Here is a 451,998-nt window from a genome sequence, read left to right as displayed (position 1 = left end):
CGAAGGATCGGGATTGCGCGGAACCGTCTTGCCTCTGGACCGCGATGCGCTGTCTGTGGCATTGGGCCGCGAAAATGTCGTCCATCTGGGCGTTTCGGGTGTGAAGGACGGGCGCGATGACGCGTCGCGCGCTTCGATCCGGGTAGGGCAGGCGGCCACGCGCGTGTCGCGTTTCGTGGGGAGCGATCCCCCATGACCGGCGGCCACTGACCAACCAGCATATGCGCAGGGCTTCCTGCGTGTGACGATAGAAGATTTTGAAGGACAAACGAGCAAGCATGAGCGACGACACAGAAAAGCGCACCCGTAAACCGCTGGGCCTGAAGAGGGCGGTCGATGCTGGTGAGGTCAAGCAGACCTTCAGCCATGGCCGCACCAACAAGGTTGCGGTCGAGGTGAAGCGGCGCCGCAAGCTCGTAAAACCAGGCGAAACGCCTGCACCCGAGGCTGCGCCTGCACCCACCCCGGCCCCTGCGCCCGAACCGGCACCGGCTCCCGTTGCCAAGAAACCCGCCGCGGCCAAGGCGCCCGCGCGGGCTCCGGCTGGCGAAACCCCTCAAGAACGCGTCGCGCGGCTTCAGCGCGAGGCTGAGGAAGAGCGCCTGCGGCTCGCCGAGGAAGCGCGCAAGCGTGACGAAGAACGCGCCCGCAAGGAGGCCGAGGAGGCCAAGCGCCGCGAAGAGGACAATCGCAAAGCCCGCGAAGAAGCTGAAAAGCGCGCGGCAGAAGAAGCCAAGGCCGCAGCCGAAGCTCCGGCGGAAGAGCCTGAGACCGAAGAAGCGGACAGCTCCAGCGGCGACGGCCCTGCGCCCGCTCCGCGCAAGTTCACCCCGGTTGCCCGGCCTGAACCCAAGCGTCCGGAAAAGAAGAAGAAGGACGACAAGCGCGCGCCCAAGGAAGAAACCGGCGGCGGCAAGGACAAGCGCCGTTCGGGCAAGCTGACCGTCACCAAGGCGCTGAACGAGGATGAAGGCCGCCGTGCGCGCAGCCTCGCCGCACTGAAGCGTGCGCGCGAGAAAGAACGGCGGATGCAGGGCGGTGGTTCGTCCAAGCCGCGCGAAAAGCAGGTGCGCGACGTGGTCGTGCCCGAAGCAATCACCGTGGGCGAACTGGCCAAGCGGATGGGCGAAAAGGGCGCCGATCTGGTGAAGGAACTGTTCAACCTCGACATGATGGTCACCGTCAACCAGACGATCGATCAGGACACGGCGGAACTGCTGGTCGAACAATTCGGCCACAACATCACCAAGGTTTCCGAAAGCGATGTCGACATCCAGACCGAAGAGGATGTCGATCCCGAAGAAACGCTGCGTCCGCGCCCGCCGGTCGTCACGATCATGGGCCATGTCGATCACGGCAAGACCTCGCTGCTCGACGCATTGCGCGGCACCAATGTGACCAAGGGCGAAGCCGGCGGCATCACCCAGCACATCGGCAGCTATCAGGTCACAACGAAGGACAAGCAGAAGATCACCTTCCTCGACACGCCGGGCCACGCTGCATTCACCGAAATGCGCGCGCGCGGTGCAAACGTGACCGATATCGTGGTGCTGGTGGTGGCTGCTGACGACGGCATCATGCCGCAGACGATCGAGGCCATCAATCACACCAAGGCCGCTGGCGTCCCGATGATCGTGGCGATCAACAAGATGGACAAGCCGGAGGCCGATCCGGCCAATGTGCGCAACCGTCTGCTCGAACACGAAGTGATTGTGGAACAGATGTCGGGCGATGTGCAGGATGTCGAGATTTCGGCCAAGACCGGCCAGGGCCTCGACAAGCTGCTCGAAGCGATCTCGCTCCAGGCCGAACTGCTCGAACTCAAGGCGCGCCCTGACCGCGATGCCGAAGCAACCGTGATCGAAGCGCAGCTTGACAAGGGCCGTGGCCCGGTCGCGACGGTGCTGGTCACGCGCGGCACGCTGAAGCGTGGCGATACCTTTGTGGTCGGCACCCAGTCGGGCCGTGTCCGCGCCATCGTCGATGACAGCGGCAAGCAGATCAAGGAAGCCGGGCCGTCGATGCCGGTCGAGGTTCTGGGCCTTGGTGGCGTGCCGTCAGCCGGGGATCAGCTGACCGTGGTCGAAAACGAACAGCGCGCCCGCGAAGTCGCCTCGTTCCGCCAGCAGAAGGCGACCGAGAAGCGCACTGCGCTTGCACCCACCAGCTTTGACACGATGTTCAGCAATCTGAAGTCGAACGTGATCGAATGGCCGGTGGTGGTGAAGGCCGACGTCCAAGGTTCGGTCGAAGCCATCGTCAATGCGCTGCACAACATCTCGACTGACGAGATCAAGGTGCGCGTGCTGAATGCCGGTGTCGGCGCGATTACCGAAACCGACGTGAACCTTGCCGCGGCATCGAACGCACCGATCATCGGCTTCAACGTGCGTCCCAATGCCAAGGCGCGCGATCTGGTGAAGCGCGATAACGTTCGGATGATGTATTACGATGTCATCTATCACCTCACCGAAGAGGTGGCGAAGGAGATGGCGGGCGAGCTTGGCCCCGAACGGATCGAGACGGTTGTTGGCCGTGCCGAAGTCAAGCAGGTTTTCCCCGCTGGCAAGAAGGACAAGGCAGCCGGTCTGCTGGTGCTCGACGGGGTCATCCGCAAGGGGCTCCACGCGCGTCTCACCCGCGACGATGTCATCGTGTCGGCCACCACCATCGCTTCGCTGCGGCGGTTCAAGGACGACGTGGACGAAGTCCGCGCGGGCCTGGAATGCGGTGTGGTTCTGGAAGACACCAACGACATCAAGGCAGGCGACAACCTCGAAATCTTCGAAGTCGAACTGCGTGAGCGGACGCTGGAGGTAGGTTGAATTCTGGCCCAGTCCCGGTCGGCGGGGGCTTTGATCGACAGGTCGAGGTCTGGCGGGTTCGATTCCCGCCCTTCGGGTCCCCAAACTGACTGGTGATCATGGCTGACATGGCTGCATATTTCCCCGATGACGCGAGCGGTTCGCCCCACACGGCGCTACTCGGTTCGCAATTCGTCTCGTTTGATGAAGCCACGCAAACCGCGACCATGCGTTTCACCGTCAAGCGCGAGATGTGCACCTGGCGGGGCGGGGTGCAAGGTGGCCTGATCGCGGGTTATCTCGACGATGTGATGGGCTATGCCTTTGTCGCCGCCACCGGGGGCGAGATGGCACCGCTCAATCTCGAAATCTCGATGACGCTGATCCGCCTGATCCCAGAAGGGGCGACCGTGATCGGCAAGGGCCGGGTGGTGAAGGCCGGTCGCCGGGTCGTATTCCTCGAAGGCGAATTGCTGGCAGAGGATGGCACGGTTTACGCCCGCTCAACCTCAACCGCGATCCCCACTCCGCGCCCGTCGCCTACCGAAACCGGAATGGGCTGAAGCCGGCAAGGCCGAAATGAAAAGGGCAGGCGATGGTCTGCCCATCGCCTGCCGCTCCATTTGGTTTCCGACAATTTGCGTCAGATTAGCCGGTTGCACCGTCGCGGGCTGCCGGGGCCGCAGTGTTGACCTTGCCTGCCTTGGCTGCAGGAACGCGGCGTTCGCGGTCATCCTGATCGTCACGGGCGATCTGTGAAGCATCACGTTCACCTTTGGTTTCGCCCTTGGCTGCGGCCAGGTTCTGGGCGTGGCGCTCAGCGGTGCCGGGGGTGGTGTGGCGCTGCGCAGCTGCCATCGAAGGGGCGATGAGAGCTGCCGCAACAAGGATGGAAGTGAAGGTTTTCATAGGGATCACCATCTGGTTGCATTGGTAACTAGGAGATGGCGTATCTATGCAATTGCGACTTAATGTCAAGGATGTGCAGGGCGGATTGGCAAGAAGCTCGCAAGCCTGATAGGGGCGGGCAAAGAGGTTTGAACGACATGGCAAAGCGACAAGAATTCACCGCAGAACAGGCTTCGGTTCGCGTGCTCAAGGTGGGCGAACGGGTGCGCCATATCCTGTCCGAATTGCTCGCCCGTCAGGAAGTTCACGACGAGGTGGTGAGCGCGTCGAACATCTCCGTCACCGAGGTGCGGATGACGCCCGATCTGCGGCATGCGACGGCCTATGTGAAGCCGCTGCTGGGTGCGGGGGATGATGAGGTCGTCCATGCCTTGCGGCAGAACACCGCCTTTCTTCAGCGCGAAGTGGCCAAGCGTCTCGGCCTGAAATTCGCGCCCAAGCTGAAGTTCCGCAAGGATGAAAGCTTTGCCGAAGCCGACCGGATCGAGGCGCTGCTGCGCGATCCCAAGGTTGCCCGCGATCTGGGCAGTGACGAGGAAGAATAGTTCCCCGTCAGGTCAGGCTCAACGCGGCACCATGCGCGCCCTCAGCCTGATATCGACATTGTTGCCGACGATGAGCTGATAGCTTTTCATCCCGTAATTGCGCCGGTCAATCTCCATCTCTCCGGTAAAGGTGATGGCAACCCCGCTTGCCTTGGCCGGATCGGTCTCGAACTCGACACTCAGCGTTTCGGGCCGAGTCACGCCGCGCGCGGTCAATTCGCCCCGGACGGTGCCCTTCGTCGCCGAAGTCATCCGCAGCGACCTTCCGACGAACCGGATCGTGGGATAGCGTTCAACCCAGAAGAACCGCTCGCCGCGAAGACGTTGGAGTGTGGTTTCGTCGGGTGCCTCGATTGCGACGGCATCGAAAGTCACGTCGATCACCGCGCGTTCGGGCGCGCCGGGGACGATGCTGACAGCGCCCTGCATCCGGGGAAAGCGTGCCGTCTTGCTGGCGAGGCCGAAGAACGGCACCCGAGCCGACACATTGCTGGCGCTCGCGTCGAGCCGATAGTTGATTGTCGCTGCGGTTTGTGCGGGTGCCGGAGCCGTCGCCGAAGCGGTTGATTGCGCAGTCGTACCCACCGGCAGCGAAACCGCCAGAATGGACAGCAGTATCGGGCGCAACCAGCTTTTCATCGGCACTCCTTACCACATACAACCTGTATCCAGCGCAACAGGTTTCCGAATTTCTGCAATCTCCCGCCGAACGGTTCAGTTTGCGGGCTGGATTGCGGGCGGGGCGGTTGCTGTCGGCACCTCCATGAACACGCTCGCCCCCGGCCCCAGCGGCAGGTCGAGCACGACCCAGCCGATCGTGAGCGCCAAGCCGGAAACCAGCAGGCCGATCGAGAACGGCAGCATGACTGCGGCCAGCGAACCGAGGCCGAAATCCTTGTCCCAGCGCTGGCAGAAGATCAGGATCAGCGGGAAATACACCATCAGCGGCGTGATGATGTTGGTCGCCCCATCGCCCACGCGATAGGCCGCCGTCCCCATTTCAGGCGAAATGCCGAGCAACATCAGCATCGGCACCATCACTGGCGAAATCAGCGCCCATTTCGCGCTGGCCGATCCGACAAACAGGTTGAGCAGCGCGGAGACGAGGATGATCGAAGCCAGCAGCGCCCATGCGGGCATATTGGTGCTGCCAAGGAAATCCGCGCCATTCACCGCAAGGATCAAGCCCAGTTCCGACCATGCGAACATCGCCACGAAATGCGCGGCGGCAAAGGCAAGCACGAGGTAATACGCGAGATCCTCCATCGCGCCCGACATCATCTTCACCAGATCGCGGTGATCGCCGATGGTCCCGGCGCCTTTGCCATAGGCCCAGCCTGCCAGCAGGAAGAGTACGAAGAACCCTGCGACAAGGCTCTGGTAAAACGGCGTCAGACGCGCGCTTTCCAGTTCCGCCTCCTCATTGATCAGCGGCGTACCCGGCCCCCAGGTCATCAAGATCCACAGTGCGACCACGGACACGACAGCGAGGCCGGCATAGGCAAGGCCGCGCTTTTCGGCGTCACTCAGGGGGCGATCGCCGTCTTCGTCGCTGGCCATGTTTCCGGCCCGCTCAGGATTCCATTTGCCCAGCTTGGGTTCGATAATCTTGTCGGTCACGAACCAGATCACCGGCAAGAAGACAAAGGTCATCCCGGCAATGAAGTACCAATTGCCCGCGATGTTGGCAGTGAAATCGCCAAACACGGTCTCCACCGCCGCTTCGGTGATACCGAACAGCAGGGCATCAAGCTGGCCGGGCAGCAAATTGGCCGAAAACCCGCCGGAAACCCCCGCAAAGGCCGCGGCAATCCCGGCAATCGGGTGGCGACCGGCTGCGTGGAATATGATGCCTGCGAGTGGGATCAGCACCACATAGGCCGCATCGGCCGCAAGGTTGCCCATCATCCCCACCAGCACGATGATCGGGGTGAGCAAAGCCTTTGGCGCATCGCGCACACCGGCGCGCATCGCAGTTCCGAACAGGCCCGAACGCTCCGCCACGCCTGCGCCCAGCATCACCACCAGAACATAGCCGAGCGGGTGGAAATGGGTGAAGGTCTTGGGCATTTCCACCCAGAGTTTCTGGATGTTTTCGGGTGACAGCAGGCTCTTTGCGGCAATCACTTTCGCCGCCCCGGTATCGGGATCAATCTCGGTCGGGTGGAGCGCCGAAAGCCCGGCCACGTCCGCAATCACCGAAATCGCGACCAGAATGAAGATCAGCCAGAAAAACAGAAAGACCGGATCAGGCAGCTTGTTTCCGTGGCGTTCGATCCAGCCGAGAAAGCCGGTCATGCCTTCGTTCGATTTGGTCGCGTCTGCGGCCGATGCCATATGTCTGATCCCCGATTGCTCAAATCAATAATGCGAATGGCTAGCATCGCGCAGCTTGCCTGTCACACCGATTAATCAACAGGCATCTGGCGCGTTTCATCCGGGGCGGTTAGGCATCGCAGATGGCCAAGCTGTATTTCTATTTTTCCAGCATGAACGCGGGCAAATCGACCACCATGCTGCAAGCCGATTTCAACTATCGCGAGCGCGGCATGGCGACGATGCTGTGGACGGCAGAGCTCGACACCCGCTCTCAGGGAATGGTGCGCAGCCGGATCGGGCTGGAGGCGGGGGCGCATCTCTATCGCCCGGATACCGATCTGCTCGTAGAAATCAGCGCCGCCAAGGCGCAGGGGCCGCTCGATTGTGTGCTGCTGGACGAAGCGCAGTTCCTCACCCCCGAACAGGTCTGGCAATTGGCTGCGGTGGCCGATGAATTGGGTGTCCCTGTGCTGTGTTATGGTCTGCGCACCGATTTCCAGGGCGCGCTATTCCCCGGATCGGCGGTGCTGCTTGGCATTGCCGATACGCTCGTCGAGTTGAAGGCAGTATGCCACTGCGGTCGCAAGGCGACGATGAACCTGCGCGTGACCGAGGATGGAAGCGCGGTGAAGCAGGGCGCGCAGACCGAAATCGGCGGCAATGATCGCTATGTCGCGCTCTGCCGCAAGCATTTCAGCGCGGCATTGAAGGCGTGACACTGGTTTAGCGCCCCAGCGCTTCCTATGTGCAACCGCATATGACCGACACCGCGCTGCTCATCATCCTGCTGATCCCGTGCCTGATCGTGGCCATCGTGTTTCACGAGGTCGCGCACGGGATGATGGCAAAGGCGCTGGGCGATCCCACCGCCAGCGAGCGCGGGCGGCTGACGCTGAACCCGCTGCGCCATGTCGATCCGGTAGGAACCCTGCTGGTTCCGGGCGTGCTGTTGCTGGCAGGAGCGCCCGCTTTTGGCTGGGCCAAGCCGGTGCCGGTGAACAAGTACCGCCTGAACAATCCGCGTTTCGGCATGATGGCGGTGGCAGCGGCGGGGCCAGGCATCAACTTCATCCTCGCAGGGCTGGGCGCGGTGTTGATCGGCGTCCTCAGCATCTTTGCGGGCCAGAGTATCCTTGCCGATGACAACACCGTCGGTGTGGCGCTGACGATGTTCCTCTTGATCAACATCTTCCTTGGCCTGTTCAACCTGTTGCCGATCCCGCCGTTTGACGGGTCGCACCTCGTCGGAGGGCTGTTGCCGGCGCGGCTGCGGTTCCAGTGGGAACGATTGCAGCGATACGGGATCGTGCTGATCTTCGCGGTGATCGGATACAGCTGGATGTTCGGAACCGGCTGGCTTGAGGTGACGGTGCTGCCGGTACTCGAATGGGCCATGCGCTTTTACATCGGGATCGCCGACGCGATCGCCTCGCCCTTCATCAGGGGCTAGTCCGCGCGATCAAACCAGTCTTCGATACGCGCCTGTTCGTCATCAGTCAGGTGCAAATACAGTTTTGATCGGCGTTTGAGCACGTCTTCTGCCGTGCGGGCGAATTCCTGCGCTGCGAGATATTCCAGCTCTGCCGCATAGACATCGCCGCCCAGATGCGCGCCGAGATCATTTGTACCCTGCGCCCCGTTCAGAATGGCGTTCATCCGTGTGCCATAGGCGCGGGCGAGCCGCAGGACTGCTTTTTCTGGAAGCCACGGGTATGCCGCGCATTGCCGGGTCACGAAATCATCGAAGCCGTCCGGGGCGATATCGCCGCCGGGGAGAGGCTGGTCCGCAGTCCATGAGGAACCCGCCAGGTCAAGCTTTTCAAGCGCATGCTCGGCAAGCTTGCGATAGGTCGTGAGCTTGCCGCCAAAGATCGAGAGGATTGGCGGGCCGTCACGATCCAGTTCGAACTGGTAATCGCGGGTGACGGTGGAATTCGATGCGGCCTTGTCTTCGTACAGGGGACGCACCCCGGCGTAGCTGGCAACGGCCTGATCGGGAGACACGTCCACCCGCAGATATTCGTTCACCGCATCGCAGATATAGCGCGCTTCGGCATCCGATATGTCGATCCCCGCAGGATCACCTTCGAACAGCACATCGGTGGTGCCAACCAGTGTGAAATCTCGTTCGTAAGGTATTGCAAAGACGATACGATTGTCGCGGTTCTGGAAGATGTAGCAGCGATCATGATCGAACAGGCGCGGGAAGATCAGGTGGCTGCCTTTGACCAGCCGCAGGTTCTCGTGTCGCTCATCCGGCAAGGCGCGGCCCAGCACGGTATCGACCCACGGCCCGGCGGCGTTGATCACTGTGTTGGCGGTGATCTGCCATTCGCCGTCATCGCCCCGGAGACTTGCGGTCCAATGATCGACTGAGCGATCCAGCCTGACGCATTCGGTGCGAGTGAGGATGTCCGCCCCGCGCTCCTTAGCATCCATGCAGTTGAGCACGACGAGACGCGAATCCTCGACCCAGCAATCCGAATATTCGAAGCCGGTGACTAACCTGTCTTCCAGCACCTGCTCGTGCGGCGCCGCGCGAAGGTCCACCGTCTCGGTCGGCGGCAGGAGTTTGCGACCGCCGATATGGTCATAGAGGAACAGACCCAGCCGCAGCATCCATTTGGGCCGCAACCCCTTGTCATGCGGCAGGACGAAGCGCAGCGGCCAGATGATGTGCGGCGCGATGCCGAGCAGCCGCTCGCGTTCGATAAGGCTTTCGCGCACCAGGCGGAATTCGTAGTGCTCCAGATACCGCAGCCCGCCGTGCACCAGCTTGGTCGAGGCGCTGGAGGTGGCGCTGGCGAGATCGTCCTTCTCGACAAGGCACACCGACAGGCCGCGCCCCGCCGCATCGCGAGCGATCCCGGCGCCATTGATGCCGCCGCCGATGATGAGCAGATCGTAATGTTTTTGCATCGCAGCATAAGCAATTGGCGAAAGCGCGGCGGTTTGGCTAGGGGGCAGGGGATATGAGCGAAAAGAAACCCGCCCCGAACGGATGGATCATCCTCGACAAGCCGCGCGGCCTCGGTTCGACGCAGGCCGTCGGCGCGGTCAAGCGGGTCTTGCGCGAAGGTGGCTATGCCAAAGCCAAGGTCGGCCATGGCGGCACTCTCGACCCGCTGGCTGAAGGGGTGCTGCCGATCGCGCTCGGAGAGGCGACAAAGCTTGCCGGGCGGATGCTCGATGCGAGCAAGATTTATGAGTTCACGATCCAGTTTGGCCGGGAGACTGATACGCTGGATACCGAGGGCGAGGTTGTCGCGACTTCTGATGTGCAACCTGGGTTTGGCCCGGTAGAAACTGTTGTCGAGCAGCAATTCACAGGTACGATCGATCAAGTTCCACCAGCCTTTTCTGCCCTCAAGGTTAATGGAAAACGATCCTATGCTCGTGCAAGAGCGGGTGAGAATGTCGATTTGCCGACACGTCGCGTCACGGTAGGGCCTTGGCGCTACATCGAAGAGGGGTTTGTCGGCGAGTTTGACGCAAGCGAGCAATATGCGACGCTCTCTGTGCGAGTCTCCAAGGGCACCTACATCCGCTCTCTTGCACGGGATATCGCGCGCGCCCTTGGAACTGTCGGTCATGTCACCTATCTACGTCGCACAAAGGCCGGTCCTTTCACCGAGGCACAGGCGATTTCGCTGGACAAGTTGAACGAAATCGCTAATGGCGCGCAACTATCTGACCTACTCCTGCCGTTGGAGGCAGGGCTGGACGACATCCCGGCCCTTTCCCTCTCCCAGACAGACGCGCAGGCGGTCCGCCAGGGCCGGGTCTTGTCTGGATTGCCCCAATCATCCGGGCTTTACTTTGCGAAACTGGGCAATGTCCCGGTCGCGCTGGTGGAGATCATGGATGGGACGGCCAAAGTCGTCAGGGGTTTCAACCTTCCCGATGTCGCAGAGTAAGAGAGAAAAGTCATGTCGGTTACCGCCGAAAAGAAGCAAGAGATCATCAAGGACAACGCCCGCATCGAAGGCGACACGGGCAGCCCGGAAGTCCAGGTCGCGATCCTCACCGAGCGCATCCGCAACCTCACCGAGCACTTCAAGTCCAACCACAAGGACAACCATTCGCGTCGCGGCCTGCTGATGATGGTCAACAAGCGTCGCAATCTGCTCGCATACCTCAAGAAGAAGGATGTGGAGCGGTACAACGCCCTGATCCAGAAGCTGGGTCTGCGTAAGTAAGAATTTCACCGGGGCGGCCCTTGATCGGGCCGCTTCGTTTATCTGGCGTTCGCATTCTGCTAGAGCGCCGCAATCAGATCGGCATCCTTCGCAATTCGGTGAAGGGGCCTAGGGGCACAATGGCCCCGCACCGGACCGGGACGGTATCCCCGGAAATTGCAGGCCCCGCCCGGCAATGTGGCCGCGCGGGTTCAGAAGGAATATTCATGTTCGACACGAAAACCGTATCGCTGGAGTGGGGCGGAAAAACCCTCACTCTGGAAACCGGCCGTATTGCCCGTCAGGCTGACGGCGCGGTCCTCGCCACTTATGGCGAAACTGTTGTTCTTTGCGCGGTCACCGCTGCAAAGAGCGTGAAGGACGGGCAGGACTTTTTCCCGCTCACCGTCCACTATCAGGAAAAATTCTCCGCAGCTGGCCGTATTCCGGGTGGCTTCTTCAAGCGCGAACGCGGCGCGACCGAAAAGGAAACGCTCACCAGCCGCCTGATCGACCGTCCGATCCGTCCGCTGTTCCCTGAAGGTTTCTACAACGAAATCAACGTTATCTGCCAGGTCCTGTCGTTTGACGGCGAAACCGAAGCCGACATCGTTGCAATGGTTGCGGCTTCTGCCGCGCTGACCATTTCGGGCGTTCCCTTCATGGGCCCGATCGGCGCTGCCCGCGTCGGCTTCATCGACGGCGAATACGTTCTCAACCCGAAGCAGGACAAGGCTCTCGAAGAAGGCCGCCTCGATCTCGTCGTTGCCGCAACGCATGACGCGGTGATGATGGTCGAATCCGAAGCCAAGGAACTGACCGAGGAAGAAATGCTCGGCGCTGTCATGTTCGCGCATGACGAGATCAAGAACGTCGTGGGCGCGATCATTGAGCTGGCCGAACAGGCTGCCAAGGACCCGTGGGAAATCGACACTTCGGACGACAAGTCCGCGATGAAGGCCGAACTGATGGGCCTGATCGGTGACGATATTGCCGCCGCTTACAAGCTGACCGACAAGTCGGCGCGTTCGGACGCGCTCAACGAAGCGCGTGCCAAGGCGAAGGCGCATTATGCCGATGCCGACGGCCAGACCGCGATGGTCGCCAACAAGCTGGTCAAGAAGCTCGAAGCCGACATCGTGCGCACCGCCATCCTTAAGGACGGCCAGCGCATCGACGGGCGTAAGCTCGATCAGGTCCGCCCGATCGAAAGCATCGTCGGCTTCCTGCCGCGCGCACACGGTTCGGCGCTGTTCACCCGCGGTGAAACGCAGGCGATCTGCACCACCACGCTGGGCACCAAGGACGCTGAGCAGATGATCGACGGTCTTGAAGGCCTGTCGTATTCGAACTTCATGCTGCACTACAACTTCCCGCCCTATTCGGTTGGTGAAGTGGGCCGCTTTGGCGCGCCGGGCCGTCGTGAAATCGGCCACGGCAAGCTGGCATGGCGCGCGCTGCACCCGGTGCTGCCGACGCATGAGGATTTCCCCTACACGATCCGCATCCTGTCGGACATCACCGAATCCAACGGCTCGTCCTCGATGGCGACCGTGTGCGGTGGCTGTCTGTCGATGATGGACGCAGGCGTTCCGATCGAGCGTCCGGTGTCCGGCATCGCTATGGGCCTGATCCTTGAAGGCGATGAATTTGCCGTCCTGTCGGACATCCTCGGTGACGAAGATCACCTTGGCGACATGGACTTCAAGGTCGCCGGTACCGAAAACGGCATCACCACGATGCAGATGGACATCAAGGTTGCCGGCATCACCAAGGAAATCATGGCGAAGGCGCTGGAGCAGGCAAAGGCCGGTCGTGCGCACATCCTTGGCGAAATGGCCAAGGCGCTGACCGGTGCCCGCACCGAGGTTTCCAAGCATGCTCCGCGCATCGAGACGATCCAGATCGACAAATCGAAGATCCGCGACGTCATCGGCACGGGCGGCAAGGTGATCCGCGAGATCGTCGCCGAAACCGGCGCCAAGGTGGACATCGATGACGAAGGCGTGATCAAGATCTCGTCCTCGAACCTTGACGAGATCGAAGCGGCCAAGAACTGGATCCTCGGCATCGTCGAAGAGCCGGAAGTGGGCAAGATCTACAACGGCAAGGTCGTGAACATCGTCGATTTCGGCGCATTCGTGAACTTCATGGGCGGCAAGGACGGTCTCGTCCACGTGTCGGAAATGAAGAACGAGCGCGTCGAAAAGCCGACCGATGTCGTCTCCGAAGGCATGGAAGTGAAGGTCAAGGTTCTCGAAATCGACAACCGCGGCAAGGTCCGCCTGTCGATGCGTGTGGTTGACCAGGAAACCGGCGAAGAGCTGGAAGACACCCGTCCGCCGCGCGAACCGCGTGGTGACAAGCCGCGCGGCGATCGTGGTGATCGCGGTGGCCGTGGCGGCGATCGCCGTGGCCCGCGTGGTGGCGGTCGTGGTCGCGGTGGCAATCGCGATGGCGGCAATGACGGCCCCGCAGCGATGCCCGACTTCCTGAAGGACTAATCCTTCCTTCGTAATGGAACTCAGCAGGCCGCCTGGAGCGATCCGGGCGGCCTGATTGTTTGGAGAACCCGCCATGCTTCCCCGCGAAACCATCGCCACAGCGCAGATCCCTCAAGGAGAGGAACTGACCCTCGTCAGCCACGGCAGCGATTTCATCATCATGCTGGGCCGGGATGAGCTGATGGGTACGCGCATGCGCTTTTCCGAGGAACAGCTTGCGCATCTGACGCTTGCCCGGCTGTCGAAGCCCGCGCCGCGCATCCTGATCGGCGGTTATGGCATGGGCTTCACCTATCGCGCTGCGCTGGAACGACTGCCTGAGCGGGGGCAGGTCATCGTCGCGGAAATTGTGCCGGAAATCCTCGATTGGGCGAAAGGTCCGCTGGCGCATCTGACCGGCGACACTCTCGACGATCCCAAAGGCGAAATCATCCTGTGCGATGTCGCGGCGCTGATCGACGATGCAAATGACGGCACCTGCAACAAGTTCGACGCGATCCTGCTCGATGTCGACAATGGCCCCGATGGCGTGGTGCGCGATGCCAACGACCGTCTCTATACCCGCACCGGTCTTGCCAAGGCTCGCGAAGCGTTGAAGCCGGGCGGAATCCTTGCGATCTGGTCAGCCGCGCCCGATCACAAATTTACCCGCCGCGTAAAAGAGGCGGGCTTTGACGTGGACGTGCAGGAAGTGCGGGCGCGCCCCAACAACAAGGGGCCGCGTCACACCATCTGGTTCGCGGCAAAATCCGCCTAGAAATCGTAGATCAGCGTGATGCGGCTTAGCGTGTCGGTCTGCACCGCGCCCGGAGGCGGGTTGCTGTCGTATTCGATCGCATAGGACAGCCGCGCCGAAAGGCTGCTGTTGATCTTGGCGTTCAGCCCGGTGACGAGATCGAGACTGGTGTTGCTCGAATCGATGATGACTGTCGCCGACCCGCCGGTTTCGGCGACAGCATTGGTGTCATGCGTAAGCTTGAGCCGATCGGTGATGCTCCAGTCGAAATCGACCCCCACCAGTCCGGCGATCCGGCTTTCGCTGCGACCGTCGACGAATTCGGTGACGCGGTACGCGGGGCCGGCTTTCACCGAAAGCTGGATGTCCTCTTCGTCCAGCACCTGATAGCCGATGCCGCCTGAAACCGCATATCGGCCCGAGAACCCCTGAAACCGATCGCGCTCATATTGCGCCAGTGCGTAGACGTAGAAATCGTCGGAGATATTGATGTTGGGTTCGTAGCGGGCGAGGAATTGCTCGCGCGTGGTCACCCCGTTTGCGCGCTGGTAATCGACCCTCGCGGTCAGATTATGACGCCAGTTGATCCCGTCGCGCTGAACCGTCAGCCCGGCGGTGACCCCCGTGTTGGAGGAGTTTCCGGTAGCCTGAAATGCACCGAATTCGCCCTTGCCAGACCAGTTTTCGAACAGTCCGGCGGCCCTGATTTCTTCCTGCTTCTCCTGCTCTTCGGCGGCCTTTGCCGCGGCCAGCTCCGCCAGGACAAAGGCGCGGATCGTCTCGAGCTCCACCGCGTCGTCAGGGTTGGTCGTCAGCGCAAGGTCGATCACCGTTTGCACCTTTGCTTCGTCGCCGGTGGCGACAGCCGCGTCGATCAGGTCGCGAACCGGTTCGGGCAGGGCGGCATTTGCTGCCGAGGGCAATGAGAGTCCCAGGGCAGTCGAAACGACAAAGAAAGGGGTGATGCGCATGAGTGAACTCCTGCGTGTCTCTGGTTCCTGGAAACAGAAAACCACCCGGCTGCGCCATCGCGGGCGCTGGCCGGGCGGGAACGGTCATTCAATAGGTCAGCGGACGCGCGGCCCGCCGAAAGGAAGCGGCGGTGGGGGACGGCGCGCACCACGCGGAAGCTGTGCCTGATAGGCCCGGCCGCAATGTTCGACGCAATAGGGGAAACCGGGGTTCACCGTTTCTCCGCAGAAATGGAAATCGGGTTCGCCCGGATGGCCCATCGGCCAGCGGCAAACCTTGTCCGACAGATCGAGCAGGCTTGTCTTGTCGGCGATTTCAGGGCTTGGCTTGGCCGGAACCAGCCGCCGCGGCGGAGCAGGGGGAATCGGTGCCTGCTGGTCGCCCGGGCCTTGGCGCAGGAACCCGCCGGGGCCGACCGAAACGATCTTTGGAAGATCTGGCGTGGGGTTGGGCATGGGCTGCGAATTGCCGTCCTTCGCCGGTGCCGTATCCGCCTTGGCCACAGGTGCTTCCGGCGCGCTTTCGTTTTCGGCAGCAGCAGGCTTTGGCGACGGCTTGGGCGCGGGTGGTGCCGCTTTCTTCGCAGCGGGCGCAGGCTTGGCCGCCGGTTTCTTCGCCGGCTTCTTCTTGTCGTTCGCCTTGACCGGTGAAGGGCGTGATTTCAGGCCCAGCCGGTGAGCTTTGCCGATCACCGCGTTGCGGCTGACCCCGCCCAGTTCCTCGGCGATCTGGCTGGCAGTCGCGCCGCCTTCCCACATCTTCTTGAGCGTAGCGATCCGCTCATCAGTCCAACTCATGTTAATCCGTTCTCCGTTCGGCCAACGACCGTCTGCCCCAAGATAGGCAGCTTGTCACATCATGCCAGAGGGCTTACGCGCCCAATCATGGCAGAAGAGATTTCAGCAAACCCTGTTCCCATACAGAAAGACACCGGGGGGAACACCCGTTTTTCCCCGCGCGGACAGCCAATCATCACCGGCGTCAACCGCATCGGGTTGTTCGCCCTCTATATGAAGGAGGTGCGGCGGTTTCTCAAGGTGCAGACGCAGACGATCTGGGCGCCGGCAGTAACGACGCTGCTGTTTCTGGTCATCTTCACTGTCGCGCTGGGCCGTGAAGGGCGCGAAGTGCTGGGCGTCCCGTTCGCCAGCTTTGTTGCGCCGGGCCTGATCGTCATGGGAATGATGCAGAATGCCTTTGCCAATTCGTCCTTTTCGCTGCTCTCGGGCAAGATCCAGGGGACAATCATCGACTTGCTGATGCCGCCGCTGTCGTCGGGCGAATTGATGGCAGGCATCGTCGCCGCAGCCGTGACCCGCGCCATTGCCGTGGGCTGCACCGTGGGGCTGGCGATGGTTTTGTGGCCCGGCGTCAGCCTCGCAATCGAACATCTCTGGGCGATCATCTGGTTTGGACTGATGGGATCAATCCTGCTGGCGCTGCTCGGCCTTGCGACATCGGTGTGGTCGGAAAAATTCGATCACAACGCGGCGATCACCAATTTCGTCATCGCCCCGCTGTCGCTGTTGTCCGGCACGTTTTACGTGATCGAAAACCTCGCGCCGGCGTTCCAGGCGGTGAGCCGCGCCAATCCGTTCTTCTATGTGATTTCGGGCTTTCGCTATGGCTTCCTTGGCGAAAGCGACATCGGATCGCACGGTGACGTTGTGATTGCCGCCGCAGGACTGGGCGCGCTCAATATTGCGATCGCAATTGCGGTTTACGCGGTGCTTAAATCGGGTTGGAAGCTGAAAAGCTAATCGCGCTGGCTCAATTCGAGTACCGCCGCATAGGCGCCTCGAATGTCGTCAACCCGGCCAAGGGTCATCTCGGTGGTACGGCGACCATTTACGCCCATGATCGCCCCGGACAGCGCGATTTCGACGGATCCGGTGCCGTCGCCGCTTTCCCTTCGCACGATATCGCCAATCCGGCTGGCAGGGATCGATTTGACCGTCAGATCGCGGCCCATTTCCAGTTGCAGCACACGCTGGTTGGTCACCGCGAACAGGATTCTTCCGCGCTGGAAATAGGGTACGAAAGGCATTGCCAGCATGCCGAGCCCGATCAGGATGAAGGGTGTGCCGAACAGCGGGAAAGCCCAACCGAGGATCCCGACGGAATCGTCCGTGGCGACTGTCGCCAGCGATGCCATCGCGGTCCAGAACAGTGAGAATGCCGTCCAGGGAATCGCAAACAGCCAGATTGCAAAACCTTTCGGCTCAATCCGGGCCAGCTTCATTGCCTGCCAGGCGACTTCCTCGCCATCGCGCATTTCATGTGTCAGCGCGAGTTCAAGGCGCTGGCGGACGGAGCCATGGGTGAATTGCGGATTGCTGGACATGGATTGCGCTCCCCCAAGCGCAGTTCGCTTGACCTAGTGCGTCAACGACCGGCGCATGCGATAGCGCCCGTCCCTGAATTGCTCGAACAGCTGGGCCACTCTGGGATGATCCACCGGCCCACCGCTCGCATCAGCGATCAGATTGCCCTGACTGACATAGGCGACGTAGCTCGAATCGTCGTTTTCCGCGAGCAGGTGGTAAAACGGCTGATCGCGCGGCGGGCGGATTTCCTCCGGGATCGACTGATACCATTCCTCGCTATTGGCGAAGACCGGGTCGATATCGAAGACCACACCGCGGAAATCGAAATATTTGTGCCGCACAACATCACCAATCCCGAAGCGGCTCCGCGAGAGGCGGGGTGCGTTGATGGTGCGTCCGGCTTGATTGGAGAAAAAGTGAGCGCGTTCCATACGTCGAAATATGGACGTGCTGGCCGCCAAAACAAGGGAATTGGCATGCAGGCTGCGAGATATGCACGCATTTTGTCCCAAGAGAGGTCTTGGCAAGCGCCGGGCACTAGGCTAACGGGCGCGCTCGCAATCCGACCGGGGTGGCCTTGCTACCCGCTATTGCGCTTCATCTACGCGGAGAGGTGGCAGAGAGGTCGAATGCGCCGCACTCGAAATGCGGTATACGGGTAACCGTATCGAGGGTTCGAATCCCTCCCTCTCCGCCACCCACCCCCAGCACTAGTCTCTGGTTTCAGGGACCTTCGCAAACCGCCGGAAACAGGAGGGTTTTCGCGTCCTAATCCTTAACACCCGCATCATTCGAGCTGTCTCTGGAGCCGTATCAGGGACCATTTCGAGGCACCGTCTCTGGCCTTGCGAACATCGGTTCGGTTTGGGCGGATTGCCCTGTTTAGCAGGGGAAGAACAGGGAATTTTGCAAATTTGAGGCCCAAAACAGGCGATTTCGGGCGAATCCTGAGTGCGTTGCCAAGATAAACCCACGACTTTTCCGTGTCTTACGCGCCCAGAATCGGGGTTTCCCTGTTCTTCGACGGAACAGGGAATTTAATCGCCTGTAACAGGGGCTTTAATGGCCGGTATCAGGGTGTTTACTCAGCAGAACAGGCAGTGTTCGCTTCGCCAAATCCCAGCGCCTTGCGCTGCTCGGACCAGGCCAGCGGGATCGCTGTTTTCTTGATCGTCTCGAGGTTGAGATGAAGCGGCTGGCGCCCTTCGAGGATTGCGCGCTGGATGTCAGGCGCGAGGAAGGCGAGCCGCAGGATGTTGCGATCGTAGGGTGAGCCTGGCGACGCATCCAAGACCGGAAAGCTCCGTTCAGTGCGCAGCATGGCGTGCGCTTTTCTGAGAGCAGCGATCAGCACTGGATCGGGTTGTGGCGGCCTCGATGCAGCTGGCACGATCTTCTGCTTGCTGCCGCGCGTTGCAAACCGGATCGGCAACAGGATGGTGATCAAGTCGGAGGTGCGATCAATGATGGTCTCCTCATCGCCTAGCCGCGCGGAGAGTTTGGCAGCAGACACATTGCCAATGCTGACCTGCAACCCTCGCTTACTGATGCAGACAGAGTTGAGGTTCGCCAACGGATCGCCAGTCTGAGGGACCCATCGCAGCATCGCGCCTGCAACAATCCGTTCGATCTCTGGCGCCGACACGCGCTGCACGAGTTCGGCATCAGTTGGTCGCGAGCCTTGCTGGAGTGAGGCCGATACGTAGTAGCGGTACGTCCGACCCGACTTCCCTCGCGAGGTGGTTGGGCTCATCGGCTCGCCAGCGGCATCGAACAGCTTGCCGGTGAGCGGTGCCTTGATGCTGCGGCTGGTGGCCTTGGTGCGATGCCGCCTCACCTGCGCATCGAGTTTGGCCTGCGCCTGATCGAACAGATGAGTGTCTACGATCACGTCATGCTCGCCTTCGTAGACCTCACCTTTGTGGGTGATCTGGCCCAGATAGACCCGGTTGCGCAGCAGGTGGAACAGCGCGCCGCGACTGAACGGCAGCCCGCCCATCCTGCGCCCCTTGGCGGTGACATGGAGCTTGGAATGAATGCCGTTCGCCTCGAGGTCGCGCTGCAGCGCATGAACCGAGCCCAGTTCAAGATAACGAGCGAAGATGTGGCGCACGCGCTCTGCTTCGCCTGCATTGACCTTGAGCGTCCTCGATCCGTCTGTCGGTGGATCATAGCCCAGCGGCGGAACACCGCCCATCCACATGCCCTTGGCCTTGGATGCGGCGATCTTGTCGCGGATGCGCTCGCCTGTGACCTCACGCTCGAACTGCGCGAAAGACAGCAGCACGTTGAGCATCAGCTTGCCCATCGAGCCGGTGGTGTTGAACGACTGGGTGACCGAGACGAAGCTGCACTCGTGCTTCTCGAAAATCTCGACGATGCGGGCGAAGTCGGCAAGGCTGCGGGTGAGCCGGTCGATCTTGTAGACGACCACGATGTCGATCCTGTCTGCCTCGATATCGGCGAGTAGCGCCTGCAATCCCGGCCGATCGGTGTTACCTCCAGAGAACCCGCCGTCATCGTAGTGGTCGGCAAGTGCCTCCCAGCCTTCGCTCGTCTGGCTCAGGACATAGGCTTCGCAGGCCTCGCGCTGGGCGTGGAGACTGTTGAACGACTGGTCGAGACCTTCCTCGGAAGACTTGCGGGTGTAGATCGCGCAGCGCTTTGTCTTGCTGCCCATCAACCGTCTCTTAGCCCGAAGAACCGCGGTCCGTTCCAGCGTGTGCCCGCAATCGCGGTAGCGGCAGCCGAGAGGCTGGGGAATAGCTGGTCATTCCAGCGAAACCCCTTCTCCTCGACCACCACGGTAACCTCGCGGCCCTTCCAGATGCGAGTAAGCCGTGCGCCGACACCGAGGTGTTTGCCTTCGGGCTGGACGGGGCCCGAGCGGGCAAGCGCCTTGCGGGTCTCAGCATCCAGTCCGCCCGATGCCTGCGCCTGAACACGCCACGCCAGCATCTGTCGCATGATCGGTTCGGAACGCAGCGGTGGAGGGGCGCCGTAGCGCTCCCTCCAGAGAATGCGCAGGCCTTCAAGGTCGAGCGTCTCAATCTCGGCGACGAGCATCTCAACCCGATCACTCACCGGATGTCTCCACGATGCGATAACGTCGCGTGCCGTCGATCTTCTCCGATGCGATCGTGTGGCCGCGCTTCTTCATTGCGCCCGCCAGTGCGCCGCGCACCGAGTGCTGCTGCCATCCGGTCGCCTTTGTCATCTCGGCTATGCTCGCGCCGTTCCTGCGCTTGAGCAGCTTCTCAAGCGTGTCGAGCTTGGTTGCCGGCTTCTTGGTTGTGGTTGTGCTGGTCATGTCTGTCTCCGGTTCGTGCAGTGGCCGGGATGGCCGCCGCTACCGGGACAAGCCCGGCTCACCGGGCGCGAGTCACACCAATGCTCTCAATGAGGGTACAGTCCAGTCGAAATGCACCTATCCACCGCCTGTGCATAAGCCGTGCGTAGTGATCTTCGATTCCAAAGGTGATCCTGATATGTTCCACTTATGAGCAACCTCTCCCCGGCGGCAGCCCCCTCTGCCGATCGCACGCTCGAAGTGGTCTACAAGGCCCCAGGCGAGCTCGTCCCCGACCCGCGCAATGCGCGCACGCACTCGAAAAGGCAGATCGAACAGATCGCGCAGTCGATCCGCGCGTTTGGGTTCACCAACCCGATACTCGCCGATCCGGATGGCCACCTCATCGCGGGGCACGGCCGATTGCGCGCAGCGAAGGAGATGGGTCTGGCGGCGGTCCCCGTCATCGCGCTCGATGGGTTGAGCGAGCCGCAAAAGCGGGCGCTCAGGCTTGCCGACAACAAGATCGCGCTAAATGCGGGCTGGGACACCGAGATACTCAAGCTGGAACTGGCTGAGCTATCGCTACCCGAGATCGACATAGACCTTGGGCTGACGGGCTTCAGCCCCGGTGAGATCGATGTGGTGTTGGCCGAGAGCGATGATCCCGATGACGAGGTGATCCCTGCGGTGCCGGAGAACCCGCGCGTGCAGACTGGCGACATCTGGCAGCTTGGCGAGCATCGGGTCGCTTGCGGCGATGGGCGCGATGTCGTGTTCCTCAAGCGTCTGGTTGGCGAGGGCGAGGAGATCGACTGCGCGTTCCTCGATCCGCCTTACAACGTGAAGATCAATGGCCATGCCAATGCCAAGGGTCGTCACCGTGAGTTCGCGATGGCTTCGGGCGAGATGAGCGAGGGCGAGTTCCGCACCTTCCTCACAGACACGCTCGGTGCCTGCGCCAAGGTCTCTCGCGCTGGTGCGGTCCACTTCGTGTGCATGGACTGGCGGCACATGGACGATGTCACTGCATCGGTCTCCGGGATCTACGATGACCTCCTCAACATCTGTGTGTGGAACAAGAGCAATGCCGGGATGGGCTCGCTCTATCGTTCCAAGCACGAGATGGTGTTCGTCTACCGCGTGGGTAGTGCAGCGCACACCAACAATGTCGAGCTCGGCAAGCACGGTCGCAACCGCACCAACGTCTGGGACTATCCGAGCGTCAACTCGATGAAGGGCTCGCGCCGCGAGGACCTGGCACTGCACCCGACCGTCAAGCCGGTGGCGATGGTGGCTGACGCATATTGTGACGTGACCAGGCAGGGCGAACTCGTGCTCGACATCTTTCTTGGCTCGGGCACCAGCCTGATCGCGGCCGAGCGGGTGGGGAGACGGTTCCGCGGGCTCGACATCGATCCGGCCTATGTTGATCTCGCCATGCAGCGCTGGAGCGATCTCACCGGCAAGGAGCCCGAGCTGATCCACCGCGAAAACGAAGCGGAGGCAGCGGCATGAGCGACACACGGTTCCAGAAGGGTCAGTCCGGCAATCCGAAAGGCCGGCCACCCAAGCCGCGCCGACCCAACATCTCCGCGTTCGAAATCGTGCTCGACAAGCGGCTTACCACAACGGTCGGTGGCAAGGAGCGCGAACTGACGGTTGAGGAGGTGCTGCAGCAGCAGACATTGAAGGATGCGCTCGCGGGCAAGCGTATGGCGATCCGCAAGATCCTCAAGATGATCGAGAAACGCGAGGCTGCGCTGGCGAAGAAGGCGAAGCCGCGCTCCCGCCCGATCGAGACCGTGATCCATCACTGCGCCGACAACGCCAACGAGGCGATGCGGCTTCTTGGCATTGCAGACCCTGATCCCAACCATCCCAATCGCTGGAAGGTCAATGCGTGGGCAACACAGGCAGCGCTCAGCCGGCCCGGCCGCAAGAAGTTTAGTCGAATGGATGTCGAGCAGATCAGGTTCTTCACCAATGATCCTGACATGCTGCAATGGCCGCGGGGTCGGATCGCATGAGCGAGCCCGACCCCATAGGATATCGGAAGCCGCCTGCGACCACCCGGTTCCGCAAAGGCCAGTCCGGCAATCCGCGCGGACGTCCGAGGAACCGGAGACGCGAGATGCCTTATGACACAGTCCTCGGGCAGATGGTCACGATCCGCGAGGACGGGTGCGAGCGACGGGTGACCGCCGCCGAGGCGTTCCTTCTGCAGTTGACCCAAAAGGGACTGGCCGGGGACAGTGCAGCGGCGCGAGCCTCGCTCGATGCGATCGAAGGCGCGCGGGCGGCTCACCCCGAGAGCTGCAACGGTCCGACCAGGATCATCTGGAAGTGCGTCGACTCAGGAGTGGACGCGATAATCGGCGACCTCGGGATCGCGCGGCTCAAGTATCCGACCGACCAGGCGCGGGTGCGCTGGGAACTCAATCCGTGGATCGTCGAGGCTGCCCTTACCCGTCTCGGGGACCGCAAGCTGAGCAACGATGAACAGCGCGAGATCTGGAACGCCACCCGCACGCCGCATAAGGTCCGGTGGCCGGGGTGGTGGAGATACCTTGGCCAATGACCGCTTTGCGCCGGGTAAAGCCATCGAACCGGTGGGTATGACATCTCGAAAGCGGACAATCGAGCGTAGCACGCGTCAGGTCAGCACCACCGGCTTGGCGCTGATCATCTCCTCCATGACGAAGTGCCCGGTGACCACCGACAGGTCGAACCCGTCGACCAGGTTCTGGTAGAAGCGGTCGTATCCGGCGATGCCGCGGGTGACGACCTTGATGAGGTAATCCCACTCGCCGCCAATGCGGTAGAGGTCGACCACGCCGGGAAGGCGCTCGACATGGGCCTTGAAGCGGTCGGCCCAGTCCTTGGAATGGTGCGGCGTCTTGATCATCACCATGACAACCAGATCGAGCCCGAGGCGGGCGAGGTCGAGCTCGGCACGCTGGCCGAGAATGACACCCTCCGCCTGCAAGCGCTGGAGCCGCCGCCAGCAGGCGTTCTGCGACAGGCCGACCTTGTCGGCGAGCGCGCGCTGGCTGAGCGAGGAATCGGCCTGCAGCGCGGCGAGGAGCTTTCGATCGATGCGGTCGATTTCGAGGATTTCAGTGGTCATATGACACGCGTCATAGCCGATTTTGCCCGAAACAGGTGCTGATATTTGATCGAGGCCGCGCGATTATCCTCGCATGATCGATGCAGCCCCCACCCGCACTGCCGCCGCGCTTTCGCTTTTCGATGCCTTCCGCGCCGGGATCGAGGCCGCGCTCGCTGCGGGCACGCTGGCAAAAGACGTGATCGGCAAGGGGCTGGTGTTCGAAGGGCCGTGCGGTCCGGTGCGTATGATCTACGCCGATTACGCCGCCTCGGGCCGTGCGTTGATGCAGGTCGAGCGCTTCGTGATGGAAGAAGTACTTCCAGTCTACGCCAACCCGCACACGCAGGCTTCGTTCTGCGGGCGCTCGATTAACCTCCTGCGCTGCTGCGCCCGCGAGGAGATCGCGCGGTTCTGCGAGGCGGGCAAGGAAGACGCGGTCATCTTCGCCGGTTCCGGCGCGACGGCGGGCATCCAGAAGCTGGTGCGCCTGTTCGGCGCCGACCGGCTCGATGCGGAAGGGCGCAGGCCCGTGGTGCTGGTCGGACCTTACGAACACCATTCCAATCTCCTGCCATGGCGCGAGAGCATGGCAGACGTGATCGAACTGCCCGAAAGCCCGTCCGGCGGGCCCGACATGGCCGAACTCGAAGCGAGCCTTGTCGAACACTCCGGCAGGCACATCATCGCCGCCTTCTCGGCCGGATCGAACGTGACCGGCGCGCTCACCGACATCGCCGCCGTCTCGCAGGCGGTGCAGGCGCATGGGGGGCGCGTAATCTGGGACTATGCCGGAGCCGGGCCCTATCTTCCCATGACCATGCGCCCGGCGGCGGATGCCCATATCGATGCTCTCGTCACCTCGCCGCACAAGTTCGTCGGCGGGCCGGGTTCCTCCGGGCTGCTCGTCGTGCGACGCGAGGCGGTGATGATGGATACGCCCTCGGCACCCGGTGGTGGGACGGTGAGCTTCGTCACCCCGGAGAGCCACGATTACCTCGCAGATCTCGCCGCGCGCGAGGAGGCGGGGACGCCCAACGCCATCGCCGACATCCGCGCCGCGCTCGCGATCATCGTGCGCGATTGCATGATGCGTGCCGGGCTGGATGCGCGTGCCGAGAAGCTGCGCCGGGCGGCGCTCGAACGCTGGCGCGCGAACCCGCTGATCGAGACCCTCGGGCCGGATCACGATGCGATGCTCCCGATCGTCTCGTTCCGCGTGCGTGACGGCAGGGGCGGCCTTGTCCATCACCAGCTCGTCACGCGCATCCTGTCGGACCGCTTCGGCGTGCAGGCGCGCGGCGGCTGCGCCTGCGCGGGGCCCTATGTCCACCGCCGGCATTGTCAAAGCGATGGCGGCGGATGGGCCTGGCTGCTAGCTGGAGCAGATGAACAAAGCCAAGAATCCGTTCCGCTACTTCCACTCATCACCTGAAGTCATCCGAATGGTTGTGATGCTTTATGTTCTGTATCCACTGAGCTTACGCAATGTTGAGGATCTGCTGTTCGAACGCGGGATAGATGTCTGTCATGAGACCGTGCGGCTGTGGTGGAACCGCTTCGGGCCCATGTTCGCCGCCGACATCAAGCGGCAGCGGATTAGTAGAATGAAGGGCTACACCCGGGAGTGCGTGCGCCTGATCGCCGACACGTCGATCTCGGGCGCACGGGTCGGGCGTGAACTCGATGCAGCGGTGTTCGAGCGCATGGCAAGGCCCCACACCATCGTCAGCGATAACGGCACCGAACTGACCAGCATGGCGATCCTGCGCTGGAGCAAGGAGCGCAACGTTGAGTGGCACTACATCGCGCCGGGCAAGCCCTACCAGAACGGGTTCATCGAAAGCTTCAATGCGCGCCTGCGCGATGAGTTCTTGAACGAGACGATCTTCACCAGCCTCGCTCATGCCCGCCAGGAACTGGAAGCCTGGCGGCACGACTACAACCACTTCCGGCCCCACTCGAGCCTCGGGAACAGAACCCCGGCCGAGATCGGGGCAGGATCAAGCGGCAAACCGTATTGGGGGCATGCCCCCAATACGGTTGTTGCCATCACGCCCGGCGAAGGGCATCAAAACGGCCCAAGGCTCTACTCGTAGATGGTAGAAACTTCGGGCTCAGACCAAGACGAGTTAGCGTCGGACTGACAGCACACAGCACCCCTTGGACCAGGTGTAGTACAGGCTCTGGGCAATGCCTTCCTTGCGGCACAGCTCCGCAATGGAGTCATCACCGTGCAGGCCTCCCAGCACGATCCGGATTTTGTCCTCTGCAGAGAAGTGCCAGCGGGTCTTGCGGCGGATGTCCTTCACCACCTGTTCGGCAGGCTTTTTGGACCTTGAGGATTTGGGCTTCAGCTTCGTTCCTTCGTCACTACGACGAAGCCCAAATCCCCCTTAAATCACAACCTCAAATCTGTGCCATAAACGATGACGGGGGACAGGCGACGGATCCGGTAACGAATTTATCCGCGCGCCTGCCGGGCGATGTCCACCGCTTCGCGGGCCAGCGCCGTAACCTGCGCATAATCGCCCGCGTCAATCGCGTTAGCCGGGGTCAGCCAGCTGCCACCGCACGCAATGACGCTGGGGACAGACAGGAATTCGGGAAGGTTGGCCGCCGATACGCCGCCCGTGGGCATGAACCGCATTTCGCCAAACACCGAGCTGAACGCCTTTAGCATCGGTACTCCACCGGCAAGGCTCGCCGGGAAGAATTTCACCTTGCGCAGGCCCAGCGCATAGGCGCGCTGCACCTCGCCGGCTGTCATCGTGCCGGGGAAGAACGGGATGCCTTCGTCGATGCAATAGCGCGCGATTTCATCGACGAGGCCAGGCGAGACGATGAACTGCGCCCCGCTCGCCACCACCGATTTCGCCTGATCGAGCGTGAGCACGGTGCCCGCGCCGACGATCAGCCCCTCGGTCTGGTCAAGGATCGCTTCCATCCCCGCCTGCGCGCCGGGGCTACGCATAACCACCTCGATCACGCTTAGGCCGCCGTTGGCCAGCGCCTGAGTGGTCTTCACCGCGCAGTCCGGGTCGTTTTCCCCGACCAGCGGCACCACCGGAGCGGCGGCGAGGCGTTGTTCAAGAGCATCCATCATCAATTCTATCCCGTCTATCCATCCAGCCGCATGACATCGCGTGCCGGAGTGCCAAGCGGGCTGAGCGGACGGGGCACCAGAGCAGGCACCGGCTCATTCGCTATCCGGTCACGCAACAGCGCGATAGCCGCCTCTAGCTGCGCATCGCCGCCGTTGAAAGTGGCGTGCGGCGGATTTTCGACCTCGTAATCGGGTGCGATGCCGTATCCTTCGACGATCCAGTTGCCGTTTGTCCCCCGTCATCGTTTATGGCACAGATTTGAGGTTGTAAGTTAAGGAGGATTTGGGCTTCGTCGTAGTGACGAAGGAACGAAGATGAAGCCCAAATCCTCAAAGTCCAAATTGCCGGCCGAACAGGTGGTGAAGGACATCCGCCGCAAGACCCGCTGGCACTTCTCTGCAGAGGACAAAATCCGGATCGTGCTGGGAGGCCTGCGCGGTGATGACTCCATTGCCGAGCTGTGCCGGAAGGAAGGCATCGCCCAGAGCCTGTATTACACTTGGTCCAAGGAGTTCATGGAGGCCGGCAAGCGCAGGCTTGCTGGCGATACGGCCCGTTCTGCGACCACTGACGAGGTGAAGGATCTTCGCCGCGAGGCCCGCGATCTGAAGGAATGCGTAGCCGATCTCACCCTGGAGAACCGCTTGCTCAAAAAAAGCATGATCGCGGATGGGGGAGACGACGAATGAGGTATCCTGCATCCGAGAAGCTGGAGATCATTAAGCTGGTTGAACAATCGCACCTGCCCGCCAAGCGCACGCTGGACCAGCTCGGCGTGGCAAGGCGCTCTTTTTACCGCTGGTATGACCGCTTCCTTGAAGGCGGACCGGAGGCACTGGCAGACCGGCCATCTGCGCCAAGCCGGGTGTGGAACAGGATCGCGCCCGAGGTGCAGGATCAGATCGTCGAGATGGCGCTGGAACAGACCGAGCTGTCTCCGCGTGAACTGGCTGTGCGCTTCACCGACGAGAAGCGCTACTTCGTGTCGGAAGCCACGGTTTACCGCCTCTTGAAGGCCCATGATCTGATCACCAGCCCGGCCTACACGGTGATCAAGGCGGCAGAGGCGTTCCACACCAAGACCACTCGGCCCAACGAGATGTGGCAGACGGACTTCACCTACTTCAAGATCATTGGCTGGGGCTGGATGTATCTGTCGACCGTGCTCGACGATTACTCGCGCTACATCATCGCCTGGAAGCTGTGCACGACGATGAAGGCTGAAGACGTCACCGACACGCTGGACATGGCGTTGGCCGCCTCAGGCTGCGAGCACGCCAATGTACTGCACAGGCCGCGCCTGCTCAGCGATAACGGTCCCAGCTACATCGCCGGTGAACTTGCCGACTATCTCGACGGCAAGCACATGGACCATGTGCGCGGTGCACCCTTCCATCCGCAGACCCAGGGCAAGATCGAACGCTGGCACCAGACGCTCAAGAACCGCGTGTTGCTGGAGAATTACTTCCTGCCCGGCGATCTCGAACAGCAGATCGAGGCCTTCGTCGAGCACTACAACCACCAGCGCTACCACGAGAGCCTCGACAATGTGACGCCCGCCGATGCCTACTTCGGCAGGGCACCTGCCATCATCAAACGACGTGAAAGGATCAAGCAACAGACCATCGAATATCGGCGCTTGCAACACCGCAAGCTCGCCGCCTAAACATCAATCCCAGACGAGGCCCACACTACGCAAACCTACGCCGCGAGTTGTGCCAAATGTTCTGACGACGGACGACCTCTGCGGAAATCAACGATCAACACCTAACGGTTTAGCAAGCTGTTGATTGAAAGCGCATTGTCAGTTGACCTGGGCGAAGGCCTGGCCTGTGGTTGCGGCGATACCGAGATTGCGGGCGTAAGCTGGACAATATCGCGTTGCACGTTGGTTGTTTGCACCTCGGTATTTTCATCGCCGGAGATGGCGGCAAGAACTGGATCTGAGCTGTCTTCGGGGTCGCTCGGCGTCGGGGTCCGGTCTTCACCCACAGGCGAAGGCGGCAAGGGCTCCGCCGGCTCGACTTCGACCGCAACCACAGTCGGCGATGATTGCTGCGACACCGGCTGATCAGCCGTTGGGCTATCGTCGCTGCTTGCCGCTGTGTCGTTGTCACTACTATCGGTAGCACCAGACCCAGCGCTGGTGGTGTCGGCAGAGCTTGATCCGCCCGATGAATCTGCACCAGAGTCTCCTTCAGACGCTTCCGAGCCATCCGACGATGACGAGCTGTCATCGTTAGAAGACGCCGGCGTATCATCGCTATCTACTCCAGACTCCGAACCTGAACCCTGATCCTCCCCAGACCCAGCGTCCGAATTTGACCCGCTTCCGGAACCCGAATCCGGGCCAGAACCAGAACCAGAACCAGAACCAGCCCCAGGCCCTGACCCGGATGCGCCCGTACCAGAGCCTTGTGTCTGGGCGACGTTGGAAATCTGATTCATTATGTTCGGCTGGATAGTAAGCGCTTGGGCATTTTCCGGCGCTTGCACGAACACGTAGTTGATCGCGAACAATCCGCTCCCGAGGATGGGATAGAGGCCTACGTCAGATTCGGTCGTGGCTGGCGAAGTGAAGGTCAGAGCCCCCGTCGTCGCGCTTGCCAGCGTCTCGCCTTCCAAGAATCCTGTCACTGACCCCGTGAACGTCGGGTTCGCAGCACCCTGAAAACGAACCGCAGGATCGGCGCGATATACCAAGGTTAGCGGCAGGATCGTACCGATGGCGCCGGATGCGCTTGTGGGCAGCAGGTAGTTGCCAAGATTCGTGCCTTCCCCGGCTGTGAAATCGGCGCTCGCAAGGATGGCGCTGATCGAGAGGTCGTTGCCGACATTGGGAGTGGCAAAGGCGCCTGCGGTTTGCGTGACCGTGATGGTCTCGCCCGAGACCAGACCATCAAGAGCAAAGTTGCCGGAGGTCAAGAGAGCGTCGGTGGTGCCATCATAGTTGCGGCTGACCGCGCCGATCAGCGAGGCGAGGAGCGGGCGCGGCAGGATCGTACCGATGGCGCCGGATGCGCTTGTGGGCAGCAGGTAGTTGCCAAGATTCGTGCCTTCCCCGGCTGTGAAATCGGCGCTCGCAAGGATGGCGCTGATCGAGAGGTCGTTGCCGACATTGGGAGTGGCAAAGGCGCCTGCGGTTTGCGTGACCGTGATGGTCTCGCCCGAGACCAGACCATCAAGAGCAAAGTTGCCGGAGGTCAAGAGAGCGTCGGTGGTGCCATCATAGTTGCGGCTGACCGCGCCGATCAGCGAGGCGAGGAGCGGGCGCGGCAGGATCGTACCGATGGCGCCGGATGCGCTTGTGGGCAGCAGGTAGTTGCCAAGATTCGTGCCTTCCCCGGCTGTGAAATCGGCGCTCGCAAGGATGGCGCTGATCGAGAGGTCGTTGCCGACATTGGGAGTGGCAAAGGCGCCTGCGGTTTGCGTGACCGTGATGGTCTCGCCCGAGACCAGACCATCAAGAGCAAAGTTGCCGGAGGTCAAGAGAGCGTCGGTGGTGCCATCATAGTTGCGGCTGACCGCGCCGATCAGCGAGGCGAGGAGCGGGCGCGGCAGGATCGTACCGATGGCGCCGGATGCGCTTGTGGGCAGCAGGTAGTTGCCAAGATTCGTGCCTTCCCCGGCTGTGAAATCGGCGCTCGCAAGGATGGCGCTGATCGAGAGGTCGTTGCCGACATTGGGAGTGGCAAAGGCGCCTGCGGTTTGCGTGACCGTGATGGTCTCGCCCGAGACCAGACCATCAAGAGCAAAGTTGCCGGAGGTCAAGAGAGCGTCGGTGGTGCCATCATAGTTGCGGCTGACCGCGCCGATCAGCGAGGCGAGGAGCGGGCGCGGCAGGATCGTACCGATGGCGCCGGATGCGCTTGTGGGCAGCAGGTAGTTGCCAAGATTCGTGCCTTCCCCGGCTGTGAAATCGGCGCTCGCAAGGATGGCGCTGATCGAGAGGTCGTTGCCGACATTGGGAGTGGCAAAGGCGCCTGCGGTTTGCGTGACCGTGATGGTCTCGCCCGAGACCAGACCATCAAGAGCAAAGTTGCCGGAGGTCAAGAGAGCGTCGGTGGTGCCATCATAGTTGCGGCTGACCGCGCCGATCAGCGAGGCGAGGAGCGGGCGCGGCAGGATCGTACCGATGGCGCCGGATGCGCTTGTGGGCAGCAGGTAGTTGCCAAGATTCGTGCCTTCCCCGGCTGTGAAATCGGCGCTCGCAAGGATGGCGCTGATCGAGAGGTCGTTGCCGACATTGGGAGTGGCAAAGGCGCCTGCGGTTTGCGTGACCGTGATGGTCTCGCCCGAGACCAGACCATCAAGAGCAAAGTTGCCGGAGGTCAAGAGAGCGTCGGTGGTGCCATCATAGTTGCGGCTGACCGCGCCGATCAGCGAGGCGAGGAGCGGGCGCGGCAGGATCGTACCGATGGCGCCGGATGCGCTTGTGGGCAGCAGGTAGTTGCCAAGATTCGTGCCTTCCCCGGCTGTGAAATCGGCGCTCGCAAGGATGGCGCTGATCGAGAGGTCGTTGCCGACATTGGGAGTGGCAAAGGCGCCTGCGGTTTGCGTGACCGTGATGGTCTCGCCCGAGACCAGACCATCAAGAGCAAAGTTGCCGGAGGTCAAGAGAGCGTCGGTGGTGCCATCATAGTTGCGGCTGACCGCGCCGATCAGCGAGGCGAGGAGCGGGCGCGGCAGGATCGTACCGATGGCGCCGGATGCGCTTGTGGGCAGCAGGTAGTTGCCAAGATTCGTGCCTTCCCCGGCTGTGAAATCGGCGCTCGCAAGGATGGCGCTGATCGAGAGGTCGTTGCCGACATTGGGAGTGGCAAAGGCGCCTGCGGTTTGCGTGACCGTGATGGTCTCGCCCGAGACCAGACCATCAAGAGCAAAGTTGCCGGAGGTCAAGAGAGCGTCGGTGGTGCCATCATAGTTGCGGCTGACCGCGCCGATCAGCGAGGCGAGGAGCGGGCGCGGCAGGATCGTACCGATGGCGCCGGATGCGCTTGTGGGCAGCAGGTAGTTGCCAAGATTCGTGCCTTCCCCGGCTGTGAAATCGGCGCTCGCAAGGATGGCGCTGATCGAGAGGTCGTTGCCGACATTGGGAGTGGCAAAGGCGCCTGCGGTTTGCGTGACCGTGATGGTCTCGCCCGAGACCAGACCATCAAGAGCAAAGTTGCCGGAGGTCAAGAGAGCGTCGGTGGTGCCATCATAGTTGCGGCTGACCGCGCCGATCAGCGAGGCGAGGAGCGGGCGCGGCAGGATCGTACCGATGGCGCCGGATGCGCTTGTGGGCAGCAGGTAGTTGCCAAGATTCGTGCCTTCCCCGGCTGTGAAATCGGCGCTCGCAAGGATGGCGCTGATCGAGAGGTCGTTGCCGACATTGGGAGTGGCAAAGGCGCCTGCGGTTTGCGTGACCGTGATGGTCTCGCCCGAGACCAGACCATCAAGAGCAAAGTTGCCGGAGGTCAAGAGAGCGTCGGTGGTGCCATCATAGTTGCGGCTGACCGCGCCGATCAGCGAGGCGAGGAGCGGGCGCGGCAGGATCGTACCGATGGCGCCGGATGCGCTTGTGGGCAGCAGGTAGTTGCCAAGATTCGTGCCTTCCCCGGCTGTGAAATCGGCGCTCGCAAGGATGGCGCTGATCGAGAGGTCGTTGCCGACATTGGGAGTGGCAAAGGCGCCTGCGGTTTGCGTGACCGTGATGGTCTCGCCCGAGACCAGACCATCAAGAGCAAAGTTGCCGGAGGTCAAGAGAGCGTCGGTGGTGCCATCATAGTTGCGGCTGACCGCGCCGATCAGCGAGGCGAGGAGCGGGCGCGGCAGGATCGTACCGATGGCGCCGGATGCGCTTGTGGGCAGCAGGTAGTTGCCAAGATTCGTGCCTTCCCCGGCTGTGAAATCGGCGCTCGCAAGGATGGCGCTGATCGAGAGGTCGTTGCCGACATTGGGAGTGGCAAAGGCGCCTGCGGTTTGCGTGACCGTGATGGTCTCGCCCGAGACCAGACCATCAAGAGCAAAGTTGCCGGAGGTCAAGAGAGCGTCGGTGGTGCCATCATAGTTGCGGCTGACCGCGCCGATCAGCGAGGCGAGGAGCGGGCGCGGCAGGATCGTACCGATGGCGCCGGATGCGCTTGTGGGCAGCAGGTAGTTGCCAAGATTCGTGCCTTCCCCGGCTGTGAAATCGGCGCTCGCAAGGATGGCGCTGATCGAGAGGTCGTTGCCGACATTGGGAGTGGCAAAGGCGCCTGCGGTTTGCGTGACCGTGATGGTCTCGCCCGAGACCAGACCATCAAGAGCAAAGTTGCCGGAGGTCAAGAGAGCGTCGGTGGTGCCATCATAGTTGCGGCTGACCGCGCCGATCAGCGAGGCGAGGAGCGGGCGCGGCAGGATCGTACCGATGGCGCCGGATGCGCTTGTGGGCAGCAGGTAGTTGCCAAGATTCGTGCCTTCCCCGGCTGTGAAATCGGCGCTCGCAAGGATGGCGCTGATCGAGAGGTCGTTGCCGACATTGGGAGTGGCAAAGGCGCCTGCGGTTTGCGTGACCGTGATGGTCTCGCCCGAGACCAGACCATCAAGAGCAAAGTTGCCGGAGGTCAAGAGAGCGTCGGTGGTGCCATCATAGTTGCGGCTGACCGCGCCGATCAGCGAGGCGAGGAGCGGGCGCGGCAGGATCGTACCGATGGCGCCGGATGCGCTTGTGGGCAGCAGGTAGTTGCCAAGATTCGTGCCTTCCCCGGCTGTGAAATCGGCGCTCGCAAGGATGGCGCTGATCGAGAGGTCGTTGCCGACATTGGGAGTGGCAAAGGCGCCTGCGGTTTGCGTGACCGTGATGGTCTCGCCCGAGACCAGACCATCAAGAGCAAAGTTGCCGGAGGTCAAGAGAGCGTCGGTGGTGCCATCATAGTTGCGGCTGACCGCGCCGATCAGCGAGGCGAGGAGCGGGCGCGGCAGGATCGTACCGATGGCGCCGGATGCGCTTGTGGGCAGCAGGTAGTTGCCAAGATTCGTGCCTTCCCCGGCTGTGAAATCGGCGCTCGCAAGGATGGCGCTGATCGAGAGGTCGTTGCCGACATTGGGAGTGGCAAAGGCGCCTGCGGTTTGCGTGACCGTGATGGTCTCGCCCGAGACCAGACCATCAAGAGCAAAGTTGCCGGAGGTCAAGAGAGCGTCGGTGGTGCCATCATAGTTGCGGCTGACCGCGCCGATCAGCGAGGCGAGGAGCGGGCGCGGCAGGATCGTACCGATGGCGCCGGATGCGCTTGTGGGCAGCAGGTAGTTGCCAAGATTCGTGCCTTCCCCGGCTGTGAAATCGGCGCTCGCAAGGATGGCGCTGATCGAGAGGTCGTTGCCGACATTGGGAGTGGCAAAGGCGCCTGCGGTTTGCGTGACCGTGATGGTCTCGCCCGAGACCAGACCATCAAGAGCAAAGTTGCCGGAGGTCAAGAGAGCGTCGGTGGTGCCATCATAGTTGCGGCTGACCGCGCCGATCAGCGAGGCGAGGAGCGGGCGCGGCAGGATCGTACCGATGGCGCCGGATGCGCTTGTGGGCAGCAGGTAGTTGCCAAGATTCGTGCCTTCCCCGGCTGTGAAATCGGCGCTCGCAAGGATGGCGCTGATCGAGAGGTCGTTGCCGACATTGGGAGTGGCAAAGGCGCCTGCGGTTTGCGTGACCGTGATGGTCTCGCCCGAGACCAGACCATCAAGAGCAAAGTTGCCGGAGGTCAAGAGAGCGTCGGTGGTGCCATCATAGTTGCGGCTGACCGCGCCGATCAGCGAGGCGAGGAGCGGGCGCGGCAGGATCGTACCGATGGCGCCGGATGCGCTTGTGGGCAGCAGGTAGTTGCCAAGATTCGTGCCTTCCCCGGCTGTGAAATCGGCGCTCGCAAGGATGGCGCTGATCGAGAGGTCGTTGCCGACATTGGGAGTGGCAAAGGCGCCTGCGGTTTGCGTGACCGTGATGGTCTCGCCCGAGACCAGACCATCAAGAGCAAAGTTGCCGGAGGTCAAGAGAGCGTCGGTGGTGCCATCATAGTTGCGGCTGACCGCGCCGATCAGCGAGGCGAGGAGCGGGCGCGGCAGGATCGTACCGATGGCGCCGGATGCGCTTGTGGGCAGCAGGTAGTTGCCAAGATTCGTGCCTTCCCCGGCTGTGAAATCGGCGCTCGCAAGGATGGCGCTGATCGAGAGGTCGTTGCCGACATTGGGAGTGGCAAAGGCGCCTGCGGTTTGCGTGACCGTGATGGTCTCGCCCGAGACCAGACCATCAAGAGCAAAGTTGCCGGAGGTCAAGAGAGCGTCGGTGGTGCCATCATAGTTGCGGCTGACCGCGCCGATCAGCGAGGCGAGGAGCGGGCGCGGCAGGATCGTACCGATGGCGCCGGATGCGCTTGTGGGCAGCAGGTAGTTGCCAAGATTCGTGCCTTCCCCGGCTGTGAAATCGGCGCTCGCAAGGATGGCGCTGATCGAGAGGTCGTTGCCGACATTGGGAGTGGCAAAGGCGCCTGCGGTTTGCGTGACCGTGATGGTCTCGCCCGAGACCAGACCATCAAGAGCAAAGTTGCCGGAGGTCAAGAGAGCGTCGGTGGTGCCATCATAGTTGCGGCTGACCGCGCCGATCAGCGAGGCGAGGAGCGGGCGCGGCAGGATCGTACCGATGGCGCCGGATGCGCTTGTGGGCAGCAGGTAGTTGCCAAGATTCGTGCCTTCCCCGGCTGTGAAATCGGCGCTCGCAAGGATGGCGCTGATCGAGAGGTCGTTGCCGACATTGGGAGTGGCAAAGGCGCCTGCGGTTTGCGTGACCGTGATGGTCTCGCCCGAGACCAGACCATCAAGAGCAAAGTTGCCGGAGGTCAAGAGAGCGTCGGTGGTGCCATCATAGTTGCGGCTGACCGCGCCGATCAGCGAGGCGAGGAGCGGGCGCGGCAGGATCGTACCGATGGCGCCGGATGCGCTTGTGGGCAGCAGGTAGTTGCCAAGATTCGTGCCTTCCCCGGCTGTGAAATCGGCGCTCGCAAGGATGGCGCTGATCGAGAGGTCGTTGCCGACATTGGGAGTGGCAAAGGCGCCTGCGGTTTGCGTGACCGTGATGGTCTCGCCCGAGACCAGACCATCAAGAGCAAAGTTGCCGGAGGTCAAGAGAGCGTCGGTGGTGCCATCATAGTTGCGGCTGACCGCGCCGATCAGCGAGGCGAGGAGCGGGCGCGGCAGGATCGTACCGATGGCGCCGGATGCGCTTGTGGGCAGCAGGTAGTTGCCAAGATTCGTGCCTTCCCCGGCTGTGAAATCGGCGCTCGCAAGGATGGCGCTGATCGAGAGGTCGTTGCCGACATTGGGAGTGGCAAAGGCGCCTGCGGTTTGCGTGACCGTGATGGTCTCGCCCGAGACCAGACCATCAAGAGCAAAGTTGCCGGAGGTCAAGAGAGCGTCGGTGGTGCCATCATAGTTGCGGCTGACCGCGCCGATCAGCGAGGCGAGGAGCGGGCGCGGCAGGATCGTACCGATGGCGCCGGATGCGCTTGTGGGCAGCAGGTAGTTGCCAAGATTCGTGCCTTCCCCGGCTGTGAAATCGGCGCTCGCAAGGATGGCGCTGATCGAGAGGTCGTTGCCGACATTGGGAGTGGCAAAGGCGCCTGCGGTTTGCGTGACCGTGATGGTCTCGCCCGAGACCAGACCATCAAGAGCAAAGTTGCCGGAGGTCAAGAGAGCGTCGGTGGTGCCATCATAGTTGCGGCTGACCGCGCCGATCAGCGAGGCGAGGAGCGGGCGCGGCAGGATCGTACCGATGGCGCCGGATGCGCTTGTGGGCAGCAGGTAGTTGCCAAGATTCGTGCCTTCCCCGGCTGTGAAATCGGCGCTCGCAAGGATGGCGCTGATCGAGAGGTCGTTGCCGACATTGGGAGTGGCAAAGGCGCCTGCGGTTTGCGTGACCGTGATGGTCTCGCCCGAGACCAGACCATCAAGAGCAAAGTTGCCGGAGGTCAAGAGAGCGTCGGTGGTGCCATCATAGTTGCGGCTGACCGCGCCGATCAGCGAGGCGAGGAGCGGGCGCGGCAGGATCGTACCGATGGCGCCGGATGCGCTTGTGGGCAGCAGGTAGTTGCCAAGATTCGTGCCTTCCCCGGCTGTGAAATCGGCGCTCGCAAGGATGGCGCTGATCGAGAGGTCGTTGCCGACATTGGGAGTGGCAAAGGCGCCTGCGGTTTGCGTGACCGTGATGGTCTCGCCCGAGACCAGACCATCAAGAGCAAAGTTGCCGGAGGTCAAGAGAGCGTCGGTGGTGCCATCATAGTTGCGGCTGACCGCGCCGATCAGCGAGGCGAGGAGCGGGCGCGGCAGGATCGTACCGATGGCGCCGGATGCGCTTGTGGGCAGCAGGTAGTTGCCAAGATTCGTGCCTTCCCCGGCTGTGAAATCGGCGCTCGCAAGGATGGCGCTGATCGAGAGGTCGTTGCCGACATTGGGAGTGGCAAAGGCGCCTGCGGTTTGCGTGACCGTGATGGTCTCGCCCGAGACCAGACCATCAAGAGCAAAGTTGCCGGAGGTCAAGAGAGCGTCGGTGGTGCCATCATAGTTGCGGCTGACCGCGCCGATCAGCGAGGCGAGGAGCGGGCGCGGCAGGATCGAAGCCGGTGTCGTGATGGTAGAGTTGAACTGATAGCCAAATACCGGCTTGCCCGAAGCATCGGTGAAACTCGCTTCTATACCGGAAATTGTGGCTTGTGATGCCGATACGCCCGCGACATCGGCGAGTGCCGAGGTAATGCTTGACGCATTCAGGCTGTCGCCTTCGAGCAAGCCGTCGAAATCCAGACTGATCGATTCGGTCGAAAACTCCCGCGTGCCGTCATAAATCTTGCTTAGGCTGGCTCCCAGTCGCGGCGTGAGCACCGGGGCAATGCGGTAGCCCAGGCCAAAGGCACCGACCGGTCGTTCAGGGGGGCTCGCATCGCCTCGCACCTCGGCTTCGCTAATTCCATAGAAGCGCCAATCGTGCTGAAGCGCACCGGTATTGTCGGGATTGCTTCCTCCAAACGGATCGGGGTTTCCGCTCCATATGAACCATTCGGCAGAGGACAGCACATCAGCCCGGGGGGAAAGATTGGTGAATCCGGCGAAACCGAACATCTCAATGATATCAGATGCGACCAACCGTGCGCCGGCATCGAGAATGATCCGGCCTTCGGCAGTGCCAAAGATGCCGCCGAGAGCACTGTTTGTGCCGATTTCCCCTGCAAAGGTCAGGTCTCCGCCTGCCTTGACGTCGAATTCGGCATTGACGCTGCCGGATCTGTCGACCTGTCCAGCGATCGTGCCGGAGCCCGCAAAGGATATGGATCCGGATTGGGTGACAATTATGGAGTTCAAGAGCTCCACGGGCGACTGACCAGTAAAATTAAGCTCGCCGTTGTCCAACAGGATCGTCCCGGTTCCTATATTGTCCGCGCCCTGGGCCAGGATCCTGCCGCCTCTGACCGCTATTTCGTTCAAATCCCCGTTGTCACCCGCAAGCGTTAGTGTTCCCGGCCCGAACTTCAATAGCGCACCGGTTGTGATGGGGCCGGCTATGCTGCCCTCGGCGAACAGATCGATGTTGACCTGATCCGCTCGGATGGACTGAACATCGAGACTGCCCGATCGGAGTTCGGCGAATACTGTCGAAGTATCGCCGATCGGACCACTGACTTTCAACGCCCCTTGCGTATCCAGAATAAGGAGGGAATCGGCACTTTCGGGCGCGGTCCTGATGTCGCCTAAGATAATGATGTCGCCGGGCGCCCGGATTTCGGTCAATCCGGATATGACAAGATCACCCACGATCTTGGCTAGCCCGGCTTCAAGCAAGCCGCCAGCCCTGATCGCACCCCCGATAGCATCGCCGTTCACGTCGGCGGCCATTCGTACAGCGAGCGGTCCTGCGAATATCTGATCCCCGACGATGCGGATATCCTTGTCAGCGGTAACAAGAAACTGTTGCGCAGCCCCACCCGATGGCAAGCCGAAAGTCGACGAGCCCGAAATGGTCACGTTGCCTATGGAAAGGTTGCGGCTGTTGTCGTCCGTGAAGTCCTTGGCATTTATCGAGACATTGCTGCCACCAATCAGGATGTCTTCGATGCTCTGTTTTGAAATTTGGGATACAGGATTTGCTTGACGAAAAATTGCTGAAGTTTGCGAAATATCGGCCAGAGTATTGTTGGGGTTTAAATCCCTAAAAAATAATTGCGAAATATCATTAATTGTTCGTCCCGTCAGGCCTGCTGTTACGCTGTGACTGGTGACATCGAGATCGCCATAATTGAGAAGGATGGAGCCATCGCTTCGAATTCTGATTTCGAAGTTGTTACCTGTTCCCCTGTTGAAAAATTCAGGCACGTTATCCCATTGAAGGACAAATTCTTTTAACCCATTCCCAAGGTCAAACGTACCAAACCGCGGCTTCCCACTTGGGACATTCGGCACACTGCTGCCAGGGTCGAATTCAATGCCGAGATCCGTCCATAGGCCAAAGATCGATGGGGGAACTGCGATCTCTGCCAAAGGCAGCCCGTTGCAGCACAGCGAGTTTCCGTTGAGTGTGCCGAATGTCAGAAGTCCGGCGTAGGAAACCTCGACCGAGTCGAATGTTTCGCCGAAGTAGAGGAAGTCGAAACCGATTGGCACGGCCTGGGCAACTTGCAAATCCAGTATATCAAGGCTTTGCAATTCGGCCGGGTCGTAGAACGGCAGGTTGGTGGCGGATGGCTGCCAAGCCAGCACATCGGAGCCCGCCGGGGTAAGTTGATCCACCAGATCAATCGAAGCTGCGGTCAGTTCGACATTTCCTGGACTTGCGGTGGGACTTCCGGCCACCGCCTCCAGAGTGGCCCCGCTGATGTCCAGATGGAAACCACCTAGTGCAATCTCGCCGCCATCGCCTGTGGGACCGGCCCCGTTTGCCCTGAGCAGCCCGGAGACCTTTGCCGAAAGTCCCAGGCTGTCGTTGGCATCGACAAGAATGAAGCCGCCACGGCCAAGTTCGGTAGCACTTGCGGAAAGGACGCTGCCTTGCTGAACCGCCACGCTGGCCAGTGCCCCGTTCACCAGGACCTCGCGCTGCTGCAGCAAGGATTGGGCGATTGAGGTCGCAGAAGGCGGTGTGGTCACCGACGATCCTGGGAGGAACTCCAAAGAGCTAAAATCAACGGCAGTCTGTGCTGCCGGGTTAGCGGCCAGAGTGATCTCACCGCCGCCAGCCTTGCCATCCGCATTGAGGATCGCATCGGTTTCGACAGTCACCAAACTGCCACGGGCTTCAATGACACCCCCGACATCGCCGGTCTCGGTCCCTTCGACTGTAACGGTCCCCTTGATTCTCAGCGCGGCATTGGGGCCGGCATCAAGAGTGACTTTGCCGTTTGCAGACTGCGCACTGTTTGCTTCAATCAGGCCCTCGACATTGATGACGCCGCTGATCGCACCCAGCGCGGAAGCCATGCTCAGCGCCACAAGGCCGCCCTCAGCCGAGATTGTTCCCAGATTAGTGATTTCGCGGAAACTGGCCGGAACAATGGAGTTGTTGCTCAGATCATAGGAAATCAGCTGCCCTTGATCAAAGGACAGGCTGAGATTGTCGACCGATGCCAACAAGACCGTACCACGGCTTGCCGAAATTTGACCGCTGTTCTGGACCGACACGGCATTGAGGACGGTATAGCCCAGGCTGGTGGTGATTGTTCCTTGGTTCGAAATGAAGGCAGATGACCCATTGCCGCCGAGCGCGAACTGCCCGGTTGCATTCATGAAATCGGTGTGTGCGATGTTTCCGGTCGATGCGAGAAAGCCCGAAGTGGTGATTTGCCCGGTGGGCGATATAAAGACGCCGTTCGGGTTCAGGATCCACACCTGACCATTGGCCTCGATAAGCCCGTCGATCACCGAAAAGCTATTGCCCGTCACACGGTTCAGCGTGATCGAATTCGCATCTGGTTGCTCGAACCGGAGCGTGTGATCCTGCGGAACATTCAGCGTGCTCCAGTCAAGAAAAGCCCGGTCAGTGGTCTGGGTCACGGTTCGCACCGTCCCTGCCGCATTTGTGCTGAGGGTGGCGCTGCCCGCTACAACAACCGGCGGCTGGTCCGTCGCCGGAGCCGCCACAATGCTCTGGCCTGCCGCAACAGAGCTGAAACTGGCCGTTCCCAATAGCATAAAGCGACGAAATCTCATGACTTTTCCTTCCCTCGATCGGGATGTTCGGCGCACTAGCATCAGAAGGCCGACACAAGGCTGAGGTTAATCCGTGCCGGGCGGCTTTCTCCGCCAGGAATATCGCGCCCCTCGGAGGCGAACTGCAGATCGAGGATAAGCCGGTCGGCCAGCAGGCCTCTCAGCCCGAAGCCGTAGGATACAAGGCTCTGTTTCTCCGAAGCGATCCCGTCTGCCGGGAGCAGCCTCGTCTGCGCGGCATCGGTAAAACCATACAATTCGACATTACTGATGACGCCCGCCGCCTGAGCACCCGGAATGTCGAAGCTGAGTTCGGCCAAGACGCCCGTACCCTTGTCCCCTGTCAGCGCCGAAGGCGCGTAGCCACGCCCCAAAAGCTGCCCACCGAAGGCCACTTGTTCACCTGCCAGCAGCCGGTCATCGGTCCATTGACCGACAACGCGCGTCAAGAACGAGGTGGTGTTGTTTAGGGCAACCGTGTGGTCGAGCTGCCAGTTCACTTTGCTAAAATTGGGTTCGAAACCTGCCACGGAAGGATTGGGGATTTCCTCGTCAAGTGCGCCGAAGGCCGGCAACCCTGCGGTGACCATAACCTGCGCTGTCGTTTGCCCGAAAGAGGACTGATGCCGCCCGCGAAGACCGATCTGGTGGCTGAAAATCTTGTCGCGGGTAATTTCGGCACCCAGTGCATTCGTCCGGGTTCCGGCAAATAGGAGAGCTCCTTCAAGATAGAGCGCACTCGAACGAGATCGGTGCAGAGGGGTACGCAGCCGGGCTTCGAGAGAATAGGAGGTGCTTGCAACATCGAGATCCGAAGCCTCGCCACCCGGCTTTGCTCGCGCGGCCAGCCCGCCAAGATACAGGATTGTCCCGCTGCTGCCGATGGGGACGGCATAGCGTGCGCTGGCAGCCTGCAGTTCTGCAAGGCTTCTTCCCGCAACAGTTGCCGAAAAGTCCAGCGCTCCCGGCCGGCCCAGCGGCGAATTGATGGTGTAGCCCAGAGAATAGATTGCTGGCCCGATAGCATTCGAACCGGTATTGCCGATGCTGGCGAAACCCTGGTTGGGCAATCTGGAAGTCGAGACAACCATGCTTGCGGCGCCGAGTTGGTTTCCGGGCCGGAGCAACGTCTTGACGGCGACACCGGGGACTTCGTTCAGGATGAGCAATTTGCTGTCGAGCTCGCGGATGCTCAGCGGTCGCTGCCCTCGAAGCGTCTCGAGCGAATCCTGCGCCAGTTTTGCGCCCACAATGCGATCGTTTTCGATGAGGATGTCATCGATAAAACCTTCGACGACTTCGATGATGACGATCCCGTCCTCGATCCTCTGCGGCGGGATTATGACGCGGGTCAGCAAGAAGCCCTGCCCGGCATAAAGCGCCTGAAGACGGTCGGCCTGTTCGCGCAATGTCTCGAGCCGGATCCGCTGTCCCTCAAGAGGGCCAAAAATCGCACGAATCCGATCTTCGCCAAAATAGGTGACCCCGTTCACCTGCACCCGCGAAACAAAGAAATCGATGGTGGAGACGTCTTTGGGGACGACTGATTTCTCGGGATTGCGGATCGTGAGATCGAGATCTTGCTGTGTCGGCAGCTCGGGCGGGTTGAGCCGCAATCTGGAAATGTCTGCTTCCGGAGACACAATGACCGATTGCGCCAGCGCGTTCCCTGGGACGAGAATGGCCAGCGAAGTCAGTAGACGCACCAGGTCTCGTTGCGTGACCATACGCAAGTTCATTTCGCACCCATCTTTATATGCGCCGAAATCTCGCCGTCATCCAGTCTGGCGCTGTGGTAGCTGATCAGCGGGTCGGCGGGATATTGTTCCCGGAGGGCCTCGAAGTGGACCTTCGCCCGAGGGTCTCCTGCTTCCAGCAAGGCGAATGCTTCAAGGTAGTTCTTCTCCGCCTCGGGATCATGTCCCGCCGGCAGGGGCATGTACAAAGTTGTGTATTGGGATTTCCCTTTCAGCGCAAAGTGGCCGATGGTGCGGAAGGCCCGATCGTCGGCAAGATCGACGACGGATTGGGTGCAGCAGATTCGGGTCCCGAAGTACTTGTTGATCCCTTCTGTGCGGGCGGCTGTGTTGACCGTGTCGCCTAGCGCGGTGAAATCCATGCGTTGTGAGGAACCGAAATTACCGACCACCGCGGGACCCGAATGTATGCCGATGCGGGTCACTCCGATGGGAACATCCCTAGAATTGCATTCCTCGCGAAAGCGCTCGGCATAATCATCCAGTTCGAGCGCGGCACGGACAGCGGCTGCGGCATGATCCGGCTGTTCGATCGGCGCGTTGAAGATCGCCATGATTGCATCGCCAATGAACTTGTCGATCGTGCCTCCGTGCCGGAGCACGATTTCGCACGCCCCATCGAGGTACTGATTGAGAACATCCGAAAGTTCTTCAGGGGGCAGCAGTTCAGACATGGTCGTGAAGTCGGCCACGTCGGTAAACAGAAAGGTGGTCTCGCGCTTTTCGCCACTGATAGCCGCCGCGCTTGGATCTGCAGCAATGCGCTCCACCACGGCGGGCGAGACGTAGCGCGAGAAGGTGGATTGAATGAACTGCCTTTGAAGACGCTCGGCACGGCCGATGACCAGGTCCATCATCCACACCGACAGCAGCATCGCAAAGGATGGCATCAGGAGTGGAAGCATCACGACGCCATAACCATAGCCGACGACGGCGATGATCCAGTATGCCGTGAGTGCGAGCAAAGACAGTATTACGTTGAACAGCAGACCTTTGCGCATCTGGCTGATGAGTACGCCCAGCGCAGTAAACGCCGCGACAATGAAGAGCGTGAGGAGCGGCGGGGGCACCGGCTCGGGTGCTCCGGACACAAGTGTGTCTATAGCATGCGCCTGAACCAGCACACCGGGCATCAACCCCCGGTCGCCATCGTCGATGATTGAGAGAGGGGTCGGATGCCGGTCTGTAATCGAAAGAACCGCGCCAATCAGTACAACCTTTCCGGCAAATATTTCGTCCGGCAGATAGGACACGTAATTGGCTGAGATGACCGGTATCGGCTCATCTCCCTCCGCTGAGAGAGGGCGCCATGCGATCTCTCGCGAGCGGCGAAGCATGGGGGCACCTAGATAGCGCGCCATAACTGCGGCAAAGCTGGGTGGATGATCGGTATCGTAAGCGATCTTCCCGTTAGTTTGAACGCCCCCTGTATTGATCCGCCGTACCAGCCCATCGAAGGGGTCAGACAGCAGCTTTGCTTCCATGCGTTTGTCTGCGGGAATGAAGTCCCGCATGAATTCAAGCTGAGGTTCGGTCACGAAGGCGGGATCGGATGTGAAGCTGAAATGTAGCGGCGTCCTGGCATTCCGGATAACGTTGTAAAGCCGGTCATCTTTTTCCGGTTCGCTGGCCTGATCGACCAGAACGTCGACCCCTAGCGCCTTGGCGCCGGCCCCATCGATGCGCTCGATCAGGCCCGCGATGAACGCGCGGTCGATTGGCGAACGATAGGCAAATTGCGATACGGTTTCTTCATCGAGAGCTACCACGATGATCTTGTCAGAGGGCGGTTTTGGCACTTCGAGAGCGGCTACGCGAATATCGGCGAGCTTCTTCTCGAGATTATTAAGCGGGGTCAGAAACTGGACCGAAAAAACCGCGATCAAGGCTGAAAGCACGGCCACGAGCGTGATCCAAAGTCCAGATCGGTTTGGGCCATTGAGCCCCAGGTTCTTGAAGAGCGTAAGGATTTTCATCAAGTCTAGGGATCATCTGAGTTGATACTATGCTGTATCTCTGCCAGCAGAGCATCTGCTTGCTGGATGCAGCCCTTTTCTATCATCCAACCGGCCAGGACGGCCGGCTCGGTCACATCCTCGGGGATCAGGTGAAGGCGAATGCTGTACTCGCGCTCGTCATCCTTAATGATGAACGCTTTGGTCATCTCGATCTCGCTCAACTTGGCAACCGTTAGGGCGCTTTGCCCTGCGTCGAAGCGGAACTGGGCGTTCCAGGAGCGATCGATAGGGAACAGGGCGTAATGGCTGCTTGTGGTGCGGGCCGGTTGCCACCAGACGATCGGTGCGCCCTCAACCAGGCACCTTTCTCCGGGGCGAGTAACATCGATCAGCCAGGGCGAGGGCAGAGGAGGGGCATTCGCGCCCGACCGCACGGCACCGACACGACTCGCCCTGTCATTGCGGGTGGCGACCAGTGCTGCGAGCGCACGGCCTGCGCCTTGCCTCGGAAGCGCCTGGGACCTGAGCGGGCCATCATGTGGTCCGCGAAGGCTGATCACTGTGCCGTCGGTTCGCACGACGACCAGCTTTCCGCCCGCCGGCAATTCTACCGGACGCGCCTCATCGACCCGCGAGCCGACTTTGAGATCGATCCCACGCACTTCGACAACCACCAGCGATTGAGCCGCAGCTGGCATGGCAAAGCAGAACGCGCACGCCGCAAGCAGCGTCCGGATCATGCTCCAGCTCCTTCGACAAACACCGTTTCGGTTCCGCTTCCCACGAATGTGAACGCACCCCAGAAGAAGGGATGCGCGGTTTCGGGATCGCTTATGGACTGCAGCTGGGCCCGTTGCAATGCAGCGTCGGTGGCAAGCGCCCGGTTTTTGCCGATCTCTCCGAACATGTCGCGCATCAAAGCCGCAGTAGCGGCAGATGGAACCTGCCAATGCGTCACGAGCAAGCTGCGCGCGCCAGCGATAAAGAAGCTTTCCGCAAGTCCCGAAAGCGCGTCGCCTTTTTGAACGGTCGAATTCGCACTTGTGGCGGTGTTGCAGGCAGAGAGCACCACGAGGTTCGCGGCAATTTTCAATGCCGCAACCTCGCTTGCATCGAGAAAGCCATCCTCGTCTCTGGACCCGACCACGCCGGACGGGCGCGCCAGAGCAATTCCAGGCTCGTTCTGGCATGCAATCTCGCCGGGCATGACTGCATGGGTTGCCACGTAAATGACGTTATATTGGTCGAGCGGTTTGGTGCGGAGCGCCGTTTCCTTGGCTTGCATTTCCGCAAACAGATCTGCGCCCGTGACGCCTAGAGCGGCAATCACGGCGCGAACCTCATCGATAGTATCGGGCAGTGACTCCAGCTTCTCGAAGCGGCTAGGTAGGGCGATGTCTTCGGGATTGCAGGTATGAGTATCCTCGCCCGCCACCACAGAGGGCGCCCCGGTAAACGTCGGATTGGCGATGCCCAGAAAGGGCCTTGGCAACGCCCGCACTGGCTTGGTCTGGCGCAGAAGGACGAAGCTGCCGATCGATGGCGCGTGAGTGATCGACATGCGATTGATCAACCACGGAGCGTTCCGGTAATCTCCATCCTCGGGGACATCTGTCACAAGCGTGCCGAAGGGCAGGTTGCTGAGAGGACCATTGGGAACCACAATCAAGCGTTTGACCCGTGCAAGCGGTTCGCTGACGCCTCCGAAAAGCGTCTGGTAAAGGAAATGCGCGTCAGCGAGGTTGAACTCGTTTACTGACCTGCCCTCGATTTCCAGCCCCTTGCGCAGGGCACGCACCATCTCGGCCAGATCATCACCACCTGCGGCGATAGGCGTGATGTAGATCCGTTCCCGCACGACAAGCTGAAGGAAGGAAACGTCAGCGCCTATCAGGAAGCTGGCGAACGCCTCATCATCGCTCAATACGCCTCGTAGAATGTCGAGATCAGGCGCCCGGGTTTCGGCGAACCATTGATATTCAGGATAATCATTAGAAAGGCTATTACGCAGGGCAGCCGCGGTCGCAGCTTGCTCATCAAGCCGTTCTGTCAAAAGCCTATTAAGATTGTCATCGCGCTCAGCAGCAGGCTTGCCGCGTTCGATCGCCAGTTTTCCGGTCAATTCCGATTGCGCGAGCAGGACTTGCTTCAAGTCGCCTACAAGCTCAGCCAGTTTCGGCCTGCCGTCAATGATTTGAAGGGAGGCGAGATCGATCGCTTCATCACGGCCCGGGACAAACGCCAACTGGAAAGCATCATAAAGCTCTGTCATCAAGCCGAGCTTTTCATCTTCGTTCGCGGTCGCGTCAGCTTCGGCAAGGACTGCTTGCGCGAACGGAATCAAGTCATTGACCCGCAGCGCGACCGAGCCGCGCGGCATTTCCTTCGCGATCTTGATCGCGCTGCGATAGGTGATAATCGCGTTCACGTTCATCGCTTCACGCTGGTATGCCCGCCCTTGAGCTAGCAACAGTCGCACAACGCCTGCGCCGTCGCCCTGAAGCGATCTGCGAATTGCGATGGCACTCTCGAAGAACTTCTCGGAAGCAGACAAGCGACCGAGTGCCGATGAGGTTTCAGCCAGCACTGCAAGGATTTCCGACCGCCAGATCGGCGGTTTCTGAGTTGCGGAGTTCAAAACGAGAAGCGCCTCCCCCGCTTTCGCATAGGCTGAAACAGGATCATCCAGTCTCAGGAGGATGGCTGCCTCCCTTGCAAGGGCCAGCGCCAGTTCCGACTGAGCATCGATCGCCTTTGCTTCGCTCGACTGAAAGAGGGAAAGCAGGGCCTCCTGATCGTTGCTTCCGGCAATCCGCCGCCATTGGGCAGTCGCACTGCCTGCGTATTGACCGGCTGTACGAAAATCTTCTTTCAGAGCCGCGATGCTTGACTGGTAGCCGGCAAGGCGAGCGCGATCGCTGGGGCGCGGCGATCGATCAAGAAGCGGGCCGACGCGGCGGACTATAGCATCAGACGCCTCGAAGTCTTCCTGATAAGCCAGAACCATGGCCAAATCGAGAAGCAGCGCAGAGGTCCGCAAATCAGCCTCACCAAACAGCCGCACCTGCACTTCAAGTGCAGCGTCCAGCCGCAGTTGCGCCGTTTCGAAATCCAGTTTCGCGCTTGCTTCGCGGGCCTGCGACCAGAGTTCGCCAATCCGGCGCCGGTCAGCGAACGAGCCGAGCGGGACTTTTGCGGGCCACAATTCAGCAATTGTTTCAGCCATGCTCTCGTCCGGCAGCGAAACGTCAGCCCCTAACTGAAAGGCGAGAAATGGAAATGCGAAGGCCGCGCCAAAGGCAATCTGCGGACCATTCGCAGCGTTGCGCACCAAAGCCATGCTTGGCCAGCCATCCACTATATCGCGGCACGGAAGCGCCCAGACAGAAAGACCGCCAAACCTAAGCATCTGCGGTGGTTCGCAAACCACAGCCTCGCTCGCGCGTAAATACTCCGACAACCGATCAAGGTTCGCGAGATCAGCATCGCCAGTGACCGCCTGCGAGGGCGCTCTATCCTGGTGGATGACGAAACCGACTTGATCAGATCCGCAATAAATAGTTGTCTTAATGCTGGTTTGCGACCACGCTGCCGCGCGCTCGGAACCGGCCGTACGGCATGCGTCGCCACCAAGCGCCGGAGGCTCCGCCCCATCGCTAAGCAAGTCAGAATTAAACTGTGCTGTCGCCTGCCGCCCGTGTGCCGGCGCTGGCTCTTGAGCAAAGGTATGCAGCAAAGCAAGACCGCCCACGAAACAAAAGGCAAGACGGATTACTTTCAACTCACCCTCCCCGGCTTTCAAGCTAAGTTATCTGGAAGCCAGAAATAACCATACCTTTCATACGGCGACTTGCCTGATTGCTGGGATCGCAGCTTGTAAACTCAAGTTCGAATCAATTGCTTTTTGATATAAGGGCTAGAGAGGGCATTGTCAAAGCGATGGCGGCGGATGGGCCTGGCTGCTAGCTGGAGCAGATGAACAAAGCCAAGAATCCGTTCCGCTACTTCCACTCATCACCTGAAGTCATCCGAATGGTTGTGATGCTTTATGTTCTGTATCCACTGAGCTTACGCAATGTTGAGGATCTGCTGTTCGAACGCGGGATAGATGTCTGTCATGAGACCGTGCGGCTGTGGTGGAACCGCTTCGGGCCCATGTTCGCCGCCGACATCAAGCGGCAGCGGATTAGTAGAATGAAGGGCTACACCCAGTGGCGCTGGCACGTCGATGAGGTGTTCGTGAAGGTCAATGGAGAGACACACTATTTGTGGCGTGCTGTCGATCACGAAGGTGAAGTGCTTGAGAGTTACGTCACTAAGAAACGGGACAAATCCGCCGCTTTGCGGTTCTTCAAGAAGACGCTCAAGCGTCACGGTAGCCCGGTAGAGGTTGTGACTGACGGCCTGCGATCATATCCGGCAGCGATGCACGATCTTGGTATCGAAGATCGTCGAGAAATGGGCAGGTGGCTGAACAATCGGGCAGAAAATTCTCACCTGCCTCTGCGCAGGAAGGAACGAGTCATGCTCCGTTTCCGACAAATGAAGACGCTTCAGAAGTTCGCGTCGGTGCACGCGAATGTGTACAACCACTTCAACTCAAATCGCCACCTAACTGACCGACAGACCTACAAAGCAAACCGTTCAGCCGCCTTGGCTGAATGGCAAACTCTCATGGCCTGACCGCTTGATCGGGTAGGGGATAGCCTTGCCATGTGGAGACGAGTTAGCGTCGGACTGACAGCACCACGAGAAGCTGGGCGGCCACGCCCGGATTATCGACATGTGGGGTCAGTGCCTGCCCCACGAACGCGATCGCTCCCTGCCGAAGGGTTTCGACCCGTCGGCGGATCGCGGCTGAGAGCGGCACCTCGGAGGACAGCACGCGGTGAAGCTGCGGGTCGTCCCGATGCAGATCGACAAGCCCCCGCACCAGCGCATCCACCAGCGCCGCGGGATCGTTCGCACCATTGATCCCGGCGGCGGCCGACGCGAGAAGCGCCTCACCCCGCGCGAGATGATCCGAGGCTATCTCATCCGCCAACGCCTGCTTGTCGGAGAAATACTCGTAAAGCGAACCGATCGACACGCCCGCCCGCGCAGCCACCGCGTTGGTGTTGAACCCCGCCCATCCCTGTTCGGCCAGAATCCGAGCGGCTGCTTCGATGATGGCGGCGACGGTCGCCTTCGAGCGGCCCTGTTTTGGTTTGCGAACAACGGGTTGGCGCGATCTGGCGGCAGGCATGATCGGCTCCTCCAATCCGAGCAGTAAAATCCGAGCAAATACTCGATATCCCTTGTGGGAGACAAAGGGAAGACGGAACAGAAGTCCTACGACACCCAAGCGCTGCCAAGAAGTTGAGACTCCAATCCTGAGAGATACCCGTGAAAGCCGTCATAAACACGATTCTAGATGCACCAGTCGAGCGGATCTGGGCGGAGTTAAGAACTACTCGCTTGCTAAATTGTGTGGCGGCACCGCTCATCGCCTTTGATCCCATCGATCCCGTCACCATGCCCGCCCACTGGGGCGACGGACGTTATCTCGTTCGTATGCGATTTCTGGGCTTGATCCCCATCGGCCGTCAGCAGATCGCGACCTCGACGCCGCAACCCGAGGACCAGGCCCGAGGCGTGTTCCGCCTTCGCGACAACGCGACAGGCGACATCGCGAAAGTCTGGGACCATTTCATCGTGATCGAGGCGCGAACCGACGGTCGCACTGCTTACCGTGACGAGGTGGAGGTGAAAGCAGGCGTTCTCACCCTTGGCGTGTGGCTTTTCGCGCACTGGTTCTATCGGCACCGCCAGGCACGCTGGCGGCGCTTGGTTCGGCGCGGATTTCGCTATCCTGGCGATCGAGCCTAGAGCGCAGCGCGGGTGCCCCGCCAGTGCCGCCTCAGCGTTGGGGTTGAACCCCATCCTTTCTGGTCAGAAATCGAGCGGCTGCGTCGACGAAGGTGGCAACTGCCGCTTCCGATCGGGCCCTTTTCGGCTTGTGAACAGGCACTTGGTGCGATGTGACCAAGTGAAGACCGGCACCTTTCAATCCAAGTCAATACTGAACATGGCCTGCGGGACATAGAGGGAAAACCAGAATGAAATCTTACGAGACATCGGGGTCCTGGACGGAGTATCGGGACATCTTGGCCACCCGCTTTGGCATCCGGATCGAACGCAGGCCTGCCGAGATCTGGCGGAAAATCCGCGGCCACGACGTCCATCTAGACGTCTGGGAACCGGGGGAACCTGCAAAGGGCACGCTGATCCTCGTGCACGGCGGCGGCGGCAATGGCCGGGTGCTCGCGCCCTTCGCCGATCTCGCGGCCAGTCTCGGTTGGCGCGCACTGGCGCCTGACCTGCCGGGCTATGGCCTGACCCGGCCTGCACCGGGATACCGGGGCGACTACGGCGAGTGGCCAGCGGTCGTCGCAGAGCTGGCGGACGAGACCGAGGGGCCGGTCGTGCTCATGGGCCTGTCAGTCGGGGGCATGACGGCCGCCTTTGCGGCCGAGGAGGCTTACAGGGTCGATGGCGTGATCGCGACAACGCTGCTCGACATGGGCGACCCTGCCCTGCTGGTGCGCGCCGCGCGCTGGCGCTGGCTCGGCTGGATGTCGCTTCTGGGGTTCCGGCTGATGCCGTGGATCGTCGACCGGCTGGCGATGCCGGTCTGGCTCCTGGCGCCGATGGGAGTGATGTCAAGCGACGCGGGGATGAAGCACTTCTTCGCGCGCGACCCGCTTCTTGGGAAGCTTTGGGTGCGGCTACGGTTCTTCCGCAGCATGCATGCCCGCAAGGCGGCGCGGCTCGCACCACGCTGTCCGCTCCTCCTCGTGCATCCCGGCGCGGATGCCTGGACCCCGACCGAGTTGAGCCGCCCGGCCTTCGATCGGGTGGAAGGACCGAAGGAACTCGTCGAGCTCGGCAACGGGTCGCACCTGCCGCTTGAGCGCCCGGCCTTCGACGAATTGCGTGCCAGCATCAGCCGCTTCCTTGGGTCCATCCGGCACCAACGAAGCAGCAAAACGGACGAACTCCTACCCGCACAGCCGGATGACATTACAAGGGATCGGCAGCAAACGCTGCGTTCCTAGATCAATGCACGACGCAAGTTGGTGCCACCATCTGAAAAATTTGCGTGACTACTTAATGCATCGCGACTGACTTGGGGCCGAAAGCGGAATCTCCGGTTTTGACGGCAAAACGGCTGACCTTGTCGTCACCCAAAGCGCTTTCCCCCTGCAGTTCATCGAGAAATCGCGCGCTCTGGTTGATCGGTTTGGGCGCTGCGGCTTGATCCCTTGCCGATTGGCGGCAAAGGTGTGCGTTTTCCGGTTCAACCGTCATATTCAAACGCTTCAGGGGCCTTGCATCATGTCGTGGATCTTGAAACCCAAGTGGGCGAGATCGACGGCGGCGACGCCAGAAACGAAAGTTTTACAGACAACATCAGGCTGTATCATGCCCAAAAGGGATGCTCTTGTGATCGTTGTCCGGGCGCATCCGTTTAACTTATGCGTTTGCTATCAGTGATTTATTCTCCGTGGCGCGCCAGAACCACCAAGTTGCGCACTTTGCGGCTGAGGTCCGCGCTCGAAAGCATGCTCTCCGGCTTCGTGAAAAAGGCAGCAGTCTCTTCCTGTTCAGCGAGGGCGTTGCAGCGGCGAGTGAAAGTTCTCTGGAAACGCTGTAATTGCCCGGGGCTGGTGACATCATCTGCAGCCCGGACGTTAAAGCGCGCGCGGTAAATGGCGGTGTAATAACGCGAGTTGAACCTATCGCGTGTCCGGCGCACGTCGGCCCGGATGCGGTTCATAGCTTCGTCATAGGTAGCGCCTTGCTTCATCATCGCTTCCTGCGTTTCGTAGCCCAAGTCGGCCAATGCGATATAGTCGACGCCATAACCCAGAAGATCGCAGGTATAGGCTGTCACCAGAGTGTTGGCGAAACGCATAGAACCTTCGTCAAGATCGCGAACCTGCTCAAACGGATTTGATGACAGCGCCAATGATGCGAAAATTGCGAGAGCTACACTCATAGACTTTCTCCATTGTCATGCGCCGATCTGATTGGCTAACTCGTTGTTCCTGAATTCATAATTAATCCCAATCTGCGAGCATGCAATCGATTGGCGTGTCAATAGCTTCAAGGTGTGCCCACTTATTGCCATCATTGCAGGAGACATCACACGCGCGCCTGAGGCGTTTGAACATAAAAGCCTTTTGCCGGCTGAACATGCCTGAACCAGAGAATATCACACCGAGTGCTTGGCTAGTTTTGTAACGGCTTGAATCGGGACGAAAGCCGACCAGTCGCTTCCGGGGGGACATTCCGCTCAAACCGCTGCGCGTCTGCTGCACCATCTCCCTTGCAGTTCATCGAGAAATGGCGCGCTCTGGTTGATCGGTATTGGCCCTGCGGCTTGATCCTTTGCCGATTGGCGGCAAAGGTGTGCGCCTTCCGGTTCAACCGTCATACTCGAACGCTTCAGGGGCCTTGCATCATGCCGTCATTCAATCCGCGCGTTGCCGCGCTTGCCGTCGCCTTGCTTTGCGGAACCGCCACTTCCGTCGCTGCCGAAGAAGGGTTCTATCAGCATCCTGCCGCACGCGGCGATGTGCTGGTGTTTGCGAGCGAAGGCGATCTGTGGCGCACGGCACGCGGCGGGGGCAGCGCGATCCGGCTGACCAATCACGAAGGGGAGGAAAGCCACGCGCATATCTCCCCTGACGGCAGCATGATCGCCTTCAACGCGAGCTATGACAGCGGCGATGATATCTATGTGATGCCGGTGGCAGGCGGAACGCCGCGCCGCCTCACTTTCGAAGGGGGCGGGCTGACGACAGTGGGCTGGACCCCGGATGGACGGGTGATCTTCGCCTCGCGCCTGCGCGGCAACGGGCAGGGGGAAGTGCTGCACACCGTCTCTCCCGCAGGCGGAGACATTCGCGCAATCCCGCTGTGGCGCGCCAATGATGCGAGTTTCGGCAGCGATGCGGCCACTTTGTTCTTCTCGCGCCGGGGCCTCTACGCCCGCGCCCGCGACAATGCGGTGCAATATCGCGGCGGCGGCATGGCGCAGTTGTGGCGCTGGAATGAAAGTGCCGGTGGCGAAGCGGTGCAATTGCTCGCCGATTTCGGCGCGCCGATCCGGATGCCGATGGCGCATGGCGGGCGCGTCTACTTCATCTCGGACAAGAGCGGGGCGGATGCCGTCTGGTCGGTGGCAGAGGATGGCAGCGGGGTGACACAGCATTCCGCCGAATTGCCGTTCCCCGTGCTGCAGGCTTCCATCGACGGGGGCGAGATATTCTTGCAGAACGGGGCGGACCTGCACGTCTTTTCGACCGCGACCAACGCACTGTCGCGGCTGGAAATCGACATCGTGACCGATCGCGAGCAGACCCGCCCGCGCACGCTCGACAAGCCGCTGACCCAGATCGAGGCGGCGCGGATCACGCCTACGGGTGACAGCCTGACGGTGACGGCGCGTGGTGAGGTGGCGCTGGCCGCGCCGCTCGCCCGGCGGCGGGCGGAACTGGCCATTCCCGACGGAGCGCGTGCGCGGGAGGCGGTGGCCGGGCCGAAGGGTGAGGACGTGTTCCTCGTGCTCGATCGCGGGGAAAGCCGCGACATCGTGCGCATGGCGGGTGACGGTTCGGGCGAACCGCGGGTGATCGCAGGCAATTATGACGCGCACATCTGGTCTTTCGCGCTGGCGCCCGATGGCAAGACGCTGGTGGTGTGGGACAAGGATGCGCGCCTGCAGAAAGTCGATGTGGCGACGGGGCGGGTGACGCTGCTGGCGCAGAACGAGACGGGATCGGACAATGTCTTTTCCGATGTCGTGTTCTCCGCCGACGGGCGCTTCATCGCCTATGCCGAGGCCGGATCGGAGAATTTCGGCAATGTCAGCAACATCTATGTCCAGAACCTTGCGACCGGGGAACGGGTGAAGGGGACTTCGGGCAAGTTCAACGATTACGCCCCGGCGTTCTCCGCCGATGGCGCGTGGCTCTATTTCATTTCCGATCGCAATTTCGATCCCGAACCCGGCAGCCCCTGGGGGGATCGCAACATGGGCGTGTCCTTCCCCAATCGCGGGGAACTGCACGCGCTGCAGCTTGATCCGGCGGCGGATTTCCCGTTCCGGCAGGAAAACGAGCTGACGGGCAAGGGCGAGGAGGAAAAGAGCGGCTCCGGGTCCGAAAAGCCGGAGGATGACGACAAGGACGACGCGGACAAGCCCGCCGCCAATGTCGTGCTGAGCGGGCTTGCTGCGCGACTTTACAAGCTGCCGGTGAAGCCGGGGGCAAGCCGGACGCTGCTGGCGACGGAGAAATTCCTCTACACCTACATGGACGACAAATGGGTTTCGATCGCGATCAACGCGAATGATGCCAAGGTCGAAACCTTCGCCGCAAAGGCGCTGGGCCTGCAATTGTCCGCCGATGGCAAGACCATCGCCGTCGCGCTGGAGGGCGGGGCGGGGCCGCGCTTCGTGCTGGTGCCTGCGGGCGCGAAAATGCCGGACGAACTCGACGACAAGACCGTGCGGCTGGGCGACTGGAAGCTGACGATCGATCCGGTTGCGGAATGGCGGCAGATGTTCCTCGACGCATGGCGGATGCACCGCGACTTTGCCTATGACCCGGCCCTGCGCGGGGTCGATTGGGACGCAGTGCGCGCGCAGCACGAGCCCTTGCTGGACCGCATCGGCCACCGCGCCGAACTCAACACCATCCTTGGCCAGATGGCCTCGCAACTGGGCATCCTGCACAGCCAGGTGCGATCGGGCGATCTGCCGGAGGATGGCGAGAACAGCGAGATGGCGTTCCTCGGCGCGGAATACACGCCGGTGGCTGGCGGCTTGCGGATTGACCGGATCTATCGCGCCGAAGCCGATCTGGTCGGCCTGCTCCCGCCGCTGCGCCGTCCCGATGTCGATGCGCGCGAAGGCGATGTCATCCGCAAGGTGGACGGGCGCGCTATCGCCTCGCTCGCCGACCTGCGGCTCGCGCTCGCGTCCAAGGCGGGGCAGCAAGTGCGGCTCGATCTGACCCGTGGCAGCGCGGCTGTCAGCACCATCGTCACCCCGATGAATGCGGGCGGGCGCGCCATGGCCGAATATTACGACTTCACCGAAGATCGCAAACAGGCGGTGGAGCGGCTTTCGGGCGGCAATATCGGCTATGTGAAGCTGCGCGCGATGGGCAGCGGCGACATCGCCAGCTTCGCCCGCGATTACTTCGCACAGCTCGACAAGGACGGGCTGATCATCGACGTGCGCAACAACAGCGGCGGCAATATCGATTCCATCATCGTCTCGATGCTGATGCGGCGCGCATGGGCGTTCTGGGGCGCCCCGGACGGCACCGGCCAGATGACCACCAACATGCAGAACGCCTATCGCGGCCATATTGCGGTGCTGATCGACGAACGCACCTATTCGGATGGCGAAACCTTTGCCGCGGCGGTGAAATCGCTGGGGCTGGGGCCGCTGATCGGGACGCGCACGGCAGGGGCAGGCATCTGGCTGAGCGACCGCAACCGGCTGACCGACAATGGCGCGGTGCGGATCGCCGAATTCGCGCAATACGACATCAACGGCAACTGGATCGTCGAAGGATACGGGATCGCGCCCGATTACGAGGTCGAAAATCCGCCGCACGCCACTTTCAACGGCGGCGATGCGCAGCTAGAGGCGGCTATCGCGCTGCTGCGTGACCGGATTGCGAATGAGCCGGTGCCTGCCCTGGTGCCGCGTCCGCTCAGCCCGCTTGGCACTCCGGCACGCGATGTCACGCCGCTGGATCGATAGACGGGATCGAATTGATGATGGATGCTCTTGAACAACGTCTTGCCGCCGCTCCGGTGGTGCCGCTGATCGGGGAAAACGATCCGGCCCGCGCGGTGAAGACCACTCAGGCGCTGGCAGACGGCGGCCTCAGCGTGATCGAGGTGGTGATGCGCAGCCCCGGCGCGCAGGCGGGGATGGAGGCGATCCTTGACCAGACCGAGGGGCTGATCGTCGGCGCGGGCACTGTGCTCACCCTCGATCAGGCGAAATCGGTGGTGGCGAGCGGGGCGCAGTTCATCGTTTCGCCCGGCCTTGTCGATGAAATCGCGCGCTATTGCATAGACGAAGGCATCCCGTTCTTCCCCGGCACGATGACAGCCGGCGAGGTGCAGCGTGCCTATGCGCTGGGCCTGCGCAAGGTGAAATTCTTCCCGGCGAGCCTTGCCGGCGGAGTACCGATGCTAAAGGCGTTCAGCTCGGTCTTCGGCGAGATGCGCTTCATGCCTACAGGCGGCGTTTCGGCGGCCAACCTTCCCGAATTCCTGTCTGTCCCCAGCGTCATTGCTTGCGGTGGCAGCTGGCTGACCCCGGCTAACGCGATTGACGCGGGCGATTATGCGCAGGTTACGGCGCTGGCGCGTGAAGCGGTGGACATCGCCCGGAAGGCGCGCGGATAAATTCGTTATCGGATCCGCAGCCGCAACAGGTTGCGATCCCCTGCGCGGGTGTAGGTGATATCCTCTCCCCAGGCGCGGACGATGGCCAGGCCCACGCCGCCGCCGGTGTGCGGGTCCGGCCCGTCGAATCCCCCCTGCTTGGCCGGGTCGAACGCGGCCCCGTCATCCTCCAGTTCGAGCACCACCGCGCCGCCGACATCGTCGAGCGAAAGCCACAGTGAAAGATCGCGATCGGTGCCGCCATGGCGCAGCGAATTGGCGACGAGTTCTTCGACAACGATTGCAGCTTTGGTCCTCCCGCGTTCGTCGAGACTGCTGTTCGGGAGAAAATCACGAGCAAATTCAAGTGCTTCAAGAATCGCGGAGCGCGGATCCCTGCCACTGGCAACAAATGCTGAAAATCGTCTCCTGTGATCCATGATTCTATGCTAACACACCTTACGAACGGGGGGATACATGAGAAAGTTGAGCTTGCTTGTCGCTGCGATGGCCTGTGTGGTTGCGCAACCGGCCATGGCTGAAATCGGTCGCATAAAGAACGTAACCAGCGGGGTCGAGGTTATCCGTGATGGCCGCGCAATCCCTGCGCGCCCCGGCCTTAAGCTGGAACAGGGCGATGTTATTTCCACCGGCGCCAGCGGGCGGGTGGGCATCACCCTTGCCGACGATTCGCGCATGGCCATGGGGCCGAACAGCCGCATCACTCTGGACGAATTCGAATATGATCGCCGCCGCCAGACGGGCCGTTCGGTGACTTCGGTCAATCGCGGTTCGCTGGGCGTGACATCGGGCAACATCACCCGCACCGGGCGTGACGCGATGCGGGTGCGCACGCCGACTTCGACACTGGGCGTGCGCGGCACGACTTTCGTAGTCGAGGTGACCGAATGATGCGGCGGGGCGTCGTTGTTGCCGCCGTCTCGCTCGCCCTTTCTGCCTGTGTCGCCGGGGACAAGGTTACCCTGCTGGAAAGCCCCGAAGGCAAGCCTGTCGGCGCGGTTGCCGTGCTGCAGGAAGGCGGACAGGAAACTGTGCTGGACCGGGCGAACCTTCAGGCGAGGCTGACGCGCGGCAACCCCCGCGTGCGCCAGCTTGACGAGATCGATCCGGCCTATGCCCGGCTGATCGCCGATCTTCCGCCGCCGCCTTCGCCGCTGATCCTGCGCAACCTGCTCTTTGGCGAGATCACTCTGACCGCGCAGCAGATTACCGACATCAAGGCGCATCTTTCCGATCTCGACAGCCGCCCCGGATATCAGATCCTTGTGCGCGGCTTCACCGATTCCGTGGGCGACGAGGCGGTGAACACGCAATTGTCGCAAGACCGGGCCGAACAGGTTGCCCGCATCATTCGCGCCGAAGGTTATACCATCGCCGATGAAGACGTGATCGGCATGAGCGAATTCGACGCGCGCAGGCTTGACGGGGACGAGGTGCCGAATCCTGACCTGCGCCGGGTCGAAGTGATCATTCGCTGATCGCCGATCAGTGATCTGATCGCTCCTGCGGGCCCAGAAAGCGCAGGGTGAAGATCGTCAGGTCGTCGCTCGGGTCGCTTTCACCTTCGAACGCCCGCACCGATGCGGCCAGATGCGCCGCGCGGCCGGGCGCGGTCCCGTCGGCGCTGGCTGCAAGTGCGGCGACCACCACTTCGACCCCGAACAATTCGTCCCGCTCGTTCGCCGCTTCGGTCGCGCCGTCGGAAATGACCACCAGGGTTTCCCCCGCGTCGAGGCGGAAACTTTCGGCGCTGTAGGGAAAGTCGATCACGCAGAACGGCGGACCGCCACGCATGGCCAGTGTTTCGACCTCGCCGGTTGCGCGCACCACCATCGGGTTTTCGTGTCCGGCATTGATCAGTTGCAGATCGCCGGTCGAACAATCGAGCGTGCCGACCAGCATCGTCAGGCCCATTTCCTCGTCCGCTTCGTCCATCAGATCGAAATTGAGCGCGGATACGGCCGCTTCGAGCCCGTCGCCTGCGCGGGCGAGATTGCTTTTGGAAAGTGTTTTCGAAAGCGCCATGAACAGCGCGGCGGGCACGCCCTTGCCGGTCACGTCGCCGACAAGGAACAGCAGCAGATCATCGCTGACCTTGACCGCGTCGAAGAAGTCCCCGCCGACCGATTTCGCCGGTTCCAGCACGCCGGCGATATCCGCCCGGTGATCCAGCCGCGACAGCACCTTTTCGCCCGGCACCATGCTCATCTGGATGCGCCGTGCAGCCTCCAGTTCGCCGCGCTGTTCGGAGGCACGCACCCGTTCTTCTACCAGTTCGGATGCGAGCCGTGCCCGTTCGGCGCGGGCAAGGGCATAGCGCGTCGCCACCAGCGCGATTGCCGCCGCCGCCGCCACCATCAGCGGGCGCACCGGATCGAACAGCAGATTGGCGCCGGTATAGGCGGCAAAGGCGCCAACCGGGATAAGGGCTGCCGATCCCAGCGCCACCCCCAGCAGCCAGTTGCGCGCCGTCCATCCGGCTGCCAGCACCAGTCCCGCCAGAGCCAGCGCGGCGAGCACTTCCAGCAGCACCATTGATGAAGGCCGGGTCAACCATTGGCCTTCGATCATGGCATCGACGGCCATCGCCTGCACCAGCACGCCATCGACTTCGCTTTGCAGCGGCGTGGCGACGATATCGTAGGTCCCCGTCGCTCCGACGCCCACCAGCACGGCCTTTCCGGCGAAGACATCGGCGGGCAATTCGCCCCGGAACAATTGCAGCGCCGAATATTGCGGGACGCTGGAATTGTAGCCCATCTTGAACGCGAAATTCCCTGCGGAGTCTGCGGGCAGGGCGCGATCGCCCAGCATCAGCCTGCCGTCCTGCCAGCGCAGGCTTTCCTCGCCCAGCGCGACGCGGGCGATCTCCAGCGCAAAGCCCGGCGCCTGTCCCGAACCGACCTGCATCGACAAGGGAACCCGGCGCACCACACCGTCAGCATCGGGCTGGCCGTTGACAACGCCTTGCCCCAGCGCGGCCAGATCAAGCTCTGGAATGCTGGTGAATATCCTTTGCGTGGCGAGCGTACCCGGCGGGGGAGTGCCTTCGACCGGGGTGTTGAAGAAGATTTCGTCGGCATCGACACCTGCGTCCTCGATCGCGACACGGGCCATCACGCTCGGCTGTGTGCCGAGGACATCGGCGAACACATTGTCCATGTTGGGCAGTGCCAGAACGGCGGCGCGCGTCGCCGGGTCCAGTTCCTCTTCGAGATAGACCTTGGCAAAGGCTTCGGGCCGGACGGGATCGGGTTCGATGAAATACACGTCGATCCCGATTGCAGCAGGATCGCTGCGGCCGATCAGTTCGATCAGCTGCGCCATCTGGTAACGTGGCCAGGGCCATGATCCGCCTTCGGCCACGCTTTCATCGTCGATCAGCACCACCGCGACATTGTCTTGGCTGATGTCGCGCGGAGCGAGTTGCTGCATGGTGTCGAACGCCAGTCGCCGTTCGAAATCGCCCGCGAAAAAGCTGATCAGCGCGCCCAGCAGCGCCCCGGCAAGCACCGCCCATACGACAAGCGCGCGGGCACGGGTCTGGCGATTGGTGTCAGAGCTGGACACAGAGCCCGTCATAGGAACACAGCACTTCCAGTTCGGACTGGTTGCGTGTCAGTTCCTCATACCGGATCGTCTCTGCATGCATCCGCTGGATGTCGGCGTCGCTGTAGGTCGGTTCGTGGTGGAACAGCGCCAGCCGCCGTGCGCCCGCTTCGTGGCACAGGTCCACCGCGACGATGTTGGACGAATGGCCCCAGTCTTCCTTCATGGAAACGCTGTCGGCGAGCGAATACATGGTGTCGGCGATCACCAGATCGGCCCCGGCGATGAAATCGACCATCGCCGATTCCTCCTCCATCCGGTCGATCTTGTATTCGGCATCGGTCGAATAGATCGCCACGCGGCCCGATTTGTCGCGGAAACGATAGCCATAGCTGTCGTGGCTGTGGTTCTGCTTGATCATGGAAACGGCCAGTTCCCCGATCTGGTATTCGCGGCCGGTTTCCAGCGTATGGAATTCGATATTCGCCCGCAGCCAGTCGAAGGGAACCGGGAAGGAAATTTCTTCCTGTTGGCGGCGCAGCGCCTCTTCGGCGTCGCTGTGGCCGGCGTGGATGATGACTTTCGCCCCTTCGACGAAGGCAGGGACGAAGAACGGGAAGCCCATGATGTGGTCCCAGTGCAGGTGGGACAGGAAGAAATGCCATTCCTTGGGCCGGTTTCCGTCCGACAGGCGGCGCAACGTGTCCAGCCCGTATTCGCGCAGTCCCGATCCCATGTCGCAGACCACGAAAGCACCCGCACCCACGTCCACTTCGACGCAACTCGTCGCGCCGCCATAACCCTGACCGACGGCGAATTCGAGTTCGTTACGGGCGTAATCGAGCGCGGCGGCCTTGTCGGTGAGGGTCTTGCCGCTGGCATGGAGGAGCGCGTCTGCGACCTTGTCGGTGATTGTCGAGGCGTGCGGTGCAACCGGCAGCGATCCGCGCGTCCCCCAAAACCGGATCTGCATACTCCCCCCTTTGCCGCAAGCTAATTGCCGAGCGCATCCTCTATCGTATCGGCCACGCGGAACACCATGTCGTATCGGCTGATCGCAAGAATCTCGCGCATCGTGTCATTCGGACGGGCAAGGACGATCGTGGTGCCGCTGCTCTGTCCGGCGCGCTGGGCGAGGGTCAGTGCGCGCAGGCCGCGCGACGACATGTAATTCACCTTTTCCAGATCGATGATCGCCATGGCTGGTGCATCTTCGACTGCCGACAGCAGGAAATCCTTGAACGAATCGGCGGTCGATTCGTCGATCCGCCCGCTCGGCGCAAGCACTGCAGCGCCTGCGCGCTGCTCGGTATTCCAGTCCAGAGCGCTACCCGTCATCCGGCTTGCATAGCGCGGCTTTTGCAGAATGCCAATTGCCCTGCTCGCATGGTCATAGGCGCCAAGGACGGGCGAGATTTCGACGAGGTGCTGCACACTTCCTCCTGCGACTTATTGCGGTTGCCATCACAGGAGCAGCTAATCGTGAATTTTTTCCTATTGTCCGGTCGAATCCGGATCGGATTTGCAAAGTGCCAAAGCCATCTTGCGCCGCCCGTGGTCATAATGATGCGCAGACGGGAAACGCTGCCGAATTTGACGAAAAGTTTTTGTCCGGCAGGGTTGTTTTCGAACCGAAACGGAGTATTCACCTACGTAGCAATGGGTCGCCCGAAAAGGGCACGAACGTGGACAAAGCCACGCTGCACCGTTTTCGAGATCATAGCTGGGGCGTATAAGCGCCTTGGGGGACGTTCGCGTCCGTTGGGGCGAAATCAGGGGGCAGTCTTGTCAAGCATGGATCAATTGTCGCATCGCTTTGCGTCGCAGGCGGAGGCGCCCTTGAGGGTGCGGTTTACCCATTTGGCTTCCGCTTTTGCTCTGGTTGCCGGGCTGGGTATTCCCACCACCGGTGCTCTTGCTCAGGCACAAGTTACCCCCATACCGCCGCAGGTTTCCCCGCCTCCGCGCAACCAGCTGATCCCGCCCGAGCAGCGCCGTGAGGAGCGCAGCGTTACCCTGACGATCGACGGCGATCTCGAGCGTGCGCCTTGTGTGCTCGATCGTGCCGAATATTCCGATATCCGCCTGACCTTGACCGGAGTCGAATTTTCCGGGCTGGATCGGGTGCCGGGACTTTCGCTGAGTTCGGCCTATGACGGCTATCTCAATCGCGAACTGCCACTCGCGGTGCTTTGCGATATCCGCGCGCAAGCCAATTCGATCCTCCGCAGCAAGGGGTATCTGGCGACAGTCGAAATCCCCGAACAGAACCTCAGCGATGGTGTCGCCGATTTCGGAGTGGTGTTCGGCCGGCTGACGGGTCTGCGCGTGCGCGGCGATGCCGGGCCATCCGAAGCCGTGGTTGCCGCATATCTTGAAAAGCTGACCGAGCAGCCGGTGTTCAACACCAACGACGCCGAACGTTACCTGCTGTTGGCGGACGATCTGCCGGGCGTGAACGTGCGTCTTTCGCTGCGCCCTGCCGCAGGCGGCGCGCCGGGTGATCTGACCGGGGAAATCGCAGTTGTCCGCCAGTATGGCGCAATTGACCTGAACATCCAGAATTTCGGTTCGAAAGCGATTGGCCGGTTCGGCGGCCTGCTGCGGGTCGAGGCCTACGACCTCACCGGCCTGGGTGATCGCACCTCCGTTGCACTGTTCTCGACTGTCGATTTCGTCGAACAGCAAACGGTGCAGCTTGCGCATGACTTTGCCATTGGTGGTGACGGGCTGCGGCTCGGTGCGCAGCTGACCTACAGCGAAACCAGCCCTGATCTGAACCTGCCCAATGTCGATCTCCAGTCGGAAACCGTTCTGGCGACGGTGCAGGCCAGCTATCCGCTCAAACGCTCGCGACGCTCCAGCATCTTTGCCTCGGCAGGGGTCGACATCGTCGACCAGAATGTCGACTTCAACCAGTTGCAACTGACGCGTGACCGGGTGCGGACAATGTTTGTCCGCCTTTCGGGCGACTGGACGGACGAACGCAGCATTCAGCGGCTCGACGGTTACAGCGCGTTCGAGCCGAAGATGCGTTTCCGCTACGGCGTGGAAGCGCGCCACGGCCTCGGCATTTTTTCGGCCAGCCCTGATTGCCGTTCAAACCCCCTGGTTTGCGTGGCCGGTGCAGCCGTGCCGCCGAGCCGGATCGAGGCCGATCCCACCCCGTTCCTGATGCGCTATGATGCAGGGTTCGAATTCCGCCCGGATCCGCTCATCACTTTCTCGCTTTCGGCGAGCGCACAGGTCACCAGCGATCCGCTGCCTGCTTTCGAGGAATACGCCGGGGGCAGCTTCTCGATCGGGCGCGGGTATGATCCCGGCTCGGTGCTGGGCGACAATGGCCTAGGTGTCGCAATGGAAGTCCGATACGGCTCCATGGCGCCCGCCGGTCCCGATGCTGTCGCAGTGCAGCCCTATGTGTTCAGCGATTTCGTCCGCACCTGGAACGAGGATCCGAGCCGCAGCCCGCTCAATCCGGACCGTCTGTGGTCCGCCGGTGGCGGGGTGCGCGCGGCCTGGGGGTCAAAGCTTCAGGGTGACGCCTTCCTTGCCGTTCCATTGCAGCGCCCTGATCTGGCGCCGCAGCTTGGCGATGTCCGCTTCATGGTCTCCGTGACCGCCCGTCTTCTTCCGTGGAGATTCTAACAATGGCCCGTTTGAACCAGAATCGTTCGAAACTGCTGCTCGGTTGCGGATCGGCGGCGCTTGCCATTGGCCTTGCCGCAGCGCCCGAGCGCGCGCAGGCGCAGGCGTTCCAAGCGACCGAATCCTTTGTCGATGGCTCGGGCAGTCGTTCGCTTGGGTCGGGTACCGAAACGATCACGATCGATACCAACACCGCCATCATCGAATGGACTCCGGATGAAGACGGGCAGGGCAACGCGCTCGACTTCCTGCCGACAGGCAATACGGCGACGTTCCAGAACGGCGTGAACGTCTCCGATTTCGCGGTTCTGAACATCGTCCTGCCTTCCGCCAACGGCAATGTGACCGTGTTCGACGGCACGGTGATTTCGCAGCTGATCGATCCGGTAACCGGCGGTGTCTCGCCCGGCGGGACGCTCGTATTTTATTCGCCGTCGGGGATTCTCGTCGGCAGCAATGCCGTGTTCGATGTCGGCAATCTGATCCTGACTACGCTCGATCCCACCACCACCTTCTCCGACTGGGCAGGGGCAGGGCAGACGGGAGAGCTCTTCCTTGGCACCGGCACGCCAACGACTGCCAGCATCAGCATCAATCCGGGTGCCCAGATCTTTGCGTCGGCAGAGAATTCCTATTTCGCGGTGGTGGCAGCCGAAGTGCAGATGCTCGGCACATCGCTGATCAACGGCAGTCAGGCCTATGTCGCGGGTGAGGCAGTCGGCCTGACCATTTCCAACGGCCTGTTCGATATCGTGATTCCGGTCGGCACCAGCGTTACGACTCCCGTCGTGATCGATGGCGATGTCGGCGGACCGTCGAGCACCGGAATTGGCGACAACCACCTGATTTACGCGGTCGCTGCGGCGCAGAACGATCCGATCAGCATGATCTTCCGCGGCAATCTCGGCTTTGCCCCGGCCGCCAGCGCCGGGATCGTCAATGGCGAAATCATCCTTTCCGCCAACTACAACGTCAGCGGGCGCACCGTCGATGGCGGCGCGATCGATCAGGGCATCAACGCGCTGTTCAACGCGAATTCGCAACTGACGGATGTCGCGGGCAGCATTTTCCTTGAAGATTTCGCGTCGAGCAGCAGCATCCTCGCGATCGCCAACGAAGAGGTGCAGGTCACCGCTTTCAATGGCCCAAGCTCGATCGACGGCAACCTGTTGATGGTGGGCCGGAATTTCTCCGAGCTTACGTCGAGCAATGGGCAGGTGTTCAACATCACCGGCGATGTCCTTGTGTCTGCTGACGCCTATGGCCGGGTCGATTTCGACCTGATCACGGGCGAAACCGATGCGACTGCGGGAACGGCATTCATCGACGCCTTCCTTGGTGGCACGCTCAATATCGGTGGCGATGCAATCGTCAGTGCAAGCGCGGTTGCGGGTTCGGACCTTTCCATTTTCAATTCCGGTATCGCGACGGGCGGTTCGGCTTCGGTCGGGTCGACGGGCGGGTTCCTCGATATCGCAGGCGTGGTCGAAGTTCTCGCCATCGCCAGCGAAGCACAGGTCGGACCCTATACCGAAGGCGGCACGTTCAATGCCGGCACGGCGCGGGTTTTCGCATCCGATGGCGGTTTTGTTACCCTGGGCGATGACGTGTTCGTCATTGCCAGCGCCAACGGCACGATTGGTGATCAGATCGACGGCTCGACCGCATCCAGCGCGTTCGGCGGATTTGCCTCGGTCGATGCGCTGGGTTCGAGTTCTGTCGAAATCCAGGGCAATCTGGTGGCCGAGGCGAGAGCCAATGCGGGCACTTCGGCCGATGCCGGGCAAGGCGGTCTTGCGGATGCCGGTGTCACCTCACTCTTCGTCGACTCGGACGGCAGTATCTCCATCCTCAACTCGGTGACTCTGCGCGCTGATGCCTTTGGCGGGACCAATGCCTTCGGGCAGGGCGGCAATGCGCTGGGCGGCGCGTCGCGGGCTTTCACTCCCGCTGGCGGTACGATCAACATCGGTGGCGATTTCGAGGCCAGTTCCGCGGCTTTCGGCGGCGCCGGTACAAGCGGCGGCGATGCCACCGGCGGGACAGCCGGTATCGAAGCGCGGGTCGGCCTTGTCGATGTTGCGGGATCGGCCATCTCCTCATCGATCGCGAATGGCGGCGATGCCTTTTTCGGTTTCGGCGGAGCGGGCGGCAATGCGATTGGCGGCCTGTCATTCCTTCAGGCAACGGGAACCCTCACGGCTTCGGCTACGCTCAACATTGGCGGTTCGGCGACGGTGGAGTCCACCGCCCGCGGCGGCACAGGCGGCCAGGGTGACGGCAGCACAATCGCTGCTGGTCGCGGCGGTGACGGTACCGCCGGACAATTCAGCACGCCCAACCAGGCCGATCCGGCGTTCAACAATGGCGCATTCGTGCTGGGCGGCGGCGACAACGGCAATCTGTCGATCGGGCTGACGACCAACATTTTCAACTTCGGCATCGGCGGCAACGGCGGCAACGGCGGCCTTGGTCAGGCGGGCGGCGATGGCGGCACCGGTACGGGCGGCACCGCGCAGGCTGGTCAGGCGCTGCTGGGTGGTGACGGTTCGGTCGGCGCGGGCGTGGTCAATTTCGGCGACGTCTTCATCACCGCAAACGGCGAAGGCGGCAATGGCGGCTTTGGCGGCAGCACCGGCGATCCGCGCGGCAATGGCGGCGACGGCAACGGCTTCGGCGCGTTCTTCACCGCACGAGCGGGCACGATCAACGCGGATAACGTGGTGCTCACCGCCGGCGGCGGCGGCGGCGAAGGCAATAACGGCGGCACCGGCACAGGCGGATTTGCTTCATTCCAGGCCAGCTTCGGAGCGGACGTCCAACTGGCATCGCTGGCGGTGGAAGCATTCGCCACTGGCGGTAACGGTGACATCGATGGCGGCGATGCCATTGGCGGTCAAGCCGAAGCCAATATCAACGGCGGGGTCATCCTTGTCACGGGCGATGCGATCTTCAGCACCAATACTTTGGGAGGTTCGGGTTTCAACGGGGTTGGCGGCGCCGGTACGGGCGGCCTCTCCGAAATCCGTATTGTCGATGATGCCTCGTCTTTCTCGGTTGACGGGTTTACCCAAGTCCGTTCCTTCGGCGAAGGTGGTTCGAGCAATTCGTCCCTTGCTGGTGCGCTGGGAACCGGCGGTACTTCGATCGTCAATGTCCTCAGCCAAGGCAGCGCGAATTTCGGTTCCATCAATCTGGAAGCAGGCGCGCGCGGCGGTGACAATTTCGGCACCGGCGTCGGCGGTGACGGGATTGGTGGCGCCCGTGCGTTTGCCTTCGTCAACAATGGCGGCAGCTTCAATGCCGTAAATTTCTTCGCCAACTCCAACGGTTTCGGCGGTGACGGCGTTGGTGGCGGCAACGGCTTTGGCGGCGTGTCCGGACTTCAGGTTCTCTTCGGCACAGCTTCTATCCAGACCACCGCTGTAGCGGATGCCTCGGGGATCGGCGGCAACGCGAGCACGTCCGGATTTGGCGGCGATGGCGGGACCGGCACGGGCGGCAAGGCCGTGATCGTCGGCCAAGGAACGCAGGCCGATATCGGGTCGGTGGTGATCGGTGGCGATGCGAACGTCCTTGCCAACGGCTTTGGCGGTTTGGGCGGCCAGGGCGATGGTTCGACCATTCTTGCCGGGCGCGGCGGCGACGGCGTTGCGGGGCTCTTCAGTGCAACCGTTGCGAGCGATCCCACTGAAAGCAGCGGCGCGGCGCTGATCGCGGGTGCGGACAACGGCAATCTGGAAGTCGGCGGCAATTCGACGGTTCAGGCGCGCGGGTTTGGCGGCGGGGGCGGCAGCGGCGGCCTCGGCCAGGCTGGCGGCGACGGCGGTAACGGCACCGGCGGCAGCGCGACTGCGGGCCTGTTGGTGCAGGGCACCGACGGAACCGTAGGCATCGGTAGCGCGACCTATGGTGACGTGTTTGTCGACACCAGCAGCTTTGGCGGCAGTGGCGGCTTCGGCGGGTCGACGACCGATCCCGAAGGTAACGGCGGCACCGGTCTTGGCGGACGGGCGCTGGTTTCGGGTGCCCTGGGAACGCTGGTCGGCGGCAATGTCACTACCTTCTCTGACGGCGTCGGAGGCAATGGCGCGATCGGCGGCGATGGCATCGGTGGCGAACGCTCGGGTATTTTCACCAATGGCGGCGGAACCATCACGCTCGAAAGTTTCTCTGCCTACGCGATTGGGCGCGGCGGCGTGGGCTCGATCGGGCGCGGGGGTGACGGCACCGGCGGCCAGGCCTTCATGGGCTTCCAGGGCGGTGAAACCGAAGTCACCGGCGATGTAATCATAGACGCAACCGGCATTGGCGGCAGTTCCCGTGCAGCCGACGGCGGTGATGGCACCGGCGGTGTGGCCGATATCGCGATCTTCTCACCGGTGTTCGGCAACGGCCTCATCGGTGGACATGCCCGCATCCTTGCCAACGGCATTGGCGGCGGTGCAGGCCAGGATGCGACCGGCGGCATCGGCACCGGCGGGGAAGCCTTCATTCAGGCGCAAGCGGGCGGCCTCGTGTCGGTTGGTTCGGCACAGGTCAACGCTGTCGGTGTTGGTGGTACCGGAGCGGTGTTTGACGACGAAGGCATCATCACGACCTTTACAGCCGCTGGCGGTGACGGGTTCGGCGGTGTTGCCGACATCCGCGCCTTCGACACCGGTAGCCGCGTGGTCATCGAACGCAACGTCCCCTCGCAGTTTTTCGATCCGGTCGGCCTTGGGACAACGCTCTCCGCGTCGGGCTTTGGCGGCAACGCGACTGGCGGGACGGGCATCGGCGGAACCGGCACGGGCGGCGAAGCCGTTATCTCGGCCACCACCGGAGCCTCGATTGAATTCTCGCTCGATCCGGCGAACGATCCCAACTCGATCCAGTTCATCCGGATCCACTCACGCGGGCGTGGCGGCAACAGCTCGGTCGAAGGCGGCGCGGGCGGTCAGGCCATCAGCGGACTTGGCATGCTCGAAGTCGATGGCGGCTCGGTCAGCATGGGTGCAACCATCTTCTCGATGTTTGCCCAGGGCGGCTTCAGCCTCGACCAGAACCTCAACATCACCGGCGGCGATGCCTTTGGCGGCGAACGTGTGGTTTCCGTCACCAATGGCGGCACGCTCACGGCCGAATTGTTTGGCGGTGTCTCGGGCGCTGTTGGCGGCGATGGCTCTGGCACCGGAAACGGTGGCGATGCCGTCGGCGGAATCGCCACCACCCTGGTCGACAACGCAACCTACAACATGGTTGGCCGCAACATCGTGGTCGATCAGTCGACCGGCGGTGCTGGCGCAATCGGCGGAAGCGTGACGCCGGGAACGGTCAGCTTCACTGCCAATGTCGCGACTTTGAACGGCATTGCCAATGCCAATGGCGAATCCGTGCTGGTCATCGGCGGCGGCAATTCGGGTGGCACCGGTGAGACAGTGGGAGGCAACGCCGTGGGCGCACAGGTCGATGTCCAGATCACCGACAGCCAGTGGATCGGGGGCGCTCTGCAAGCCAGCGCTTCGGCCTTTGGCGGAGCGACCAACGATATCGTGAACGGCACCGGCGGAACCGCGCAAAGCGGGAACCTGACGGCGAGCATCACCAATTCGAACCTGCAACTGGCAACCCAGCCGGATATCAATGGCACCATCTTCGATCCGGATACCGGGCAGCAAGTGCCCACCGTGTTCCCCGGAGCGATCAACTCCATCTCGTCGAATGCCATTGGCGGCAGCGGCGCGGTCGGCGGCGATGCACAGGCCGGAACCGTGCTTGTCACGATGATCGACAGCGATGTCAGCATCGCGCCCAGCGCCAGCCAGCCGGGCATCCTCGACATCACCAATCTGAGCACCGGCGGCGACGGCGAATTTGAAGGCGGCCAGGCAATCGGCGGGGACGTTACCCTGCAGATGGGCAATTCAACCCTTACCGCTGACGATCTGCGCGTTCAGGCAAATTCGAATGGCGGCAATGGCATTGGCATTGACGGCCTTGGCGGAATTGCCTTCGGCGGCACGGCGCTGCTCGAATTCCTTGGCGGCGCCTCGACCGTCAATTCCGACATCTTCGTCGAAGCCACCGGGTTTGGTGGGATTTCGCGCGGTGGCGACGGCGCAACCGGCACCGGAGGAACCGCGGGTGTTTCTGCGATATCGCCGGATGTTTCGGTCGCTTCGATCGGGGGCCACACCAACATAATCGCCAGCGGTTTCGGCGGCGGCGGTGGAGAAGGCTTCACCGGCGGCGAAGGCCTTGGCGGCGATTCTTACGCTCGTGCGGATCAGGGTGGCTCGCTCACCTTCCGCTCTGCGCAGGTGGCGGCAGTTGGGGTCGGCGGTTCGGGTGGTGAACTTGAAATTGATGGCACCACAGTAACCTTTGCGGCTGCAGGTGGTGACGGCTTCGGCGGTTCGACGGAAATCTCTGCTACGGGTCTGGGCAGCAACCTCAAGGTTGAACTGAACACCCCGACCAGCGCGGCATTCCCCGGCTTCTTCGAAGTCCTGCAATCCTCGACCGGTATCGGCGGGAATGCCACCGGCGGTTCCGGCATTGGCGGCAGCGGCATTGGCGGTTCGTTGCTGATCTCAGCGGTGGGCGGCGCCAGTGTCGAACTTCCGCTTGATCCGGCAGCCGATCCCAATTCGGCAAGCGCTATCCGCGTCATCGCACGCGGTATCGGTGGCGGAAGCTCGGTCGAAGGCGGTGCTGGCGGAAGTGCAAGCGGCGGTACTGGCGTGATCGCGGTTGACGGCGGCACGCTCAGCATAGGTGCCACTGTCTTCTCGATCTTCAGTCAGGGCGGCAGCAGCCTCAATACCAACCTCAACATCGACGGCGGTGACGCGACCGGCGGTCAACGGGTGATTTCCGTCATTAATGGCGGCACCTTGACTGCCGAACTGGCAGGCGGCGTGTCCGGCGGTGTCGGCGGCAATGGTTCGGGCACCGGCAATGGCGGTGATGTCATTGGTGGCACAGCGACCCTTTTGGTCGACAATTCCACCCTAAACCTGGTCGGCCGCAGCGTCGTGACTGACCTGTCTACCGGCGGGAACGGGGCGATCGGTGGCAGCATCACCAATCGCGGCATAGTCAACTTCACGGCGATCGGTTCGACCGTGAACGTCCTGCCCAATGCAGCGGGCTTAGCGGAGGTCAGCATCGGCGGTTCGGCGTTTGGCGGCACCGGCGTGACACAGGGCGGCACGGCGCTTGGCGCGATCGTCAATGTCGAGATCAACGAAAGCGACTGGAACGGCGGCAGATTCACCGCAAGCGCATCGGCCATCGGCGGCGACGCGACCGGGCCGGGCGGGATTGGCGGCGACGCTGATGCGCATCCGGTGTTCTTCGTCGGAACGACCGCCAACTTCTCGCTGATTGGCGAAAGCAGCATTCTTTCCGATGCAGTCGGCGGGGCAGGGGCAATCGGCGGCAATGCAGATGCCGGTTTCGCCAGCCTCGACCTGCTGGAGACGAACTTCTCGATCGATCCGGATACCGATGGCGTCTCGCGCCTGCTGATTTCCGCCTTTGGCGATGGCGGTGCGGGCGATGAGAACGGTGGCGCGTTCGGCGGAACGGCGCAACTCTTGCTGTTCGATTCGACGCTCTCGGCGGACATCGTCGAACTGGATAGCGGCGCTGACGGATCGGCAACGGTCACTAACGGAGTTGGCGGCTTCGCCAACGCCGGTCGTTCGGAAGCGATCATCGAGAACAATTCCTCGCTGAATGCCTTTGAATTCAGCCTGTTGAGCAGTGCGAGCACGTCGATTGGCGATTCCGCTAGCGGGGGTGTCGCGTCTCTCGACATCGCTTCACCAAGCGGCGGCGTTCCGAGCGTGGAGGTTGCAAACCTCACCCTCGAAGCGGACGCGACCGGAGGATTTACATCGACCCCGCTCAATTTCGCCGGGGTGATTGCGGCTCGGGTAACTTCGGGTGACCTGCTGGTCGATGCGCTGAACGGCAGCGCGATCGGCGATACGCTGGGCGAACAGGGAACCTCGCTGCTGCTGGCCAATGGCGGCAACATCCGGGTGATCGAGGCAATGTCGATCGACACGCTCGACAGCTTCCTGATCCAGACCGGGAACGGCGGCATCATCGGCGGGCCTGATGTGAACGATCCGACTGCGATCATCTCGATCCAGTCGCAGGGGACGATCAGCATCCTTGGCGATGATGACAATGCCATCAGCTTCGGCGGGGCCATCCTCAATCTCGCGTCGCGCGATATCGTGATCGAGAACGGTGCGCGCGTCGGTGCCTTCACCATGAACTTCCAGTCGCTGAACGAGGATGCTCCGGCAATCCTTGGCGGTGGCGGAACGCCGATCGGCGGGGTAACCGGGGAAGGCTACTCGCTGATCGGTGAAGAGCTTGACCGGCTTGAGGTTGGCTCTTTCAACTTCGTACAGCCCAATGTCGCTCAAAGCGGGCCAAACGATCCCGACCTGATCCTGCGCGATCTGCTGGGTGCCGGTTCGCTCGACAATGGCGTTTCGAATGTCGTGGTCAGCGTGGCCGGGCCGGGCGGTGTCGCCCGCGTCGAAGGGCAGGTTGTGCTGGCGGATTCGGGCGCGGACGACAGCTTCAGCCTGTTTGCCCAGGATCGTATCGAGATCGTGACGCCAGGCGGACTTGCCCTGCTCGATCCGAACAGCCGTCCGACGGGGACGATCTTCCTCGGCTCCAGCAACATCTGGATCGCGGACAGCGACATGATCGCGCTGCTTCAGGACAACCCCACCTTCACGGGCCGCAATGATCAGCTCGCTGTGGCTGCGGCCGGCAGTGACGATCCGCTCGGCTATCTGCGTGCGGGCGGTGTGGTGCTTGAGGTCGGTCAGTCGCTGCTGGTCCGCAACACCGGCACCGAAACCGCGCAGGGCGGCATTCTTGTCGGTGACGGCGGGCTGACCATTCGCGGGACGAGCGGCACTGAGCTGGATGTCTTCGCCTATGGTGCGCGGATTGACGCGGCGGGCAATCTGATTGTCGGCCAGGCATTCTTCGACGAAGTGGTGTTCGATGACGGAACCGGTTCGGGCAGCGGTTCGACGCTGTATTCGGCCGAATCCGAATTCAACGATTGCCTCATCAACACCCGTGATTGCGGCACCACTGTCGATCCTGATCCCGATCCCGATCCGGACCCCGATCCGGACCCCGATCCCGATCCCGATCCGGTCGAGGAAGAAGTCGAAGAGCAGGTCGCCGTGGTCAACAACCCCTCGGTCATCGAGGCGGCGGTTGCGACGACCCAGCCGGTTCCGACCACCGAGCAGGAAAGCGATGACGACTTCGGCTTCGACTTCCCGGGCCTCGTTTCCGAGCCTGAAAATGAGGAAGAGACCGAGGTTGACGATCCTGTAGCTGCGGGCGGCGACGCCTCGCTCTACAGCCAGGGCAATATCGGCACCGTCCGGGTGGAGGATAACTGACATGGTCAAGACACCGATCAAGGCGACGCTTTCGCTGTGCACGGCCATCGCGGTTGGGGCGGCAGCCCTTTGGGCAACTCCCAACACCGCGCAAGTCGCGCAGCAGCGTTCGATCAGTCTGCGCGACACCTTTCCGGTCGGCTCGAACGGGCTGTGCGAGGCGCAGATCCAGGCTCCCGAAGCCGGAGCAGGCCTGTTCGATCGCAAGTACAACATCCTCTGCCGTGACGCGGCCGCTTCAATCGGCACCATGTGGGTCGTGCGCGGCCAGGTTGCCGATCAGGCTGCGGAACGGTTTGTCGGGCCCGGTGCGAGCTGCACCGAGCGCGCCGGAGCAGAAATTCCGGCCGGTCTTCCCGGCGGCAAGCGGCTGATCTGCTCGCGCGAGGGCAGCATTATCCGCACCGAGCTGCTGGTAGGCGAAGTTGGCAACCGCACCTATGCGGCTTCCGGCCTGTCAGCCTATGGTACGGCGCTCGAACTGGGCGTCGCTTCGCTGGCGACCGATCAGATCGTGCCCGGCACGGTCGACATCCCACTGACCCAGACGACCGACTCGCTCGCCTTCATCCGGCAGCAGGCGGAATCGATCACCGCCGATCAGGCGCTGGTCGAAGCCTATCGCCGCGCCAACAGCGGCGAATTCGCGGAAGCGGCGGAATTCTTCGCGGCCTCTGCGGCAACGCTGAGCGGCAACAGCGAGATCGAGGCACGCCTCAACGAAGGGCTGCTGCAATCGAACATCGGCAATTTTGCCGAGGCGCAGCGACGTTTCAACCAGACCCGCGAAGGCGCGGCGGCAACTCCCGTGCTGGCCCGGCTTCAGCGCAATTACGAAGCCATCGATGCACTGAACCGCGGCGAGCCGGCACAGGCGCTGCAAATCCTCAACACGCCTCTGCGCAGCGAATTCGGCGACACAGGCGCTCTGCGTGAGCTCAAGATCGGTCCGGCAATGGCACGGCGGCTTTCGGCTGAAAGCGACGCGATCTCGAGCGCTTCGATTTCTTCCAGCCTGACCCCGCTCGAGCGGGCGCAACTGCTCGACGGACAGGCCGATTATCTGCGCGCCACCGGTCAACGCCTGCTAGGCAACAGCGGCGATGCGGCTGTGACACTGGCGCGGGCCAATGAAACCCTTGCGGAAGTTCGCGGTGGGCGGATTGTTTCGATGGTGTGGCTGCGCGCCCAGGTGTTGGGCGAACTGGCGGAAATCTCGGAAGACAACGGCCAGAATGCCGAGGCTGAGGCGCTGCACAAGCAGGGCATTGGCCTGCTTGCCGGGGCCTATCCGGAATCCCCGGCGCTCTACAGTGCGCAGGCCCAACTCGCCGCGTTCTATTCGCGGACGGGCCGCAGCAGCGACGCGATCGCGCTCTATCGCGATATCGTTGCCGAAGCGGAAGGCAGGCCTGCGCCCACGCTGCGCAGCTACATGTCCAACTATTTCGGCCTGCTGCTGGAAGACGGCGCTAATGCCGCGGCTGCATCGGATATCTTCTCGGCCAGCCAGCTGCTGCTGCGTCCCGGTCTCGCGCAGACGCAGGCCGTGCTTGCCCGAGAATTGTCGGGCGGCAGCGACGAAGCCTCGCAGCTGTTCCGCCGCAGCGTCAACATCGGCCGTTCGATCCAGCGCATGCGTGCCTCGATCGTCCAGATCGAAGGCGAAGCCGCGGTCAATCCGCAGGCCGAAGTGATCCTGGCAGAGCGCCAGCAGCGGCTTGACGGTTTGCTGAGCCAGCAGGCCGAAGTGCTTCAGAAGCTGGCCGAATATCCGCGTTTCCGCGCAGTGTCAGGCGGTGCGATCAATCTTGAAGGGATGCAGAGCATCCTGCGCAACGACGAAGCCTATGTGAAAATGGTCGCGCTCGATAACGAGGCCTACATGGTCTACATCGCGCATGACGACGCGCTGGCTTACAAGATCGACGCCACTCCTGAACAGCTTGAGGAAATGGTGCTGAAGATCCGCGAAAGCATCGCCATCGCCGAAGGCGGGCAGGTGCTGACCTTCCCCTTCGACATGGAAGCGTCGCGCGATCTCTACCTCCGCCTGTTCGAGCCGGTCGCTGATCGTCTGCCAGGGCGCAAGCATATCGTCTTCGAGCCTGATGGCGCGATGCTGAAGCTGCCGATCAACCTGCTGGTGACCGACGATGAAAGCGTCGAGCGTTATCAGGCCCAGCTCGAAACGCCCGAAGGTGATGATTACAACTTCACCGGTGTCGCCTGGCTGGGACGCAACTCGCAGATCAGCACCTCGGTTGCACCGACGGCGTTCCGCGATGTCCGTGCCGCGCCGCGCAGCTCTGCGCGCAAGGCCTATCTGGGGCTGGGCGAGAACACCCCGATCAACGACACGCCCGGTGTTTCCAACGGCACGCGTTCGGCGCTGGCCGGGGGTGAAAACTGCCTGTGGTCGGAGAATATCTGGTCGAACCCGATCAAGTCGGACGAACTGTATGATGCCGCCCAACGCCTTGGCGGGGGGCAGGCTGCGACCACCACAGTCCTGACCAAAACCGGCTTTACCGACACGGCGATCAAGTCGCGCGAAGACCTGAGCGATTATCGCATCCTGCACTTCGCGACTCACGGCCTCGTCACCGCGCCGCAGCCAGAATGTCCGCCGCGCCCGGCGCTGCTGACTTCGTTTGAGCCGGAAGGGGATTCGGACGGCCTGCTCACCTTTGCCGAAATCTTCGGCCTGCGGATCGATGCAGACCTCGTGATCCTTTCGGCCTGCGACACCGCAGGCAGCGCCACCGTCGGTGCGACGTTGGAAGCAGGGATCACCTCGGGCGGCAACTTCGCGCTGGATGGTCTGGTGCGTGCCTTTGTCGGTGCGGGCGGGCGGACGGTGCTGGCCAGCCACTGGCCGGTCCCTGACGATTTCGACGCGACCAAGCGCCTGATCGGCGGCCTGTTCGATGTCGCCGACAGCGAGACGGCAGAGGCGCTGCGGCGTTCGCAGCTCGAACTGATGGACGATCCGCAAACCTCGCACCCGTTTTACTGGTCGGCCTTCGCGGTTGTTGGTGACGGTTCGGTAAAGGTCACGCGCTAATCCACCTCCGACAGGGGCCGTGTTCCGGAATACTGGAATTCGGTTCCTTATCGGCTTGCGCCGCCAGTGCTAAACGGCTTTGGTGCGCGCCACGGGGGATAGTCCATGACAGAAGAATCTGGCGGCAAGGCTAAGCGGGGCGGATTGCTCGCCCGTGGCTGGCGCAGTGTGCGTGAGGCGGGCAAGCTACAGCTTCTTGCCACCGTACTCATGCTGGTGCTGGCACTGTTCATCGCCCGCTTCAGCTGGACGCTGCCCGGAAGCGACGAACCCACCCCGCTCACCAGTGATGCGGAACGCGCCCTGTATGACACCCGCGCTTACCTCGCGGCGGATATGGTGGAGCAGGATGATCGCATCATCCTCGTGGTCTATGACGATCAGGCGCTGATCAATCTTGAACAGCGATCTCCCTTGCCGCGCGATGCGCTGGCCGAAGCACTAGGCAATCTCGACAAGATGGGAGCCAAGGCTATCGGGATCGATATCCTGTTCGATCAGCCGCAAAAGGATGACGAACTGCTGATCGAGACCTTGCGAAACATGCAGACCCCGACTGCGGTCGGCTATGCCAACGTGGAGACCAATGCGAGCGACATTGTCTACGAACAGCAGGTCTTTCTCGAAGAATTCATGGCCGCGCTCGAAGGCACCAATTCGCGCCCGGCCAGCATCCGGCTCGACAATTCGTTTGGCGCGACGCGCATCTGGCCCACCATCGAACCCGATCTGCCTCCGCTGCTGGGGCGCGCGATGCTGGAAGATGCCGGAGGGCCGGTCGAAGCATTCGAAGGATACGAAGGTTCGATCGTGTACCGCCGCGCCTTGCGTGCCGGACTGGACGAGATGGACGACGGGGCAGGGCAGGATCAGGGCAATATCGAAGAGCCGCTGTTCCAGTCGATCTCGATCGAGCTATTCCTCGATCTCGATCCGGCTGTGGCCGAATTCGTGGCGCAGCAGATCGAAGGCAAATACGTCCTGATCGGCGGAGACATTGTCGATTACGACCGGGTTGAAACCTCTATCACACCTTGGACCGGCTTTGAGCCTGCGGGGCTTTCCGTCCATGGCGAAATCATCGCCCAGATGCTCGACGGTAAGGTGTTGCCGCAGGTTCCCGAATGGGCGCTGTGGATGATGGCCGTGCTGGTGGTGGCGACCGCCGCGCTGACGGCCTTGCTCGAATGGCCCGCGCCCAAGCTGGTGCCGCTGTTGCTGTTGTTGGCGGTGATGTTCGTGGGCATCCCGTTCTGGCTGCATTTCAACGATGTCGATACCTACGGGCTTCCGGCGGTGGGATGGCTGGTGGGATGGATCATCGCCTTCACCGCGGTAACCGCCGCCGCGCGTTCGGCCGGGGCCGCGCAGCGAAGCTTTGCGCAAGGGGCGCTGGGCAAATACATCCCGCGCGATATCGCGCAGCAGATCATCGATCAGCCCGAACTGCTTTCGCTGGGCGGCGAAAAGCGCGAAATCTACGTGCTGTTCAGCGATCTCGAAGGCTTCACCAAGATGAGCCACGCGATCCCGCCGGAAATGGTCGCCAAGCTGCTCAACCGCTATCTCGAAATGCTCAGCAAGGTAGTGCTCGATCATGGGGGAGTGATCGACAAATACGTGGGCGATGCGGTGGTGGCATTCTGGGGGGCGCCGATCGCTCGTCCGGACGATGCCGAACGCGCGACCAAGGCCGGTTATGCGATGTGGCAAGCGGGTGAGGATTTCCGCCGCGAAGTCGCCGAGATGGACCCGAATCTGCCAAAGATCGGGAAAACTCGCGTCGGTTTGCATTTTGGCGAAGCCGTTGTCGGAAATTTTGGCGGGGATACGCGCATCCAGTACACGGCACTGGGCGACAGCATGAACACCGCCGCGCGACTGGAGGCGGCGAACAAGCCGCTTGATTCCAATGTCTCCGCCAGCCGGGAATTCATTGAAAAATCAAACCCCGACTGGTGGGTGCCAATGGGCCGCATCGTGCTGCGCGGGCGGGCCAGACCGGTCGATATCTACCACCCACGGCCCGATCTGCCCGAGGAAGACCGTAAGGCGCTGGCCGAAATCGCTCAGCTTAGCGACAGCAAACATGACGTAGCCGTACAATCATTGGAGGCGCTGATCGCTAGGCATCCTGACGATAAGGCGCTACGTAATTACGCGACACGCATTCGCAATTTGAACGATGGGGGAGCTTATGTTCTCGGATAAATTCAAGACCCGCGCAGCAGGACTGGCACTGGCCGCCGCCGCGCTTGCCGTTGTCCCGTCCGCCGCACAGGCCGGCGTGGTGGTTAAATCAAGCGGCCCTTCAGCAGGGGATTACCCGGTCGGACGGCAAGTCGCCGATTCCGCCACCATCACCCTGCGCGCAGGGGATCGCATCACCGTGCTGACCGATGACGGTACGAAGGTCATGCAGGGGCCGGGCACTTTCACCGTGGGCGAAGGGGCAACCCGCACTCGCGCACGCTTCTCCAACCTCACCCGCCGGCAGGCGCGCAGCGTGCGCACCGGGGCCGTTCGCGGTGCCGGGGAAGGCGTGGCGCGCAGCCCGAACCTTTGGTTCGTCAATGTCGCGGCATCGGGCACCATGTGCCTGTATGACATGAGCGCGGTGCGGCTGTGGCGTCCGGATGCGACCGGGGCGCAGACCTATACGATCATGGATCCTGCCACCAACGCCTCGCTCGAAGTGCCCTTCGTCGAAAGCGAAGCGGTGCGCGCGCTCGATCCCGAAGGCATGCAGCTGATGGGCGGTACCAATTACACCATCTCCACTCAGTCGCCTGCGACCGAGGATGGTGAAGCGGAAACCACCTCCGTCAGCGTGAACTTCGTGACGCTGACCGAAGAATACGAAGCGCCCGACCAACTGGCTCAGGCACTGATCGCCAATGGCTGCACCATGCAGGTCGAACTGCTGGCGGACACGCTCGAAGCGTCTGTCACTCCCTGACGGTCCGCGATTGAACGGAAATGGGAAGGGCGCGCCGCAGGGTGCGCCCTTTTCCGTTCGGGCTCCCGGCCCCCTTGAAACCTGCCGCTTGATGCGCACATGCCTTGGCATGGAAGCCTCCGCACAGCCGCGCCTGAAAGTCTGGTACGACGGTGCTTGCCCACTCTGTCGGCGCGAAATCGAGTTGATGCAGCGGCTCGACCGGCGCGGTGCGATCGATTTTGTGGACGTTGCGGGCGATGCCGACCCGTCCTGTCCGATCGACAAGGCCCAGTTGCTTGCCCGCTTCCATGCCGAGGAGAACGGCGAAGTCCTTTCCGGAGCGGCGGCCTTTGCAGCGATGTGGCGGGCGATTCCCCCCTTGCGTACGATCGGCCTGATAGCACGCAATCGCCATGTGCTCGCGGTGCTTGAAAAGCTTTACCTGCTGTTCCTGAAAGTGCGCCCGACGCTCCAGAAGCTCGCTCGCTAGGGCGCGAAAAGACTTGCCGCCGATCCTGCTATCGGCTCTTTTGCCGACAAGAGAAAAACAAGGGAGAGGACCGCACCGATGAGCAATTTCGGCGGCATGCAGAACGAAATCTACAACGCCGGATTGCAGGGCATATTGCCCGATTATCCGGTCGATTTCGCAACGCTCGAACAACGCGCGCACGAGGCATTGGGCCCGATGCTGACCAATTATGTCGCGGGCGGATGCGGCGACGAACACACGCAGGACACCAACGCCAGCGCGTTTCACCACTGGGGTATGGTGCCGCGCATGATGGTCGATTGTTCGACTCGCGACCTGTCGATCGACTTGTTCGGTATGAAGCTGCCGACACCGCTTTTCATGGCGCCAATCGGTCTCAATGGCGAAGCGACGCAGGATCGCCACGGCGACTTGGCGGCCGCACGTGCATCGGCAATGACGGGCGTGCCGTTCTGCGTTTCGACCTTGTCGAACGATCCGATGGAGCAGGTGTTCGACGCATGCGGCGATACACCTGCATTCTTCCAGCTCTATACCCCGCGCAACCGCGAACTGGCGGAAAGCCTGATCAAACGGGCCGAAGCGTCGGGCGCCAAGGCGATTGTCGTTACCTTGGATACCTCGCTGACCGGCTGGCGTCCGCGCGATCTCAATGCGTCGAACTTTCCGCAACTGCGCGGCAAGGTGATGCAGAACTACTTTTCCGATCCGGTGTTCCGCTCGATGCTGGACAAGCCGCCGGAGGAAGACCCGAAAGCGGCGATCATGCTGTTCGCGGCGATCTTTGGCCAGGTGCTGACCTGGGATGACATGGCGTGGTTCAAATCGGTGACCGATCTGCCGATCGTGTTGAAAGGCATCTGCCACCCCGATGATGCGCGGCGTGCCGTCGATAGCGGGGCGGATGCGGTCTATTGCTCCAATCACGGCGGCAGGCAGGCCAATGGCGGGATCGCGACCATCGACCTGCTCGAAGACGTGGTGAAGGCCAGCGGCGACAAGCCGGTGCTGTTTGACAGCGGCGTCCGATCCGGCACCGACGCTGTCAAGGCGCTGGCGCTGGGCGCGACAGCCGTGGGCGTGGGCCGGCCCTACACCTATGGTCTGGCTATCGGCGGGGCCGCGGGAGCGGCGTGGGTCTTGCGCTGCATACTGGCGGAGGCTGACCTGCTGATGGCCGTCAATGGCTATCCGACTCTTGCCGATGTGCGCTCAGCCGGGGCTAAACGGACCGCTTAGGCGCACTTTTGAAAGCAATTCGGCCAAAATTCTTGCCAGATTGATGAAATATCGACTCAGTTTTCCACAGGAAGCGTGTTAGTTTTACCACATAACAAATCGCGAATCGGGGACGCGACCTATGGAACGACCGACTTTTGTATCGTCGGGCCCAGATGCAATGGGCCGAACTGTCTGCTTTGGTGACGAGAATTCACGCCGTGCGCGTTACGGGCGAATCCGCCCCATGCCGCGCAAGGACAGCTTCACCAGCAAGTTGCTGAAGCTCGTTTCGCTTCGTTGATCGAACGAGGCGGCAGCCTCCAATATCGGCGCCCCTGACCGACTGCCCTGATCACGGCGCCGCCTTGGCGACCGTGACCAGTTTCGTCTCGGTATAGCCGAGATACCCTTCGACCCCGCTTTCCGATCCGAAGCCGCTGTCGCCCGTGCCGCCAAACGGCGTTTCGGGTGAACCCACGGCGAAGTGGTTGATTGCGACCATCCCCGCCTTCAGCGTGTTGCCCAGATAGTGGCTTTCATCGAGCGACGAGGTGAAGGCATAGGCGGCAAGGCCATAACGCAGCGAATTGGCGATCCGCACCGCGTCCTCGATGTCGTCATAAGGCACGATCCCGGCCACCGGCCCGAACGGTTCCTCTGTCATCAGGCGGCTGTCGGCCGAAGGATTGGCGATGACGGTAGGTTCAAAGAAGAACCCCTTGGGCGCGTTCATCGCCCGTCCGCCGGTGACGACTTCGCCTTTTTCTCCGCCCAGCGAACCCATCAGATCCTGCATTGCGGCGACGCGTCCGGCGTGGGCCAGCGGCCCCATCTCGACGCTGTCATCGACGCTGGCGTCGCCCACTTTGATCGCCTGCGTGCGGGCAGCGAATTCCGCCACGAAGCGATCATAGATGCTGCGGGCAACCAGAAAGCGGGTGGGGGAGACGCAAACCTGCCCGGCGTTGCGGAACTTGGTGGCGGCACAGGCCGCGACAGTGCGTTCGAAATCCGCGCTTTCGCCGATCACCACTGGCGCATGGCCGCCCAGCTCGGCGGTGAACCGCTTGAGATCCCTTGCCGCGAGCTGGCCAAGTTGGCGACCCACCGCGGTCGATCCGGTGAAGCTGACCTTACGGGTGACGGGGGAGGCGATGAGATATTCGGAAATCATCGCCGGATCGCCATAGACGAGGTTGATCGCGCCAGCCGGAACGCCCGCCTCGACAAAACATTCGACCAGCATCTGCGCCGTCGCCGGGGTGGTTTCAGCCGGCTTCAGCACGCAGGAACAGCCTGCCGACAATGCCCCCGCCAGCTTCTTTGCGGGCAGGTTGATCGGGAAATTCCACGGCGTGAACAGCATTGCCGGGCCAATCGGTTCCTGCGTCACCCGCTGTTCGAGCAGGCTGTGGCTGCGCACCGGAACAAGCCGTCCACCCTGACGCTTGGCCTCCTCGGCAAGGAATTCGATCAGGTCCGCAGCCCCGGTGGTTTCGCCCAGCGCCTGCGCATGCGGCTTGCCCATTTCCAGCGTCATCACGCGGGCGATGCCTTCGGCCCGTTCGCGCAGCAGCATGGCGGCGCGGTGGATGATGCGGAACCGCTCGATCGCGGGGGTGGCGGCCCATTTGGGGAAGGCCTCTCCCGCTGCGGCAAGCGCCGCGTCAAGTTGCTCTTTCGAAGCCTTGGGCGCGCGGCCCACTTCCTGTTCATTGGCCGGGTTGATCACCGGCATGGAGCCTTCGCCCCCGCTCTCGACCCATTCGCCGCCGATCAGCATCTTGATTGTGGGGTAAGCGGTCATGGGGGTTCTCCTTGCACTATTCCGAATTGTTGCGGCTGCGAATGAAGTTGACAAAGCCGACACTGCGTCAAGCGTCCAGATCGCCACCAAGGCACTGATATACAGAGAATAAATGTGCTCTTGGGGCGGTTGACACTTATCCTAATTTAAAAAAATTCTAGGGGTCTTTCCGGCAGTTTCCCAATGCCACAGGCCGACCCCTGTAGGAAAGCGGGTGTCTCTCAAATGCGAAGCCGCTCCGCAACCCTGTTTGTTGCAATTGAAACTTTATTGCGCATGGCGTAACGCGTTTCTACCCTCATTCCCCAGGAGAGAATCATGCTCGTCGGTGTGCCCAAGGAAATCAAGAACCACGAATACCGTGTCGGCCTGACCCCGGAAGCCGCGCGCGAATACGTCACCAATGGCCACCGGGTCATCGTCGAAAGCGGTGCGGGGCTGGGCATCACCAAGACCGACGATCATTATCGCGCCGTGGGCGCCGAAATCGTCGACAGCGCAGAGGAAGTCTTTGCCCGCGCCGAAATGGTGGTGAAGGTGAAGGAGCCGCAGCCCAACGAATGGGTGCAACTGCGCGAAGGGCAGATCCTGTTCACCTATCTCCACCTCGCGCCCGATCCCGATCAGGCGCGCGGCCTGATGGAAAGCGGCGTGTCGGCGGTGGCATATGAAACCGTCACAGATGCGCATGGCGGCCTGCCGCTGCTTGCCCCGATGAGCGAGGTCGCCGGGCGACTCTCGATCGAGGCAAGCGCACAGGCGAGCCACAAGAACAACGGCGGGCGCGGTATCCTCATGGGCGGCGTTCCCGGCGTGCTTCCGGCCAAGGTCGTCGTCATCGGCGGCGGCGTTGTCGGCACGCAGGCTGCGCGCATGGCGGCGGGGCTGGGCGCGAATGTCGAAATTCTCGACCGTTCGCTGCCGCGCATCCGTATGCTCGACGACATGTTCCAGGGCCGCGTCACGACCCGCTATTCCAACGCAGGCACGATCGAAAACGCGATCACCGATGCCGATGTGGTTGTCGGCGCGGTGCTCATCCCCGGTGCGAGCGCACCCAAGCTGGTGACGCGCGATATGCTGGGCCTGATGCAGCCTCGCGCGGTGCTGGTCGATGTCGCGATCGATCAGGGCGGGTGCTTTGAAACGTCAAAGCCGACCACGCATGAGGAGCCGACCTATCTGGTGGACGACATCATCCATTATTGCGTCGCCAACATGCCCGGCGCGGTGCCGCATACCTCCAGCTATGCGCTCAACAATGCGACGCTGCCCTTCGGTCTTGCGCTGGCACGCCACGGGATCGAGGCGTGCGAGCGCGATCCGCATCTGAAGCCCGGCCTGAATGTGCATCAGGGCAAGATCGTGAACGAAGCGGTGGCCGAAAGCCTTGGCTTCTGACGATCTGACCGTCGAGGCACTGACCGGGGCGGCTATCGCTCCGGCCATCCCGGCTCTGGCGCAGCTGCGTATGCGCGTCTTTGCCGAGTGGCCGTATCTGTATGACGGCGATCTCGCGTATGAGGAGGAATACCTCAGCGAATTTGCTGCGGCGCCTGACGCCGTTCTGGTGGTCGCCCGCCACGAAGGGCGGATTGTCGGCGCGTACACCGCGTCACCGATGGCGGCGCAAACAGGCGAGATCAGGGAACCCGTCGCAGCCGCCGGGTTCGACACTTCCGCGATCAGCTATTTCGGTGTAAGCGTGCTTCTGCCCGAATATCGCGGCCAGGGGCTGGGCCATGCCTTCTTCGATCATCGCGAGGCCGCAGCCCGCGCTTGCGGCCTGAAAACTGCCATGTTCGCTGCAGTCATCCGGCCAGAGGATCATCCTTCAAGGCCGCAGGGATATCGCCCGCTGGACACATTCTGGCGGGGGCGCGGCTATGGCCCGGTCAAAGGGCTGATCTGCAATCTCGCGTGGCGTGATCACGGCGAGGACGCCGAGACGCCCAAGCCGTTGCAGTTCTGGAGCCGCGCGCTTTAGCGGTTACGCCTCAACCACGGTCTGTTCGATGCTGCCGAAGATCGAATGGTTATCGGCATCGCGCATTTCGACCTTCACCGTGTCACCCGGCTGCATGAAGGGTGTCTTGGGCGCGCCGTCATAGATCGTTTCGATCATGCGGATTTCGGCGATGCAGGAATAGCCAAGCCCGCCTTCTGCCACCGGCTTGCCCGGGCCGCCGTCCGCGCCCTTGTTGCTGATCGTGCCTGATCCGATGATCGATCCCGCGCACAGGCTGCGCGTCTTGGCCGCGTGGGCCACCAGTTGGGCCATGTTGAATGTCGCATCGACGCCGACATTGGCCCGGCCGAAGGGTTCGCCATTGTAATCCACCATCAACGGCAGATGGATGAGCGAATCCTTCCACGCATCGCCCAGTTCGTCCGGCGTGACCGCGACGGGGGAGAAGGCGCTGGCGGGCTTTGACTGGAAAAAGCCGAAGCCCTTGGCCAGTTCGCCAGGGATCAGACCGCGCAGGGACACATCGTTCACCAGCATCACCAGCTTGATGTGATCGGCGGCATCTTCGACGCTGACGCCCATCGGCACGTCGTCGACGATCACCGCGATCTCGCCTTCCATGTCGCATCCCCAGGCGACATCGCCCAGCGGGATCGGGCTGCGCGGGGGCAGGAAACCGTCGCTGCCGCCCTGATACATCAGCGGATCGTGGTAGAAGCTTTCAGGCACTTCGGCATCGCGCGCCTTTCGCACCAGTTCGACGTGGTTGATATAGGCGCTGCCGTCTGCCCACTGGTATGCGCGGGGCAGGGGCGAATGCGCCTGCCGTTCGTGGAAGCGTTCGCACGGCACCGCCTCATGCTCGACATCGCGGGCCAGCACTTCGAGTTCCGGCGCGACCCGCGCCCAGTTGTCGAGCGCGGCCTGCATCGTCGGCGCGATGTATCCGGCGGCGCAGCAGCGGGTGAGGTCTTTCGACACCACCACCAGCCTGCCGTCGCGGGTGCCGTCGTTGAGCGTTGCGAGCTTCATGGGTTTCTCTCCGGGGAATCGTTCTGTTTATCGGGGTGGGCGCGCTGGAACGCGGGCAGGGCAAGGCAATTCGCCTCGATCCGCGTGATGCGCGGGTGCAGCGTCAGATCGTAATGGAACCGGCGCGCATTGTAGACCTGCGGGATCAGGATGCATTCGAAAATGCCGGGCTTGTCGAACAGGAACGGCCCTGCATCGAGCTGCTTGAGCCGCGCCTCCACCGGATCGAGCGTGCGCTTGAGCCAGTGGCGATACCAGTGATCGATCACGCTCTGCGGGTGGCCCAGCGGCTTCTTGAGGTATTTGAGCACCGGCAGGTTGAGCGGCGCGTGGAGTTCGGTGGCGATCGCGTAAGTCAGCTCGCGCGCGGTGTAGCGGTCTTCGATGCTTTCGGGCAGCAGCGGGTTTTCGGGATAGGCTTCGTCCAGCCACTCGATCAGCGCCATCGATTGCGCCCGGTCGCGCCCGTCTGCTTCGAGCATGGGCACCGATCCGAAAGGGTTGCGGCTGGTGAAGGCCGGGTCTTTCTGCCCGTCTTCGAGCAGGTTGACGCCGACGTTCTCGTACTCAAGCCCCTTCAGCTCCAGCGCGATGCGCAGGCGGTAGGAGGTCGAGCTCCGGTAATATCCGAAAAGCCGCATCAGAACGCCGCGATCCCGGTGATGCCGCGGCCAAGGATCAGCGCGTGAACATCGTGGGTGCCTTCGTAAGTGTTCACCGTTTCGAGGTTCACCGCGTGGCGGATCACCTGATATTCCTCGGAAATGCCGTTGCCGCCGTGCATGTCGCGCGCCGTGCGGGCGATATCCAGCGCCTTGCCGACATTGTTGCGCTTGACCACGCTGATCATGTCGGGCGCAAACCGCCCTTCGTCCATCAGCCGCCCGACGCGCAGAGACGCCTGTAGACCCAGCGCAATATCGGTGAGCATGTCGGCGAGTTTCTTCTGATAGAGCTGCGTTCCCGCCAGCGGCCGGCCGAACTGCTTGCGATCCAGACCGTATTGGCGTGCGGCGTGCATGCAGAATTCCGCCGCGCCCATCGCGCCCCAGCTGATGCCGTAACGCGCGCGGTTGAGGCAGCCGAACGGGCCTTTCAACCCCTGCACATTGGGCAGCAAGGCATCGGCGGGCAGCTTCACCTCGTCCATCATGATCATGCCGGTGGTGGAGGCGCGCAGCGAAATCTTGCCTTCGATCTTGGGCGCGGACAGCCCCTTCATCCCCTTCTCAAGGATAAATCCGCGAATGCCGCCGCCGTGTTCCTCGCTCTTGGCCCAGACCACGAAGACATCGGCAAAGGGGGAGTTGGAAATCCACGTCTTGCTGCCGGAGATGACGTAACCGTCCCCGTCCTTCTTGGCATAGGTTTTCATCCCCGCAGGATCGCTGCCGGCATCGGGTTCGGTCAGGCCGAAACAGCCGATCAGTTCACCGCTGGCGAGGCCGGGCAGGTATTTGCGGCGCTGTTCCTCCGATCCATAGGCATAGATCGGATGCATCACGAGGCTCGACTGCACGCTCGCCATCGAACGGTATCCGCTGTCCACCCGCTCGATCTCGCGGGCGATCAGGCCATAGGCGACATAGCTGGCGCCGGCGCCGCCGAATTCCTCAGGGATGGTCGCGCCGAGTAGCCCCGCCTGACCCATCAGCGGGAACAGTTCGGGGGCGGAAACCTCGTTGCGGAACGCCTCGATCACGCGCGGTTGCAGCTCGCTTTGCGCAAAGCCGTGCGCCGCATCGCGGATCATCCGCTCATCCTCGGTCAGCTGGCTTTCGAGATCGAACGGATCTTCCCAGTTGAACGGGACGATTCCGGCGGTCGCAAGGTCGGGTGACGAGGGGGCGTGCACTGGTTACTCCTGAAACTTTCTGTTCAGTCAGCTTTCGCAGGTGCGCGTATCCTTCGCAAGAGGCCTTCGCACGTGTTTGTGAGGCATCAACTGCGCGAGGGATAAATCCCCTGCGTGACAATGCAGAAACGGACTGGGCGGCCGTCCTTGTCGTCCATTCCGTCAAGCTTGGGTAAAGCGAAAGTGGTGCGCCCGTCGCCGCCATACATCGTGCCGAGAAGCGAAAACAGGGCCGTGTTCTGGCTGATCGAAAGCAGTCGGCCATCGGCGGGCAAAGAGCCACGCGGACAGAAATTTCCGGCGAAGACGAACACTTCGGCAAGGTATCCCTCGCGCGCCTGCGCAGGACTGGCGAGTGTCAGCGTGGCTGCGGCAGCAAGACACGCGGCTGCGATCCGTTTCTTCATGGTGAATTCCTTCCTGTTTGTTCGCCACGGATTGTGGCCCGAACAGGAAGAGGATTTCAACGCCCCTTTGGGGAAAAGTTCCTTGAACGATCAGTCCGCCAAGGCGGCGCATTCCTGCAGCGCTTCCTTGACTGCGGCGATCACTGCCGATGGCGGGCAGGGTTTCTGGAGCGTCCGCGCAGAGGGGAAGTGCGCTTTCACCTGCTTGCTGGAATAGCGGCCCGAATGGAAGATGATCGGCACCTGCTCTTCGTCCAGCACCCGCGCCAGCGCGAAGACATTGCCGTCGCACAGGTCGATATCGAGGATGGCGAGATCGGGCTTTTCCTTCTGGAAGGCGAGCATGGCCGAGGAAATCCCCGCGTGCGGCCCTTCGACTTCGAACCCGGCTTCCTCCATCGTATCGCACAGGTCGAAGGCGACGATCATTTCGTCTTCGGCCACCAGAATTTTCTGGCTCATGTCACTCTCCCTGAACATGCCGCGTTTTTACCACACGGTCAGGGGTGTAACGCTGGCCTGACGGAATGGTTCCTCAGGCGTTGCAAAATGATCAACCGTCGCGGCCGAACTTCTCGGTAAAGCCGGCTTCGTCACCTGCGGCCAGCAGCTTCGCCTGTTCAACCCATTGATCGCGCTCGATCCGGCCCTTGAACCGGCCCAGTCCCTCGTCGATCCGGGCAACATCGGCATCGCTCCACGCGGCAATCTGGGCATAGGTGGTGATACCCTGCTCCTTGAGCATGGTGACAAGCTTTGGCCCCACGCCCTTGATCTTCTTGAGATCGTCCGCCTCGCCTTTCGGTGCAGGTGCAGGTGCAGGTGCAGGTGCAGGCGCGGGGGCAGAGGCCGGCACAGTCGTCGGGGTGACAGCGGCGCCCGCTTCGGCATCGGCGCTGGCGGTGGCTGCGGCAATCGCATCGGAATTGGCATTGGCCGAAGTCTGCCCGACATCACGCGCCACCGCCGCCGGGGCGTCGATCAAGGCCTGGTTGCGGGCGGCGGGGCTTGCGCCTTCTTCAAGCACGTCTTTCGCCGCGCCTTCATCGCGGATCACCTTGGTGCGGCGATTGGCGCGCATGAACATCCAGATCGCGACGGCGAGGAAAACGACCCCGAGGGCGATCAGAAATGCGGCTTGGGCGGTCTGGGGCGACATGGTGGCTCCTCATGCGTGAATCACTGACGAGCCCGCCCTTTAGCAGCAGCGGAGCAAGGCGCAAAAGCGCCCTCTGCATGGGGTGTCAGCCGCCGCCCCGCATTCCGGCAGCCAGCTGGTTCAACTCGAGGAATTCCTGCCGCCAGAAATTGTTCTGCCGTCCGGCCAGCGCGCCGATATCGTCATGGGTGAAGCCCATCATCAGCTCGTCGCCGCGCAGAACCTGTCCGAATGCCGCGACCGCCGCGGCAAAGGCAAAGTCGCCAGACGGCGCGCGCGCGTTGAGCAAGGCGTCGCTCATCACAACCGTGTCGATTAGTTCCGAAGTGTCGCTGTCGGGCAGCTTGAAGCGCAGCTTGATATGCGCGGCTTCCGCCATGCGGCGCAGCGCCTCACTTGAAGGCTGGTCTTCATACCGGCGCGGGGCGATCCAGCCCTTCGTTCCGGCCGGCACGACTTCGTAAATCGCGGTGACCTGATGTCCGGCGCCGATATCGCCCGCATCAACCTGATCATTGTCGAAATCCTCTTCGCGTAAGGCGCGGTTCTCATAACCGACAAGCCGGTACTGGCTGATCACCGCCGGATTGAATTCGACCTGGATCTTCACGTCCTTGGCAATGGTGAACAGGGTGGAGGACATTTCATCGCCCAGCACCTTTTTCGCTTCGAGCGCGCTGTCGATATAGGCGTAATTGCCGTTACCCTTGTTGGCGATCTGCTCCATCATCGCCTCGTTGTAATTGCCCTGGCCAAAGCCGAGCGTGGTCAGCGTGATGTCGCGATCGCGATAGCCTTCGATCATTTCGATCAGCGATTTGTTGTCCGACACGCCGACGTTGAAATCGCCATCGGTGGCAAGGATGACGCGGTTGACCCCGCCCTTGATGAAATTGTCCTCGGCAATGTTGTAGGCCAGTTGCAGGCCTGCGCCCCCGGCGGTCGATCCCCCGGCGGAAAGCGATTCCAGCGCGGTGCGGATCTTGCGCACGTCATTGGTGGGTTCGAGCACAAGGCCCGCTGCCCCGGCATAGACCACGATCGAAACGCGATCCTGCGGGCCAAGCTCACCCGCAAGGCCGGAAAGCGCGGTCTTCACCAGCGGCAGCTTGTCGGGTGAATTCATCGATCCTGACACATCCATCAGGAACACGAGGTTTGCCGGCGGGCGTTCCTCGCTGTCGATATCATAACCGCGCAGGCCGATGCGCATCAGATAGGTGTCCGGGTTCCACGGCGTTTTCGCGACATCGGTGGTGACGCTGAACGGCACCTCGCGGCTTTGCGGACGGTCGTAATCATAGCGGAAATAGTTGATCATCTCCTCGGTCCGCACGGCGGCCTGTGGCGGTATCTGGCCCTGCGTCAGGAAACGGCGGGTGTTGGCATAGGCGCCGGTGTCGACATCGACGCTGAAAGTGCTGACAGGCTCATTGGCGACGAGTTTGACGGGGGAGACTTCCTCACCCGCATATTGCTCGCGGCCCGGATCGGTCGGGACGACGACGGGCGGAACGATATAGGCCGGTGGCGGGGGAGCCATTGCAAGCTCGGCATTCCCGCGCACCGCGCCGGTTCGGTTGCGCCGTCCGGGCGCGGGGGATGATTGAACCCGCGATCCCGTCACCACGACGGTGCTCGCATCCGCTGCCGGTGGCGGCGGGGGAGGCGGAGGGGGAGGCGGCGGTGGAGGCGGAAGCGCTTCGGAAGTCTTGCCCGGCGCGCTGCCGGTGCTGGCCATGTCGCCCTGTGGCGTGCAGCCGGCAATGATCAGACCCAATACGAATACGCCCGAAATTTTCAGGTGAGCACGCTTCAATTGCCGCATATCCAGTCCCCGTGATTTACCCGCAGCAAAAGGGCGACTCGGCGCGTTAATCGCGACTGAACGTGCTGTTAGGGTTGCGTAATCTGGGATGCCAAGCCCCCCGAAAAGCCCGGAAATACGTGGGTTCAGCGCGGCTTGGCGGTGCTTTCTGCGGCTTCGAGAATTTCTTCGGGCAGATTGGCGTTCTTGCGGAACAGCACCTTGTCCGCCTCGGTGAAGCCGCGTTTCCAGATGACCCACATATAGACGAACAGGATCGCCGGACCGCCGATGGCCAGTTCGACCCATTCGGGGGTGAATTCGGTAAAGACGAAGCCCACCACAACAGCCGGGGCAGCGGCATAGACCAGCGCCCAGCGCCAGTTGGATACGGGCGCTTTCAGCAAGGTCTTCAGCACCAGCGCCTTGACCAGACTGGATACGGCCAGCGCCACGAACAGCGCGCCCGCCGCGCCTGCTGCCTGAAAGCCTTCATTGTATCCCAGATGCTGGGCCAACAGGATGAACGCCACCGTCAATGCCCCTTGGAGGGTGATGACGCCCACCGAAATCGCAAGGTTCCGCTTGCGCGCGATATAGACCAGCACGCTTTCGGACACGACCGCCATCGATGCGATCACCTCTGCCGCCAGCAGGATCGCCAGAGCACCTGTGCCTCCGACAATCGCCGGTCCGGCAAGTCCCATCACCGCCTCGCCCGGTATCGCCAGCATCAATGCAATTCCGACCTGAAGCGCGATGATCCAGAAACCCACCTGCCGCACCTGCGCCGCAATCGCGTCCATATTGCCGATTTTGAGGTTCTTGGTGATCACCGGCGCAAGGATCGGCTCGAACGAGGATTTGAGCTTTTGCGGCAGGCTCACGACCTCCTTGGCGAACCAGTAAATGCCGACAGCGTTCGCCGAGGTGAGCTGGCCGAGCAGGAACACGTCGAGCAGCCGCGTCCCGCGCTCGATCACATCCGCGCCCACCAGCGGCAGCGCGCGGCTAGTCAGCTTGATCAGATAGGCCGGACGCGGGCGCCACCCCTTGGGCAAGCCATAGGTCTTGAGGAACGACCACAAGGCGGTGAAAAGCGCGGCATAGATCGCCCCGACAAACGCCAGCGCGATGCCTCCGTCTGATAGCGCGGGGACAAAGAACAACGCGATCACCAGGATCGACTTGGTCCACGGCTCGACCAGCGCGCGGGCGCGCACCGTGGTGGCAATGTCATGCTTATAGGCTTGAGCGGCGAGCAGGATCTCGGTCAGCGCGAAAGCGGGAATGGCCGCAATCATCCACATGTCGAAATCGCTGTTTGTGCCGTTGGGAAAGATGATCCACGGAAACGCCAGGAGCAGCAACGGGCAGATCAGCGCCGAAACCGCGAGCGATGCGAGCATGCCGTCGAACACCAGATTGGTGGGCGTGTCTTCCTTGTCCTCGGCCCCTTCGGTCAGCCGCTGGGCCAGCCCGCGCTTCTCGCCCAGCGCGCAGATCAGCGCGACGATTTCGACCACCACGAAAGCGATGGCAAAGCGGCCCATTTCGTCGACGCCGTAAAGGCGGAAACCGACGAACAGGAACGGAATGCCCCCCAGCAGCCGCAGGATGAAGCCAAGCGTGTTGGTGCGCCCGCCCTTGGCCAGTGTGGCCATGTCGTCTCCGCCCTTGTCGGGGCGGGGAGTGTCTGGGGGCAGGGTCGCCACGCTCAGGAAATGTCCGACTGGTCGCCGGGCAATTCGGCGGTGAGCGGGCGGGCGAGCAGTTGCGCGACGATGGCCTTGGGTGCGGCGCCGTTCAGGATCGCGTTGACGGCGGTGGTGATCGGCATGGCGATCCCGCGTTCGTGCGCCAGCGCGGCGAGCACCGGGGCGGTGTGCGCGCCTTCGGCCACGGTGGTGCGGTCTGCCATCAGTTCGGCGGCGCTCCGGCCTTCGCCTAATGCTTTGCCGAGCGAGAAATTGCGGCTGGAGGTGGAGGAGCAGGTCAGCACCAGATCGCCAAGGCCGCACAATCCGCTGAGCGTTTCGACCTGAGCGCCCATCGCTTCGCCAAAGCGCAGCATCTCGGCATAGCCGCGCGCGATAAGCGCGGCTCGGGCATTCTGGCCAAGACCCAGCCCGTCAACCACGCCGCAGGCGATCGCCAGCACGTTCTTGATCGAACCGCCGATTTCCGCGCCGGTCACATCGTCGGAATAATAGGGCCGGAAAGCGGGCCGTGCGATCACCGGGGCAAGCCGCTCCCACTGTTCGCGCCCGCCCTCGCAGGCAAGGGTTACGGCGGTGGGCAGCCCGGCGGCAACTTCATGCGCGAAAGTCGGGCCGGAAAGCACCGCAATCGCGCTGCCCGGCGCGGCGGCGCGGGCGACATCGTTCATCAAAAGGCCCGATCCCGCTTCGATCCCTTTCGAACACAGCACCAGATCGCGTGGGGGCTGGCTCAGGCCGCCCAGTACCTTGCCCAGCACCTGCGCCGGGGTGACGACCAGTACTGTGTCGATCCCGGCCATCTCACCCAGATCGCCGGTTGCCCGGATGGCGGGCGAAAGTTCGGCGGACGGCAGATAGGCCGGATTGCGGTGATCGCAGTTGATCGCGGTGACGACTTCGGGTTCGAACGCCCAGATCAGGACACCGCCCCCGTCGCTGGCGAGCATTTGCGCCAGCGCTGTGCCCCATGCGCCCGCTCCGATCACTCCGACAGTTCCGCTCATGCTTTCACTCCCGCACCGCGCACCGTTTCCGCTTCCGGATCAAGCGGCCAACGCGGCCGCGCTTTCAGATCAAGCGGATCGCCTGCGAAGTCAGCATCATGCGCCAGCCTTTCGCAGCCTGCCCAGGCGATCATTGCGGCATTGTCTGTGCACAGCGCAAGTGGTGGTGCGACAAAGCGCATCGCGTTCGCCTGCGCCAGTTCCTCCAGCGCGCCGCGCACGCTCTGGTTGGCGGCGACACCGCCTGCCACCACCAGCGCGGGGAATGCCCCTGCCTGATCCAGTGCCAGTCTGAGCCGGTCGATGAGGCAATCAATCGCCGCCTGCTGGAAACTGGCGGCGATATCGGCGGGTTTGTGTTCGCCGCTTTCATAGGCGCGCAGCACCGCGCTTTTCAGGCCGGCAAAGGAGAAATGCGGTTCCTTCGATCCTTTGAGCGGGCGTGGCAAAGGCACGGCTTTGGAATCGCCTTCGCGCGCCAGCCGCTCCACCGCCGGGCCGCCGGGATAACCAAGGCCAAGGATCTTCGCGGTCTTGTCGAAGGCTTCGCCCAGCGCATCGTCGATCGTCGTGGCGAGGCGGCGGTATTGCCCGACACCTTCGACACCGAGGATCTGGCAATGGCCGCCCGAAACCAGCAGCAAGAGATAGGGAAATTCCAGTGCAGGATCGGCCAGTCGCGGCGAGAGGGCATGGCCTTCGAGATGGTTGACCGCGATCAGCGGCTTGTCCGCCGCCATCGCCAGAGCCTTGCCGCTGACGAGTCCCACCATCACTCCGCCGATCAGTCCCGGCCCGGCGGTGGCGGCAATCGCGTCAACCTGCCCCAGCGTCAGCCCGGCATCGTCCATCACCGCTTCGAGCATCGGGGCAAGCCGCTGCGCATGGGCGCGCGCGGCAATTTCGGGGACGACCCCGCCATATGGCGCATGTTCGGCTTCCTGGCTCGCGATACGCTGTGCCAGAATGCGCCGATCCGCTGTCACAAGCGCCACTGCGGTTTCATCGCAGCTGGATTCAATTCCCAGTACGATTGCTGCGTCAGACTTGTGCGATACCGGTCCCATCGCGCTTCCATCTAGTCGCTGTGGGGGCTAGGGCAAGCTTAGCCATGAATAACACGCCCAATTCCGACATCCGCATCCGCCTTGGAACGCGCAATTCCCCGCTTGCGATGGCGCAGGCCATCGAAACCCGCCAACGGCTTTGCGCTGCCCACGGCTGGGCCGAGGATGAGGTGGAGCTCGTGCCTGTCCTTGCCAGCGGGGACAAAGTGCTCGACCGCCCGCTCGCGGAAATCGGTGGCAAGGCGCTGTGGACCAAGGAACTGGACCAGTGGCTTGGTGATGGCCTGATCGATGTCGCCGTGCATTCGGCCAAGGATGTCGAGACGATCCGCCCGCCGGAATTCTGCTTTGCCGCGTTTCTGCCGCGCGCGGACCGGCGCGATGCGCTGGTCGGCGCGGCGAGCATTGCCGATATTCCGCAAGGCGCGGTGGTCGGCACCTCTGCTCCGCGGCGGGCATCGCAATTGCTCAATCTGCGCCCTGACTGCCGCGTCGTGATGTTCCGCGGCAATGTCGCGACCCGTCTGGCCAAGCTTGAGGCAGGGGAAGCCGATGTGACTTTCCTCGCCGCTGCGGGGCTGGAGCGGCTGGGGCAGAGCGAAGTCGGTTCTCCGCTTGCAGTGGACGAATGGATACCCGCTGCCGCGCAAGGCGTAATCGCGATCGAATGCCGCGCCGATGATGAAGCGACCAAGGCCGCGCTTGCGGCGATCGACGATCACGGCACGCGTTGCGAGCTTGAAGCGGAGCGCGCGCTGCTCGCCCAGCTTGGCGGCACCTGCCATTCGCCGGTTGCGGTGCTGTGCCAGCCGGGAGGGGAAGGGCTGGCGATGCGCGCCGCGCTGTTCAGCCCTGACGGTTCCGAGCGTGTCGAGGGCGAAGTCCTGTTCGATCCGCTCGATCACGCGCCGGTAAGGGCGCTGGCGGCTGACCTGCTGGCCCGCGCAACGCCGGGGATCAGGCCGCATTTCGGCGGGGCGTGATATTGCCCCGCGCGAACGGATATGTGCTGGTTGTAAGGCCGGAACCGGGGCTTTCCGCCACACTCGCCGCAGCGCAGGAAATCGGCCTTAACGCCATTGGCTATCCGCTTTCGGAGATACGCCCGCTTGATTGGGAATGCCCCGAGCCCGGCGCGATCGATGCGCTGTTGATCGGCAGCGCCAACGCCATCCGCCACGGGGGCGAGGCGCTGGAACGGCTCAAGGACAAACCCGTCTATGCAGTCGGCGAAACCACCGCTGATGCCGCACGCGAAGCGGGGTTCGAGATTGCAGCGGTGGGCAGCGGCGGATTGCAGAAAGTGCTCGACGCAATCCCCGCGCCTGCGCGGCTGCTGCGCATTGCCGGGGCAGAACACGTGCCGCTTCTCCCCCCTGCCGGGGTACATATCCACACCGTGATCGCATATGAAAATGTAGCGCTGGAACTGCCTGAACCGCTGCGGCCATTGCATGATCTGGGGCTGACCGTGCTGCTTCATTCGGGGGCTGCGGCAGAGCAATTCGACCGTGAAAGCAGACGCTTGGCCTTGCAGCGCGACCGGATCGAACTGGCGGTGATCGGCCCCCGGGTCGCTTCATCTGCGGGTAAGGGCTGGCGCGCTATCCACGTCTCGCCTGCGCCGAATGATCGGGCTTTGCTGGAAATGGTAAGAAAGCTGTGCCTATAACGGGCCAAACCAACGCAGACGGGATCGAACCTGCAGGGCGGGTCGCACAAGATACGGATTTTTGATGGCATCGAAATATGGCAGCCGCAGGAAGCCGAGCTCTACAAAGGGCTTCCTTATTGCTGCGCTGGCCTCGTTCCTGGCGGGCGGTGCGCTGGCGGGATATGTGGTCTACTACAATCTGAACTCTGATGATGAGACGCCGCTTGTCTCCAGCAGCGGCGCGGCGGAATTGCCTGATGTGCCGCTGGTGACAGAGCCTTCGGCTTCGCCAAGTGTGGGGGTTACCGCTTCACCAAGCCCGCTGGCCGAAGCGGTGGCCGCTCTGGAAACCGGCGATGCAAACGGCGCGGCGCAGGCGGTTCGCAATGTCGCAGAGCAACAGGGCGGTCTGGATCAGCGGCTTGCAGCGGCGGAGCAGCGGCTCGCGCGGCTCGATCTTCAGGCACAGGCGGCAGCAGGCAATGCGGCCCGCGCAGAAGGCTTGCTGATCGCTTTCGCCACGCGCCGCGCGGTCGAACGCGGGGCAGAACTGGGATATCTCGCCGATCAATTGCGGCTGCGGTTTGGCGATCAATGGCCCAATGCCGTCAGCACCATTATCAATTTCGCGCGTGAGCCGATCCGGATCGACAATCTGACGGCGCGGCTCGATGGGCTCGGCCCAGATCTGGTGCAAAGGCGCGAGGGCATGAGCTGGACGCGATTGCAGCGGGAACTGGGCGAACTCTTCGTCATCCGCCGCGAAAGCACCCCATCACCCCAGCCCGAACGGCGGCTGGAACGGGCGCGCATCGCGCTGGAGCAGGGACGCTATCAGAACGCGATCGACGAAATTCGCGGGATGCCCGGTGCGGACAAGGCCGACGCATGGATTGCCGATGCCGAAAGGTTTCGCGACGCGATGCAGGCGCTCGAAGTGATCGAAACCGCCGCTGTGCTTGATCAGAGCGGGCTGCGCGACGGCGCGGGCAATGTCGTTCGCCAACCGAGCCCGGTCGAACAACCCGAAGGCTAGATCAGGCTTCTAGATCAGGCTTTCAGCAGTTCCGGCAGATCGCCGGAGATACCGCGCGCTTCGTCCATGAAGAACGTCTTGAGCATCGGCGTGCGTTGCACCGCCGACATGCCGAGGCGCCGCACCGCGCTTGCGGTCTTGCCGGGAACGCCGAACAGCCATGTCAGCCCGTCGGTCGCCAGTGCGACCATGAAGCTGTCGAGCCCGCGCCAGTTTTCATACCTTTTGAGCAATTGCGCATCGCCCGGATCCAGCCCGAGCCTTGCGCCATCGGCCAGCACCTCGACCAGAGCGCCGACATCGCGCAGGCCAAGGTTCAGCCCCTGTCCGGCAATCGGGTGCAGGCCGTGCGCGGAATCCCCGATCAGCACAAGCCGTTCGGCGGTGATCTTGGCGGTGTGGTGGAACCCCAGCGGCCAGCTTGAACGCGGGCCGACGCTGGTGATCTCGCCCAGAATGTCGCCCATGCGCTTCTGCACCTCGGCCAGAAACGCACGGTCGCCCAGCTTGGTGACGGCCTTTCCGTCCTCTTCCGACACGGTCCACACCAGCGAGCAGCGGTGCGTGCCGTCGGGATCATCGTTCATCGGCAGCAGGGCAAAGGGGCCTGCAGGATAGAAGATTTCCCACGCGACATTGTCATGCGGTTTGGAGTGAGTCAGCCCGGCGATCACCGCGCGATGTTTGTAATCCCATTTGGCGATGGTGATGCCGGCTTCGTCACGGGTGGGTGACTGTCGGCCTTCGGCGGCGACCATCAGGCGGCCTTTCAGCTTGCGGTCATCGTGAAGCACCGCCGCCACGCCGAATTCGCTGCGTTGCCGTTCTACGATCTCGGCCTTGGAAACCCAGTTGATCAGAGGCTCCTCCGCCGCCGCTTCGAACAGGGCGAGGCGCAGGCGGCGGTTGGGGAACATCCGGCCCAGCGTCCCCTCGTGCGGTTCCGGGGTGAAGTCGATCCGCCCCGGCTTGTTCTGATCGGTCACCGCGATGCTGGAGATATCGCAAGCGAAGGGCTCAAGATAATCGGCGATGCCGATATTGGTGAACAGGTGCCAGCTGGCGGTGGAGATCGCGGTGGCGCGATCGTCAAAGCCTTCGCGGGTCAGTTCGGCAGGGTCTGCGCGGTCGATCACATGGCTGGATATGCCCTGTTTTGCCGCTGCGAGTGCCAGCGCCATGCCGACAAGGCCGCCGCCAAGGATCAGGAGATCGCGGGTTTCTGAATCTGCTTGCGCCATAATTTCCAAGGTAACCCTTCAACCAGACTTTGCGGAAAGCCATATGCACCGCTAGTGCCGCTCCTACGTTGACCTGACGCAAAGAGGCAAGCCACAGATAATGGACTTCGCTGCAATCCGGATTGCATCGCGCGAAATCTGGCCCGCGAGAATGGGGGCGATATTCGCCGTTCTTCTGGCTGCCTTGCTGGCAGGCGGAGCTTTGGCGCAGGATTCGGGCATCCCGCGTGAGGCGCGCTATGGCGATGACAATATCGCGGTGGAACTGTTGGCCGATGGCGCGCCGCGCGCCGGACAGGAATGGATGCTGGCGCTGCGGTTCCTCCCTTCGAGTGAGGAATGGCACGGATACTGGTCCAACCCCGGTGATGCGGGGCAGGGGATGCAACTGCAGCTTGACATGCCCGAAGGCTGGGAGATGGGCGAGCCGCTTTACCCAGTGCCTGAAACGCTGGTGCAGCAATTGCCCAACAGCGCGATCATGAACCACATCTACAAGGGCCCGCATACGGTGCTGGTCCCGGTGAATGTGCCTGATGACGCGGTGATCGACGGACTGCCGCAGGTGGCGGGTCATGTCGAATACCTCGCCTGCACCGACAAGATCTGTGTGCCGCAGGACGCGGTGCTGTCTGCCGGACAGGGCGGAGATTTTGCCCGCTGGCGGGCAGAGGTTGCGCCGCTGCTGGATGCCACCGGAACCTTCGAGACTTCGGGCGGCGTGCTGCGGATTTCTGTGCCGTTGCCCGAAAGCGTCGCGCTGGCCAAGCCGCACCTCTTTGTCTCGCAAACGGGCCTTGTCCAATATGCGGCCGCGCAGACATTCCGCCGCACCGGCGATGCTCTGGTGGTCGAAATGCCGCTTGACCAATATGGCACAGGCGAGGCGGAGGCGGTTTCGGGCATCCTCGGCTTTGATGCGAAAACCGGGGTGCGGTTCGAAGCGGTGCCAGGCCCGGTCCCCACGGGCGGCGAGTTGATCGCAGGACCCGTGGGCCTCGAAACTCCGCCGCTGTGGACGCTGATCCTCGGTGCGCTGATCGGCGGGCTGATCCTCAACATCATGCCATGTGTCTTCCCGATCCTGAGCCTCAAGGCGCTGTCGCTGGCCCGCGCCGGGGGCAGCGAGGCGTCCGACGAACAAAGGGCGCGCAGCGAAGGATTGGCCTACACCGCCGGGGTCGTGCTCGCCTGTGTGGCGCTGGGCGGGATCATGCTGGCGCTGCGTGCCGCCGGGGAACAGGTCGGCTGGGCGTTCCAGTTGCAGGAGCCATCGGTGGTGATCGCGCTGCTGGTGCTGGCCGCCGTCATCACCGCCAATTTCGCCGGATTGTTCGAATTGCCGAGCGTCGACACCGGCAATGGCGCAGGGCGCGGTGCCTTTGCGACCGGGCTGCTGGCCGCGGTCGCCGCGACCCCGTGCACCGGGCCGTTCATGGCGGCTGCGTTGGGCGCGGCCTTGCTGCTGCCGACGCCGTTGGCCCTGATGCTGTTTGCCATGCTGGGGCTGGGGCTGGCGCTGCCGTTCCTTCTGATCGGCTTTGTCCCCGCGCTGCGCCGGATGCTGCCCAAGCCGGGGGCGTGGATGGACCGGTTCCGCAAGATCATGGCGATCCCGATGGGGCTGACCACGCTCGCGCTGATCTGGCTGACGGTGCAGCTTGGGGGCAAGGGCTTTGCGCTGTTCGCGCTCGTCATGCTGTTCGGCGTGCTGCTGGCGCTGGCCGTGGTTGGTCGCTTGCAGAAAGCGGGCAAGATGGCGTGGCCCGCATTCGGATTGGTGGCCGTGCCGTTCCTGATCTTCGGCGCCTTTGCGCTGCCTTACAGCTACGAAGCGGGCGGCGGAGCGTCGGCCAGCGAAAGCCTGCTATCCCCGCGCAGCTTCAGCCGCGAGGCGCTGGCCGAGGCGCGCGCTTCGGGCAAGCCGGTGTTCGTGTGGTTCACCGCCGACTGGTGTGTCACCTGCAAGGTCAACGAAAGCGTCGCGATCGAGCGCGAGGCGACCCGTGATGCCTTTGAACAGGCAGGGGTGATCGCGATGGTTGGCGACTGGACTGTGCGCGACGAGGAAATCACCGGCTTCCTGAATGAACAGGGCGCGGCGGGCGTGCCGCTTTACCTTTGGTATGAACCGGGTGAGGAAGGCGAGCAATTGCCGCAGGTTCTCACCCCCGACATGCTCACCGAACGCGCATCACGGGACAGTCGCTGAAGCTTCGGGTTCGGGCAGTTCGATCTGCGGCGGGGGATCATCGCCCCGGCACCGCGCCACCATATCCCACGCGGCGAGGCTGGGGTTCAATGTCACCATTCCTGCGCCCGGCACCGTCAGAGTGACCTTGCGCGGCCCGGCCAGCGGTTCCCAGCGGCTGTCCGCGGCCAGATGCGTGCCCTGCCACACGCTGCGCCCGTTCATGTCCGTCGCATCGACAGGCAGGCGGCCGATATGGCCATTGCCCACCAGCGCCAGCATCGCGCCTGCGCCTTCATCGGCAGGGGCAAGCCGGGTGATCACCAGCTTTGGCAACTGGGTTTCGGCATCGACGCATTCAAGCGCTACCTGCGCCGCTTCGCCCGGAATGCCATAGATGATGCGCCCTTCGACATTGGGGCTAAGCGCCCAGACGGCACCTTCGAAATCGGGGGAGGCGATCGGTTCGGATGCCGTGACGGCCTCCTCCTCCGCCATGCCGCGCGCCAGATCGGCGTCGGTTGGCGGGGGCTGGCACCCGGCCAGCGCCCCAAGCAGGACGATCGCTGCTGCGTGTCTCATCGGGCGCGGATAAACGCCCTGAGATCGCGCGACAGCTTTGCCCGGTCTTCATCGCGGATATACATCATATGGCCCGCGTCATAATATTCGTAGGTGATCCGATCCTGCGGGATGCCAAAGCGGTTGAGCGAATATTCGGCCCCGAAGAACGGCGTGGCGAAATCATACCACCCTTGCGCGTTGAACACACGAAGCTGCGAATTCTGGCGCATGGCCTGGCCGATGAAGGGCGCGACGTTGAGATAGGCGTTGCGGCCCCTGCCGCCCAAAGACCAGTCCCATGACGCGCCAAGGCTGCCGATTGACTGGTATTCGCGATCCGTCTCGAAACCGAGGCCCTCGCGCGCCCATTCGTTGATCGCGGCGGTGTAGCCTGCATCAATGCCGTAGAAGCTGGGGTCGCTGTCCGGTGTTTCCCCGGCGTTGTCGTAATCGACCCCGGTGTAGCGCGCATCGAGCCGCCCGATTGTCAGCCCGCGATCACGCAGCAGCTCCTTGTAGAACCGTTGAGAGGTGACGCGCAGGTTGGCCTGTTCCAGATATTGTTCCGAAAGCCCCGTCAGGCGCGACAGCTCGCGCCGCACGCTTGCGCGCTCGTCTGCGGGCAGGTCCTGCCCTTTCAGCAGCGCGGTCGCAAACGGGCCGATGGCGAAACGGCGCGCCTCTTCGGCGATGGTTTCGACCGATGGCGCTTCGACCTTGCCGTGATACCATGCCGCTGCCGCCATGTTGGGCAGGGTGACGATATAGGCCATCTCATTGCCCGGAGTGGGCTCGCGCCCGGCGAAATCGAGGATGGTCGAAATCAGGATCAACCCGTTGAGGCCGACATCATTGTAGGTGCCGCCTTCCAGTTCATCGACGACCATCGCGGTGCGGCTGGTGCCATAGCTTTCCCCGCCGAGGTATTTGGGGCTGTTCCAGCGGCCATTATCGTTGATCCAGCGGCGGATCACTTCGGCAACGGCGCGGGCATCCTGCCTTAGCCCGTAATATTTGCCCGGATCGGTCCCCTTGGTGAGATAGCTGAAGCCGGTGCCCGGCGGATCGATGAAAACAAGGTCCGCTACGTCGAGCAGACTGTCGGGATTGTCGAGCAACGGATAGGGCGGCGCACCATCGTCGCGCGCATCGCTGGGGATCGCCACCCGCTTCGGCCCGAACGCACCCATCTGCAACCACACCGATCCCGAACCCGGCCCGCCGTTGTAGATGAAGAACACCGGGCGCGAGGTGTCGCGCGGGCTTTTGACGTAAGAGGTGGTGACGATCACCGCTTCCTGTTTGCCGTCATCGCCGGTCAGGATCGTTTCGGCGATGGTCGCGGTGTAAGGCACGCGCACTCCGCCAAAGGTCCCCGCGAGTTCGCGTGAACGGGTTTGCGGGGTGATCGTCGCGGATGGTGAGGCCCCTTCCGAATGCGCTTCGGCAATCAGCGGAGCGGGTAGGGTGGTGGCAAGCAGCGAAGCCGTCAAAGCGGCGAGAATGCGTGTTTTCATGGCAAGCGGATTGGCACCAGTCCCGCTATCCGGTCAAGGTTTCCCTCCCACCTTCACGTGGTGAGTTGGGGAAGGCGCAAACTTCCTAGCCGTGCATTTCGGCATATTCCGGGCCGGTTTCCAGATTCCCGACGACTGTCACTCCATGCCCGCCACCGAAGGCGGTGCCGCCATCGTACCAGACGCAGAAGTGCCCGCCCGGTTCAAAGCCGATCCCGTCAATTCTGATACGCGTGATCAGATCGTCCGGCGTGATCGTTTCTTCCGCATCAGCCGTCCATTCCTGCGCCAGCTCGAACAGGTCGCGGCGGATGCATTCTTCGATCCGCGTTTGCCAGCCCGGCTGGTCGGCCCAGAATATACGCGCCCCCAACGCCACCGCGGCGACCTCTTCGGTGTAGTCTGTGCGCTCGCCCCAGCCCCCGTTCAGGGAGACCGCTACTTCAGCATTGCCCCAGATACGGCGCGTCTCGAAACTGCCCGCTTCCCGCCAGAATTTGAAGGTTCCCAGAACCTCGTCTTCGAACAGGATCGGGGTCTTTTCGTCCTGCTTGTCGAGCTTGCGGCGACGCAATTCATAGGCAATGTCTTGGCCCAGATCGATCAGATCGCCGATGCCCGGAATGCGATGAATCCAGCTCAAGGTTTCCCGCCCATCTTCTTGTATCGGGTCTTTCCGTACCGCGTCTTGCGCGTGCCCGGCTTGCCTTCGTTGCTGCGTCCGACGATCGTGGCCTTCTTCGCGCCGTCGGGTAATCCCAGTTCGTCGTTCTCCAGCCGCCGGATTTCGTCGCGCAAGCGTCCGGCTTCCTCGAATTCGAGGTTCGCCGCCGCTTCACGCATCCGCTTTTCGAGGTCTTCGATGTAGCTGCGCAGATTGTGGCCGACGAGGTTGTTGACCCCTTCCTCGATCTCCACCGTCACACCGTCCTGTGCGGCGGAATGCGCGACGATATCGTGGATGTTGCGCTTGATGGTCTGCGGGGTGATGCCGTGCTCTTCGTTATAGGCCTGCTGCTTGGCGCGGCGACGGTCGGTTTCGGCCATGGCGCGTTCCATGCTGCCGGTGATGCGATCGGCATAAAGGATCACGCGCCCGTCAACGTTGCGCGCCGCGCGCCCGATGGTCTGCACCAGTGATGTTTCGGAACGCAGGAAGCCTTCCTTGTCCGCGTCGAGAATGCAGACAAGACCGCATTCGGGGATGTCGAGCCCTTCGCGCAGCAGGTTGATCCCCACCAGCACGTCATAAACACCCATGCGCAGATCGCGGATCAATTCGATGCGTTCCAGCGTCTCGACATCGGAGTGCATGTAGCGCACCCGGACACCCGCCTCGTGCATGAATTCGGTCAGGTCTTCGGCCATGCGCTTGGTCAGCGTGGTGACAAGTGTGCGATACCCCTTCTTCGCGGTCGCCTTGCATTCCTCGATGCAATCCTGAACCTGATCTTCGACCGGGCGGATTTCGACCGGCGGATCGATCAGGCCGGTCGGGCGAATGACCTGTTCGGCAAAGACGCCGCCGGTCTGTTCCATTTCCCAGTTTCCTGGAGTCGCCGAGACGCAGAATGTCTGCGGGCGCATCGCGTCCCATTCGTTGAACCGCAGCGGGCGGTTGTCGATGCAGGACGGCAGTCGGAAACCGTATTCGGCCAGCGTCAGCTTGCGGCGATGGTCCCCGCGCGCCATCGCCCCGATCTGCGGCACCGTCTGGTGGCTTTCATCGACGAACAGCAGCGCGTTTTCGGGCAGGTATTCGAACAGGGTCGGCGGCGGTTCACCAGGTAGACGTCCGGTGAGAAAGCGCGAATAATTCTCGATCCCGTTGCAGCTGCCGGTGGCCGCGATCATCTCGAGGTCGAAGTGGGTGCGCTGTTCCAATCGCTGGTGTTCAAGCAGCTTGCCCTCTGCCTCCAGTTCCTTGAGCCGTTCGGCCATTTCGAATTTGATCGCCTCGCTCGCCTGTTTCATCGTCGGGCCGGGGGTGACATAGTGCGAATTTGCATAGACCCGCACCTTGTCCAGCTTGGCCCCGGTCTTGCCAGTCAGCGGATCGAATTCGGCAATCTCTTCAATCTCGTCGCCAAAGAAGCTGATGCGCCATGCCATGTCTTCATAGTGGCTGGGAAACAGTTCCAGATTGTCTCCGCGCACCCGGAAACATCCGCGCGCGAACGCGGCATCGTTGCGCTTGTATTGCAGCGCGACGAGCTTGCGGATCAGTTCGCGCTGGTCGACGACCTCGTCCTTCTTGATGTCGAACACCATCGCCGAATAGGTTTCGACCGAGCCGATACCGTAAAGGCACGAAACCGAGGCGACGATGATGACGTCATCGCGTTCAAGCAGCGCGCGGGTGGCCGAATGGCGCATCCGGTCAATCGCCTCGTTCACGCTCGACTCCTTCTCGATATAGGTGTCTGAGCGCGGCACGTAGGCTTCGGGCTGGTAATAGTCGTAGTAGCTGACGAAATACTCGACCGCGTTTTCTGGAAAGAAGCTCTTCATCTCGCCATAAAGCTGCGCGGCGAGGATCTTGTTGGGCGCAAGGATCAGCGCCGGGCGCTGCAATTCCTGGATGACGCTGGCCATGGTGAAGGTCTTGCCCGAACCGGTAACGCCCAGCAGCACCTGTGTCTGCTCGCCATCGCGCGCACCCTGCACCAGTTCGGCAATCGCGGTCGGCTGGTCACCGGCGGGTTCATAGTCCGACACCAGCTTGAATTTCTTGCCCGGCATCGATTTTTCGGGGCGCACTGGGCGGTGCGGGGTGAAATCCTCCCCTGTTTCGGGTTCGTCCAATCCGCGTCTGATCACCAGTTCTGCCATGACTGCGGATATGGTCGGCAAGTTGCGGCTTGTGAAGCACCGATCCCGGCTCTACCGTCAGGCTTTGTGCAATGAGGGAGGGTTTTCAATGAAATATTCAGCGCGCTTCGCGCTTCTGGCGCTCGGTTCGGCCATCGCGCTCGCCGCGTGTGGTGACAACGGAACCGCCGACGCCGATGGAGATGGCACCATCTCTGCCGATGAAATGCGCGACGAAATGGCCCGTGACGGCGCGAACCTGCGTCCCGATCCGGGCAATTACAAAGTTACCATGACCCTTTCCAAAGCCGATATTCCGGGCGCTCCTCCTCAGATGATGGAGATGATGGGGTCGATGATGAACAACACCTTCGAATACTGCCTGACCCCCGAAGAAGCCGAAAAAGGCTTCGAGGAGTCGCTGACCGAGGGGCAGGATGAAAGCTGCAAGATCGAGCAGTTCAACCTTGATGGCGGCAAGATCGAAATGGCGATGTCGTGCAGCCCGGCCGAAGGCGGCGAGATGCGGATGACCATGAATGGCAACGTCAGCCCTACCAAATCCCAGATCAATGTCGTGACCAACGGCAATATTGCCGGAATGGGCAATGCCAATATCGAAATGAGCATGCTTCAGGAGCGCATTGGCGACTGCGAAGGCTGATTGCTGATAAGACCGGATGCCAAAGGGAGCGGGGCGGCTGGGCCGATCCCGCCCTTTTTCATTGCACCGCCAGCGGCTTCACCCGATATTCAGGGCAATGGGCCATAAGAGGGCGTCATGGACCTGCGCGACACAATCCGGGAAAAGTCGAAAGCCGCTCTTGCTGAAAGCGAGATCGCGCGCCGCATCGCGCTCGCCTCTGAAGCCCATCCGGATGAAGAGCAGGGCAAGCCCACCTTGCTGCGCCTTGCCGGGGAGCTGGAACTGCTGATCGAGCCTGCGCGCAGGCTGGTGCGCAAGATCGACATTCCGCAGGCGCAGAACCCGCAGACGATCATCCTGCTGCCCGGTTTCGGTCATGGCCCCAACCGGATGCGCTATATGGCTCAGCAACTCGAAGCCGCCGGACACCGCTGCAAACGCTGGGGTCTCGGGCGCAACTGGGGCGTGGCCGCAGAGGCGATGGAGCGGCTTGAGGCGCGCCTGGTTGACGTGGTCGAACGGTATGAGGAGCCCGTCGCGCTGGTCGGTTGGAGCCTCGGCGGGCTCTATGCGCGCGAACTGGCCAAGCGTCACCCGGTGTGCGTGTCCAAGGTGATCACGATGGGATCGCCCTTTTCCGGAAGCCCGCGCGCGAACAATGTCTGGCGGGTGTATCAGGCCATCACCGGGCACAGCGTCGATGCGCCTCCTATCGAAGCCGATCTGGCCGCAAAGCCTCCGGTCGAAACGATCGCCTTGTGGAGCGCCAATGACGGCGCGATCGGCCCTCGCAGCGCGGCGGGCAAGCCGGGTGAAAGGGACCGGGCGATAGCCCTGCGCTGCACCCATTCGGGGTTCACCTATGCCCCGCAGTCGATCCTGACGGTGCTGAACGAGCTGGACCGCCCGAAGCTCGGGTGAATTCCCTGCTTTTCGGGCGAATTTCTGCCCTTTTCTTTCGCTAACCCTTGGTTATGGTGTCACTTCGCAAGTGCAGCGAAAACAGCGGGGATCAATGGCGGGCGAGCCAATCGAAAAATCAGGCAATTTTGACGAGATGCACGATCCGTCGGGCAACACGCGCCCGGCCTATGCCGATTACTGCGCCTGGTACAAGGAACAGGAACCCGCCTACCTCAAGCGCAAGAATTCCGAAGCCGACGAAAGTTTCCGCCGCACCGGCATCACCTTCAACGTCTATGGCGAGGATGAGGCGGAAGAACGGCTGATCCCGTTTGACATGGTGCCGCGCATCATCACCGCGGCCGAATGGCGCAGACTGACGCGCGGGATCGAACAGCGTGTGCGCGCACTCAACTCCTTCCTGTACGATCTCTATCACCGTCAGGAGATCGTACGCGCCGGGCGACTGCCCGAACGTCTGCTGCGCGACAATGCGGCATGGCTGCCCAACATGGTGGGAATGACGCCGCCGGGCGGCATCTACACCCATATCGTCGGCATCGATCTGGTCCGCACCGGCCCGGACGAATTCTTCGTGCTGGAAGACAACGCCCGCACGCCTTCGGGTGTGTCCTACATGCTCGAAAACCGCGAAACGATGATGGCGATGTTCCCCGACCTGTTCAGCCGGGTCGCGGTGGAGCAGGTATCCAATTATCCGCGCCGCCTTGCCCGCAGCCTTGCTGCCTGCGCTCCGCCGAAGTTCGACGCGGCAGGCGGACGCAAGCCCAATGTCGCGGTGTTGACGCCGGGTATCTACAATTCGGCCTACTTCGAACACGCCTTTCTGGCTGACCAGATGGGGGCCGAACTGGTCGAGGGCAGCGATCTGCGCGTCGTCGGCGGGCGCGTGCAAATGCGCACCACGCGCGGGTTCGAGCCGGTCGATGTGCTCTATCGCCGCGTCGACGACGATTACCTTGATCCGCTGACGTTCGAACCGGACAGCGTGCTGGGTGTGCCGGGCATCATGGATGTCTACCGTTCGGGCGGGATCACCATCGCCAACGCGCCGGGGACGGGCGTTTCCGACGACAAGGCGATCTATTCCTTCATGCCCGAGATCGTCGAATTCTACACCGGCGAAAAGCCGCTGCTGCCCAATGTCCAGACATGGCGCTGCGCCGATCCGGACAGCCTAGCCTATGTGCTCGACAACCTTGACGAATTGGTGGTGAAGGAAGTGCACGGTTCGGGCGGATACGGCATGCTGATCGGCCCGACCGCGACGAAAAAGGAAATCCGCGCCTTCCGCGCCAAGCTGGAGGCCAACCCGCAGAACTACATCGCCCAGCCGACGCTGTCGCTGTCGACCTGTCCGATCTACACGCGGGCCGGGCTGGCTCCGCGCCATGTCGATTTGCGCCCGTTCGTGCTGGTTTCGCCCGAGGGGATCGACATCACCCCCGGCGGGCTGACGCGGGTGGCGCTCAAGAAGGGGTCGCTGGTGGTCAATTCCTCGCAAGGGGGTGGCACCAAGGACACCTGGGTGCTGAAGGACTAGTATGGGGAGCCACACGCCATGCTAGGCCGGACAGCCAACGGATTGTTCTGGATGTTCCGCTATCTCGAAAGGGCGGAAAACACCGGGCGTCTGCTCGATGCAGGGTTGCGCATGGCGCTGACCCGCGATGTCGAGACCGCGCAAGAGGAATGGCGCTCGGTCATTTCCACACTGGGGCTCAAGACCCAGTACGAAGCGGTGCACGATTCCTACGACGGGCAATCGGTTTGGAACTTCGTCCTGCGCGACCGGGCGAACCCTGCCAATGTGCGCGAGATGTTTTCGGCCGTGCGCAACAATGCCCGGCTGGCGCGCACCCAGATTTCGACGCAGGTCTGGGAAGCGGTCAACGAAAACTGGATGAAGCTCGACAAGCTGCTGGCGCGTCCGGTGACGCAATCGGGGCTGGGGCAGGTCGTGACGCGGCTGCGCCGCACCGGCACGCAGGTGCATGGGGCGCTCGACGGGTCGATGCTCCGCAACGAAGGCTATCACTTCGCCCGCGCCGGGACCTTCATCGAACGCGGTGACAGCACGGCACGAATTCTCGACATGAAATATTACCTGCTGTTGCCATCGCTTTCCTATGTCGGGTCCAGCCTCGACACCGGGCAATGGGATCAGGTGCTGCGATCTGTCGCCGGGGCAAGCGCATACAGTTGGCTCAACGCGGGGCAGATCGAGGCACGCGGCATCGTCGAATTCCTGGTGCTGGACGAGCGTTTCCCGCGCAGCCTCGCCTTTTGCCGCAGCGCGCTGCGGGACAATCTCGCGGCGCTGGCTCGCATGCACGGCAGTGAAGGCAGGTGCAACGCGTTGATGCAGGATGCGGACAGGCACATCAGCGATCTGACCGTCGAACGGATTTTCGATCAGGGCCTGCACGAATTCCTGATCGACTTCATGGCGCGCAATTCCGCCATCGCCGAGGCCATCGGCGAAGATTACCGGTTTCTGGCATGAGGCGGACCCAATGAAACTCGCGATCCGTCATACCACGCGTTACGCCTTTTCGACCCCGGTGGTTCACGCGCTGCAACGTCTGCGGCTTACGCCCAAGGAAACGCAGGGTCAGAAAATCCTAAATTGGGAAATGCGCTATGAAAACGCGCATCTCGAACTCGAATATGACGATCAGAATTACAACACGGTCACCTTGATCGGGGTCAATTCCGGGGCCAGTGAGGTGACCGTTACCTGCAGCGGCATGGTGGAGACGCAGGACAATGCGGGCGTGATCGGCCGCCACGCGGGCCATCTGCCGCTGTGGAGCTTCCTCGGCCAGACGAGGCTTACCAAGCCCGGCCCGAAATTGCGGGCGCTCGTGCGCGAGTTGCCAGCGCCAAGCGAAGATGCGCTACTGGATTACCTTCACGCCCTGTCCGCCCGCATTCGCGACGGCGTTACCTATGAAACGGGCAAGACGCAGGTTGGCACCACGGCGGAAGAAGCGGCGGCGAGCGGGCATGGTGTTTGTCAGGACCACGCGCATATCTTCATCGGGGCCGCACGGCTTGCGGGGATACCGGCGCGCTATGTCAGCGGCTATCTGATGATGAACGACCGGATCGAGCAGGAAGCGACCCACGCCTGGGCCGAAGCGCATATCGAAGGGCTGGGCTGGGTCGGGTTCGACATCTCGAACGGGATCAGCCCCGATCCGCGCTATGTCAGGGTGGCGACCGGCAGGGATTATCGCGATGCCGCGCCAGTCACCGGGATCAGCTTCGGCGGCACCGAACAGGTGTTGACGGTTGATGTCGCGGTGGAGCAGCAGCAGGAACAGGAAAGCCAATAGCAATTGTGCTTTCCGCGCTGGTCGGCCCGGTATAGTTGCGCGACCGATCTTCTGGAGATTCTCGAATGACCTATTGCGTTGGAATGGTGCTCGACAAGGGGCTGGTCCTGATGAGCGACACCCGCACCAATTCGGGCGTCGACAACATTTCCGTGTTTCGCAAGATGTTCTCCTGGCAGGTGCCGGGCGACAGGATGATTGCCGTGATGACTGCTGGCAATCTGGCCACGACGCAGGCCGTCATCAGCAAGCTGGAAGAACGCACCAAGGAACCCGATGAGCGGAACAACACGCTGATCAAGGGCAAGACGATGTTCACCGTCGCGACCGAGATCGGACGCCTGCTGCGCGCGACCATCGACGAGGCCCAATCCGCCAATGGCACCAAGGGCAGCGGCCGGTTCACCGCCTCGATCATCCTTGCCGGGCAGATCGCAGGCATGGAGCCGCGCTTGTTCATGATCTACCCCGAAGGCAATTTCATCGAAGCCAGCTGGGACACGCCGTTCTTCCAGATCGGGGAGACCAAGTATGGCCGTCCCATCATCATCCGCGGCTACGATCGCGGGATGAGCTTTGAAGACGCGGTGAAGCTGTTGATGGTTTCGTTCGATTCCACGCTCAAGGCGAACCTTTCGGTGGGTCTCCCGCTGGATCTGCTGGTGATCGGCAAGGATGATTTTGCGCCGACCCACGAGCGCCGCGTGACGCAGGACGATCCCTACTTCAACGAGATATCCTCGACCTGGGGTGATGCCTTGCGCTCGGCGTTCTATTCCTTGCCGGATTATCGTTTCGAAGAACGGTAAAGCGCCCGGCGCCGACACTATCCCTAGAGAGGAATACTTACGGATTTTCTGGTTCGTTTCGGAGGTATTTTTACTAGGGATTTGAATATTTTGCGTGTGTTTTGATCGGGCATCGCTCCATATCGGGTGTAGTGCTGGATGATTTACCGGTTGGTAGCGGTCACCACCGAAATCATGACACGCAAAGCCCAACTCCACTTCATCGATTCAGACTCCCGCCACCGGGCCGAATTGGCGCGGGTCGGGTTTGATCTGGGCCACCATTCCGAAGTTTACGGGGACCTCTCCGAACTCGGGGCCCATCCGCCACGCGAAGGTATCATTATTGCCCGCGACACGCCGGAAGAAGGCGGCATCTCGATGATCCTCGATCGTCTGAGCCGGCTCGGTATCTGGTTGCCGGTGATCGCGGTGGATACTGATCCTGCGCCAAACCGGATCGTCTCCGCGATCAAGGCCGGGGCGCTCGATTACCTGCCTTTGCCACTGGATGCGGAGCGCTTTGATCGGTGCCTGACCAGGATCGAAAAAGAAGCCGAGGTGTTCGGAGAGGCTCGCCGTCGCATGATCGAAGCGCGAGACCGGATTGCCAGCCTTTCCGAGCGTGAACGCGAAGTGCTCGAATGGCTTTCGGAAGGCAGCAGCAACAAGGTCATAGCGCGGGAACTGGAAATCAGCCCGCGCACGGTTGAAATTCACCGAGCCAACATGATGCACAAGCTGGGCGCGCGCCATGCTGCCGAAGCCGTTCGATTGCGGCTGGAGGCCAAGCTGGAGCCCAAGATCGAAGTTCAGTGAATCAGACGGATCGCGTTCAGGCGGCTATGTTCGCCACAGCGCCGATCCCCACCTTTCCTGAGAGGCACCTTACACGATAGCCTCTCGGTGCCCACGCGGCCCCGGTATCGCCCCCGATGCTGGGGCCGCGATACGTCCGGGCGGAAACCGCTCTAACGGCAGAAGCTTGAGCCGGTGCCTTCCAGATGGAAGTGATCTTCGTGTGCGCGATTGTATTCCGGGCCGAGCACCGTGCCAAAGCGCTTGCAAGCGCTGCGATGGACAACACGCAGAAATTCTCGTTCGGCAGCAGTTCCGCCGTTCCAGTCTTCGGTCAGTGTGATCCGGCGACCATCTTCGAGTACAAACCCGGACACGTCGATCGCCTCGGCACTGGCATGGGCTGAACGCCGTGTTGATCCGGCGACATTGCGGCAGGCGTAGCTGCCCATCGTCTCGATCCGGGCAAGCGGGCTGCCAAGTATCTGGCGCGCGGCGCGGTCAACGCCGAAGCGCGCCCAATTGGTGAAGGCGCTGGCGACGCGGCATTGCACCGGGCCGATATTGCTGATTCCGAATTGTGTGTCGTCGCCCGAAAGTGCGGACAATTGCACTGTGCCAAGCTTGTTGCAGCCCGGCCCTGCATAGGTGTCGGGAAGCGGATTGAACCGGGCTCCGGCTGCGCTGAGATCGCTGAGGCATGATGCGTCTTCCGGTCTTGCCGCGAAGCTCTGCGGGGCAGATGCGATGCGTCCTTGCGGAGCGCGGGTGTATTGGGTGCGCTCGCTTGACCCTGCGCTTGCGGTTGCAGGCGCTGGTCCACTGCTCGCGGGTATGACGGAACCACACCCGGCCAGCGCGAGGGCGGCGATAGTGGTGGCAAAGGCCCTGAAAGAAATCCGGACAGTCATGATTAGGGACTAGTACCGAGAATTGGTTAACGGACCGGTAATCGACACGGCAAATCCTTGCCTGATATCGAGCTACGCGATTACCCGTATGTCAGTCGGGCCCTATCGAGGGTGCGATCAGGGTAGTTCGTCAGCAACCTGTTCCCAGAGCTCGATCTTCACCCCGTTGGGATCGAGGATCCAGGCGAATTTGCCGTAACCTTCGTCTGCCGTGTCGAGAACCTCGACATCGCGAGACTTGAGCAATTCGACGAAGCCATCGAGATCGTTCACTCTCAGGTTGATCATGAATCCGCCTTTGCCTGGCTGGATGTACTGATCGTCGGGAAAGTGGCTGATCAGCGAATAGGGATGCTGCCTTGGCTCGTCAGACCATGCCAGTTGCGGCCCATAATCGCCTTCAAGGCCAAGCTTGTCGCGGTACCATGCGCGGGTCGCTTCCGGATCGCCAGCGACGTAGAATACGCCGCCTAGTCCCGTCACCCGCGGAGCGTCATTCTTGCTCATCGTCTTGCTCCTCTTCCCCAGATGCCATGATGACGCAATCAGGGGGACGAGGGAAGGGTAGAGGGATCAGCGGGCGTGCAAGGCGACCTTTTCGATCCAGTCGCGGTCAATCTGCCCTTCAACCCGGGCGACTTCTTCCATGCCTTGGAAGGCAATCAGGGCCGGAGCCTGTCCCACGGAATGTGCCGCAAGGAACTGCGCCTGATTAGCCGGATCCAGCCGGACATAAAGCACATCTGCCGATAGTCCGTGTTCCGACCACTCCTGCATCAGATCTGCCGATATTGTCGCGCCGTCGATCGCGACCACGATGGTTCGTCCCTTTTTCTGGGCCATCATGAATTCGACTTCGTCATAGGCCGTCCAGCCTGTTGGGCCGGCTTGTGCGCTCAGTTGCATTGCTCCGACGACAAGAGCGCCAATGGCGGCGATGATCAGGAACAGGCGGGTCATGGGGCGCTCCGATAGGGCAAGGAAACCGGCGGAATGCCGATCCCTTCCACGCGCAGTTCGCGGGCCGCATCCGAATGGTTACGGATTTTCCGAAATCATTGCGCGGGTTGAGCCGTCGGATTGTTGCCCTCGGTCGCCTTGCTGACGACAACAATTGCGATCCACGCGGCGATGAAGCCGGGCACGATTTCATACAGCCCTTCGCCGCCCATGAAGCTCGAATTCCAGCCCATTGCGATCCAGCCGCCAGCCACCACGGCGCCCGTCACAAGGCCGGCAACCGCGCCTGCACCGGTCATCCCGCGCCAGGTCAGCGCCAGAATGATCAGCGGGCCGAAGGCTGCGCCGAAACCGGCCCACGCGTTGGCCACAAGGCCGAGGACCTGCGAATTGGGATCGCTTGCCATGATGATGGCGGCAACCGCCACCAGCGCAACACAGACGCGTCCGACGTTTACCGCTTCCCGCTCACTGGCGTTCTTGCGCAGGAACAGGCGGTAGAAATCCTCTGTCAGCGAGCTTGAGGACACCAGCAATTGCGACGAAATCGTGCTCATGATCGCGGCCAGCAATGCCGCGAACAGGAACCCGGTTACGGCCGGATGGAACAGCAGTTCGGCAAGCACGATGAAGATCGTCTCCGCGTCCTCTACCACCAGACCATTGCGTTCGGCATAGGCGCGTCCGGCAAGCCCCATTCCGACTGCGCCAAGCAGCGACACTGCCATCCAGGAAAGGCCGTATGTGCGCGCACGGGCGACCTTCTTCACGGTATCGATCGCCATGAAACGCACGATGATGTGCGGCTGGCCGAAATAGCCAAGCCCCCATGTTACCGCGCTGATGAAGCCGAGCAGGGTCAAGCCTTCGGTGAAACTGAGAAAACCGTCCACCGGCACTTCCGCCAGCGATCCGCCCGCCGTGCCTCCCGGTCCAAACATGACCACCAAGGGCATGATGATCAGCGCGATCATCATGATCAGACCTTGCACGAAGTCGGTCAGGCTTACCGCCAGGAATCCGCCGATCATGGTGTAGGCAAGCACGATGCCGGCGGTAATCACGATACCGAGCATGTAATCGCTCATGCCCGTATTCGGCAGCACACCGGCAAAGGCGGTTTCGAACAGCTTTCCTCCGCCGACCAATCCTGCGGCGGTGTAGACCGTGAAGAACACCACGATGACGATCGCGCTGATCACTCTCAGATTGGTGCCCTGATCGGGGAAGCGGTTGGCGAGAAATTGCGGGATTGTCAGCGCGTTACCGTAGCTTTCGGTCTGTTCGCGCAGGCGCGGGGCGACGACGATCCAGTTGACGACTGCGCCCACGAACAGCCCGATCCCGATCCATGCTGCCGAAAGCCCGGTGAGGTACAATGCGCCCGGAAGGCCCAGCAGCAGCCATCCCGACATGTCCGATGCCCCCGCAGAAAGCGCCGCCACGGCTGGCGGGAGGTTTCGTCCGGCTAGCAAGTAACCTTCTGAATCCTCGGTTGATTTCTTCCAGGCGTAAAGCCCGATGCCGAGCATCAGGACGAAATAGGCGGCAAGCGAGGCGAGAGTGGCTGAATTCATGGCAAAGGGCACCAATCAGGTGTTGAAAGGGTCAGAACGGTCGAAATCGTGGCAGATCAGGGACGAACCTGACCGGATCCGTGCACCAGGTATTTGAAGCTGCACAATTGTTCCAACCCCACCGGGCCGCGCGCGTGCATCTTGCCCGTGGCGATGCCGATTTCCGCGCCCATGCCGAATTCGCCGCCGTCGGAGAATTGCGTGGAGGCGTTGTGCATCACCACCGCGCTGTCGATTGCGGTCATAAACCGCCGCGCGGCATCCGCGTCTTCGGTGATGATCGCATCGGTGTGCGCGCTCGAATGATCGGCGACCCAGCCGATGGCCTCGTCCAGACTGTCGACCACCTTCACGCTGGCGATGGGGCCGAGGTATTCGGTGTTCCAGTCCTCCTCGCTTGCGGGGAGGATGGTCGAGGAGATCGCCACCGCACGCGCATCGCCGCGCAATTCGCAATCCGCGCCAAGCGTTTCGACCAGCTTCGGGATGAAGCTTTCGGCGATCGCGCTGTCGATCACCAGGCTTTCGGTCGCGCCGCAAATCCCGGTGCGCCGCAGCTTGGCGTTGCGGATGATTGCTGCGGCCTTGTCGAGGTCGGCGGCTGCATGGACATAGGTGTGGCAGTTGCCATCGAGGTGCAGCAGCGTGGGAACCTTGGCTTCGTCGCGCACCAGCTCTGTCAGACCGCGCCCGCCGCGCGGGATCACCAGATCGATATGATCCACCGCGCGCAGCAATTCGGCTACGGCCTCTCGCGCAGTGGTGCCGACGGTCTGCACCGCATCCTCGGGCAGTCCGGCTGCGGCGAGCCCTGCGCGCATGCAGGCCACAATTTCACGGGTCGAATGGCGGCTTTCCGATCCGCCGCGCAGGATGACCGCATTGCCCGATTTGAGGCACAGTGCGCTCGCATCGGCGCCGACGTTGGGGCGTGATTCATAGATCATGCCGATCACGCCGATGGGCACGGCAACACGTTCGATCTTCAGGCCGTTGGGCCGATCAAAGGTCGCCAGCGCGCGTCCGACGGGATCGGGCAGGGCGGCGATTTCCTCAAGCGCGCAGGCCATGCCTTCGATCCTGGCCTCATCCAGCATCAGCCGGTCGATGAAGGCATCGGGCTTTGACCCGCGCACGCTATCGACGTCTTTGGTATTGGCCTCGATCAGTTGCGCGGTCCGGCTGCGCAGCGCCTTCGCCGCTTCTGTCAGCGCAAGGTTCTTGGCCTCGGTCGAAGCCGCAGCAAGGCGGCGCGTGGCCGCGCGGGCGCGTTCACCCAGTTCGATGATATGCATGGCAGGGTCTTGGCCTTGGTCGTTCATCTTTTCCCTCTTATTCCGAATTGCGAAGGCGCGCTTGTTTTTTCTCAGCGCAGCTCTTCGGCGCGGGCATAGGCTGCCCGCAGTGTGTCGCGGATCAGTCCGCTGAATTGTTCATCGCCATTGAGCGCGGCCAGGCCTGCGGCGGTTGTCCCGCCCTTGCTGGTGACGGAGTTGCGCAATTGCTCCAACGGCTCCCCGGTCTTTTCCGCCATGGCGAGCGTGCCCTGCATCGTGCCAAGCACAATGCGCCGGGCATCCGCCTCGTCAAAGCCCAGTTCCATCGCCGCTTCGACATAGGCGCGTGCCATTTCGAAGACATAGCCCGGACCGGAGCCCGCAACCGCCGTGACCCGATCGAGCGCGTCTTCGCTCTCCACCTCGATCACCGTTCCGGTGCGTTGCATCAGCGCGCGCGCATGATCGAGCCGGGCAGGGGGCACGTCATCGCTGGCGCAGATACCGCTGACCCCGGCGCCGACTGCGGCGGGCAAATTGGGCATCACCCGGATAACCGGTCGCCCCCCGCACGCGCGCTTCAACCGGTCGATCGAGCATCCTGCGGCAATAGACAGCAGCACGCCATCTTCGGCAAAAAAGTCCCGGTAAAGCGGAACGCTTTCGTCGATCTGCTGCGGCTTGATGGCGACGACGACAATGTCGAAGCGGTGTCCTTCGATGGCCTCCACCCCTTTTACAAGCCGGGTTCCTTCGGGCCCGGAATCGAGGAACGGATCAACTATAGTGAAGTCATCGTTCTCATTATTCCAAAAATAGAGGAGTGATCCTCCCATCTTTCCGCAGCCTATCATTAGAATATTCAAATCAAAATCCGTAAAAATCTAAATTGGTAAATTCAAAATGCCCGAGAGAAAAAGTTTACTAGAAACAATATTGCCGAATACATCGATGCGAATTTTGTTACTAGAAATTTGAAATCGGGTGGTTGTGCGATGCACAACGGCTAACTAGATGGTGTTCTGAATTTTTCAAGAGATTTACAGGATTAAGTGTGTCTGAAAACAAGAAACTTGTCGTCAAAGTGGGATCCAGCCTGCTTGCCAACTCCGATTTGCTCACCCCCCGTTTCGGGTTCATGCAAAGGCTGCTGGAAGACATCGCCCGGCTCAAATCCGATGGCTACGATGTGATCCTGTGTTCATCCGGCGCAGTAGCTCTGGGCATGCGGCTGGTCGGGGAGACGCCGGAAACCGCCGGGCTGAGCGACAAGCAGGCCGCCGCAGCTTGCGGCATGCCGCTGTTGCTCAACGCCTACAAGCAAGTCGGCCACGAATTCGGAATGGAGATCGCCCAGATCCTCGTCACGCTCGGTGACTTCGAGGATCACCGCCGCTTCCTCAACACCAAGAACACGCTGCATCGCCTGCTCAAATCATCCATCGTGCCGGTTGTGAACGAAAACGACACGATCACGACCGAGGAAATCCGCGTGGGCGACAACGATCGGCTGGCGGCGAAGATCGCGCAGATGGTCGGCGCGGACGAATTCATCATCCTGACCGGCGTCGACGGCCTCTTCGATCGCGATCCATCTGAAGAAGGCGCCCGGCTGGTTGAGCGGGTCGAGGATGTGAACGAGTATCTCGATGCAGCCAGCGGAGTCAGCAGCCTCGGAACCGGAGGCATGTTCACGAAACTCCAGGCCGCGAACATGGCGCAGAACAGCGGCTGCACCACCTACATCGCCAATGGCGAAGCGGAACGGCCACTGTCATCGATTGTCCGGGGCGAACGACTCTGCACCGTCTGCGTCGCGCACGATAAGCCGATGTCCGGCTGGCGTGCATGGCTGGCGGACCGCTTGCAGATGGCGGGTGCACTGGTGCTGCATGATGCTGCCGCCGCCAAGCTCGGACAGGGAGAGCCGATCACCCGCCTAGACATTGCTTCGCTCGACGGCGATTTCAGCCGTGGCGACGTACTCCACATCTACGATGCGAGCGGCAAGGAGCTGGCCCGAGGGCTCAGCGATTTCTCCGCGGAGGAAACCCGCGTGCTGGTCAACAATCCCGACCTGCCAGCCGATCAGCTGCTTGGGTTCCAGACCGATGCAGAGCTGATCCGGCCGAACAATCTGGTGCTGGTGGATGACCGGCACATCCCCTGGGATGCGCCGGAATCCGCTCTGGTGGCCTGATGCCGGCCATCGGGCTGATCAAGCCTTGGCGCGCTTGGCTTTCTTGCGCTCGTGCGGGCACAGCAGGGTCTTGCGCAGGCGGATGCTCTTGGGCGTCACTTCGACCATTTCATCATCGTCGATATAGGCGATTGCCTGCTCAAGGCTCATCCGGCGCGGCGGGGTGAGGCGGATTGCGTCATCCTTGCCGCTTGAACGGATGTTGGTGAGTTGCTTGGCCTTGAGTGGGTTCACTTCGAGATCGTCGGGCTTGGCGTTTTCGCCGATGATCATGCCTTCATAGACCTTCATCTGCGGGCCGATGAACAGCTCGCCGCGCTCTTCGAGCGAATTGAGCGCATAGGCCACGCTTTCCCCGTCGCCGTTGGAGATGAGGACGCCGTTGATGCGGCCTTCGATCGGGCCCTTGTAGGGGCCGTATTTCTCGAACAGGCGGTTCATGATGCCGGTGCCGCGCGTGTCGGACAGGAATTCGCCGTGGTATCCGATCAGGCCGCGCGACGGGGCGGAGAAGGTGATGCGGGTCTTGCCCTGGCCTGACGGGCGCATTTCGGTGAGGTCGGCCTTGCGGCGCTGCATTTTCTCGACAACCGTACCCGAATGTTCGTCATCCACATCGATGACGACCGTTTCGTAAGGCTCGGTACGCTGACCGTTTTCTTCGCGGAACAGCACCTTGGGACGGCTGATGCCGAGTTCGAAACCTTCGCGGCGCATCGTTTCGATCAGCACGCCCAGCTGCAATTCGCCGCGCCCGGCGACTTCGTAGGCGTCCTTGTCCTCGGCCTCGGTCACGCGGATCGCAACGTTGGTTTCCGCCTCACGCAGCAGACGGTCGCGGATCATGCGGCTAGTCACCTTGTCGCCTTCGCGCCCGGCCAGCGGGCTGTCGTTGACGCTGAAGCGCATCGCCAGCGTCGGCGGGTCAATCGGCTGCGCGGCAATCGGTTCTTTGACGCTTGGATCGCAGATGGTGTTGGCGACGGTCGCCTTTTCAAGCCCGGCAAGCGCGATGATATCGCCCGCCTGCGCGCTTTCGACCGGCACACGCTCAAGGCCGCGGAAAGACATCAGCTTGGTCGCGCGGCCGACCTCGACGACCTTGCCGTCGCGGTCGATCGCGTGGATCGGATCGTTGAGTTTGACGCGGCCCGATTGCACCCGGCCCGTCAGTACGCGGCCCATGAAATTGTCGCGGTCGAGCAGCGTTGCTAGGAAGCTGAACTTCGCCTCGGTATCGAGGCCCGGGGGCGGAACGTGGTCGACGATCAGCTTGAACAGCGGCTGGAGATCGCCTGAACGCGCGGTTTCGTCATTGCTGGCATAGCCATCGCGGCCCGAGGCCCAAAGCGAGGGGAAGTCGAGCTGTTCGTCGGTCGCGTCCAGCGATGCGAACAGGTCGAACACCTCGTCCAGCACTTCTTGCGGGCGGCCATCGGGGCGGTCGATCTTGTTGACGACGACAATCGGGCGCAGGCCCAGCGCCAGCGCCTTGCCGGTCACGAATTTGGTTTGCGGCATCGCGCCTTCGGCGCTGTCGACCAGCAGGATGACCCCGTCGACCATGCTCAGGATGCGCTCCACTTCCGCGCCGAAGTCGGCGTGGCCGGGGGTGTCGACGATGTTGATCCGGGTGACTTCGCCATCCGGGCCTTCCCATTCGACACTGGTGCATTTCGCAAGGATGGTGATCCCGCGTTCCTTTTCGAGATCGCCCGAATCCATCGCGCGTTCCTCGATCCGCTGGTTCTCGCGGAAAGTGCCCGATTGGCGGAACAATTGGTCAACCAGGGTGGTCTTTCCGTGGTCAACGTGAGCGATAATGGCGACATTCCGCAGCGAAGTGGGCGCTTTTGACATGAGGCGGTATTTTTCCGTCAGGGCCGAATTGCCGCAGGCAATCCGGGAAATGGGGCGTGGTGATTACGCGGAGTGGGTGCATTCACGGTGCAACCGCAGCAAAACCATCGACGCTACGGAAAGCTTTCGGCGTCGCAGGGATGTGTTGCATTGCACCATGGGTGAAATCGTTGGCGCGCCTAGCGCACAGTGCGCCGCGCGGCAAGCTTTGACGCGCCCCGAGGGGGATCACAAACCTGCTTTTGGTGTGACGGTGCTGCAACAATGCGCCGGAGTCCCTCGCAAAACCGGGGTTTTGCCGCTTGTCGGTGATGCAACACTCGCCTATCACAACCGTCAATCGAAGCCGCGTGCGAATGCATCTGGGGATGCGCAAGACTTCCGGCGGTGGTCGATGGAATTGAGGAGAGGACATACCATGCGTTTCAATGCTTCCGGCCGTGCCGGATCGTATCGCTTCACCCTGCTTGCAGGCGCCGCCGTTTTCGCGGTGACTGCTCCTTCCGTTGCTGTTGCACAGGACATGGAAGAAGACACCGGGCTCGAAGCGCCGGAAAACAGCAACCAGATCATCGTCACCGCGTCGAAGCGCGAGCAGACGCTTCAGGAAACTCCGATCTCGGTCTCGGTGACCAGCGGCGAAACGCTTGAAGCTGCGCAGATTCGCGACGTGCTCGACCTGCAATCGGTCACTCCGTCGCTGCGCGTCAGCCAGTTGCAGACCGCTTCTGCGTCCACCTTCATCATTCGCGGTTTCGGTAACGGCGACAACAACTTCGGGATCGAGCCGTCCGTCGGCGTGTTTATCGACGGCGTGTTTCGTTCGCGTTCTGCGGGCGCCCTGTCCGACCTTCCCAACGTCCAGCGCATCGAAGTTCTTAACGGTCCGCAATCGACGCTGTTCGGCAAGAACGCGTCTGCTGGCGTTATCTCGGTTGTCACGCGCGAGCCGCAGTTTGAATTCGGCGGCAAGGTCGAGGCAACTTACGGCAACTTCAACGCTGTCACCCTGCAGGGCGACGTCACCGGCCCGCTCAGCGATAACATCGCGTTCTCGATCGATGGCAGCTACAACCGCCGCGATGGCTACGGCTACATCGTCAACCTCGACGAAGAGATCAACGATCGCAACCGCTGGTCTACGCGTGGTCAGCTTCTGATCGAACCGACTCCCGATCTCAAGATCCGCGCAATTGCCGATTATTCGGAAATCAACGAAGTATGCTGCACCGTCGGCAATCTGGTGGCCGGCCCGACCGCGCCGGGTATTGCGGCCGTTGGCGGCCAGCTTCCGACCGACTTCTTCTCGCGCGACGTGTTCCTGAACTTCGTCCCGTCCAATGACGTCAAGAACTACGGCGGGTCGGTTCAGGTCGATTGGGCCACGGGCCCGATTTCGGTGACTTCGATCACCGCGTATCGTGAACTGAAGAACGAGTTCCTGACGGACATCGACTTCTCCAGCGCCGATATCGCTACGGAAACACGTGCGCAGGACGTCGAGACCTTCACTCAGGAACTGCGGATCGCGTCCGACTTTGACGGTCCGATCAACTTCCTGGTGGGGGCGTACTATTTCGACGAGACCATCAGTCAGGACAGCGCGATCCAGAACGGCAGCCAGATCCGCAACTTCTTCGAGATCTTGGCAGGTCAGAATCCGGTGGCTGTGCTCACGGGTCAGCCGACCCTGTTCAACCAGCTCGAGCAGTCCTTCGGGTTCCCGCAGGAATCTATCTTCAACACGCCGTTGCTGACCAGTGAAACCTTTGCGATGGAAAACACCGCTTGGTCGGTTTTCGGTACGATCGATTTCGAGCCTGCGGATGGTCTCGTCTTCACTGTCGGCGGTAACTACACCGATGACAGCAAGGACTTTGCCCTCAGCCAGACGAGCTTTGACCCGCTGGCGCAGGTCAACTTCGTCGATGCTTTCATCGTCCAGGCGACCGGAGGTGCGGTGACCAACCGTGCCGCGTTCCAGGCGCTCCCGGCAGCCAACCAGCAGGCACTGCTGGCTGCGGCGACCAATCCGGCGATCAACCCGCTGCTGGGCTTGGCAGGGTTCCAGTTCCAGCCGCCGTTCCTCGCGCTTCCGAACGCGGTTGAGCCGGGTCGGACAAATGACGACAAGTTCACCTATCTGCTGCGCGCCGCGTATCAGATCTCGAACGAAGTCAACATTTACGCAAGCTATGCAACCGGCTTCAAGGCAAGCTCGATCAACCTGTCGCGCGATAGCCGCCCGGCGAACACCGACTTCCTCGCTGGTCCGGGTGGGTCGACCTTCGCTGCACCGTCGTCGCCGATCATCGACGCCGGGCTAGCGGTGCCCAACCTCGCGTCGGGGTCGCGCTTTGCCGGTCCGGAAGAGACAGAGGTCTACGAAATCGGCATCAAGGCACAGTGGCCGGGCTTTGGCTTCAACCTTGCGCTGTTCGACCAGACCATCGACGGGTTCCAGAGCTTTGCCTTCACCGGCACCGGTTTTGCCCTGCGCAATGCAGGCAGCCAGTCGGTCAAGGGCTTTGAATTCGATGCCACGATCGTGCCGACCGATGGCCTCGTCCTGACCTTCGCAGCGACCCACCTTGATCCGCTGTTCGACAGCTTCCCGGGAAGCGTGCTGGGCGATCTCACCGGCGTTCGTCCGGCGGGCATCCCTTCTTGGGCGATCGCCACTTCGGCGACGTACAACCATGAATTCGACAGCGGCATGGAGCTGCTGACCCGTATCGACTACAATCATGAGAGCAACACGGCGATCAACAACGGATTGCCCGCGTTCGGCCCCAACAACTTCCGTCGCGAAGTGAACCAGGTGAACGCTTCAATCACCCTCAAGATGGTCAGCGGGCTGGAAGTTGGCGCCTTCGCGCGTAACCTGCTCGATGACGAATTCATCACCACTGTCTTCGACAGCGTCGCGCAAGCGGGTTCGGTTTCGGGTTACCCCAACCAGCCGCGCACTTACGGCGGTGTCGTTCGCTTCAAGTTCTGATTTCCTTCAGACCTATCGGAACAAGGGGCTCCGCCAGCGATGGCGGGGCCCTTTTTCTTGGACGTTGCATTGTCCGGGTGATTGTGCTGCATTTTCGAACGAGCGCTCATGCTCAATCAAGCGGGGGTCATTCATGCAATATGCCGGTTTCTGGATTCGGGTCGGAGCCTATTTGATCGATTTCGTAATCCTGTTCGTGCTCCAGTTCGTCATCCTGATGATTTTTGGCGAATCTGTCTTCGATACGGGTGATGCAAGCTTCAGCGCCGAAACATCTTCGACATCGCCGATCGTGAATCTGGTGCTCTTTGCCTTGGGTATCGCCTATTTCGCCGGGCTGGAATCTTCCGCCAGGCAGGCCACGCCGGGCAAGATGGCGCTGGGCCTGATCGTAACCGATGTGAACGGGGGACGGATTTCATTCCTTCGCGCCCTAGGACGCTATTTCGCGAAGATCCTGTCCGGCATGATCCTGTTTATCGGCTTCATCATGGTCGGCTTCACTGAGCGCAAGCAGGGTCTGCACGATATCCTTGCCAGTACACTTGTGGTGAAGGGGCAGCCCGGAATGGTGGGTGTCGATCCGGATGTCTTTGCCTGATCGGCGCTAGACTTCCCTGAGCGCTTGGGCCGGTTTCGCCCGCAACAGCGGCAGCGAACCGCCCAGCGCAAAGGCCAGCACCATCACAAGCCCGACACCCAGCACGCTCAGCACCATGCCCCAATCGGGCAGCCAGTCGAATTCGAACAGCCGGGTGATGATCACCCAGGCGAGCGCCGACCCGAGGCCCAGCGCCACCAGCGCGAGCGAAGCGGCAATCAGACCATATTCCGCAAGTTGCAGCCCGAGTATCTGGCGGCGGCTTGCGCCAAGGACGCGCAGCACCACCGTATCGTATGTGCGCGCGGCACGTGCTGCAGCGATTGCTCCCATCAGCACCGCCAGACCGGCCAGCACCGCCACAGCGGCAGCAGCCAACGTCGCAAGGCCCACCTGTTCGAGCAGTGTGCGCGCCTGAACCAGCACTTCACCCACTTCGACAACCGAGCTTGACGGATATTCACGCACCAGCGCGCGCAGCAGCTCGCCGCGATCCTTGATATCGGCGGATTCGGGCAGATCGATCGTTGCCGATAGCTTGTGCGGGGCATCGGCAATCGCATTGCGCGAGAACACCAGAGTGAAGTTGAAACCCATCGTTTCCCAGTCGATTTCGCGCAGGTTCGCGATCCGGACACCGCGCTCGGTTCCGAGGATGCCGATGGTCAGCATGTCGCCGGGCTTCAGCCCGACCGCGTCGGCGAATTGCTTGTCTATCGAAACCAGCGGCTCGCCATTGTGGAACGGGCTCCACCATTCACCGTCGACCACACGGCTGCCTTCGGGCGCGGTGTCGGAATAGGTGATGCCGCGCTCGCCGCGCAGCGCCCACGCGCCTTCGGGAATTTCCTCCAGATCCGCCACGCGTTGCATGGCGCCTTCGGGGCCATAGGCTAGGATCGCGCCGCGCATGGTCGGAACGGTGCGCAATTGTGCATCGGGGAAGGGGGTTTGCACTAGTTCGTAAAAGCGCGCTTCGCCTTCGGGAGGCAGGTCGATGACGACATAATCGGGTGCCTCGCGCGGGACGCGGGTCTGGATGTTGCCGTCAATCGCGCTCTGGATGGCAGCAAGCAGAACGAAAGCGGCAAGCCCGAACCCGAGCGCGGTAACCAGCGCCGATGTGGGAGCGCCGGGCCGGTGAATGTTGGCAAGCGCGGACCGGAGCAACGGATTTGAGGGGCGGGGAAGCTTGCGCGCGCCCCATTGCAGCAGCAGCCCCAGCCCCGCGAGCAAAGCCAGCGCGCCGCTCGCCCCGATCAGGAATCCTCCCGAAAGCAGCGGCTGTGCTGTTGTCAGCAATGCCAGCGTACAAATTGCGAAAATGCCAATACCGGTTGCGATCAATGCCCGCTTGTCGCGGGCAAGCGGCACGATCCTGCTCCGCATCAGCGCCATCGCGGGGAAGCTGCGGGCCCGCAGCAGGGGCGCGGCGGCAAAGGCAAAAGCCACCAGCAAGCCATAGGCGCCCGCGAGCAGCAAAGGAGCAGGCTCGATCACGAAGCCGCTCTCAACCGGCAGGAGCCCTTCGAGCGCGGCACTCAGGAGCGGTGTGACGAGAACGCCCGTTGCAAGGCCCAGCACGCTCCCTGCAAGGGCCGCGACGGCGATCTGCAAGGCGTAGATGCGCACGATATCTCGCGAGGATGCACCCAGCACCTTGAGCGTGGCGATGCTGGCGCGTCTCTGGTCAAGATAGGAGGATACCCCGCCTGCAATGCCGATCCCCGCGATCACCAGCGCGGCAAGTCCGACCAGCGTCAGGAAATCGCTCATCTGGCGGACGAACCGGTCTGCGCCGGGTGAGGCGCGGTCACGGGTGCGGAAATCAAAGCCGGAATTGGGGAATGCCTCGGTCAGTTCCTCTTCCACCGCTTCCGGGTCGGCCGAGGCATTGTCGAAGGCGATGCGATACTTGCTCTGGTAAAGCGAGCCGGGCTGCACCAGCCCGGCGGCCGCGGGCACGCTGCGGGCGACAAGCACTGTCGGTCCGAGCTGGAAACCTTCGGAAAGGCGATCGGGCTCGTTGCCGATCACACCGGCTGCGCGCAGTGTCATGGTGCCGACGCGGAATTCATCGCCGACCTGAATGTCGAGCCGGTCCAGCGCGCCTTGCGCCAGATAAGCGTCATTGGCGGTCGGGGCGGCGGCTTCGCTGCCATCGGCGAGCGTGAAGCTGCCGAACAGCGGCCACTTGTCATCAATCGCCTTCAGCTCGACGGGGGCGGCAGCATCGTCGGTGCTGGCTATCGCCTGCATCCGGTAACCGCCCGAAACCTCGCCATATTCGCCCAGCGCGCTCAGTTCTTCTTCGGTCAGGTCGCGCTGCCAGACTTCAACCTCCAGATCGCCGCCCAGAAGCTCGCGGCCGGATGATTGCAATTCGCGCTCGATCGATGCGGTCAGCGTGCCGATTGCAGCCAGCGCCGCAGTGCCCAGAAAGATACAGACTAGCAGCAGCCGCAAACCGCGAAAGCGCGCATTGAGGTCGCGCCGGGCGATGTTCCATGCCGCACCCCAGGACAGCCCTTGGTCCAACGCTTGCGTGCTCACTCGGCGCCCTCGGCAGCAGCTTGGGGGGCGGTGCTCCGCGTGTCAGAGACTATCACGCCATCGGCCATCGTCAGCACCCGTTCGCACTTTTCGGCGAGCTTGGGATCGTGCGTGATGATGAGCAGCGTCGCGCCGGTTTCGTCGCGACGGCCGAACAGCAGTTCGACAATCTCCTTGCCGGTGCTCACGTCGAGATTGCCCGTCGGCTCATCGGCGAAGATCAACTGCGGTCGCGGGGCGATGGCTCGGGCTATCGCCACTCGCTGTTGTTCACCACCGGAAAGCTGGGTGGGATAGTGGCCGATGCGATGGCCAAGGCCCACCGCTTCGAGTTCGGCGGCGGCACGCGAGGTCGCGTCCTTGCTGCCCGCAAGTTCCATCGGAGTGGCGACATTCTCCACTGCCGTCATTGTCGGCAGCAGATGGAAAGACTGCAGTACGATCCCGATCCGGCCGCGACGCGCGGCTGCAAGGCCGTCCTCGTCGAGGTTCGAGAAATCCTGCCCGGCAACCGTCAGGCTGCCGCCTGTCGCCCGTTCAAGGCCGGACAGCACTGCCATCAGCGAGCTTTTTCCCGAGCCCGATGGGCCCAGCAGGGCCACAACTTCGCCATGTGCGATATCGAGATCGATCCCGCGCAGGATATCGACCGGCGCGTCGCTGCTGCCGAGCGTGAGGGTGAGATTGCGGGCCGAGATCGCGAAATCGACAGCCGAAGCGGAGGAGGGGGTTGAAGGCTTTGTCACTCAAACCAGATGGGCTAGGGGTGGGTTTCAAACAAGTACGAATTGGAAAGGTTCGCAGATCGCTATGGGTGTTTGGCAGAAACGCGTGAGGATCGCCGTTGGTTTCCCGGTCGCATTGGCGCTTGCCGCTTGCGGTTCCGAAGCGCCGAGCGAGCCGGCCACGGGAGAGATTGCCGAGGACGAACTGGTGATCCCGGTTATGGGCGAACAGATCGATATCATCGCGTTCGGGGACAGCCTGTTTGCCGGATATGGCTTTGCCGACAAGGCGGATTCCTACCCCGCAAAGCTCGAAGCTGCCCTGCGTGCGAAGGGAATCAACGCCAGGATCGTCAACGCCGGGGTTTCGGGTGACACCACGGCGGCCGGACTGGACCGGCTCGAATTCATCCTCGACGCTCAGGCCGAAAAGCCGGACTTTTTCATCCTCGAACTGGGCGGCAACGATCTGCTGCGCGGGCTTTCCCCAGCGGAAACGCGCGCCAATTTCGATGCCATGCTTACCATACTGAGCGAACGCGACATTCCTGTCCTGCTCATGGGAATGCGCGCTCCGCCCAATCACGGCCCAGAATATCAGGCGCAGTTCGATGCGCTGTATGGCGAGCTTGCCGAGGAATATGGCACGGCGCTGATCCCGTTCTGGATGGAAGATATCTATCAGGACGCGTCCTTGTTCCAGTCAGACCGTATCCACCCGACAGAGGAGGGTGTCGAAGCGCTGGTGGCCTCGACCCTGGACGAGGTAATGGCCGCTCTGCCCGAAACCGATGAGGCGGAAGGCTAGAGCCGCTCCAGCGTCCCGCCGCTTACCCGCCAGATTGCCGCCTCGGCTTCGATGTCGGCGAAGGGGACGAGTTCGGTTCCGGTCATCCAGATCTGTGCCTTGCCTTCGCGCAAGCGGCGGAACAGTTCGATGCGTCGCACCGGATCGAGATGCGCGGCCACTTCGTCCAGCAGCAGCACGCTTGGCCGACCCGACGAGGCCAGAACACCATGCGCCAGTGTGATCGCGATCAGCATCGCTTTCTGTTCGCCAGTGGAGCAGGAAGCGGCAGGTTGACCCGATCCCATCATTACCACTTCCAATTCGTCGCGGTGCGGGCCTGACAGGGCGCGGCCCGCTGCACGGTCACGCGGGCGCGCACGGGCGAATTCGGCCAAGAGCTCTTGCGGATCGATGGGGCCGCCGGGGCGATAGGTCAGGATCGGGCGGGCAAAGGGTTCGGGGGGCAGGGCGGAGAGTTCATCAGCCAGCAGTGCAATCAGACGTGATCGTGTCTGAGCAACCACGCTGCCATGTTGCGCCGCCTGCGCCTCGATTGCGTCAAGCCAGCGCGCGTCGCTGCGATCTTCCAGCAGACGGTTGCGTTCGCGCAGCGCCGTTTCGAGACTGTTTACTGACTTGGCATGGCCCGGCTCTATGGCCAGAGCCATCCGGTCAACAAACCTTCGCCGCGCGCTCGCGCTGTCAGTGAACAGTCCGTCCATCGCCGGGGTCAGCCAGGAAACGGCATGCCATTCGGACAAGGCGCCGGCGCTTGCGTCCGCGCCGTTGATCCGCACCAGTCGGCGGGAAGGGCGCTCCGCTTCGGTATAGGTGCCAATGCGCGCTGAAATCTGTCCCTGCTCGATCAGGCTGGCGCCAATGGCGAATGCCGCAGGCGGGGCATCAGGCGTGGTGCGCAGTGCCAGATCGGGCAATTGTGCGCGCCGCAATCCGCGCCCCGGACTGAGCAATGAAATCGCTTCGAGCACATTTGTCTTGCCTGCGCCGTTTTCGCCAACGAGCAGATTGAAATGCGCTGTGTCGGCGAGCTCGCTGCTCGCGTGATTGCGGAAATTGCTGAGGGTGATTTTCGTCAGCGCCATGGTCGTCCGACCGCCTAGCACGCGCCGCGCGAAAGGCCAGCGATAGCGAAGTTTGCGGTATCCGTACGTGCTGGGAAATGCCCAATCCCAAGAGGTGGTAAAATTTCCCAACCTTTCGGATTGATGAACGGATCATTCAGTCGCTCCGAGTCCAAAAACCCCGGATTTCCGCCATTTCTCGAGTTTGGCACACCTCCTGCAAAGTATTTGGCATCCCCGGGATGGCCCCGCGGAAACACAAAGACCACTCACTCAGGAGACCAAAAATGTTTGCTACCGACCTTTCGAACCGTTTCGCAGCTGCCGCTTTCTCGCTGGTTATCACCGCTGCCATGATGGCCTACGCCATCGTCCCCGCAACCCCCTCGCTTGCCTGATTTCAGACAGAGCACTCAATCAAAGGACCCCCTTCATCATGTTTACCAGTGAAACCGCCAATCGCCTGTTCGCCGCCGCGTTTTCGGTGATCCTCACCGCCGGCGTCTTCGCATACGCGATCATCCCCGGCAGCCCCGCAATCGTCTGATCTGCCACTCTCAAGCAAAGGAAACCCAAATGTACTCGTTCTTCGAACTTTCTGGCACGACCGGCGCCCGCATTGCCGCGGCCGCAGGTTCGCTGATCATCACCATCACCCTGATGGCCACCGCCATCGTACCGGCCAGCCCCGCTGCCACTTTCACCCTTGGAGCCATCGCATGAGCAATCTGACCCACAACAATGGCCGTCCCCCGCAGAGCGGCTTCACCCTGGACAAGCGTGACGGCAAGATTTTCGGTGTTTGCGCAGGGCTTGCGAATTGGTCGGGCGTTGATGCCCTGATCTGGCGGCTCGGCTTTGTCGGCCTAACGCTGGCGGGCTTCGGACTGCCGATCCTGATCTACCTCGCGATCGCATTCATCGCGGACTGATCTTGGCGCAAAGAAAAGCGGCTCCCGGTTTTCGGACCGCCAAGACCGATCTGATCGAACCGGGAGGGGCCAGTTGGCCCCTCTCTTTTTGTATACGCGCGGCGTCCGCGATCACATCGCGCTGATGCCGCCATCCAGCTTGAGTTCGGCACCTGTCATGAACCGGCTTTCGTCGCTGGCAAGATAGACCACGGCATTGGCGATATCGTTCGGCTCGCCGACGAATTTCAGCGGAATCTGGCGGGCGAGCTTTCCCATCAGCACATCCTTGTCCAGCTGATGCGCGCGCGCCGTGCCATCGAGGATCGGCGTATCGACAAAGGTCGGGTGCACCGAATTGCAGCGGATCTGCATATTCTTCTTCGCACAATGCAGCGCGATCGATTTCGACAGCATCCACACACTGGCCTTTGACGCATTGTAGGCGGGCATTGTGTCGCTGGCGATCAGCCCGGCGATGCTCGAGATGTTGATGATCGATCCCGGAGCGTGTTCGCGCATCAGCGGCAGCGCCTTCTGGCAGCCGTGGAAGATCGAATTCACGTTGATGTCAAAGCAACGCTGCCAGTCGGCGAAATTGCATTCCTCGATATTGCCCGGAACTCCGATGCCGGCATTGTTCACCAGCACGTTAAGCCCGCCCAGATGTTCGCGGGCCGCATCGACGGCGGCTTCCCATTGGGCCGGATCGGTCACGTCATGCGCTATACTGAAGGCTGTGCCTGCGCCCATTTCGGCATTGACGATAGCGGCCGTTTCGGCTGCTCCGTCGCCGTTGATGTCGGTCGCGAGAACTCGCGCGCCTTCCTGCGCCAGCCGGATGCAATGCGCCCGGCCAAGTCCCTGGGCACCGCCCGTCACCAATGCGAGCTTGCCTTCGCAACGTTTCGTCATTTCAATTCCTCTCCCAGATATTCCGGTGTCATCAGCATCGCGATACGCACGTCGACGCCGTGACCGGCTTTACGCCAGCGTGCGACAAAGCCGCCAAGCTCGCGCAGCGCCACGCGATGCACATTGATGTTCTCGCTATCGGTCCCGCCGCCTTCGCTGACTTTGGTCAGGCCGGTGGCGCGCAGCAGTGTGAAACTTTCGGAGACCATTCCGGGCGAGGAATAGAATTCGCCCAGCACCTCCATCCTTTCGGCGCGGTATCCGGTTTCTTCCTCCAGCTCACGGATCGCGGCATCAACGGCCAATTCGCCTTCGCTGCCTTCATCGTCGCCGACCAGGCCTGCCGGGATCTCGAGGCAGAAACGCCCCAGCGGGACGCGATACTGGCTGACGAGGATGACGTGCCGCGTGCCGTCGGGGTCTTCATCAATCGCGATGATCGCCGCAGCCCGAATACCCCATGCCCGCCCGACATATTCCCAGCGTCCGCGGGTCTTGGCGGTGATGAAACGGCCTTGCCACATCACCTCTTCGGGCTTGTCCGCGTCGGGATCGCGGATCAGTTCAAATTCACTCATGGGTGAAGCGCCTAGACCTCGATCAGTCGATCGGGAAGCTCGTTTTCGTCTTCATCCCCGCGTGGGAAGTGCTGCGCCAGAACAAAGCCGACATCGCGCACACCCACCGCGAGCCCTTCGGCGATACGGTCGCGTTTGATATGCGCCAACATGTCGCCCATCGCCTCGCCCCAGACTTCGGCATCGACCTTTTCGGCGATGGAGCGATCTGCGACGATTTCTGCCCTGTGTTCTGACATGGAAAGATAGATCAGCACGCCGGTGCGGCCATGGGTGCGGCGTTCCGCACCGACCTTGAAATGCTTGATCGCCTGCTCATGGCAACGCGCTGTCTTGACCGGGGCCGGGATCAGCAGGAACCGCAGCGGGTCCCATTGCTGCACCGCCCAGGACACGACAAACGCAATCAGGCCGAGGGCGATCGTCATGCTGGCAAGTTCGCCGGTGGTCCATTCATGGCTCCAACCGCCGATCAGCGCATCCCACAGATCGAGAAAGGGCTGGGGGAAGGCTGCAAACGCGCTCATCGCGGTAAAGGATATCGCCGCTGCCCAAAGCAGCGCGACATCGGTGTAGCCGTCGGAGCGATCAGCCAGAACCGTCAGGATTTCGCCTGAGGTGTTCAACTCGGCATCGGCGACGGCGGCCGATACGGTCTTGTGCTGGTCTTCAGTCAGATAGCCCATCGCTTACCACCCCCCGGAGGCGCCACCGCCCCCGAATGATCCGCCACCGCCGGAAAAGCCTCCGCCGCCGCCAAAGCCGCCTCCGCCGCCCCAGCTGCTGCCGCCGCTGCTTCCGCCGGACATGGCGCCGCGAGCGATCGCGCTGCCGATTTCCCAAAGGATGATGTTTGATGCGACATCTGCGGCATCATCGACTCGGTCACCCCACGGGCCCTTGCCCTTGGAGCGATAGCGCCTGCGCCTGCGGCTGCCGCGAATGATCGGAAGCACGAAGAAGAAGAACATGAAGCCCAGCCAGATCAGCCCGCCGACAGGGAAGCCCCCATCGCTCTTGCGCTCCGCAGTCGCCTCGCGATTGAGCTGGGCTGCTTCTTCGGGCGTGAGCTGCAGGACCTGGATGATCGCGTCAGTGCCAGCCATGATCCCGCCGGGGAAATCCCCGTCACGAAAACGCGGTATGATGAAATTCTGGATGACCAGTGCGGAATAGGCATCGGTCAGATAGCCTTCGAGGCCGTAGCCAACTTCGATCCGGACCTTGCGGTCGTTCGGGGCGACGAGCAACAGTGCGCCATCATTGCGTTCCGCATCGCCAATCCCCCATGCACGGCCCAGCTGGTAGCCGTAATCGGCGATGTCATAGCCTTGGAGATCGGGAATTGTAGCGACAACCAGTTGGCGCTGCGTTTGGGCCTCAAGCGCCTCCAGCTTGGTGGTCAGCTCCGCCTCCTGCTGAGGAGACAGCAGATCGGCATTGTCGACCACACGCCCCGTCAATGCCGGGAATTCCGGCTGGGCATAGGCTTGCGCCGGTAGCAAGATTGCCAGCAGCGCAAACAGCGCTGCCAGCACCATGTTCAGGCTACGCTTCACCGCGCTTAATTCGACGTCATGTCGATGGTCGGCGCGACCTCGGCACCTTCCGTCACGGCGGTGTAGGGCTCCATTGGCTCCGCACCGTGGATGATGTTCGCGCCGATCGTGTCGGGGAAGGTGCGGATCGTGGTGTTATATTTGCGCACCGCTTCATTGTAGTCGCGAATGGACACGGCGATGCGGTTTTCCGTCCCTTCGAGCTGGCTCTGCAGCGCGAGGAAGTTCTGGTTCGATTGGATCTGCGGATAGGCTTCGAAACTGGCGAGCAAGCGTCCGATGCCCTGGCCAAGCTGGCCTTGTGCCTCGGCAAATTCCTGCATCTTTTCGGCATCGCGCAAGTCGTCAGTCGAGATGTTGATGCTGCTTGCACGGGCGCGCGCTTCGGTCACCCCGGTCAGGATTGCCTGCTCGTTCTGAGCCGCGCCCTGAGCAACTTCGACAAGGTTAGGGATGAGGTTGGCGCGCCGCTGGAACTGCGCTTCTACGTCCGCCCACTTTGCCTTGGCCTCTTCTTCTGCCGCAGGGACGGAATTGATGCCGCAAGCGGCCAGCGTGAGAGAAACGGCAGCGACCACGATGCCGCGCCCGAAATTACGCAAATTCATGAGTATCCCTCCAAGAAAGAAGCGCCTGACCCTTGATCGGGCGACGCAAGATGTCCTGTATTGCGGATATAGCACACCGCATCGACCTTTCAAGGATCGAGCCACGCAAATGGGGTGCTTGGCAAACTGGGGCCAACCTGCGAATGCTGGCACGTTGGAGCAAGAAAAGTGGGGATCACAATGCTTAACGAATTCAAGCAATTCATTGCCATGGGCAATGTCATGGAACTGGCCGTTGCGGTGATTATCGCGGGGGCGTTCGGGACTATCGTCACATCGCTCACGCAGGATGTGATCATGCCGGTGGTAGGCTATATTTTCGGCGGCGCGGATTTCTCCAGCTACTTCATCCTGCTTAGCGCGCCCGAAGGCTACGAAGGATCGATGACCGACTATGCTGCCCTGAAAGAAGCGGGGGCCGCGATGATCGGGTATGGCGCGCTGATCACCACGGCGATCAATTTCGTGATCCTTGCCTTCATCATCTTCCTGCTGGTGCGCTATGCCAACAAGGTGACGGCGCAGTTTGAAAAGAAGCAGGAAGAAGCCCCGGCTGAACCTGCCGGGCCGACCGAGATCGAGCTGCTCATCGAGATCCGCGACGCCCTGAAGAAGTAGCGATAGCTGCCTTTGCCCGGCGGTTTTCTGGTCGCCGGGCGAAGTCTGGGCGCTGTTCGTCCTCGATCCGGCCCTTCGGTCGGCCCGAGTGGCGCGTATGCATATCGTCAGATTCGCGCGTGAAGGCCCTTTGCTAGGGCGGCCCGATGAAACCGAATGATACACAATTTGTCGATCCCGACGGGCAATCGACGCGCCTCTCGGCTGCAATTGATCTGGTCATCGTCGTCGCGGTGCTTGTGATCGCGAAACAGGCCTTGCTGCCATATACATTCGTATTCGCGGGACCTGCATCTACGCTGTCGGCGATGATCGTCGGCACGGTTCTGCTTTATCGCCGTGGTCTCAAATGGAGCGATCTGGGCTTCCGCTGGCCGGAAAGCTGGCTTGCGGTGCTGGGGTGGTCGGTCGCAATCTTCATCGCCTTCCTCGTCACGGTCGCCGGCGCAAGCGCGTTTGCGAATCTATTCTTCGAAGATGTCGGGACCAGCGGACGGTTCGATTTCGTGCGCGGCGATCTGGCCGCCTATCTCGTGATCATGCTGGTGGTGTGGACCCATGGCTCGTTCTTCGAAGAACTGCTGTTCCGCGCTTTCATCATCACCAAGTTGTCCGATACTCTGGGCGGCATGCGCGGTGCAGGCATTCTCGCCGCCATCATCGCGGCGGTGTTTTTCGGCTATCGCCATTATTACTATCAGGGAATGAACGGGGCGGTCGTGACGGGCGCGATCGGATTGCTGTTCGGGCTGATCTATCTGCGCATCAGGAACACGACGATCTGGCCGCTGATCCTTGTCCACGGTGCGGTAAATACCATTGGTCAGACCAGTCGCTATCTCGGATGAAGCGAGTAACGCGGCCAGCCTGCTCACTTCTCATTCAGCAATTTGACGCTATATAGGCGGCGTCGGGCAACCGACTATGGCGATAAATTGCTGCGTGCAATAGGCACAACGGACCCGGGGGCAGTACCCGGCGGCTCCACCATAAATCCCGGAATTCCGGGGCTTTTGACGGGGCCGAACTAGGATCGACGTGGGCTGAAAAGCGTAGTTTTTGCCCGGGCTGAGTAACCCGTAAAACTGTTCAAAACTCATAAGTGCCAACGATAACGAAGCACTCGCAATCGCTGCGTAATCTGACGGCCTAACGGCCTGATCTTACAAAGCCTATGCGCGGTTGGACCCACCGGGCAACAGAAGCGGATTCCGGGGGCCCGGGGGGGCCTAGCAACAGAACCCCCCACCAATTTTTTCGGCCACGACACTTCTGGGGACAGGTTTGCGCATTCCATTTCTGGCCGCAGGACTGGTGATGATGCTGGCAGCTCCGATGGCAGGCAGCGCATCGGCTGAACCATATCAGGATTATCTGGCGCGGTTGCGGACGATCTGTTCGGTCGAATGTCTTCAACCCAAGCAATTTCAGCGAACCGCCCGGAAACGGGATGCGGAAAGCCAGGGCGAGATGGCGATCATCATGGATGTCGCCGATGTGCAGCGCGTTGGTGACAGGTTCGAACTTTACAATCTCGATACGCAGGCCTCCCCCTTGGAAGAGGTCGAAATTCTCGGTTCGGCGGGAATTGATACCTCAAGCCGTTCGGGCATCGGTGCCTTGCCGCGCGGGCGGCAGACCACCCGTCATCCCAATGTGATTGTTGTTGAAATCGACCGGGAGACACTATTCGACCTGCTCAACATCGTGGCGCCGTCGGGTCAGATCTCGGGTGATCGAAACCGCGAAACGGGCATCGTTGTCGAAGGTGAGCGCGATCAGGAATTCATCGAACCAAACCTTAGCGAGCTAAGATCGTTTTTCCGCAATCGCCGGATCGTGGCGCGCGGAAGTCCGCGGCTGGAAGTCGCGACTGTCGGAGCCCGGCGCGATTTCCGCCGCAAGCAGGTCACGCTGGAATTGAGGGATGCCCGCAATCTCGCCATGCTTCCGCGCTTTGACGACAATGGTGAACCGATCTTGGCCGAATAGCGAGTTACTGCGCCTTTTGCTCGATGCTCGCCTTCAATTCGGCGAGTTCCTTCTTCACCCTGAGCGAGTCGAGAATCGCAGCACCGGCAAGGAAAACGGCGCCGGTCGCGGCGAAGAACAGCGCCACACCCCAGCCGCCCGGATATTTGTCGAGATAGGCCGAGCCGCGTGCGGTTGCGCCAAGGGCGAGGGCGTAAATGATCACGAAGGCTTCAAGCCTGTTCTTGATCACAAACAGCCGACCGATCTTGCGCAGCATCACCACTCCAAAGGTTAATCCAGTTCAGAGCAAACCCTGTGCCAACGACGCATTGGTGCAGGGTGCACTGGTTAACGTGGATTGAAGTGTAAGCCGATCCGACGCGAACGCAATCGCGTTAACTCTCATTCTTTTTCGCGCGGAACGATCAGTGCAATTCTTCCAGTTCTAGTACGGTCAAAAGCGCCGCTCTCGCGGCGATGACCTGCGCGGCCAGAGCCTCGCTGCCGATGTCCGCCGGGTCGATTTGTTCGGGCCAGGTCCGGCCAATCACTTCCTCGATCCGGTCGGCCTTGGCCTCGTCGAGCAGAAAGCGGGGGTCGACCGTCGCAGGGTCGCAAACCACGCGCAGGCGCAGACAGGCCGGGCCGCCGCCATTGGCCATTGATTGCCGTACATCCACGGGGATCACCTCGCGAATAGGGCCGTTGCTCGCCATCATGCTTTCGCAATAGGCCCAGACTGATGCGCTTTCGCGGCATTCTTCGGGAACGATCAGCGCCATCGATCCGTCGGGCAGCGTCAGCAATTGCGCATTGAAGAGGTAAGTGCGGATCGCTTCCTGGAGGGTGACCGCGGAGCTGGGCACTTCCACCACTTCGAGCGCGGGGAAGGCGGCGCGGATCGCGTCATAGGCGCCCTGCTGATCGGCAAATGCTTCGGCATGGGTGAACAGGACGCGTTCATTGGCCACCGAAACCACGTCATTGTGGAACGCGCCAGCCTCGATCGCTGCCGGGTTTTGTTCGATGAAGACGCACTTTTCAGGATCGAGCCCGTGCGCGCGGGCGACCAGACGGCTCGCCTGTTCGTGCTGGCGTGCGGGGAAGCGTCCTCCCGGCCGACCGTAAACAAATACCTCCACCCCGGCGGCGCCGTGCCCTTCACAAAAACGCATGTGGTTGGCGGCGCCTTCGTCCCCGAAAGTGGGCGGGACCGGACCATGCACTGCGAAGTGGCGGGAGTCGGCAAAGGCGATGTCGAGCTGACGCTTTGTATCTGGCCATTCCTGCGCGCGATGCAGCATGGTGACCAGATTGGCAGGTGACAGATGGCAGCGCCCGTCGGCGGTGTCCGGCGCGGGGCTGACCGTTGCGGCATTAGCGGTCCACATCGACGATGCCGACCAAGGGGCTGCGCGCAATGCCGCATCCTCCGTGCCGTCATAGGCCAGAACTTGTTGAAGCAGGACGTTCGGCCGGGGGAGCGGAAGCAGGAATCCCTGAACGCCCAGTCGCGCCAGATTTCCGCGCATCTTGGCGATTCCCTGCAGCGCGGCCGCGCGCGGATAGGACGCATCGCCCTTGTGGCTGGCGCTGGCGATATTCCCCAGGCTGAGGCCGGCATAATTGTGCGAAGGGCCGACGATGCCGTCGAAATTGATCTCCACAAGGCTCATCGCGCGACACTCCAGATCATGTCTCCGTCTTTCACGTCGAGCGCATCAGCCGCAGCCGCGTCGATGGCAATACCGCCTTCGCCGTCGAATTTGCGCGCGCCGTAGCAGGCACGGAAAGTTTCGAGCCGCCCCGTCGCCAGGATCGCCCGCTCTCCTTCGGCCAAATCGTGCGAAACGAGCTTGGCCTCGACCGAATTCTTCACGCTCGTCACTTCGTCCGTGCGGGCCACCATGGTCGGCCCCCCGTCGAAGATGTCGACATAGCCTTCGTAGTGGAAGCCTTCGTTCTCCAACATGCGCATGGCAGCACGTCCGGTGGGGTGAGGCACGCCGATCACGCTGCGGGCGTCCTCCGAAAGCATCGAGACATAGACCGGATGCTTGGGCATCAGATCGGCGATGAACTGGTTGCCGTTGATCGCGTTGAAATAATCCGCTTCCTGAAACGACATGCCGAAAAAGCGACCGGCCACACCGTCCCAGAACGGGGAACCGCCGCGTTCGTCGATGATCCCGCGCAATTCGGCCAGAATGCGATCGGCAAAGCGTTCACGATGCATGGCGACAAAGAGATAGCGTGATCGCGCCAGCAACAGGCCGAGCCCGCCTGCGCGCTCATTGGGATGCAGGAACAGCCCGCCGACCTCGCTCGACCCTTCGAGATCAGTGACGAGGCTGAGCAGTTCCGCGCGAACGGTTCGGTCAAGCGCCTGCGAATACTGGGTCAGCGTGTTGAGGCGATAGGAATAGAACGGCCATTGCTGGCCCACCATTGTCATCAGCTGACACGTACCAGCGACCTTGCGGGTCTGGAGGTTTTCCAGGACCAGCACGAACTGTTCGTCAACCAGAGCGTCTTCGGTGTTGGCAAAGGCTTCCGCCGCGCGTTCAAGCTTCGCTCCCAACGCCTTGCGATCAGGCGGCAGATTGGTGAAGCCGCCGCCGGTCAGCTTGGCCATTTCATAAAGGTGTTCCAGATCGGAAAGGCGCGCAGCGCGAAGGCGAAAGCTCAAATGGGTGCTCCCTAGAATTCGAAGTTCGAAAGGCGTTCGATCACGCGGGCCGAAAGCGCGGCGCGCTCTGCCAGGCTGGCGGTGATCAGGAATTCGTCAGCCGAATGGATCGCGCCGCCGCGCACGCCCATCGTGTCCACCACAGGCACGCCGCAAGCAGCGATGTTGTTGCCGTCGCACACGCCGCCGGTTGATTGCCAGCGGATGTCCTGACCCAGTTCGGCGCCGCATTCACGCACAAGGTCGAACAGTTTCTGAGCCTTGTCGTCGATCGGTTTGGGAGGCCGTGTCACCCCCCCGTGGCGGTGAATCGACACTTCGTGCTCCCGCTCGACGGCACTCAACACTTTGGCAAGTTCGGTATCGAACCCTTCCATCGCCGATGTCGATTTGGGGCGGATGTTGAACCGCAGAACCGCGTGGTCGGGCACGACATTGTTGGGCCCGCCGCCTTCCAGCTTTGCCGGATTGATTGTGATGTCTTCACGCTCCATCGCCTTTAGCCGCAGGATAAGGTCGGCTGCAGCGACCAGAGCGTTGCGCCCTTCATGCGGATTGCGGCCGGCATGCGCGCTCTTGCCGCTGAACGTTATCGAATAATTGCCGGTTCCCCCGCGAGCATGGGCAAGCGTCCCGTCGGGCAAGGCTGCTGGTTCATAAGTGAGCGCGGCCAGCTTGCCACGCGCCATCTCCGCGATCAGCCCGGCGCTGGCGAGTGATCCGGTTTCCTCGTCCGAATTGATCAGCACGTCATAGCCCAGAGATCCGGCGCTGGCCGTCTGTTCAAAGGCCATCAGAGCGTGCAGCATCACGGCTATGCCGCCTTTCATGTCGGCAACGCCGGGGCCGTTGAGGACGCCGTCTTCGAGCCAGCGTTGATGCTGGAACGGGTGGTCTGCCGGAAAAACGGTGTCCATATGCCCGGTCAGAAGGATGCGACGGTTCGCGGTCGGGCGCACCTTGACGACCAGATGCTTGCCATGCGGCTTGGCAAATTCGCTGCCGTCCGCGTCGATCGCGGTGACAGGCGCGGGATCGACAAGGCTGATCTCGCCGGGCAGCACGGAAAAGGCCTTGCTCAAGGCATCGGCCTGCCGGGCCAACCCTTCAAGATTGGCCGTGCCGGTGTTGATGGCCGACCATTCCCGGACTTGATCCAGCATGGCGTCGGCATCGATGGAAGGGGGCGTTGTGCGCGTCATTGGCAAAAGGTCTTAGCGGGCGAATTCGCGCCTTCCAACCCGTTGCAATCTGCCCTCCACTTGGCCATAGACGCGCTGTCCTCCTCCCCGGGAACCGATCTGATCGATTCATGAGGACGCCAATGACAAACATGACTGATCGCGCAGGTCTTTCGATTGACGAAAGGCTGGCGGATTTCCTTGAAACGCAGGTGCTTGTCCCGCTCGGGCGCGATGCGGCGGCATTCTGGGACGGCTTTGCCGCGATCCTTGCCGAGTTTGCGCCGCGCAACCGCGCACTGCTCGCAAAGCGTGAGGAAATCCAGCGCCAGATCGACAGCTGGCATATCGCGCGCAGAGGCAAGCCGCATGACCCGGCCGAGTATCAGGCCTTCCTCCGGGAAATCGGCTATCTCGTGCCAGAACCGGGTGACTTCCAGATCGGCACGCAGAACGTCGATCCGGAAATCGCCACCATGGCAGGCCCGCAGCTGGTGGTGCCGATCCTCAACGCGCGCTTTTTGCTGAACGCGGCCAATGCCCGCTGGGGCTCACTTTATGACGCGTTCTATGGAACCGACGCGCTCGATGCGCCGCCTGCAAAGCCCGGCGGTTATGACGAGGCGCGCGGTGCGGCTGTCATCGCGCGCGGACGGCAATTTCTTGATCAGGCCTTGCCGCTGGTCGACCAGAGCTGGGCCGATCTGAAAGACGAACACGACGGCAAATTGCAGGACGAAAGCCAGTGGGTCGGCTTTACCGAAAAGGGCCTGCTGTTCCGCAACAACGGCCTGCATATCGAAGTGATCTTCGACCGATCGACACCCGTAGGCGCGAGCGACAAGGCCGGGATAGCCGACATCATGGTCGAATCCGCGCTCACGACGATTGCCGATTGCGAGGATTCGGTCGCGGCGGTGGATGCCGAGGACAAGCTGCTCGCCTACACCAATTGGCTCGGAATTATCCGCGGCGATTTGCAGGAAAGCTTTGAAAAGGGTGGGCGCACGCTCACCCGCAAGCTCAACGGGGACAAGGGCTACAAGGATGGCTCCGGAGCCGAGCACAGCCTGCCGGGACGCAGTCTGATGTTCGTGCGCAATGTCGGCCACCTGATGACCAACCCGGCGATCCGCCTGCCCGATGGCAGCGAAGTGCCCGAAGGCATAATGGATGCCGTCTTCACCAGCGCGATCTCGACGCTCGATGTCGAAGGCCATGCGAAATACGGCAACTCGCGCCACGGCTCGATCTACATTGTGAAGCCCAAGATGCACGGGCCTGAGGAATGTGCCTTCACCAACGATCTGTTCGACGCGGTGGAGGATCTGCTGAGCCTTCCCCGCCACACGATCAAGGTGGGCGTGATGGACGAAGAGCGCCGCACTTCGGCCAACCTTGCCGCCTGCATTCATGCCGTGCGTGATCGGATCGTCTTCATCAACACCGGTTTCCTTGATCGAACGGGCGATGAAATCCACACCTCGATGCAGGCCGGGCCGATGATGCGCAAGGGCGCGATGAAGGGTTCGGACTGGCTGAAAGCCTATGAAGCGCGCAATGTCGCCATTGGCCTGAAGCATGGGCTTTCTGGCAAGGCGCAGATCGGCAAGGGCATGTGGGCCGCGCCTGATCTGATGGGGCAGATGATGGTCGAGAAAATCGGCCACCTGCGCGCCGGAGCGAACACCGCCTGGGTGCCTTCGCCCACCGCCGCGACGCTGCACGCGCTGCATTACCACCAGCTCAATGTGTTCGAGGTGCAGAAAGACCTTCCCGAGCCAATGGGCCTTGAGTCGCTGCTTGCGATCCCGCTGGCCGATGGCGCGAACTGGTCCGAGGAAGAATTGCGCGAGGAGCTCGACAACAATTGCCAGGGCTTGCTCGGCTATGTGGTGCGCTGGGTCGACGCCGGAGTTGGCTGTTCCAAAGTGCCCGACATAAACGACGTCGGCCTGATGGAAGACCGTGCGACGCTGCGCATCTCCTCGCAGCATATCGCCAACTGGTTGCTGCACGGCGTGGTGAGCGAGGGAATGGTCATGGACAGCCTCACCCGCATGGCCGCCAAGGTTGATGCGCAGAATGCGGGCGACCCCGCCTATACGCCGCTAATCGGCAATGAGGACGGCCCGGCATTCAGCGCGGCAAAGGACCTGATCTTCAAGGGCGTCGAACAACCGAGCGGCTACACCGAGCCACTGCTGCACGCATGGAGATTGCGCAAAAAGGCGCACTAGGCCAATCATCAGACCATGCGGCGTTTCATGGTCCCCATCGCCGGCTTCTTTGCTCTGACTACGGCTTCGCTGGCCGGGGTCAGCGATGTTGAGCGTTCACCCAACGAAACCGGGCCAAGTTCAGCCGGTGCTTTCAACCGCTGGTTGTTCACGTCCGAAGCGCACCACTTGGGTTGGAAGGCGCAATATTACGCCGGGTTTCAGGGGTTTCTTGAACGTGAAGGTGTCGCCGGAGTGGTTCCGACCTGGCAGCTCTGGCGGGTTGATGCGCAATACGCATCGCGTTGCGGTTCCGATTACTTTGCGGTGATCCCGGAGGAGCGATGGCACGAAATCTTACCGACATTGAAGCTGCTTCGCGATGAGGTCATTCCGGTCACGGGGCCGCTCGAAGTGGTGTCGGCTTATCGCACTCCGCAAATCAACCGATGCGTGAACGGGGCCAGCCAGAGCCGCCATCTCAGCTTTTCCGCGCTTGATCTGGTCGCGACAAACCGCAGCGACAGGCACCGACTGTTTGCCGATTTGTGCGCCATGCACCGCAGGGTGGGCCGGGCGACGGGCATAGGGTTGGGGGCGTATTTCGACCCAAAGGATAGCGAGCGAGGAGCTTCCGGGCGGTTCCATATCGATGCCGCCGGCTTTCGAGACTGGGGTTTCGACTACACCGCAAGATCGAGCCCCTGTCCGCAGCTAAGCTAAGTCAACTCTCGCGCCGCAGCGACAAATTCCGCCACGCTGACAGTTTCAGCCCGACGGGTCTCGTCGATGCCAAGCGATCCAAGTGCGTCCAACGCACCCGGCATGCCCTTCAAACTCTGGCGCAGCATCTTGCGGCGTTGGCCGAAGGCGGCTTCGGTTAGGTGTTCCAGTGTTCGCGCCGAGACGCCTTCAGGCGCGGCGGCAGGCGTCACGTGAAGAAAGCAAGGTAGGGCGCGCGTCCGAAACGCCTATCGCTAATTCACATCAAACCGCCCGTAAACCGGGGTTCCGCCAGTCAGGTGCGCTTCGACGAAATCAGCAGTGCGTTCGAGCAGGGTCTGCCCTTCGACGGTGTTGGTGAAGGTGCCGGTTGCGCCAAATCCGTGCCCGGCGCCGTTCACGGTGTAGAGTGCAAAGCTCACCGCGACCACGTCGGCTCGGTCGGTGAGATCGACTGCTTCCTTGTAATCCACTGTTGCATCATTGGTGCCGTGGATCACGAGGAACGGCGCTTCGCCCACCTCAAGGTCGTTGTCGCGGAACAAGCCGCCCCAATAATCCACCACCACGCGCGGTTCGGGTCGCTGGATGCCGAACTGGTTGAGACCATAGCCCACCTGCAGCACGGTGTAAGCGCCTGCGGATGAGCCCCAATAGGCGATCCGGTCTGTATCAACGCACAAATTATCCTGATTGGCATCGAGGAAGCCGAGCGCCGCCACCGTGTCCTCGAAAGCGGCTGCAATTGCATCGAGGCGCGGTTCGTTCGGATCGCCGCCGCCCGCTGCCACGATATCATCGACCACATCGACGAAGGGCTGCGATGGCAGCGGATCGTCGGGGTCGAGCCGGTACTGGATTGAAACGACATTGATCCCGCGTGGAATCATAGCCTCGGCGATTGCATTCACATTGGAACCGGCTTTGTTGCCGCTCGTAAATCCGCCGCCATGAACAAACAGCACAGTTGGCCGGTTAGCGCTGCACGCTTCATCGGGTGCGTGAATATCGAGAAAGAGTGGTTTTGCACCGTTTACGGTTGCGCCTTCGCCGTACTGGATGTTCGAAGTGAGCGCGATTGCCGCGCCTGTGGGCGTGGGGCTGGGCGTGGGCGAAGGACTTGGACTTGGTGACGGCGCATTCGTGGTCGGCAAGGGTGCTGCATCTTCGCCTCCGCAAGCAGCGAGCGACGCGCTCGCCAGTGCCAAGAACGAAACGGGGGCCACCCTAAACCTGGCGATCATCCTCAATTCCTATGTCTATGATCCGGTCAAACAATCGGTTGACTGCACTTCAACCAAAATCGCCGCAATTGGCCAGTATCGATTTGTCGCGGCATGTCGCCTTAACCAAGCGACCGGGCTAGCCCCACAAATTCCGCCACGCTGACAGTTTCAGCCCGACGGGTCTCGTCGATGCCAAGCGCACCAAGCGCCTCCAACGCACCCGGCACGCCCTTCAGGCTCTGGCGCAGCATCTTGCGGCGTTGGCCGAATGCGGCTTCGGTAAGGCGCTCCAGCGTTCGCGCCGAGACGCCTTCTGGTGCGGCGGCAGGAGTCACGTGAACAATCGCGCTCATCACCTTGGGGGGAGGGGTGAAGGCGCTGCGGTGGACCTTCATCGCCAGCTTTGCCGAACTGCGCCACTGCGCCAGCACCGCAAGGCGGCCATAGGCTGAACTGCCGGGCTGCGCGACGATCCGTTCAGCCACTTCACGCTGGAACATGAGGGTCAGTGATTGCCACTGTGGTGGCCATGCTTCACCGCCGAGCCAGCGCACGAACAGCGCGGTCCCGACATTGTAGGGAAGGTTGGAGAGGACATGGAACGGCTGCCCGTTCATCAAATCCCCGTGATCCAGTTTTAGCGCGTCGCCTTCGATCACCTTGAGTTGGCCGGGGAACGCCTCCCCAAGCTCCTCCAGCGCAGGCAAACACCGGCGGTCCATTTCAATCGCGGTGACATTCGCGCCTGCGCGCAAGAGCGCCCGCGTCAGTCCGCCCGGACCGGGGCCGACCTCCAGCACCTGCTTACCCGCAAGATCGCCCGGAAGCGCGGCGATGCGGCTCAGCAATTGCTCGTCGAGGAGGAAATTCTGCCCCAGAGCCTTAGACGCGGAAAGGCCGTGGCGCTGAATGACATCGCGGATCGGAGGGAGGGTGGTCACGCCTTTCCGCTCCGCGCCTTCGCCATTTCGCCTGCCATACGGATTGCGGCAATCATCGCGCCTGCATCCGCCTTGCCCTGTCCGGCGATGTCGAAGGCGGTCCCGTGATCGGGCGAGGTGCGGATGATCGGCAGGCCAAGCGTTACGTTGACCCCGGCATCGAATTCCAGCGCCTTGATCGGGATCAGCGCCTGATCGTGATACATGCAGAGCGCCACGTCATAGGTCGGGCGCAGCAGCGGCGTGAACAGCGCATCGCCGGGGACTGGGCCGGTCACATCCAATCCCTGTTCACGCAAGGAAGCGATGGCGGGTTCGATGATGCGCGATTCCTCATCACCGAACTTCCCGTCCTCGCCCGCATGCGGGTTCAATCCTGAGACTGCGAGACGCGGGTTGGCGATGCCGAAATCGCGCTTGAGAGCGGCGGCAACGATCTGCGCCTTGTGGACGATGAGTTCGGGTGAAAGCAGGGCCGGTACTTCTGAAAGCGCGACATGCACCGTCAGCGGAACCGTGCGCAGCGTCGGCCCGGCCAGCATCATCACCGCATCATCAGGGGCCATTCCGCAGGCCTCGGCTAGGAATTCGGTCTGCCCCGGATATTCGAAGCCGACCTTGGCAAGCTGGGCCTTGCTCACAGGCGCGGTAATGACCCCTGCCGCGTCGCCAAGGATGACCGCGCGGATGGCTTCGGCGAGCGAATAAAGTGCAAGCGCCGCGCCTTCGTCGGACGGCATGCCGGGGGTGTAAGGCGCGTCGATCCCGGCGAGAACCGGCAGGCCTGCGTGAAACGCCATTTGCGCCTCGCCCGCCTCGGCGATGGGAACGATTGTGAAATCGGTTCCGATCCGTTCAGCAGCGTTTCTAAGCACTTCGAACCCGCCTACCACGAAGAAAGGTTGGCCGGAGCGGCGCAGCGCCAGATAGCTGCGAAGGATGACTTCCGGCCCGATCCCCGCCGGATCGCCGAGCGCAATCGCAAGCGGGGATGGGGCCGGATCAGCCAAGCGGGATCAACCTTAGTTGTATTCGATATAGGCGTCATTGCGCAGATCGCGCAGGTAACGCTGGGCGCGCTTGTTGATGCGCTCTTCCTCGATCGAATTCATCACCGACTGGAACGTTGGTGCGCCCGACTCCTGTGGTTCGTCACGACCGCACAGCATCAGCACGCGAACGCCATCCTGCGCACTACCGAACGGCGGGGTAGTCTGGCCGATCTGCATGTTGAGGAGAATGCCCTGAAGCTGCTCGGGCAGGCGGCGAGCTTCGATCTGATCATTGGCGACGACGGTCGCACCAAACTCGGTCTGGGCACGGCCGACATCGGAGCAGCCGCGCAGGGTCTGGATGAATGCGCCGAACTCTTCGATCCGGGTGCTGGCCTCCGCATCGGTGGTGCCAGCGGGGAAGGCGATGGAAATCTGCCGCAGGCTCAGAAGCGAATCTCGCGGGTCAGCAGTCAGCACCTGCTGCTTGTCGATGAGATAGATGATCGTGAAGCCGCCCGGAATCTCGATTGGCCCGACAAGCTGTCCCGGCTGCATCTGGCGCACGGCGTTGGCCATGGCGGTGGGCAGGGTGGCGAGCCGCAGGAAGCCAGTGTCGCCGCCAACCACCGCCGTGGTGGCTTCGGAAAACTGGCGGGCATAGGCGACGAAGCTGCCACCCTGTTCCAACTGCTGCATGATACGCTGCATGTTCTGGATCACCGCTTCGCGATTTTCCGCAGTGGCGTTCATGTAGATTTCGCCGAGCCGGTATTCTTCGGTTCCCTTGGCCTCGTTAAGGCGGGCAAGAACGTCGTTCACCTCCTCCGCCGACACGTTGACGAACGGGGTGATGTTCCGCCGCAGCAGGTTTTCCCAAGCCAGTTCGCCTTCGATCTGGCGTTTGAGCGCGGCGGGGGACGAGCCAATGGACAACAGATATTCGTCCATGCGCTCGGGGTTGGAGCCGAAATTCTGGGCCGCAAGCTGCTGGTATGTCTGTTCGACCTGAGCGCGTTCTGCAGGCAATTCAAGTGCTTCGGCGGCCTGTATCTTCAGCGTTTCGTCGATCAGGTTTCGCAGGACCTGCGCGCGCAGGCGTTGCAGCTCTTCTTCGGAAACCTCGCCTTCGGCAGAATTGGTGACCAGTCGCACGCGCTGGTCGATATCGGTTCCGGTGATGACATAGCCGTTAACCACCGCAGTCGCGGTGCGTTCATTCGGGTTGTCGCTTCCGTAAACCTGGAAATTTTCCGGGATGCCGAAAGGGTTGTCGGACGTGGGTACGGCCGTGGTCTGTGCTGGTGCGGAAGTTGCCGCCAGACCCACGAGGCCCGCCGCCATCACTGTTGCACAAGTCTTTGAAAATGCCTTGAACGTCACGATTTCAATCCCGGTTTGTAATAAATCCCGCCAAGTGCGACCCCTCTTCGCACCGGCCAATTGCGCCACACCTAGAGCAGCCTGAAAGTGGCTGAACGCGGCTTAACGGTTACTGAGCGCCAGCTTTCGCGCCCCTTAACCCGTTTTTCGCGCGCTGCCAACGTGTCCGCCAAAGGGTTAGCGGAAGCCGAGGTTGCGAAGGGCGAAAAAGAACTGGAAACTGTTGCCGGCGCGCGCGTCGCCAGCGTCGATGAAGTCACGGCGCAAGGTTGCTCCGAACTCGATGCAGTCGTCGCTGTAGGCAACGCCGAGCCGGGTGCGGATCGGCTCGAAACCGTCAGGGCTGAATACGGGGTCTTCGGCGGCACTGGTCAGGTTGACCACGCCGGAGCCGAACACCGACCAATGCCGACCGATGGTAAACCGGCCAGCGGCGCGCAATTCCTCGCGGTCCTGCAAGTCCTCGACAGTCTGGATGTCGCGATTGAGGCGCAGGTAGCCGACTTCGAAGTAATTGCGTTGCGAACCGATGGTGGCGTCGATTTCGTTGCGGCGGATTGCAAAGCTGTCCTTGTCGAGCCGGAAGCGATGGGTGAACTTGAGATCGTTGCGGAACCGCACTTCCGTCCGCCCGACGAAGTCCGAAACGCGCTCGGACAGGCCGGTCCCGTCGGGGAAAATCTCTCTTTCGGTGCTGAAGCGGTACGATTGGCCAATGGTCGATTTGACCCGCCAGCCCGGCTTGGTGAGCTCCCAGTCGACGCCCCAAGTTACCCGCGCTCCGTCTTCCACCCGGTCATACCCGGAGAAGCGGTTGAGTGCGAAAAGGTTTGAATCCTCAAGGTCGATCGCGCGCGCGTCCTCGTTGGGCACGGCAAGGTTGCGGATCGGCGGGCTGGCGACGAATTGCAGCCGCGGCTTGAACACTTGAGTCCCGCCAAAGGCTTCCCCGACGAAAGGCCATTCGATGTCGAGCGCGGCAGTCGCCACGCCGCGCGCGGTCCAGCCCTCGTTTCCGCGATACACATTGGTGATCGTGGCCAGCGTGTTTTGCGTATTGTAGACGTCGCCGCGCACCAATCCGGTGAGGGTCACGACCTGTCCGAATTCGGTGAGCCTGCGCAAATCCCATCGGGCACCGGCAAAGGCGCGCTGCGTGTCCTGACCTTCGTTGCGGATCAGGCTGAGCGTGTTGGCTTGCAATTGGACCTGACCGCCCAGCACCGGGTTCTTCAGGATATGGCGATAATCCAGTGCCGGAATCGCCAGCGGTATCTGCCCCTGTTCGGCGTTGATCCGCAGCGTCTGCGTGGCCCAACCGGCAAGGCTTAAATAGGAATCGTCGGTGATGCGTTCGATGTTGAATGTCGAACGCAGGCGATCGTCGCGGCTGAGATCGTAGCGGCGAAGGAAGGTGCGGTCGCTCGCCAACCGGACTGATCCTGTAACGCTCCAGTCAGGCGAAATGACAAACCGGCCGTTGGCGAACAGATAGCCGCGCGGGTCGCTTTGAGTCGTAGGCGCTTGTCCGAAATTCGATACCCGGCTGCTCGACGTGGCATAGCCCGTGATCTGGTAGGCGCCCTTTTCTGTGAGGTGTCGCCATTGCCCACGCACCATTGGTGCAACTTCGGAATAGACCGAGGCGCCGATGGTCAAATCCTGATTATCGGAAATGCGCCAGTAATAATCCCCGGAAAGCTCCAGCCCGTTGACTTGATCGATGCGGATGTCCGGAACCAGAAAGCCGCTTTCCGCGCGCCCGTCTGTGCGGATCGCAAGGCCTGGCAGGGGCAGCACGCGGGCCCCGAACAACTCAAGCATCGCCCCGTCGAAGCTGACCCGTTCATTAGCAGGATCGTAGCTCACGCGATCGGCGGTGATCCGCCAGCTCGGGTCCCGGTTGCAGCCGTCTTCGTCGACAACGGCGCAGGCGGAATAGGCCGCATCGGTAAGCGCGACCGTCCCGTCCTCGTTGCGCTGGGCGGATCGAGCGGCAAGCCTGCCGCCTGCACGCAGCGCCAACAACAGCTCATCCATAGCCCCGGCTTCAAACCGGTCATTGAGGGTCAAGCTTTCGGTGAAGACCTGATTGCCGTTCTTCTCCACAAACCGGATGTTGCCGCGCGCGACGATTTCGCCGGTCTTGCGATCCCAGACGACTTCATTGGCACGCACCGAAGCCTGATCGCTGCGCAGGATGACAGTGCCGCGCGCGGTGAGTGTGTCGGCTTCGTTGTCGTAGGTGACCTGATCAGCCTCGAAGGTGATCCGTTCCCCGTTTCCGTCGACTTCCACCGAAACCTGATCGGCGGGTGCAGCGTTTTCCTGGGCAATTGCGGGCGCGGTATGGGCAAGCGCTGCCAGCGCCAAGGCGCCGAGCGCCAGTGGGCTGGTCATGCAGCGCGCAAGAACGCGGTCGCTCGCTGTCACGGCGCGGCCCATTGATACTCCCGTCATGGCTTGCCTATTGCACTGCTCGCGCCTAATCGCAATCGCCATTCCTGGGGCAATTTCCCAGCCGGGATCAGGCGAGTGATATCGCCGGTCCAGCCGATTTTATCACAGGTCCCGACCGGGGCCGACCAATTCCGGAGCGAGCATGAAAATCCTCTTCACCGATACGTCTCCCGCCAAAGTCCGCCTCGTTGCGCGGGTCGTCAATCAGGGCGAAGGGATGAGCGATCTGGACGCTGCCTTTGTCGATGGCGCTGAGGCATCCCGGTTCAAGGGCAGCGCCGGGCAGGTGTTCGAAGGCTTCGTCACAGCCGATGGCGAAACGAAGCGCATGGCGGTGGCCGGAGCAGGTGAGGCCGGTTCTGACAAGCGCAAGAATCACCTTGAGCGCGCTGGAGCGGCCTTGATTGGAAAGTATCTGCGATCAGGCGAAGCGCAAATGGTTCTTGATCTTGGTCACGCGGGCCTGTCGGCCGATGACGCGGTGGCAGTTCTTCTCGGCGTCAGGCTGCGCAGCTGGTCGTTCGACAAGTATCGGACCAAGCTTGCAGAGGACAAGAAAGTTTCACTGGCAAAAGTCCATGTGCTGAACGCTCCGGCTGGAACCGAGGCGGCGTGGGACCGCGCGGCAGCCATTGCCGAGGGTGTCGAGTTCACAAAGTTCCTCGTCACGCTGCCCGCAAACATCCTTTACCCCGAAACCTTCGTCGAGGCTTGCCAGGACGCGTTCAAGGACACGGGCGCGGAAATCACCGTGCTGGACGAAGCCGAGATGGAAAAGCTCGGCATGGGTGCGCTGCTGGGCGTGGGTCAGGGTTCGCGCCGGGAATCGCGCCTGCTCGCGATCCGCTGGAACGGCGGCGAAAAGGACGAAAAGCCGACCGTGTTTGTCGGCAAGGGCGTGACCTTCGACACCGGCGGTATCTCGATCAAGCCGGCACCGGGCATGGAAGACATGAAGTGGGACATGGGCGGTGCAGGGGCCGTTGCCGGTGGTATGCTGGCGATGGTTCGGCGCAAGGCAAAGGCAAATGTCATCGGCGTGATGGGGCTGGTCGAAAACATGCCCGATGGCAATGCGCAGCGCCCCGGCGATGTCGTCACCACCATGAGCGGCCAGACGGTCGAAGTGCTCAACACCGATGCCGAAGGGCGGCTGGTGCTGTGCGACGCTCTGCATTGGGCGCAAGAGCAGTATGATCCTGCCCGCATCGTCGATTTCGCGACGTTGACCGGGGCGATGATCATCGCGCTCGGCAATGAGCACGGCGGGCTGTTCGCCAATGACGATAACCTCGCCAACCAGCTGCTGGGAGCGGGTACTGCAACCGGGGACAAGCTGTGGCGGATGCCGATCGGCTCTGCCTATGACAAGCTGATCGACAGCCCGATCGCCGACATGAAGAACATCGGCGGGCGCTGGGCCGGTTCGATCACGGCGGCGCAATTCCTGCACCGCTTCATCAAGAAGGGCACCCCTTGGGCGCATTGCGACATCGCGGGCATGGTATGGGCCGACAAGCCCGGTCACACCCACGACAAGGGTGCAACCGGATACGGCGCGCGGCTGATCGACCAGTTCGTGGCTGACAACGTCGAAGGGTAGGGGTCCGGCGCATGCCGAAAATGCGCAAGAAATCGGACCTGCCATCGAAAATCTGCGAGACTTGCGGGCTGCCGTTCACCTGGCGCAAGAAATGGGAGCGCGATTGGGACAACGTGCGCTATTGTTCGGAACGGTGCAAACGCAGCAAGAGGACTGCAGCCAACTGAGACTGGCGGGGCGAAAGGGCACATGAAGATCGATTTCTGGCAACTTTCGCGCGATCCGGTCGAAAAGGTTGTCGCCCTCATCGCCCAACGGGTGATGGATGGCGGCGAAAGACTGCTGGTGGTCAGCGGTGACCTGGAGCAACGCGAGGCCATTTCGCGCGGATTGTGGAAGTCCGGCCCCGAACACTTCCTTGCCAATGGCGAGGCCAGCGATCCCGGCGCCGAGCTTCAGCCGATCCTGCTCGCAGACACACTGGATCGTGCCAATGGGGCAAGCCATGTGGTGTTTGCCGATGGCGCATACCGCGACCCCGCTGGATTTGAGCGCGCCTTCCTGCTGTTCGATGAGGACACCAAACAGGCTGCGCGGCGGACGTGGAGCGAACTGGACAGCGTAACTGGACTTGAACGTTCCTATTTCGAGCAAGTCGACGGCAGGTGGGTCAAGAAACGCTGATCGCTTGCGCCAAATGTGGGGATGCGCGATGTTCTTCGCGTTCGGAGGGAGATGAAACGATGAGATTTTCCGGTGTAACCTTGATTGCGGCCGCAACGCTTGGTCTGGCCGCCTGCGGTTCGGAAGCATCCGGCGACTTCACTACCGAAGACGGCGAGGAGGGCGAATACTCCGTCGATTACGAGACGGGTGAAACGAATGTCACTCTCGATACCCCCGATGGCGAAGTGTCGATGCGCTCCGGCAGCGATGTGCCGGTCGATCTGCCCGCCGGTTTCGCGTTGATGCCGGGCGCAACCGTGGTCAGCAACACCGTCGTCGATCAGGCCGATGGACGGGGCGCCATGGTGACTTTCACGACTGACAAGGGCCCGGAAGATATCGCTGCCTTTTATCGCCAGCAGGCGGAATCCGCCGGGATTGCGATCCAGATCGAAACGACGATGAACGGCGGAAAGATGCTGGGCGGTGAAAACGAGGCGACCGGCACGACCTTTTCGATTACCGCCTATCCCACCGGAGACGACGGTCTGACGATGGGGCAATTGACCATCGGCGAAGAGCGGCGCTGAGCGCCCTTGCGCAAGCGAAGCTTGAACTGATCCTTCACCAAGGCTAAGGGCGCGCCGGAATTCACCCCGGCTCGCGATTTCGCGCGCACCTCTCTTACAAGGAATACGAACCATGGCGGTCACCCGCACCTTTTCGATCATCAAGCCCGACGCGACCAAGCGTAACCTGACCGGCGCCGTCACCAAGATGCTGGAAGACGCCGGCCTGCGCGTCGTTGCTTCGAAGCGCATCCGCATGACCCAGGAACAGGCCGAAGGCTTCTACGCCGTCCACAAGGAACGCCCCTTCTTCGGTGAACTCGTCGAATTCATGATGAGCGAGCCGGTGGTTGTTCAGGTGCTTGAAGGCGAAGACGCCGTCGCCCGCAACCGCGAAGTGATGGGCGCCACCAACCCGGCTGACGCCGCCCCCGGCACGATCCGCAAGGAACTCGCACTGTCGATCGGCGAAAACACCGTCCACGGTTCGGACAGCGAAGAAAACGCCGCGATCGAAATCGCGTTCTTCTTCTCGGACGACGAAATCGTCGGATAGGCTCCTCGAGCAACGAAGGTTTCAAAGGGCCGTCCGTTAGGGCGGCCCTTTTCATTTCTGTCGCTTTTAGCCTACGGTCGCTGTGCAGGAGTTGAGGACAAATCCATGAAGAAACTGGCCCTGATCATTGCTGCCTCTGCCGTCCCGCTGGCCGCGCAAAACAGCGAGCAGCGCTATATTTGCAGCGATATTACGAGAGAGCGCGTCACACTTGAAGAAGGAGGGAGCACGTCAGAAAGCCACCCGCTTCAGCGTTTTGAGCTCATTCTGGCTGCTGACCGCCAATCCGCGCGCATGCGCGGACTGACGGAGGGTACGGACCTGCCGCGCACATTTGTGACCTACAATTGTAAAGCTGAGCAATACTCGCTCCGGTGCTGGTCCGCGAGCGCGACGATGCAGATGGCCTGGAACGGAAGCTATGCCCACGCACACACTAGCGTTGTCAGCCAGCGTATGATCGACGGCCAGTTTCGCACTGTGACGGGTGTCGGCCAATTCCGCATTCATAGCGGTGTTTGCGAAAAGAGCTAACCAGAAGACTCGCTGTACGCGAACCGGCGCAATTGCTCCGAATGGCCGGTGTGCTTGCCCGTTTCGCTGCCTGCCATCTGGGCGCGCATCGCGGTGAGCGCTTCATCCTTGAGGTCGAGACCGAGCTCCGCATAGCAGCGCGTGATCTCACGCTCCCAGTCCTCTCCCAACGCGGTGAAGTCCATGCGGGCAATCGGGCCTTTCCACTGAGCCAAAGCCGCCGCCATCCGGCCTTCGCGCAAGGCGATCTTGTGCCACCACAGTTCTTCGATCTGGCCAAGGTCACAGGTGTCGGACTGGATCGCCATCTGGTTGGCACAAAGCGAAACTGCGCTGCGGTGCACCTCGACCCTGTCGCGGCCTGCGATCACCAGCCTCGCCTCAGGGAATTGCGCCATCAGCGTGGGCAGATCTTCGGCAAAGGCGGGCACTTTCATCACGCGCGGGCGATCGGCATTGCGTCGATGCGCAGCATCGGTCTGCAGGATGCGGGCCATCTCGCGATAGATCGGGGCAGGATCGCGCTCCTCGCTCCACGCCGAATAGGACGGGATATGCCACTGCGATTCGTAGATCGAGTGGTGGAGCGCGGCAGAGATCCATGCCAGCTCCTCCTCGACCTCCGCCGGGGCCATCGGGTGGATCGATTGCATCCACGGATTGAGCGCGCCCAGCATGGCGATTTCCAGCGCGCTCTTCACCCGGTTCATGCCAAGCCGTGAAGGGACCGGGTGATAGGCATCGCAATAGCGTGTGTGCGAATGCGCGGGATCGGCAGCGAGCAGTTTATGAATACGGGTCGTGCCGCTGCGCATATGGCCGATGACGATGATTGGCGGGGCGAGGGGAGTTTCGAGCAGTCCGGGCCGCTCCCGCCAAAGCGCGCCGAACGCCAGGCGGTGCTTCACAACCCGTGACAATTGCCCCCAAGCCATGGCCCGGCCCAGCGGGTTGAGATCGGCATCAGCCTCCACCGCCGCGCACAACCGTTCAAGCCGCTCGCGAAAATCGGCAACATCATCTGGCGATCGTCCGTAATGTTCGGCGTCTGCTCCATGTGCCTTGATCGCCTGCGCCCAGAGCGCCTGCGGGTCGAGATCGGGCGTGGGAAGCCACCCTTTTTCCCATGCCATGCCAAGGAATGCATTGGCCCGCTCTGCCAGCTTGCTGCGCGCCAGAAGGTGATCGCGGGTCGGCGGCATCAGAATTCGATCCTGCGCGACCTGAGAAAAGCGCTCAAGCCCTGAACGAACAGGAAATAGGCCATGATGGCGACGGACCACGGTACCGGAGCGAGAAAGGCGCTCCGAATGATTTGCGGACGGTTTTCGATTTGCGAGCGGATCGAGCTTTCGCACTCGAGCGTGCCCGGATCGGGTCCGTGGCCGTCGCTGTCAACGCAATCAATCGGGGCTGACGAGGCCTGCCACGCCGAGAAGGCGCCGAGGCTCAGCGTCAGCAACAGGCCGATTGCCAGAGTGAGGAGCATCGTCTTCAAAATTCGTCTTCTATATCCATCATCCGGGTAAGCCGCTTGGGCGCAACCGCGCGCCAGCTTCGCTCCAGCCATTCGCCCACATGATCCCAATCAACGCCGGGCCGGTTGAGGATCAACCCGATCCACCCGCTCGCGCCGTAATAGGCCGGTTTGAAATAGACCTCGGGCTGGGTTTCCACGAGGCTGAGCAGCTCGTCCATGCTAGACGTCTTGACCAGCACTGCGATATGCGGCGTTCCGTGATGCTGATCCGAAAAATGGGCGAAGAACTTGCCCGATTTCTCGCTCCCGACGCGAAATCCGGGCGAGCCGTGACTTTCCCGTTCGTGGGTTTCGGGCAAGCCCAGCGCCAGTTTGCGTATCCGCCCCAGCAGAAACGCCGGATCGAACCCGCGCGAGACATATTCGTTGACCGCTCGCGGATAGAGCTGGTGCTCGGCCAGCTTGACGCGCTCTCCCAGCGTTTCGGGCGTGTCATCGGGCGCGATGGCGACAACCGACTGGGCCAGAACCTCGCCCGCATCGAGTTCGGGCGTGACGATATGGACACTTGAACCCGCATGGCTATCGCCCGCCGCGATTGCACGGGCGAATGTGTCCAGCCCTTTGTACTTGGGCAGCAGCGAGGGATGGATGTTGAGCATCCGGCCTTGCCAGCGATTGACGAAGGCATCGGAAAGGATGCGCATGTACCCCGCCAGCACGATGAATTCCGCGCCTGCTTGCTGCGCTGCGCTCTCCATCACTGCATCGTGATCTTCACGCGTCATGCCCTTGTGCGGGTGAGCGAAGGTCTCGATGCCTTCGAGCCGGGCGAGCGCCAGTCCGCCCGCATCGCGCACGTTGCTTGCCACAAGGACGATCTCGAAGGCGGCATCGGGCAGGCGGCTGGCAAACAGCAGCGCCGCCATGTTGGTTCCGGCACCCGAGATGAAGACAGCAATCTTCGCCTTATGCCGGGAATTCTCAGCCAAGATGGGTCGCTTCCCAATCGGCGGTGGCAGACCATGTTCCCATGGAACCGCGCACGGTGCAGCCCTTGTCGCCCGCCACGATTTCGCCGACGCCGAACACGTCCTCGCCCGCCTCGATCAGGCGGCGGCATACTTCGTCCACATTGTCGGGCTTTACCGCCAGCACCATGCCGACCCCGCAATTGAAGGTGCGGGCCATTTCACCCGGCTCAATCGCGCCTTGGGCTTGCAGAAACGCCATCAGGCGCGGTTGGCGCCACATATCGGCATCGACCCGTGCATGGGCGCCCTCGGGCAGGATACGCGGGATGTTCTCCAGCAGGCCGCCGCCGGTGATGTGCGCGAGCGCATCAATCAGTCCCTCCCGCACGAGCGGCAGCAGGCTGGCGACGTAAATGCGGGTCGGCTCGATCAAGGTGTCGATCAGCAAGCGCTCCTGATCGAACAGGGCAGGGCGGTCGAGCTTCCAGCCCTTGTCCTGCGCCAGACGGCGGACCAGCGAATAGCCGTTCGAATGCACACCCGACGATGCAAGCCCCAGCAGAACGTCGCCCGGTGCAACCTTGTCCCCGGTCAACTGTTCGCCGCGCTCAACCGCGCCGACGCAGAACCCGGCAAGATCATAATCGCCTGCAGCGTACATCCCCGGCATTTCCGCGGTTTCGCCGCCGATCAGCGCGCATCCGGCCTGCTTGCAGCCATCTGCGATCCCGGCGACAACCCGCTCCGCGACACCGTTTTCGAGTTTGCCGGTGGCGAAGTAATCGAGGAAGAACAGCGGCTCGGCACCTTGCACGATCAGATCGTTGACGCACATGGCAACCAGATCGATGCCGACCGTATCGTGCCGGTCGTGGTCAATCGCCAGTTTCAGCTTGGTCCCGACGCCATCATTGGCAGCCACCAGCAGCGGGTCTTTATAGCCTGCCGCCTTGGGGTCGAAGAAACCGCCGAACCCGCCCAGTTCGCTGGTGGCTCCGGGGCGCGCGGTTGCTTTCGCCAGAGGGGCGATGGCCTTTACCAGCGCATTTCCCGCGTCAATCGACACGCCGGCGTCGGCGTAGGTGTAGGAGGTGTTCTTTGAGCTCATGCCATGTGCTTTAGCCATTCGCTCTTGGAATTCCACTTCGCTTTGGGCAAAGGGAACCGATATTTCCCCGGTGAGCGCGATTTTGAACCTTTCAGCCACAGCAAAACGAGAATTTCCGTCTCTGGTGCCCGGCCTGCGCTGGGCGCTGGGCGCGTTGATTGCGCTCACCTTGCTTGGCGGTGGCTATGCGCTGGTTCTGGCGCAGGTTTCCGGCGAGCGCGGAATCGCGCCCACAGCGTCGAGCGCCGATATCGACGTTCGAGGGATCGAAGTGGATGTAAGAGCGGACACCGCAGCCGAAGCGCGTGATCAGGCATGGCGCGAAGCGCAGCGCAAGGCGTGGCAGCAGGTGGGTGGCCCGTCCGTGTCGGACAGCCAGTTGTCGGGCATGGTGTCGGCAATCGTCATCCAGCGCGAGCGGATCGCTCCCAAACGCTATGTTGCGACACTTGGGGTGACGTTTGACCGGCAGCGCGCCGGAAGGTTCCTTGGCGGAGCATCGCAGGCCAGGGCGTCTGCGCCCATGTTGCTTATCCCGGTGACGGTCAGCGGCGGCGCCTACACCAGTTTCGAAGTCCGCAATCCTTGGCAACGCGCATGGGCGGAATTCAATCCGGGCACCAGCCGCATCGATTATGTCCGCCCGAGCGGAGCGGGTGGCGACTCGCTGCTGCTCAATTTCGGCCAGTCCGGTCGGCGCAGCCGCGCCTGGTGGCGCACCACGCTGGACCAGTTCGGTGCGGCGGATGCGCTTGTCGCGATCGCGCGGCTCGATCACCAGTTTCCCGGCGGGCCGGTGACGGGAACTTTCGTTGCCCGTTACGGCCCTGATAACCGGCTGCTGGAAAGCTTCCAGTTGGAGGCGGCAAGTGCCGACCAATTGCCTGACATGTTGACGCGGGCAGTGACGCGGATGGACGAGGTATACGAACAGGCTCTTGTCGCAGGTAAGCTTCAGCCCGATCCTACGCTGCGTCTCGGCGGTTCGGGTGATGTCGATCCGGCGATTACCCGCTTGATTGAAATCGGCCGGGCAATTCAGGCGCGTGAGAGTGCGGCGGCGGCCGCCGCTGCTGCCGCTGTTGTGCCCGGTGCTGCAATACCCGTGGCTCAGCCGACGCAGGCTCCTGCTGTTGTGCGCGCCTTTGCGGTGCAGTTTGCAACCCCGGATCCGGCTACGTTCGACGCAACGCTTGCGGCGATGCGGCAGGTGCCGGGAGTGCGCGGAGTGGCCGTAACCAGCACGGCGATGGGTGGAACCTCCGTCATGAGCGTCAGCTATGGCGGCGAACTGCCCGCGCTGGCCGCGGCCCTGCGCGAAAGGGGCTTTGCCGTGCGCGAGGGTGCCAACGCGCTCGCCATCAGCCGCTGATCGGTGTCGCGATGCCGCGCAAGCCGGAACCCGCATCCCAGATCGCGCTGCCGCTTTCGCCCGGCGGATCGCAAACGCCAGCGCGCATCGTGGTGGGCAATGCCAATTCGGCGGTGATCGAGGCTTTGCAGACACCTGATCGCTGGCCGTTCCATACGGCGGTGCTGACGGGGCCTGAGCGTTCAGGGAAGTCCTTGCTCGGGCGTTGGGCCGCCGGGCGTGGGATATTGGTGGTGGACGGCGCGGATGCGCTTCCCGAAGACGAGGTGTTCCATCGCTGGAATGCGGTGCAGCAAGGCGGGACGCAGGCCGGGCAGCCGCTGCTGCTGATCGCGGACAGCACCCCGTGGAACATCGCCTTGCCTGATCTCAGGTCACGGCTTGGAGGGTCATTGCAGCTCGCGCTTGGCGAACCTGACGATGCGATGGCTGCGGAACTGATCCATGCCCATGCCGAAGCGCGCGCGCTCACTCTCGCAGATGGCGCAGCGGATTATCTTGTCCCGCGCACCGGACGCAGTTTTGCGGCGATAGAGGCGTTGGTGGCGGCGATTGATCGCATCAGCCTTGAACGCCAGTCTCCTGCCACCATGTCTGTCTGGAGGGCCGCGCTGGAAGCCTTGCATGGGCCCGAACAACAAAAACTGCTTTGAAGCGTCGCAAGCGGAGCTGCATTTGCATTTCCGCACATTTGGTGGGAGAAACCAGTAATGTTCGATCGGCTCACCAGCTATCTGGACTCTGTCATGGCGCGCGATCCCGCGCCGCGATCACGTTGGGAAATCCTGCTTTACCCGGGGGTCTGGGCGCTTGGGTTTCACCGAATGGCGCATTGGCTGTTCGACGCGAAGCTGTTCTTCCTCGCCCGGCTTATCAACCATATCAGCCGCCTGCTGACCGCCATCGATATCCATCCGGGTGCGAAGATCGGGCGGAATTTCTTCATCGATCACGGCTTCACCGTCATCGGCGAGACTGCCGAGATTGGCGATAATGTTACGATCTACCAATGCGTGACGCTCGGCGGGACGAACCCCACAAACGGGATCGGCGGGAAACGCCACCCGACATTGGCAGACAATGTGATTATCGGTTCGGGCGCACAGATCATTGGCCCGATCACCGTGGGAGAACGTGCGCGCGTGGGCGCCAATGCGGTGGTGACAGAGGATGTCCCCGCAGGCGCGACCATGGTGGGGCTGAAGGCGCGTTCGACGCTGGTTCCGGCGGAAGAGTGGATCAAGGATTTCATCCCCTATGGCACGCCGTGCGAGGATGCCGAGGGCAACAAGGTTGACTGCATCGAGAAGCTGGAAGCGGAACTTTCGCTGCTCCGTGCGGAAATCGCCAGTATCAAGGCCGCGCAGCCAGCCAGTGCCGAGCCGGTCCAGCACTCGCTGGATCTGACCCAGAAAAGCGGAACCGACGACTGATGAATTCGGGGTTTGATCCCTCAGGCACGGGCCGGGTGGTCGCTTTCCCCGGGCAGCAATCGGGGCAGGTCGGGTTTGATCGGGAGGAGCTTCAGCGCATTCTCGATCTGTATGGCCGCATGGTCGCCGCCGGGGAATGGCGCGATTACGCGATGGATTTCGACCGTCAGGCCGCGACCTTCGCCGCGTTCCGCCGCACGGCAGAACGCCCGCAGGCGCGGATCGAGAAACGTCCGGCGCTGCGCAACAAACAGGGCATGTACACGCTGTTCGGCGAGCATGGTCAGGTCATGAAGCGTGGTCATGAACTCGCCAATGTCCTCGCTCCGATGGAGCGTCGCCTCGTCAAGGCGGTCGAGGACTAGGCTGTCGCTGCGGTAACCGGCAGGGCTGCGTCCTGCGTCGCAGGCAGTTTTTCCTGCCATGCTGCGGGAAGGGCGGCGACGACTGAGCGCCGGATGGGTTGCCAGAAGGCCGAGAGGCTCAGCAATGCCGATCCGATCACCAGCGCCGTCAGCGCAAAGCCAAGCTCCACTGCGCCAAATTCTTCGAACAGGAAGCTGAGCGCGAACAGCACATAGGCCAGCGCCGATACCAGCAAGGCCCTGCGGTCAACTACCAGAGCCAAAAGCCCGAACGCCACATAGACGGCGACAACGCCCAGAGCCGCACCGACGCCCAGATTGTTGCCTTCGGTAACGCCGAAAAGTGCGAACACGGGATGTGCAATCATCGGAGCGGCGAGCAGGTGCAGCCAGAACGCGACATCGCTGCGACGGGTAATGCGTTCCCGATCCGATATGTCCCAGCGCATGGCAAAGGCAAACACGCACAGACCCGCGACGAAGACCATGGCGAGAACCGTGTCTTCGTTGATCAAAGCCGGCCCGATGGCGGAAAGGATCAGGGCTATCACAGTTACTGCAACCGCTGCGGTGCCAGCGGCTACGGTGATGGGCACCATGAACCGGCGCCAGTGAACATAGGCGGCTCCGGCTGCGGCAAGCGCGGCAACCGATATCGCGACCGCGCCCAATTGATCATTGCCTTGCGCGAACGAGGCCATGCCGATGCCGAAGATCGTCGCAAAGACGCCGCCGACGAAGGCCAGCAGCAGGATGATCGAAGGCAGCGCCATGCGCCGTTTCCGGGTGAAGAATTCCGCTAGCGGCCAAGCGGCAACGGCCACCAGCAATCCGGCAAAGCATCCCTGAAGCGCATCGTTGAGCGAATTCTGCTGCTCCCAGCGCGCCCACTCGACCTCGGAATAGTCGCCTTGTGCCATGGCGAGGAAGTCCTCGACCGGGACGATCAAGTCGGCAATGGTCTGCCCGATCGCGCCCATGGCGAGCAGTAGGATAACCACGCCAATGGCGACGAAAATGTCGTTGAAGCTGTTGATCAGGCGGAAATCTTCTTCCGATCCGCGCGGCAGTTCGCGAACCTTGGTCATATGCGCGCGGAAGCTGGCGGCAGATTCGGGGCTCAGCGCCCCAGCGGCCACGGCGGAGTTGATATCGTCTTCGCTATACAACAGCTCTCTCCCAATTTGTCGGAAGGCTAGGCTTGGTGTATTACAATGTCAACACACCTTGGGGCGCTACTCGAAGGTGGCAACCACGCCCATCCCGCCTTGCTGATTGCTGGTGATCAGCTGAATCACCTTGATCAGGAAGAAAGCCGATGCGGCGGTGAGCAGATTGGCGAGCACAATCAGACCCTGCGTTGCCCAGAACGGGGTGGTCAGGAACAGCCACGGGATCAGATTGACCAGTTCGGTGTAGCCGACAAAGGCTCCGACAATCATCGAGCCGATCCAGGCCGCCCACCAGCTCTGGATTTCGTCCACGTCGGCGGCCGCCAGCTCCTCAGGTTCACCTGCGCTGCGATTGGCCAATTCGCGCATGGCCCGCAGTGGCACGAACAGATTGATGATCGGGACGAGAAAGCTGAACGTCGCCCAGGCCGGGGAGTAATTGAGGCCCGTGATGCCCGCGCGATGGAGATTGGCGTTTGCCTTGTAGGTCCAGATCATCACCGCGATGATCGACGGGTAAAACGCCAGATTGCTCAAGATCCCGGAACCGCCCGCGACCGCCATCATCATCGGCGTTTCCGCCATTTGCGTATAGCTGACCAGCCACAACAGATGTGACAGCGCGGACAGCATTGTGAAACCGACCACAGCCCAAGCGAGGATGGTGGCGATCAGCGCGGGAGTGCGCAGATTGTCAGCTTGCATTGATACGACCCTTGATGTGCCGTGCGCCCCAAATGCAAACGGCCCCCGCGCTGTTCTGCGCGAGGGCCGCATTTTTGCAAGTCTCAAATGATCGGGCTGGCGATTATCCGCGTGCGCTGGACGGGCCGGTGCCGGTAACCTTTTGCATTGCCTTCAGAATATTGCCCGACTGTTCGCTGCCCGATTGCGGCGCGATCAGGTTGGTGAAGGAATTGATTTCCTCCCACCGTGCGGCGAAGCCTTCGACGGTGCGATCTTCCTCGGGCAGCCAGACGGCGTCGTTCATCACCGTCCACGAAGAGTGGTAGCCGCCTGCGCCAGCGCCGACGATGGCGTTGGTGGGGGCGTCTTCGCTGACGAGGAACAGCGCCGCAGGCACGACGTTTTCAGGCGCGAACAGCTTGAAGGCTTCTTCGGGGAAGAGGTCTTCGGTCATGCGCGTTCCGGCAACCGGCGACAGCGTGTTGCAGCGGATATTGTACTTCGCGCCTTCGAGCTGGAGCGTCTTGGTAAGACCGGCAAGACCCAGCTTGGCCGCGCCGTAGTTGGCCTGGCCGAAGTTGCCGAACAGGCCGGTCGACGATGCCGTCATCAGCACGCGGCCATAGGCCTGTTCGCGGAAGGTTTCCCAGCACGCCTTGGTGACGAAGGCCGAACCGGTCAGGTGCACCTTGAGCACGAACTCAAAATCTTCCGGGGTCATCTTGTGGAAGGTCTTGTCACGCAGCACGCCGGCGTTGTTGATCAGGATGTGCACGCCGCCCCACTTCTGCTTGGCGTCGGCAACCATCTTTTCCATCTGTTCGTATTCGGTGACGCTGCCGCCGTTCGACATGGCTTCGCCGCCGGCCTTCTCGATTTCCTCGACCACCTGCAGCGCCATGTCCGAATGGCCGGTGCCGTCGCGCGAACCGCCCAGATCGTTGACGACGACCTTGGCACCGCGCCGTGCGAGCTCAAGCGCATAGGCCTTGCCCAGACCGCCGCCAGCGCCGGTGACGATGGCTACCTTGCCTTTGAAATCGATGCTCATGATTTTTCCTTCCATCCTCTCTTGCGTGGGGGAGCGCACTTGACGCGCGCGTAAAGCTATTCTGCGCGCGCTGCGTGGCACTTTCTGGGTGCGCTTGCAACAGCGCGTTTTGTGCTGGCGCTATGCCGTAGGGTCAGGCCGTGCCTCAAAGCGCCTCAAGCGCGCCGATCAGCCCGGCAAGCGAATCAATCACGCCATCTGCGCCCAGTTCGTGCGGGGCCCTGTCACAATAACCGTAAGCCGCCGCGATCACCGGAACGCCCGCTCCTCGTGCCGCGCGCACATCATAGGTGCTGTCGCCGACAAAGGCGAAACGGCCGCCGCCACAGCGCCTCTGCGCCTCGATAACGGGCTCTGGATGCGGCTTGGACAGGAATGTGCCGTCCGGCCCTTTGCCCATGCTGTCGCCGCCGATGACCGTTTCGAACGGCGCGATAAAGTCGAGCTGCGTCAGGATCGAGCGGGCGAATTCTTCGAACTTGTTCGTGACCACCGCGACCTTGACCCCGCGCGCCTGCAATTCGGCGACAACTTCGCGGGCATGGGGGTAGGGCGCGGAATGGACCGCATTGTGATCGGCGTAATATTTCAACATCGCCTTGTAGAGTGCGCGGAAGTCTTCCTCCGGCATTCCGCCCTGTGCCTCAACCGCGCGCGCCAGCATGATCTTCGCCCCGCCGCCGATCAGGTCTTTCGAACTGTCGACCGGAACCGGGTCGAACCCGCCCAAGGCCAGCGCATGATTCACCGCCGCGCCCAGATCGCGGAATGTGTCGAGCAGCGTGCCGTCGAGATCGAAACCCACGGCCTGAAAGGGAAAATCACTCATTCGCAGGGCGGTGACGGATACGACTTCAAACCGCAAGCATTTGCTGGCATGCGCGGCGCGGTCTAAGGGAGAGCGCATGACTGATTTCGCCGCCATTATCCTTGCTGCGGGCAAGGGCACCCGCATGAAGAGCGACCTGCACAAGGTGCTGCACCCGATCGCAGGGCGCGCCATGCTGGATCACCTGATGGCTTCTGTCGATACGCTGGGCGCCGCGCGTCAGGTCGTGGTGGTGGGCGCCGGGCGTGACCAGATCGAAGCGGCGGTTAGCGGGCGGGCTGAAACCTGCCTGCAAGAGCCTCAACTGGGTACCGGCCACGCCGTGCAGCAGGCCGAGGCGCTGCTGAGCGGTTTCGATGGCGATGTGCTGGTGCTTTACGGCGATGTGCCCTTCGTGCGGGCAGGAACCATGCGCGCCATGCTCGACCGGCTGCATTCGGATGGTGCTCCGGCCGTGGTGGTGCTCGGCTTTGAGCCTGAAGACCCGCTGCAATACGGTCGCATCATCGCCGATGATGACGGCCAGATCATAAAGATGGTCGAATACAAGGACGCGGACGAGGGCGAGCGAGCCTGCCACCTGTGCAATTCGGGCCTGATGGCAGCTAGCGCGAAGGACATGTTCACGCTGCTTTCCCGCGTGCAGAACGACAATGCTCAGGGCGAATACTACCTGCCCGACATCGTCAACATTGCGATTGCCGACGGGCGTCGCTGCGAAGTCGTGATCACCGATGATCCGGACGAAGTCGCCGGGATCAACTCGCGCTCCGAGCTGGCCGGTGCAGAGGCGCGCTGGCAGGCCGCCCGGCGCGAGGAAGCCATGGCGGACGGGGCGACGCTGAAGGCGCCTGAAACCGTGTTCTTCAGCTACGACACTGTTCTCGGCCGTGATGTCACTGTCGAACCGCACGTCGTGTTCGGCCCCGGCGTCACCGTTGCCGACGGCGTGCATATCAAGGCCTATTCGCATCTTGAGGGCGCGAGTCTTGCCACCGGAGTTCAAGTCGGCCCCTTTGCCCGCTTGCGGCCGGGCGCGGTGCTGGAGGAAGGCAGTTTCGTCGGCAACTTCGTCGAGGTGAAGAAGGCGACGCTTGGCCCCGGTGCCAAGGCTAGCCATCTGACCTATCTCGGCGATGCAACCGTCGGCGCGAATGCGAACATCGGTGCGGGTACGATCACCTGCAATTACGACGGCTATTTCAAGTATCAGACCGTGATCGGCGAGCGTGCCTTCATCGGATCGAACAGCGCGCTGATCGCCCCCGTCACCATCGGAGCGGATGCGATCGTCGCCGCCGGTTCAGCCGTCAGCCGTGATGTCGGCGCGGGTGATCTGCGCATGGTGCGCGGCGAACAGCTGGTGAAGCAAGGGTGGGCTGATCGCTTCCATGACACGATGAAGAAGAAGAAAAAGGCGGCGGCGAAAAAGGGCAAGTGAGCGAGCCGATGCTCCATTGCTGGCTGTGCGGCCGCCCGTTCGAAACGCGAATCCAGTGGCATCATCCGGTGCCCAAGGCGAAGAAGGGGCGGGTGACTGTGCCAGTCCACCCCATCTGCCACCGCACCATCCATGCGACCTTCACCAATGCCCAGCTGGCGCGGATCGGGGATGATCCCGAGGTCTTGCTGCACGACCCGGCGATCGCGAAGTTCGTCGAATGGGTCGCATCCAAGCCACCAGATTTTCATGCCCCGACGCGGCGTTCGGGTTAGGGGACACGTCCGCCGCGCCGGTGCGCGTTTTCCGGAAGGACGCGGGGGCGTCAGGCGTCTTCCAGATTGCTGGAGCTTGTGATGCTGGTGGCGGCGTATTCGCGCTCCCATTCCTCGAATTCGCTGCGGCTCAGCAGGTAACGCTCACGCGCCTCGTGAAAGCTGATCGCGCGATCATGCACTGCGCGCACCACTTCCGCCTTGCGCGCGGGGGACCAGTGCACCTTGTGGCTTTTGGGTAGGCCGTATCGTTTGATCGCATCAGCGATCGACATATTGCGGGGGTATGCCATTTTCGTCTCCTTTGTATCCCTGTCGAGACGAGGATTTGCCCGAAGACTTAACGACAGCCTGCCGAACATGGTTAAGCCCGCATTGACGACGCTCTTTGTGCCGCGCGTGCGACGAGCCGAGGGGAAAGTGTCGGACTGTTTTACAGGCCGTTGATTTGCCCGACAAAAAGGGGCGGCTTACGCAATGGAAGCCGCCCCTTTATCTGACGCTGAGTCGCGCCTTGTCAGTCCATCAATTGCTGCATCAGATAGATGTATTGCAGCGCCTGAAGCTTGGCCCGCTGTTCGTTGTCGACCCCGCCCGAATGGCCGCCGGTCATGTCTTCATAGTAGTAATAGGGCTGCCCCAGTTCCTTGAGCCGCGCAGCACCCTTGCGCGCATGCGCAGGGTGGGTGCGGTCATCCGCAGTCGAGGCCCACAGGAACGGAGTGGGGTAATCCACGCCTTCAACGATCTTCTGATAGGGCGAATACCCTTCGATCCATGCGCGCTGTTCGGGAATGCGCGGATCGCCATATTCGCCAATCCACGATGCCCCGCGCCCGATCAGGTGATAGCGCAGCATGTCGAACAGCGGGATCTGCACGATCGCCGCGCCGAACAGGTCCGGACGCTGGGTGAACGCGGTGCCGACCAGAAGGCCCCCCTGTGATCCGCCCTGAATGCCCAAATGCTCGGGCGAGGTGAAGCCACGGTCCACCAGATCCTGACCCACGGCGATAAAATCGTCCCAGGTGCGCTGCTTGTTCTCGCGGATCGCGGTCTGGTGCCAGCCGGGGCCGAATTCACCGCCACCGCGAAGGTTGGCGAGCACATAGGCCCCGCCGCGCTCCATCCACATCTTGCCGGTGGAGCCGAGGTATCCGGGCAGGCGCGGAATCTGGAAACCGCCATAGCCCGTCATCAGCACCGCCGTTTCGCCGTTCATCTCCATGCCGGCAGGCTTGACGATGAAATAGGGGATCTTCGTCCCGTCGGCGCTGGTGGCTTCGTGCTGTTCGACTTCCATGCCCGCAGGGTCGAAATAGGCGGGCGAGGTCTTCAACACCGCAGGATCGGCTGAACCGTCAGTGTAATACAGCGTCGTCGGATTGAGGAAATCGCTGACGGTGTACATGATCTGATCGGTTTCGTTGGAGCTGGCCGCAATGCCGATGGTGGCGTTGTCGGGCAGGGGAACCTCCCGGCTGACCCATGCGCTGCCGTCGTGATTGAACTCCAGCACCTTGCTCACAACATTGTCGAGCAGCGTCACGAACAGCGAATTGCCGGTGATCGCGCCGCCACGCTTGGTCTGGCGTTCACCTGGAGCCCAAACGAGCGTCTTGGCCGCACCGTTGGGATCGGCCTTCCACTCCTCAAGGTCCATCGCAATCAGGCTGTCAGCGGGGAAGGTCTGGCCGTCCACTTCCCAATCGACATCGGTGGTCACCAGAATGTGCCCGTCGACAATGCCATAGAGCGAAGCCTTCTTGGGGATGTCGAGCTTGATCCACTCATAGGTATTCGGATCAAGGACGAAGTATTCGCTTTCGTGGAAGCTCACGCCCCGGAAAGCGGTGGTTGCATGAATTGTTCCGGTGTTGTCGCGCAGGATGCTGGCACCCGCCCAGACGTCGCTGGCTTCGCCACGAAAGATTTCCTTGGCTTCGGACAGAGGTGTGCCGCGCTTCCATACACGGCTGGTGAAGGGATATTCGCTTTCGGTCAGCGTGCCTTCGCCGAAATCGCGCCCAACCAGCAACGTGTCTTCGTCAAACCATGACACGCCGCCCTGGCTTTTCTCTTCGATCACGAAGCCGCCTTCGACGAAGCTTTTGGTCGCCATGTCGAATTCGCGCATGATGGTGGCATCCTCACCGCCATCGGAGAGTGCGATCATGCACTTGTTCTGTTCGGGCGGGAGGCAGGACGATCCGCTGTAGACCCATTCCTTGCCCTCTGCCGCGGCCAGCGCGTCAATGTCGAGGACGACTTCCCATTCGGGATTGTCCGTCTGATAGCTTTCGAGCGTCGTGCGGCGCAGAACGCCTTTGGGGTTATCCTTGTCCTGCCAGAAATTGTAGAGACCGTCAGGGCGGAAGCTGACGAAGGGGATGCGGTCTTCGCTGTCGAAGATGGCGAGCGCTTCGGCTTTCAGTTCCTCGAACCGGGGATCGGTTTCCAGCGCGGCGAGCGTACGGGTGTTTTCGGCCCGAACCCAGTCGAGCGCCTCTTCGCTGCGCGCTTCCTCAAGCCAGATGTAGGGATCCTGTTCAGGGCCGGGGACGCCGGATTCGTCCATGTGGGCATCGGCCAGTGCCGAAGTGGTCGCGCCGATCGTCATGACTGCCGCCAGTGCAAGCGTTGAAACAAGTTTCAAATGTCCTCTCCTGTGGGGGTGGGAATGGTGAAGTTGTGCCGGGGAAGGGGGGGAATGTGAAGCCCTTCAAACGAAAAAGGGCGACCATTTGGCCGCCCTTTCGTTTGTTCTGATTGTGACAGGCCGGATCAGCCTTCGACGTGCTCGGCGAGCACCGTCAGGCCGGTATCGCCTACCTCGGCAAAGCCGCCGCGCACTTCGATTGTTTCCGGCGCGCTGCCTTCGGTCTTGTAGACCTGCACGGCGCCGTCACGGATCGTGCTCATGAAAGGCGCATGGCCTTCGAGCACACCGAATTCGCCTTCGGTGCCGGGGACGACGACCATGTGGACGTCTTCCGAACGGACCAGCTTGGCCGGGGTTACGAGTTCAAAGTGCAGGGGCATGATGCCTTACGCCTCTTCAGCCAGCTTGGCGGCCTTTTCGACCACCATGTCGATCCCGCCGACCATGTAGAAGGCGGCTTCGGGCAGGTGATCGTATTCGCCATCGACCACGGCCTTGAACGATTTGATCGTGTCTTCGAGCTGCACGAAGATGCCGGGGATGTTGGTGAAGACTTCTGCCACGTGGAACGGCTGCGACAGGAACTTCTGGATCTTGCGCGCACGCGCCACGATCAGCTTGTCCTCTTCCGACAACTCGTCCATCCCGAGAATGGCGATGATGTCCTGCAGCGACTTGTACTTCTGCAGCGTTTCCTGAACGCGGCGAGCTGTTTCATAGTGCTCCTGACCGACAACGCGCGGTTCGAGAACGCGGCTGGTCGAGTCCAGCGGGTCCACGGCCGGGTAGATGCCGAGTTCCGAAATCGCACGGCTCAGCGTGGTCGTCGCGTCAAGGTGAGCGAACGAGGTTGCCGGAGCAGGGTCGGTAAGGTCGTCAGCCGGCACGTAGATCGCCTGCACCGAGGTGATCGAACCCTTGGTGGTGGAGGTGATGCGTTCCTGCAGGTTGCCCATGTCGGTCGACAGGGTCGGCTGGTAGCCCACGGCCGAAGGAATACGGCCGAGCAGTGCCGACACTTCCGAACCGGCTTGCGTGAAGCGGAAGATGTTGTCGACGAAGAACAGCACGTCCTGGCCTTCCTGATCGCGGAAGTATTCCGCCATCGTCAGGCCCGACAGAGCGACGCGTGCGCGTGCGCCCGGAGGCTCGTTCATCTGGCCGAACACGAGTGCCACCTTAGAACCTTCGCTGGTGGCGTTGCCGTCGGCGTCCTTGGCGATAACGCCGGCGTCGAGGAATTCGTGATAAAGGTCGTTACCTTCGCGGGTGCGCTCACCCACGCCGGCGAACACGGACACGCCGCCGTGACCCTTCGCGATGTTGTTGATCAGTTCCTGGATCAGCACGGTCTTTCCCACGCCGGCGCCGCCGAACAGGCCGATCTTGCCGCCCTTTGCGTAAGGGGCGAGCAGGTCGATCACCTTGATCCCGGTGACGAGAATGCTGGCTTCGGTCGACTGGTCGATGAAGGCCGGTGCTTCTGCGTGGATCGGAGCGGTCATTTCGGCACCGATCGGGCCACGCTCGTCGATGGCTTCGCCGACGACGTTCATGATGCGGCCCAGCGTCTTGGGGCCGACCGGCACGGAAATCTGCGCGCCGGTGTTGATCACTTCCTGACCGCGCACGAGGCCTTCGGTGGCGTCCATTGCGATGGTGCGGACGGTGTTTTCACCGAGGTGCTGCGCGACTTCGAGAACGAGCGTCTTGCCGTCGTTCTTGGTCTCCAGCGCGGTAAGGATCGCGGGCAGTTCACCTTCGAACTGCACGTCAACGACAGCGCCGATGACCTGGCTGATGGTGCCGTTTGTGGTCTGGTTGAGTACGGGTGCGGTGGCCATTTTACTGTCCTGCTTTCGTCAGATGCTTAGGCGCCAAGTGCGCAAGTGGTTTCGGGGTCGGCGATTTCCCATTCGGTTTCGCCCTGGACCAGAGTGGTCTTGTTACGCAGATATTCGTCGTCGCCGAGGCCGAATTCACAGATGACCTCGGGTGAGCCCATTCCTGCGCGCTTGCAAGCGGCGGTGTTCACCGGTTTTGCATTCGGACAGGTCTTGGCAAAGGCTTCCTTGAAGAAGGTGCCGTCGGGCGGCGGAATCGACGGGGCTTCGGGTTCTGCCGCTGCGGTTGTTTCGACCGGGGCAGGCGCCGGAGCCGGTTCCTCGCCACATGCCGCAAGCAGCACGATCGGCGCGATGGTCGCCAGTTTGAGAACGGAAAAATTCATGATTACAGTGCCTCCGCCCCAGCGATGATCTCGATGAGTTCGGTAGTGATCGCGGCCTGACGGCTGCGGTTGTATTGAATGGTCAGCTTGTTGATGAGGTCGCCTGCATTGCGCGTCGCGTTGTCCATCGCGGTCATCGAAGCGCCTTGCTCCGATGCCTCGCGCTCAAGCAGAGAGCCGAACAGCTGCGTCTTGACGTAGCGCGGCAGCAGCTCTTCGAGGATTTCCTCTTCGCCCGGTTCGTATTCGACCACGGCATCGCCAGCGTCGGCGTTGTCGGGCGAGGGGACCGGGATCAGCTGGTTGACGGTCGGTTCCTGAGCCAGTGCCGACTTGAAGGTCGGGAAGATCAGGTGTGCGACGTCGAACTTGCCGCCTTCGAACATGCCGATCAGTTCGGCGGCGATGGCGTCGGCTTCTTCGAAACCGGGGGTTTTCACGGTCGAAGTGTCGAAACCGCCGGTGATCCGCTCGGCGTGTTCACGCTTGAGCGGGGCGCGGCCTTTCTTGCCGACGAGGTAGAATTCCACCGTCTTGCCAGCGGCAAGCAGGTCCTGCGCCTTGGCCTTGGCAGCCTTGACGAGGTTGGAGTTCAGACCGCCGCACAGGCCCTTGTCGGTGTTTACGACGACAAGCAGGTGACGCTGGTCGCTGCCGGTCCCGGCGAGCAGTTTCGGAGCGCTATCGCCCGAAACCTTCCCCGCGAGACTCGCCATGACCGCGGCCAGACGTTCCTGATAGGGGCGCGCGGCTTCGGCAGCGCTCTGGGCACGGCGGAGCTTGGCCGCCGCGACCATCTGCTTGGCCTTGGTGATCTTCTGGGTCGATTTGACCGAGTTGATCCGACCTTTGAGTTCCTTGAGTGAGGGCACTTAGGCGCTCCGTCTAGCTGGGGTCGATCAGGCGAACTGCTTGGCGAAAGCTTCGAGGCCGGCCACGACTTTCGCCTTGGTGTCGTCCTCGAACTTGCCGCTGGTGCGGATTTCGGCGAGCACATCGGCGTGTTCGCTGCGGAAATACGCCAGCATCTGTTCTTCGTACTGGTTCACGCGGTCAACCGGGATCGAATCGACGAAGCCATTGGTGCCGGCAAAGATCGACACGGTCTGCTCTTCGAACGGCATCGGGTTGAACTGACGCTGCTTGAGCAGCTCGGTCAGACGCGCGCCGCGGTTGAGCAGCTTCTGCGTCGATGCGTCGAGGTCCGAACCGAACTGCGCGAACGCCGCCATTTCACGGTACTGCGCAAGGTCGAGCTTCATCGAGCCCGAAACCTTCTTCATCGCCTTGGTCTGAGCGGCACCGCCGACGCGGCTAACCGACAGGCCGACGTTAATCGCCGGACGGATGCCCTGATAGAACAGGTTGGTTTCGAGGAAGATCTGGCCGTCAGTGATCGAGATCACGTTGGTCGGAATATAGGCCGACACGTCGCCTGCCTGGGTTTCGATGATCGGCAGCGCGGTGAGCGAGCCCGAACCGTTGTCGCCGTTCATCTTAGCAGCGCGCTCAAGCAGGCGGCTGTGGAGATAGAACACGTCGCCCGGATATGCTTCGCGGCCCGGAGGACGACGCAGCAGCAGCGACATCTGGCGATAGGCCACAGCCTGCTTCGAAAGGTCGTCGTACACGATCACGGCGTGCATGCCGTTGTCGCGGAAGAATTCACCCATTGCGCAGCCGGTGTAGGGCGCGAGGTACTGAAGTGGTGCGGGCTCCGAAGCGGTCGCGGCGACGACGATGGAGTATTCCATCGCGCCGTTTTCTTCGAGCTGCTTCACGATCTGGGCAACGGTCGAACGCTTCTGGCCGACGGCGACATAGACGCAGTACAGCTTCTTCGATTCGTCATCGCCTTCGTTCACGCCCTTCTGGTTGATGAAGGTGTCGATCGCGACAGCGGTCTTGCCGGTCTGACGGTCGCCGATGATCAGTTCGCGCTGGCCACGGCCGACGGGAACGAGAGCGTCCACAGCCTTGAGGCCGGTCTGCACGGGTTCCGAAACCGATTCGCGCGGGATGATGCCCGGAGCCTTCACTTCGACGCGGCGACGCTCGGTCGATTCGATCGGGCCCTTGCCGTCGATCGGGTTGCCCAGAGCGTCAACAACGCGGCCCAGCAGGCCCTTGCCGACGGGAACGTCCACGATGGTTTCGGTCCGCTTGACGGTGTCGCCTTCCTTGATCTCGGCGTCCGAGCCGAAGATCACGACGCCGACGTTGTCGGCTTCGAGGTTCAGAGCCATGCCCTGAACGCCGTTGGCGAATTCGACCATTTCACCGGCCTGAACCTTGTCGAGGCCGTGGATGCGGGCGATACCGTCACCCACGCTCAGCACGGTGCCGACTTCGCTCACCTGCGCTTCGGTGCCGAAATTGGCGATCTGGTCCTTGATGACCTTGGAGATTTCTGCGGCGCGAATTTCCATGTTTCTAGTCCTTTAGGCCTTCATTGCCTGGGAGAGAGAATTGAGACGGGTGCGGATCGATGCGTCGATGCGCGTGGAGCCGATGGTGACGACCAGCCCACCCAGAAGATCGGGGTCGACATCGGCGGAAAGCATTACAGTGCGGCCCTGACGCGCAGTCAGCTTGTCCTTCAAGGTGGCAAGCTGTTCGGCGGAGAGCGGATGCGCGCTGGTAACGGTTGCGGTGACTTCACCGCGCTGGGCTGCGGCGATCGCCTTGAACGCGGCAATCATGTCCGGCAGCTTCGACAGGCGGCGATTCCCGGCGAGCACACCAAGGAAGCTGGTGGTGAGATCGGAAAGCTTGAGATGCTTTGCCACGGCGGCAACTGCGGCACCCTGCTGGGCGCGCGAGAGCTGCGGATTGCTCGTGGCAGCCCGCAGGTCCCCGGATTCGCCGAGCGCGGCGCCGAGCTTCTCCAGATCGGTTTCGACGGCAGTGACCGTCCCGTTTTCGCTGGCCAGATCAAAGAGGGCAGAAGCGTACCGCCCCGCTAGGCTGGCCTGAATACCGGCGGAAATATCCACGCGCTTGAAATCCCTTCGGCAGGTGTCCGAAAATAAAGTTGTGCAGCTTTGATGCGGCAGGGCACATAGGGGCTTCCCCGTCAAAGCTGGCGCGCGCCTAGCAATTGAATCTGGATTGCGCAAGCGGAGGGAGTACAGAGTCTGTCAGCTTGCGGAAAAAGAGTGTATCTGGCATTTGACTTACCGAACGGTAAGCGGGCCGAGTGGGAGAGGGAAAATGCAACTGACGCCGATGGCGCCGAAATGCGGCGTCGAAGTTTCGGGCGTAAAGCTGGCGCAATGCAGCGATGCCGAAATGCAGGAGATCAAGAAGGCGATCTATGAACATGGAGTCGCGGTGTTCCGCGATCAGGAATTCACGCCTGAAGATCACATCACTTTCGGCCGTCGCTGGGGCGGGATCGACGTGAACAACTATTTCCCGCTGCAGGACGATTACAACGAAATCGCCGTGGTCAAGAAAGAGCCTGACCAGCAGACCAATATCGGCGGTGCGTGGCACACCGATCATTCCTATGATCAGGTCCCGGCGATGGGATCGGTGCTGGTCGCCCGGCACCTGCCGCCAAAGGGTGGCGATACCATGTGGGCACACATGGGCGCGGCCTATGATGCGCTGTCCGATGAATTGAAGGCGGCGGTTGAAGGGCTGGAGGCATTCCACACCGCCGATCACGTCTACAAGGCGGACGGCCTTTACGCCCAGACCGACATGGCCAAGTCACTGCGCGGGCAGGACCTGAAGACCGGTGCGATTCACCCGGTGGTGATCCGCCATCCGCACACCGGTCGCAAGCTGCTTTATGTCAACAGCGCCTTCACGATCCATTTCGTCGGCCAGACCCGCGAAGAAAGCATGCCGCTGCTGCAGCAATTGTTCGACGCCGCGCTGACGGGCGACAATGAATGCCGTCTTGAATGGAAGCCGGGCACGGTGGCGATCTGGGACAATCGCACGACGTGGCACAATGCGATGAACGATTATCACGGCCACTACCGCGAAATGCACCGCATCACCCTGTCGGGCGAGGCGCTGGCGGCCTAGGGCGGAGCATCAAGCTGGGCGGCTCTGGCGTCAGTCGGCTCCTCGTCATTCTCTCTTCAGCTTAGCGTGCCGCTGCGCCAACAACACCCGCGCCCTTCGTCTCGCAGGTGTAGACCAGCCGCTCGTTCGGGCGGTCGGGCAGCAGGGAAAGCAGCGCGCTTTGCTGTTCGCCCAGCGTGCGTTGCGCGTCGGTTACCCCGCAGGCGGGCGGGTCGTATTCGCGGCGGGCTTCGCGCGCGGCGTCCATCGCGGCGCGGCCCAGCAGATAGCGATCGGTGCGGAATGTGCGGGTGTCCGGATCATAGACATTGACCGAAACCGCCGCCTCGTCGCTCGGCACGAATACGCGCGTCCAGTTGCCGCCCGACAGGCCGTATTGCGTGCGCTGGTTGACGCAGCCGTCCGCTGCCCAGTCGAACTCCACATCGTCCGTTCGCGCGCCGGTGATGCGGCTGCGATCGGTGTCGAGCGTGCAGATCAGCGTCCCGTCGCCGGCTATGTCGCCGGTGGGAGCGTCTGCGCCATCGGTTTCACTTTCGTCGAGAATCGCGGCGACCCGCTCCTCGATCTCGCTGAAGCCGGGACGAGTCAGCCACACCAGCACCGTCGCGATCAGAGCGAGGCCGGCGATCACTGCGGCGATGATGGCGCGGTTGCGATTCTCGGGATTGTCGTGCTGGCTCTTGCTCAGCTGGAGCGCGGCATAGCCCGATCCGATCCCGAGCAGCAGCAGCACCATCGCCAGCGCCATCGCATTGTCGCGCGCATCGAGCACTTCGATCTGCGCTTGCAAACGGGCCTGTTCGCGGGCTTCGCGCAGTTCCGCTTCGCGCGCGTCCAGCCGGGCCTGCGTCTCTGCCCGCTGTGCCTCGAACCGGGCGCGTTCGGCGGCGTTCAATTCGTCGATCGAGCGGCAGGGCAGGGCGTTGACCGAAGGCTCAATCCCGTTTTCGCGCAGGAAGGGCAGCAGTTCGCGCAGGGAAACGGCGAAGTAGAACTCGGCATCCGATCCGTCCGAATCCGCGCCGAAGCTGTTGACCCCCAACACCCGCCCGCATCCGTCGAGCAACGGCCCGCCCGAATTGCCGCGCGCGATCGGGGCGGTGTGGAGGATCGTGTCGAACTGGCGCGAAGGGCGCTGGCCCGACAGGAAGCCGCGGCTCTTCACCGGGGGCTGGGCGCGGAAGATGTCGCGCATTTCCAGCCCTTGTGCGAGATCGACATTCATCGGGTATCCCACTGCCGACACCTCGCCCATGTCACCGGCAACTCCGCCCGCGATCGTCAGCGGAGGCAGGCGCAGCGATCCGTCGGTGATCTCCAGCAGAGCAAGGTCGTTGCGCGGGCTGACCGCGACAGGCGTGGCAAAGGTCGCCGCGTCGCCTTCGCTCGGCACAATCCCGATCCGAAGCGTGTCGTCCTGCAGGGCTTCGCGGATGACGTGGGCGTTGGTGACGATCATGGTCGAGGACACCGCAAAGCCGCTGCCATGCGTTACCGGCACCACTTCGCCGCCGCTGCGGTCGATCAGCACCACGCGCACCACGCCGCGCGCCGCCGCATCGACATCGCCCGGATCGGCGGATGCGGGCAGGGCGGTGAAGGCAAGCGCCAGCAGCGCGAACAAAGGGGCGGCGACCAGTCGGACAAAGCGTGTCATCACCCACCCTTATGCCGCGCCTGACATTGACCGCAAGCTTCGGGATGCGCTTATGTCGAAAGCCTGCGACACCACGGCCATGACACAGACAACGACCCTTACCGATGACGAGCGCTGGCAGATCGCGCTGGCGAAGGACCGGCGCTATGACGGCGCCTTTGTCACGGGCGTCCATTCGACCGGCATTTACTGCCGCCCGTCATGCCCGGCGCGCGCGCCCTTGCGCCGCAATGTGCGCTTTTACGCGACCCCTGCCGATGCCGAAGGCGCGGGCCTGCGCGCCTGCAAGCGGTGTTCCCCCAATACCCAGAGCGCGGAGGAGGCCTGCGTGCTGGCCGCCATCGCCGCGATCCGGGCGGACGGGGCAAAGACGCTCGATCAGCTGGCCGATCTGACCGGCTATTCGCCGACCCATTTCCAGCGCTTGTTCAAGCGCACCGTGGGCCTGTCCCCGGCGGCCTTCGCCCGGGCCCTGCGTGAAGAGCGCGTGCGTGAGGCGCTGGAAACCGGGGCGAGCGTGACGCAGGCGCTGTACGAGGCGGGCTATTCCAGCCCCTCGCGCTTCTATGACGAAACCAAGGGAAGGCTGGGTATGACGGCAAGCGATTGGCAGAGCGGGGGCGAGGGCCGCCAGATCCACTGGCGGGTTATGCAAACGACGCTCGGCCCGATGCTGGTCGCCGCCACGGACAAAGGCGTGTGCTGCCTGTCCTTCGGTGAAGGCGAGGCGGAACTGCGCGCCCGTTTCCCCAAGGCCGATCTGGTCGAGGCGGATGACAGCTTTGCCGCGCTGTTCGACGAAGTGCTCGCCGCGGTCGAACAGCCGGGCAGCGACAACGCGCATATCCCGCTGGACGTCAGGGGCACCGCGTTTCAGCAGGCCTGCTGGGAGGCGCTGCGCCGTATCCCTGCGGGCGAGACGCGCAGCTATGGCGAACAGGCGGCGATGCTGGGCAATCCCAAGGCCAGCCGCGCCGTGGGCAGCGCCAATGGCGCCAACGCCATCGCGGTGCTGATCCCGTGCCACCGCGTCGTCCCCGCGTCAGGCGGCGTGGGCGGATACGCATACGGCCCCGAGATCAAGGCGGAACTGCTGAAGCGCGAGCAGCAGGGGTGATTCCCAACAGGGTGGAACAGGTGGAACACTGTCCAGGGATAAAATCCCCATCCTGTCACCCTTGGAGGGCAAAACCGTAACCTTTGCGGCCAGAGTGTCACCTTGCGCGCCAAAGTGTCACCCGCAATCGTTCGGACTGTCACTCTTGGGCGCGTAAAGTGTCACCCTTTGATGATGCAAAGTGTCACGCGAAATGGCCCGTAATCGGGCGGTCCGGACGATACGAAAGAGCCGCCCCGATCATCGCATCGCGCAGGCGAGTAGGAAAGCTTACCAATCCCGCCAGTCGTCGATTTCGCCGACCAGCGCCTTTTGCTTTGCGGCATGGGCGATTTCTTCCAGCACCGCGACAATGTCCTCGCGTTCCTCGGTTTCGATGACCTGTCCGGCGGCTTCGTCGGCATGGTTGAACCATTCGACCGTGGCTTTCAGTATCTTTCTGACAGCGGGCCTGCGCGGCTTTTCGCCGAGCGCCTGTATCTCGCGGCAGGCTGCATGGATCGCCGCGCGTGCGGCCTGCGTGAATTCCTGCGGAGGATAGGGCGGGGAAGGCGACCAGTTTTCAAACGGCGTTTCGGACAGCAGCTTCTCCAGCGTCAGCCCTTTCAGCCGGTCGCGATATCGTGCGTCCTGCTCGGCCCGTTTCCTCGCGGCCTCGGCGTCGCGCAATTCGACTTCGCGCACCAGCGCCTCGCGATCATTGGCCCAGCGCCATTCTCCTTCGGATGCAAAATTGGCGAAGGCGAGGTGCGCATAGGAACAACCGGGGACACCGCTCTCGTAATCGTCCACCACTCTCAGGTCCCGCGCTGAGACCGAAACCGAGCCTAGCAGGCGGCAATCGTCGAGAGCCTCCGCAATATCCCATGCTTCCTTGAGAACCCCGATAACAGCGTCGCGCCCTTCATGGGCAAACCGGTATTGCGAAAGGACGCGTGCACCCGATGCCTCTTTCAGCGTGGGATGACGTGGCCAGACCGGTTCGAGCGTGGCGATCACCACAAGCCTGTCGGTCACGCCCAGCACCTTTATCGCGGCATACCGGCCGGTCTCGCTGGCAGAGAACGGGGTATAGGGCCGCGTCCTGAAGGAATAGACATGGCCCTCTTTGGGCAGGGCGGGGGGCACATGGCTTGCCGCCTGTTCCCTGTGCAGACCGAGGCGACGCCGCAATTTGCCGAGCATTGTCGCCGCTCTCAATCCAGCTTGGGTGGCATTCCCGGTTCGCATTTGGCCATCGCGCGTTGATATGCCTCGCGCGCACCGATGCGTTGCAGGTAGGCTTTCAGATTGGGCAGGTGATCGATCGTCATGCCGTTGAAAGCGCGGCTGGTGGTCAGCTGGAACACCATCATGATGTCGGCGGTGGTCAGCTGCGATCCGCCGAAATAGTCCGCTTCGCCCAGCCGCGCCTCGATCTGCGCCCAGGCATTGTCGACCCGCTTTTGCAGCGGCGGTGGCATTTGCGCTCCGGCAAAATTGACCGCGATCTGCATCATGCCGTTGGTCATGAAAGTCGCGTTGGCGAAGTGGAACCAGTACAGGTGATCGGCAAAGTCGGGGTGATTGGGGCCGGGGACAAGCGCCGTATCGGGCGCATATTTGCCGACGATATACTCGACGATCGCTCCGCTTTCGCCCAGCACCAGGTCACCGTCGGTGATGACGGGGGCGACCTGCATCGGGTGCAGCGCCTTCAGCTCAGGCGGGGCCAGCCGCGTTTCGGGATCGCGATTGTAGAGCACCAGCTCGTAATCCAGCCCCAGTTCCTCACACAGCCAGACGATGCGTTCGGATTGCGAAATGCGCAGGTGGTGGACGGTAAGCATGGGTGTCGGCTCCTCAATTCACGTTTCGCGCCCATCCTTTGCTGGCTGGCGTGAGGCTGTCCAGAAACTTCTCCGCGCTGTCCAGATATTCGCGCTGTTTCGTCTCGCCCATGCGGTCCCATGTCCCGTAGATGCGGCCGATGCGGTGGTTCGATTCCAGCCGCTCGCGGTTGGCGTCCATGAAATGCCAGTACAGCGGGTTGAACGGGCAGGCTCCGTCGCCGGTCTTCTGGGCCACCTTGTAGCTGCATTTCTTGCAGTAATCGGACATCTTGTTGATGTAATTGCCCGACGCGGCATAGGGCTTCGTCGCGAGGTTGCCGCCGTCGGCATAGAGCACCATCGCGGCGACATTGGGCAGTTCGACCCATTCGAACGCATCGGCATAGACGGCGAGATACCAGTCCTGCACCGCCTTGGGATCAATCCCGGCGATCAGGCAGAAATTGCCGAGCACCATCAGCCGCTGGATATGGTGCGCATGCGCGTCTTCGCGGGTGGTGCGCACGCAATCGGCAAGGCAGCGCATCTCGGTGTCGCCGGTCCAGAAGAATTCGGGCAGGGGGCGGGTGGCGTTGAGCGCGTTGTCGTCGGCAAGGCCGGGCATCTTCAGCCAATAGAACCCGCGCACATATTCGCGCCAGCCGATGATCTGGCGGATGAACCCCTCCACCGAATTGAGCGGGGCCTTGCCGTCTGAATAAGCCTGTTCGGCGCGGCGGCACAGCTCAAGCGGGTCGATCAGGCCGAGGTTGATGCTGGTTGACAGCATGGAGTGGTAAAGATCGTCCGACCCGTGCACCATCGCGTCCTGATAGGGGCCGAATTTCCCGAGCCTCTGGGCGAAGAAGGCATCGGCGGCTTCCTCCGCCTGATCCGATGTGACAGGCCAGCCGAAGGGTTCGAGATCGCCGAAGTGATCGCCGAAATGATCCTTCACCAGCGCGATAACCTCCCCTGTGATGTCATCGGGTTCGAATTTGGGGGCGGGGGGCGGATTGATGCCGGAATCGGGCGACTGGCGGTTTTCGGCATCGTAATTCCATTCGCCGCCTACCGGTTTGCCGTCATCGTGCATCAGCAGCCCGGTCTTGCGGCGCATCTCGCGATAGAAATGCTCCATCGTCAGATGCTTGCGCCCCTCCGCCAAGTCGCGAAATTCGGCGTGCGAGCACAGGAAGCGATCGTCGGTGAGGATTTCGACTTCGCAGGCGAATTTGTCCGGCCATTCCTCGATCTGCTGCTGCACCCGCCATTCGCCCGCCTCGGTAATGCGGAGCTTGCGCGGGGCGTGGCGTTCTATCGCGCGGGCGACTACGCCGGTGAAGCTGCCCGAATTGTCTTCATCGGTCAGCTTCACATAATCCACGCGCCACCCCGCATCGCGCAATTCTGCGGCGAAATGGCGCATGGCGGAGAAGATCAGGGCGATCTTCTGCTTGTGATGTTTGACGTATGTCGCTTCGTCCCACACCTCCATCATCAGGATGACGGTGTCCTCCTTCGCGCAGCCGCGCAGGGAGGAAAGAGTGCGGGTCAGCTGATCGCCGAGGACGGGGACTAGGACAGGTTTGCTCATCGCCCCGTCAATGCACAGGAGCGCGATAAGTGCCGATCAATCCCGTTTTGCAAGGCCCGGTATCGGTGCCAGATCGCGCGCCACTCCGCCGACGCCGGGCGGGGGCGGGGGTTCCTGCCCGAATTCCCACTTCACGAAATCGGCCGGCGCGCTGAAGGCGAAGCTTTCGACCGGATGCTTCATCAGCACCGATCCCCAGCATCCCGGCTCGCGCTCCAGATGGCCGTCGCGGGTGAAGGCTCGCATCGCCTCTTCGTGCGAACGGCGGAAATAGACATCGGTGACGTGATCGCCCGTGTCGCCATTCACCATCCGCCATGCCGCGGGCGAAACGGTGCGCAGATGCGCCATCCATTCGCCGACGACGGTATTGATGTGATTGACCGTGATCGTGTCCGGCCCGTCGATCACGATCGGCTCGGCGGTGCTGACCTTGTAGATCCTGTCGCCGCAGCTGTTCTTCTGCACCGATTCATACAGCGAGATCATGACATGCCACTGCTGCGGCGCGTCGGCGCCTTCAGCCTGACCTTCATCAGCAAGCGCCGGGGTGCCGGCCAGCGACGCGGCACTCAGCGCGATCATCCATGCGGCGGGTTTCACCGTCAAAGCCTCCTTGAACTGCATGGCAGGGGGCTTTGCACCAGACTGGTTAGAATTGACCTAATGCGCCGTCATACGAAGCTGTAGGGATCGACATCCACGCCCACGCGCACGCCCGGCGGGAATTGCTGGCGGTCCAGCCATTCGCGCAATGTGTCCTGCAAATTCGCGCTGCGCCTTGCATTGACGAGAAAGCGATAGCGATACCTCCCGCGCAGCAGCGCGAGCGGGGCGGGGGCGGGGCCAAGGATGTGGATGTCGGGCAGATGCGGGCGGGTATCGCCCAGCCGCACCGCCGCCTCGCGCGCTTCGCGTTCGTCCTCCGACGATATGATGATCGCCGCCCACCGCCCGAACGGCGGCGCACCCGCATCGCGCCGGGCCTCTGTCTCTGCCGCGTAGAAGGCATCGCGATCCCCGTTCGCGAGCGCGGCGATAACGGGAGCCTCCGGATGGCGCGTCTGGATCAGCACTTCGCCCGGTTTCTCGCCCCGACCGGCGCGCCCGGCAACCTGCGCGACCTGCGAATAGGTGCGCTCCGCCGCGCGCAAGTCTCCGCCTTCAAGGCCCAGATCGGCATCAACTACGCCCACCAGCGTCAGTTCGGGAAAGTGGAACCCCTTCGTCACCAATTGCGTGCCGACGATCACGTCAATCGCGCCTTCGCGCACCTGGGCGATGAACTGCGCGGCGCGTTCGGGCGATCCGAGCGTGTCGGACGTGGCGACCGCGACACGGGCATCGGGAAACAGCGCCGAAACCTCATCCGCGATCCGTTCGACGCCGGGGCCGCAGGCGACCAGGCAATCGCCTTCACCGCATTCAGGGCAGGCATCGGGCGGCTTTGTCTCCAGCCCGCAATGGTGGCAGGCGAGCCGCGCCGAAAGCCGGTGTTCGACCAGCCACGCGCTGCAATTCGGACATTTGAAGCGGTGTCCGCAATTGCGGCACAGCGTCAGCGGGGCATAGCCGCGGCGGTTGAGGAACAGCAGCACCTGCTCGCCCGCTTCCAGTCGCGCCTCTATCCCGGCGATCAGCGGCGCGGCGAGCCAGCGCCCGCTTGGCGGTTTTTCCTGCGTCAGATCGACCAGCTTGATATCGGGCAATTGCGCGCCGCCGAAACGGCTTGGCAAATCGAGCTTCGTGTAAGTGCCCGTGCTTGCCATGTGCAGGCTTTCGAGCGCCGGGGTCGCGCTGGCCAGCACCACCGGCAGACCTTCGAACCGGGCGCGCATCACCGATACGTCGCGCGCGTTGTAGCGCACCCCGTCATCCTGCTTGAAACTGATTTCATGCGCTTCATCAACGACGATCAGGCCAAGATCGGCATAGGGCAGGAACAGCGCCGAACGCGCGCCCACCACGACCTGCGCCGAACCTTCGGAAATCGCTCGCCATGCGCGCCGCCGCTCGGTCGATTTGAGCGAGGAATGCCATTGCACCGGGGCCGCGCCAAAGCGGTCTTCGAAACGCGACAGGAAATTCTCGGTCAGCGCGATTTCGGGCAGCAGCACCAGCACCTGCCGCCCCATCCGCAGCGCCTGAGCCACGGGTTCGAAATAGGTTTCGGTCTTGCCCGATCCCGTCACCCCGTCGATCAGGAAAGGCGCAAATTTGCGGGCCTTCACCGCTTGCACCAACACATCCGCGACGGACTGCTGATCGGGCGAAAGATCGGGCTGGTCGTAATCGGGATCGGCAACGGGGTAGGGGCGATCGATCGCCACCGACACCGGCTCTATCACCCCCTGATTCACCAGCCCGCGCAACACCCCTTCGGATACGCCCGCGATCCCCAAAAGCTCGCGGATGGTGCCCTGTTCGCCCTCCAGCGCCTCAATCGCGGCGAGGCGCTGCGGGGTCATGCGTTCGGGCAGACCGCCCGACAGGCGGTATTCGGTCATGGTGGTCGGCCCGCCCAGCGCACCTCCGCTCGACAGCACCATCCGCGCAACGCTGGCCAGCGCCGCGCAGTAATAATCGGCGGTCCATTCGATCAGGCGGCGCAAGGGCGCCGAAAGCGGCGGCAAGGGAATAACTTCGCGCAAGGGCCGTAGTTTGGACGCGTCCACCTCGGTTCCGGGCAGGCGGCCTTCGTCCCAGACGATGCCGGTGACGGTGCGCGGGCCGAGCGGCGCGACGACCACGCTGCCGGGTTCCACCGCCATGCCTTCGGGCACGCTGTAATCCAGCGGGCCGAGCGCGGCGTTGAGGACAAGGAGGCGGACGCGGTTCATATGCGGTTCGATAATATGAAGGCACAGACATGCAAACCACAAGGCAAAGGGTCAGGGATATGAACGGACACGAGATTACGGAACTGGGGCGCAGGCATTTTCTGAAAGCGGGCGCGGGCGGGGCTTTGGTGCTGGCGCTGCCTGCCTGTTCGACAATGCCCGGCTTCAGCCTGACCGAAGCGGTGCGCCGATTGTTGCTGTTGTCGAGCGAGCGCGCCTTTGCCCGGCTGATCGCGCCGGACGGCTATTGGGATACGCAGGTCGCGCGGCTGGGCCTTGGCAATCTGCTGGGGGCGCGCGGGGATGTGGTCTCGCGCATCCTCACTTCCGCGCTGTTCAAGGATCGGCTGGAGGATGCCTTTGCCGATATCGCCATCGACGCATCCTATCGCGCCGCGCCGATCGTTACCGATGCGGTGCGGGTGATCGGCCTTGCCAATGCGGTGGAACTGGTGCGCGGCGGGCCAAGCGCGGCGACTCAGGCGCTACGCGGAGAGCTGGGCGGGCGGCTGATCGACGCGATGGTGCCCGAACTGGGCGAGGCGATCCGTATTGCTTCCGATCCGCTTGTCGGCCAGCTGATCGACGCGGCGGCGGGCACCAATGTCAGCGGCATCGCGCAGCGGTTGGCGGGCAATATCGACGATGCGATCTGGACCGAGATGGGCGTGGAGGAAGCCGCGATCCGGCGCGATCCGGCCTCTACCCGCGATCCGGTGCTGATCGGAGTGTTCGGCAACGGAGTGCTTTGATCGGGGGAGGCAGGCGCTCGCACATCTGGCCCTGCGGCCCCGGCTGTGCCATCCCCCGCGCAAGCGAATCGCACGCGCAAAGGGAGATATCCGCGCCATGAAATTCTTCGTCGACACCGCCGAAATCGCCGACATCAAGGAACTGGCCGACACCGGCCTGCTTGATGGCGTCACCACCAATCCTTCGCTGATTGCCAAATCCGGGCGGGATTTCATGGAAGTGACCAAGGAAATCTGCGGGATCGTCGACGGCCCGGTCTCCGCCGAAGTCGTCGCGCTGGATCACGCGACGATGATGAAAGAGGCCGAAGTGCTGCGCAAGATTGCCGACAATGTCTGCATCAAGGTGCCGCTCACGGTGGACGGGCTCAAGACCTGCAAGGCGCTGACCGGCGAGGGCACGATGGTCAACGTCACCCTGTGCTTTTCCGCCAATCAGGCGCTGCTCGCGGCGAAGGCTGGGGCGACCTTCATCTCGCCCTTCGTCGGACGGCATGACGACAACGGCTTCGACGGGATGGACCTGATCGAGGACATCCGCCTGATCTATGACAATTACGGCTTTGCCACCGAAATCCTCGTCGCATCGGTGCGCCACACCACCCATGTGCTGCAAGCCGCCAAGATCGGCGCCGATGTCATGACCGCGCCGCCCAAGGTGATCCACGGCCTGTTCAAGCACGTGCTGACGGACAAGGGCATCGAAGGCTTCCTGAAGGATTGGGAAGCCACCGGGCAGAGCATCCTCTAAAACTAACAGGTAGCCCGCCACCCGATAAGTTCCTATCTGCCACCCAATGGCTGAAGAATCCCCACTCGACAGGTTCAAGCAGGCGCTGACCGGTGCATCGCGGGCAATCGCGCGCGATGCCGAGGTGGAGGTGGCGTGGAGCGCCGATGTCCCCGGCGCCAGCGGCAACCGTTTCCGCGTGCCGTTGCCGGGGCGCGATCTGCCGCATGATCAGGTGACGGAAGCGCGCGGCTTTGCCGACAGTTTCGCGCTCAAGCTGCGCCATCATGACGCGGGGCTGCACGCACGCTCCGCTCCGCCCGAGCCGGTGGCGCGCGCCTGTTATGACGCGATCGAGCAGGTGCGTTACGAGGCCCTGGGCGCAAACCGGTTCGGCGGGATCAGGTCGAACCTCGATGCCGCGACCGAAATGCGCACCGCAACCGATGCCATCGTGCGCGCGCAGAATTCCTCCGAAGTGCCGCTGCAAACCGCCTTGTCGCTGATGCTGCGCGAAAAGCTGACCGGGGAACCGATCCCCAAACGCGCCGAAGCCGGGGTGAGCATGGTGCGCGACTTCATCGAGGAAACGGTGGGCGACGATTTCGCCGCGCTGGGCGAAAACCTCGGCGATCAGGCGGTGTTCCAACGCCTAGCGCTCGACATGCTGCGCGATCTAGACCTGACCCGCCCGACCGATCAGCCCGACCAGACCGAAAACGACGATTCCGAAGAGGATCAGGGCGAGGACGAGGATCAGGCCGGGGACGAGCAGCGCGAAGGCGATGCCGATCCGCAAAGCGCCGAAGCCGCGGGCGAAATGACCGAAGGCGACGGCGAAGGCGAAACCGACAGCGAAATGTCCGCCGACGACGACATGCAGGACGGCGAAGCGGGCGAGGAAGGCGATGCCTCCAACGCCCCCGTGCGCCCCAATCGCCCGCAGACCGACATTCCCGACGGGCTCGATTACAAGGCCTTTACCGAGCGTTTCGACGAAGTGGTCGAAGCGCCCGAACTGTGCGATTCCGAAGAGCTGGACCGGCTCCGCGCCTATCTCGACAGCCAGCTTACCGGGCTTCAGGGCGTCGTCACCCGGCTGGCCAACCGGCTGCAACGCCGCCTGATGGCGCAGCAGAACCGCAGCTGGGATTTCGATCAGGAAGAGGGCGTGCTCGATGCCGCGCGCCTTTCCCGCGTGATCGTCTCCCCCGGCACGGCGCTGTCTTACAAGGTCGAGCGCGATGTCGAGTTCAAGGACACGATCGTCACCCTGCTGATCGACAATTCCGGATCGATGCGCGGGCGCCCGATCAGCATTGCCGCGATCAGCGCGGACATCCTTGCGCGCACGCTGGAGCGGTGCGGGGTCAAGACCGAGATTTTGGGCTTCACCACCCGCGCATGGAAAGGCGGGCAAAGCCGCGAGGCGTGGCTGGCCGATGGCAAGCCGCAAAATCCGGGCCGCCTCAATGACTTGCGGCACATCATTTACAAACAGGCTGACGAACCATGGCGGCGCGCGCGGCGCAATCTCGGCCTGATGATGCGCGAAGGGCTGCTGAAGGAAAACATCGACGGCGAGGCTTTGATGTGGGCGCACAGCCGCCTGATCTACCGGCCTGAGGAACGCCGCATCCTGATGGTGATTTCCGACGGTGCGCCGGTGGATGACAGCACGCTGAGCGTCAATTCGGCGGGCTATCTAGAAGCGCATTTGCGCGGCGTGATCGAGTGGATCGAGAAGGTTTCACCCGTCCAGCTCGTCGCCATCGGCATCGGCCACGATGTGACGCGTTACTATCGCCGCGCGGTGACGATCATGGATGTCGAGCAACTCGGCGGCACCATCATGGAACAGCTTGCGGAGTTGTTCGAGGATGAGAAGGGCGTGAGGAAGAGATAGCAATGAGGGATAAGAAGAGGGAAGTGATCGATACATTAAAGCTGGTTTGCGGTGCAGCAGTATTGTTTTTCACATCGTGGCAGATGATGGAATCAAATTTATTTTGGCTGATATTCCCGATATCTCTTTTAGCCGGTCCGTTCTTGGCATTTATTACGAAGAATGAATTCCAAATTCACCTATTTTCTTATATTTCAATTGCTATTTTTCTCGCATCTCTAGTAACCCTCTTATCTCAAATTTTTGCAGAAAGTTTAGTGCTGGAGACGGAATATCCGGAAATTGTGGCGTTCATTTTTGTTGTAGGTTCTACGGTCGTCGTTGCAGCAATCCGTCATTTATGGGCGGTTCCGATAGAGCGGATAGCTTTAACTAGGTGGGCGCACATCGAGGAACGGGAACCTGAACAATCAACGTAACCGAAGCCGTTACCACCCGCCGCTCTATCCGCGCCTATATCGACAAGCCGGTGGAGTTCCAAACTGTCCGCGGCACGATGGATAAGACCCGCTAGTCCGATCCGAGATTGCAGCTTTCCCCGTCCGGTCCGGCATGGCGCTGAGAAAGATCGTTCATGGCGTCTGCAAATCCCGGTGGCATCGTGACGCTGATCTCTTGCCAGGATTCGCGCCCGCCAGGTGTGCAAAGGACGAGAAGGAAATGGCTTCCCGCGCCCTTTTCCCAATGGCTTTCCGGGATCAATCCCGCCGCGATCCTGTCCCAGATGTGCCATGTGCCCCATGAATATTCGGTCATCAGGTTATCGAAGCGGACACGCTCGGTTTCATCGAGGCTCGCGGGATCGGCAAGGCCCCTGTTGAAGATCTCGGCAACGGTTTCGTCCGAATAGATCGAACGGCGGATGTTGGACCACTGGAGCATGGTCGCGTTCGCTTCATCGCGAACGGCGATCACGTTCGCGCTGCGCAATTGCACGCCGACAAAGACGAGCGAAACGACCACCGCCGCAGCGGCGACGATCTCCGCGATCAAGGACCAGTATTCGATTCTTTCCCGCGAGAAAAATTTCGTCCTTGGACGATCGACCTCGGTCATCAGACACTCCCCCCAGCGCAAGACCCGGAATTGCTACAATCGCGCAGGATTGGCAAGCAGCCCGGTCTGTGCCGTCCCGCTTCACTCGCATACGGTAAAAATTCGAGGGCCTTGCGTATTGTATTGACGGGTCAATCGGGTTGGCAGATATCTGCGCGACATATCGGCATTTTTAAGGTCGCACCGCTTGCTTTGTCTTGCACTTGCCCTTCTGGGGCAGTCTCTACCACCTGATGATGCCGCGCCGGTGGCTGCGCCGGTTTTCGAGCAGGAGGAAACTGCCTCCCAAGCCGATCAACCCGCGCCCGATCAGCCTGCGACAATCGTCGTTCCCAACGGCCACCGTATCGTCATCTCGGTCGAAGCGCAGGTCGGCTCGAAAATCAGCAACGCGCGCGACATGTTCCCGATCCGGCTGGCGCAACCCGTGGTGATTGACGGGGTCGAAGTGCTGCCTGCGGGGATCGAGGGCGAAGGACAGGTCGTCCATGCCGAAAAAGGCGGATTTGCAGGCGCTGCGGGCGAGTTGATCCTTGCCGCGCGCTATCTCCAGTTCGGGGATCGCCGGATCGAGCTGCGCAGCTTCAAATTCATCGAGGAGGGCGATGAAGTCCTCTTTCGCGGGCAGGACAACACCGACATCACCATCGCCACCGTGGCGACAATCGGGGTGCTGGGTTTCCTGATCAGCGGCGGCAACACCACGATCGAGCCCGGCACGATCGCGACGGCAAAGCTGCGCAATGACGAAGAATTCGAGGTCGCCCAACCGCAACAGGTGGCTGAGCCGGAAGCGGTCGAGAGTGAATAGGTTTAACGAGAGGAACCTGAAGTGAAGAAATTTCTTGCCGTTCTTGCCATTGCCGCGGCTGCGCCCGCGGTGTTTGTGGCAACCGCTCCCGCTGCTGTCGCCATGCAAGCCGATGAAGGCGGTTTCCAGCTGCCGACCCCGCCCGAAGGGATGGGACAGGTGGTGTTCTATCGCACCGGCGGGCTCAGCGGTGCCGCGCTTGGCTGCGCGATCTTCGACAATGGCGATCCGGACAAGCTCAGCTCGCTGGGTGGCGGGCGCTATTTCGTGCTGAATTCCCAGCCGGGAGAGCGCAGCTTCAAGGTCAACTCGCTCGAAACCGACGATCAGCTTACGCTTGAGGTCGAGGAAGGCGAAACCCAGTTCGTGCGGTGCCGGATCAAGGCCGGGTTCCTTTCTGGCCGCGCGAATATCGCGCCCAGTTCGGAACGCGAATTCCGCGACAAGTACAAGGACCCCAAGCTGGTCGACGCCGATGACATGTCGGAAGAAGTCCGCGCAATGAATTATGCCGACGCCGCACCGGCAGCCGAATAATCTGCACGCCAGCGGTGCGACGCGCCGCTTGCCAAATTGAACAGGTCTGGGCCGGGTTGAAGGGTTCGCAATAGAACTCTATCCACCCGGCTTTCGCTTTCTTGCCGCAAATCTTCCGAGGTCATTCCCAGTGAACGTAACCGAAGCCGTCACCACCCGCCGCTCCATCCGCGCCTATCTCGACAAGCCGGTGGAGCTCGAAACGATCCGCCGCGTGGTGGATACGGCGCGCTGGGCGGCGTCGGGCTGCAATTACCAGCCGTGGGAAGCGACCATCGTGACCGGGCAGCCGCTCAAGGATCTGCAGGCGAAAATCACCACCACACCCCCGCAGGCCGCCGAATACGATTGGGCCGCTCCGGGAGCCGAGGAAGCCTACAAGGCGCGTCTCGACGGCGTATCGCGCGAAATGTTCGGCGCGATGGGCATCGCCCGCGACGATGGCGCCGCGCGCATGGCGGCAATGGCGCGCAACGCCACCAGCTTCGATGCGCCTGCGGTGCTGTTTGTCTATTTCCCGCGCCTGATGAAGGAAGCGCAATGGTCTGACACGGGCATGTGGCTGCAAACCGTCGCTCTGCTGCTGCGCGAGGAAGGGCTCGACAGCTGCTACCAGGAATACATGGCGCTTTATGCCGATGTGATCCGCGATTTCCTCGGTCTCGACAAGGAGCGCTACATGTTCTTCTGCGGTATGGCGATCGGCTACCGCGATCCGGATGCGCCGGTGAACAATTTCGAGCGTGAGCGCGTGCCGCTGGACGAACAGGTGAAGTTTCTGGGTTTTGATTGACCTGACGGGAGAGCGTGGCAAATGCGCTCCCCATGACTGACGCCGTCCCCTTGAAGCTCTTCAACTCGCTCACCCGCGAGATCGAACCTTTCGTGCCCGTCCATGAAGGGGAGGCGCGCGTCTACACCTGCGGGCCGACGGTCTACAATTACCCGCATATCGGCAATATGCGCGCCTATGTCTTTGCCGACGTGCTGGGGCGCACGCTGAGCTACAAGGGCTACAAGCTTACCCACATCATCAACATCACCGATGTCGGCCACCTGACCGATGATGCCGATGAGGGCGAGGACAAGATGGAGAAGATGGCTGCGGAGAAAGCGCAGAGCATCTGGGACATCGCGCAGCATTATACCGAGGCCTATTGGGCGGACGTGAAGGCGCTTAACATCCGCCAGCCGGCCAAATGGTCGGTTGCGACCGATTACATCGACGAGATGATCGAATTCGCGAAAAGCATCGCGGACAAGCACTGCTACGAGCTGGAGAGCGGGCTTTATTTCGATGTCTCGACCGTCGCCGATTACGGGCGGCTGGCGCGCGCCGTTACCGAAGACGGGGAGGGCCGGATCGAGAGCGTCGAGGGCAAGCGCAACGCCGCTGACTTCGCGATCTGGCGCAAGACCCCGGCGGGCGAAAAGCGCCAGATGGAATGGGACAGCCCTTGGGGCAAGGGCGCGCCCGGCTGGCACCTTGAATGCTCGGTAATGGGGGAAAAGCTGCTTGGCTTCCCGTTCGACATTCACACCGGCGGGATCGACCACCGCGAAATCCACCACCCCAATGAAATCGCGCAAAATCAGGCGTTTTGCGGCTGTGGTTCATTGGATGTCGCAACCCATTCGGGCGCGAAGATCTGGATGCACAACAACTTCCTGGTCGAGCGCAGCGGCAAGATGAGCAAGTCCTCGGGCGAATTCCTGCGGCTGCAATTGCTGGTGGACAAGGGGTATCACCCGCTCGCCTACCGCATGATGTGCCTGCAGGCGCATTACCGCAGCGAGCTGGAGTTTTCGTGGGATGGTCTTGAGGCGGCGCTGACGCGGTTGAAGCGGATGGTGATGGCTGCCGGAAGGCTCTCGGATGCACCGAGCCAGCCGCTCGCCCAGCATCCCAAATTTGCCGATACGCTGGCGAAATTCGATGCTGCGATCAGCGACGATCTGAACACGCCGATCGCGCTCACCGCGCTGGAAGACGCGTTGGCCGTCAAGAAGGTCGACGCCGGGATCAAGCGGGCGGTGGTGGAGCATATGGACGCGGTGCTGGGCCTCGGCCTGTTCGGCCTCACCCGCGAGGAATTGCGCATCCGGCCCAAGGCCGCGGCGATCACCGCGGAGGAAATCGAAGACGCGCTCGCCCGCCGCAAGGCCGCACGCGCGGAAAAGGACTTCGCCACCTCCGATGCGATACGCGACGAGCTCGCGGCCAAGGGCGTCGAAGTGATGGACGGCGATCCGCTAGGATGGGAGTGGAAACTGTGACAACCCTCGCAATCTCCGGGCTGATCCGCCCGCTGCTCGAACCCCGGCTGCCCGACGATCTCGATGTGCGCTGGTTCATGACGCATGAGGAAGCGCTGGAGGCGGTGAAGGGGGCGGAGATCGGCTGGTTCGACATGAACGATCAGGCCGCGATGGCCGAAACGCTGCGCGCGGCGACCGATCTCAAATGGCTCAATTCGATCTATGCGGGCCTCGATTTCCTGCCGATGGACGTGCTGATCGAACGCGGGATCACCGTCACCAACGGGGCGGGCATCAACGCCATCACCATCGCCGAATATGTCGTCATGGGGATGCTCAACATCGCCAAGGGTTACCGCGAAGTCGTGCGCGCGCAGGAGCGGCACGAATGGCTGATGGATTCGCCGGGCAAGCGCGAACTCGCCGGGTCAAAGGCGCTGCTGCTGGGCTATGGCGCGATCGGCAAGCTGATCAAGCCGCGGCTCGAAGCTTTCGATGTCGAGGTCACCGTTGTCCGCCGCAATGCCGGGCCGGGCGTGCTGACGCCGGATCAGTGGCGAACGAAATTGCAGGATTTCGACTGGATCATCCTCGCCGTTCCGGCCACGCCCGAAACCGAAGGCATGATCGGCGCGGCGGAACTGGCGACGATGAAGAGCGACGCCGTGCTGGTGAACATCGCGCGCGGCAGCGTTGTCGATCAGCCCGCGCTGGTGGAGGCGCTGGAAAAGAAGGCGATCGGGGCCGCGTTCCTCGACGTGACCACGCCCGAACCGCTGCCCGCGGATCACCCGCTGTGGTCGCTCGACAATGCGCATGTGACCATGCACCTGTCGGGCCGCGCGCAGAACATGATGTTCATCCGCAGCGCCAATCGCTTCCTCGAAAACCTCGCCAAATACCGTGCGGGCGAAGCCGTTGGCCCGGTGTTTGACCCGAAACTGGGTTACTGATCGCCGCTGTGTTGCGCTTCACGCTTGGAATCTGACGGATTCCTGCAATACTCCCCCGCGATAACGGGCCATCACGGTCCGGTCACACTCAGCGCGTAACGCCGCAGGCAAGAAGGGGTGCAGTCCCGCAAACGGGACAACCTGCTGCGTAAGCGATGTCATTCTTGCGGGCGGCGCAAAGGCCCGCGTGCATTGGGGGGAATACACATGAGCGATACCAAGAAAGCCTCGGACGTTTTTATCGAATGCCTGGAGGCTGAAGGCTGCGAGTATATTTTCGGCGTTCCGGGGGAAGAGAACCTCGACCTGCTCGATTCGCTCAGCCGGTCAAAGAAGATCAAGCTGATCCTCACCCGCCACGAACAGGGTGCGGGTTTCATGGCCGCGACCTATGGCCGCCACACCGGCAAGACCGGCGTTTGCATGGCGACGCTGGGACCGGGGGCTACCAATTTCGTGACCAGCGCGGCCTATGCGCAATTGGGCGGCATGCCGGTGCTGATGATCACCGGCCAGAAACCGATCAAGAAATCGAAGCAGGGCCGCTTCCAGATCGTCGACATCGTTTCGCTGATGAAGCCGATCACCAAATATTCGATCCAGATCGCCGCCGGGGACAATATTCCCAGCCGCGTGCGCGAAGCCTATCGCCTCGCCGAAGAGGAAAAGCCGGGCGCGACGCTGATCGAACTGCCCGAGGATATCGCGGAAGAGCCCACCACCGACAACAAGCCGCTGCCCAAGAGCATCGCGCGGCGTCCTTCGGCAGAGCCCAAGGCGGTGCGCGCGGCGGTGAAAGCGATCGAGGCGGCGAAGAACCCGGTGCTCGTCATCGGTGCGGGCGCGAACCGCAAGATGTGCGGGCGGATGCTCGAACAATTCGTCGAGAAGACCGGCATTCCCTTCCTCACCACGCAGATGGGCAAGGGCGTGATTGACGAACGCCATCCGAAATTCCTCGGCTGCGCGGCGCTTTCCGCAGGCGATTTCGTCCACCGCGCGGTGGAGGCATCGGACTGCATCATCAATGTCGGCCATGACGTGATCGAAAAGCCGCCCTTCTTCATGAAGGACAACGGCGTCACCGTGATCCATGTTTCGACCAAGACGGCCGAAGTCGATCCGGTGTATTTCCCGCAGATCGAAGTGATCGGCGATATCGCCAACGCGATCTGGCAGATCAAGGAAGACATCAGCCCCAACCGCAGCTGGGATTTCGATCACATGCTGGCCTATCACCAGGCAGAACTGGATCACACCAACGCGCTGGCGGCGGACACCCGTTTCCCCATCTTCCCGCCGCATCTCGTCAAGCAGGTGCGCGATTGCCTGCCGCGTGACGGGATCATCTGTCTCGACAATGGCGTGTACAAGATCTGGTTCGCGCGCGGTTACACCGCTTACCTGCCCAACACCGTGCTGCTCGACAACGCGCTGGCGACGATGGGCGCAGGCCTGCCTTCGGCGATGATGAGCGCGATGCTCTATCCCGATCGCAAGGTGATGGCGATTTGCGGCGATGGCGGCTTCATGATGAACAGCCAGGAGATGGAGACCGCGGTGCGCCTCGGCCTCAATCTCACCGTGCTGATCCTGCGCGACGACGCCTATGGCATGATCCGCTGGAAACAGGCGAACATGGGCTTTGCCGATTTCGGCCTGACCTATGGCAACCCCGACTATGTCGCCTATGCCGAAAGCTATGGCGCGAAAGGGCACCGGGTGGAATCGAGCCAGCACCTCACCGAACTGCTCGCGCATTGCCGCGACACGCCGGGCGTGCACCTGATCGATTGCCCGGTCGATTACAGCGAGAACGACCAGATCCTGAACATCGACATCAAGAAACTGTCGGCCCAGCTCTGATCACACTGACTGCAAAGGACAAAAGCCATGCATGAAGTGGTCAATCCGTTCGACCTGTCTCCTGTCGGCAGCGTCCCCACGCATGATTGGGACGCCGTCGACGCGGCGCTGACAAAGGCGCAGGCGCTGTTCCGCGATCGCTCGCAGTGGAAGAAGCCGCACGAACGCGCGGCGATCCTCCACTGGGCGATGGAGATCATGCGCGAACGCCGCGATCATCTTGCCATGCAGGTCGCGGCTGAAGGCGGAAAGCCGCTGATCGATGCGCGGGTCGAGGTAGACCGCGCGATCAACGGGATGGAGCTGTGCATCCACGAAATCGGGGCGCTGAAAGGCACCGAGATTCCGATGGGGCTGACTGCGGCGGGCGATGGCAGGCTGGCGTGGACCACGCGCGAACCGATTGGCGTGGTGGTGGCGGTTTCGGCCTTCAACCACCCGCTCAACCTGATCGTGCACCAGGTCGCCCCGGCGGTGGCCACGGGCTGTCCGGTGATCGTCAAGCCGGCGGCGGATACCCCGCTGTCGTGCTTCGAATTCGTCTCGATCCTGCACGAAGCCGGGCTGGAGCCGGACTGGGCGCAGGCGGTTCAGCCGCCGCGTGACGTGTCGGAAAAGATGGTGAGCGATCCTCGCGTCGCCTTCTTCAGCTTTATCGGATCGGCCGGCGTTGGCTGGTCGCTCCGCTCAAAGCTCGCTCCGGGGACGCGCTGCGCGCTGGAACATGGCGGAGTTGCTCCGGTGATCGTCGATCCCAGCGGCAATCTCGACCTGGCCGTGCCCAGCCTGACCAAGGGCGGGTTCTACCATTCGGGGCAGGTCTGCGTGTCGGTGCAGCGGGTGTTTGCGCACAGCTCCATCGTCGATGATCTGGCCAGCCGCATGGCCGACGCCGCGAGCAAGCTCAAGGTCGGCAACGCCATTCACGAGGATACCGAATGCGGCCCGCTGATCCGGCCCAAGGAAGTCGACCGCGTGGCCAAATGGATCGACGAAGCCCGCGATGGCGGGGCCAAGGTGCTGTGCGGGGGCGAGAAGCTGTCCGACACCACCTATGCCCCCACGGTGCTGCTCAATCCCTCACCCGAGGCGACGATTTCGCGCAATGAGGTGTTTGGCCCTGCCGTCTGCATCTATTCCTATGACGATGTCGATGCGGCGATTGCACAGGCCAATTCGCTCGACGTGGCGTTTCAGGCGGCGGTGTTCACCAATGACCTGTCATCGGCGATGCACACCTATCGCAACATCGATGCGTCGGCGGTGATGGTGAACGACCACACCGCCTTCCGCACCGACTGGATGCCCTTTGCGGGCCTGCGCACATCGGGCCACGGGGTAGGGGGCATTCCCTATACCTGCCACGAGATGACCATCGAGAAGATGATTGTGATCAAGGGATAAGGGGGAGGGGGTTACCCCTCCTCCAGCAACAGCAGAACCGCTGTCACCACCATGCGCTCGTTCGCGCCAAAACGGTGATCGACTTCGCGAATGGTCGCATCGGCGACGAGATGGCCGGGGATGGCGAATTCGTGATCTGGCAGCGCCTCGAGGAAGTTCTCGCCCGCAACCACGGCTTCGATCCCGTCGAAATCGAGCATGAATTCATGCCGCGCGCCTGAAAACGTGATCGAGTGCCACGCGGTTTCCTCATGTGTAAGCAGGCTGGCTTTGCCCTCGGCGAGGGTCAGCACCGCTTCGCGCACCCTGTCGGACACGGTGCGGCGCGGTCTGTAACGGCGCGCGGTTTGCCGAGTCGGGGCCGGCGCATCGGCGGATTTGGTTTCGAACCCGGCGATGCGGGCGATTTCGATCAGCGCTTCATGCAGCATGGCGCATCTCCTGACGAGCATCGGCAACCCGGCCTTTGATCTCGAACCCGGCATGCGCGCACAGTTCGGCCAGCGTTGCATGCCGGGCGAGTTGCGCCAGCTCGTACCGCTCCATCCATTCCAGCGTGCGCTTTTCCGTGGCGGGGCGGGGGATGCGCCCCATCCGCAGATCCAGCACGAAGCGCGGATCATGCGCCGCGAGCCGCCCGAATTTGGTGGCTGGCATATCGTGGCGTCTCAGGAATTGTTCGACTTTGCGTATCAGCATCTGTGGCTCCTGACCTTGTGGGCATCGGGACTCGCGACCCTGCGAATCGCTCGGTGTTCCTGAAATGTTCCATTCGAAATCCTACTTGTCTAGGAAAAATCCGTCATGTAGGAAGGATTGATGGTTAAGTCCGATGAAGCACACCCCGACGGCGCCCGTGCGCGGCTGCTGGAACTGTCGCAGCAACGCGGGGTGAGCCTTGCCCGCCTGTCCGACATGCTCGGGCGCAATGCGAGCTATCTGCAACAATTCATTCGCAAAGGTTCCCCGCGAAAGCTGGAGGAAGGGGACCGGCGGACGCTCGCCACCTTCTTTGGCGTGGCGGAAGAGGAGCTGGGCGGAGGCGGCGAATCATCGCAGGAAAATTCCTACGCACAAACACGTATGCGGCGCGATCCGGGTGACTGGGTGGATGTGCCCCGGCTCGACATCGGCGCATCGGCAGGGCCGGGCGCGCTTCCGGTGAGCGAGCAGGCGTTCGATGCCTTCCGCTTTTCGCGCCGCTGGCTGGCGGAACAGGGGCTGGAGGGCGCGCAACTGGTCGCGATCACGGTCGAGGGCGATTCGATGGAACCGCTGCTGCGCAATGGCGACGAAATCCTGATAGACCGCGCCCCGCGCGCCTTCCGTGACGGTGTCCATGTCGTGCGCCTGGGTGACACGCTGATGGTGAAACGCGTGGCGCAAGCCGGGGCAGGCCGCTTCGCGCTGCTATCGCAAAACCTCGCCTACCCTCCCGTGGAGGTCAGCGCCGAGGAGATGGAGGTCATCGGCCGGGTTGTATGGAAGGGGGGGCGGATATGACGTTTGGTGGTGTAATTTTTGGGCCTACTTTGCTGTTGGCGGCGCAGGCACCCGACTATGTGACGAGTGGAAGCTTTCTGACATTCCACGCAAGCCCGGCTTTCTCCGAGAGCTATGTCAGCGTGGATGTTGGGCGGTTGAAGGGCGAGGATAGCGAGCCCGCATATTGGTTTATGTGGCGCGAGCGCGACAAGTCATCTGGGGAAGTCAGAAAGTCTCGATGGACTGACACGCAAAATTGCGATGCCGCTTCTTCAGTCCTTACATCCCTGCACGGCGTATCCCCGCCGCGAGTGAGCATTCCCGGTTATGAGGTTTCACCAGGGGGAGGAATCAGGATTATGGGAGACGGCGTACATTATGAAATCTCCGTGCGCGCCCACTACTCGGGAACCGAAGGCTCGGACCTTTCTTTCAGTTCGAACGTGGGAACCCCGCTAGCCGAATGGATCGAGGGTTCCCTCGAAGTGCTCGAACCATGTTGGTCAAGCGAAGCCCCGGCGGCCCTTGCGGAAAAGGAGTTCTCGCTCAACCTGTAGGGTGCGACAGTGGTGGGCAGATCGAATTCATCGGCCGGGTTGCGTGGAAGGGGGGGAGGATTTAAGCGATACCTCCATGACAGACACACCCAAGACTCCCCCCATGCGCGCCGCGATCATTCCGGTGACGCCGTTGCAGCAGAATTGCTCGCTGATCTGGTGCACCAAGACGATGAAGGGCGCGCTGGTCGATCCCGGTGGCGATCTCGACAAGCTGAAAGAGGGCGTGGCCAAGGCAGGGGTGACACTGGAAAAGCTGCTCGTCACGCATGGGCACCTCGATCATTGCGGGCAGACAGGGATGCTCGCGGACGAGCTGGGCCTGCCGATCGAAGGGCCGCATGAGGACGACCGTTTCTGGATCGCGCAGCTCGATGATGACGGCGCGCGCTGGGGGATGACGGCCAAGACATTCGAGCCGACGCGCTGGCTCAAGCATGGCGACACGGTGACGGTGGGCGAATTGACGCTCGACGTGATCCACTGCCCCGGCCACACTCCCGGCCACGTCGTGTTCTTCCATGAGCCGAGCCGCTTTGCCATCGTCGGCGACGTGCTGTTCCAGGGATCAATCGGACGGACGGACTTCCCCAAGGGCAATCATCAGGACCTGATCGATTCGATCACGCAGCGCCTGTGGCCGCTGGGCGAGGACGTGATGTTCATCCCCGGCCACGGCCCCACCAGCACCTTCGGCCGCGAGCGCAAGACCAATGCCTTTGTAAGCGATTACGCGCTTTCCTGATTTTTGCTCCGGCATCCGCCGGAGCGTCCTCGCTAGACGTGCTTCGCTGCGCTACGCACCCGCTGCGGGCGCGCGGTCGCGTTTGCGGCCCGCCTGCTGGCGGGCCATTGGGCGCGATGCACCTTCTTTCCTACATCACACCTGCGGCTACCAGCGCCGCCACCACGGCGAGGCCCAGCAGCGTCAGCATCGTCACCAGCGTGCCGATCATCCGGCCGATCTACATCGATCCGCCATCCATGCCGAAACCGTGCGCGATCCGGCCGAGGAAATAGACGGCAGCGACATATTGCAGCCACTGGCCACCCGCGCCCGCCAGCTCCACCGCGGCGATCAGGGCGAGGACAAACGGCGTGTTCTCGACAAAGTTCGCCTGTGCGCGCATCCGGCGCTCCAGCGGCTCGCTGCCACCGTCACCAACGCTGATTCCCGCCGCCCGGCGGATCGCGCCGATGCGGATCGACAGCCAGATGTTGAGAATGGCGGCAGCGGCGGCTGCGGACAAAGTGACAGGTAGCAGTGCAGTCATGGCGGATCCCCTCGATTGTATTTATTGCCGTCCACCTGCTTGGCGCGGGGTTACACCGCTTGCAACCTCCAATTTATTCGCTATAGCGCGCGGCTTCCCGCCACTATCGGCTTGGACGCATCGCATGGGGCTAAACCTTGTGCGGATCGCGGCCTTGCCCTAAGGGCGTTTTCGAAGAACCGGCGCGAAAACCCGCGCAAACACACGTTTTATTTGAGGAAGTGGCTCGGCCATGGCAGTCCCCAAGAGAAAAGTTTCCCCGTCACGTCGCGGCATGCGTCGTGCGCACGATTCGCTCCGCGTCGAAGCGTTCCATGAATGCTCCAACTGTGGCGAACTTAAGCGGCCGCACAACCTGTGCCCCGCTTGCGGCTATTACAATGGCCGTGAAGTGATCGCGCCCAAGGGCATCTGAAGCCAGATTAAAGAAGGATCGTAGCGCATGACTCTCCCGCGTATCGCTGTGGATGCGATGGGCGGCGATGAAGGCGTGCGCGTCATGATCGAAGGCGCCGCCATCGCTCGCCGCCAGCATGAGGACTTCCAGTTCCTGCTGGTGGGCGATCAGGCGCGAATCGAAGCCGCGCTGGAAAACCATCCCGGAATGCGCGGCGCGTCCGAAATCCTCCATTGCGAAGACGTGATCAGCGGCGACGAGCTTCCGTCGCGCGCGCTGCGCCGTGCCAAGACGACCAGCATGGGCCTTGCCGTCAATGCGGTGAAGGAAGGCCACGCCGGCGCCGCTGTCAGCGCGGGCAACACCGGCGCGCTGATGGCGATGAGCAAGATCGCCCTGCGCACCATGCCGGGGATCGATCGCCCCGCGCTCGCGGCACTGATGCCGACGCTCGAAGCGCATGACGTGGTGATGCTCGATCTGGGCGCCAACACCGACGCCGACGCGCGCAACCTCGTCCAGTTCGCGATCATGGGCGCGGCCTATTCGCGCATCGTCAACGGCTTTGAGCGGCCTGTGGTCCGCCTGCTCAACATCGGGACCGAGGAAATCAAGGGCACAGAGGCGCTGCGCGAAGCCGCTGCGACGCTGGCCGCCGCTTCCGCGCGCGAAGACGGCGGGCTGGCGCTGCAGTTCGACGGCTTTGTCGAAAGCGACAAGATCAACCGCGGCGAAACCCATGTCGTCGTGACCGACGGTTTTTCCGGCAATATCGCGCTGAAGGCGATCGAAGGTTCGGCGCGCTTCGTCACTGACCTGTTGCGCCAGGCCTTCACCAGCTCGCTGCGGTCGAAGATCGGGTTTCTGGTGTCACGCCCGGCAACCGAGCTGCTGCGGCACCATCTCGATCCGAACAACCACAATGGCGCGGTGTTCCTCGGCCTTAACGGCGTGGTGGTGAAAAGCCACGGCAGCGCCACGGCCAAGGGCGTCGCCAATGCTGTTGAGGTCGCGGCGCGCTTGCTCGAAAACAATCTGACCCAGCGCATTTCGCGCGACCTTGCCGAGCTGGGCGAGGATGCGTTGCGTTCCAATGGATCGACGTCTGCTGCGCCTGACGGGGACGAGAGCGGGGCGGCGGCGTGAGCGGTTCGCGGATCATCGGTTCCGGTTCGGCCTTGCCCGAACGGGTCGTGACCAATGCCGAGCTGGCCGAACAGATCGACACTTCGGACGAATGGATCGTCGAGCGCACCGGTATCCGCCAGCGCCACATCGCGGGCGAGGGCGAAACCACCTCGACGCTGGCGACGGCGGCGGCGCGCGCGGCGCTGGCCGATGCCGGGATTGACGCTAACGAGATCGACCTGATCGTGCTGGCAACCGCGACGCCCGACAACACATTCCCCGCAACCGCGACAAAGGTTCAGGCCGCGCTCGGCTGCAATGGAGGCATCGCCTTTGACGTCGCGGCGGTGTGTTCGGGGTTTCTCTACGCGCTGACGACTGCCGATTCGCTGCTGAAGACCGGCATGGCCAAGCGTGCGCTGGTGATCGGCGCGGAAACCTTCAGCCGAATCCTCGATTGGGAAGATCGCACCACCTGTGTGCTGTTCGGCGATGGCGCGGGGGCTATCGTGCTGGAGGCGGCGGGCGACAACGCACCGGGTACAGGCGTGCTCGCCAGCCGCCTGCACGCGGACGGCGCTCAGCATGATCTGCTCTATGTCGATGGCGGCCCGTCGACCACGCAAACCGTCGGCCGTCTGCGGATGAAGGGGCGCGAGGTGTTCCGCCACGCAGTCGTCAACCTTTCAAGCGTTCTCAATGAAGTGCTTGAAGACGCTGATATTTCGGCAAGCGAGATCGACTGGGTGGTGCCGCATCAGGCGAATGCGCGCATTCTGGATGCCACTGCGAAAAAGCTCGGCATCCCGGCTGAAAAGGTGATTGTCACGGTCCAGTCCCACGCCAACACGTCGGCTGCGTCGGTACCGCTGGCCTATGACACCGCGCGCAAGGACGGACGGATCAAGGATGGCGATCTGGTGATGTTCGAAGCCATGGGTGGCGGCTTCACCTGGGGGGCGTGCCTCGCCCGGATTTAATCCGTAATTGCGCGGATATGTGCAGAAAATGCGCGCCTGTGGCATAGCGCGTTGCGAAATTTCCAGAAATTTCATACACTCAACCCAGGCAACGGGTCGCGTTGTTACAAGGAGGGATGGGTATGATGCGTTCGGTGGGCACGCTTACCCGCGCCGATCTGGCAGAAGCGATCAACCGCAAGATGGGTTTCAGCCGGGCAGAATCGCTCGATCTGGTCGAAGCCATCCTCGACAAGATGATCGCGGCGCTCGAACGGGGCGAAAAAGTCAAGATTTCGGGCTTTGGCAGCTTCGTCTTGCGCGACAAGAACGAACGCATCGGCCGCAATCCCAAGACAGGCGTCGAAGTGCCGATCACCCCGCGCCGGGTGATGACGTTCCGCGCCAGCCAATTGCTCAAGGAAAAGATCGCCAAGGGCGATTGACGCAGGGCAGGGTAGCCGATGATCGACTTCAACGATGGCAAGGATCGCAGCGCGTTTCGCACCATTGGCGAAGTGAGCGAGGCGCTTGGCATCAAACCGCACGTCCTGCGTTACTGGGAACAGCAGTTTTCGCTGCTCAAACCCCTGAAACGCAGCGGCGGGCGGCGCCATTACCGTCCCAGCGATGTCGAGATGGTCGAGAAGATCAACCGGCTGGTCAACGAAGAAGGATACACCCTCAAAGGTGCCGAGGCAGTGCTGCGTTCGGCGGGCGGTGGCGAGCATGATCGGCGCAAGGGTGATCGCCGTTCGGGTGATCGCCGCTCCACCGAAAGCCCGCAGGGCGAACCACAGGCCGCTGCTTCTGCACCTTCCGCTCCAGCGGCAGTCCCGCAAGAAACCATCGCCAAACTGAAACAGATCCGCGCCCGCCTGGCCAAGGCGGTGGAGGCTTAGGGCGAACGAGATGACTATTTCAGGTTGCGGCAAGCGCGAGCCAAAGCCGTTGTGCGTTATCCCGTTTGCCGAACAACCTCCAAGTCTCTTCACCAACCTTCTGTGCGATGGGGTCACGGCTGAGAACGTACCCGACTTTGCGGCCTTGCTGGCGCTTCGCACGCGACTGGCAAAAGTGCATCCAAATTTGCGCGTCCTGACTACGCTCGATGATCCGGATCAGGCTGCCTACACATCGGGGCACGGAATCATGAAACACGGGCTCGATGACACCGAGGGTCATGACCTTTCCGCGCTAGGCCCCGAATGTTTCGACGATGGCGAGCATTGTGGGTTCCTCACCACGCCGGCCGAATTTCCGATCCGCCTCGCCAATCTCAAGGCACATGCCGCCGGCACTTCCTTCGACGATGCATGCGGCATGCTGTACTGGGAAGGGGGAGCGGAGGATGGACCGATCTTTCCCGACACGGTGATGTTCGAACCCGATGCGGCGCTCTGGCGTGGCAACAAGAATGAGGCCTTTGTTCAGTTCGTGCCAGTCGACGCAGCCAGCGATGCGCTCGCGGCCTTTCCCAAGGGCTATTTCACCTGCGACCTCACCCCGTTGCAGAACTATGCCGTGGCGCGGCATCTTGAAGAATATCACGGCATGGCGCTGTTCGGAGTAGGGGCGAGCTATCTTGGATTCGTCCGCGACGCCGTGCTTGCTGCCGATGAAGCGGGCGCGCTCGCTGCCGACCTAGTGAAGCTTTATCAGGAAGCACCAGAGGATGCGGCGTCGCGGTTGGCCGATGCGCTTACCGGCAAGGACTGGCTGCTGCTGCGTTATTCCGAAAGTTGAGCGTCACTCCGCCGCCATCAGTGCGGCTTCGCCAAGGTCCACGCTGACAAGGCGCGAGACGCCTTTTTCTGCCATTGTCACCCCGAACAGGCGGTGCATCCGGCTCATCGTCACGGCGTTGTGGGTGACGATGAGGTAGCGTGTCTGAGTCGTCTGCACCATCGAATCGAGCAGGTCGCAGAAGCGTTCGACATTGGCATCGTCCAAGGGCGCGTCGACTTCGTCGAGCACGCAGATCGGCGCGGGATTGGTCAGGAACAGGCCAAAGATCAGCGCCGTCGCGGTCAGTGCCTGTTCGCCGCCCGACAGCAGCGAAAGCGATTGCAGCCGCTTGCCCGGCGGCTGGGCATAGATTTCGAGCCCCGCCTCCAGCGGATCATCCGAATCGACCAGCGCCAGATGCGCCTGCCCACCCTGGAACAGGCGGGTGAACAGCACGCGGAAATGGCCGTCGACTTCCTCGAATGCGGCGCGCAGCCGTTCACGACCTTCGCGGTTGAGATTGCCGATGGAGGCGCGCAGCCGTGCCACAGCCTCGGTCAGTTCGGCCTGTTCGGAGGCGTTCGCGCCGTGCTCTTCCTCGACCCGCGCAAGTTCCTCTGCGGCGACGAGATTGACCGGCCCGATCCGTTCGCGGCTGGCGATCAGGCGCTCCATTTGCTCCGATTCTTCGGCTTCGGGGCGGATGTCGTCCTCGGCAAAGCCGAACCGTTCGGCGAGCAAAGGCGGGGGGCACTGGAAGCGATCACCCGAAAGGCGCGCCATTTCGCTGCGGCGGGCTTCCTGGCTTTCGGCGCGGGCGACCAGCGTGGCCCGGCCTTCGCGGGCCACGGCGAGCGCTTCCTGCGCATCGGCCAGCGCCCGGTCAGCCTTGGTGGCCGCCTGCTGGCAACGATCCATTTCCGCCTGCGCCGCCTCCAGTTCCTGCGTCAGCCGCGCGCGCACCGCGTCACCCTGTTCGATCTCGGCCATCAGGGCGGCGGGCTTGGCCGCGATCACGGCGCGCTCTTCCTCGATCTCCTCAAGCCGCCGCGCGGCCTGCGCCACCCGGTTTGCCGCTTCGCCCGAGCGCGATTTCCAGTTGGAGTGATCGGCCTGCTGCGCCGCCAGCCTTTCGCGTGATACGGCAAGGCTCTGATCATGCGCGGCGAGTTCGGCAAGGGTCGCCTGCACCGCCGATTTGGCCGCCTCGTGCCGGGCCTGAGCCGCTTCAAGCGCGGCGCGACCGGCGTCGGGCGCGGGCAGGGCGGACCTTGCTTCCTGAGCGGCGGTGAGATCATGCTTCGCCGCGCCGAGTTGCTCGTCCACCTCAAGCGATTGTGCCGACAATTCCTCAAGCCGCGTGGCGATCCGTTCGCGCGCCGCCTCTGCCTGATCGAGCCGCCGCAGCGCACCGCGTTCGGCCTCGATCGCGGCGGCGACTTCGCGTTCCTGCGCCACCAGCGCGGTCTGTAGCGCCGCCAGTTCCTCGCGCGCACTGCGCTCCTCGCTCTCCGCCAGCGCAGCCGCGCCTCGCAGATCGGGCAATTCGTTTTCGAGATCGGCGAGGCGGTTGGCCGCTTCGAGCCGTGCTGCCTCGGCAGAACCTTCGCCGCGCGCGACAAAGCCGTCCCACCGGCGCAGATGCCCGCCTTTCGTCACCAGCCATTCGCCCGGGCCAAGCGTGCGCCCGTCGTCGCTGTCGGCACAATGCACCAGCGCAAGCCGCGCGCGCAGTTCATCGGGGCAATCGGTCACGTGATCGAGCAGGCTGTCCGCCACCGCTGCAGGGGCCGCGCCGCCTGTCCAGAACCGCCCTTCGCCCGCGTCGCCCGGCATGCCGAGCGGCGATTTCGCATCGCGTCCCAGAACGGCGGCGATGGCACGTTCATAACCCTTTGCCACGCGCACCTTGTCGAGCGCGGCGGGCAGGCCGGCGCGGGATTTCGCGCTCTTTTCGCGGGCATCGCGATCGCGCACGAGCGCGGTGTATTCGCGTTCGATCCCGGCGAGTTCGGCGCGCGCCGTGGCAAGGCGGGAGGAGGCTTCGTCGCGCGCGGTCTGAAGCTCGCCCTTGCGCGCCTGGTCTTCTTCCAGCCGGGCGCGCAGACGGGCGACTTCGCGGGCGGCGTCTTCGGATGCTTCGCGCGCTTCGGCAACGGCCTGTTCGGTGTCTTCTGCCCCTTCCAGCTCGCTGCGGGTGGCGGCGATCCGTTCGGCCTCGCGGGCAAGACGGGCGAGCCGGGCTTCGGCCTGTTCGATCGCGGCTTCCGCCACGCGCCATTCGGCTTCGACCCCGGCATGATCGGCCGTCGCCTTGGCCAGCGCGAGTTCGGCGCTGCGGCTGGCGCGTTCGGCGTTCTCGGCAGCATTGGCGAGGGCGGGGCGCTCCGCTTCTGCCTCGGTCACGCGGGTGCGCGATGCGGCGAGTTCGCGCTCGAGCCGGGCCAGCGCTTCGGCGGCGTCATGGGTCAGCCGGTCAGCGGCGATCCGGTCTTCCTCCAGCCGGGTGCGCTGACGCTCCAGATCGGACAGCCGCGCCTCTGCCGCTTTGAGCTTTTCCGAAAGCGCGGCCATGCGGTGTCCATGGGCGCTTGCATCGTCGCGGCGATCGGCCAGTTCTTCGCGCGCGTCGGCCAGCGCGGCGGCGGCTTCGGCCTGCTGTTTCTGCGCCGCATCGGTTGCGGCCTTGGCATCGTTGACGCGGGTTTCGGAGGCCTGAGCGGCCTCGCGTGCCTGCTGCGCTGCCGCCGCCGCATCGCGCCAGCGTGCGAACACCAGCCGGGCTTCGGCGTGCTGAATTTCCTGCGTCAGCTTGGTGTAGCGTTCGGCCTGTTTCGCCTGCCGCCTGAGCGAGGCGATCTGCGAATCGAGCCCCGCCATCAGGTCTTCGAGCCGTTCGAGGTTCTTTTCGGTAGAGCGCAGCTTGCTTTCGGCATCTTTGCGCCGGACATGCAGGCCCGCGATCCCCGCCGCTTCTTCGAGCATCATGCGCCGTTCGGCGGGCTTGGCGGCGATCACCTGAGCGATCTTGCCTTGTGAAACCAGCGCCGGGGAATGCGCGCCGGTGGCGGCATCGGCGAATGTAAGCGCCACGTCCTTCGCGCGCACGTCGCGCCCGTTGACGCGGTAGGCGCTGCCCGCCCCACGCTCGATCCGGCGGGTGACGACCAGTTCTTCATCCGCATCGTCGCGCGCGTGCAGCACCACTTCGGCAAAGGCGCGGGCCGGGCGGCTGTCAGTCCCGGCGAAGATCACGTCTTCCATCCCGCCCGACCGCATCGACTTGGCCGAGGTTTCCCCCATGACCCAGCGAATCGCTTCGAGCAGGTTGGATTTGCCGCAGCCATTGGGGCCGACCACCCCCGTCAGGCCCGGTTCGATGCGCAGTTCAGCCGGCTCTACAAAGCTCTTGAAACCAGAGAGTTTGAGCCGGTTGATCTGCATGGGTGTGCCGCGTGTCCCGCCTTATTCCTGCCGCGCGCCGGCGCGTTGCAGCAAGGGTTCGATATCCTTCCAGGTGTTCACGTCGAGCTTGCGATCGTTGAGCAGGAAGGTGGGTGTGGCGTTGATGCCCAGTTCCTCTGCCTGAGCGGAGGAATTGTTGGCGATGGCCTCGATTTTCTCGGCATCGGCAAGGCAGGCGCGCTGCTGATCGGCGGAAAGCCCGCGGGCGGCGAAGAATTCGATCAGTCCGGCTGCCTGCGCAATCTGCACGAAACGCTGTTCGAGCGGCATGTTGCCGGCGGCTTCGTAGGCGGCGCCGTTCTGGTTCACCGCGGCAAAGGTCTGTTCGAGGTTCTGCCATGCCTGATCGGACAGCACCTGCATCTGTTCCTTCTGCCCGCAACGCACCAGCGTCGCGATGGTCAGGTCGATCGGGTCGCGCACCAGATTGCGCTGTTCGAAGCTGACGATGCCGGTGGCGACATATTCCTTGATCCCCGGCTTGCCCGTCATCGCGAAATTCGCGCAGGCGCCGCAGGTGTGCGAGGCGTATTCGACCAGCTTCAGCGGTGCTTCGGGATTGCCCAGCACATAGCCATCCTGTTCGCTGACGGTGACGGTATCGCCCCAATTGGTGCCGTCAGGCGCAGGGATGGCGGCAATCGCATCGCCGCTTTCGACATCGCCTTCTTCCCCGCCGCAGGCTGCCAGTGCCAGCGCAAGCGGAGCCGCGAGCGAGAATTTGAAGAGGTTGCGGGTCGGTTTCATGTCCAAGGAATCCTTTGGTCGAAGCTGAAAGACTATACGCAGACACCCGGCTATCGGAAGGCGCCGGGCAAAGCGCTTGTGCAAAACGCGGGGATTGATGTGAGAATCGTCAGGTCACGATACAGCGCGGGCCTTCTGTCTCAAGCCTATTCCTGCGTATTTCCGGGGCGGAAGCGTTCGGCAAGCACCGGGTAGAGCGCGGCCCAATTGTGGACATTGGTGAGCAATTGTCCGTCGAGCGCGAAGCTGGGGGTGCCCGCCACCGCGAATTCGGCGCGGTCGGCATTGCCGTTGCGGATCAGCGCCAGCGCCGCCGCATCATCGGCAAGACAGGTGTTGATATCGACCCGAGACACGCCGCGTTCGGCAAGCATGTCGTCAAGGTCGAGCGCGCTGGCCATGCTGGCGCGCGCCGCCTTGTCTCCGCGAGCCCACAGCGCCTGCTGCGATTGCGGGGCGTTCTGTGCCTTGCCCAGCCAATCGGCCTGCCGGGTCATGTACATGCGGTGCCGGTCCTTGAAATCCTCAGTCCCACCGCACTGCACCAGCATCGAAACGGTCAGATCGATGGCGTTGCGGATCACGGGCCGCACCTCCACCGTCATGTGGCCGGGTGCGAGCAGCGCCAGATCAAGCGCGCCTTCGCCTTCGCGGGTGAAGGCCGCGCAATGGCCGCAGGTGTAGCTGATGAATTCGATCAGGGCGGCATCGGCATCGGGCCTGCCGATGCGGAAACCGCGCTCGGTGCGTTCGACATTGGCGTGCCAGGTCGCGCGGCGGCCATCACCGACAAAGGCGCTGCCGGGGTTGGAAAGCTCGGTCTGGCCGTTGCTCGCCCCCTCCAGAGCGGTTTGCTGCGCCGCTGCGGGGATCGCGATCATGCTTGCCGCGGCAAGGAAACCCCAGAACTTCATCTTCAATTCTCGTCCTTCTTTTCCTGTTCCCCAAGGCTGCGCGCGAGCGATTCCAACACCGTGCGCAGCTCCGGATCGCCGATATCGCGCAAGGAATCGCCGAGTTCCATAGGGATCGGCTTGAGCGAGGGCGGCGGTTTGGGGCGTTCTTCAGCATTGGGCGGCTTAACCGCACCTTGCCGGATCTTCACCCGAGCCACCGCCTTGTAGCCGAAAAAGCGGTTCACCCGCTCCATGATTTCCGGGATCACCTGCTGGATCAGCGGGGCATGCGCCGGGCTGACGACCAGTTGCAATATGCCGTCGGATTTCTCGCCGGGAGGAAACCGGATCGCTTCGGGCGCGCAGACGCGGGCATGGGTGGGGCCGACGATTTCGGGCCAGCGGGTGACGACAGAGCTTTGCACGAAGCCGAAACGGCGAAACGCGGTGCGGCCGATTTCGGGCATGAGATCGCCAATCGCCTTCGCACCCGTCCCACGCGGCCTCTCATAAGGTTTGGCCGTCTTGCGCGGGCGGCTCTTGCCGGATGGTTTTTCGCTGTCGCTTCCCATTTCGCCGCGACCCATGCCATAGGCGCGGCGTGACTGCCAGCATCTCCGATCTGCTTCTCCAGTGGTATGACAGCCACGCCCGCGCTCTGCCGTGGCGCAATCCCCCCGGCGCGTCGCCACCGAATGATCCCGCGTGGCCCTATCGCGTGTGGCTGTCCGAAGTGATGCTGCAACAGACGACCGTGGCCGCGGTGAAACCCTATTTCGAGAAATTCACCGCCCGTTGGCCCACGGTGTTCGATCTTGCGCAGGCGAGCGATGACGAGGTCATGGCGGCGTGGGCGGGGCTGGGGTATTATTCGCGCGCCCGCAATCTGGTGAAGTGTGCGCGCGAAGTGGCGCGGCGCGGCGGCTTTCCCGATACCGAAGCGGATTTGCGCGAACTGCCGGGGCTGGGCGCCTACACCGCCGCGGCGATTGCCGCGATCGGTTTTGGCCGGCGGGCGGTGGTGGTCGATGCCAATGTCGAACGGGTGGTGGCAAGGCTGTTCGCAATCGAAGAACCGCTGCCCGCCGCGCGCAAGCCCATTCGCGAACGGGCCGGGGAAATCACTCCCGAGAGCCGCGCGGGGGATTTCGCGCAGGCAATGATGGACCTCGGTTCACAGGTCTGCACCACCAAGGCGCCGCGCTGCCTGCTGTGTCCGCTTTCGGCCATGTGCGAAGGTCGCAAGGCGGGAGAGCCGGAGCGCCTGCCGCTCAAGCCGCCGAAAAAGGCCAAACCCGAACGCGTGGGCACAGCCTATTGGATCGAGCGCGATGAACGCGTCTGGATAGTCACAAGGCCGGGTGAAGGCATGTTGGGCGGTATGCGCGCGCTGCCTGATGACGGGTGGAGCGCGCAGGGTGATGGTTCCGGATCAGCACCCGTCAGCGGAGAACCGCAGGCTCTTGGCGCGGTGCGGCACACCTTCACCCATGCGCATCTGACGCTTTCGGTGGTGCGGATTGCCACGCAGGATACTCCGCCGGGCGAGGGCGAGTGGTGGCCGCTCGACCGGATCGGGGACGCCGGTCTGCCGACCCTTTTCGCCAAGGCTGCGCGGCTGGCGTTGGCGGAGCGTTAGATCAAGCCGCCGCCAATCGAGAGGCGCACGACCGCGATCAGGAACACGATCAGGCAGAAGTTGCGCCCGCCATCACTCGACGACAATGCGCCGAAGATGATGCCGACCACGATCAGCGGCAGCGCCAGCCAGTTGCCCCAGCCCAGAAACGGGATGGTCGAAGGGATGACGATGACGAGCGACACAAGCCCGAAGATGTATGCGAGTAGATTTCCCATGTGTGTTATATGGGTAAAACAGTCGGGCGATTCAAGTCTCTTTTAACCACCCGATTGACGCTTCGCGTCGGGTCGATCACACAGGCGTCAACCGAGTCCCCCCTCTAGAGAGAGAAATCATGTCCATCAGCATCTCCACACCTGCCGATCTGTCGCGCCGCGCGCTGTTTCGCACAGGCGCATACGCCGCCGCAGGTGCGGCGCTGGCCACGCTGCCGTTCGGGCGGGGCCTGCTGGCCCATGATGTAAGCGAGGCATGGCCGAATGTCGCTGCGCTCGCAAAACGTTATCTTGATGAGCGCAAGGTCGCCAACATGCTCCTCACCTTTGGTTGGGGCCAGAACGACATGGCGCACACCGTCGGCGGCGGCACCCTGGGGCTGAACAGCAGCGTCGAAGTGAACGAAGACACGCTGTACCGCATCTATTCGATGTCAAAGCCCATCACCGGCATGGCGACGATGATGCTGATCGACGACGGGCTGATCGGGCTGGACACGCCGCTGCATGAAATCATGCCCGCATTCCGCGACATGCAGGTTCTGGTCGATCCCGAAGGCCCGCTGGAGGATACCGTCCCGGCAGAACGCCCGATCACCATCCGGCAATTGCTCACGCACACTGCGGGCATCGGCTACACCATCGTGTCCAAGGGGCCGCTGCTCGATGCCTATGTCGAAAACGGGATCGTCGGCGGCCGTGTCAGCCGCACGCCCATTCCCGGCGTTCCCAACCCGGTTCCCGCGCCCGGTCTGGAAGTCTGGGCGGATCGCCTTGCCACCTTGCCGCTGATGTACCAGCCGGCAACCAAGTGGAGCTATTCGAACAGCATCGACCTGCTTGGCCGCGTGATCGAAGTTGTCTCGGGCATGGAGTTCGAGGCATTCCTGAAAGCGCGCCTCTTCGATCCGCTGGGGATGGAGAGCACATGGATGACCGTTCCCGAAAGCGAAAAGACCCGGCTGACCGACAATTACGGCATTGCCTTTGGCACTGTCCTTCCGCTCGATCCGGCGTCGAACTCGATCTATCTCGACCCGCCCAAGGTGCCTTCGGGTGGCGGCGGTCTTGTCTCAAGCCCCAAGGATTACGACCGTTTCCTGCGCATGCTGCTGGGCTTTGGCGAGCTTGATGGCGAGCGGGTGATGAGCGAACAGGCGGTGCGCGTCGGCACGTCGGACCTGATCCCAGGCACTGTCGATCTCACCGGATCGTGGATGGTCGGGCAGGGGCATGGCGCAGGCGGGCGCAGCGTCAACGGCACATTCGGCTGGGGCGGCGCGGCGGGTACGCTGGGCGCTGTCGATTTCAACCTCGGCCTGCGCACCGCGCTGTGGACGCAATACATGCCGAGCGACGCCTATCCGATCCGCGACGAATATCTCGCCGCGCTGGAGGCTGATCTTGCCGCCATGCGTCAGCAGGATCATTCGCGCCACGCCGCCTGATGAGCAATCCCGCCCAATCCGAACCCATCGCCTTTGCCGGTTCGCCGATAGACCGTGCGGACAATATCCGCATGGACCCGCAGGCGCTCGGCAATCTGATGAACTGGCGTGCCCGGGTGCTCAATCTCGACGGGCTGTTGCCCGAATTCGACGATGACGGGCGGCTCTTGTGGCAAACGCTCGCCGATGTCCCCGAGGATGCCGAGCTGGTGTTTCTGGGCATGCTCGATGACAAGGCGCATTTCGCGCCAGTTCCTCCTGCCGGATCGACCAGCCCGGCGATGCCGCGCGCATGGCAGGTGATGCAGATGCTCCAGCCGGAGGACCTGGCGATCTATGGCGGGGCGAAATCGCTGGTCGACTGGCACGCCCGCCATCAGTTCTGCGCCCAATGCGGTTCGCGTACGCGCATCGCCAAGGGCGGCTGGCAGCGCAATTGCCTTCCCGATGAAGGGGGCTGCGGTGCGCAGCATTTCCCGCGCACCGATCCTGTCACGATCATGCTGGTAGAGCACGAGGGCAGGCTGCTGCTGGGCCGCCAGCCGCGCTTTCCGCCGCGGATGTATTCGGCACTGGCCGGGTTCGTGGAGCCGGGCGAGACAATCGAGGAAGCCGTCGCGCGCGAAGTCGAGGAAGAGGCCGGGGTGCGCGTGCGCGATGTCCAGTACATCTCCAGCCAGCCATGGCCGTTCCCCAGCCAGTTGATGATCGGCTGCTATTCGGTTGCTGATAGCGATCAGCTCGATATCGACCGGACCGAGCTCGACGATGCGCGCTGGTTTACCCGCGAGGAATTGGAAGAGGCGCGGGCGGCAGGGCCGGGCGGCAATGACCAACTGATCTTCCCGCAGAAATTCGCGATCGCCCATCACCTTATCGCATGGTGGCTAGACCGATGACACAGACACTTACCATCGACATCTATTCCGACGTCATGTGCCCGTGGTGCGCGATCGGATACGGCCAGCTGACCAAGGCGCTGGAGGCTCTCGACGGCGAGATCGCGGCGCAGGTGCGCTGGCGCCCGTTCGAACTCAATCCCGACATGCCCGCCGAGGGCGAGGGGCAGGAAGAACATCTGCAGCGCAAATATGGCCGCTCCGCCGAAGAGGGCGCGAAAGTGCGCGGCCAGATGAAAGCGATTGCCGAAAGCGCAGGGGTTTCGCTAGCATATGAAGGCGAGGGGGAGGCGCCCCCGGCGATGATGTGGAACACCCGCGATTGCCACAAGCTGCTGGGCTTTGCGCTGGAGGAAGCCGGGCCGCAGGTGCAGACGCAGTTGAAGCTCGCCCTGTTCGAAGCGCATTTCAACCACCGCAAGCCCTTGAACCAACGCGAAGTGCTGCTCGACATCGCCGCCGGCGTCGGCCTGCACCGCGAAGCGGCCAAGGCGGCATTGGACGACGAAGCGCTCGAAGCGCGGGTGATCGCAGAGGAGCGGCAGGCGTGGGATATGAACATCTCCGGCGTTCCGGCGATGATCATCAACGGGAAATTCCTGGTCCCCGGCGCGCAAGGGCCGGAAACCTATGTCAACGTGCTGCGTAGAGTGGTTGAAAAGAGCAACGCGGCCGCAGGGGGCTAGACGCGCCGCAACGGGGGCATCATGCAAAGCATTATCGTATTCATCGTCGTGACCATCATTGCATTCGCCTTTGGCACGGCGGCGGGATGGGACAGCGTGCAGGTGGCGGGCTATTCCGCTTTCTTCCTGTGCACGGTCATCGCCATGGTCGTGAACTGGCTGGTGTTCATCCCTTCGGCCATCGCCAAGTCGGACAAGTTCTATGACACCACCGGCGCGATCACCTATCTGACCGTCACCGCCTTTGCCTGCTGGGCGGCGATCACTGCGCTGGGTTCGCTCGACACGCGCGCCATCGTGCTGGCGGCGATGGTGGCAATCTGGTGCGTGCGGCTGGGCAGTTTCCTGTTCATCCGTATCCACGCGATGGGCGGAACCGACAGCCGTTTCGAGAAGATCAAGGTCAATCCCTCGCGCTTTCTGGTCGCATGGACGCTGCAAGGGCTGTGGGTGATCCTGACGGCTTCGGCCGCGCTGGTGGCGATCACTTCGCCCGATCCGCAGCCGATTGGCGCGTTCTTCTGGATCGGCGCGGCGGTCTGGCTTCTGGGCATCACCTTCGAAGCGGTGGCCGACGCGCAGAAAAGCAAGTTCAAGGCCGATCCCGCGAACAAGGGCAAATTCATCGACACCGGCCTGTGGCGCTGGTCGCGCCATCCCAACTATTTCGGTGAAATCACCCTGTGGACGGGCATTCTGATCATCGCGATCCCGGTGCTTTCGGGCCTGTCGTGGCTGGTGGTGATTTCCCCGATCTTCGTCACCCTGCTGCTGACGAAGGTGAGCGGTATCAACCTTCAGGACAAGCAGGCAAAGGAACGCTGGGGCGATGATCCGGCCTATCAGGAATACCGCCGCAACACCCCGGCGCTGATCCCGCGCCCGCCAAAGGGTTGATGGAACCTTCGCCAAATTGCGGGGTTCAAGTTACCGGAACTGAACGATATATTCCCCCCAACGCCATTCAGGAGCCGAACCGATGATCCGCACTGCCAACCTTCGACTGATCGCCATCGCCGCGCCCGCCATGCTGCTGGCCGCTTGCGGAGGCGAGGCCGCCGATGCTCCGACCGAAGCGGCCCCTGCGGGTGGGGTTCCGGCGGAGATCAAGGAACGCCACGACAATTTCGAAGCGATCAGCGACAGCTTCAAGGTGATCCGCACCCAGTTGGAAGGCGATGCCGACATGGCCGCAATCGAAGCGGCTGCAATCGACATCAACGAGCGCGCGCAGCGCATTTCCGGCCTGTTCCCTGAAGGCACCAGCGTCGAAGCCGGTTATGACACCGAAGCTTTGGCAACGATCTGGGAAAAGCCCGAGGAATTCGAAGCCGCGACGCAAAAGCTGATCGAGGAAAGCGCCAAGATGGTTGAGCTGGCCAAGGCGGGCGATGCCGCTGCGGTTGGCGAGCAGGTCAAGGCGCTGGGTGGTTCGTGCAAGAACTGCCACGACAGCTTCCGCCTCGACGACGATTGATCGGATCGGGGCCCGGCGCATGGCCACCAAGACCGAGCCGGTAGCGATCTGGGACTGGCCGGTGCGCGTCGTGCACTGGTCTTTCGTCCTGATCCTCCCCGCGATGTGGCTCACTGCCGAAAATTCGGCATGGGGCTGGCACATGCGACTGGGCCACGTGCTGCTGGGCCTGGTCATCTTCCGCCTGCTTTGGGGATTTCTCGGCACCGACACCGCGCGTTTCGCCACATTCGTGAAAGGGCCGAAGCATCTGCTCGCCTATTTCAAGGGCGACCATGACCATCAGCGTGAAATCGGGCACAACCCGCTGGGCGCGCTGGCGGTGCTGGGCCTGCTCACGCTGCCGCTGGTGCAGATCGTCATGGGCCTGTTCGCAGGCGATCCCTATGACGGGGCGACAGGGCCGCTCAACAGCCTCGTCAGCGTCGGGACAGCCGATGCGCTCACCGAAACGCACGAATGGTTCGTCTATGTCGTGTTCGCGATGATCGGCCTGCATATCGCGGCGGTTGCGATCTATGCGGGCGCGCTGATGCAGAACCTTGTCGGGGCAATGGTGACGGGCAAGGGCGAGAAGGCCGCGGGGACGAAAGGCAATTCCGCGCCCTCGACCGGCAGGTTCCTGATCGCGCTGACAATCGCTGTCGCGCTGCCCTTGTGGATTTACGCTGGCGCGCCGCCGCTGACCTAGGCGCCTAGACCAGCCCCAGCTTCTCCAGCTTTGCCGCAAGTTTCCCCGGCAGCGCGTCGCCGATGTCTTCACCCTCTGCCAGGTCGCGCGGAGGCTCACCTTTCAGGTAGCGCCAGCCCTGATGCGCGCGCTTGGGGCGGGGTTGCACCCGGATCAGTTCAGGTTCCAGCTCGATCCGCCAGCGCCCGGCGTCGGTCTGGGAAAACCCCTTGATCACCGAACGCGCGACGATGCTGTGCTGGTGGATCCAGTACAGCGACCCGCCGATGCATTGTTCCCATTTGGTCGGCCGGTACTTGGTCGTCAGAAACGGCGCGCGGCCGCCCGCGTACCAGCTTTCGATATCGGCATAACTTGTTGCGCCAAACGCGATCTTGGTTAGGTGGAGGGGCATGCGAGCAATCTAGGGAGTGCGCAGGAGATTGCGAGCAGCTTCTCGCGACATTCCCCAAGCTAGAGCGGCGCCAGTCCTGCCGCCACTGCCAAGCCGAGGAAGGCGAGGAAGCCCATCGAATCCGTGATCATCGTCACGAACACACTGGAAGCGACCGCAGGGTCCTGTCCCACGCGCTCGAACGCGACGGGGACAAGCACTCCGGCAAGCCCCGACACCGCGATGTTGACGACCATCGCGAGCGCGATCACCGCGCCCATCTGCCAGCCGAACAGCACGCCTGCGGCAATCCCGATCAGCACTGCGACAGTCACCCCGTTGAGCAGCGCGACGCGCAATTCGCGGCTGACGATGCGCCAGGTGTTTGCCCGCGTCAGCTGGTTGGTGGCAATCGCGCGCACCGCAACCGCCATTGTCTGCGTGCCGGCATTGCCGCCGATGCTGGCGACAATCGGCATCAGCACGGCAAGCGCCACCAATTGTTCGATCGCCGCGCCAAAGAAAGCGATGATGGCCGATGCGACCACCGCCGTGCCTAGGTTCGCGATCAGCCAGCGCACGCGGGCGGTATAGGCTTCGCGGATCGGTTCGTTGATGTCGCCATCGCCCACACCCGAAAGCAGCAGTGCGTCCTCGCCTGCCTCTTCGGAGATGATGTGGACGATATCATCCACCGTCATCTGGCCGACCAGCCGCCCGCTTTCGTCCACCACCGCGGCAGAGATCAGCGCGTATTTCTGGAACATCAGCGCGACCTCTTCCTGATCCATCGTCACCGGGATCAGCGTCTGGTCGCGTTTCATCACGTCGGTCAGCCGGACATTACGCGGAGTGGTAAGGATCCAGTTGAGCGCGCAGGTGCCGACGGGGTGATGCGCGGCGTCGATCACGAAGACTTCGTGGAAATCATGTTCCAGATCGCCATGTTCACGCAGGTAATCGATCAGGTCGCCCACGGTCAGATGTTCGGGCACCGCCATCACGTGGCGGCTCATCAGACGGCCCGCGGTCTCCTCCGGATAGGCCAGCGCGCTTTCCACCGCGGCCTGCGTTTCCGGGTCGAGCTCGGCGATGATCGCTTTCTGGTCGTCTTCGTCGAGGTCTTCGAGCAGCTGGACGGCGTCGTCGGTTTCGAGCTGTTCGGCGATCGAGGCGACCGCCTCTGCCGGCAGCGCCTCCATCATCGCCTCGCGGACGTGATCGTTCAGCTCGGCGACCACTTCGACCGTCATAAGGTCGGTGATGGCGGCGGCCAGCAGCGCGCGATCCTCGCGGTCGGTCAGCTCGATAAGGTCGGCGATGTCGGCGGGGTGGAGCGGTTCGACAAGGTCATAGACCGCGCCCTTGTCCCCGTCCTCCAGCGCGTCGCGCACTGCCGCGATGTAACGCGGCTTCAGCCGGTTTTCCTCGTCGTGGCGCTCGTCATCGATCCGGTCGTCCGGGCGCACGTCATCCTCCGCCGTGTCGACGGGGAGGGTTTTCTCATCAAGTGCGGCAGGATCGACCATGGCTGCGAGGGTTTAGGTAAGCGAATATGAAAAGCAAGCGGGTGACACGGCGGCTCAAGCCATTATAGCGGCTTTCAAACCAAATCAGGAGAATACCCAATGGCAGACAAGCTCACTTTCACGCTCGACACTGGCGATGGCGAAGGCAAGGATGTGGTGATCGCCCTGCGTCCCGATCTTGCACCGGGCCATGTCGCGCGCATCACCGAGCTTGCGAGCGAAGGGTTTTATGACGGCGTGGTGTTCCACCGCGTGATTTCGGGCTTCATGGCGCAGGGCGGCGATCCGACCGGCACCGGCATGGGCGGCAGCGACAAGCCCGATCTGAAGGCCGAGTTCAACTCCGCACCGCATGTCGAAGGCACCTGCTCGATGGCGCGCGCCGCCAATCCCGACAGCGCCAATTCGCAGTTCTTCATCTGCTTCGAAGACGCACGCTTCCTTGACGGTCAGTATACCGTTTGGGGCCAGGTCGAGAGCGGGATGGAACACGTCCACGCCCTGCCCAAGGGCGAACCGCCGCGTTCGCCGGGCAAGATCATCAAGGCTACTGTGGGCTGATAGCAGCCCAGCCTTGGGAGTTTTACGGGTGATGCCGCGCCGGGTCGCACTTGCGCTTTGCCTGCTGCTACTCGGCGGCTGCGTCACCTATCCCGACATTTCGCAATCGCGCTCGCCCTGCCGCAATGAGCCGGGCGGGTGGTGTGCTTTCGTACGCGATGCGGCGGTGGAGGCGTGGCCTTATGCGGTTGCGGCGACCAATGCCTATACCGGCGATGATGACCTGTTCACCGATGACGGGCCGCTGCTTGAACAGCTTGAGCGCCTGCCGATTGCCGAGGAGGACGCGGACAAGGGGTTTGGCTACGAAATCTTCGCCCAATACGCGCCCGGCAGCGATGGCGATCCGGGGCGCAAGCCGGTGGCGCGGATCATGGCGTTTCGTGGCACCGATTTCGACGGCTTCACCGACATTTTCTACGGCACGCTGCGCAGCGACCAGATCGAGATCGCGCTGCGATATTTCGAGGCCGAGCGCGAGCGCTGGGGCAGTGATCCGCAATGGGTCGTCACCGGCCATTCGCTGGGCGGGGCGCTGGCGACGGAGGTTTCGATCAAATACCCCGAAGTGCGCGCCTACATGTTCAACACATCGCCATTCTATGCCGGTGATGCGATGACCAATGACGTGCAGCGCACCGTCTTCAACGAAAGGGGCGAAGTGCTGCGCCGCTTTGCCCGTTTCGATGTCGATCCGGCGGCGGAGGTGTTCACGGTGAATTGCGGGCCGCAGAACAGTTCCTTCACCAAGCACAAGGTGCGCCCGCTGGCCGATTGCGTCACCTGGATTGCGGCCTATGGCAGCGACGATGCGTTAAGCGTGGTGCAGGCCAATTCCGTTCCCAAGCCGATGGTGGAGTGCGGCCCCGCGGACAGGGTGCATCCGGGCCGGAGCATCCGCCAGCTTGAGCCTTGCGTGCATCAGGCGCGGCGCGAGGAAGAACAGCGGCGCGATTGAACCCGCGCAGCGACGGCTGACTATTCGTCCTCAGCTTTCGAAAGGGTGTAACGGCCCGGTTCGCCCGGCCCCTCGGCACTGCGATACACTTCGGTCCGCACAAGAGTGCCATCGCCGCGCATGGCCCAGTCGAGCGTGAACGCATGGCTTTCACCGTCGTCCAGCCCGGTGATGTCGCGAAAGGCAAAGGCGATCTGGCCATCCTCACCCGGCGTGGATTCCAGCCTCGGTTGGTTGCCTTGCGGGCAATAGTGGGTGGCGATCACGTGGCCGCCATCAAGATGATAGACCGTCATCGAATGCAGCCCGCTCGCGGTTTCCCAGCGTTCGACCACCGTCTTGCCGCGCGCGGTGATTTCGAACACGATTTGCAGCGCATCCGTTTCGGCGACTTTCCAGCGACCTTCCCATGACGCGATCTCGGCAAACTGCTGTTCGGCGGATGGCGGTGCATCGTCATGGGCCAGCACCGGCGATGCGGCGGCGAGAAGGGCGAGGGCGGAAAGCGCGGGCTTGATCATGCCGCCTTGATGCCATGACTGCCGGAACAAGCAAGTGCTCGCCGATTGAACCTGCGCGCCAAGGGCGCTAAGGCGCGCGGCAATCATGAAACCGCACACCACTTCCCCAAAGACCCCGCGCACCTACAGGGTCAAAAGCTTCGGCTGCCAGATGAACGTCTATGACGGCGAACGCATGGGCGAATTGCTGGCGGAAAAGGGCATTGTCCCCGCGCCTGATGGCGAAGAGGCTGATCTGGTGGTGCTCAACACCTGCCACATCCGCGAAAAGGCGGCGGAGAAGGTGTATTCGGACATCGGCCGCTTGCGCCGCGAGGATGGCACCAGCCCGCTGATCGCGGTTGCGGGGTGCGTCGCGCAGGCCGAAGGCGAGGAAATCATGGCGCGCGCTCCGGCAGTGTCGATGGTGGTCGGCCCGCAGGCCTATCACCGCCTGCCCGAAATGCTCGACAAGGCGGTGAAGGGCGAACGCGCGACCGATACCGACATGCCCGCCATCGCCAAGTTCGATCAATTGCCCAAGCGCAAGCGGCGTTCGCCCACCGCGTTCCTGACGGTGCAGGAAGGGTGCGACAAATTCTGCACCTATTGCGTCGTCCCCTATACGCGCGGTGCGGAAATATCGCGGCCCTACAGCGACTTGATCGACGAAGCGCAAAGGCTGATCCAAGCCGGCGCACGGGAGATCACGCTGCTGGGGCAGAACGTCAACGCGTGGTCGGGAGAGGATGACAAGGGGCGCAGCCTCGGCCTTGCTGGCCTGATCCGGGCGCTGGCGAAGCTCGATGGGCTGGAACGCATCCGCTACACCACCAGCCACCCCAACGACATGGAAGACGATCTGATCGCCGCCCATGGCGAAGTGGCAGAACTGATGCCTTACCTCCATCTGCCGGTGCAGTCAGGCAACAACCGGGTGCTCAAGGCGATGAATCGCGCGCATACGGCGGAAGGCTATCTGCGGCTGCTCGAACGGTTCCGCGAAGCGCGGCCCGATATCGCGCTTTCAGGCGATTTCATCGTCGGCTTTCCGGGTGAGACAGAGGCCGAATTCGAAGACACTCTGCGGCTGGTCGATGAAGTGCGCTATGCCGCCGCCTTCAGCTTCAAATACTCGCCGCGTCCCGGCACTCCTGCCGCGACGATGGACAACCAGATCGCGAAAGAGGTGATGGACGATCGCCTCCAGCGGCTTCAGGCCCGGCTCAACCGCGATCAGCTGGCCTTCAACCAGGCGAGCGTGGGCAAGACCTGCAAGGTCCTTGTCGAGCGCAAGGGCAAGCACGAAGGCCAGTGGCTCGGCAAATCGCCGTGGCTGCAATCGGTGTGGTTCGATGCCCCGGCCGCGATCGGTGACATGATCGAAGCCGAACTGGTCGAAGCCGGACCGAATTCGATCCGGGGTCTGGTCAGGGAACGCGTCGCCTCATTCGGTTGAGGCGGCTTCCGCCTCAAGCGGCAGCATTTCCGGTTCTTCTGCGATCAATTCCGTCCCCAGTGTCTCCACCATGATCGCGGGTTCGACCGTGGGATTGGAAGGATAGGCTTCGCCATCAAAGGCAAGCTGCGCAATTCCCCATTCGCCGCCACCCCCGCCGATGGTGACGGTGATGTCCTGCCATCCGTTTTTCGCAGTGTCGGCCACTCCGACGGGCGTGCGCGAGACGGAGATATTGGCGACTTCGCGCCACATCGTCCCGGCCTGCGTCAGCACCAGCGTGTTGCATCCGCCGCTGCCGCAGAAAAAGGGCGAGATCAGGTGGACGATCGCCTCGTTCGCGCCGTCGCCATCCAGATCGTAAAACGCCAGCGCATATTGGCCGGGCGCGGCATCGGGGTAATTCTGAAGCAGGAACCGGCGAATGTCCTCACCCGCTTGTGCCAGCGCCGCGTCTTCTTGCTCCGCCGCTGTCGGGGCGGTCGCTTCCTCGCTCTCGCTTGCGGTATCGCCCTGCGCGCACGCCGCAAGCGCAAGGCACCCCGCCAGCAGACCAGTCCTGAACATCATGACAATTCCACTCCCCAGCTTCCGATTCCTGTTGCCCCGTCGCATACCATATTCGTGACGCGTGCGTTACTTTCCACCGTCATGCGCGGGGGCGGTGCTTGCTTTGATCCGGGGGGAGCGTAACCTTCCGACTCGAACATCAGGCCAAGCGTAAAGGAACCTATGGGCCGACGACCGACCAGCGCCATCGATCCGGCTGTTCTGCCGGGTCCCATCCATGCAACCGAAAACGGACGGGCGAGGGCAGAGCTGTCGTTTGAGAACCAGTCCCTGCTGGGGCCGCTTTTCGGACAATTCGACGCCAATCTGGTGCAGGTGGAAAACCGGCTGGGGGTCTATATCCATGCGCGGGGCGACAAGGTGATGATCGAAGGGCCGGAGGACGCGGTGGCCCGTGCCCGCGAAACGCTCACCACTATGTATGACAGGCTGGCGCTGGGGCAGGATCTCGACGCGGGGGCGATCGAATCGCTGATCGTGATGTCGAACGAACCCACGCTCGAAGGGATCATCAGCGGCGAACGCGAAGAACCGCCGATCATGATCCGCACCCGGCGCAAGACGATCGTGCCGCGTTCGGCGACCCAGATCACCTATATGCGTAGCCTTGCGCGGGACGACATCATCTTCGCGCTTGGCCCCGCGGGGACGGGCAAGACCTATCTCGCGGTGGCGCAGGCCGTCAGCCAGCTGATGTCGGGCAGCGTGCAACGTCTGATCCTGTCGCGTCCGGCGGTGGAAGCGGGGGAAAAGCTCGGCTTCCTGCCCGGCGATATGAAGGACAAGGTCGATCCCTATCTGCGCCCGCTGTACGACGCGCTGTATGACTGCATGCCGCCCGAACAGGTGGAGCGGCGCATCGCCAGCGGCGAGATCGAAATTGCGCCCATCGCCTTCATGCGCGGGCGCACGCTGGCGGACAGCTTCATCATCCTTGACGAAGCGCAGAACACCACGCGCGAGCAGATGAAGATGTTCCTCACCCGCTTCGGGCAGAACAGCCGGATGGTGGTTTGCGGCGACCCGCGCCAGGTCGACATTCCCGGCGGCGACCGGATGAGCGGCCTTGCCGATGCGGTGGAGAAGCTCGAAGGGATCGAAGGCTTCGGCACGATCCGCTTCACCGCCGCCGACGTGGTGCGCCACCCGATCGTGGGTCGCATAGTCGAGGCGTATGAGGGGCCGGATGCCTGACGGTGGGATCTCTAAGAGCTGACAGCGGCACAAGAGGCGCCGCAATGGTATGGTTCGCCATATACGCGGCGCTGTTCGTCCTGCCGCTTTTAATCCTTCTCGTGGTGTTCCTCGATCACGACGACTGGTTCCTGCGCCTGTCGATCTTCTGGGCGCTTTCGGTCGCGCTGCTCGCGTGGAGAGGTGCGCGCGGCGCGATCCATTGGACATGGCGCGCGCTGCTGGCTTTCGTGATGGCGGGAAGCTGGGCCTATTGTACGCTGCTGGTGCTGGCGGCGCCCGGCGATACGCAGATTTGCTATGACCGCGTCAGACCCGCAGGCCGTGGGAACATGGGTTACAACCTCGGTCCCGATCCCTTATGCGACGGCACGCCATTGCAGGAAGTGCAGACGGATTGATGGAACTCGAAACCGACATCGAAGACTGGCCCGAAGGTGGGTGGCCGGAAGGATGGGACGCGCTGGCCGAACGCGCGGCGTCGGCGGTTGGCGCAGTCGCACCCGAAATCGCCAATCCGCGCCTTTGCGTCAGCCTGCTCTTCACCTGCGATGCCGAAGTCCACACGCTCAACCGCGAATGGCGGCAGCGCGACAAGCCGACCAATGTTCTCTCCTTCCCCATGCTGGAGCGTGAGGAACTGCTCGATCTGGAGCAGGACGGCCCGCCGGTAATGCTCGGCGATATCGCGCTGGCGCATGAAACCTGCGCGCGTGAGGCGGCGGAGAAGGGCGTATCGCTGGAACACCACGCCGCCCACCTGATCGTCCACGGCCTGCTGCACCTTGCGGGGCACGATCACGTCCATTCGGATGCCGAAGCGGAGGCGATGGAGGCGCTGGAAATCGCGGCTCTTGCAAAATTGGGCATACCGGACCCATATGGGGACCGTGACTTAAAGGAGTAATCACGCAGGGCCATGCCCGATTCTTCATCCCCCGCCGGAGACGCGGAGAGTAGCAGCGGGCTGTTGTCCAACATCGGCCACGCTTTCAGGAAAATCGTTCGCGTCGGAGACAGCGATCGTTCGCTGCGTGCGCAGCTCGAAGAGGCTATCGACGAGCACGAGGACGAAAACGACGACGGCGCCACCCACGAAAACGGCAGCGCCAATGGCGATCTGTCGCCGGTTGAGCGGCAGATGCTGCGCAACCTCCTCCATTTCAGCGAACACGACGCCGATGATGTAGCCGTGCCGCGTGGAGAGATCGTCGCAGTCGAAGCCTCGATCAGCTGGACCGATCTGGTCGACAGCTTCAGCGAGAACGGCCATTCGCGCATGCCGGTCTATCGCGGTACGCTCGATAACGTCATCGGCATGATCCACATCAAGGACGTGTTCCCCTATCTCGCCCGCGGCAAAGCCCCGCCGCGCGACTGGACCGTGCTGATGCGTCAGCCGCTATACGTGCCGCAGACGCGGGGCGCGCTCGACGTGCTGGCTGACATGCGCAGCCGCCGGGTGCATCTGGCGATCGTGCTGGATGAATTTTCCGGCACCGACGGGCTGATCACGATCGAGGATCTGGTCGAGGAAATCGTCGGCGAGATCGAGGATGAGCATGACGAAACGCCCGAGGCGCTGATCGTTTCTATTGGCGAAGGGATGTGGGATTGCGATGCCCGCGCCGAGCTGGACGATGTCGCCGAACTGGTCGATCCGCGCCTCGCCGAAGTGGCCGAAGCGGTCGATACGCTCGGCGGGCTCGCCTTCGTTCTGGCCGAGGCCGTTCCGCCCGTGGGCACGATGCTGGAACATCCCAGCGGCTGGCGGATTGAGGTAACGGCGGGTGACGAAACCCACGTGACGCGTCTGCGTCTGCACGCCCCCAGCATCGCCACAGAAGACGACGACGGGTAGGCGCGCCCTTGCAATAACCGCATGATCGGCGCGGCTTACGCAAAATTTCTTCGATTTTTTGCATCCAATTGGCTCGACGAGCGTATCTCCTTGTGATCTAGGAGCCTGCTCATGCCATCACGTCGTCTTCCTCCCTTGCGAGCCCTCGAAGCATTCATGCGTACCGTCCGGCTGGGTTCTGCCCGTGCGGCGGCGGAGGAGATCGGCCTGAGCCCGTCGGCGCTTTCACGCCGGATCAGCAATCTCGAAGAATTCGTGGGCAAGAAGCTGTTCACCCGCGCCCGCCAGTCGATGCAACTGACCGACGAAGGGCAGGCGTTCTACGAGGCGGTGAACCCGCATCTGGAATCGCTGACCCGCGCTGTCGAAAGCCAGTCGGACAATATCTCGCTCCTGCGCCTCAGGCTCGGCGTGCTGCCGATGTTCGGGAGCCAGCGGCTGTTCCCGCGCCTTGGCGAATTGCGCAAGCGCCACCCGCTGCTGCATATCGACATCGACACCGCGCCGCATCTGGAAGACCGCGTGGGCGATACGCTGGATGCCGCGATCATCCTTTCGCGCGGACCGGCCTCGGGCCTCCATGCCGTGCGGCTCGATCACAATCTGGTCCACGCAATCTGTTCACGCGACACCGCCATCGCGATCGGTGACCGGATCACGCCCGAAGGCCTCGCCAAGCAGACGTTCCTGATCCACAACGAACTGCCCGAAAGCTTTGTCGCGTGGAAAAAGGCCAACGATCTGGAGGAGATGGAGCCCGCCGCGATCGATCATTACGATTCCGGCCAGCTGATGCTCGAAGCGGCTGCGCAGGGGCTGGGCATCGCGATCATGCATGACGATCACCTGCGGCGTGCGGCGGACAACCGGCTGACGAACCTGCCGGGGGCCGAGGTGCAAAGTCCCTACAGCTATTGGTTCGTGTGCAAGCCCACGGCGCTCGAATATCGCCCTGTGCGGCTGTTCCACGATTGGCTGGTGCGCGCCGGGCTGTAATTGCCCGGCGGCTCAGACCTGGGCGTCTTCGCTTGGCTGAGGTGTTTTCTGCGCGGAATAGCGCACCGGTGCGACATCATGCGCAAACGGGCGCAGCGGCTTTCCCAGCGCTTCGCACAGCGCCTCTTCGATCATGCGGCGCGCTTCCAAGCTGATCGCCTTGCGACCGCGGTGATCTTCGGGGCTGAAGGGTTCGAGGAAGGTGATGCGCAATTCAAACGTGCCGCGCCGCGCCAACACCCGCTTGGCATTGTTGAGCCCGCCTTCTTCGCCGATCCACCCGATCCATTCGGCCACCGCGCCGTAATCGAGAAAGACCGGCTGCACCAGCACTCCGGGTGGGGGTGGCTCGAGGACGGAAAGCATGCTCGTCTTGAACGGCAGCAGCGACTGGCCATCGGTCGTGGTGCCTTCGGGGAAGACAGTGACCGCCCAATTGTCGGCCAGCGCCTCTTTCAACGCGTTGATCTGTTCGGCCACACCCATGCGATTTTCGCGCTTCACGAAAACCGTCCGGTTCAGCGATGCGAGCCAGCCGACCAACGGCGCCTGAGCCAGTTCGGCCTTGGCCACGAATGCGGTGCCGCAAGCGCCTGCCATCGCAAGGATGTCCATCCACGAAATGTGATTGGCGATGTAGAACACGTCGCGCTTCAGATGGGTGCCTTCGACCTTGACCCGCGCGCCGCAAATGCGCGCCGAATAGCGCAGGAACAGCATGGGGAAGGGAGAGCCATAGAATAAAAGGCGATAGCCATAATGCAGCGGCACACAGACGATCAACAGCGCCATCAGTGCCAGAGCGCGCATGGACAGCCGCAGCCATCCCGCTACCGAAATCGGGGTGTTTTCACCGCGGGCGGCGGCAACGCGTAATTCCCATGCCTGATCGACGCTAGGCGCGTCGATCCCGGTGTTGACCCCTGGATCCTCGTTCATCGCTGTCAGTCTTCGCGTGACAGCCGGACGCCGTACAGCTCCATCCGGTGATCGACGAGGCGATAGCCCAGCTTTTCGGCGATCTGGCGTTGCAGCGCTTCGACTTCGGGATCGACGAATTCCACGACCTTGCCGGTTTCGACGTCGATCAGGTGATCGTGATGCGCCTCGGGAACGGGTTCATAGCGGGAGCGCCCATCGCCGAAATCGTGCCGGTCAAGAATGCCCGCCTCTTCGAACAGGCGCACGGTGCGATAGACCGTGGCAATGGAAATCTTCGGGTCGACCTCCGATGCACGCGCATGCAGGAGTTCGACATCGGGGTGATCGTCGCTTTCGGACAACACCTTGGCGATGACCCGCCGTTGTTCGGTGATGCGCAAGCCTTTTTCGGCGCACAATTGTTCGAGGTCGATCTTCTGGCTCACGCGAATGCTTCCTGATTGGGGTCGGCCAAAGCCGATGGATACATCTCGTCCCTCCCTTACCGAGGCGGGGCGAAATGCTCAAGTTCGGGTGGCCGTGCAGCCCCCAGCTGAAATTGCGGCCGGGGGCTGCGAGGCGGGATTACTTCGCCTTGCGACGACCGCGACCGGTGCCCGGCTTGCGGCCAAGGCCGATCTTCTTGGCGAGATCGCGACGCTTTTCAGCGTAGTTCGGAGCCACCATCGGATAGTCGGCGGGAAGGTTCCAGCGTGCCCGATATTCCTCGGGGGTCATGTCGTAATTGGTGCGCAGGTAACGCTTGAGCATTTTCAGCTTCTTGCCGTCTTCGAGACAGACAATGTAGTCCGGCTTTACCGAAGCGCGGATCGAAACCGCCGGTTCCGGGCGCACTTCTTCGACGACGGTTTCTTCGCCAAGTCCGGCAAGCGCCTGATACACGTTGGTGATCAGTGCCGGAACGGCGTCAACATCGACATTGTTGTTGCTGACATGAGCGGCGACAATATCGCTCGTGAGGGTGATGAGGGTTTCCTTCATCTCCATCTGCAGGTCTTCCATGAGTTCCTCTTGTTCTTTCTATTCGGATTTTTCCGATATTTGGCGCATGGCCGACCTTTACAGATTTTGCAAGGAGATGAGTTGCCAAGTTTGGACTAAATCAGGAGAAATTTCGCCAGATGCGATTTTAATCGTGAATTAGATTGAACAGCCGAAAGTAATGGCATCAACTCGGCCACCATTGGTCAGCCTGTAATAGTTGGGGCGCAGGCCAATTGGTTCAAATCCGACCTTTTCATAGAGATGGATCGCCGGATTGCCGCGCCGCATTTCCAGAAAGATTCGTGATACGCCACGTGCCCGCGCCTGTGCGAACAGCCGGTCGATCAAGGCTTCGCCCAAGCCGCGCCGCCGAAATTCGGGAATGACGCCGATCAGCAGCAATTCCTCTTCGTCGGCGGCATGGCGGGTGAGGACGAATCCGGCGACCTCTGCCGCATGGGGCATGGCTTCAGCCGCGATGGCCTGACCGTCGGAATCGATCACCAGCGCGTGGGTGCTGGGAAGGGCAAGCGCATCGCTGACCTGGCGGCGGTTCCACGCTTCGCCATAGGCCGGATCGAACGCGGCCTCCATCACCGCCATGATCCGGTCGATTTCGTGCGGGGTGGAGCTCATCCGCTGATCGCGCCTGCCTGCGCCTTTTGCGGCGTCGCGTCGGGCGCGCGGCCATAGATCGGGGAAAGATCGCCGGTCAGATGTGCAGTATCCAGCAGCATCGCCGCACCGGCATCGGGCAGCAGCGCAATTGCGTCATGCGCATCATCGAACAGTTCGGCCAGTTCCTGTGCGCGGTTGCCCGCGATCAATGCCATGGCCCCTGCTGCGCGAGCCGCATCGGGGGTGAGCGAGCGCACTTCGTCCAGCGCACCACCGGGATCGAAGCTCTGTACGAACCATTCGCCATGCCCGCCGTTCATGCAAATCGTCACCGGCTTCGGATCGCGCTGCATGGCCTGTGCCGCCACCAGCGCCAGCGTCGGATAACCGAGCACCTGCGCGCCCCAAGCAAAACCCAGCGCGCGCGCTGCGGCGACCCCGATCCTGACTCCGGTGAAGCTGCCCGGTCCGAGCGAGGCAAGGATGCGATCCGCGCGGCCTTTTTCCGGCAGCGCCGCAATCATCGGGATCAGCGCCTCGGCATGGCCGCGCCCCAGCACGCGATTGTCATGCGCCAGCAGCTCGCCGCGTTCGAACAGAGCGACGGAGCAGGCTTCGCTGGCGGTTTCTATCGCGAGAGTGCGCATGGCAAAGCGCGATGCCCCAGCCGGGGGCGCTCTGCAAGGGGGAGGCGAACCTGCGCGCGTGCCGGATCAGGCGGCGCGCACTTCCGTCACTTCTGGGACGTAATGCTTGAGCAGGTTTTCGATCCCCTGCTTCAGCGTCGCCGTGCTGGAAGGGCAGCCCGAACAGGCGCCTTGCAGCGTCAGGTAGACGACGCCTTCGCTGAAGCCGCGATAGGCGATGTCGCCGCCGTCGCCGGCGACGGCCGGACGCACGCGCGCTTCGAGCAGTTCCTTGATCGAGGCGATGGTTTCCGCGTCTTCCTCACGGTCTTCCACCACCAGATCCTCGGTCTCGGGCGGAACGGCGATGCCATTGCCCGTCGGCCCTGCGAACAGCGGGGCTTCGGAAATGAAGTGATCGAGCAATATCGTCACCACCTGCGGTTTCAGCGCGCTCCAGTCGGAACCCGGAGCGGCGGTGACGGTGACGAAGTCATAGCCGAAAAACACGTTCACCACTTCGCCCGTGTCGAAGATTGCCTGTGCGAGCGGGCTTGCCTCTGACGCTTCGGGAGAGGCGAATTCGCGCGTGCCCACCGGCATGACGGCGCGGCCCGGCAGGAATTTGAGGCTGGACGGGTTCGGGGTGGTTTCGGTTTCGATGAACATGATGGGTAAAATAGTGCGCCCCGGACCCCGCGACAAGACAGCGAATGTTTGCGGACATTCACTGGCCCTTCATGGGTTGGCTCCCTATAGAGGTCCCCATGAAGATCATTTCCCGTGCAGGCGCCGCGCTCTGCCTGATTGCCGCCCCGATTGCATTCGTCGTCCCCGTCCTTGCGCAGGACGCTCCGGCTGCTCCCGCGAATGAGATTCCCGCGCCAAAGGCCTTGCAGGGCGAAGGCGAGACGCCGTGGCTGTACGAAGGAAGCAACGTTCCTGTCGATGAGGAATGGCTGTTCGGCAAGATGGACAACGGCCTGCGCTATGCCGTGCGCCGCAATGGCGTGCCGCCGCGCCAGATGTCGATCCGGGTGCGGATTGATGCCGGTTCGCTGCATGAAGAGGACAGCGAACAGGGCTATGCCCACCTGCTCGAGCATCTGCTGTTCCGCGAAAGCAAATATCTGGGGCAGGCAGAGGCGATCGCTGCGTGGCAGCGGCTGGGCGCGACTTTCGGCAGCGACGCCAACGCCGAAACCAGCCCGACCCATACCGCCTACAAGCTCGACATTCCCGATATCAACCAGGCCAAGCTGGAGGAAAGCTTCAAACTGCTTTCGGGCATGGTGCGCGATCCGGTGCTGAGCGACGAAAACGTGGCCGCCGAACTCCCCATCGTTCTGGCTGAAAAGCGCGAGCGGGGCGGGGCGGCGCAGCGGGTGAGCGACCTTACCCGGCGCACATTCTTTGCTGGACAAAGGCTGGCGACGCGCAATCCCATCGGCACCGAAGCCACGCTGGAAGCGGCGACCGGCCCTGCGGTGCAGGCGTTCTATGATCGCTGGTACCGCCCCGAAAACACCGTGATCGTGGTTGCGGGCGATGCCGATCCGATGATGCTGGCCGGCCTTGTCGAACAATGGTTCGGCGATTGGGAAGGCACCGGAGAACCCGGCGTCGCGCCCGATTTCGGCGATCCCGTCGCCCCGGAAGGCGCTCCGATTGCCTCGGGTACGGGCCTGCCTATCGGCGATCTTGGCGTCGGGGTGGAGCCCGATCTGCCGCGCAGCCTGACCTATGCGATCATGCGCCCCTGGCGGCAGGTGCAGGACACCATCGTCTATAACGAGGGGCTGCTGCTTGATGCGCTGTCGCAGGCGATCATCAACCGGCGGCTGGAAACGCGCGCACGCGGCGGCGGCTCTTATCTCTACGCGCAGGTGCAGCAGGACGACATCTCACGTTCGACCGATGCGACCTTTGTCACCGTCGCGCCGTTGTCGGACGATTGGGAGGCTGCGCTCGCCGATGTGCGCGGGGTGATCGCCGATGCCATCGCCAATCCGCCCACGCAGGAGGAAATCGACCGCGAGGCAGCCGAATTCGACGTCGCCTTCGCTAATTCACTGGAGCAGGCTCCGGTGCAGGCGGGCAAGGATCTGGCTGACAATCTCGTCAACGCGGTGGATATCCGCGAAACGGTGGCCGCGCCCGAAGTGGTGCTGAACGTGTTTCGCGGAATGAAGCATCGCCTCAACCCTGCCGAAGTCCACGCCCGCACCCGCGCCCTGTTCGAAGGGGATGTGTTGCGCTCGGTCTATGTCACGCCGACCATTGGTGAAGCGGACGAGGCAAAGCTGCAGCTCGCGCTCGCCAGCGAAGCGGTGGTCGACGATACCGCCCGGCTGGCCGCGCAGAGCATCTCGTTTGACGAACTGCCGCGCATCGGCGCCCCCGGCACGATCACGCAGGAAGGGCCGCTCGGCATTCTCGAAGTTGAGCAGATCAATTTCGCCAACGGCGTGCGCGCACTGGTGTGGGCCAATGATGCCGAACCGGGCCGCGTCACCGTGCGGGTGCGATTTGGCGCGGGCTACCGCGCGTTCGACGAAGACTCCGCCGTTTACGCCCCTATTGGCGAGATGGCGCTGGTGGGTTCGGGGCTGGCCGATCTCGGCCAGAACGAGATTGACCGGCTCGCCACCGGGCGCAAGCTGGGCTTTGATTTCGGGATCGACGATGCGGTGTTCACCTTCACCGCGCAGACCCGGTCCAGCGATGTGGCAGACCAGCTCTATCTGTTCGCGGCGAAGCTCGGCATGCCGCGCTGGGATGCCGATCCGGTGATCCGCGCCAAGGCGGCGGCGGAGCTGGCCTACAACACCTACTCCACCAGTCCCGGAGCGGTGCTGAACCGCGATCTCGATTACCTTTCGACTGATCGCGATCCGCGCTTTGCCACGCCGACGCCGGAGATGCTTGAGCAGGTGACGCCGCAAGGCTTCCGCGAAGTGTGGGAGCCACTGCTTCAGCAGGGTCCGGTCGAAGTGCTGGTGTTCGGCGAATTCGATCGCGACGCTATTGTCGAAAAGCTGCGCGAAACCTTTGGCGCGCTGCCGGAACGCACGCCGATTTCACCTGAAGTCGCCGCGCGCGTGCCGTCTTTCCCTGCGCCCTCCGACACGCCGACGGTGCTGACCCATCGCGGCGATGCCAATCAGGCGGCGGCGGTGATCGCTTGGCCCAGTGGCGGCGGCATGGCGAGCATCCGCGAATCGCGCCAGCTCGAAATCCTCACCCAGATCTTCAACAACCGCGTGCTGGAGGCTCTGCGCGAACAGGCCGGGGCGAGCTATTCGCCGCAGGTGTTCTCCAACTGGCCCGCCGACATCAACGGCGGCGGACGGATCGTCGCGCTGGCGCAGTTGACCCCGGATTTCGTGCCGGTGTTCTTCGCCGAAGCGGAGCGGATTTCGCGCGATCTCTCCACCAATCCGCCGACCGCCGACGAAATCAACCGCGTCACCGAACCCCTGAGCCAGCGCATCCGCCGCGCTTCCACCGGCAACCAGTTCTGGCTCTACAACCTCGAAGGGTCGAGCTTCGATCCCCAGCGCGTCAACCTTTTGCGATCGCTGCTGGCGGATTATTCGCAGACCAATCCGCAGATCATGCAGTTCCTCGCGGATCGGTATTTCGCGCAGCGCCAGCCGCTCAAGCTGGCGATCATTCCCGAAGGGCAGGAACTGGCTGAAGCCCCTGCAACGCCTGTGGTACAACGCCCCGCCGCAGTGCGTCCGGCCCCGCAAGTGATCGGACGCTGACGGCGGGCCAAGACCGTTGCCGGCTGGCGCGGCGCGCGAAATAAAGTTGTCGCAATGCCCGCTGTGGCTTTACAAATAGAACCAGCGTGCCTACCCGCCCGCCCGCAAGTTGTGAAAGAAGAGACGTAAAGTGGCCCAGAACTGGAACCCAGCAAGCTGGAAAGAACGCGAAGCCCGGCATCTGCCGCAGTATGATGACGCCGCCGAACTGGCCGAGGCCGAAGCGACGCTGGCCGCCTATCCGCCGCTGGTGTTCGCTGGCGAAGCGCGTGCGCTCAAGCACGATCTGGCCGATGTCGCCAATGGCCACGCGTTTCTGTTGCAGGGCGGCGATTGCGCCGAAAGCTTTGCCGAATTCCACCCCAACAACATCCGCGACACCTTCCGCGTGCTGCTGCAGATGGCTGTCGTCATGACTTTCGCCAGCAAGCGTCCGGTGGTGAAGGTCGGCCGCATGGCGGGGCAGTTCGCCAAGCCGCGTTCATCGCCCACCGAAACGATCGGTGATGTCACCCTGCCGAGCTACCTTGGCGACAATATCAACGGCATCGAATTTGATGCCGCCAGCCGCCGCAACGATCCGCAGCGCATGGTGCGCGCCTATTCGCAGGCCGCCGCGACGCTCAACCTGCTGCGCGCCTTTGCCGGGGGCGGCTATGCCAATCTCCGGCAGGTCCACCAGTGGACGCTCGATTTCATGGGCCGCACGCCCTGGACCGAGAAGTTCAGCGAAATGGCCGACCGCATCGGCGAGGCGCTGGACTTCATGGAAGCCTGCGGGGTCGATCCCGGCACCGTGCCGCAATTGCAGGGCACCAGTTTCTACACCAGTCACGAAGCTCTGCTGCTGCCCTACGAACAGGCAATGACCCGGCAGGATTCGCTCACCGGGGATTGGTATGCGACTTCGGCGCATATGCTGTGGATCGGGGATCGTACCCGCTTCCCCGGCAGCGCGCATATCGAATTCGCGCGCGGCATCGGCAATCCGCTGGGCATGAAATGCGGCCCCTCGCTTGAACCGGACGCGCTGCTGGCGCTGCTCGACGAGCTGAACCCCTCGCGCGAGGCGGGGCGGATCACGCTGATCAGCCGGTTCGGCCATGACAAGGTCGAGGAAGGCCTGCCCAAGCTGGTGCGCGCGGTGAAGCGCGAAGGGCATCCGGTGGTGTGGAGCTGCGACCCGATGCACGGTAACGTCATCAAATCGGACAGCGGCTTCAAGACGCGGCCCTTCGATCGCATCCTCAGGGAAGTGAAGGGCTTTTTCGCGGTCCACCGCGCAGAAGGCACGCATCCGGGCGGCATCCATATCGAGATGACCGGACAGGACGTGACCGAATGCGTTGGCGGAGCGGTGGCTATCACTGACGATGCGCTGGGCGATCGTTACCACACCCATTGCGATCCGCGCCTCAATGCGGAGCAATCGCTGGAACTCGCATTCCTGCTGGCGGAAATGCTCAACAGCGAGATGGGCGAACAGCAACGGCCCGCTGACGCTGCTTGAACCCTTCGTCTGATCGCTAAGTAATCAAACGGGGGAGCGCGTCCTGCGCTCGCTCAGGAATTGATGGTTAAGCAGGGGCAACCATGGCATCCCCTGTCGATCTTTCCGTGCCGCAGCCCGACCCGGCTTCGATCATGCCTCTGGGCAGCGATCCCTTGCTGCTGGCTTGCGGGGCAATGGCACTGGTCGCGCTCGCCGCCATCTCGCGTGTGGTTTCCTCGCGCAGGGAAACACGCGAGGTTGCCCGTACCGCGCGCCAGCACGGCGATGCCATGCGCGACTTCCTGCAAACGGTGCGCATGGCCGAAAGGCTCGCCGGGATCGGTATCTGGCAATATGATCCGCAAACCGGCGAGCAGCATTGGTCGGACGGGATGAAGCGCCTGTTCGGTATCGACGAGGACGAGCAATTCGTCGCCGGAGACGCCGAAACGCTGTTGTTCGCGCATGACATCGATCTGGTGGGCGAGGTTGAGCGCAATCGTCACCAGACCGATCCGTTCGAGTTCGAATTCGAGTTGAACACGCCCGATATCCCCCTGCGCGGGCTGCGCGTGCAGGCGTGCAACCTGATCGGCGCCAATGGTGAAGTGCGGAGCATTGTCGGCGTGGTGCGGGAAAGGGGCGAAAGCGAAACTGCGCGGAAGCCCGCGCACAGCGATATTGTCTCCGGCCTCGATGCCCCGATCACCGCGCTGTGCGATCCCTTGACCGGCATTGCCACTCGCAGGCTGGTGATGGCCGAATTGGGCCGTCGCCTTGTCGATGCGCGGATTACCGAAATGCCTCTGGTACTGGTGATGTTCGATATCGATCATTTCCAGCGCATCAATGCAGATCGCGGCGCGGCGGCGGCTGATACCGTGCTGCGCCGGGTGGCCGCGATTGCCGGAGCGCAGGCCCGCGACAGCGATCTGCTGGGCCGGGTCGGTGACAGCGAATTTGCCTGGATAGTGCCCGGAGCTTCAGATCGCATGGCGCGCATCATGACCGAACGCCTGCGTCAGGCTATTGCTGCCACGGACGCAAAGGACGGGACACCCGCAGTGACAATCAGCGTCGGCTATTCCGCGATGAAGCCGGACGACACAGCGCTTTCGCTGTTCGCGCGCGTGGATGGCGCCTTGTGGGAGGCCCGTGCATCCGGCTGCAACCGGGTGCGGATGGCGGCCTGATCGTCAAAGTTGTCAGGTCGGCCTGACGGTTTGATGTGCCAAGGTGACGCAACCAAATTCCTGTTTGGCCTTTCATTTGTTCTGCGCATCCGGCATGGCGTCCGCGCAACTCCGCAGATAATCGGGAGCGGAAACAATGCCGGAAACAAACCTCCAACGCGAACAGGCAGAGCCCGCGAATGAGCCGCTGAGCGCGCAGTTCACCCGCACCCGCGCGCTGATGGAGGCTCTGGTAGAGCCGCTTTCGGATGCCGATGCGACGATCCAGTCGATGGAGGACGCGAGCCCCGCCAAATGGCACCTCGCGCACACCACATGGTTTTGGGAGACGTTCCTGCTGCGCGATCACGCGCCCGATTACACGATCCCCAACGAAGGCTGGGCATTCCTGTTCAATTCCTATTACGAGGCGGAAGGCGCGCGGATCGGGCGTTTTTCGCGCGGGATGCTGTCGCGCCCGACGCTGGAAGAAGTGATCGAATGGCGCGCACAGGTCGATGCGGCGACGGCGCCATTGCTGGACGATCCGGTGCACGCGCCGCTGGTCGCTCTGGGTATCGCGCATGAGCAGCAGCACATCGAATTGCTGCTCACCGACATCAAGCACGCGCTGTTCCGCAATCCGCTCGGCCCGGCGATGTGGGACGCGGACCAGTCGCAGCGCGGACCTAGTGAAGAGCTTGGCTGGCATTCGCATCCCGGCGGGATCGCTCTGGTCGGCCATGATCCGGGCAAGGCCAGTTCTGCCTTTGCATTCGATAACGAAGGGCCCGCGCACCGCGTCCTGCTGGAGCCGTTTGCGCTGGCAGACCGGCTGGTGACCAATCGCGAATGGGGCGAATTCATCGCCGATGGCGGATATCGCGATGCCTCGCTGTGGCTGTCCGACGGGCTCGCCTGGGTGCGCGAAAACGCTATCCACGCCCCGCTTTACTGGCGATCCGACGAACAGTTCACCCACGCGGGCTGGCAGAAGCGTGATCCCGATGCGCCGGTGACGCACATCTCCTATTACGAAGCCGATGCCTTTGCGACATGGGCGGGCGCACGCTTGCCGACCGAATTCGAATGGGAAGCGATCGCGCGCGGGCAGGATGGCGAAGGCAGCCCGGCGGCGCATGATCCCGCCGGCGGAAACCAGCTTGACCGGGCAGGGCCGGTGCAACCCAATGGGGAGAGCGACCTGTTCGGCGATTGCTGGCAGTTCACCCGCTCCGCCTATCTGCCCTATCCCCGGTTCAAACCGGCACGCGGCGCGGTGGGCGAATACAACGGCAAATTCATGAGTGGACAGTTCGTGCTGAAAGGCGCCAGCTGCGCCACCGTGCGCGGCCATTCGCGCGCGTCGTACCGCAATTTCTTCTACCCGCATCAACGCTGGCAATTCACCGGCCTGCGGCTTGCCAAGGACATTTGACAAAGTGCCAACCGAAAAAGGTCTGAGGCTGGTCACACGCGATGCCGAAGGGGTGGACACCGCGTTCCGCAGCGATGTGCTGGCTGGTCTGGCGCAAGTGCCCAAGGCGATCCCTGCGCGCTGGTTTTACGACGATGCCGGATCGCAGTTGTTCGAGGATATCACCCGGCTGCCCGAATATTACCCGACCCGCGCCGAAACCGAGATCCTGACGCAGCGCTCGGCCGATTTCGCCGCGATGATCGGCGAAGGGCGCGCGGTGGTGGAGTTCGGATCGGGTTCTTCGGTGAAGACCCCGCTGCTGCTGTCGGCCATCAATCCGGCGGCCTATGTCCCGCTGGATATCGCGGGCGATTTCCTGCGCGCTGCGGCGGCCGATCTGGCGGCGAAGTTTCCCGGCCTGCCGGTCTATCCGGTGGAGGCCGATTTCATGCGGCAGGTCGCGCTGCCCGAAGAGGTGGCAGTTTTGCCCAAGCTCGGGTTCTTCCCCGGCTCCACCATCGGCAACATGGTGGCGCGCACCGCTGTCGACCTGCTGAGGAACATGCGCGAAACGCTCGGCGTGGGATCGCAATTGCTGATCGGCATGGATCTGATCAAGGATGAAAGTGTGCTGGTTGCCGCCTATGACGATGCGGCGGGGGTGACGGCGCAGTTCAACCTCAACCTGATCCGCCGCGTCAATCGCGAGCTTGCGGGCGACATCCCGGTTGACAGCTTGCGCCACGAAGCGCGCTGGAACGACGATTTCGCCCGGGTCGAGATGCATCTCGTCGCCACGCGCGACATCGCCTTCACCGTTGCGGGGCAGCAATTCACTCTGGCCGAGGGCGAAAGCATCCATACCGAAAACAGCCACAAGTTCGATCCTCGCACTTCCAACATGCTGCTGCATGCGGGCGGGTGGGAACCGGTGGCGCGCTGGACCGATGGCGAAGGGCGGTTTTCGCTGCTGCTGGCAGAAGCGCGGCCCAACCGGATGGCTCCCTAGGTCCTGACCCTAGAAACCACTCTTTGTGTGGCGCGTTGGGCGGGCATGGACAGACAGGAAATCGATACTCTCGTCATTGGCGCCGGCATGGCCGGGCTGACTTGCGCGACACGGATTGCACGCGAAGGCGGTGCGGTTTGCGTCATCGACAAGGGACGCGGGCCGGGTGGCCGGATGGCCGCCCGCCGCACCGAAATCGCCGGAGAAACGGTGTCCTTCGATCATGGCGCGCAATATTTCACGGCACGCGATCCGCGATTTCGTGCGGTGGTGGAGGAGTGGGAGGCGCAAGGCGTGGTCGCCCGCTGGCCTGCTGCCGGGGAAGACGCATGGGTCGGCACCCCCGGCATGAACGCCCCGATCCGGGCGATGGCACAGGAACTTGACGTGCGCTGGAACACGCGCGCGCACAGTATTTCCTACACCAACAGCCGATGGCACGTTGATGCGGGGGAGGACCGGTTTTCCGCTGTCGCCCTGCTGATCGCGGTGCCAGCCGAACAGGCGTTCGATCTGCTCGACGGCCTTGCTCCGGTGTGGGCGCGGGAAGTCGAACAGGCCACGTCCGAGCCGTGCTGGGCCGTCATGGCCGGTTTTGCGCAACGGCTGGATATAGAGGCGGACGCGCTCCGCGATCCGCAGGCGCCGATTTCATGGGCGGCGCGGAATTCGGCCAAGCCCGGACGCAGCGGGTCCGAATGCTGGGTGCTGCACGCATCGCCGCAGCGCAGCCGTGAAATCATCGACTTGCCGGCTGAAGAGGTCGGGCCGCTGCTGCTCGAAGATTTCTTTCGCCAGACCGGGGCCGCGCCCGCCGCGCCGGTTCACCTTGCCGCGCATCGCTGGCTGTACGCCATGCCGCGCGCGATTTCGGGCGAGCCAGCGCGCTATGATATCGAGATCGCTTTCGGGCTTGCTGGCGATTACCTCCATTCCCCGCGCGTCGAAGGGGCGTGGCTTTCGGGCAATGCGCTTGCCGATTTGGTGCTCTGGGACGTTTGACCTGTAGCAACAGGGGCCACCATTACCGTTAGTGGACGAAGCGGCGCTGACGGCCCAATCCTCTCTCCAAAATCCCAGTGGAGAGAGCCAATGCACCAACTGTTCGACCTTTCAGGCAAGACCGCCGTCGTCACCGGAGCCGGTCGCGGAATCGGGGAGGGGATTGCCCACCTGCTCGCCGAAGCGGGCGCCAATGTCGTGTGCGCGGCGCGCAGCATGGACCAGATCGAGCGGGTCGCCGCCGACATCAACGCTGCCGGATACGGCACGCGTGCGGTGGCGCAGGCGACCGATGTTTCCTCTGCCGCCGACATGGACGCGCTGGCGCAGCGCGCCGTCGATGAATTCGGACGGCTCGATATCTGGATCAACAATGCGGGCGGTTCACTGGTGTCCGCACCGATCACCGAGCTTGACCCGGCAGAATGGGACAATACGCTGGCGGTGAACCTGTCGAGCGTGTTCTACGGCGTGCGCGCGGCGGCGCGGCACATGAAGGACGGCAGCGCGATCGTGAACACGTCGAGCATGGCGGGGCGCGATCCGTTCCCCGGCAGCGGCCATTACAGCGCGGCCAAGGCGGGGGTGAACATGCTGACAAAGACGTTGGCGCTGGAGCTTGGCCCGCAGAAAATCCGCGTCAACGCGATCCTGCCCGGCTTTGTCCCCACCGACACGGTGAAAAAGGCGCTGAGCATGAGCGATGAGGATTTCGGCCCGCTGCTCGAACAGTTGAACCTGCCCGCCGGACGGCTCGGCACCCCGCGCGATATCGCCGCCTGCGTGCTGTATCTGGTCGGCGATTCAGGCGAATGGGTGACTGGACAGAACCTGTGCATTGCAGGGACGGTCTGATATGCGCGGCGCGTGACTGAACCGCGCCCCGCCAATCCGCCCGCATACGAAGCCCTGCACGAAGCCGCCTGCGCGCGCGGGGAGCGCAGCTATGTCGATCCCGAGACCGAATTTATGGTGTTCACCCGGCTCGCCCACCTCGACCGCGGCAAATGCTGCGGATCGGCGTGTAGGCACTGCCCGTTCGATCATGTGAATGTGAAGCGCTGAGCCGCATCTGACCGAGAACTCGGTTGCAAATCAGCCGCAAGCGCGACCGCGCGCCGCTGCTCATACGGCGAAGCCAAGCGAGCCGGACGGCTCGCGCCCGGCGTTTGAGGGTCTCAAGAAAGGGAAAATATGGCTGGGGTGGCAGGGATCGAACCTGCGAATGGCGGTACCAAAAACCGCTGCCTTACCACTTGGCTACACCCCAGCAGGGAACGCGCGATATAGCGGGCTGAAAGCAAATGTGAAGGGGGTTTGCAGAGCTTCTTTCCCGCTTATTCGCCGGAACCTGCAGCAGCCGTGCGTCGCACCGAAAGATCGCGCTCGATCCGGGCGATGGTTGCATGGTCAAGCCGGTAGAACAGCATGGCAATTCCCGCCGGAATCAGGATCAGACCGGGGATCACGGCAAAGGCGGCGTTGATCCCGGCGATCGCTTCGGCACTTTGCGCGGCGCCCGGATCAAAGCCGTTCCATTCCAGCACGAGACCGGGGAGCGCGCTGCCAAGCCCCGCGCCCACCTTCACCGCGAACACCGAAGCCGCAAGCGTCAGTGCGGTCATCGGCTTGCCGAATTTCCAGTCGATGAATTCGGCAATGTCGGTGAACATCGAAAACGCCAGCACCATCAGGAAGCCGAAGCCGATGCCGACGAACAATTGCGCCAGCGTCTGCCCCCACACCGCATCAATCGGCATCAGCCAGAACGCGAGGATGCCGGCACCCTTCAGAAAGCCGCCGGAGATGATGAGGTGCGATTTCTCAAACCGGTTTTGCAGCAGATAGCCGATCACCACACCGCTGACCTGACCCAGCGCCAGCGCGGTCAGGAACAGGCCGAACCGGTCGAGGAACAGGAACACAGGCGCACCATCGTCGCCCACGACATATTTATAATAGAAGCGGGCGCTCGATGCGCGGCTGGCGATGGCGAGCACGCCGAACACCGAAGACACCGCCAGCGCCACCCATGCACCGGTGCGCACCAGATTGCCGAGATCGCCGCGCACCGAATTGTTGGTGGGCGAGGGCGGGATGCGTTCCTGCGTGGTGGCAAAGGTGATGAGGTAGCAGACCACCGAAACCGCCGCGAACACCGCCATTGTCAGCATCACGCCGCGCGCTTCGTCGCCTGCGCCCAGCTCGCGGATCAAAGTGGTCGCCAGCACGCCGACAAGGATGCCCGAAAGTCCCGAAAAGAACATCCTGTATGCGGTGACATTGGCGCGCTGCGTTGCCGAAGGTGAGATCACGCCCAGCAAGCCGCCATAGGGAACGTTGACGGCGGTAAAGGCCAGCATGGTCACGCCATAGGTGGCATAGGCCCACACCAGCAGCCATCCCGGCGACATCTCGGGTGCGGAGAAGATCAGGAAGCCGGTGATGCCATAGGGAATCGCACCGAACAGCAGATAGGGACGGTACCGGCCCCAGCGCGTGCGGGTGCGGTCGGATATCAGGCCCATCACCGGATCGGTGATCGCGTCGAACACCCGCGACAAAAGCAGCATCAATGCCATCGCAGCAGGCGCGACGCCGCCCAGATCGACAAAGAAATACAGCAGGTAAGCGGCAAAGAAGTTGAGATACAGGCCCGAGGGCAGATCCCCGATCCCGTAACCCAGTTTTTCGCTTAATCGAATTCGTTCAGGCGCTTTCGCGTCCAAGGCATGTCCTCACTCGCATAGGATAATGGGCCGGAAGCCCGAAGGTTTCCAGCCCATTCGTCGAAACGCCAAAAAAGCGCTCAGAAAGTGAAATCAAGGTTCTTGCCGTCGAAGTCCGCTGCGGAGTGGCGCGTGGCGAGTTGCTGATCCTCGTCACCCCACACCTTGTTGACCAGCCGCCCGCGCTGCACGCCCGGACGCTGCGCAATCTCGCGCGCCCAGCGGGCGACGTTCTGATATTCGTCGATGCTCAGGAAGGTCTTGGCATCGTTGTAGATTGTGCCTGCGACAAACGGGGCAAGCCACGGGAAATTGGCCATGTCGGCGATGGTGTATTCGTCACCGGCGAGGAAGCGGGTCTGGCCCAGTTGCTTGTCGGCGACATCGAAGATGCGCTTGGCCTCCATCGCATAGCGGTTGATCGGGTATTCGTATTTCTCCGGCGCATAGGCGTAGAAATGGCCGAAGCCGCCGCCGATGAACGGCCCGGTGCCGACCTGCCAGAACACCCAGCTCAGCACTTCGGCGCGGCTCGCAGGGTCTTTGGGCAGGAATTCACCGAATTTCTCGGCCAGATGCACCAGGATCGCGCCGCTTTCGAACACGCGGAATTCGGTGTCGCCGCTGGCATCCACCAGCGCGGGGATTTTCGAATTGGGATTGATCGCGACAAAGCCGCTGGTGAACTGATCGCCATTGCCGATGTTGACAGTGAAGGCGTCGTATTCCGCGCCCTTGTGACCCAGTTCGAGCAATTCCTCGAGCATGATCGTCACCTTCACGCCATTGGGCGTGGCGAGCGAATAGAGCTGGAACGGATTGTCGCCGCGCGGCAATTCGCGTTCCTCGCGCGCACCGGCAGTGGGGCGGTTTATATTGGCGAAGCGGCCACCGGATTCGGTATCGACGCTCCAGACCTTGGGCGGTGTGTAAGTAGGATCGGCCATTTGCTGTGTCTCCTTGGACGGGCCCTTTGGATGGGCCCATTGGATGGGCAGTGTTTCCCCAGCTGTCCCTTGCAAAACCAAGTGGCGCTTTGCCCGCATTTGCGCAACCGCCTGCGCGCATGGTTTGTCTGTCAGCTTCAAAAGCGAAGCTTTTGCTCGCTCTAGGAAGCTTAAGCCTTTGCCGCTAGAGCACTGGGACAAGCAAACCGGAGCGCCTGCGGATCATGGCCGATACATCGCATCCCTTTTACGACATGCACGCCCACGGCTTTGTGCGGGTGGCGACGGCAACGCCCGCGCACCGCACCGCCGATGTCGCCTACAATGTCGCCGGGATCATGGCGGAGGCGCGGCGCGCGCATGAACAGAACGTCGATCTGGTTGTGTATCCCGAACTGTGCGTGTCATCCTACGCGATTGACGATCTGCACCTGCAAAACGCCATGCTGGACGCAAGCGAGGCGGCGATTGGCGAGATAGCGGAGGCAAGCGCGCAGCTTTCGCCCGTGCTCGTCATCGGTGCGCCGCTGCGCCGCAATGCCAAAATCTACAATTGCGCGGTTGTGATCGCGGGCGGGGAAGTGCTGGGGGTGATCCCCAAGAGCTACCTGCCCAATTACCGCGAATTCTATGAAAAGCGCTGGTTCGCGCATGGCCGCAATTGCCAGGATCTTTGGATCGGCGTGAACGGAGAGGAAGTGCCGTTTGGCACCGATCTGATCTTTTCCGCGTCGAACCTGCCCGGATTCACCTTTGGCGTGGAAATCTGCGAGGATTTCTGGGCGCCCAACCCGCCGGGCACGCTGGCCGCGCTCGCAGGGGCGCTGATCCTGTGCAATCTTTCCGCCTCGCCCGTCACCATCGGGCGCGCGGATGATCGCCATCTGCACTGCCGTTCGTCCAGCGCGCGTTCGATCTGCGCCTATGTCTATTCGGCCAGCGGCCACGGCGAAAGCACCACTGATCTTTCATGGGATGGGCAGGGCGTCGTCTATGAACTGGGCGGATTGCTCGCGGAAAGCACGCGGTTCGATCTCCACCCGGAATTGTGCGTGGTCGATATCGACACCGATCGGATCGCGGGTGAGAGGATGCGCAACCAGACCTTTGCCGACGCGGCAGAGGCGCATGACCGGCCTGAGGATACATTCCGCCGTGTGGTGTTCGAACACGCGCACCAGCCGGGCGATGTCGGGTTGATCCGTCCGGTCGCACGTTTCCCCTTCGTCCCCAGCAATGAAAAGACGCTGGAAGAGGATTGCTACGAAGCCTTCAACATCCAGGTCGATGCGCTGATGCGGCGGATTCAGGCGACGCGCGCGAAAAGCCTTGTCATCGGGATTTCGGGCGGGCTGGATTCCACGCACGCGCTGATCGTCGCGGCCAAGGCGTGCGACCGGCTGGGCCTGCCGCGCACCATTATTCGCGGTTACACCATGCCCGGCTTCGCCACTTCGGACGAGACAAAGGGCAATGCGTGGAAGCTGATGGAGGCATTCGGCATCACGGCGGAGGAGATCGACATCCGCCCCGCCGCCACCCGCATGCTGGAGGACATGGGCCACCCCTATGCCGATGGAGAGCCGCATTACGATGTGACTTTCGAAAACGTGCAGGCGGGTCTGCGCACCGATTACCTGTTCCGGCTGGCCGGGCAGCATCACGGATTTGTCGTGGGCACGGGCGATCTGTCCGAACTGGCGCTGGGGTGGTGCACCTATGGCGTGGGCGATCACATGAGCCATTACGGCGTGAACGCGGGCGTGCCCAAGACGCTGATCCGCTATCTCATCCGCTGGACCGCGCAGACCGGGCAATTCAGCGACGAATGCGGCAAGGTACTGATGGCGGTGTATGACACGGTGATCTCGCCCGAGCTGGTGCCTGCAGGCGAAGACGGCGCGATCCAGGATACCGAGGCGCATGTCGGCCCATACGAGCTCAACGACTTCTTCCTCCACCACACCATCCGCTTCGGCCAGCGACCCGGCAAGATCGCGTTTCTGGCGTGGCATGCGTGGAAGGATGCGAGCGCGGGGCAATGGCCCGCCGGTTTCCCGCAAGAGCGCAAGAATCAGTACGACCTCGCCGAAATCGCGAGCTGGCTGGAATTGTTCGTGAAGCGGTTCTTCGGCTTTTCCCAGTTCAAGCGCAGCGCGCTGCCCAACGGGCCGAAGGTCTCCTCGCAAGGGGCGCTGTCCCCGCGCGGCGACTGGCGCGCACCGTCGGATGCGGTGGCCGATGTGTGGCTGGCGGATCTGCACAAGAGCCTGCCGCAAGGCACTCTGCCCGCACAAAAGGGCTGATCGCACTGCCCGGTTCGTTGCCTTTTTCCGCGATTGCGGTGCTGCTCGTCTGCAATGTCTTGTGGGCGCTCAATGTCGTCGTCAGCAAGCTGGCGGTGGACGATCTTGCCATGCCGCCTCTGTTTTATGCGGCGCTGCGTTCGCTGCTGGTGGTGATCGCGCTCGCGCCCTTGTTGCGCCGGGTGCCGTCGAGCCTGCCGCGTGTGCTGCTGATCGGGCTTGCGATCAGCGGCGGATCGTTTTCGCTGCTGTTCATCGGCTTGCAGACAGCATCGCCATCGGCGGCGGGGATCGTCAGCCTGACAGGCGCTCCGCTGACGGTGCTGTTCGCGATCCTGTTCCTGAAAGAGCAGGTGCGCTGGCGGCGCGGGCTGGGCATCGCGCTGACCTTTGCCGGGGTTGTCATCGCCATCGGCTCGCCTTCGGGATTGGAGAGCGGCTGGGGCCTTGCCTATGTCTTTGCCGGAGCGGTGATCGGCGCGGCGGGATCGGTGTTCTTCAAACGGATCGACATCGGCGCGGTGGAGATGCAGGCGTGGGCGGGACTGGCCTCGGTCTGCGTGCTGTTCCCGCTGTCCTTCACGCTGGAGACCGGCCAGATCGAAGCCGTCAGCGCCGCCCCGCTGGCGATTGCGGGTTGCGTGCTGTTTGCCGGGCTGATCGTCTCTGTCGGCGCGCATTCGAGCTATTACCGGTTGTTCCAGCGGCACGATGCCAATCTGGTGGTGCCTTTCACCCTGCTTACCCCTCTGCTCACCATCGGCTTTGGCGCGTGGCTGACGGGCGATCCCATCGGCTGGACCCTGATTGCGGGCGGGGCGCTGGCAGTCTGCGGCGTGGCGATCATCGTGCTGCGGCCCAGCACCAAGCTGTTCAAGCCGCTGCTGGTGCGCCCGCGCATCTGATCCTGCGAGGCAGCGTCAAAAAAGCGTCAAACCCGCGCGCGTCCGGCCCCGCAATTTGCATTGCGGCGATGAAAGCCTAAGCTCCGAAGGCAGGGTCGCTGATGCTGCGCCACACAAGCCGTTAACGGTGGGCGTCAATCAGTGGGGGCAGATTTGACGACTCAGACGACACCTGCGCGTTCCGCCGGTCTGGTGCTTGAACATTCGCGAGCCTTGCGGCTGTTCACTCTCTTCATCCTTTATGTCGGACAGGGCATGCCGATCGGGCTGTTCTGGTTTGCGATCCCGGCGTGGATGGCGGTGAATGGCGCTCCTGCCGCCGATGTCGGATCGGTCGCGGCGCTTACCGCGCTGCCGTGGTCATTGAAGCTGATCAACGGCTTCATCATGGATCGTTACACTTTCCTGCCGATGGGCCGCCGCCGCGTGTGGATCATCGGTGCGCAAGGAGTGATGATAGCATTTCTCGTCATTGCCGCGCTGATCGATCCGGGTGTGACCGACGTCGCAATCCTTGGCGGTATCGGCTTTGCCGTGAACATGGCGACCACGTTCCAGGATGTCGCGGTGGACGGGCTTGCGGTGGACATCATGAGCGAGGACGAACGCGCACGCGGAAGCGGCATGATGTTTGGCGGGCAGTCGATCGGAATTGCCACGGCGACGGCGATCTGCGGCTTCGTGATCGAGGATTTCGGCGCGCCCGCCGCCTTCCTGATCGTCGCCGCGATCATTCTTGCCTTGTGCGTCTACATCGCCGCCTTCCGCGAGCGTGACGGGGAACGGCTGATGCCGTGGAGCGGAGGCGCATCGCATCCGCGCAATCTGGCGATCCAGCTTGAGGCGTGGTGGCCGCTGCTCAAATCGACATTCCTTTCGATGGGCAAGCTCGTCAGCCTGTTGTGGCTGCCGGTGCTGTTCGGGCGCGGAATTCTCTACGGCGGTTTTACCGGGGCAACCCCTTTGATCGGCGCGAATTACGGCGGCTGGGACACCTCCGAGATCGCCTCGCTCACCGCCACCGCCGGGCTGGTTGCGGGCGTGCTGTGCATGACGCTGGGCGGCTGGCTGGGCGATCGTTACGGGGCGAAACGGATCGCGATCATGTGGTGCGCGCTGCAACTGACGATGATCACAGCCATGTATCTGGGGCAGGAATTCTGGGGCAATCCGGTCGTCTTCATGGCCTTCGTCTATTCGTGGATCGCGATGGACATGCTGCTGACCGTGGCGGCGCTGCCGATATCGATGCGGCTGTGCGATCCCAAGGTCGCCGCGACCCAGTTCACGATCTACATGGCGGTCAGCAATTTCGGGATTTCCTTCGGCGCCTTCATGCTGGGCAAGACCGATGCGATGGGCGGCCTTTCCTCGATCTTCCTGGTGGTGGGCGCAGGGATCGTGGTGGCGCTGTCGCTGTTGCTGCTGGTCAAATATCCGCGCCGTCCCGAATATTACGCCAAGCAGGCGCAGGCGGCGATGATGTTCGAGCGCGTAGGAAAAGGCGGCGGACCGCTGCCTGAACGATCCGCCGCCTCGTGATTTCCTGATCCGGTTCAGCCGACCAGTTCGGCAACCTTTTCATGGGCGCGGTCAATCTTTTCCCTGCCATCCGCGCCCATGATCCCGTCGGCGGCGACCACTTCGACATCGGAGATGCCGAGGAAGCCGAGGAAGAAGATCAGCCAGCGGCTCATGAAATCGATATCGCTACCCACCGGCGTTCCTCCCGAAGCGATCGCGAGATAGGCCTTCTTGCCTTCGAGCAGGCCGACAGGGCCGGTTTCGGTGTATTTGAAGGTCGTCCCGGCGCGGGCGACCAGATCGGCCCATGCCTTTACTGTGGCAGGCACGCCGAAATTGTAGATCGGGCTGGCGATGACGATGGTGTCGGCGGCCTGAAGTTCGCCGATCAGAGTATCGGCAATCGCGGCCAGTTCCGCCTGTTCGGGCGTGCGATCGGCAGCAGGAGCAAGGTTCGCGGCGAACCGTTCGGCGCTGACGTAGGGCAGATCATTGGCCGACAGGTCGCGGCGGGTGACGAGCGCCCCGGTCTTGGCGGCGAGCCCTTCGACCAGACGATTGCCGAGCGCGTTGGAGATGCTTTCGTCGCCGCGGATGCTGGCGGTGATGTGGAGGATGTTCGACATTGGGGGAAACTCCATTGAGGGGATGAACGGGGGTGGGGGCTGACCGTTGGGGGAGAGGGAGGGGGAACGCGGTCAGCCCCCGAGGGAAGGTGTCAGGCGGCGTCGACCAGCACGACTTCGCTGTCTTCGAGCGCGGTGATCGTCACCTGCTCCAGCTGCGTGATGGCGACCCCGTCGCGGGCGTTTGCCTCGACATCGTCCACGCGTACCTTGCCGGTTGCGGGGACAAGGTAGAGGTGGCGATCGGCCGAGGACGGCGTGTAGGTCACGCTTTCACCCGCCTTGATCGTCGCACCCAGAACACGGGCCTTGCTGCGGATCGGCAGGGCGCCGTTCTGGTTGTCGTTGGCAATCCCGCTGGCGAGCGGAACGAAAGCCCCGGCGCGATCACCCTTGGGGAACTGCTTGGCGCCCCAGCTGGGTTCGCCGCCGCGTTCATCCGGGATGATCCAGATCTGGAACAGCGTGGTGTCCTCGCCTTCCAGATTGTATTCCGAATGGCGCACGCCATTGCCCGCGCTCATCACCTGCACGTCGCCCGCTTCGGTGCGGCCTTCGTTGCCCATGGAATCGCGATGGGTGATCGCGCCTTTGCGGACATAGGTGATGATTTCCATGTCGTTGTGCGGGTGAGTGGGAAAGCCCGTTCCCGGCGCAATCGTGTCGTCGTTCCAGACGCGCAAGGCGCCCCAGTGGACCCGCGCGGGATCGTGATAGCCGGCGAAGGAAAAGTGGTGATGCGCATCGAGCCACCCGTGATTGGCGGCGCCGAGCGTGTTGAATGGACGCAGTTCGATCATGGCTCTTGTCTCCTTTTCTGCGGGGGCCCTTGGGCGATCCCCGCGTCGTTGAGGGGTAGATAGGCCACCGAGTTTGACCGGAAAACTGCGATAAAACTTGCCAAGATGTTCGGAATATCTGAACATCTGTGACATGAAGCTCGGCGATCCCAGTCTCGATCAATTGCGCATCTTCATCGCGGTGGTGGAGGAAGGCAGCTTTGGCGGCGCGGCGCGGCGGATGGGGCGCGCAGTCTCCGCGATCAGTTACGGCATCGCGCAGCTTGAGGCGCAGCTTGCCGTCACCCTGTTCGAACGCGAAGGTTCGCGCAAACCGGTGCTGACCGAGGCGGGCGAGGGGCTGCTCACCGAAGCGCGCGCTGTGGCAGACCGGGTTGACGGGCTGCTGGCCAAGACCCGGTCCTTGCACGCGGGGCTGGAAAGCAATCTCGGCCTGGTGCTCGACGTGATGCTGCCGGGCGAAGTCACGGCAAAGGTGCTGCGAAATTTCCGCGAAACCTTCCCCACCGTCGCGCTGCGGCTGCGGGTGGAGGGGCTGGGTGCGGTGGTGGAATGCCTGCTCGACGAAGGCGCGCAGCTTGCCATCGGCGGCCCGATCATCGGCGAAGACCCGGCGCTGGAGCGGCAGGCGGTAGGCGAGGTCGATCTGATCCCCGTCGCCGTGCCCGATCACCCTTTGGCGCAGGGCAATATCGCACCGGGCGAAAGCCGCCGCCACCTGCAACTGGTGCTGTCAGACCGTTCCCGCCGGACCGAGGGGCGCGAGTTTTCGGTGCTCAGCCCGCTGACATGGCGGCTGGGCGATCTGGGCGCAAAGCGCACGCTGTTGAAGGCGGGGCTGGGTTGGGGAAATATGCCGCGCGAAATGGTGGCGGGTGATCTGGTCTCTGGCGCTCTGGTGGAGCTGGACCTGCCCGAACGGCCCGGCGCGCATTACCAGCTCAGCGCGATCTGGCGCCGCGACACAAGGCTAGGCCCGGCGACAAGCTGGCTGATCGACGCGTTCCGCGACGCCCTTTAGGGGCCGAACAGCACCGGTTCGTCACCCGCTTTCCACGGGGCAAACTTCGGCATCACGCTTGCGAACAGGTCTGACGCGAGATGCCCTTCGAGCCATTCCTGCACATGCGGCAGCCCCTGCGCGTCGAACCATTCGCGGTCGGTGTTGGCGAATTGCCGGACAAAGGGGAACAGCGCGATATCGGCAAGCGCCCGGCTGTCGCCGCACAGCTGCGCGCTGCTGCCCAGCCGCGCATCGAGATCGTGCAGCACCGCCAGCCCGTGGGTGCGGTGATCGAGGCGAAATGTCTCCTCGTCCCCGCCGGCCTCATCAGGATAACGGGTCGGGTATTTGTAGCGATCAAGCGCGCGTTTGAACGGCCCGTCATTGCGCGCGATCAGCGCCTCATCATCGCCCGCCAGCCAGCCTTCGGGATCGTTGCGGTGCAGCGCCCAGCGCATGATGGCGAGGCTTTCGTCGATCACCGAACCGTCCCGGAAATCGAGCACCGGAACCGTCCCCTTGGGGCTGGCTTCGAGCATTTCGGGCGGCTTGGCGGCGAGCTTCACCTCGCGCAGTTCCACCGTTTCCCCCGCGATCCACAGCGCCATGCGCGCACGCATCGCATAGGGGCAGCGACGGAAGGAGTAGAGGACAGGAACAGAGGGCGCGGTTTCAGTCATCCTCTGGAGTGAACGTCGCGCCGACATGATGGGTTCCGCGTTTGCGGGCGAGCGCTTCCTGCCGTTGGCGTTCGCGGTAGCGCGCGCGCTGTTCCTCGGTGCGCTCGTCGATGCAATGCGGGCAGCTGACGCCTTCCTCGAAATGGGGATGCCCCATGTCTTCGGCGGACACCGGGCGGCGGCAGGCGCGACACAGGCCGTATTCGCCCGGCTCCAGCCCGTGGCGAACCGTCACCCGCTCATCAAAGACGAAGCAGTCGCCCTGCCACTTGCTTTCCTCGGGCGGCACTTCCTCCAGATATTTGAGGATGCCGCCTTTCAGGTGGAACACGTCCTCTATCCCTTCGGCGCGCAGGAAGCTGGTCGATTTCTCGCAGCGTATGCCGCCGGTGCAGAACATGGCGACGCGTTTCTTGCCGGTGAGCAATTCCTCGCGGTGTTCCCGAAACCACTTCGGAAAGTCGCGGAAGGATTGGGTGGTCGGATCAACCGCGCCTTCGAATGTGCCGACGGCGACTTCGTAATCATTGCGCGTGTCGATCACCACGGTGTCGGGATCGGAGATGAGCGCGTTCCAGTCCTGCGGATCGACATAGCGCCCGACGCTGTGGCGCGGATCGATATCGGGCTGCCCCATGGTCACGATCTCGCGCTTCAGCCGCACCTTCATGCGGTGGAACGGCATTTCGGGCGCGTGCGAGAATTTGACCTCGGTATCGGCGCAACCGGGGAGGCTGCGGATATGATCGAGCACGGCGGCAATGGCGTTGTCGGTTCCCGAAATGGTGCCGTTGATGCCTTCGTTTGCAAGCAGGAGCGTGCCCTTGACCCCGACCTCTTCGCATGCGGCAAGCAGCGGCTCGCGCAGGGCAGCGGGATCTGCGAAGGGCGTGAACTTATAGAGTGCAGCTACCGTGATTGGTGTAAGGCGGTCAGGTGCACTCATAGGTCGCGGTCAAAGTCATCATTAACGGACCGTCTTTGCTTTCATCACTGGGAGGGTTTTCAAAGACATATTCGGTGATCCGCCTAGCTTCGCCCTTGGCCTTGCACGCCTCCTCAGCGGCTTTTTCAACTTCCGCTGGAGCTTTGACATAGCCATCCGCCGCCTGCCGAATCTCAAGCGTCACGCTTACTTTTGCCGTATTTTCGTCAAGCCATTCAACCACAGTCGATGTGCCTGAAAGCAGTAATGCGAGGGTGATCGCCTTGATTAGCATCGCTCGTATCTCCTCAAACCCGCATCACCCAGCCGTGTTTGTCCTCGACCGCGCCGTTCTGGATGCCGGTCAGTTTCTCGCGCATTTTCTGCGCCATCTGGCCGATGCCGCCCGTGCCGATGGTGAATTCTCCGGCGGGTGAAGCCACCGTGCCGACGGGGGTGACAACCGCCGCTGTGCCGCAAGCCAAGGTTTCGAGCAGTTCGCCGCTCTCCGCTTCCTCGCGCCACTGGGCGATGGAGTAAGGCTCCTCGCGCACCTCAAGCCCTTCCTCGCGCAGCATCGCGATCAGGCTGTCGCGGGTGATGCCGGGCAGGATCGTGCCGGTGAGCGGGGGCGTGATGACGCTGCCGTCGCGGCGCACGAAGAACAGGTTCATTCCGCCCAGTTCCTCGACCCATTTTTTCTCCGCCGCATCAAGGAACACGACCTGATCGCAGCCATGCGCGATCGCTTCGGCTTGCGGGACAAGGCTGGCCGCGTAGTTGCCGCCGGTCTTGGCCGCGCCGGTGCCACCGGGGGCCGCGCGCACGTAATCCTGCGAAACCCAGATCTTCACCGGGTTCACGCCGCCCTTGAAGTAATTGCCGCTGGAAACGAGGATCACGACGAACTTGTACTGCTTCGCCGGACGCACGCCCAGGAACGCTTCGGATGCGAACATGAAGGGGCGGATATAGAGCGAGCCGCCTTCGACGCTGGGCATCCAGTCCGCATCGGTCTTCACCGCGAGCCGCACGGCTTCGAGGAACAGTTCCTCCGGGATTTCCGGCATGGCCATGCGCCGGGCCGACGCGTTGAAACGGCGCGCGTTTTCCTCCGGCCGGAACAGCGCGAAGCTGCCGTCGGGGTGCCTGTACGCCTTCATCCCTTCGAAGATTTCCTGCGCATAATGCAGCACCGATGCCGCCGGATCGAGCGGGATGGGCTGGCGCGGGCCAATCTGCGCATTGTGCCAGCCGCCTTTGTCTTCGTCATAGTCGATGGTGACCATGTGATCGGTGAAAACCTTGCCGAAGCCGGGATCGGCAATCGCTGCCGTGCGAACGTCATCGGGCGTGGGTGAAGGGTGCGGGATCGTCTCGAATTGCATGGGGATGCGGATAATGTGGGGGGAAGCAGAGAGCAAGATTAATGGCACAGACCAAACGACGCCTTGGCGTCGCAAGGGCGACCGCCCGCCCGCAGGTGCCCGAGCGAAGCTAGGAACAGCGCCGAGGATGCTCGCCCGGATGGGCGAGCGTAACCACAATCGTAACCACAAAAATGAAAAGGGCAGCTCCGCCCGTCGGGGAACTGCCCTTTGCATGGTCAGCGGCGGTAAGCGCCGCTCACGAAGCCTTACTCGGTAGTCGAAATTACCGAATATGCCTCGCGCGGAAACTTGCCGACCTCTCTACTGAACCATGAGACATCGGATCACCTCCTTTCGCGCTTGTGTGCCAAGACCCAAACCGTATCACCGGGGGCCGAGAGCCGCGTTCGCCGCTGGCCTCATGCACACATTTGAGTCGTTGGGGCCGCATACACAAGACTTGAATTATAGTTTTCCCACGTCATACTTGCCTGCTGTTGCGCCACACGCGCCGCGCCGCCGCCCGAGGGGAAACCCCGGGCGTTTTTCGTGCCTGTTGGCAGGATGTGGAAAGGCTGCGCACAACCCTGTGGATATTAACGTATAGAATCGGGTGGGGAGGGTGAGTTCAAATCACCTACAATCCTCGATCACCCGGCTCACTTCGACCCATGCGGGCAGGTAGAGCGTGCGCTCGCCTTCGATCTCCACGGCAAAGCGGCCCTTGGTGATCGCCATCGCGTCGAGCAGCGGATCGTTGCCCGCGATCGTCACCGATGCGCTGCCGGGCATCGTTTCCCACACTTCCATCCCCTTGGTCAGGCCGGTGCGGCGCGGCCGCGCCACCGCGGCCAGCTGGGTGCTGCGCGTTTCGGTGGTGATCTTCATTGCGCGCGGCCCTTCTCCGGTGGTGGCGCGATCCATCAGTATGTTGGGATTGCGCGGGCCGGCGCAGGTGATCACGAATAGTGCCTCGTCTCCGGGTCCGACAAACACCGCGCGCGATCCGAACCGGTTGGCGAAATAGCGCCAGTCGCCCGGCGTCTGCGGCGCGTCGAGGTAATTGTCATAACGCGGTTCCTGCACCACGGGCGGCGGCGCGGGCGTGGGTGTCGGGGTCGGAGCGGGGCGCACCACCGGCGGGGGTGTCGGCGCGGGCGGGGGCGCGGAAACGCAAGCGGCAAGGCCGAATGTCAGGGCAAGGGCGGCGGCGGTGCGGGCGTAGACGGCTTTCATGCCGCATAAATGCGCGCTAACGGCTGAAGCGTCCATGACCAAGCTTGCGAAATCCTCGAAAAAGAAGCGCGTCGATCACCTGCTGGTCGAACGCGACCTTGCCGAAAGCCGCACCCGCGCACAGGCGCTGGTGATGGCGGGGCTGGTTTTTTCGGGCGAGGAAAAGATTGCCAAGCCGGGGCAGCAGATCGCCGAGGATGCGCCATTGGAAGTGCGCGGGCGCGATCATCCCTGGGTCAGCCGGGGCGGGATCAAGCTGGCGCATGCGATCGAACACTTCGGCCTAAATCCGGCAGGCGCGGTAGCGATGGATGTCGGCAGTTCGACCGGCGGCTTTACCGATGTGCTGCTCACCCACGGGGCGGAGCATGTCTTCGCGGTGGATTCGGGGACGAACCAGCTCGCGTGGAAACTGCGGCAGGATGAACGCGTCACGGTGCTGGAACAGACCAGTGCGCGCATCCTCACCCGCGATCACATCACCCGCGATTGCAACTGGGTGGTTTGCGATGCGAGCTTCATCAGCCTTTCCAAAGTGCTGGAGGTTCCGCTTGCGCTGGCGGCGCGGGAGTGCCGTCTGGTCGCGCTGATCAAGCCGCAATTCGAAGTCGCTCGCGAGGAAGTAGGCAAGGGCGGAGTGGTGCGCGACGCGGCCTTGCACAGCCGCGTGTGCGACGAGGTTTCCCAATGGCTGCAAGGGCTTGAGTGGGATATCGAAGGGATCGTCGAAAGCCCGATCACCGGCCCGCAGGGCAACGTGGAGTTTCTGGTGAGTGCAAAGCGAAGCTGAGGTCAGCCGAAGTCGATGCTCGAAAGCTTCGCGTCCAGATCAATCGGGATCTGGGACAGCACTTCGACCCCGCTTGCCTTGGTGTAGGCTTTGTCCCCGAATTCGGCGACCAGTTCGGCCTGCCGCGCATCGCGTTCGCGGATCAGTTCGGCGATCTCGTCACGATAAAGCGCCACCATCGCGGTGACGAAGCGGTTGACCAGATCATCCTCCGCCGTGTGATCGACGTTGAAGTCGGGCAGGTGCTCGATCATCACATCGGCGGGATAGAGGAATTCATTGGTCACGAAGTGGTTCACGGTGAACCAGCTGCGCGGAATGCCCTGCGTGTCGATCGACAGGGCGATCAGATGGGTGACGTGCGCCTTGGCCTTTTCGCCCAGCGGCGGCCACACTTTCGGCTCCAGCCCTTCGGGCAATTGGGTGCGGTGGAGGAACAGGTGGAAATGGCCGTGTTCGTCCGTATCCCGGTTGCCGGCGGCATGGACATGGTAATACCAGCGCGATTTGCAGAATTTGTCGCGCGCGTCCTTTTCCGGATAGTGCTTCCAGAACTTCGCGCCGTCTTCGGGCACGACGCGCAGCATGAGCGGTTTACGCTCCTGCGCCATCTGGGTGATGGTTTCGATTACGGTGTGAGCTGCTTCGACTGGGGTCATGGGCGCGGGGCTTAACAGAACCTTTGTTAAGTTACAGTGATTTGGATCAAACAGTTTGGATTTTTCGAAGTCAGCGGGCCTGACTCACCGGGCCTGAATCATCGGGCCTGAATCAAAACGACCGATGGCAACCTTGGCTGCCATCGGTCGCATGAAAACGCTTTTGCGTCGGTAAGCTTAGGCAGCTTCGCAAGCAGCAGCTTCGCAGCCTTCGGCGGCGCAGCATGCAGCAGCTTCACAACCTTCAGCTGCACAGCAAGCAGCAGCTTCGCAACCTTCAGCAGCAGCTTCACAGCCAGCAGCGGCGCACTCAGCCACAGCGGTGGTGTCTGCGTCGGTTGCAGCTTCTTCAGCCGGAGCCGAGCAAGCAGCGGTTGCGAGAGCGAGGCCACCCGAAACGGCGAGCAGCGATGCAAAGTTGGTCTTTTTCATTAAAAAGTTCCCCTCATCGGCATCGCACCTTTTGCAAAGCGCGGTGCCAGTTGGTTGAGTGAGGCGCGCGAGTGGAAGTTCCTGCCGAAAAGCGCCCCGAATCACGGCAAGAATGTGGCGACGCTATCACAATGACGCGAAAGCACGAATGCCTTTAATGATGTTTCGCGGAATTGGCGGGTTTCTATACCGAAAATTGCGTAGGTTTGTGTCCCGTTATGGATAGCCGCCCTTGGGCAATTTGCGCAAAATCGCCGCTGGTGTATCGCCATCCGCATGAAAAGGGCCGCCGAATCGGGCGCGCCGAAATCAAGACGGGTTGACGATCATCCGGAACGGCGCCCCCGGCGCCATACCGGTCAGGAGAGACGATGAACTTTCTTGCTTCGAAAGCGCAATTGCGGGCGAGTTTCCTGCGCTGGGCGCTGTTCCTGGTGCCGCTCATCGTCCTGCTGGGCTTTACCGCCGGTCAATTCGGCAGCCCGCAAACCGCGTGGTTCCAGGGGCTGGTAAAGCCGGCGATCTTCCCGCCCACCATGTGGTTCGGCATCGTCTGGAGCGTCCTGTACGTGATGATCGGCCTGTCGCTGGCGCTGGTGGTGAGCGCATGGGGCGCGGCCGGACGCGGCGTGGCGATCATCGTCTTCGCCATCCATTTCATCGGCAATCTGGCATGGACCCCGGTGTTCTTCGGCATGCAGAACATGTGGGGCGGGCTGTATGTGCTGATCTACGCCGTGATAACGCTGATCGCGGTGATCGCGGTGTTCTGGCGGGTACGCCGGGTCGCGGCCTTGCTGCTGATCCCCTATCTCGCATGGGCCAGTTTCGCGACGGTTCTGAATTACCAGTTCATCGTCGAAAACCCCGATGGCGGAACCCATGCGGAAGAAGGCGCGGTGGAGCGGATAGAGCTTTAGTTTTTCACGCTTGCCCTTGCGCCGCATTGGCGACGTTTGGGACTGGACAAATCGTCCCTGCGCGACCAAATCAACCACCATGCAAAGCGAAAACCCGATCATCGCCGACTTCGTAAAACTCGCCAACAGCGCGGCAGGCACCATGGCCGGCATGACGCGTGAAGCGCGTGAGAACGCCCGTGAAAAACTGCGCGAGGCGATGGGCGGCATGGATTACGTCACCCGCGAGGAATTCGAGACGGTCAAGGCGATGGCGCAAAAGGCGCGCGAACAGGCCGACGCTCTCGAAGCCAAGCTGGCCGCGCTTGAGGCAAAGCTGGGCAAGTAAGCCCGCGCGAACCTCGCCCCCTGCGGCGCAGGATTGCCAACCCACACCGATCCTATAATCTCTGCGGCCTGTCGTATCAGCCGCAAGAGGTTCCTTCATGCTTCGCACCGTCCTGCTTTCGTCCGCCGCAGCCCTTGCGGCCTTCGCGCCGTTCCATGCCCATGCGCAGGAAGAGACATTCGGCGGGGCCAAGGGCGCGGACATGTCGATCGAGGCGATGGAGCCGGACGGCGGCGCGATCACCATCGGGCGCGCGGGCGAATATCCGGCTGACATTGCGCGCTATCTGCTCGCCACCGGACCGGGTGCGGCCAATCTTTCGCCCGACGGGAAAACCATCGCCTTCGCCTGGGACGTGACCGGGGAAAGCGAATTGTGGGTGATGCCTGCAACCGGCGGACAGCCCCGGCAGGTGACGTTCAAGACCGGCGTTTTCGCCCCGCGCTGGACTCCAGACGGATCGGCGCTGTTCTATTCCGCTGATCGCGACGGCAATGAACAGCCCGGCTATTTCACCATCACGCCCGACGGCAGCACCGAAACCGAAGTGCTTCCCGCAGCGCGCGGCGATTTCCGCATCTTCGGCGATTTCGCCGCCGACGGCAGCTTCGTCTACGCCTCCACCGCACGCGGAACGGGCGTGTTCGACATCTATCGCGGCACCATGTCGGGTGAGAGCGAGCTGATCGTCGAAAGCGAACTGGGCCTTGCCGCCCGCTCGATCTCGCCTGACGGCAAATACGCGCTGGTGACGGAGACGGTGGGCGAGGATGCCGACAATCTCTACCTCCTCGATCTCGCCACCAAGGAGATGACCACGATCTCCAAGCCTACGGTTGAGGACCGTGCCAGCCACACGCTCGGCAGCTTTGCCTGGAAAGGGGATTCGAGCGCCTTTGCCTTTTCCACCAATGTCGGCCGCGAATTCGGCGCGCTGACGGTCTATCGGATTGACGAAGCCGAATTCCAGATGGTCGAGCCGTCCGACGCCGATGTCGAGAATGTCGAGGTCTGCGGCGCGGACGGGGAAATCATCGCCTACACCGAAAACCGCGACGGCTTCGACACGCTGCGGCTGCGCAATGCGGGTGATGGCAGCGATCTGCCCGTGCCTGCCTTGCCCGAAGGCAAATACCAGCTCGACTGCGAAGGCAACGAGGACCCGATGCTGATGGTGCGGGTCAACGGCTGGCAGACGCCGGGTGAAATCTGGATGATCGACCCGGTCGAAGGGACGGGCGAGAAAGTCTTTGCCGCGAACCTTGCCGGGCTCGATCCCGCCCGGCTCGTGCGGCCGCAGGTGGTGCGTTATCCGGCGCGTGACGGGGTGGAATTGCAGGGTCTGCTGTATCTGCCCGAAGGCGCAGGGAAGGGCGCGGATGCCCCTCCGGTGATTTTCGACGTGCACGGCGGGCCTTCGGGGCAATCGATGGCGACGTTCGATCCGGTAACGCAATATCACGTCGCGCGCGGCGTGGCGGTGTTCCAGCCGAATGTGCGCGGTTCGACCGGGCTGGGCCGGACCTATTCGACCCTCGACGACCGGGAAAAGCGGCTCGATTCGATCAGCGATCTGGTCGATCTGAAGGCGGCGCTGGCGGCTGACGGGCTGATCGACGGTGATCGTGCGGCGGTGATGGGCGGTTCCTATGGCGGCTATGCGGTGAATGCGGTGCTGGCCGAATATCCGGGCGAATTTGCCGCCGGTGTCTCGCTTTACGGTGTGGCCGACTGGGTCACCGCGCTGGAGGTTGCCTCGCCATCGCTGAAAGCGGCCGACCGGATCGAATATGGCGACATCACCGAACAACGCTGGCGCGATTTCTACAGCGTCAATTCGCCGATCCGCAAAGCCGACCAGATCACCGTGCCGGTGCTGTTCTCACATGGGGTGATGGACCCGCGCATCGACATCTACGAAACCGAGGTGATGGTGAAGACGCTGCGCGCCAACGGGGTGGAGGCACCCTTCATCCGCATCCCGGACGAAGGCCACGGCTGGCGCAAGCTGGCCAACCAGCTGTTCTATTTCCGCAAGCAGGCTGAATTCATCGAAGCGCAACTGGGGCTTGCCCAAGGGGAATAATCAGGCGACGGGGGAGGCAGATGAACCTTTCCGCGCCCGCAATCCTCATCGCATCGCGTGCCCACGGCGAAAGCGCCGCGATCGCGCGGCTGCTGACCGAGGAATATGGCCTTGTCGCGGGCTATGTCGCGGGTGGGCGAGGGCGGCAATTGCGCCCGGTGATGATCCCCGGCAACGCGGTGGAGGTGGAACTGCGCGCCCGCTCCGACAGCCAGCTGCCGTTTGCCCGGCTCGAACTCAGCGAAAGCCGCGCTCCGTGGATGACCGAGCCTTTGCCCGCGAGCGCGATCCAGTGGGCCTGCGCGCTCACCGCCAGCACGCTGCCCGAACGCAATCCTTACCCCGCGCTCTATTCCGCGCTCGACGCGCTGCTGACCGCGATCTGCCATGCCCCGTCTGCGCGCGGATGGTTGCCCGCCATGGTCGCATACGAGGCGATGCTGCTGGGCGAGCTGGGGTATGGCGGGCAAAAGCCCGACATGGCGGGGGATTTCGACGCGCAGTTTCAGGCATTCCGCCAGCTTCATCGTCCGATCCGCGATCACCTGCTTGATGGTCGCGCCCGCGATGTTATGGCTGCAAGGGTGACGCTGGGCGAACGCCTTGCGCGGATGGTGGGAGGATGACCACGTGAAGATCGCAGTTCTGCCCGGCGACGGGATCGGCCCCGAAGTGACACGCGAAGCGGTGCGCGTGCTCGAAGCATTGGGCCTGCCGGGCCTGATCATGTTCGAAGGCGATGTCGGCGGCGTCGCTTACAAGCGCCACGGCCATCCGCTGCCCGAAGAAACGCTGACCATCGCGCGTTCCTGCGATGCGGTGCTGTTCGGCGCGGTGGGCGATCCCTCGTGCGACAAGCTTGATCGGCACCTGCGGCCCGAACAGGCGGTGCTGGGCCTGCGCAAGGAATTGGGCCTGTTCGCCAATCTGCGCCCGGCCAAGGTGTTTCCGGGACTTGAACACCTTTCTCCGCTCAAGCCGGAAATCGCGCGGGAACTCGATCTCATCATCGTGCGCGAACTGACGGGCGACGTCTATTTCGGCGACAAGGGCGTGCGCATGGCGAATGACGGCACGCGCGAGGGGTGGGACATGATGAACTACTCCGAAACCGAGGTGCGCCGCATCGCGCTGATCGCGTTCCGCACCGCGCGGGCGCGCAACAACAAGCTGCGCGTGACCAGCGTGGACAAGGCCAACGTGCTCGAAACCAGCCAGGTGTGGCGCGATACCGTGATCGAGGCGGCAGGCGCGCATCCCGACATCGCGCTCAGCCACATGTATGTCGACAACGCGGCGATGCAGCTGATCAGCCATCCCGGCAGTTTCGGCGTGGTGCTTACGGGCAATCTGTTCGGCGATATCCTGTCCGACCTCGCCAGCGCGGCGGTCGGTTCGATTGGTCTGCTGGCCAGCGCATCTCTGGGAGAACGCAGCACCGAATACGGCATGTTCGGCATGTACGAACCGATCCACGGCAGCGCGCCCGATATAGCCGGGCAGGGCGTGGCCAACCCGACGGCGGCGATCCTCTCGGTCGCGATGATGCTGCGTTATTCGTTCAAGCTGGACGATCAGGCAAAGCGGATCGAGACAGCGGTGGAGCGCGCCCTGGCCGATGGTTTCCTTGGCCGCGATCTGGGCGGCGAACATGGCACCGAGGCGATCGGCACGGCGGTGTGCGAGCGGCTCTGATCCGCTTCACCCATGCTTGATCTTGCAATCATCCTTCCCACGCTGAACGAGCGTGGCAATCTCGCGCCGCTGGTCGCGCGGATAGCGGATGCGCTGGGGCCGGATGGCTGGGAAGTGCTGATCGTCGATGACGACAGCAAGGACGGCACCGCCGACGAAGCGCGCGATCTGGCACTGGCTGACCGGCGCGTGCGGGTGATCCAGCGGATCGGACGACGCGGACTTGCCAGCGCGGCGATAGAGGGGTTCTGTGCCACTGCCGCGCCCTTTGCGGCGGTGATGGACGCCGATCACCAGCACGATCCCGCATTGCTGCCGCGAATGCTCGCCGCGCTCAAGGCAGGGGAGGCGCAAATCTGCGTCGCCAGCCGCTTTGCCGAAGGGGCCAGCACCGCCGACTGGGACGAGCCCGAGCGTGAGCGGCTTTCCGGCTTTGCCAATGCCATCGCGAGGCGCATCACCGGGGTGGAGCTAACCGATCCGATGAGCGGGTATTTCATGCTGCCCACTGCGACGGCGCGCGCGCTTGTGCCGCGATTGTCGGGCATCGGGTTCAAGATTCTGCTCGATCTGCTCGCCACCGCCGACAGTCCCATGACGGTGAAGGAATTTCCCCTGAATTTCTCGAAACGCCGCGAAGGCGAAAGCAAGCTTGATCGCGCGGTGCTGTTCGATTTCCTGGCCGGGCTTTATGACAAGACACTGGGCAGGGTGATCCCGACGCGGTTTGCGCTGTTCGGCACGGTCGGTGCGCTGGGCGTGGTGGTGCATTACGCGGTGCTGGGCGCGCTGCTGGCAGTGGCGGCGGCGTTCTGGCAGGCGCAGCTTGCCGCTGTGATCACCGCAATGAGCTTCAACTTCTGGCTCAACAACTGGCTGACGTACCGCGACAAGCGGCTGAAAGGCTGGAGCGAAGTGCTGCGCGGCTGGGCGGGTTTCTGCCTGACCTGCGCCATCGGGGCCTTCGCCAATGTCGCGGTGGCGACCTTCCTCAACGAACAGGGCGTGTTCTGGGCGCTCGCCGCGTTGGCTGGGATACTGATCGGATCGGTGTGGAATTACGCCCTTAGCAGCCGGTTTGTGTGGGGGCGGTTCTAGCGCCAGCCCGCGATCCAAGCCCAGTTGGCAAAGCTCATCGGTCCGTCGAGCGCGGTGGCGGACAGCACCTTGTAGAACAGCGCGAAGAAGCCGACGCTCGCGGCCAGCACGCCATAGGCCCATGACGCGCGCCCGGCTTCGCGAAGGTCGCTCAACGACAGTGCCAGCGCGGCGAGCAGGAACACGCTTGGCATGACATAGTGGTAATAGAACTGCACCGGCTTGGGCGCGATCAGCCACAGGCCGAGCGTCACGGCATAGCCGGCCACCACCCCGATTTTTGCCCAGTCGCTGCGCGAAACGCCCGTCAGCAGGCACCACAAGAGCGCGGGCAGGCCTAGCAGCATGGTGATCGGATTGCCGATCAGCATCACCCCGCGCTGCGCCCCGTCGACATTCTCGTAGAGATACCAGATCCCGCGGGTGTTCAGTACCCATTGCGGCCATGTGCTCTGGTAGGCGTGGGGGCTGAGCACTTGCTGTTGCAGGTCCAGCATTTCGCGGTGCAGCCCGATCAGCCCGTTTTCGGCGAGCGGGGAGGGGTGGAATTCGCTCCCCAACCAGTATCCCGGCGTAAAGGTGAGCGCATAGACCGCCAGCGGCACAATCCCGAGCCACACGAAAGCCTCGATCAGACTGATTCCCGGCACGGGAATTCCGCGCCTGCTGGTGAAAAGGCGCCGCCGCCCGGCGGACAGCCGCGCCGCGAAAAACGCGAGGCCAAACGCCATCGCCAGCGGCACCGCGTTCCATTTCGCGCCCAGCGCGCAACCAATGGCAATCCCGGTCAGCGCCAGCCGCTTCCGGCCCGTCTCCGGCTCCCTGATCGCGGCGGCGAATTGCCATGCGGCAATCGCCAGAAACGCGACCATGAAGATGTCGAGCATGGCGATGCGGGCATGGATGAACAGGTGGAATCCGGTCGCCAGCAATACACCGAAAGCAGCGGTGGCGAAGCGATCATGGCTGGCGTGCCACAGCGCGCGCATGCTCGCGCCCACGGCGATTGTCCCGGCGATCAGCGGCATGATCCGCCAGCCCAGCGGATTGTCGCCGAACAGCTCCATGCCGATAGCGATCAGCAGCTTGCCCAGCATCGGGTGTTCGCGATTGTCGTATTCGCCCGTCAGCCCGTTCCACATCTCGATCATCTCGCGCGCGGCGGGCAGATAATGGATCTCGTCGAAATACGGCTTTGACGGGATCGTCAGGCCGATCACGGCGACGGCGGCGAACAGCGCGGGGATGGCGATGCACCAGAGCCACGGATCATGCGGATGGGAAGGGGGCAGGGCCGGCGTGTCCGGCGTCGACAAATCGGGAGCGGCGGCCTCTGGCATCGGGTGCGAGGATTAGGGCCGCACCCGGTGCCGGGCAAGAGCTTTCAGGCCGGGTTCTTTTGGCTTTCCAGCCAGAACAGCCGCGCGCACATGGCCGTGAGGCCGATGCTGGCGGTGGAGACGACCAGCAATCCCCACAAGGGCAGGTTCATCCCCGCCTTGCGCGCACGCGGCGCGATGAAGAACAGCGCGATCAGCACCGCAAGGATCAAATCCCACCACACCTGAACGCCCGTCATGTTCTGCGAATGGTTGGTCCAGAACATCGGGATGCCTTCCTGCCAGATCTGTATCCCGGTGTAGGCCGAAAAGCCGCCGCACAGCATTGCGAACAGCAGCACGCTGCCGGTTTCACGCTTGCTCGCCAGCACGGCGACAAAGCCGATCACGGCGACAACGCCGCCGAGGATGAACAGGATTTCGGTGGGGCTCATGGGGATTCCTCCAGAGGTTTTGTAGCGGTTGCTACAGACGTTGATAGATGGGTGTAGCGTCCGCTACAAGAGGAAAATGTCGAAAGCCCAGCTGACTCGCGAAACCCTTCTGCCGATGATGGCCGCGCATGTTCTGGCGCGAGGTCTTGGCGGGGCGAGCCTGCGTCCCTTGGCCAAGGCTGCCGGGACGAGCGACCGGATGCTGATCTACCATTTCGGCAACAAGGAGCGGCTGATTGCCGATCTGCTCGAATATGTCGCGCAGGTCTATTCCGAAAGGCTCGATGCAGGCATGGGTCAGGAACGCGCGCTCACCCGGCAAGAGGTCGTCGCGCGGGTGATGGCGCAGGCAGGCGATCCGGCGATGCGTCCCTTCATGGCGCTGTGGTGGGAAATCGTCGCCGGGGCGGCGCGCGGGGTTTCCGGCTATCGCGAGGCGGCCGAAGCGATGATGGCGCGGCTGCTCGAATGGCTCGAAGGGCAGATGCCCGCCGATGATCCCGATCCGGCAGGCGGGGCGCGCTATCTCCTCACCCTGATCGAAGGCAGCCTGATGCTAGGCACTGTCGGCCATGCACGCACCGCGCGTGCAGGATTGCATGCGGCTCTGCTTGCGGGCGGGGCTGAGGGCGACTAATCGGCTCTCCCATGAAGAAGACCACCGGAATGAACCGCGCCGCGACGCGCAACTGGCGACCCGCAACACAGGCCGTGCGCGGCGGCACATGGCGCAGCGAGCATGGCGAGACCTCCGAGGCGCTGTTCCTGTCATCGGGCTACACCTATGACGACGCGCAGACTGTGGCAGACCGGTTTGCGGGCGATGCCGAGGGCATGACCTATTCGCGCCTCCAGAACCCGACGGTGGCGATGCTGGAAGAACGTATCGCGCTGCTCGAAGGAGCGGAAAGCTGCCGCGCCCAGGCCAGCGGCATGGCGGCGATGACGGCGGCCTTGCTGTGCCAGCTTTCGGCAGGCGATCACGTGGTTGCCGCGCGCGCTGCCTTCGGCTCGTGCCGCTGGCTGGTCGATCACCTGCTGCCGCGTTTCGGCATCGAAACCAGCGTGATCGACAGCGCGGTGGACGCCGAATGGGAACAGGCGATCCGCCCCAACACCAAGGTGTTCTTCTTCGAAACTCCGGCCAATCCGACGCTGGACGTGGTGGACCTGAAGTTCGTCTGCGATCTGGCCAAGGCGCACGGGATCACCACCGTGGTCGACAACGCCTTTGCCTCGCCAGCGCTGCAACGCCCGCTGGAACTGGGCGCGGATGTGGTCGCCTATTCCGCGACCAAGCTGATGGACGGTCAGGGGCGCGTGCTGGCAGGCGCGATCTGCGGCAGCGGACAATGGATCAACGAAGTGCTGATGCCGTTCCAGCGCAACACCGGGCCGACCATTTCCGCCTTCAACGCGTGGGTGGTGATGAAGGGGCTGGAGACGCTTTCCCTGCGCGCCCATCATCAGAGCCGCAGCGCGGTAGCCTTGGGCGAATTCCTCGAACCGCGAATCGTGAAGGCCGGGGGCGAAATGCGCCATCCGGGCCTCGCCAGCCACCCGCGCCATGCGCTTGCCATCAGCCAGATGGAGGCGACCGGGCCGATCTTCGCCTTTGACGTGGGCAGCCGCGAACGCGCCTTTGCGATCCTCGATGCGCTGGAGCTGATCGACATCTCCAACAACATCGGCGATTCAAAGAGCCTTATGTGCCACCCGGCCAGCACCACCCACGCGAATATGGGCGCCGAAGCTCGCGCCGAAATGGGAGTGACCGAGGGGCTGCTGCGGATCAACGTCGGACTGGAAGACATCGCCGACCTGACCGAGGACATGGACCGGGCGTTGAGCGCTGCGGGGATTTGAGGGCCTTGCCCAAGGGCTAAGCGGTCTGTCGGCAGGCAGGCCGGATGCAATCGAATTGGTGTTGTAACGGCGATTCTTTAAAGGGAACGAGATGCGCCGCACTCCGCGCAGTACCTAGCCTTGGCAGTTCGCAATGGCTTACCGCAACTTTCGCACGGAGGGCCAAAATCAATTACCCTATGGTGCAGAACGGCATTGAAGTTGGTCTCACCAAAATCGGTGATCTGATTGTATTTCCGCAGCATATCCGAGTGAATTGGTCCAGCTTGGATGATCTGTTCCCACTCGTGCATTTCTACGACTGGGACTTCAATCTTGCAGCGCCAACAGTAGAGAAACTTGACCACCAACTAGCTCCTATGCATCCTTGTAACTCGGCCGTCCTTTAAATCGGAGCAAGCACTTATGCCGGGAAAACCGATACCTTGTCGTGTTGGCGAAGCATCATATCCCGCAGTGAATACCGCTCTTAAGTCTCTGGGGGTTTTTAACAGGACGACTAAGCGAGATCGACAAGCGTTGCGTGATGATTTGAAGGCTGGACGGTCCGTGCAAATTTCAGGGCTTACATTTGCGCCGCGATAGCGGTTCGCCATGATGTAGACCCAGCCACCCTTCTCCATGCACCGGGTATTGCGCCGACGCTGAAGAAAGAAAAGCCAGGCCCCGTGTCAAGCACGGGGCGACGGTAGCGCGGTGCGAGGAGTTCCCAACAAAAAACCGGGGCAGTGCGCATTGCACACCACCCCGGTTTCCAAGCACATCCCGCCTTTGCCTTGGGGAAGAGGGGTGCAACCTCGACATGGGGCGCGGGCGTCTGGAACGACAATCAGGAGCCTGTTGGCAGATGCCACACCGGCTGATGATGCATCCGCTATATTACTGATCCTCCTAACAAAACTGAAACGCTGGGTGCTAATCCGAAATTTACCTTGATCTTTCTTGCCTGCCAGCGGTTGTGCAATGCAGCATCAGGCTCTAGGGCCGCGCGCTCTCCCCCCGACAGCCGGACAATGCCGATGACAACCACACGCACCCCTGCGGACACGATCCGCCGTGATCTGGCCAAAGATCTGGCCAAGGACTGGTTCGCGCAGCCGCGCGCCGATATCCTTGCCGGTATCGTCGTCGCGCTCGCGCTGATCCCCGAGGCGATTGGTTTCGCGCTGATCGCGGGCGTCGATCCCAGCGTCGGGCTGTATGCGAGCGTAGCCATCGCGATGGTCATCGCCTTCACCGGCGGGCGACCCGGCATGATCTCGGCGGCGACGGCGGCTGTGGCGGTGGTCGTCATCCCGCTGGTGCGCGATCACGGGGTCGAATACCTGTTCGCCGCGACCATACTGATGGGTGTGTTTCAGGGGATTGCCGCGCTGCTGCGGCTCGATTTGCTGATGCAGTTCGTCAGCCGCAGCGTCATCACCGGCTTCGTCAACGCGCTCGCGATCCTGATCTTCATGGCGCAGATCCCGCAGTTGATGCCCGGCAATGACGGGGTCGGTCCGTGGACCTGGGCGATGGTCGCGGCGGGGCTGGCGATCATCTACGGCTTCCCGAGGATCACCAAGGCCGTGCCGAGCCCGTTGGTCGCGATCCTGCTGCTGACGGCGGCGACGGTTTACTGGGGACTGCCGGTCAACAATGTCGCGGGCGAGGGCACGCTGCCCGACGGGTTGCCGGTGTTCGCGCTGCCCGACGTGCCGCTGACGTGGGAGACGCTGCGGATCATCGCGCCCTATTCGGCGACGATGGCGGCGGTGGGCCTGCTCGAAAGCCTGCTGACCGCGCAGATCGTCGACGACATGACGCATACAGAAAGCAACAAGCAGCGCGAGAGCGCGGGGCAGGGCGTGGCCAACATCGTCGCCGCCTGTTTTGGCGGGATGGGCGGTTGCGCGATGATCGGGCAGTCTGTGATCAACGTCGCCAGCGGCGGGCGCGGGCGGCTGTCCACCTTCACCGCCGGTGCGTTCCTGCTGTTCCTGCTGACTGTGCTGGGCCCGTGGGTGGGTCAGGTGCCGATGCCCGCGCTGGTGGCGGTGATGATCATGGTCAGCATCGGGACCTTCAGCTGGAATTCGATCCCCAACCTGCGCCGCCATCCGTGGACCAGTTCGGTGGTGATGATCGCCACCGTGGTCGTCGTGGTGTGGACACACGATCTTGCGCTGGGCGTGCTGGCGGGCGTGCTGCTTTCGGGCATTTTCTTCGCGCAAAAGGTGAAGAACCTGTTCTCGGTCGAACGCGTGCGCCGCCCGCACAGCGCGGTCTATGTCGTGACCGGCGAGATATTCTTCGCCAGCGTCGACAAATTCGTCGAGAAGCTCGGCCCCGAAAGCCAGTATGAAGACGCCGCGCACCATGTGGTGATCGATGTGTCCAAGGCGCATTTCTGGGACATTTCCGCAATCGGCGCGCTGGAAAAGGTGATCGAGCGGATGCGTCGCAACGGCCGTCACACCCGCGTTGTGGGGCTGAACGCGGCGAGCGCCGACCTGTTCGACAAATTCGCGCTCGAAGACCGTACCGGGATCGAACTGGGCCTTGCGCCGCACTGATAGTTGCGCTGTCCCGTCCGGGAGAGCGTCCTAAACGCTGTTTCGAACCCTGTGGGAGCGCATGCAGGTGGCCTTTGGCCGTCTGCGGCTTCGCCTTCGACTCCGCGCTTGCGACACTGCGTGTCGGTGACTACCCACGTGCAGGTCCATCTAAGCAAGCGAGACACACATCATGGCAAACCGCGTCGAACTGATCTTCGATTTCGTCAGTCCCAACGCCTACCTCGTATGGTGGCCGCTGCGCGAACTGGTGAAGCGTAACGGTGCGGAACTGGACGTGACACCGGTGTTCCTCGCCGGGATGCACAAGCTGACAGGCAACGCCCCGCCGATGATCCGCAACAAGGACGTTAAGGGCAAGGTCGAATACGACATGCTCGAAATGCAGCGTTTCATCAAAAAGCACCAGCTCGACAAATACCGTCTGCACCCGCAGTTTCCGTTCAATTCGATCACGCTGCAACGCATGCTCTACGCCGCTGATCAGGACGGGCGCGGGGTGCAGTTTGCCGAAAGCCTGCTGCCGGCAATCTGGGAAGACGGGGTGGATGTGCTCAATCCCGAAACGCTGGGCGCGGCCATCGCCGCTGCCGGTTTCGACGCGAAGGACCTGTTTGAGCGTTCGCAGACCGACGAAGTGAAGCAAGGCCTTGCCGCCAACACCGATCACGCGGTCGAACGCGGCGCATTCGGTATCCCGACGATGTTCACCGGGGCGAAGGGCGGGGCGACGGAAATGTTCTTCGGCAAGGAACGGCTCGCCCAGGTCGAGGAAGAACTGGCCAAGGGATAGCCCCTCCGGCTTGCCTTTTCCCCCGCGCGGCATAGTCTTTTTGCCGTGACGAATCAGGGGGTAAGGGGCGCATCATGAAATTTATGGCCTGGGCAGCGCGGCTGTCCTTTGTCGCGGCGTTGATCGCCGCAAGCCCGCTTTCGGCGCAGGAACCGGCAGCCGATCAGGCGCAATCCGCTCCTCCTGCGATCACCCGCCTGTCCGACCTTTCGATCACGGTGGAGGATATCGCCCCCGGAGAAATCCCCACCCATGATTTCGCCGCCCGCAGCGCCTATCGCAGTTTCAGCATGTCGCCCGACGGGGTGCATCTGGTGACGAAGCGGATATTCGAAGGCACCACCGATCTGCTGATTATCGACGCTGCGACCAAGGCGCCGCTAAAGGTCTTCAAATTCGATCCCGAACAGGAGGTCGACTGGTTCCGCTGGGCCGGAAACGACAAGATCATCATGTCGATCTCGATGCGCGGAATGTATTACGACATTCCCGTCCGGGTGAACCGCCTGCTGGTGCGCAACATCGTCAACAATGAAACCTTCATGCTCGACGTGCCGAACGAACTGCTCTGGGGCGGTGATCTCATCCATGTGGATGAAGCCGGCAGCTATGCGCTGGTTTCGCTCCAGTACACGCGGCAAAGCGACCCTTCGGTCTATCGCTATGAACTGGTGCCGGGGGCCAAGCGCGAACGCGTGGTAAAGCCGGTGGGCGGCGTGTGGGACTGGTATGCCGATGATGCGGGCGTGGTGCGTCTTGGCATGGGCTGGCGCAACAAGCGGCTGCGCATCTACTACCGCGAAACCGAAAATGACGATTTCGAACTGGTGGACAAGCTGCGCGAGGACGATGAACGCTCGCGCTACTGGAATGTCGTCCAGATCGTGTCGGGCAGCGATCGCGGCTATGTGCTGGAAGAAGGCGAGAACGGCCGCATCGGGGTGCGCCTGTTCGATTACAGCACGGGCGAGGTGATCGAAACCTTCTACGAAAACCCCGAATGGGACGTGGAGGAGCTGTGGCTCAACCGCGACGGCACCCCGCTGGCCGCGCTTTACACCGACGATCGCGAGCGGATCGAATGGTTCGATCCGGACATGGCCAAGCTGCACCGCGATCTGGGCCGCGCGCTGCAGATGGAGGATCTGCGGATCGTCACCCGTTCGCGCAACAACGAACGCATGCTGGTTTGGGGCGGGAGCGAAGCCGATCCGGGCGCGCTCTACCTGTTCTCGCCGGAGGAAAAGCGGCTCGATCTGCTGGGCGATTACCGGCCCGAACTCGATTTCCAGAAACTCGCGCGCAGCTATCCCGTGCGGTATCAGGCGCGCGACGGGTTGATGATCTCGGCCTATCTCACTCTGCCGCGCGGGCGCGAACCGCGTGATCTGCCGTTGATCGTCATGCCGCATGGCGGGCCGTTCGGGGTGCGCGACCTCTTGCAATACAATGACGAAGTGCAGCTGCTCGCCAATCGCGGCTATGCCGTGCTGCAACCCAATTTCCGGGGCAGCGGCGGCTATGGCGAGGCGTTCTATCAGGCGGGCGTCGGTCAGGTCGGGCGCGCGATGCAGGACGATATCGACGATGCGATGGACTGGGCCGTCAACGAAGGCATTGCCGATGGCGGGCGGGTCTGCGTTGTCGGCGGATCATACGGCGGCTTTGCCGCGCTGTGGGCGGTGATCCGCAATCCCGAACGCTATCGCTGCGCCGCCAGCTGGGCGGGCGTCACCGATTGGGACCGGATGCTCAGCTATGACCGGCGCTATCTGGGGCGCAAGCGCGCGCGCGACCTGCGCGAACGGGTGGAGGGTGAGGATTTCGATCTCGACGCCTATTCCCCGGTGAACCACGCGGCCAATCTGTCGCGCCCGGTGCTGCTGGCCCACGGCAGCGAGGACCAGCGCGTGCCTGCCTCGCAATTCTACAGCTTTGAGCGCGCCGCGAAGGACGCATCGGTGCCGGTCGACACGCTGATGATCGAAGGCGAAGGCCACAGCTTCACCAAGGCCGAGAACGAGCAGCAATGGTACGATGCGCTGGTGGCATTTCTGGCGCAGCACAACCCGGCTGATCCCGTGCCTGTGGCGCAGGCAGCGGCGCAAACAGCGCAGGGCGGGATGTAAGGATTTGCCGCAAGATCCAAGGGAATGTCGGCACATAGTTCCGAAATTGCCGTTCTCGGGCCAACGCGGGGACATTTTTTCGATTGAGGCCTTGCGATCAGCAATTCTCACCCCATTTTCTCTTTCAGGAGTAAGGCCACCTCCTCCCTCGTTTGCAAGTGTTTGCAGGCACGCTTAATTGTGCGTCAAAGGTTAATTCGCTTGATCTTTTACGCAGTAACACGCCCACCCGTGTGGGCGTGCGTGCAGAGGCGCCCTGTGGGCTCGCCATAGCCAAGCCGTGGACAAATTAACCCGGCAGAATTTTCATTATTGGCCGCCTTCCCCGCTACCTAACTTTCATTGGGCTCAGGCCCCCCAAGAAGCGTCGCGCCGTTCCCGCATCATTGGCCAGTTCACGCGCGCACACGCGCGCGCGCGCGCACGCGCGCGCGAACCCAAAGGATTGTTACGGTTGAGCCCGGATCAACTCCGAGGCTCGGTGCAAAAAAGGAGACATGCATCATGGAGTATTCTCGAATGTTTACCCGAAGCGTTCTTTCCGCAAATTGCTCGAGGCCATTGCGCAGCCTTTCGCTGGATGATTTACGAAAGAGGAGCGCCTTTGAACCCTCAGCGGTCGTTAACGAGCTCCGGTTCCGGAAGAGCAGGGGGGCCAAGAGATTCTTGCAGTCGCTTTTGACTGGCGCTGCACCGCAAAGGGCTTTGAGCCGAATTGAAGTCTGTGACGAAGCGACTTTGAGGCAGCGATGGACTGCCTTGCAGATCAATCTTTGCCACCATGCGGAATTGCCGGGGAAGGCCGCGCAAATCCGACAGGCGCATCTGCATCTCGCAGCAATACAGAGCGAATGGGTAAGGCGTCGCTTGCTTGAACCAAACCACGATACATGGTTGGAACCAGCGACCACTGCCGGAGCCGATAACCCGCGTAAAGGCATCCTTGCGTCGCTCGGTTATGCCTTGTCGGAAAACCGATCAGCGAAAGAGCGTCGTTGGTTGCTGGATGCGATCCTAACCACCCAGCTTCCTCCTGTCGTTGACCGCGACTATGTGGAATCATGGGGCGAGCCGTCTAGCAAAGAGAGATTTGATAAGGTGATCCGATCACTACGAGGGTTCGCCTCAAGGGCCTACGGAGTGAGGGGCCGAGAAATCGCTCGCGAGATTTGGCTTCGAGATGCAGTGCATCTGGAGAAAAACTGGTTGAATTAATGACTTTGTGTGGCCGCAAATGGTGGCGAAGTGTCAACCATTGCGGCCACAGCTTCACCAATGCCGCGAACGAACAGCAATGGTACGACGCGCTCGACGCGTTCCTCGCGCAGCACAACCCGGCTGATCCCGTGCCTGTGGCGCAGGCAGCGGCGCAGAGAGCGCAGGGCGGGATGTGAGGATTCGGTGCACCAGTCGGAACGGGGAGGGGATTAGCTGCGTTTGTGCTCTTGTGGGTGGGTCAGGAATTGCTACCTTGGAGCTGTCATGAAAGAGCTATTCCAGCACGCTGCCACTACCGATGGGGTCACTGTCCGGGTGGCTGTCAATTTCCTGCCCGAACAATCGCACCCGGAGGCGGGGAAGTGGTTCTGGGTGTATCACATCCGGATCGAGAACGGCTCGCACGAACCGCTGCAACTGATGACGCGCCACTGGCGGATCACCGACGCGCGCGGCATGGTCAATCATGTCGATGGCGAAGGGGTGGTGGGCGAACAGCCGCTGCTCGCGCCGGGGGCCAGCCATGATTATGTATCGGGCTGTCCGCTGACGACGCCGCATGGCTCGATGGAAGGGTTCTACACCTTTGTGCGCAGCGATGGCGAACCGATGGAGGTGCGCATCCCGTTCTTCCCGCTCGCCGCGCCTGAAACCGCCGACGGACGCTCTCGCGCCTGATCGGACTTGCGGGCGGGCGGATGCGCGATTAGGCGCTTGATCCGTGAAGCGGACCCATCTCCCCTTGAATGCCCTGCGCGTCTATGACGCGGCGGCGCGGCACCTTTCGTTCACTCGTGCAGCGGATGAACTGGCGGTGACGCCTGCGGCCGTGGGCCAGCAGATCCGTGCGCTGGAGGATCATCTGGGCGTGGTGCTGTTCCGCCGCACGTCCAAGGGGCTGGAGCTGACACCCGAAGGCTGCGCCGGGCTTGATCCCTTGCGCGAAGGGTTCCTGCGGTTCGAGGAAAGCGTCGCCGCGATGCAGGCGGGGCAGGCGTCGGATCGCTACACCGTTGCCGCCCCGCGCGAATTCTACGCCGAATGGCTCGCCCCGCGGCTGGCGCAATTCCAGGCGGGGACTCCTGGTGTCGTTTATTCGATCATCGCGGACGAGGATGCCGACTTTACCGAAGCGAACCTTGATCTGGCGATCCGGTTGGTGGACGGGCCGGAAGACCTCGAAGGGGTGCAACTGGCCGAGGCGATGCGCGTGACAGTGGAGGCGCCGCAAGCGCGCGACGCATGGATCGACTGGCCCGGCGCATCGCTGCCCGACGGGGTGCTGCCGTGCATCAAGGCGGGCAGCGCGGGACAGGCGCTCTCCAGCGCGCTGGCGGGCATGGGCAAGACGGTGCTCCCGCTGCCGCTGGTCGAAACCGCGATCGCGCGCGGCCAGCTCAACGCGCTCGACGAGCCGCAGGAAAGCCGCCGCGCCTACTGGCTGGTCGCCCCGGTCCCGCAATGGCGCAGCAAGAAGGTCAAAGCGCTTGTCCAGTTCCTCACCGGTGGCTGAGGTTCCCACCCTCACGACTGCGCGGTTCACCATGCGGCCGCTTCGGCGGGGGGACGAGCATGCGCTGTTCCCGACCCTCGGCGATCCGGAGCAGTGCCTGTACCTCTCCCGCGAAGCCTTCGCCTCGCAGCAGGAGCTGTGGGACTGGCTCGCCGCGCCCGACTGGCCGGGGCTGACATGGATCGCGGTGGACGCAAACGGAGAGGTCGCCGGCCGCTTCGTCGCCTTCCCCGCGCATGAAGAGCGCGTGCTCGAAATCGGCTACATCACCTGCGCCGCCCGCCAGCAACAGGGCGTCGCCCGCGAATGCACCGCCGCGCTGGTCGATCACCTGTTCGCATCGGGCATGGCAAGGAAGCTGACCGCCGTGGTCGACACGGGCAACGCCGTCTCCGCCCGCCTGATTGAAAGCCTCGGCTTCACCCGCGAGGCGACTTTCCGCGAGCATGAGACGACCCATGTGGGCCTGTGCGATGTGTGGGTTTACGGCAGGCTCGCATCAGACCCGCCGCCGCCAGCACCAGCGGCCTGAAACTCCCGTTCACGCTCCCACTGCTCGCGCCATTTCTCGCGCAGCTCGGTGAAAAAGGCGATGTTGGCCGCGCGGTTATCCGGCGACTGGCGCTCGGCCCGCTTTTCCTCCTCCCACTCGGCCCGCAACTGCGCCTTGAGCGCCTCATAGGCCGGATGCCCCGGAACAAGCGCTCCCGCGCCATAGCGTTCGGGCCGCCGGTGCCGCAGGAAGAACATGGTGAGCGCGTCATTATGGCGGATTTCCGTGCCCAGCACCTGACCGCCCGACACGACGAGCCGCTCCTCCCCCGCAATCGCCCGCGCCAGCGCGCCCGCCTCCAGCCGCGCAACTCCGCGATCGATCGCCGCATCCCACGCATGCCGAAAGCCCTCGGCCCCGGGCCGCTGCCGCAGCTTGTAAAGCGCCTCCATCGACTTGCCGATATGCCGCGCCGCCTCCGAGACGATGCCGGTGGCGGCAAGATGAGCGATGAAGGCGCGCTGCAAGTCAGCCGTGATCGAATTGCGCCGCGGAGCCTTGTGCGGAACCGGCGCGAAGGCGAGCAATGGATCGTCCGGCGCCGGGGGAGGGGCGGTATGAGCGACGGCACTGGTGGCTTGGCGGGGAGTGGCGCGGGTGGGGGTGAGGGAGGGTGGCTTGGGCATAGCCACGGGTAGATTGCAGATTTTGGGGGAGTAGGAAAATTGGTTGTTTGCCTAGCGAGAACGCATTCACGCCTTCGTTCTCGCTAGGTAGCCGCCGGTGTGCTCCGGCGTCGCTCGGGTCGGGCGCTCACCTTTCCGGCACCCACGCCGCTGATTGTTGCACCAGCTATCGATAGTCGATTCTTCCACCCCCATTGGCGGTTTCCGGAAAATTGCTAGAATAGCCGGCAGAATATTGGCCCAAAAAAACCGAGAAATATGATGAATGAGATCAACCGACTTTCGGCCCAGATCGCCCAATGCCTTGTCAAACTCAAGTATATCTCGTTGGCGCAAAGGAACCTCGTATTTGTTGCATTGTCGAAAAAGCATGGTGAAATTGACGGGCATCGGCGGACCGACATAGCGACATCGGTGTCAGCATTGATCTCGCAAGCAAAACCGCATGGGTCGCGAGGGAAGAATCCAACCGCAGAGATGGTGTTCGATTATGCAGATGCTGAGGAAGGTATGCGTGAGGACACTGAACTCGCCAAGATCATATCGCGATATCAAAGAAAACTCATTGCGTCGTTGGAGAAGATTCCTTCTTCAAAGATCAAGACTGCCGCCGGCCTTTGTGCTAACGCCGAAGTAGAGGGGAACATTGCTTACTGGTCTATATGTCTAGAAAATAAATGGATCGAAGAGGATAGTCTGGGACGAAATTTTTCACGAGATGCAATTGAAGATTATAATGGATACATTACACTAATACATTGGCTTTATGTTTGTAGATTCTCAAGTTATCTTACTGGGCGTACTAAAGAACGGTATCTCTCAGACGTCAGGGAGTGGTACCATGCGGAATTTGGCGCCGCATTTGAGTCCATCAAGGACGCTCCCAACATCAATTTCGAGGTTCCATATCCAAGTGAAGGCCCTTGGTCTCTGATTGCAGCTGTAAGAGACCTGAGGATAAGAAGCGCGATATTTAGGCCAGCGAGACAATATTTTCGGGCACTCCTTAGGTGGCAAAGACCAGAGGGGTGTTGGATGTCTGGTCATGGCCCAGCGATCCAGCCGAACGTCATGGCAACTGCTGCGATTGCCGTTGGATTGGGCACATTTTTCGGCCTATCGGATGAGCACGTAAGGAATTCCGTCTATTCTGCTTGCGACTGGTTGTCGGGAGTGCAGCGTAAAGACGGGGGCTGGGCCCATTTGGATGGCAGAAAGGGTGAGGCATTTGTCACTGCTCTGGTTTTAGATGCGCTTAGGCGCACTGATGAGGACCACTATCATAGGGAGATTGATGGGGCTGAACGCTTTCTTTTGAGTAAGCAACGGCCAGACGGACTATGGGATTTGCGTGGGCGAGCGTCAGAAACATTGAATGCCATTGTCGCGGAGGCACTAATTGATTCGGCACCGAAGTTTTCGCGAGAAGCGGGTTTTGTAGATCTTGCTAAAGAGCACTTTTTCATTGCGTCTGAGAGCACCGATAGCGATGAGATCGTCGGTCGGCAGATGGCGATAATTGGGCTTCATATGGCGAGTGAGTTTTTTTGCTATGCTCTCCATCAGACTTTAGATCCGCCTGAGCCATATTCTAATGATCAAGGAAAAACCGTCGGCTTGAGGGAGGCGCTAGGTGCGCTGGAGAGGCGGAGCGCATTGGCAGGACAGATACCAGAAGGTGGATCGCTTCCTTATCGAACACAGTTACGTGAATTGGCGAACCTACGCGATGAAGTGGTGCATAAGGTAAGGTTTCCAGACAAGTCTGAGGTTCAGAGGCATCGAGAAACAGTCCGGAGGTTCATGAACGAGATGATTCCTGGTTTTCTTTTGTGATTCGCCTCCCCCTTGACCCGCCCCCCGTTCCCCGCTAACGGCGCCGCATCCGGAGGCATGGCTCGCGCTCACCCGCGAACCTCTGCTTTCGAACAATAGAGCTGAACATTGCCGGTTCGTCCTGCAGGCCTTGCGTGTCATGCCAAGGCCTTTTCTATTGGCTCCCCTGATCCTTCGGGAAGGGGAGTGCGGGGCGGCTGTCAAAGTAACCCGGTGGCCGAAGGGCCGTTTTGGGTGGAGCGTTTCAGCTTGGTCGATACGCCGCTGCGCGGTTCCTGTCATGTTTCGGCAGGGTCAGCACGAGCGGGTTTTGCCAAGCCTCACTCCACGCATGAACGGTCTGGGTTGTCACCTCCGCACCGATCCCTTCAGGGAAAGTGGGAACCGGTTTCCCGCCCGGAAGGGTCGGCAAAAAAGGTGAAGTGAGAACTTAATGCCGACGATCAACCAGCTGGTCCGCAAGGGCCGCACTCCGCAGAAGGCCAAGTCAAAGGTCCCTGCGATGGAGCAGAACCCGCAGAAGCGCGGTGTCTGCACGCGCGTCTATACGACGACGCCGAAGAAGCCGAACTCCGCTCTGCGCAAGGTTGCCAAGGTGCGCCTGACGAACCAGCGCGAAGTCATCTCCTACATTCCGGGCGAAGGCCACAACCTGCAGGAACACAGCGTCGTGCTGATCCGCGGCGGCCGTGTGCGCGACCTTCCCGGCGTTCGTTACCACGTCCTTCGCGGCGTGCTCGACACGCAGGGCGTGAAGGATCGCAAGCAGTCGCGTTCGAAGTACGGGGCGAAAAGGCCCAAGTAACCCGTTTTGCGTCACCCCGCACTTGATGCGGGGTTCGGCCTACTTCTGGCTCGCGCAACGCCTGAAAGAAGAAGCCTTGGCCCGCATCAAGTGCGGGCCGACGAACAAGAGATATTGGAGACATAGAAATGTCACGTCGTCGTCGTCCCGAAAAGCGGGTCATCCTGCCCGATCCCAAGTTTGGTGATCAGGTCCTTTCGAAGTTCATGAACAACCTGATGCTCGACGGTAAGAAGTCGGTTGCCGAAGGTATCGTCTACAGCGCGCTTGACGCGGTTGAAGCCAAGGCCAAGGCCGATCCTGTGCAGCTGTTCCATGACGCGCTCAACAATGTGAAGCCGCAGGTCGAAGTGCGCAGCCGCCGTGTTGGTGGTGCGACCTATCAGGTGCCGGTCGAGGTTCGCCCCGAGCGTGCCCAGGCGCTTGCGATCCGCTGGCTGATCTCGGCCGCGCGCGGTCGTCCTGAAACCACCATGTCGGCCCGCCTTTCGGGCGAGCTGATGGATGCGGCGAACAACCGTGGCAATGCGGTGAAGAAGCGTGAAGACACGCACCGCATGGCTGACGCCAACCGCGCCTTCTCGCACTATCGCTGGTAATGGTTGTGGACGGCCGGGGCTTTCGTCTTTCGGTTGTCACAATCGTAACTATATGGGGGCCGACCCGCGCAAACGGCGGCTCCCCACTCTCTAGAACCAAGGAATTTGCAAATGGCCCGCGAGTATCCGCTGGAGCGCTATCGCAATATCGGCATCATGGCTCACATCGATGCCGGCAAGACCACCACGACCGAGCGTATCCTCTATTACACCGGTAAGTCCTACAAGATCGGCGAAGTGCACGATGGCGCTGCGACGATGGACTGGATGGAGCAGGAGCAGGAGCGCGGGATCACGATCACCTCGGCTGCGACCACGACTTTCTGGACCGCCGAAGACCCGACGATGGATCCGATGTCCGAACCTGAGGCGCTGCGCGCTGGTCAGGCGAAGCACCGCATCAACATCATCGACACTCCCGGACACGTGGACTTCACCATCGAAGTGGAACGCTCGCTGCGCGTCCTCGACGGTGCCGTGGCCGTGTTCGACGGCGTGGCCGGCGTTGAGCCGCAGTCGGAAACCGTTTGGCGCCAAGCCGACAAATACGGCGTCCCCCGGATGTGCTTCATCAACAAGCTCGACCGCACCGGCGCAGACTTCTACTACTGCGTGCAGTCGATCATCGACCGCCTCGGCGCGACCCCGCTGGTGCTGTATCTCCCGATCGGTGCTGAAAGCAATCTGCAGGGCGTCGTCGATCTCGTCGGCAACCGCGGCATCGTCTGGGAAGACGAAAGCCTGGGCGCGAGCTACAAGCATGTCGAAATTCCTGAAGACATGAAGGACAAGGCAGCCGAGTACCGCGAGAAGCTCATCGAGACCGCCGTCGAACAAGACGACGACGTGATGATGGAGTACCTCGAAGGTAACGAGCCGGATGTCGCAACGCTCAAGCGTCTGATCCGCAAGGGCACCATGGCGCGCGCCTTCGTGCCGGTTCTGTGTGGTTCGGCGTTCAAGAACAAGGGCGTTCAGCCGCTGCTCGACGCAGTGGTCGACTACATGCCCGCGCCGACCGACGTTCCGGCGATCAAGGGCGTGCTGCCTGACAGCGACGTGGAGGAAACCCGTCCGTCGTCCGACAACGAGCCGTTCAGCGCGCTGGCGTTCAAGATCATGAACGACCCGTTCGTCGGTTCGCTCACCTTCACCCGGATCTATTCGGGTCAGCTTCGCAAGGGTTCGGTTCTGAACTCGGTGAAGGACAAGAAGGAAAAGATCGGCCGTATGCTGCTGATGCACTCGAACAACCGCGAGGACATCGATGAGGCATTTGCCGGCGACATCGTCGCCATCGCAGGTCTGAAGGAAACGACGACCGGCGATACGCTGTGCGATCCGGCCAAGCCGATCATTCTCGAGCGGATGGAATTCCCCGAGCCGGTTATCGAGCTTTCGGTGGAGCCCAAGACCAAGGCTGACCAGGAAAAGATGGGCGTCGCGCTCAACCGTCTGGCTGCCGAGGATCCCAGCTTCCGCGTGTCGACCGACCATGAAAGCGGCCAGACGATCATCAAGGGCATGGGCGAGCTTCACCTCGACATTCTCGTTGATCGCATGAAGCGCGAATTCAAGGTCGAAGCAAACGTCGGTGCGCCGCAGGTGGCTTACCGCGAATCGCTCGCCCGTGAAGTCGAAGTCGACTACACCCACAAGAAGCAGTCGGGTGGTTCGGGTCAGTTCGGCCGCGCCAAGGTCACCGTGATCCCTGGCGAACGCGGTCAGGGCGTCATTTTCGAAGACGAGATCAAGGGCGGCAACATTCCGCGCGAATACATCCCGGCTCTCGAAAAGGGCATGCGCGAACAGGCCGAAAGCGGCCACCTCGTCGGCTTCCCGATCATCGACTTCACCATCCGTCTGACGGACGGTGCGTACCACGACGTCGACTCGAGCGCGATCGCGTTCGAAATCTGCGGTCGCGGTGCCATGCGTGAAGTGGCGCAGAAGGCCGGGATCAAGCTGCTTGAGCCGATCATGAAGGTCGAAGTCGTCACCCCCGAGGACTACCTCGGCGACGTGATCGGCGATCTCAACAGCCGTCGCGGGCAGATCCAGGGTACCGATACCCGTGGTAACGCCCAGGCAGTCGAAGCGTTCGTGCCGCTGGCCAACATGTTCGGCTACGTCAACGAACTGCGCTCGTTCACGCAAGGGCGTGCGCAGTACACGATGCAGTTCTCGCATTATGACGAAGTTCCGGCAAACGTGGCGCAAGAGGTCAAGGAGAAGCTTGCTTAACTCATCAAGCAAGGCTAGGGGCGGCGCCTGATTCAGCGGGGCCGCCTTTTCTCCCGCAAACAATCAAATCCAGCACAGAAGGTAATACAGAGAAATGGCGAAGGAAAAATTCGAGCGGAACAAGCCGCACTGCAACATCGGCACCATCGGTCACGTTGACCATGGCAAGACCACGCTGACCGCGGCTATCACCAAGGTGATGTCGGAAACCTACGGCGGCGCTGCCGTGGATTTCGCAAACATCGACAAGGCTCCGGAAGAGCGCGAGCGCGGGATCACCATCTCGACCGCTCACGTTGAGTACGAATCCGAAGCGCGCCACTACGCGCACGTCGACTGCCCGGGCCACGCCGACTACGTGAAGAACATGATCACCGGTGCTGCCCAGATGGACGGCGCGATCCTGGTTGTGAACGCAGCTGACGGCCCGATGCCGCAGACCCGCGAGCACATCCTGCTGGCCCGTCAGGTCGGTGTTCCGGCTCTGGTCGTGTACATGAACAAGGTCGACCAGGTTGACGACGAGGAAATCCTCGAGCTCGTCGAACTGGAAGTTCGCGAACTGCTTTCGTCGTACGACTTCGACGGCGACAACATTCCGATCGTCAAGGGTTCGGCTCTGGCCGCTCTCGAAGGCCGCGACGACAACATCGGCAAGGACTCGATCATCGAACTGATCAAGGCTGTCGACGAGTACATCCCGCAGCCCGACCGTCCGATCGACAAGGACTTCCTGATGCCGATCGAAGACGTGTTCTCGATCTCGGGTCGTGGTACCGTTGTGACCGGCCGTGTCGAAACCGGCGTTGTGAACGTTGGCGACGAAGTCGAAATCGTCGGCATCAAGGACACCACCAAGACCACCGTGACCGGCGTCGAAATGTTCCGCAAGCTGCTTGATCGCGGCGAAGCCGGCGACAACATCGGTGCCCTGATCCGCGGTGTTGGCCGTGACGAAGTCGAGCGTGGCCAGGTTCTCTGCAAGCCCGGTTCGGTCAAGCCGCACACCGAGTTCAGCGCAGAAGTCTACGTGCTGTCGAAGGACGAAGGTGGCCGTCACACGCCGTTCTTCGCCAACTACCGCCCGCAGTTCTACTTCCGCACCACCGACGTGACCGGCGAAGTGATCCTTCCCGAAGGCACCGAAATGGTTATGCCGGGTGACAACGTGTCGATCGGCGTCAAGCTGATCGCACCGATCGCCATGGACGAAGGTCTGCGTTTCGCAATTCGCGAAGGCGGCCGCACCGTCGGCTCGGGCGTGGTTGCTAAGATCACCGCCTAATCCGTTTGCTCCTGAAGGGGCGGATGAATTCGGGGCCCGGTTCACCAAGGTGAGCCGGGCCCCAATTTATGTGAGGCCTATTTTCCCGAAAATCAGGGGTGGGTAGGCTGCACTGGTCACGCGAAAAATCATGACACTTCGGGGTTGCCAGAATCCGGGTGTGTCGATATACGCGCGCCATCGCTGGCGAGATTCGTTTCGCCTGCAACGAAATTCATGGGGCCTCCCGCTTCCGGCAGACCGGGTTTGGGTGGGCCTTTTATTTTTGGGAGCTGTAACAGGCTCCTTGGCTCTTTCGCATCGGTATAGGTAATGGAAGCACAGAACATCCGTATTCGCCTCAAGGCATTTGACCACCGCGTTCTCGACCAGGCAACTGGTGAGATTGCAGACACGGCGCGTCGCACGGGTGCTCTTATTCGTGGCCCCATTCCCATGCCGACGCGTATCGAGAAGTTCACCGTGAACCGCGGCCCGCACATCGACAAGAAGTCGCGTGAGCAGTTCGAGGTGCGCACCTACAAGCGGCTGCTCGATATTGTGCAGCCCAACGCCCAGACCGTCGACGCGCTGATGAAGCTCGACCTCGCTGCGGGCGTGAACGTGGAAATCAAGCTCGCCTAAGCTGCTTGGTTGGCCGTCCTTCGGCAGGACGTAAAATTTGCCGGGAATTCGGGGTCCCTGATGGCCCCGCCGGATTTTGGTCCGGCAAGACATCTGGATACCGCCGGTCGTTACCGGGCTGCGTCCTCCGTCTCGCCAGATTGCCCGTCGGGCAAGTTGGCATTCAACCCGGACGGGGGTTGCAGCATAAAAATTTGGGTTGGCCAAAGAGCAATCACGCACCCTGTGGGATGGTCCCCTGGGTGCCTCTGTAAGGAGTAATGACGATGCGCACCGGCGTGATCGCAAAGAAAGTCGGGATGACCCGCCTCTTCCAGGAGGACGGACGGCACGTGCCCGTTACCGTTCTCGCATTGGAAGATTGTCAGGTTGTCTCTCACCGCACCGCAGACAATGACGGCTACTACGCTGTCCAGCTGGGTGCTGGCGAAGCCAAGCAAAAGAACGTTGCCAAGCCCCAGCGCGAACATTTCGCGAAGGCTGGCGTTGGCCTGAAAAAGCGCGTCGCGGAATTCCGCGTCGAAAGCGAAGACGGCCTCGTGCCCGTCGGCTCGCTGATCAGCGCCGATCACTTCGTTGCCGGCCAGAAGGTCGACATCACCGGCCACACGCAGGGCAAGGGCTTTGCCGGCGCCATGAAGCGTTGGGGCTTCGGTGGTATGCGTGCATCGCACGGCGTCTCCATCACCCACCGTGCGCACGGTTCGACGGGTAACCGTCAGGATCCGGGCCGCGTGTTCAAGGGTAAGAAGATGGCTGGTCACATGGGTGACCGTCAGCGCACCCAGATGAACCTCGAAGTGGTTCGCACCGACGCCGATCGTGGCCTCCTGTTCATCAAGGGCTCGGTTCCGGGCTCGAAGAATGGCTGGCTGCTGGTTCGCGACGCGATCAAGCTGCCGATGCCCGAAGGCGTGCCGTTCCCCGGCGCTGTCGTCGAAGCCAAGGCTCCGCAGGCCGACGAAACGCCCGCAGTGGCTGACGTCGCCGCTGAAGATGTCGCCGTGACCGAAGCTCCCGCTGCGGATGCTCCGGCCAGCGAAGAAAACAAGGAAGGCTAAGCCATGAAGGTGAAGGTCCAGAAAATCGACGGGAAGGCGTCGGGCGACATCGAGCTGTCGGATGCAGTGTTCGGCGTTGAGCCGCGCGCTGACATCCTGCACCGGGTCGTGACCTGGCAGCTGGAAAAGCGTCGTGCCACCGCACGTCCGACGCGTGAGCGTTCGGATGTCGCGCGTACCGGCAAGAAGTTCGGCAACCAGAAGGGTTCGGGTGGCGCTCGTCACGGTGACCGTGCAGCTCCGATTTTCATCGGCGGCGGCAAGGCTCACGGTGCTCGCAAGCGCGACTTCAATCCGTCGCTCAACAAGAAGATCCGTGCCCTCGGCCTCAAGATGGCCCTGAGCACCAAGGCCAAGAGCGGCCTGGTCGTGATCGACAGCCTTGAGCTCAAGGACGCCAAGACGAAGGCTCTCAAGGGTCACTTCGAGAAGGCCGGTTTTGCAGGCAAGGTGCTGGTTATCGACGGTGAAGCCGTTGACGCCGGTTTCCGTCAGGCTGCGGGCAACCTCAAGGGCGTGAACGTCCTCCCGGCTGCCGGCGCCAATGTCTACGACATCCTCAACCACGACACGCTCGTCCTGACCAAGGACGCTGTCGCCAAGCTGGAGGCGCGCTTCAATGGCTAAGAAGGACGGCATCGACGCGCGGCACTACGACGTGATCCTCGCACCGCACATCACCGAAAAGTCGACCATGGCGTCGGAAAACAACGCGGTGGTGTTCAAGGTGGCGAACGACGCGACCAAGCCGCAGATCAAGGAAGCGGTCGAAGCGATCTATTCAACGAAGGTCGTTTCGGTGAACACGCTCCTGAGCAAGGGCAAGTCGAAGCGCTGGAAGGGCAAGCCCTACAAGCGTTCGGATTTCAAGAAGGCTGTCGTCCGTCTCGCCGACGGTGAGATGATCGACATCACCGAGAAGGTGAACTGAGATGGCACTCAAGAACTATAAACCGACAAGCCCGGCTCGCCGCGGCCTGATCCTGGTCGACAAGTCGACTCTGCACAAAGGTGGCCCCGTCAAGGCGCTGACCGAAGGCAAGCGCAAGACCGGCGGTCGCAACAACAAGGGTCACGTGACTTCGCGCGGCATCGCCGGTGGTCACAAGCAGAAGTACCGCTTCATCGACTTCAAGCGTCGCAAGTGGGACATGCCGGCAACGGTCGAGCGGATCGAATACGATCCCAACCGCACCGCCTTCATCGCGCTGCTCAAGTACGAAGATGGCGAACTGGCCTACATCATCGCTCCTCAGCGCCTTGCTGTGGGTGACACGGTCGTCGCTGGCGAAAAGACCGACACGAAGCCGGGCAATGCCATGCTTCTGGGTCAGATGCCGGTCGGCACGATCTGCCACAACGTCGAGATGAAGCCGGGCAAGGGCGGTCAGATCGCCCGTTCGGCAGGCGCTTACGTCCAGCTCGTCGGTCGTGACCGTGGCATGGTCATCGTTCGCCTCAACTCGGGTGAACAGCGTTACCTGCGCGCCGATTGCATGGGTACGGTTGGAGCGGTTTCGAACCCTGACAACCAGAACCAGAACTTCGGCAAGGCCGGTCGAACCCGTTGGAAGGGCCGTCGTCCGCTTACCCGTGGTGTCGCAAAGAACCCGGTCGATCACCCGCACGGTGGTGGTGAAGGCCGCACCAGCGGTGGCCGTCACCCGGTGACCCCGTGGGGCAAGCCGACCAAGGGCGCCCGTACCCGCAACAACAAGCAGACGGACAAGATGATCATCCGTTCGCGCCACGCGAAGAAGAAGAGGTAACTAGGCAATGGCACGTTCCGTCTGGAAAGGTCCGTTTGTCGAGCTCAGCCTTCTCAAGAAGGCCGAAGAGGCACAGGACGCTGGAAACTCGAAGCCGATCAAGACCTGGTCGCGTCGTTCGACGATCCTCCCGCAGTTCGTTGGTCTGACGTTCAACGTCTACAACGGGCAGAAATTCATCCCCGTTTCGGTTTCGGAAGAAATGGTCGGTCACAAGCTTGGTGAATTCGCGCCCACGCGCAACTTCCCCGGCCACGCTGCCGACAAGAAGGGCAAGCGCTAATGGGCAAGGCAAAGTCTCCCCGCCGCGTTGCGGACAACGAGGCACTGGCCGTCGGCACCACCATCCGTGGTTCGGCGCAGAAGCTTAACCTCGTTGCCGAACTGATCCGCGGCAAGAAGGCCGAAGAGGCCATGAACATCCTCGCGTTTTCGCGCAAGGCGATGGCCAAGGATGCCAGCAAGGTTCTGGCTTCGGCGATCGCCAACGCGGAAAACAACCATGATCTCGACGTCGATGCTCTCATCGTTGCCGAGGCTTCGGTGGGCAAGTCGATCACCATGAAGCGGTTTCACACTCGTGGCCGTGGCAAGTCGACCCGCATCCTGAAGCCGTTCAGCAAGCTGCGCATCGTCGTTCGCGAACAAGCAGAAGAGGCGTAAACCATGGGCCAGAAGAGCAATCCGATCGGTCTGCGCCTGCAGATCAACCGCACCTGGGACAGCCGCTGGTACGCCGAAGGGCGTGACTATGCGCGTCTGCTCAAGGAAGACATCGAGATGCGCAAGTACATCCTTGCGAACCTGCCGCAGGCAGCCATCTCGAAAGTCGTGATCGAGCGTCCGGCCAAGCTGTGCCGCGTTTCGATCTACGCTGCCCGTCCGGGTGTCATCATCGGCAAGAAGGGCGCAGACATCGAAAAGCTGCGTTCGAAGCTGTCGACCATGACCGAAAGCGAAGTAAAGCTGAACATCGTCGAAATCCGCAAGCCGGAAATCGACGCCAAGCTCGTCGCTCAGGGCATTGCCGACCAGCTGGTTCGCCGTGTCGCCTTCCGTCGCGCCATGAAGCGTGCGGTTCAGTCGGCGCTGCGTCTGGGTGCCGAAGGCATCAAGATCGTCTGCGGCGGCCGTCTGGGTGGTGCAGAAATCGCTCGCGTCGAATGGTATCGCGAAGGTCGCGTTCCGCTTCACACGCTGCGCGCCAACATCGATTACGCTGAAACCGAAGCGCTGACTGCTTATGGCATCATCGGCATCAAGGTCTGGATCTTCAAGGGCGAGATTCTCGCCCATGACCCGACCGCGCAGGATCGCCTGATGATGGAAGCTCAGACTTCCGGCGTGCGTCCGGCTCGCTGATTGCAGGATAGGTAAGAGAAAATGCTGCAACCGAAGAAAATGAAATATCGCAAGGCCTTCAAGGGCCGGATCAAGGGCGATGCAAAGGGCGGTACCACGCTGAACTTTGGCGCCTATGGTCTGAAGGCTCTTGAGCCGGAGCGTATCACCGCTCGCCAGATCGAGGCTGCTCGTCGTGCCATCACGCGCGCGATGAAGCGTCAGGGTCGTCTGTGGATCCGCGTCTTCCCGGACGTGCCGGTGTCGAAGAAGCCGGCCGAAGTTCGTCAGGGTAAGGGCAAGGGCTCGGTCGAATACTGGGCAGCTCGCGTCAAGCCGGGCCGCATCCTGTTCGAACTGGACGGCGTCCCCGGTCCGCTTGCCGCGCTTGCGTTTGAACGCGCCGCGATGAAGCTGCCGATCAAGACCAAGGTCGTGGCCCGACTGGGCGACACCTCGCACCTGGGAGGTGACAAGTAATGGCAAACGCAATCGAGGATCTTCGCACGAAGACTGATGATCAGCTCAGCGCCGAGCTCACCGAGCTGAAGCGTGAGCAGTTCAACCTGCGCTTCCAGGCAGCGACCAACCAGCTCGAAAAGCCTTCGCGCATCCGCGAAGTGCGTCGCACGATCGCCCAGATCAAGACGCTGCAGAACGAGCGCGCTGCTTCGGCAGCCAAGGCTTAAGGAGTAGACAATGCCGAAACGTATTCTGATCGGGACCGTCACCTCCGACAAGACCGACAAGACTGTAACCGTTCTGGTCGAGCGCAAGGTGAAGCACCCGCTTTACGGGAAGATCATCCGTCGTTCGAAGAAGTATCACGCCCATGACGAAGCCAATGAGTACACCATTGGCGATGTCGTGCGGATCGAAGAGACCAAGCCGATCTCCAAGACCAAGACCTGGGCCGTCAAGGACCGTGTCGTGGCCGGCGGGGTGCAGGCGATCGAAGCCGATCTCGATGTCGAGGCGGCAGGACAGTAATCTGACGTAGGAACTGCCAGGCCCCGGCCAGAAATCGGGTGTCTTGGCAAGCCAAGAGAAGGAAACGGATCAATGATCCAGATGCAATCCAATCTCGACGTCGCGGACAACAGCGGCGCTAAGCGCGTCCAGTGCATCAAGGTGCTGGGCGGGTCGAAGCGTCGTTTTGCCTCCGTTGGCGACGTGATCGTGGTTTCCATCAAGGAAGCCCAGCCGCGCGCAAAGGTGAAGAAGGGCGACGTTCATCGCGCCGTCATCGTGCGCACCAAGAAGGACGTCCGCCGCCCCGATGGCAGCGTGATCCGCTTCGACAGCAACGCCGCCGTGCTGGTCAACAAGAACGAGGAGCCGATTGGCACCCGTATCTTTGGCCCGGTGGTTCGTGAACTGCGTGGCCGCGGCTTCATGAAGATTATCTCGCTCGCTCCGGAGGTGCTCTGATCATGGGTGCTGCAAAGATCAAGAAGGGTGACAGCGTCGTCGTTCTGTCCGGCAAGGACAAGGGCCGCACCGGCACCGTCAGCAAGGTCATGCCGAAGGATGGCAAGATCGTTGTCGAAGGCGTCAACGTCGCAACCCGTCACCGCAAGCCCAGCCAGATGAACCCGCAGGGTGGCATTGAGCGTTTTCCCGCTCCGATGCACATCTCCAAGGTCGCTCTGGCCGATCCCAAGGATGGCAAGCCCACCCGCGTCCGTTTCGAAGAAAAGGACGGCAAGAAGGTGCGTGTTGCCGTGAAGAGTGGGGAGACCATCGATGGCTGATTACACGCCTCGCATGAAGGCCAAGTATGACGAGGAAATCGTCAAGGCCATGACCGAGAAGTTCGGCTACGTGAACCGTCTTCAGGTTCCCAAGCTCGAAAAGATCACGCTCAACATGGGCGTGGGCGAAGCGAGCCAGGACAAGAAGAAGGTGACGACGGCTGCCGAGGAAATGGCGCTGATCGCTGGTCAGAAGCCGGTTATCACCAAGGCGAAGAAGTCGATCGCACAGTTCAAGCTGCGCGACGGCATGCCGATCGGCTGCAAGGTCAACCTGCGCCGTGACCGCATGTATGAATTCCTCGACCGTTTGGTGACCATCGCGATGCCGCGTATCCGCGACTTCCGTGGCCTCAACCCCAAGTCGTTCGACGGCCGTGGCAACTACGCCATGGGCATCAAGGAACAGATCATCTTCCCCGAGATCAGCTACGACAAGATCGAAAAGGTCCGGGGCATGGACATCATCATCACCACCACCGCCAAGACGGACGAAGAAGCGCGCGAACTGCTGCGCCTGTTCGGTTTCCCGTTCCAGGGCGAAGCTGGCGAACAGAAGGAAGCGGCGTAAGCCGTTTCCTTAGACACAAGACACGAAAGAAGAGAGCTTAAGTCCAATGGCGAAACTGAGTTCGATCAACAAAAACGAGCGTCGCAAGAAGCTCGTCCAGAAATACGCAGCGAAGTACGAAAAGCTGAAGGCGATCGCGGATGACGAAAGCCTCGACGAGACCGAGCGTCTGATGGCCCGGCTCAAGATGGCTGAGATTCCGCGCAATGCGAATCCCACTCGCGTGCGCAATCGCTGCGCCACCACCGGCCGCCCGCGCGGCTACTACCGCAAGTTCGGCATCAACCGTATCGAACTGCGTCAACTCGGCAACCGGGGCATGATCCCTGGTCTGACGAAGTCGAGCTGGTGAGGAACTGACAGATGGCTATGACCGATCCTTTGGGTGATATGCTCACCCGCATCCGCAACGGCCAGCGTGCGAAGAAGGACAGCGTCCTTTCGCCCGCTTCCAAGCTGCGTGCGAACGTTCTCGAAGTGCTCACCCGCGAAGGTTACATTCGCGGCTACAGCGAAGACGAGAGCGGCCCGCACAAGGCGCTGCGGATCGAACTGAAGTACTTCGAGGGCGAGCCTGCGATCAAGCATGTCGCTCGCGTTTCCAAGCCAGGCCGCCGCGTCTATTCGGGATCGCAGGATCTTCCGACCGTGCGCAACGGCCTTGGCATCACCATCGTCTCGACCCCGCGCGGTGTCCTTTCGGACGCTGAAGCGCGCGCCAACAAGGTCGGCGGCGAAGTGCTCGCGGAGGTCTTCTGATGAGCCGCATTGGTAAAAAGCCGGTCGCGATCCCCGCGGGGGTGACGGCCAATATCGACAACGGCACGCTCAGCGTGAAGGGGCCCAAGGGCACCCTTTCGATGGGCCTGTCCGACCTGATCGACTACAAGGTCGAAGACGGTCAGATCGCCGTGAACCCGGCCAACGACAGCAAGCAGGCTCGCGCCTTCTGGGGCATGCAGCGCACGCTCGTCGCCAACCTGGTTGAAGGTGTGACCGAAGGTTTCACCAAGACGCTTGAAATTTCGGGCGTTGGTTATCGTGCCAAGGCGCAGGGCAACACCCTGAAGCTTGAGCTCGGTTTCAGCCACGACGTCGATCTGCCGGTTCCCGATGGCCTGACGGTCAACACTCCGGATCAGACCACGGTCGAGATTTCCGGCATCGACAAGCAGGCCGTTGGCCAGTTTGCTGCCGAAGTCCGCGAATTCCGTAAGCCTGAGCCTTACAAGGGCAAGGGTATCAAGTATCGCGGCGAGTACATCTTCCGCAAGGAAGGGAAGAAGAAGTAAGATGGCAAAGCTTTCCCTTTTCGAACGTCGCCGCCGCCGCGTCCGCACCGCGCTTCGCGCTCGTGCCGGTGGCAAGCCGCGTCTGTCCGTGCACCGCACCGGCAAGCACATCTACGCCCAGATCATCGATGATGCCCAGGGCAAGACCGTTGCTGCCGCTTCGACCCTCGGTTCGAAGGCTTCGGGTGCGAATGTCGATGCCGCCGTCCAGGTGGGCAAGGACATCGCCGCTGCCGCCAAGAAGGCTGGCGTGACCACTGTCGTGTTCGATCGCGGCGGGTTCCTTTTCCATGGCCGCGTCAAGGCGCTGGCCGATGCCGCTCGCGAAGGCGGGCTGGAGTTCTGATGATGGCTGAAGAAAACAACATCGAAACCACCGAAGCTCCGGCGGAAGCCACCGAAACCGGTGCCGAAGAGCAGCAGGGCCGTGGTCGCGGTCGTGGCCGTGGCGGCCGTGACGGTGAAGGCCGTGGTCGCGGTCGTGGCGGTCGTGACGATCGTCGCGGCAAGCGCGAGGAAGAAGACGACGGCATCATCGAGAAGCTGGTGCACATCAACCGCGTGTCCAAGACGGTGAAGGGCGGTAAGCGCTTCGGTTTCGCCGCTCTGGTTGTGGTTGGTGACGGTCAGGGCCGCGTCGGCTTTGGTCACGGCAAGGCCCGTGAAGTGCCGGAAGCCATCACCAAGGCTACCGCAGCCGCTCGCAAGAAGATGATCCGCGTCCCGCTCAAGGAAGGTCGCACGCTGCACCATGACGGCAACGGCCGTTTCGGTGCCGGCAAGGTAACCGTCCGCACCGCGCCTCCGGGTACCGGCATCATCGCCGGTGGTCCGATGCGCGCCGTGTTCGAAAGCCTGGGCGTTGCAGACGTGGTGACCAAGTCGGTCGGCACTTCGAACCCCTACAACATGATCCGCGCCACCTTTGACGCGCTGCAGGACCAGACTTCGCCGAAGTCGGTTGCCCAGCGTCGCGGCAAGAAGGTCGCTGACCTGCTCGGTCGCGGTGGTGCAAGTGCAGCCGAGGCAGAAGCCGAAGCTGCGGCTATTGTGGAGTAACGATCAATGGCTACCATCAAGATCAAGCAGATCGGTTCGCCGATCCGTCGCCCTGAAAGCCAGCGCAAGATCCTCATCGGTCTCGGGCTGAACAAGATGCACAAGGTCGTCGAGCGTCAGGACACCCCCGAGGTGCGCGGTGCAGTCGCCAAGATCCCGCATCTGGTGAAAGTGATCGACTAAGCGCGATCGCCTGCAACGAAACAATCAAAGCCCCGGTCGTTCGGCCGGGGCTTTTTTTATCCGCTATGCCGACTCAGATGCGGGTGATACTTATTGGGGCGGGCCGCTTGATCGGGAATGCGAGGGGAATGACGTGAGGGTAATGACAAAGATCGCACTGTCGGCCGCGGGGGCCATGGCGCTTGTTGCAGGCGCCGGTGTTCCGGCTCTTGCCCAGAACAGCCATCAGGATCTGGTCAATAGCCTGCTTGATGCGGCAGAGGGGCTTGCGCGCAACAACGGCTACAATTCGACCCATTCGCGCTACAACGGCCAGCTGAGCGAAGGTCAGGAAAAGCAGGTCACGATCGATCTCGATGCCGGAACCAGCTATATGATCATCGCGCAATGCGATGGCGATTGCTCGGACATCGATCTGTGGTTGTATGACGAGAACAACAATCTGATCGACGAAGACGTGCTGGATGACGACACGCCGATCGTAGAAGTCACGCCGATCAGGAACGCCCGTTTTCGCATCCGGACGCGCATGATCACCTGCAATGTCGAGCCGTGCTATTACGGCATTGGTGTGTACGGCCAGTAATCCGCGCAGTCTTTGGCTACAGACCGGGGCAGGGCGCCTTTGCGCGCCCGATTGCCCCTTGCGCCGCGCGCTCCCCTCCGCTAGGGGCGCCGCTTCCATAGCGCGTAGCCCCGTGGTGGGGCCGTCAGAAAGCGAAAGCGAGTGCACACAATGAAACTCAACGACATCCGTGACAATTCCGGTGCCCGCAAGGGCCGCATGCGTGTGGGCCGTGGTATCGGCTCGGGCAAGGGCAAGACCTCGGCACGCGGTCAGAAGGGCCAGAAGAGCCGTTCGGGCGTGGCGATCAAGGGCTTTGAAGGCGGCCAGATGCCGCTGCACATGCGCCTGCCGAAGCGCGGCTTCAATAATCCGTTCGGCAAGGATTTCGCCGAAGTGAACATCGGCATGGTCCAGAAGTTCATCGACGCCAAGAAGGTCGATGCCAAGAAGGACATCACCGAAGAAGTCCTGCGCGAAGCAGGTCTTGTTCGCGGTGGCAAGGACGGCGTCCGTCTGCTGGGCAAGGGCGAGATCTCGGCCAAGGTCAAGTTCGTCGTCAGCGGCGCGACCAAGGGCGCGATCGCAGCCGTCGAGAAGGCTGGCGGCAGCGTCGAAGTGACCGCGCCGATCAACGCCGAGGTCAAGGCTGCCAAGAAGGAAGCCCGCGCCGCTCGCGGTAAATAATACGACAAAACATGGGGGCAGGGGTTCGACATTGGGCCACCTGCTCCCTACTTATCGTCTCTGAGCCGAGACATCCCCATGGGGAGCGGTCCGGCAAAAGATTAGGATCGACGATACACCATGGCATCACGCGCCGATAATATCGCCAGCAATCTCAACCTTGGCAATTTCGCCCAGGCCACCGAATTGCGCCAACGCATCTGGTTCACCATCGGTGCGCTGATCGTTTTCCGCTTCCTCAGCTTCGTGCCGCTGCCGGGGGTCAACCCCAAGGCGCTGGATGAACTGGCTGCGCAGACGCAGGGCGGCATCATCGACATGTTCAACATGTTCACCGGCGGTGCGCTGTCGAACATGAGCCTCATCGCACTTGGCGTCATGCCTTACATCACCGCGTCGATCGTGGTGCAGATGGCGTCGGCACTTCATCCGACGCTCGCCGCGCTCAAGAAAGAGGGCGCGACCGGGCGGCAGAAGCTCAACCAGTACACCCGTTACGGCACCGTTTTCCTTTGCGCGATCCAGGGCTGGTTCCTGGCGACGGGTCTTGAAAGCTTCGCCAGTTCGCAGGGCATCGCAGCAGTTGTGAACCCCGGCTACGGCTTCCGTGTCGGCGCGGTCATCAGCCTTGTCGGCGGCACCATGTTCCTCTTGTGGCTGGGTGAGCAAATCACCTCGCGCGGGATCGGCAACGGCGTTTCGCTGATCATCATGGCGGGCATCGTCGCCCAGTTTCCGACATTCGCCACCAACCTGTTTGAAGGCGGCCGCACCGGCTCCATCGCACCGGGCATCATCATCGGCTTCATCCTGATGGTCGTCGTGCTGATCCTGCTCATCAGCTTTGTCGAGCGGGCGCAGCGGCGGCTGTTGATCCAGTACCCCAAGCGCGCGACCCAGCGCGGCATGATGCAGGCGGAAAATTCCTACCTTCCGCTCAAGCTGAACACCGCAGGCGTTATTCCCCCGATTTTCGCCAGCTCGCTGCTGCTGCTGCCGCTTACGATTTCGCAGTTCGCGGGCAGTTCGGTGGACACCACCAGCGGTGTCGGTTCGACGATTGTGACGCTCAACCAGTATCTGGCGCATGGGCAGCCGATCTACATGGCGCTGTATTCCGTCCTGATCGTGTTCTTCTGCTTCTTCTACACCGCGGTCGTTTTCGACCCGGAGGACAATGCAGAGAACCTCAAGAAGAATGGCGGCTTCATTCCCGGCGTTCGCCCGGGCAAGCGGACCGCCGATTATCTGGAATACGTCCTCACCCGGATCACCGTGGTCGGCGCGATGTATCTGACCATCGTTTGCGTCGTCCCCGAATACATGATCGCACAAACCGGCATCCCGCTGTTCCTTGGCGGAACCAGCCTTCTGATCGTCGTCAACGTGACGGTGGATACCATCAGCCAGGTGCAGTCGCATCTGCTTGCCCACCAGTATGGCGATCTAATCAAGAAGGCTAAGTTGAAAGGCCGCATGCGCTGACGCATGGAGTGCTGATCAGGCACACATAAGCGCGCGGACACCCAATCGATTCGCGCGTCAAAAGGGGGTTGTTTTTCGTGAACATCATTCTTCTTGGCCCTCCCGGGGCAGGCAAAGGCACTCAGAGCGCCGGTCTGGTCGAGCGCCACGGCATGAAGCAGCTTTCCACCGGAGACATGCTCCGTGCGGCTGTGAAGGCGCAGACCCCTGTCGGGATCGAAGCCAAGGCGGTGATGGATCGCGGGGAACTGGTTTCCGACGACATCGTGTCCGCGCTTATCGACGAAAACCTTGCCGGTATGGATGCGGCGCAAGGTGCGATCTTTGACGGATACCCGCGCACGGCGGCGCAGGCAGATCAGCTCGATGCGCTGCTGGCGAAGCATGGCCGCACGCTCGATCATGTGATCGAACTGGAAGTCGATGTGGACGCTCTGGTCGAGCGGATCACCGGTCGCTTCTCCTGCGGGAACTGCGGTGCGCTCTATCATGACACCGCCAATCCGCCCTCGAAGGAAGGCGTGTGCGACAATTGCGGCTCGACCGAGTTCAAGCGTCGCCCCGACGACAATGAGGAAACCGTACGCACCCGCATGGACGAATACCGCGCCAAGACCGCGCCGATTCTGCCGGGTTACGAAGCGCGCGGGATCGTCACACGGGTCGACGGGATGGCCGGGATCGACGAAGTGGCCGCCGCTGTGGATGCAGTGCTCGCCGGATAACCGATCCGGGCTTTCCAGCCCCTGCCTTATCCCCTAGTGAGCAGGGGACGAGGAGGACGCGATCTTGCGTAAATCAACATTGTTTCTGGCCGGTGCGGCTCTGGCTGCCACTGCTTCGCCTGGGTGGGCCGAAGTGGTGCAGGCTGACGAGGATCACTTCATCACCCGCAACGAGGCGGTGGTGGAGGCCGATCCCAAGGCGACCTGGCTTGCCCTGATCAGCCCGGCGCGGTGGTGGTCGAGCGAGCATACCTGGTCAGCCGATGCCGCCAACCTGACGCTCACCCCGCAGGCCGGCGGCTGTTTCTGCGAACGCATTCCCGAAGTGCAGGACAACGCGCGCATTACACTTGAAGGCAGTGTCGAGCACATGCGTGTGATCCAGGCCTATCCCGAAGTGGCACTGCGGATGAGCGGAGCGCTTGGTCCCCTGCAAAGCGAGCCGGTGACAGGGGTCCTGACGATCGCGATCAGCAAGGTCGAAACGGAGCAGGGCGAGGGTACGCGCATCGTCTGGGAATACAATGTCGGCGGCAAGATGCGCTATCCGGTGCCGGTGATCTCGACTGCGGTTGACGGCGTGATGACACTGCAACTCACGCGCCTTTCCGAACTGCTGGGTCAGGTCGTTGCTCCCAGGGTCCCTTCGCAGGTTGTTGCTCCTGAGCCTGAGCCCGAGCCTGAGTCGGAAACTGATGCTGTGTCCGACGTGGAGGGAGAGGCCCCCATCACGATCGATCCCGAAGCGGTTATCGAGACGGAGGAGCCTCGCGGCGCCAGCGTTGACGAGGCGTTTGACGATCTGGCCAACGAGCCGGGCAGTTAGGTAACGGGCGCGCCAGCCGCTTCCCCTTTTTGACAGGCGGGGGCAAGGTGTATTACGCAGGTTGAAAGCGTGCCGTAGCGGCCGATATGGGCGGCTCGGACAAATCAGCGCGTGCAACGGTTGACGGATCACTCGAATCACCGTAAGCGCGCCGTTCATTCGACACGTTCGAGTCCAGTCCGGCAGGCACTGCCCGTATGCGGTGTGCCAACCGGACTTTTGCTGTTTAAGCATCGGTCTTGTTCATGCCGGGTGTTTTTAGCGTCGAGATAGGGGTGGCCCCAAGGCCAAAGCCCCTGTGGAGCATGGAGAATTAAGTGGCTCGTATTGCCGGGGTAAACATCCCCACCAACAAGCGCGTTATCATCGCGCTCACCTACATTCACGGAATTGGCCGCACCACGGCTGTCCAGATCGCCGACAAGCTTGGCATCCCGCACACCGCGCGCGTTCAGGATCTCACCGATGAGGAAGTCCTGCGTATCCGCGAAACGATCGACGCGGACTACACCGTCGAAGGCGATCTTCGTCGCAACACCGCGATGAACATCAAGCGCCTGATGGACCTCCGCTCGTATCGCGGCCTGCGTCACCGTAACGGCCTGCCCGTTCGCGGCCAGCGCACGCACACCAACGCCCGTACCCGCAAGGGCAAGGCCAAGCCGATTGCAGGGAAGAAGAAGTAAGCACTGGTTTCGACCAGAGGCTTTTCCCTTTTTCCGCATTTATAAGGAACTGGAACAATGGCACGCGAACCCGGCAAAGTAAGGCGCCGCGACAGGAAGAACATCACCAGCGGCGTTGCGCATATCAACGCCAGCTTCAACAACACCATGATCACCATCACCGATGCTCAGGGCAATGCTATCAGCTGGTCCTCGGCAGGGATGATGGGCTTCAAGGGTAGCCGCAAGTCGACCCCGTATGCAGCGCAGGTTGCAGCCGACGACGCCGGCAAGAAGGCAGCCGAACACGGCGTCCGCACCCTCGAAGTCGAAGTGAAGGGCCCCGGTTCGGGCCGTGAAAGCGCGCTGCGCGGTCTTGCAGCGGTCGGCTTCAACATCACTTCGATCCGTGACGTGACGCCGATCCCGCACAACGGCGTGCGTCCGTCCAAGCGTCGCCGCGTCTGACCGATCAAGGGGCGGCGCCGGATGATCCGAGCGCCGCTTCCCGAACGGACTGGCATGACGCTGACGAGCGTCGCCGGCCCGCCCACAACACTGAACCGCTTACGTAAGCGAACTAGGGGAAATCCATGTCCGTCAATATGAAGAACTGGCAGGAACTCAAGAAACCCAACGCTCTTGAAATCAAGGATGGCGGCGACAAGCAGCGCAAGGCCACCTTCGTAGCCGAACCGCTTGAGCGCGGCTTTGGCCTGACGCTCGGCAACGCACTGCGCCGTGTGCTTCTGAGCTCGCTTCAGGGCGCAGCGATCACCTCGATCAAGATCGAAAACGTCCTCCACGAATTCTCGTCGCTCGCCGGCGTGCGCGAAGACGTGACCGACATCGTGCTGAACGTGAAGCAGATCGCGCTCAAGATGGAAGGCGAAGGCCCCAAGCGCCTGCAGCTTTCCATGACCGGCCCGGCAACCGTCAAGGCTGGCGACATCGCTGTTACCGGCGACATCGAAGTGATGAACAAGGACCTTGTCCTGTGCCACCTCGATGAAGGCGCGACGCTGAACATGGAACTCACCGCCGACACCGGCAAGGGCTACTCGCCCGCAGTCCAGAACCGTCCGGTTGATGCGCCGATCGGCCTCATCCCGGTCGACTCGCTGTATTCGCCGGTGCGTCAGGTCAGCTACAAGGTCGAAAACGCCCGCGTTGGTCAGGAACTCGACTATGACAAGCTGTCGCTGACCGTCGAAACCGATGGCACTGTCACCCCTGAAGACGCCGTGGCCTATGCCGCGCGCATCCTGCAGGACCAGCTGACGCTGTTCGTCCACTTCGAAGACGGCATCCCGCAGCCGCAGTCGGCCATGATCGGCCACGCTGCGACCCCGCAGGAAGACGACGCCAACCAGCTCAACCGTTACCTGCTCAAGAAGGTCGACGAGCTGGAGCTTTCGGTGCGTTCGGCCAACTGCCTCAAAAACGACAACATCATTTACATCGGCGATCTGGTCCAGAAGACCGAAGCCGAGATGCTGCGCACGCCGAACTTCGGCCGCAAGTCCTTGAACGAGATCAAGGAAGTTCTCAGCAGCATGGGCCTGCGCCTTGGCATGGACATCCCCGGATGGCCGCCTGAGAATATCGAGGAAATGGCCAAGAAGCTCGAACAAGAGCTGCTCGGCTGAACTGGTACCGGCGGCGCACCATAAGCGCCGCCAGCACTGGGGTACCTGAAACGGCCCCTTTTCGAACGGAGTAAAAGAATATGCGTCACGGAATTTCTCAGCGTAAGCTTGGTCGCAAGTCGGGTCACCGCACCGCCATGTTCCGCAACATGTCGGCCGCGCTGATCAAGCATGAGCAGATCATCACCACGGCCCCTAAGGCCAAGGAACTGCGCCCCTACATCGAAAAGCTCATCACGCTGGCAAAGCGCGGCGGCCTTTCGAACCGTCGTCTCGCCATGAGCCGTCTGGGCGACGAAACCCAGCTGAAGAAGCTGTTCGACGTTCTGGCTGAGCGTTACAGCGACCGCGACGGCGGCTACACCCGCGTGATCAAGGCCGGCCTGCGCGGCAGCGACGCCGCTCCGATGGCCGTGATCGAACTGGTTGACCGCGATGTCGACGCCAAGGGCCAGGATTCGGGCCCTGTGGAAACCAGCGAATACGAAGACGCGTAAGCGTTCTCGCCAAGCGAAATTCGAAGGGCCGGTGGAGCGATCCGCCGGCCCTTTTCTTTTGCGCTGCGCATGGCAAGAAGGCGGGATGAAGACAACCCTCCTTGGCGCACTCCGTGGCCCACTCCTCGGTATAGCCGTCGCCAGCCTCGTCTTGGGCTCCGGCCCCACCTACGCCCAGTCCGCGCAGGACCAGCTCGACGAACGCTACAACCGCGCGCTCGCAGCCGGGTACAAGGCGCTGTTCCTGTGCGGTGCGATTGCGAATGCGGAGAGGAATGGCTCGGAGCGAAGGGAAGAAAGCGTGCACGAATGGGAGCTGACCGGGGTCTACTCAGCCATTGATCCCATCGTGCGCGATCTGGATTATCGAGTGCTGCGCGATGCGGATGGATACATCACCCATGTCGAGGTTGACTGGACTGACGATATGCCGCCCCGCTTTGCCGATGCGGAGCGCGGTGACGGATGCAGGCTTGCCCCTATCGGCCTCGCGCCGAGCATGCCGGAGACGGCGGTACTCGGATCAGAGCAATCATCCGATACCGATAAGGCGAACGAGCCCGCGAGCTTTAACTTCGTGATCGAGGGCGGCGGCAAGGCTCCGCCCTACAAACCCACTGCAATCGATCAGGTTCTCGCCGACGCGCATGAGGACAAGTATGGCGAGGGCACGCGCACTACCGCGGCGCTGGTGCGCATCAATCGGGAGGGCAACGGTCTTGTAGAGTCCGCTCGATATACTGCCGGTTTTGATAACGAGACTCCTCAGCGGACATGGTCAGTCGCCAAGAGCATCGCAGCAACGTTGGTCGGGGTTGCAGCCCATCGAGGTCTGCTCGACGTCAAAGACAGAACTGGTCGCGAGGAGTGGCAACGTGATGCCCGACGTGCGATTACCGTCGATCATCTCCTCCGGATGGCTTCGGGCAGGTATTCCGATACGCCCGGCAACCGCACCGATCCTCTCTACGCTGGCGGCTCGCTGGTTGAAGAGACGGCAACCGACTGGCCGCTGATCAACATGCCGGGAACGCAGTTCCGCTACGCCAACAACGATACGCTGATGGCGGTCAAGGCGATCTCGGATCGGCACGAGGATTTCGACCCCGCGGCATTCTTCAAGGCTGTCGGGAAGGAGCACACCGTTGCCGAAACCGATTGGGCGGGGGACTACATCCTTTCCAGCCAAGTCTGGTCGACCGCGTCCGATCTTGCTGATCTGGGCCAACTCCATCTCAACGACGGCGTTCTTCCCTCGGGTGAACGCATTCTGCCCGAAGGTTGGGTCGAGTACATCTCCACCCCCAGCGGCCCTCAGCCGGACGGGCCGTTCGGCTATGGCGCGGGGTGGTGGTTGATGAACAAGTCGGAAGGCATTCCGTCCGATACCTTCGCCGCTTTCGGCAATCGCGGACAATATGTCGTCGTCGTGCCGAGCCGCAATGTCGTGATCGTGCGGCGAGGTGAGGATCCAGCAGGTAGCCGCTTCGACATTGCCGCTTTTACCCGCGACGTGCTGGCTGCGCTTCCTGAATAGCGTTCAGGTAAAATGCGAGTAACCTGAATATCGGCTGCAAGCCTCGGTCAGAATCACCTCAGAATTGTTCATCTAAAACGGGTTTACAGTGAACGGAAATTCTTCCGCCACTGAAAACCCGAGGATGAACCGAAATGACTGATCTGAAAAAGACCATCACCAAGGCCACGCTCGGGACTGTCGCGGCTGGCGCGATGGCCCTGGCGTCGGCAACCCCTGCCATGGCAGGAGATCGCAACCGCGACCGAGGCGGAATCGACGCGGGCGATGTGATCGCTGGGGCCGTTGTCATCGGCGGCATCGCCGCGCTGGCAGGAGCCTTTGATGGCGATCGCGACCGCCGGTATGATGATCGCCGCTACAATGATCGCCGTTATGATGTCCGCCGCTATCGCGACCGGCACTACAATGACCGCCACTATGGCAATCGCTTCAACTATCGCGGTGGCCACCCTGATCGCGCGGTTCAGCGCTGCGTCAACGCGGTCGAGCGTGAAGCGCGCCGCAACGGCTTCCGCTACGCTCAGGTGACGAGCATCCGCGATGTCGACCGCGAACGGCGCGGCTGGGAGATCGAAGGCCGGATCGAAGTGGCCGACGGCTATCGCTGGGGTCGCGGAGTCGACCGGGGCCGCTTCAGCTGCGACATCCGGCGCGGTCGGATCGTCGACATCGACTTTGACAACATCCGGGGCCTGCGCTGATCGCGGTGGATAACCCGGCATGACAACCAAGGCGGTTCAGGCAAGCGTAAGCCTGGGCCGCCTAACTTTGCGCCCATCATTGAGCGAATGGTGGGCGCTCTCGCACAATTGAGAAACAGGAGGGAGCATTCATGGCTCACCACACCCGCTTGGCCGGATATGCCGGTTTCGTTGCCGCTGCATCGCTGGCGTTCACTCCGGCACAGGCCATGGCCGCCGAAACTGCTGTGGGCGGCGCATTCGGATATTCAAACGCGATCCACGCACAATTTGCTGACGGGCAGGGCGGCACTTTCGGCGCCAGCACCTATGATGCCGATGCGCAGAACGCCGAATGGCGACGCTGTGGCTGGCACGGATGCTGGCGCGGGCACCGCCGTGGCATTCGCGGGGGCGATGTGCTGGCGGGCGTGCTGGTGCTTGGCGGGATCGCCGCGATCGCCAGCGCCGCGAGCAACAATAATCGCCGCCGCGATCGCGATGTTGTTGTGGTGGAGCGTGAGCGGGTTCGCAATGATCGCGACTATGATTACCGCCCCGAAAACCGCCGCACCAATCGCAGCACCACCGGAGGTTCGGGCATCGACAATGCGGTGTCGCAATGCCTCAACGAGATCGAGCGTGATGTGCGGGTCGACAGTGTCGATGGCGCAAGCCGCATCGCGCAGGGCTGGGTGGTCACCGGCACGCTGTTCAACGGATCGGGCTTCACCTGCCAGATCGACAACAGCGGGCGTATTTCCGATATCGATTACGGCGGCTTTTCAGGCTCCGCTGCCGACGGCCAATGGTCCGATCAAAGCTATGCCGATGCACGTGGCGCGCTTGCTGGTCAGCCCTATTCTGGCAACGACCGTCAGCCGCTCGTCCCACTGACTTCGGACAATATGCCGGCCTATCCCGGCGGCCCTTTGCCGGGCGAAACCTATCAGGACTGATCCGTGGAGGAGGAGCGGGGAGTGCTCTCGGTAGTGTTCCCCTCTTTCCCGTCGCCATAGCTGGGCAATCCCAGCTCAAACCGGATCGCCGCCGCACGCAGCGCGAAACCGCAGGCAAAGGCCATGCTCCACACTGCCCAGTCGGGCAGGCCAAGCATAGGTGCGACTTGCATGCCCGCGACTGTCAGCGTCGCGGTGAGAGCTGCGGCGGTGACATAGAGTTCGGGCTGCATGATGATCGAAGGGCGCCCGGCCACGACATCGCGGATCACCCCGCCGACACAGCCGGTGATCACGCCCATCAGCGCAGCGGGCACGGGCGGGATGCCATAGGCGATGGCTTTCGCACTGCCGAGCACGGCATATGCGGCGAGCCCGATTCCGTCGGCATAATCGAGCAGCTTGCCCTCCCAGATACGGACCGGAGTGAACCACGCGATCAGCGCCGTTCCAAGGCATACCGCCGCAACCCACGGATCGGTGATCCAGAACACCGGCGCATCGATCAGCAGATCGCGCACTGTGCCCCCGCCAACGCCCGTCACCAGCGCGAAGAAGCCCATCGTGACGAAGGTCTGCCGTTCCTTGGCCGCGACCAGTGCGCCTGACAGGGCGAAAACGGCAATCCCGATGATGTCGAGAATGTCGAGGATCGGGGTAAGGACAGTCTCGTTCATGCCGCGGAAGCCGTTACCCGTGCCTTGCGGCGGCGGAACATCAGGATGCAGCCGAACAAGGCGCCGACCAGAGACAAGGCCGCGAACAGGATGAGGATCGGATGGCTGGTATCCTCACGTTCCGACAGATCCATAATGTGCAGCCCCCACATGAAGTCGAACCACCGCCACCAGCTGGTGCGCACAGCCTCGATCTCTCCCGTGTCGCGCCCGATATAGACATGCGCGCCGTCCTCCAGCGCGATTTGCCAAACGGGGATCGGGCGACGGAAATCGAACGGCACTTCGTCGGCGTCGAAGAAGGTGATGCTGCGCACCTTGTCTCCGCCCGCGATCCGTTCCGCCGCGATGGCCCGCGCCGCTGGCGCATCGACTGCCGGGATCGGCGCGCCTGTGGCGACATCGACCCGGCTCGTAACGCCATCAAGCGTTGTCAGGATCGCAATCGCGCGCCCGTCTTGCATCCGCATGGTCATCTCGGCCAGCTGCGCGTCGGGCGTGGCCAGATCGCTGCCCGTCATGATCAGCGCCTGCTGCTCGACCGGCAGGCGCAGGTGATTGCCGCGCACCTCGTCAATCGGCTTGACGACCATGAACAGGCCGGTCGCGGTCCACATCGCGATCGGAACGCCGACCAGCCAGCCCAGCCAGATGTGCCATTTGGCAAGGCGCTGCATGATGGGTTTGTTTGCCATGGGGCTCGCCATGACGAATGCCGGTCAGCCGTGCAAGATCTTCCCGATTTCTCCCGCGGCGTGGATGCAGTCGAGATCGCTCATGCGCGGCCCCATGACCTGCATTCCGCAGGGTAGCTGTGACCCTTCGTAATGGCCGCTGCCGATCGGCAGGACTGTGGCCGGAAGGTTGGGGAAGGTGGCAAGGCCCGCCCAGGCAAGCCCGGCTGCGCCCGGAATGTCCTGCCCGTTGACGCGGATCGTGCTGTCGAACACCCGCTTCTCGTTGTGCGGCACCGCCAGCACCGGGGCGGGCGGGGCAAGCACGAAGTCGTAGGTTTCGAACAGGCGCGCCCATTCGAATTCATTGGCGGCCTGCGCGTCGAGCAGGTCGAACCAGTCGGTCGCGCTGGCGCGCTTGCCATTGGGCGCGGGCGCACCGCGCGCCATCGCGGTGTTGAGCATCCGCATGTAATGGCCCTGTTGCGCGGCGAGATCGGGGATCAGCTCGCTGGTACGGTCAACCGTGATGCCCGCCGCGATCAGCGCCGCGATGGCCGCTTCGGTCGGTTCGGATACGCTCGCATCGACGGGGCAGCCGGGATATTCGGTGATCGCCAGCAGGCGGCATTGCTTCAGCGGCTTGCCCTTGCGCGAAAGCGCGTATTGCGCGCCCACCTGCGTCAGGATCGCGAGATCGGCAGCGCTGCGGGCCAGCGGCCCGGCGATGGAAAGCGCGCCGTCATGCGCGGCGACAAAGCCGGGGCGACGCGCCATCATCGGGTGATCATGGCCCTGCTTCGATACCAGCCCCCATGTCGTCTTGTGGCCCCAGACCCCGCAGAAATGCGCCGGAACCCGCACTGAGCCGCCGATGTCGGTGCCATATTCCCCCGCCACCATGCCGCTGGCGACTGCCGCCGCGCTGCCGCCCGACGATCCGCCCGGAGAACGCGATGTGTCATGCGGATTGTTGGTGCGGCCATAGACCGGATTGACGCTCTGCCAATCGGTCAGATCGACCGGCACGTTGGTCTTTCCGATGATTACCACGCCTGCCGCTTTCAACCGCCTGACAAGCTCGCTGTCGCGCGGCGCGATGTAATCGGTCAGCCGTTCATGACCCCAGCAGCTTTGCAGCCCTTCGACATCGAAACTTTCCTTCACGGTCATCGGCACGCCGAACAGCGGCTGGTCACCCACCGGGCCGCTCGCATCCATCGCCTTGGCCGTTGCTGCCGCGCGTTCGAAATCGGGCACGGCAAGCGCGTCGATTTCGGCATCGTAATGCTCGATCCGGGTAATCGCGGCATCGACCGCTTCGGCAACACTCATCGCGCCGCTGCGGATCGCCGCCGCGGTTTCGAGCATCCCCGGTTTGTCGGTCAGTTTCGGATAGGCCATGCGCGGTGTTCCCCTCTCTCTTCCGTCTAAAGGCTTAAGCGAGCAAAGGACGAGGCGCAATCCGATCGGGGCCGGGCCCCTGCCATGGAAAGCGTGCGCAATTATTCGCGAGTCCGCTCCATGAGTTCGAACAATTCGGTCACTCGCAGTTGATCCCGCAGTGCCGCCGCGCCCAGCGCGAGGCCGAAACCCAGGATCGGCGATGCTCCATACCCGATCAGCGGATAGGGGTAGGGCGCCATCACCGCCGCCAGACCCAGACCGATGAGCAGCGCTGCCAAAGTGTAACCTTCGGTGCGCTGCAATTGCGGGTCGACGACCAGATGCCACAGCGGGATCACGAACAGCATCATCGCAAACCCTAGCCCCTGTATGAATGTGCGATCAAACGCGTCGGCCAGAACGCCTTCGGTGAATTGCTGGGGCGTTAGACTCGCGTCCTGAAAGGTGAAAGCGGTCAGACTGAGCGCAAACAGGCTCAACGCCGCAAAGGTCAAGCTGCGATGCAGCCAAGCGAGTGCGGCACCCGCGAGGCCGAGCGCGAGCAGCGCCGCGCCGTCGGATTGCAGCGCCAATGCAAATGCTGCAAGCGCCAAGGGTGCCGCGCCCCACTTCTCTTCGCGCGCGCACAGGACCGCGATGAGCGGCAGCAGCAGCGGGCCGGAATGCAGCGTAATCGGACCCGCCGGAAACCAGCGCGCAACGCCGCCCATTTCCGGGCCTGTCAAAAGCGGCACGAAGAGCAGGGCGGCGCAGGCCCAAGCGATGCCCAGCCTGAAGCGGCGATCCGCTGGCAGCCTTCCCAATGCGATCCATGCGAGCGCAAGAACGAGCGCACCTGCATTGATGAGGATCAGGCGCTGAGGCGCGTCGAAAATGTTGAGGTAGATCAGCCCGCCAACAGCGGGAAAGATCAGCGGAAGAGCGAGGCGGCGACGGTCAAAAACTTGCGCATACATCGCCGCCCCGCGCTCCTGTATTACATATGGATCGGCTTGCCCTGCACCGCCATGGCCGCTTCCTTGAAAGCTTCGGCGTGGGTCGGGTGCGCGTGGCAGGTGTAGGCGATGTCTTCGGACGTCGCGCCGAATTCCATCGCCTGCGCGGCCTGTGCGATCATCGTGCCGGCAAGGCTGTTGATCATCCACACGCCCACCACGCGATCGGTTTCGGCATCGGCGATCACCTTGACGAAGCCGTCGGTGTCGCGGTTTGCCTTGGCGCGGCTGTTGGCCATCATCGGGAACTTGCCGACTTTCACGCTGCCGCGTTCCTTGGCCTCTTCTTCGGTCAGGCCGACGCCTGCGATTTCCGGCGCGGTGTAGACGACGCTGGGGATCACATCGTGGTTCACGATGCCGGTCAGCCCTGCGATGTTTTCGGCAACCGCAATGCCTTCATCCTCGGCCTTGTGCGCCAGCATCGGGCCGGGCACCACGTCGCCGATGGCCCAGATGCCGTCGATCTTGGTGCGGAAATCGTGGTCGATCTCGATCTGGCCGCGATTGTTGACTTGAAGACCCGCCTTGTCGAGCGCCAGCCCATCGGTGTTCGGGCGGCGGCCGATGGCGACCAGCACATGGCTCGCCTCGATCACCTGTTCATCGCCGCCGGCAGATTTTTCGACCGTCAGCTTCACGCCCTTCTTGTCGGCCTTGGCACCGGTGACCTTGTGGCCGAGCATCATTTCCATGCCCTGCTTCTTGAAGATCTTGTGCGCTTCCTTGCGCACTTCGCCGTCCATGCCGGGGAGCAGCTGGTCGAGGAATTCCACCACAGTGACCTTCGCGCCCAGACGGCGCCACACGCTGCCCAGTTCGAGGCCGATCACACCGCCGCCGATCACGACGAGGTGCTCGGGCACTTCTTCCAGCTCAAGCGCGCCGGTCGAATCGACGATCCGCTTTGCCGCATTGTCGACTTCGACGCCGGGCAGGGGGGTGACGCTCGATCCGGTGGCGATGACGATGTCTTTTGCAGTGACGGTCTGATCGCCCACCTTCACGCTGTGCGCGTCTTCGAATGCAGCGTGGCCTTTCAGCCAGGTGACCTTGTTCTTCTTGAACAGGAATTCGATCCCGCCCGTCAGCTCGCCCACGGCCTTGGTCTTTTCGGCCATCATCTTACCGAGGTCGAGCGTCGGCTTTGCGGTGATGCCCCAGGTGGCGAAGTGGCCGCCTTCGGCTTCCTCGAACAGTTCCGAACCATGCAGCAGCGCCTTGGACGGGATGCAGCCGACGTTGAGGCAGGTTCCGCCCAGCGTTTCGCGGCTTTCGACGCAGGCGGTTTTCAGACCCAGCTGCGCGGCGCGGATCGCGGCAACATAGCCGCCCGGGCCAGCACCGATGACAAGGCAATCGTAGTCGTAGGAATGTTCGGCCATGGTTCGAATGATCCCGTTATCTATGGCGTGTGTTTTCGTCCGGAGCCCATGTAGGCAATGAAGGCCGCAAGTGCCATTGCTACTTTCGGCCAAACTGTTGTCATTTCTTGCGCCGCAAGTGCCAGTAAATGCCCACTGTCACATATTTTTCGAGCGCGGGTATGATCGAAGGTATCAGCATCGCCTTCAGCGCCAATGCCTTGAGCGGGTGGCTTGCGACATTGCGGCGGGCGGAGACGATCTCCACCGGCAATCCTTTGAGCGCGGCGCGGAAATCGGCTGGCGTCGCCCCGCTAAAGCCCAGTTCCTGGATCGTCTCGGGCGAATTGCCGTCATCGTCCACCAGCCTGTCCAGGAAGGCGCGGTTGCCGCGCGGCAGATGCGCCCATGGGATGCGGGTTTCCATCAGTCGGTGATGGCCGAAAGGGGAATGCCACAAGGGTGCGAAACCGATGAAGAGTTCCCCTCCGGGCTTGCACGCATCAACGACCTTGGCGAGCGTTTCGGGCAAGTCCATCACGTGCTCCATCACGTCGACGGAGGTGACGATGTCGGCGGGTTCGATGTCCATCTTGCGGATGTCCTGACAGGCAAACCGCGCGCGCCCGTCCCATTGGCTGGCGACTTTCCAGTTGGCAAAATCGACATAGGACTGGTTGAGCTCGATCCCCAGTGCGCTGTCCGCGCCGGCTTCCATCATCCGCTGCACCATGCCGCCACGTCCGCAACCGAAATCGATCACGCGCTTGCCCGCTACATCGGGAATCCCGCCAAAGCGCGCCCAGAATTCGGGGAAGCGATCGCGCAGGAAATCAGCGTAGCGGCGCTCGTCGAACTTCATCCGGTCGAAGAACGCGCGGGCTTGTCCTTCCTGCGGATTGAGATGGGCTTCATAGATGCCCTGCCACGGCAGACCCTTCCTGACAGTTTCAGGTGCGGGTTCGGGATATTTCGCCTTTACCCGTTCCTGATCCTCCGGGGGCAGCGAGCGGAGCCAATCAAAGAAGACGTGCCAGTAATCCTCGCCATGCCCCATGCGCCAACCGATGGAGCCACGCGGAATGTCTGGCGCATAGACCCACGGAGGGGGCAGCAATCCCTCTTCGTCCCGGTAGGTATCGGCATAGGCAACCGGATCGTATCGCGGCACGCCCAACACGTCATAGAACAGACCGCCACACGCTTCTGGAGGGGTGTGAGCGGCCTTGTACTCTGCCTGCTGCGCGTCGCCGAGGTTGGTGAACCAGTTCCGCCACTCCTCCAGATAGTCGCTCTTTGCGACGATCCAGAATTTGTCGGCGAACTTTTCAGGCTCGACTTCCCACGGCGGGCGCATCGGTTTGACCTTACAGGTCGATCAGCATCCGGGTCGGATCTTCGATCGCTTCCTTGATGATCTTGAGCGCGGTCACCGCCTCGCGCCCGTCGATCAGGCGGTGGTCGTAGGACAGGGCGATGTACATCATCGGGCGGATCACGATCTGGCCGTCGACCACGACCGGGCGGTCTTCGATCCGGTGCAGGCCCAGCACCGCCGACTGCGGCGGGTTGATGATCGGAGTCGACATCAGCGATCCGAACACGCCGCCGTTCGAGATGGTGAAGGTGCCGCCCTGCATGTCGGCCATGGTCAGCGTGCCTTCCTTGGCGCGCTTGCCAAAATCGGCGATGTCTTTCTCGATCCGGGCAAAGCCCTTGTCCTGGCAATCGCAGATCACCGGAACGACGAGGCCGTTGGGCGCGCTGACGGCCACCGAGATATCGACGTAGTCGTGGTACACGATCTCGTCACCGTCGATGTATGCGTTGACGGCGGGCACGTCCTTCAGCGCGAGGCAGGCCGCCTTGACGAAGAAACCCATGAAGCCGAGCCGGATGTCATGCTTCTTGGCGAACAGGTCCTTGTACTTGTTGCGCGCCTCGATCACCGCCGACATGTCGACATCGTTGAAAGTGGTCAGCAGCGCTGCATTTTCCTGCGCGCCCTTCAGCCGCTTGGCGATGGTCTGGCGCATCCGCGTCATCTTCACCCGCTCTTCGCGGCGTTCACCCGTGGTCGCAGCCGGAGCGGCTGGTGCTGCGGGTGCAGGGGCAGGGGTGGGCGCGGGCGCGCTCTTGGCCTTGGCTGCGGCCAGCACGTCTTCCTTGGTCAAGCGGCCATCCTTGCCGGTGCCCTTGATGGTGGAGGGATCAACCCCGTGTTCCAGCACCGCGCGGCGCACCGCAGGCGACATGGTGACGGCGGCATCGCCGACGGCTTCCTTGGCGGCAGCAGGTGCCGGGGCAGGAGCGGGAGCAGGCGTGTCCGATTTCGCAGCGGCAGACGCGCTCGCGCCTTCCTCGATCACCGCGATCACCGCGCCGACTTCCACCGTGTCACCCACGGCAAAGCGGTGTTCGGACAGGATCCCGGCGACGGGCGAGGGCACATCGACAGCGACCTTGTCGGTTTCGAGGCTGCAGATCGGTTCGTCGACGGCGACCGCGTCGCCCGGCTGCTTCAGCCATTCGCCGATCGAGCCTTCGGTGACCGATTCACCCAGTGCCGGGACAGTGATTTCAGTGGCCATTTTCGTATTTCCTCAGCTTTGCTGAATTCGTTTACTTGGTGAGACCGAGCGCGTCGGCGACGAGTTTCGCCTGCTGCTCCGCATGACGTTTGGCGAGGCCCGTGGCGGGCGATGCGGCGGCATCGCGTCCGGCATAGACCGGGCGCTTGCCGTCATGCCCCGCAGCGGTCAATGCGTCCTCGATCTGGTTCTGGACGAAGAACCACGAGCCGTTGTTCTTCGGTTCTTCCTGACACCAGACGACCGTTTCAAGATTGGTCATCCGCGAAAGCCGCAAGGCCAGCGGATCGCCGGGGAAGGGATAAAGCTGTTCGATCCGCACGATCGAAACGTCTTTCAGCCCTTCTTCCTCGCGCTTTTCGTGCAAGTCGTAATAGACCTTGCCCGAACACAGCACGAGCCGCTTGACCTTGTCATCCGCCACTTCGGTGATGTCCGACAGGATGCGCTTGAACTGGCTTTCGCCGAGGAAGTCCTCGCGCGTGCTCTTTGCCAGCGGGTGACGCAGCAGCGATTTCGGCGTCATGATCACCAACGGCTTGCGGAAATTACGCAGCATCTGGCGGCGCAGCACATGGAAGTAATTCGCCGGAGTGGTGATGTTGCAGACCTGGATATTGTCGTTCGCGCACAGTTGCAGGAACCGTTCGAGCCGGGCGGAGGAGTGTTCCGGGCCCTGGCCTTCATATCCGTGCGGCAGCAGCATCACGAGCCCGTTTGCGCGCAGCCACTTGGCCTCGGCTGCCGCGATGTACTGATCGATCATGATCTGCGCGCCATTGGCGAAGTCGCCGAATTGCGCTTCCCACAGCACCAGCGATTTCGGGTCCGCCATTGCAAACCCGTATTCAAAGCCGAGCACACCGTATTCGGACAGGGTGCTGTCATAGACCTCGAACTTGCCGTGCGGCAGGGTGGTGAGGGGAATGTACTTCTCCTCGGTCTTCTGATCGACCCACACGGCATGCCGCTGCGAGAAAGTTCCGCGTCCGCTGTCTTGTCCCGACAGGCGTACGCCGTAGCCTTCCATCACGAGGCTGCCGAACGCCAGCGCCTCTGCCGTCGCCCAGTCGAAGCCTTCGCCGGTTTCGAACATGTCGGCCTTGGCCTTGAGAACGCGGCCCAGCGTCTTGTGGATGTCGACACTGTCGGGAACCGTCGTCAGCACCGTACCGATGCGGTCGAACATCTTGGGTTCGATCGCGGTTTCGATATTGCGACGCGCGGTTTCATCGTCCGCCGGCTTGTTGAAGCCCGACCAGCGCCCGCCGAACCAGTCGGCCTGATTGGCGGAATAGCTCTTGGCCGCCTCGAATTCTTCTTCGAGCATGGCGACGAATTCCGCCGTGACCTGATCCCGGTGGCCTTCCTCAATCACGCCTTCTGCGATCAGCCGCTGTTCGTAGACGCGGCTCACCTTGGGGTGCTTGCCGATCATCTCGTACATCAGCGGCTGGGTGAACTTGGGTTCGTCGCCTTCGTTGTGGCCAAAGCGGCGATAGCACCACATGTCGATCACGACATCGCGGTGGAAGGTCTGGCGGTATTCGACCGCCAGCTTGCACGCGAAAGTCACCGCTTCGGGATCGTCGCCGTTGACGTGCAGGATCGGCGCCATCACGCCCTTCGCCACGTCGGACGGGTAAGGCGACCCGCGCGAGAATTTGGGCGAGGTGGTAAAGCCGATCTGGTTGTTGATGATGAAGTGGATGCAACCGCCCGTGTCATAGCCGGGCACGCCCGACAGCGAGAGGCTTTCCCACACCACGCCTTGACCCGCGAATGCGGCATCGCCGTGGATCAGGACAGGCAGAACCTGCTTCTTGTTGTCGAGATCGTCGCGGATCGCCTGCTGCGCGCGCGCCTTGCCTAACACCACCGGGTTCACCGTTTCGAGGTGCGACGGGTTGGGGGTGAGCGACATGTGCACGCTGATCCCGTCGAATTCGCGATCGGTTGAGGTCCCGAGGTGATATTTCACGTCGCCCGAACCACCCACGTCCTCCGGGTTGGCGGTGCCGCCCGAAAATTCGTGGAAGATCACCTTGTACGGCTTGGCCATCACGTTCGCGAGAACGTTCAGACGGCCACGGTGCGCCATGCCGTAGATGATTTCGCGCACGCCAGCGCTGCCGCCATGCTTGATCACGGCCTCCAGCGCCGGGATCATCGATTCCCCGCCATCGAGGCCGAAACGCTTGGTTCCGACATATTTGCGGCCCAAGAATTCCTCGTACTGCTCCCCGCGCAGGACGGCGGCGAGGATCGCCTTTTTGCCTTCGGGGGTGAAGTGGATCGTATCGCCGGGGCTTTCGAACTTGTCCTGCAGGAAACGGCGTTCCTCGGTGTCGGCGATGTGCATGTATTCTAGGCCGACCTTGCCGCAATACACTTCGCGCAGGCGATTATAGAGTGCGCCCACCGTGGTCCATTCCATGCCCAGCACGCCGCCGACATAGACTTCCTCGTTCTCCTTCCCGGCAAGGCCGTGGAAAGCGAGCGAGAGGTCTTGCGGTTCGCTGCGCTTGGTCGACAGGCCCAGCGGATCGAGATCGGCGGCCAGATGGCCGCGCACACGGTAAAGCCGCACCAGCGTCATCGCCGCGATCGACAGGCTGGCCGCGTTCTCGATCGCCTTGGGATCGGTCGGCTTGCCCGCGGCCTTCGCCGCCTTGGCAACCGCTTCCTTGGCATCGAGCAGCATCTGAGTGGGGTCCATTGCCCCAGTCAGATCGGCTCCGGCCTCGGATACGGTATCAAGCCATGCGGGATTGCCCCAGGACGGGCCGGGTTGCGGCCCTTCCTGGTCGGTCATCTGCGGAATGAAATCGTGCTGTTCTTTACCCATGTGGGTTCTCCTGGGGAGGGAGGGGTTACGCCATTTCCTTCAGCAGATCGGCAAGCGTGGTGCCGAGTTCCGAAGGCGAGGGCGAAACGCGGATGCCGGCAGCTTCCATCGCTGCGATCTTGTCTTCTGCGCCGCCCTGTCCGCCGCTGACGATCGCGCCAGCGTGGCCCATGCGGCGGCCCGGAGGCGCGGTGCGACCGGCGATGAAGCCAACCATCGGCTTCCTGCGGCCCTTGGCGGCTTCCTGTTTGATGAATTCGGCGGCTTCTTCTTCGGCGCTGCCGCCGATTTCGCCGATCATGATGATGCTCTCGGTTTCCGGATCGTCGAGGAACAGGTCGAGCACGTCGATGAAGTTGGTGCCGTTCACAGGGTCGCCGCCGATGCCGACAGCGGTGGTCTGACCAAGGCCCACCATGGTGGTCTGGTGCACGGCTTCATAAGTAAGCGTGCCCGAGCGCGAGACGACGCCGACGCTGCCCTTCTTGAAGATCGAACCCGGCATGATGCCGATCTTGCATTCGTTCGGGGTCAGCACGCCGGGGCAGTTCGGGCCGATCAGGCGCGATTTCGAGCCCTTCAGCGCCGCCTTGGCGCGAACCATGTCGAGCACCGGAATGCCCTCGGTGATGCAGATGATCAATTCCATCTCGGCATCAATAGCCTCGCAAATGGCATCAGCGGCAAAGGGCGGGGGTACGTAGATGCACGAAGCGGTCGCGCCGGTCGCAGCCTTGGCTTCGCGCACGGTGTCATACTGCGGCAGGCCGATATGCTCGGTTCCGCCTTTGCCCGGCGTCACACCCGCCACCATCTGCGTCCCGTAATCGAGCGCCTGCTGCGTGTGGAAAGTGCCGGTATTGCCGGTCATCCCCTGGGTGATGACCTTGGTGTCTTTGTTAATCAGGATCGACATTCAGTTTGTCTCCGCTTTCGTCCCTACGACTAGGCGCAGGCTTGGTTTTTCCATTGTTCCAGCTGGTGCAATTTGAACGATGTGCCCTTGCGCCCGAAAGGTGATTTTTCCTTCGTCATCCGGGGCAGGCAGCCTGCCGCCAAACGCGTCGGTGAACTGCTTCATGACGTCGAAGGATTCAATGCGAGCATTGACCATGCAAACCCCGTTGCCTTCCAAGGCGCTGAGGATGATGATCGGGCTGCGTTCCGCATGACCGAAGATGATTGGCCCGCCTTCGATGGGGTTGCCGTCGCCGTCTGACATGGTGGCACGAGCCCAGCCAAGCGACGTCAGCGAAGCGACATCAATCGCTCCGCTTTCGGTTGCTGCAAAGCAATCGTTATAGCTCTCGAAGATTTGGGGCAGGGGCGCTTCACGCAGTTGCGCCGCGGCCGGAGCCGCGGCGAGAACCGCAATCGCAAGCGCCGCAGAGGCTTGCTTAAGCAAGGCTGCTATCCAGACCCTTGCATGCCTCGAGCAGTTCTTCGACCGCGTCGGTCGAGACCTTGAGGTTGGCCCTTTCTTCGTCGCTCAGTTCGATTTCGACCACGTCTTCGCAGCCGTTCGCGCCAATCACGGTGGGCACGCCGACATACAGCCCGTCGAGGCCGTACTTGCCTTCAACGTAGCTGGCGCAGGGCAGGATGCGCTTCTGGTCGCCCAGATAGGCTTCGGCCATGGCAATCGCGCTGGTGGCGGGGGCGTAATAGGCCGAGCCATTGCCGAGCAACTGGACGATCTCGCCGCCGCCTGCGCGGGTGCGCTTGACGATCTCGTTGATGCGCTCTGCGGGAACGCCCTTGATCTTGGCGTAATCGTTCACCGGAATGCCGTTGATCGTGGTGTAGCTGGTGACAGGCACCATGGTGTCGCCGTGGCCGCCGAGGACGAATGCGTTCACGTCCTTGACCGAGCAGCCGAATTCCCACGCGAGGAAGGTCGCAAAGCGCGCGCTGTCGAGCACGCCTGCCATGCCGACCACCTTGTTGTGCGGCAGGCCGGAAAATTCGCGCAGCGCCCACACCATCGCGTCCAGCGGGTTGGTGATGCAGATCACGAATGCGTCGGGGCAGTTGTTCTTGATGCCTTCGCCGACGGCTTTCATCACCTTGAGGTTGATGCCGAGCAGGTCGTCGCGGCTCATGCCAGGCTTGCGCGGAACGCCGGCAGTGACGATCACCACGTCTGCGCCCGCGATATCGGCGTAATCATTGGTGCCTTTGATGTTGGCGTCGAACCCTTCGATCGGGCCGCACTGGCTGAGGTCCAGCGCCTTGCCCTGAGGCATACCTTCGGCGATGTCGAACAGGACGATATCGCCCATTTCCTTCTTCGCGGCGAGGTGGGCGAGCGTGCCGCCGATCATGCCGGCGCCGATGAGGGCAATTTTCTTGCGGGCCATAGGTGTTATCCCTCCCAGGGAAATACGGGACGAAAACAGACCATAGGGGCGTTTCCCCGGCATTCGTCCCACTCGCCGGGCACCCGCATCTGGCGGCGGGGTAGGCGGGTGAAAGGGGGATTGCAACCATCAAAAGGTCGCATTTCTCAACTATTTTTGCAAATAGTTTGCAAGAGCAATAAGCCTCAGGTTATACCTGTCCTGCGGCGGCTCTAGCGTCCATGCCATTGCTGTTGTGAGAGAGGGACAGGCGCGATGCCTGCGAATGTCAGCCCAGCGCCTTGCGGCCTTCCTGTTCGCGTTCCTGCGCCAGCAGCATCGCGGCAAGGTAGTCGGGCACGGCGCGGCTGAAGTAATACCCCTGGCCAAGATTGCACCCGGCATCCTTCACCGCCTGCACCTGCTCGATCGTTTCCAGCCCTTCGGCGACGATATCCATGCCGAGCGTGTTGCCCATTTCGGCGACGGCACGGATGATCGCGTCGCTCTTGCGCCCGACCTGCGTGCCGGAGACGAAGCTGCGATCGACCTTGATCTTCGAGAAGGGGAACTTGTTGATGTAACCGAGCGAGGAATAGCCCGTGCCGAAATCGTCGAGGGCAAAGCGCACGCCGATCTCCGACAGTTCCTCGATAAACGACGCGGTGGCGTGGTTGTCCTCGATGAACAGGCTTTCGGTGACTTCCAGCTCCAACCGGCGCGGATCGAGCCCTGCTTCGCGCAAGGCATTCTTGATACCCAGCGCCGCGCCCGGAGCGCGGATCTGCAGCGGCGAGAGGTTCACCGCCAGGGTCACTTCTTCGGGCCAGCTTGCCGCAACGCGTGCGGCCTGCGCGGTGATCCAGTTGCCCAGCGTCACGATCACGCCGGTTTCCTCTGCCACCGGAATGAATTCGTCGGGGCGCAATTCGCCTTTTTCCGGGTGGAACCAGCGTACCAGCGCCTCGAAGGTCTTGATCCGCCCGGTCTCCAGATCGACGATCGGCTGGAAGAAGATCGACAGTTCGTCGCGTTGCAGGGCAGAGCGCAATTCGTCCTCGATCTCGCGGCGGCGCACCAGATCGCGGCTCATCGCACTGTCGTAGAAGCAGGTTTGCGAACGCCCGCCGACCTTGGCGTGATACAGCGCAAGGTCCGCGCTCTGCATCAGCGTGTCGGCATCGCGTCCATGTTCGGGCAGCATCGCCACACCCAGCGAAGCGCGCACTTCCAGCCGCTCGCCGTCGATACGGAGCGGGCGCATGATTTCAGCGTGAACTTCGCTCGCAAGCCGCTCTGCGTCCTTGCGCCCTGTGATGGGGCAGAAAACGATGAATTCATCGCCGCCGAAACGGGCGACCGTCGCGCCTTCGGGTGAAACGCTGCGCAGCCGTTTTGCCACTTCGTTCAGCACCCTGTCGCCAACCGGGTGGCCGAGCAGGTCGTTGACTTCCTTGAAACGGTCGAGGTCGATCCAGAAGAGCGCGAGGCAGGTGTCGTCTTCGACCGCCATCATGGTTTCGACCATCGCGTGATTGAGACCGGCGCGGTTGGCAAGGCCCGTCACGACATCGGTTCGGGCAAGAATCTGCATCTTGTCAGCCAGTTTCTTGCTGGTTTCCGCAGCCGCGATCGAATCGCGCAGAACCTTGAAGATGTTGGTCGCGATGGAAATCATCGCCGGGATCAGCAGCAGGATAGTGAAGCCCAGCGCGATGAAACCGATGCTGCCGACCCAGAAACAGGCAAGCGCGATCGGCACACAGGACAGGGCAAGTTGCCCGATGGCGATTGTCAGGCGTCCGGCGTTGCGCGCCGAAACGCCGATGCCATAGCCTAGAGCATTGGCAACCATCAGCACCACGACTTCGGCGTTGGTGCCCACCAGAATGGTGAAGGCCGCGGTGCAGCCCAGCGCCAGCGCATAGCTGAAAGCGCCGACTTCATAGACCATTTCGAGCGTGGCGGTGCTGTTGCCTTCGCTATCGGGGGAAAGGCCGAGCGCCGCGACGACACGCGCCACCGCGATCATGCCAAGAATGACCGCCGCAACCCATAGCTCCGGCAGGCCGGCGATCCAGGCAGAAACGCCGGCAGCCGAAACTGTCGCCAAAGCCCCGATCGCGAGGCTGGAAGGTTGGGCATAGAGAGTGGTGACGAGCATGCGACGAACACGCTCGGACAGCTGGTCCGAGCGTTCGCGCGATGGCTGTTCACGCCCTTGCTCCAGCCCCGGCCTTGCGGGGTGGAGGAGCGCATTCAGGAAACGGGTCACTCCCATACAATGACCCGGTTAGATCAAAGTGGTCAAATACAGGTTAACGCGCAATCTGGGGTGCGGCTGTCTGACCCGCACAGGCCGTGCGACGGTTATGGTTTACGGCTGCGCGCGATCGACCGGGAGGTTGGGCGAAAGCATTTCCGCCTGCCGTGCCAGCCTGCGATCCAGTGTGCGGGTGATTCCCAGCCACCACTGATACCCTTGGCGATCCCCGGCAAAGAATGCCTCTTCGGCTTTGGCCCGGGCCTCGCGTGCGGCGCCAAGGCCGTGCTGGGCAAAATGCCGCAGGGCAGCGCGCAGGATCTGGTCGTTCGCCGCCTGGCTGGCCGATCCATCCCCGTTGTCATTGGCCACGCGTTCCATCGCGCGGGCCACCATCGCCCGGGCAATCGGGGCGCAAGCCGGAGAACGCCCGGGAACTTTAGCAGCAGCGAAATGGATGGGCATGGGCCTTGCGTATCCGTTCATGGCGTTGCCCCGATGTCGTCATGTCAGACCACAAAGGCGGGCAGTGCGCGGGTGTTCAAGCAATAAGCGGTGCAATAGGGGCGGGCCCGCTAAGGCTTGGTGTCACTTCACGGTTGAGAGCGCGTTAACCGTGAATATGTCACGGCTCGATCTAGCGGGGCTGAGCCATTGCACCTTCGTTGGCGCGTTCGGTTGCAAGCCGGCGTTCTTCATTGGCGAGCGCGGCGCGCGCCGCGTCGGTTTTCCACTGGCCTGCCCGCGAGTAATCCTGTCGCACCTGGCCGACGGCGGAATAGGCGGGATCGGCCAGAATCGGCTCGGGCGCGGGTGCCGCTTGGCGCGATGGTGCGGACGAAGACACCGGCGTGGGCAAAGGACCGGCTGTCACTTCGGTAGAATACTGCAGCCTTGGCGCGTCTCCCGCAGGCGGCGGGGTCACGCGTCCGCTCACGCCCGGTTCGAACCCGGCATAGCGTGTGGTGAACGCGCCTTTCTCTCCTGCCGCGCCGCGATTGCGATAGAAACGGTGCGCGCCGATAGTGCCGACATGATCAAGTGTCGCGGCCCAATAGGGATTGACCCAGAGCGTGTGGTAATGGGTCGCATGGCCCACTGGGGCGTAGACGCTGCCTGACAAGGCCTCGCTGGCGATCCGCCGGGCGCGGTCCCAGCTTGCGCCGCGTGCCTTGCGCGAAAGGCTCCCGTCGCAGGTGAAGGTGAACTGGCACCCGGTTGAGCGTTCCGAACCCTGATACACCACCCCGCAGACGCTGCCCGGCCAATTGGGATGAGCAACCCGGTTGAGCACGACCTGCGCGACGGCGCGCTGGCCGGCTTCGCTTTCGCTGGCGGCTTCATACCATACGGCCTGCGCCAGACATTCGAGAGCGCGATCATGGCCAAGGCCGGCACCGCTGAAGAAGGGGCGGGCTGCGGGGCCGACATCGATGATCTCGCCGAGTTCGCGGCCTGCTTCCGCTCCGGGATCGCGGGCATCGGTTGTCGGCAAAGCGATCAGCGAACCGGTGGAGGGCGGATCGGCGAGGAAGTAGAATGCCGAACCGGGGAAGCTCATCCCCGGACGTTCGAAATCCATTGGCGGATTGTCGGCCATTTGCGCGGCGAGGCGGGCGCTGACCAGTTCCGCCTCTGTCGGCGCATCGCCCGGCAGTTCGCCGAAATCGCCGGGTGTAGCCATGGCGGGGACGGTGATGATCGCCAGCAACACCGCGATCCGCTTGCGCAGGGTGCGTGCGCCGTCGTCGCGCAGTTCGTTCCTGCGCGAGGTATCTGGAGCCTTGCGGGCAAGAAGATGGCGGAGCGGGTTCATGGCGCGCTTTGGCGCGTAGCGGGGAAGGGGGGCGCAAGCGAGCGGCCTGACACCCGCTGTCCCGAAAGCAAACAGCTTGATCAAACCGGTTAACAAGTCGGGCCACGCGCCCGCTTGCAGGCTTGCAGCGTGCCGCCTATCGCTGCGGGCGGATATGGGATGGCGCGGGATCAGATCAGGAGTGGCAGGTTGTGCGCTGACGCTGGCGGCTTGCGCGCCGACTGCGCCGGATATGCGTGGTGGTGAGGAACTCTTGCCCTCTGGCCCGACCATCGTCAGCCTCAACCCGTGCCTTGATGCAATAATCGTCGAAATCGCCGATCCGTCTCAGGTGCTGGCGTTGTCGCATTACAGCCGTGATCCCGCTGCAAGCTCTATCCCGCAGGGCGTGGCGCGAAGTTTTGGCTTCACCGGAGGCACGGCGGAGGAGGTGATCGCGCTTTCGCCCGATCTGGTGCTTGCCTCGATTTTCATCGTGCCTGCCACGCGCGACGCGCTGGAGCGGGCGGGGCTTCGGGTCGAAACCTTCGGCAGCCCCACAAGCACCGTCGAAAGCGTTGAGCAAGTGCGCGCGCTCGCTCAGGCCGTGCGGCGCGAGCCCGAGGGAGAGGCGCTGGTGCAGCGGATCGAAGCGGCGCGGGCGGGCGGCGAGGCAAAGACGCGCCCGGTTTCGACGCTCCTGTGGCAGCCGGGAGAGATCGTCGCGGGCGAAGCGACGCTGGTCGCCGAAATGCTGCAATCACGCGGGTTTCAAAGCCACGCCGCGGCAATGGGTCTGGGTCAGGCTGATCATGTTGCGCTGGAGACCGTGCTGGCCGATCCGCCTGAGCTGCTGCTGGTCGCGGGAGACAGCGCGGGGCAGGGCCACCCGTTGCTTGCCCGACTTGAGCAGACGCGGGTGGAGCCGGTCGATCCCCGCCTGCTGTTCTGCGGCGGCCCCAGCGTGATCGCGCTGGGACAACGACTGGATGAAATCCGTGCGGGGCTGCGGCCATGAACCGCGCCACGCTGACATTCGCCGCGCTGTTGGCGGTGCTGGTGCCGCTGTCACTGCTGGCGGGGAGGGTATGGATTTCCCCGTTCGGCGATGCAGGGCCGGACAACGCCGCGCTGATCCTGATGGAACTGCGACTGCCACGGGCGGTGCTGGCGATAGTCGTGGGCGCAGGTCTTGGCGCGGCGGGGGCGGCAATGCAGGGATATCTGCGCAATCCGTTGGCCGATCCGGGGCTGTTCGGCATCGCGCCGATGGCGGCATTGGGCGCGGTTGCAAGCTTCTGGATCGGGGCGACATGGGCGCTGCCAATGGCGGCTTTGGCAGGCGCGGGTCTCGCCATGGCGCTTCTCGCGCTGATCGCAGGGCGCACCCCCGCAGGCGCGGGGGGAGGCATCGCGCTGTTCACGCTGGCCGGGTTGATGATCGCGAGCCTTGCAGGCGCGCTCACCGCTCTGGCGATCACCATGGCACCCAGCGCCTTTGCCCTGTCGCAGATCGTCATGTGGCTCAACGGCGCATTGACCGATCGTTCATGGGCAGAGGTATGGATCGCCGCACCGCTCACGCTCGCGGGGATCGGGGTGCTGCTGCTCGCCGCGCGCGGGCTTGACGCGCTGACTCTTGGCGAAGCAGCGGCGCGATCGCTCGGCATGGACCCGCAGCGGCTGCTGTTGCTGCTCGTCGCCGGAGTGGGCCTGACAGTCGGAGCCGGCGTGGCGGTGGCGGGGATCATCGGCTTTGTTGGCCTGATCGTCCCGCATCTCGTCCGCCCGATGACCAACCGGATGCCGTCTTCGCTGTTGCTGCCCAGTGCGCTGGCGGGTGCGTGCCTTGTGCTGGCGGCGGACAGCGCGGTGCGCACCCTGCCCTTCGTCACCGAACTGCGGCTGGGCATTGCGCTGTCGCTGATCGGTGCGCCGTTCTTCCTGTGGCTGCTGATCCGGATGCGGAGGGGAACGCTGTGAGCATTGCGGCCGAACAGCTGGCGCTGGAGCGCGGCGGAGCAAGGGTGCTCGACGGGATCAGCGCCGCGCTTGCCCCCGGACAAATCACCGCCATCGTCGGCCCCAATGGAGCGGGCAAGTCCTCGCTGCTGCTCGCGCTCGCAGGCCTGATCGCGCCGCTATCTGGGCAGGTGACGCTGGACCTTGCGCCGCTCGCCACTCTCGATCCGGTCACGCGGGCCAAGGCGATCGGTTACCTGCCGCAAGGGGCCGATATCGCATGGGACGTGGCGGTGGAGACGCTGGTGGCACTGGGCCGGATGCCGCATCGCGATGATCGCAAGGAGCCGGTCGACGCCGCGCTCGCCGCGCTTTCGCTGGAGACGCTGCGCCATCGCCCGGTCAGCACGCTTTCCGGCGGAGAGCGCGCGCGGGTGCTGCTGGCCCGCGTGCTGGCGGGGGAACCGCGCTGGATCCTCGCGGACGAACCGCTCGCCGCGCTCGACCTTGCACACCAGCTGGCCCTTTGCGGCCATCTGCGAGACTGCGCCAGCACAGGCGCTGGGGTGGTGATCGTGCTGCACGATCTCGCGCTCGCGATGAACCATGCGGATCGGGTGCTCGTTCTGGATCGCGGAACCACGGCTGCGGACGGGGCGCCGCAAACAGCTCTGTCGTCGCAGGTGATCAAGCAGGTCTGGGGCGTCGATAGCCAGTGGTTAGGCCAACCGGGTCAGAACGCGCTGGTGACGCTGACCCAGGGCTGACAGGTGCAACGTCCACCTTGGGTGTCCCCAGAAGCGCGATCTAACCCGGCGCGGCGCTAGGGGCACCGAGCCCTTCCTCTGTCAGTCAACCGACTGCCCAAAGGTGCGACCCGAAGGGCTGAAGCGGAAGACCTGCAAAGAGAACCCCTGTATCGGGAAAATACCGTAGAATTGCGCCTTCATTTTTTCTGTAGCCCTTTGGAAAATCCCGGAATTCTGCGGATTACGAGGGTGAAAAAATTTGTAGGAAGGGCATTTCCAGGGGTTCAGTGCGCCTATTTCGGCCCTCGATCACCCCGCGCAATAGCGGTATTCGCCCGCTTCGCAGCGGCGAACGGCTTCGCGCCATTGCTCCATCCGGCGTTCGTATTCGGCGCGGGCCTGTTCGTGATCGGCCAGGGCCTGCGCATGGGCGCGCCGCGCCTCCCATCCGCGCGCATATTCGGCATCGCGCGAGCGGACGTAACGTAATTGTTCGCGATTGAGGCGACGGATTTCCGCCCGGTCACGCGCCAGTTCTTCCGCGCTGAGTCCGCGGCACTCTTCGGGATTGCAGGCAAAAGCGGGGGCGGCGGCAAAGGGCAATGCGGGAATGACAAGGCTGGCAAGCGCCAGCGCGGCGACAAAGCCGGCGCGCGGGGCAACGTGGGAAAAGGGGGAACAGTTGTGCGACATCAAAGGCTCCTTTCAACCCCACAACGCGAACCGCAGGGCTTTATTCCCTGACAGCCTGCCGCCCGAGAGTTGAAAGGAATGCTCGCAAACAGGGTAAACCGGAAGCTTGTGTTTTGGCGGCTCCAGTTCGATACGGCAAATATGGAAGATATTCTGTCGCGGGCGAAAATTCTCGAGTCTCGTATGGCCGAGAAGTCGACTCAATTTTCGAAAGTCATCGCGCTTCGAGCCACATTACGAACAATTCCGTTCTTATCTACATCGGGCAGGTGGGGTGCTAATCCCTTAGACCAGAGGCTTCTAATGGTTGGCCTGCGCGCGTTGGTTCTCGTAGTTGCAAAGGGTCGACTCGATCAAGATATAGAACGTCAACACCTTAATGAAATAATGAGTATTAGCAATAACACTCCAATTGATCATTTGGCTACTGCCGTCTCTCATGCTTTAAATGCTTTCTCTATTCAAAATTCGAACGATAGCTCAAATTCATCTAGAAATATAAGAATGAATGCAGCGGTTCATGCTGCGCATGCAGTGCAAATGGCTGGAGATTTTATTGCATACCCAGATTATAAGGGGGAGGCGATTGTTCAATTTTGGGATGATGTTGAAGGGGATTTCTTTTCAGCGGACCGAGGTTCAACCGCAGATAGGATATTGAATTCCCCGCTACGAAGCCATTGGCCAAAGAGTCCAGACGAAGTGAACTGGCAAAAAACCTCAAGCTACTTACGGAACAATTGCAATGCAGGAATTTGGTCTGAATGGGGTAACCGCCAGCTTGATGGGCTTTCTCATTCATTTGCAAATTTCGATGATGTGGCGGAGAGGAGTTTTTACAAACAGTTATCAGAATTTGATAACGATTGGTGGGGTCGCGAGCCGTCTATTGTAAATGCCGATATTCAAGCAATGGTCGAGGCATTGCGCAGACCATTCTTGCCTTCAGAAGACGAGCTTGAGCAAAACCCTCGTGCTTTTACTTTTACTATCGATGATGAGGGGCGTTCGGATCTTGACCAGGAGCTTCTTCCGAATGGACTTCAAGGAGATGACGACGAGCGGGACAATCATAGCGAAATTCTCCGCCTGATTGACAATGCGGCTCTGGCTACAGCCGGTGATACAAACGCAAAGGACATGGCGGAGCCGACCGATTTGCTAAGGGAGTCGGTCGGGGAGACGGTCGAAGATTTGCGACCACGCCTGTTTATTCTGCGCGCGCGGGAAGTGATAAGACAGGTCGCTGAAAGGGAGAGTGGCGAGAGTATGAATCCCCAACTCTCGGAGACGCAGCGCGACGCATATCTGCCGCTAGTCGAAGCGTTGAAGATGATGGCTGAGTTCAGCCCCAAGCTTGCAGAACTTTGGCACGGTAAGTTTGGTCAGACCGGGGAGCCGCTAACTCGCGAAGTGCTGGATCTCATTGCTTCGGCATTTCGCGCGTCGGGACAAACCACGAAGCTTGCGCAAGAGATTATCGAGGCGAGCAATGCGCAGGTTTCTCCCAATGCACCAGATGACGATCCAGCACGGATCGCGGCAAGTGAGACGAGTCGTAATGTCGTGCGAAGGATGGGAGGGGCGCTGAAAAGGGCTGGCGATGGAGCCAAGAACATTGAAAGTGTAGTTTCTCTTGGTGAACGTGCTGTCAGCATATGGAACTTGTTGCGAGGCAGGCTTCCCGATGGAGAAATTATCGCTCGTATCCTAAGCTTCTTTGACGGCGGATAGATCCAGCACAGCAACCAACCTTCTTCTCACGCATTGTAAACGCAATGCACAGCGGGCAATCCGTGGATCACACCGAACGTTCGCCATTGCGCCTCTTTACACTTGCGAACATTTCCGGAACAGACTGCCTCTATGCTGACAAAGATCTCCGTCCGCGGTGCGCGGGAACACAACCTCAAGGGTATCGATATCGATCTGCCGCGCGATGCGCTGATCGTGGTCACGGGGCTTTCGGGCAGCGGGAAGTCTTCGCTGGCGTTCGACACGATCTATGCCGAAGGGCAGCGCCGCTATGTCGAAAGCCTTTCGGCCTATGCGCGCCAGTTCCTCGAAATGATGCAGAAGCCCGATGTCGAGCATATCGACGGTCTCAGCCCTGCGATCAGTATCGAGCAGAAGACCACGTCGAAGAACCCGCGTTCGACCGTGGCGACGGTGACGGAGATTTACGACTACATGCGCCTGTTGTGGGCGCGGGTGGGCGTGCCTTATTCCCCCGCCACGGGGGAGCCGATCAGCGCGCAGACGGTGTCGCAGATGGTCGACCGGGTGATGGACCTGCCCGAAGGCACGCGGGCTTACCTGCTCGCCCCGGTGGTACGCGGCCGCAAGGGTGAATACCGCCGCGAGCTGGCCGAATGGCAGAAGGCGGGCTTTACCCGTGTGCGGATCGACGGGGAATTCTATCCGATCGAGGAAGCCCCCGCGCTCGACAAGAAATTCAAGCACGATATCGAAGTGGTGGTTGACCGGATCGCGGTGAAGGACGGCCTGCAGACGCGGCTGGCGGATTCCTTCGAAACCGCGCTGAAGCTGGCTGAAGGGCTGGCCTATATCGATCTGGCCGATGGCGTGGTGCCGGGGCGCGAGGGCGAAGAAGCGTCAGGTGGAGCGATGAAGGGCGCGGGGCTGCCTGCCAACCGTATCGTCTTTTCCGAGAAATTCGCCTGCCCTGTTTCCGGCTTCACGATCGAGGAGATCGAGCCGCGCCTGTTCTCCTTCAACTCGCCGCAGGGGGCGTGTCCGACCTGTGACGGGATCGGCGAAAAGCAGTTGTTCGACCCGCAACTGGTCGTCCCGAACGAGGCCTTGAGCCTCAAGCAGGGGGCGGTGGTGCCCTGGGCGAAATCGAACCCGCCTTCGCCCTATTACATGCAGGTGCTCGCCAGCCTCGCACGGGCCTATGATTTCGACCTGACGACGCCGTGGCGTGATCTGGAGCCGGATCAGAAGCTTATAATCCTCCACGGCACGGGCGGCATGCCGGTGCCGCTGACGTTCAAGGACGGGCGCAAGGAATACACCGTCAACAAGCCGTTCGAAGGCGTGATCGGCAATCTCAACCGCCGGATGATGCAGACCGAAAGCGCTTGGATGCAGGAGGAGCTTTCGAAGTTCCAGACCGCGCAGGCGTGCGAGACTTGCGGCGGTAAGCGGCTGAACGAGAAAGCGCTGGCGGTGAAGGTTGCCGGGGTCGACATCGCGCAGCCGGTGAAGATGAGCGTCGCCGATGCGAAGGCGTGGTTCTTGCGGCTAGACGATCAGCTGACCGAGCAGCAATCGCAGATCGCCCGCGCCATCCTGAAAGAGATCAACGAGCGATTGGGCTTCCTCGACAACGTGGGCCTTGATTACCTCAACCTTGACCGCACATCGGGCACGCTGTCCGGCGGGGAAAGCCAGCGCATCCGCCTTGCCAGCCAGATCGGCAGCGGGCTTTCGGGCGTGCTCTACGTCCTCGACGAACCCAGCATCGGCCTGCACCAGCGCGACAATGACCGGCTGCTGGAGACGCTCAAGCGCCTGCGCGATCTCGGCAACACGGTGATCGTCGTCGAGCACGACGAGGACGCGATCCGCAGCGCCGATCATATCGTCGATCTCGGCCCGGGTGCGGGCGTGCGCGGGGGTGAGGTGGTGGCGCAAGGGACGCTGAAGCAGATCCTCAAGGCCAAGGGCTCGCTCACCGCCGATTACCTCACCGGGCGCCGCAAGATCGAGGTGCCCGCCACCCGCCGCAAGGGCAACGGCCACCATCTGACGGTGAAGGGCGCGGCGGCGAACAATCTCAAACATGTCACCGCCTCGATCCCGCTCGGCACATTCACCTGCATCACCGGGGTCAGCGGCAGCGGCAAATCGTCCTTCACCATCGACACGCTGTATGCCGCCGCGGCCCGCACATTGAACGGCGCACGGGTGATCGCAGGCAAGCATGACGCGATCGAAGGCCTCGAATATTGCGACAAGGTGATCGAGATCGACCAGTCGCCCATCGGCCGCACCCCGCGCTCCAACCCGGCGACCTACACCGGCGCCTTCACCCAGATCCGCGACTGGTTCGCCGGCCTGCCCGAAGCCCAGGCGCGCGGGTACAAGCCGGGTCGCTTCTCCTTCAACGTCAAGGGCGGGCGGTGCGAACAATGCACCGGCGACGGCCTGATCAAGATTGAGATGCACTTCCTCCCCGATGTCTATGTCACCTGCGAGGAATGCGGCGGCAAACGCTACAACCGCGAAACGCTGGAGGTGAAGTTCAAGGGCCACTCCATCGCCGACGTGCTCGACATGACGATCGAGGACGCGGAGGAGTTCTTCAAGGCCGTCCCCCCGATCCGTGACAAGATGCGGATGCTGAACGAAGTGGGCCTCGGCTATGTCAAGGTCGGCCAGCAGGCGACGACGCTATCGGGCGGAGAGGCGCAGCGGGTGAAGCTGGCGAAGGAGCTGTCCAAGCGATCGACCGGGCAGACGCTCTACATCCTCGACGAACCGACCACGGGCCTGCATTTCGAAGATGTGCGCAAACTATTGGAAGTGCTGCACCGGCTGGTGGAGCAGGGCAATTCCGTCATCGTCATTGAGCACAATCTGGATGTCATCAAGACGGCAGATCACATCGTCGACCTCGGCCCGGGAGGCGGTGTCAGGGGCGGGGAGATTGTCGCCGAGGGTACGCCGGAGGAAGTGGTGAAGGTGGAGCGGTCGTTTACGGGGCGGTATCTGGCGCCGTTGTTGGAGCGGTGAGGGTGGGGGATGGTGGAGGTGGGCTGGGCAGAAAGAGGCAAAAATTCAAACCGGTTCTGAATGCCTTACCCATTCACCGGCGGCAACCAAGGAACCACAGGGCTCTGACCCGAAATGAAGAGGGGATGCTTAGGGTGGCCATCTTTATTGGCACCCCAACAAAGTGGAGCAATATTCAAGTTTCTAGCGATCTTATGGATATCTTTCCAGCGTTCCTTCAAGGTCGCTGTCTTGAATTTTGCAAGCGTCCCCCATGCAAAGACGCACTTATCAGAAGCTTCGAGAGCTTCAGTAATATATTGATCGTTATATTCGCCAACTGGATCGCGCACTGCAGAAAGTACAGATATATCTGAACTAATATAGGCAAATTTATTTATAATCAAAATCTTCCCCCAGCCCTGATTTTTTGCCAGCGACATGCACCGACGTATAGTTGGGTCATCGTTCTCGTCATCAGCAATTGAGGGATTCGCCATCAATATAGATACTGTGGGTCCTATGCCTATATTACGAGAAAGAAGGTATCTATAAGACTTGCATTCGGAAAATAATGCCAGAGAATCCTCAGTTTTTGACATCAACACCAATCTCTTTTCTTATTTGATCGTCAATGGCGGTGAAAACTAGACGATCGGCAGCCTTCTTGGTGCGGTCCATAATCACAACTCCTTCGCCGTGCTTCTGCAAGTCTCGGAAAGGCTGGTATCCAAATAAGATACTTTTCTCCCAATCCTCATAGGATCTCTGTGAAACTTCGAGGCCATCGGTAATTCTTACAACAGTCTTCAATAAGTTAAAATCAATTGATTTAGCGCCTTCAAAAAAAGCCTGTTCCTTGGCGTAACTGAAAATTAGCGCTGTTGCTGCCTCTTCAAGATTCATTGCTCGTGCGCCATCTTGTATTCGGTCACAATCAGGGTTGCTTTTGCGTTTTCTCTTCATGAGGCCCCGGAAGACTGGAGACCACCCGAGGAAAGCTACGTGTGAAAGGTGGAAGACATCATGGAACCGGTAGCCGTCACTGGTTGCCGCATTGTCATCGACACGGTCGCCAATTTGCATCCAATCTCCACCATCTAACTTTACACATAGGATTATGCGATCTTGGTCGTTAGAATCTGCAACAAATGCAATTCTGATTTTTTGTGGCAGTCTCTCAATTCGTGGATAGAATTGATCAAATGATTTACCTTTCATATCACGCGACTTATTCCAACGTTTTTGCGTAATAACGATATTATTCGTAGCTACTTCGTCTAGGGTGAGATTATTTCGAGAGGCAATTATTGAAATATACCAAAGAGCATCTCCTAGCTTTCGAGAAATTAGGTTTGTTCGATGAGGTTCACGCAATGGCTCGCCTCGCAGTTCCTGTTCTAAAAGGCGTGAAAGGTACGATACAGTTTCAGTAAGATTCAGGAGATGATGAGTGATTTTTTGATTGTCTGGTCCACTAAACTGATCAGTCTCGCGAGCTGATTCTTGATATTCATTGAATTGCATGAAGGCCTATGACGTGCTCCCCTGATTGTTACCAGTCAGAGGTAGAGTCTGGCTCCTTCATGATGGTTGTTTGATGGGATGGCAACGTGTCTGGGGGCATGCCCCCAGACACGTTGGCCGGCGATCTCGGCGGGGGTCTTCCCGCCCAGTTTCGAGTGTGGCCTGACCGTGTTGTAATCGTGTCGCCAGGCGGCCAGCACGAACCGGGCATGGGCCAGCGAGGTGAACAGCGTCTCGTTGAGGCATTCGTCGCGCAGGCGGCCATTGAAGCTCTCCACGAAGCCGTTCTGCATTGGCTTTCCCGGTGCGATGTAGTGCCACTCGACCCTGCGCTCCTGCGACCAGCGCAGGATGGCCGACGAGGTCAGTTCGGTGCCATTGTCGCTGACCACCGTATGCGGCTTTCCCCGGATGCCGATAAGGCTGGTCAGTTCCCGCGCTACCCGAGCACCCGACAGCGACGTATCGGCCACCAGCGCCAGGCACTCGCGCGTGTAGTCATCGACCACGCACAGGATACGGAAGCGCCGACCGCAGATCAGGCTGTCGGAGACGAAGTCGAGCGACCAACGCTGGTTCGGGCCGTCCGGCAGCACCATCGGCCTGCGCGTGCCCAAGGCCCTTTTCCGGCCGCCACGGCGACGCACGCGCAGCCCCTCCTCCCGGTAGATGCGCAGCAGCTTCTTGTGGTTGGGCCTGATGCCTTCCCGCGCCAGAAGGTAGCCCAGGCGGCGATAGCCGAACCGGCGGCGTTCCGCCGCCAGCTCGCGCAGCCGTTGCCGCAGCGCCCCGTCATCTGGCCTTGTAGGCTCGTAACGGATTACCCTGCGGCTCACACCAACCAGTGCACACGCCCGACGCTCGCTCACCCCGTGATGCTCCCGGGCATAGGCGACGGCTTCCCGCTTGGCGCCGGGCGTTACCATTTTTTTGATGCCAGATCCTTCAGCACCGCGTTGTCCAACATCGCCTCGGCCAGCAGCTTCTTCAGCCGCGAGTTCTCCTCCTCGAGCGATCGCAGCCGCCGGGCCTCGGACACCTCGAGCCCGCCGAACTTAGACTTCCACTTGTAGAACGTCGCCGAGCTGATCCCGTGGCGGCGGCAGACCTCAGTCGTCGCCATGCCCGCTTCCTGCTCCTTCAAGATCGCAATGATCTGCTCTTCGTTGAACCTGCTTCGCTTCATATCGTCCGACTCCTTGCGTCAGACTCTACCAAAAAGCGGTCACATTTCAGGGGAGCACGTCACCTCAAATTGTCCGATCCGATGATAATTTGACCATGATTTTAGTGATCGCATGAAATTTTGTGAAGTAGCCATCAACCTTTGTTAGTTGCGTCTATATTTCTTTCGCCCCCCATCCTGCCATACATACCCCGGCTCATGTGTTTGTAGCGCCTCAGGCGCCGGCGTTCGCGTCCGCTCGCTTGGCTTACGCGCCATTGGGCGCAGCGCCAGCGGTTGGGGGGTGGGTCTTTTCTTCCCGATTTTCCTACTCGGCGGGTTTCGTATAATTGGGCCGGTTCACTGCAATCAAAAAGGGTGAACCATGAATTGTCCCGATACTCCCCTGATCTTCCGTCCTGTTTCCTTCTCCCTCCCGTCGTCACTCCCGCGCAGGCGGGAGTCCAGCTGGATCCCCGCCTGCGCGGGGATGACGAGGGGGGGCGCGGGGATGACGAGGAGTAGCGCGGCGCTGCCGGGGCGTAGCGCGGCGCTGCCTTTCAAGGGAGGTGCGGTATGATCGCCTATTTCGACTTCGCGCTCGAAGATGCGGCGCACGCCAACTCCTATCCGCCGGTTCAGCCGCTGGCCGGGCCGCATGGGGAGGGGCATTCGATCCTTGGCCCCAATGCGCAAGGGGCGTTCCTCAAATCGCTGCAACTGTTCGGCAATGTCCGGCTTGCGTGCCGGGCGGCGGGTGTCTCGGCGCAAACGGCGTACCGGGTGCGGCGGCGCTCTGCGCTGTTCGCGCAATTGTGGGATGCGGCGCTGGTGGCGGCGCGTGCCCATGCGGAGGCGACGCTGGCGGATCGCGCGATCAACGGGGTGGAGGAGCCGGTGTTCTACCACGGCGAGGAAATCGCGCGGCGGCGGCGGTATTCCGACAGGCTGCTGCTGGCGCATCTTGCCCGGCTTGACCGGATGGAGGCGCGCGAGGATGTCTCCGCGCTGCTGCCGCTGCTCGACGATGCGATTGCGGCGCTGGACGAAGGCGCGGACCTGGCGGAAGTGCTGGAGCGCGCGGCCCCTGCTGCGGGTGCTGTCTGCGGTGGTGAGGGCGCTGCGCAAGGGCCGGAAAACAAACCCCAGGACAGTGTTCCATCCGTTCCATCCTGTAGGAAACCGCCCTCAAGTAGCGAAGCGGTAGGGCAGACAGAAACGCCCACTCCGTGTGCCGAATGCGGCGGGCAATGCGCCGATCCTGATGCCGATCTGACCGAGGCGGATTGTCAGTGGCTCGGCAACCGGCTTGACCGGATGGATGCGGCGCGGCCCGAGGATGCGCCCACGCCCTACGATCTGGCGCGCGAGGGGGTGGGCGCGGATTCGGGCGCGATCGAGGCGGCGCAGCTGGCTGCCTTTGAAGCGGAGGTGGCCGAATGGTGGCTGGTGACCGGGTTTGACGAGCTTGTGGAGAGCCTTTGCGAAACGGGCTTCAACGACTCGGCAGAGGGGGATATGCTGCGCGTTCCTCAAGGGGAGAGGGATCATGAACTGGAAGACGGCTATTGGGAAACCGATGAACGCCTTTGGCCTCGCGCTCGTCGGCGTCGGGGCGCTCGGCATGGCGGTGGCTCCGGCGCAGGCCGATGACGAAGTGCACTCGCTGGGGGCATCGCTGTTCGGCGAGAACGAGATCGGTCACGAAGGCGCGGGCAAGGATGCCGGCGGCGACTTCACCGGAGAGATCGACATGGCCCGCGGGACGCTGTGCTACTACCTCGAGGTGTACGGCCTCGACGAGGTGACGGCGGCGCACATCCACAAGGGCAAGGATGGCGAGAACGGCCCGCCGGTGGTGGTGCTGGAGTTCGAGGGCGCGGACCGGGACGAGGTGTGTCTCGAGGTCGAGGCGGAACTGCTGGCTGACATGGCGCGGCACGAGGAACGCTACTACGTCAACGTCCACACCGCAGCCTATCCGGCCGGGGCGATCCGGGGGCAGTTAGGGAGCTAGCAGCTCCAGCTCGACCGAAGCGTGCCCGCGCGCGATCATGCCGAGCTCCTCTGCGGCGGCGCGGCTGACGTCGATGGTGCGCCCGCGCACGAAGGGCCCGCGGTCGTTGATGCGCACGGTGACGGAGCGGCCATTGCGCGGGTTGGTGACCCGGACGAGGCTGCCAAAGGGCAGGGTGCGGTGCGCAGCGGTGAAGCCGTGCATGTCGAACGGCTCGCCACTTGCGGTGCGGCGTCCGTGGAACCTGCGCCCGTAGTAGGAGGCGATGCCGGTGCCGAGGCTGCTTGCGACGGTGGCGTCCTCAACCGGCGGCTCGAAGCTGTCGAGGTCCACGGCGGTGGAAGGCACCACGGGATCGAACGCGGAGAGATCGTTGCCGAGCGGTTCGACAGCGCCTTCGAACTCGGCGGCGAATGGCATCGTCTCATACGGCTCTGCCGCGAGATCGGTGGAGTCCGAAGGCTGCGCGGTGGAAGCGGCAAGGGGAGCGCCGAACAGGCACAAAGCCATGCCCACTCGCAATGCGATGCGTGTGGCGCGCGGCCGGTGCGTAGGCACAGGTGAAAGGCGTACAGAGCTTCCCATCCGATGGCGCCCATACAGGTTCAAGTGGTCAAAGGGCAAATCGACCAAGGTCGTACCGGCGCAAGAAGGGGGCGTTGCGGCGCGAAGCGAGCCGGGAATGCGGTGAACCGATGAGCTTTCAACCGGCGCTCGCAAGAGCTGCCAGCGCAGATTGCGCGAAGGCTACGACTTGACGCTGAGTCCCAATAAAGCAAATGGGGCCGGCATTTCTGCCGACCCCACTCTCACCAGCGCGTGGGCATCTGCGGTTCACATTCCAACTGGCAAACCAGTCTTCCTGTATCCGTCTGCGCACTTGGCGCCCGGTGTCTATGCCGCGTCCGGTTGTGCTTTCCAGCTCGCGCTTTCTTGCACCGCCTTGCTTCGCGGTTCGTCACCGGCGCTCGCACCGGCATCCGACCATGCTTCGTGACGGGTTCGCTCTGTTCGGGCCGAAACCCTCTCTTCGCGTTGCCTGCCCCTTGGCAAAGCCGAGACCGCGACCCTGTGACTGGGGAGTCAAACGCTCCAGTTCCAGACTCGAAAGCCCTTTCCTACAGCTATCTCCAGCCGGTATCGTGGCCGATACCGGTGACGTCGTTCGCACTCTCCTCAACCAAGCCGACTTGCTTTTGGCTGAAACCCTTTGCAAACCGTCTCTCAGACAGCGCGTGGACAGTCGCCACCGCATCTTTGAAACTCGAAATCCCTTTTAGATCAGTTCCTTGCGGATCTTTTCTTTCGGGCTTTCTTGTTCCGAAGACAGTTTGAGACTGCGCCCGAATCGCCATTCCGGCAAGGTTTCCAGGCGTGAGTTTTCCACTTTTGACACTATCTCCTGTGGAGATCGGTGGACAACTCAACGGTTCATCGCATTTGATACATACTGTCGGGAACCAGCTTGCGAGAGCCGCTCAGGCCGCTGGAAAATGCGAAAAACGACGCTTTTCGAATCTTGCGTTCGACTGAAACGAGGTGTCGAGGCGCGCGGGAAGAACCCCTTCGGTCCCGTCCGAGTCGCCCTACCGGTTGCGCTGCGCCAGCAACCGCAGCCGCAGGGCGTTGAGCTTGATGAAGCCCTCGGCATCCTTCTGGTCGTAGGCGCCAGCGTCATCCTCAAACGTCACATGCGCTTCCGAATAGAGGGAATTCGGGCTCTTGCGTCCCACGACGCTGGCCAGCCCCTTGTACAGCTTCAGGCGGACCGTACCGGTCACCTTTTCCTGACTCAGGTCGATGGCGGCCTGCAGCATTTCGCGTTCGGGTGCGAACCAGAAACCGTTGTAGATCAGTTCCGCATACTTCGGCATCAGCTCGTCCTTGAGATGCGCTGCGCCGCGATCGAGCGTGATCTGTTCGATGCCGCGATGAGCACGGGCGTAGATCTCGCCGCCGGGCGTTTCGTACATCCCGCGCGACTTCATGCCGACGAAGCGGTTCTCGACCAGATCGAGCCGGCCGATCCCGTGCTTGCGCCCCAGATCGTTGAGGGCCGTGAGCAGGGTGGCCGGAGACATCGCCTCGCCATTAAGCGATACGCCATCACCACGTTCAAAGCCGATCTCAATGTATTCGGGAGTGTCCGGTGCATTTTCGGGGTGATCGGTGCGCGAGTAGACATAGTCGGGTGTCTCCTCCCACGGATCTTCAAGCACCTTACCTTCGGATGAGGTGTGAAGGAGGTTCGCGTCGGTCGAGAACGGGCTTTCGCCGCGCTTGTCGGTCGGCACCTTGATCTGGTGGGCTTCGGCCCATGCGATCAACGCGGTGCGCGAAGTCAGGTCCCATTCGCGCCACGGGGCGATCACCTTGATGTTCGGATCAAGCGCATAGGCCGACAATTCGAAGCGAACCTGATCGTTACCCTTGCCGGTTGCACCGTGCGCGATCGCATCGGCTCCGGTTTCATGCGCGATTTCCACCAGACGCTTGGAAATCAGCGGGCGGGCAATCGAGGTGCCGAGCAGATAGTCGCCTTCGTAGCGAGCATTCGCGCGCATCATCGGAAAGACGAAGTCACGCACGAATTCCTCGCGCAGGTCTTCGATAAAGATGTGCTTGTCCGGAATCCCCATCGCGCGTGCCTTGTCGCGCGCCGGTTCGATTTCCTCGCCCTGGCCAAGGTCTGCGGTGAAGGTGACAACCTCCAGCCCGCGCTCGACGCTGAGCCATTTGGCGATGACGCTGGTATCGAGACCGCCTGAATAGGCGAGGACGACCTTCTTGATGTCGGACATTGCGGCGTAACTCCTGAATTCGCTGCGCCCCATGCCGATAAAACTGCGGGAAGGAAAGGGGGCTTACTCCGCCGCTTCCTTCAGCGCCGGATCAAACCGCCATGTCGGCACCGTGCCCACATCGCGCAGACGCGCGCTTTCGTGGTGCATGTATTCGCGGGTCATGGGGATCGCGGCGCGGTCTTTCACATATTGCAGTTGCCAGTTAACCATGCCGCCATTGCGGAAGCTCTGTTCGGCACCGGCAAGGTAGAACAGCCACATGCGGTAGAACACTTCGTCATACATCCGTGTGATCTCTTCGCGGTGCATCACGGTGCGATTGTACCACTCCTCAAGCGTGTGGCTGTAGTGGAAGCGCATCGCCTCCACGTCCATCACCTGAAAGCCCGCTTTCTCGCTTTCCTTCACCAGTTCGGAGAGGGCTGGGATGTAACCACCGGGAAAGATGTATTTGCGAGTCCAGGCGTCCGTTCGGCCCGGAGGCCCCGCGCGGCCGCAGCAATGCGAGATCATCACCCCGTCATTGGCGAGCAGTTCGTGGGTCTTTTCGAAGAATTGCGGATAATGGATCGTGCCGACGTGTTCGAGCAGGCCGACGCTCGAGATGCGGTCAAACTGTCCGGTGACGTCGCGATAATCGAGCAGTTCGAACTTGACCTTGTCAGCGACGCCCGCGGCCTCTGCGCGTTCGTTGCAGAACTTGATCTGATCGGGAGCGAGAGCGACGCCAAGCACTTCCACACCGTACATTTCGTGCAGGTAGAGGCCGAAGCCGCCCCATCCGCAGCCGATGTCGAGAACGCGCATTCCTTCGCATTCGCCGTGCTTGAGGTACAGCTTGGAAGCGAGATGCGCCTTCTTGTCCATCTGCGCCTTTTCGAGCGACGTGTTCTCCGGATCCTCGCGGTAATAGGCCATGGTGTACTGACGATCTTCGTCGAGGAAGCGTTCGTACAGTTCGCGCGTCAGATTGTAGGTGTGCTCGGCATTCTTGCGGGCTGACGCACGCAAGTTGATGCCGTCGATGGCGGATGCGACTTTCTCTGCCGCCTTTTTCAGAAACCCCTGTTCCTGGATCGCACTGTCGCCGATGCGTTTCGAATTGGCGGTCACGAACAGCAGCAGGTCGCGGATGTCGTGCGGTTCCTCCACCACCAGCCACCCCCACATGAACGCCTCGCCAGCGCCCATCTGCGGGTAGCGGGCGATGTGATTGGCGGCCTTGGGGTGGGTCAGGCGGATATGGAGCGGCGGGCTCCCCTCTACGGCATTTCCGTATTCATAGGTCTTGCCGTCGTGATCGGTGACGACCAGCTGACCTTCGCGGATGACATTTCCAAGAAATTTGTCGAGCAGCCACATGGATTGAGCGTTCCCCTTCCGCGCTTTTCCTGCCCTTGGTGTGGCGCGGCATGTGTTATGCTGTCAATCCGGGAGTCGGCACGAAGGGGGAAAGCGATCGTGGCAGAGGCAAAGACCGTTCCTACCAAGGCGTCGGTTGATGAATTCATCGACCGGGTCGAACCGGCCGCCAAGCGCGAGGATGCAAGGGTTCTGCTGGAGTTGTTCACCAAGATAACGGGCGAACAGCCTCGGATGTGGGGTGACAGCATCATCGGCTTCGGCACCTACAACACCACCTATGCCAGCGGGCGAGATGTAACCTGGATGCGGAGCGGTTTCAGTCCACGCAAAGCCAAACACTCGGTTTATCTGATGGGCGGGTATTGCGACGAAATCGCGGCCAGGGATCGCGCGGCGGCGCTTGAGCGGCTTGGCAAGCATTCCACGGGCAAGTCATGCCTGTACATCAACAAGCTATCGGATGTTGATCTTGGCGTTCTGGAAGAGATGATCGCTGCGGACTGGGCAACGATGGCGCGGATCTATCCGGAATAGCGAGGATCAGATTCCGGCATACCACTGGTAATCGCCGACATCTTCCCAAAAGCCGCCTTTGCCACCGTGTATGTCGTCAAAGCTGGTCACCGCTTCGATCGCGGTAAGGTATTTGGCGTGCTTGTAGCCCAATTGCCGCTCGATCCGCATTCGCAGGGGCGCACCATTTTTCTCTGGTAGCGGCTTGCCGTTCAATTGGTGTGCGATGATCGTCTGCGGGTGGTAGGCATCGACCATGTCGACGCTCTCGTAATAGGCGCGGCCATAAAGCGTGTCGGCGCAGCGGAAGACGATGAACTTTGCCTCTTCGCGCAATCCTGCCTTGTCCAGAAGCGCTGACAATTGCGGCCCGGTCCACTCGGCAATCGCGCTCCACCCTTCGACGCAATCGTGGCGGGTGATTTGCGTACGCTGGGGCAGGGCGCGGAGATCGTCGAGCGAAAGGCTGATCGGATTGTCGACCAGTCCGCTGACGGTCAGCCGCCAATCCGGAAAGCCTTTCGACAACTGCTCGCGATAGGCGGGTGTATCGACGCTGATTGATCCGTTGCCGCGGATGTCGGGTGAACGGTCCTCCGGCGCATATTCCCGCGCCAGCGCCTGACGCTGGGCAAGCGCGCGATGCATAGTGCGGTGCAAGCCTTCTGCCGCGTCGAACAGATCGCCTGCCGGACCGGTATCCGCAATTTCGGAACAGGCCGCCATCGGCAGTGCGGCCATCCCGGCGAGCAGTGTGCGGCGTGTGGTTTCAGCCATAGCGCGGTGTCTCCTCACCCAGTGTGCCGGTGATCATCGCCTTGCGCTGACGGCGCTGGCCGGGAGCCATGGCGAGCGCGATATGGCCAGCGGCGAAGACGAACAGCGTCCATGCGGTGATGAAGTGCAGGCTGCGCGCACTCTGGCGTCCGCCGAGCGCATCGACCAGCCACGGAGCGGCAGGCTCGAAGCCGGGGCTGATCGCGAGTCCAGTAAAGATCATCATCGGCAGAAGCAGACCCAGAACCACGCCATAGGCGATGCGTTGCAGGCTGTTGTAGCGGCTATCATCCTCGATCCCGCTACCCAAGTGCATGGCAATGGCTTCCCGCCAGGCTGCGAACGTCCAGTCGCGCGGCCCGGTTGCGATGTCGCGCCAGAAATGGCGATTGATCAGGCTGGTTATCCACATCACGAGGAGGCCGACTGCGAAGATCCAGGCGAATGTGTTGTGCCAATCCCGTGCCTCGGCAAGGTCATATCGTTGCGGGATCGTCGCCCATGCGGGGAACCGTATTACCGTCAGCCATGCATCGGCCGGATCATACCCGTATTCGCCCCAATACAGGTAACGGTGCGCGTTCGAGATATTGAGGCCCGACATGAAAAGCACCACGAACGCGAGCGCGTTGATCCAATGCCACAGGCGGGTGGTCAGGGCGTGGCGCTTCACTGTCCCGCCGCCTTTTCCCGTGCGAGGTAGATCACGTCGCGATCCTGCGACAGCAGGTGCTGGCCGCTGTCGATGAACAAGGTCGATCCGCTTTTCAGGGTGCCGCTCGCAAGGAACAGTGCCGCCTCGGCTATCTCGTCCGCCCCGGTCTTGCGCTGGAGCAAGTTGAGACGATGCGAGACCTCGGTCTCTTCCTCGCTCTGGTCATGGCTCGCAAGGATTGCGCCCGGAGCGATCCCATAGATGCGCGCATCTTCAGGTGCCGCCTGTGCCAGCATCGGGATCGTTGCGGCGAGCGCGTGTTTGGACATGGTGTAGCTGAAGAAGTCCGGATTGGGGTTTTCCAGCTTCATGTCGGTGATGTGGATCACGCTGCGAACATGCGCGCTGCGTGCGCTTGCCATGAAGGCCTGTGCCATGACGGCAGGGGAGAGCGCGTTGACTTGCATTGCTTCCCTGTTCGCTGCGGGGAGCAGATTGGTTGCATCGTCGTATTCGAAGATCGAAGCGGAGTTGACGAGGCAGCGCCAGTCGGGGAGGCGCGCGGCCAAGTCCGCGATCATGTTCCGGGCGGCGATATCGTCTGCGAGGTCGCAGGCGATGATCTCGGCACTCGGAAGTGTCTGCGCCAGCGCGCGAGCCTCCGTGTCGGAGCTTTTGTAGTGGATCACCACATGCCATCCGGCGGCGGCAAACCGTTTGACGATCTCGGCTCCGATCCGGGTTCCGCCTCCGGTGACAAGAACGGCGGGTAGGGGCGCTGTATCGGGCATAGGCCTGCCTCCTATCAGCGCCCCGTGTCATTACACAAGTCCAAGCGATGCGGCGGGCATCCTCACCGGCAACGCAGCTCGCGCCGGTCGATCTCGCGGCCCAGCACCGCACCCAGCGCACCGCCCAGCAGGGTGCCGACAGTCCGGTCACCGCGCGTGTCGATGGTGCGGCCGAGCAGCGCGCCGACACCTGCGCCGATCACCAGCCCGGTGGTGCCGTTATCACGCTCGCAGTAATAGTTGCCGTCCCGCCCGCGCCAGATGCGATCGCGATGGCCGATCCGGCGGGGCTCATGGTAGCGCCCTCGGCGATCATAGATGCGATCGTCGCGATAGTGGCGACCCCGGCGATAGCGGCGATCATCATCGTCCCAATCATCCCAATCGTCATAGCGCACGGTCGAGTAGGCATCATAGCCTGCGCCATAGGGTGCGGCGATGTCGGCCACCGATCCGGGGGCCAGCATCAGTGAATGGTCAGCGGCGGCGGCCGGGGTGGCGATGGCTGCGAGCGATCCGGCGGCGGCAATCATTGCAAGGGTCTTCATCGGTTTGTCCTTTCCGGCCCTCTGTGGGCACGACCCTTTTTGTTCAGTAAAGTCGAACGCTGGATGAACGGAGCGCAGAGAAAGGTGACAGGAAGGTGGGGCGAGCGATCCGCGCGACGGGCTGATCCCCAAGCCCTCAACCGAGCTTCGCCCTGGCGCGTTCGCGCAGTCTTGGCGTGAGCGCTGGCATGGCCTCCAACTCGGCCAGATCATCGCGGCTGGCCTTGCCCGCCACCAGCGCCATGAAGACGCGCTGGACACTCCAATCGACCTCTCCGATTTCGACCCGCTCCAGCGCATCGCCCGCTTGCACATCGCCCGTTTCGAGGACGCGGAAGTACCAACCTGATCTCCCCGTCTCGATGATCCGCGCGACCATGCCCTTGTGGCCGAAGCGGTGCTCGATCTTCCAGCACGGCTGGCGCGGTTGGCTCACCTCGATCAGCGCGCTGCCGAGGCGAAAGCGATCACCGATATGGACATCGCTTTCCATCAGGCCGCGCACCGCAAGGTTTGACCCGAACGCCCCCGGTTCATCCAGCAGGTCGCATCCGCCCAGTTCCGCTTGCCAGAAGGCATGGTGATCGAGCGGATAGAGATGCAGCGCCATTTCCGGGCCGCCATGCACGCGCCTGTCAGCCTGTTCGTCTGGTGCAAGCCCTTCCTCCAGCACCTGTATGACGCCTTCGCGCGGGCGCTTGGCGATCGCGCTGGTTTCCACCCCGTTGAAGGGGCGGGCGGTGCCGGTGCAAACGGCTTCGACCGTGTGCTTCATGGCGCCCGATTCCCTACAGGATGGAACAGATGGAACACTGTCCTGGAGGAAAAAACCTCGGCCATTTCCGACAGGCGGAAGGCAGGTGCGGCAAGGGGAGGGGAAGTTGTCATGCCCCCGTTTCAGCACAAAGCCATGGGGTAGGAAAGCACACGGCTCAATTCCCCCGGCGCACCGTCAGCGCGATCCAGTCACGCTCGGTCCCGTCGGAGCCTTTCCCGGCGAAAACCTCTTGCTCGACAAACTCGAATTCTGCCTCGCGATAGGTATCGCGCAGCCAATCGGCGGAAGGGAAATTGTGCAACCGGCCAAGCCCGTCGCGGCCTTCGCCATCGCCCAGCTTGTAACTGGCATAATGCAATCCGCCGGGCCTGAGCGCGCTATGCACCGCCGCCAGAACGCCGGGCAGTTCCGCCTGCGGACAATGCAGCAGGCAGGCATGCGCCCAGACCGCGTCATATTCGCTGTTCGCCTCCAGCTGATCGAACCGCATCAACCGCGCGTCGATCCCATGCCGTTCCTTTGTCTTGGCGACCATCGCCGGAACACCGTCGGTCGCATCCAGATCAAACCCGCGCTGCGCGATCCGGGCCGAATCCCGGCCTGCGCCACAACCAAGCTCAAGCACGCGAGCGCCTTGTGCAAGGCGATCGAGAAAATCGTCAAGGTGACGCGAATGGCTGATGGCCGAGCTCAAAGAGAAATGCGGAGCCCCACTTTGATAAAAATCGTAAGTCGCAGGATCCATCGAATTATTCATATTGCCGTGCCTTGCCACTTTTTAGCCATATTCAGCGAGTTAAGGGCCGCCAAGTCTATGAACCGGGGAACAAATGACATGGCATTCAGGAAAATAGCAATTGTGTTTGTGGCGGGCACGGCGCTTCTTTCGCAAGGGGCCAGCGCACAAACCTTACGCGATTTTCAGCACGATCGTGCGACGGACACCCGTGCGAGCGCAGCGATTACCATACCTCTTGGGGCGCAACGCGGGAGTGCTGAGGCGAAACCGCGTTTTGATTTCATGCTGGCGACCCAGAGCATCGACGATTCCAATAGCGTCATTCCAATGCGGTTTGACCCCGATTTTGAGCGTCAGACCCTGCGCGCAGCCAAGCTGTCCTTTACCCTGGAGCAAAATCCGCGCCTGCTGATGAATGATCACCAAGTGGTGACCTTTGGCCCGCGTTTGACGGCGGATGAGGATGAGAAGAGCAGCGGGCTTGGTACAGGCGGATGGATACTGCTTGGCACAGCGGTGGCTATCGGCGGAGGTTTTCTCATCGCCGAAATCGTCAAGGACGACATTGAAGACGCTTTTGGGGCCGACTAGGGCGATGGATCCGCGTTAGACGCGGCTGCCTCGCGATCCCGCTCCGCGCGCGATTTCTTGGTCGCTGCGGTTTTCAACTGGCCGCAGGCCGCGTCAATATCCCGCCCGCGCGGGGTGCGCACCGGCGCGCTGATGCCGCCTTCGAACACGATATCGCTGAACGCCTTGATCCTCTCCGGCGTGGAGCATTCGTAATTCGCGCCGGGCCATGGGTTGAACGGAATCAGATTGACCTTTGCCGGCAGGTTGAACGCCTTGAGCAGCCGGACAAGCTCGCGCGCGTCCTCGTCGCTGTCGTTCTTGTCCTTGAGCATCACATATTCGAAAGTGATGCGGCGGGCATTGGAGGCTCCGGGATAATCGGCGCAGGCCTGAAGCAGGTCTTCGATCCCGTATTTCTTGTTGAGTGGTACGATCTCGTCGCGCACTTCCTTGCGCACGGCATGCAGCGATACGGCAAGGTTCACGCCGATTTCCTGCCCGCAACGCTCCATCGCCGGAATGACGCCGCTGGTGGAAAGGGTGATGCGCCGCTTTGAAAGGCCGAGCCCGTCGCCATCCATCACCAGATGCAGCGCATCGCGCACATGATCGAAATTGTATAGCGGTTCGCCCATGCCCATCATCACGATATTGGTGAGCAGGCGGCCATCGGCGGTGTAATGCCCGGCGTCTTCTTCGCCCAGATCGTTCATCCGGCCTTTGGGCCATTCGCCCAGCGCATCGCGCGCCAGCATGACCTGGCCGACGATTTCTCCCGGTGTCAGATTGCGCACCAGACGCATCGTGCCGGTGTGGCAGAATGTGCAGTTGAGCGTGCAGCCGACCTGGCTCGACACGCACAGCGTCCCCCGGTCCGCATCAGGGATGAAGACCATTTCGAAATCGTGGCCGTCATCGGTCTGGAGCAGCCATTTGCGCGTGCCATCGGTGCTGTGCTGCGCCTCGACAACATTGGGACGACCGATGACAAAGCGTTCCGTCAGCCACGGGCGCATCGTCTTGGCGATATCGGTCATCGCCTCGAATTCGGTCACGCCGCGGTGGTACAGCCAGTGGAACACCTGCTTGGCGCGCAGCTTTGCCTGACGCGCGTCTAGACCCGCTTCTTCGAACAGTTCGCGAATGCGCGGGCGGGGCAGACCGATCAGGTCGATACGGCCATCGGCGCGCGGCGTGATGTCACGCGCGACGGGAACCGGGTCAACCTGCCCGGGGATGGTCATGAGGGTCGTGTCTGCCATGATTGGCGCGGCATATAGTCGCGCAGGGGCCGGTTGACTAGCCTTTGACGTGGGGGTGCGAGGTAAGGTCCTGCCCGAACATCACCCGGTGGCCGTCCGGGGTGCGGACCCCGAATTCTCGCATGTCCCATTCCTTGCTTTCGGGAGCGCTCAGGATGTCGGCCTGATCGTGGTCGATCTCGGCGTAGTAGGCATCGATGTCGTCGAACTCGATATAGCCGAAATACTGGTGATCGCCGAGATCGCCCGGATGGATCGCATCGGGGCAGGATCCCAGCGTGATCATACAGCGTCCGCGCTTCACGAAAACCCAACCGCCAAGATCGCGCAGGGCATTAAATTTCATCACATCGACCCACCATCGGGCGGTGGCCATTGCATCGGAGACCGCGAGGACAAAGTTCATCGCGGTTATTTCCGGAGCGGCTGGCGTGTCGCTCATCGCGCGGCGCACCCGACAACGGCGGCGTCAATCGCGGTTGCGGCTCCGGTCAGGTCATAGCGGTCGGTAAAGCGGCTGCCGTTGGAAGCGCGGGCCGAAACGCTCATTCGGGATGCGGATCGCAGCGCGGCTACGATGGCGGCATCCATGCGGGCATCCTGCGCCCATGCGTTGCGATCATTGGCGGGCAGGGCAAAGCGGCGGTCGCCGATGGTCAGCGTCGCTTCCTCGCCATCGCGCACGCTGCGCGACAGGCGGAAATGCACCTGTCCGCGCACGTTCTGGCGCGGCAAGTTGGAGACGCTGGCAAAGGGTTGCGCGTCGCCGGCATTTGACGGTTTGGCGATGGCATAGCAGCGCAGCGGGCTGTCATCGCGAAACGCACCCCAATTGGAATAGACGCCAAGGCTCTCTTTCGCCGCGAGAGGCGCGGCAAGGGTGACTGCGATCATGCAGGCGATAGCGGCCCTATTCATAACTGATCGCCATAACTTCCCATTCCTTGACCCCGCCGGGCAGGCGAACCGTGCGGACATCGCCGATTGTCGCACCTTTGAGCGCCTTGGCAATGGGGGAGGACCAGCCGACGCGGCCTTGCCCGGCATCCTGCTCGTCATCGCCGACAAGGGTCACGGTTTTGCGATTGTCATCCTCGTCCGCGAGTTCGACGCTCGCGCCGAAAAACACCCGGTCCTTGTCCGGCTGGTTGGCCGGATCGACGATCCGAAGCGCCTTCATCCGGCGGGCGAGGTAGCCCAGTTCGCGGTCGATCTCGCGCATGCGCTTGCGACCATAGAGGTAGTCGCCGTTCTCGCTGCGGTCGCCATTGCCCGCTGCCCAGCTGACGATCTCGACGATTTCCGGGCGTTCCTTGCCCAGCAGTTGATCATAGCGCGCCTTGAGGGCGGCCATCCCTGCGGGCGTGATCGGTGGTCCCTGACGCGCTGACACGGGTGTTCGCCGATCAGGGCAGGAAGGTGTCGATCGTGCGCGGCAGTCCTGCTTCGCGCGGGTACATGTGCGAATAGGTCACCGCATTGCCGAGCACGCGCATGATGTAATAGCGGGTCTCGAAATTGGCGGGGATCTTCTCGACCCAGGTCACCCAGTCGATTTCGCCGCGGCGCGGATCGCCGTTCATGCGCAGCCACTGGTTCACGCGGCCCGGCCCGGCGTTATACGCGCCGACTGCCAGCGGATAGGCGCCGCCGTAATAATCCATCATCCGGGCGAAATAGGCATCGCCCAGACGGATGTTGTAGTCGGTGTCGCTGTAGAGGCTGGCAGACATGTATTGCATGCCCAGCTTGCCCGCCTGTTCGCGCGCCGTGCCCGGCATCAGTTGCATGAGGCCGCGCGCGCCCGCATGGCTTTGGCGGGTGCGGTCGAATTCGCTTTCCTGACGGCTGATGGCGTGCACCATCGTCCAGTCGTTGACGACCGGGGTGGGATGAGTGGGGAAACCGATCCGCTCAAATCCGGCGATGCCGTTCGCGCCCGCTTCCATCCCGATGACGACGGCCATTTCCTTGAGGCCCGTTTCCGCTGCAAGCTGGTTGACCATCACCAGTTCTTCCGGCGTATCGGCGCTTTCCCCGATTGCCTGGAAGAAGCGCCGCTCGGTGCGCCAGTCGCGGCGGTTGGCAGCCATGTTGCGGATGGCGCGGACGAGCGGGCGCTGCTCGAACTCGGCGCGGGTGGCGGGGTCGATCTGCAGTTGCGGCAGTTCGGCAAAGCCCGGCATCGGACGACCCAGCGCGGCGAGCGAGAGCTGCCCGTAATAATAATGCGGGAATTCCGCCGCCATTTCGAAATAGCGGTTGGCGTCCTCGCTCAATCCGGCCTGACGTGCGGCGCGCCCTGCCCAATAGAACCCTTTTGCCCGCGTCAGGGGCGTGCGCGCGGCCTTGCCATATCGCAGGAACATCTGCGCGGCGGAGGCTCCGTCATTCAGCCGCCACAGCGCGTTGGTCCCGCCCATCCACATCAAGTCGGTGTAGCGATCGCGCAGACCGAAGGAGCCTTGGGAGATATCCGTGCCCGGCGCGAAGAGATCGTCGATCTTCATCGCGATCCGCACCGTGTCGGTCGCGCTTGCCGCTTCGGCAACCGCCAGCATGTCCTTCACCATCGCATCCGGATCGAATGCGGGGGCAGTGAAGGCGCGGCGATTGGCCAGCAGGCTGATCGCCGCCTGCGTATCGCGGCGCGAGCGGTGGTAATTGAGCAGGTTGTAGACGAAGCCCGCGTCGTTCATCGCGGTGGCGGGGACGGTCAGGTCGGCGCCATAGGGCGTTTCGCCGCGCACCAGCGAAAGCCGCGCCCGCGCCAGTTCGCGCGCGGCTTCGGGGATGCGGTCGAGTTGGCGCTCCGCCGGGCCGGTTTCCCCCTGCCACAACAGCGCATCCATGCGCGCCAAATGATCGTCAGCGGAGAATTGCGCGCCGAACATGCTCAGCATGTAAGCTTCCGCGGTTTCGCTCATCGAACCGCCGCGCCACGCCTCGCGCGCCATACCCTGCGCCTCTTCGCGCCGCGCACCGCCCAGCATCAGCGCATACAGCGCCCGCCCGTGATTGGTCAGCGGCGGCATCGCGTCGAAAAACCGCAGGACATCAGCCTGCGAAGGCGATTCCTTGTCCAGCGTCGCCTCGGCCCGCAGCCGGATCGTTTCGATGCGGGGAAACTCGGGATAGGCCAGCGCAAACCCGGCATAGTCCGAAAAGCCCAGCTCGCGGTTTTCCTGCAGCATTTCCCAGCGCGCAATCGCGGCGCCGATTTCGCTCGGCTGCGTCGCGACAAGATTACTGCGCTGAGGCATTTGTGCAGACGAAGGCGTCGAAAGCGCTCCCACCGAAGCGGCCGCAAGAGCGGCGATGGCAATCGGACTGGAGAGCAAATTTCTGGCCATGCTGGACATAGTGCCGATGGGTTCCTTATCTGGCGCTTAACAAGGTGCGCGAAACATTTTGCGCGGCTATGATCCAGTTATTGTCTGACACGGGAATAAAGCAATGTTCAGCGGTTCCATACCCGCTCTGGCGACTCCTTTTCGCGACGGATCGTTTGACGAGGCGGCTTTTCGCAAGCTGGTAGACTGGCAGATCGACAACGGCAGCGCCGCTCTGGTCCCTTGCGGCACCACGGGTGAAGCCTCGACCCTGTCCAATGCAGAGCATCACCGGGTGATCGAAGTCTGCATCGAACAGGCCGCCGGACGCGTTCCGGTGATCGCCGGTTGCGGATCGAACGACACGCGCAACGCGCTGCTGCACATGAATTTCTCGAAGAAGGCGGGTGCTGCCGCCGGGCTGTGTGTCGCGCCCTATTACAACCGCCCGAGCCAGGCGGGGTTGATAGCGCATTTCAGCTTCCTTGCCGAAAACAGCGACCTGCCGATTGTGCTATACAACGTGCCGGGCCGCACCGTCACCGATCTGGAGGACGAGACGGTGGTGGCGCTGGTCAACAAATATCCGGACCGGATCGTCGCTATAAAGGACGCGTCGGGCGATCTTTCGCGCGTGGCCGATCACCGGATGGGTATCGGGCGCGATTTCTGCCAGCTGTCGGGCAATGACGAATTGTGGCTGCCGCACAATGCCGCCGGGGGCAGGGGAGCGATATCGGTTACCGCCAATGTAGCGCCCGCGCTCTGCGCCGAATTCCAGCAGGCGATCAACAACAACGAACTGAAGCGCGCACGCGAGTTGAACGACCGCCTGTTCCCGCTGCATTACGCGATGTTCGCCGATGCCAGCCCCGCGCCGGTGAAATACGCGCTCAGCCGCGTGCACGACTGGTTTTCGCCCAGCGTGCGCCTGCCGCTGATCGAATGTTCGGAAGCCGCGAAGAAGGCCGTTGACGATGCGCTGTCGCACGCAGGCCTCATTTGAGGCTGGCGCTGCTCTCGCTTGCGCTGGCGGTGCTGTCGGCGCAGCCTGCGCTGGCCGATGTGGTTCCTTACGATGAGGAGGCACTGGAGCTTGAACAGTGCGACGAGTTCAATACTCCCCCGGGCAAGGACGAACTGGACGCGCTCGAAGCCACAGGCGTCACAGACCGTTACGTTTTTGAATGCGAGATTGACTGGATCAGGACCGAGCGCCTTCTCCAACCGCTGCTGCCGCTGATCGGGGAGCAGAGCTACGCCAATTATGAGAGACCCGAGGAAAGCAACAAAACCGTCGCCATCCGCTTGGTGACGGTGGCATTCAACGCGGTCTCCTTGGTTCGTTCGATCGAATGCCACATAGGCAACGATCCTCAATACAGTTACCGCAGCGCCGCTATCGGCGGCATAGCGCGGACGGCGCTGCTCTGGCCTGCCGACAATGACGAAGAGCGCGGGCTTTACCAGATCGAGTTGTCGGCCTCCGACTGCGATTATCTGCTCAATACCATCAAGAACCACGATCCATTCGATATCGAACACCGCCGCCCGTTCGGAAATCCGATCTCGCCCGATGGCCAGATCATTCTGGTCCACGGCTACAGCTTCATGGAGTTCATCGACGACTGGGGAGAATACGGCATAATCATTCGGCCTGGCATTCATGGACCGGGGGCACGGGAATCCGAAGTGTCGGAGCGAGTGTTGAAAGCTTTGGCCGGATATTTTGCGCATCGGGCACAGTACGAAGGGGTCAAGACCGACCTGCCGCCCTTCGAGGGCGAGGAAGACCCGGAAAAATGATGCGCTGTATGCGGCTCTAGGAGTCCGCAATCCGCCCTTCGAACACGGTCGCGGCAATCGGCATTGATTTGAGCGTGTCGAGCGGTGCTTGCGACGGGTCATCCTCCAGCGCGATGAAGTCCGCTTTCTTGCCGGCTGCCAGTGATCCGATAGTTGCCTCCTGTCCGATCACCTGCGCCGCACCGATGGTGATAGCGCGCAGCGCGTCTTCGCGCGTCAGCTGTTCGGCAGGGGCGCGTACGGTGCCGTCTATCCCTTCGCGCGTCTGGGCTATCCACGCGAGGTAGAAGGGATCGATTGGCGCCATGTTGAAATCGCTGTGGAGCCCCAGAGGCACTCCGCCGCGCGCCAGCGTACCGAGCCGGTTCATCGTCGCCGCACGATCCGGACCCAATCCGTGTTCGGCATAGGCGCGGCCCAACACGCGGATATAGTTGGGTTGGGCCGAAACCATCAGCCGCAACGCCGAACGCATTTCCGCAATCCGCAGCGCCTGCGCTTCGCTGCAATAGCCGAGGTGTTCAAGCGTGACCGATTGCGCCGCGCGCGGAGCAAGGCGGGCGAGCGTCTCGAGCACGACTTCGGCCCCTTCGTCGCCATTGACGTGGATGTGGAGCGAAAAGCCCGCGTCCCACAATCGCTCTGCCTGTTGGCGCAGCAAATCCGGTTCGGTGATCCACTTGCCTTCGTGCCCGTCGCTGTAGCCGGGAGCGGCGATGCGCATGTTCTGCGCGAAGAACGCTCCGTCGGCGAGCAGCTTGACGCGGCGATCCAGCCCGACATTGGCGTTGGTAAACCGTGCCCGTTTGTCTGCCAGCCAACCGTCGATATCGTCGATCGCCATCAGTTCGCCCGCGATCGGCATCAGCATTGCCCGCGCGGTGCTGTCGGGCCGGCCAAAGTAGCGCGCGATCAGGCCGGCTTCGATATCGAAGCTTGCGAACACGCCGGTCGCCATGTCGCTGGTGGTGGTGACGCCGCGATTGCGCATCATGCTTGCCAGATGCGCGAACCCCTGGTCGAGTTTCTCCGGGGCGAGCAGCGCGCCGCGCAGCCGGTCGAGCGCCAGCAGCAGGCCGGTTTCGGAGAATATCCCCTGCTCGAAACTGCTGTGTTCCGGGTTGGCATGCGTCGCGGCCAGCGCGGCGGCAAAGCTTTCCGCAGAGCCAAGGCCGATCCGCGTAAGCGCAGCCGAGTTGGCAATGATTTCGTGAAAACTGCGCTGCCAGACAAACACCGCCCGATCAGGCGCGATCTCGTCGAGCAAGGCCTTGTCACAAGGACCGTGGAACAGCTCGTGATGGCCCCACACGATCAAGGGGTCAGCCGGGTAAGATCGCACCATTTCGGCGAGCTTTTCGCGCCATGCCTGTTGGCTTGAGGTTCCGGGCCAATTGCCGCTCGGCAAGCTCCAGTCGTCCGGTGCAAGGAACGGCAGGTTCAGCATCACCGCCGATTGCATCGGGTGAATGTGCGGATCAATAAGGCCGGGGAACAGCACCTTGTCGGCGAAGCGCCGATCAACGCGGACTTCGGAACCGCCGGTCCACGGTGCAAGCGCATCGAGGCTGTCGGCGACACCAAGGATAATCCCGCCCGATACCGCCATGAAACGTGCCGTGGGCAAGGCGCGCTCCATCGTGAGAATCCGGCGCGCTTCGAAAACGGTCACAGGTGCAGGATAGGCGGAGGCTCGGCCTGCAAGCGCGGCGCTCGCGGCGAACCCGGCCATAGCGGCGCGGCGGGTCAATATCATGTCAGCTCTCCCTGCCGAGGCTCCTAGATCACCTCATCCTCGTCCAGCAAGGTTTCGGCAAAGCCTTCGGGTTCGCTGGCGTAGATCGCGTCGGCGATGCTCTCGATCCGTTTGCCCACGCGCTCGGCATGGTCGACGCGGGCGATGTGGAACAGTGCCTCGCCCTGATGCACCACCGGAAGCGTTGCGTGGCCGATGATCAGACCGTCGCACGGGCTGACGATTTCCTGCGGTTCCTCACCGAACAGCCCTGCCACGGCCGCCAGCAGGTCGCCCTTCTTCACCGCATCGCCCGATTTGCGCATCCGGTGGGTGACGCCGCCCCTCGGGGATCGCACCCATTGCGTCTTGTTCGAGCGGGCCGGCACGCCGACTTCGGTAAGGCCATCGTCCGCCTCTATCATGCCGAGATGCGCGAGCACCCGTTGCACCCCGTTCACGCCCGTTTCGATCGAGAAGCGATCAAACCGCAGCGCCTCGCCCGTTTCCATCAGCAGCATTTCGACCCCGTGCTCCGCCGCGAGTGATCGCAGCGCGCCATCGCGCAGGGGGCTTTCGATGATGATCGGCGCACCGAACGCCATCGCCAGTTCGACCAGACGCCTGTTGCCTGCGGCAATGCGGATCTGGGGCAGGTTGTAGCGGTGGACGGCGGCGGTGTGGATATCGATGCCTAACGATGCGCGGCTTACCACCTCGCTGAAGAACACATGCGCCAATTGCCCCGCAAGCGATCCCGAAGCGTTGCCGGGGAAGGAGCGGTTGAGGTCGCGCCTGTCGGGCAGGTAGCGCGTATGGCTGAGGAAACCGAAGATATTGGCGACAGGCACCAGCATCAAAGTGCCGCTGAGTGTTTCGGGCGAAAGGTAATTGGCGATCCGCTGGATGATCGCGGTGCCGACGATTTCATCGCCATGGATCGCCGCGCTGATGAACACAACCGGCCCCGGTTTCGCCCCGTGCAGAACCCGCACCGCCAATTGCGAGCTGTAACCTGTGGCCATGGTGGTGATGGGTATGCCGATATCGGCCTGCGTTCCGGGCGCAATCGATTGCCCGCCGATTTCGAATGGGGCGGTGGTGCCGCCTGTCACTTCGCTGCCCGCCATGCATTCCCCCGTCAAAGCGCGAGAAATGTTCCCGAACCGCGCCGCTGTCAATCAGCCCGGTGGATTGTGGCGTTCGATGAAGTCGACGGTGGCCTGCAACATCCGTTTGCGCGTGGCGGAATTGGAGAGGTAGTGGTCTTCGCCTTCGAGTTCGATGAACTCCACCGGCTTGCCCGCGTCGCGCAGAGCGTCGGCCATCTTCGCCGAATGCGAGAACGGGACCACCGTATCGTCGCGTCCGTGGATCAGCAGGACCGGAGCATCCGCGCGTCCCGCCCGCCTCGCAGGGGAAAGCGCGTCGAGATTGGCCCCTGCGCCGAACAGCCGGTCCAGCGAGCGGTTTATGACGCTGGGCCGCCAGGTGCGTTCTTCGAGATAGAGTTGCTCGACATCGCTGACCCCGTTGACCGAAACCGCGCAGCGATAAAGTCCGTTCTGCAAAGTCACTCCGGCCAGCGCGGCATAGCCGCCATAGCTCGCGCCCATGATGCACGCCCGGTCCGGGTCCACAATGCCCTGTTCCGCAAGGGCGCTGAGCCCGTCCGAAAGATCGCTCTGCATCTTGCGGCCCCATTCGCCGTCGCCGGCGTCGACGAAGCTGCGGCCGCGTCCGGTCGAGCCGCGGAAATTGGGTTGGAACACGGCATAACCGCGCGCGGCAAATGCCTGTGCCCACCAGTCGAACCGCTCGATGTCATGGGCGGTCGGGCCGCCGTGCGGGAAGATGATCACGGGCAGGGCCGTTGCCTCGCGTCCCGGCGGCAGCGTCAGAATGCCTTCGATTTCAAGCCCGTCCTGAGCGCTGTAGCCAAAGGTCGAAACCTTGCCGATCACCGGACCCTGAATCGCGGGGTATTCAAGCCCGATGATGCCGCGTTCCCCCGTTGCGCCGTTGATCCGGAACCATGTTCCGCTGTCGTAATTGCCGCTGGTCTTGGCGATAATGGTGCCGAAATCTGCGGTCCAGTCGACGATCCGGCTGCTGGACGCAAAAGAGAACGCCGCCAGCGCGTCCGCCAGCCGCTGCTGCTTGGCCGGATCGGACAATTCGACCACGTCGCCTTCGAGTTTGACGCCCAGGATTCGCGCCGAAAACGGCTCGAAGATGAAGCGTTGCAGTCCGATCTGGGTCCACACCTCCTGCGGCTCGCCCCCTTCGAGCGGCACTGAAAAACGGCGGGTGAACCCGGCGTTCTCGTCATAGGTCGAGTAGATCACCGAGGCGCCGTTCGCGTCGAACCCGGTCAGGGAAACTTCCCCCTGATCCGACTGTCCGCGTGCGATTGTGCGGCCCGATCCGTTGCGGATCGACCATTCGCCGGTATCGGTCGCCAGTTCGAGGCGTGCGCCGACTTCACCATTGTCGGTGACCAGCCACCGGCGCAGGGCCGGCCAGTCCCCGGCGTAATCGGCAAGATCGGCCTCGCCCGTGAGAAGATCGACCGCGAACAGCGCCGGCTGACCGTCCAGCAAGCGATTGCGATCGCCCGATGTGGCGCCCATGCGGAACCCGCCGAAATACCCCATCCAGCGGCCATCGACCCGGCGAACGCCATAAAGCCCGGCGATGGCGTTGGCGATGGAGCGTTGCTGCGCGAAGATCGAGACGACCGGGCTGCGATCGTCAAGCGGGATGACGTTGCCGCGCAGGAACTCGGCCTTGGACTGGAGGTATTGGCGTGGCAGGCGGCCGGTTTCGGAACGGATTAGCAATATCGCCTGTTCGCCGACCCATTCGATCGAGCGCACTTTTGCCTCTCCCACCGCCAGCTGCTTCACCGGCGAGCCTGCGGCATCGAGGATGCTGATCACGCGCTCTCCTCCGGACGATTGGAGCAAGGCGACATAGGTGCCGCTCGGCGAAACGATCACTTCCTCTATTCCGGGCAGATCGCCGTAATACTCGACCGGAGGCGGGGGCATCGGCTGAGCCGAAGCAGGGACGTAAAGCGCGAGCGCGCCAAGCATCAGCGCAGCGGTGATGGTGCGGAAGAATTGCATGAAAGTCGGACCCCGAAATTGCCTGACTGACCATTGCCGCTACCCCGACATATTTCAAGTTTCGCGTGGATCCGCCGCATCGCGTGGGCCAGAACCCTTTGCGAGCGGCGAAAACTTCCCTATCTGCACGGCCATCATGGCCCGGCCCAAACCAGAAACCTTCGACAAGCAGAAAACCGTCGCCGAAAACCGGCGTGCGCGGTTCGATTATCATATCGAGGACAAGTTCGAGGCGGGTCTGGCCCTGCAAGGAACCGAGGTGAAGGCGCTGCGCGCAGGGGAGGCCACCATCGCCGAAAGCTATGCCGAGGTGCGCGACGGGCAGGTTTGGCTAATCAACGCCAACATTCCGGAATACAGCCACGGCAACCGGCTCAATCACGAGCCGCGCCGCCCGCGCAAGCTGCTGCTGCATGAGCGCGAGATCAACAAGCTGTTCGGCGCGGTCGAGCGCAAGGGCATGACGCTGGTTCCGCTGTCGATCTATTTCAACAGCCACGGGCGGGCGAAAGTCGAACTGGCGCTGGCCAAGGGCAAGCAGGCGCACGACAAGCGCGCGACCATCAAGGATCGCGATTGGAAGCGCGACAAGGCCCGGCTGATGCGCGAACGCGGGTAATTTTCTTCGGTTTTTTCGTGAAAAGGTCCGGGCCTGTCGGTTAACCCGGTGGTCAGACGAAAAGTCGTATCCATATAGACATTATGGTGGCTCCGGTTTCATCCCATTTGCGACGCTTGTATTCGCCCTGCATGAAGCGCATGGGCGCTGCGTGATATGGCTACCAAGCAAACTCGCGAGTCGGGTGGTAAGAACACCATGGCTGCGGACTGGATCCGCAAGAACATGCCCAAGCGTGAGGAGATGGCGCGCAACAAGTATCTGCGCCCGATAGCCCACCGCTTCCTTTCCCCGGAATTGTGGCGCTTTACCCGCCGTTCCGTCCCGCGCGGGGTGGCGCTCGGCCTGTTTGCGGCTTTCATCATTCCGGTCGGGCAGATTTTCATTGCTGCCTTCCTCGCGCTCCCGGCACGGGCAAACGTGCCGCTCGCAGCGCTGACGACCTTCGTCACCAATCCGTTCACGCTGGCTTTCTGGCTGGTGGTCGCCAACCGCGTTGGTGCCTTCATCCTGCGGATCGACGCGGCCACTGCCGGGGTGGCGACAGAACAGCTGGAAAGCGGCGCGTGGCAGTGGATCATCGACGCCTTCGAAGTCGCAGGGGTTACCGTTGTCGGCTTTGCGGTGCTGGCTGTGATCACCTCAGCCGTCGGTTATCTGCTCTCCAGTGCGATCTGGCGCGTGATCATTGCACGCAAGCGGGCAAAACGCTTGAAAGGCATTGAAGACCGGCTCGACCAGAGGCTCAACCCCAAGTAGTCTTGCCGCTCAGGGCCAGCCCGGCCCGGTTCGCCTATTGAGACGGTATTGATCGTGAGTTCCGAAATCGCAGAAACACCATCCGGCGATACTTCGGCAAGGAACGTCCTTGTCGCAGTGGCTGCGGCCATGGTGGTGAGCACCGCGATCATCTTTCTGACCACTTCTAGCCCGGTTGCCGCCGCAGTATATGGCTGTGCGCTTGCCGTACTGCTGCTCGGCGCCTTCGCGTTCGAGCGGATGCAGGCAAAGCCGGCTGAAGCGGAACTCTCGCCGCCCGACTGGTCGGTAACAGTTGCCGCGATCGAGGATCGGGGAAGCGCGATTGCGATTACCGATCGGGCCAACCGGCTGGTCTGCGCCAATTCTGCCTATGTCGAAGCCTTCGGCGCCGGTAGTGCGCCGCCGTCGCTTCCGCTCAACCGGCCTCAGCTTGAAATCCTCAGCCGCATCGCCCGCATCGCCTGGCGCGACGGTTCGGATCAGGTCGACACGCTTGAGGAAGGTGCGGAAACCGGATGGAGCGTCGCGGCCGTGCGGGCCGGGCGGGGTGATGATCACCTGATCTGGCGCTTCAACCGGATCTCGGCGACCAAGCGGGATCTGCTTTCGGAACTCGATCTGTCAGGCCCGCTCGGCATCGCTCTTAGCCGCGCCGGTATCGAAACAGCGATCACCCGGCCTGACGGCATCATTCGCAGCGTAAGCGCCGGTTTCGCCGAGCGTGCATCGGGAGACGAAGCGGCGACGCTGGCGGGTCAGGATTTCGCTTCGCTGCTGCGCGCTGACGATCGTGACCGCATCTTCTTCGCCCGAGAAGGGCGCGGCGGGACCCCGCAAACGCTGATCGACGTGCCGCTCTCCGAGCCTCCGCAAGCAGGTGTCGTGCCGGGTCCTGACGACGGTGCATCGCTGATGCTGCTGGTCGACAGCGGCGTGGGCATCGGAAACGGTTGGGACAGCGCCTCGCATGCCGGTGTCGCGCAGCTGGGGGCGCTGCTGGCGCAATTGCCGCTGGGCCTTGCCATGACCGATCGCGATGGCCGCTTCCTGTTCGGCAACGACGCGTTCCTGCGTTCGGTTGACCGGGTGGAGCGCGGCCTGCCGCCATTCCCCACCGATCTGGTCGTGCGCGAGGACAAGGCAGCTTTGTCGGACGCGGTACGCCGTCATGGGCGCGGCCCGGCAACCAGCGGCGACATGGCGGTGCGGCTGGTGTTCCAGCCCGACGAGCCGGTTTCGCTCGGCCTCGCCGGGGTGCGGGGACTGGGCGAGGCAGCGGTGCTGTTGAGCCTGACCGATTCTTCCGAGGAAACCCAGCTTAAGCGGCAAGTCGCCCAAGCGACCAAGATGCAGGCTGTGGGCCAGTTGGCGGGCGGCTTCGCGCATGACTTCAACAACGTCCTTACCGCCATCATCGGCACTTGCGATCTGATGCTGCTGCGGCACACGCCGGGCGACAGCGACTATGACGACATCCAGCAGATCAGGGCCAATTCCAACCGCGCCGCATCGCTCACCCGTCAGTTGCTCGCATTCTCGCGCCAGCAGACCTTGCGGCCCGAAATCCTGCAATTGCCCGATGTCGTCAGCGAGGTAAGCCCGTTGATCAAGCGGCTGCTGGGTGAAAAGATCAGCTATCACGTCCAGCATGATCGCAATCTGGGGGCGGTACGGGCCGATCCGCAGCAGCTTGAGCAGGTCATCATGAACCTTGCCGTGAACGCGCGCGACGCGATCAACATGAACGGCGCGCATGGCGGCCCGGGCAATCCGAAAGGGGAAGGGCGGATTTCGCTGCTCACCCGCAACATCACGGCGCGCGATTCGGTCAAGCTGGGATCGGAAATCCTTCCGCCCGCAGACTACACGGTGCTGATCGTGCAGGACAATGGCGGCGGCATTCCGCCCGAAGTCATGCCCAAGCTGTTCGAGCCGTTCTTTACCACCAAGGAACAGGGCAAGGGCACCGGGCTCGGCCTGTCGACTGTTTATGGCATCATCAAGCAATCGGGTGGCTTCATCTTTGCCGACAATCTTACTGACGGTGCAGGCCGGCCTACGGGCGCGCGCTTCACCATCTATTTCCCGGTCCATCACGGCGAGGCGCCGCGGCGCAAGGAAGTGGCTGTGCCTGAGGAGTCGTCCGAATCGTCGGTTGGCGGGCGCATCCTGCTGGTCGAGGACGAGGACATGGTGCGCGTCGTGGCGGAACGCGCCTTGTCGCGGGCTGGGTATGAAATCACCGCCTGCCCGGGCGGCGAAGAGGGACTTGCCGCAATTGCCAAGGGCACCGAATTCGATCTGGTGGTGAGCGATGTCGTGATGCCGGGGATGGACGGCCCGACGATGGTGCGCGCAATTCGCAAGCAGCGGCCGGATATCCCGGTGTTGTTCATGTCGGGCTATGCCGAGGAAAACCTGCGCAGCGAAATCGACATCCCCAACATGCACTTCATCGCCAAACCGTTCAGCGTCGCGTCGATCAGCGAAAAGGTTGGATCGGTGATGCGATCGGCCAAAGCGGGCAAGCGTCCCTGATAACGGGATATGGCGCGCGAAAAAAAGTTTTGTTCCACTCTTGTTCTTGTGGAACAAATCAGATACATGAACTCCAACAGGGGGCGCCATAGGGGTGGCCTCAATGGCCCGGTTAAAACTCGATAACTGGCCCTAGGCAAGCGAAGGAGTGCATGCGATGGCTACGCAACTTAAGCTGGTAGAAAAGGAAAAAGACGTGGACCGTCAAAAGGCGCTCGACGCTGCGCTTGCACAGATTGATCGGGCTTTCGGCAAGGGTTCGGCGATGAAGCTGGGCCAGAAGGAAGCGATGCAGGTCGGAGCGATTTCGACCGGGTCGCTGGGCCTCGATATCGCGCTCGGTGTGGGAGGCCTGCCCAAAGGCCGCGTAATCGAAGTCTATGGCCCGGAAAGCTCGGGCAAGACGACGCTGGCGCTGCATGTCATTGCCGAAGCTCAGAAGGCGGGCGGCACAGCCGCGTTCGTCGATGCCGAACACGCTCTGGATCCCGTCTATGCCAAGAAGCTGGGCGTGGACATTGACGAGCTGATCGTCTCGCAGCCCGATACGGGTGAGCAGGCGCTCGAAATTACCGACACGCTGGTCCGCTCGAACGCGGTAGACGTGTTGGTGGTCGATTCGGTCGCGGCGCTTGTTCCCCGCGCCGAAATCGAGGGCGAGATGGGCGATTCCCATGTCGGCCTCCAGGCGCGGCTCATGTCCCAATCGCTGCGCAAGCTGACCGGATCGATCAACCGTTCGAAGTGCATGGTGATCTTCATCAATCAGCTGCGCATGAAAATCGGCGTGATGTACGGCAACCCGGAAACCACCACTGGTGGCAACGCGCTCAAGTTCTACGCCTCGGTGCGTCTCGACATCCGGCGCACGGGCCAGATCAAGGATCGCGACGAAATCATCGGCAACACCACTCGCGTCAAGGTGGTCAAGAACAAGGTGGCGCCGCCGTTCAAGCAGGTCGAATTCGACATCATGTACGGCGAAGGCATTTCGAAGATCGGCGAAATCCTCGATCTCGGAGTGAAGGCCGGTGTGGTCGAGAAATCGGGCAGCTGGTATTCCTACGACAGCATCCGGATTGGCCAAGGCCGCGAAAACGCCAAGGTCTACCTCAAGGAAAACCCTGAAGTTTGCGACAAGTTGGAAGCCGCCATTCGCGGTAAAACCGACGAGGTCGCCGAGGAGATGATGACCGGTCCGGACGCGGACTGACGACATCGGCTCTTCAAGCGGGCAGGGCGGAGCCTTCGGGTTCTCCTGTCCGGACAAACGGAATACCGGCGCAAGTCATCCTTTCCCCGAAGGATTGTGGCTTGCGCCGGTTTTTCGTTGGATTGCTGCCTGGCGCGCTGCCGATCAGTTGCGCATTCCCGCCACAAGTCGGGCCGTGTCGCCACAGCGTTCGCGCGAATGAACCAAAACGCGCTGCTTTCGCTTGTCGCTCCGCAAAGCATTGCCTAACTGCGTTTCCATGACTTCGACAAACGATATCCGCCGGTCCTTCCTCGACTTCTTCGGGAAGGAAGATCATGCCCAGATGCCGAGCGCGCCGCTGGTTCCGTACAACGATCCCACGCTCATGTTCGTGAATGCCGGGATGGTTCCGTTCAAGAACGTGTTCACCGGCCTCGAAACCCCGCCGGCACCGCGCGCCACATCCTCACAAAAATGCGTTCGCGCCGGGGGCAAACACAATGATCTCGACAATGTCGGCTACACGGCACGGCATCACACCTTTTTCGAGATGCTCGGCAATTTCTCGTTCGGTGACTATTTCAAGGAACAGGCGATCCTCAATGCTTGGAACTTGCTGACGCGTGAGTGGGGCCTTCCGGCGGATCGGCTGACGACAACTGTCTATCACACCGATGACGAGGCGTTTGACCTCTGGCGCAAGATTTCCGGCCTTCCCGAGGACCGGATCATCCGCATCGCGACCAATGACAATTTCTGGTCAATGGGCGACACCGGCCCGTGTGGCCCGTGTTCGGAAATCTTCTACGATCACGGCGATCACATTCCCGGTGGTCCTCCGGGAAGCCCTGACGAGGATGGCGATCGCTTCATCGAGATCTGGAACCTCGTGTTCATGCAGTTCGAACAGGCTGCGGATGGCACCCGGACGAACCTGCCCAGTCCTTCGATCGACACTGGCATGGGCCTCGAACGCATCGCTGCCGTGATGCAGGGCGTGCATGACAACTACGATACCGACACCTTCAAGGCGCTGATTGCTGCATCCGAAGGACTAACCGGGGTTGCCGCTCAGGGCGAACACACCGCTTCGCACCGGGTCATCGCCGATCACCTGCGCTCGACATCCTTCCTGATGGCGGACGGGGTGCTGCCTTCCAACGAAGGTCGCGGCTATGTGCTGCGCCGGATCATGCGCCGCGCCATGCGCCATGCGCATATCCTCGGCGCTAGCGAACCGTTGATGCACCGGCTTGTCCCGGCACTCGTCACTGAGATGGGGCAGGCCTATCCTGAGCTACAGCGCGGTCAGGCCCTGATCGAGGAAGTGCTGCTTCGCGAGGAAACGCAGTTCCGCCGGACGCTTGAGAAGGGTCTCAAGCTGCTCGACGAGGCGACCGCCGACATGTCGGCGGGCGGCGAGCTCGACGGGGAAACCGCTTTCAGGCTCTACGACACTTACGGCTTCCCCTACGATCTGACTGAAGACGCGCTGCGCGTGCGTGGCATCAATGTCGACCGCGCCGGTTTCGACGAAGCCATGGCCCAGCAAAAGGCGGCGGCACGCGCTGCATGGAAGGGATCGGGCGAGGCGGCATCGGGAGAAGTCTGGTTCGATATCGCCGAGCGCGAAGGCGCGACCGAATTCACCGGCTACAGCGCCACAGTGGGCGAAGGCACGGTGGTCGCCCTGGTCAAGGACGGCGCCGAAGTCGGCAGCGCGGGCGCGGGTGATTCCGTCGTCATCCTGACCAACCAGACCCCGTTCTATGGCGAAAGCGGCGGACAGACCGGCGACACCGGTTCGATCACCAATCCTTCGGGCTTTTCGGCCAGTGTGACGGACACCAGCAAGCCGCTGGGCCGCCTTCACGCGCACCATTCGACCATTTCGGCGGGGGCCATCGCGGTTGGCGACACGGTTCAGCTGGCCGTCGATACGGCGCGGCGCAGCCAGATCCGCGCGAACCATTCGGCTACGCACCTTGTCCATGCCGCTCTGCGCAATCAGCTGGGCGGTCACGTGACGCAAAAGGGTTCGCTCGTGGCTGAAGACCGTTTGCGTTTCGACTTCTCGCACCCCAAGGCGTTGGAAGCTGACGAGATTGCGGCGATTGAGGCCGAGGTAAACGCCGAAATCCTCGCCAATGAACCCGTCTCCACTCGCCTGATGAGCCCCGATGATGCTGTCGAGGCAGGGGCGCTGGCTCTGTTTGGCGAAAAGTATGGCGACGAAGTCCGCGTCCTTTCGATGGGGCGCGCCGGGAACGGCGGGCGCAATTACTCGGTCGAACTGTGCGGCGGCACCCATGTCCGTGCGACCGGTGATATCGGCCTGTTCCGAATCGTTTCTGAAAGCGCGGTTTCATCGGGCGTTCGCCGGATTGAGGCGCTGACAGGCGACGCCGCTCGCAACTGGCTCGTCGGGCGCGAGGAAATGCTGAAAGCCGCAGCAGGCGCGATCCGCGCCACGCCTGAGGAAGTTCCTGCGCGCATCGCCGCGCTGCTGGACGAACGCAAACGGCTCGAAAAGGAACTCGCCGAAGCGAAGAAGGCATTGGCGCTGGGCGGCGGCGCAGGCGCTGGCGGAGCAGCAGGGCAGGACGAAACCGTTGCCGGTGTGGCATTCAGCGGCCAGGTGATCGAAGGGCTCAACCCCAAGGAACTGCGCCCGCTGCTCGACGAGGCCAAGACCCGGCTCGGATCGGGCGTGGCGGCAATCGTCGCGGTTAACGAAGGCAAGGGCGCGATTGCAGCCGCTGTTACCGATGATCTGACCGACAGGTTCAGCGCGGTCGATCTGGTGCGCGCTGGGGTTGAAGCGCTGGGCGGCAAGGGCGGCGGTGGCCGTGCCGACATGGCTCAAGGTGGTGGCCCGGACGGAAGCAAGGCAGACGAAGCGATTGCCGCGGTCAAGGCTGCGCTGGCTTCGGTCAACGCCTGACGGTGCAGGCGAGCGATGAGCGCATCCGCGCTCGTCAGCTCGTGCGCAGTTTCGGTTTTTCGCTAAGGCCCCCTTCGACTTCGAGTTTTTCCCGGTACTCGTCGCGTTTGGCGTGGATCGAGGCGATCACCGGGCCCATTGCCACGCCTATGTCCACCAGCACGGCTTCCGAGAGTTGCAGCGAGCTTTCGAGGTTTTCCGGAACGGCATGGCTTGCTCCGGCGCGATAGAGCGCGGCGGCGTGATCGGTATCGCGTGCACGCGCCACAATCAGCAGATCGGGGTGTTCGGCCCGCAATTTGCCCACAAGCCGTTGCGCGAGGACGGGTTCGTCCATCGTCAGCACAAGAGCCGGAGCCTTTTCGATGCCGAGCCGGGTCAGCGCATCGCCCCGCGCGGCATCGCCAAAGGTCGCCCGATATCCGTCGCGCTTGGCCCGATCGATCAGATCAGGATCGGAATCGAGCATGACATAGGGTTGATCGTGCGCGACCATCATGTCCGCGATCAAGCGGCCTACGCGGCCACCGCCGATTATGATGGTGCGGGCTTCATCATTGTCTTCTTCGGGCAATTCCGGGGCCGCCTCCACCCGGCGCGCGATAACCCGGCCAAGCTTGGCGAGAAGCGGCGTCACTGTAAGCCCGATTGCGGTGACGATTTGCCAGAATTGCGCGGTTTCCGCTTCGATCACCAGCGCGCTTGTCGCCGCTGCCAGTACAATCAGGGTGGTTTCGCTGGGGCTGGCCATCAACACGCCGGTTTCGGTGGCTGTACTGCGGCGTGCTCCCATCAGTCTTAGAAGCGTTCCGGTGACGATCGCTTTGAACACCAGCACGCCCACGACAGCGCCCATGATATTGCCAATATCCGCCCAGATGGCCCGCAGATCGATGCTCATCCCGATGGTGATCAGGAACACGCCAAGGGCAAGCCCTTTGAACGGCTCCATGATGGTTTCCACTTCGCCGTGGTATTCGGTTTCCGCGATCAGAAGACCTGCGATCAGCGCGCCCACAATCGGTGAAAGTCCGGTTGCTGCCGTGGCAAGGCTGGCGCCGATTACGACGAGCAGTGACGCGGCGAGGAACAACTCCGGGCTTTTGGTCCGCGCTGCCTGGCTGAACAGCCGGGGCAGGGCAAAGCGCCCGACAATGAGCAGCAGCAGGATCACAATCCCGCCCTGGATCAGCGTGTCGGTTAAGCCGCCAACCCCGTCGGCCTGCGCATTGGGTGCAAGCGCGCCGAGGATGAAGATGATCGGCACGATCATGATGTCCTCGAACAGCAGCATCGAAAGCGCCGCACGGCCCACCGGGGAGCGCGTTCCCGAAATCGGCAACACGATGGCGGTGGAGGAGAACGCGAGCGCAAATCCCAGCGCCAATGCGGCGGTGGAATCCATCCCGTTGTAATATCCGAAGAAAGCCGCCGAAACGCTGCCGATGATCAACAATTCGAGACTGCCAAGCCCGAACACCAGCTTTCGCAATTGCCAAAGGCGATTGAACGACAATTCCAGCCCGATGGCGAACAGCAGCAGGATGATCCCAAAATCGGCGAAGGGAGTGAGATGATCTGGCTCTGATATGGTTATGTGTCTGAGCCAAGGGGCCTGATCCACCATCGACCCGAGCCCGAACGGGCCGACAAGGATGCCGATCAGGATGAATCCGATAATCGGGGTGATGCGGAAACGCGCAAACACGGGGATGACGATACCGGCCGATCCTAGGATCACCAGCGCGTCGGACATTACCGGAGAGAGGGTCAGTTCACCTGCCATGGCAATGGATTAGCCAGCAACCTTCGACAAGTCACCCACCTCCGTGACCATGACCACCTGCGGCGGTTCCAGGAGTGTTGGCGGCGCCTTCGCCAAGCGGATCGGAGATATTGCCGACCCGTTTGTCCCACTTGATGCGATAAAGGTCGAAACGCCGATCCGCGAGGTTCTGCACCGTCCCTTCGGCGCGGGCCCATTGCAAGTCGGAAAGGTTGACGTCGCTGATCGTCAGCGTTTCGACATTCTCGGTCGCCTCCGCGGCGATTCCGTCGCGGGCGAAGGGGAAATCGCAAGGGGTCAGGATGCAGCTTTGCGCGTACTGTATGTCCATGTTGGCAACATTGGGCAGGTTACCGACATTGCCGCTCATCACGACATAGCACTGGTTTTCGATGGCGCGGGCCTGCGCGCAATAGCGCACCCGCATGTATCCTTGCCGGCTGTCGGTGCAGAACGGGACGAAAATGATCCGCGCCCCTTCGTCGACCAGACGCCGGGCCAGTTCGGGGAACTCGCTGTCATAGCAGATCAGCACCCCGATCGGCCCGCAGTCGGTTGGGATCGCGTCGATGGTGTCGCCGCCTTTGATGTTCCACCAATATGCCTCGTTCGGGGTAGGGTGGATCTTCTCCTGCGCGTAAACCGATCCGTCGCGCAGGCAGACATAGGCGACGTTGTGGATGTCGCCGTCCGGCATGCGCGTCGGGTGCGATCCGCCGATGATGTTGATGTTGTAGGCGAGCGCCATTTCCGACAGCGCGGTGCGGATACGCGGTGTGTATTCCGACAGCGCCTCGATCGCTTCGAGCGGGGAGAGTTCGTCTTCCTCCGCGCTCAGCAGCATCAGCGTGAACATCTCAGGGAAAACGATGAAGTCGCTTTCGTAATCTGATGCAACATCAACGAAGTACTCGACGCTCTTCATGAATTCGTCAAAGTCCTTCACGGCCCGCGCCTGAAGCTGGCAGGTTGCGATCCTTACCCCTTCGACATCGCGCGGCAGGCGATGTTTTCGCGGCGCGTCGGCATCGACATAGGGATTGCGCCAGACCATGCGCACAGCGTTGCCCCGGCTCGCCTTGTCCTCCGGAAGGTATTTGGGAAGGATACCTGCAGGTTCGAAGCCGTTGGCCAATTGGAACCGCAGGACGGGATCGTGGACTTTCCCCTCCATGATCAGGTCGAGGTATTCCTGCGGTGTTTCTGCGCGGTTGCTCTTGCGCCGTTTTGCACGTGCATAGCCCGGCATACGCCCACCGAACACGATACCGGTGAGGTCGAGCCTCTCGGCGAGCGCACGGCGTTCCTCATAGAGCCTCCGTCCGAGCCGCGTCCCGCGCACCTGAGGATCGACACAGAGTTCATAGCCATAGAGCCAGTCCCCGGTCGGATCGTGGCGCGAACCGAAGCCGTTGCCGGTCACTTCGTCCCAGGTGTGATCCGACAGCGCGACCCGTTCGTCGAGCCGCATCGAAGCGCAATAGCCGACGATTTCCCCGTCCAGCACCGCGACGAAGCAGCCTTGCGGGTAGTTGTTGATCTGCCCCCGGATCTCCCCCTGCGTGTAAGCGGGCAGGTCATCATAGGCGCGGCGGACGAGATCACCGATGGCGCGCACGTCCTTGAGCTTTGCCTGCCGGATTTCGAGCCGGGCCTTGCTGCGGGTCTGGGTCATGTCGGGGTCCTCAAAAGCGCGAAGGGCGGCCTGCTCTTGCGAGAGGCCGCCCCAATCCTACGCCGGATAGCGGCGCATGTTCCGATGTTTGTGGCGCGGATCAGGCCCAGTTGGCCATTTCCTTTTCGAGGTTCTGCACGATCGCCTCGAAGAACTGCTCGGTCGTCAGCCAGTTCTGGCCCGGACCGATGAGCAGCGCCAAGTCCTTCGTCATCTGGCCGTTTTCGACCGTCTGGATGCAGACCCGCTCTAGCGTTTCGGCAAAGCGCACCACATCGGGGGTGCCGTCGAACTTGCCGCGATACATCAGGCCGCGCGTCCACGCGAAGATCGAGGCGATCGGGTTGGTCGAAGTCGCCTTGCCCTGCTGGTGCTGGCGATAGTGGCGGGTGACGGTGCCGTGAGCGGCTTCGGCTTCGACAGTCTTGCCGTCCGGGGTCATCAGCACCGAAGTCATCAGGCCGAGCGAGCCGAACCCTTGCGCCACGGTGTCGGACTGCACGTCGCCGTCGTAGTTCTTGCAAGCCCAGACGAACTTGCCCGACCACTTGAGTGCCGAAGCGACCATGTCGTCGATCAGGCGGTGTTCGTAGACGATGCCCTTTTCCTTGAACTTCTCGGCGAAGCCTTCGTTGTCGAACACTTCCTGGAACAGGTCCTTGAAGCGGCCGTCATAGGCTTTCATGATCGTGTTCTTGGTCGACAGATACACCGGCCAGCCGAGGTTGAGGCCGTAGTTGAAGCTGGCGCGGGCAAAGTCGCGGATCGAATCGTCGAGGTTATACATCGCCATGGCGATGCCGCTCGACGGGAAGTCGAACACGTTGAGGTCGATCTTCTCGCCATCTTCGCCTTCGAACACCAAGCGCAGCTTGCCGGGGCCGGGGATCAGCGTGTCGGTGGCGCGATACTGGTCGCCGAATGCATGGCGGCCGACCACGATCGGATCGGTCCAGCCCGGCACCAACCGCGGCACGTTGTCGATCACGATCGGTTCGCGGAACACCACACCGCCAAGGATGTTGCGGATCGTGCCGTTGGGCGACTTCCACATCTTCTTGAGGCTGAATTCCTCGACGCGGGCTTCGTCCGGGGTGATCGTTGCGCACTTCACGCCAACGCCATACTGCTTGATCGCGTTTGCGGCATCGATGGTGATCTGGTCGTCGGTTTCGTCGCGCTTTTCGACGGAGAGGTCGTAATACTTCAGGTCAACATCGAGATAGGGCAGGATCAGCCTTTCGCGGATCCACTGCCAGATGATCCGTGTCATCTCGTCACCGTCGAGCTCGACTACGGGGTTTTTGACCTGAATTTTCTGCATGGCTTTTGCCTCACCCTTTCGGACTGATTTCGCACAACAGAGATGTCTGATGTGATCCCTGAGGGCGCTCTAGCAGAGGCGTCGCAGGGTGCAAGTGGGGGTGCGAGTGCTTCGCAAATCCTACAGGATGGAACAGATGGAACACTGTCCAAGGGAAAGAAACTTCGCCCCCGATCTTGCCACCAAGGGCATGGGCTGCGGGTTTCGGAAAAAGGCGCGGGCGTGGTGACATCCCGAGAGTTTATGCGAACACCGCATCAGTAGGAAAGCAAACGACCAGAATGCCGCTACGCAACGAAAAAGGCACCGCAATCGCGGTGCCTTGATCGGGCCGTGGCCCCTTTTCGATGGTGGGCGTAGAGAGAGTTGAACTCCCGACCCCTGCGATGTCAACACAGTGCTCTACCACTGAGCTATACGCCCGTACCATCAAAACCCCGCTTCGTGGTGAAAGCGGAAGCGGCGCGTTAGCGAATGCGATTGCGCTGTGCAAGCGATTCGCGCCGCGTCACCCGATAATTCTCTTACCTGAGGCTCGCCTCGCGCGCATCGTCAAACACGCGCTCCACCTCCAGCACCAGATCGCGCAGATGGAACGGCTTGGAAAGAACCTTCGCGTGTGGCTGTTCGCGGCTTGCGCGCAAGGACACGGCGGCAAAGCCGGTAATGAACATCACCTTGGTTCGCGGGCTGATTTCCGCACACCGCTGAGCCAGCTCGATCCCGTCCATTTCCGGCATCACGATGTCGGACAGCAACAGGTCGAAACTCTCAGCCTCCAGCAACGGCAAGGCATCGGTGCCGCGATCGACACTGACGACGCTGTAGCCGGCATTTTCCAGGGCCCGCTCCAGATAGGTGCGCATGGCATTGTCGTCTTCGGCCAAGAGGATGCGGTGGGTGGGGGCGGGAGTCGCTGTCATGGCAACGGCCTTTACACGCTCGGGCTTAAGAAATCTTTCCCGCAATACGGTATTGGCCAGCTTTGAGACGCCGGAACCATCTCGAATGAACCGCGCTGTCATGTTTTGACACGCGCAAGCAAACAGGGCAGCACCGCTCATCATGCATTCCATCCCCGGTAATGACGATCTCATCCCAACAGGTGCCGACAGACAGGCGGAACTCCTGACGACGCGCGGGGGAGCGATCAGCGCGACCGAGCGTGACGAAAAGGGACGTATTCTGCCGGCCTTCGTCCATGTCGCGCCGCGTTCCATGCCCTTGCCGGTGGTGATCGCCGTACCGCATGCGGGGCGGGTCTATCCCGAAGCGACGCTGAATCTGATGCGCGACGCGCCGCTGTCGCAATTGCGGCTGGAGGATCGCCATGTCGATTCGGTCGGGGTGGAGATTGCCCGCGCGACAGGCACCAGCCTGCTGGTGGCGCACGCGCCGCGCGCGATGCTCGATCTCAACCGGGCGCATGACGATATCGACTGGGAAATGATCGAAGGGCCTTCGCGCCGTGCCACAAAGCCGCAGCCGCATATCGCGGGCACCAATGCCCGCGCGCGCAGCGGGCTGGGGCTGGTGCCGCGCCGCCTGCCGGGCTTCGGCGAAATCTGGCGCCACCGCCTGCCGCGCGCGGAGCTGGATCGCCGGATTGATGAAATCCATCGCCCCTATCACCTGTTCCTCGAACGCGAATTGACGCGCATCCGCGACGCATGGGGGGCGGTGCTGCTGATCGACTTGCATTCGATGCCGCCCTTGCGCCTTCAGGCAGGCGGCAGGGACGGGGAAGAGATCGCGCCGCAGATCGTGCTGGGCGACAGGTTCGGCGCATCCTGCGACAATGGGTTGATGACCCGCGCATTTGCCTATCTGGAGCAGCAGGGCTGTGTTGCCGCGCATAACCGCCCCTATTCGGGTGGCTACGTGCTGGACCGCCACGCCAAACCTGCGCGAGGCATCCACGCGATGCAGATCGAATTGTGCCGATCAACCTATCTCGATGATGCCCTGTCACAGCCGACCGCGGCGATGGCTCCGCTGGCGCGGATGCTGGCCGGGTTGGTGCGGGAACTGGGTGCGCATACGGCGGCATTGGGTGCGAGGGACGAAACCGCGCAGGCAGCCGAATAGGCAGGAGGCTGGTGTCGGGGCGTCTGCCCGCGACAGCCGCAAATTTCGGGGAAACCGAAAGAAAAAGCCACCTCGCGCGATTTAGGGGGCAAGCACGAGGTGGCCAGGTTCAGGGAGGAATGGGCCCGAAGGCACCGTTCCACAGACAGGTCATGAGGGGGTACCTGCCTGCAACGAATAAATAGGAAACGGGGGCCCTGCGTTCAACCCGCAGGACCCCCGTCGATGTTCAGTCAGAATTGTTCCCCGATGGGGAGATGCCCCGTATCAGGCGTTACCTGCCGGTGCAGCCTCGTTCATCGCCGGAACCTTGCCCTGACGGGCCTGGCGTTCGAACAGGGTGCGCATCAGGTTCATCGAGAACAGCTGCGCGTGCATCAGCATCAGCATGCCGTTCTTGTTGAGCGCTTCGACCGCTTCGGTCGGCAATTCGCGCAGCTTGTTTTCGTCGATCATGCGGAAACCGCGATAGACGAACGGCTTGTCGGGCATGTCGTTGCGGGTGATGGCGATTTCGCCGTCCATCAGCACGTCGTGCTTCTTCAGCTCGTCCATGAACGCCTTGGTGCGCTGGCCCGATTCTTCGAACCGCTTGCAGAATTCCAGAACACCATTGGTGTAGTCGCTCGGCGTGGTGCCGTCGAACAGCGCCTGGCCTTCGTCATGCTTGCCGACAACGCCCGACTGCGGATCGAAGCACAGCGACATGTCGTCGCTTTCGCGGGTCAGCTTGGCCAGCAGGAACGGATAGCGGCGGATGTAGGCGGGGACATAGACGCCCGCTTCAAGCTTGCCGTTGTCGTCGATGAAGGTGTTGACGCCTTCGTTCAGGCCCATCAGTGCGATCGGCAGCGGGTTGTCGCCGGCGGTGAACACGATTGGATAATCGCGCTGCGCATCGACGAATTCGTCAACCGTCAGCGGAATCGCATGGGTGTTTGCAAGGAAACCTGCATCCTGGAAGCTGGTAACCTTCCAGTCGGCGTGATCGCGGCTGTTGAGCGGAAGCAGGTCTTTGTAGAACAGCGGAAGTTGCGGCTGCGACGCGGTGGCCATGGAAATGTCTCCGAGAAATAGCGGATGAAAACTGGTGGTCGCGGCATACAGGGACGATTGCTCTCGCGCACCCCCACGCGCCGGATGCGGGGGGCTTTAGGCGTTGATCCGCGCCTGTGCAAGCGGGGGGTGCAAAGGGGCGGGTGTCATCCGTCCGATGGCGGCACCAGCTTGCCCGGATTGAGCAGGTCAAGCGGATCGAGCGCGGCCTTGACGCTGCGCATCATCGAAAGCGCCACCGGATCGCCGAGACGGCCCAGTTCGCCGACCTTCATCTGGCCGATGCCGTGTTCCGCGCTGATCGATCCGCCTGCCTCGGTAACCATATCATACACCCTTGCGCTGATCGCCTTGCCTTCGCCGTCTTCCCATTTCCCCGGCGTTGCACCCTTTGGCGCGAGCACATGGAAATGCACATTGCCATCACCCAGATGGCCGAAGGCGACAGCGGTTGTTCCTGCGAACTCGCTTTCGATGGCGGGGGATGCGGCAAGGATGAATTCGGGCATCCGCTCCACCGGCACAGAGATATCGTGCTGCATCGCCGGGCCAAGCGCGCGTTCGGCGCCGGATATGGAATCGCGCAGCAGCCAGAAATCTTCCGCCTGCCGCTCGTTCGCGGCGATTACCGCGTCTTCGAGCAAGCCTTCCTCGGCGGCCTGAGCCAGCGCGGTCTCGAGCCTTTCGCGCAAACTCGCATCATCCGCGTCGCTTGCCACGCATTCGATCAGCGCATTCCATGCGTGGCGCGTGCCGAGCGGGCTGCGTGCGTCAGGCAGATGCGCCAAAACGCTGTCGAGGCAATGGGCGGGGACGACTTCGAAACCTTCGAGCGTATCGCCCAAAGCCCGGTCCACCCGGCGCAAGAGCGTCCGCGCATCGATGATCGAGGGCAGGCCCACCCATGCCGTCACGCGCGATCGTGTGGCCGGCAGCAACCGCAAGTTTGCCGCGGTGACGATGCCGAGCGTGCCCTCGGAACCGATCAGCAATTGCTTGAGATCGAACCCGCGATTGTCCTTCTTCAGAGAAGTCAGCCCGTTGAAGACGCTGCCGTCGGCCAGCACTGCCTCGATTCCCAGCACTTGCGCGCGCATCGTGCCGTGGCGCAGCACCTGCGTGCCCCCGGCATTGGTCGACACCAGCCCGCCGATGGTGGCCGAACCTTTGCCGCCCAGCGTCAGGGGAAACCGCAATCCCGCATTGTCTGCAGCCTCGTGGAAGGTTTGAAGGATCACGCCCGCTTCGCACACCGCCTGACCCGCGCCCGCATCAAGCGATCGGATCGCGTTCATCCGCCGCAGCGAAAGCAGCACTGCCGTGCCGCTGTCATCCGGCGTCGCGCCGCCCGCCATGCCGCTGTTGCCACCTTGCGGAACGATCGGCACGTGGTGTTTCGCGCAAAGCTTCACCAGCTCGGCGACTTCCTGCGTCGAGGCAGGCGAGGCGAGGGCGAGCGCCCGGCCAGTGTAGCGACCCCGCCAGTCGGTCAGCCACGGTGAAATGTCTTCGGGCGCGGTCGAAATCCCCTTGGGGCCAAGCAGCGCCGAGGCATCGGCGAGAAAGGAATCGCGGGTGCGAGTCTGTGTCGTCATTGTTGCCTCCTTGCCACACTTCGCCGCTAATGCACCAGCATTGTCCATGCTGCGGGCTGGCAAGATGGCGACAGTTAAGCCAGCGTTCAATCGCTCTTGCTAGCTGGTTGATCAGACAGCGACTGACCAACTGCCCCAAAGGACATCTCGGAAAACCCCCATGCCGAGTTTCATTGCCTATATCGCGCCGCTGGCGTTGATGCTGCCCTTGATGGGGCAGGGGGTTGTGTTTGTTCCGGCTGTCGGCCCAGATTACGAGCAGCCGCCAGAGGCTCCCCTTTCGCCTGCATTCCCGGTCGCGTCCGAAACGGCCAACCCGCTGGACGCATTCCACGGGGGACAGGAATGGCGGCAATTCCGCATCGAACAACGCGTCATCATCCGCATTTCCCCGCAGCCTGAGGCGAACCGCAACAGCCTGCTCGCGCAATTGCCGACGCGCGGGCTCACCACGCGTTTCGAAGAGCGCGAGATGGAACGCTGCCTGCCGGTAAACCGGATTTCCGGGGTGCAGACCGGTAATGGCAACCGGCTGCTGCTGTTCCTCAATGACAATCGTATCGTCAGCGTGAACCTCGAACGGGCCTGCCGCGCACGGGAGTTCTATTCTGGATTCTATGTCGAAAAGAGCGAGGACGGCCAGATCTGCGTCGACAGGGACGAATTGCAGTCACGCAGCGGTGCGCGCTGCGAGGTGGAACGGATGCGCCAGCTGGTCGCCGTGAACGACTGACGTTCCCCGCTGCGTCCCACGGGCGCATTTCTTGACTTTTTCCCTTATTTTCGCCAAGCGCAGCCTCGCTGTCAGCGGGCGTTCCCTTCTGGCGCGACAAATCCCGGCGATGCCCGCATCGCCCGCTATCCGGACATTTTGACTTACATGACATTCGCCGATCTCGGCCTTTCACCCGAATTGCTCAAAGCCGTGGAGGACGCGGGCTATACCGAGCCGACAGCGATCCAGGCCGAAGCCATCCCCGCGATCCTGATGATGAAGGACATTATCGGCATCGCCCAGACCGGCACGGGCAAGACCGCCAGCTTCGTCCTGCCGATGATCGATGTGATGGCCGCCGGTCGCCGCCGCGCGCTGATGCCGCGTTCGCTGATCCTTGAACCGACGCGCGAACTTGCCGCGCAGGTGGCCGAGAATTTCGAGAAATACGGCGCCAATCACGACCTGAAAATGGCGCTGCTTATTGGCGGCGTGCAGATGGGCGATCAGGTGAAGGCCCTTAACGAAGGCGTCGACGTTCTGATCGCCACGCCGGGCCGCCTGATGGACCTGTTCGAGCGGGGCAAGATCCTGCTCAACGGCTGCGAATTGCTGGTGATCGACGAAGCGGACCGGATGCTCGACATGGGCTTCATCCCCGACATCGAATTCATCTGCTCGAAACTGCCCGAAACCCGCCAGACCATGCTGTTTTCGGCGACAATGCCCGCGCCGATCGAAAAGCTGGCAAAGAAATTCCTGAGCAATCCAAAGCGGATCGAAACGGCCCGCGCGGCGACAACGAACAAGGATATCACCGCGTTCAAGATCCCGGTGGATGCGCGAAAGAAGCGCGAGACGCTGCGCTGGCTGCTCCAGAACGACCACGTCGAAACCGCGATCATCTTCGCCAACCGCAAGACCACCGTGCGCGAGCTCAATCAGAGCCTCCAGCGCCACGGCTTTGCCAGCAGCGAAATCCACGGCGACATGGATCAAAGCTCGCGCCTGAAGGAACTGGACCGGTTCAAGAAGGGCGAGGTCAATATCCTTGTCGCATCCGACGTCGCCGCGCGCGGGCTCGACATCAAGGGTGTGAGCCACGTCTTCAATTTCGACACGCCGTGGCACCCGGATGATTACGTCCATCGCATCGGCCGCACGGGCCGCGCCGGGGCCAAGGGGCGCGCCTTCACCTTAGTATCGGGTGAAGATGCCGAAGCGATCGCCAATGTCGAAAAGCTGACCGGGGCCAAGATCAAGGTGTTCGGCAAGGAAGACGTGCGCGTCGAACTGGCGCAGCCCGGCAGCGAGCCTGAGCCCGAAGAAAAGCCAAAGCGCGAAAGCCGCCGTCGCCGGAGCGAAAGCGACGAGGGCGAAGATAACGCCCGCAAACCACGCCGTGAAAAGCGCGAGCGCGATGATCGCAGCGCCAAGCCCGAACGGCACAGCCGCAACCGTCACCGTGACGAGGATGACGAACCGGTCCCCGCCGGCGAATGGAACGGGCCAAAGCCCGGTTTCCTCGACGTGGGGCTGGGCTGAGGACTATTCCTCTGTCGGGAAAGCCGGGGGTGAAGCGGTGATCGGGCCGACCCAGAAAAACCCGTCATAAAACCCGCGCTTAGGATCGTCTTGCGGCATTGTGAGCGAAACATAGGGCTCGCCCTCTAAATCGTCCCTGCCCCCGGCCGGGTGATCGGCGCACACCACTGCATTTTGAGGCAGCGGCTGACCGGGCACGAACTCCGCATCCTCCGCCAACTGGCAACTCCATGACGATCCGTCACCATGCTTCATGACGAGGGTTGCGACCGGACCATAGGTGGCCAGTCGCGCGGCCATCGGTTCGAACTCCGGGCCGCCGATGCTGGTGGGCGCTTTCATGGCGTGCAGACTGCCGACAAGGACGATGACGGTGTCGTAATTGCGATCGGCGGCCGCTTCGGCGATGTTTTCCGCCTGAGCGGCTTCGTGGGGGCCTTGACTGGGCAGGTCGGCAAACCGGGATCGCTGATCGTCATCGCGGGCGCCGTTGAAGGCGACAATGCCGATATGTGCGCCACCTTCCTTTAAGGCGTGCGCCCGGACAATCAGGTCAAGCATAGCGATGCTTGCCACGCCGTCTTCACGACCCTGCCAACCATGTTGCAGCACCGCATTGCGGAATTGCTCTTGCGGCAAGGCCCAGGCCTCCTGCCATCGTGCGTCGTAAGTTGAGCCGTGCTCAACTGCCAGCAGCACCTTGTCGCCCCTGGCGGCGAGCGCGCAGACCAGATCGGATACGAAAGCGGGCGCTTCCTTGGTCCCGTGGGTTTCGCCAAAGACCACGAATTGCGGATCGCGCGCAGCGATTGCGCTCCAGCCCGGCGGTAAAATGCACTCCGATGCCGTTTCCCGCTCAAGGTCAGGGTGCGCATGAAGAGCCGTCGGCAGGGTCGCAAGCAGGATGGGTGAAAGCGCCAGAGCGATACGGGAAAGATCAGGCATGGCTTTCATGGCTCCGCTGCGTTTATCGAGGATCAGGCCGGGGCTGGCCGCAAGGGCAGATATGCAAGCGCCAGCCTGAACACCGCCCAAACCGGCGCGAGTATGGCCGCTGCGACCATGCCTGCTCCGAAATCGGGTTGATACAAAAGGATCGTCGCGATCGAGCCGCCAAACATTTGCGGGATCACCGCGATCAGGACAAAGGCGACGGCGAGCATCGCGGCGAGCGGGAACCACAGGCTGAACAGCCCCGCAGTATTGGCCCGCTTTGCTCGAATATCCCCGCGGCGCATCCACCCCCAGATGATGGCGAGGACAAAGAACGGCGGCAGCAGCATGACCGAGAGATAGGCCGTCTTCGGCCCCCAGCGTGACCCTGAGCCTGAATACTCACGCCCAAGCGCAAATGCCGTCAGTCCTTCGCGCAAATCGACGCTTTCGCCAAAGCCGATCCCGCCATTGGTGTTGACCAGCACAACCACCCCCTTGCGCTGGGCCGGGATCATGGTTGCCAATGCCTCGCTGCCGGGGACAAGCCCGCCGTGAAAGGCGCTGCCCGTCGCGGAATCGAGGAACCAGCCTAGGCCATAGAAGGGTGCGGCCTCGCTTGCCGGTTGCAGCATTTGCCCCTTGCCCTCGGCGCTCAGCACATCGCTTTGCCCGTTCATCATCACCGAGAGATAGGTCGCGAGATCGCGCGCGCTCATCAGAATGCCCCCTGCCGATGCATTGAGGCGCGAATCGCCGTGATCGTCGAAGGCGCGGTGTCCGCCGAACCAAGGGCGGTGGCCGATGGCGGCGCCTTTGGGCGTTTCAACATAGGCGAACGTCCCTGACGAAAGGCCAAGAGCTGAGAAAATCTGGTTGCGAACGTAATCCTCGTATCCGCTTCCGCTGACCGCCTCCACCACCGCGCCAAGGATCTGGTAATTCGCGTTCGAATATTCCCAGCGTGTGCCGGGCGGATAGGCTGACCCTTGCTCGCCAAGGCTGGCGGCGAGGGCGGCAAGGGTAGGGGGCAGTTCCCCGCTTTGATCGTGCAGCGCGTTGCCCTGAACCGTAGAAAATCCGCTGGTGTGGCTGAGCAACTGGCGCAGGGTAATCGAACCTGCCGGGCTGTTGCGCATCTCAGGCAGGTGATCACTTACCGGATCATCAATGGTGAGCGAGCCCGTTTCGGCCAGTTGCATGATCGCCAGCGCGGTGAAGCTCTTGGTGATCGAGCCGATCCGGAACGGTGTGTCGGGTGACACGGCTACATCGCCGCCCGCATGTGTCACGCCGAACCCTTCGGCCTTGTTCGCATCGCCGTCGATCACGGCATAGGCCGCGCCGGGAGCGCCCGATTTCTCCCAGGCTTCGGCGGCAAAGGCATGAATGGCGGCGATGCGGGCATTAGCAGGAGCGCACAACCCGGCCAGAATGAGCAACAAGAACAGAAATTGTCTCAAGCCGGCGCCCCCCTTTTTGCGCTTGGCGGTCAGCCCACCACTTTGACGAAGCTGTCGATCACCCGCTTTTCACCGGCTTCCTCGAACTGGATGGTCAGCTTGTTACCTTCCTGATCGATGACGCAGCCGGTGCCGAATTTGTCGTGATGCACCATCGCGCCGATGGCGATGTCGGAACGCGGCTTGGCGGCAAAGCTGGCGGCACTGCGCCCCGGTTCAGCGAGGCGTTTCTGTTGCGGCTCGTATCCGGTGGCGACCGCACGGCGCCAGCCGGGGCCGCGGGTCTGGGCGCGATCCGGGCGATCCCTTGCGACATGGGCGAAGGGGTCTTCGTTTTCCGACCAGTTGGCGCGCCATAGCGAGGCACCGCCCGTCATGGTCGATTCCTGCTCGATATGCTCCTGCGGCAAATCCTCGATGAAGCGTGAAGGGATCGAGCTGACCCATTGGCCGTAGATGCGGCGATTTGCCGCGTGAAAGATCATGCAGCGCCGCCGCGCACGGGTGATCGCGACATAGGCAAGGCGGCGCTCTTCCTCCAGGCTGGCAAGGCCACCCTCGTCGATGGCGCGCTGCGAGGGGAAGACGCCTTCTTCCCAGCCGACGCAGAAAACATGATCGAATTCCAGCCCCTTGGCCGCGTGGATCGTCATGATGGTGACGGTTTCCTCCTCGTCGCTGCGATCATTGTCCATGACGAGGCTGACATGTTCGAGGAAATCGCCCAGCGTTTCGTATTCCTCCATCGCGCGCGCGAGTTCGGAGAGGTTTTCGGCTCTGCCCGCGCTTTCGGCGCTGCGATCGGCGGAAAGCATGGCGTTGTAGCCCGATTCCTCCAGCACCAGTCGCAACAGGTCAGCCGGCGTCATTTCCTCCGCCGCCTGCCGCCAGGCGAGGAATTGCCTTAGCAATCCGCCGATGGTGTTGGCCGCGCGCTTGGGCAATTCGTCGCTGTCGGCCAGCTCCAGCGCGGCCGCGGCCAGCGGCAGTCTCACCCGGCGGGCGTGGCTGTGCATTTTTTCGAGCGTTTTCGAACCCAGCCCACGCTTGGGCTGGTTGTAGATACGCTCGAACGCGAGATCGTCCTGCGGCTGCGCAATCACCCGGAGATAGGCGAGTGCGTCGCGGATTTCGGCCCGTTCGTAGAAGCGGAAACCGCCGATGATCCGGTAATTGATGCCCGTCTGGATGAAGCGGTCTTCGAATTCGCGGGTCTGGTATTGCGCGCGCACAAGGATCGCGACTTCATTGAGAGGCGCGCCTTCGCGTTCGAGGCGTTCAATCTCCTCGCCCACCCGGCGGGCCTCTTCGGGTGCGTCCCACACGCCGATGACGCGCACCTTGTCGCCGCCGTTTGCCTCGGTCCACAGGGTCTTTTCGTGCCGTTCGCTATTGGCCCGGATCAGCCCGGATGCCGCGCCTAGGATATGCGGGGTGGAACGGTAATTCTGCTCCAGCCGCACCACGTGGGCGCCGGGAAAATCCTTTTCAAACCGAAGGATATTGGCGACTTCTGCGCCGCGCCATGAATAGATCGACTGGTCATCGTCACCCACCACGCAGATGTTCTTGTGCGCCTGTGCCAGCAAACGCAGCCACAGATACTGTACCGCGTTGGTGTCCTGATATTCGTCGACGAGAATGTACCGGAAACGCTGCTGATATTCCGCCAGCACATCGGAATGTTTGCGGAAGATGTTGAGCATATGCAGCATCAGATCGCCGAAGTCGCAGGCATTGAGCGCCTTCAGCCGATCCTGATACAGCCCGTACATGGCCGCGCCCTTGCCATTGGCGTAGGCTTCGTTTTCCATCGCATCGAGATCGTCGGGGTTCAGCCCGCGGTTCTTCCAGCGATCGATCAAACCGGCGAGCTGGCGCGCGGGCCAGCGTTTTTCATCAAGATCATTGTCGGCGATAAGCTGCTTCAACAACCGCAACTGATCGTCGGTGTCGATGATGGTGTAATTGCTCTGCAAGCCGGCCAGTTCGGCGTGACGACGCAGCATCTTGGCGCAGATCGAATGGAAGGTGCCGAGCCAGGGAATCCCTTCACTGGCCGGGCCAAGATGCTGACCCACACGCTCGCGCATCTCGCGCGCCGCCTTGTTGGTGAAGGTGACGCACAGGATCTGGCTGGGCCATGCGCGGCCTGTCGCTACCAGATGGGCAAGGCGCGCTGTCAGCGCCGCGGTCTTGCCTGTGCCCGCTCCCGCGAGCATCAGCACCGGCCCTTCCGTCGTCAGCACAGCCTCGCGCTGGGGCGGGTTGAGCCGCGCGGCATAGGCCGGGACAGCGGCAGCGGAGCCGGGGGGAAGGGGGGCAGGCGTAGTCATGGTGCAATGTGAACAGGTAGAGAACAAGTCATCGCCGCGCAACCCGGCGCATTGCGGGTTCTCCCCCGCTGCTTCAGGCGGCTTCGGCACCTTTGCGCATCAGAGTGATCCGGCCTTTGCCGATCTTGCGCGAGGTATCGACATCGAGGCCTTTGATCTCCGGCTCTTCGTCGAATGCGGTTTCCAGCGCGATCCATGTCGCATCGTTGATCCAGCCAAGTCGCAGCATTCGGTCGAGCGCGACTTCGCCAGCGCCGCTGCGATAGGGCGGGTCAAGCAGTAACAGGTCCACCGCCTCGCGCGGGGTGCGCAGGCCCATCACCGAGCCGCTGTCGATGGTGGTGCGCGAACGGGCGCCCAGCGTGTCGATATTGGCCTTGATCGCGGCGAGGGCATCGCGGTCCTGCTCCACGAACAGGCAATGCGCCGCACCGCGTGACAATGCCTCCAGCCCCAGCGCGCCCGATCCCGCGAAAAGGTCGGCAACGCGCAGTCCCTCGAAACTGCCAAGCCTGCTCATAAGCATCGAAAACAGCGCCTCGCGCGTGCGATCAGCCGTTGGGCGCGTTTCGCCGCCCTTGGGCGCGACCAGTTTGCGACCGCGCCATTCGCCCGCAATGATCCGCATCAGCGCTTCGCCCCTTTGAGGCTGCTCACGAAGCGATCCAGATCGCCCTTCTTGATCCGCGCTGCCTGCCCACGCGGCAGATCGCCAAGCAGGAAGGGCCCATAGGCGATGCGGATCAGGCGGTTCACCTTCAGGCCGAGATATTCGAGCACCCGGCGAACTTCGCGGTTCTTGCCTTCGGTGATGGTCATTTCGATCCAGTTGTTCTTGCCCGAACTGCCGTGTTCGAGATTGGCGTCGATCGAGCCGTAGCGCACGCCGTCGATCTCCACCCCTTCAATCAGGTCTTCGAGCTGTTCCTGCGACACTTCGCCAAAGGCGCGTGCGCGATAGGTGCGCGGTATGCCGGATGATGGCAGTTCCATCTGCCGTTTCAGCCCGCCGTCATTGGTAAGCAGCAGCAAGCCTTCGGTGTTGAGGTCGAGCCTGCCGATCGGCATCAGCCGGGGCGTATCCTTGGGCAGGGCATTGCGCAGCGCGCTGTAGATCGTCGCGCGCCCGGCGGGATCGCGCTCCGCCGTGATAAGCCCGGTGGGCTTGTGAAAGGCGAAAAGCTGCGCAGGTTCCGGCCCAGCCACCGGCTTGCCATCGACGCTGACCCCTTTGAGATCGTGCAGGAACGTTGCTGGGGTTTCCACCGGCTTGCCGTTGAGTGTGATGCGTCCGTCTGCAATCATCCGCTCGATCTCGCGGCGGCTGGCGACACCCGCGCGAGCGAGAAGTTTCGCGATGCGATCGCCTTCGGGGCGGTCGTCGGACTGTTTGGGGTTGGTTGGCATGCGCTGCGCCTTAGGCGTTCAGCGCGTCCTGCACAATCGCATCAAACCGCGCGATCCCGCCTTCGAGCGTGCCGAGCGTGATTTCCTTCACCGCACCCGATTCCAGCCCCTGCTGGCCAAGTTCGGCCGCGCGGAAGTCTTCGCTCGCGAAAACCCCGCCATCGAGCAGTTTCCAGCTGCGTTCCCAGTGATCCTTTGCTTTGTCGGTTTGTGGTTCCTCGGGGATCAGCATGAAATCCTCAACCAGCGTCAAATCATGCGCCTGCGGCATCAGCACCATGACGTTCACGTAATCGGGGCTGGGGACGATCACCGTGCCGGGGAACAGTTGATAGGCGAAGGTAATCACGCGGCGCAGCTGCGCCATGTCGTTGAGATCGACGCCTTCCATCTCCTCCAGCCGGCCCACGGCAGAGCGCATGTGCGGCCCGATCGCATCGCCGCTGGTGATCCCGTCCTTGAAGAACGGCCCGATGGTGTTCGCGTGCAAGCGGGTGACATGGTAGCTTTCAAGGAAGGCATCCATGATCAGCTTCCAATTGCCTTTGACCGTGTGGGTCTTGCGCCGGAACAGGTGCGCATCAGGCATTCCGAAAGCGGTGAAATCCTCGCTCACCTTGGCCGCGTCGGAGAAATCGGCAGCTGCGTCAGGGGAGAACCAGATCAAACCTCCGGCTTCGAGGCTGGGTAGTTTGACAAGCCCGTAATCACCCTTGTGCATGCCGGGGAAGGTTTCGGGTCGGGGCAGGGCAAGCAGGCTTCCGTCAAGCTTGTAAGTCCAGGCATGATAGGGGCAGACAAGCCGCTTGGCGCATTGCACATCGCCGCCTTCGACCAGCCTTGTCCCGCGATGGCGGCAGACGTTGAGGAAGACGTGCGCTTTGCCTTCGCCGTCGCGCGTGATCAGCAGCGGGCGGCCGGTGGCATCATGCGGAACCGCCATACCCGGATCGGGCAAAAGCGCGCTTGGCACCAGCACTTGCGGTAGCCGATCGAACAACCGCGCCTTTTCCAGCGCGAAATGCGCAGGGTCGGTGTAGCGGCTGGCAGGCACACTGCCGATCACATCGGTTTCGCGGCTGCATCCGTCCCTGACGGCCTCCGCAAGAGCCAACTGGCCCGGCGTGGGTTGCAATCTGGGTAAATCTGTTGTGGGCGCGTTCATTGCGGCTTCCCTATCCCTCTCTTCGACGCGTAGTGTTGCACGAAATCGGGATATTCAAAAGGACATGGCTGCATGAGCGACAGCGGCGCAACCCAAGAGCCGGGCCTGTGGGGCGCGATCAAGCCGTATCTGGAGAAGGAATCGCTCGCCGCTTTCTTCCTCGGCGTGTCCTCGGGCTTTCCCTTCGCGCTGCTCGCCGCGACCCTGACGACCCGATTGGCGCAGGACGGGATCGAGAAATCGACTGTCACCGCCTTCACGCTCGTCTTCCTCAGCTACAATTTCAAATGGCTGTGGGCATGGATTGTCGACTCGGTTCGGCTTCCGGTGATCGGCCGATTGGGGCTTCGCGTGTCCTGGATGCTGGTGGTCGGGGTGCTGGTGATCGCAGCGGTGTTCAACCTCGCGCTGGCGGACCCGAAACAGGATATCGCATGGGTCGCGGTGTCGGCGATCATGCTGGGGGCTGCTGGCGCGACATTCGACATCATTATCGACGCTTACCGGATCGAGACGCTCAAACCCTATCAACTCGGCGTCGGGTCGGGGATGAGCCAGTACGGCTGGCGCATCGGCGCTGCGGGGGCGGGCGCGTTGGCGCTGGTGGTCGCGGCGCGGACGGACTGGTCGATTGCCTATATGGCCTGTTCGGTGTTCGCGCTTCCGGCGATGCTGACCGCGCTGATCCTGGGCGAGCCACCACGCCATCGCCCTCCGGCGGAGCGATCCACCATCCCGCAGAAAATGCGCGCGATTGCCGATCCCTTTATCGAATTTCTGGGGCGCAACGGCGGCTGGCTGGTGCTGCTGTTCATACTTGTCCACAAGATCGGCGACACGCTGGCGAACCTCACCTTCCGCCTGCTGTTCGAAGACCTCGGCTACACCAATGACGAGATCGCGATCTACGACGTCGGCGTCGGCTTCTGGGCGCTGATCATCGGGGTGTTCGTCGGCGGGATCATCTACGCCAAGCTCGGCCTCAAGAAATCGGTGCTGATCGCGCTGATCCTGATGGCGATCTCCAACGTCAGCTTTGCGGCGCTGGCGGCAGTGGGGCATTCGAACATCGGCATGGCGGCGGCCATCGGGTTCGAGAACTTCGCCAGCGGCTATGGCGGGGTTGTTGTGGTCGCATACTTCTCCGCGCTGTGCGACCTGAGGTTCACGGCGGCGCAATATGCGCTGATCAGCGCAGGCGCGAGCATTGTCGGGCGATTGCTGACTGGCACCACCGCGGGTTCGCTGATCGAGGCGGTGGGATATGTGAACTTCTACCTGCTCACCACCGTGCTGGCATTCCCCGGCATCATCCTGTTCTGGTGGATGGTGCGCACCGGGCTCGTCGATGAGGCGATGGGCACAGCGGGGACGGAGCCCGCGCCGGACGAGGGCTAGCCCGGCACCTCGTCATTCAGCCGCAGCGCTTCGCCCGCGAGGTAGAGTGATCCGGCGATGAGGATGGGTAATTCGTCTCCCGGGACGTTGAGCATCGCCTCTTTAAGATCGGCGTGCGCCGCGGCAGCGGGGCCGAAGGCGCTCGCGGGATGGCAGTCGTGGTTCGGCACCGGAACGATCGAAAGGCTGCGCACCTTGTTGCCCAGCGGATCTAGCAGGGAGCGCGGGTTCTTGTTGTCCAGCATCCCGAGGATGAGGTGCAGCGGGCCGTCGAAGTGCTTGGCGATCTGTTCGCCCGCGCTGGGATTGTGGCCGCCGTCGAGCCAGACGGTCTGATTGGGGGCGAGGGCGGTGAGCGGGCCGTCCGAAAGCCGCTGCATTCGCGCAGGCCAGCGGACTGATCGGAGGCCGATTGCAATGGCATCATCGCCCATACCGATCATCGACTGTGATTTGAGCATCGCGATGGCAAGACCAGCATTCAGGACTTGGTGTTTCCCCGGCAGATTTGGGAGCGGGAAATCAAATTCCTCATCGTCCGCATCACGAGAGAATTGCATCGTTCCCTGTGCAAACCGCGCTCTTACTGACCAATGGTAAGGCGCGTTACGAAGGTGCGCTCCGGCCTTCTCCGATGAGGCGCGAATAGTCCTGATCACCGCTTCGGTGTAGGTCTGTCCCATCGTCACCAGCGGCACGCCCCGTTTGGCGATCCCAGCTTTCTCAAACGCGATCCGCGCCATTGGGTCGGTTGGCACGCCTTCCTCTGGCGCCAGCAGGAACCGCTCGTGATCCATCCCCAGCGCGGCGATCCCGCATGCCGCAAGCACCTCCGGCTCCAGCACATTGGTCGCATCGAAGCGCCCGCCCATGCCGACTTCTACCACGCAGGCATCGGCAGGGGTGCGGCTGAACGCGAGGAACGCGGCGGCGATGGTGACTTCGAAGAAGCTGGGGCCGAGGTCCTCGCCTGCATCGAGAACCTCCTCCAGCAACTCCGCCAGCGGCCCGTCCTCGATCAGCCGGCCCGCCAGCCTGATCCGCTCATTATAGCGCACCAGATGCGGGCTGGTGGTGACATGGACGCGGTATCCTTCCGCCTCCAGCATCGCGCGCAGGAAAGCGCAGGTCGATCCCTTGCCGTTCGTCCCCGCCACATGGAACACCGGCGGCAGCTTGCGGTGGGGATTGCCCAGCCGCTCCATCAGCGCGGTGATCGTCTCCAGCCCCAGCCGCCCTTGCGGCACGCTCAATGCGGACAGTCGATCCAGCTGCGCCTGAACACGCGGATCGTCCGAACGGCCAAAGTCCATTGCGAACTAGGCAGCCGCGTCGGCTGGTTGCAGATAATCGATCACCTGCGCCAGCGTCGCTTTCAGATCATGGCGCGGCACGACCATGTCAACCATGCCGTGCTTGTGCAGATACTCGGCGCGCTGGAACCCCTCGGGCAATTGCTCGCGGATGGTGTCTTGGATCACGCGCTGGCCGGCAAAGCCGATGAGTGCGCCGGGTTCTGCAATGTGGATGTCGCCCAGCATGGCATAGCTGGCGGTGACGCCGCCCGTGGTCGGATCGGTCAGCACCACGATATAAGGCAGGCCCGCCGCCTTCAGCCGGCGCGTCATCACGGTCGCGCGCGGCATCTGCATGAGCGAGAGAATCCCCTCCTGCATGCGCGCACCGCCCGCTGCGGTGACGACGATATAGGGGCACTTGCGGCGAAGCGCGCGTTCGGCCCCGGCGCAGAAGGCCATGCCCACGGCCATGCCCATCGAACCGCCCATGAAGCTGAAATCCTGAACCCCGACAACCGCCGGATGCCCTTCGATCTCGCCCGATCCGACGATGAAGGCGTCTTCGTGCGGGCTCGCCGCGCGCGCGGCCTTCAGCCGGTCGATGTAGCGTTTGGTGTCCTTGAACTTGAGCGGGTCTTCCTCGACCTGCGGCTGCGGCAACAGCTCGAATCCTTCGTCCAGCAGCAGTTGCAGGCGCGCATCCCCGCCGATCCGGCCGTGATGGCCGCAACGCGGACACACGCTGAGGTTTTCCTCGTACTCCGCGACAAAGAGCATTTCCTGACAGCTCTTGCACTTGATCCAGAGGTCTTTTTCGGTCGTCTTCTTCGTCTCGCCAAAGCCGAGCGAATTGCGGACGCGGGTGAACCAGTTCATGCGTAATCCCTTATGCGACTGCGGCGCGCATGGCGGTGACCATGGCCGAAGTCAGCTCTTGTAGCTTGGCCGGGGCGTCCTTGCCAAATTCGCCGACCAGATCGACGAAGGCGGAGCCGACCACGACACCGTCAGCGACCTTGGCGATCTCTGCGGCCTGTTCCGGAGTGCGCACACCAAAGCCGACCGCGACGGGCAGGTCGGTGTGCTGCTTGATCCGCGAAACCGCGCCTTCGATCGAATCGATTGCGGCCTGCTGTTTTCCGGTGATCCCGGCGACGGAGACGTAATAGAGGAACCCGCCTGACCCTTCGAGCACTTGCGGCAGACGCGCCGCATCGGTGGTGGGGGTGGCGAGGCGGATCGGGGCAATGCCCTTTGCGCGCAGGGCCGGGCCGAGCTCGCCGTCTTCCTCCGGCGGAATGTCGACGCAGATGACACCATCAACGCCCGCCTTGTGCGCGGCATCGGCGAACCATTCCGCACCGCGCCGGATCATCGGGTTGGCGTATCCCATCAGGATCAACGGAACGTCGGGGTGCCGTGCGCGGAAATCGGCGGCGATTTGCAGCACGTCTGCGGTTTTGGTGCCTGCACCAAGGCTGCGCAGATTGGCGCTCTGGATCGCAGGGCCATCGGCCATCGGATCGGTGAAGGGCATGCCCAGCTCGATCACATCGGCGCCGCCCGCGACAAGCGCGTCCAGATTCGCGGCGGTGTCCCCATCGCCAGCGGTGATGAACGCGACGAAAGCGGGGTGCGGGGCGGAGAAGGCGGTGGAGAGGCGGGTCATTTCGAGGTGTGGAATCCTACAGGATGGAACACATGGAACACTGTCCTGGGGTTAGAATCATTGAGGTGAGGTGAGGCATTGGTCATGTCGGCTCTATGGCATCTTGGGTGCGAGTAGGACAGCGGGTCAGGACTAAGCCCTCTCCCCTTCAGGGGAGAGGGTTGGGAGAGGGGAATATCCCATTTCCGCAAAAACTTCCGCCAACCTGACCAGAACACCCTCCATATTCCCCATCACTTCAGAATTCGAAAATCTGATCACCCGGTATCCTTGTTCTTTGAGGAACCGGGTCCGTGCGTCGTCGTAACTCTCACGACCAGCGTGGCTGTCACCATCCAGCTCGATCACAAGCTTCGGATCGTTTGATGCGAAATCCGCGATATACCTTCCTATCACCTTCTGCCGGCGAAACTTGACGCCCTGGAAGCGAGCTGCCCGGAGTTCGAGCCAAAGACGTCTTTCCGGCTCCGGCATATCCTTGCGCATGGCTTGAGCGTGTTTGAGCGAGGAAGCGTCACGCATCCCCCTCTCCCAACCCTCTCCCCTGAAGGGGAGAGGGCTTTTGGTGGGTGACGAGAGCATAGGAGAGGCGGGTCATGCTGGCTTTCGATATGCGCTAAAGTAGATAGCCATCAACGACGAAATGATCGCACATTTCACCAAGGTCTCGGTCCAATCGATTTGTGTTGCTGGAAAGATGACGCCGGCCAGCGCATATACTACAATCATGATTACAAAAATAAGCGGGGCGCGCTTAAGGGCAGCGATCGGACGCAGTTGTAGATCACCTCGTGAGAGCCGGACGATTGCGTTCACCGATAGCAGCAGAAGTCCAGCAATCATCGATACTCCGAAAACAGCCATGAGCCCAACGCTTTCGCGTCCAACCCAATTCCAAAGCAGGGCGGTCGCGAAGCCAAGGCCAATCAGCACGTATCCGGCTATTCTCACATCGCCACTCCCAGCTTCTCCGCTACGGTGAAGATGTCCTTATCCCCGCGTCCGCACAGGTTCATCAGGATGATCTCGTCCTTGCTCATCTGCTTGGCGCGGTCGGCGACGGCTGCGATGGCGTGCGACGGCTCCAGCGCGGGGATTATTCCCTCGGTCCGGCAAAGTAGCTTGAAGCCTTCCAGAGCCTCGTCGTCGGTGACGGCGGTGTATTCGACCCGGCCCGTTTCCTTGAGCCATGCGTGCTCCGGGCCGATGCCGGGATAATCCAGCCCCGCGCTGATCGAATGGCCTTCGGTGATCTGGCCGTCCTCGTCCTGCAGCAGATAGGTCTTGTTGCCGTGGAGCACGCCGGGGAAACCGCCCAGAAGGCTTGCCGCGTGCTGATCGCCGTCGAGGCCGTATCCTGCCGCTTCGACACCGAGCATTTTCACGTCCGGATCGTCGAGGAAGGGATGGAACAGCCCCAGCGCGTTCGACCCGCCGCCGATGCAGGCGACCAGCAGATCGGGCAGGCGGCCCACGCGATCCAGCATCTGTTCGCGCGCTTCGGTGCCGATCACGCTCTGGAAATTGCGGACCATCTCCGGATAGGGATGCGGCCCTGCGGCGGTGCCGATGATGTAGAAGGTGTCGTGGACGTTCGCGACCCAATCGCGCAAGCCCTCGTTCATTGCGTCCTTCAAGGTCGCTCCGCCGCTGGTGACGGGGACGACTTCCGCGCCGAGCAGCTTCATGCGGAAGACGTTGGGCGATTGCCGTTTCACGTCCTCTGCACCCATGTAGATCACGCAAGGCAGGCCGAAGCGCGCGCAGACGGTTGCGGTCGCCACGCCGTGCTGGCCTGCGCCGGTTTCGGCGATGATGCGGGTCTTGCCCATGCGCTTCGCCAGCAGGATCTGGCCGATGCAATTGTTGATCTTGTGCGCGCCGGTGTGGTTCAGCTCGTCGCGCTTGAACCAGATTTGCGCGCCACCCAAAGCTTCTGTCAGCCGTTCCGCGAAATAGAGCGGGGAGGGGCGGCCGACGTAATGCTTCATCAGATCGTCGAATTCGGCGGCAAAGGCCGGATCGGCCTGCGCCGCGCGGTATTCGCGCTCCAGATCGAGGATCAGCGGCATCAGCGTTTCGGCGACATAGCGTCCGCCGAATTCGCCGAAATGCCCGCGTTCGTCGGGCTGGGTGCGGAAGGAGTTAGGGGTGTTTTCGGTCATAATAATCTCAAGCTTCGCGCGCGGCTTTGCAGAAGGCGCAGATCAAGTCCACATCCTTGATCCCCGGCGCGCTTTCAAGCCCCGATGACGCATCAACCAGCGGCGCGCCTGTCGCAGCGATGGCATCGGCGACATTGGCGGGATTGAGCCCCCCGGCAAGGCCCCAGGGCAGGCGGTGGGCGTGATGTTTCAGCAGGCTCCAGTCAAAGCCCACGCCATTGCCGCCTGGCAGGGCGGTGGCCTTTTCAGGCGGCGGGGCATCGAACAGCAGGCGGTCCACCGCGCCTTCGAACCGGGCGGCATTGGCCAGCGTATCCGCGCTGCGCACGCCCAGCGCCTTCCACGTCTCGACCCCGGCCCGTGTGCGGACGGCGGCGATCCATTCGGGGGTTTCCTTGCCGTGGAACTGCACCACGTCAGGCTTCACGAGATCGATGGCGCGCCCGGTCGTCTCGACATTGGCATTGACCAGCAGCAGCACCGCCTTGACGCCTTGCGGCACCTGCGCCCGCAGCCGTGCGGCATCCTCAAGGCTGACATGCCTCGGGCTCGGCTCGAAATGCACGAGGCCCACATGGGTCGCGCCCGCGTCGATCGCGGCGGCAAGGGTTTCGTTCGTGGAAAGCCCGCAAATCTTTATCAGCATGGCCAACGCCCTAACCGCATAAAGGCGAAGGCGAAAGGATGCGCTTGCGCTTTGGCTGAATATGCAGGAACGACGCGGGCGAAACGTTCAAATCGGGGGTCCGCCATGTTTATCCGAATCGCTTTTGCCGTAGTTGCCGCCGCGCTGCTTTCCGCCTGCAATCCGATGGCGCAACTAGAGCAGTCAGAGACGAAGATCGAGAAATGGCACGCGACCTATAACGAAGGCGATGCGCGCACGCTTTACGGGCTTACCTCACAGGAATTTCGCGATGTTACCTCGATTGACGAGATGAACCAGCTTGTTGCACTGGTGACGGACAAGATGGGCAAGGTTTCCTCGAGCGAACGCGCCGGCTTCAACATCAACACCAACAATGGCGTTACATCCACGGTGGTGACGATGAAGACGGTTTTCGAAAAAGGCGAGGGCACCGAAACCTTCACCTTTCGGGGCAACGGTGACGATACGCGACTGGTGGGGTGGAATGTCGATTCGCCCAATTTCGTCGCCGTGCCGACGGACGCGATCACCCTGCCGGAGCGTATTATCGAGGGCGAGCCGGAGGCCGCACCGCAGTAATTGTCAGAGCGTCGCCTCGATCGCGCGGGCGGCGGCTTCGGGGTCTTCGGCGCGGCTGATCGGGCGGCCGATCACCAGCACGCTCGCGCCATCGTCGCGCGCCTGACGCGGGGTGACAGTGCGCTTCTGATCTCCGGTAAGCGATCCGGCGGGGCGCAGGCCGGGGACGACGAAGAACCCGTCCTTCCACTGGCGGCGCACCTCCTTCACTTCCTGCCCCGAACACACGATGCCATCCAGTCCGGCGGTATGCGCCAGTTCGGCAAGGCGCATGACGTGATCATGCGGCGTGCCCGATACGCCGGTGCGGGAAAGATCGGTTTCATCAAGGCTAGTGAGCATAGTCACGGCGACAACCTTGCAACCTTCGGCGGCGGCGGCCTTGGCATCCTCCATCATCGCGCGCCCGCCGCTCGCGTGGACGGTGACGATCGCGGGTTCATAGACGTGGATCGCCTGCATAGCGCCTGCAACGGTGTTAGGGATGTCGTGGAATTTCAGGTCGAGGAAAATCGGCAGACCCATGTGCGCGATTTCGTGCACCCCATGGCCGCCGTGGGCGCAGAAGAATTCCAGCCCCAGCTTGATCCCGCCGATGTGCGCTTTGACCTTTTCGATCAGCGCCTTGGCCGGTTCGATCTGCGGAACGTCAAGCGCGAGGTAGACCGGATTGCTCATGCGGGATTGTCACCTGTCGATGGCGGTGTCGGGGAAAGGATATCCTCAGGCTTTGCCGCTTCATCCGCAGCTTTGTCCACAGGCGCGGCAGCGGTCGGCGACGGCGTTTCGGTGCGATGCGCCAGTGCCGTCGATTTGATCGAGGCTTCGAGGCTGCGAATGCGGCGCCCAAGGCTCCATTTGACGCTGCGGTGGTACAGCCACATGGGCATGATGCCGAGCAGGAAGGCGACGATCACCAGCACCGGAACCTTGGTTTCCAGCACGAGGTTCTCCCACAGGTTCACCTCCACCGTGTCCCAGTTGAAAAAGGAAAAGGTCATGATCCCGAACAGGATCAGGACCCAGACAATGGTGCGGATGATCTGCACTGGTTTCGACCCCCTCTTGGTCTGTTCTCTTTCGCTAGAAGCCTACGGCTTTTGTCGCCCGAGTCCAGCCAGCAGCGTCAGCCGAACACCCGCGCAAAGATCGTGTTGACGTGCTTGAAGTGGTATTCGAGGTCGAATTTCTCTTCCAGCTCGGCATCGGAAAGCGCGGCGGTGACTTCCTCGTCGCCCTTGAGCAGATCAAGCAGCGACAGCGCGCCCGAGGATTCCCACACCTTCATCGCATTGCGCTGGACCAGCCTGTAGGCATCCTCGCGGCTGACACCGGCCTGCGTCAGCGCCAGCAGCACGCGCTGCGAATGGACAAGCCCGCCCATAGCATCGAGGTTCTTTTGCATCCGGTCGGGGTAGACCAGCAGCTTTTCAACGACGCCCGTCAGCCGCGCGAGCGCGAAGTCGAGCGCGATGGTCGCATCCGGGCCGATGTAGCGCTCCACCGAGGAGTGCGAGATATCACGCTCATGCCACAGCGCGACATTCTCCAGCGCGGGCATGGCATAGGCCCGGATCATGCGCGCCTGGCCGGTGAGGTTTTCGGTCAGCACCGGATTGCGCTTGTGCGGCATGGCGCTTGAACCCTTTTGGCCGGGCGAGAAGTATTCTTCCGCCTCAAGCACTTCGGTGCGCTGCAGGTGGCGAATTTCTACCGCCAGCCGTTCAATGCTGCCCGCGATCACCGCGAGCGTGGCGAAGTACATCGCGTGGCGATCGCGCGGGATCACCTGTGTGCTGACCGGCTCAGGGGTCAGGCCCAGTTGCTCGGCGACATAGGCCTCCACTTCCGGGTCGATATTGGCGAAAGTACCGACTGCACCCGACACTGCGCAAGTCGCGATTTCGGCGCGCGCGGCGATCAGGCGCTGCTTGCAGCGGTCAAATTCGGCATAGGCCTGCGCCAGTTTCAGCCCGAAGGTAACGGGTTCGGCATGAATACCGTGGCTGCGGCCGATGGTGGGGGTGAACTTGTGTTCTTCGGCACGGACGCGGATCGCCGCCAGAAGCGAGTCAAGATCAGCCAGCAAAATGTCCGAGGCACGCGCCAGCTGCACCGCCAGCGTCGTGTCGAGCACGTCCGATGAAGTCATGCCCTGATGCATGAAGCGCGCTTCGCCGCCGACCTGCTCGGCCACCCACGTAAGGAATGCGATCACGTCGTGCTTGGTAACGGCTTCAATCGCGTCGATCGCCTCGACGTCGATCTTCGGATTGGTCGCCCACCAGTCCCACAAGGCCTTGCCCGCGCTTGCCGGGACGACGCCCATTTCGCCAAGCTTTTGCGTGGCGTGCGCCTCGATCTCGAACCAGATGCGGAATTTGGCTTCCGGCTCCCACAGGGCGGACATTTCGGGGCGGGCATAACGGGGGACCATGGCTGGCGATCCTTGTGGCGGAATTGAACGGGCAGACGGCTTTGACGCGCGGCTATTCGCGCAAGGGCCGATTGGCAAGGGGCAGGGCGTGCAAGTGCCAACCTTTTCCCGAACCGGGCCCGGACTTCTGACCGGCTGTAACCCGGCGGAGCTTCGTCGCGAAAGGTAAGGCAGGAGGAACGCAATATGTCGAATTCTGCCCGGCAAAGCGGAGCGGGTTCAGATGCGTCGGCTGCGACGTCATCGAGACTTCAGGAAGAACGATACCCGCCATTCGTCAGGGTGACCTTGCGCCGGTGGACCAAATGGTACCTCGAAGGGACCGAGACGTTCTGGCCCTTCAGCGATCTGGCGATCCGGTTCTTCATCGCGCTGTGGTTCCTGCGATCCGGCATCGTAAAGGCGGCGGATTGGGATACTGCGGTGTTTCTTGCGGCCAATGAATATCCGGTCGCATGGATGGAACCGGCAACGGCGGCATCCATCGGGCTCGCAATCGAACTGGTCGGGCCGGTCCTGCTGATCGCCGGATTGATGACCCGGCCTGCCGCTCTGACAATGGCGGCGCTCACACTACTGAGTCAGGCAGTCTACGTTCCGACGACGACCAACCTGATCGTGGCCGCCATGCTGCTATGGTATGCCCTTCATGGCCCGGCGCTGTTCTCGATCGATCGGGCGCTGTCGTCAGGTCTGAAAAGCAGCGCCTTGCCGCTGGCCCGCCCGATCATCGGTGCAGGCGAGTGGTCAAGAGAAGCGCTTGCTCCCCTGTTCATGGCGCTGGTGCGGATATGGCTGGCCGCCAGCCTGCTCAATCACACCCATCTCATCGATTTACCCGTGGCTGTGCAGACGTGGCTGCCGACCACGATCTTCGCCGGATTTCCGACGTGGCTGGCCCTGATCACTGCCGCGTTCTTCATCACTGGTTTCGGCGCGGTGATTGTCTCCTATGGCCTGTTCTTTCTGATCGGGGCCTACATGTTAACCGGCGCACATCCCGATGTGACGCTGTTCCCCTTCCTTTTCCTTGCGATCTACGAAGCCAAGGGCGCGGGAGTGCTTTCGGTGGACCGGGCCATTCTCGCGTGGCTAGAAAAGAACATCTTGTTCGATCGCGACTATTCCGAAATCCCTGCGCACTGGCCGCATATCGTGGTGATCGGGGCGGGGTTCGGCGGGCTGGCAGCAGTGGCGCGCCTGAAGCGCCTGCCTGTTCGGATTACCGTGATCGACAAGCGCAATTATCACCTGTTCCAACCGCTGCTGTATCAAATCGCTACCGCCACGCTGAACCCCGCCGACATCGCGGTGCCGATCCGCAGTCTCTTCAAGGGCGACGGCAATGTGCGCGTCGTAAAGGGCGAGGTGAGTGCGATCGATGCGGCTGGGCGCTCCGTGTCCTATGGCGATGGTCGCAGCGTGACATATGACCGGCTGATCATCGCTACCGGCGCGACGCACAGCTATTTCGGGCGCGATGAATGGGGCGCTCACGCACCGGGGCTAAAGACGATTGAAGACGGGGTCGCCGTCCGCTCATCCATCCTCAACGCCTTCGAAGAAGCCGAAGCCTGTGGCGATCCCGAAAGGGCGAGGCGTCTTCTTACCTTCGTCATTGTCGGAGCGGGGCCCACCGGAGTGGAGCTGGCCGGCGCGATTGCCGAACTTGCCAAGGTAAGCGTGGAGCGCGAATTCCGGGTCATCGATCCTGCTAGCGCGCGCGTCATCCTCGTCCAGTCGGGGCCGCGTATCCTTCCGGCGTTTGCCGAAGCCTTGTCGATAGAAGCGGCCCGTTCACTGGAGGAACTGGGAGTCGAAATCCGCACCGGCAGCCGCGTTACCGAAATCGCTTCGGCTCATGTGAAGATGGGCGAGGATGCGGTGATCGAGACGGAAACCGTCCTCTGGGCGGCAGGCGTGGCGGCATCTCCTGCAGCGCGGTGGCTTGGCGCGCAGACTGATCGAGCGGGCCGGGTGGAGGTCAACGGCCTCCTTCGGGTGATCGGCGCAGACGGTCAGCCGATCGGGGATGTGTTCGCAATCGGCGATACCGCGCTCAGCCACGCATGGAATGGCGATCCGGTTCCGGGCCTTGCTCCCGCTGCGAAACAGGCGGGGATGTATGTCAGCCGCGTGATCGAGGCGGAACTGCTGGGAAGGCCGTGTCCCGGCCCCTTTGCCTATCGGCATCAGGGCAGCCTTGCGACAATCGGGCGCAAGTCGGCGGTGGCCGATTTCGGGTCCTTCAGGCTGTCGGGGGCATCGGCATGGTGGCTTTGGGGCCTCGTCCATGTCGGGTTCCTGACGGGGACGCGCAACCGGATTACGGTGGTGGTCAACTGGGCGTGGAACTTCTTCGCGCAGCATTCGGGCGTGCGCCTGATCACGGGTTCCTGAAGGTCAGATCAGCCCCTTTGCCCGCAGCGACACATGCCCTTCGCGCCCGACAATCACGTGATCGTGGACTGTGACCCCCAGCAATCGGCCGGCCTCGGCGATGCGCTGCGTTATCTGGATGTCGGCCCGGCTCGGCTCCGGATTCCCGCTGGGGTGATTGTGGACAAGGATCAGCGCGGTCGCGCCCAGATCCATCGCCCTCCGGATGACTTCGCGTGGATGGATCGCGGCTTCGTCAATCGAACCGTCGCCAACGTGATGATCGTCGATCAGGCGGTTGCGCGTGTCGAGATAAAGCACCCGCACCCGCTCGACCGTGAGATGCGCCATGTCGATGGACAAGTAATCGAGCAGGGCCTGCCAGCTTCCCAGCACAGGTTTCGCGATCACTTCGCTGCGTGCCATGCGGCGCGCGGCGACAGCCACGCTTTTGAGCGCGGCGGCGCTGGTTTCGCCTACACCTTTCACCCGCTGGAGCGCGGCGGGATCGGCATTGAGCACACCGGCCAATGATCCGAATTGTTTGAGCAGGGCCTTCGCAATCGGCTTGGTATCGCCTTGCTTGATCGCGGCGAACAACAGGTATTCGAGCACTTCGTAATCGGCCAGCGCCTCCGCCCCGCCTTTGAGCAGTCGCTGACGCAAGCGTTCGCGATGGCCCATGCCAGCGTGCTTGCCCGAATCCGAAACGGGAGGTGAAGGCGACGCATTTTCATCGCCGAAATCGAAACTGTCTTCAGACTGTGGCAATCTGCGCCTCACCACTGGTTCTTCAAAGACCTTTCATTGCCTTTGCAGGGCAATCTGGCAAGTGGAGAGCATGACAGCCGCAGCACCGCCCCCTGATGCCGCGCATTCGCAAGCGGCGCCTGCCCGCGGCCTCTGGCCAAAGCGCTGGCGGTGGCGCATCAGCCTGATTCTGTTGCTGGTGATTGCAGGCACCTTTGCGATTGCCTGGCTTCAGCGAGAGCGGATTGCCGCCAATCTGATCGACAATGCGCTGGCGACCTATGATCTTCCCGCCAGCTACGAGATTGTCGAGATCGGGACGGGGCAGCAGATAATCCGGAATCTGGTGATCGGCGATCCTTCGGCGCCCGATCTGACCGCCGAAGAGGTGCGCGTCGGTATTGTCTATTCGCTCGGCGCGCCAAGCATCGGGCGCATCGAAATGGTGCGCCCCCGGCTCTATGGCTCGTTCAGCGATGGGACCTTCAGCCTCGGATCGCTTGACCGGGTGATCTATGCCGACAGCGACGAGTCCCCCGGCCTGCCTGCGCTTGATGTCGCGATCCGCGACGGGCGGGCGTTGATTGAAAGCGACTACGGGCGCTTCGCTGCCAAGCTGGATGGCGCGGGACCAATTGATGACGGCTTCAAGGGGATGCTGGCCGTCACCGCTCCGGGCGTAGGCAGCGAAGATTGCCGCGCTGGCACCGCCACTCTTTATGGCCAGATCGAAACCGATTCTGGCTCGACTGCCTTTGATGGGCCGCTCCGGCTGCGCGAGGTTGAATGCCAGGGGGCGCGGCTTGCGTCGGCGGACATTGCGGCCGATCTTTCGCTGTCAGACAGTTTTGAATCGATCGATGCGCGGTTTGATCTCGCGGGTGTGAATGCTCGCTTTGCGGAAGCGATTGCCGAGCGGGTGTCGGGAAATGTCGATCTCAAATGGAGCTTCCCCACGGACGGTGCGGGGAGGCTGCGAATTGATCACGATATTGCAGGCGAGCGGCTGCAAGCGCCCGGTCTGGCATTGGCCGATTTCGCCATTGAGGGCGCGCTGCGCACCGATGCCGCATTGGAAGAGGGGGCGTGGGATGTTGAAATCAGCGGCTCTGGCGCGCGCGTCGAAGCGGGGCAAAGCGCGGCTCTGGCCTCCATTCGCGATGCCGGCAGCGGGTCACTGATCGGTGCGCTGGCAACCCGCTTGGAACGGGGGCTTGATCGGGCGCTCGCCGGAGCGTCGCTGGGCGCGAACACCACCATGCGATGGAACGCGGACGGGGTGAGCGCGATCATTCCCGAAGCGCGTTTGCGCAGCGCCGCGGGCGAAACGGTGCTGGCTGTCTCGCGCGCGAGCTACACCAGCAAGGGAGACAGGTTCGCAGGCAATTTCCGCAGCGGCGGGCAGGACCTGCCGACCATTTCAGGGCGGATGGAGCAGGTGCGCGGCGGCGATCTCGCGCTGAGGATGAGCTTGGACGAGTATCGCGTGGGTACAGATGCACTATCCGTGCCCGTGCTCGAACTGCGGCAGGATCGCAAGGGGCGAGTCGTTTTCGACGGAATCACAAAGGCAGAAGGTGCGATCCCCGGCGGATCGGTGCGCGGGCTTTCGGTGCCGCTGAAGGGGGATTGGACTCAAGCGGGGGGCGTCAAGCTCTGGCGCGATTGCGCCGCGATCAGTGTCGATGCGCTGGCGATGAGCGGCGCGATGCTCAGCGGGCGCTCCGTCAAACTGTGTCCGCTGCATTCGGACGCCATACTCACCTATGCCGATGATCTGAGCATCGCTGCTCAAACCGATAATCTAGTGCTTGCCGGCGTGTTGGACGGATCACCGGTCAACATCGCCATTGAACGTGCCGTGGGGCTCTATCCGGGACGCTTCGGGGTGTATGGCACCGAAATCGCTCTGGGTGACGGGCCGGAAGCTTACCGCTTCAACGCCGATGCGCTCGAAGGTGAGTTCGACGCACTTGAGGGTGGCGATTATGGCGGAATTATCGCCGGGCTCGACGCGCACCTGCCCGCCGTTCCACTCGATATAACCGGGACAACGGCCAGCTGGCGGCTCGGAGAGGGCGGGCTCCGCTTGGAAGGGGGGTCATTCAGCCTTTCCGACCGGCCCGACCCAGCCCTGCGTAACGGGCCCCGCTTCAACCCGCTGATCGGGCAAGACATGCGGCTCGATTTCGTCGATGGATTCATTACCGCGCGCAGCGATCTGGTTCACCCTGGATCGCGCGCGCGGATCGCCCGTGTCGATCTGTCGCATGATCTTGAGAAGGCGACGGGCGGGGCGCGCATCACCGTTGACGGCTTGCGCTTCAACAACCGGCTTCAGCCCTCCGATCTTATCCCGCTCGCGCTCGGCGTGATCGCGGCAGCCGAAGGCCGGATTGACGGGGAAGGGCAGATCGACTGGAACGCAGATGACGTAACCTCCTCCGGCGTGTTCCGCTCGGACGGATTCGATTTCGCGGCCGCGTTTGGCCCGGTGCGCGGTGTGCGCGGGGAAATCACCTTTACCGATCTCATCAGCCTTACCACGGCGCCTTCGCAAGTGCTGGAGATCGCCTCGGTCAATCCGGGGATCGAGGCTTTGGAGGGGCGCGTCATCTATTCGATGGAAAATGGCGAGACGATCCGGATTGAGGACGCGCGCTGGCCGTTCATGGGCGGCGAGCTGATCCTGCGTCCGACCGAGGTGACCTATGGCGGAGTGGGTGGCCAGAACTACATTTTCGAGCTGATCGCGCTGGATGCCGCGACTTTCGTGACGCAGATGGAGCTGACCAATCTCGGCGCGACCGGCAAGTTTGACGGCACAATCCCGATTTTCTTCGACCAGGATGGCAACGGCTTCATCCGAAACGGCTTGCTGATCGCCCGCCCGCCGGGTGGGAATGTCGCCTATGTCGGCGAACTGACCTACGAAGATCTGGGCACGATGGGCAATTTTGCGTTCCAGACGCTGCGATCGCTCGACTATCGCCAGATGGCGGTGGAACTGGAGGGAAGCCTCGCCGGGGAGATCGTTACCCGTTTCCAGATCGACGGTATCCGGCAGGGTGAAGGCTCAAGCCAGAACTTCATCACCCGGCGGATCGCGAAACTGCCGATACGCTTTGCGATCAATGTGCGATCCGACAATTTCTACCTGCTCGCCACCATCGTACGCGGATTGTTCGATCCGCGCGTGTTCGATCGCGACGACATTCGCGAACGGCTCGGCGTCTATGGCGCGGTGCTTGCGCCGACGGCACCCGATGCGCCCGGCCCTTCCGACGAAAACCAGCGGCGCGATGAACCCGCCGTTCAACCTCCAGAAAGCGAGGACCAGCCATGATGCTGCCGAAATTGACCGTTCCCTGCACCCCTGCCAAAACCGGGTGGAGGCCACGCAGGGGGTTCGGGATGAAAGGTTACTGGGCGATGCCCGGTGTGATGAAAGCAGGCCTGGGGATGGCAGGTGCGCTCTCGCTAAGCGGGTGCATCAACATTACCGCGCCGGAGGATCCGATTGTGATCCAGCTCGACATCAACATCCGGGCGGAAGTGCTGTATCGACTGGCGGAAGACGCCAGCAACACGATTGACGAGAATGCGGATATTTTCTGATCCGCGCATGAGGCGGCCGCGAGGCTGGAGGAATTGAGATGAAGAACAGTCGCAAACTGGCGATGGCAGGAATGGTCGCATTGGCCGGTTTTGCAGCCTTGGCTGCTCCGGCTCAGGCGCAGCGCGATCCGGTCTATGCCGCGGCGCGCGCCAACGGCAGCGTGGGCGAACAGACCGATGGCTATCTCGGCATAACGGGACAGGCGACGCCCGACTTGCAGCGCATGGTGGACGATATCAACATTCGTCGCCGGGCGGTCTATGCGGAAAAGGCGAAGGAAAACAACGCGACGCTTGAACAATATGCGATCACCGCCGGGTGTCAGGCGATTGCCCGGACTACTCCGGGTGAGAAGTATCAGGCGCCCGATGGCAGCTGGAAAACCCGCACTGACGCTCCGCCTGAGCGGCTGTCGATCTGCCCGTAATTTCGCCCTCGGTTTCTCTGGCTGCCGGGTGGCATGCGGAAACAGCAACAGCCCACCATTGACTCGGGTTTTGCCCTCTTCTAGGGGGCAGGCGCCCTCGGCGGGCACCTTTGCGCTGCGTGCCTCGCTTGCCGTTACAGGAAGCTAGCATGAGCGACGAGAAACCCGCCCGAGAATCCATCGCCGAGGATGCGCGGATCGACGCGCTCGAAGCGCGGCTGAAAGCCGCACGCGAGCGTGAAGAAGAGCGCAACCGGCCAAAGGTGCAGGCAACCGATGCGAATTATCGCGCCGGAAACCGCGCTTTGGCCGATCTTCTGGGCGGTATTCTTGGTGGCAGCGTGATGGGATGGCTCTTTGATTGGGTCTTCGACACGCTGCCCTGGGGTCTGTTGGCCGGTCTGTTCCTCGGAATAGGCGTGGCCTTCAGAAACATCATTCGTGCGGCAAACACTCGCCCTGACGATCCATCCTGACAAGGTCTGGATATTCGGGGCGCGTTTTACAGGTACCAGGGATACAAGAGATCGTGGCAGGCGAAGAAGCCAAAGTCGATCCGATGAAGCAGTTCCACATCGAGCCGTTGTTCGGCCAAAGCTGGGACATTGCAGGCTTCAATATCGCGTTCACCAACTCCGCCATGTGGATGGCGATCACCACGGTTTTGCTGTGGGTGTTCGTGTTCGGCGGCATGAAGCGTGAGCTGGTTCCGGGCCGCTGGCAGATGGCGGTGGAAACCTTCACCGGCTTCATAGACGACATGCTTGAAGCGAACATCGGCAAGGAAGGGCGCAAATATGTGCCCTACGTCTTCAGCCTGTTCATGTTCATCCTGTTCGCGAACCTGCTGGGCCTTTTGCCCGTCGGTATCATTCCGGGCGTCCACGCCTTCACCTTCACCAGCCACTTCACCGTCACCGGTGTGCTGGCCGCCATCAGTTTCTCGATCGTCCTGATCGTCGGTTTTGCGAAGCACGGGATCAAGTTCTTCACGCTGTTCGTGCCGCACGGCACGCCAGCGCCGATGATTCCCGCGATCTTCCTGATCGAACTGTTCTCGTTCCTGATCCGCCCGTTCAGCCTAGCCCTGCGTCTGTTCGTGGCGATGATGGCGGGTCACGTCCTGCTGAAAGTGCTGTCGAGCTTTGTCATCGATGGCGCGAATTACGGCATCGGAACCACCCTGATCGTCGCCCTGCCTAGCTTCGCCCTGATGATTGCCATCAGCGCCTTGGAAATTCTGGTGGCTGGCATTCAGGCATACGTCTTTGCGCTGCTCACGTCGCTGTACATCAACGACGCAGAGCACCTCCACTGATCCAATCACAATTGGGTTTATTCAACTTACCTTTCCAACAGTTTTGATTTTCAAGGAGTTTTTACAATGGAAGCAGAAGCAGCCAAGCTCGTCGGCGCAGGCCTCGCAGCAATCGGTGCCGGTATGGCCGCGATTGGCGTGGGTAACGTTTTCGGTTCGTTCCTCGAAAGCGCGCTGCGCAATCCGGGCGCTGCCGACGGTCAGCAGGGTCGTCTGTTCATCGGCTTCGCCGCAGCCGAACTTCTCGGCCTGCTGGCGTTCGTCGTCGCCATGATCCTGATCTTCGTCGCCTGATCGACGCAAGGTTTGGCGAGGGCTGGCCGGCGCACGCGCCAGGCCGGCCCTCGCAAGGTTTTTTCAAGACACATCTCGCGGGACCATAGTCCATGCCTCAGATAGCCCAGCTAGCCGAAACCTACTCCAGCCAGATTTTCTGGCTCCTGTTCTTCTTCGGCATCACCTTCTTCGTTATCGGACGGGGAATGGTGCCCAAGGTGATGGGCACCGTTGCTCTGCGCGACAAGCAGATCGCTGACGACCTTGCCGCTGCGCAGGCCGCCCGTGATGCGGCAGACGCTCAGGAAGAAGCCTGGCGCAAACGCGAGAACGAAAACCGTGCCAAGGCGCAAGGCGTGATTGCCGAAGCCAAGGCCAAGGCGGCCGTCGCTTCGGAAAAGAAGCTGGCAGCGGCACAAAAGCGGCTTGATACCAAGCTGGCCAAGGCCGAGGCCGATATCGACGCGGCGCGTGCAGCGGCGATGGCTGAGGTCGAGGATGTCGCGGCGGAAGCCACTCAGGACATCGTCGCCCGTCTCGCGGGGGCCAAGATCGACAAGCGGACTGCAAAATCCGCCGTGAAGAAGGCGCTCGCCAATGTCTGATATCATCGCCCTGACCATTGCTGACGGCCCTTCGGCCTTCGGGATCGATTCCTATCAGTGGGTGTCGCTCGCGATGCTCATCCTGATCGCGGTGTTCGTGTGGAAGAAGGTTCCCGGAATGATCACCGGCGGCCTCGATGCCAAGATCGCCGAAATCCGCCAGCAGCTTGACGAAGCCAAGGCGCTGCGCGCCGAAGCGGAAACGCTGCGCGACGAATACGCCGCCAAGATCGCATCGGCAGAAAAGGACGCCGAAGCGATGATGGAAGGCGCTAGCCGCGAAGCAGACGCCATCCTCGCCAAGGCCGAAGCCGACAGCGAAGCGATGGTCGCCCGGCGCAAGCGCATGGCCGAAGACAAGATCGCCGCAGCAGAGCGTGAAGCTGTGGATGGCGTCCGCGCCAGCGCCGCCAATGCCGCTGCCGCCGCATCGCGCACGATCATCGCCGAAAAGCATGATGGTGCGGCTGACAAGGCGCTGGCTGACGAGGTTATCGCCTCGCTCTGACAAACCAGTTTTCCGGTTGGAGAGGGGAAGGGCGGTCCATCGGGCCGCCTTTCTTGTTTCGGTAGGCCGGCGATCAGGCGCCGGGTTCGAACACCACTTTGCCCACCAGTTCGCGATTGGCCATCGCTTCAAAGCCTTCGCGCCATCGGCTGAGTGGCAGTATCCGGTCGATCGCCGGACTGATTGCTCCCACCTCCGCCAGCCTGGCGATTTCAGCCTGAATCGCCTTGCCCCGCTCGGGAAAGCGGCGAGCATATTCGCCGGCACGCAGGCCGACGATGCTGAAGCCCTTGATCAGCGGAATGTTGGTCGGGATGTCGGCAATCCGTCCGCTGGTGAAGCCGACCACGACCAGCTTGCCGCCAAAGGCGACGCAGCGAGTGGATTCGTCGAACACATCGCCGCCGACTGGGTCGAAGACAATATCGCAAAGCGCACCGCCGGTGATCTCCGACGCGCTCTCACGGAATCTTCCATCGGTGGAGATGACATGGTCTGCCCGGCTGCGCGCCTCGATCATGGCTTGCTTTTGCGGCGATCCGGTCGCCGCGATGACGCGCGCGCCCAGCGCTTTTGCAAGGTCGATCGCCGCCAGCGACACTCCGCCGCTCGCACCTGTCACCAGCACCCACTGGCCCGATTTGAGCCCGCACAATTCGACGAGGCCGGTGTAGGCTGTCGAGTAAGCCGCTCCCATAGCCGCAGCTTGTGCAAAGCTGATACCGTCAGGGATATGCGAGAGCTTTTGCGCACTGACGCTCGCAAACTCGGCAAAGCCGCCGGTCTTGTTTCCGCCCATTACCCGGTCGCCGGGCGCATAGCCGCTGTCCGGATTGGCCTCCAGCACCTCGCCTGCGAATTCGAGCCCGGAGGTGAAGGGCAGCTCGGGTTTGAACTGGTAGGCCCCCTGCGTCATCAGCAGATCGGGGAAATTGAGCGAGGCCGCCCGCACTGCCACCAGAACCTCGCCCGGCATGCGGACGGGCGATGGAGTCTCAGTCAGCGCCAGTCCTGACAGGTCATCCGACAGGTTATCGACGATTAACGCTTTCATGCGCGCTCAGAAATTGTCCTTCGCCGCGCGCAGAGCCGCAAAGGTCTCGTAAGGCGCAGCGCCGCCCCACTTCGCCATCATCGCCGGATCGTCCGCCCGCAGGAAGGGGTTGGTCGCCAGCTCGCGGCTGAGCACAGTTGGTACCGTCCATTCGCCCCGCGCGCGCTTTGCGTCGATTTCGGCGGCGTATTCCTGCAGCGCCTCATTGTCGGGATCGGCGTGGAGTGCGAACTTGGCGTTCGACTGCGTGTATTCGTGCGCGCAATAGAGCGTGGTTTCGGTTGGCAGCCTGCGGATACGGTCAAGGCTGTTCCAGAACTGCTTGGGCTCGCCTTCGAACATCCGCCCGCAGCCGAGTGCGAACACGGCGTCACCGACGAAGGCAATGCCTTGTTCGGGGATATGGAAGGCGATGTGGCCGTTGGTGTGGCCCGACACGTCGATCACGTCGGCACGGTAGTTACCGAGGTTCACGGTTTCGCCGTGGGCGACAACGCGGTCGATCGGGAACTTGCCCTCTATTTCGGCCGGGCCAAGGATGGTGCAGCCAGTGGCTTGCTGGATCGCTTCATTGCCGCCTGCGTGATCGGGATGCCAGTGCGTGTTCCAGATGTGCGTGATGCTCCATCCCTTGGCCGCAGCCTGTTTCAGGTATTCCTTGGCATCGGGGGTGTCGATCGCGGCGGTTTCGCAGGTGACCGAATTGTGGAGCAGGTATCCGTAATTGTCGGACAGGCAGGGGAACTGGTGGACTTCTAGCATGGCCATCCATGTAGGCGCTGAAGCCCGGATAGGAAAGGCCCGCCTGCATCGCTGCAGACGGGCCTTCCTGATTTCGCCTGATGCGAGAAGTAAGGCTTACTCGCCCTTCTTCAGAGCCTCGCCCAGGATGTCGCCCAGCGACGCGCCGCTGTCGGACGAACCGAACTGCTGCACCGCTTCCTTCTCTTCGGCGATCTGACGCGCCTTGATCGAGAAGTTGGGCTTCTTCGAACGGTCGAAACCGGTGACCATCGCGTCAACCTTGCTGCCGACCTGGAAGCGGTCGGGGCGCTGTTCGTCACGGTCACGGCCGAGGTCCGAACGCTTGATGAAGCCGGTCGCGCCGTCGTCGCCAACCTGCACTTCGAGGCCGCCATCGCGGACTTCGAGGACGGTAACGGTGACGGTCTGGCCCTTGCGCAGGGAACCTGCGGCAGCGGCACCCGCTTCGGTCGGAGCACCCTTTTCGAGCTGCTTCATGCCGAGGCTGATGCGTTCCTTCTCGACATCGACGTCGAGAACCACGGCCTTGACCATTTCACCCTTGCGGTGAAGCGCCAGCGCGTCTTCGCCCGAAATGCCCCATGCGATATCCGACATGTGGACCATGCCGTCGACATCGCCGTCGAGGCCGATGAACAGGCCGAATTCGGTGGCGTTCTTGACTTCGCCTTCGACTTCGGTGCCGACCGGGTGCTTCTCGGCGAATTCGTCCCACGGATTGCGCTGGGCCTGCTTGAGGCCGAGCGAAATGCGACGCTTGTCGCTGTCGACTTCGAGCACCATGACTTCGACTTCCTGCGAGGTCGAGACGATCTTGCCGGGGTGGACGTTCTTCTTGGTCCAGCTCATTTCGCTGACGTGGACCAGGCCTTCGATGCCCGGCTCCAGTTCGACGAATGCGCCGTATTCGGTGATGTTGGTCACCTGACCCGACAGCTTCATGCCGATCGGATACTTGGCGGCGACGCCATCCCACGGATCGCTTTCGAGCTGCTTCATGCCGAGGCTGATGCGCTGGGTATCGGCGTTGATGCGCACGATCTGAACCGTCACGGTGTCGCCGATGGCGATCACTTCGCTCGGGTGGTTGACGCGCTTGTAGCTCATGTCGGTGACATGCAGCAGGCCGTCGATGCCGCCGAGGTCAACGAAAGCACCGTAATCGGTGATGTTCTTGACGACGCCGTCGATCACCTGACCTTCGGCCAGATCGCTGATCAGTTCGCTGCGCTGTTCGGCGCGGGTCTCTTCGAGCACCGCACGACGCGAGACGACGATGTTGCCGCGACGACGATCCATCTTGAGGATCTGGAACGGCTGCGGCACTTCCATCAGCGGGTTCACGTCGCGAACCGGACGGATGTCCACCTGCGAGCCGGGGAGGAAGGCCACGGCGCCGTCGAGGTCGACGGTGAAGCCACCCTTGACGCGGCCGAAGATGCGACCTTCGACGCGCTTGCCTTCGCCAAATTCGCTTTCCAGCTTGTCCCACGCGGCTTCGCGACGAGCGCGGTCACGCGACAGCATGGCTTCGCCGTCGGCGTTTTCGACGCGGTCGACATAGACTTCGACTTCGTCACCGACCGACAGGCCGTGATCGTCTTCGCCGCGGCTGAATTCCTTGAGTGAGATACGGCCTTCGCTCTTGAGGCCAACGTCGATCACGGCATAGCCGTTTTCGATCGCGGTGACGGTGCCCATGACGACGCGGCCTTCAAAGCCGTCTTCGCCGGCGCCGCCGAGCTGTTCGTTAAGCAGCGCTTCGAAATCGTCGCGCGTGGGGTTGGCAGAAGTTGCCATAGGGTGAGTTTCCTCGTGTTCGTTTGCTACCGGCCACCGGTTTTTCCGGGGTCTTAAACCGCCGCCTGGCGCACCATTGCGCTGGCCTTGCGGGCAAGAGGCCGACGTTCTCCGCACCGCCGAATGCAGATGCGAAGGTCCTGTCCATCCAAGGATGTTCGAGAACGGGGGCGCGCCTAGGGGAAAGGCGGGCGAAATGCAAGCGAATTGCGGGTGCGATTCCCTACAGGATGGAACAGATGGAACACTGTCCTGGAGAAAAATTCTCCGCCCATGCGCAACACCGGCAAATGGCGGAATTGCTGGGGCGAGGGGCAGGGACAGGCACATTCACTCGGCCCTGCCATGATCACGGGCGAGTAGGAAAGCGGGCTATTGCTTCTCCAGCGCCGCGGTGACCGCTTCGAGCACCAGTTCGAACGCGCCGTTCTGGTCAAATTCGGTCGTGTCGATGATCAGCGCGTCGGGCGCTGCCTTGAGCGGGGCATCGGCCCGGTTGATGTCGCGCGCGTCGCGATTGACGATATCGCGCTCGATCTCGATCAGCGGGATCTCGATTTCGCGACCCGTCATCTCCAGCCAGCGCCGCCGCGCGCGTTCCTGCACGCTGGCGGTGATGAACAGCTTCACATCGGCATCGGGTGCGATCACCGTGCCGATATCACGCCCGTCGAGCACCGCGCCGCCGGGTTGCTCGGCGAAGGCCCGTTGCCGATCGAACAGGGCCTTGCGCACACCGGGGTGGATCGAGACGCGGCTCGCCAATCCGCCGGTTTCCTCGCTGCGCAGCACCTCGTCCAGCATCAATTCGTCAGGAAAGGCGCAAGCCGCCTGCGCGTCTGCAGGATTGTCGGGATCGCCCCCGTTGATAGCGACCTGCCGCCCTACTGCGCGATACAGCAGACCGGTATCGAGATGCGGCACCCCGAAATGCGCGGCAAGCCTCTTGGCAATGGTTCCCTTGCCCGAAGCTGTCGGGCCATCAACAGCGATAATCATTCGGCTGCGATATCGTCTTTTCCGTATGCGATCCAGTCGAGTGCGTTGAGATTTGCCTCGAAATAGGCCGCAAGCTGCGGATCGAAAGCTCCCGTGCAATGGCCTCTTCGTCCTGAACGGTCGATGCTCATCTCGCGGCAACGATCTGCTGTGTCGAGATACATGTCTCCTATCTGGCGAAAACGGCCAGGCGATTCATCCGGCTGCACAAGCTGGCGGACGGTTGAGAGAACATACATTGCGCGCCCTAGGGCATCGAGCGCGCTATCGTAATCTCCAGCATCAACTGCATTTGACGAAACTTTGCGATGACACGCCACCTCCGCCAACATCAGCGCGATACGATCATCGCGAGCCGAGCGACCAGATAGGTGGCGCGGGTAACCGCGTAGCTCATGCGCTGAGTAGCCATCGAGTTCGAGCGCGGCTAGCCCGTTCAAAGCCTTGTACATGCCGCGACTGGTGCAGGCGGGCCTTTGCGAAGGTGGATCGTCGAATGTGCGAACCCCGCTATCGTAGCCTTGATGAGTGCTATGCATGTCGCGCGCCAGATCAGCGAGCACCTCTTCGCGCCAGCGGAGCACGACAAAGCGTTCCCAATTGGTCTGCCCCTCAATGCGGGCAACGGCGTCTGAATAATTGTCGTTGAGGTTGCCCAATTCCTGAATGTGAATGCCGTTTGCGAAGATTTCTTCAAGCTCAAGTTCGGCATCGTCCGGGCGAGGCCGGTTTGCTGGCGGCAGCGCATCCAACTCGCCAAGCAAAAGCGCTCGCAACGTGACGTAACGCGCCTCGAGCAAGCCTTCCTCAACATTGTAATCCGGAAAGGGTTCGATCCTGGTGCGCTCGATCTTGGCGTTTTGATCTTCGACCGAGCGCAGAAATTCTCCGAAAGCCCGGACTACCTCCATATGCGGGGCTGCGCGTTGAAGCATCGTCCCCGAGCTGTGGAACCGCGCCGCTCGGATCCAGCTGTCGGCAATGAAGCGGTGCTGTTCGATCGTCGCGAGTAGACCGTCGATCCGTTTGAGTGTTGCGTCGCGGCGGCCAAGGGCGAAGCGGGCATCGTGGTCGCCGCTAGCTGCCAATGCCTCGCGTCGAAGCAGTGCAGGCCAAGCGGCATCCCATGCGGTCTGCAAGGTTGATTGAGTGGTATCACCCCTGAGCGGCTCCGGGAGCGACTGGTTTTCGAGATACTCTATCGCACGGGTGGCTGTATCCTCGTCGCCATAGGCGAGATGCCAGGCGAGAAGGCTGTACTCTACAAGGTTGAAGCGCGGACATCCGCCGCCTTCGAACGGCCCTCGGAAGGTGATTGGTACGGGATCTTCGCTAATGCGCAGCAGCTCTTCGCGTGTCCCGGCCCAATAGCGAGCGAAGGCGAGGCAGATAACCTGTTCGCCGGCATCGCCATCGTCCTGTGCGGATATTGGAGAGGCAAGCGCTACCAGAAATCCGAAGACGGTTGCTCTCCATCTCATACATCCCTCCCTAACGGGCTCAGATGTCTACTTTCTCCGCTTTCCGCCTGCTGAACGCCTTTACCAGTCCGAACACCGCGATTGCCGCCCAGAACCCTTCGAGCACGAGGCTGGGCCAGTTGGTGTGGACCAGCAGGCTGATCGTCAGCAGGCCGGCGCCCGTCAGATTGGTGCCGTGGAGGATGTAGGGGTTGGGTTCATCGACATAGGTCAGATAGGCATAAGCGCCGATGATGCAGGCTGTGCCGAAAAACCCGATGATGCTGTAGATGTCGAGCGGGGTTTCCATGCCCTAGCTGTAGCTGGCGAAGACAAAGCGGCTGCCGTCCTCGCGAAAGGCGATGACCTGATAGGGCTGCTTGCGGTTGCCCATTTCCATGCCGGGTGAACCGATCGGCATTCCGGGTACGGCGAGGCCAACCATGCCCCTCGGCTTTTCCTTGAGCAGGCGTTCGATCTGTTCGGCGGGCACGTGGCCTTCGATCACATAGCCATCGACGATCATCGTGTGGCAGCTCCAAAGGTCCTGCGGGACGCCGTGCTGCTGCTTCACGCGCGTCATGTCCTGTGTGACGGTGACTTCGACGGGCACTTCGTTTTCGGTGCGCACATGATCGGCCCACAATCCGCAGCAACCACAATTGGGATCGCGGAACATTTCATAGGTGGCGGCCTGAGCTGCGCTGGTGCAGGCGGCAAGCATGAGAAGGGCGGGGGCGAAAAGGCGTCGTTTCATGTCTGTTTGTCCGCGATTGAATCGGTGCCGGGATTATTCAGGAAGCAGCGTTTTCTAGCAAGTCGATGAAGCTGGGAAAGCTGGTGGCGATCGGGGCGATATCGTCCACCCGCACACCGTCGCGGCTGACAAGGCCTGCCACCGCCATGCTCATCGCAATTCGGTGATCGAGCCGGGTCGCGACGCTCGCGCTGTCCGGAGTGCCGCGCAAAGGCTCGCCGCCCGTGCCATGAATGGTAAGGCCGTCTTCCTGCTCTTCGACCCTTGCACCCGCCAGCGTCAGCGCCTCGGCCATAACGCTGATGCGGTCCGATTCTTTGACCCGCAATTCCTCCAGCCCGGTGGTGCGCGTCGTCCCCTCGGCGAGCGCGGCGGTAACGAACAGCACGGGGAATTCATCGACCATGCTCGGTACGATAGCGGGGTCGACATCGACGCCTTTCAGCCGCGCGTGGCGCACCCGCAGGTCTGCCACCGGCTCACCGCCGACTTCGCGGGGGGAAAGCTCCTCGATATCCGCGCCCATCTGCCTCAGCACCGTGACAATCCCCGCGCGCGTGGGGTTGAGCCCGACGTTCTCGATCACGAGATCGCTGCCCGGCACGATGCTGGCGGCGACGAGGAAGAAGGCGGCAGAGGAAGGATCCCCCGGTACCACCACATCCATCGGTTTAAGGTCGGCTTCGCCATGGATGGCGATGACGCGCTCCCCGTTCTCTTCCGTCACCTCCAGCTTTGCGCCGAATCCGGTCAGCATTCTTTCGGTGTGGTCGCGGGTGGGGACAGGTTCGATCACGCGGGTGATTCCCGGCGTGTTCAGTCCCGCCAGCAGCACCGCGCTTTTCACCTGCGCGCTGGCGACGGGCAGGCGGTAGGTGATCGGCACAGCGGGCGATGCGCCGCGAAGCATGCAGGGCAGGGTGCCTCCGGGCGAGGCTTCGAAGGTCGCGCCCATCTGGCTCAGCGGGTCGATCACGCGGTTCATCGGGCGGCCCGAAAGGCTGGCGTCGCCGATGAAGGTGGCGCTGATCGCGTGGCTTGCCAGCAGTCCCATCATCAGGCGGGTGGAAGTGCCCGAATTGCCCATGTCGAGCGCCTGTTTGGGTTCGAGCAGGCTGCCGACGCCTGCACCATCGACGATCCAGCTGCCATCGTCCGAGCGTTCGATTCGCGCACCCAGCTGGCGCATGGCGGCAGCCGTGGCCAGCACGTCCTCGCCTTCGAGCAATCCGGTGATCCGGCTTTGCCCCATGGCAAGCCCTGCGAACATCAGGGCGCGGTGGCTGATCGACTTGTCCCCCGGCACGCGCAGGCGGCCGGTGAGCGGGGCGGGAGGATGGAATGTGTGGCTCGGCATGGCGCGAGGGTCTTTGACAGCGCCTCAGCCTTCTGGCAAGACGCGCCGAATCCGGAACGGTGCTCTTGATTCCGAGCCTTGAATCACGCCGAGCCCGGTCCCACACAGTTTTGAATTCAGATGCCCCCGAAACACCGGGCACAGTTAAGGATATTCGAATGGCGAAGCCTGAATGGGGTACCAAGCGTACCTGTCCGAAATGCGGAGAACGCTTCTACGATCTGGGCAAGGATGATCCGGTTTCCTGCATCGAATGCGGTGAGGAATGGGATCCGGAGCCGGTGCTCAAGTCGAAGCAGCCTATCCCGCTGGATGAAGCCGACAAGAAGAAGGACGACGCCGACAGCGATCTGGGCGGCGACGATGATGATCTGGACGATATCGGCGATATCGACGACGATGATGATTCGCCGGATAACGACGTTGACCTGGGCGGCGATGACGATCTCGGCGTGCCTGCGGGCAAGGACGACGACGGCGACGACGATAACTGATTTTGGTCTTGCGTTTCGCTGGGGGCGGGCCTAAGGGGGCGCTCCCTTGCGAACGCAGGGGCGCGATACTACCTCCGGGTAGGTCGCAAAAATCGATGGAACGGGGCCTTAGCTCAGCTGGGAGAGCGCAACACTGGCAGTGTTGAGGTCAGCGGTTCGATCCCGCTAGGCTCCACCATCGAACCTGACAAAGCCGGTTGTTCCCAAGGGAGCTCCGCAACGCTGGCCGACGAGGTTTCGTCCGCCGGCGTTTTTCGCGTTTATCGGGCTTTGACAGGCCTGAGAGGGAGTTGAAGACGATGTTTGACAGTCTGTCCGACCGCCTTGGCGGCGTCTTTGACAAGCTCAAGGGCCGCGGCGCTCTGAAAGAACAGGACGTCCGCGATGCCATGCGCGAAGTCCGCGTCGCGCTGCTCGAAGCCGATGTGGCGCTGCCGGTTGCCCGCCGCTTCATCGATTCGGTCACCGAAAAGGCGATCGGGCAGGAAGTCCTGAAATCGGTGAAGCCCGGCCAGCAGGTGATCAAGATCGTCCATGACGAACTGATCTCCATCCTGTCTGGCGACGATGGCGAGGCTGTCAGCGAAGGTCTCAATCTCGAAGCCAAGCCGCCTGTCGTCATCATGATGGTCGGCCTTCAGGGCTCGGGCAAGACGACGACCACGGCAAAGCTGGGCAAGCTGATCCGCGAACGCCACGGCAAGAAGGCGATGATGGCATCGCTCGACGTGAACCGTCCGGCGGCGCAGGAACAGCTCAAGGTTCTGGGTGAGCAGGTCGATGTCGCTACCCTGCCGATCGTGGCGGGCCAGCAGCCGGTCGATATCGCCCGGCGCGCGATGGAATCGGCGCGTTTGCAGAATTTCGACGTGCTGCTGCTCGACACAGCAGGCCGTCTCCACGTCGATGCGGCGCTGATGGCCGAAATGCAGGCCGTCGCCAGCGTTTCAGCCCCCACCGAAGTGCTGCTGGTGGTGGACAGCCTGACCGGCCAGGACGCCGTCAACGTCGCGCAAAGCTTTACCAGCGAAGTCCCGCTGACGGGCGTTGTCCTCACCCGCATGGACGGCGATGCGCGCGGCGGCGCGGCGCTGTCGATGCGCGCGGTGACGGGCAAGCCGATCAAGTTTGCCGGTACCGGTGAAAAACTCGACGCGATCGAACCTTTCCGCCCCGCCTCGGTCGCAGACCGTATCCTTGGCATGGGCGATGTCGTCAGCCTCGTCGAAAAGGCGGCGGCGACGATCAAGGAAGAAGAGGCCGCCAAGCTCGCCGAGAATTTCGAGAAGGGCAAATTCGACCTCAACGACTTGCGGATGCAGCTGCGCCAGATGCAGAGCATGGGCGGCCTTGGAATGCTGGCGGGCATGATGCCGGGCATGAAGAAGGCCAAGCAGGCGATGGCCGCGTCCAACATGGACGACAAGGTGCTGGTCCACATGGACGCGATCATCGGCTCGATGACGCCCAAGGAGCGCGCTCGCCCGGAATTGATGAATGCCAAGCGCAAGAAGCGCGTGGCGGCAGGCAGCGGCACCGATGTGCAAACGGTGAACAAGCTGCTCAAGATGCATCAGGAAATGGGCCGCGCGATGAAGCAGCTCAGGAAGATGGGCGGGCTGAAAGGCCTCGCCGCGATGTTCGGTGCCGGTGGTGGCGCGGGCGGCCCGATGGGCGGAATGCCTGGTGCTGGCGGGCTTCCCGGCCTCGGCGGAATGGGCGGTGGCCCCGGCGGACTTCCTCCCGGACTTCCGGGCCTTGGCGGGCCCAAGGGCAAGAAATAGATTTTACAGTAATTCAGACATTTAAACTCGAAAGGTATTAAACAATGGCAGTTGCAATCCGGCTTTCGCGCGGCGGTGCGAAGAAGCGTCCGTATTACCGCATCGTGGTTTCGGACACCCGTTCCCCGCGTGACGGCAAGTATCTCGAGCAGATCGGCACCTACAACCCGCTGCTCGCCAAGGATAATCCCGAGCGCGTGAAGCTCGACGAAGACCGCGCCCGTCACTGGATCGGCGTTGGCGCCAAGCCGACCGACCGCGTGCTCCGCTTCCTCGATGCCGCCGGCATCCTCGAGCGTGCACCGCGCAACAACCCGAAGAAGGGCGAGCCGGGCGAAAACGCCAAGGAACGCGCTGAAGAAAAGGCTGCAAAGCTGGCTGAAGCCGAAGAAGCTGCAAAGGCTGCCGAAGAAGAAGCCAAGGCCGCTGCCGAAGCTCCGGCTGAAGAAGCTCCCGCCGAAGAAGCTCCCGCCGCTGACGAAGCTGGCGAAGAAAAGGCCGAAGGCTGATCGAACAAACCGGTTTCCGTTCTCCCGGCGTTTGCGACTGGGTGAACGGACTGGCCGGGCTCGCCTTTGAACAGACTCAGGACGAGCAACTGTGACAAAAGCTTCGGACATTACCCTCGCCGCAATCACGGGTGCGCATGGCATCCATGGTGAAGTGCGGCTGAAATTGCTGGGGGAGGGTATCGAAGCCCTCCGCCAGCATTCTTCTTTCAACGCCGATGTTCCGGGCGGCGCGCTGACGCTCAAGAAAATCCGTCCCGACAATAAAGGCGGGGCGATCGCCCGGTTCGCCGAGGTGCAAGGGCGCAGCGAAGCGGAGAAGCTGCGCGGCACCGTGCTTTCCGTCACGCGCGAAGCTCTGCCGGAACTGGCAGAGGGCGAATATTACCACGCCGACCTGATCGGCCTTTCTGCCGTGACTGATTCCGGCAAAGCGCTCGGCACGGTGTGCGCCGTGCACAATTTCGGCGCGACCGACATCATCGAAGTCACGCTCGATCCGCCCCCTGAAAAGGGCCAGAAGACGATCATGGTGCCGATGACGAAGCAGGCCGTGATCGAATGGGATGAAACCCGGCTTGTGATTTCCGAGGATTTCGCCGACCAATAGCGCCATGAGCGCGCCTGCTTTCACCACTGCCCTGTGGCAGCGCCTTGCCGCCCACGAAATCGGCCCGGCAGAGGCATCACTGTCATTCGCCGCGCGGCTAGCCCGCGAAAACCGCTGGGGCGAGGCGCACACTCAGCGGGTGATCCTCGAATACAAGCGTTTCTGCTATCTGGCCCGGACCGCAGGGCACGAAGTCACGCCCAGCGATGCAGTGGATCAGGTGTGGCACCTGCATTTGACTTACAGCCGCGATTACTGGGAGGTGTTCTGCCCCGAAGTGCTGGGGGCCGATCTGCATCACGGCCCCACCGCCGGGGGACAGGTGGAGCGCGACCGGTATTACGATCAATACGCCGCCACGCTCAATTACTATGAAGTCGCCTTTGACGAACCGCCACCGCCCGACATCTGGCCCGACGCAGCGCGCCGGTTTGGCGTCGATCCAAAGGGACTTCGCGTTAACCCTCAGGATGTTATGATCCTCGACAGGCGGGTCGCGATCATTGGTTCCGCCGGTTGGGTTGCGCTCGGCATTGTCATTGCCGTGCTGGTTGGAGTGATGATCTGATGGAGATTTTTGCGTCCTGGACGGGGCCGGATTTTCTGGCCTTCTACGCCGTGATGCTCGTCACCTGCGTGTTCCTCGGACTGTGGATTCCTGCGAACCTGCGCGAGCCGGGGCGCAAGGGCAGCGTCGAGGATCTCGAGGAAGTCGCGGTGCTGTCCGGCGGGCAGGAACGCCACACCGATGCGATCCTTGCCGATCTGTTCACGCGTGGGGGTCTGGTCGATGCGGGCAAGGGTAGACTGCGCGTCGGGCGAACGGGCTTCGATGCGGGTGACGCTGAGCGTGCGGTGCTGGCCAAGGTCGGTGATTTCAAATTGTCCGAGGCACGAAAGTCGCTCGAAACCCATGCCAAGCGGGTCGAGGCGCGGCTGATCCGACGCGGGCTGATGCTGGATGCAGGTGAGCGGCGCAAGCTGGGGTTCCTGTCGATCCTGCCGTACCTCGCGCTGCTGTTGATCGGGCTTTACCGTCAACAGGCGGGCGCGGAGGCGGGAGAGCCGACAGGCTTTCTGGTCGCGCTGATGACGGTCACGGCTGTGTTCGCGGCGATCCGCTTCTTCAAGACCAACCCGCGGACCATGGCCGGGAACGAACTGCTGCGCGAGGTCGAGGATCAGGGCAGCCGCATGAAACGCGCCCCGCAAGCCAATGAAGCGGGCTATGCCGTGGCGATTTTCGGCACCGGCGTGCTGGTCGGCACCCCGTGGGAGCCGGTGCACGCCGCGCGGCAGACGGGCAGCGGCGATGCCGGATACAGCGGCGATGGCGGAGACGGCGACGGCGGCGGTGGCTGCGGGGGCGGCTGTGGCGGTTGCGGGGGCTGATCGGCGAGTTTAAGGGGCAATCATGGTCGCTTTCCTCAGTTTTCCCTTCCTCATCATCATTCTGGGCCTTCTGACGATGGGGGCGGTGCTGTTCGTCAAACTCGTCATGCCCAGCGTGTCCCAGTCGAGGCGGATATTGGCCGCCAGCCTTTTGGGGCCGGGCGGGCTGATCATTCCCGGATTGCTCATCAGCCTGGTCGAGGCGGGTGGGAGCGAGATCATCCCGCTTGTGGCGGCAATGCTGGGCGGATTGTTGTTCATGGGTGCCCTGTGCTGGCCGGCCGCGCTGTTCGCGACGCGGCGGCTCGACAGGCTGACGCAGTTCGATCTGGAGACGTTTGAATGACCACCCTGCCTGTCGCGATTTGTCAGGCGGCGCCCGTGCCGCTCGATTTCGCGGGTGGGATCGACAAGGCCGTGCGGCTCGCGCGGGAGGCGATTGCGGGCGGGGCGCGGTTCGTCGCCTTTGGCGAGACGTTTCTGGGCGGCTATCCGCTGTGGCTCGACGAAGCGCCCGGTGCGGCCCTGTGGGATCATCCGGGGACGAAGGCGCTCCACGCGATCATGCTCGAACAGGCGATTGTCGCCAATGACGAACGGCTGCTCCCCTTGCAGGAGCTGTGTGACGAAACCGGCGCGTGTGTGAGCATCGGCGCGCATGAACGCGTGCGGCAGAGCCTTTACAACAACCAGCTGCTGTTTCGCCCCGGCGAGGTTCCGCTCGACCACCGCAAGCTGGTGCCGACGCATGGTGAACGCCTGATCTGGATGCGCGGCGATGGCTCGACCTTGGGCGTGCACGAGGCCGAATGGGGCCGGGCGGGCAATCTCATCTGCTGGGAGCATTGGATGCCCTTGGCCCGCGCGGCGATGCACAATCTCGGCGAGGCGGTGCATGTGGCGGCGTGGCCCACGGTGCGCGAGGAATATGCGCTGGCCTCGCGGCACTATGCGATGGAGGGGAGATGCTTTGTGCTGGCTGCGGGGCTGGTGCAGAAGCGCGATGACTTGTTCGAGGGGCTGGCGAATGTCGGAGGTTCGGCGGAGGCCGAGGAATTGTTCAATGCCATCGAAAGCGACGTCCTGAACAAGGGCGGCTCCATGATCATCGCCCCCAATGCGCGGGTGCTGGCGCAGGCTGGTGAGGGCGAGGAAATCCTGCACGCCATACTGGACTTGAGCGAAATCGGACAAGGGCTGGCGACCCTCGACACCGACGGCCACTATTCGCGGCCCGATGTGTTTGAGTTGAGTGTTGATATGAGGCCCAAAGATGGCGTTGTTCGCAAGAGCGAGTGAGCCGCCATCTACGAGCGAAGGAACTGAGGCCTACGTCCTTTGGATAGCTCGAGAGTGGCATGGTATACCCAACGCGAGTCTTGATGACTCGATTGACGATTTGGATATTGTCGGGGAAGACGCGATAGAATTCATTGAGCGAATTGGCGATCGGCTAGATGAGCGTGTGTGGGATTGGCCTTGGTCACGCTTCATTGAACTAAGGGAAGGCCCGTCCCTCCTATTTCCATTTATGCTGATTTGGCAGTTGCTCAGTTGGCCGTATCGGGGCCGCTTTAGCTATCCCAGCAATAAAGAGCGTCTCACCCTTCGTCACATTGCATTCGTGCTTGAACGCGGCGAATGGATCGACCCATGACCTTCGCCACTACCCCACACCCGCCCATCCTGAGCTTGTCGAAGGATTGCACTTCACTTCTGGCGACGGTGCAGAGAAGAAAGACAGTCCTTCGACAGGCTCAGGACGAGCGGGGATTTTGAGTTAAACCCATGACCTTCGCCGCCACCATCCTCACCCTGTATCCGGAGATGTTTCCCGGCCCGCTTGGCATTTCGCTCGCGGGCAAGGCGCTGGAGCGGGGGGACTGGTCTTGCGAGACCGTCAATCCGCGTGACTTTGCCACGGACAAGCACCGGACCGTTGACGACACGCCCGCAGGCGGCGGGGCGGGGATGGTGCTCAAGTGCGATGTGATGGCGGCGGCGCTTGACAGCGTGCCCGCTGGCCGACCGATCCTGGCCATGACCCCGCGCGGGAAACCGATCACGCAGGAACGCATCCGCGAGATCGCATCCGGCTCCGGCGTCACCATCATCTGTGGCCGGTTCGAAGGGTTTGACGAGCGCCTGTTCGAAGCGCGGCCGGATATCGAGGAAGTCTCCCTAGCCGACATCGTGCTGTCTGGCGGAGAGACGGCGGCGATTGCCATACTTGATGCTTGCATTCGGCTGCTTCCCGGCGTAATGGGCGCGGCTTCTAGCGGGACAGAGGAATCCTTCGAAGACGGATTGCTCGAATACCCGCAATATACCCGACCTCAGGAATGGGAAGGGCGCACGATCCCCGAAGTGCTGCGATCGGGGGATCATGCGAAAATCGCTGCTTGGCGAAAGTCGAAAAGCGAAGAGATTACACGGTTACGCAGGCCGGACCTTTGGGAACGTCATGAGGGCGTTCGGGACCAGTCTGCCTCTGGCGCGCGGCGAAAAGACAAGGAAACGGACCAGTGAACCTGATCCAGCAGATCGAAGCCGAGGAAATCGCCAAGGCTTCCAAGGACATCCCCGAATTCCGCGCAGGCGATACCGTCCGTGTGGGTGTGAAGGTTATCGAAGGTACGCGTGAGCGTATCCAGAACTTTGAAGGCGTCGTGATCGCGCGGTCGAACCGCAGCATCAACAGCAACTTCACCGTTCGCAAAATGAGCTTTGGCGAAGGCGTGGAACGCGTGTTCCCGCTGTATTCGCCGATCGTCGACAGCATCACCGTGGTGCGTCGCGGTGTCGTGCGTCGTGCGAAGCTCTACTATCTGCGCGGCCGCACCGGCAAGCGCGCCCGTATCGCGGAACGCAAGGTCAACGCCCCCAAGGCGTAAGCACCCGCAACAGCAAATCAGGAAAGGGCGGCTCTTTTGGGCCGCCCTTTTTCGTTTGGTATGCCCTGAGCCTAGCCTATTGCGGCGGGAAAGTGAGATCGGCAGCGGGCGTACCCGCCTTTGTGTCGCGCAGGCCCAGATAATAGTCATACGACAAGATCAGATCGCGCGTCCTTGCATCCACCGGCGTGTCTGAGCGCAGCAGCGGACGCAGCGCGGTGAGATCGATCAGCCCGCTGTCGCGGCCATCAAGCGCGGCAAGAATTGGCGAATCCTCGGGCAAATTATAGGGCGAGCATGGCTGCGGAGCATTGCGCTGGATCGCCCAGGCCTCACCGCTCAGACAGTCGATCATCACATGCACTGTGGCAAAATCACGCGCACGGCCCCATTCCATCATGAAATTGCCGAAACTGGGCACATTGGTTCCGCTCAGGCCGCGCTCCATGTGATATCCGCCGAACTTGAACATTGCCTTTGGGGGATAGCCCAGCCGCGCTTCGGCTTCGCTGAAGTGGGCGATGAAATTGCGCTTCATATAGTTTTCGCGCTCAAGATTGGCGGGGTAGATCGGGCCTGACCCGCGAACGAATGGACCATAGACACGGTGGGATAGTGCGATCGCATCGACCAGCGCGCGGGCCTCCTGCGGTCCATCAGCAAAGGCTGCGACCAGCGCGTCAATTTCTTCCTGCGGAGCGGCTCCCAGATAGGCGAAGTTTGTCGCGCTTCCTTTCGCAAAGGCTTCGGCAGCCGCGACCTGAGTGTCGGTTTGCGCAAATTGAGTGAGAAGCGGGGCGAGCACCGGACCGCCTGCCACAAATTCCTGGTCAACTCCCCACAGAACGTGACTTTCGTGCGGAGAAAGGGCGATTGCCTGATTGATGAGGGCGATCTCCTCGGTCCAGCTGAGGAAGGGCAGGGTGAATTGCTTGCCGGGTGTGGCGATGTAGTCGGCGAGGGTCGTTTCACCGGAGCGAACCAGTTGTTCGGTAAATCGGGTTGACCACGGGCCGATCTCCACCACGAGATGTTCATAGCCTTTGGGGGCGAGCGCACGGTGAATGGCTGCTGATACCAGCGCGATGTCTGCTGTGGCGTGGGTTTCGCCGATCAGGAAGAACTGCGCCTCCTCGGCACGTTCCCTCAACACGTCCCAGCCCGGGCCGGCCATTTCGCCAGCCTCATTACGCTCGATCTCAAGAACATGGTCCCCGATTGCCGCGACGAACGGATCGACTTTCTCAATCGCTTCGCCTGACTGGGCCAAAGCCGGAAGCGCGGAGCACGTCAGGAGCACGGCCCAAGCCTTTGCGACGAGATTGCGGAACATCTGGCTCTCCAATGCTGTATTATTTGTATAATACAGCATGATCTCAGCCGATGATCAAGAGGTGTTGACCACGAGGGAATTGATGCGCCCCCTTGCCAAGCCACCGCGTCATTGCAAGGAGGCGGGTCAATCTATTCGAGTTGAAGGGGCCGTCCTTGACATGCGATTTCCGTTATTCGCCGCCGCCATCCTGCTCGCGAGCCCTGCTCTTGCCGAGGACCAGGCCGTGACCAGCGAACCAGAACTCACCTTCGAGCGCGTCTTTGCCTCGCCTTCGCTCAATGGCCCTGCGCCGCGTCAGGCGAAATTCTCTCCTGATGGCCGCTATCTGACGCTGCTGAAGAATCGTGAGGATGATGCGCGCCGCTATGATCTGTGGGGGTTCGACCTGGCTACCTCGGAATGGCGGATGCTGGTCGATTCAGAGGCGCTGGGGACGGGCCGCGAACTGTCCGAAGATGAAAAGATGCAGCGCGAGCGTGCGCGTGTCGGCGGGCTGACGGGCATCATCACCTATCAATGGGCGAGCGACGGTTCCGGCGTTCTGGTGCCGCTCGACGGTGATCTCTACTTCGCGAAGCTGGACGGCAGCGTGCAGCGCCTGACCGACACCGAGGAAAGCGAACTCAACCCCTCGCTCTCGCCGCGCGCGGGCTATGTCTCTTTCGTGCGCGATCGCCAGTTGTGGGTTGGCAAGGTGGGCGAGGACGCGGCGCCGATCACGCCCAAGGAAGGCGACACGATCCGCTGGGGCGAGGCCGAATTTGTCGCGCAGGAGGAAATGAGCCGCCTCACCGGATATTGGTGGAACGGCAACGACACGCGCATCGCGGTGCAGCGCACCGATGAAAGCCCCGTCGGCATCGTCACCCGCGCGGCCATCGGCGCGACTGGCACGACCACTTTCGATCAACGCTATCCCGTGGCGGGCAGCGACAATGCGATTGTCGAACTGTTCATCATGGACCCGGACGGCGGCAACCGGGTGAAGGTCGATCTGGGCGAGGACACCGACATTTACGTCGGACGCGTCGATTGGGGGCCGGACGATTTCCTTTATGTCCAGCGCCAGAACCGCGAACAGACCGTGCTCGATATGCTCAAGGTCGATCCCTCGACAGGGAAGAGCGAAATCTGGTTCACCGAAAAGGCTGCGCGGCCCGATTACTGGATCAACCTTTCGGACAATTATCGCTTCCTGAAGGATGGCAGCCTGCTGTGGTGGTCGGAACGCGACGGGTTCGGCCATTTCTACCGGTTTGACGGAAGCTATTGGACACCGCTTACGTCCGGCACCGATCCGGTCACTTCGCTGGTCGGCATCAGCGAGGAGAACAAGGAATTGTTCTTCCAGCGCACCGCCGATGTTCTGACGCAGCAGATATATCGCACCTTCCTTGACGGAGAGACGCGTCCGACACTGCTGACCGATCGTGACTACACAAACAGCGCGACGATGGACCCGACGGGCAAGTTCCTGCTTGTCAGCCGTTCTGCCCCCGATCAGCCGCCGCAGAGCTATCTTGCCGGACGTCTGGGTCAGCGGCTCGCATGGGTGGAGGAAAACGCGCTGAGCGAGGATCACCCTTACACGCCGTATCTTCTCAGCCATGTCATGCCCGAATATGGCACGATCCCGACAGAGGACGGCACGCCGCTCCACTACATGATCATGAAGCCCGACATGGAGCCGGGTAAGCAATATCCGGTGTTCTTCTACCACTATGGCGGCCCCGGCCCGCAGCTTGTGGACAAGGGCTGGGACGGCGCTTTGGCGCAGGCGATTGTCGACAGGGGCTATATCTATTTCGTGCTCGACAATCGCGGCACCGCCAATCGCGGGGTCGATTTCGAACAGCCGATCTACCGCGCGATGGGCGGGGTGGAAGTGCGCGACCAGAAGGCCGGCGCGGAATATCTGAAGACGCTCGGGTACGTCGATCCGGATAAGATCGCGATCTATGGCTGGTCCTATGGCGGATACATGACACTGAAGCAGCTTGAGGCCGATCCGGGACTTTATGCCGCTGGTATTTCGGGCGCTCCGGTGACGAAGTGGGAACTGTACGACACGCACTATACCGAGCGTTACATGGGCGACCCGCGCGAAGTGCCTGAAGCCTATGAAGCCGCGAGCGCGATCCCCGATGCGACGAAGATCAGCGATCCCTTGCTGCTGATCCACGGGATGGCCGATGACAATGTGGTGTTCGAGAACGCGACCGAGATCATCAGCGTCATGCAGGAAAACAACGTTCCCTTCGAAATGATGCTGTACCCCGGCTATACCCACCGGGTCGCCGGACCGCAGATCAGTCCGCACATGTGGAATTCGATTTTCCGCTTTCTCGAGGCGAACGGGGTGACGCCGCCGGATTGATCTAGGCTAGCCATTCCAGCGCCACACGTGCAACTTCCTCGGGTGCTTCGACCTGGGGGTAATGCCCGACATCGGAGATCAGGTGGTGCCGCGCATGGGGCACCACTTCGCGCCATTTGTCATAGGCGTGCTTGCCCGACACCGGATCGAGCGCGCCGTTGATGAGGCCGATCATCTCCATGTTCTGCGCTGCGACCAGAGCGCTTTCCCAGCGCGCCTTATGCTCGACCCGGTCTGCAATGTAGTGCAGCAGCTTGTGCGTGATGCGGTTGCCGCCATTGTGGCTGATGAATTCCCAGAATTCGTCCAGCTCCTGCTCGGTCGGCTGAGTGTCCGGGCCGAACACTTCCGAGAAGCTCTTGCCGAAACCCTTGCGGTTCATCAGCAGTCCCAAAAGGAACCCGAAGGGCGAAATGCCAAGCTTTTGCATCGGGCGCGGGCGGTGCTGATCCGGGAAGATGCCACCGTTGAGAAACACCATGCGCCCGATCGACCAGTTCCGGGTCGACTCGATATCGCGGGCGAGCAGTTCCTGCCCGACGGAGACGCCGTAATCATGCACCAGCGCGTCGAAACCGGTAATCCCGAGATGCACGAGCAGGGCTTCTTGCAGATCGGTTTGACGGTGGATCGAATATCCCGACCCATTGAATCCCTTGGGAGGCTTGTCGGACAGGCCAAAGCCCAGCATGTCGCAGGCGATCACTCGATGCTTTGCCGTCAATGTCTCCCAGACCGGCACCCAGTCCCACGAACAGGTCGGGAAGCCGTGAACCAGCAGCAGCGGGCGCGCGTTCAGCGGGCCTTCGGTCCAAAAGGCAATCCTGTGCCCCTGAAACTCAAAATAGTTCGCCCTTGCGCGCCAGTTCCGCGTATCCATCTTGTCACCTTATCGCTTGCCAAGCCAAGCTAGACACGGCAGCGAGCGCTGCGCAAACGAATTAGCGGAGAATGCAATTGGGTTACCGGGTGGCAGTCGTCGGTGCGACGGGCAATGTCGGACGTGAAATGATGCAAATCCTCGCCGAGCGCGAGTTTCCCTGCGACGAGGTTGCAGCGGTAGCCTCGGGGCGTTCGCAGGGTACTGAGGTCGAATTCGGCGACACCGGCAAGATGCTCAAATGCAAGAATATCGAGCATTTCGACTGGAACGGATGGGACATTGCCCTGTTCGCCTGCGGTAGCGAAGCGACGAAGATTTACGCGCCCAAGGCGGCTGCAGCAGGCTGCGTGGTGATCGACAACTCCTCACTTTACCGCATGGAGCCCGACGTGCCGCTGATCGTGCCGGAAGTGAACCCGGATGCGATCGACGACTATAAAAAGCGCAACATCATCGCCAACCCCAACTGCTCGACCGCGCAGCTGGTCGTGGCGCTGAAGCCGCTGCACGATGCCGCGACGATCAAGCGCGTGGTCGTCTCGACCTATCAATCGGTGTCCGGCGCAGGCAAGGCGGGCATGGACGAGCTGTTCGAACAGAGCCGCGCGATCTTCGTCGGCGATCCGGTCGAACCGGCCAAGTTCACCAAGCAGATCGCTTTCAACGTCATTCCGCACATCGACGTCTTCCTCGACGATGGTTCGACCAAGGAAGAATGGAAGATGGTGGTCGAAACCAAGAAGATCCTCGATCCCAAGATCAAGCTCAACGCCACCTGTGTGCGCGTTCCGGTGTTCGTGGGCCATTCGGAATCGGTCAATATCGAGTTCGAAAAGGAGCTCAGCGCGGAGCAGGCACAGGAGATCCTGCGCGAGGCGCCGGGCATCATGCTGATCGACAAGCGCGAGGACGAAGGATACGTCACCCCGGTCGAATGCGCCGGTGACAGCGCGACCTTCATCAGTCGTGTGCGCGATGATCCGACGGTGGAGAACGGGATTTCGTTGTGGTGCGTCTCCGACAATCTGCGCAAGGGCGCGGCATTGAACGCGGTTCAGATCGCTGAACTGCTCGGCCGGCGGCATCTGAAGAAGGGTTGATAGGCATGCGCGGAGTATGGCTTGGCTTTGCGGTTCTCACGCTCGCCGCCTGCGATTCCGCGCAAACCCCCGCACCGCCCGAACCCGTTCCCGTCGAGATCGATGCCGATCTCGTCACAGTCCGCGTCGACGGACTGACGGCGGGAGTGGAGGCATTCTATTTCGCCGCCGGACAAACCGAAGTCGAAGCCGCGCTCGCGCGCACGCTAGGCAAACCCGGCGACACTGGCGCCATGCCCGAATGCGGGGCGGGCCCGATGGAATTCGCCAGCTACCCCGGCGGACTGACCGTCAATTTCCAGAACGGCAGCCTCGTTGGATGGAATTGGACCGGGGGAACCGCCGCCATCGTCTTCAGCGATGCGATCGGTATCGGCACCGCGAAATCTGAGGTCGAGGCGATGCCCGGTTTCACAATGATCGAAGGCAGCACCTTGGGTGAGGAATTCGCGCTGAGAGAGGAAGGCGCTTTCGGGTTCTTCGAAGACGGCAAGGTGTCGATGCTCTACGCCGGAACGCAGTGCTTCTTCCGATGACCGCGCAGCGTTTCCCTTTCGCTGCCCGGCGATAACTGACAGCGCTTTACGCGCCAGCCTGACGCGTATCGATCTTGCGCATTAGGAAGGCAAATGGGGCAATGAACAGCGCCATCCACATGATCAGGTAGAAGTCGTTGACATAGGCGACCATCGCGGCCTGCCGATTGACCTCGGCATCCAGCACTGTCAGCGCGGCTTCCCCATAGCTCTGGAAACGGTCGGTGGTCGAAAAATCGATCAGCGTGCCGGTTGCCGAAGTCAGGTGGCTGCCAAGCTCTTCGTGGCCGGTCTGGATGTTTCGCGCCAGCAAGACCGCCATCAGCGAAATCCCCGTCGAAGCGCCAAGCGAGCGGGTCAGGTTCATGATGCTCGACCCATCTGTCCTGAGGCGCGGGTGGAGCGTTGCAAAGGCGGTGACCTGCAAAGGCACGATCACCAGCCCCATGCCTGTTCCCAGGAAAACTCCGGTGGCGATCAGTTGAAACTGGTCAATTTCCAGCGACCAGTGCGCCATCAGATACAGCGCCGCGGCGCAAAGCAGGAATCCTGCGGAAACCAGAGGACGCGGATCGAACCCTCGGCGCAGGAGCACGCTGGAAATCTGCATGCTGAACAACACTCCGAAACCACGCGGCGCGAGGACCATGCCGGTATCAATCACGTCATATCCGAACAAATTCTGGAGCATCGTAGGGAGCAGCGCCATTGGGGCAAAGACGATCACCCCCATGACCGCCATGAACGTTGCCGAGAGAGCAAAATTGCGATCAGTCAGCAATTCGCGTTCGAACAGCGGGTTGGAAGCAGTCGAGAAATGGACGATCGCCATCCACGCCGCCGAACCGGTCAGAAGCGCGTAGACCCATATCTCCAGCGAATCGAACCAGTCCTGCTGGTTGCCCCTGTCGAGCAACAATTGAAATGAGGCGAGCGCAATTCCCAGCAGAAGAAAGCCCAGCATGTCGAACCTGCGCCTGCGTGCTGCTCGTTGCGGTAGGCAGGTGATCAGGATGGCCAGTGTGACAAGGCCGGCGGGCAGATTCACATAGAACACCCAGCGCCAGTTCGCGCTTTCGGTCAGCCAGCCGCCGATCAAGGGGCCAAGGATCGGACCAAGCACCACGCCCACACCCCATAGCGCCATGATCTGCGGATGGCGGCTCGGTTTGGTGGTGTCGAGCATAAAGGACTGGCTGAGCGGCATGATAAACGCCCCTGCGACACCCTGACAGGCGCGGAACAGGACCATTTCTTCAAGGTTCTGCGAGAGGCCGCACAGCATTGAAAACAGGATGAAGCACACGACAGAGCCGATGAAGAGCTGCCGCGCGCCCACCCTGTCCGCCAGCCAACCGGTGATCGGCAGCGCGACCGCAGAGGCGATGATATAGCTGGTGAGAACCCAGGTGACGCCATCGACCGTCGTGCCGAGCGAGCTTTGCATATGCGGGATGGCGACATTCGCGATGGTGGTGTCGAGGATCTGTAGCAGTGATGCCAGCATGATCCCGAAGATCAACAGCCCGTAGTTCGAGCTGTGCAGAACCGCTTCGTCATGTGGGTTAGCCGATCCGGCTCCCGTATCTGCGCCGCCGCCGGCGGCAGAGGCGGGGGCAGCGGTGCTCGCCATGTCAGTTGCCTGTGGGCTCTTCGGTGTACACCGTTACATGGCTCGAAAGCCCGGCGATCAGCTCACGCGGGCTGTTTTCGTCAATCGCGATCCGCACGGGTACGCGCTGCGTCACCTTGACCCAGTTCCCGGTCGCATTCTGTGCGGGAAGGACCGAGAATTCGGCCCCTGTTCCGGCCCCGATGGACGCAACATGACCTTTCAGGATGAGCTCGGGATAGGCGTCGAAACGGATTTCCGCACTTTGGCCAACTGCCATGTCGGCAAGATCGGTTTCCTTGAAATTGGCCTCGACATAGGCGGTGCGGCCCTGCACCAGCGTCAGCACGGGCAGGTTCGGGACGACCTGCTGACCCAGTTGGAGCCGATCGGCCTGAGCAATCCGGCCCGGCGCAGGCGCGCGCACTTCGGTGCGAGCCAGTGAAAGCTCCGCATTGGCGCGCTGGGCCTCGGCCACGGCGACCTGCGGGTTCTTTCCAGGAACGGCAGGCCCGGTGGCAAGCCGGGCGCGTGCTTCTTGCTGGCGGGCTTCGGCCTGCCGCAGGCTTTCGCGCGCCTGTTGCAGCGCGTGTTCGGCGGCGTCGTAATTCTCCTTGGTGGAAAATCCGCGTTCCCAGATGGCCTTCACCCGGTCGAACCGCGCTTGAGCAAAGGCGATATCTTCCTTCGCGGCGGCAATATCGACTCCGGCGAGATCGGGCGAATTGCTAAGCGCGATTACATTGGCCTGTGCGCTCGCGATTGCGGCATCGGCTTCGGCGATCTGGAGGCGGAACGGCTCCGGGTCGATCCGGAACAGCAGATCGCCCGCAGCGACCATGTCGCCTTCTGCCACCAGCACTTCGACGATCTTTCCGCCGACCTCGGCGCTGATCGAGACCATATCCTGCTGGACATAGGCGTTGTCGGTCGAGACCTTGCCCTGAAGGCTCTGCCAATAGGCAAGGCTCCCGCCGACAAGCGCGAGCGGCACGATCAGCATGAGCGCGATGCGCGGCCATTTGCGCTTCGGCTTTTCAGAGGTGGTCTGCACCGCGCCGGATGTGATGGCGGGATCTGCTTCAGCCATGGAGAATCTCCGGTTCGCGTGCGTTGTCCAGGTTTGTTTCGATCCGTTCCAGCAATCCCGAAAGGGTTTCCCGCTCCATCGGTGTCAGGCCTTTCAATGTGGCTTCGGAAATTCCGTCGATGATCGCCTGAAGCTGTGTGACGATGCCCCGGCTTTTCGCGGTGAGGTGCAGGATGCGTGCCCGTCGATCCGAAGGATCCGCCCGGCGTTCGATCCAGCCGGATTCCTCCATTCGATCGGCTATCCGGGTCAGCGTGATCGGTTCGATTTCCAGCCGCTCCGCATAAAAGACCTGATTCTTTCCCGGATTACGCTGGAGCGAGAGCAAAAGGCGCGCCTGCGCCGCTGTCAGCCCAAGCCCCCGGACGCGCTCATTGAAGAGCAGACGCAACTGGTGCGAATTGTCAGCCATGCGATAGAGCAGTCTGGTCGGCATGAGCGTAGTTATAATAAGTAGGCTTATTATCATCAAGCAGAGACTGGCGGGGCGGCGATTTGGCGGCTAGCGTAGGCCGCATGACAATTCGCGCCGACCTGTTCTTCAGCTTTCGCTCGCCCTATTCCTACCTCGCCGTGGGCCGGTATCGCGCCCTGACGCAGGAATATGATCTCGACATCACGCTCCGCACGGTGCTGCCGATCGCGATCCGCGATCCGGGGATTCTGTTCACCGGCAATCCCAACGTCGGGCGGTACATCTTCATCGACTCGGCTCGCAGCGCGCAGATGCTGGGCATTCCCTATCGCTGGCCGCGCCCCGATCCGGTGGTGCAGAACCTTGCCACGCGCGAGATCGCGGCAGAGCAGCCGCATATCCATCGGCTGTGCCGCATGGGTCAGGCGGCGACGCGCCGGGGCAAGGGGCTGGCCTTTGCCGATGAGGTGTCGAAAGTGATCTGGTCAGGCACGGTCGATGACTGGCACGAAGGCGATCATCTGGCGCAGGCAACGGCGCGTGCAGGCCTCGATTTCGCCGAGCTTGAGGCGGAAGCTGCGAGCGATGCCGAGGCGCTCGACGCAGAAATCGCCGAAAACCAGAATGCACTCGAAGCCGCAGGCCATTGGGGCGTGCCGACGCTGGTGCTGGATGGCGAGCCGTTCTTCGGACAGGACCGCATCGAAATGGCGAAATGGCGGATGGAGCAGAAAGGGCTTCAGAAGCGGTGATGCCTCAAACGTTCGAAAGTTTCGACGGCACCCGGCTTGCCGTGCACCGTGCGGGTGAGGGGCGTCCGGTGGTCCTCCTGCACGGGCTGTTTTCCAGCGCCTTCATGAACTGGATCAAGTGGGGTCATCACACGCGCCTTGCCGATGCCGGGTTCGAAGCGATCATGCTCGATTTTCGCGTTCACGGCGACAGCGAGGCGCCGCATGATCCTGCCGCCTATCCCAACGGAGTGCTGGTGCGCGACGCGGCGGCGCTGGTGGAGCATCTGGGCCTTGAGGCGGGCGAGTTCGATCTGGTCGGCTTCTCTCTGGGGGCTCGCACGGCGATCCACGCAGTCGGGCACGGCATTCTGGAGCCCCGCCGCCTCGCGATCTGCGGCATGGGCGTGGCAGGCCTCGCCGAATGGGAACGCCGCGCCGCGCATTTCAAGCGGGTGATCGACGAATTCGACACGATCAAGCCGGGCGATCCCGCCTATGTCGCGCGCACCTTCCTCAAATCGCAGGGGGTGGACCGGGTGGCAGCGCGGTTGCTGCTGGATGCGATGGACGATTTCGACCTCGCCCGCCTCGCCAACATCACCATGCCCACTGGCGTGATTTGCGGGGACCAGGATCAGGACAACGGCTCTGCCGAAGAACTCGCAGCGATATTGCCCGATGCGACCTATTTCGAGGTTCCCGGCAATCACCTCAACAGCGTTACCAAGCCCGATCTGGGCGAAGCGATCGTACGCTTTCTGAGTGCTTGATTACCGGCGCGCACGCGTCCAAACTCGCCACCATTGCAAGACACAAGACAAGAGGATCGCCTCCCATGAAATTCACGCATCTTTCGCTCAAGGCTTCGGCTGCCGCGCTGGCCATGGCGCTGGCCGCGACGTCCGCGCCCGTGCTGGCCGAAGCACATGCCGAAACGGCCGAGGAAAGCGCCACGCAATTCCCGCTGACCCCGGAAGGCGCGAAGCAATTCGTCGAGATGGTAGAGAAGGAATACCGTGCCTTTGCCGAACCGGCGGCGCGGATCGAATGGATCAACGCGACCTACATCAATCACGATTCCAACACGCTCGCGGCGCAATATGGCGCGGAACTGAGCGTGATGAGCGTCAATTTCGCCAATGAAGCCGCCAAGTACGCGCAGGTGGACGGGCTCGATCCCGAAGTCGAGCGCAAGTTGGGAATGCTGCGCTATGCGATCTCGCTCCCCGCGCCGAGCCGCGACGGGGCAGCCGAGGAACTGGCCGGCATCACCACTTCGATGGGCGCGCAATATGGCGCGGGCAAGGGCACGCTGAACGGGCAGCCGATCAACGGTTCCGATATCGAGGCGGAGATGGGCAACCTTGAGAGGACGCCCGAAGAACTCGCCGAAATGTGGGCCAGCTGGCACGACAACGTCGGCGGTCCGATGCTGGGCGAATATCAGCAGTACGTCTCGCTCGCCAACGAAGGCGCGAAGGAGCTGGGCTTTGATGATCTCGGCGCGATGTGGCGTTCGGGATACGACATGAGCCCCGATGAATTCGCAGCCGAGACGGAGCGGATGTGGCAGGAAGTGAAGCCGCTATACGTCGCGCTCCACACCTATGTCCGTCGCAAGCTGAACGAACATTACGGCGATGAAGTGCAGCCCGCCACCGGCCCGATCCGTGCTGACCTGCTCGGCAATATGTGGGCGCAGGAATGGGGCAACATCTACCCGCTGGTCGCGCCCGAAGGGGCAGGGGACATCGGCTATGACCTGACTGACCTGATCGTCGAGAAAGACCTCGACGCTGTCGAAATGACCCGTGTGGGCGAACAGTTCTTCTCCTCGCTGGGTTTCGAGCCACTGCCGGAGACATTCTGGGAGCGCAGCCAGTTCGTGAAGCCGGCTGACCGCGAAGTGGTGTGCCATGCGTCCGCGTGGAACCTCGACAATGTCGATGATCTGCGGATCAAGATGTGCATCAAGCAGAACGCGGACGACTTCATCACCATCCACCACGAGCTTGGCCACAACTACTACCAGCGTGCCTATAACAAGCAGGACTTCCTCTATCTCACCGGCGCAAATGATGGCTTCCATGAGGCGATCGGCGACATGATCGCGCTGTCGATCACGCCGGAATATCTGGTGCAGATCGACATGCTCAAGCCCGAGCAGGTGCCGAGTGCCGACAAGGACATCGGCCTGCTGCTGCGTCAGGCGATGGACAAGGTTGCGTTCCTGCCGTTCGGCCTGCTGATCGACCGTTACCGCTGGAGCCTGTTCGACGGCAGCGTCGCGCCGGAAGATTACAACAAGGCATGGACCGATATCCGCCGCGAGTATCAGGGCATTGTTCCCCCGGTGGAGCGGCCCGCAGACGGCTTTGATCCGGGCGCGAAGTATCACGTGCCGGGTAATGTCAGCTACACCCGCTATTTCCTTGCGCGGCTGTTGCAGTTCCAGTTCTACAAGGCAGCATGCGATCAGGCCGGTTGGGAAGGGCCGCTGCACCGCTGCTCGTTCTACGGCAACGAGGAAGTGGGCAAGAACCTCAACGCCATGCTCGAACTCGGCGCCAGCGTGCCGTGGCCTGACGCGCTCGAGGCCTTCACCGGCGAACGCCAGATGAACGGCACGGCGATGGTGGAGTATTTCGCTCCGCTGATGGCTTGGCTGGAAGAGCAGAACAAGGGCCAGACCGCCGGATGGTAATTGTCCGTACTGCCGCAGCTTTGATCGCTCTCTCGCTCGGCGCTTGTGCGCCGGGTGAGGGTGCGACAAGCACCGGAGCGGCCGCCGCAGAGCGCCCGACGCTGTTCGTCGCCAACAAGTTCGGCAACACGCTGTCCAAGATCGATCTGGAGACGGGCCAAGAGGTGCTGCGGCTCGACAGCTGCACCAACCCGCACGAACTGGCGACTTCGCCGGATGGAAAGCACGTTGCGCTCGCCTGTTATGGCGGGACGACGGTTGATGTGTTCCTCACCTCGACGCTTGAGCGTGTGACCAGCATCGACCTGCGCGAAAATGCGCGTCCGCACGGTATCGTGTGGCATCAGAACGGCGATCTGTATTCCACCGCAGAGGGCCGCCAATCGGTATTCTGGATACGCGACCCGCTCGGCTCGGCAGACAGGTTTGAATACTCGACCGGCAAGCAAGGCAGCCACATGCTAGTCGTTTCTCCTGACGGCAATACGGCGTGGACCACTGATCTCGGATCTAAGACGGTGACGCGCGTGGCGCTGAAAGCCCGGATTGCGCCGATTTCCGTCACGGTTGGGGAAGAGCCGGAAGGCATCGCGCTATCCCCGGATGGAAAGGCGCTTTGGGTCTCGGCGCGTGGCTCGGATGAGGCTTACGAGCTTGATCCGGAGACGATGGAAGTGCGCTCCACGGTCGCAACCGGGCAGTTCCCATTGCGACTTGCCATCAGGCCACAGGGTGATGTGGCGGTGACGTCCGATCTTCAGGACGGGGGCCTTTCGGTCATCGACCTCGAAACCGCAGAGGTCATCCGCTCGATCGCCGTGTCCTCACCCGAGGAAGCCGAAGAGCGCTTTCAGGTCACCATCCTGTGGTCCGACGATGGCGAGCGGATCTACGTCGCCGAAACCGCCAGCGATACGGTGGCCGAGGTTGATTACGCCAGCGGCACGGTGCTGCGCCGCCTCAAGGTTGGTGATGGCGGCGACGGGATGGCCATTCTGCCTTGATCGTCAAACCCGAACCCCTGCCGGTGGTGGGCTGGCGCGAGCTGGTCGATCTGCCGGGCATTGCGCTTTCCGGCATCCCGGCCAAGATCGACACTGGCGCGCGCACATCATCGCTGCACGCCCGCGTGCTCGACCAGTTCGAGCGCGATGGAAAGCCGTTCGTCCGTTTCGCGGTCGATTGGGACGATATCGCCCATGAGGGCGAGGCGGTGCAGGTCGACCGGCGCGGCATCACCAGCTCCAATGGCGAAACCCAGACCCGATTTGTCATCAAGACGCCGCTGCGGATCGGCAGCGTCACCTTCAGAGCGGAACTGAGCCTCGCCGACCGCTCCGACATGAAATTTCCGATGTTGATCGGAAGGACTGCCTTGCGTCGCAGATTTGTCGTAGATAGCGGCCATTCGTGGCTTCAATCTCCGCATTGGGCCGAATCGGATTTCCCGTCAGCCCTTCCTTAGGACCGCCTCGCACATGAAAATCGCCATGCTGGCCCGTAATGCAAACCTGTATTCGCACCAGCGTCTCAAAGAGGCGGCCGAGGTGCGGGGGCATCAACTCGACATCCTCAACACCACGCGCTGTGCGGTGAATATCGCCAGTCATCGCCCGACGCTGACCTACAATGGTGAAACGCTGCCGAAATACGATGCCGTCATCCCGCGCATCGGTGCGTCGATCACGCAATACGGCCTCGCGGTGCTGCGCCAGTTCGAAATGAGCGGGTGCTGGCCGCTCAACGAAAGCGTCGCCATCGGCCGCAGCCGCGACAAGCTGCGTTCGCTCCAGATCCTGGCCAAGCACGGGCTCGGCCTGCCGCTCACCGCCTATGCCAATGATCCCAAGCAGGCGGAAGAGATCATCCGCGCCGTCAACGGCCCGCCGGTGGTGATCAAGCTGCTGGAAGGCACGCAGGGCATCGGTGTGGTTCTAGCCGAGACGATGAGCAGCGCAAAATCGGTGATCGAGGCGTTTCGCGGCGCCAACGTCAACATTCTTGTGCAGGAATTCATCAAGGAAGCGGGCGGGACGGACATTCGCGCTCTCGTGGTCGGGGGCAAGGTCGTCGCCGCGATGAAGCGCACCGGGGCGGCTGACGATTTCCGTTCAAACCTGCATCGCGGGGGAAGCGCGGAAGTGATCAAGATCACACCCGAAGAACGCTCCACCGCCGTGCGTGCAGCCAAGCGCATGGGGCTGAACGTGTGCGGCGTGGACATGCTGCGATCCAATCACGGGCCCGTGATCATGGAGGTCAATTCCTCACCCGGCCTCGAAGGCATCGAAAGCGCGACCGGAAAAGATGTCGCCGGACAGATCATCGCCTTTATCGAGGCGAATGCGAAGGACGGAAAGACCAAGACCAAAGGGCGCGGCTAAGGCGCCTCAGGCGTTGCGCACCATCAGCCCGCCATCCACCGGGATGACTGCTCCCGTGATGTAACTTGCCGCCGGGAGCACCAGCGACAGCGTCATGTGCGCGACTTCTTCCGGTTCGCCATAACGGCGCAATGCCGTGCGGCGCTTGGCATAGATTGTCTTGTGCTCGTCAGGGATGGGCGCGGTCATGCCGGTGTTGATCGGGCCGGGGCAGATGCAGTTGACCGTGATGCCTTCCGGACCGAGATCGACCGCGAGGCCGCGCGTGAGGCCCGTCACCCCGGTCTTGGCCGCGACATAGGGCGTGAGGCCGGGCGTCGCGCCGAGGCCTTCGGTGCTGGCGATATTGACGATCCGTGCAGCGTCGCTCTTGCGAAGATGGGGCAGGGCGGTGCGCACCATGCGTTGATGGGCGGTCAGCATCACCGCAATGGCGCTGTGCCAGATCGCTTCGTATTCATCCCCGGCGTCCAGCGCCCCGTGGCGCGAGATACCGGCATTGTTGATGAGGATATCGATGCCGCCGAAATCCTCGGCAATCTGAGCCACGACCCGCGCAATCGCATCCTTGTCCGACACGTCGAGAGCATAGGCGCGGGCATTGCCGCCACATTCCGCTGCGACTTCTTCACAAGCGGCGAGGTCGAGATCGGTCACCGCCACTTTCGCGCCTTCGCTCGCAAACAGTTTCGCGGTTGCGCGGCCCATGCCGCTGGCGGCCCCGGTGACGATGGCGACACGGCCTGCGATCGAGCGGGAACGATTGGTCATGGCTTACCTGAACGGCGGTTCGTTGAAGGCGCGCAGTTTGCGCGAGTGCAGGCGGTCGCCTTCGTCGCGCAGGCGCTTGACCGCTTCGAGGCCGATCTGGAGGTGGGCGGCGATTGCTTCCTCGTAGAACTTGTTGGCCTGACCCGGGAGCTTGATTTCGCCGTGCAATGGCTTGTCTGAGACGCAGAGCAGCGTGCCGTAGGGCACGCGGAAACGATACCCTTGCGTGGCGATGGTGGCGCTTTCCATTTCGATCGCGATGGCGCGGCTTTGCGAGAACCGTTTGGCCGAGCTCGAATAGAGCAGCTCCCAGTTCCGATCATCGGTGGTGACGACGGTGCCTGTGCGCATCCGCTGTTTCAGGTTTGCACCCTGAACGCCCGAGACTTCCTCTGCCGCTCCGGCCAAAGCCTGCTGCACTTCGGCAATCGGCGGGATCGGAACCTCTGGCGGGAGGACGTTGTCGAGCACGTGATCATCGCGCAGGTAAGCGTGAGCGAGAACGAAATCGCCGATCTTCTGGCTTGAACGCAGACCGCCGCAGTGGCCGATCATCAGCCATGCGTGCGGGCGCAGCACGGCAAGGTGATCGCAGATCGTTTTGGCGTTGGAAGGGCCGACCCCGATGTTGACCAGCGTGATACCCCGGCCGTCCTCCCGGATCAGGTGATAGGCGGGCATCTGGTGCTTGCGCCAGGCGGTGTCGGAAAGCTGTTCATGCGCATTGTCGACGCATTCACGGATGTCGAGCCCACCCGCTCCGGTCAGCGCATGATAGCCGCCGCCATTGTCCTTGGCGCAAATCTGCTGCGCGCCCCAGTTCACGAATTCATCGACATAGCGGTGATAGTTCGTAAACAGGATGAAGTCCTGAAAGTCCTCGACCTTGGTACCGGTGTAGTGCGCCAGCCGCGCCAGCGAATAGTCGGTGCGCAGGCCGTCGAACAGCGACAGCGGCATATCGGCATCTTCGTCGAACTCGATCCCGTCAGCCAGTTCGTCGCCGATCAGCGAAAGGTCGGTGGAGGGGAAGTACTTGGCGATTTCCTGCGGTGCGATGCCGACCATCGCCGCGCCTGCTTCCCCGTCGAGCACATAGGGAAACGGGATTTCCTGTCGCGAGCGTTCAACCGTCACGTCGATCTCATACTCGGCGGAGATAAGCTCGAGCTGTTCGGTAAGGTAGGGGGCAAACAGATCGGGCCGGGTGATCGTGGTGGTGTAAGAACCCGGCAGATCAAGCCGGCCGAATGCGCGACTGCGATCCTGCGGATCGCCTCCTCCAACCCCGGCTCCCGAATAATGCAATGTCAGCTGCGGATAGGCGTAGCTGCCGTCGTGGCGCTTGCGTTCGGGCGGGATGGTGCCGTCGCGGCCAAAGGCGATGACATCTTCACGCAGGGTCGCGACCGCGTCCGCATAGTGTTGTTGCAATTGTTCGAGAATGGTGGGGATTGGGGTCATGCAGTGGTCCTAATTCCTGTTTGCGTATGATTCAAAGACGGCTTCGCACAATTTGCGAGGCCTTGTTACAAAAAGGGCGCGGGGATCATGCCGATCCACGCGCCCGATTTGAATGCGTTGGTTGAAGCCGAGCCGATCAGGCGTCGCCTTCTCCGTCTTCTGCGCGTTCTTCGAGCAGTTCGGCGGGGATTTCGCCCGGCTCAAGGTTGGGGTCGATGCGGTTCGCTTCGGCCTGTTCCTCGATTTCCTTCTGCTCTTCTTCGAAGATCTGCGCCAGCACGTCGACGCCTTCGCTCTGCAGCTTGGCTTCGTCATCCGAACGGGCGACGTTCGCCTTGACGGTGACGTGCACTTCCGGGTGCAGGGCGACAGTCACATCGTGCATGCCGATCGACTTGATCGGCGCGCCCATGATGATCTGACGCTTGTCGATTTCGAAGCCCTGTTCGACCAGACCGGCAACCATGTCGCGCACGTTGACCGAACCGTAGAGCTGGCCAGCGTTCGAAGCAGCGCGGATAAGCACGACTTCGGCGCCTTCCACCTTCTTGCCAAGGCCTTCTGCGACGACGCGCTTCTCGGCGTTTTCCTTTTCGAGGCGTTCGCGGTTGGCTTCGAAGACCTTCTTGTTGGCTTCGTTGGCGCGCAGGGCCTTCTTCTGCGGAAGCAGGAAGTTGCGGGCGTAGCCGTCCTTGACGGTGACGACGTCACCAATGGTGCCGAGCTTCTCGATGCGTTCGAGGAGGATGATATCCATTTTCTTTCTCCCCTTACTTCACGATGTACGGCAGCAGGCCGATGTGACGCGCACGCTTGATCGCCTTGGCGAGCTCACGCTGCTTCTTGGCGGAAACGGCGGTGATGCGCGAAGGCACGATCTTGCCACGCTCGGACATGAAGCCCTGAAGCAGGCGCACGTCCTTGTAATCGATCTTCGGGGCGTCCTTTGCCGCGAACGGGCAGGACTTGCGGCGGCGGAAAAACGGGCGGGCCATCAGTCGCGCTCCTCACGGTTTTCGCGGCGCTTACGCTCGCGTTCGTTCTTGCGCATCATCACGCTCGGGCCGTCTTCGTGCTCGTCGACACGGATGGTCATGTAGCGGATGACGTCTTCGTTGATGCGGGTCTGGCGCTCGAGCTCAGCGACGACCGAGCCCGGTGCGTCGATGTTGAGCATCACGAAATGCGCCTTGCGGTTGCGTTCGATCTTGTAGGCGAGGGACTTGAGGCCCCAGGTCTCGGTCTTGAGGACCTTGCCTTCGTTCGCTTCGACGATTTCGGTCGCCGCGGCCGCCAGCGCGTCAACCTGGGCCTGCGAAAGGTCCTGACGCGCGAGGAAGACATGCTCGTAAAGAGCCATTCTTCGCGTTCCTTATACTGCTGCCGATCGCTGGCTTGTCCGCTGCCAATTGGCGCATGCGGGGCCCCTCCGGCTTTCTTCCAAACACCGCTCCCGGACGGAACGGATGCGCGCACATAGCGGGTTTGGCCGTGAATGCAAGTCTTGTGCGAAGGGCTTACGCGAGGCAGTCGGCGTTCTTGATACCCATTAACAAGGAACAGGTGCAATGCCATCAGGTCTGGTCGCGCTGCTTGACGATGTTTCGGTAATCGCGCGCGCCGCAGCGGCTTCGGTCGATGATATAGCGGTTTCGGCGAGCAAGGCCGGGTCAAAGACCGCAGGCGTGGTGATTGACGATGCCGCCGTCACGCCAAGCTACGTCACCGGGCTTTCGCCATCACGTGAACTGCCGATAATCTGGGCGATCACAAAGGGAAGCCTGTTCAACAAGCTCGTTATCCTGTTGCCCGGTGCGATCCTGCTTTCGGTTTTCGCGAACTGGCTGATCATCTGGATACTAATGCTGGGCGGCGCCTTCCTGTGTTACGAGGGCGCGGAAAAGGTGATGGAGAAGCTGGGCGGGGCGAAGCACGGCAAAACCGTCGCGGACGAGATCGCCGATCCTGTCGCCTTCGAAAAGCAACGGGTGGCCGGGGCGGTGCGCACCGATTTGATCCTGTCGGCGGAAATCATGGCGATAACGCTGAGCGAGCTTGATCTGCCGACATGGTGGGAACAGAGCATCGCGCTGGCTCTGGTGGCCGTGATCGTTACTGTCGCGGTCTATGGCGCGGTCGCACTGATCGTGAAGATGGATGATGTCGGGTTGCGGATGCTCCGCGAAAGCGAGGTCACCAATATTCGCCGCCTGGGTGTCTTCCTGCTGCGAGCGATGCCAAGGCTGCTGGTCGCACTTTCCTTTGTCGGGACCATCGCGATGCTGTGGGTTGGCGGTGGCATCATCGTCCACGGTACGCACGAAGTCGGCTTTCACCTGCTCTACGATGTGGCGCATGGTGCGGAGCATTGGGTCGCAAGCATGACGGGCGCGCTTTCCGGCGTTGCGGGCTGGGCCACCTATGCGGCGGTCTCGGGCATCATCGGGCTCGTTCTGGGCGCTATCATCGCCTACGTCCTGCACAACATCATCGGCTATGAGGGAGCACATTGATGACGGACAGGCCCATTCTATACACCTGCGCCCGTTCACGAGGCTTGCGCGCGACCTGGGCGGCCGAGGAAGCCGGGGTTGATATCGACCTCCATATCCTGCCATTCCCGCCGCGCTATCTCGCGCCCGAGTATCTGGAGTTGAACCCGCTCGGCACGGTTCCGATGCTGGTGGATGGCGAAACGCGGATGACGGAAAGCTGCGCCATCGCGCACTATCTGGCGACGCGTTCGGGCTACACCGATCTCGCGATTGCGCCGGGGGAGCCGGATTACGGCGAATACCTCGATTACACTTACCACGCCGATGCTACGATCACTTTCCCCCAGACCGTTTACATGCGCTTTGCCATCTTCGAGAAGGACAAGGGCTGGGCCGAAGCAGGCCATGCTTATGCCAAGTGGTTTCACAAGCGTCTGGTGAAGATCGAGGAGCGGCTGAAGGGCAGGGAGTTCCTGTGCGCCGACCGCTTTACCGTCGCCGACATCTGCGTCGGCTATGCGCTGATTCTGGCTGAAAGCGTGGGACTGGACGATGGCGTGCCGGAAAGCCTGAAGGCCTACCGAAAGCGGCTTACGCAGCGTGAAGCGTATCTGAAGGCGTTCGAACGCGAGGAAGCCGGGCGCAAGGCGTTGGCGAGCTAGGCTGCCTGATCGGGCGACACCGGCCTCGCCGACAGTTCCCGCCGCAACAGCTTGCCGATGGGGTCTCGCGGCAGTTGATCGACGAATTCGATGTATCGCGGGCGCTTGTAACCGGCGATCTGTCCCTTGAAACGGGCGGTGATTTCTTCGCGGGTGAGTTCCATGCCCGGTTTCAGCACGACGAAGGCTTTCACCGCTTCGCCCCATTGCTTGTCCGGGACGCCGCAGCAGCCTGCGTCGGCGACTTCGGGCATGGTGGCAAAGATTGCATCGACTTCCGCCGGATAGACGTTTTCGCCGCCGGTCTTGATCAGCTCCTTGGCTCGGCCGAGCAGATATCCCAATCCGCGCTCGTCCATCGTGCCGAGATCCCCTGTTCGCAGCCAGCCATGGCCAAGCGCAGCCTCGCTCGCTTCGGGGTTGCGCCAATATCCGAGCATGACCGAAGGGCCGCGCAGACACAGTTCGCCTTCCTCACCCGGCGGCAGGTGGTTGCCCTCCGGATCGAGCACGGTCATCTCGACATGGGGCATGGCCCATCCGATCGATCGCGGATGCTCCAGCATGTCGGGATAATCAATGAAGGTGGCAAAGCCGCAGATTTCGGTCTGGCCATATCCGCCGACGACGCGGGCGTCCCAATCCTTCTCGATGAATTCGTACATTTGCGGGCGGCCCATACCTGCGCCCCCGGTGTAATTGGTTAGCGGCATCACCCCGTTGCGGATCGGCTCCATCGCGACCCAAGGGAAGCTGATGGTGGGGAAGGCGCTGGTGGTGGTGCAGCTTTCGCGGTGGAGCAGATCAAGGATCGCCGCGCTGTCATCGTCGCGGCCCGCAAACACGCTAGTTCCCCCGCAGGCCAGCATCGCCGCGACCTGCTGCATCCCCACGACATGGAACAGCGGATTGACCGAAAGCAGGCGTTCTTCTCGGGTAAACCCGCGCCGCACACAGAATCCCAAGGCCGATGATGCAACCGCGCTGCCCGCTTGAAGGCAGCCCTTGGGCCTTCCTGTCGTGCCGCTGGTGTACATCATGTAGACCGGACGCTCCGGCGCGAGTTCCGGCATGGTCAGCGGAGCCTGCGGCGTCGTCACCATTGTCTCGAATGCGCCCTGCGGATCATGGCGTTCGTCCACTTCGATCACTTCACCGGCTTCGGCTTCCGCCAGCAAATGCGTGAAGCGAGGATTGGCAAAGGTCATTGCGGGTTCGGCATTGCTGCAAATCCACGCAATCTCGCCCGGAGCAAGCCGCCAGTTGAGCAGGACGGAAATCGCTCCGATCCGGGCCGCGGCAAGCAGGGTGGTGAGATAGGGCGCGCCGTCGGTAAGAAGGATCGCGATACGGTCTCCCGGCCCGATCCTCTTTGCCAGCAGCCAGTGCGCCAGATGCCCGACCCTGCGATCAAGTTCGCCATAGGTCAGCCGCTGAGTGCCATCTACGGTGGCTTCGCGATGCGCATGTTGGGTGGCGCAGGCCCTCAGCAGGGTTTCGAGAGAAAAGTCACGGGGATGCATCGGTATAAGACTATCTCCCGGCAAGGCGCCGCTCCATCAGCGATTTTGAGGATTATCGAGCTGGCTGCCGCATTTGCCGCATGTCCGGTTTGGCCAGGGGACGACCAGCAATCCGCGAAAGAACAGGTTCTTGCCGCAGGCCGGGCAATTCATCCGCAGCATCCGGGCATTGGCCAGCACAAGTCCGACAATCGCGATACCGAAGGCGATCGTTGAATGGCCCGCGAATTGCTCAATCGTCAGGACAAACAATATGGCCAGCACCAGCGCCCCGGCCATGAACCACGCATGTCGTCTTGCGCGTTCGTAAATGCTCACCCTAGCCGCTCGAAAATGCTCGTGGCGAAAGTGCTCAGCGTATCGTCGCGCGCACCCATGATGGCGATGCGATCGCCGGGCCGGGCAAGCTCGATAATGCGATCCCCGCAGGCCTCGCGTTCTGGAACATGCTCGGCGCTCGCGCCGTGCTGCCGGATGAGATTGATGATCCGCTCCGTCCCCACGCTGCGATCGACAGTGCCGCCGAAATACACCGGATCGCACATGATGGTGATGTCGTCCGGGCCGAGTTCGCGTGCGAAGGTTTCCGCCAATTCATCGCCCATCTGGCGCAAGGGGCCATATCCGTGAGGCTGGAAAAAGGCGATGACGCGGCCTTCCGTCGCCTTCAGCGTGCGTAGCGTTGCCGCGCATTTTTCGGGGTTGTGCCCGAAATCGTCGATCACCGTGATGCCCGAAGCGGTCGTACCTACCAGATCGAACCGCCGCGCCAGCCCCTTGAAGCTGCCAAGTGCATAGGCCGCGGACTTCGCCTCTATCCCGGCCGCGCTTACTGCTGCGATCGCCGCAAGCGCATTGGAGAGATTGTGCAGCCCCGGCATCGGCAGGGTCAGGGGAAACATCTCGCGGCTGCGATTGTCGATCACCGCCGCCCGGATGCCGAACGCGCTCTGTTCGATTGAATCCGGTTCGACAGTGATATCCGCTTTCTGGCTGCGGACGCCAAAGCTGACGACCTGCCCCGCACGCGGAGCAAGAAACCGAGCTTCTTCATTGTCGAAATTGATCACGGCGCAGCCCGCCTCGCGAACATAGTCACCAAACAGCTTGCGCAATTCCTCGATCGATTTGTGATCAAGGCTGACATTGAGCAACACCGCCACCGAAGGTCGGTAAAGCGCTATTGAACCGTCGCTTTCATCCACTTCGCTGACAAAGATGCGCGGATTGCCGACACGGGCGCTGGCGAAGGGATTGTCGGCGCTGACAAAGTTCTTCATCACCGCGCCGTTCATCACGGTTGGGTCGAAATGCGCCTCTGACAGGATCCACGCGATCATGCCGGTGACGGTCGATTTTCCCGAAGTCCCGCCGACCGCAATCGAATATCCCGCCTGATTGAAAAAGGTCGAAAGCAGCTCCGCGCGGCTGAGCCTTTCGCAGCCGAGTTCTTTCGCCCGTGCTACTTCGGGGACGGTGTCCTCGACTGCTGCGGAGGCAATCAGGATCTGGTCTGGCGAGCTTATGCCGCTGCCATCCTGCGGGAATAGCGTGAAGCCGTGACTGGCCAGCCATTCGAACTTTTCCGGGGTGCGTCCCTGATCGTAGGACCGGTCTGACCCGCCAACGGCGTGGCCCATGCCGAGGGCGATCTGCGCCAGCGGCAGCATTCCCGAACCACCGATGCCACAGAAAAAGAAAGGGCGCCCTTCAAGCGCGGAGGCATCGATCCCGGTCATGCCGTCATGGATATTGGCTTGCATGAAGCCTGACAAGCGCCATAGGCTGCGCGCATGACGAATATCGCCATCTGCGCTCCCGCGACCCCGATCACCCGCGATCATGCGGCTGCGCTGGAGGCGCTGGTGGCGGCTGAGTTTCCCGATCACTCGGTAACCTTTCACGAACAATGCTATGCCAGCTCGGGCCATTTTGCGGGGGATGACCTGACCCGGCTGACTGCCTTGCTCGATTGCGCGAACGATCCGGCCTTTGATGCGGTGTGGTTCGCACGCGGCGGCTATGGTTCAAACCGGATTGCCGAAGCGGCGGTGGCGCGGATGAATGCGTCAGCGCGGTCGAAAACCTATGTCGGCTTTTCCGATTGCGGATATCTGCTGGCCGCGCTCTATCGCGCCGGGATCGGGCAGTGCGCGCATGGTTCGATGCCGGTCAGCGCCGGGTCCGAGGGCGGGCGCGAAGCGGTGCGGCGGGTGCTGCGCTGGTTTTCAGGAGACAATTCGGGGCTGGAGCCGAGCCTTGACGGGGTCACTCCTGCGGCGGCCTTTAACCTCATCACGCTGGCGATGCTGGCGCGCACTCCGATCATGCCCGATCTTTCCGGCCACGTGCTCATGGTGGAGGAGGTGAGCGAGCATCTCTATGCGGTGGATCGCTGTTTCTTTGCGCTCGCGGGCAGCATGCCGCGGCTTGCCGGACTGCGTCTCGGCGCGATCAGCGATGTGCCCGAAAACCACGTCGAATTCGGCCAGAATGCCGAGGAAATCGCCCGTTTCTGGTGCGACAGGGCGGGCATCCGTTATCTCGGCAGGGCCGAAATCGGCCACACATCTGCCAACAGGGTTGTGCCGTTCGGGCTTGCGGGGCCTGCAGGAGCAGCCTAACCGCCGCCTCCAACAGGAGGATTCATCATGAGAGCTTTCGTTTTCCCCGGACAGGGCAGCCAGAAAGTCGGGATGGGTGTCGAACTCGCCGCAGCCAGCGCGGCCGCACGCGAAGTGTTCGAGGAAGTTGACGAGGCGTTGGGTCAGAAGCTGTCGGCGATCATGGCCGAAGGGCCGGAAGACCAGTTGACCCTTACCGAAAATGCGCAGCCGGCGATCATGGCCAATGCCATCGCCACCCTGCGCGTGCTTGAGCGAGAATTCGGAGTGATGCTGGCCGACAAGGGCGCATGCGTCGCCGGACACTCGCTGGGCGAATACACCGCGCTGTGTGCTGTGGGGGCATTCGATCTGGCCACCACCGCGCGCCTTCTGAAGCTGCGCGGACAGGCCATGCAAGCCGCCGTTCCGGTGGGCGAAGGTGCGATGGCGGCACTGCTGGGTGCCGATATCGACAAGGCGAGCGAACTGGCCGCCAAGGCTTCCGAGCAGGACATTTGCGAAGTCGCCAATGACAATGATCCGACACAAGTCGTGATTTCCGGCCACAAGAGCGCGATCGAACGCGCTATCGCCATGGTCAAGGATTACGGGATCAAGCGCGGCGTTCTGTTGCCGGTGTCAGCGCCGTTTCACTGCACTCTGATGCAGCCGGCGGCCGACCGCATGGCGGAAGCGCTGGCGGATACCACCATGAACGCATTCGCTCTGCCGCTGTTCGCCAATGTCACTGCCGCCAAGGTCACCGATCCTGAGGAAGAGCGTGCTTTGCTGGTCGAGCAGGTGACGGGCCGTGTGCGCTGGCGCGAAAGCGTGATGGCGATGCGCGCCGACGGGATCGACAGCTTCGTCGAACTGGGCGGCAAAGTTCTCGGCCCGATGATAGGCAAGATCGACCGCGAGGCTGAGGCCACCAGCCTGATTTCAATGGATGACCTTGAAGAGTTTGCGAAAACGCGTTGAGCGGCCTCGACTTCTCGACCCATTGGATCACCGCCGACTCGGCGCATATGCTGGACAATGTCGCGCCCGGCGTGTTCGACCATGCTATCGACCCTGACCGGCTCGCCCATTATCTGCAAAACCCGGCGAACTGGATGGCAGTGGCGATTCATGACGGCTTGGTCGTCGGTATGATGATGGCGGTCATCCACACCCATCCCGACAAGCCGACCGAGCTATTCCTTGACGAGATCGGCACGGGCGACGATTGGCGGCGGCAGGGAATTGCGCGGGCGCTGATGCAGCGGCTATTTGAGCGCGCAGATTCAGAGGGAATTGAGGAAATCTGGCTGGGGACCGAGCCTGACAATGATGCGGCAAATGGTCTTTATCAGGGGTTCAAGCACGAGCGTGAGGACGCCGTGATCTATTATTTCGATTGGTGAGGAGCCGAGACATGTTTCGACTGGATGGAATGAACGCGCTGGTAACCGGCGCAAGCGGCGGGATCGGTTCCGCGATCGCGATTGCGCTGGCAAAGCAGGGCGCGCGCGTTGCGCTGTCAGGGTCCAATGGCTCCAAACTGCGGTCTTTCCGTGAGCAGCTGCATGAGGAATTCGGCGGCGAGCATGTCGAGATCACCTGCAACCTTTCCGACCGCGTTCAGGTCGAGGAACTGATCCCGGCGACGCTCGATACGCTGGGCGGGATCGACATTCTGGTGAACAACGCCGGGATTACCCGCGACAACCTCGGAATGCGGATGAAGGATGAGGAATGGGACGAGGTGATCGCGATCAACCTCGAAGCATCCTTCCGCCTGATGCGCGCCAGTGCCAAGCCGATGATGAAGGCGCGTTTCGGCCGCATTATCAACATCACCAGCGTCGTCGGCCACACCGGCAACCCTGGTCAGATGAACTATTGCGCGGCCAAGGCAGGCCTCACCGGCATGACCAAGAGTTTCGCTCAGGAAGTCGCCAGCCGCGGCATTACCGCCAATTGCGTGGCCCCCGGCTTCATCCGCACCGCAATGACGTCCGCGCTAGATGAAAAGCAACAGGCGACCATCAACGCCCGCATTCCGATGGCGAAAATGGGCTCGGGTGAGGATATCGGCGCTGCCGTGTCGTTCCTTGCCAGCCGCGAGGCGGGCTACATCACTGGCGAAACGCTGCATGTGAACGGTGGCATGGCGATGGTCGGATAAGGAAAGGGAAGGCTGAAAAGCCCTTATCCCCAAGCGAATCCCCCCTCGCAAAGGCACAAACTTGCCCGTATTGTCGGGGGCGCTAAGGTTTTTCCGATCATTCGGCGTTTTCAGGGCGATTCCGGCCTGTTGGCGCCACCCGGCAAGATACAACGATAGGGTAAGCTGATGAAGGCTACGATCGAACGCGCGACGCTCCTGCGTTGCCTTTCCCATGTTCAGTCGGTGGTCGAGCGCCGCAACACCATTCCGATCCTGTCCAACGTCCTGATCGACGCGAGTGACGGCGGCAGCGTGAAGGTGATGGCGACCGACCTCGATCTGCAAGTGGTTGAAACGATGAGCGCGGCCTCGGTCGAAGTGCCCGGCGCGATCACCGTGTCCGCACACCTGCTGTTCGACATCGCCCGCAAGCTGCCCGAAGGTTCGCAGGTAAGCATCGAAACCGCAGAGAACCGGATGGAGATCAAGGCGGGTCGCAGCCGGTTCAAGCTGCCGACACTGCCGCGCGACGATTTCCCGGTGATCGTCGAAGGCGATTTGCCGACAAGCTTCGAAATCCCGGCTCGCACATTGGCCGAACTGATCGACCGCACCCGGTTCGCGATTTCGACCGAAGAAACCCGCTATTACCTCAACGGCATTTTCCTGCACGTCACCGACGAAGACGAGCCAGTTCTCAAGGCTGCCGCGACCGATGGCCACAGGCTTGCACGCTTCACGCTTGCCCGTCCCGATGGTGCGGAGGGCATGCCCGACGTGATCGTTCCGCGCAAAGCGGTGGCAGAGCTGCGCAAGCTGCTTGAAGAGGCGATGGACGGTTCGGTCCAGATCGACCTTTCGGCCAGCAAGATCCGCTTCACGCTTTCGGGTGAGGGCGGTGTGGTGCTGACCAGCAAGCTGATCGACGGCACTTTCCCCGATTACAGCCGCGTCATTCCGACCGGCAACGACAAGCTGCTCAGGGTCGATCCGAAGCTGTTCTATCAGGGCGTCGATCGCGTTGCGACCATCGCCACCGAGAAGACCCGGGCGGTCAAGATGGGGCTGGAGCAGGACAAGGTGACGCTGTCGGTGACATCGCCTGACAACGGCAATGCCGCGGAAGAACTCGCTGCAAGCTACAGCAGCGAAGGCTTCGAAATCGGCTTCAACGCCAATTACCTGAAGGACATTCTCGGCCAGTTTGATTCGGCGGAAGTGGAGCTGCATCTCGCCGATGCGGGCGCACCGACGCTGATCCGCGAGAACGACCAGAGCCCCGCGCTCTACGTTCTCATGCCGATGCGGGTATGATGCGCGCGGCCACGTTGACGATGGCGGCGGTGCTGGCATTCGCCGCGCCGCTGCATGCGCAACAGGGTGAAGATTACACCCCCGCGTTCAGTGCTGAGGATGATCTCGACTGTGCGATCTTCATCGGCGCGATCATGGCGGAAATGGAAGCGGAAATGACGCCCGACAACCAGATCGGGCTCACCAGCGCGCTGACCTATTTCGTCGGCCGCTACGAAGCGCAACGCGGCACCGATTTGATGCAAGCATTTACGGATCGCTACCCCGTTTATCTGCAGCGCAACCCGGCAGAGATCGAGCAGACCTGTTCGGTCAGGATGCGATCCTTTGCCGCGCGCCTGCAGGTCTCGGGAAGCGCCCTGACGAGGCTGCAACCGCCACGCCCGGCGCAGCAAGGCGACACCGCTCCGCAGGAGTGAAACATGCCGCCTTGTCGCGGGCGGTGATGACATAGGAGAACCTTCGATGACCCTGTCCCAGGTGCACGTTCGCAAGAATGCTCTCACCGATGCCGAACTGGTCGAAGTGCCGACCGGCGAACTCGCTGAAGGAGCGGTGCGGCTCAGGATCGAGAGTTTCTCCGTCACGGCCAACAACATCACCTATGCGGTGGTCGGTGACGGGTTCCGCTATTGGGATTTCTTCCCCGCGCCAGAGGGCTTCGGCATTGTGCCGATGTGGGGCCATGCGCAGGTGATCGAGAGCAAATGCCCTGAGATCGCCGTGGGCGAGCGGGTCTATGGCTATCTGCCGATGGCGACCCACCTCGATGTGGTGCCGGGCAAGATTAACCCTGGCGGCTTTTCCGACATGATCGAATATCGCCAGCCGATGAGCCCAGTCTACAACAGCTACACCCGGCTCGCCGCCGATCCAGAGCATGATCCCGCGCGCGAGAAGGAGCGGATGATCTATGGTCCGCTGTTCAAGACCGGCTTCATCATCGACTATTTCATGCGGTCAGAGGGCTGGTTCGGCGCGAAGCAGGTCGTGCTGACCAGCGCATCGTCCAAGACCGCGATGGGTTTGGCAAGCTGTGCCAAGCAGGCTTCTCCCGGGATCAAGCGTATCGGGCTAACGTCTTCTGGCAATGTCGAATTCGTGCGTTCGACCGGCCTGTATGATGAAGTGGTCGCGTATGACGATCTCGGCACGATTGCGCAGGAGCCGACGGTCAGCGTCGATTTCGCAGGCAATGCGAAACTGCTGGCGAGCATCCATCAGCACTTCGGAGAGGCGCTTAAATATTCGTGCCTTGTGGGTGCGACCCATATCGAGGAACGAGGCGCAGGGATGGGCGGGGCAGCCGGTCTGCCCGGGCCCAAGCCGACGCTGTTCTTTGCCCCGGATCACTTCGTTTCCTTCTTCAAGGAACACGGCCCGGTCGAAGGCGGCAAGCTGGCTGCGGCGGCTTGGCACGGGTTCCTGAATTCGGTCGAAGGCGCGGTGGAAATCGTCACCCACAAGGGCCTCGACGCTGCGCGCACGACCTTTCTGGAAATGGTCGGCGGCAGTGTCGATCCGGCAAAGGGTATCGTGATCGAGCCGTGAGCTAGTCGCGGCGGACTACTCCGCCGCTTCGGCCAGCTCAGCGCGCTGGGGGCCGCGGATCAGGCCGCCCGGCGTTGCGCCTGTCCACTTGCCTTCCTCGAATGTCACCACGCCGCTTTTGATCGTGCAGACGTAGCCCTCGGCTTTCTGCAAGAGGCGCTTGCCACCCGCAGGCAGATCAAAGGCGAGCCACGGGCGACCGAGTTTCAACCGATCCATGTCGATGACGTTGATGTCGGCGAGGAAGCCCGGCGCGATCACGCCGCGATCTTCGAGGCCATAGAGCACGGCGGTGTCGCGGCACTGGCGCTTGATCGCGTTTTCCAGCGTGATCCGGTCCCCGCGCTTGCGATCGCGCACCCAGTGTTCAAGCATGAAGGTGGGCGAGGCCGCATCGCAGATCGTCCCGCAATGCGCGCCGCCATCGGACAGCGAATTGACCGTGTCGTCGGCATGCTGAAGCGGGTGCAGGAAATCGAGATTCCCCTCCGCATAGTTGAGGATCGGCAGGTAGATGAACCCGGTTCCATTGTCGCGGCACAGCATGTCATAGGCGTATTCCTGCGGGCTGATCCCGGCGGCCTGAGCGCGTGCGTTCACGCTGGCCGATGCGTCCGGCTCGTAATCGAAATCCGGATCCATCTCATATTGTAGCGCCCAACCCTGGGTAATCACCATGACCACACCGATGATGTCCTTGGGCGCATCGGAATAGTCATTCGCTTCGGCCAGCAGTTGCGCCTTGAACGCGGGATCGAGCAGCTTTGCCTTCTGTTCGGCCCAGGGCAGATCCTTGATCGCTTGCCAGCTCGGACGAAAGGCGAAGGGGTTTACCGTGCCCTGCCACGCCATGATGATGCCGTTACCGCGCAGCGCGATCTGGGCGACGATGTTCGCGCCATTGTCGTTTTCCGCGCGCATGGTGGCGATCTGCTCTTTCAGCGGCATTTCCTTGGCGATGCTTTCCAGCGCGGCAAAGGTAACGGGGATCCCGGCTTCGCGGCTGAGGCGTCCCATCCACTCGAATTCGTTCCAGTCGCGCTGCAGGTCGCTTGCCATTTCGAATACAGCGTGGCCGCCGGCGTCCTTGGCCCGGCCCATCGCTTTGCCGATGGCGACCAGTTCTTCGGGCGTGGCGGTGGTGCCGGGGACCAGTTCCCCGTCAACCGATTTGTGCAGCACCGTGCGCGATGTCGAGAAGCCGAGAGCGCCCGCGCGCACGCCTTCTTCGACGATACGGCTCATTTCGGCGATGTCTTCTGCGGTCGGCACCGCGCCGGGTTGCTCGCGATCCCCCAGCACATAGGCTCGCACAGCCCCGTGAGGGACATGGGTGCCGATATCGACGGTGCGCGGCAGTTTCTCCAGCGCGTCGAGGTATTCGGGGAAGGTCTCCCAATCCCAGGTAATCCCTTCGGAAAGGGCGGTACCGGGGATGTCCTCCACCCCTTCCATCAGGCTGATCAACCATTCGTGGCGATCGGGCTTGGCAGGGGCAAAGCCGACACCGCAATTGCCCATGACGACGGTGGTGACGCCGTGCCAGCTTGAAGGGGCCATTTCCTGATCCCAGGTGGCTTGCCCGTCATAATGCGTGTGGATGTCGACAAATCCGGGAGCGACGATCTTGCCGGCGGCGTCGATCTCGTGCGTGGCGTCGCCCGAAACGGCGCCAACTGCCGCGATAAGCCCGTCCTTGATCGCGACATCTCCGGTAAACCGCTCCGCTCCGGTTCCGTCGACAATTGTCCCACCCCGAATGATCAGGTCAAACGCTGGCATTTCTCTCTCTCCCGGTTTTTATTCGCAACCGGCTTATCATATCGCGCCGGACGCTGCTACGCTGTCAAAATGACCATGAAGCCCAGCGGACCTGCCAGTTGGCAGCCTGAACCAGACAGCGGAATTGCGATCGAATGGATCGAGGCAGGCAGCCTGACTTTCGAAGTCGCAACCGCAGGCGAGGGCGATCATCTGGCCTTGTGTTTGCACGGGTTTCCGGAACTGCATTACAGCTGGCGGCACCAGATGCCTTTGCTGGCGGAAATGGGATACCGCGTCTGGGCCCCCAATCTGCGTGGTTACGGCGGAACTTCGCGACCCGAGGGCACTGACGCTTACAGGCTGAGAACCTTGGCGCAGGATGTCGCGGCGCTGATCGATGCCAGCGGGGCGAGCAAGGTGACGCTGATCGCGCATGACTGGGGTGCGATCATCGCCTGGTATTTCGCCATAATGGAAATCAGGCCGCTCGAACGGCTCGTAATCATGAATGTGCCGCATCCCAGATGCGGGCGGCGCGAATTGAAGACTTGGCGGCAGCTGCGAAAGAGCTGGTACATCTTCTTCTTCCAATTGCCTATGTTGCCCGAGCTGTTGCTGGGCCGCGGGGGTGCGATGCCGATCAAGCGCCTGTTCAAGGAAACGACGGTCAATTCGCACCTGTTCGACGAAACTGTGCGGGAAACCTACCGGCAGGCGGCGGCAATGCCGGGGGCGCTGACCGCCATGTTCAATTACTACCGCGCGCTCATCCGCCGTCCGGATGCGCGCGATGTAGGCGCAGGGCAGGTCAAGGTGCCGACCTTGATCGTCTGGGGCGAACAGGATGTGGCGATCGACATCCACTGCCTCGACGGGACGGAAGAATACGTCCCCGAACTGGAAGTCCACCGCCTGCCCGATGCATCCCACTGGGTTCAGCAGGATGCGCCGGATCAGGTGAATGCCATACTGAGAGCCTGGCTGCCCACGGCTTAGGCGGCGTAAGCGCCCACGCGGTCTTTTTCCGCCTCGGTTTCCGGAGCGTCGAGGAATTCGCGGATTGCGGCGACGCTTTCATCGGCATGGGTCAGCAGGAACAGGTGACCGCCGCCCGCAAACATCTTGATGCGCGAATTGGGGATCATCGCCTTCAGGATTTGGCCGTTGATCGGGCGCACGATCTGGTCGTCCTCACCCATCATGATCAGCGTTTCCTTCTTGAGGAAGGGCAGCGCGGGCAGACTGGTCCAGCCCAGCATGCACAGCAGTTGATACATGTATCCGCGCGGGGAAGGGGGCTTCAACCGCCCGATGTGGCTGTCCTTCTGGTGTGCCGCACCGTCAGCGTCGGCTCCGCCGTATAGCGTCGCGAAATGCTCGTTCATGAATTCGGGATCGATATAGCGGCGCGGATTGGCCATCTTGGTGAAGGCGGCGGGGTTGCCCGGCACCATCGCCATGCCCGGCGTGGTCGCGATCAGCGTCAGCCGACGGGTTCGGGCCGGGTGCTGGAGCGCAAAGTGCTGCGCCATCGCACCGCCCCATGAAACACCCATCACATCCACTTCGCCAAGGCCGAACCGGCCAAGCAGTTCCGCAGCGGTCCAGCTCATGGTGAAGGGGTTGTAGGGGATGATCGGATCGGGTGATTCGCCGGTTCCGGGCATGTCGAACATGATGAATCCGCGCTCCGGCATGGCAGCTGCCAGCGGGGCCACGGCTTCGATATTCGCACCAATGCCGTTGAAGAACAGGATCGGCAGGTGCTCGCTCTGTTTTTGCAGCCGCCATGTAGCAACCCGTAGCGTCCGCCCGGCCACTTGCTCCATCGAAATGACCGCTTCGTCCATGATTTCCGTCACGATAAACCCGTCCTTGGTGGGCGCGCATAAGGGGTGCGCCGTGGGTGGGGGACACGCATCGCAGATCCCGTGCGACACGTGCCTCCCATAAGCTGTAAATTCATCTTTACGGCTGCGCCTGTATCAGACTTCTTCGACGACGTAGAGTCCCGGTGCGCTTTCCAGCGGGGGATGCGCCTTGCTGCCGACTTCGGCGGGCGCAGGCACCTTTCCGCCCGAACGCGCCTGAATCCACTCCATCCAGAACGGCCACCAGCTGCCCTTTACCTCTTCGGTACCCTGCAACCATTCGTCAGCCGTCTCAGGCAGTTTGCCCTTCTTCTTCTGGACGTAATACTTCGCCTTGGGGTTGCCCGGCGGGTTGAGGATCGCCTGCATGTGGCCTGATTGGCTGAGGACGTAGGTGACGTGTTTTGAGCCGAACAACTGGGTCGAACGATAGGTCGCTTTCCAAGGGGTGATGTGATCGGTGACACCGCCAAGGATGAACAGGTCGGAGGTCACCTTGCTCAGATCGACCTTGTGATCCGCCATCTCGACTTCGCCCTGCTTGGTGAAGGCGAGCGTTTCATACAGCGTCAGGAAATCGCCCATCAGGCTGGCGGAAAGGTTGGTCGCGTCCGCGTTCCAGAACAGCACGTCGAAGGCGGGTGGATCCATTCCCAGCAGGTAGTTGTTGATCACATAGTTCCAGATCAGATCGTTCGGGCGGAGCCAGGCAAAACCGCGCGCCAGATCGTCCGCCTTGATGATACCGGCCTTCGCCGCCCGCTGGCGGGCAAGCGCCATGCCGTTTTCGCTGACGAGCGAACCGGCTTCGATGTCGGTCTGTTTGGGGTGCAGCACGCACACCATTAGCGTCAGAGTGCCAAGTACGGGGTTGTTCGTCGCGGCGAGCTTTGACGCGAGGACAGAGGCGGTCTGGCCGCCCGAACAGCCGGCGGAAACGTTGACCTTTTTCGATCCGGTGATTTCCGACACGACCGCCAAAGCTTCTTCGCATGACGCGATGTAATCGGCCATGTCCCAATGGCCTTGTTCCTTCGAAGGGTTGCGCCAGGAAATGACAAAGGTCTGAAGCCCGTTGTCGACCTGCCATTTGATGATCGATTTTTCCGGCGACAGGTCATTGATGTACATCTTGTTGATCTGCGGCGGGATCGTCAGCTGCGGGATCTCGTACACCTCGTCCGTTGTCGGGGCGTAATGGATCAGCTCGTACATTTCGGTGCGATGCACGACGTTGCCCTTGGAGGTGGCGATGTTTTCACCCAGTTTGAACGGGCGTTTGTCGACCTGGCTTACCATCCCCTTGTTGTGGACGATGTCGTTGTAGGCGTTCTGCAGCCCCTTGATCAGCGACAGGCCGCCGGAATTGATGATCTGCTTTTGCGCCATCGGGTTGCCGGCTAGCGTATTGGTCGGCGCAATTCCGTCGAGGATGATATTGGCAATGAAGTTTGCGCGGTTGCGTTCAAGCTCGTCCAGTTCAAGGTCTTCGAGCCAGTTGCGCATGCCCTTTTGCACCGCGAGATAATATTGGGCGCCGGCACGGAAGAACGGGTTGTATTGCCACGCCGGGTCCATGAACCGCTTGTCCTTGGGATCGGGCTTCAGCTCGCTCTTGCCGGTCATGATCTTGACCATGTCTTCGCCCCATGTCCGGGCGTGTTTCATCAGACGATTGGGATCGGATGCAGTTTCGCGGAGCAGCAAGGCAACGGCGCTGACGAAATCCTCG

At 62.2% G+C, this 451,998-nt stretch carries 432 protein-coding genes, 4 tRNA genes, 1 other RNA gene and 4 pseudogenes (2 of these 441 cut by a window edge); 235 read left to right on the top strand and 206 right to left on the bottom strand.

Going from position 1 to position 451,998, the window contains the following annotated elements; genetic code table 11:
* The 3 genes from L1K66_RS13590 to L1K66_RS13580 all read left to right on the top strand — a co-directional run.
* On the top strand, positions 1-196 hold the 3' end of the coding sequence (locus tag L1K66_RS13590; protein ID WP_252258340.1) for a DUF448 domain-containing protein. It extends 533 nt beyond the left edge of the window; 196 of the gene's 729 nt are visible here — the last part of the coding sequence; the start codon falls outside the window, past its left edge; its stop codon occupies positions 194-196.
* An 82-nt stretch (positions 197-278) separates the two neighbouring features.
* Positions 279-2,825 carry a translation initiation factor IF-2 gene (gene infB / locus L1K66_RS13585; RefSeq protein ID WP_252258339.1) on the top strand — a complete coding sequence of 849 codons (2,547 nt, stop codon included), beginning with the start codon at positions 279-281 and terminating at the stop codon, positions 2,823-2,825.
* A gap of 98 nt (positions 2,826-2,923) precedes the next feature.
* A complete protein-coding gene (locus tag L1K66_RS13580; protein WP_252258338.1) occupies positions 2,924-3,367 on the top strand; it encodes a PaaI family thioesterase in 444 nt (147 codons plus the stop codon).
* Positions 3,368-3,452: 85 nt separating this feature from the next.
* Here L1K66_RS13580 and L1K66_RS13575 read toward each other — a convergent pair whose 3' ends face one another.
* Positions 3,453-3,713: a hypothetical protein gene (locus tag L1K66_RS13575; protein WP_252258337.1), complete on the bottom strand. Its 261-nt coding sequence runs from the start codon at positions 3,711-3,713 to the stop codon at positions 3,453-3,455.
* Positions 3,714-3,850: 137 nt separating this feature from the next.
* Between L1K66_RS13575 and rbfA the strand changes: the two genes are divergently transcribed.
* Positions 3,851-4,258, top strand: a complete 408-nt coding sequence (gene rbfA, locus L1K66_RS13570) for a 30S ribosome-binding factor RbfA (RefSeq protein WP_252258336.1) — start codon at positions 3,851-3,853, stop codon at positions 4,256-4,258.
* 18 nt (positions 4,259-4,276) lie between these two features.
* Here the strand turns inward: rbfA and L1K66_RS13565 are convergent, their stop codons facing one another.
* Together L1K66_RS13565 and L1K66_RS13560 are read right to left on the bottom strand one after the other, a co-directional pair.
* Positions 4,277-4,897 (bottom strand): YceI family protein, encoded by a 621-nt coding sequence (locus L1K66_RS13565; RefSeq protein ID WP_252258335.1) that lies wholly within the window; start codon positions 4,895-4,897, stop codon positions 4,277-4,279.
* A 75-nt stretch (positions 4,898-4,972) separates the two neighbouring features.
* On the bottom strand, positions 4,973-6,595 hold the full coding sequence (locus L1K66_RS13560; RefSeq protein WP_252258334.1) for an AbgT family transporter: 1,623 nt from the start codon (positions 6,593-6,595) through the stop codon (positions 4,973-4,975).
* Between the two features lie 122 nt (positions 6,596-6,717).
* On the opposite strand from L1K66_RS13560, the gene L1K66_RS13555 reads away from it, so the two are divergent.
* Together L1K66_RS13555 and L1K66_RS13550 are read left to right on the top strand one after the other, a co-directional pair.
* The gene (locus L1K66_RS13555) at positions 6,718-7,293 is read left to right on the top strand and encodes a thymidine kinase (protein ID WP_252258333.1); all 576 of its coding nucleotides are present in this window, start codon (positions 6,718-6,720) and stop codon (positions 7,291-7,293) included.
* Between the two features lie 41 nt (positions 7,294-7,334).
* Entirely contained in the window at positions 7,335-8,027 is a 693-nt protein-coding gene (locus L1K66_RS13550) for a site-2 protease family protein (protein ID WP_252258332.1), read from the top strand.
* On the opposite strand, the gene glpD is transcribed toward L1K66_RS13550, so the two are convergent.
* Positions 8,024-9,496, bottom strand: a complete 1,473-nt coding sequence (glpD, locus tag L1K66_RS13545) for a glycerol-3-phosphate dehydrogenase (protein WP_252258331.1) — start codon at positions 9,494-9,496, stop codon at positions 8,024-8,026. The two genes, L1K66_RS13550 and glpD, sit on opposite strands and share 4 nt — an antisense overlap.
* 53 nt (positions 9,497-9,549) lie before the next feature.
* Between glpD and truB the strand changes: the two genes are divergently transcribed.
* The 4 genes from truB to L1K66_RS13525 all read left to right on the top strand — a co-directional run bounded on the left by truB (position 9,550) and on the right by L1K66_RS13525 (position 14,016).
* Positions 9,550-10,494: a tRNA pseudouridine(55) synthase TruB gene (gene truB / locus L1K66_RS13540; RefSeq protein ID WP_252258330.1), complete on the top strand. Its 945-nt coding sequence runs from the start codon at positions 9,550-9,552 to the stop codon at positions 10,492-10,494.
* A 12-nt stretch (positions 10,495-10,506) separates the two neighbouring features.
* Positions 10,507-10,776, top strand: coding sequence for a 30S ribosomal protein S15 (rpsO, locus tag L1K66_RS13535; RefSeq protein WP_034955041.1), 270 nt, complete (start codon positions 10,507-10,509; stop codon positions 10,774-10,776).
* A gap of 206 nt (positions 10,777-10,982) precedes the next feature.
* Entirely contained in the window at positions 10,983-13,259 is a 2,277-nt protein-coding gene (pnp, locus tag L1K66_RS13530; RefSeq protein WP_252258329.1) for a polyribonucleotide nucleotidyltransferase, read from the top strand.
* Between the two features lie 73 nt (positions 13,260-13,332).
* Entirely contained in the window at positions 13,333-14,016 is a 684-nt protein-coding gene (locus L1K66_RS13525; protein ID WP_252258328.1) for a spermidine synthase family protein, read from the top strand.
* Here L1K66_RS13525 and L1K66_RS13520 read toward each other — a convergent pair.
* Complete coding sequence (locus L1K66_RS13520) at positions 14,013-14,966, bottom strand: DUF481 domain-containing protein (protein ID WP_252258327.1); 954 nt, start codon at positions 14,964-14,966, stop codon at positions 14,013-14,015. The genes L1K66_RS13525 and L1K66_RS13520 overlap by 4 nt on opposite strands.
* A gap of 96 nt (positions 14,967-15,062) precedes the next feature.
* Complete coding sequence (locus tag L1K66_RS13515) at positions 15,063-15,764, bottom strand: GcrA family cell cycle regulator (protein ID WP_252258326.1); 702 nt, start codon at positions 15,762-15,764, stop codon at positions 15,063-15,065.
* A gap of 87 nt (positions 15,765-15,851) precedes the next feature.
* On the opposite strand from L1K66_RS13515, the gene L1K66_RS13510 reads away from it, so the two are divergent.
* On the top strand, positions 15,852-16,727 hold the full coding sequence (locus tag L1K66_RS13510; protein ID WP_252258325.1) for an ABC transporter permease: 876 nt from the start codon (positions 15,852-15,854) through the stop codon (positions 16,725-16,727).
* Here the strand turns inward: L1K66_RS13510 and L1K66_RS13505 are convergent.
* Both L1K66_RS13505 and hspQ read right to left on the bottom strand, forming a co-directional pair.
* Positions 16,724-17,311: a hypothetical protein gene (locus L1K66_RS13505; protein ID WP_252258324.1), complete on the bottom strand. Its 588-nt coding sequence runs from the start codon at positions 17,309-17,311 to the stop codon at positions 16,724-16,726. The genes L1K66_RS13510 and L1K66_RS13505 overlap by 4 nt on opposite strands.
* Positions 17,312-17,344: 33 nt before the next feature.
* A complete protein-coding gene (hspQ, locus tag L1K66_RS13500; RefSeq protein ID WP_252258323.1) occupies positions 17,345-17,725 on the bottom strand; it encodes a heat shock protein HspQ in 381 nt (126 codons plus the stop codon).
* A 176-nt stretch (positions 17,726-17,901) separates the two neighbouring features.
* On the opposite strand from hspQ, the gene L1K66_RS13495 reads away from it, so the two are divergent.
* Positions 17,902-17,991, top strand: a tRNA-Ser gene (locus L1K66_RS13495).
* Between the two features lie 384 nt (positions 17,992-18,375).
* Here L1K66_RS13495 and L1K66_RS13490 read toward each other — a convergent pair.
* Genes L1K66_RS13490 through L1K66_RS13480 form a run of 3 tightly spaced genes read right to left on the bottom strand, consistent with a single transcriptional unit; the run spans position 18,376 to position 20,604 of the window.
* A complete protein-coding gene (locus L1K66_RS13490; RefSeq protein WP_252258322.1) occupies positions 18,376-19,974 on the bottom strand; it encodes a recombinase family protein in 1,599 nt (532 codons plus the stop codon).
* Positions 19,974-20,378 (bottom strand): DUF2924 domain-containing protein, encoded by a 405-nt coding sequence (locus L1K66_RS13485; protein WP_252258321.1) that lies wholly within the window; start codon positions 20,376-20,378, stop codon positions 19,974-19,976. The genes L1K66_RS13490 and L1K66_RS13485 overlap by 1 nt, the downstream gene beginning before the upstream one ends.
* Positions 20,371-20,604, bottom strand: a complete 234-nt coding sequence (locus tag L1K66_RS13480) for a DUF3489 domain-containing protein (protein WP_252258320.1) — start codon at positions 20,602-20,604, stop codon at positions 20,371-20,373. Before L1K66_RS13480 ends, L1K66_RS13485 begins: the two co-directional genes overlap by 8 nt.
* 189 nt (positions 20,605-20,793) lie before the next feature.
* On the opposite strand from L1K66_RS13480, the gene L1K66_RS13475 reads away from it, so the two are divergent.
* From L1K66_RS13475 to L1K66_RS13465, 3 genes are read left to right on the top strand one after another with little or no spacing between them, the layout of a single operon-like run.
* Positions 20,794-22,101 (top strand): site-specific DNA-methyltransferase, encoded by a 1,308-nt coding sequence (locus tag L1K66_RS13475; protein WP_252258319.1) that lies wholly within the window; start codon positions 20,794-20,796, stop codon positions 22,099-22,101.
* The gene (locus tag L1K66_RS13470; protein ID WP_252258318.1) at positions 22,098-22,613 is read left to right on the top strand and encodes a DUF5681 domain-containing protein; all 516 of its coding nucleotides are present in this window, start codon (positions 22,098-22,100) and stop codon (positions 22,611-22,613) included. Before L1K66_RS13475 ends, L1K66_RS13470 begins: the two co-directional genes overlap by 4 nt.
* Positions 22,589-23,164: a DUF5681 domain-containing protein gene (locus L1K66_RS13465; protein WP_330221235.1), complete on the top strand. Its 576-nt coding sequence runs from the start codon at positions 22,589-22,591 to the stop codon at positions 23,162-23,164. The genes L1K66_RS13470 and L1K66_RS13465 overlap by 25 nt, the downstream gene beginning before the upstream one ends.
* A gap of 75 nt (positions 23,165-23,239) precedes the next feature.
* Here L1K66_RS13465 and L1K66_RS13460 read toward each other — a convergent pair whose 3' ends face one another.
* The gene (locus tag L1K66_RS13460; RefSeq protein ID WP_252258316.1) at positions 23,240-23,713 is read right to left on the bottom strand and encodes an Lrp/AsnC family transcriptional regulator; all 474 of its coding nucleotides are present in this window, start codon (positions 23,711-23,713) and stop codon (positions 23,240-23,242) included.
* A 73-nt stretch (positions 23,714-23,786) separates the two neighbouring features.
* Between L1K66_RS13460 and L1K66_RS13455 the strand changes: the two genes are divergently transcribed.
* Both L1K66_RS13455 and L1K66_RS13450 read left to right on the top strand, forming a co-directional pair.
* On the top strand, positions 23,787-25,127 hold the full coding sequence (locus tag L1K66_RS13455) for an aminotransferase class V-fold PLP-dependent enzyme (RefSeq protein ID WP_252258315.1): 1,341 nt from the start codon (positions 23,787-23,789) through the stop codon (positions 25,125-25,127).
* A 184-nt stretch (positions 25,128-25,311) separates the two neighbouring features.
* Positions 25,312-25,683: pseudogene (locus L1K66_RS13450) on the top strand (integrase core domain-containing protein); the annotation flags it as partial.
* Between the two features lie 171 nt (positions 25,684-25,854).
* On the opposite strand, the pseudogene L1K66_RS13445 reads toward L1K66_RS13450, so the two are convergent.
* Positions 25,855-26,049 (bottom strand): annotated as a pseudogene (locus tag L1K66_RS13445) (transposase); the annotation flags it as partial.
* Positions 26,050-26,156: 107 nt separating this feature from the next.
* Positions 26,157-26,798 carry a bifunctional 4-hydroxy-2-oxoglutarate aldolase/2-dehydro-3-deoxy-phosphogluconate aldolase gene (locus L1K66_RS13440; RefSeq protein ID WP_252258314.1) on the bottom strand — a complete coding sequence of 214 codons (642 nt, stop codon included), beginning with the start codon at positions 26,796-26,798 and terminating at the stop codon, positions 26,157-26,159.
* A 315-nt stretch (positions 26,799-27,113) separates the two neighbouring features.
* On the opposite strand from L1K66_RS13440, the gene L1K66_RS13435 reads away from it, so the two are divergent.
* Positions 27,114-28,465, top strand: a protein-coding gene (locus L1K66_RS13435; RefSeq protein ID WP_252258313.1) for an IS3 family transposase whose coding sequence is annotated in 2 segments (ribosomal slippage) — positions 27,114-27,449 and positions 27,452-28,465 — 1,350 coding nt in all. Because the reading frame shifts where the segments join, the coding sequence is not laid out codon by codon here.
* Positions 28,466-28,566: 101 nt separating this feature from the next.
* On the opposite strand, the gene L1K66_RS13430 is transcribed toward L1K66_RS13435, so the two are convergent.
* From L1K66_RS13430 to L1K66_RS13410, 5 genes are read right to left on the bottom strand one after another with little or no spacing between them, the layout of a single operon-like run.
* On the bottom strand, positions 28,567-40,995 hold the full coding sequence (locus L1K66_RS13430) for a YDG domain-containing protein (RefSeq protein ID WP_252258312.1): 12,429 nt from the start codon (positions 40,993-40,995) through the stop codon (positions 28,567-28,569).
* Positions 40,996-41,036: 41 nt separating this feature from the next.
* On the bottom strand, positions 41,037-42,734 hold the full coding sequence (locus tag L1K66_RS13425; RefSeq protein WP_252258311.1) for a ShlB/FhaC/HecB family hemolysin secretion/activation protein: 1,698 nt from the start codon (positions 42,732-42,734) through the stop codon (positions 41,037-41,039).
* Positions 42,731-44,728 (bottom strand): adenylate/guanylate cyclase domain-containing protein, encoded by a 1,998-nt coding sequence (locus tag L1K66_RS13420; protein ID WP_252258310.1) that lies wholly within the window; start codon positions 44,726-44,728, stop codon positions 42,731-42,733. Before L1K66_RS13420 ends, L1K66_RS13425 begins: the two co-directional genes overlap by 4 nt.
* Before the next feature lie 5 nt (positions 44,729-44,733).
* Positions 44,734-45,450 carry a hypothetical protein gene (locus L1K66_RS13415; protein WP_252258309.1) on the bottom strand — a complete coding sequence of 239 codons (717 nt, stop codon included), beginning with the start codon at positions 45,448-45,450 and terminating at the stop codon, positions 44,734-44,736.
* Positions 45,447-48,491, bottom strand: coding sequence for a CHAT domain-containing protein (locus L1K66_RS13410; RefSeq protein ID WP_252258308.1), 3,045 nt, complete (start codon positions 48,489-48,491; stop codon positions 45,447-45,449). The genes L1K66_RS13415 and L1K66_RS13410 overlap by 4 nt, the downstream gene beginning before the upstream one ends.
* A 194-nt stretch (positions 48,492-48,685) precedes the next feature.
* Between L1K66_RS13410 and L1K66_RS13405 the strand changes: the two genes are divergently transcribed.
* A complete protein-coding gene (locus L1K66_RS13405; RefSeq protein ID WP_252258307.1) occupies positions 48,686-49,393 on the top strand; it encodes an IS6 family transposase in 708 nt (235 codons plus the stop codon).
* A 43-nt stretch (positions 49,394-49,436) separates the two neighbouring features.
* Here the strand turns inward: L1K66_RS13405 and L1K66_RS13400 are convergent, their stop codons facing one another.
* A complete protein-coding gene (locus L1K66_RS13400; RefSeq protein ID WP_252258306.1) occupies positions 49,437-49,955 on the bottom strand; it encodes a TetR/AcrR family transcriptional regulator in 519 nt (172 codons plus the stop codon).
* 224 nt (positions 49,956-50,179) lie between these two features.
* On the opposite strand from L1K66_RS13400, the gene L1K66_RS13395 reads away from it, so the two are divergent.
* Positions 50,180-50,578, top strand: a complete 399-nt coding sequence (locus L1K66_RS13395) for a hypothetical protein (RefSeq protein WP_252258305.1) — start codon at positions 50,180-50,182, stop codon at positions 50,576-50,578.
* Positions 50,579-50,808: 230 nt separating this feature from the next.
* Complete coding sequence (locus tag L1K66_RS13390) at positions 50,809-51,807, top strand: alpha/beta hydrolase (protein ID WP_252258304.1); 999 nt, start codon at positions 50,809-50,811, stop codon at positions 51,805-51,807.
* A gap of 52 nt (positions 51,808-51,859) precedes the next feature.
* Here L1K66_RS13390 and L1K66_RS13385 read toward each other — a convergent pair whose 3' ends face one another.
* Positions 51,860-52,060: a hypothetical protein gene (locus L1K66_RS13385; RefSeq protein ID WP_252258303.1), complete on the bottom strand. Its 201-nt coding sequence runs from the start codon at positions 52,058-52,060 to the stop codon at positions 51,860-51,862.
* A 187-nt stretch (positions 52,061-52,247) separates the two neighbouring features.
* Positions 52,248-52,721 carry a hypothetical protein gene (locus L1K66_RS13380; RefSeq protein WP_252258302.1) on the bottom strand — a complete coding sequence of 158 codons (474 nt, stop codon included), beginning with the start codon at positions 52,719-52,721 and terminating at the stop codon, positions 52,248-52,250.
* Between the two features lie 495 nt (positions 52,722-53,216).
* Here L1K66_RS13380 and L1K66_RS13375 point away from each other — a divergent pair, with 495 nt between their 5' ends.
* Entirely contained in the window at positions 53,217-56,534 is a 3,318-nt protein-coding gene (locus tag L1K66_RS13375) for a S41 family peptidase (protein WP_252258301.1), read from the top strand.
* A gap of 14 nt (positions 56,535-56,548) precedes the next feature.
* Positions 56,549-57,190 (top strand): bifunctional 4-hydroxy-2-oxoglutarate aldolase/2-dehydro-3-deoxy-phosphogluconate aldolase, encoded by a 642-nt coding sequence (locus L1K66_RS13370; RefSeq protein ID WP_252258300.1) that lies wholly within the window; start codon positions 56,549-56,551, stop codon positions 57,188-57,190.
* A gap of 5 nt (positions 57,191-57,195) precedes the next feature.
* Here the strand turns inward: L1K66_RS13370 and L1K66_RS13365 are convergent, their stop codons facing one another.
* Positions 57,196-57,609, bottom strand: a complete 414-nt coding sequence (locus tag L1K66_RS13365; RefSeq protein WP_084155756.1) for an ATP-binding protein — start codon at positions 57,607-57,609, stop codon at positions 57,196-57,198.
* 37 nt (positions 57,610-57,646) lie between these two features.
* Between L1K66_RS13365 and L1K66_RS13360 the strand changes: the two genes are divergently transcribed.
* Together L1K66_RS13360 and L1K66_RS13355 are read left to right on the top strand one after the other, a co-directional pair.
* Entirely contained in the window at positions 57,647-58,081 is a 435-nt protein-coding gene (locus L1K66_RS13360; protein ID WP_034954979.1) for a FecR family protein, read from the top strand.
* On the top strand, positions 58,078-58,668 hold the full coding sequence (locus tag L1K66_RS13355; protein WP_252258299.1) for an OmpA family protein: 591 nt from the start codon (positions 58,078-58,080) through the stop codon (positions 58,666-58,668). The genes L1K66_RS13360 and L1K66_RS13355 overlap by 4 nt, the downstream gene beginning before the upstream one ends.
* A gap of 7 nt (positions 58,669-58,675) precedes the next feature.
* Here L1K66_RS13355 and L1K66_RS13350 read toward each other — a convergent pair whose 3' ends face one another.
* The 3 genes from L1K66_RS13350 to L1K66_RS13340 are packed head-to-tail and all read right to left on the bottom strand — an operon-like array spanning position 58,676 to position 62,173.
* On the bottom strand, positions 58,676-60,760 hold the full coding sequence (locus L1K66_RS13350) for a CHASE2 domain-containing protein (RefSeq protein WP_252258298.1): 2,085 nt from the start codon (positions 60,758-60,760) through the stop codon (positions 58,676-58,678).
* Positions 60,747-61,712 (bottom strand): MBL fold metallo-hydrolase, encoded by a 966-nt coding sequence (locus tag L1K66_RS13345; RefSeq protein ID WP_252258297.1) that lies wholly within the window; start codon positions 61,710-61,712, stop codon positions 60,747-60,749. The genes L1K66_RS13350 and L1K66_RS13345 overlap by 14 nt, the downstream gene beginning before the upstream one ends.
* Before the next feature lie 20 nt (positions 61,713-61,732).
* Positions 61,733-62,173 carry an STAS domain-containing protein gene (locus L1K66_RS13340; RefSeq protein ID WP_252258296.1) on the bottom strand — a complete coding sequence of 147 codons (441 nt, stop codon included), beginning with the start codon at positions 62,171-62,173 and terminating at the stop codon, positions 61,733-61,735.
* 360 nt (positions 62,174-62,533) lie between these two features.
* Between L1K66_RS13340 and L1K66_RS13335 the strand changes: the two genes are divergently transcribed.
* The 7 genes from L1K66_RS13335 (at position 62,534) to L1K66_RS13300 (ending at position 81,567) form a co-directional block, all read left to right on the top strand.
* A complete protein-coding gene (locus L1K66_RS13335) occupies positions 62,534-64,387 on the top strand; it encodes a ShlB/FhaC/HecB family hemolysin secretion/activation protein (RefSeq protein WP_252260516.1) in 1,854 nt (617 codons plus the stop codon).
* Positions 64,388-64,389: 2 nt separating this feature from the next.
* Positions 64,390-73,827: a beta strand repeat-containing protein gene (locus L1K66_RS16460; RefSeq protein ID WP_256471457.1), complete on the top strand. Its 9,438-nt coding sequence runs from the start codon at positions 64,390-64,392 to the stop codon at positions 73,825-73,827.
* Between the two features lies 1 nt (position 73,828).
* On the top strand, positions 73,829-76,894 hold the full coding sequence (locus L1K66_RS13320) for a CHAT domain-containing protein (RefSeq protein ID WP_252258295.1): 3,066 nt from the start codon (positions 73,829-73,831) through the stop codon (positions 76,892-76,894).
* Positions 76,895-76,999: 105 nt separating this feature from the next.
* Positions 77,000-79,105: an adenylate/guanylate cyclase domain-containing protein gene (locus L1K66_RS13315; RefSeq protein WP_252258294.1), complete on the top strand. Its 2,106-nt coding sequence runs from the start codon at positions 77,000-77,002 to the stop codon at positions 79,103-79,105.
* On the top strand, positions 79,092-79,853 hold the full coding sequence (locus L1K66_RS13310) for a hypothetical protein (RefSeq protein ID WP_252258293.1): 762 nt from the start codon (positions 79,092-79,094) through the stop codon (positions 79,851-79,853). The genes L1K66_RS13315 and L1K66_RS13310 overlap by 14 nt, the downstream gene beginning before the upstream one ends.
* A 109-nt stretch (positions 79,854-79,962) precedes the next feature.
* Positions 79,963-80,325: a thiol-disulfide oxidoreductase DCC family protein gene (locus L1K66_RS13305; RefSeq protein ID WP_252258292.1), complete on the top strand. Its 363-nt coding sequence runs from the start codon at positions 79,963-79,965 to the stop codon at positions 80,323-80,325.
* 78 nt (positions 80,326-80,403) lie between these two features.
* On the top strand, positions 80,404-81,567 hold the full coding sequence (locus L1K66_RS13300; protein WP_252258291.1) for an alpha-hydroxy-acid oxidizing protein: 1,164 nt from the start codon (positions 80,404-80,406) through the stop codon (positions 81,565-81,567).
* Between the two features lie 334 nt (positions 81,568-81,901).
* Here the strand turns inward: L1K66_RS13300 and L1K66_RS13295 are convergent, their stop codons facing one another.
* The gene (locus tag L1K66_RS13295) at positions 81,902-83,356 is read right to left on the bottom strand and encodes an NAD-dependent succinate-semialdehyde dehydrogenase (RefSeq protein WP_252258290.1); all 1,455 of its coding nucleotides are present in this window, start codon (positions 83,354-83,356) and stop codon (positions 81,902-81,904) included.
* 318 nt (positions 83,357-83,674) lie between these two features.
* Here L1K66_RS13295 and ald point away from each other — a divergent pair, with 318 nt between their 5' ends.
* Both ald and L1K66_RS13285 read left to right on the top strand, forming a co-directional pair.
* Positions 83,675-84,757 (top strand): alanine dehydrogenase, encoded by a 1,083-nt coding sequence (gene ald, locus L1K66_RS13290; protein ID WP_034954967.1) that lies wholly within the window; start codon positions 83,675-83,677, stop codon positions 84,755-84,757.
* Positions 84,747-85,343, top strand: coding sequence for a GNAT family N-acetyltransferase (locus tag L1K66_RS13285; protein ID WP_252258289.1), 597 nt, complete (start codon positions 84,747-84,749; stop codon positions 85,341-85,343). The genes ald and L1K66_RS13285 overlap by 11 nt, the downstream gene beginning before the upstream one ends.
* 3 nt (positions 85,344-85,346) lie before the next feature.
* On the opposite strand, the gene L1K66_RS13280 is transcribed toward L1K66_RS13285, so the two are convergent.
* The 10 genes from L1K66_RS13280 to tsaD all read right to left on the bottom strand — a co-directional run bounded on the left by L1K66_RS13280 (position 85,347) and on the right by tsaD (position 95,377).
* The gene (locus L1K66_RS13280) at positions 85,347-86,357 is read right to left on the bottom strand and encodes a fumarylacetoacetate hydrolase family protein (RefSeq protein WP_252258288.1); all 1,011 of its coding nucleotides are present in this window, start codon (positions 86,355-86,357) and stop codon (positions 85,347-85,349) included.
* Positions 86,354-86,998 (bottom strand): maleylacetoacetate isomerase, encoded by a 645-nt coding sequence (gene maiA / locus L1K66_RS13275; protein ID WP_252258287.1) that lies wholly within the window; start codon positions 86,996-86,998, stop codon positions 86,354-86,356. Before maiA ends, L1K66_RS13280 begins: the two co-directional genes overlap by 4 nt.
* Entirely contained in the window at positions 86,998-88,212 is a 1,215-nt protein-coding gene (locus L1K66_RS13270) for an acyl-CoA dehydrogenase (protein ID WP_407931951.1), read from the bottom strand. Before L1K66_RS13270 ends, maiA begins: the two co-directional genes overlap by 1 nt.
* A gap of 86 nt (positions 88,213-88,298) precedes the next feature.
* Positions 88,299-88,619 (bottom strand): phage tail protein, encoded by a 321-nt coding sequence (locus tag L1K66_RS13265; RefSeq protein WP_252258286.1) that lies wholly within the window; start codon positions 88,617-88,619, stop codon positions 88,299-88,301.
* Between the two features lie 90 nt (positions 88,620-88,709).
* Positions 88,710-89,081, bottom strand: a complete 372-nt coding sequence (locus L1K66_RS13260; RefSeq protein ID WP_252258285.1) for a response regulator — start codon at positions 89,079-89,081, stop codon at positions 88,710-88,712.
* A 91-nt stretch (positions 89,082-89,172) separates the two neighbouring features.
* Positions 89,173-89,778: a helix-hairpin-helix domain-containing protein gene (locus L1K66_RS13255; RefSeq protein ID WP_252258284.1), complete on the bottom strand. Its 606-nt coding sequence runs from the start codon at positions 89,776-89,778 to the stop codon at positions 89,173-89,175.
* A gap of 85 nt (positions 89,779-89,863) precedes the next feature.
* Positions 89,864-91,606, bottom strand: coding sequence for a vWA domain-containing protein (locus tag L1K66_RS13250; RefSeq protein ID WP_407931950.1), 1,743 nt, complete (start codon positions 91,604-91,606; stop codon positions 89,864-89,866).
* A gap of 125 nt (positions 91,607-91,731) precedes the next feature.
* On the bottom strand, positions 91,732-93,249 hold the full coding sequence (locus L1K66_RS13245; RefSeq protein WP_252260514.1) for an oligosaccharide flippase family protein: 1,518 nt from the start codon (positions 93,247-93,249) through the stop codon (positions 91,732-91,734).
* Between the two features lie 53 nt (positions 93,250-93,302).
* The gene (locus L1K66_RS13240) at positions 93,303-94,310 is read right to left on the bottom strand and encodes an NAD(P)H-dependent glycerol-3-phosphate dehydrogenase (RefSeq protein ID WP_252258283.1); all 1,008 of its coding nucleotides are present in this window, start codon (positions 94,308-94,310) and stop codon (positions 93,303-93,305) included.
* Positions 94,307-95,377, bottom strand: a complete 1,071-nt coding sequence (tsaD, locus tag L1K66_RS13235; RefSeq protein WP_252258282.1) for a tRNA (adenosine(37)-N6)-threonylcarbamoyltransferase complex transferase subunit TsaD — start codon at positions 95,375-95,377, stop codon at positions 94,307-94,309. The genes L1K66_RS13240 and tsaD overlap by 4 nt, the downstream gene beginning before the upstream one ends.
* Positions 95,378-95,421: 44 nt before the next feature.
* Here tsaD and hemC point away from each other — a divergent pair, with 44 nt between their 5' ends.
* The 3 genes from hemC to L1K66_RS13220 all read left to right on the top strand — a co-directional run bounded on the left by hemC (position 95,422) and on the right by L1K66_RS13220 (position 98,067).
* A complete protein-coding gene (hemC, locus tag L1K66_RS13230) occupies positions 95,422-96,360 on the top strand; it encodes a hydroxymethylbilane synthase (protein WP_256471456.1) in 939 nt (312 codons plus the stop codon).
* A complete protein-coding gene (locus L1K66_RS13225; RefSeq protein WP_252258281.1) occupies positions 96,357-97,049 on the top strand; it encodes a uroporphyrinogen-III synthase in 693 nt (230 codons plus the stop codon). Before hemC ends, L1K66_RS13225 begins: the two co-directional genes overlap by 4 nt.
* A gap of 64 nt (positions 97,050-97,113) precedes the next feature.
* Positions 97,114-98,067, top strand: coding sequence for a hypothetical protein (locus L1K66_RS13220; protein WP_252258280.1), 954 nt, complete (start codon positions 97,114-97,116; stop codon positions 98,065-98,067).
* Between the two features lie 14 nt (positions 98,068-98,081).
* Here the strand turns inward: L1K66_RS13220 and L1K66_RS13215 are convergent, their stop codons facing one another.
* Positions 98,082-99,308, bottom strand: a complete 1,227-nt coding sequence (locus tag L1K66_RS13215; RefSeq protein ID WP_252258279.1) for an FAD-dependent monooxygenase — start codon at positions 99,306-99,308, stop codon at positions 98,082-98,084.
* A 100-nt stretch (positions 99,309-99,408) separates the two neighbouring features.
* On the opposite strand from L1K66_RS13215, the gene L1K66_RS13210 reads away from it, so the two are divergent.
* The gene (locus tag L1K66_RS13210) at positions 99,409-101,520 is read left to right on the top strand and encodes a protein-disulfide reductase DsbD family protein (protein WP_252258278.1); all 2,112 of its coding nucleotides are present in this window, start codon (positions 99,409-99,411) and stop codon (positions 101,518-101,520) included.
* Here the strand turns inward: L1K66_RS13210 and L1K66_RS13205 are convergent.
* The 4 genes from L1K66_RS13205 to uvrB all read right to left on the bottom strand — a co-directional run bounded on the left by L1K66_RS13205 (position 101,503) and on the right by uvrB (position 106,412).
* Positions 101,503-102,081 (bottom strand): hypothetical protein, encoded by a 579-nt coding sequence (locus L1K66_RS13205; RefSeq protein WP_252258277.1) that lies wholly within the window; start codon positions 102,079-102,081, stop codon positions 101,503-101,505. The two genes, L1K66_RS13210 and L1K66_RS13205, sit on opposite strands and share 18 nt — an antisense overlap.
* Positions 102,078-103,580, bottom strand: a complete 1,503-nt coding sequence (locus L1K66_RS13200) for a S10 family peptidase (RefSeq protein WP_252258276.1) — start codon at positions 103,578-103,580, stop codon at positions 102,078-102,080. The genes L1K66_RS13205 and L1K66_RS13200 overlap by 4 nt, the downstream gene beginning before the upstream one ends.
* 85 nt (positions 103,581-103,665) lie before the next feature.
* Positions 103,666-104,223 carry a DUF2262 domain-containing protein gene (locus L1K66_RS13195; RefSeq protein ID WP_252258275.1) on the bottom strand — a complete coding sequence of 186 codons (558 nt, stop codon included), beginning with the start codon at positions 104,221-104,223 and terminating at the stop codon, positions 103,666-103,668.
* On the bottom strand, positions 104,220-106,412 hold the full coding sequence (gene uvrB, locus L1K66_RS13190; protein WP_252260512.1) for an excinuclease ABC subunit UvrB: 2,193 nt from the start codon (positions 106,410-106,412) through the stop codon (positions 104,220-104,222). The genes L1K66_RS13195 and uvrB overlap by 4 nt, the downstream gene beginning before the upstream one ends.
* Positions 106,413-106,500: 88 nt before the next feature.
* Here uvrB and L1K66_RS13185 point away from each other — a divergent pair, with 88 nt between their 5' ends.
* The 7 genes from L1K66_RS13185 to L1K66_RS13155 all read left to right on the top strand — a co-directional run bounded on the left by L1K66_RS13185 (position 106,501) and on the right by L1K66_RS13155 (position 112,909).
* Positions 106,501-107,055 carry a DUF3617 domain-containing protein gene (locus L1K66_RS13185; RefSeq protein ID WP_252258274.1) on the top strand — a complete coding sequence of 185 codons (555 nt, stop codon included), beginning with the start codon at positions 106,501-106,503 and terminating at the stop codon, positions 107,053-107,055.
* A 117-nt stretch (positions 107,056-107,172) separates the two neighbouring features.
* Positions 107,173-107,958 carry an esterase/lipase family protein gene (locus L1K66_RS13180; protein WP_252258273.1) on the top strand — a complete coding sequence of 262 codons (786 nt, stop codon included), beginning with the start codon at positions 107,173-107,175 and terminating at the stop codon, positions 107,956-107,958.
* Positions 107,959-108,052: 94 nt separating this feature from the next.
* A complete protein-coding gene (locus L1K66_RS13175; protein WP_034954953.1) occupies positions 108,053-109,504 on the top strand; it encodes a circularly permuted type 2 ATP-grasp protein in 1,452 nt (483 codons plus the stop codon).
* An 18-nt stretch (positions 109,505-109,522) separates the two neighbouring features.
* On the top strand, positions 109,523-110,467 hold the full coding sequence (locus tag L1K66_RS13170; RefSeq protein ID WP_252258272.1) for an alpha-E domain-containing protein: 945 nt from the start codon (positions 109,523-109,525) through the stop codon (positions 110,465-110,467).
* A gap of 10 nt (positions 110,468-110,477) precedes the next feature.
* Positions 110,478-111,302, top strand: a complete 825-nt coding sequence (locus L1K66_RS13165; RefSeq protein WP_034954950.1) for a transglutaminase family protein — start codon at positions 110,478-110,480, stop codon at positions 111,300-111,302.
* A gap of 65 nt (positions 111,303-111,367) precedes the next feature.
* On the top strand, positions 111,368-112,111 hold the full coding sequence (locus L1K66_RS13160) for a peptidase (RefSeq protein ID WP_034954948.1): 744 nt from the start codon (positions 111,368-111,370) through the stop codon (positions 112,109-112,111).
* Between the two features lie 174 nt (positions 112,112-112,285).
* Positions 112,286-112,909, top strand: coding sequence for a response regulator transcription factor (locus L1K66_RS13155; RefSeq protein ID WP_034954990.1), 624 nt, complete (start codon positions 112,286-112,288; stop codon positions 112,907-112,909).
* Between the two features lie 152 nt (positions 112,910-113,061).
* Here L1K66_RS13155 and L1K66_RS13150 read toward each other — a convergent pair whose 3' ends face one another.
* From L1K66_RS13150 to proC, 6 genes are all read right to left on the bottom strand, one after another.
* Positions 113,062-113,799 (bottom strand): extensin-like domain-containing protein, encoded by a 738-nt coding sequence (locus L1K66_RS13150; protein ID WP_034954947.1) that lies wholly within the window; start codon positions 113,797-113,799, stop codon positions 113,062-113,064.
* Between the two features lie 117 nt (positions 113,800-113,916).
* The gene (locus L1K66_RS13145) at positions 113,917-114,306 is read right to left on the bottom strand and encodes a VOC family protein (protein ID WP_252258271.1); all 390 of its coding nucleotides are present in this window, start codon (positions 114,304-114,306) and stop codon (positions 113,917-113,919) included.
* A 66-nt stretch (positions 114,307-114,372) separates the two neighbouring features.
* A complete protein-coding gene (locus L1K66_RS13140; RefSeq protein WP_252258270.1) occupies positions 114,373-114,759 on the bottom strand; it encodes a hypothetical protein in 387 nt (128 codons plus the stop codon).
* Positions 114,760-114,854: 95 nt separating this feature from the next.
* Complete coding sequence (putP, locus tag L1K66_RS13135; RefSeq protein WP_252258269.1) at positions 114,855-116,336, bottom strand: sodium/proline symporter PutP; 1,482 nt, start codon at positions 116,334-116,336, stop codon at positions 114,855-114,857.
* Positions 116,337-116,392: 56 nt separating this feature from the next.
* On the bottom strand, positions 116,393-117,658 hold the full coding sequence (locus L1K66_RS13130; protein ID WP_252258268.1) for a glutamate-5-semialdehyde dehydrogenase: 1,266 nt from the start codon (positions 117,656-117,658) through the stop codon (positions 116,393-116,395).
* Between the two features lie 44 nt (positions 117,659-117,702).
* Positions 117,703-118,467, bottom strand: coding sequence for a pyrroline-5-carboxylate reductase (gene proC / locus L1K66_RS13125; protein WP_256471505.1), 765 nt, complete (start codon positions 118,465-118,467; stop codon positions 117,703-117,705).
* Between the two features lie 200 nt (positions 118,468-118,667).
* Here proC and proB point away from each other — a divergent pair, with 200 nt between their 5' ends.
* Positions 118,668-119,813, top strand: coding sequence for a glutamate 5-kinase (proB, locus tag L1K66_RS13120; RefSeq protein ID WP_252258266.1), 1,146 nt, complete (start codon positions 118,668-118,670; stop codon positions 119,811-119,813).
* Positions 119,814-119,831: 18 nt separating this feature from the next.
* Here proB and typA read toward each other — a convergent pair whose 3' ends face one another.
* Positions 119,832-121,673 carry a translational GTPase TypA gene (gene typA / locus L1K66_RS13115; RefSeq protein ID WP_252258265.1) on the bottom strand — a complete coding sequence of 614 codons (1,842 nt, stop codon included), beginning with the start codon at positions 121,671-121,673 and terminating at the stop codon, positions 119,832-119,834.
* A gap of 418 nt (positions 121,674-122,091) precedes the next feature.
* Between typA and L1K66_RS13110 the strand changes: the two genes are divergently transcribed.
* A complete protein-coding gene (locus L1K66_RS13110) occupies positions 122,092-124,674 on the top strand; it encodes a TonB-dependent receptor (protein ID WP_252258264.1) in 2,583 nt (860 codons plus the stop codon).
* Between the two features lie 133 nt (positions 124,675-124,807).
* A complete protein-coding gene (locus L1K66_RS13105) occupies positions 124,808-125,275 on the top strand; it encodes an RDD family protein (protein WP_252258263.1) in 468 nt (155 codons plus the stop codon).
* Positions 125,276-125,281: 6 nt separating this feature from the next.
* Here the strand turns inward: L1K66_RS13105 and L1K66_RS13100 are convergent, their stop codons facing one another.
* Positions 125,282-127,828 carry an ABC transporter permease gene (locus tag L1K66_RS13100; RefSeq protein ID WP_252258262.1) on the bottom strand — a complete coding sequence of 849 codons (2,547 nt, stop codon included), beginning with the start codon at positions 127,826-127,828 and terminating at the stop codon, positions 125,282-125,284.
* The gene (locus L1K66_RS13095) at positions 127,825-128,574 is read right to left on the bottom strand and encodes an ABC transporter ATP-binding protein (protein WP_252258261.1); all 750 of its coding nucleotides are present in this window, start codon (positions 128,572-128,574) and stop codon (positions 127,825-127,827) included. Before L1K66_RS13095 ends, L1K66_RS13100 begins: the two co-directional genes overlap by 4 nt.
* 85 nt (positions 128,575-128,659) lie before the next feature.
* Between L1K66_RS13095 and L1K66_RS13090 the strand changes: the two genes are divergently transcribed.
* Positions 128,660-129,361, top strand: a complete 702-nt coding sequence (locus L1K66_RS13090) for an arylesterase (protein ID WP_252258260.1) — start codon at positions 128,660-128,662, stop codon at positions 129,359-129,361.
* Here L1K66_RS13090 and recF read toward each other — a convergent pair.
* A complete protein-coding gene (gene recF / locus L1K66_RS13085; RefSeq protein ID WP_252258259.1) occupies positions 129,358-130,446 on the bottom strand; it encodes a DNA replication/repair protein RecF in 1,089 nt (362 codons plus the stop codon). The genes L1K66_RS13090 and recF overlap by 4 nt on opposite strands.
* 266 nt (positions 130,447-130,712) lie before the next feature.
* Here recF and L1K66_RS13080 point away from each other — a divergent pair, with 266 nt between their 5' ends.
* From L1K66_RS13080 to L1K66_RS13065, 4 genes are read left to right on the top strand one after another with little or no spacing between them, the layout of a single operon-like run.
* Positions 130,713-130,823, top strand: a complete 111-nt coding sequence (locus L1K66_RS13080; RefSeq protein WP_252258258.1) for an enoyl-CoA hydratase — start codon at positions 130,713-130,715, stop codon at positions 130,821-130,823.
* Between the two features lie 38 nt (positions 130,824-130,861).
* The gene (locus L1K66_RS13075; protein WP_252258257.1) at positions 130,862-130,972 is read left to right on the top strand and encodes an enoyl-CoA hydratase; all 111 of its coding nucleotides are present in this window, start codon (positions 130,862-130,864) and stop codon (positions 130,970-130,972) included.
* 29 nt (positions 130,973-131,001) lie between these two features.
* On the top strand, positions 131,002-131,148 hold the full coding sequence (locus L1K66_RS13070; RefSeq protein ID WP_252258256.1) for a hypothetical protein: 147 nt from the start codon (positions 131,002-131,004) through the stop codon (positions 131,146-131,148).
* Positions 131,145-131,357: a PspC domain-containing protein gene (locus tag L1K66_RS13065; RefSeq protein WP_051699960.1), complete on the top strand. Its 213-nt coding sequence runs from the start codon at positions 131,145-131,147 to the stop codon at positions 131,355-131,357. Before L1K66_RS13070 ends, L1K66_RS13065 begins: the two co-directional genes overlap by 4 nt.
* Positions 131,358-131,468: 111 nt before the next feature.
* On the opposite strand, the gene L1K66_RS13060 is transcribed toward L1K66_RS13065, so the two are convergent.
* Genes L1K66_RS13060 through L1K66_RS13040 form a run of 5 tightly spaced genes read right to left on the bottom strand, consistent with a single transcriptional unit; the run spans position 131,469 to position 134,996 of the window.
* On the bottom strand, positions 131,469-132,251 hold the full coding sequence (locus L1K66_RS13060) for an SDR family oxidoreductase (protein WP_252258255.1): 783 nt from the start codon (positions 132,249-132,251) through the stop codon (positions 131,469-131,471).
* Positions 132,248-132,829, bottom strand: coding sequence for an NUDIX hydrolase (locus L1K66_RS13055; RefSeq protein ID WP_252258254.1), 582 nt, complete (start codon positions 132,827-132,829; stop codon positions 132,248-132,250). The genes L1K66_RS13060 and L1K66_RS13055 overlap by 4 nt, the downstream gene beginning before the upstream one ends.
* A gap of 11 nt (positions 132,830-132,840) precedes the next feature.
* Positions 132,841-133,515, bottom strand: a complete 675-nt coding sequence (locus L1K66_RS13050; protein ID WP_252258253.1) for a TPM domain-containing protein — start codon at positions 133,513-133,515, stop codon at positions 132,841-132,843.
* 3 nt (positions 133,516-133,518) lie between these two features.
* Complete coding sequence (locus tag L1K66_RS13045; protein WP_034954928.1) at positions 133,519-134,370, bottom strand: TPM domain-containing protein; 852 nt, start codon at positions 134,368-134,370, stop codon at positions 133,519-133,521.
* A gap of 23 nt (positions 134,371-134,393) precedes the next feature.
* Positions 134,394-134,996, bottom strand: coding sequence for a LemA family protein (locus tag L1K66_RS13040; protein WP_051699957.1), 603 nt, complete (start codon positions 134,994-134,996; stop codon positions 134,394-134,396).
* Positions 134,997-135,176: 180 nt separating this feature from the next.
* Here L1K66_RS13040 and mscL point away from each other — a divergent pair, with 180 nt between their 5' ends.
* From mscL to L1K66_RS13020, 4 genes are all read left to right on the top strand, one after another.
* Positions 135,177-135,614 carry a large conductance mechanosensitive channel protein MscL gene (gene mscL, locus L1K66_RS13035; RefSeq protein ID WP_252258252.1) on the top strand — a complete coding sequence of 146 codons (438 nt, stop codon included), beginning with the start codon at positions 135,177-135,179 and terminating at the stop codon, positions 135,612-135,614.
* Positions 135,615-135,760: 146 nt separating this feature from the next.
* A complete protein-coding gene (locus L1K66_RS13030; protein ID WP_252258251.1) occupies positions 135,761-136,462 on the top strand; it encodes a CPBP family intramembrane glutamic endopeptidase in 702 nt (233 codons plus the stop codon).
* Positions 136,463-136,485: 23 nt separating this feature from the next.
* Positions 136,486-136,827, top strand: a transfer-messenger RNA (tmRNA) gene (gene ssrA / locus L1K66_RS13025).
* Positions 136,828-136,898: 71 nt separating this feature from the next.
* Positions 136,899-137,606: a hypothetical protein gene (locus L1K66_RS13020; protein ID WP_252258250.1), complete on the top strand. Its 708-nt coding sequence runs from the start codon at positions 136,899-136,901 to the stop codon at positions 137,604-137,606.
* A gap of 4 nt (positions 137,607-137,610) precedes the next feature.
* Here the strand turns inward: L1K66_RS13020 and L1K66_RS13015 are convergent, their stop codons facing one another.
* From L1K66_RS13015 to L1K66_RS13000, 4 genes are all read right to left on the bottom strand, one after another.
* Positions 137,611-137,865: a hypothetical protein gene (locus L1K66_RS13015; protein WP_034954924.1), complete on the bottom strand. Its 255-nt coding sequence runs from the start codon at positions 137,863-137,865 to the stop codon at positions 137,611-137,613.
* Between the two features lie 148 nt (positions 137,866-138,013).
* The gene (locus tag L1K66_RS13010) at positions 138,014-139,264 is read right to left on the bottom strand and encodes an N-succinylarginine dihydrolase (protein ID WP_252258249.1); all 1,251 of its coding nucleotides are present in this window, start codon (positions 139,262-139,264) and stop codon (positions 138,014-138,016) included.
* The gene (locus L1K66_RS13005) at positions 139,261-140,277 is read right to left on the bottom strand and encodes an arginine N-succinyltransferase (RefSeq protein ID WP_252258248.1); all 1,017 of its coding nucleotides are present in this window, start codon (positions 140,275-140,277) and stop codon (positions 139,261-139,263) included. The genes L1K66_RS13010 and L1K66_RS13005 overlap by 4 nt, the downstream gene beginning before the upstream one ends.
* A gap of 11 nt (positions 140,278-140,288) precedes the next feature.
* Positions 140,289-141,479 (bottom strand): hydrolase, encoded by a 1,191-nt coding sequence (locus tag L1K66_RS13000; RefSeq protein ID WP_252258247.1) that lies wholly within the window; start codon positions 141,477-141,479, stop codon positions 140,289-140,291.
* Between the two features lie 122 nt (positions 141,480-141,601).
* On the opposite strand from L1K66_RS13000, the gene L1K66_RS12995 reads away from it, so the two are divergent.
* Both L1K66_RS12995 and L1K66_RS12990 read left to right on the top strand, forming a co-directional pair.
* The gene (locus tag L1K66_RS12995) at positions 141,602-143,698 is read left to right on the top strand and encodes a malate synthase G (RefSeq protein WP_252258246.1); all 2,097 of its coding nucleotides are present in this window, start codon (positions 141,602-141,604) and stop codon (positions 143,696-143,698) included.
* 15 nt (positions 143,699-143,713) lie between these two features.
* On the top strand, positions 143,714-144,400 hold the full coding sequence (locus L1K66_RS12990; RefSeq protein ID WP_252258245.1) for a D-Ala-D-Ala carboxypeptidase family metallohydrolase: 687 nt from the start codon (positions 143,714-143,716) through the stop codon (positions 144,398-144,400).
* Here L1K66_RS12990 and L1K66_RS12985 read toward each other — a convergent pair.
* Both L1K66_RS12985 and L1K66_RS12980 read right to left on the bottom strand, forming a co-directional pair.
* Positions 144,397-144,618 (bottom strand): annotated as a pseudogene (locus L1K66_RS12985) (16S rRNA (adenine(1518)-N(6)/adenine(1519)-N(6))-dimethyltransferase); the annotation flags it as partial. The gene L1K66_RS12990 and the pseudogene L1K66_RS12985 sit on opposite strands and share 4 nt — an antisense overlap.
* Before the next feature lie 36 nt (positions 144,619-144,654).
* Positions 144,655-145,554, bottom strand: a complete 900-nt coding sequence (locus L1K66_RS12980) for an alpha/beta hydrolase (protein ID WP_269076665.1) — start codon at positions 145,552-145,554, stop codon at positions 144,655-144,657.
* Between L1K66_RS12980 and L1K66_RS16465 the strand changes: the two genes are divergently transcribed.
* Positions 145,460-145,789 carry a hypothetical protein gene (locus L1K66_RS16465; protein WP_269076666.1) on the top strand — a complete coding sequence of 110 codons (330 nt, stop codon included), beginning with the start codon at positions 145,460-145,462 and terminating at the stop codon, positions 145,787-145,789. The genes L1K66_RS12980 and L1K66_RS16465 overlap by 95 nt on opposite strands.
* On the opposite strand, the gene rsmA is transcribed toward L1K66_RS16465, so the two are convergent.
* The 4 genes from rsmA to L1K66_RS12955 all read right to left on the bottom strand — a co-directional run bounded on the left by rsmA (position 145,746) and on the right by L1K66_RS12955 (position 151,402).
* Entirely contained in the window at positions 145,746-146,567 is an 822-nt protein-coding gene (gene rsmA / locus L1K66_RS12970; protein ID WP_252258244.1) for a 16S rRNA (adenine(1518)-N(6)/adenine(1519)-N(6))-dimethyltransferase RsmA, read from the bottom strand. The genes L1K66_RS16465 and rsmA overlap by 44 nt on opposite strands.
* The gene (gene pdxA, locus L1K66_RS12965) at positions 146,564-147,577 is read right to left on the bottom strand and encodes a 4-hydroxythreonine-4-phosphate dehydrogenase PdxA (protein ID WP_252258243.1); all 1,014 of its coding nucleotides are present in this window, start codon (positions 147,575-147,577) and stop codon (positions 146,564-146,566) included. Before pdxA ends, rsmA begins: the two co-directional genes overlap by 4 nt.
* A 12-nt stretch (positions 147,578-147,589) precedes the next feature.
* Positions 147,590-148,903, bottom strand: coding sequence for a peptidylprolyl isomerase (locus tag L1K66_RS12960; RefSeq protein WP_252258242.1), 1,314 nt, complete (start codon positions 148,901-148,903; stop codon positions 147,590-147,592).
* Between the two features lie 216 nt (positions 148,904-149,119).
* Entirely contained in the window at positions 149,120-151,402 is a 2,283-nt protein-coding gene (locus tag L1K66_RS12955; RefSeq protein ID WP_252258241.1) for an LPS-assembly protein LptD, read from the bottom strand.
* Between the two features lie 142 nt (positions 151,403-151,544).
* Here L1K66_RS12955 and L1K66_RS12950 point away from each other — a divergent pair, with 142 nt between their 5' ends.
* The 6 genes from L1K66_RS12950 to L1K66_RS12925 all read left to right on the top strand — a co-directional run bounded on the left by L1K66_RS12950 (position 151,545) and on the right by L1K66_RS12925 (position 155,270).
* Positions 151,545-153,005 (top strand): leucyl aminopeptidase, encoded by a 1,461-nt coding sequence (locus L1K66_RS12950; protein ID WP_252258240.1) that lies wholly within the window; start codon positions 151,545-151,547, stop codon positions 153,003-153,005.
* A gap of 11 nt (positions 153,006-153,016) precedes the next feature.
* Positions 153,017-153,172, top strand: a complete 156-nt coding sequence (locus L1K66_RS12945; RefSeq protein ID WP_252258239.1) for a DUF2256 domain-containing protein — start codon at positions 153,017-153,019, stop codon at positions 153,170-153,172.
* A gap of 22 nt (positions 153,173-153,194) precedes the next feature.
* Positions 153,195-153,629 (top strand): DNA polymerase III subunit chi, encoded by a 435-nt coding sequence (locus L1K66_RS12940; RefSeq protein WP_252258238.1) that lies wholly within the window; start codon positions 153,195-153,197, stop codon positions 153,627-153,629.
* Between the two features lie 59 nt (positions 153,630-153,688).
* Positions 153,689-154,201 carry a hypothetical protein gene (locus L1K66_RS12935; RefSeq protein WP_252258237.1) on the top strand — a complete coding sequence of 171 codons (513 nt, stop codon included), beginning with the start codon at positions 153,689-153,691 and terminating at the stop codon, positions 154,199-154,201.
* 112 nt (positions 154,202-154,313) lie between these two features.
* The gene (gene ndk / locus L1K66_RS12930) at positions 154,314-154,736 is read left to right on the top strand and encodes a nucleoside-diphosphate kinase (RefSeq protein ID WP_252258236.1); all 423 of its coding nucleotides are present in this window, start codon (positions 154,314-154,316) and stop codon (positions 154,734-154,736) included.
* 105 nt (positions 154,737-154,841) lie between these two features.
* A complete protein-coding gene (locus L1K66_RS12925) occupies positions 154,842-155,270 on the top strand; it encodes a hypothetical protein (protein ID WP_252258235.1) in 429 nt (142 codons plus the stop codon).
* Here L1K66_RS12925 and L1K66_RS12920 read toward each other — a convergent pair.
* From L1K66_RS12920 to purM, 4 genes are read right to left on the bottom strand one after another with little or no spacing between them, the layout of a single operon-like run.
* Positions 155,267-156,472, bottom strand: coding sequence for a sulfotransferase (locus L1K66_RS12920; RefSeq protein WP_252258234.1), 1,206 nt, complete (start codon positions 156,470-156,472; stop codon positions 155,267-155,269). The genes L1K66_RS12925 and L1K66_RS12920 overlap by 4 nt on opposite strands.
* The gene (locus L1K66_RS12915) at positions 156,472-156,768 is read right to left on the bottom strand and encodes a hypothetical protein (RefSeq protein WP_252258233.1); all 297 of its coding nucleotides are present in this window, start codon (positions 156,766-156,768) and stop codon (positions 156,472-156,474) included. The genes L1K66_RS12920 and L1K66_RS12915 overlap by 1 nt, the downstream gene beginning before the upstream one ends.
* The gene (gene purN, locus L1K66_RS12910) at positions 156,765-157,742 is read right to left on the bottom strand and encodes a phosphoribosylglycinamide formyltransferase (protein ID WP_407931949.1); all 978 of its coding nucleotides are present in this window, start codon (positions 157,740-157,742) and stop codon (positions 156,765-156,767) included. The genes L1K66_RS12915 and purN overlap by 4 nt, the downstream gene beginning before the upstream one ends.
* The gene (purM, locus tag L1K66_RS12905; protein WP_252258232.1) at positions 157,735-158,832 is read right to left on the bottom strand and encodes a phosphoribosylformylglycinamidine cyclo-ligase; all 1,098 of its coding nucleotides are present in this window, start codon (positions 158,830-158,832) and stop codon (positions 157,735-157,737) included. The genes purN and purM overlap by 8 nt, the downstream gene beginning before the upstream one ends.
* 70 nt (positions 158,833-158,902) lie before the next feature.
* Here purM and L1K66_RS12900 point away from each other — a divergent pair, with 70 nt between their 5' ends.
* From L1K66_RS12900 to L1K66_RS12885, 4 genes are read left to right on the top strand one after another with little or no spacing between them, the layout of a single operon-like run.
* A complete protein-coding gene (locus L1K66_RS12900) occupies positions 158,903-160,204 on the top strand; it encodes a heavy-metal-associated domain-containing protein (protein ID WP_252258231.1) in 1,302 nt (433 codons plus the stop codon).
* Positions 160,205-160,215: 11 nt separating this feature from the next.
* On the top strand, positions 160,216-160,857 hold the full coding sequence (locus L1K66_RS12895; protein WP_252258230.1) for an HdaA/DnaA family protein: 642 nt from the start codon (positions 160,216-160,218) through the stop codon (positions 160,855-160,857).
* Positions 160,858-160,914: 57 nt separating this feature from the next.
* The gene (gene epsC / locus L1K66_RS12890; RefSeq protein WP_252258229.1) at positions 160,915-161,637 is read left to right on the top strand and encodes a serine O-acetyltransferase EpsC; all 723 of its coding nucleotides are present in this window, start codon (positions 160,915-160,917) and stop codon (positions 161,635-161,637) included.
* Positions 161,637-162,002, top strand: coding sequence for a DUF2794 domain-containing protein (locus L1K66_RS12885; protein WP_252258228.1), 366 nt, complete (start codon positions 161,637-161,639; stop codon positions 162,000-162,002). Before epsC ends, L1K66_RS12885 begins: the two co-directional genes overlap by 1 nt.
* Here L1K66_RS12885 and L1K66_RS12880 read toward each other — a convergent pair.
* The 4 genes from L1K66_RS12880 to L1K66_RS12865 all read right to left on the bottom strand — a co-directional run bounded on the left by L1K66_RS12880 (position 161,999) and on the right by L1K66_RS12865 (position 165,741).
* The gene (locus L1K66_RS12880; RefSeq protein ID WP_252258227.1) at positions 161,999-163,171 is read right to left on the bottom strand and encodes a hypothetical protein; all 1,173 of its coding nucleotides are present in this window, start codon (positions 163,169-163,171) and stop codon (positions 161,999-162,001) included. The two genes, L1K66_RS12885 and L1K66_RS12880, sit on opposite strands and share 4 nt — an antisense overlap.
* 66 nt (positions 163,172-163,237) lie before the next feature.
* The gene (locus L1K66_RS12875) at positions 163,238-163,879 is read right to left on the bottom strand and encodes a DUF4328 domain-containing protein (RefSeq protein ID WP_034954632.1); all 642 of its coding nucleotides are present in this window, start codon (positions 163,877-163,879) and stop codon (positions 163,238-163,240) included.
* 103 nt (positions 163,880-163,982) lie between these two features.
* Complete coding sequence (locus tag L1K66_RS12870; protein WP_252258226.1) at positions 163,983-164,912, bottom strand: SDR family NAD(P)-dependent oxidoreductase; 930 nt, start codon at positions 164,910-164,912, stop codon at positions 163,983-163,985.
* 145 nt (positions 164,913-165,057) lie between these two features.
* A complete protein-coding gene (locus tag L1K66_RS12865; RefSeq protein WP_252258225.1) occupies positions 165,058-165,741 on the bottom strand; it encodes an HAD-IA family hydrolase in 684 nt (227 codons plus the stop codon).
* Between the two features lie 76 nt (positions 165,742-165,817).
* On the opposite strand from L1K66_RS12865, the gene glmU reads away from it, so the two are divergent.
* Both glmU and L1K66_RS12855 read left to right on the top strand, forming a co-directional pair.
* Complete coding sequence (glmU, locus tag L1K66_RS12860; protein WP_252258224.1) at positions 165,818-167,182, top strand: bifunctional UDP-N-acetylglucosamine diphosphorylase/glucosamine-1-phosphate N-acetyltransferase GlmU; 1,365 nt, start codon at positions 165,818-165,820, stop codon at positions 167,180-167,182.
* A gap of 8 nt (positions 167,183-167,190) precedes the next feature.
* The gene (locus tag L1K66_RS12855; RefSeq protein WP_252260509.1) at positions 167,191-167,457 is read left to right on the top strand and encodes an HNH endonuclease; all 267 of its coding nucleotides are present in this window, start codon (positions 167,191-167,193) and stop codon (positions 167,455-167,457) included.
* Between the two features lie 50 nt (positions 167,458-167,507).
* On the opposite strand, the gene L1K66_RS12850 is transcribed toward L1K66_RS12855, so the two are convergent.
* The 8 genes from L1K66_RS12850 to L1K66_RS12815 all read right to left on the bottom strand — a co-directional run bounded on the left by L1K66_RS12850 (position 167,508) and on the right by L1K66_RS12815 (position 175,345).
* Entirely contained in the window at positions 167,508-167,750 is a 243-nt protein-coding gene (locus tag L1K66_RS12850) for a DUF1153 domain-containing protein (protein WP_252258223.1), read from the bottom strand.
* Between the two features lie 224 nt (positions 167,751-167,974).
* The gene (locus L1K66_RS12845) at positions 167,975-170,113 is read right to left on the bottom strand and encodes a prolyl oligopeptidase family serine peptidase (protein ID WP_407931948.1); all 2,139 of its coding nucleotides are present in this window, start codon (positions 170,111-170,113) and stop codon (positions 167,975-167,977) included.
* A 128-nt stretch (positions 170,114-170,241) separates the two neighbouring features.
* A complete protein-coding gene (locus L1K66_RS12840; protein ID WP_252258222.1) occupies positions 170,242-170,499 on the bottom strand; it encodes an ATP synthase F1 subunit epsilon in 258 nt (85 codons plus the stop codon).
* A gap of 6 nt (positions 170,500-170,505) precedes the next feature.
* Positions 170,506-171,963: a F0F1 ATP synthase subunit beta gene (gene atpD, locus L1K66_RS12835; RefSeq protein ID WP_034954620.1), complete on the bottom strand. Its 1,458-nt coding sequence runs from the start codon at positions 171,961-171,963 to the stop codon at positions 170,506-170,508.
* Between the two features lie 26 nt (positions 171,964-171,989).
* Positions 171,990-172,349, bottom strand: a complete 360-nt coding sequence (locus L1K66_RS12830) for a hypothetical protein (RefSeq protein ID WP_252258221.1) — start codon at positions 172,347-172,349, stop codon at positions 171,990-171,992.
* 2 nt (positions 172,350-172,351) lie between these two features.
* Entirely contained in the window at positions 172,352-173,221 is an 870-nt protein-coding gene (locus tag L1K66_RS12825; protein ID WP_252258220.1) for a F0F1 ATP synthase subunit gamma, read from the bottom strand.
* A 27-nt stretch (positions 173,222-173,248) separates the two neighbouring features.
* On the bottom strand, positions 173,249-174,778 hold the full coding sequence (gene atpA / locus L1K66_RS12820) for a F0F1 ATP synthase subunit alpha (protein ID WP_034954616.1): 1,530 nt from the start codon (positions 174,776-174,778) through the stop codon (positions 173,249-173,251).
* Between the two features lie 12 nt (positions 174,779-174,790).
* A complete protein-coding gene (locus tag L1K66_RS12815) occupies positions 174,791-175,345 on the bottom strand; it encodes a F0F1 ATP synthase subunit delta (protein WP_034954614.1) in 555 nt (184 codons plus the stop codon).
* 217 nt (positions 175,346-175,562) lie between these two features.
* Between L1K66_RS12815 and L1K66_RS12810 the strand changes: the two genes are divergently transcribed.
* Positions 175,563-176,390, top strand: coding sequence for a TauD/TfdA dioxygenase family protein (locus L1K66_RS12810; RefSeq protein ID WP_252258219.1), 828 nt, complete (start codon positions 175,563-175,565; stop codon positions 176,388-176,390).
* A gap of 61 nt (positions 176,391-176,451) precedes the next feature.
* On the opposite strand, the gene L1K66_RS12805 is transcribed toward L1K66_RS12810, so the two are convergent.
* A complete protein-coding gene (locus L1K66_RS12805; RefSeq protein WP_252258218.1) occupies positions 176,452-178,050 on the bottom strand; it encodes a trypsin-like peptidase domain-containing protein in 1,599 nt (532 codons plus the stop codon).
* 79 nt (positions 178,051-178,129) lie between these two features.
* Here L1K66_RS12805 and ada point away from each other — a divergent pair, with 79 nt between their 5' ends.
* Complete coding sequence (gene ada, locus L1K66_RS12800) at positions 178,130-179,167, top strand: bifunctional DNA-binding transcriptional regulator/O6-methylguanine-DNA methyltransferase Ada (protein ID WP_252258217.1); 1,038 nt, start codon at positions 178,130-178,132, stop codon at positions 179,165-179,167.
* Between the two features lie 270 nt (positions 179,168-179,437).
* On the opposite strand, the gene L1K66_RS12795 is transcribed toward ada, so the two are convergent.
* From L1K66_RS12795 to L1K66_RS12775, 5 genes and pseudogenes are all read right to left on the bottom strand, one after another.
* Positions 179,438-180,352, bottom strand: a complete 915-nt coding sequence (locus tag L1K66_RS12795) for a hypothetical protein (protein ID WP_252258216.1) — start codon at positions 180,350-180,352, stop codon at positions 179,438-179,440.
* An 80-nt stretch (positions 180,353-180,432) separates the two neighbouring features.
* Positions 180,433-180,996, bottom strand: a pseudogene (locus L1K66_RS12790) (glutathione S-transferase family protein); the annotation flags it as partial.
* 13 nt (positions 180,997-181,009) lie between these two features.
* Positions 181,010-182,575: a cryptochrome/photolyase family protein gene (locus tag L1K66_RS12785; RefSeq protein WP_252258214.1), complete on the bottom strand. Its 1,566-nt coding sequence runs from the start codon at positions 182,573-182,575 to the stop codon at positions 181,010-181,012.
* Positions 182,576-182,611: 36 nt separating this feature from the next.
* Positions 182,612-183,202 (bottom strand): hypothetical protein, encoded by a 591-nt coding sequence (locus tag L1K66_RS12780; RefSeq protein ID WP_252258213.1) that lies wholly within the window; start codon positions 183,200-183,202, stop codon positions 182,612-182,614.
* Between the two features lie 47 nt (positions 183,203-183,249).
* Positions 183,250-185,415 carry a primosomal protein N' gene (locus L1K66_RS12775; RefSeq protein WP_252258212.1) on the bottom strand — a complete coding sequence of 722 codons (2,166 nt, stop codon included), beginning with the start codon at positions 185,413-185,415 and terminating at the stop codon, positions 183,250-183,252.
* Positions 185,416-185,474: 59 nt separating this feature from the next.
* On the opposite strand from L1K66_RS12775, the gene L1K66_RS12770 reads away from it, so the two are divergent.
* From L1K66_RS12770 to L1K66_RS12755, 4 genes are all read left to right on the top strand, one after another.
* Entirely contained in the window at positions 185,475-186,167 is a 693-nt protein-coding gene (locus L1K66_RS12770) for a DUF4197 domain-containing protein (RefSeq protein WP_252258211.1), read from the top strand.
* 97 nt (positions 186,168-186,264) lie between these two features.
* Entirely contained in the window at positions 186,265-186,918 is a 654-nt protein-coding gene (gene fsa, locus L1K66_RS12765; RefSeq protein WP_034954591.1) for a fructose-6-phosphate aldolase, read from the top strand.
* Positions 186,919-186,964: 46 nt separating this feature from the next.
* On the top strand, positions 186,965-188,803 hold the full coding sequence (gene cobT, locus L1K66_RS12760) for a cobaltochelatase subunit CobT (protein WP_252258210.1): 1,839 nt from the start codon (positions 186,965-186,967) through the stop codon (positions 188,801-188,803).
* A gap of 2 nt (positions 188,804-188,805) precedes the next feature.
* The gene (locus L1K66_RS12755) at positions 188,806-189,222 is read left to right on the top strand and encodes a hypothetical protein (RefSeq protein WP_252258209.1); all 417 of its coding nucleotides are present in this window, start codon (positions 188,806-188,808) and stop codon (positions 189,220-189,222) included.
* Positions 189,223-189,313: 91 nt separating this feature from the next.
* Here the strand turns inward: L1K66_RS12755 and L1K66_RS12750 are convergent, their stop codons facing one another.
* On the bottom strand, positions 189,314-189,859 hold the full coding sequence (locus L1K66_RS12750) for a hypothetical protein (RefSeq protein ID WP_252258208.1): 546 nt from the start codon (positions 189,857-189,859) through the stop codon (positions 189,314-189,316).
* A 247-nt stretch (positions 189,860-190,106) separates the two neighbouring features.
* Here L1K66_RS12750 and L1K66_RS12745 point away from each other — a divergent pair, with 247 nt between their 5' ends.
* From L1K66_RS12745 to L1K66_RS12715, 7 genes are all read left to right on the top strand, one after another.
* Positions 190,107-190,670 (top strand): hypothetical protein, encoded by a 564-nt coding sequence (locus tag L1K66_RS12745; protein WP_252258207.1) that lies wholly within the window; start codon positions 190,107-190,109, stop codon positions 190,668-190,670.
* 21 nt (positions 190,671-190,691) lie between these two features.
* Positions 190,692-191,207, top strand: coding sequence for a DUF2846 domain-containing protein (locus L1K66_RS12740; RefSeq protein WP_252258206.1), 516 nt, complete (start codon positions 190,692-190,694; stop codon positions 191,205-191,207).
* 130 nt (positions 191,208-191,337) lie between these two features.
* A complete protein-coding gene (locus L1K66_RS12735) occupies positions 191,338-192,000 on the top strand; it encodes a nitroreductase (RefSeq protein ID WP_252258205.1) in 663 nt (220 codons plus the stop codon).
* 32 nt (positions 192,001-192,032) lie between these two features.
* Positions 192,033-193,484: a cysteine--tRNA ligase gene (gene cysS, locus L1K66_RS12730; RefSeq protein WP_252258204.1), complete on the top strand. Its 1,452-nt coding sequence runs from the start codon at positions 192,033-192,035 to the stop codon at positions 193,482-193,484.
* The gene (locus L1K66_RS12725) at positions 193,481-194,419 is read left to right on the top strand and encodes a D-2-hydroxyacid dehydrogenase (protein ID WP_252258203.1); all 939 of its coding nucleotides are present in this window, start codon (positions 193,481-193,483) and stop codon (positions 194,417-194,419) included. The genes cysS and L1K66_RS12725 overlap by 4 nt, the downstream gene beginning before the upstream one ends.
* A 207-nt stretch (positions 194,420-194,626) precedes the next feature.
* Complete coding sequence (locus L1K66_RS12720) at positions 194,627-196,285, top strand: acetolactate synthase large subunit (protein ID WP_252258202.1); 1,659 nt, start codon at positions 194,627-194,629, stop codon at positions 196,283-196,285.
* A gap of 27 nt (positions 196,286-196,312) precedes the next feature.
* On the top strand, positions 196,313-197,689 hold the full coding sequence (locus L1K66_RS12715) for an aldehyde dehydrogenase family protein (RefSeq protein WP_252258201.1): 1,377 nt from the start codon (positions 196,313-196,315) through the stop codon (positions 197,687-197,689).
* Between the two features lie 11 nt (positions 197,690-197,700).
* Here the strand turns inward: L1K66_RS12715 and L1K66_RS12710 are convergent, their stop codons facing one another.
* Together L1K66_RS12710 and L1K66_RS12705 are read right to left on the bottom strand one after the other, a co-directional pair.
* Positions 197,701-198,120 (bottom strand): hypothetical protein, encoded by a 420-nt coding sequence (locus tag L1K66_RS12710; protein ID WP_252258200.1) that lies wholly within the window; start codon positions 198,118-198,120, stop codon positions 197,701-197,703.
* Positions 198,110-198,388 (bottom strand): hypothetical protein, encoded by a 279-nt coding sequence (locus tag L1K66_RS12705; protein ID WP_252258199.1) that lies wholly within the window; start codon positions 198,386-198,388, stop codon positions 198,110-198,112. Before L1K66_RS12705 ends, L1K66_RS12710 begins: the two co-directional genes overlap by 11 nt.
* Positions 198,389-198,508: 120 nt before the next feature.
* Between L1K66_RS12705 and L1K66_RS12700 the strand changes: the two genes are divergently transcribed.
* The 3 genes from L1K66_RS12700 (at position 198,509) to L1K66_RS12690 (ending at position 200,476) form a co-directional block, all read left to right on the top strand.
* Positions 198,509-199,192, top strand: a complete 684-nt coding sequence (locus L1K66_RS12700; protein ID WP_252258198.1) for a S24 family peptidase — start codon at positions 198,509-198,511, stop codon at positions 199,190-199,192.
* On the top strand, positions 199,189-199,731 hold the full coding sequence (locus tag L1K66_RS12695) for a hypothetical protein (RefSeq protein WP_252258197.1): 543 nt from the start codon (positions 199,189-199,191) through the stop codon (positions 199,729-199,731). The genes L1K66_RS12700 and L1K66_RS12695 overlap by 4 nt, the downstream gene beginning before the upstream one ends.
* A gap of 76 nt (positions 199,732-199,807) precedes the next feature.
* Positions 199,808-200,476 carry an MBL fold metallo-hydrolase gene (locus tag L1K66_RS12690; protein ID WP_330221233.1) on the top strand — a complete coding sequence of 223 codons (669 nt, stop codon included), beginning with the start codon at positions 199,808-199,810 and terminating at the stop codon, positions 200,474-200,476.
* A gap of 220 nt (positions 200,477-200,696) precedes the next feature.
* Here L1K66_RS12690 and L1K66_RS12685 read toward each other — a convergent pair whose 3' ends face one another.
* Positions 200,697-201,005: an MAPEG family protein gene (locus L1K66_RS12685; RefSeq protein ID WP_330221232.1), complete on the bottom strand. Its 309-nt coding sequence runs from the start codon at positions 201,003-201,005 to the stop codon at positions 200,697-200,699.
* 232 nt (positions 201,006-201,237) lie between these two features.
* On the opposite strand from L1K66_RS12685, the gene rpmF reads away from it, so the two are divergent.
* The 6 genes from rpmF (at position 201,238) to L1K66_RS12655 (ending at position 205,235) form a co-directional block, all read left to right on the top strand.
* Positions 201,238-201,420 (top strand): 50S ribosomal protein L32, encoded by a 183-nt coding sequence (gene rpmF, locus L1K66_RS12680; protein ID WP_252258196.1) that lies wholly within the window; start codon positions 201,238-201,240, stop codon positions 201,418-201,420.
* A 27-nt stretch (positions 201,421-201,447) separates the two neighbouring features.
* Positions 201,448-202,548, top strand: a complete 1,101-nt coding sequence (plsX, locus tag L1K66_RS12675) for a phosphate acyltransferase PlsX (protein ID WP_252258195.1) — start codon at positions 201,448-201,450, stop codon at positions 202,546-202,548.
* The gene (locus tag L1K66_RS12670; RefSeq protein ID WP_252258194.1) at positions 202,545-203,510 is read left to right on the top strand and encodes a beta-ketoacyl-ACP synthase III; all 966 of its coding nucleotides are present in this window, start codon (positions 202,545-202,547) and stop codon (positions 203,508-203,510) included. The genes plsX and L1K66_RS12670 overlap by 4 nt, the downstream gene beginning before the upstream one ends.
* Before the next feature lie 122 nt (positions 203,511-203,632).
* Complete coding sequence (locus L1K66_RS12665) at positions 203,633-203,935, top strand: integration host factor subunit alpha (protein ID WP_252258193.1); 303 nt, start codon at positions 203,633-203,635, stop codon at positions 203,933-203,935.
* Positions 203,936-203,953: 18 nt separating this feature from the next.
* Positions 203,954-204,391: a MerR family transcriptional regulator gene (locus L1K66_RS12660; RefSeq protein ID WP_252258192.1), complete on the top strand. Its 438-nt coding sequence runs from the start codon at positions 203,954-203,956 to the stop codon at positions 204,389-204,391.
* Positions 204,392-204,401: 10 nt separating this feature from the next.
* Entirely contained in the window at positions 204,402-205,235 is an 834-nt protein-coding gene (locus tag L1K66_RS12655; protein WP_252258191.1) for a hypothetical protein, read from the top strand.
* A gap of 3 nt (positions 205,236-205,238) precedes the next feature.
* On the opposite strand, the gene L1K66_RS12650 is transcribed toward L1K66_RS12655, so the two are convergent.
* The 4 genes from L1K66_RS12650 to L1K66_RS12635 form a co-directional block, all read right to left on the bottom strand.
* A complete protein-coding gene (locus tag L1K66_RS12650; protein WP_252258190.1) occupies positions 205,239-208,661 on the bottom strand; it encodes an AAA family ATPase in 3,423 nt (1,140 codons plus the stop codon).
* A 21-nt stretch (positions 208,662-208,682) separates the two neighbouring features.
* The gene (locus L1K66_RS12645) at positions 208,683-209,429 is read right to left on the bottom strand and encodes a thioredoxin domain-containing protein (RefSeq protein ID WP_252258189.1); all 747 of its coding nucleotides are present in this window, start codon (positions 209,427-209,429) and stop codon (positions 208,683-208,685) included.
* Between the two features lie 146 nt (positions 209,430-209,575).
* A complete protein-coding gene (locus L1K66_RS12640) occupies positions 209,576-210,343 on the bottom strand; it encodes a DsbA family protein (RefSeq protein WP_252258188.1) in 768 nt (255 codons plus the stop codon).
* Positions 210,344-210,345: 2 nt separating this feature from the next.
* Positions 210,346-210,897 (bottom strand): DUF721 domain-containing protein, encoded by a 552-nt coding sequence (locus tag L1K66_RS12635; protein WP_252258187.1) that lies wholly within the window; start codon positions 210,895-210,897, stop codon positions 210,346-210,348.
* A gap of 29 nt (positions 210,898-210,926) precedes the next feature.
* Here L1K66_RS12635 and L1K66_RS12630 point away from each other — a divergent pair, with 29 nt between their 5' ends.
* Positions 210,927-211,964 (top strand): A/G-specific adenine glycosylase, encoded by a 1,038-nt coding sequence (locus tag L1K66_RS12630; RefSeq protein ID WP_252258186.1) that lies wholly within the window; start codon positions 210,927-210,929, stop codon positions 211,962-211,964.
* On the opposite strand, the gene L1K66_RS12625 is transcribed toward L1K66_RS12630, so the two are convergent.
* A complete protein-coding gene (locus L1K66_RS12625) occupies positions 211,961-212,182 on the bottom strand; it encodes a hypothetical protein (RefSeq protein WP_252258185.1) in 222 nt (73 codons plus the stop codon). The two genes, L1K66_RS12630 and L1K66_RS12625, sit on opposite strands and share 4 nt — an antisense overlap.
* Positions 212,183-212,301: 119 nt before the next feature.
* Between L1K66_RS12625 and L1K66_RS12620 the strand changes: the two genes are divergently transcribed.
* From L1K66_RS12620 to L1K66_RS12595, 6 genes are all read left to right on the top strand, one after another.
* Positions 212,302-213,630 carry a serine hydrolase domain-containing protein gene (locus tag L1K66_RS12620; protein ID WP_252258184.1) on the top strand — a complete coding sequence of 443 codons (1,329 nt, stop codon included), beginning with the start codon at positions 212,302-212,304 and terminating at the stop codon, positions 213,628-213,630.
* Entirely contained in the window at positions 213,630-214,529 is a 900-nt protein-coding gene (gene nudC, locus L1K66_RS12615; protein ID WP_252258183.1) for an NAD(+) diphosphatase, read from the top strand. Before L1K66_RS12620 ends, nudC begins: the two co-directional genes overlap by 1 nt.
* On the top strand, positions 214,526-215,215 hold the full coding sequence (locus L1K66_RS12610; RefSeq protein WP_252258182.1) for a DsbA family oxidoreductase: 690 nt from the start codon (positions 214,526-214,528) through the stop codon (positions 215,213-215,215). Before nudC ends, L1K66_RS12610 begins: the two co-directional genes overlap by 4 nt.
* 21 nt (positions 215,216-215,236) lie before the next feature.
* Complete coding sequence (locus tag L1K66_RS12605) at positions 215,237-216,112, top strand: DUF1295 domain-containing protein (protein ID WP_252258181.1); 876 nt, start codon at positions 215,237-215,239, stop codon at positions 216,110-216,112.
* Positions 216,113-216,194: 82 nt separating this feature from the next.
* Positions 216,195-216,692 carry a c-type cytochrome gene (locus L1K66_RS12600; protein ID WP_252258180.1) on the top strand — a complete coding sequence of 166 codons (498 nt, stop codon included), beginning with the start codon at positions 216,195-216,197 and terminating at the stop codon, positions 216,690-216,692.
* 19 nt (positions 216,693-216,711) lie between these two features.
* Positions 216,712-217,383 (top strand): cytochrome b/b6 domain-containing protein, encoded by a 672-nt coding sequence (locus L1K66_RS12595; protein WP_252258179.1) that lies wholly within the window; start codon positions 216,712-216,714, stop codon positions 217,381-217,383.
* 4 nt (positions 217,384-217,387) lie between these two features.
* Here L1K66_RS12595 and L1K66_RS12590 read toward each other — a convergent pair whose 3' ends face one another.
* Both L1K66_RS12590 and mgtE read right to left on the bottom strand, forming a co-directional pair.
* Positions 217,388-217,777, bottom strand: a complete 390-nt coding sequence (locus tag L1K66_RS12590) for a DUF1489 family protein (RefSeq protein ID WP_252258178.1) — start codon at positions 217,775-217,777, stop codon at positions 217,388-217,390.
* 59 nt (positions 217,778-217,836) lie between these two features.
* On the bottom strand, positions 217,837-219,285 hold the full coding sequence (mgtE, locus tag L1K66_RS12585; protein WP_252258177.1) for a magnesium transporter: 1,449 nt from the start codon (positions 219,283-219,285) through the stop codon (positions 217,837-217,839).
* A gap of 99 nt (positions 219,286-219,384) precedes the next feature.
* Between mgtE and L1K66_RS12580 the strand changes: the two genes are divergently transcribed.
* Positions 219,385-219,846: a peptidylprolyl isomerase gene (locus L1K66_RS12580; protein WP_252258176.1), complete on the top strand. Its 462-nt coding sequence runs from the start codon at positions 219,385-219,387 to the stop codon at positions 219,844-219,846.
* 31 nt (positions 219,847-219,877) lie between these two features.
* A complete protein-coding gene (locus tag L1K66_RS12575; RefSeq protein WP_252258175.1) occupies positions 219,878-220,804 on the top strand; it encodes an alpha/beta hydrolase family protein in 927 nt (308 codons plus the stop codon).
* Between the two features lie 20 nt (positions 220,805-220,824).
* Here L1K66_RS12575 and L1K66_RS12570 read toward each other — a convergent pair whose 3' ends face one another.
* A complete protein-coding gene (locus tag L1K66_RS12570) occupies positions 220,825-221,325 on the bottom strand; it encodes a hypothetical protein (RefSeq protein ID WP_252258174.1) in 501 nt (166 codons plus the stop codon).
* A gap of 85 nt (positions 221,326-221,410) precedes the next feature.
* Here L1K66_RS12570 and miaB point away from each other — a divergent pair, with 85 nt between their 5' ends.
* Positions 221,411-222,763 (top strand): tRNA (N6-isopentenyl adenosine(37)-C2)-methylthiotransferase MiaB, encoded by a 1,353-nt coding sequence (miaB, locus tag L1K66_RS12565; protein ID WP_252258173.1) that lies wholly within the window; start codon positions 221,411-221,413, stop codon positions 222,761-222,763.
* Here miaB and L1K66_RS12560 read toward each other — a convergent pair.
* Positions 222,752-223,333: a hypothetical protein gene (locus L1K66_RS12560; RefSeq protein WP_252258172.1), complete on the bottom strand. Its 582-nt coding sequence runs from the start codon at positions 223,331-223,333 to the stop codon at positions 222,752-222,754. The two genes, miaB and L1K66_RS12560, sit on opposite strands and share 12 nt — an antisense overlap.
* Before the next feature lie 162 nt (positions 223,334-223,495).
* Here L1K66_RS12560 and L1K66_RS12555 point away from each other — a divergent pair, with 162 nt between their 5' ends.
* The 5 genes from L1K66_RS12555 (at position 223,496) to L1K66_RS12535 (ending at position 227,384) form a co-directional block, all read left to right on the top strand.
* Positions 223,496-224,527, top strand: a complete 1,032-nt coding sequence (locus tag L1K66_RS12555; RefSeq protein WP_034954536.1) for a PhoH family protein — start codon at positions 223,496-223,498, stop codon at positions 224,525-224,527.
* 44 nt (positions 224,528-224,571) lie between these two features.
* Complete coding sequence (locus L1K66_RS12550; RefSeq protein ID WP_252258171.1) at positions 224,572-224,928, top strand: hypothetical protein; 357 nt, start codon at positions 224,572-224,574, stop codon at positions 224,926-224,928.
* Positions 224,928-225,434: an rRNA maturation RNase YbeY gene (ybeY, locus tag L1K66_RS12545; protein ID WP_252258170.1), complete on the top strand. Its 507-nt coding sequence runs from the start codon at positions 224,928-224,930 to the stop codon at positions 225,432-225,434. Before L1K66_RS12550 ends, ybeY begins: the two co-directional genes overlap by 1 nt.
* Positions 225,435-225,446: 12 nt before the next feature.
* A complete protein-coding gene (locus L1K66_RS12540) occupies positions 225,447-226,388 on the top strand; it encodes a hemolysin family protein (protein WP_252258169.1) in 942 nt (313 codons plus the stop codon).
* Positions 226,389-226,499: 111 nt separating this feature from the next.
* Positions 226,500-227,384 carry a LysR substrate-binding domain-containing protein gene (locus L1K66_RS12535; protein ID WP_256471454.1) on the top strand — a complete coding sequence of 295 codons (885 nt, stop codon included), beginning with the start codon at positions 226,500-226,502 and terminating at the stop codon, positions 227,382-227,384.
* Between the two features lie 12 nt (positions 227,385-227,396).
* Here L1K66_RS12535 and L1K66_RS12530 read toward each other — a convergent pair whose 3' ends face one another.
* The 6 genes from L1K66_RS12530 to L1K66_RS12505 form a co-directional block, all read right to left on the bottom strand.
* Positions 227,397-228,323, bottom strand: a complete 927-nt coding sequence (locus L1K66_RS12530) for a lysophospholipid acyltransferase family protein (RefSeq protein WP_252258167.1) — start codon at positions 228,321-228,323, stop codon at positions 227,397-227,399.
* 5 nt (positions 228,324-228,328) lie between these two features.
* Positions 228,329-228,751: a Fur family transcriptional regulator gene (locus tag L1K66_RS12525; protein ID WP_034954528.1), complete on the bottom strand. Its 423-nt coding sequence runs from the start codon at positions 228,749-228,751 to the stop codon at positions 228,329-228,331.
* Between the two features lie 139 nt (positions 228,752-228,890).
* Entirely contained in the window at positions 228,891-229,328 is a 438-nt protein-coding gene (locus L1K66_RS12520) for a MucR family transcriptional regulator (protein WP_034954527.1), read from the bottom strand.
* Positions 229,329-229,466: 138 nt separating this feature from the next.
* A complete protein-coding gene (locus L1K66_RS12515; protein ID WP_252258166.1) occupies positions 229,467-229,946 on the bottom strand; it encodes a GNAT family N-acetyltransferase in 480 nt (159 codons plus the stop codon).
* Positions 229,943-230,575, bottom strand: a complete 633-nt coding sequence (gene tsaB, locus L1K66_RS12510; protein ID WP_252258165.1) for a tRNA (adenosine(37)-N6)-threonylcarbamoyltransferase complex dimerization subunit type 1 TsaB — start codon at positions 230,573-230,575, stop codon at positions 229,943-229,945. Before tsaB ends, L1K66_RS12515 begins: the two co-directional genes overlap by 4 nt.
* A gap of 66 nt (positions 230,576-230,641) precedes the next feature.
* Complete coding sequence (locus L1K66_RS12505; protein WP_252258164.1) at positions 230,642-231,223, bottom strand: NifU family protein; 582 nt, start codon at positions 231,221-231,223, stop codon at positions 230,642-230,644.
* A 98-nt stretch (positions 231,224-231,321) separates the two neighbouring features.
* Between L1K66_RS12505 and L1K66_RS12500 the strand changes: the two genes are divergently transcribed.
* The 8 genes from L1K66_RS12500 to L1K66_RS12465 all read left to right on the top strand — a co-directional run bounded on the left by L1K66_RS12500 (position 231,322) and on the right by L1K66_RS12465 (position 241,484).
* Positions 231,322-234,324, top strand: a complete 3,003-nt coding sequence (locus L1K66_RS12500; protein ID WP_252258163.1) for a M16 family metallopeptidase — start codon at positions 231,322-231,324, stop codon at positions 234,322-234,324.
* A gap of 130 nt (positions 234,325-234,454) precedes the next feature.
* The gene (locus L1K66_RS12495; protein ID WP_252258162.1) at positions 234,455-235,834 is read left to right on the top strand and encodes a class II 3-deoxy-7-phosphoheptulonate synthase; all 1,380 of its coding nucleotides are present in this window, start codon (positions 234,455-234,457) and stop codon (positions 235,832-235,834) included.
* An 83-nt stretch (positions 235,835-235,917) separates the two neighbouring features.
* Positions 235,918-237,009, top strand: a complete 1,092-nt coding sequence (locus tag L1K66_RS12490; RefSeq protein WP_252258161.1) for a sensor domain-containing diguanylate cyclase — start codon at positions 235,918-235,920, stop codon at positions 237,007-237,009.
* Positions 237,010-237,145: 136 nt separating this feature from the next.
* A complete protein-coding gene (gene egtB, locus L1K66_RS12485) occupies positions 237,146-238,426 on the top strand; it encodes an ergothioneine biosynthesis protein EgtB (RefSeq protein WP_252258160.1) in 1,281 nt (426 codons plus the stop codon).
* A gap of 4 nt (positions 238,427-238,430) precedes the next feature.
* Positions 238,431-239,417 carry an L-histidine N(alpha)-methyltransferase gene (egtD, locus tag L1K66_RS12480; protein WP_252258159.1) on the top strand — a complete coding sequence of 329 codons (987 nt, stop codon included), beginning with the start codon at positions 238,431-238,433 and terminating at the stop codon, positions 239,415-239,417.
* A 45-nt stretch (positions 239,418-239,462) separates the two neighbouring features.
* Positions 239,463-240,419, top strand: coding sequence for an NAD(P)/FAD-dependent oxidoreductase (locus L1K66_RS12475; protein WP_252258158.1), 957 nt, complete (start codon positions 239,463-239,465; stop codon positions 240,417-240,419).
* Positions 240,420-240,509: 90 nt separating this feature from the next.
* On the top strand, positions 240,510-241,274 hold the full coding sequence (locus L1K66_RS12470; RefSeq protein ID WP_252258157.1) for an SDR family NAD(P)-dependent oxidoreductase: 765 nt from the start codon (positions 240,510-240,512) through the stop codon (positions 241,272-241,274).
* 12 nt (positions 241,275-241,286) lie between these two features.
* Complete coding sequence (locus tag L1K66_RS12465; RefSeq protein WP_252258156.1) at positions 241,287-241,484, top strand: DUF5522 domain-containing protein; 198 nt, start codon at positions 241,287-241,289, stop codon at positions 241,482-241,484.
* Positions 241,485-241,614: 130 nt separating this feature from the next.
* Here L1K66_RS12465 and L1K66_RS12460 read toward each other — a convergent pair.
* The 3 genes from L1K66_RS12460 to yghU form a co-directional block, all read right to left on the bottom strand.
* A tRNA-Gln gene (locus L1K66_RS12460) sits at positions 241,615-241,689 on the bottom strand.
* A 67-nt stretch (positions 241,690-241,756) separates the two neighbouring features.
* On the bottom strand, positions 241,757-243,148 hold the full coding sequence (locus L1K66_RS12455; RefSeq protein ID WP_252258155.1) for an MFS transporter: 1,392 nt from the start codon (positions 243,146-243,148) through the stop codon (positions 241,757-241,759).
* 80 nt (positions 243,149-243,228) lie between these two features.
* A complete protein-coding gene (yghU, locus tag L1K66_RS12450) occupies positions 243,229-244,095 on the bottom strand; it encodes a glutathione-dependent disulfide-bond oxidoreductase (protein ID WP_252258154.1) in 867 nt (288 codons plus the stop codon).
* A gap of 224 nt (positions 244,096-244,319) precedes the next feature.
* On the opposite strand from yghU, the gene L1K66_RS12445 reads away from it, so the two are divergent.
* The 3 genes from L1K66_RS12445 (at position 244,320) to L1K66_RS12435 (ending at position 248,848) form a co-directional block, all read left to right on the top strand.
* The gene (locus L1K66_RS12445) at positions 244,320-246,401 is read left to right on the top strand and encodes an NAD(+) synthase (RefSeq protein ID WP_252258153.1); all 2,082 of its coding nucleotides are present in this window, start codon (positions 244,320-244,322) and stop codon (positions 246,399-246,401) included.
* Between the two features lie 17 nt (positions 246,402-246,418).
* Entirely contained in the window at positions 246,419-247,306 is an 888-nt protein-coding gene (locus L1K66_RS12440) for a DMT family transporter (protein ID WP_252258152.1), read from the top strand.
* 153 nt (positions 247,307-247,459) lie between these two features.
* A complete protein-coding gene (locus L1K66_RS12435; protein WP_252258151.1) occupies positions 247,460-248,848 on the top strand; it encodes an MFS transporter in 1,389 nt (462 codons plus the stop codon).
* Between the two features lie 14 nt (positions 248,849-248,862).
* On the opposite strand, the gene L1K66_RS12430 is transcribed toward L1K66_RS12435, so the two are convergent.
* Positions 248,863-249,456 carry an FMN-dependent NADH-azoreductase gene (locus L1K66_RS12430; protein WP_252258150.1) on the bottom strand — a complete coding sequence of 198 codons (594 nt, stop codon included), beginning with the start codon at positions 249,454-249,456 and terminating at the stop codon, positions 248,863-248,865.
* A gap of 92 nt (positions 249,457-249,548) precedes the next feature.
* The gene (locus L1K66_RS12425) at positions 249,549-250,256 is read right to left on the bottom strand and encodes a pirin family protein (protein WP_034954511.1); all 708 of its coding nucleotides are present in this window, start codon (positions 250,254-250,256) and stop codon (positions 249,549-249,551) included.
* Positions 250,257-250,389: 133 nt separating this feature from the next.
* On the opposite strand from L1K66_RS12425, the gene L1K66_RS12420 reads away from it, so the two are divergent.
* The gene (locus L1K66_RS12420; protein WP_252258149.1) at positions 250,390-251,277 is read left to right on the top strand and encodes a LysR family transcriptional regulator; all 888 of its coding nucleotides are present in this window, start codon (positions 250,390-250,392) and stop codon (positions 251,275-251,277) included.
* Here L1K66_RS12420 and L1K66_RS12415 read toward each other — a convergent pair.
* The 5 genes from L1K66_RS12415 to L1K66_RS12395 all read right to left on the bottom strand — a co-directional run bounded on the left by L1K66_RS12415 (position 251,274) and on the right by L1K66_RS12395 (position 255,470).
* On the bottom strand, positions 251,274-251,939 hold the full coding sequence (locus tag L1K66_RS12415; RefSeq protein ID WP_252258148.1) for a glutathione S-transferase: 666 nt from the start codon (positions 251,937-251,939) through the stop codon (positions 251,274-251,276). The two genes, L1K66_RS12420 and L1K66_RS12415, sit on opposite strands and share 4 nt — an antisense overlap.
* Positions 251,932-252,885, bottom strand: coding sequence for an oxygen-dependent tRNA uridine(34) hydroxylase TrhO (gene trhO, locus L1K66_RS12410; protein ID WP_252258147.1), 954 nt, complete (start codon positions 252,883-252,885; stop codon positions 251,932-251,934). The genes L1K66_RS12415 and trhO overlap by 8 nt, the downstream gene beginning before the upstream one ends.
* Positions 252,872-253,159, bottom strand: a complete 288-nt coding sequence (locus tag L1K66_RS12405) for a hypothetical protein (protein WP_252258146.1) — start codon at positions 253,157-253,159, stop codon at positions 252,872-252,874. The genes trhO and L1K66_RS12405 overlap by 14 nt, the downstream gene beginning before the upstream one ends.
* Positions 253,160-253,172: 13 nt before the next feature.
* Positions 253,173-254,252, bottom strand: coding sequence for a branched-chain amino acid aminotransferase (locus L1K66_RS12400; protein ID WP_252258145.1), 1,080 nt, complete (start codon positions 254,250-254,252; stop codon positions 253,173-253,175).
* Positions 254,253-254,867: 615 nt separating this feature from the next.
* Entirely contained in the window at positions 254,868-255,470 is a 603-nt protein-coding gene (locus L1K66_RS12395) for a hypothetical protein (RefSeq protein WP_252258144.1), read from the bottom strand.
* Positions 255,471-255,504: 34 nt separating this feature from the next.
* Between L1K66_RS12395 and L1K66_RS12390 the strand changes: the two genes are divergently transcribed.
* Positions 255,505-256,260 (top strand): TlyA family RNA methyltransferase, encoded by a 756-nt coding sequence (locus tag L1K66_RS12390; RefSeq protein WP_252258143.1) that lies wholly within the window; start codon positions 255,505-255,507, stop codon positions 256,258-256,260.
* A 2-nt stretch (positions 256,261-256,262) separates the two neighbouring features.
* On the opposite strand, the gene L1K66_RS12385 is transcribed toward L1K66_RS12390, so the two are convergent.
* Both L1K66_RS12385 and L1K66_RS12380 read right to left on the bottom strand, forming a co-directional pair.
* Positions 256,263-256,919 carry a DUF6969 family protein gene (locus tag L1K66_RS12385; RefSeq protein ID WP_252258142.1) on the bottom strand — a complete coding sequence of 219 codons (657 nt, stop codon included), beginning with the start codon at positions 256,917-256,919 and terminating at the stop codon, positions 256,263-256,265.
* Between the two features lie 98 nt (positions 256,920-257,017).
* Positions 257,018-257,311: a hypothetical protein gene (locus L1K66_RS12380; RefSeq protein ID WP_252258141.1), complete on the bottom strand. Its 294-nt coding sequence runs from the start codon at positions 257,309-257,311 to the stop codon at positions 257,018-257,020.
* Positions 257,312-257,722: 411 nt separating this feature from the next.
* Here L1K66_RS12380 and L1K66_RS12375 point away from each other — a divergent pair, with 411 nt between their 5' ends.
* From L1K66_RS12375 to L1K66_RS12350, 6 genes are all read left to right on the top strand, one after another.
* A complete protein-coding gene (locus L1K66_RS12375; RefSeq protein ID WP_252258140.1) occupies positions 257,723-258,271 on the top strand; it encodes a TspO/MBR family protein in 549 nt (182 codons plus the stop codon).
* Between the two features lie 79 nt (positions 258,272-258,350).
* Positions 258,351-258,599 (top strand): accessory factor UbiK family protein, encoded by a 249-nt coding sequence (locus tag L1K66_RS12370; protein ID WP_034954500.1) that lies wholly within the window; start codon positions 258,351-258,353, stop codon positions 258,597-258,599.
* A 97-nt stretch (positions 258,600-258,696) separates the two neighbouring features.
* Positions 258,697-260,685 (top strand): S9 family peptidase, encoded by a 1,989-nt coding sequence (locus L1K66_RS12365; protein WP_252258139.1) that lies wholly within the window; start codon positions 258,697-258,699, stop codon positions 260,683-260,685.
* Between the two features lie 20 nt (positions 260,686-260,705).
* Positions 260,706-261,311: a DNA repair protein RecO gene (gene recO, locus L1K66_RS12360; RefSeq protein ID WP_034954495.1), complete on the top strand. Its 606-nt coding sequence runs from the start codon at positions 260,706-260,708 to the stop codon at positions 261,309-261,311.
* A 4-nt stretch (positions 261,312-261,315) separates the two neighbouring features.
* Positions 261,316-262,380, top strand: a complete 1,065-nt coding sequence (gene leuB / locus L1K66_RS12355) for a 3-isopropylmalate dehydrogenase (protein WP_252258138.1) — start codon at positions 261,316-261,318, stop codon at positions 262,378-262,380.
* 12 nt (positions 262,381-262,392) lie between these two features.
* The gene (locus L1K66_RS12350) at positions 262,393-263,478 is read left to right on the top strand and encodes a glycosyltransferase family 2 protein (RefSeq protein WP_252258137.1); all 1,086 of its coding nucleotides are present in this window, start codon (positions 262,393-262,395) and stop codon (positions 263,476-263,478) included.
* Here the strand turns inward: L1K66_RS12350 and L1K66_RS12345 are convergent.
* Both L1K66_RS12345 and L1K66_RS12340 read right to left on the bottom strand, forming a co-directional pair.
* Positions 263,475-264,818: a phospholipid carrier-dependent glycosyltransferase gene (locus tag L1K66_RS12345; protein WP_252258136.1), complete on the bottom strand. Its 1,344-nt coding sequence runs from the start codon at positions 264,816-264,818 to the stop codon at positions 263,475-263,477. The genes L1K66_RS12350 and L1K66_RS12345 overlap by 4 nt on opposite strands.
* Positions 264,819-264,862: 44 nt before the next feature.
* Entirely contained in the window at positions 264,863-265,252 is a 390-nt protein-coding gene (locus L1K66_RS12340; protein WP_252258135.1) for a hypothetical protein, read from the bottom strand.
* A 76-nt stretch (positions 265,253-265,328) separates the two neighbouring features.
* Between L1K66_RS12340 and L1K66_RS12335 the strand changes: the two genes are divergently transcribed.
* From L1K66_RS12335 to L1K66_RS12290, 10 genes are all read left to right on the top strand, one after another.
* Positions 265,329-265,889 (top strand): TetR/AcrR family transcriptional regulator, encoded by a 561-nt coding sequence (locus L1K66_RS12335; RefSeq protein WP_252258134.1) that lies wholly within the window; start codon positions 265,329-265,331, stop codon positions 265,887-265,889.
* A gap of 11 nt (positions 265,890-265,900) precedes the next feature.
* Complete coding sequence (locus L1K66_RS12330) at positions 265,901-267,118, top strand: trans-sulfuration enzyme family protein (RefSeq protein ID WP_252258133.1); 1,218 nt, start codon at positions 265,901-265,903, stop codon at positions 267,116-267,118.
* A gap of 1,019 nt (positions 267,119-268,137) precedes the next feature.
* Positions 268,138-269,676, top strand: a complete 1,539-nt coding sequence (locus tag L1K66_RS12325) for a SulP family inorganic anion transporter (protein WP_252258132.1) — start codon at positions 268,138-268,140, stop codon at positions 269,674-269,676.
* Positions 269,677-269,848: 172 nt separating this feature from the next.
* Positions 269,849-270,469 carry a 2-hydroxychromene-2-carboxylate isomerase gene (locus tag L1K66_RS12320; RefSeq protein WP_252258131.1) on the top strand — a complete coding sequence of 207 codons (621 nt, stop codon included), beginning with the start codon at positions 269,849-269,851 and terminating at the stop codon, positions 270,467-270,469.
* Positions 270,470-270,543: 74 nt separating this feature from the next.
* Positions 270,544-272,598 (top strand): alpha/beta hydrolase family protein, encoded by a 2,055-nt coding sequence (locus L1K66_RS12315; protein ID WP_252258130.1) that lies wholly within the window; start codon positions 270,544-270,546, stop codon positions 272,596-272,598.
* Positions 272,599-273,357: 759 nt separating this feature from the next.
* Complete coding sequence (locus L1K66_RS12310; protein ID WP_252258129.1) at positions 273,358-273,813, top strand: hypothetical protein; 456 nt, start codon at positions 273,358-273,360, stop codon at positions 273,811-273,813.
* Positions 273,813-273,992 (top strand): hypothetical protein, encoded by a 180-nt coding sequence (locus L1K66_RS12305; RefSeq protein WP_252258128.1) that lies wholly within the window; start codon positions 273,813-273,815, stop codon positions 273,990-273,992. The genes L1K66_RS12310 and L1K66_RS12305 overlap by 1 nt, the downstream gene beginning before the upstream one ends.
* A gap of 88 nt (positions 273,993-274,080) precedes the next feature.
* Positions 274,081-274,494, top strand: coding sequence for a Co2+/Mg2+ efflux protein ApaG (gene apaG / locus L1K66_RS12300; protein ID WP_034954481.1), 414 nt, complete (start codon positions 274,081-274,083; stop codon positions 274,492-274,494).
* A gap of 43 nt (positions 274,495-274,537) precedes the next feature.
* Positions 274,538-275,329: a LysR family transcriptional regulator gene (locus tag L1K66_RS12295; RefSeq protein ID WP_252258127.1), complete on the top strand. Its 792-nt coding sequence runs from the start codon at positions 274,538-274,540 to the stop codon at positions 275,327-275,329.
* Complete coding sequence (locus tag L1K66_RS12290) at positions 275,322-275,861, top strand: GNAT family N-acetyltransferase (RefSeq protein ID WP_252258126.1); 540 nt, start codon at positions 275,322-275,324, stop codon at positions 275,859-275,861. The genes L1K66_RS12295 and L1K66_RS12290 overlap by 8 nt, the downstream gene beginning before the upstream one ends.
* Here L1K66_RS12290 and L1K66_RS12285 read toward each other — a convergent pair.
* Positions 275,813-276,508 (bottom strand): hypothetical protein, encoded by a 696-nt coding sequence (locus tag L1K66_RS12285; protein WP_252258125.1) that lies wholly within the window; start codon positions 276,506-276,508, stop codon positions 275,813-275,815. The genes L1K66_RS12290 and L1K66_RS12285 overlap by 49 nt on opposite strands.
* Positions 276,509-276,766: 258 nt before the next feature.
* Between L1K66_RS12285 and L1K66_RS12280 the strand changes: the two genes are divergently transcribed.
* From L1K66_RS12280 to L1K66_RS12100, 37 genes are all read left to right on the top strand, one after another.
* Positions 276,767-278,344, top strand: coding sequence for a prenyltransferase/squalene oxidase repeat-containing protein (locus L1K66_RS12280; RefSeq protein WP_252258124.1), 1,578 nt, complete (start codon positions 276,767-276,769; stop codon positions 278,342-278,344).
* 433 nt (positions 278,345-278,777) lie between these two features.
* Positions 278,778-279,149, top strand: a complete 372-nt coding sequence (rpsL, locus tag L1K66_RS12275) for a 30S ribosomal protein S12 (protein ID WP_007164630.1) — start codon at positions 278,778-278,780, stop codon at positions 279,147-279,149.
* A gap of 128 nt (positions 279,150-279,277) precedes the next feature.
* Positions 279,278-279,748, top strand: coding sequence for a 30S ribosomal protein S7 (rpsG, locus tag L1K66_RS12270; RefSeq protein ID WP_034954476.1), 471 nt, complete (start codon positions 279,278-279,280; stop codon positions 279,746-279,748).
* A gap of 111 nt (positions 279,749-279,859) precedes the next feature.
* The gene (gene fusA / locus L1K66_RS12265; RefSeq protein WP_034954474.1) at positions 279,860-281,992 is read left to right on the top strand and encodes an elongation factor G; all 2,133 of its coding nucleotides are present in this window, start codon (positions 279,860-279,862) and stop codon (positions 281,990-281,992) included.
* Positions 281,993-282,086: 94 nt separating this feature from the next.
* Complete coding sequence (gene tuf, locus L1K66_RS12260) at positions 282,087-283,277, top strand: elongation factor Tu (RefSeq protein WP_252258123.1); 1,191 nt, start codon at positions 282,087-282,089, stop codon at positions 283,275-283,277.
* A gap of 312 nt (positions 283,278-283,589) precedes the next feature.
* Positions 283,590-283,901 carry a 30S ribosomal protein S10 gene (gene rpsJ, locus L1K66_RS12255; RefSeq protein WP_006831877.1) on the top strand — a complete coding sequence of 104 codons (312 nt, stop codon included), beginning with the start codon at positions 283,590-283,592 and terminating at the stop codon, positions 283,899-283,901.
* 266 nt (positions 283,902-284,167) lie between these two features.
* A complete protein-coding gene (rplC, locus tag L1K66_RS12250; RefSeq protein WP_252260507.1) occupies positions 284,168-284,962 on the top strand; it encodes a 50S ribosomal protein L3 in 795 nt (264 codons plus the stop codon).
* Positions 284,963-284,965: 3 nt separating this feature from the next.
* Positions 284,966-285,589: a 50S ribosomal protein L4 gene (rplD, locus tag L1K66_RS12245; protein WP_034954472.1), complete on the top strand. Its 624-nt coding sequence runs from the start codon at positions 284,966-284,968 to the stop codon at positions 285,587-285,589.
* Positions 285,582-285,893 carry a 50S ribosomal protein L23 gene (locus L1K66_RS12240; RefSeq protein ID WP_252258122.1) on the top strand — a complete coding sequence of 104 codons (312 nt, stop codon included), beginning with the start codon at positions 285,582-285,584 and terminating at the stop codon, positions 285,891-285,893. Before rplD ends, L1K66_RS12240 begins: the two co-directional genes overlap by 8 nt.
* A 1-nt stretch (position 285,894) precedes the next feature.
* Complete coding sequence (rplB, locus tag L1K66_RS12235; protein WP_252258121.1) at positions 285,895-286,731, top strand: 50S ribosomal protein L2; 837 nt, start codon at positions 285,895-285,897, stop codon at positions 286,729-286,731.
* Positions 286,732-286,738: 7 nt separating this feature from the next.
* A complete protein-coding gene (rpsS, locus tag L1K66_RS12230) occupies positions 286,739-287,014 on the top strand; it encodes a 30S ribosomal protein S19 (RefSeq protein ID WP_034954468.1) in 276 nt (91 codons plus the stop codon).
* Complete coding sequence (gene rplV / locus L1K66_RS12225) at positions 287,014-287,394, top strand: 50S ribosomal protein L22 (RefSeq protein ID WP_034954466.1); 381 nt, start codon at positions 287,014-287,016, stop codon at positions 287,392-287,394. The genes rpsS and rplV overlap by 1 nt, the downstream gene beginning before the upstream one ends.
* 3 nt (positions 287,395-287,397) lie before the next feature.
* Positions 287,398-288,093, top strand: coding sequence for a 30S ribosomal protein S3 (gene rpsC / locus L1K66_RS12220; RefSeq protein WP_034954464.1), 696 nt, complete (start codon positions 287,398-287,400; stop codon positions 288,091-288,093).
* Between the two features lie 21 nt (positions 288,094-288,114).
* Positions 288,115-288,552 carry a 50S ribosomal protein L16 gene (gene rplP, locus L1K66_RS12215; RefSeq protein ID WP_034954463.1) on the top strand — a complete coding sequence of 146 codons (438 nt, stop codon included), beginning with the start codon at positions 288,115-288,117 and terminating at the stop codon, positions 288,550-288,552.
* Positions 288,552-288,761, top strand: coding sequence for a 50S ribosomal protein L29 (gene rpmC / locus L1K66_RS12210; protein ID WP_034954462.1), 210 nt, complete (start codon positions 288,552-288,554; stop codon positions 288,759-288,761). Before rplP ends, rpmC begins: the two co-directional genes overlap by 1 nt.
* Positions 288,762-288,771: 10 nt before the next feature.
* Positions 288,772-289,062, top strand: coding sequence for a 30S ribosomal protein S17 (rpsQ, locus tag L1K66_RS12205; RefSeq protein ID WP_034954461.1), 291 nt, complete (start codon positions 288,772-288,774; stop codon positions 289,060-289,062).
* Between the two features lie 72 nt (positions 289,063-289,134).
* Entirely contained in the window at positions 289,135-289,503 is a 369-nt protein-coding gene (gene rplN / locus L1K66_RS12200; protein ID WP_034954460.1) for a 50S ribosomal protein L14, read from the top strand.
* A gap of 2 nt (positions 289,504-289,505) precedes the next feature.
* Entirely contained in the window at positions 289,506-289,826 is a 321-nt protein-coding gene (gene rplX / locus L1K66_RS12195; RefSeq protein ID WP_034954458.1) for a 50S ribosomal protein L24, read from the top strand.
* Complete coding sequence (rplE, locus tag L1K66_RS12190; RefSeq protein WP_252258120.1) at positions 289,819-290,397, top strand: 50S ribosomal protein L5; 579 nt, start codon at positions 289,819-289,821, stop codon at positions 290,395-290,397. The genes rplX and rplE overlap by 8 nt, the downstream gene beginning before the upstream one ends.
* 46 nt (positions 290,398-290,443) lie before the next feature.
* Positions 290,444-290,749, top strand: coding sequence for a 30S ribosomal protein S14 (gene rpsN, locus L1K66_RS12185; protein WP_252258119.1), 306 nt, complete (start codon positions 290,444-290,446; stop codon positions 290,747-290,749).
* A gap of 11 nt (positions 290,750-290,760) precedes the next feature.
* Positions 290,761-291,156: a 30S ribosomal protein S8 gene (gene rpsH, locus L1K66_RS12180; protein WP_034954455.1), complete on the top strand. Its 396-nt coding sequence runs from the start codon at positions 290,761-290,763 to the stop codon at positions 291,154-291,156.
* On the top strand, positions 291,156-291,689 hold the full coding sequence (gene rplF, locus L1K66_RS12175; protein WP_252258118.1) for a 50S ribosomal protein L6: 534 nt from the start codon (positions 291,156-291,158) through the stop codon (positions 291,687-291,689). The genes rpsH and rplF overlap by 1 nt, the downstream gene beginning before the upstream one ends.
* A 1-nt stretch (position 291,690) precedes the next feature.
* A complete protein-coding gene (rplR, locus tag L1K66_RS12170) occupies positions 291,691-292,035 on the top strand; it encodes a 50S ribosomal protein L18 (protein ID WP_034954453.1) in 345 nt (114 codons plus the stop codon).
* 2 nt (positions 292,036-292,037) lie between these two features.
* Complete coding sequence (rpsE, locus tag L1K66_RS12165) at positions 292,038-292,748, top strand: 30S ribosomal protein S5 (RefSeq protein WP_252260506.1); 711 nt, start codon at positions 292,038-292,040, stop codon at positions 292,746-292,748.
* A 6-nt stretch (positions 292,749-292,754) separates the two neighbouring features.
* Entirely contained in the window at positions 292,755-292,931 is a 177-nt protein-coding gene (gene rpmD, locus L1K66_RS12160; RefSeq protein WP_252258117.1) for a 50S ribosomal protein L30, read from the top strand.
* A gap of 142 nt (positions 292,932-293,073) precedes the next feature.
* Positions 293,074-293,517 (top strand): hypothetical protein, encoded by a 444-nt coding sequence (locus L1K66_RS12155; RefSeq protein WP_252258116.1) that lies wholly within the window; start codon positions 293,074-293,076, stop codon positions 293,515-293,517.
* A 150-nt stretch (positions 293,518-293,667) separates the two neighbouring features.
* Entirely contained in the window at positions 293,668-294,183 is a 516-nt protein-coding gene (rplO, locus tag L1K66_RS12150; RefSeq protein WP_252258115.1) for a 50S ribosomal protein L15, read from the top strand.
* A 120-nt stretch (positions 294,184-294,303) separates the two neighbouring features.
* The gene (gene secY, locus L1K66_RS12145; protein WP_252258114.1) at positions 294,304-295,668 is read left to right on the top strand and encodes a preprotein translocase subunit SecY; all 1,365 of its coding nucleotides are present in this window, start codon (positions 294,304-294,306) and stop codon (positions 295,666-295,668) included.
* A 77-nt stretch (positions 295,669-295,745) separates the two neighbouring features.
* Entirely contained in the window at positions 295,746-296,393 is a 648-nt protein-coding gene (locus L1K66_RS12140; protein WP_252258113.1) for an adenylate kinase, read from the top strand.
* 64 nt (positions 296,394-296,457) lie between these two features.
* Positions 296,458-297,219, top strand: coding sequence for an SRPBCC family protein (locus L1K66_RS12135; RefSeq protein ID WP_252258112.1), 762 nt, complete (start codon positions 296,458-296,460; stop codon positions 297,217-297,219).
* 317 nt (positions 297,220-297,536) lie between these two features.
* A complete protein-coding gene (rpsM, locus tag L1K66_RS12130; protein WP_034954442.1) occupies positions 297,537-297,905 on the top strand; it encodes a 30S ribosomal protein S13 in 369 nt (122 codons plus the stop codon).
* Between the two features lie 57 nt (positions 297,906-297,962).
* A complete protein-coding gene (gene rpsK / locus L1K66_RS12125) occupies positions 297,963-298,352 on the top strand; it encodes a 30S ribosomal protein S11 (RefSeq protein WP_007164597.1) in 390 nt (129 codons plus the stop codon).
* A 125-nt stretch (positions 298,353-298,477) separates the two neighbouring features.
* The gene (locus L1K66_RS12120; RefSeq protein ID WP_252258111.1) at positions 298,478-299,533 is read left to right on the top strand and encodes a DNA-directed RNA polymerase subunit alpha; all 1,056 of its coding nucleotides are present in this window, start codon (positions 298,478-298,480) and stop codon (positions 299,531-299,533) included.
* Positions 299,534-299,613: 80 nt separating this feature from the next.
* A complete protein-coding gene (rplQ, locus tag L1K66_RS12115; RefSeq protein ID WP_252258110.1) occupies positions 299,614-300,030 on the top strand; it encodes a 50S ribosomal protein L17 in 417 nt (138 codons plus the stop codon).
* 85 nt (positions 300,031-300,115) lie between these two features.
* The gene (locus L1K66_RS12110) at positions 300,116-301,567 is read left to right on the top strand and encodes a serine hydrolase domain-containing protein (RefSeq protein WP_252258109.1); all 1,452 of its coding nucleotides are present in this window, start codon (positions 300,116-300,118) and stop codon (positions 301,565-301,567) included.
* A 134-nt stretch (positions 301,568-301,701) separates the two neighbouring features.
* A complete protein-coding gene (locus L1K66_RS12105) occupies positions 301,702-302,271 on the top strand; it encodes a hypothetical protein (protein ID WP_252258108.1) in 570 nt (189 codons plus the stop codon).
* A 131-nt stretch (positions 302,272-302,402) separates the two neighbouring features.
* Positions 302,403-303,209 carry a hypothetical protein gene (locus tag L1K66_RS12100; protein ID WP_252258107.1) on the top strand — a complete coding sequence of 269 codons (807 nt, stop codon included), beginning with the start codon at positions 302,403-302,405 and terminating at the stop codon, positions 303,207-303,209.
* Here L1K66_RS12100 and L1K66_RS12095 read toward each other — a convergent pair.
* The 14 genes from L1K66_RS12095 to L1K66_RS12030 form a co-directional block, all read right to left on the bottom strand.
* Positions 303,200-303,886, bottom strand: coding sequence for a trimeric intracellular cation channel family protein (locus L1K66_RS12095; protein WP_252258106.1), 687 nt, complete (start codon positions 303,884-303,886; stop codon positions 303,200-303,202). The genes L1K66_RS12100 and L1K66_RS12095 overlap by 10 nt on opposite strands.
* A complete protein-coding gene (locus tag L1K66_RS12090) occupies positions 303,883-304,581 on the bottom strand; it encodes a PepSY domain-containing protein (protein ID WP_252258105.1) in 699 nt (232 codons plus the stop codon). The genes L1K66_RS12095 and L1K66_RS12090 overlap by 4 nt, the downstream gene beginning before the upstream one ends.
* A gap of 24 nt (positions 304,582-304,605) precedes the next feature.
* On the bottom strand, positions 304,606-305,964 hold the full coding sequence (locus L1K66_RS12085; RefSeq protein WP_252258104.1) for an amidase family protein: 1,359 nt from the start codon (positions 305,962-305,964) through the stop codon (positions 304,606-304,608).
* A gap of 101 nt (positions 305,965-306,065) precedes the next feature.
* Positions 306,066-306,923: a hypothetical protein gene (locus tag L1K66_RS12080; RefSeq protein ID WP_252258103.1), complete on the bottom strand. Its 858-nt coding sequence runs from the start codon at positions 306,921-306,923 to the stop codon at positions 306,066-306,068.
* Positions 306,924-306,943: 20 nt separating this feature from the next.
* On the bottom strand, positions 306,944-308,347 hold the full coding sequence (gene lpdA, locus L1K66_RS12075; protein ID WP_252258102.1) for a dihydrolipoyl dehydrogenase: 1,404 nt from the start codon (positions 308,345-308,347) through the stop codon (positions 306,944-306,946).
* A 100-nt stretch (positions 308,348-308,447) separates the two neighbouring features.
* Positions 308,448-309,683, bottom strand: a complete 1,236-nt coding sequence (locus tag L1K66_RS12070) for a class I SAM-dependent methyltransferase (RefSeq protein WP_252258101.1) — start codon at positions 309,681-309,683, stop codon at positions 308,448-308,450.
* 10 nt (positions 309,684-309,693) lie between these two features.
* The gene (gene odhB, locus L1K66_RS12065) at positions 309,694-310,917 is read right to left on the bottom strand and encodes a 2-oxoglutarate dehydrogenase complex dihydrolipoyllysine-residue succinyltransferase (RefSeq protein WP_252258100.1); all 1,224 of its coding nucleotides are present in this window, start codon (positions 310,915-310,917) and stop codon (positions 309,694-309,696) included.
* 31 nt (positions 310,918-310,948) lie between these two features.
* Positions 310,949-313,765, bottom strand: coding sequence for a 2-oxoglutarate dehydrogenase E1 component (locus L1K66_RS12060; RefSeq protein ID WP_252258099.1), 2,817 nt, complete (start codon positions 313,763-313,765; stop codon positions 310,949-310,951).
* A 25-nt stretch (positions 313,766-313,790) separates the two neighbouring features.
* Positions 313,791-314,681, bottom strand: coding sequence for a succinate--CoA ligase subunit alpha (sucD, locus tag L1K66_RS12055; protein ID WP_252258098.1), 891 nt, complete (start codon positions 314,679-314,681; stop codon positions 313,791-313,793).
* On the bottom strand, positions 314,682-315,170 hold the full coding sequence (locus L1K66_RS12050; RefSeq protein WP_252258097.1) for a hypothetical protein: 489 nt from the start codon (positions 315,168-315,170) through the stop codon (positions 314,682-314,684).
* Positions 315,163-316,125, bottom strand: coding sequence for a malate dehydrogenase (gene mdh / locus L1K66_RS12045; RefSeq protein WP_252258096.1), 963 nt, complete (start codon positions 316,123-316,125; stop codon positions 315,163-315,165). The genes L1K66_RS12050 and mdh overlap by 8 nt, the downstream gene beginning before the upstream one ends.
* A 268-nt stretch (positions 316,126-316,393) precedes the next feature.
* A complete protein-coding gene (locus tag L1K66_RS12040) occupies positions 316,394-318,385 on the bottom strand; it encodes a putative bifunctional diguanylate cyclase/phosphodiesterase (RefSeq protein ID WP_252258095.1) in 1,992 nt (663 codons plus the stop codon).
* A 96-nt stretch (positions 318,386-318,481) separates the two neighbouring features.
* Positions 318,482-318,832, bottom strand: coding sequence for a hypothetical protein (locus L1K66_RS12035; RefSeq protein WP_034954421.1), 351 nt, complete (start codon positions 318,830-318,832; stop codon positions 318,482-318,484).
* 172 nt (positions 318,833-319,004) lie between these two features.
* Positions 319,005-320,183 (bottom strand): cell wall hydrolase, encoded by a 1,179-nt coding sequence (locus L1K66_RS12030; protein ID WP_252258094.1) that lies wholly within the window; start codon positions 320,181-320,183, stop codon positions 319,005-319,007.
* 181 nt (positions 320,184-320,364) lie between these two features.
* Between L1K66_RS12030 and L1K66_RS12025 the strand changes: the two genes are divergently transcribed.
* Genes L1K66_RS12025 through L1K66_RS12015 form a run of 3 tightly spaced genes read left to right on the top strand, consistent with a single transcriptional unit; the run spans position 320,365 to position 322,891 of the window.
* Complete coding sequence (locus L1K66_RS12025) at positions 320,365-321,180, top strand: ABC transporter substrate-binding protein (protein WP_252258093.1); 816 nt, start codon at positions 320,365-320,367, stop codon at positions 321,178-321,180.
* Positions 321,177-322,145: a FecCD family ABC transporter permease gene (locus tag L1K66_RS12020; protein ID WP_252258092.1), complete on the top strand. Its 969-nt coding sequence runs from the start codon at positions 321,177-321,179 to the stop codon at positions 322,143-322,145. Before L1K66_RS12025 ends, L1K66_RS12020 begins: the two co-directional genes overlap by 4 nt.
* On the top strand, positions 322,142-322,891 hold the full coding sequence (locus L1K66_RS12015; protein WP_252258091.1) for an ABC transporter ATP-binding protein: 750 nt from the start codon (positions 322,142-322,144) through the stop codon (positions 322,889-322,891). The genes L1K66_RS12020 and L1K66_RS12015 overlap by 4 nt, the downstream gene beginning before the upstream one ends.
* Positions 322,892-323,182: 291 nt before the next feature.
* On the opposite strand, the gene L1K66_RS12010 is transcribed toward L1K66_RS12015, so the two are convergent.
* Positions 323,183-323,566: a guided entry of tail-anchored proteins factor 1 gene (locus tag L1K66_RS12010; RefSeq protein WP_252258090.1), complete on the bottom strand. Its 384-nt coding sequence runs from the start codon at positions 323,564-323,566 to the stop codon at positions 323,183-323,185.
* A gap of 141 nt (positions 323,567-323,707) precedes the next feature.
* On the opposite strand from L1K66_RS12010, the gene L1K66_RS12005 reads away from it, so the two are divergent.
* Positions 323,708-325,300 (top strand): hypothetical protein, encoded by a 1,593-nt coding sequence (locus L1K66_RS12005; RefSeq protein ID WP_252258089.1) that lies wholly within the window; start codon positions 323,708-323,710, stop codon positions 325,298-325,300.
* Positions 325,301-325,432: 132 nt separating this feature from the next.
* Positions 325,433-328,327, top strand: coding sequence for an excinuclease ABC subunit UvrA (uvrA, locus tag L1K66_RS12000; protein ID WP_252258088.1), 2,895 nt, complete (start codon positions 325,433-325,435; stop codon positions 328,325-328,327).
* A gap of 65 nt (positions 328,328-328,392) precedes the next feature.
* Here the strand turns inward: uvrA and L1K66_RS11995 are convergent, their stop codons facing one another.
* The 3 genes from L1K66_RS11995 to L1K66_RS11985 form a co-directional block, all read right to left on the bottom strand.
* Positions 328,393-328,908, bottom strand: a complete 516-nt coding sequence (locus L1K66_RS11995; protein ID WP_256471453.1) for a DUF1643 domain-containing protein — start codon at positions 328,906-328,908, stop codon at positions 328,393-328,395.
* Positions 328,895-329,833, bottom strand: coding sequence for a hypothetical protein (locus tag L1K66_RS11990; protein WP_252258087.1), 939 nt, complete (start codon positions 329,831-329,833; stop codon positions 328,895-328,897). Before L1K66_RS11990 ends, L1K66_RS11995 begins: the two co-directional genes overlap by 14 nt.
* A 35-nt stretch (positions 329,834-329,868) precedes the next feature.
* Positions 329,869-331,019 (bottom strand): IS3 family transposase gene (locus L1K66_RS11985; protein WP_252258086.1). Its coding sequence is split into 2 segments (ribosomal slippage): positions 329,869-330,767 and positions 330,767-331,019, totalling 1,152 coding nucleotides; the frame shifts between segments, so codons are not numbered across the junction.
* 555 nt (positions 331,020-331,574) lie between these two features.
* Here L1K66_RS11985 and L1K66_RS11980 point away from each other — a divergent pair.
* Positions 331,575-332,651, top strand: a complete 1,077-nt coding sequence (locus L1K66_RS11980) for a hypothetical protein (RefSeq protein WP_252258085.1) — start codon at positions 331,575-331,577, stop codon at positions 332,649-332,651.
* The gene (locus L1K66_RS11975; protein ID WP_252258084.1) at positions 332,578-333,015 is read left to right on the top strand and encodes a CHRD domain-containing protein; all 438 of its coding nucleotides are present in this window, start codon (positions 332,578-332,580) and stop codon (positions 333,013-333,015) included. Before L1K66_RS11980 ends, L1K66_RS11975 begins: the two co-directional genes overlap by 74 nt.
* On the opposite strand, the gene L1K66_RS11970 is transcribed toward L1K66_RS11975, so the two are convergent.
* From L1K66_RS11970 to L1K66_RS11960, 3 genes are all read right to left on the bottom strand, one after another.
* Entirely contained in the window at positions 333,004-333,525 is a 522-nt protein-coding gene (locus tag L1K66_RS11970) for a septal ring lytic transglycosylase RlpA family protein (RefSeq protein WP_084155694.1), read from the bottom strand. The two genes, L1K66_RS11975 and L1K66_RS11970, sit on opposite strands and share 12 nt — an antisense overlap.
* 1,076 nt (positions 333,526-334,601) lie before the next feature.
* Complete coding sequence (locus tag L1K66_RS11965) at positions 334,602-335,816, bottom strand: argininosuccinate synthase (RefSeq protein ID WP_252258083.1); 1,215 nt, start codon at positions 335,814-335,816, stop codon at positions 334,602-334,604.
* Positions 335,817-335,879: 63 nt separating this feature from the next.
* Positions 335,880-337,181, bottom strand: coding sequence for an SAM-dependent methyltransferase (locus tag L1K66_RS11960; protein WP_252258082.1), 1,302 nt, complete (start codon positions 337,179-337,181; stop codon positions 335,880-335,882).
* A 99-nt stretch (positions 337,182-337,280) separates the two neighbouring features.
* On the opposite strand from L1K66_RS11960, the gene L1K66_RS11955 reads away from it, so the two are divergent.
* Positions 337,281-337,718: a DUF1801 domain-containing protein gene (locus L1K66_RS11955; RefSeq protein WP_252258081.1), complete on the top strand. Its 438-nt coding sequence runs from the start codon at positions 337,281-337,283 to the stop codon at positions 337,716-337,718.
* 6 nt (positions 337,719-337,724) lie between these two features.
* Here the strand turns inward: L1K66_RS11955 and L1K66_RS11950 are convergent, their stop codons facing one another.
* The 6 genes from L1K66_RS11950 to L1K66_RS11925 form a co-directional block, all read right to left on the bottom strand.
* Positions 337,725-338,474 carry a molybdopterin-dependent oxidoreductase gene (locus L1K66_RS11950; RefSeq protein ID WP_252258080.1) on the bottom strand — a complete coding sequence of 250 codons (750 nt, stop codon included), beginning with the start codon at positions 338,472-338,474 and terminating at the stop codon, positions 337,725-337,727.
* Complete coding sequence (locus L1K66_RS11945; RefSeq protein ID WP_252258079.1) at positions 338,467-339,147, bottom strand: cytochrome b/b6 domain-containing protein; 681 nt, start codon at positions 339,145-339,147, stop codon at positions 338,467-338,469. The genes L1K66_RS11950 and L1K66_RS11945 overlap by 8 nt, the downstream gene beginning before the upstream one ends.
* On the bottom strand, positions 339,144-339,920 hold the full coding sequence (locus L1K66_RS11940) for an SDR family oxidoreductase (RefSeq protein ID WP_252258078.1): 777 nt from the start codon (positions 339,918-339,920) through the stop codon (positions 339,144-339,146). Before L1K66_RS11940 ends, L1K66_RS11945 begins: the two co-directional genes overlap by 4 nt.
* Before the next feature lie 62 nt (positions 339,921-339,982).
* The gene (locus L1K66_RS11935) at positions 339,983-340,468 is read right to left on the bottom strand and encodes a glycine zipper 2TM domain-containing protein (protein ID WP_252258077.1); all 486 of its coding nucleotides are present in this window, start codon (positions 340,466-340,468) and stop codon (positions 339,983-339,985) included.
* Positions 340,469-340,604: 136 nt separating this feature from the next.
* Positions 340,605-341,243 (bottom strand): MOSC domain-containing protein, encoded by a 639-nt coding sequence (locus L1K66_RS11930; protein ID WP_252258076.1) that lies wholly within the window; start codon positions 341,241-341,243, stop codon positions 340,605-340,607.
* 157 nt (positions 341,244-341,400) lie between these two features.
* Positions 341,401-342,003 (bottom strand): class I SAM-dependent methyltransferase, encoded by a 603-nt coding sequence (locus L1K66_RS11925; RefSeq protein ID WP_252258075.1) that lies wholly within the window; start codon positions 342,001-342,003, stop codon positions 341,401-341,403.
* 78 nt (positions 342,004-342,081) lie between these two features.
* Between L1K66_RS11925 and L1K66_RS11920 the strand changes: the two genes are divergently transcribed.
* Positions 342,082-342,576 carry a hypothetical protein gene (locus L1K66_RS11920; protein ID WP_252258074.1) on the top strand — a complete coding sequence of 165 codons (495 nt, stop codon included), beginning with the start codon at positions 342,082-342,084 and terminating at the stop codon, positions 342,574-342,576.
* Here the strand turns inward: L1K66_RS11920 and rlmN are convergent.
* Genes rlmN through L1K66_RS11895 form a run of 5 tightly spaced genes read right to left on the bottom strand, consistent with a single transcriptional unit; the run spans position 342,573 to position 347,173 of the window.
* Positions 342,573-343,820, bottom strand: coding sequence for a 23S rRNA (adenine(2503)-C(2))-methyltransferase RlmN (gene rlmN, locus L1K66_RS11915; RefSeq protein WP_252258073.1), 1,248 nt, complete (start codon positions 343,818-343,820; stop codon positions 342,573-342,575). The two genes, L1K66_RS11920 and rlmN, sit on opposite strands and share 4 nt — an antisense overlap.
* Positions 343,821-343,857: 37 nt before the next feature.
* On the bottom strand, positions 343,858-344,262 hold the full coding sequence (locus tag L1K66_RS11910) for a VOC family protein (protein ID WP_252258072.1): 405 nt from the start codon (positions 344,260-344,262) through the stop codon (positions 343,858-343,860).
* Positions 344,259-344,714 (bottom strand): invasion associated locus B family protein, encoded by a 456-nt coding sequence (locus tag L1K66_RS11905; RefSeq protein ID WP_252258071.1) that lies wholly within the window; start codon positions 344,712-344,714, stop codon positions 344,259-344,261. Before L1K66_RS11905 ends, L1K66_RS11910 begins: the two co-directional genes overlap by 4 nt.
* 16 nt (positions 344,715-344,730) lie before the next feature.
* Positions 344,731-345,213: a transcription elongation factor GreB gene (gene greB, locus L1K66_RS11900; RefSeq protein ID WP_256471451.1), complete on the bottom strand. Its 483-nt coding sequence runs from the start codon at positions 345,211-345,213 to the stop codon at positions 344,731-344,733.
* A gap of 13 nt (positions 345,214-345,226) precedes the next feature.
* Positions 345,227-347,173 carry a lytic transglycosylase domain-containing protein gene (locus L1K66_RS11895; RefSeq protein WP_252258069.1) on the bottom strand — a complete coding sequence of 649 codons (1,947 nt, stop codon included), beginning with the start codon at positions 347,171-347,173 and terminating at the stop codon, positions 345,227-345,229.
* 103 nt (positions 347,174-347,276) lie between these two features.
* Here L1K66_RS11895 and dapA point away from each other — a divergent pair, with 103 nt between their 5' ends.
* Complete coding sequence (dapA, locus tag L1K66_RS11890) at positions 347,277-348,158, top strand: 4-hydroxy-tetrahydrodipicolinate synthase (protein ID WP_252258068.1); 882 nt, start codon at positions 347,277-347,279, stop codon at positions 348,156-348,158.
* The gene (locus tag L1K66_RS11885) at positions 348,155-348,958 is read left to right on the top strand and encodes a hypothetical protein (protein WP_252258067.1); all 804 of its coding nucleotides are present in this window, start codon (positions 348,155-348,157) and stop codon (positions 348,956-348,958) included. The genes dapA and L1K66_RS11885 overlap by 4 nt, the downstream gene beginning before the upstream one ends.
* A 16-nt stretch (positions 348,959-348,974) precedes the next feature.
* Here the strand turns inward: L1K66_RS11885 and L1K66_RS11880 are convergent, their stop codons facing one another.
* Genes L1K66_RS11880 through L1K66_RS11870 form a run of 3 tightly spaced genes read right to left on the bottom strand, consistent with a single transcriptional unit; the run spans position 348,975 to position 353,824 of the window.
* A complete protein-coding gene (locus L1K66_RS11880; protein WP_252258066.1) occupies positions 348,975-350,714 on the bottom strand; it encodes an amidohydrolase in 1,740 nt (579 codons plus the stop codon).
* Positions 350,715-350,737: 23 nt separating this feature from the next.
* Entirely contained in the window at positions 350,738-351,823 is a 1,086-nt protein-coding gene (locus L1K66_RS11875) for a succinylglutamate desuccinylase/aspartoacylase family protein (protein WP_252258065.1), read from the bottom strand.
* A gap of 51 nt (positions 351,824-351,874) precedes the next feature.
* Positions 351,875-353,824 (bottom strand): alpha/beta hydrolase family protein, encoded by a 1,950-nt coding sequence (locus tag L1K66_RS11870; RefSeq protein ID WP_252258064.1) that lies wholly within the window; start codon positions 353,822-353,824, stop codon positions 351,875-351,877.
* 136 nt (positions 353,825-353,960) lie between these two features.
* On the opposite strand from L1K66_RS11870, the gene smpB reads away from it, so the two are divergent.
* The 5 genes from smpB to alaS all read left to right on the top strand — a co-directional run bounded on the left by smpB (position 353,961) and on the right by alaS (position 361,882).
* The gene (gene smpB, locus L1K66_RS11865; RefSeq protein ID WP_034954389.1) at positions 353,961-354,443 is read left to right on the top strand and encodes an SsrA-binding protein SmpB; all 483 of its coding nucleotides are present in this window, start codon (positions 353,961-353,963) and stop codon (positions 354,441-354,443) included.
* A 225-nt stretch (positions 354,444-354,668) separates the two neighbouring features.
* Positions 354,669-355,202, top strand: a complete 534-nt coding sequence (locus L1K66_RS11860; RefSeq protein WP_034954866.1) for a DUF2062 domain-containing protein — start codon at positions 354,669-354,671, stop codon at positions 355,200-355,202.
* A 129-nt stretch (positions 355,203-355,331) separates the two neighbouring features.
* Positions 355,332-357,743 (top strand): response regulator, encoded by a 2,412-nt coding sequence (locus L1K66_RS11855; RefSeq protein WP_252260504.1) that lies wholly within the window; start codon positions 355,332-355,334, stop codon positions 357,741-357,743.
* Positions 357,744-357,900: 157 nt separating this feature from the next.
* Positions 357,901-358,956, top strand: coding sequence for a recombinase RecA (recA, locus tag L1K66_RS11850; RefSeq protein ID WP_252258063.1), 1,056 nt, complete (start codon positions 357,901-357,903; stop codon positions 358,954-358,956).
* Positions 358,957-359,215: 259 nt separating this feature from the next.
* The gene (gene alaS / locus L1K66_RS11845; RefSeq protein ID WP_252258062.1) at positions 359,216-361,882 is read left to right on the top strand and encodes an alanine--tRNA ligase; all 2,667 of its coding nucleotides are present in this window, start codon (positions 359,216-359,218) and stop codon (positions 361,880-361,882) included.
* 34 nt (positions 361,883-361,916) lie between these two features.
* On the opposite strand, the gene L1K66_RS11840 is transcribed toward alaS, so the two are convergent.
* The 5 genes from L1K66_RS11840 to cpdR all read right to left on the bottom strand — a co-directional run bounded on the left by L1K66_RS11840 (position 361,917) and on the right by cpdR (position 367,590).
* Positions 361,917-363,668 (bottom strand): cation:proton antiporter domain-containing protein, encoded by a 1,752-nt coding sequence (locus tag L1K66_RS11840; RefSeq protein ID WP_252258061.1) that lies wholly within the window; start codon positions 363,666-363,668, stop codon positions 361,917-361,919.
* Between the two features lie 31 nt (positions 363,669-363,699).
* Entirely contained in the window at positions 363,700-365,343 is a 1,644-nt protein-coding gene (locus L1K66_RS11835; protein ID WP_252258060.1) for a GNAT family N-acetyltransferase, read from the bottom strand.
* A 100-nt stretch (positions 365,344-365,443) separates the two neighbouring features.
* Positions 365,444-366,667 (bottom strand): NADP-dependent isocitrate dehydrogenase, encoded by a 1,224-nt coding sequence (locus tag L1K66_RS11830; protein WP_252258059.1) that lies wholly within the window; start codon positions 366,665-366,667, stop codon positions 365,444-365,446.
* 348 nt (positions 366,668-367,015) lie between these two features.
* Positions 367,016-367,090, bottom strand: a tRNA-Val gene (locus L1K66_RS11825).
* Positions 367,091-367,191: 101 nt separating this feature from the next.
* Complete coding sequence (gene cpdR, locus L1K66_RS11820) at positions 367,192-367,590, bottom strand: cell cycle two-component system response regulator CpdR (RefSeq protein WP_034954380.1); 399 nt, start codon at positions 367,588-367,590, stop codon at positions 367,192-367,194.
* Positions 367,591-367,732: 142 nt separating this feature from the next.
* Between cpdR and L1K66_RS11815 the strand changes: the two genes are divergently transcribed.
* Complete coding sequence (locus L1K66_RS11815; RefSeq protein ID WP_252258058.1) at positions 367,733-368,755, top strand: N-formylglutamate amidohydrolase; 1,023 nt, start codon at positions 367,733-367,735, stop codon at positions 368,753-368,755.
* A 267-nt stretch (positions 368,756-369,022) separates the two neighbouring features.
* Here the strand turns inward: L1K66_RS11815 and L1K66_RS11810 are convergent, their stop codons facing one another.
* Positions 369,023-369,811, bottom strand: a complete 789-nt coding sequence (locus tag L1K66_RS11810) for a SapC family protein (RefSeq protein ID WP_252258057.1) — start codon at positions 369,809-369,811, stop codon at positions 369,023-369,025.
* A gap of 146 nt (positions 369,812-369,957) precedes the next feature.
* Positions 369,958-371,406, bottom strand: a complete 1,449-nt coding sequence (locus L1K66_RS11805; protein WP_252258056.1) for an FAD-binding oxidoreductase — start codon at positions 371,404-371,406, stop codon at positions 369,958-369,960.
* Positions 371,407-371,566: 160 nt separating this feature from the next.
* On the opposite strand from L1K66_RS11805, the gene L1K66_RS11800 reads away from it, so the two are divergent.
* A complete protein-coding gene (locus L1K66_RS11800; protein WP_252258055.1) occupies positions 371,567-372,139 on the top strand; it encodes a hypothetical protein in 573 nt (190 codons plus the stop codon).
* A 147-nt stretch (positions 372,140-372,286) separates the two neighbouring features.
* Positions 372,287-373,666, top strand: a complete 1,380-nt coding sequence (locus L1K66_RS11795; protein WP_252260503.1) for a DEAD/DEAH box helicase — start codon at positions 372,287-372,289, stop codon at positions 373,664-373,666.
* Positions 373,667-373,669: 3 nt separating this feature from the next.
* Here the strand turns inward: L1K66_RS11795 and L1K66_RS11790 are convergent, their stop codons facing one another.
* From L1K66_RS11790 to L1K66_RS11765, 6 genes are all read right to left on the bottom strand, one after another.
* Positions 373,670-374,620, bottom strand: coding sequence for a hypothetical protein (locus L1K66_RS11790; RefSeq protein WP_252258054.1), 951 nt, complete (start codon positions 374,618-374,620; stop codon positions 373,670-373,672).
* A 23-nt stretch (positions 374,621-374,643) separates the two neighbouring features.
* Complete coding sequence (locus L1K66_RS11785) at positions 374,644-376,062, bottom strand: serine hydrolase domain-containing protein (RefSeq protein WP_252258053.1); 1,419 nt, start codon at positions 376,060-376,062, stop codon at positions 374,644-374,646.
* Between the two features lie 29 nt (positions 376,063-376,091).
* A complete protein-coding gene (locus L1K66_RS11780; RefSeq protein ID WP_252258052.1) occupies positions 376,092-378,398 on the bottom strand; it encodes an ATP-dependent helicase in 2,307 nt (768 codons plus the stop codon).
* 73 nt (positions 378,399-378,471) lie between these two features.
* Entirely contained in the window at positions 378,472-379,026 is a 555-nt protein-coding gene (gene rsmD, locus L1K66_RS11775; protein ID WP_252258051.1) for a 16S rRNA (guanine(966)-N(2))-methyltransferase RsmD, read from the bottom strand.
* Positions 379,026-379,805 (bottom strand): pseudouridine synthase, encoded by a 780-nt coding sequence (locus L1K66_RS11770; RefSeq protein ID WP_252258050.1) that lies wholly within the window; start codon positions 379,803-379,805, stop codon positions 379,026-379,028. The genes rsmD and L1K66_RS11770 overlap by 1 nt, the downstream gene beginning before the upstream one ends.
* 10 nt (positions 379,806-379,815) lie before the next feature.
* The gene (locus tag L1K66_RS11765) at positions 379,816-380,970 is read right to left on the bottom strand and encodes an aromatic ring-hydroxylating oxygenase subunit alpha (protein WP_252258049.1); all 1,155 of its coding nucleotides are present in this window, start codon (positions 380,968-380,970) and stop codon (positions 379,816-379,818) included.
* A gap of 72 nt (positions 380,971-381,042) precedes the next feature.
* Here L1K66_RS11765 and L1K66_RS11760 point away from each other — a divergent pair, with 72 nt between their 5' ends.
* Positions 381,043-382,368, top strand: a complete 1,326-nt coding sequence (locus L1K66_RS11760) for an AmpG family muropeptide MFS transporter (RefSeq protein WP_252258048.1) — start codon at positions 381,043-381,045, stop codon at positions 382,366-382,368.
* Here L1K66_RS11760 and L1K66_RS11755 read toward each other — a convergent pair.
* From L1K66_RS11755 to L1K66_RS11725, 7 genes are all read right to left on the bottom strand, one after another.
* Positions 382,365-383,681, bottom strand: coding sequence for a bifunctional folylpolyglutamate synthase/dihydrofolate synthase (locus L1K66_RS11755; RefSeq protein ID WP_252258047.1), 1,317 nt, complete (start codon positions 383,679-383,681; stop codon positions 382,365-382,367). The genes L1K66_RS11760 and L1K66_RS11755 overlap by 4 nt on opposite strands.
* Before the next feature lie 6 nt (positions 383,682-383,687).
* The gene (gene accD / locus L1K66_RS11750; protein ID WP_252258046.1) at positions 383,688-384,542 is read right to left on the bottom strand and encodes an acetyl-CoA carboxylase, carboxyltransferase subunit beta; all 855 of its coding nucleotides are present in this window, start codon (positions 384,540-384,542) and stop codon (positions 383,688-383,690) included.
* Positions 384,543-384,552: 10 nt separating this feature from the next.
* Positions 384,553-385,335 carry a tryptophan synthase subunit alpha gene (trpA, locus tag L1K66_RS11745; protein WP_252258045.1) on the bottom strand — a complete coding sequence of 261 codons (783 nt, stop codon included), beginning with the start codon at positions 385,333-385,335 and terminating at the stop codon, positions 384,553-384,555.
* Between the two features lie 132 nt (positions 385,336-385,467).
* The gene (locus tag L1K66_RS11740) at positions 385,468-385,857 is read right to left on the bottom strand and encodes an endonuclease domain-containing protein (RefSeq protein ID WP_252258044.1); all 390 of its coding nucleotides are present in this window, start codon (positions 385,855-385,857) and stop codon (positions 385,468-385,470) included.
* 72 nt (positions 385,858-385,929) lie between these two features.
* Positions 385,930-386,268, bottom strand: a complete 339-nt coding sequence (locus tag L1K66_RS11735) for a hypothetical protein (protein ID WP_252258043.1) — start codon at positions 386,266-386,268, stop codon at positions 385,930-385,932.
* 14 nt (positions 386,269-386,282) lie between these two features.
* The gene (trpB, locus tag L1K66_RS11730) at positions 386,283-387,500 is read right to left on the bottom strand and encodes a tryptophan synthase subunit beta (protein ID WP_252258042.1); all 1,218 of its coding nucleotides are present in this window, start codon (positions 387,498-387,500) and stop codon (positions 386,283-386,285) included.
* Between the two features lie 7 nt (positions 387,501-387,507).
* Entirely contained in the window at positions 387,508-388,146 is a 639-nt protein-coding gene (locus tag L1K66_RS11725; protein WP_252258041.1) for a phosphoribosylanthranilate isomerase, read from the bottom strand.
* 105 nt (positions 388,147-388,251) lie between these two features.
* Between L1K66_RS11725 and L1K66_RS11720 the strand changes: the two genes are divergently transcribed.
* On the top strand, positions 388,252-388,728 hold the full coding sequence (locus tag L1K66_RS11720; protein ID WP_252258040.1) for a hypothetical protein: 477 nt from the start codon (positions 388,252-388,254) through the stop codon (positions 388,726-388,728).
* Positions 388,729-388,731: 3 nt separating this feature from the next.
* Here the strand turns inward: L1K66_RS11720 and pyrF are convergent, their stop codons facing one another.
* The 3 genes from pyrF to purB form a co-directional block, all read right to left on the bottom strand.
* Positions 388,732-389,406, bottom strand: a complete 675-nt coding sequence (gene pyrF, locus L1K66_RS11715) for an orotidine-5'-phosphate decarboxylase (protein WP_252258039.1) — start codon at positions 389,404-389,406, stop codon at positions 388,732-388,734.
* Positions 389,403-389,777 (bottom strand): LapA family protein, encoded by a 375-nt coding sequence (locus L1K66_RS11710; protein WP_252258038.1) that lies wholly within the window; start codon positions 389,775-389,777, stop codon positions 389,403-389,405. Before L1K66_RS11710 ends, pyrF begins: the two co-directional genes overlap by 4 nt.
* A gap of 77 nt (positions 389,778-389,854) precedes the next feature.
* The gene (gene purB, locus L1K66_RS11705; protein WP_252258037.1) at positions 389,855-391,165 is read right to left on the bottom strand and encodes an adenylosuccinate lyase; all 1,311 of its coding nucleotides are present in this window, start codon (positions 391,163-391,165) and stop codon (positions 389,855-389,857) included.
* A 186-nt stretch (positions 391,166-391,351) separates the two neighbouring features.
* On the opposite strand from purB, the gene L1K66_RS11700 reads away from it, so the two are divergent.
* On the top strand, positions 391,352-393,565 hold the full coding sequence (locus L1K66_RS11700) for an FAD-dependent oxidoreductase (protein WP_252258036.1): 2,214 nt from the start codon (positions 391,352-391,354) through the stop codon (positions 393,563-393,565).
* 3 nt (positions 393,566-393,568) lie between these two features.
* Here L1K66_RS11700 and radC read toward each other — a convergent pair whose 3' ends face one another.
* The gene (gene radC / locus L1K66_RS11695; protein ID WP_407931947.1) at positions 393,569-394,315 is read right to left on the bottom strand and encodes a RadC family protein; all 747 of its coding nucleotides are present in this window, start codon (positions 394,313-394,315) and stop codon (positions 393,569-393,571) included.
* Positions 394,316-394,385: 70 nt separating this feature from the next.
* Between radC and L1K66_RS11690 the strand changes: the two genes are divergently transcribed.
* The 8 genes from L1K66_RS11690 (at position 394,386) to L1K66_RS11655 (ending at position 401,047) form a co-directional block, all read left to right on the top strand.
* Positions 394,386-397,640: an intermembrane phospholipid transport protein YdbH family protein gene (locus tag L1K66_RS11690; protein ID WP_252258035.1), complete on the top strand. Its 3,255-nt coding sequence runs from the start codon at positions 394,386-394,388 to the stop codon at positions 397,638-397,640.
* 68 nt (positions 397,641-397,708) lie between these two features.
* Positions 397,709-397,912: a YnbE family lipoprotein gene (locus L1K66_RS11685; RefSeq protein WP_034954349.1), complete on the top strand. Its 204-nt coding sequence runs from the start codon at positions 397,709-397,711 to the stop codon at positions 397,910-397,912.
* Between the two features lie 38 nt (positions 397,913-397,950).
* Positions 397,951-398,340: a YdbL family protein gene (locus tag L1K66_RS11680; protein ID WP_252258034.1), complete on the top strand. Its 390-nt coding sequence runs from the start codon at positions 397,951-397,953 to the stop codon at positions 398,338-398,340.
* Between the two features lie 149 nt (positions 398,341-398,489).
* Positions 398,490-398,816 (top strand): AtpZ/AtpI family protein, encoded by a 327-nt coding sequence (locus tag L1K66_RS11675; protein WP_034954345.1) that lies wholly within the window; start codon positions 398,490-398,492, stop codon positions 398,814-398,816.
* 53 nt (positions 398,817-398,869) lie between these two features.
* Positions 398,870-399,658, top strand: a complete 789-nt coding sequence (locus tag L1K66_RS11670; RefSeq protein WP_252258033.1) for a F0F1 ATP synthase subunit A — start codon at positions 398,870-398,872, stop codon at positions 399,656-399,658.
* A gap of 66 nt (positions 399,659-399,724) precedes the next feature.
* Positions 399,725-399,952 (top strand): F0F1 ATP synthase subunit C, encoded by a 228-nt coding sequence (locus L1K66_RS11665; protein WP_027442220.1) that lies wholly within the window; start codon positions 399,725-399,727, stop codon positions 399,950-399,952.
* 92 nt (positions 399,953-400,044) lie between these two features.
* Positions 400,045-400,539: a F0F1 ATP synthase subunit B family protein gene (locus L1K66_RS11660; protein WP_252258032.1), complete on the top strand. Its 495-nt coding sequence runs from the start codon at positions 400,045-400,047 to the stop codon at positions 400,537-400,539.
* Positions 400,532-401,047, top strand: coding sequence for a F0F1 ATP synthase subunit B family protein (locus tag L1K66_RS11655; protein ID WP_034954341.1), 516 nt, complete (start codon positions 400,532-400,534; stop codon positions 401,045-401,047). Before L1K66_RS11660 ends, L1K66_RS11655 begins: the two co-directional genes overlap by 8 nt.
* A gap of 73 nt (positions 401,048-401,120) precedes the next feature.
* Here the strand turns inward: L1K66_RS11655 and L1K66_RS11650 are convergent, their stop codons facing one another.
* From L1K66_RS11650 to aroA, 8 genes are all read right to left on the bottom strand, one after another.
* Positions 401,121-402,101 carry an NADPH:quinone oxidoreductase family protein gene (locus L1K66_RS11650; protein WP_252258031.1) on the bottom strand — a complete coding sequence of 327 codons (981 nt, stop codon included), beginning with the start codon at positions 402,099-402,101 and terminating at the stop codon, positions 401,121-401,123.
* Positions 402,102-402,107: 6 nt separating this feature from the next.
* A complete protein-coding gene (gene gloB, locus L1K66_RS11645; RefSeq protein ID WP_252260501.1) occupies positions 402,108-402,863 on the bottom strand; it encodes a hydroxyacylglutathione hydrolase in 756 nt (251 codons plus the stop codon).
* Positions 402,864-402,959: 96 nt separating this feature from the next.
* Positions 402,960-404,666, bottom strand: coding sequence for a 30S ribosomal protein S1 (gene rpsA / locus L1K66_RS11640; protein WP_034954335.1), 1,707 nt, complete (start codon positions 404,664-404,666; stop codon positions 402,960-402,962).
* Positions 404,667-405,038: 372 nt separating this feature from the next.
* Positions 405,039-405,665, bottom strand: coding sequence for a (d)CMP kinase (cmk, locus tag L1K66_RS11635; RefSeq protein WP_252258030.1), 627 nt, complete (start codon positions 405,663-405,665; stop codon positions 405,039-405,041).
* The gene (locus tag L1K66_RS11630; protein WP_252258029.1) at positions 405,662-407,146 is read right to left on the bottom strand and encodes a hypothetical protein; all 1,485 of its coding nucleotides are present in this window, start codon (positions 407,144-407,146) and stop codon (positions 405,662-405,664) included. The genes cmk and L1K66_RS11630 overlap by 4 nt, the downstream gene beginning before the upstream one ends.
* Before the next feature lie 19 nt (positions 407,147-407,165).
* Positions 407,166-407,435 (bottom strand): CBU_0592 family membrane protein, encoded by a 270-nt coding sequence (locus L1K66_RS11625; RefSeq protein WP_252258028.1) that lies wholly within the window; start codon positions 407,433-407,435, stop codon positions 407,166-407,168.
* A 3-nt stretch (positions 407,436-407,438) separates the two neighbouring features.
* Positions 407,439-407,882, bottom strand: coding sequence for a DUF411 domain-containing protein (locus L1K66_RS11620; protein ID WP_252258027.1), 444 nt, complete (start codon positions 407,880-407,882; stop codon positions 407,439-407,441).
* Between the two features lie 37 nt (positions 407,883-407,919).
* A complete protein-coding gene (gene aroA, locus L1K66_RS11615; protein WP_252258026.1) occupies positions 407,920-409,239 on the bottom strand; it encodes a 3-phosphoshikimate 1-carboxyvinyltransferase in 1,320 nt (439 codons plus the stop codon).
* A gap of 158 nt (positions 409,240-409,397) precedes the next feature.
* Between aroA and L1K66_RS11610 the strand changes: the two genes are divergently transcribed.
* From L1K66_RS11610 to rplS, 11 genes are all read left to right on the top strand, one after another.
* On the top strand, positions 409,398-409,733 hold the full coding sequence (locus L1K66_RS11610; RefSeq protein WP_252258025.1) for an FYDLN acid domain-containing protein: 336 nt from the start codon (positions 409,398-409,400) through the stop codon (positions 409,731-409,733).
* Positions 409,734-409,835: 102 nt separating this feature from the next.
* A tRNA-Ala gene (locus tag L1K66_RS11605) sits at positions 409,836-409,911 on the top strand.
* Positions 409,912-410,032: 121 nt separating this feature from the next.
* The gene (gene ffh / locus L1K66_RS11600) at positions 410,033-411,517 is read left to right on the top strand and encodes a signal recognition particle protein (protein WP_252258024.1); all 1,485 of its coding nucleotides are present in this window, start codon (positions 410,033-410,035) and stop codon (positions 411,515-411,517) included.
* 44 nt (positions 411,518-411,561) lie between these two features.
* Positions 411,562-412,026 carry a 30S ribosomal protein S16 gene (gene rpsP, locus L1K66_RS11595; RefSeq protein WP_252258023.1) on the top strand — a complete coding sequence of 155 codons (465 nt, stop codon included), beginning with the start codon at positions 411,562-411,564 and terminating at the stop codon, positions 412,024-412,026.
* Between the two features lie 91 nt (positions 412,027-412,117).
* A complete protein-coding gene (rimM, locus tag L1K66_RS11590) occupies positions 412,118-412,636 on the top strand; it encodes a ribosome maturation factor RimM (protein ID WP_252258022.1) in 519 nt (172 codons plus the stop codon).
* Between the two features lie 4 nt (positions 412,637-412,640).
* Positions 412,641-413,204, top strand: coding sequence for a glycine-rich domain-containing protein (locus tag L1K66_RS11585; protein ID WP_252258021.1), 564 nt, complete (start codon positions 412,641-412,643; stop codon positions 413,202-413,204).
* Positions 413,204-414,028 (top strand): TIGR04222 domain-containing membrane protein, encoded by an 825-nt coding sequence (locus tag L1K66_RS11580; RefSeq protein WP_252258020.1) that lies wholly within the window; start codon positions 413,204-413,206, stop codon positions 414,026-414,028. The genes L1K66_RS11585 and L1K66_RS11580 overlap by 1 nt, the downstream gene beginning before the upstream one ends.
* 22 nt (positions 414,029-414,050) lie before the next feature.
* Positions 414,051-414,374 carry a hypothetical protein gene (locus tag L1K66_RS11575; RefSeq protein WP_252258019.1) on the top strand — a complete coding sequence of 108 codons (324 nt, stop codon included), beginning with the start codon at positions 414,051-414,053 and terminating at the stop codon, positions 414,372-414,374.
* Positions 414,371-415,327 (top strand): carbon-nitrogen hydrolase family protein, encoded by a 957-nt coding sequence (locus tag L1K66_RS11570; RefSeq protein WP_252258018.1) that lies wholly within the window; start codon positions 414,371-414,373, stop codon positions 415,325-415,327. Before L1K66_RS11575 ends, L1K66_RS11570 begins: the two co-directional genes overlap by 4 nt.
* 489 nt (positions 415,328-415,816) lie before the next feature.
* Positions 415,817-416,557, top strand: a complete 741-nt coding sequence (trmD, locus tag L1K66_RS11565) for a tRNA (guanosine(37)-N1)-methyltransferase TrmD (protein ID WP_252258017.1) — start codon at positions 415,817-415,819, stop codon at positions 416,555-416,557.
* Positions 416,554-416,922: a 50S ribosomal protein L19 gene (gene rplS / locus L1K66_RS11560; RefSeq protein ID WP_330221231.1), complete on the top strand. Its 369-nt coding sequence runs from the start codon at positions 416,554-416,556 to the stop codon at positions 416,920-416,922. Before trmD ends, rplS begins: the two co-directional genes overlap by 4 nt.
* Before the next feature lie 76 nt (positions 416,923-416,998).
* Here rplS and L1K66_RS11555 read toward each other — a convergent pair whose 3' ends face one another.
* Complete coding sequence (locus tag L1K66_RS11555) at positions 416,999-418,255, bottom strand: hypothetical protein (RefSeq protein ID WP_252258016.1); 1,257 nt, start codon at positions 418,253-418,255, stop codon at positions 416,999-417,001.
* Between the two features lie 160 nt (positions 418,256-418,415).
* On the opposite strand from L1K66_RS11555, the gene L1K66_RS11550 reads away from it, so the two are divergent.
* Entirely contained in the window at positions 418,416-420,635 is a 2,220-nt protein-coding gene (locus tag L1K66_RS11550; protein ID WP_252258015.1) for a S9 family peptidase, read from the top strand.
* Between the two features lies 1 nt (position 420,636).
* On the opposite strand, the gene L1K66_RS11545 is transcribed toward L1K66_RS11550, so the two are convergent.
* Positions 420,637-421,515, bottom strand: coding sequence for an alpha/beta fold hydrolase (locus L1K66_RS11545; RefSeq protein WP_252258014.1), 879 nt, complete (start codon positions 421,513-421,515; stop codon positions 420,637-420,639).
* Between the two features lie 77 nt (positions 421,516-421,592).
* Between L1K66_RS11545 and L1K66_RS11540 the strand changes: the two genes are divergently transcribed.
* Together L1K66_RS11540 and L1K66_RS11535 are read left to right on the top strand one after the other, a co-directional pair.
* Positions 421,593-422,618, top strand: a complete 1,026-nt coding sequence (locus L1K66_RS11540) for an aspartate-semialdehyde dehydrogenase (protein WP_252260499.1) — start codon at positions 421,593-421,595, stop codon at positions 422,616-422,618.
* Between the two features lie 5 nt (positions 422,619-422,623).
* Complete coding sequence (locus L1K66_RS11535; RefSeq protein ID WP_252258013.1) at positions 422,624-423,154, top strand: aspartate-semialdehyde dehydrogenase; 531 nt, start codon at positions 422,624-422,626, stop codon at positions 423,152-423,154.
* Between the two features lie 46 nt (positions 423,155-423,200).
* Here L1K66_RS11535 and L1K66_RS11530 read toward each other — a convergent pair whose 3' ends face one another.
* Genes L1K66_RS11530 through L1K66_RS11520 form a run of 3 tightly spaced genes read right to left on the bottom strand, consistent with a single transcriptional unit; the run spans position 423,201 to position 426,292 of the window.
* Positions 423,201-424,787 carry an MDR family MFS transporter gene (locus tag L1K66_RS11530; protein WP_252258012.1) on the bottom strand — a complete coding sequence of 529 codons (1,587 nt, stop codon included), beginning with the start codon at positions 424,785-424,787 and terminating at the stop codon, positions 423,201-423,203.
* 1 nt (position 424,788) lies between these two features.
* Complete coding sequence (locus L1K66_RS11525; RefSeq protein ID WP_252258011.1) at positions 424,789-425,856, bottom strand: HlyD family secretion protein; 1,068 nt, start codon at positions 425,854-425,856, stop codon at positions 424,789-424,791.
* Entirely contained in the window at positions 425,849-426,292 is a 444-nt protein-coding gene (locus tag L1K66_RS11520; RefSeq protein WP_252258010.1) for a MarR family winged helix-turn-helix transcriptional regulator, read from the bottom strand. Before L1K66_RS11520 ends, L1K66_RS11525 begins: the two co-directional genes overlap by 8 nt.
* Positions 426,293-426,372: 80 nt before the next feature.
* Between L1K66_RS11520 and L1K66_RS11515 the strand changes: the two genes are divergently transcribed.
* From L1K66_RS11515 to rimK, 6 genes are all read left to right on the top strand, one after another.
* Complete coding sequence (locus L1K66_RS11515; protein WP_252258009.1) at positions 426,373-427,023, top strand: 2-hydroxychromene-2-carboxylate isomerase; 651 nt, start codon at positions 426,373-426,375, stop codon at positions 427,021-427,023.
* On the top strand, positions 427,023-427,775 hold the full coding sequence (locus L1K66_RS11510; protein WP_252258008.1) for an alpha/beta fold hydrolase: 753 nt from the start codon (positions 427,023-427,025) through the stop codon (positions 427,773-427,775). The genes L1K66_RS11515 and L1K66_RS11510 overlap by 1 nt, the downstream gene beginning before the upstream one ends.
* A gap of 65 nt (positions 427,776-427,840) precedes the next feature.
* Positions 427,841-429,709, top strand: a complete 1,869-nt coding sequence (locus L1K66_RS11505) for a M2 family metallopeptidase (protein WP_252258007.1) — start codon at positions 427,841-427,843, stop codon at positions 429,707-429,709.
* A complete protein-coding gene (locus L1K66_RS11500) occupies positions 429,703-430,713 on the top strand; it encodes a YncE family protein (RefSeq protein WP_252258006.1) in 1,011 nt (336 codons plus the stop codon). Before L1K66_RS11505 ends, L1K66_RS11500 begins: the two co-directional genes overlap by 7 nt.
* Positions 430,710-431,174, top strand: a complete 465-nt coding sequence (locus L1K66_RS11495) for an ATP-dependent zinc protease family protein (protein WP_330221230.1) — start codon at positions 430,710-430,712, stop codon at positions 431,172-431,174. The genes L1K66_RS11500 and L1K66_RS11495 overlap by 4 nt, the downstream gene beginning before the upstream one ends.
* A gap of 13 nt (positions 431,175-431,187) precedes the next feature.
* Complete coding sequence (gene rimK / locus L1K66_RS11490) at positions 431,188-432,093, top strand: 30S ribosomal protein S6--L-glutamate ligase (RefSeq protein ID WP_034954299.1); 906 nt, start codon at positions 431,188-431,190, stop codon at positions 432,091-432,093.
* A 6-nt stretch (positions 432,094-432,099) separates the two neighbouring features.
* Here the strand turns inward: rimK and L1K66_RS11485 are convergent, their stop codons facing one another.
* The 5 genes from L1K66_RS11485 to rpsF all read right to left on the bottom strand — a co-directional run bounded on the left by L1K66_RS11485 (position 432,100) and on the right by rpsF (position 435,688).
* Positions 432,100-432,864 (bottom strand): SDR family NAD(P)-dependent oxidoreductase, encoded by a 765-nt coding sequence (locus L1K66_RS11485; RefSeq protein ID WP_252258005.1) that lies wholly within the window; start codon positions 432,862-432,864, stop codon positions 432,100-432,102.
* 3 nt (positions 432,865-432,867) lie between these two features.
* The gene (locus L1K66_RS11480) at positions 432,868-434,328 is read right to left on the bottom strand and encodes an AMP nucleosidase (protein WP_252258004.1); all 1,461 of its coding nucleotides are present in this window, start codon (positions 434,326-434,328) and stop codon (positions 432,868-432,870) included.
* Between the two features lie 136 nt (positions 434,329-434,464).
* The gene (gene rplI, locus L1K66_RS11475) at positions 434,465-435,085 is read right to left on the bottom strand and encodes a 50S ribosomal protein L9 (RefSeq protein WP_252258003.1); all 621 of its coding nucleotides are present in this window, start codon (positions 435,083-435,085) and stop codon (positions 434,465-434,467) included.
* 13 nt (positions 435,086-435,098) lie between these two features.
* The gene (gene rpsR / locus L1K66_RS11470; RefSeq protein ID WP_034954295.1) at positions 435,099-435,323 is read right to left on the bottom strand and encodes a 30S ribosomal protein S18; all 225 of its coding nucleotides are present in this window, start codon (positions 435,321-435,323) and stop codon (positions 435,099-435,101) included.
* Positions 435,323-435,688, bottom strand: coding sequence for a 30S ribosomal protein S6 (rpsF, locus tag L1K66_RS11465; RefSeq protein WP_252258002.1), 366 nt, complete (start codon positions 435,686-435,688; stop codon positions 435,323-435,325). Before rpsF ends, rpsR begins: the two co-directional genes overlap by 1 nt.
* A 208-nt stretch (positions 435,689-435,896) precedes the next feature.
* Here rpsF and L1K66_RS11460 point away from each other — a divergent pair, with 208 nt between their 5' ends.
* Positions 435,897-436,841, top strand: coding sequence for a DUF808 domain-containing protein (locus L1K66_RS11460; protein WP_252258001.1), 945 nt, complete (start codon positions 435,897-435,899; stop codon positions 436,839-436,841).
* A complete protein-coding gene (locus L1K66_RS11455; protein WP_252258000.1) occupies positions 436,841-437,485 on the top strand; it encodes a glutathione S-transferase family protein in 645 nt (214 codons plus the stop codon). Before L1K66_RS11460 ends, L1K66_RS11455 begins: the two co-directional genes overlap by 1 nt.
* Here the strand turns inward: L1K66_RS11455 and L1K66_RS11450 are convergent.
* The 3 genes from L1K66_RS11450 to L1K66_RS11440 are packed head-to-tail and all read right to left on the bottom strand — an operon-like array spanning position 437,482 to position 440,771.
* Positions 437,482-439,008 (bottom strand): class I adenylate-forming enzyme family protein, encoded by a 1,527-nt coding sequence (locus L1K66_RS11450; protein ID WP_252257999.1) that lies wholly within the window; start codon positions 439,006-439,008, stop codon positions 437,482-437,484. The two genes, L1K66_RS11455 and L1K66_RS11450, sit on opposite strands and share 4 nt — an antisense overlap.
* 36 nt (positions 439,009-439,044) lie before the next feature.
* Positions 439,045-439,326: a hypothetical protein gene (locus L1K66_RS11445; RefSeq protein WP_252257998.1), complete on the bottom strand. Its 282-nt coding sequence runs from the start codon at positions 439,324-439,326 to the stop codon at positions 439,045-439,047.
* A complete protein-coding gene (locus tag L1K66_RS11440) occupies positions 439,323-440,771 on the bottom strand; it encodes a Mur ligase family protein (RefSeq protein WP_407931946.1) in 1,449 nt (482 codons plus the stop codon). Before L1K66_RS11440 ends, L1K66_RS11445 begins: the two co-directional genes overlap by 4 nt.
* A 30-nt stretch (positions 440,772-440,801) precedes the next feature.
* On the opposite strand from L1K66_RS11440, the gene L1K66_RS11435 reads away from it, so the two are divergent.
* From L1K66_RS11435 to L1K66_RS11405, 7 genes are all read left to right on the top strand, one after another.
* Positions 440,802-441,632, top strand: a complete 831-nt coding sequence (locus L1K66_RS11435) for an LD-carboxypeptidase (RefSeq protein ID WP_252257997.1) — start codon at positions 440,802-440,804, stop codon at positions 441,630-441,632.
* Positions 441,633-441,659: 27 nt separating this feature from the next.
* Positions 441,660-442,595 (top strand): ACP S-malonyltransferase, encoded by a 936-nt coding sequence (gene fabD / locus L1K66_RS11430; protein ID WP_252257996.1) that lies wholly within the window; start codon positions 441,660-441,662, stop codon positions 442,593-442,595.
* On the top strand, positions 442,592-443,020 hold the full coding sequence (locus L1K66_RS11425) for a GNAT family N-acetyltransferase (protein ID WP_252257995.1): 429 nt from the start codon (positions 442,592-442,594) through the stop codon (positions 443,018-443,020). Before fabD ends, L1K66_RS11425 begins: the two co-directional genes overlap by 4 nt.
* Positions 443,021-443,031: 11 nt before the next feature.
* On the top strand, positions 443,032-443,784 hold the full coding sequence (gene fabG, locus L1K66_RS11420; protein ID WP_034954285.1) for a 3-oxoacyl-[acyl-carrier-protein] reductase: 753 nt from the start codon (positions 443,032-443,034) through the stop codon (positions 443,782-443,784).
* Positions 443,785-443,952: 168 nt separating this feature from the next.
* Positions 443,953-445,080, top strand: coding sequence for a DNA polymerase III subunit beta (dnaN, locus tag L1K66_RS11415; protein ID WP_252257994.1), 1,128 nt, complete (start codon positions 443,953-443,955; stop codon positions 445,078-445,080).
* Positions 445,077-445,499, top strand: a complete 423-nt coding sequence (locus L1K66_RS11410; protein WP_252257993.1) for a hypothetical protein — start codon at positions 445,077-445,079, stop codon at positions 445,497-445,499. Before dnaN ends, L1K66_RS11410 begins: the two co-directional genes overlap by 4 nt.
* Positions 445,500-445,545: 46 nt before the next feature.
* Positions 445,546-446,631: a DUF2855 family protein gene (locus tag L1K66_RS11405; protein WP_252257992.1), complete on the top strand. Its 1,086-nt coding sequence runs from the start codon at positions 445,546-445,548 to the stop codon at positions 446,629-446,631.
* Between the two features lie 15 nt (positions 446,632-446,646).
* On the opposite strand, the gene L1K66_RS11400 is transcribed toward L1K66_RS11405, so the two are convergent.
* A complete protein-coding gene (locus tag L1K66_RS11400) occupies positions 446,647-448,413 on the bottom strand; it encodes an N-acyl-D-amino-acid deacylase family protein (protein WP_252257991.1) in 1,767 nt (588 codons plus the stop codon).
* Between the two features lie 69 nt (positions 448,414-448,482).
* Between L1K66_RS11400 and L1K66_RS11395 the strand changes: the two genes are divergently transcribed.
* On the top strand, positions 448,483-449,391 hold the full coding sequence (locus L1K66_RS11395) for an alpha/beta fold hydrolase (protein ID WP_252257990.1): 909 nt from the start codon (positions 448,483-448,485) through the stop codon (positions 449,389-449,391).
* On the opposite strand, the gene L1K66_RS11390 is transcribed toward L1K66_RS11395, so the two are convergent.
* Both L1K66_RS11390 and L1K66_RS11385 read right to left on the bottom strand, forming a co-directional pair.
* On the bottom strand, positions 449,388-450,257 hold the full coding sequence (locus L1K66_RS11390; protein WP_252257989.1) for an alpha/beta fold hydrolase: 870 nt from the start codon (positions 450,255-450,257) through the stop codon (positions 449,388-449,390). The two genes, L1K66_RS11395 and L1K66_RS11390, sit on opposite strands and share 4 nt — an antisense overlap.
* A gap of 123 nt (positions 450,258-450,380) precedes the next feature.
* On the bottom strand, positions 450,381-451,998 hold the 3' portion of the coding sequence (locus tag L1K66_RS11385) for a PHA/PHB synthase family protein (protein WP_252257988.1). 80 nt of this gene lie beyond the right edge of the window; 1,618 of the gene's 1,698 nt are visible here — the last part of the coding sequence; its start codon lies off the right edge, out of view; it ends in the stop codon at positions 450,381-450,383.

The organism is Erythrobacter aurantius, assembly GCF_023823125.1.
Classification (GTDB): domain Bacteria; phylum Pseudomonadota; class Alphaproteobacteria; order Sphingomonadales; family Sphingomonadaceae; genus Erythrobacter; species Erythrobacter aurantius.
This window is presented reverse-complemented; position numbering and strand designations above follow the sequence as displayed.

Bases quoted from the DNA above. Each gene is read 5' to 3' on its own strand.
- infB (WP_252258339.1), top strand. From the start codon at position 279: ATGAGCGACGACACAGAAAAGCGCACCCGTAAACCGCTGGGCCTGAAG.
- L1K66_RS13580 (WP_252258338.1), top strand. From the start codon at position 2,924: ATGGCTGACATGGCTGCATATTTCCCCGATGACGCGAGCGGTTCGCCC.
- L1K66_RS13575 (WP_252258337.1), bottom strand. From the start codon at position 3,713: ATGAAAACCTTCACTTCCATCCTTGTTGCGGCAGCTCTCATCGCCCCT.
- rbfA (WP_252258336.1), top strand. From the start codon at position 3,851: ATGGCAAAGCGACAAGAATTCACCGCAGAACAGGCTTCGGTTCGCGTG.
- L1K66_RS13565 (WP_252258335.1), bottom strand. From the start codon at position 4,897: ATGAAAAGCTGGTTGCGCCCGATACTGCTGTCCATTCTGGCGGTTTCG.
- L1K66_RS13560 (WP_252258334.1), bottom strand. From the start codon at position 6,595: ATGGCATCGGCCGCAGACGCGACCAAATCGAACGAAGGCATGACCGGC.
- L1K66_RS13555 (WP_252258333.1), top strand. From the start codon at position 6,718: ATGGCCAAGCTGTATTTCTATTTTTCCAGCATGAACGCGGGCAAATCG.
- L1K66_RS13550 (WP_252258332.1), top strand. From the start codon at position 7,335: ATGACCGACACCGCGCTGCTCATCATCCTGCTGATCCCGTGCCTGATC.
- glpD (WP_252258331.1), bottom strand. From the start codon at position 9,496: ATGCAAAAACATTACGATCTGCTCATCATCGGCGGCGGCATCAATGGC.
- truB (WP_252258330.1), top strand. From the start codon at position 9,550: ATGAGCGAAAAGAAACCCGCCCCGAACGGATGGATCATCCTCGACAAG.
- rpsO (WP_034955041.1), top strand. From the start codon at position 10,507: ATGTCGGTTACCGCCGAAAAGAAGCAAGAGATCATCAAGGACAACGCC.
- pnp (WP_252258329.1), top strand. From the start codon at position 10,983: ATGTTCGACACGAAAACCGTATCGCTGGAGTGGGGCGGAAAAACCCTC.
- L1K66_RS13525 (WP_252258328.1), top strand. From the start codon at position 13,333: ATGCTTCCCCGCGAAACCATCGCCACAGCGCAGATCCCTCAAGGAGAG.
- L1K66_RS13520 (WP_252258327.1), bottom strand. From the start codon at position 14,966: ATGCGCATCACCCCTTTCTTTGTCGTTTCGACTGCCCTGGGACTCTCA.
- L1K66_RS13515 (WP_252258326.1), bottom strand. From the start codon at position 15,764: ATGAGTTGGACTGATGAGCGGATCGCTACGCTCAAGAAGATGTGGGAA.
- L1K66_RS13510 (WP_252258325.1), top strand. From the start codon at position 15,852: ATGGCAGAAGAGATTTCAGCAAACCCTGTTCCCATACAGAAAGACACC.
- L1K66_RS13505 (WP_252258324.1), bottom strand. From the start codon at position 17,311: ATGTCCAGCAATCCGCAATTCACCCATGGCTCCGTCCGCCAGCGCCTT.
- hspQ (WP_252258323.1), bottom strand. From the start codon at position 17,725: ATGGAACGCGCTCACTTTTTCTCCAATCAAGCCGGACGCACCATCAAC.
- L1K66_RS13490 (WP_252258322.1), bottom strand. From the start codon at position 19,974: ATGGGCAGCAAGACAAAGCGCTGCGCGATCTACACCCGCAAGTCTTCC.
- L1K66_RS13480 (WP_252258320.1), bottom strand. From the start codon at position 20,604: ATGACCAGCACAACCACAACCAAGAAGCCGGCAACCAAGCTCGACACG.
- L1K66_RS13475 (WP_252258319.1), top strand. From the start codon at position 20,794: ATGAGCAACCTCTCCCCGGCGGCAGCCCCCTCTGCCGATCGCACGCTC.
- L1K66_RS13470 (WP_252258318.1), top strand. From the start codon at position 22,098: ATGAGCGACACACGGTTCCAGAAGGGTCAGTCCGGCAATCCGAAAGGC.
- L1K66_RS13465 (WP_330221235.1), top strand. From the start codon at position 22,589: ATGGCCGCGGGGTCGGATCGCATGAGCGAGCCCGACCCCATAGGATAT.
- L1K66_RS13460 (WP_252258316.1), bottom strand. From the start codon at position 23,713: ATGACCACTGAAATCCTCGAAATCGACCGCATCGATCGAAAGCTCCTC.
- L1K66_RS13455 (WP_252258315.1), top strand. From the start codon at position 23,787: ATGATCGATGCAGCCCCCACCCGCACTGCCGCCGCGCTTTCGCTTTTC.
- L1K66_RS13440 (WP_252258314.1), bottom strand. From the start codon at position 26,798: ATGATGGATGCTCTTGAACAACGCCTCGCCGCCGCTCCGGTGGTGCCG.
- L1K66_RS13430 (WP_252258312.1), bottom strand. From the start codon at position 40,995: ATGAGATTTCGTCGCTTTATGCTATTGGGAACGGCCAGTTTCAGCTCT.
- L1K66_RS13425 (WP_252258311.1), bottom strand. From the start codon at position 42,734: ATGAACTTGCGTATGGTCACGCAACGAGACCTGGTGCGTCTACTGACT.
- L1K66_RS13420 (WP_252258310.1), bottom strand. From the start codon at position 44,728: ATGAAAATCCTTACGCTCTTCAAGAACCTGGGGCTCAATGGCCCAAAC.
- L1K66_RS13415 (WP_252258309.1), bottom strand. From the start codon at position 45,450: ATGATCCGGACGCTGCTTGCGGCGTGCGCGTTCTGCTTTGCCATGCCA.
- L1K66_RS13405 (WP_252258307.1), top strand. From the start codon at position 48,686: ATGAACAAAGCCAAGAATCCGTTCCGCTACTTCCACTCATCACCTGAA.
- L1K66_RS13400 (WP_252258306.1), bottom strand. From the start codon at position 49,955: ATGCCTGCCGCCAGATCGCGCCAACCCGTTGTTCGCAAACCAAAACAG.
- L1K66_RS13390 (WP_252258304.1), top strand. From the start codon at position 50,809: ATGAAATCTTACGAGACATCGGGGTCCTGGACGGAGTATCGGGACATC.
- L1K66_RS13385 (WP_252258303.1), bottom strand. From the start codon at position 52,060: ATGACGGTTGAACCGGAAAACGCACACCTTTGCCGCCAATCGGCAAGG.
- L1K66_RS13375 (WP_252258301.1), top strand. From the start codon at position 53,217: ATGCCGTCATTCAATCCGCGCGTTGCCGCGCTTGCCGTCGCCTTGCTT.
- L1K66_RS13370 (WP_252258300.1), top strand. From the start codon at position 56,549: ATGATGGATGCTCTTGAACAACGTCTTGCCGCCGCTCCGGTGGTGCCG.
- L1K66_RS13365 (WP_084155756.1), bottom strand. From the start codon at position 57,609: ATGGATCACAGGAGACGATTTTCAGCATTTGTTGCCAGTGGCAGGGAT.
- L1K66_RS13360 (WP_034954979.1), top strand. From the start codon at position 57,647: ATGAGAAAGTTGAGCTTGCTTGTCGCTGCGATGGCCTGTGTGGTTGCG.
- L1K66_RS13355 (WP_252258299.1), top strand. From the start codon at position 58,078: ATGATGCGGCGGGGCGTCGTTGTTGCCGCCGTCTCGCTCGCCCTTTCT.
- L1K66_RS13345 (WP_252258297.1), bottom strand. From the start codon at position 61,712: ATGCAGATCCGGTTTTGGGGGACGCGCGGATCGCTGCCGGTTGCACCG.
- L1K66_RS13335 (WP_252260516.1), top strand. From the start codon at position 62,534: ATGGATCAATTGTCGCATCGCTTTGCGTCGCAGGCGGAGGCGCCCTTG.
- L1K66_RS16460 (WP_256471457.1), top strand. From the start codon at position 64,390: ATGGCCCGTTTGAACCAGAATCGTTCGAAACTGCTGCTCGGTTGCGGA.
- L1K66_RS13320 (WP_252258295.1), top strand. From the start codon at position 73,829: ATGGTCAAGACACCGATCAAGGCGACGCTTTCGCTGTGCACGGCCATC.
- L1K66_RS13315 (WP_252258294.1), top strand. From the start codon at position 77,000: ATGACAGAAGAATCTGGCGGCAAGGCTAAGCGGGGCGGATTGCTCGCC.
- L1K66_RS13310 (WP_252258293.1), top strand. From the start codon at position 79,092: ATGTTCTCGGATAAATTCAAGACCCGCGCAGCAGGACTGGCACTGGCC.
- L1K66_RS13305 (WP_252258292.1), top strand. From the start codon at position 79,963: ATGGAAGCCTCCGCACAGCCGCGCCTGAAAGTCTGGTACGACGGTGCT.
- L1K66_RS13300 (WP_252258291.1), top strand. From the start codon at position 80,404: ATGAGCAATTTCGGCGGCATGCAGAACGAAATCTACAACGCCGGATTG.
- L1K66_RS13295 (WP_252258290.1), bottom strand. From the start codon at position 83,356: ATGACCGCTTACCCCACAATCAAGATGCTGATCGGCGGCGAATGGGTC.
- ald (WP_034954967.1), top strand. From the start codon at position 83,675: ATGCTCGTCGGTGTGCCCAAGGAAATCAAGAACCACGAATACCGTGTC.
- L1K66_RS13280 (WP_252258288.1), bottom strand. From the start codon at position 86,357: ATGAAGCTCGCAACGCTCAACGACGGCACCCGCGACGGCAGGCTGGTG.
- maiA (WP_252258287.1), bottom strand. From the start codon at position 86,998: ATGCGGCTTTTCGGATATTACCGGAGCTCGACCTCCTACCGCCTGCGC.
- L1K66_RS13265 (WP_252258286.1), bottom strand. From the start codon at position 88,619: ATGAAGAAACGGATCGCAGCCGCGTGTCTTGCTGCCGCAGCCACGCTG.
- L1K66_RS13260 (WP_252258285.1), bottom strand. From the start codon at position 89,081: ATGAGCCAGAAAATTCTGGTGGCCGAAGACGAAATGATCGTCGCCTTC.
- L1K66_RS13255 (WP_252258284.1), bottom strand. From the start codon at position 89,778: ATGTCGCCCCAGACCGCCCAAGCCGCATTTCTGATCGCCCTCGGGGTC.
- L1K66_RS13250 (WP_407931950.1), bottom strand. From the start codon at position 91,606: ATGCGGCAATTGAAGCGTGCTCACCTGAAAATTTCGGGCGTATTCGTA.
- L1K66_RS13245 (WP_252260514.1), bottom strand. From the start codon at position 93,249: ATGGCCACACTGGCCAAGGGCGGGCGCACCAACACGCTTGGCTTCATC.
- L1K66_RS13240 (WP_252258283.1), bottom strand. From the start codon at position 94,310: ATGAGCGGAACTGTCGGAGTGATCGGAGCGGGCGCATGGGGCACAGCG.
- tsaD (WP_252258282.1), bottom strand. From the start codon at position 95,377: ATGGGACCGGTATCGCACAAGTCTGACGCAGCAATCGTACTGGGAATT.
- hemC (WP_256471456.1), top strand. From the start codon at position 95,422: ATGAATAACACGCCCAATTCCGACATCCGCATCCGCCTTGGAACGCGC.
- L1K66_RS13220 (WP_252258280.1), top strand. From the start codon at position 97,114: ATGGCATCGAAATATGGCAGCCGCAGGAAGCCGAGCTCTACAAAGGGC.
- L1K66_RS13215 (WP_252258279.1), bottom strand. From the start codon at position 99,308: ATGGCGCAAGCAGATTCAGAAACCCGCGATCTCCTGATCCTTGGCGGC.
- L1K66_RS13210 (WP_252258278.1), top strand. From the start codon at position 99,409: ATGGACTTCGCTGCAATCCGGATTGCATCGCGCGAAATCTGGCCCGCG.
- L1K66_RS13205 (WP_252258277.1), bottom strand. From the start codon at position 102,081: ATGAGACACGCAGCAGCGATCGTCCTGCTTGGGGCGCTGGCCGGGTGC.
- L1K66_RS13200 (WP_252258276.1), bottom strand. From the start codon at position 103,580: ATGAAAACACGCATTCTCGCCGCTTTGACGGCTTCGCTGCTTGCCACC.
- uvrB (WP_252260512.1), bottom strand. From the start codon at position 106,412: ATGGCAGAACTGGTGATCAGACGCGGATTGGACGAACCCGAAACAGGG.
- L1K66_RS13185 (WP_252258274.1), top strand. From the start codon at position 106,501: ATGAAATATTCAGCGCGCTTCGCGCTTCTGGCGCTCGGTTCGGCCATC.
- L1K66_RS13180 (WP_252258273.1), top strand. From the start codon at position 107,173: ATGGACCTGCGCGACACAATCCGGGAAAAGTCGAAAGCCGCTCTTGCT.
- L1K66_RS13175 (WP_034954953.1), top strand. From the start codon at position 108,053: ATGGCGGGCGAGCCAATCGAAAAATCAGGCAATTTTGACGAGATGCAC.
- L1K66_RS13170 (WP_252258272.1), top strand. From the start codon at position 109,523: ATGCTAGGCCGGACAGCCAACGGATTGTTCTGGATGTTCCGCTATCTC.
- L1K66_RS13165 (WP_034954950.1), top strand. From the start codon at position 110,478: ATGAAACTCGCGATCCGTCATACCACGCGTTACGCCTTTTCGACCCCG.
- L1K66_RS13160 (WP_034954948.1), top strand. From the start codon at position 111,368: ATGACCTATTGCGTTGGAATGGTGCTCGACAAGGGGCTGGTCCTGATG.
- L1K66_RS13155 (WP_034954990.1), top strand. From the start codon at position 112,286: ATGACACGCAAAGCCCAACTCCACTTCATCGATTCAGACTCCCGCCAC.
- L1K66_RS13150 (WP_034954947.1), bottom strand. From the start codon at position 113,799: ATGACTGTCCGGATTTCTTTCAGGGCCTTTGCCACCACTATCGCCGCC.
- L1K66_RS13145 (WP_252258271.1), bottom strand. From the start codon at position 114,306: ATGAGCAAGAATGACGCTCCGCGGGTGACGGGACTAGGCGGCGTATTC.
- L1K66_RS13140 (WP_252258270.1), bottom strand. From the start codon at position 114,759: ATGACCCGCCTGTTCCTGATCATCGCCGCCATTGGCGCTCTTGTCGTC.
- putP (WP_252258269.1), bottom strand. From the start codon at position 116,336: ATGAATTCAGCCACTCTCGCCTCGCTTGCCGCCTATTTCGTCCTGATG.
- L1K66_RS13130 (WP_252258268.1), bottom strand. From the start codon at position 117,658: ATGAACGACCAAGGCCAAGACCCTGCCATGCATATCATCGAACTGGGT.
- proC (WP_256471505.1), bottom strand. From the start codon at position 118,467: ATGATAGGCTGCGGAAAGATGGGAGGATCACTCCTCTATTTTTGGAAT.
- typA (WP_252258265.1), bottom strand. From the start codon at position 121,673: ATGTCAAAAGCGCCCACTTCGCTGCGGAATGTCGCCATTATCGCTCAC.
- L1K66_RS13110 (WP_252258264.1), top strand. From the start codon at position 122,092: ATGCGTTTCAATGCTTCCGGCCGTGCCGGATCGTATCGCTTCACCCTG.
- L1K66_RS13105 (WP_252258263.1), top strand. From the start codon at position 124,808: ATGCAATATGCCGGTTTCTGGATTCGGGTCGGAGCCTATTTGATCGAT.
- recF (WP_252258259.1), bottom strand. From the start codon at position 130,446: ATGGCGCTGACGAAAATCACCCTCAGCAATTTCCGCAATCACGCGAGC.
- L1K66_RS13080 (WP_252258258.1), top strand. From the start codon at position 130,713: ATGTTTGCTACCGACCTTTCGAACCGTTTCGCAGCTGCCGCTTTCTCG.
- L1K66_RS13075 (WP_252258257.1), top strand. From the start codon at position 130,862: ATGTTTACCAGTGAAACCGCCAATCGCCTGTTCGCCGCCGCGTTTTCG.
- L1K66_RS13070 (WP_252258256.1), top strand. From the start codon at position 131,002: ATGTACTCGTTCTTCGAACTTTCTGGCACGACCGGCGCCCGCATTGCC.
- L1K66_RS13065 (WP_051699960.1), top strand. From the start codon at position 131,145: ATGAGCAATCTGACCCACAACAATGGCCGTCCCCCGCAGAGCGGCTTC.
- L1K66_RS13060 (WP_252258255.1), bottom strand. From the start codon at position 132,251: ATGACGAAACGTTGCGAAGGCAAGCTCGCATTGGTGACGGGCGGTGCC.
- L1K66_RS13055 (WP_252258254.1), bottom strand. From the start codon at position 132,829: ATGAGTGAATTTGAACTGATCCGCGATCCCGACGCGGACAAGCCCGAA.
- L1K66_RS13050 (WP_252258253.1), bottom strand. From the start codon at position 133,515: ATGGGCTATCTGACTGAAGACCAGCACAAGACCGTATCGGCCGCCGTC.
- L1K66_RS13045 (WP_034954928.1), bottom strand. From the start codon at position 134,370: ATGGTGCTGGCAGCGCTGTTTGCGCTGCTGGCAATCTTGCTACCGGCG.
- L1K66_RS13040 (WP_051699957.1), bottom strand. From the start codon at position 134,996: ATGAATTTGCGTAATTTCGGGCGCGGCATCGTGGTCGCTGCCGTTTCT.
- mscL (WP_252258252.1), top strand. From the start codon at position 135,177: ATGCTTAACGAATTCAAGCAATTCATTGCCATGGGCAATGTCATGGAA.
- L1K66_RS13030 (WP_252258251.1), top strand. From the start codon at position 135,761: ATGAAACCGAATGATACACAATTTGTCGATCCCGACGGGCAATCGACG.
- L1K66_RS13015 (WP_034954924.1), bottom strand. From the start codon at position 137,865: ATGCTGCGCAAGATCGGTCGGCTGTTTGTGATCAAGAACAGGCTTGAA.
- L1K66_RS13010 (WP_252258249.1), bottom strand. From the start codon at position 139,264: ATGAGCCTTGTGGAGATCAATTTCGACGGCATCGTCGGCCCTTCGCAC.
- L1K66_RS13000 (WP_252258247.1), bottom strand. From the start codon at position 141,479: ATGACGCGCACAACGCCCCCTTCCATCGATGCCGACGCCATGCTGGAT.
- L1K66_RS12995 (WP_252258246.1), top strand. From the start codon at position 141,602: ATGACAAACATGACTGATCGCGCAGGTCTTTCGATTGACGAAAGGCTG.
- L1K66_RS12990 (WP_252258245.1), top strand. From the start codon at position 143,714: ATGCGGCGTTTCATGGTCCCCATCGCCGGCTTCTTTGCTCTGACTACG.
- L1K66_RS16465 (WP_269076666.1), top strand. From the start codon at position 145,460: ATGTTCGAAGTGAGCGCGATTGCCGCGCCTGTGGGCGTGGGGCTGGGC.
- L1K66_RS12960 (WP_252258242.1), bottom strand. From the start codon at position 148,903: ATGGCGGCGGGCCTCGTGGGTCTGGCGGCAACTTCCGCACCAGCACAG.
- L1K66_RS12955 (WP_252258241.1), bottom strand. From the start codon at position 151,402: ATGACGGGAGTATCAATGGGCCGCGCCGTGACAGCGAGCGACCGCGTT.
- L1K66_RS12950 (WP_252258240.1), top strand. From the start codon at position 151,545: ATGAAAATCCTCTTCACCGATACGTCTCCCGCCAAAGTCCGCCTCGTT.
- L1K66_RS12945 (WP_252258239.1), top strand. From the start codon at position 153,017: ATGCCGAAAATGCGCAAGAAATCGGACCTGCCATCGAAAATCTGCGAG.
- L1K66_RS12940 (WP_252258238.1), top strand. From the start codon at position 153,195: ATGAAGATCGATTTCTGGCAACTTTCGCGCGATCCGGTCGAAAAGGTT.
- L1K66_RS12935 (WP_252258237.1), top strand. From the start codon at position 153,689: ATGAGATTTTCCGGTGTAACCTTGATTGCGGCCGCAACGCTTGGTCTG.
- ndk (WP_252258236.1), top strand. From the start codon at position 154,314: ATGGCGGTCACCCGCACCTTTTCGATCATCAAGCCCGACGCGACCAAG.
- L1K66_RS12925 (WP_252258235.1), top strand. From the start codon at position 154,842: ATGAAGAAACTGGCCCTGATCATTGCTGCCTCTGCCGTCCCGCTGGCC.
- L1K66_RS12920 (WP_252258234.1), bottom strand. From the start codon at position 156,472: ATGCCGCCGACCCGCGATCACCTTCTGGCGCGCAGCAAGCTGGCAGAG.
- purM (WP_252258232.1), bottom strand. From the start codon at position 158,832: ATGAGCTCAAAGAACACCTCCTACACCTACGCCGACGCCGGCGTGTCG.
- L1K66_RS12895 (WP_252258230.1), top strand. From the start codon at position 160,216: ATGCCGCGCAAGCCGGAACCCGCATCCCAGATCGCGCTGCCGCTTTCG.
- epsC (WP_252258229.1), top strand. From the start codon at position 160,915: ATGTTCGATCGGCTCACCAGCTATCTGGACTCTGTCATGGCGCGCGAT.
- L1K66_RS12885 (WP_252258228.1), top strand. From the start codon at position 161,637: ATGAATTCGGGGTTTGATCCCTCAGGCACGGGCCGGGTGGTCGCTTTC.
- L1K66_RS12875 (WP_034954632.1), bottom strand. From the start codon at position 163,879: ATGCAAGCTGACAATCTGCGCACTCCCGCGCTGATCGCCACCATCCTC.
- L1K66_RS12870 (WP_252258226.1), bottom strand. From the start codon at position 164,912: ATGAGCATCGATTTCAAAGGCAAGGTAGCCATCGTCACCGGCGCTGGC.
- L1K66_RS12865 (WP_252258225.1), bottom strand. From the start codon at position 165,741: ATGAGTGATTTTCCCTTTCAGGCCGTGGGTTTCGATCTCGACGGCACG.
- glmU (WP_252258224.1), top strand. From the start codon at position 165,818: ATGACTGATTTCGCCGCCATTATCCTTGCTGCGGGCAAGGGCACCCGC.
- L1K66_RS12855 (WP_252260509.1), top strand. From the start codon at position 167,191: ATGCTCCATTGCTGGCTGTGCGGCCGCCCGTTCGAAACGCGAATCCAG.
- L1K66_RS12850 (WP_252258223.1), bottom strand. From the start codon at position 167,750: ATGGCATACCCCCGCAATATGTCGATCGCTGATGCGATCAAACGATAC.
- L1K66_RS12840 (WP_252258222.1), bottom strand. From the start codon at position 170,499: ATGCCCCTGCACTTTGAACTCGTAACCCCGGCCAAGCTGGTCCGTTCG.
- atpD (WP_034954620.1), bottom strand. From the start codon at position 171,963: ATGGCCACCGCACCCGTACTCAACCAGACCACAAACGGCACCATCAGC.
- L1K66_RS12830 (WP_252258221.1), bottom strand. From the start codon at position 172,349: ATGAATTTTTCCGTTCTCAAACTGGCGACCATCGCGCCGATCGTGCTG.
- atpA (WP_034954616.1), bottom strand. From the start codon at position 174,778: ATGGAAATTCGCGCCGCAGAAATCTCCAAGGTCATCAAGGACCAGATC.
- L1K66_RS12810 (WP_252258219.1), top strand. From the start codon at position 175,563: ATGCAACTGACGCCGATGGCGCCGAAATGCGGCGTCGAAGTTTCGGGC.
- L1K66_RS12805 (WP_252258218.1), bottom strand. From the start codon at position 178,050: ATGACACGCTTTGTCCGACTGGTCGCCGCCCCTTTGTTCGCGCTGCTG.
- ada (WP_252258217.1), top strand. From the start codon at position 178,130: ATGACACAGACAACGACCCTTACCGATGACGAGCGCTGGCAGATCGCG.
- L1K66_RS12795 (WP_252258216.1), bottom strand. From the start codon at position 180,352: ATGCTCGGCAAATTGCGGCGTCGCCTCGGTCTGCACAGGGAACAGGCG.
- L1K66_RS12785 (WP_252258214.1), bottom strand. From the start codon at position 182,575: ATGAGCAAACCTGTCCTAGTCCCCGTCCTCGGCGATCAGCTGACCCGC.
- L1K66_RS12780 (WP_252258213.1), bottom strand. From the start codon at position 183,202: ATGCAGTTCAAGGAGGCTTTGACGGTGAAACCCGCCGCATGGATGATC.
- L1K66_RS12775 (WP_252258212.1), bottom strand. From the start codon at position 185,415: ATGAACCGCGTCCGCCTCCTTGTCCTCAACGCCGCGCTCGGCCCGCTG.
- L1K66_RS12770 (WP_252258211.1), top strand. From the start codon at position 185,475: ATGAACGGACACGAGATTACGGAACTGGGGCGCAGGCATTTTCTGAAA.
- fsa (WP_034954591.1), top strand. From the start codon at position 186,265: ATGAAATTCTTCGTCGACACCGCCGAAATCGCCGACATCAAGGAACTG.
- cobT (WP_252258210.1), top strand. From the start codon at position 186,965: ATGGCTGAAGAATCCCCACTCGACAGGTTCAAGCAGGCGCTGACCGGT.
- L1K66_RS12755 (WP_252258209.1), top strand. From the start codon at position 188,806: ATGAGGGATAAGAAGAGGGAAGTGATCGATACATTAAAGCTGGTTTGC.
- L1K66_RS12750 (WP_252258208.1), bottom strand. From the start codon at position 189,859: ATGACCGAGGTCGATCGTCCAAGGACGAAATTTTTCTCGCGGGAAAGA.
- cysS (WP_252258204.1), top strand. From the start codon at position 192,033: ATGACTGACGCCGTCCCCTTGAAGCTCTTCAACTCGCTCACCCGCGAG.
- L1K66_RS12720 (WP_252258202.1), top strand. From the start codon at position 194,627: ATGAGCGATACCAAGAAAGCCTCGGACGTTTTTATCGAATGCCTGGAG.
- L1K66_RS12715 (WP_252258201.1), top strand. From the start codon at position 196,313: ATGCATGAAGTGGTCAATCCGTTCGACCTGTCTCCTGTCGGCAGCGTC.
- L1K66_RS12710 (WP_252258200.1), bottom strand. From the start codon at position 198,120: ATGCTGCATGAAGCGCTGATCGAAATCGCCCGCATCGCCGGGTTCGAA.
- L1K66_RS12705 (WP_252258199.1), bottom strand. From the start codon at position 198,388: ATGCTGATACGCAAAGTCGAACAATTCCTGAGACGCCACGATATGCCA.
- L1K66_RS12700 (WP_252258198.1), top strand. From the start codon at position 198,509: ATGGTTAAGTCCGATGAAGCACACCCCGACGGCGCCCGTGCGCGGCTG.
- L1K66_RS12695 (WP_252258197.1), top strand. From the start codon at position 199,189: ATGACGTTTGGTGGTGTAATTTTTGGGCCTACTTTGCTGTTGGCGGCG.
- L1K66_RS12690 (WP_330221233.1), top strand. From the start codon at position 199,808: ATGACAGACACACCCAAGACTCCCCCCATGCGCGCCGCGATCATTCCG.
- L1K66_RS12685 (WP_330221232.1), bottom strand. From the start codon at position 201,005: ATGACTGCACTGCTACCTGTCACTTTGTCCGCAGCCGCCGCTGCCGCC.
- rpmF (WP_252258196.1), top strand. From the start codon at position 201,238: ATGGCAGTCCCCAAGAGAAAAGTTTCCCCGTCACGTCGCGGCATGCGT.
- plsX (WP_252258195.1), top strand. From the start codon at position 201,448: ATGACTCTCCCGCGTATCGCTGTGGATGCGATGGGCGGCGATGAAGGC.
- L1K66_RS12665 (WP_252258193.1), top strand. From the start codon at position 203,633: ATGATGCGTTCGGTGGGCACGCTTACCCGCGCCGATCTGGCAGAAGCG.
- L1K66_RS12660 (WP_252258192.1), top strand. From the start codon at position 203,954: ATGATCGACTTCAACGATGGCAAGGATCGCAGCGCGTTTCGCACCATT.
- L1K66_RS12655 (WP_252258191.1), top strand. From the start codon at position 204,402: ATGACTATTTCAGGTTGCGGCAAGCGCGAGCCAAAGCCGTTGTGCGTT.
- L1K66_RS12650 (WP_252258190.1), bottom strand. From the start codon at position 208,661: ATGCAGATCAACCGGCTCAAACTCTCTGGTTTCAAGAGCTTTGTAGAG.
- L1K66_RS12645 (WP_252258189.1), bottom strand. From the start codon at position 209,429: ATGAAACCGACCCGCAACCTCTTCAAATTCTCGCTCGCGGCTCCGCTT.
- L1K66_RS12640 (WP_252258188.1), bottom strand. From the start codon at position 210,343: ATGAAGTTCTGGGGTTTCCTTGCCGCGGCAAGCATGATCGCGATCCCC.
- L1K66_RS12635 (WP_252258187.1), bottom strand. From the start codon at position 210,897: ATGGGAAGCGACAGCGAAAAACCATCCGGCAAGAGCCGCCCGCGCAAG.
- L1K66_RS12625 (WP_252258185.1), bottom strand. From the start codon at position 212,182: ATGGGAAATCTACTCGCATACATCTTCGGGCTTGTGTCGCTCGTCATC.
- L1K66_RS12620 (WP_252258184.1), top strand. From the start codon at position 212,302: ATGTCCATCAGCATCTCCACACCTGCCGATCTGTCGCGCCGCGCGCTG.
- nudC (WP_252258183.1), top strand. From the start codon at position 213,630: ATGAGCAATCCCGCCCAATCCGAACCCATCGCCTTTGCCGGTTCGCCG.
- L1K66_RS12610 (WP_252258182.1), top strand. From the start codon at position 214,526: ATGACACAGACACTTACCATCGACATCTATTCCGACGTCATGTGCCCG.
- L1K66_RS12605 (WP_252258181.1), top strand. From the start codon at position 215,237: ATGCAAAGCATTATCGTATTCATCGTCGTGACCATCATTGCATTCGCC.
- L1K66_RS12600 (WP_252258180.1), top strand. From the start codon at position 216,195: ATGATCCGCACTGCCAACCTTCGACTGATCGCCATCGCCGCGCCCGCC.
- L1K66_RS12595 (WP_252258179.1), top strand. From the start codon at position 216,712: ATGGCCACCAAGACCGAGCCGGTAGCGATCTGGGACTGGCCGGTGCGC.
- L1K66_RS12590 (WP_252258178.1), bottom strand. From the start codon at position 217,777: ATGCCCCTCCACCTAACCAAGATCGCGTTTGGCGCAACAAGTTATGCC.
- mgtE (WP_252258177.1), bottom strand. From the start codon at position 219,285: ATGGTCGATCCTGCCGCACTTGATGAGAAAACCCTCCCCGTCGACACG.
- L1K66_RS12580 (WP_252258176.1), top strand. From the start codon at position 219,385: ATGGCAGACAAGCTCACTTTCACGCTCGACACTGGCGATGGCGAAGGC.
- L1K66_RS12575 (WP_252258175.1), top strand. From the start codon at position 219,878: ATGCCGCGCCGGGTCGCACTTGCGCTTTGCCTGCTGCTACTCGGCGGC.
- L1K66_RS12570 (WP_252258174.1), bottom strand. From the start codon at position 221,325: ATGATCAAGCCCGCGCTTTCCGCCCTCGCCCTTCTCGCCGCCGCATCG.
- miaB (WP_252258173.1), top strand. From the start codon at position 221,411: ATGAAACCGCACACCACTTCCCCAAAGACCCCGCGCACCTACAGGGTC.
- L1K66_RS12560 (WP_252258172.1), bottom strand. From the start codon at position 223,333: ATGATGTTCAGGACTGGTCTGCTGGCGGGGTGCCTTGCGCTTGCGGCG.
- L1K66_RS12555 (WP_034954536.1), top strand. From the start codon at position 223,496: ATGGGCCGACGACCGACCAGCGCCATCGATCCGGCTGTTCTGCCGGGT.
- L1K66_RS12550 (WP_252258171.1), top strand. From the start codon at position 224,572: ATGGTATGGTTCGCCATATACGCGGCGCTGTTCGTCCTGCCGCTTTTA.
- ybeY (WP_252258170.1), top strand. From the start codon at position 224,928: ATGGAACTCGAAACCGACATCGAAGACTGGCCCGAAGGTGGGTGGCCG.
- L1K66_RS12540 (WP_252258169.1), top strand. From the start codon at position 225,447: ATGCCCGATTCTTCATCCCCCGCCGGAGACGCGGAGAGTAGCAGCGGG.
- L1K66_RS12535 (WP_256471454.1), top strand. From the start codon at position 226,500: ATGCCATCACGTCGTCTTCCTCCCTTGCGAGCCCTCGAAGCATTCATG.
- L1K66_RS12530 (WP_252258167.1), bottom strand. From the start codon at position 228,323: ATGAACGAGGATCCAGGGGTCAACACCGGGATCGACGCGCCTAGCGTC.
- L1K66_RS12520 (WP_034954527.1), bottom strand. From the start codon at position 229,328: ATGGAAGACCTGCAGATGGAGATGAAGGAAACCCTCATCACCCTCACG.
- L1K66_RS12515 (WP_252258166.1), bottom strand. From the start codon at position 229,946: ATGAGCTCCACCCCGCACGAAATCGACCGGATCATGGCGGTGATGGAG.
- tsaB (WP_252258165.1), bottom strand. From the start codon at position 230,575: ATGCGCACTCTCGCGATAGAAACCGCCAGCGAAGCCTGCTCCGTCGCT.
- L1K66_RS12505 (WP_252258164.1), bottom strand. From the start codon at position 231,223: ATGTTCATCGAAACCGAAACCACCCCGAACCCGTCCAGCCTCAAATTC.
- L1K66_RS12500 (WP_252258163.1), top strand. From the start codon at position 231,322: ATGAAGATCATTTCCCGTGCAGGCGCCGCGCTCTGCCTGATTGCCGCC.
- L1K66_RS12490 (WP_252258161.1), top strand. From the start codon at position 235,918: ATGGCATCCCCTGTCGATCTTTCCGTGCCGCAGCCCGACCCGGCTTCG.
- egtB (WP_252258160.1), top strand. From the start codon at position 237,146: ATGCCGGAAACAAACCTCCAACGCGAACAGGCAGAGCCCGCGAATGAG.
- L1K66_RS12475 (WP_252258158.1), top strand. From the start codon at position 239,463: ATGGACAGACAGGAAATCGATACTCTCGTCATTGGCGCCGGCATGGCC.
- L1K66_RS12470 (WP_252258157.1), top strand. From the start codon at position 240,510: ATGCACCAACTGTTCGACCTTTCAGGCAAGACCGCCGTCGTCACCGGA.
- yghU (WP_252258154.1), bottom strand. From the start codon at position 244,095: ATGGCCGATCCTACTTACACACCGCCCAAGGTCTGGAGCGTCGATACC.
- L1K66_RS12445 (WP_252258153.1), top strand. From the start codon at position 244,320: ATGGCCGATACATCGCATCCCTTTTACGACATGCACGCCCACGGCTTT.
- L1K66_RS12430 (WP_252258150.1), bottom strand. From the start codon at position 249,456: ATGTCGAACATCCTCCACATCACCGCCAGCATCCGCGGCGACGAAAGC.
- L1K66_RS12425 (WP_034954511.1), bottom strand. From the start codon at position 250,256: ATGATCGAACTGCGTCCATTCAACACGCTCGGCGCCGCCAATCACGGG.
- L1K66_RS12420 (WP_252258149.1), top strand. From the start codon at position 250,390: ATGAAGCTCGGCGATCCCAGTCTCGATCAATTGCGCATCTTCATCGCG.
- L1K66_RS12415 (WP_252258148.1), bottom strand. From the start codon at position 251,939: ATGACTGAAACCGCGCCCTCTGTTCCTGTCCTCTACTCCTTCCGTCGC.
- trhO (WP_252258147.1), bottom strand. From the start codon at position 252,885: ATGAGTGCACCTGACCGCCTTACACCAATCACGGTAGCTGCACTCTAT.
- L1K66_RS12405 (WP_252258146.1), bottom strand. From the start codon at position 253,159: ATGCTAATCAAGGCGATCACCCTCGCATTACTGCTTTCAGGCACATCG.
- L1K66_RS12400 (WP_252258145.1), bottom strand. From the start codon at position 254,252: ATGCAATTCGAGACGATCCCGCACCCTTCACCCACGCCCGATGACGTT.
- L1K66_RS12395 (WP_252258144.1), bottom strand. From the start codon at position 255,470: ATGAAAGCCGTCTACGCCCGCACCGCCGCCGCCCTTGCCCTGACATTC.
- L1K66_RS12390 (WP_252258143.1), top strand. From the start codon at position 255,505: ATGACCAAGCTTGCGAAATCCTCGAAAAAGAAGCGCGTCGATCACCTG.
- L1K66_RS12385 (WP_252258142.1), bottom strand. From the start codon at position 256,919: ATGACCCCAGTCGAAGCAGCTCACACCGTAATCGAAACCATCACCCAG.
- L1K66_RS12375 (WP_252258140.1), top strand. From the start codon at position 257,723: ATGAACTTTCTTGCTTCGAAAGCGCAATTGCGGGCGAGTTTCCTGCGC.
- L1K66_RS12370 (WP_034954500.1), top strand. From the start codon at position 258,351: ATGCAAAGCGAAAACCCGATCATCGCCGACTTCGTAAAACTCGCCAAC.
- L1K66_RS12365 (WP_252258139.1), top strand. From the start codon at position 258,697: ATGCTTCGCACCGTCCTGCTTTCGTCCGCCGCAGCCCTTGCGGCCTTC.
- recO (WP_034954495.1), top strand. From the start codon at position 260,706: ATGAACCTTTCCGCGCCCGCAATCCTCATCGCATCGCGTGCCCACGGC.
- L1K66_RS12350 (WP_252258137.1), top strand. From the start codon at position 262,393: ATGCTTGATCTTGCAATCATCCTTCCCACGCTGAACGAGCGTGGCAAT.
- L1K66_RS12345 (WP_252258136.1), bottom strand. From the start codon at position 264,818: ATGCCAGAGGCCGCCGCTCCCGATTTGTCGACGCCGGACACGCCGGCC.
- L1K66_RS12340 (WP_252258135.1), bottom strand. From the start codon at position 265,252: ATGAGCCCCACCGAAATCCTGTTCATCCTCGGCGGCGTTGTCGCCGTG.
- L1K66_RS12335 (WP_252258134.1), top strand. From the start codon at position 265,329: ATGTCGAAAGCCCAGCTGACTCGCGAAACCCTTCTGCCGATGATGGCC.
- L1K66_RS12330 (WP_252258133.1), top strand. From the start codon at position 265,901: ATGAAGAAGACCACCGGAATGAACCGCGCCGCGACGCGCAACTGGCGA.
- L1K66_RS12325 (WP_252258132.1), top strand. From the start codon at position 268,138: ATGACAACCACACGCACCCCTGCGGACACGATCCGCCGTGATCTGGCC.
- L1K66_RS12320 (WP_252258131.1), top strand. From the start codon at position 269,849: ATGGCAAACCGCGTCGAACTGATCTTCGATTTCGTCAGTCCCAACGCC.
- L1K66_RS12315 (WP_252258130.1), top strand. From the start codon at position 270,544: ATGAAATTTATGGCCTGGGCAGCGCGGCTGTCCTTTGTCGCGGCGTTG.
- L1K66_RS12305 (WP_252258128.1), top strand. From the start codon at position 273,813: ATGACTTTGTGTGGCCGCAAATGGTGGCGAAGTGTCAACCATTGCGGC.
- apaG (WP_034954481.1), top strand. From the start codon at position 274,081: ATGAAAGAGCTATTCCAGCACGCTGCCACTACCGATGGGGTCACTGTC.
- L1K66_RS12285 (WP_252258125.1), bottom strand. From the start codon at position 276,508: ATGCCCAAGCCACCCTCCCTCACCCCCACCCGCGCCACTCCCCGCCAA.
- L1K66_RS12280 (WP_252258124.1), top strand. From the start codon at position 276,767: ATGATGAATGAGATCAACCGACTTTCGGCCCAGATCGCCCAATGCCTT.
- rpsL (WP_007164630.1), top strand. From the start codon at position 278,778: ATGCCGACGATCAACCAGCTGGTCCGCAAGGGCCGCACTCCGCAGAAG.
- rpsG (WP_034954476.1), top strand. From the start codon at position 279,278: ATGTCACGTCGTCGTCGTCCCGAAAAGCGGGTCATCCTGCCCGATCCC.
- fusA (WP_034954474.1), top strand. From the start codon at position 279,860: ATGGCCCGCGAGTATCCGCTGGAGCGCTATCGCAATATCGGCATCATG.
- tuf (WP_252258123.1), top strand. From the start codon at position 282,087: ATGGCGAAGGAAAAATTCGAGCGGAACAAGCCGCACTGCAACATCGGC.
- rpsJ (WP_006831877.1), top strand. From the start codon at position 283,590: ATGGAAGCACAGAACATCCGTATTCGCCTCAAGGCATTTGACCACCGC.
- rplC (WP_252260507.1), top strand. From the start codon at position 284,168: ATGCGCACCGGCGTGATCGCAAAGAAAGTCGGGATGACCCGCCTCTTC.
- rplD (WP_034954472.1), top strand. From the start codon at position 284,966: ATGAAGGTGAAGGTCCAGAAAATCGACGGGAAGGCGTCGGGCGACATC.
- L1K66_RS12240 (WP_252258122.1), top strand. From the start codon at position 285,582: ATGGCTAAGAAGGACGGCATCGACGCGCGGCACTACGACGTGATCCTC.
- rplB (WP_252258121.1), top strand. From the start codon at position 285,895: ATGGCACTCAAGAACTATAAACCGACAAGCCCGGCTCGCCGCGGCCTG.
- rpsS (WP_034954468.1), top strand. From the start codon at position 286,739: ATGGCACGTTCCGTCTGGAAAGGTCCGTTTGTCGAGCTCAGCCTTCTC.
- rplV (WP_034954466.1), top strand. From the start codon at position 287,014: ATGGGCAAGGCAAAGTCTCCCCGCCGCGTTGCGGACAACGAGGCACTG.
- rpsC (WP_034954464.1), top strand. From the start codon at position 287,398: ATGGGCCAGAAGAGCAATCCGATCGGTCTGCGCCTGCAGATCAACCGC.
- rplP (WP_034954463.1), top strand. From the start codon at position 288,115: ATGCTGCAACCGAAGAAAATGAAATATCGCAAGGCCTTCAAGGGCCGG.
- rpmC (WP_034954462.1), top strand. From the start codon at position 288,552: ATGGCAAACGCAATCGAGGATCTTCGCACGAAGACTGATGATCAGCTC.
- rpsQ (WP_034954461.1), top strand. From the start codon at position 288,772: ATGCCGAAACGTATTCTGATCGGGACCGTCACCTCCGACAAGACCGAC.
- rplN (WP_034954460.1), top strand. From the start codon at position 289,135: ATGATCCAGATGCAATCCAATCTCGACGTCGCGGACAACAGCGGCGCT.
- rplX (WP_034954458.1), top strand. From the start codon at position 289,506: ATGGGTGCTGCAAAGATCAAGAAGGGTGACAGCGTCGTCGTTCTGTCC.
- rplE (WP_252258120.1), top strand. From the start codon at position 289,819: ATGGCTGATTACACGCCTCGCATGAAGGCCAAGTATGACGAGGAAATC.
- rpsN (WP_252258119.1), top strand. From the start codon at position 290,444: ATGGCGAAACTGAGTTCGATCAACAAAAACGAGCGTCGCAAGAAGCTC.
- rpsH (WP_034954455.1), top strand. From the start codon at position 290,761: ATGGCTATGACCGATCCTTTGGGTGATATGCTCACCCGCATCCGCAAC.
- rplF (WP_252258118.1), top strand. From the start codon at position 291,156: ATGAGCCGCATTGGTAAAAAGCCGGTCGCGATCCCCGCGGGGGTGACG.
- rplR (WP_034954453.1), top strand. From the start codon at position 291,691: ATGGCAAAGCTTTCCCTTTTCGAACGTCGCCGCCGCCGCGTCCGCACC.
- rpsE (WP_252260506.1), top strand. From the start codon at position 292,038: ATGGCTGAAGAAAACAACATCGAAACCACCGAAGCTCCGGCGGAAGCC.
- rpmD (WP_252258117.1), top strand. From the start codon at position 292,755: ATGGCTACCATCAAGATCAAGCAGATCGGTTCGCCGATCCGTCGCCCT.
- L1K66_RS12155 (WP_252258116.1), top strand. From the start codon at position 293,074: ATGACAAAGATCGCACTGTCGGCCGCGGGGGCCATGGCGCTTGTTGCA.
- rplO (WP_252258115.1), top strand. From the start codon at position 293,668: ATGAAACTCAACGACATCCGTGACAATTCCGGTGCCCGCAAGGGCCGC.
- secY (WP_252258114.1), top strand. From the start codon at position 294,304: ATGGCATCACGCGCCGATAATATCGCCAGCAATCTCAACCTTGGCAAT.
- rpsK (WP_007164597.1), top strand. From the start codon at position 297,963: ATGGCACGCGAACCCGGCAAAGTAAGGCGCCGCGACAGGAAGAACATC.
- L1K66_RS12120 (WP_252258111.1), top strand. From the start codon at position 298,478: ATGTCCGTCAATATGAAGAACTGGCAGGAACTCAAGAAACCCAACGCT.
- rplQ (WP_252258110.1), top strand. From the start codon at position 299,614: ATGCGTCACGGAATTTCTCAGCGTAAGCTTGGTCGCAAGTCGGGTCAC.
- L1K66_RS12110 (WP_252258109.1), top strand. From the start codon at position 300,116: ATGAAGACAACCCTCCTTGGCGCACTCCGTGGCCCACTCCTCGGTATA.
- L1K66_RS12105 (WP_252258108.1), top strand. From the start codon at position 301,702: ATGACTGATCTGAAAAAGACCATCACCAAGGCCACGCTCGGGACTGTC.
- L1K66_RS12100 (WP_252258107.1), top strand. From the start codon at position 302,403: ATGGCTCACCACACCCGCTTGGCCGGATATGCCGGTTTCGTTGCCGCT.
- L1K66_RS12095 (WP_252258106.1), bottom strand. From the start codon at position 303,886: ATGAACGAGACTGTCCTTACCCCGATCCTCGACATTCTCGACATCATC.
- L1K66_RS12090 (WP_252258105.1), bottom strand. From the start codon at position 304,581: ATGGCAAACAAACCCATCATGCAGCGCCTTGCCAAATGGCACATCTGG.
- L1K66_RS12085 (WP_252258104.1), bottom strand. From the start codon at position 305,964: ATGGCCTATCCGAAACTGACCGACAAACCGGGGATGCTCGAAACCGCG.
- L1K66_RS12080 (WP_252258103.1), bottom strand. From the start codon at position 306,923: ATGTATGCGCAAGTTTTTGACCGTCGCCGCCTCGCTCTTCCGCTGATC.
- lpdA (WP_252258102.1), bottom strand. From the start codon at position 308,347: ATGGCCGAACATTCCTACGACTACGATTGCCTTGTCATCGGTGCTGGC.
- L1K66_RS12070 (WP_252258101.1), bottom strand. From the start codon at position 309,683: ATGCGCCCGCCGTGGGAAGTCGAGCCTGAAAAGTTCGCCGACAAATTC.
- odhB (WP_252258100.1), bottom strand. From the start codon at position 310,917: ATGGCCACTGAAATCACTGTCCCGGCACTGGGTGAATCGGTCACCGAA.
- L1K66_RS12060 (WP_252258099.1), bottom strand. From the start codon at position 313,765: ATGGGTAAAGAACAGCACGATTTCATTCCGCAGATGACCGACCAGGAA.
- sucD (WP_252258098.1), bottom strand. From the start codon at position 314,681: ATGTCGATCCTGATTAACAAAGACACCAAGGTCATCACCCAGGGGATG.
- mdh (WP_252258096.1), bottom strand. From the start codon at position 316,125: ATGGCCCGCAAGAAAATTGCCCTCATCGGCGCCGGCATGATCGGCGGC.
- L1K66_RS12040 (WP_252258095.1), bottom strand. From the start codon at position 318,385: ATGGGAGTGACCCGTTTCCTGAATGCGCTCCTCCACCCCGCAAGGCCG.
- L1K66_RS12035 (WP_034954421.1), bottom strand. From the start codon at position 318,832: ATGCCCATCCATTTCGCTGCTGCTAAAGTTCCCGGGCGTTCTCCGGCT.
- L1K66_RS12030 (WP_252258094.1), bottom strand. From the start codon at position 320,183: ATGAACCCGCTCCGCCATCTTCTTGCCCGCAAGGCTCCAGATACCTCG.
- L1K66_RS12020 (WP_252258092.1), top strand. From the start codon at position 321,177: ATGAACCGCGCCACGCTGACATTCGCCGCGCTGTTGGCGGTGCTGGTG.
- L1K66_RS12010 (WP_252258090.1), bottom strand. From the start codon at position 323,566: ATGTCGCACAACTGTTCCCCCTTTTCCCACGTTGCCCCGCGCGCCGGC.
- L1K66_RS12005 (WP_252258089.1), top strand. From the start codon at position 323,708: ATGGAAGATATTCTGTCGCGGGCGAAAATTCTCGAGTCTCGTATGGCC.
- uvrA (WP_252258088.1), top strand. From the start codon at position 325,433: ATGCTGACAAAGATCTCCGTCCGCGGTGCGCGGGAACACAACCTCAAG.
- L1K66_RS11995 (WP_256471453.1), bottom strand. From the start codon at position 328,908: ATGTCAAAAACTGAGGATTCTCTGGCATTATTTTCCGAATGCAAGTCT.
- L1K66_RS11990 (WP_252258087.1), bottom strand. From the start codon at position 329,833: ATGCAATTCAATGAATATCAAGAATCAGCTCGCGAGACTGATCAGTTT.
- L1K66_RS11980 (WP_252258085.1), top strand. From the start codon at position 331,575: ATGATCGCCTATTTCGACTTCGCGCTCGAAGATGCGGCGCACGCCAAC.
- L1K66_RS11975 (WP_252258084.1), top strand. From the start codon at position 332,578: ATGAACGCCTTTGGCCTCGCGCTCGTCGGCGTCGGGGCGCTCGGCATG.
- L1K66_RS11970 (WP_084155694.1), bottom strand. From the start codon at position 333,525: ATGGCTTTGTGCCTGTTCGGCGCTCCCCTTGCCGCTTCCACCGCGCAG.
- L1K66_RS11965 (WP_252258083.1), bottom strand. From the start codon at position 335,816: ATGTCCGACATCAAGAAGGTCGTCCTCGCCTATTCAGGCGGTCTCGAT.
- L1K66_RS11960 (WP_252258082.1), bottom strand. From the start codon at position 337,181: ATGTGGCTGCTCGACAAATTTCTTGGAAATGTCATCCGCGAAGGTCAG.
- L1K66_RS11950 (WP_252258080.1), bottom strand. From the start codon at position 338,474: ATGGCTGAAACCACACGCCGCACACTGCTCGCCGGGATGGCCGCACTG.
- L1K66_RS11940 (WP_252258078.1), bottom strand. From the start codon at position 339,920: ATGCCCGATACAGCGCCCCTACCCGCCGTTCTTGTCACCGGAGGCGGA.
- L1K66_RS11935 (WP_252258077.1), bottom strand. From the start codon at position 340,468: ATGAAGACCCTTGCAATGATTGCCGCCGCCGGATCGCTCGCAGCCATC.
- L1K66_RS11930 (WP_252258076.1), bottom strand. From the start codon at position 341,243: ATGAAGCACACGGTCGAAGCCGTTTGCACCGGCACCGCCCGCCCCTTC.
- L1K66_RS11925 (WP_252258075.1), bottom strand. From the start codon at position 342,003: ATGAATAATTCGATGGATCCTGCGACTTACGATTTTTATCAAAGTGGG.
- L1K66_RS11920 (WP_252258074.1), top strand. From the start codon at position 342,082: ATGGCATTCAGGAAAATAGCAATTGTGTTTGTGGCGGGCACGGCGCTT.
- rlmN (WP_252258073.1), bottom strand. From the start codon at position 343,820: ATGGCAGACACGACCCTCATGACCATCCCCGGGCAGGTTGACCCGGTT.
- L1K66_RS11910 (WP_252258072.1), bottom strand. From the start codon at position 344,262: ATGAGCGACACGCCAGCCGCTCCGGAAATAACCGCGATGAACTTTGTC.
- L1K66_RS11905 (WP_252258071.1), bottom strand. From the start codon at position 344,714: ATGATCGCAGTCACCCTTGCCGCGCCTCTCGCGGCGAAAGAGAGCCTT.
- L1K66_RS11895 (WP_252258069.1), bottom strand. From the start codon at position 347,173: ATGGCCAGAAATTTGCTCTCCAGTCCGATTGCCATCGCCGCTCTTGCG.
- dapA (WP_252258068.1), top strand. From the start codon at position 347,277: ATGTTCAGCGGTTCCATACCCGCTCTGGCGACTCCTTTTCGCGACGGA.
- L1K66_RS11880 (WP_252258066.1), bottom strand. From the start codon at position 350,714: ATGATATTGACCCGCCGCGCCGCTATGGCCGGGTTCGCCGCGAGCGCC.
- L1K66_RS11875 (WP_252258065.1), bottom strand. From the start codon at position 351,823: ATGGCGGGCAGCGAAGTGACAGGCGGCACCACCGCCCCATTCGAAATC.
- L1K66_RS11870 (WP_252258064.1), bottom strand. From the start codon at position 353,824: ATGCAATTCTTCCGCACCATCACCGCTGCGCTGATGCTTGGCGCGCTC.
- smpB (WP_034954389.1), top strand. From the start codon at position 353,961: ATGGCCCGGCCCAAACCAGAAACCTTCGACAAGCAGAAAACCGTCGCC.
- L1K66_RS11860 (WP_034954866.1), top strand. From the start codon at position 354,669: ATGCCCAAGCGTGAGGAGATGGCGCGCAACAAGTATCTGCGCCCGATA.
- L1K66_RS11855 (WP_252260504.1), top strand. From the start codon at position 355,332: ATGGTGGTGAGCACCGCGATCATCTTTCTGACCACTTCTAGCCCGGTT.
- recA (WP_252258063.1), top strand. From the start codon at position 357,901: ATGGCTACGCAACTTAAGCTGGTAGAAAAGGAAAAAGACGTGGACCGT.
- alaS (WP_252258062.1), top strand. From the start codon at position 359,216: ATGACTTCGACAAACGATATCCGCCGGTCCTTCCTCGACTTCTTCGGG.
- L1K66_RS11840 (WP_252258061.1), bottom strand. From the start codon at position 363,668: ATGGCAGGTGAACTGACCCTCTCTCCGGTAATGTCCGACGCGCTGGTG.
- L1K66_RS11835 (WP_252258060.1), bottom strand. From the start codon at position 365,343: ATGACCCAGACCCGCAGCAAGGCCCGGCTCGAAATCCGGCAGGCAAAG.
- L1K66_RS11830 (WP_252258059.1), bottom strand. From the start codon at position 366,667: ATGCAGAAAATTCAGGTCAAAAACCCCGTAGTCGAGCTCGACGGTGAC.
- cpdR (WP_034954380.1), bottom strand. From the start codon at position 367,590: ATGACAGCGACTCCCGCCCCCACCCACCGCATCCTCTTGGCCGAAGAC.
- L1K66_RS11815 (WP_252258058.1), top strand. From the start codon at position 367,733: ATGCATTCCATCCCCGGTAATGACGATCTCATCCCAACAGGTGCCGAC.
- L1K66_RS11810 (WP_252258057.1), bottom strand. From the start codon at position 369,811: ATGGCCACCGCGTCGCAGCCGCAACTTCCGCTGTTCTACAAAGACCTG.
- L1K66_RS11805 (WP_252258056.1), bottom strand. From the start codon at position 371,406: ATGACGACACAGACTCGCACCCGCGATTCCTTTCTCGCCGATGCCTCG.
- L1K66_RS11800 (WP_252258055.1), top strand. From the start codon at position 371,567: ATGCCGAGTTTCATTGCCTATATCGCGCCGCTGGCGTTGATGCTGCCC.
- L1K66_RS11795 (WP_252260503.1), top strand. From the start codon at position 372,287: ATGACATTCGCCGATCTCGGCCTTTCACCCGAATTGCTCAAAGCCGTG.
- L1K66_RS11790 (WP_252258054.1), bottom strand. From the start codon at position 374,620: ATGAAAGCCATGCCTGATCTTTCCCGTATCGCTCTGGCGCTTTCACCC.
- L1K66_RS11780 (WP_252258052.1), bottom strand. From the start codon at position 378,398: ATGACTACGCCTGCCCCCCTTCCCCCCGGCTCCGCTGCCGCTGTCCCG.
- rsmD (WP_252258051.1), bottom strand. From the start codon at position 379,026: ATGCGGATCATTGCGGGCGAATGGCGCGGTCGCAAACTGGTCGCGCCC.
- L1K66_RS11770 (WP_252258050.1), bottom strand. From the start codon at position 379,805: ATGCCAACCAACCCCAAACAGTCCGACGACCGCCCCGAAGGCGATCGC.
- L1K66_RS11765 (WP_252258049.1), bottom strand. From the start codon at position 380,970: ATGAACGCGCCCACAACAGATTTACCCAGATTGCAACCCACGCCGGGC.
- L1K66_RS11760 (WP_252258048.1), top strand. From the start codon at position 381,043: ATGAGCGACAGCGGCGCAACCCAAGAGCCGGGCCTGTGGGGCGCGATC.
- L1K66_RS11755 (WP_252258047.1), bottom strand. From the start codon at position 383,681: ATGGACTTTGGCCGTTCGGACGATCCGCGTGTTCAGGCGCAGCTGGAT.
- accD (WP_252258046.1), bottom strand. From the start codon at position 384,542: ATGAACTGGTTCACCCGCGTCCGCAATTCGCTCGGCTTTGGCGAGACG.
- trpA (WP_252258045.1), bottom strand. From the start codon at position 385,335: ATGACCCGCCTCTCCACCGCCTTCTCCGCCCCGCACCCCGCTTTCGTC.
- L1K66_RS11740 (WP_252258044.1), bottom strand. From the start codon at position 385,857: ATGCGTGACGCTTCCTCGCTCAAACACGCTCAAGCCATGCGCAAGGAT.
- trpB (WP_252258042.1), bottom strand. From the start codon at position 387,500: ATGACCGAAAACACCCCTAACTCCTTCCGCACCCAGCCCGACGAACGC.
- L1K66_RS11725 (WP_252258041.1), bottom strand. From the start codon at position 388,146: ATGCTGATAAAGATTTGCGGGCTTTCCACGAACGAAACCCTTGCCGCC.
- L1K66_RS11720 (WP_252258040.1), top strand. From the start codon at position 388,252: ATGTTTATCCGAATCGCTTTTGCCGTAGTTGCCGCCGCGCTGCTTTCC.
- pyrF (WP_252258039.1), bottom strand. From the start codon at position 389,406: ATGAGCAATCCGGTCTACCTCGCGCTTGACGTTCCGCAGATCGAACCG.
- purB (WP_252258037.1), bottom strand. From the start codon at position 391,165: ATGGTCCCCCGTTATGCCCGCCCCGAAATGTCCGCCCTGTGGGAGCCG.
- L1K66_RS11700 (WP_252258036.1), top strand. From the start codon at position 391,352: ATGTCGAATTCTGCCCGGCAAAGCGGAGCGGGTTCAGATGCGTCGGCT.
- L1K66_RS11690 (WP_252258035.1), top strand. From the start codon at position 394,386: ATGACAGCCGCAGCACCGCCCCCTGATGCCGCGCATTCGCAAGCGGCG.
- L1K66_RS11685 (WP_034954349.1), top strand. From the start codon at position 397,709: ATGAAAGGTTACTGGGCGATGCCCGGTGTGATGAAAGCAGGCCTGGGG.
- L1K66_RS11680 (WP_252258034.1), top strand. From the start codon at position 397,951: ATGAAGAACAGTCGCAAACTGGCGATGGCAGGAATGGTCGCATTGGCC.
- L1K66_RS11675 (WP_034954345.1), top strand. From the start codon at position 398,490: ATGAGCGACGAGAAACCCGCCCGAGAATCCATCGCCGAGGATGCGCGG.
- L1K66_RS11665 (WP_027442220.1), top strand. From the start codon at position 399,725: ATGGAAGCAGAAGCAGCCAAGCTCGTCGGCGCAGGCCTCGCAGCAATC.
- L1K66_RS11660 (WP_252258032.1), top strand. From the start codon at position 400,045: ATGCCTCAGATAGCCCAGCTAGCCGAAACCTACTCCAGCCAGATTTTC.
- L1K66_RS11655 (WP_034954341.1), top strand. From the start codon at position 400,532: ATGTCTGATATCATCGCCCTGACCATTGCTGACGGCCCTTCGGCCTTC.
- L1K66_RS11650 (WP_252258031.1), bottom strand. From the start codon at position 402,101: ATGAAAGCGTTAATCGTCGATAACCTGTCGGATGACCTGTCAGGACTG.
- gloB (WP_252260501.1), bottom strand. From the start codon at position 402,863: ATGCTAGAAGTCCACCAGTTCCCCTGCCTGTCCGACAATTACGGATAC.
- rpsA (WP_034954335.1), bottom strand. From the start codon at position 404,666: ATGGCAACTTCTGCCAACCCCACGCGCGACGATTTCGAAGCGCTGCTT.
- cmk (WP_252258030.1), bottom strand. From the start codon at position 405,665: ATGATTATCGCTGTTGATGGCCCGACAGCTTCGGGCAAGGGAACCATT.
- L1K66_RS11630 (WP_252258029.1), bottom strand. From the start codon at position 407,146: ATGAGATGGAGAGCAACCGTCTTCGGATTTCTGGTAGCGCTTGCCTCT.
- L1K66_RS11625 (WP_252258028.1), bottom strand. From the start codon at position 407,435: ATGGAAACCCCGCTCGACATCTACAGCATCATCGGGTTTTTCGGCACA.
- L1K66_RS11620 (WP_252258027.1), bottom strand. From the start codon at position 407,882: ATGAAACGACGCCTTTTCGCCCCCGCCCTTCTCATGCTTGCCGCCTGC.
- aroA (WP_252258026.1), bottom strand. From the start codon at position 409,239: ATGCCGAGCCACACATTCCATCCTCCCGCCCCGCTCACCGGCCGCCTG.
- L1K66_RS11610 (WP_252258025.1), top strand. From the start codon at position 409,398: ATGGCGAAGCCTGAATGGGGTACCAAGCGTACCTGTCCGAAATGCGGA.
- ffh (WP_252258024.1), top strand. From the start codon at position 410,033: ATGTTTGACAGTCTGTCCGACCGCCTTGGCGGCGTCTTTGACAAGCTC.
- rpsP (WP_252258023.1), top strand. From the start codon at position 411,562: ATGGCAGTTGCAATCCGGCTTTCGCGCGGCGGTGCGAAGAAGCGTCCG.
- L1K66_RS11585 (WP_252258021.1), top strand. From the start codon at position 412,641: ATGAGCGCGCCTGCTTTCACCACTGCCCTGTGGCAGCGCCTTGCCGCC.
- L1K66_RS11580 (WP_252258020.1), top strand. From the start codon at position 413,204: ATGGAGATTTTTGCGTCCTGGACGGGGCCGGATTTTCTGGCCTTCTAC.
- L1K66_RS11575 (WP_252258019.1), top strand. From the start codon at position 414,051: ATGGTCGCTTTCCTCAGTTTTCCCTTCCTCATCATCATTCTGGGCCTT.
- L1K66_RS11570 (WP_252258018.1), top strand. From the start codon at position 414,371: ATGACCACCCTGCCTGTCGCGATTTGTCAGGCGGCGCCCGTGCCGCTC.
- trmD (WP_252258017.1), top strand. From the start codon at position 415,817: ATGACCTTCGCCGCCACCATCCTCACCCTGTATCCGGAGATGTTTCCC.
- L1K66_RS11555 (WP_252258016.1), bottom strand. From the start codon at position 418,255: ATGTTCCGCAATCTCGTCGCAAAGGCTTGGGCCGTGCTCCTGACGTGC.
- L1K66_RS11550 (WP_252258015.1), top strand. From the start codon at position 418,416: ATGCGATTTCCGTTATTCGCCGCCGCCATCCTGCTCGCGAGCCCTGCT.
- L1K66_RS11545 (WP_252258014.1), bottom strand. From the start codon at position 421,515: ATGGATACGCGGAACTGGCGCGCAAGGGCGAACTATTTTGAGTTTCAG.
- L1K66_RS11535 (WP_252258013.1), top strand. From the start codon at position 422,624: ATGCGCGGAGTATGGCTTGGCTTTGCGGTTCTCACGCTCGCCGCCTGC.
- L1K66_RS11530 (WP_252258012.1), bottom strand. From the start codon at position 424,787: ATGGCGAGCACCGCTGCCCCCGCCTCTGCCGCCGGCGGCGGCGCAGAT.
- L1K66_RS11525 (WP_252258011.1), bottom strand. From the start codon at position 425,856: ATGGCTGAAGCAGATCCCGCCATCACATCCGGCGCGGTGCAGACCACC.
- L1K66_RS11520 (WP_252258010.1), bottom strand. From the start codon at position 426,292: ATGCCGACCAGACTGCTCTATCGCATGGCTGACAATTCGCACCAGTTG.
- L1K66_RS11515 (WP_252258009.1), top strand. From the start codon at position 426,373: ATGACAATTCGCGCCGACCTGTTCTTCAGCTTTCGCTCGCCCTATTCC.
- L1K66_RS11510 (WP_252258008.1), top strand. From the start codon at position 427,023: ATGCCTCAAACGTTCGAAAGTTTCGACGGCACCCGGCTTGCCGTGCAC.
- L1K66_RS11505 (WP_252258007.1), top strand. From the start codon at position 427,841: ATGAAATTCACGCATCTTTCGCTCAAGGCTTCGGCTGCCGCGCTGGCC.
- L1K66_RS11500 (WP_252258006.1), top strand. From the start codon at position 429,703: ATGGTAATTGTCCGTACTGCCGCAGCTTTGATCGCTCTCTCGCTCGGC.
- rimK (WP_034954299.1), top strand. From the start codon at position 431,188: ATGAAAATCGCCATGCTGGCCCGTAATGCAAACCTGTATTCGCACCAG.
- L1K66_RS11485 (WP_252258005.1), bottom strand. From the start codon at position 432,864: ATGACCAATCGTTCCCGCTCGATCGCAGGCCGTGTCGCCATCGTCACC.
- L1K66_RS11480 (WP_252258004.1), bottom strand. From the start codon at position 434,328: ATGACCCCAATCCCCACCATTCTCGAACAATTGCAACAACACTATGCG.
- rplI (WP_252258003.1), bottom strand. From the start codon at position 435,085: ATGGATATCATCCTCCTCGAACGCATCGAGAAGCTCGGCACCATTGGT.
- rpsR (WP_034954295.1), bottom strand. From the start codon at position 435,323: ATGGCCCGCCCGTTTTTCCGCCGCCGCAAGTCCTGCCCGTTCGCGGCA.
- rpsF (WP_252258002.1), bottom strand. From the start codon at position 435,688: ATGGCTCTTTACGAGCATGTCTTCCTCGCGCGTCAGGACCTTTCGCAG.
- L1K66_RS11460 (WP_252258001.1), top strand. From the start codon at position 435,897: ATGCCATCAGGTCTGGTCGCGCTGCTTGACGATGTTTCGGTAATCGCG.
- L1K66_RS11455 (WP_252258000.1), top strand. From the start codon at position 436,841: ATGACGGACAGGCCCATTCTATACACCTGCGCCCGTTCACGAGGCTTG.
- L1K66_RS11450 (WP_252257999.1), bottom strand. From the start codon at position 439,008: ATGCATCCCCGTGACTTTTCTCTCGAAACCCTGCTGAGGGCCTGCGCC.
- L1K66_RS11440 (WP_407931946.1), bottom strand. From the start codon at position 440,771: ATGCAAGCCAATATCCATGACGGCATGACCGGGATCGATGCCTCCGCG.
- L1K66_RS11435 (WP_252257997.1), top strand. From the start codon at position 440,802: ATGACGAATATCGCCATCTGCGCTCCCGCGACCCCGATCACCCGCGAT.
- fabD (WP_252257996.1), top strand. From the start codon at position 441,660: ATGAGAGCTTTCGTTTTCCCCGGACAGGGCAGCCAGAAAGTCGGGATG.
- fabG (WP_034954285.1), top strand. From the start codon at position 443,032: ATGTTTCGACTGGATGGAATGAACGCGCTGGTAACCGGCGCAAGCGGC.
- dnaN (WP_252257994.1), top strand. From the start codon at position 443,953: ATGAAGGCTACGATCGAACGCGCGACGCTCCTGCGTTGCCTTTCCCAT.
- L1K66_RS11410 (WP_252257993.1), top strand. From the start codon at position 445,077: ATGATGCGCGCGGCCACGTTGACGATGGCGGCGGTGCTGGCATTCGCC.
- L1K66_RS11405 (WP_252257992.1), top strand. From the start codon at position 445,546: ATGACCCTGTCCCAGGTGCACGTTCGCAAGAATGCTCTCACCGATGCC.
- L1K66_RS11400 (WP_252257991.1), bottom strand. From the start codon at position 448,413: ATGCCAGCGTTTGACCTGATCATTCGGGGTGGGACAATTGTCGACGGA.
- L1K66_RS11395 (WP_252257990.1), top strand. From the start codon at position 448,483: ATGACCATGAAGCCCAGCGGACCTGCCAGTTGGCAGCCTGAACCAGAC.